Origin of the sequence: Streptomyces sp. Mut1 (assembly GCF_030719295.1) — a bacterium.
Lineage (GTDB): Bacteria > Actinomycetota > Actinomycetes > Streptomycetales > Streptomycetaceae > Streptomyces > Streptomyces castrisilvae.
In genome coordinates this window covers 4,509,192-4,960,138 of record NZ_CP120997.1, presented here as the reverse complement: position 1 = coordinate 4,960,138, position 450,947 = coordinate 4,509,192, and the positions used below count along the sequence as shown (strand labels likewise).

The following is a 450,947-nucleotide window of genomic DNA, read 5'->3' as shown; positions in this document are numbered from 1 at the left end:
GGTCGGGCTTGGAGAAGCCGTCGAAGTTCGGCGGCTGGGTCAGGTACTGGGAGATCACCTTCACCGAGGAGTTGGTGTCCTTGACGCCCTGCGTGAAGCCCGCCTCGAACTTCTTGATCAGCGGGGTCTCGACACCGCCGATGAAGCCGACCGTCTTGGTCTTGGTGACCTTGGCGGCGGCGACACCCGCGAGGTAGGAGCCCTGCTCCTCGTTGAAGACGATGTTGGCGATGTTGGAGCCGGTCACCGAGGCGTCGTCGATGATGCCGAAGGTGATCTTCGGGAACTTCGGCGCGACCTTCTTGATGGCGGGCGCGTAGGCGAAGCCGACACCGATGACCGGGTTGTTCCCGGCGCGGGCCAGCGAGGTGAGGCGCTGGACCTTGTCCGCGTCCGACTCGCCGTCCGAGGGCTCGGCCTCGGTGCCCTTGACGCCGAGGTCCTTCTCGGCCTTGGCCAGGCCCGCGTAGGCGGCGTCGTTGAACGACTGGTCCCCGCGTCCGCCGATGTCGTACGCGAGGGCGGTTTTCTTGTCCTTGGAGTCGGAGCTGCTGCTCGACGAGGAGGACGAGTCGCCACACGCGGTAACGCTGACTGCGAGTGCTGCGGACATGACGCCAACAGCGGCGATCCTAGTGATCCGGCGCAAGGGAAGGCTCCTTCAAACCTGACCGAAGCGCCTCTTCCGGCGCTGGTTTCGCCGCGATCGTAACGCGCGTAGATGTCAGATAAAGCCCTGTACGGAAGCCGTTATCGGATCGTCGTGTACCCGGGGCGACCTGTCCGGTTACAGATGATTGCCGTGGAGCAACACGGAGGCGGTGAAGAGTTCCACCCCCACGGTGATCGCTTCCTCGTCCGCGTCGAAGTTGCCCCGGTGGAGGTCGAGCCCGCGCGTGTCGCCGGGGGTACGGACTCCGAGGCGCGCCATGGCCCCCGGGACGTGCTCCAGGTACCAGGAGAAGTCCTCCCCTCCCTGGCTCTGCTCGGTGTCCTCGATCGCGTACGGGCCGCGGCGGGCGGACATGGCACCGGCCAGGAGATCGATCGCGGCGGCGTCGTTGACGACGGGCGGGACACCGCGGATGTAGTTGATCACCGTCTTGGCGCCGTACATCCCGGCCACCTCGTCGATCGCGGCGTGCACCAGGTCCGGGGCATCGCGCCAGGCCCCGAGGTCCAGGCAGCGGACGGTGCCCGACAGCTCGGCGTGCTGCGGGATGACGTTGCAGGCGTGGCCGGTCTCCAGCCGTCCCCAGGTCAGCGCGAGCCCCGACCGGGCGTCGACCCGCCGGGCGAGCAGCGCGGGGACCTCGGTGGCGACCTTGGCGGCGGCGGTGACCAGGTCCGTGGTCAGGTGTGGGCGGGCGGTGTGGCCGCCCGGCCCGTCGAGGGACAGTTCGAGCCGGTCGCAGGCGGAGGTGATCGCGCCGACCCGCAGCCCGATCCGGCCGACGTCGACCTTGGGGTCGCAGTGCACCCCGATGATCGACCCGACGCCCTCCAGCACCCCCGAGTCGATCGCGTCGGGCGCCCCTCCGGGCAGCACCTCCTCGGCCGGCTGGAAGATCAGCCGCACGGGGTTGGGCAGCAGCCCCTGCCGGTCCAGCTCGGCGAGCACGAGGCCGGCGCCGAGGACGGTGGTGGTGTGGATGTCGTGCCCGCAGGCGTGCGCCCGGTCGGGCACGGTGGAGCGGTACGGGACGCCGGTCTTGCTGTCCGGGATCGGCAGCGCGTCGATGTCGGCCCGCAGCGCGAGCATGGGCCGCGTCTCTTCCCCGCGCGTCCCCACGTCACACATGAGCCCGGTCCCGGAGGTGAGCACCCGGGGCGCGAGCCCCGCCTGCTCCAGCCGGGCCTTGATCGCCGCGGTGGTGCGGAACTCCTGGTTACCCAGCTCGGGGTGCATGTGCATGTCCCGGCGGAAGGCGATCAGCTCGGCGCGCAGGGCCTCGGGCAGGGCGCCGGGCAGGGGCTCGCCCTGGGGCAGGTCGGCATCGGACTCGGGACAGATCAACTGGCTCACCTGTTGAAGGGTAAGCCTCTTCCCCCCTCAACTGACCATGAAACAAGAAAACTTCAGCCACTTAGAGGAACAAAAGACGGCGTCGACATGTGTGACATGAGATAGAGGCGGGTAAACTCCGCCGATTCCCACCCCTCGGTACCCCCTGTACGGTCGCCGAACCCACGGCCTAATCTGCGTCCTCGACGGCGGACCCGCATGCGCGTACGCCGGACACGTGAACGGTCTCCGGGTCGGAGCCGTGGGACGAGGGGGGCCTCGGCAGTGCTCAACGCGGTGGAACAGCACGTTCAGTCATGCCCGGAATGCGGGGCGGAGATCCGGACGGACCGCAGGTTCGTGACCTGGTGTGCCGCCTGCGACTGGAATGTGGACCCGGGGCAGCCGGAGGCGCCGACAGGGCGGCTGGAGATCCTGCGGCACAGGCTGGCCCGGCAGCACGGCGAGAGGCTGCTGGCCGAGGTGACCACGGACGGACCCCTCCGCCCCCGGCGCGGTGCGACAGATGCCCTCGCCCTCGCCCTGGCACTGGCCGTCCACGGCGTCACCGCCGCGCTGCTCGTCGCGGGGCTGCTGCTGGTGACGCTCGGCTGGGGCAGCGCGCTCCCGCTCCTCGGCGTCGTGTGCCTCGTCGTCACCTGGGCCCTGCGCCCCCGGTTCGCACGCCTGCCCGGAGACGAACCGGTCCTGCGCCGGGCCGACGCACCCGAGCTGTTCGCCTTGATCGACGAGATCGCCGGGACGATGGGGACGACCGGGGTGCACGCGGTCTCGGTCACCGATGAGTGCAACGCGAGCGTGTCGACGTACGGCCTCCGGCGCCGACGGCTGCTCTCCATCGGTCTCGGCCTCTGGGAGACCCTCACCACCGAGCAGCGGATCGCGCTGCTGGGGCATGAGCTCGGCCACTACGCCAACGGCGACACCCGCCGCGGCCTGATCATCGGGAACGCGATCCGTTCCCTGGACACCTGGCGGTACCTGCTGACCCCGGTCGAGCACCCGACCCCCCTGGAGGCCGTGTGCAACACGCTCTATCTGCTTCCGCGTTCCGCGGTCACGGGCGTCCTGATGGTCCTCGACCACCTGACCCTGCGCGCCACACAGCGCGGTGAGTACCTGGCCGACTCCTTCGCCGCCCGGTGCGGTTCCACGGAAGCCGCCGTGGGCCTGATGGACCGGCTGCTGGTCAGCGAATCCGTCACAGCCACCCTGCTGCGCGAGTCCAACACGCTCCGGAGCCGCCGCACCGGATCTCCGGCAGGCCGTGAGGCCTGGGACGGGCTGTGGGAACGTCTGGCCGCCCATATGGACTCGATTCCGGCGAGCGAACACGAACGGCAGCGCCGCCGCAGCGCGCTGCGCGGTCACAGCGTCGACTCCACGCACCCCCCGACCCATCTGCGCCGGGCCCGGCTGCTGGCCACGGCCGCCCTGTCGGCGACGGTCACCGTGGACGCCGCGCGCCGCACCGCGGTGCAGGCAGAACTCAAGGGGGCACGGAACACGGTGGCGCGCCGCGTCATGAACGGCCGCTGAGGGCTGTCCCGCACGAGCCCCTCAGCCCCGCGGCCCCCGGCGTACCGGGTACAGCGCCAGCCCGATGCACAGGGCTCCGGCCGCCAGCAGGTCCAGGCTCACGGCCATCGTGACGGCCCCGGCCAGCACCAGCAGCGGAGACCGGGCGGGGACCACGTCCCTGCGGAAGAACGCGAGCAGCGTGACGAGCGCCAGCAGCCCGAGCCAGAACAGCATCGGCACCACCGAGTAGACGGCCGGCACCACACCGGGCACGTCCTGGACCTTCTCGAACATGTCACTCATCGCCCGCTTGTCCGCCGCGAGGAACCCGACCACCAGGTCGACCGAGGCCTGGACCGCCACCGCGGCAGCGCCCAGCAACCCGACCGCGGCCGCCACCCGGATGCCGGTCCGCCCGCCGCCACGCACCCCGGCCGGCCGCCGCAGCCCCAGGAACACCGGGACGAACGCCAGCACCCCGGCGAGGAAGAGCACGTGCGCCACCGACCACCACACCCCGGGGCCGTAGTCACCCACCGCCCGCCCCGCGAGCCGCACCACGCCGTAGCCGGCCATCAGGGCCGGGCCCGCGAGGAGCACCCCCGTGGTGACCGCCATGTCGGGATGACGCTGCGTCAATTCTGTTGTCTGCATGGCCTCATCGTCGCGTCGCGCCCGCGCCGGCAGCTATCGGGGATGCCCCGGGCTCGCCCCTGACCCGGACCCCGTGGCAGGTCGGGGACGGACTCGGGGTCATGCCTCCGTAGTGATCGCCGTCGCCCGCCACGGTGCCAGGCGGTGGACGTCGCGGGCCGTCTCCGTGACGCCGGTCAGGAAGCCCTGGGCTCTCGGGGACGCCGTCTCGTGGAGCCATTCCGGGGCGATGTCGCAGACGGCGACCTTGACCTCGGTGCCGGTGAGGGCGAGGGGCAGGGTGTGGACCACCGTGGAGGGGAAGCTCAGGACCGTGCGGCCGATGGGGCCGCGGCGGGCGATGAGTTCCAGCGGGAGGTCCGGGCGGACGATCTCCAGGCCGGTGGCCGCCTCCAGGGCGTGGAGCTTCTCGGTGGATTCGCGGCGGTGGGCGAAGTAGCGGGTGGCGCCGTGCGTACGGGCCAGGGCCGCGACCGCCTCCAGGTAGCGGGCGCGGTCGACCACGCCCGTCTCGACCAGGGAGGTGCCGACCAGGTCGGCGCCCTTGGTGAGCAGCGGCGGGCCGAAGCGGGAGCGGGTCCAGGAGAAGGTGTTCGGGATGAGGGTGACGCCGGGCGGCGGGATCACCGGCATGGCGGTGAAGAGCTCGACCTCGCGCGCCGCCGACGGGGTGAAGCGGCGGCGGGCGGTGGCCGTCACGGGGGCGAGGGCCAGTTCACGGGGGCCCGAGCCGCCCCGGCGGTGCCAGCGCACCAGGCGCTCGCCCCGGGTGAGCTGGGCGACGAACTCCATGGTGGCGGTGCCGTCGTCCACCACGGTGAGGCGGCGGGGGCGTACCAGCGTGAGCAGGAGCTGTACGTAACGGGAGAACGGGTCGCCGATGACGATGTGGTCGGCGTTCCGTATGAGCTTGGTGAGGGCGCGCAGCGACTTCAGCGGGGTGCCGGAGTCGCCGCGCGCCTCCTGCCAGCGCACGGTCATGCCCTCGTCGCGGGCCAGCTCCGCCATCCGGCGCAGCTGGCCGCGCGACATCGGGTCGACCGGGGGGAGGACGACGACGGTGACGTCCGTGAGGACGCGGCCGCCGCCTCCCTCGGTGACGGCCCACTCCAGGACGTTCAGGAGCTGGACCGGGCTCTCGACGAAGGCGAGGTTCACCGGCCGGCCCGTCAGACCGCGACCGGCTCGGCGGCCGGGGCCGCCGAGCCGCTCTCCGCGACGACGCCCGGGACCCGGCGGAGCTTCTTCATCGGGCCGAGCTCGGACTCGTACACCTTCTTGACGCCGTCGCCGAGGGAGGCCTCGATGGTGCGGATGTCGCGGACGAGGCGGGTGAGGCCCTGGGGTTCGACGGACGCGGCCTGGTCGGAGCCCCACATGGCGCGGTCCAGGGTGATGTGGCGCTCGACGAACGCGGCGCCGAGGGCGACCGCGGCGAGGGTGGTCTGGAGGCCTGTCTCGTGGCCGCTGTAGCCGATCGGGACGTTGGGGTACTCCTGCTGGAGGGTGTTGATGACCCGCAGGTTCAGCTCCTCGGCCTTCGCCGGGTACGTGGAGGTGGCGTGGCAGAGCAGGATGTTGTCGGAGCCGAGGACCTCGACCGCGTGCCGGATCTGGCGCGGGGTCGACATGCCGGTGGAGAGGATCACCGTGCGGCCGGTGGCCCGCAGGGTGCGCAGCAGTTCGTCGTCGGTGAGCGAGGCGGAGGCCACCTTGTGGGCGGGCACGTCGAACTTCTCCAGGAAGGTGACGGCCTCGGTGTCCCACGGGGAGGCGAACCAGTCGATGCCGCGCTCGGCGCAGTGCTCGGAGATGGCCCGGTACTCGGTCTCGCCGAACTCGACGCGGTGGCGGTAGTCGATGTACGTCATCCGGCCCCAGGGGGTGTCGCGCTCGATGTCCCACTGGTCGCGGGGGGTGCAGATCTCCGGGGTGCGCTTCTGGAACTTGACGGCGTCGCAGCCGGCTTCGGCGGCCACGTCGATGAGCGCGAGGGCGTTGCCGAGGTCGCCGTTGTGGTTGATGCCGATCTCGCCGGTGATGTACACGGGCTGCCCGGGTCCGGCGGTGCGGTTGCCGAGGGTGCGCAGACGGGAGGTGCTCATGGGATGTTCCTTACTCGGTGGGGGCTGAGGCGTTGGTGAGGGTGGGGCCCAGGAGCCAGGCCGCGATCTCGCGGACGGCGCCGAAGCCGCCGGGGGTGGTGGTCACGGCGCGCGCCGCCGCGCGCACCGAGTCGTGGGCGCTGGCGACGGCGACGGGCCAGCCGGCGAGCGCGAAGCAGGGGAGGTCGTTGACGTCGTTGCCGACGTACATGACGCGTTCGGGGGCGAGGGACTGTTCGTCGCACCACTGCTTGAGCGCGAGGTCCTTGCGGTCGATACCGTGCAGGACGGGAATGCGCAGCTTGTGGGCGCGGGCGGCGACGACCGGGTTCTGTTCCGTGGAGAGGATCAGGAGCGGTACGCCCGCCTTGCGCAGCGCGGCGATGCCGAGTCCGTCGCCCCGGTGGACGGCGACGGTCTCGCGGCCGTCGGCGTCGATGAGGACCCGGTCGTCGGTCTGGGTGCCGTCGAAGTCGAGGACGACCGCGTCGATGTCGTCGAGGGTGGGCAGCGGGGCCGGGTCCAGCAGCGGGGCCAGCGCGCGGGCGCGGGCCAGGTCGTGCGGGTCGTCGATCTCCAGGACGCGGGCCGGGTCGGTGCGCACGAGGGCGGTCTCGCCGAAGAAGCGGTGGCGGTGGGTGCGGAATCCGGCCGCGTCCATGGCGTAGGCGGCGCCCGTTTCGAGGAGGTCCTCGGGGCGGTCCTGGCGGCGGGGGCGGACGGACTTGTCGTGGTTGACGCCGTAGTTGTGGTCCTCGACCGCGCTGCCGTCGCGCCACAGGAAGCCGTGGAAGGGGGCGACGGTGACGGCCGTGTCGGCGCCGTCGCGGGCGACGGCGGCGGCGACCCGGTCGATGTCCTCGCGGGTGATGAAGGGGCTGGTGCACTGGACGAGCAGGACGACGTCGACCGTGCGGCCGTGCATGGCCTCGTAGGCGTCGAGGGCGTGCAGGACGGCGGCCTCGCTGGTCGCGGTGTCGCCGGCGATGGCCTCGGGGCGCTGCACGCAGTGCAGCCGGCCGTCCTCGCCGAGGGCCTCGCCCGCGGCGCGGGCCGCCTCGGCGACGGCCGGGGCGTCGGTCGTCACGACGACGTCGCTCACCTCGCCCGACGCCAGGCAGGCGCGGACCGCGCGGACGACGAGCGGTACGCCGCCGACCTGGGCGAGGTTCTTGGCGGGCACGCCCTTGGATCCGCCGCGGGCGGGGATCACGGCGAGCACGGTGGGCTGCGTCATCGCTGCTCCAGTGGGTGTCTTGTCGGTGGTCTTCACAGCTCGCCCATCCGGCGGACGACCGGGGCGACGCGCTGGACGCCGTGGCGGTACGCGCCCCGGGCCGCGCCGCGGACCGCCTCGCGTACCGCTCCCCTGACCCGGCCGGTCTCCCGGACCGCGGTGGCGCCGGGCAGCGGGTGGCCGTCGGGGGCCAGGTGGTGGCGGGCGAGGATGCCGGGGAGGTAGCCGGGGGCGGTGGCGGGCGTGTAGTAGGGCGCGGGGCCGGGCAGCCGGCCCCGGTCGAGCAGGGCGGTGACCCGGGCGCGGGCGGTGTCGTAGGCCGTGGCGTAGCTGCCGTCGGCGGCGACGCCCTGGCCGGCCAGCCACGCGGGGTCGGGCCGCGGGCGGTCGCCGCTGTCCAGGCCGTCGAAGGAGGTGAGCAGGCCGGAGCCGGTGAAGTGGTGGTTGCCGAGGGGCTCGCGGACGCCGAGGTCGGTGAGGACGGCGGTCGGGATGCGGCGGTGCAGGGCCTCCAGGGCGGCCGTCGAGGAGACGGTGACCAGCAGGTCGGTGCGGTCCAGGACCTCGCCCATGTGCCCGTAGACCAGGCGGAGGTTGGGCGGGAGGCCGCCGGGCAGCCGCTCGGCGAGGCGCTGGTAGGGGTGCTCCTCGATGTGCGTGGTGTGCTCGCCGGGCTTGGAGCGCAGCTTCAGCAGGACCTCGCGTCCCGGGTGCAGCCGGGCGTGCTCGGCGAGCCTGCGCAGCAGGTACGTCCGGTCGGCGCGGGATTCCGGTACGGAGGGCTGGGCGGCGAACACGAGGGTGTCGCGGCCCGGTTCGGGCCGGTAGGGGGCGCCGCCGAGGAACGGCAGGGCGGCCTCCGTGACGGCCGAGGCGTCGGCGCCCACGCCCTCGTACACCGCGCGGAAGCGTTCCGCGTCGTGGCGGGAGTTGGCGAGGACGATGTCGGCGCCGTGCCGCAGCAGGAGCCCGTCGGTGAGCTTCTCGTAGACGACGCCGACGTAACCGGTGACGACGACGGGCCTGGCGGGCAGCCGGAGCGCGGCGAGGCCGTGCAGCATGGCCTGGACGGCGCCGCCGACGAGGGCGAGCACGACGACGTCGTAGCCCTCCTCGCGCACGGTGTGCAGGAACTCGACCGCGGTGACCTCGCGGACCCGGTCGGTGCTGATGCCGACGTCGCCGACCTCGGCGAGCTGGCGGGCGGTCGGGGTGGCCCGGCCGCGCAGCAGCAGTCCGCTGATCCGCGCGGGGGGCGTGGCCGCGCGGTCGTCGCCCGAGGTCAGCCGGCGCGCGGTGAGCGCGCCCCACTTCCATCGGGTGTCGGAGTCGGCGAGCACGGCCACCCGGAGCGCCGGGGACCGCGGGTCCGTTGACGCCGCCGCTGCGGGAGAGGCCGAATTGCTGTTGCTGAGGGGCACGTCCAAGACGTTAGGAAGGCCCGGGGATGGGCGGCCCAACGTAAAAGCAACAAAGGGTTAACAGCCCGCCGACGCTTGCCGAACCCGCAGCCCGGCTCGTTGGAAGGGGGCCGGAGAATTCCCTCAGGGGTTCGGCGGTTCACTGTTCCGACGGATTCCGTTCATCCGTCGTCCGCACGGCCGACAGGGCGAATGCCCGGCCCGGAACTAGCGTGACGCGGGTGGTCAAGCTCTCCGTCATCGTGCCGTTCTACAACGTTCGGACATATGCGCCAGACACGCTCAGAAGCCTGCGGGCCAATGCCCGCGAGGACTTCGAGTTCATCCTCGTCGACGACTGTTCGACCGACGGGACCGCGGAGCTGTTGCGCCGCGCGCAGGAGGAGATTCCGGGGGTGGCTGTCCTCAGACACGAGCAGAACGGCGGTCTGGCCACCGCCCGGAACACCGGTCTGGACGCGGCCCGCGGCACCTATGTCGCCTTCCTGGACGGCGACGACTGGCTGGCCCCCGGTTTCTACGCCGGGCTGCTGGCCAGGACCGAGGCGCTGGGCTGCGACTTCGTGCGCACCGACCACGTCCAGGTGGACGGCCGCAACCGCACGGTCCACCGTGTCCCGCACGGCCGCCGGGGCCAGGTCATGGCCCCCCGGGACGCGATCCTGCCCGCCACGCGCACCACGTCGGTCGACTACGCGTACGCCTGGGCGGGGCTCTACCACCGCCGGCTCCTGGACCGGGGGCTGCTGCACTTCACCGACGGGCTGCGCACGGCGGAGGACCGGCCGTGGATCTGGCGGCTGCACCGCGAGGCGGATTCCTTCGCGGTGCTCGGCCTTCTCGGCATTTTCTACCGGCGGGGCGTCGCCTCGTCCCTGACCCAGATCGGCGACATGCGCCAGCTCGATTTCATTCGCTCGTTCGACCAGGTCGTACGGGAAACCGCGGCGGACCGCGACGCGCACGCGTTGCTGCCGAAAGCGGTGCGCAACTATTGCGCGATCATTTCCCACCACATGGGCGCGGCGGAAAGGTTCGAACCCGCTGTGGCGCGTGCGCTGAAATCCATGAGCGCGGGTGCGCTGCGGCGGATGCCGCAGGACGTGCTGGACGAGGCCCTGGACTCGATGGACGTCGAGCGGGCGACCCTGCTGCGCCGGCTGCGCCGCCGTCCGGCCGCGAAGGAGGTGACGGCCGCGTGAGCAGCAGCCGGAGCCGTACGACGCAGGTCTTCCTCGCCTCCACCCTCTACGGCACGGCGACGCTGGCCGCCGCCCTGGACGCGGGCCTCTTCCCCGACGCGGACCGTCGCATCCTCCTCGTCGCGAACAACGCGCCGGTCCCGGAGACGGCCCCCTCCCTCGACGAGATGCCGGGATTCGACGCCCTGCGCACACGTTTCGACGAGGTCGTGTCGTGGAACGCGACGATCGCCCCGCACCACCCGGGCGTCTGGTCGCCGCGCCCGGACGACGTGCCGCTGTGGGAGCGGCACCTGCGGCTGGCGTGGGGGCTCGGTGACGACGACGTCGAGCTGGCCGTGGAGTCGATCCAGGTCGACCCGGCCATGGCGCTGTGCCGGATCTTCACCGGGGTGCCGGTCGATGTGTACGCGGACGGGCTGATGAGCTACGGCCCGACGAGGAACCGGATCGACCCGCTGGTCGGGACCCGGGTGGGGCGGCTGCTCCACCTCGATCTGGTTCCGGGGCTGCGGCCCCTGCTGCTCACGGAGTTCGGGGTGGGGGCGAGGACCGTGCCGACGGACGCCTTCCTGAAGGTGCTCGGGGAGCTGGACGACGCGGCCGGCGCGGCGGCGCTGCCGGCCGTCGAGTCGCCGGCGCTGCTGCTGGGCCAGTACCTCTCCGCGCTCGGGCTGATCGGGGCGGCCGAGGAGGAGGAGCTGCATCTGCGGATGATGCGGGGCGCGGTCGCGCGCGGCCACAGCCGGCTGGTGTTCAAGCCGCATCCGACGGCCCCGGCGCAGTGGTCGCGGGCGATGGAGGAGGAGGCGGACCGGCTCGGCGCGGAACTGACCGTGCTGGACGGGGGCCTGCTCACGGCGCCGGTACTGGCGGAGGTGCTGTACCGGCGGATGCGGCCGGCCCTGGTGGTCGGCTGCTTCTCGACCGCTCTGCTGACGGCGTCGGCGTTCTACGGGCTGCCGGTGGCGCGGGTCGGTACCCGGACGCTGCTGGAGCGGCTGACGCCGTTCGAGAACAGCAACCGGGTGCCGGTGACGCTGGTGGACGCGCTGGTGCCGGACCTGGAGGAGGGTGCCGGGCCCGCGCTCGTCCCGGCGGTGGCGCCGGAGGGGCTGAACGACCTGGTGAGGGCGGTCGGGTTCGCCATGCAGCCGAAGATCTACCCGCAGCTGCGGCCGGTCGCCGAGCGGTATCTCGCCGCCCGGACGGCCGCGACCGGGCGCTACTTCAAGCGCAGGCGGCTGACGTCCCTGGGGCTGCCGGGCGGGGTGCCCGAGCAGTTCGCGTTCCTGCCGCGCAGCGCGGCGGTGCGGCGGGTGGCCCGGCGGGCGCGGGCGCTGCGGCGGATGGCGCTGCGGTAGACGTACGAGGCCGAGGGGGCGGGGCGCCGGTGGGCCCCGCCCCCTCGCCCCGCCCCCTCGCCCCGCCCCCTCGTCCTGCGTCAGATCCCCTTCAGCTCGGCCGCGTTGGCCTCGGTGACCTTCCACAGTTCCCGCTGGCGCCCGTGCACGTCGGCGACGGCTGCCGGGTGGTCGTCCAGGAGCCCGGCCGCCCGCTCCGCGAGCCGTGCCCCGAGGTGGCGGTCGTGGACGGAGATGCCCCACTCGGGCCGGTCGATGTCGGACAGGAAGTACGCCATCTTGGGGTGCGAGATCAGGCTGATGACCGGGGTCCCGCAGCCGAACGGGATCATGCCCGCGTGGCCGCGCATCCCGATGACCAGCTTGGTCCGTGCGTAGGTGTCCCGGATCTCGTCGTTGCCGAAGTCGTACATCGGGATGACGGGCAGCGCGATGCCGTGCTCGCGCCGCAGGTCGAACGCGATCCGCTCGTCGTCCAGCGAGTGGGCGACGCACTTGACCTCGGCGCGGGTGCCGAGCGCCTTCACCGCGCTCGCCGTCTCGGCCAGGAAGTGCGCGTAGTCGTGGCCGAAGCGGAGCCCCGAGCGGTCGTACGCGGCGTTGAGCAGGACGGTGTCCTCGCGTTCGGCCGGGTCCTTCCAGCCGTCCACCAGTTGCCGGGTGACGGTGGTCGGGCAGGGCTGGAAGCGGACCTTGTCGTGCAGGGACGCGGGCAGCAGCGCCCGGACCTTCTCGATCGAGCCGTGGTTGCGCAGACCGAAGAACGCGGCGCGCTCCACGAGCTTGCGCAGCGAGGTCAGGAACCTGCCGCGTCCGTGGCCGTACGCCTGGCCGTCGAAGGCGTTGAAGCCGACCGCGTAGACGATGACCGGCACGTCGATCCGCTCCAGCAGCCGGTCGGGCACGTTCCACTGCCAGCCGCTGTTGCCGTTGGGCGCGGTGTCCGGGATGAACAGGCCGCCGCCGCCGATGACGAGCCCTCGGCGGGCGTTGACGCGTTCGAGCGCCGCCTCGTCGAACAGCCGGTGGGCGTGGACGGAGTGCCAGCGGTCCGGCCCGGTGTCGCGGTCGAAGGCCAGCCGGACGCTCTCCGGGAGGAGCTTGTCGCCGGCGTTGCCCTGCCGGTCCATGTAAAAGGCGACATGGGCGAGCTGCCGGTCCGCCGGGCCCTCGGCGGGCGCGGGGGCGTCCTGGGTGCGCAGCCGCATCAGCCGGTTCGCCCGGTGGGTCGGGTCGACGGCGAGTCCGTCGTGTGCGTACCGGGACGCGGCCGCGTCGTCGCCGTGGATCCAGGCGATCTGGGCGAGGCGCGAGAAGGCGGTGGCGGCCCGGTTGGGGGCGGCGGTGGCGAGCAGGAGCTGGGCGCGGGCCTCCTCGTAGCGCGAGACGCTCATCAGCGCGTGGCCCAGGACCTCGTGCGGCCACGCCTCGTCCACGGGGATGCGGACGGAGCCCAGCAGGTCGGCCGCCTCCTGGTACTCGCCGGCCGCGATGTGGGCGGCGGCGACCCGGCGGGCGCTCTCGGGGTCGGCGGTGCGGCGGACGTGCGAGGTGCCGTAGTGCACCAGCAGGTCGTGGTGTTTGGTACCGGGCGCGGCGAGGTAGGCGGCGTGGAAGTCGGCGTCGCTGAGGTCGAAGTCGCGCCAGCGGTCCTCGGCCTGCCCGTACCCGGCCTCGCCGCCCTGCCAGGGCTTGTGGCGCCCGGTGAAGTGCAGGATCGCGGTGGTGTCGGGCACCGGGAGGTCGCCGGAGAGGCGGCGCTTGACGTAGTTGTAGCGGGCGTCGAGCCGGACGAAGTCCCCGTCGAGCACGGCGTTCAGGATGCCCTGGTCGTGCTTGTCCAGCTCGTACGCGCCGGAGCGGCCGGTCTCGTCGATCCTGGCGCAGAAGGCGTCGCTCAGATACTCGCGCTGGATGACCAGCAGACCGCTGTTGAGCTTGTGCTGCCCGTAGAAGAACTGCGGAACGGCGGCGAGCCCGTCGCGCAGCCTCAGCAGTTCGCCCAGGTCGTCCAGGACGATCATGTCGGTGTCGAGGGTGATCACGGTGTCGTAGTCGCGCACCCGGAAGACGTCGAGGATGAAGTAGGCCTTGCGCACCAGGTAGTTGTCCTGGTCGCCCTTGGCGTACGTGTCGTAGTGCGCGGCGTCCACCCGGCGGAAGTCGGCGCGCGGGTGCAGGGCCCTGATCCGTTCGACCGATGCGGGGCGCAGCCCGTCGTGCAGGACGATGAAGTCCTCGCAGACCCCGGGGTTGGACAGGGCGAGGCTGCGGAGCAGGGTGAGGAAGCCGGGGAGGTAGTTCTCGTCCACGAAGCTCGCGAAGGCGACACGGCGCTTGCCGGTGAGGACGTTGGCGGGGGTGGGCGGTGCGGGGGTCGTCGTCATCGCAGGGAGATCCTCGTCTCGGTGACGCTCCGGGCGCGTTCCATGACCCACGCCTTTTCGCTGGTGTACTCGTGCACGGCGGTGATGGGCATCTTCATCGCGGCGGGCAGCCGGTAGGCGCCGCTCTCGTAGAAGTCGAAGCCGATCAGGTCGAGGCGGGGGCTGACGTCCAGGAAGTCCAGCAGCCACAGCATGTTGAAGCCGCTGGTGGGGATGGCCGGCCAGGCGTCGGTGCCGACCCGGCCGATGTCCCGCAGCGGCCAGCGCAGCGACTCGTCGCCCAGGTAGCGCTGGGCGCCGGGCACCAGCCGGTTGCGCAGCGAGTACTTCCAGTCGCCGGAGATCCCGCCGAAGACCAGCCGGGTGTCGACCTTCTTGTCCCAGTTGAAGCCGTGCTTGTGGATGGTGGCGTGGATGTCGGTACGGCTGCCGGTGGCCGCCGGGTCGATGCGGTACGAGTTGAAGCGGACGACGAGGTCGTACGCGTCGATCTCGGCGCCCAGCGAACTGTTGCCGACGCGCTGCGAGTTGGCGATCAGGCAGATCGACCTGCCGGCGATGCGGTTGCGGAATTCGCCGAGTGTGGTCCAGGTGACGCCGCCGAAGGCGGGGTCGGCGACCGGGCCGCGCATCCGGGTCCTGCGCTGTGCGGCGTACAGCGCGACGAGTTCGGTGAGCGCGGCCGGGTCGCCGGTGGCGGCGGGGGCGCCGCCGCTGCCCGGGGCGCCGGCCGCCTCCAGTGCGAGGGCGAGGTACTGGCCCAGCGCCTCCTGGATCTCCGGCACCGGGGCGCCGGCCCGGTCCTGGGCGATGAGCGCGCCGATCAGCCGGGACCGCGCCCGGTTCCAGTCGCCCCGGCCGGCGAGGGCCAGGCCCTCGGCCCAGGTGTCGGTGACGGAGGCGGCGGCGAAGGCGGCGGCCTCGGGGCAGCCCTGCTCCAGCTTCCGCAGCAGCTCGCCCTGGCTCTCGGCGCCGGCCCGCAGACCGGCGGTCTTCGCCGCGACGCCGAAGCCGTCGTCGTCGGTGAGGGCGAGGTAGCGCTCGTACGCCTCGACGGCGGCGCTCTCCGCGCCCATCGCCTCCAGCACGCGGGCTCGCAGCCGCCAGGCCGCCCGGGAGCGCTTGCGCTGGGTCAGCACGGTGTCCGTGATGAGGACGGCGAGCTTCAGCTCGTCCTCGTAGCCGCAGTCCAGCGCCTTGTTGCCGACGGCGAGCAGCGGGTCCATCAGCGGATCGGCGAGGACCGGGGCGGAGCCGGTGCCGCTCCGGGGGGCACGGCGCAGCAGGGGGACCGGGGAGGCGTCGGGGGCGGTCTGCTTCAGGGCGGCGTGGGTGGCCAGCATGTGCCGCAGGGCCTCGGCGAGCGCGGTGCGCCGCCGGTCCAGTCCGGCGACCAGCTTTCCGCTGTGCGCGGCGCAGGCCCGCAGGCAGGTCTCCAGTTCCGTCGGCCGGACGGTGGCGCGGGAGGCCGTGCCGTCGCCGGACGGTATCGGTTCCGGTGCCTCACGCTGTCGTGGCCGGCGGGTGCGGGCTTTCGTCATGGCGCTCCAAGCGTCTGGTGCCCGTGGGGGGCGGGGGCGTAGGGAGGGGCCGGATGTCCGTCGGCCGTTCGGGGTTCCGTGGCACGTTAGGAAACCTGAACGGCCGCGGGATGAACTCGCCCTGTCGGCCCGGGAAACTGCGCTGCGGCCCGCCGGACATGTGCGGTGGCGGGCCGTGCCGGGCGGGGCTTGGGGGGCGTTCTCCGGTGCCTGGATGAACGCCTGCGGACCATCAGGTGAACCGCCGCCCGCTCCACGGGATTTCACGATGTTCGATGACATATTCGACGCATCATGAGGACTCCGTCGCTTCTCCGATCGCCGCGCGGCCGGAGTGCCGCTCTGGCCGCCCTGCTCGCCGTCGTGACCGTCTGCGCGGGGGACGCGGTGGCCCGCGGTTTCCCGTTCGGCCCGCGCACCCGCGCCGTGAACGACCTGGGCAATCAGTTCGTCCCGTTCCACACCCATCTCTGGGACCTGCTGCACGGCCGCGCGGACGGCGGGCTGCTGCTCAACTGGCGGTCCGGCTACGGAAGCAGCTTCCTGCCGGACCTCGGGACGTACCTCACCAGCCCGTTCGCGCTGCTCGTCGGGGTGTTCCCGAGGGACCGCGCCGACCTGGCGGTCTACGTGATCACGCTGGTGAAGACGGGCGTGGCGGCTGCGGCCATGACGTGGCTGCTCACCGCGTTGCGCCGGGGGCGCGGCCGGGAGTGGGTCGCGGTCGTGCTGGGCGCCTCGTACGCGCTGTGCGGCTGGTCGGTGATCGAGGCCGTGTACAACCCGATGTGGCTGGACGGGCTGATCGCCCTTCCGCTGCTGTGCCTGGCCGGTGAGTGGGCGCGGACCGGGCGGCGGCCGGTGCTCGGCACGCTCCTGGTGACGCTCGCCTGGGTGTCGAACTTCTACACCGCGTACATGGCGACGCTCGGGACGGCGCTGGTGCTGGCGGTCCGGCTGCTGCTGGAGGACGGCACCGCGCGCGAGCGGATACGGGGGCTGGGGCGCGCGGTGCGCACGGTCCTGCTCGGCATCGGGCTCGCCGCCCCGGTCCTGCTGCCGGTCTTCCTCGGCACCCGGCACGCCTACCCGGGCCTGGACCGGGAATTCGCCCCGGCCGGCTGGTCCGATGTGGCGGCCCGGCTGCTGCCCGCCACGTACGGCTTCTTCAGCCCCGCGCTCTTCCTCGGCACCGGCTCCCTGCTGCTCGCCTGCGCGCTGGCCTTCCACCGCGGGGTGCCGCGCGCCGAGCGGTGGGTGTGGCCGGGGCTGGTGGCGCTCGTCGCCCTCTCCTTGCAGTGGGGGCCCACGCATCTGCTCTGGCACGCGTTCGCGACGCCGAACGGCAGCCCGTTCCGGCAGACGTTCGTGCTCTCGGGCCTGGTGGTGATCGCCGCCTGGACCGCTGTGGCGCACGGCCGTCCGGACCGGCGGGCGCTGCTGTGCGGGGCCGGGGTGCTGGTGCTGGTCGCCGCGGGCGCCGCGCCCAGCGATCTGGTCAGCCGCTGGACGTATCCGCTGTTCGCGGCGGGCCTGGTGGCGGCGGTCTGCGCGTTCGCGCTGGTACGCGGCGGCCGGTTCGCCGCGCTCGCGGTGGTGCTGCTGGTCGGGGCGCAGGCGGGGCAGGCCGCGGCGACCACCGCGTACGCCGACCGGCAGCGGCTGAGGCAGCTGGACGACTACGCGCCCTGGGGCGGGCGTCAGCGTCTCCAGGCGGAGGCCGTCGCCCGCGCCGACGGCTGGCCGCGCTACCGCACCGACCCGGGGCTCGAACAGAGCACGGCGAACGACCCGTTGACGGTCGGCGGTCAGGGCGGGGCGTACTACAGCAGCCACACGCCCGACGTGACGACCCGCACCTTTCTCGCGCTCGGCGGCGGCTGGACCTCGCGCGGGCGCGCCTTGCAGAGCCTGGACAATCCGGTGACCGACGCGGTGTTCTCGGTCGGCGCCCGGGTCCACATGCCCCGCGACCCGCACCAGAGCTGGAACCGCCCGGACGCCCGACCGGTGACCGTGACCCGGCAGGACGTGCCGCCGCTGGTGACCGTGCGCCCGCCGGGCTCCGCCGCGTCCGGCTGGGGCCGCTCGCCGTTCCGCAACCAGGAGAAGCTGCTCGGTGCCCGGGTCTACACGCTGCCGACGACAACGCTGCGGTCGACCGGCGGCGCGCCCGCCACGGACCGCGACGCCCACGCGTACGAGGTCGGGCCCGGCACGTACACGCTGAGCGCGAGCTGTCCGGCGGGCAGCCGGGTGTTCCTGTGGGCGCCGGACCTGTTCGGCACCGCGCTGCTGGGCACGGCCGGCGATCCGCTGGACGTCCGGGGCGACCTGCCGGCCCGGCGCGCCGGAGTGCTGCCGCTCGGCACGGGCTCGGGCCGCATCGCGGTGACCCTGCGGGCGGAGCGGCCCGGGACCGTGCCGCACGACTCCGTCGGCTGTCTGGACCCGGACCGGCTGGCCTCGGCGGTGGCCGGGCTGAAGCGGACGGGGGCGACGCGGGTGACGGTCTCCGGCAGCGGCGTGCGCGCGTCGCTCCCGGCGGGCACCCGGGGAGTCGCGGTGCTGGCCGCGCCCCGGATCGCGGGCTGGAGCTGCGACGGGCGCCCGGCGGGCTCGTACCTGGGCCTGGTCGCGGCCCCGGTGGCGGAGGGGCGGACCACGGTGGACTGCGCGTTCCGGCCGCCGGGCCTGCGGGCGGGAACGGCGGCCGGGGCGGCGGCCCTGGCGGGGCTCCTCGCGGTGGCGTTCGCACCGAGAGTGGTGGGGCTGGTGCGCGCACGGCGGCGCCGCGGCCGACGGGGGCGCGCCTGAGGGGGCGCGCACGCATGGCCTACGGCCCGGCGGGGTACGGCGCCGACCCCCGGCGCGCGCATGGTTGACGGCTGGGCGGGGTAGCGGTGGCACCCCCGGCGCGCGCATGGTTGACGGCCCGGCGGGGTAGCGGTGGCGGCAGTCGCCCTCAGCGCACGCCGTACCGGGTCTCGATGCCCGCGATGATCAGCCGGAGACCGTCCTCGAAGCGTTCGTCGTAGCGGGCGAAGATCTCGGGGCCGGCCGCCGCGGCGAGCGGGTAGCGGGCCAGCCGTTCGGCGCGTTCGCCGACGTCGAAGCCCTCGCGCTGCTGCTCGCCGGGCATCGGGCGGACACCCTGCTCCTCGCTGACGAAGCCCATCGTGTACGCGTACGCGGTGGTGCCCGCCCGTACCGCCTGCCACAGCTCGAAGCCCGCGCCGACCATGGTCCGCAGATGGGCTTCGAGGCCGTCGGCGTGGTCGGTGCCGGCGAACCGCGCGCCGCCGTAGACCTTGGCCCCGTCGCGGTAGCGCAGCAGCGCCCGGCGCAGTCCGCTGTTGTAGGCGACGAGCTGGTCCTGCCAGCCATCCGGGGTTGCGGCGGGGAGGTCGTCGGCGAGCATCCGCCGGTACATCACCGTGGCCATCTCGTCGAGCAGCGCCTGCTTGTCCTTGAAGTGCCAGTAGAGCGCGGGCGCCTTGACGTCCAGCTCCTTGGCGATGGCGCGCAGGCTGAGGCCGTCGAGGCCCACCTCGTTCAGCAGCCGCAGCGCCGTGTCGGCCACCCGGGACCGGTCGATCTTCGTCGTACCCACGGTGCCAAGTTAACAGCCCTTCCTTGACAACTTAACACCGTTAAAGTCACACTCGGAGCCATGGAACTTAACACTGTTAAGGAAACTGACGTCCTCGTCGTCGGCGCCGGCCCGTGCGGCCTCGCCCTGGCCTGCGACCTGGCCCGCAGGGGCGTCCGCGCCCTCGTCGTGGAGCAGGCGCCGGGCCTCTTCCCCGGCTCGCGCGGCAAGGGCGTCCAGCCCCGCACCCGGGAGGTCCTGGACGACCTCGGGGTGGGCGGCGCGGTCCGCGCGTACGGCGGCCCCGCACCGGTCGGGATGGCCTGGCAGAACGGCGAGCGGATGGGCGAGCACCGCATGTTCCGGGTCGCACCGCCGACGGACGCCGAGCCGTACGGGGAGCCGTGGATGATGCCGCAGTGGCGCACCCAGGAGATCCTGCTCGCCCGGCTGCGCGAACTGGGCGGCGACGTCGCGTTCTCGACCGCGCTGACCGGCCTGGACCAGGACGCCGACGGGGTCACCGCACAGCTGGCCACCGGCCGGGTGGTCCGCGCCTCCTGCCTGGTCGCGGCGGACGGCGGACGCTCCACCGTGCGCCGGGAGCTGGGCATCGCGATGACCGGGGAGACGGTGGACCCGGCGCCGATGCTGGTGGCCGACGTACGGATCGCCGAGACGGCGCTCGACCGGCTCAACTGGCACATGATGAACACCGACGCGGGGTTCATCACGCTCTGCCCGCTGCCCGGCACCGAGGACTTCCAGCTGGTCGCCCAGTTCAAGGAGGGCGAGCCCGACACCTCGGCGGACGGGGTCCGCGCGGTGGTCGCCGCCCGCACGCACCTGGCGGCGGCGGACGTCACCGAGGTGCGCTGGGCCTCCGACTTCCGCCCGCGCGCCGCCCTGGCCGACCGCTTCCGCGACGGACGGGTCTTCCTGGCCGGGGACGCCGCCCACGTCCACTCCCCCGCGGGCGGCCAGGGGCTCAACACCAGCGTGCAGGACGCGTACAACCTGGGCTGGAAGCTCGGGCAGGTGCTGCGCCACGGGGCACCCGCCGCCCTGCTCGACAGCTACGAGCAGGAGCGCCGCCCGGTCGCCGCCGAGATGCTCGGCCTGTCCACCCGTATCCACCGGGGCGAGCAGGAGCGCGGCAGGGCGACCCAGCAACTGGGCCTGGGCTACCGCGAGGGCCCGCTGTCGGTGGGCCGGGCCGGCGCGCTGGAGGCCGGCGACCGCGCGCCCGACGGACCGGCGGACGGCCGGCGGCTGTTCGACGTCTTCCGGGGCCCGCACTTCACGCTGCTGGCCGTCGGCACCGAAGCGGAACTGCCGGAGCCCGGCACGGCGGCGCTGCGGACGCACCGGCTGCCCGACGCCTACGAGCCGTACGGAACGGGCCTGTTCCTGATCCGCCCCGACGGCTACATCGGCTGGGCGGGCCGGGACACGGCCGGGCTGGCGGAATACCTCACCCCGCTGGGCCTCGGCCTCGCAGGCTGAGCCGGCCGCGTCAGACGCTGCTGAGCGACAGCTTCGCGGCGAACCCGAGGAACAGCACCCCGGCCGCCGACGTGGCCCCCGCCGACAGACGCCTGCGGCGGCGGAACGCGGCGGACAGCCGGGTGCCGCCGAATATCAGCATCGTCAGGTACAGGAAGCTGGCGATCTGGAGCAGGGTGCCCAACACCAGGAAGGAGAGCGCCGGGTAGGCGTAACCGGGGTCGACGAACTGCACGAAGAACGAGATCAGGAACAGGATCGCCTTCGGGTTGAACAGGCTGACCACCAGCGCCCGCCGGTACGGCCGCTCCATGCCCCCGGGCACCTGCGCCGCGTCCTCGCCCTCCCCGGTGATCTCGGCGACCCTCCGGTGCCGCTCGCGCCACATCGACACCGCGGCCCGCAGCATCCCGATGGCCATCCAGGTCAGATACCCCGCACCCGCGTACTTGACGACGGCGAACAGCACGGGCGTCGTCTGCAACAGCGAGGAGGCGCCCAGCGCGGACAGCGTCATCAGCACGGTGTCCCCGGTCCACACCCCGGCCGCGGCCACATACCCGGTCCGCACCCCGCGCCGGGCGGCGACGGACAGCACGTACAGCGAATTCGGCCCCGGCAGCAGAACGATCAGCACCAGGCCGGCGAGATAGGTCGGAAGGTCGGTGACACCCAGCATGAAACGGAGTGTCGCACGCGGGTACGACACCCGGTCCGCCAGGTCCCGCAGGGCGCTGTCCCGGACCTCGTCGCCGTACTACCGCCACGGCGGCAGCCGCATCGTTACCGCTTTTCCACCCCGCGCAAGGATTCGGCAACCGGTCGGAGCGGGAACCCGTCCCATGGGATACACGGATTCAGGGGGTCGGGATGACAGGCACCAGCAGGACCGGGCGCGGATACGCGCACAGGGGCGTCCGGGCAGGCGGCGCGGCCACCGCCGCCGTGGCCGTCCTGGCGCTGGCGGCCGTGACCGCCGGGTGCAAGGCGCAGGCGGCCGACAGCGCGCAGGCCGCCCCGTCGGTACCGGCGAGCAGCAGTTCCGGCTCGCCCACCGAGGACGCGAAGCCGGGCGGGGACCGGACGGAGCCGGCGAGCCCGTCCGCGAGCGCCACGAAGACGAAGGAACCGGCGAAGGCGCCGCCGAAGCCCAGCGGCACGCCTTCGTCGGCCGATCCGCAGGGCACGGTGCTCATAGCGAGCGGGGCGGAGGGCAAGCAGGTGCGCGAGTTGCAGGCCCGGCTGCGTCAGATCGGGCACTTCAACCGCAGCCCCACCGGCTACTACGGGTCCGTCACGGCCACCGCCGTGCAGTCGTTCCAGGGCAAGCGCGGCCTGTCCAGGACCGGGAAGACGGACACCGTCACCTGGCAGAAGCTGCTCGGCATGACGCACACGCCGACGGCCGCCGAGCTGAACCCGCCGACCACCGTCCCGGTCGCCGAGCCGGACAAGCGGTGCCTGACGGGCCGGGTGCTCTGCATCAGCAAGAACAGCCGGACCCTGTCCTGGATGATCGACGGCAAGGTCGTCTCGTCCATGGACGTACGGTTCGGCTCGCAGTACACCCCGACCCGCGAGGGCACGTTCTCCGTGTACTGGAAGTCGCGGCACCACGTGTCGTCGATCTACCACACGGCCATGCCCTACGCGATGTTCTTCAGCGGCGGCCAGGCGGTGCACTACTCCTCGGACTTCGCGGCCCGCGGCTACAACGGCGCCTCGCACGGATGTGTCAACGTCCGGGACGAGGGGAAGATCGCGTCCCTGTTCTCCCAGGTCCGCAACGGCGACAAGGTCGTCGTCTACAAGTAGCGAGTGCTGCGAGCAACGGGGGTTGAGGGGCGCGGGCGGGACCGGGGGAACGTGTCCCGCCCGCGCCATGTGCGCCGAGCCGCAGGTACGGGGGGAACCCCGGCTCCGGGCGCTGCCGATGACCAGTCGGCTCATTCTGTACAGCGTCCGCAGGCCGGAAAACGTCACACCCGGCGGTAACGGCCGTCAGCGGGCCGCCGCCGAGGCGGTCGGATCCGGCGCGGCGGAGGTGCCGGAACCCCTCGTCGCCGGGTCCGGGGCGATGGCCGCCACCGAGGGGCCGGGCGACTCGGTGAAATGGATGGACGGGAGCGCGCCCGAGGCGTCGCCGCCCTGTTCGGCGTTCCCGTCGCCGCTCTGGCCGTCGCTGTCGTCGCCCGCCTTGTCGAGCAGCCGGTCGCAGAAGCGGTCCAGGTTGCGCGCGCCCTTGGCCAGGGCTTCGAGGCGTTCCCTGCGGTCCTTGTCGAGGTTGCCGTCGCGGTAGTCGCGGCAGGCCTTCAGGGTCTTGGCGTACCAGGCGGCGGACGTGTCGTCCTCGTCGCCGGACCCGCCGTGCCCCTTCTCGGTGTCCGTGGACCCGCCGGCGGAGGTGTCGTCGTCGATGCCCGTCCCGCCGCCCGGCCCACTGCCGTCCGACCGGTCCGTGCCGCTGTCGCCCTCGCCGCTCCGGCCGCTGTCGGGGGTGGTGCCGTCGGCGTGGGCGGTGTCCTCGCCGTCCTGGTCCGTGCCGCCGCCGGGGGGCGGGGCGTGCGGGGACGGGGTGCTCGGGTCGGGGGAGCCGGGCGGCGGCGGTACGGAGGTCTCCTCGTCGGGGACGAGGCCGGAGCCCAGTTCCCCGGGCGAGGCGGCGGCCGAGACCGAGGTCGCCGGGGAGGGGGTGTGCCGGCCGAAGGGGACGGGCAGCACGCCGGTCCCGGCGGCCACGGCCACCCCGCCGATCGCGCAGCACGCCACGGAGGCGACCAGGCCGAAGCGCAGGGGCCGGCTCCAGCGGAAGGCGCGGTCGCCGCGCGGGCCCGCTGCCCCGGCACCCGCGCCGGAGGCGGCCCTGCCTATGTGGACGGGCGCGAGCATCGCGGTCCCGTCGTCGTCCGCCCCGGCTCCGTGCGCGGCGGCGGCCCGGCCCGGGGCCGTGCGGGGTGCGGTGCGGGTCCGGCGCGGGGCGGCGCGGAAGGCGGCCAGCGCGGCGGCCTCGCCGGGCAGTTCGCCGGTGGCGGGCAGGGCGGTGCGGGCTGCGGCGCCCAGGGCGGCGGCGAGGCGTTCGGCATCCTGACAGGGGTGGCCTTCGGCAGAGTCGACCGGTTCGCCGCGGAGCAACTTCTCCGCCGCTTCCTTGTCAAGCCATGCGTACTGCTCGTCGGCCATCACATGTCCTTCTGCGTCCGGGGACGCGAATGCGTCACACCGGCGGGAGCCACCAGGCCGGTGCGTGAGGGGCGTTGCGCGGGTACGGCGCCGAGTTCCGCCGCGTCCGCCGTGCTGTTCCGGAGGGCGGCCGACGGGGCCCCGGGGCCGGCCGGGCGCCGGGGCGGGACGACCGGTCCGCCGGCTGCGCCGCCGCGCGGAAGGCCGCCCTCCGGGGCCGCGGCGCGCGGGAGGCCGGTGTCCGTCACGGCACCGTGCGGACGGCCGGCTTCCGACGCGCCGACGCTCGTCGCTCCGCCGCGGGGACGGATGCCTTCCGGCGCGCCGGTGCCCGTCGCCGCACCGGGCGGGCGGATGCCTTCGGGGGCGCCGGGGTCGGGCAGTCCGCCTCCGGCGGGAGGGCGCCCGGTGTCGTCCCGGCCCTCCCCGCTGTCGGTCCGCAGCAGTTCGGCGAGCCGCTTCAGACCGCGGTGGGCCGCGGTGCGGACCGCGCCCGGCCGCTTGCCGAGCGTCTGCGCCGCGCTCTTCGCGTCGAGCCCGACCACGACGCGCAGCACCACGGCCTCGGCCTGGTCCTGCGGCAGCTGGGCGATGAGCGACATGGTGCGGCCGGTCGCCAGGGACTCGATCGCCTCGTCCGCGGTGTCGGAGAAGGCCGGCTTCTCGGACAGCTCCGTCTCGTCGCCGCCGATGGCGGGGCGCCTGCCGCGCATCCGGAGATGGTCCAGGGCGCGGTTGCGGGCTATGCGCGCCGCCCAGCCCCGGAAACGGTCGGCGTCCCCACTGAAACGGTCGAGGTCCCGGGCTATCTGCAGCCACGACTCGGACGCCACGTCCTCGGCGTCCGGCTCCCCCACCAGCGTTCTTATGTAGCCCAGCAGCCGCGGCTGCACAGCGCGGTACACAGTACGGAAGGCGTCCTCGTCCCCGTGCTGTGCCGCGAGCACCGCGGCAGTAAGCCCCGCGTCGTCCCCCAGCACTCCCTCAACCCTGCCCTGCCGTCTTAATCGCAGCTGGTCACCACTGCCGCGCCTCCCTGCGCGACTCAGCACGCTACGTCCTTCGCGTGCACCACGTCCATGACTTGTACAACCCGCAACATTTCCTCCCCTGCCCCCGGTGTGACAGAAAACGCACCCACGGCGCTGAGATGAGTACGGGGTCGTCCTGCGGCCCCGCGGAAGACGACCGGGGCCTCTCCTGTGGGGGGTGGCGGCCCCGGTCGTCCTCGCCGGCCTCTCGCGCGCGCCTCCTCGAAGAGCACCGCCCTCCGGACGAGCAGGCGGCTTCCGCGCTCGCCCGCGAACCGCACGGCGTGCCGCTCCCCCCGGTCACCGACGCCGCGTACAGCCGGCGGCAGCCCACCGTGCACAGACCACAGGGACCTCCTCAGCCCCGCCCCCGTGCCCGTCGCGAGACCGCCGCGCGCAGCACCCGCTGGCCCTCCGTCGACACGTCGAGGACCTGGCGCAGCCCGGCGCCGGCGGGGGCGGACTCGTCGATGCCGGCGAGCATCTCCAGGATCAGGGTCTGGCGCGCGGCCTCGCCCGCCAGCAGCGGGCCCGCGCCGGCCAGCCGGCCCGTGCGGCAGCGGGCCGGCAGATCCGGGGCGCCGGGCCGGGGCGCGTCGTGGCCGAGGTGGACCTCCAGGGCCAGCACGGAGCAGTCGTCCGCCCAGGCGCGCAGCTCCTCGCCCGCCCGGTCGTCCGGGGCCGCGGCGAGCAGTTCCCGGACCCGCCGGACCGGCTCCCCGGGGTCCGGCAGCGCGTCCAGGGCCGCGCGGGCCTCGGCGAGCCGGGCGGGCCAGACGCGTGCGTCGGCGCAGCCGGCCCAGAGCGGGCGCAGCGGGTCGGGGTCCGCGCCCACCCCGGGCTGGGGCAGACAGCGTTCGAGGCAGGCGGCCGCACTGGCGGCGAGCCCGCGCTCGTCGGCGGCGGCGATCAGTTCGAGCAGGCTCATGACGTCTCCTGTCGGCCCCCGCCCGTGCCGGTCCCCCGCCGGGACGCAGCGGGGCGCAGCGCTTCCTGTTATCGCATTCAGCGCCGAATGGCCGAAAAGCGTCACTGTTGCTGGCCGATTACCGCTGCGTCACTCGGCCGGTGCGCGCCGGAGCCCGAACCGCTACCCCACCGCGAGCGGGCCGAGCGTCGCCCGCTCGCCCTGCATCGCCGTCAGCCCGCGGACGAGCAGGACGGCGAGGACCGCGGCCGCGATGTCCAGCGCGTCGGAGAAGGCGACCAGGTCGAGCGCGTCGGTGATCTCGTCCAGGGTCTCGGCCGCTTCGTAGCGCTGGGAGGCGTACCGGCCGAACAGCTGTGCCGCGACCAGCGCCACCCACCAGGCGTGCAGCAGTACGCCCGGAAACGCGGACCGGCCGCCGGGGGTACCGGGCAGCTCGCTCGCGGTCCGGACGTCGCGCACGACCCGGTACGGCAGCCAGAGGTTGCCGATGGGCACGAACCAGGCACCGATCGCCCAGCCCGGCCGCATGGAGTGGGCGGCCGGGTCGAAGACCTCCGCGTTGCGACGGACCCGGCGCAGCCAGATGAGGAAGACGACGGCGGTGGCCAGGAGAGTGAGGCCCTGGAGCGCGCCGGTGGACTGGTACAGCACTTCGGCGTGGGTCCAGGTCAGGTCGTCGACCGTCGCGTAGCCGTCCTCCGTCCGGTCCCCGAGCAGCAGCCGGGCGTGGACGCCGGAGGCGATCGAGAGGGCGTCCGCCACGGCCACCGAGCCGAGCAGCACGCACACCGCCCTGCCCAGGGCGACCGGCGAGCGCAGGTGGTACAGGCCGGCCGGTACCGGTACCGGCCTCACCCTTTCCCCCTCGCGGTGGAAGCCGACGCACATTGCGCACCGGCCGTCAGCGGTGCTGGCCGGTCTCGCGCCACAGAGTGAACAGAGCATGGAAATGGAACCCCCCAGGATTCGGACGTCAACGCGTGGACCGCGTGTCCCTCCCCGGACAGCGCGGCAAGCGGAACGTAGTGTCCGGTCGCCGCCCTGTCCACCGCCAGGGGTTTTCAGCCCGCGTCGATCTCCTTCGCCAGCGAGCGGAACTTCTCCCAGGTCAGCTTCGGTTTGCCCGGGTCCCACAGCTTCTGGGACGTCGCCCGCAGCGGCATCCGGATGCCCTCGGCCACCTGTGCGGCGGTCTGGGCGTTCGGCAGGTCGCCCCAGACGGCGAACCGGCCGCCCAGGATCTGGTCCGAGTAGCGCGCCGGGACGGGGGTGGTGCCGCGCAGGACGAGCGGGGTCCACTGCTCGTAGATCCGCTTGCCGGTGGGGTAGACGAAGGCGTTGGGCTGGCCGAGCACGTAGTACATGAACTCGTCGTTGAGGTTCAGGACCTTGCGGCCCTCGCGCAGGTACTCCTCCGGCGACCGGGCCCCGTACTCCTTGCCCGTCCAGTACTCGACCTCGATGTTCTTGTCGGCCTGGACCGTGCTGTCCCGGAAGAGCCCGTCGTTCCAGGCCTTCGGCTGCATGCCGTGCTTGCGGACCACCGCGGCCCGGTCGTTGAGCCAGCCGGTCGCGAGGTCGGCGATACCGGCCCCGGAGCCGTACTTCGCGACGGCCGCGCGCTGGAGCTGCGGGTACGAGGCGGCGGGGTTGCTCGCCATCAGCGCGCGGTACTCGTCGGCGCCCAGATGCCAGTAGGCGCCGCCGAACAGCTCGGCGTACTCGCCGAGGAGTTCGTCGATCAGCTTGGCCGCGCCCGGTTTGGAGATGTCCAGCGACCCGGTCGACGCCACCCCGGAGACGTTGTGCAGCTGGAGGTCGGGGTGGGCGCGCAGGACCGCGCCGAGATGACCGGGCGAGTCGATCTCCGGGACGATCTCGATGTGCAGCCGGCCGGCCAGCGCGACGATGCGCCGCACCTGCGCCTTGGTGAGGTGGTCGGGCGAGACGACTTCGGGGTGGGTGTCGGACTCGATGCGGAAGGCCTGGTCGTCGGAGAAGTGCAGGCCGAGCTGGTTGAGCTTGAGGTCGGCCATCTCGCGCAGCCGGTCCTCGATCCAGGTGGCGCTGTAGTGCTTGCGCGCGATGTCGAGGTTGAGACCGCGCTGCGGCTTGTCGGGCCGGTCGCGCACCTCGCCCTCGGGCATGGAGCCGTCGGCGCGCACGGACTGCTTGAGGGTGCGGGTGCCGTAGAACACGCCCGCCTCGCCGGGCCCGCTGATCGTGACACGCCCGTCGTGGGTGCGCAGGGTGTACGACTCCGGCCCGCCGGAGTCCTTCGGGGCGAGGGCCAGCTCGATGTCCCCGGCACGGGCCGCCACATCGCCCCGGTAGCTGATCTTCAGCTCGCCGGCGAGCAGCTTCCCCTCGTCGGCGAGCTTGCCGTCCGCGATGACGACCCCGCTGTTCTCGCCCGGCCGCCAGCCGGGGCCGTGGGCGGCGGTGTGCTCGCGTACGGCCGGGATGGTGCGGGGCGCCTTCGAGAGCGGGTAGCTGCGGGTCGGGGAGGGGGTGGGGGACGGTGCCGACGACGCCGCACGGGACGTCTCGGAGCCGTTGCGGTGTTCGGCTCCGGAGCCGTCGCAGCCGGCGACGGCGACGCTCGCCGCGGCCGCCGCCGTCACGGCCATGAGAGCGCCGCGTGAGGGTGCCATCAGTCAGAAACCTCCGGTTTCAGGGAGAAGAGAGCAGAAACGCAAGAAAACAGGTCAGATGCATGGAGGTAGCCGGGCATTCTCCTCACACATCCGCTCTTCAGGCATCGCGAAACTCTCCCGTCCGGGTGAAATTCGCGCATCCTTCGCACGACTGTTGCCCCGCCTCGCTAGCTTTGAGGCGCATTCGTCTCTCCTCTCGCCCCGCATCCGCCTGGTCCCGTCGGTCCCTCCCCCCTCCAGGTTCACAGATGCCGTTGACTCCAGGAGCCCACGCTGTCCAGGTCCAGCGAGTCCCACGCAGGCCTCCCCGAGCAGCCGGACCGGCCCGCCCGGCGCACCGCCGTGCCCGTACAGACCCACGGCCCCCTCCCCGGCGGGACCACCGCGCCCGCCCCGGGCCTGCGCCGTTTCAACGACGCGCCCGCCCCGGAGGCCGAGGCCGCCCTGCTGGAGTGCTTCGGCAGCCACCGCTGGGCGCAGCGGCTGGCCGCCCACCGCCCCTACCCGGACGTGGAGGCGCTGCTCGCGGCGGCCGACGAGGCGGGGTACGACCTCTCCCCCAGCGATCACACCCAGGCGCTGGCCGCCGAGGTGTCCCCGGCTCTCGGCCCGGACGCGCCGCACGCCGCCCGGCTCGCGCTGGACGCCGCGCACGCCGAGTACGAGCGCACCTTCGGCCATGTCTTCGTGATCTGCCTGGACGGCTACCGGCCCAGCGAACACCCCGACCAGATGCTGGCCGGCATCCGGGAGCGGCTGGGCCACGACGAGGAGCGGGAGCGGGCGGTGACGGCGGACGAGATGCGGCGACTCGCCCGGGGACGCATCATGGCGCTGGTATCGAGTCAGTAACGGACTGGCGGCGGTCCGTACGGGCCGGTTTCCCCCGCCCCCCGGCGGTGAGCAGGGTGCCGGGGGTCTGTCCATAGCCCGTCCGTGCCTGATTCGTTGCCACTTTGATCACACCAGAGGCCCCCGCGCGATCGAACCGACAATCCGTCGCTACGATGGCCGGGGCCGGTGGACCGTACCCGGCCGGGTCAGACCGACAGTCAAGCCGGCCGACCCCAATCCCCGCTCCCGGAGGGTTCTTCCGTGCCGGCTGGAACGCTGTACCGCGGCCGGGAAGGCATGTGGTCCTGGGTGGCTCATCGAGTCACCGGTGTCCTCATTTTCTTCTTCCTGTTCGTACATGTCCTGGACACCGCCCTCGTCCGCGTCTCTCCGGAGGCGTACGACGACGTCGTGTCCACGTACAAGACGCCGATCGTCGCGCTGCTCGAATACGGCCTGGTGGCCGCGATTCTCTTCCACGCGCTGAACGGTCTGCGCATCGTCGCCGTGGACTTCTGGGCCAAGGGCCCGCGCGTTCAGAAGCAGATGCTCTGGGCCGTGCTGGGCATCTGGATCGTGCTGATGGTCGGGGCCCTGTACCCCGTCCTCGGCCACGCCGTACGTGAAGTCTTCGGGAGCTGAGGCCGATGTCCACCGAAACGTCTTCCGCGATCGGCGCCGTCGAGGGTGTCTCCCTGTACGACGTCGACAACCCGGCCCCGGTCATCGAGCCGCCGCGCAAGCGGACCGGCAAGACCCCCAAGGGTTCGCGCACCAACTTCGAGATGTACGCCTGGCTCTTCATGCGCCTGTCGGGCATCGTTCTGGTCGTCCTGGTCATCGGCCACCTGCTGATCCAGCTGGTACTGGACGGCGGCGTCTCCAAGATCGGCTTCGCCTTCGTGGCGGGCCGCTGGGCCTCGCCGTTCTGGCAGATGTGGGACCTGGCGATGCTGTGGCTCGCCATGCTGCACGGCGCCAACGGGCTGCGTACGGTCATCAACGACTACGCCGAACGGGACAACACCCGCTTCTGGCTGAAGATGCTGCTGTACACCGCCACGGTGTTCACCGTCCTGCTGGGCACGCTGGTGATCTTCACCTTCGACCCGAACATCCGCTAGGCGCCGGGCCCGAAGGACCAGAGGTAAACCATGCAGATCCACACGTACGACACCGTCATCGTCGGCGCCGGCGGCGCCGGCATGCGCGCGGCCATCGAGTCGACCAAGCGCAGCCGCACCGCCGTGCTGACCAAGCTCTACCCCACCCGCTCCCACACGGGCGCCGCGCAGGGCGGCATGGCCGCCGCGCTGGCCAACGTGGAGGAGGACAACTGGGAGTGGCACACCTTCGACACGATCAAGGGCGGTGACTACCTGGTCGACCAGGACGCCGCCGAGATCCTGGCGAAGGAGGCCATCGACGCCGTTCTCGACCTGGAGAAGATGGGCCTGCCGTTCGGCCGTACGCCCAAGGGCGAGATCGACCAGCGCCGGTTCGGCGGTCACTCCCGCAACCACGGTGAGGCCCCGGTCCGCCGCGCCTGCTACTCGGGCGACCGCACCGGCCACATGATCCTCCAGACGCTGTACCAGAACTGCGTGAAGGAGGGCGTGGAGTTCTTCAACGAGTTCTACGTCCTGGACCAGCTGATCGTCGAGCAGGACGGCGTCAAGAAGTCCGCCGGCGTCGTCGCCTACGAGCTGGCCACCGGCGAGATCCACGTCTTCCGGGCGAAGTCGGTCATCTACGCCTCGGGCGGCACCGGCAAGTTCTTCAAGGTGACGTCGAACGCGCACACCCTGACCGGTGACGGCCAGGCCGCCTGCTACCGCCGGGGTCTGCCGCTGGAGGACATGGAGTTCTTCCAGTTCCACCCGACCGGCATCTGGCGCATGGGCATCCTGCTGACGGAGGGCGCCCGCGGTGAGGGCGGCATCCTCCGCAACAAGGACGGCGAGCGCTTCATGGAGAAGTACGCGCCCGTCATGAAGGACCTGGCCTCGCGTGACGTCGTCTCGCGCTCCATCTACACGGAGATCCGCGAGGGCCGCGGCTGCGGTCCCGAGGGCGACCACGTCTACCTGGACCTGACGCACCTGCCGCCGGAGCAGCTGGACGCCAAGCTCCCGGACATCACCGAGTTCGCGCGTACGTACCTCGGCATCGAGCCCTACACGGACCCGATCCCGATCCAGCCGACCGCGCACTACGCCATGGGCGGCATCCCGACCAACGTCGAGGGCGAGGTGCTGGCCGACAACACCACCGTCGTCCCGGGCCTGTACGCCGCCGGCGAGGTCGCCTGCGTGTCGGTGCACGGCGCCAACCGCCTCGGCACCAACTCGCTGCTCGACATCAACGTCTTCGGGCGCCGCGCGGGCATCGCCGCCGCCGAGTACTCCGCGAAGAGCGACTTCGTCGAGCTTCCCGAGAACCCGGCGCAGCTGGTCGTCGACCAGGTCGAGCGGCTGCGCGACTCCACGGGCACCGAGCGCGTCGCGGCGATCCGCCAGGAGCTGCAGGAGTGCATGGACGCCAACGTGATGGTGTTCCGCACCGAGCAGACGATCAAGACCGCGGTGGACAAGATCGCGGAGCTGCGCAGGCGCTACCTCGACGTGTCCGTCCAGGACAAGGGCAGGCGGTTCAACACGGACCTGCTGGAGGCCATCGAGCTGGGCAACCTGCTCGACCTCGCCGAGGTCATGGCGACGTCGGCGCTGGCCCGCAAGGAGTCCCGCGGCGGTCACTACCGCGAGGACTTCCCGAACCGCGACGACGTCAACTTCATGCGCCACACCATGGCGTACCGCGAGGTCGCCGACGACGGCACCGAGTCGATCCGGCTGGACTACAAGCCGGTCGTCCAGACCCGCTACCAGCCGATGGAGCGTAAGTACTGATGGCTACACCCACCCTGGACAAGGCCGACAAGGCTCCCGAGCCCGAGGCCGGTTTCGCCGACTCGCCGTACATCACGGCCACGTTCCGCATCCGGCGGTTCAACCCCGAGGTCTCCGACGAGGCCCAGTGGCAGGACTTCCAGATCGAGATCGACCCGAAGGAGCGCGTCCTCGACGCCCTTCACAAGATCAAGTGGGACCAGGACGGGACGCTCACGTTCCGCCGCTCCTGCGCGCACGGCATCTGCGGTTCGGACGCCATGCGGATCAACGGCAAGAACAGGCTCGCCTGCAAGACGCTGATCAAGGACCTGAGCCCGGAGAAGCCGATCACGATCGAGGCCATCAAGGGCCTCACGGTCCTCAAGGACCTCGTGGTCGACATGGACCCGTTCTTCCAGGCCTACCGCGACGTCATGCCCTTCCTCATCACCAAGGGGAACGAGCCGACCCGCGAGCGTCTCCAGTCCCCCGAGGACCGCGAGCGCTTCGACGACACCACCAAGTGCATCCTGTGCGCCGCGTGCACGTCCTCGTGCCCGGTGTTCTGGAACGACGGCCAGTACTTCGGCCCGGCGGCGATCGTCAACGCGCACCGCTTCATCTTCGACTCGCGCGACGAGGGCGGCGAGCAGCGCCTGGAGATCCTCAACGACCGTGACGGGGTGTGGCGTTGCCGCACCACCTTCAACTGCACGGACGCCTGCCCGCGTGGCATCGAGGTCACCAAGGCGATCCAGGAGGTCAAGCGCGCGCTGATCACGCGTCGCTTCTGATCCGCCGGCCACGATCGAGCGGCATCCGGGGCCCCGCCCGCCGAGGAGTGCGAACCCCTCGGGAGGCGGGGCCTCTTGCTGCGCACGGGCGGGCCCGGACGGTACGGTCGTGCGGAACCGGTGGTCGGTTCGCCAACCGCCGCACGGGGGTGCGCGGGGAGAACGAGAGCGGGGAACGTTGAGCGATCCGAATCCGTACGCGGACGACTCATACAAGTGGGGTCCTCCCCAGAACCAGGGAACCCCTCCCCTCGCCCCGGGCGGCCAGGGCTACGGCTACCCGGCCGCCGGGAACCCGGTCCACGGCTACCCGCAGCCGCTCCCGGGACCGTCGGCCCAGCCCCCGGGCTACGGGTATCCGGCGCCCCCGGACGCGGGGTACGGGTATCCGGGCGGGCCGGGCATGGTTCCGGCGGGCGGCGGGGCGCCGGTGCTGTCCATCGGTGACATCACGGTGATGAACGATTCGGTCGTGACGCCGTCCGGGACGATGCCCCTCAAGGGCGCGGTGTGGACGGCGACGGACATGTCGCGCACCGAGGAGAAGATCCCGCCGGTCGCGATCGTGCTGGCGATCATCTTCGCCCTGTTCTGTCTGATCGGTCTGCTCTTCCTGCTGATGAAGCAGAAGCAGACGACCGGCTTCATCCAGGTGACGGTGACCAGCGCCGGCCGCCATCACTCGACGATGATCCCCGCCACGCAGCCGGAGACCTTCGCGATGGTGATGTTTCAGGTCAACACCGCCCGCTCGATGAGCGTCTGAGCCGACGGCCCCGATGACCGTCCTGCGGCACTCCGTCGACGTCCTGGCCCTGGAGCCCGAGCCGGCCGCCGAACTGGCCTCGCTGCTCTGCGACCTCGCCGAGTCGACCCGGGCGAGCGGCGGGAGCGTCCTCCTGCCGGGCGGGCAGCCGGTCGCGGACCTGCGTCTGGTGAAGGGCCGGCACCTCAGGCCCGGTGCGCGGTACGAGGTCGCCCTGCCGGAGGACGCCGAGCGGATGGCGCTGCGGGTACGCGAGTGGCGGCGCACCTCAGCGGCCGAGGTGGAGCTGCTGTTCGGCGCGCCGGACATGAGCGGCAGGCTGTCGCTGCGGCTGGCCGCCCCCGACCGGCCCCGGCTGTTCGAGGCGCAGGGCCGGATGTGGGGACCGGACGGCTCGGGGTCGCTGCACCGGGGCTCGGGGAAGGCGCGGGTCGACCTGACCGCGTGGTGGGCGGCGGCGCTGCTCCCGCCCGGGGCGCCGCCCTCGGCCCGTGCCCCGGCGACGGCCCGGGTGAAGCACCTGCTGGGCGAGGCCCGGCTGTATCTGCGGCCCCGGCGGGCGGCGGACGGCCGGTGGCTGGTGGAGGCCGCGGTCTCGCTGCGCGGCCGGTGGCTGCTGCGCCCGGTCGCCGCCGTCGCCCTGCTGCTGGCCGGGGGGCCGCTGCGGCGGGGCTTCCGGGACGGGGTGGAGCGGGCGGCCGAGGGGTGGAACGAGGCGGTGGGCGAGCTGCTGGCGCTGGGTCCGGACGGGATCAGGGAGGAGCTGGCTCGGCAGGCCGCGGAGGGCCGCCCGCAGGAGAGCTGAGCGGCGCGCGGGGCCGTCCGTCAGTCCCAGGCCGCGCCGCCCCGGTCCTCGGCGACGACCATGATGCGCCGCAGCATGTCGTTGAGCAGGGCCCGTTCGTCCGTGTCGAGGACGCCGAGCAGCCGGTCCTCCTCGTTCCCGAGGAACTTCATCGCGCCGATCCACGTCGAGCGGCCCTCGTCGGTCAGCTCCACGTCGACGCGCCGCCGGTCCGTGGTGGAGGGGGTGCGGCGGACGAAGCCGCGGCGCTCCAGCGCGTCCAGCCGGCCGGTGACGGAGGCGGGGGCGAGGTCGAGGTCGGCGGCCAGTTCGGAGGGGGCGGCCGTGCCGCCGCGTCCGGCGAGCTTGTGCAGGGTGTCGAACTCCTGGCGGTCCAGGTCGAAGTCGACGAGGGACTGCTCGCGCACCCGGCGCAGATGGACGGAGAGCTTCTTCATGCGCGTCACCGCGCCCTCGATGTCCGGATCGAGCTCGGGCAGGACGGGCCGCCACCGCTCAACGTGCCCGTCGGTCCAGTCGCGTCGCTGCATGCGCCCAGCCTACGACGGGACTTCGCGGACACGACCCGGGTAATTCGGAACCGAAATTCTCGTTGACGAATAGTTCGGTACCGAAATAGATTCCGTCCATGGCCCACCCCTTGAGCACACGCTCCTTCCGGCTGCTCTTCATCGGACGCTCCCTCTCCATGCTGGGCGACTCGGCGATCCCCGCCGCGCTGACCCTCGCCGTCTACCTGGCCACCGGCTCGACCGGCGCCCTCGCCCTGGTGCTGGCCTGCGCCATGGTGCCCAAGCTGCTGCTGCTCCCGCTGGGCGGAGTCGTCGGTGACCGCTTCAACGCCCGCACGGTCGCCCTGACCACCGACCTCGTACGCTGCGCCACCCAGCTCTTCGTCGGCGCCGAACTGCTCTCCGGCGCCCCGGCGCTGTGGCAGATCGCGCTCGCCGAAGCGCTCGGCGGCGCCGCCGGGGCGTTCGCGATGCCGACCGCGGCGCCGCTGATCCGCGGCACCGTGGAGGAGTCGGGGCTGCTGCGCGCCAACTCCCTGATGGCGGTGGTCGCCGGCGGCGCCCGGATCGGCGGGCCCGCCCTCGCCGGGGTCCTGGTCCTCACCGCGGGACCGGGCTGGGCCTTCGTCCTGGACGGCGCCACCTTCGCGGTCAGCGCCGCCCTGCTGTACGTGATCGAGGTCCGCCACGTCCCGATCCCCCGGCGCTCCCTGATCGGCGACCTCAAGGAGGGCTGGGGCGAGGTGCGCGGCCGGGACTGGTACTGGACGAGCCTGATCGCCCACGGCGTATGGAACGGCGCCGCGGCGGTGCTGATGACGCTCGGCCCGGCCCTCTTCCTGCACGGCCCCGGCGGCAGGGGCAGTTGGGTCGCCCTCCTCCAGACCGGCGCGGTCGGGCTGCTGCTCGGGTCCCTGCTGGCCGGCCGGGTCCGCCCCGGCCGCCCGGTCCTGGCCGCCAACCTCGGCGGGGCGCTGTACGTGCTGCCGCTCTGCCTGCTGGCCGCGCACGCGCCGGTCGCCGCGTCCGTCGCCGCGTACGGGGTCGCCATGGCCGGGCTCGGCTTCCTCAACCCGGTCTGGGAGACCGCCGTCCAGTCCGCCGTGCCCGCGCACGCCCTGGCGCGGGTGACCTCGTACGACTGGCTGCTGTCCCTCGCCGCGACGCCGCTCGGCTACGCCCTGGCCCCGCTCGCCGCCTCCGCCTGGAACGCCGAGGTCCCGCTCGCGGTGGCCGGGCTGCTGGTCGGCGCCGCCTGCGTGGGTACCGCGGCCGTACCGGGCGTACGGCGGTTCGGGGCGCCCCCGGCCGAGGTGCCTCGGGAGGCCGGAACGCCCTCGCCGGGGTAGGGGCGCCGTTCCCGATACGCTCGGGGCCGTGGTGAAGGAAGAGAAGGACGAGACGGCGGTCAAGGTCAAGGCCCCCAAGAGTGAGCAGACCCGTGCCCTGATCCTTGAGACCGCGCTCCGGCTCTTCCAGGAACGCGGCTACGACCGCACGACGATGCGGGCCATCGCGCAGGAGGCCGGCGTCTCCGTGGGGAACGCCTACTACTACTTCTCGTCCAAGGAACACCTGGTCCAGGGCTTCTACGACCGGCTCGCCGCCGAGCACGAGGTGGCGGTGCGGCCGGTCCTGGACAGCGAACAGGACCTCGCGGCCCGCATGCGGGGGGTGCTGCTGGCCTGGCTGGACGTGGCGGAGCGGTACCGCCCCTTCGCCACCCAGTTCTTCAAGAACGCCGCCGACCCGGAGAGCCCGCTCAGCCCGTTCTCCCCGGAGTCGGCCGACGCCCGCGCCGCGGTCATCGCCATCCACGAGCGCTGCCTGCGCGGCTCCGGGACGAAGACCGATCCCGAACTGGCGCCCCTGCTGCCCCCGTTGATGTGGCTGATGCACATGGGCCTGGTGCTGTTCTGGGTGTACGACCGGACGGAGGGCGCGGCACGCAGCCGCCGCCTCGTCGCCCGTACCGCCCCCATCGCCGCCCGCGCCATCGCCCTGTCCCGGTTCCGGGTGCTGCGGCCGCTGGTGCGGCAGGTGCACGAGGTGCTGGAGGAGTTCCTGCCGGGCACGGCTGCGCGACCGGCCGGGTAGCGGGCGCCGGCGGCTTCGCGTACACGGCCGAGCGGCCGCCCCGGAAGTCCGGGACGGCCGCTCGGTGAGGCTCTGCGGGGCGGCGGATCAGATCCAGCTCAGTTCCCACAGCCGCCAGATGCCGGTGCCGTCGGAGAGGTACTGCGAACCCGCGACGTCCTCCTTGGCGACGACGTAGTCCTTCTTCTGCCACAGCGGCACCAGCGGCACGTCCTCGCCGACCAGCTTCTGGAGCGACTTGAAGTCGGCCGAGGCCCGGCTGCGGTCGCTGTACTGGAGCGTGGAGCTGATCAGCCCGTCCATCTTCTTGCTGCTGTAGCCGTTGTGGAGGCTGCTGTCGCGGCCGACGAGCGGCTGGCTGAAGGTGTCGGGGTCCGGGTAGTCCGGGAGCCAGCCGACGGTGTACATGTCGTACTCCCCGGCCGCGTAGCCCTTCTGGAACCTCGTCCACTCCACGGCCTTCACCGTGACCTTGAACAGCCCGGTCGCCTGAAGCTGACGCTGGATCTCCTTCGTCTCCTTGGTGTACTCGTCGCCCTCGCGGTAGGCGAAGGTGACGGGCAGCGGCGTCTGGACGCCGGCCTCCTGCATGAGCGACTTGGCGCGCTCGGTGTCCGGCGCCGGATACGCGTCGAAGAACGGGGTGCTGTGCCCGATGTAGCCCTGCGGGATCAGCGAGTAGAGCGGGTCGACGGTGCCGTTGTAGATGTCGCCGACCAGCGGACCGCGGTCGATGATCGACGCGATGGCCTGCCGGACCTTGCGGTCGGCGAGCGGGGAGTCCTTGCGGACGTTGAAGACGAGGTTGCGGATCTCGGCGCTGTCCGCCTCGGTGACGCGCTTGTCGGAGTCGCCCGGGTTCAGCTCGGCGAGCGTGGACGGCGGGAGCTGCCGGTGCGTGACGTCGACCTGGCCGGACTTCCAGGCGGCGAGGAGGTCCTCCGACTGCTTGTAGTACCGCACGGTGACCGGGTTGCCGGTGTCCTTGAGCGCGCCCTTGTACCGCGAGTTCGGCACCAGTTCGGCCTTGACGCCGGGCTCGTAGGACTTCAGGACGTACGGCCCCGAGCCGTTGACCTTGCCGTCGGAGCGCAGCTTGTGCTCCGAGTAGGCGTCCTTCTCCACGATCGAACCGGCACCCGTGGCGAGCTTCTGCGGGAAGGTCGCGTCACGCGCGGAGAGGTTGAAGGTGATCGTCCGACCCTCGGCGACCACGTTCTTCAGGCTGGGGAAGAGGACCGAGGGACCGACGTCCGTCTTGATCTCCAGCATCCGGTCGAACGAGTACTTGACGTCGTCGACGGTCATCTTCTTGCCGTCGGAGAACGTCAGGTCGTCACGGAGCTTGCACTGGTACGTCTGGAGCTTCCCGCCGATGAAACCGCAGCTCTCGGCCGCGTCCGGCTCGGGGACGATCGCCCCGGACTTGAACGTCATGAGCGACTGGTAGAGGTTGCTGTACATCGCCCAGGAGCCGGCGTCGTAGGCGCCGGCCGGGTCGAGCGACGTCACCGCGTCGGTCGTGCCGACGGTCACCGGATCGGCGTTCGCCTCGTCCGAGGGGAGGAGTTGCCAGGCGACCACGCCTGCGATGACCAAAACCGCGAGAATCGCGAGAATCCGTAGCCGGATCGACCGCATTGCCGTGCACTCCCTTAACAGCCCCACCTCGGCGTCGCGCACAGATACGCAGATCACCGCACGTTCGCGCTCAGCCAATCACACGATTTTCACATCAGGAAGAGGAAATCGGAGGCTCATAGCCTTTTGTTCGCTAGTCGAAACCTTCGGTGGTTAGACCCGATACAGAGGGTTCACCACCGGTCACCCGATCCGCCCATTTCGGGGGCGTACGGGGGTGATTACGCCTGCGTCGAGGCGAGCTCCACCACGGTGATGTCGGAAGGTGCGCCGACCCGTACGGGCGGGCCCCAGGCACCGGCTCCGCGCGAGACATAGAGCTGGGTGTCGCCGTAACGGTCGAGCCCGGCGACCGTGGGGTTGGCCAGCTCGGCGATGAGGTTGCCCGGCCAGAGCTGGCCGCCGTGGGTGTGGCCGGAGAGTTGCAGGTCCACGCCGTATTCGACGGCCTCGTCGATGACGACGGGCTGGTGGGCCAGGAGCACGACCGCGCGCTCCCGGTCCCGGTCGCCGAGGGCGCGGGCGAAGTCGGGGCCCTGCCCCTCGCTCTCGCCCGCGATGTCATTGACCCCGGCCAGATCGAAACCGGCCGACTCCACGCGGGCGTTCTCCAGCGGTCGCAGCCCCAATTCCCGTACCTGATCAACCCATTGCGCGGCGCCCGAGAAGTACTCGTGGTTGCCGGTGACGAAGAAGGCGCCACGCCGGGAGCGGAGACCGGCGAGCGGCTCGGCGGCCCGGCCGAGATCGGCGACCGATCCGTCGACCAGATCCCCGACGACCGCGATGAGATCGGGCTGCGTGCGGTTGACCGTATCGACGATCCGCTGCGTATGGGAGCGGCCCAGAATCGGGCCGAGATGGATATCGCTGACGACGGCGATCCGGAAGCCGTGCGCGGACCGGGGCAGCCGGGCGAGCGGAACGGTGACCCGTTTCACGCGGGGACCGCGCAGCACCCCGTACGTCCCGTAGCCGACGGTCCCGAGGCCGGCGACAGCGGCGGCGCCCCCGACGGCCCGCGCCACGAACAGCCGGCGCGACGCGTCGCCGGGCGCCTGCGCGGGCTCCTTGGCGGGCGCGGGCTCCGGCGCCGGCGCGGACTCCTTCGCGGGCACGGACACCGGCGCGGGCTCAGGCTCCCGTGTCGGCGCGGCGGGCGCACGGCGTGCGAGCCATCGGCGCAGCAGCGGGCGTACGGCCTCGCCCACCAGCAGCGCGAGCGTCAGATACAGCAGCACCGCCAGCCACAGGTAGCCCGGCCAGGCCAGCACCTGCTGGAGCGGGAAGGGCGTGCCCGTACGGCCGGAGACGAGGGCGCCGACGCTCAGCAGCGGCAGCGCGTACGCGGCGATCGTGCCGGCCGTGCGCCACGGGCTGCCCGGGGTCGTCGTGTCACCGACGAGGCGGCGCCACACATAGCGGTGTACGTAGACGAGCAGCGCGAGCACCGCGACCGCCACCAGGGCGAACCCCACGAACCGCATACCCGTCCCCTGCCCCGTTCATCCTCGTATCGCCCGATTCAGGACCTGTCCGGTCCTGGCCCTTTCAAGCCTTGTCGGCCCGCAGGGCCCTGACGCCCCGGAACCCGATCCAGCCCACGGCCGTCCCCAGGAGAAAGGACGTGATGGCGAGCAGCAGATGAACCCAGAAGTACGCAGTCGGGTCACCCGCGTCGTCGAAGGCGAGGCCGCTGCCGTCCTTCCACAGGTTCTTGACGAAAGTGACCCAGATGAACCAGCTCCACACCCCGAAGGCGAGCAGGAACCAGGAGACGGGGCGGCTGAGCTTCATGGAGCAAGTATCGCCGCCGCGCTCCGGCCTCCTCGTCCGGGGTGGTCCGTCCCGGCGTTACACGCGGCGAGTCAGGGCGTCCGGGCCTATATTCACATCAACTGCATGTACGTTTTCGACCGTGCCAGCTCTCAAGAAGGCCGCGCTCGCGGTCACCTCTGCCATTCTGCTGTCCGCTTTTGTCGTTACGCCTGCTTCGGCGGCCGACGGTGACACCGCCGACGACGCGCCCAAGCCGCCGTCGGGCATGTCCCAGATCGGGGGCGAGCAGCTCGGGCGGGCCGGTACCCAGGTCAACCTCGGCGCGGGGGCCCCGGTCCTGCCGAAGAAGCTGACGGGCCGGTCGTGGATGGTGTCGGACGCGGAGACGGGCGAGGTGCTCGCCTCGCACAACCCGCACTGGCGGCTGCCCCCGGCCTCCACGCTGAAGATGCTCTTCGCGGACACCCTGCTCGGGGACCCGGCGCTCCTGCCCAAGACGCGGGAGTACACGGTCAAGGACGCGGACCTCGCCGATCTCGGCGAGGGCAGCAGCCTGGTGGGTATCAAGGAGGACCTCAGCTACACGGTGCACGACCTGTGGCTCGGGGTCTTCCTGCGTTCGGGGAACGACGCGGTGCACGTGCTGGCCTCGATGTACGGCGGGGTCCCGAAGACGGTCGACGCCATGCAGGCGCGGGCGGTCGAGCTCCAGGCGCTGGACACGCACGTGGTCTCGCCCGACGGGTACGACGCGCCGCGCCAGGTCTCCAGCGCGTACGACCTCTCGCTCTTCGCCCGCGACGGCCTGCAGAACGCGGACTTCCGCGAGTACTGCTCGACGGCGACCGCACAGTTCCCCGGAGAGAAGAAGAAGGGCAAGAAGCGCGAGAGCTTCGGCATCCAGAACACCAACCGGCTGCTCACCGGGGCCGACGGCGTCGGCGCGTACAAGGGCATCGCGGGCGTCAAGAACGGCTACACGACGCACGCCGGCAACACCTTCACGGGCGTCGCCGAGCGCAACGGCAAGGTGCTGCTCGTCACCGTCATGAACCCGTCGTCCGAGGAGACGCACGCCGTCTACAAGGAGGCGGCCAGCCTGCTGGACTGGGGGTTCGCCGCGAGCGGCAAGGTCACCCCGGTGGGTGAGCTGGTCCCGCCGAAGTCCGCGGCGACCGGGACCGGCGCGGACACCGCCGGGGCGGGCAAGGGCGCCGAGGCCGGCTCGGCCGCGGGCTCCAAGGGCGGGAACGGACCAGACCGGGCGGCGAAGGCCGCGGCCACCACCGACGGCTCCAGCGGGGTCGGGATCGCGCTGGGCATCGTCGGCGGCGTGCTGGTCCTGCTGGCCGGCGGGGTGTTCCTGGTCAACCGGCGCTGGCCGCTGCCGGACCTGGTCCGTCGGCGTCCCCGCGCGTGACCTCCCGGGCGGCGGGCGCGGGGTCCTGCTCCGCGCCCACCGCCGGATCGTCCTCCTTGCTCGGCGTCGCCGTCCAGGCGGCGCAGAACAGCAGCAGCTTCGCCGTGAAGTTGATCCACAGCAGCAGGGCGATGGGCACCCCGAAGGCGCCGTACATGCTCTTGGACGCGACGCCCTTCATATAGCTGCCGAGCAGCAGCTTGAGCAGTTCGAACCCGACGGCGCCGAGCACCGCGGCCACCACCAGCCGGCGCCTCGGCGGTTCGACGGCCGGCAGCAGGGTCAGCAGGTAGAGCAGCAGCAGGAAGTCGGCTGCCACGGCCACCAGCAGGGCGGCGATCCGCAGCAGCACCCCGCCCGCGCCGTTCTCCGGGATGTTGAGCAGATCGGCGACCCAGCCCACGGCCACCGAGCCGACCGATGAGATCGCCAGGGTCACCAGGGCCGCGCCGCCCAGACCGAACAGCACCCCGGCGTCCTTGAGTTTGCGGATGACCGGATTGCCCTGGTCCAGGTCGTCCATCTCCCAGACCGCGCGCAGGCAGTCCCGCATCGAGCCGATCCAGCCGATACCGGTGAAGAGCAGCAGCGCACCGGCCACCAGACCGACCGTCCCGGCGTGCGCCACCAGGTTGTCGATGCCGAGCTGGTCGGAGATGCCGGGCACCTGATCGGCGATCTTGTCCTCGATCTTGTCCAGCTGCTTGTCCGAGAGCAGCGCGGCACCGATCGCCGCGCCGACCGCGATCAGCGGGAACAGGGCGAGGAAGCTGATGAACGTGATCGCGGCGGCGAGCCTGGCCCAGTGGACCCGTACCAGCGTCTCGTAGCTGCGCCAGGCGTGCGTCTCCATCAGCCGGGAGACGAGTGGCCCGATGACGGGGAGTTTTTTCAGCCAGTCCATGTCGTACGACTACCCTCCCCGCCCGCGAAAACCGAAGCCCGGTGGGTGGTGGAGGAGATGACACTCTTTCAATCACCCATTTCGGTGAGTGCTGTAACAAATCCGGCAAAGGTGTTTTCCTGGACGATACGGTCACCCTCATGTCTGTCGACACCGTGTCCCTGACCGGCTGGGGCCGCACCGCCCCGACGACCGCGCTGCGCTTTCGCCCCCGTAGTTACGAGGAGGCCGCGGCGACGGTGCTCGGCTGCGGGCCGCGCGGCTCGATCGCCCGCGGCCTGGGCCGGGCGCACGGCGACGCCGCGCAGAACGCCGGGGGCTCCGTCCTCGACATGACGGCCCTGGACCGCGTCCGGGCGATCGACGCGGCATCCGGGCGCGTGGTGTGCGACGCGGGCGTCACCCTCCACCGGCTGCGCCAGGTGATGCTTCCGCTCGGCTGGTTCCTGCCGGTGACGCCCGGCGGCCGGTATGTGACGGTGGGCGGCGCGATCGGCTCCGACGCCCACGGCGACAACCACCGGGCCGCCGGCTCCTTCTCCCGGCATGTGGTGGAGTTCGCGCTGCTCACCGCCGACGGCCGGGTGCACGATGTCCGCCCCGGCACCCCGCTCTTCGACGCGACCGCCGGCGGCATGGGGCTGACCGGGGTGATCCTCTCGGCCACGCTCCGGTTCCGCCCCGTCGCCACGTCCCTGATGTCGGTCGACACCGAACGGGCCACCGGACTCGACGACCTGCTGGCCCGGATGGCACGGGGCGGCCACCACGCCTACGAGTACGCCCGCGTCGACCTCACCGCGCGGGGCCGGGCGACCGGGCGCGCGGTCCTGGTCCGGGCGGACCACGCCCCCGTGGACGCGCTCCCGGCACACGCCCGGCGCACGCCGCTCGCCGTCCGTGCGGCGCGGCGCCCCGCCGCACTCCCCCTGCTGCCCGGTCTGCTCGGGCGGCTGTCCGCCACCGCGCTCAACGAGGTCGGCTACCGCTCGGCGCCCCGGTCCCGCACCGGTGAACTCCAGCCGGTCCCGGCCTTCTTCCACGCCCTGGACGCGACGCCCCACACCAACCGCGTCTCGGCCACGGGCGGTCTCGTGCACTACGAGTTCCTGGTCGGACACGGGCAGGAGGAGACGCTGCGCCGGATCGTCGGACGGATCGCCCGCAGCCGCTGCCCGTCCTTCCGTGCCGTGCTCAGGCGGTTCGGCGCGGGCGGCCCCGGCTGGCTGTCCTTCCCGGCCCCCGGCTGGAACCTCGCCCTCGATCTGCCGGCCGGCCTGCCGCGCCTCGCCCGCTTCCTCGACTCCCTGGACGAGGAGGTGGCGGCCGCGGGCGGCCGGATCTGTCTGACGGACGACTCCCGGCTGCGCCCCGACGCGCTCGCCGCGATGTACCCGCGGCTGCCCGAGTTCCGGGCGCTGCGGGCCGAGCTGGACCCGAACGGGGCGTTCCGCTCGGACCTGTCCCGCCGGCTGTCGTTGTGAACGGCGCCCCCACTCCACCTCATCCCCTGTAAGGAGCGTTCCCGTGAAGGATGCCTTCGGTGCCCCGCAGTCCCTGCTCGTCCTCGGCGGCACGTCGGAGATCGGGCTCGCCACGGCACGCCGCCTGATCGCCCACCGCACCCGCACGGTCTGGCTGGCCGGCCGCCCCTCCCCCGCGCTGGACGCCGCCGCGGACGATCTGCGCGGGCGCGGGGCGTACGTGCAGACCGTCGCGTTCGACGCTCTGGACACCGCGTCCCACGAAACGGTCCTGGGCAAGATCTTCACCGAGGGCGACATCGACATGGTGCTCCTCGCCTTCGGCATCCCGGGCGACCAGGAGCGCGACGAGGAGGAGCCGCTCGCCGCGGTCCGGGTCGCGCAGACGAACTACACCGGGGCGGTCTCCGCCGGGCTGGTGTGCGCCGGCGCGCTCCAGGCGCAGGGACACGGCTCGCTGGTGGTGCTGTCCTCGGTGGCCGGTGAGCGCGCCCGGCGGGCGGACTTCATCTACGGGTCGAGCAAGGCGGGCCTGGACGTGTTCACCCAGGGCCTCGGGGACGCGCTGCACGGCACGGGGGTGCACGTGATGGTGGTGCGCCCGGGGCTGGTGGTGCCGAACGCGGCGGCGGTCCGGGCGGCCGGGGGCCGAGGAGCCGGGGAACGGGGCGCCGGGGGCCCGCTCGCGACGATCCCGTTCACCCGCACACCGCTGGTGACGACGCCGGGCGCGGTCGCGGACGCGATCGTGACCGGGCTGCGGCGGCGTTCGGAGACGGTGTGGGTGCCGGGGGCGCTGCGGGCGGTGATGTCGGCGCTGCGGCACGTGCCGAGGCCGCTGTTCCGCCGTATGCCGGTGTGAGGGTGGCGCCTACGGCTGGAGCGAGGGCGCGTCGAGGGAGCTGCCGCTCTGGGCGGGGACGGCGGGGCCGACGCCGCCCGCCCCGAAGGGGAACTCGTTGATCTTGCGCCAGACGAGGTCCGGGCCCTGCTCGTACAGGGCGAAGGAGCCGCAGGTCCAGGACGCCTCGTAGTCGGCGAGCTCCTCGTACGCCCGGTCCATCGCCGCCTCGGGGATGCCGTGGGCGACGGTGACGTGCGGGTGGTACGGGAACTGCAGCTCGCGCATCAGCGGTCCGGAGGCGTCCCGGACCCGCTTCTGGAGCCAGGAGCAGGCCGAGGCGCCCTCCACGACCTGGACGAAGACCACCGGCGAGAGCGGCCGGAAGGTGCCCGTGCCGGACAGCCGCATCGGGAAGGGGCGGCTGCCGGTCGCGATCGAGGCGAGATGCACCTCGATCGCGGGCAGGCGGGCCGCCTCCGCCTCGGTCGGCGGCAGGAGGGTGACGTGGGTGGGAATGCCGTGTGCGGCAGGGTCCCCGAAGCTCGCGCGCCGCTCCTGGAGCAGGCTGCCGTAGGGCTCCGGGACCGCGATCGAAACGCCGAGCGTTACGGTCCCCACGTCGTTCTCCTCAATCCTCGGTGGTCTGTTTTCAGCCAAGACCGGCCGCAAGCTTCACGTCGCCAGTGTGCCGCCTGTGAGTGCCTCGCCGCCAGGGTCCTTGGACTCAGTGCTTCGCCGGCAGAAGGCCCATCCGGTCGTAGGTCAGCGCCAGGGTCTCGGCGGCGACCGCCCGCGCCTTCTCCGCTCCCTTGGCCAGGATGGAGTCCAGCGTCTCGGTGTCGTCCAGATATTCCTGGGTGCGGGTGCGGAACGGTGTGACGAAGTCGACCATGATCTCGGCGAGGTCCGTCTTCAGCGCGCCGTAGCCCTTGCCCTCGTACTTCTGCTCCAGCTCCGGCACGGAGGCGCCGGTGAGCGTCGAGTGGATGGTCAGCAGATTACTGACGCCCGGCTTCTCGGCCCGGTCGAAGCGGATCACCGTGTCGGTGTCGGTGACCGCGCTCTTCACCTTCTTGGCGGTGGCCTTCGGCTCGTCCAGGAGGTTGATCAGACCCTTCGGGTTCGCCGTCGACTTGCTCATCTTGGCCGACGGGTCCTGGAGGTCGTAGATCTTCGCCGTCTCCTTGAGGATGTACGGGTCCGGGATGGTGAAGGTGTCGCCGTAGGTGCCGTTGAACCGCTCGGCGAGATTACGGGTCAGCTCCAGGTGCTGGCGCTGGTCCTCGCCCACCGGGACCTCGTCGGCCTGGTAGAGCAGGATGTCGGCGACCATCAGCATCGGGTAGGTGAACAGCCCCACCGTGGTGCGGTCGGCCCCGTGCCGGGCGGACTTGTCCTTGAACTGCGTCATCCGCGACGCCTCGCCGAACCCGGCCAGGCAGTTCATGACCCAGCCCAGCTGCGCGTGCTCGGGCACATGGCTCTGGACGAACAGCGTGCAGCGCTCGGGATCGAGCCCGGCGGCGAGCAGCTGGGCAACGGCGAGCCGGGTGTTGGCACGCAGCTGCGCGGGGTCCTGGGCAACGGTGATCGCATGCAGGTCGACCACCATGTAGAAGGCGTCGTGGGACTCCTGCAGAGCCACCCACTGGCGGACCGCACCGAGATAGTTGCCGAGGTGGAACGAGCCTGCGGTGGGCTGGATTCCGGAGAGCACACGGGGACGTTCAGAGGCCATGGAAGTCATTGTCTCAGGTGCGCGAGGCTTCGCGGGCAGCCGGTGGAGGAAAGGCATGAGGACGCCGAGGACGTGGCGCGGTCCGCGTCCTCAGCTCCGCCGCCCCTGGCCTGTGGGGGGCAGGACGACACCCTTGAGAGCCTTGGCGACCTGCGGGGCGAACACGGGATACCTGACCCAGATGTACCAGTTGCCCGCAGCCACGATCGTGTGTCTGTACACCTCGCGCCCGACGGCAATGGAGTCGCCGATGTCGTCACGGCTGAACCTGGCGGGGTCGAGTACCTGGATCTCGTTCTCCACCTCCGTGCCCATGATTTCGACAACGCAATCGAGCCCCGAGCCGAAATTCGCCCGTGCGCGACGAAGAAGCCTGCACTCAAGCCCACCGTCACCCATGGCCTCCATCACATCGTCCGCAGTGGCGTACACGGGCTGGGTGGGGACGCTGCTGGGCATCGGGACGCGGGGACGGGAACTGTTGGTCTCCATCGGGCCGCAGGCAGTGAGACCGACCGCGAGAACGAGGACCGCGAGAACGAAGCTCGTCTTCTTCATGTACTCAACCGGTCCCGGGAGGCGTCGACTGCCCCCGGCCTGTAGGCGGCAGGACCACACCCTTGACAGCCTTGGCGACCTGCGGGGCGAACACGGGATACATGACCCGGATGTACCAGTTGCCCGCAGCCACGATCGTGTGTTTGTACACCTCGCGCCTGCCTGCGATGGAGTTTCCGATGTCGTCACGGCTGAACCTGGCGGGGTCGAGTACATGGATCTCGTTCTCCACCTCCGCTCCCATGATTTCGACAACGCAATCGAGCCCCGAGCCGAAATTCGCCCGTGCGCGACGAAGAAGCCTGCACTCAAGCCCACCATCCCCCATGGCCTCCATCACATCGTCCGCCGTAGCAAACACAGGCTCCGTGGGAACACTGCTCGGCATCGGGACGCGCGGACGGGAACTATTGGTATCCGCCGGGCCGCAGGCAGTGAGACCGGCGGCAAGAACGAGGACCGCGAGAATAAAGCTCGTCTTCTTCATGTACTCAGTTGTTCCCAGGGGGTGTTGGCGCCGGTCCGGGGCTGGGTGACGGCGTTCCTGGTTCGGGGTCACCGCTGCCGTTCCCTGTCGTGGGACCGCCCGCCGCGTAAATCGGCTCGATGGAAACATGGTGTCCGGCGGGTGTATCCGACTCCAGTTGCCGGATCGCCTTGGCACGCTCTTCGTCGCTCAGCGCGTCCCAGGCCATCGCGTCATCGAGGTGGGGCTCAAGCCTGTCCCAGTTCTCCCCCCGGACCTTGATGTCGGCCCCTCGCGCTCCGGACTCGTCACCGTACTGCTCGTTCTTCTCCCGGACGTCCGGGGTGTCCGCGGCATAGAGCGTGAACAGCTGCTTGTCGGTCTCAGCACCGTAAGGCTGCCCCTGCAACTCCTTGAGGTGATAGGCGCTCAGCCGGACGTCTTCATCGGGATTCTCCTCGATGTACTTGGTGAGCTGCGAGTCGTTGAAGTCCGCGAGATATGTACCGTCCGAGAGCATGAACGCTCCCCGATTGTTCGTGATGACCGCTCTCGCGGTCTCCAGCTTCATGTGCGTAATGCCGAGCGACTTGTCCGGCTTGACGGTCTGCTGAAGCGACCAGTCGAAGAACCGGCCGAACGAGCTGACCTTCAGCTCATGGGTGCGGGCGTAGTCGAGGGCGCCGGTCAGGTCGCGCTGTGCGTCGGTGATGTCGTCGGCCAGGCCGTCGTAGGCCCTTGCCATGGCGCGCAGCGCCATGGACGCCGCCTCGTAGTCGTCGGCGTGCTTCACGAAACGGCCGCGTGCCGCGCGCCCGGTGTCTCCCACCCAGCACTGTCCGAGTGTGGAAGCGACTTCGTCCCGGGCGTAGGAGCTGATGCCTTCGCATTGCTTCGCAGCTGCGATGGCGTCATCGGCGGCATCTCGCCACTTGCCGGGCTGGGCGCCGCTCAGTTCACCGACCGAGACCATCAGGCATCCTCCAGCCAGTCGGCCTGGGCCCTGAGCCGCTGGGCAAGGGATACGTCTTCGCTGATCTGGCTGTCCATCGCCTTGGTCAAGGCGGCGGCAGCGTCCTCGACAAGGTCGCTGAGTCCGTGCAGATGCCTCTGCCAGGCGGCCACACAGTCGTTGCTCGCGGCGCCGGCGAACCACCCGGAGTGCAGTCTCCCCACCGCTTCCGCGTCGTCGAGCTTCGACTTCTCATTGGCTTCGGAGCTCGCTGTGCGAATTCCGGATGCCTTGGTCCGTATCGGCCCGTCCGCCAGTCCTAAATCCGTGCCGGTCGTGTTCCAGGCGGTAAGAGGTCCGGGCTCGGCAGAGGCAAGCCGCATCGGCGCCGCCTCCTCCCGAGGAACCGCGTCCGCCTTGAGCCGCGCCCCGTCCTCCCTGAATGACATGCATCCCCCTTTGCATACGCATCACCAACCGCGGAGTGCTGTAACGCTACCCGCACAGTCTGTAGGCGCAAGAAGCCTTTCGGCCTCGGGACCGCGGGAGGCCCGGACATCGGCCCACGCACTGCCCGCGTCCCGGCAGGGGAAAACACGGGCACGCCGCGAAGTGGAGGTTTCCTCGGTGGGGATCCGACCGACGATACAAAGTGGGCACACCCCAGCCCGCACCGCACGACGACCGAACGGAGATCCCGTGTCGACCACGGACAACGCCATCGCCTCCGCCGAGGCGCACAGTGCGCACAACTACCACCCGCTGCCCGTCGTCGTCGCCACGGCGGACGGGGCCTGGATGACCGATGTCGAGGGGCGGCGCTACCTCGACATGCTCGCGGGGTATTCGGCGCTCAATTTCGGCCACGGCAACCGCCGGCTGATCGACGCCGCGAAGGCGCAGCTGGAGCGGGTGACGCTCACCTCGCGCGCCTTCCACCACGACCGCTTCGCCGATTTCTGTACGGGCCTGGCCGAGCTGTGCGGCATGGAGATGGTGCTGCCGATGAACACGGGGGCGGAGGCCGTGGAGACGGCCGTGAAGACCGCCCGCAAGTGGGGCTACCGGGTCAAGGGCGTACCGGACGGCATGGCGAAGATCATCGTCGCCGCCGACAACTTCCACGGCCGCACGACCACCGTCGTCAGCTTCTCCACGGACCCCGAGGCGCGGGCCGACTTCGGCCCGTACACGCCCGGCTTCGAGATCGTGCCGTACGGGGATCTCACCGCGATGCGGGAGGCCATGACCGAGAACACCGTGGCGGTGCTGATCGAGCCGATCCAGGGCGAGGCGGGGGTCCTGGTGCCGCCGCCCGGCTATCTCCCCGGGATCCGGGAGCTGACCCGCGAGCGGAACGTGCTGTTCATCGCCGACGAGATCCAGTCGGGCCTGGGCCGGACGGGGAAGACCTTCGCCTGTGAGCACGAGGGCGTCGTGCCGGACATGTACCTGCTCGGCAAGGCGCTCGGCGGCGGCGTGGTGCCGGTGTCGGCCGTGGTGTCGTCGGCGGCGGTGCTCGGGGTGTACCGGCCCGGGGAGCACGGCTCGACGTTCGGCGGCAATCCCCTCGCCTGCGCGGTGGCCCTTGAGGTCATCGACATGCTGCGCACCGGCGAGTACCAGCAGCGGGCCGCCGAGCTGGGCGACCATCTCCACCACGAGCTGGGCCTGCTGGTGGGCGGCGGGGCGGTGGAGGCCGTACGGGGGCGCGGGCTGTGGGCCGGCGTCGACATCGACCCGGACCGGGGCACCGGCCGGGAGATCTCCGAGAAGCTGATGGAACGCCGGGTGCTGGTGAAGGACACCCACGGCTCGACGATCCGGATCGCACCGCCCCTGGTGATCAGCAAGGAGGACCTGGACTGGGGTCTGGAGCAGCTGCGCGAGGTCCTGCGCAGCTGAGCCGGGGACGGGTGCTCGGCGCCGGACGCGGGGCGGGCTCTGCGGCTCGGCCGGCGAACCGACTCGGGTGCGGAGCGAGCGCTCGGGGCGGGGTCGGCACGCGTGCGCCGGGCTGGTGGGCGTGCGCCGGGCTGGTGGGCGTGCGCCGGGCCGCTGGGCGCGCCCCGGGCCGACACGCGTGCCCCGGGCCGGCGGGCCGGCTCGGGGGCGGGGCGTGCCTCGTGCCGACACGCGTGCCCCGGGCCAGCACGCGTACGCCCGGCCGGCACGCGTGCCCCTGCCCGGTGGGCGGCGCAGGGGCCCGGCCGGCGTCGGGCGCTCGGCGCCTTGCGCGGGGCGCGCCCGGTCCGGGCCCCGCGCCCCGCCCTACGGCAGCACCCGCAGCAGCGCCTCCAGCGTGCCCGCCCAGGCGCTGTCGGTCGGGGTGCCGTAGCCGATGACCAGCGCCTCGCGCCGCAGGTCGGCGTCCGGGTGGCGGAAGAAGGCCAGGCCCTCGACCGCGAGACCCTGCCAGGCCGCCGCCCGTATGACCTCCGCCTCGCTGCCCTCCGGGAGTTCCAGCACGGCGTGCATGCCGGCGGCGATCCCGCTGACCCGGATGGAGGGGGCGCGTTCGGCCAGCGCCGCGACGAGCTGGTCGCGGCGGTTGCGGTAGCGCAGCCGCATGGAGCGCACATGCCGGTCGTACGCGCCGGAGGACATGAACTCCGCGAGCGTCAGCTGGTCCAGCGCGCTGGAGGCCCAGTCGCTCACGCCCTTCGCCGCGGTGACCTCGCCCACCAGGTTCTCCGGGACCACCATCCAGCCCAGCCGCACCCCGGGCGCCAGGGACTTGCTGGCGGTGCCCAGGTACACGACGTGTTCGGGGTCCAGGCCCTGGAGCGCGCCGACCGGCTGGCGGTCGTAGCGGAACTCCCCGTCATAGTCGTCCTCCAGGATCAGCCCGCCGGTACCGCGCGCCCAGTCGACCGCCGCGGCCCGCCGGTCGGGGTGGAGCGGGACCCCCGTCGGGAACTGGTGCGCGGGCGTCAGGAGCACCGCGCCCGCGCCGCGCAGCGCGTGGAGTTCGCCGGTGCGGGAGCCGAGGTGGTCCAGCGGCAGGCAGGGGATGCGCAGTCCGGCCTCGGTGAGCAGGCGGGTGTGCACGTGGAGACCGTACGACTCGACGGCCACCTCCCGTACCCGGCGCCCCCGCAGCACCCTCCCCAGCAGCATCAGGCCGTGCACGAAGCCAGCGCAGACCACGATGCGTTCGGGGTCCGCGTACACCCCGCGCGCTCGGGCCAGGTATTCGGCGAGGACGGTGCGCAGCTCGATACGGCCGCGCGGGTCGCCGTAGCCGAAGGCGTCGTTGGGGGCGGCGGCCAGGGCGCGGCGGGCCGCCTTCAGCCAGTCGGCGCGCGGGAACGTCGACAGGTCGGGCGAGCCCGGCTTCAGGTTGTGGACCGGGGCGGTGCGGGGCGGCCGGGGACGCGGTGCCTTCGCCGTGGCCGGGCGGGACTCGGCGCGCTGTGCCACCCGGGTGCCGGAGCCCTGGCGGGCGGTGAGCCAGCCCTCGGCGACCAGTTCGGCGTAGGCGTCGGCGACGGTGTTGCGGGCGATGCCGAGGTCGGCGGCGAGCGTGCGGGAGGACGGCAGCCGGGTCCCGGGGGTCAGCCGGCCGGTCCTGACCGCCTCGCGCAGGGCGTCCATCAGGCCCGCCCGCAGACCGGTCGCGCCGTTGGGGTCGATGTGCAGGTCCGCGCCGAAAGTGGCCCACTGATCCGTCATGGGAGTGGACCATACCCCTGCGCCACTCACCCCGTAGCGTCGTACCCATGACGACGAACGAGCACAGCCGCCCGACCTCCGACTACTGCCCCGAGCACACCCCGCGCATGAACTGGTCCGAGCACGCCCCCGACGTCTACAAGGCGATGGCCCGGCTGGAGGCCGCCTCCCGCAAGGGCACCGACCCGGTGATCGCCGAGCTGGTGAAGATCCGCGCCTCGCAGCTCAACCACTGCGCGTTCTGCCTGGACATGCACACCAAGGACGCGCTCGCGGCCGGCGAGTCGGCGCAGCGGATCGTCCAGCTCAGCGCGTGGGAGGAGGCGCGGCACTTCTACACGCCGAAGGAGATCGCGGCGATCGAGCTGACCGAGGCGGTGACCGTCCTGACCGACGGTTTCGTGCCGGACGAGGTGTACGCGCGGGCCGCGAAGCACTTCGGCGAGGAGGAGCTGGCCCACCTCATCGCCTCGATCATCACGATCAACGCCTGGAACCGGTTCGCCGTGTCCACCCGCATGGTCCCGGGCCACTACACCCCCGGCGACCACCGCTGACCCGCGCGTTCCCCGCCCCTCCCCCGTCTGGAGCAACGCGATGACCGCGTCCGACCTCCGCGCCCTGCACCACGGGCGCACCCCCGGCGACCCGCTGGTCCTCCCCGGCCCGTGGGACGCGGCGAGCGCCCGGGTCCTCGCCGACGCGGGGTTCCCCGCGCTCGCCACGCCGAGCGCGGGGGTCGCGGCCTCGCTCGGGTACGAGGACGGGGAGACGCCCGCCGATGAGATGTTCGCGGCGGTGGCGCGGATCGTCCGGGCCGTGCCCGTACCCGTGACCGCCGACATCGAGGGCGGGTACGGACTGGCGGCCGGGGAGCTGGTGGAGCGGCTGCTCGCCACGGGGGCCGTCGGCTGCAATCTGGAGGACACGGCGGGCGGTGTCCTGGTGGACGCCGGCCGGCAGGCGGACCGGCTGGCCGAGGTGCGTGCGGTGGCCGGGGACGCGCTGTTCGTGAACGCCCGGGTGGACTGTTACGTCACGGGCGTTGCGGACGGTACGGACCCGGCGGCGGAGACCCTGCGCCGGGCCCGGCTGTACACGGCCGCGGGCGCGGACTGCGTCTACCCGATCGCCGCCCCGCCCGAGCTGTTCGGCCCGCTGGCCGAGGCTCTGCCGGGGCAGCCGCTGAACGCGCTGGCCCGGCCGGACGGACCCGGACCGCGCCGCCTCGGTGAGCTGGGCGCCACCCGGATCACCTTCGGCCCCGGTCTTCAGCGCCGGGCGATGGCGGCCGTGCGCGGGATCGCGGACGAACTGCGGAGCGTCTGAGCGCGGCACGCACACGCCCCCGGCAGCCGCCTGGCTGCCGGGGGCGTGTGCGTACCCGCGCGAACGTGTGCGTACCCGCGCGCACGGGCGGTGGATCAGATCAGGCCGAGCTCGCGGACCGCGTCGCGCTCCTCGGTGAGCTCCTTCACCGACGCGTCGATGCGCGCACGGGAGAACTCGTTGATGTCCAGGCCCTGGACGATCTTGTAGGTGCCGTTCTCGGTGGTGACCGGGAAGGACGAGATGATGCCCTCGGGAACGCCGTAGGAGCCGTCCGACGGGATGCCCATGGAGGTCCAGTCGCCCGCGGCGGTGCCGTTGACCCAGGTGTGGACGTGGTCGATGGCGGCGTTGGCGGCCGAGGCGGCCGAGGACGCGCCACGGGCCTCGATGATCGCAGCGCCGCGCTTGGCGACGGTCGGGATGAAGGTGTCGGCGAGCCAGGCCTCGTCGTTGACGAGTTCGGCGGCGTTCTTGCCGGCGACCTCGGCGTGGAAGATGTCGGGGTACTGGGTGGCCGAGTGGTTGCCCCAGATCGTCAGCTTCTTGATGTCGGAGACGGCGGCACCGGTCTTGGCGGCCAGCTGCGAGATCGCGCGGTTGTGGTCCAGGCGGGTCATCGCGGTGAAGCGCTCGGCCGGGACGTCCGGGGCGGCGGCCTGCGCGATGAGCGCGTTGGTGTTGGCCGGGTTGCCGACGACGAGGACCTTGATGTCGTCCGCGGCGTTGTCGTTGATCGCCTTGCCCTGCGGCTTGAAGATGCCGCCGTTGGCGGAGAGCAGGTCGCCGCGCTCCATGCCCTTGGTGCGGGGGCGGGCGCCGACGAGCAGGGCCACGTTCGCACCGTCGAAGCCGACGTTGGCGTCGTCGGTGATCTCGATGCCGCGCAGCAGCGGGAAGGCGCAGTCGTCGAGCTCCATCGCGGTGCCCTCGGCGGCCTTCAGCCCCTGGGGGATCTCCAGGAGACGCAGGTTGACCGGCACGTCCGGGCCGAGCAGGTGGCCGGAGGCGATGCGGAAGAGCAGCGCGTAGCCGATCTGGCCGGCTGCGCCGGTCACGGTGACATTCACGGGAGTGCGGGTCATGGCGATCTCCGTTAGACAGCTGGCGGTGGGGGCTCCTGGCCCCTGGTGCGGGACATCCCTGAATCTTGATGTGAAGAGATATCCGTCGGCCAGGCTATCCGACCCGGAACCCCGCGGCCGCCCGGCCCCCCGTGGCATCGCGCACGACCGGTCACTCCCCGCTCACGGGGACGCTTCGGCCGTGCATCCCCGCGTTCCGGAGGCGAGGGTGGCGCAGGCCTCGATGTCGGCGACGCGCTCGACGGCGACCATCGCCGTGTACGTCTCCGCCGAGGCCTGTTTCACCGCACTGTCCTGGCCGCCGCCCGGACCCGAGGTGATCTCCACGGTGTCGCCCGGCGCGGCCTTGGTGATCCGGGCCCAGGCCGTCGAGCAGGTCTCGCTGTAGCGCACCTCGACGAACGCGCCGCCCACCGTGACGCTCGAAACCGTACGCACGTGCTCGCCGCCGCAGCCCATGTCGTCGGCGTCCTTCCCGGCGCAGCCGGCACCGGAGCACTCGACCCCGGCGGGCAGCTCCGGCGCCGTGGCCGCCGGCGTCGCGGGCCGCGTCGCCGACGGTGTCGCGGACGGCGTGGGGGTGGTCGCGGCGGCGGTCCCGGTGCGCCCGGCGTCGTCGTCCGAGCCGGTCAGCAGTGCCACGGTGACGGCCACCGCCACGACACCGGCCGCGACGGCCGCGATCAGGACGGGTCCGGGACGCCTGCGGGCCCGGGGCTCGGGCGGCGGCGGACCGCCGAGGCCGGCCGCGTACGCCACGGCGGGCGGCAGGCCCGGGCCGCCCGGGGGCACGTCCGCCCCGGACCGCGGCTGCCGGGGGTGCGGGACCGTGCCGCCTCGCGGGGGTACGGGGGCGGGGCGGCGGCCGTGGCCGGGCGTACCGCGTCCCGGGGCGGTACCGACGCCGCCGGTGGAGCGGCTCCTGCCGTGGCCGGGCGGGTTCTGGCCGGACTCGCCGAGCGCGGCCCGTGCCTGGGTGATCCGGATGGACTCCATCGTCATGTCCTGGCGCATCTCGGCGCGGCTCCAGGCCCGCTCCGACAGCTCCCACATGGTGTTGAGGTGGACGCGGTTGGTGCCCGTCACCTCGGCGAGCGCGTAGATCGCGCCCCGGGGCGCGAGCAGCCGGCCGTTCAGATACCGCTCCCAGGACGTCTTGCTGTATCCGGTGCGGTCGGCCACCGCGGCGAGGCTGAGCCCGCTCCGGTCCACGAGCCGGCGCAGCTGGCCGGTGAACTCCCGGATCTGCGGATCGAGATCCGGCGGCAGTGCCTTCCAACGCGGCATGACTTCCCCCTACACGTCTGCGTCCGCCCCTGCTTCCGCCTCTGTCCGGACCCGGTGGTCCTGCCGTACCCGGACTGCGCCGGTCAGTCTGCCACCGTTGCCCGACGATGTTGCCTGACGATCACACGATGGCGGAATGGTCACTTCCGTGCCACAGGCCCCAGCCATCCCTTGAACGGCCGGGCCGGGTCGACAAGGCTGGAAGCAGGACGGGGCAAGGCCGCTCAAGTCGCCACGTTCGGAGCATTTCGCTCCGGGTTGCCCCGCTCCGGTGTCCGTCCCTTCTCGGGGGAGGGGACGGGCACCGGTTCTTCGAACGGGCAGGTCAGCGCACCGTGAAGTGGACCGCGTCCTCCAGGAACGGGATGTCCAGCCACGGTTTCGGCTGCGCCACCAGCGAGAGCATCACGATGAGGACGCCCAGCAGCCCGTACGTCACCAGGTCGGTGAAGCGGGAGCGCACCGCGAGCATGCCGACCGAACGGACCACGAGGCGCAGGACCGCTCCCGCGACGAGCGCGACGCCGATCAGTATCGTGCCGATGCGGAAGGCCTCGTCGAAGGGGTTGGCCGCCACGATCAGCAGTCCGGCGCCGGCCGTGCAGAGCACGGCGAGCAGCGGCCACTGACGGGCGGGTGCGGGAGCGTCCCCGGCGGCCGCCCGGCCGCCGCCCTCGGGCCGCGCGGTGTCCCGCGTCAACGAGAACCGCCGCGACCGGCGCGCCCCGCCGGCCTCGCCCGCGGGGGCCTCACCCACGGGCGACGAGCCGGAGGCGGACGGGGCGGACGGGCCGGAGGCAGCGTCGACGGATGCGGCCTCACCGGCCCCGGCAGTCGCGGCGTCGGCAGCGTCGCGCTCGGCGTCGGCGGCCCCGGCGTCGGCAGCCCCGACGGTCGCGGCGTCGGCGTCGCGCTCGGCGGACTCGGCATCCGCAGCCCCGGCATTCGCAGCCCCGGCGCCCGCCGGCGCGGCGCCCGCCTCGCCCGTGGCGGACTCGGCCGCCTCCCGCTCCGGGGCGGCCCCTTCGGTGGCCGGACCGGTCTCCGACGCGGCCCGGTCGGCCGGACTCGTACCAGCACCCATGGGGTTCCTTCCGGGCCGGATCAGCCGGCGGAGACGGCGTCGGCGTCGGCGTCGCGCTCGGCGGCCTCGACCACGTTGACGAGCAGCTGGGCGCGGGTCATCGGTCCGACACCGCCCGGGTTCGGCGAGATCCAGGCGGCGACCTCGGCCACGCCCGGGTGGACGTCGCCGACGATCTTGCCGTTCTCGTCGCGGCTGACACCGACGTCGAGCACGGCGGCGCCCGGCTTCACGTCCTCGGGCTTGATGATGTGCGGCACGCCCGCGGCGGCGACGATGATGTCGGCCTGCCGGAGGTGGGCGGAGAGGTCACGCGTACCGGTGTGGCACTGGGTCACCGTGGCGTTCTCCGACTTGCGGGTCAGCAGCAGCGGGATGGAGCGGCCGATGGTGACGCCGCGTCCGACGACCACGACGTGCGCCCCGTTGATCTCGACGCCGTGGTGGCGCAGCAGCTGGACGACGCCCTGCGGGGTGCAGGGCAGCGGGCCCGTCTCGTTGAGCACGAGCCGGCCCAGGCTCATCGGGTGGAGGCCGTCGGCGTCCTTGGCCGGGTCCATCAGTTCCAGGACGCGGTTGGTGTCGATTCCCTTGGGGAGGGGAAGCTGCACGATGTAACCGGTGCACGCGGGGTCGGCGTTGAGCTCGCGGACGACGTCCTCGATCTCCTCCTGCGTGGCCGTGTCGGGCAGTTCGCGCTGGATGGAGCCGATACCGACCTGCGCGCAGTCGCGGTGCTTGCCGTTCACGTACCACCTGCTGCCCGGGTCGTCCCCGACGAGCAGGGTTCCCAGGCCGGGGGTGATGCCCCGGGCCTTGAGGGCCGCCACGCGGACGGTCAGATCGGACTTGATCGCGGCTGCGGTGGCCTTGCCATCGAGAATCTGGGCAGTCATGTCCCCATACTCGCGGATGACCCCGCCCTCGGACCAATCAGGTACGGGCGGTGGACGCAAGGTTGCACTTGGACAACTTCTTACGCAGCGGCTGGACAAACTTACTTACCGCTTATAACGATGAAGGCCGCAGTGCCGCAGGCAGTACCCGGGGGGCGGACCGCTGACGTTTTCTCTCCTCCGCGCGGCCGCACTCGTCCCCGTACGTCTGTTGGAGGAACGACCCTTATGAGCTTCGGCGACCCGAACCCGAACAACCCCTACGGGCAGCAGCCCGGCCAGCCGCCGCAGGGCCAGCCCGGTTACGGCTACCCCCAGCAGGCCCCGCAGGGTGTGCCGCAGCAGGGCTACGGCTACCCGTCGGCCCCGCCCGTCTCCGGCGGTGACTACGGTCAGCCCCAGGGAGCCCGCCCGCCGCTCGCCGGCTGGGGAAGCCGCTTCGCCGCGCTCCTCGTCGACGGCATCGTCATCGGTGTCCCCTACGGTCTCCTCATCGGGATCGGCGGCGCGATGGGCGGCAACGCGGGCGGCCTGCTCGCCTTCCTGGGCCTCATCGTCGGCATCGGCCTCGGCCTCTTCAAGCTGTACAAGGAGGGCACGACCGGTCAGTGGATCGGCAAGAAGGCCCTCGGCATCAGCCTCCTGCGCGAGGCGGACGGCCGGCCGCTCGGCTTCGGCATGGCGTTCGTCCGCTACATCGCCCACTTCCTGGACAGCCTCGCCTGCTACATCGGCTGGCTGTGGCCGCTGTGGGACGACAAGAACCAGACGTTCGCGGACAAGATCTGCTCCACCGTGGTCGTCAAGGCCGGCTGACCGCGCCTCAAACGGACCCGAGGGCCGTAACCGCACGCTCGTCGCGTGGGGTTACGGCCCTCGGTCGTACCGCGCTGGACCGGCCGGCTCAGTGGAAGAAGTGCCGGGTACCGGTGAAGTACATCGTCACGCCCGCCTTCTTCGCGGCCTCGATCACCAGCTCGTCGCGGACCGAACCGCCCGGCTGGGCCACGGCCTTGATGCCGGCCGCGGTCAGGATCTCCAGCCCGTCGGGGAACGGGAAGAACGCGTCGGACGCCGCGTACGAACCGGCCGCCCGCTCCGCGCCCGCGCGCTCGACGGCCAGCTTCGCGGAGTCGACCCGGTTGACCTGGCCCATGCCGACGCCGACCGAGGCGCCGCCCTTGGCGAGCAGGATCGCGTTGGACTTGACCGCGCGGGACGCCTTCCAGGCGAAGGCCAGCTCCTTCAGTTCGTCGGCGGAGAGCGCCTCGCCCGTGGCGAGCGTCCAGTTGGCCGGGTCGTCGCCCTCGGCCTGGAGGCGGTCGGTGACCTGGAGCAGCGCGCCGCCGTCGATCTGCTTGACCTCGACCTCGGCGGACGGGGCCTCGGGACAGCGCAGCACGCGGATGTTCTTCTTGCGGGACAGGATCTCGACCGCGCCGTCCTCGTACGCCGGGGCGACGATGACCTCGGTGAAGATCTCCGCGACCTGTTCGGCCATGGCGACCGTCACCGGGCGGTTGACGGCGATGACCCCGCCGTACGCCGACACCGGGTCGCAGGCGTGGGCGTTGCGGTGGGCCTCGGCCACGTCGTCGGCGATGGCGATGCCGCACGGGTTGGCGTGCTTGATGATCGCGACGCACGGCTCGGCGTGGTCGTAGGCGGCGCGGCGGGCGGCGTCGGTGTCCGTGTAGTTGTTGTAGGACATCTCCTTGCCGTGCAGCTGCTCGGCCTCGGCGAGGCCGCCTGCGCCGGAGGTGTAGAGCGCGGCGGGCTGGTGCGGGTTCTCGCCGTAGCGCAGGACGTTCTCGCGGGCGTACGTCGTACCGAGGAAGTCGGGGAAGCCCGAGTCGTCGGCGGCGGCGTAGTCGGCGGCGAACCAGGCGGCTACGGCCACGTCGTAGGCGGCGGTGTGCTGGAAGGCCTCGGCGGCGAGCCGCTTGCGGGCGGTCAGGTCGAAGCCGCCGTCCCCGACCGCGGCCAGCACGTCGGCGTAGCGCTCCGGGCTGGTGACGACGGCCACGGACGGGTGGTTCTTGGCGGCGGCGCGGACCATCGAGGGGCCGCCGATGTCGATCTGCTCGACGCACTCGTCGGCGGAGGCACCGGAGGCGACGGTCTCCTTGAACGGGTAGAGGTTGACGACCACCAGGTCGAACGGCTCGACGCCGAGCTCGGCCAGCTGCTCGCGGTGCGCGTCCAGGCGCAGGTCGGCGAGGATGCCGGCGTGGACGCGGGGGTGCAGCGTCTTGACGCGGCCGTCGAGGCACTCGGGGAAGCCGGTCAGCTCCTCGACCTTGGTGACGGGGACGCCGGCGGCGGCGATCTTTCCGGCGGTGGAGCCGGTGGAGACCAGTTCGACACCCGCCTCGTGCAGACCGCGGGCGAGGTCTTCGAGCCCCGTCTTGTCGTAGACGCTGACCAGGGCGCGGCGGATGGGCTTATTCACCGACATGACCGAGATGAACCTTTCGTCCCTCAATGCGATAGCCGTCACGGGCGAGCCGCCCCACGGCCTCGACGAGCAGCTTGCGCTCGACTTCCTTGATGCGTTCTTGAAGGGCCGCTTCGCCCTCCGGGGTGTCCTCTTCGGTCACCTCGACCACGCCCTGCGCGATGATCGGACCGGTGTCGACACCGTCGTCGACGAAGTGGACGGTGCACCCGGTGACCTTCACACCGTGCGCGAGCGCGTCACGCACTCCGTGGGCACCGGGAAAGCTGGGAAGCAGGGCGGGGTGGGTGTTGACGAACCGGTCGCCGAAGCGGGCGAGGAACTCCTTGCCCACGATCTTCATGAACCCGGCGGAGACGACGAGGTCCGGCCGGTGCGCGGCGGTGGCCTCGGCGAGCGCGGCGTCCCACTCCTCGCGGGAGGCGTGGTCCTTGACGCGGCACACGAAGGTGGGGAGCCCGGCACGCTCGGCCCGTTCCAGTCCGGCGATGCCGGTGCGGTCGGCGCCGACCGCGACGATCCGGGCACCGTACCCGTCCGGGTCGGCGCCGACCGCGTCGAGCAGGGCCTGAAGATTCGTACCGGACCCGGAGACCAGGACGACCACGCGGGCCGGGGCGGCGGAGGAGGAGAGCGGGGAGGCCACGGCTGGGCCCTTTCTCGCGTGCGAGCGGTTCGAAGCGGCCGGCCCGCCACCACGGCGCTGGGGCGACGGCAATGCGGTTTGTACGGTCGTACGAAAGAAGCGCGCTCCCCGATACGGGGAACTCTACGAACGGGCCGGCCGTCAGCAACGATACCGGCACCTCGCCGGGCCCCTGCCTGACGGGGTGAGGGAGCCCCGGGCCGCCGGTCCGCCGGTCCGGGCGTCACGCCCGCGCTCCCCGCTTTCGGCCCCTCGTCGCCGGAAGGTAGCGTCAGGGGACAGCGAACCGTCCACCGGGCGGAAATGACGAGATGGGGAAGACGTTCACCACATGCCGGACCGACGCCGCCGCACCGCCTTCCACCGTCCGCTGCCCGGGCAGGCCACCCTGCTGATGCGGGAGCGCGCCTCCTCCTCTTCTTCCTCGTCCTCCTCTCCGTCCGGGTCGGGGTCCTCCGGGTCCTCCGAAAATCCGCAGGGCGACGACAATCCGTTCGCGCCGCCGCCCGAGGGCCGGCCCGACCAGCCCTGGCAGCCGCGCCACCCGGCCGGCGGCGGCCCGGAGGGCAACGGCGACGGCGGGGACGACGGGAACGACAGCCAGTCCTCCGACAAGCGGCCCGTATGGGGCAGCCAGTGGAGCAGCCGGCAGCCGGGCCGCCAGAACGGCGGCTTCGGCGGCCGGCCCGCGGGGCCGGGCGGACCGAACGGCAAGGGCGGCCCCGAGGGCGCCCCCGCCGGACCGCGCTGGGACCCGACCGACCCCATCCAGCGCCGCGCCCGCTACGCGCTGCTCGGCGGCATGTGGGCCTTCTTCTTCGCGATCTTCGACTTCCCGGAGATCGCCCTGCTGCTCGGCGCGCTCGCCACCTACTGGTCGATCAGCGCGCTGCGGGGAAGGCCGAAGGACCCTGCGGCCCGGCCGGGCACGCCCGCTCCCGCTCCCGGGGCGGACGGTGCGGCTTCCGACGGCGGGCCGGGGCAGCGGCCCAACGCCTGGGGCCCCGCCGCCCCCGCCGGGCAGGGGACCGCCGGCGCGAAGGACACCCAGGCCACCCAGCGCATGGGCCGGCAGCAGACCACGGCCGCGGTCGGCGGTCTGGTGACGGGGCTGGTCGCGCTGGCGATCGTCGCGACGACGTTCACCGTGCAGCTGGTCTACCGCGACTACTACACCTGCGTGAACGACGCCCTCACCAAGTCGGGCGAGGTGGCCTGCAACGATCTGCTCCCGAAGCCGCTGGAACCCTTCTTCGGCGTCAAGAAGTAGCGGCCGGGGGGCCGGGCTCCGGCTCGGCCTCCGGATCCCTCGCCGCCTCCGGGGCCTTGTGCGGCTCGGCGTCCGTAGTCGCGGCCACGGGTGCGGGCTCCGGCGCGGGGGCCGGGGGCTCGTCGGCCGTCCGGGCGTGCCAGGGGTCCGTCGGCAGGAAGTCGTACGCCTCGATGTCCTCGTCCAGGCCGCCGCCGGGCGCCGGGGCGGGCACGGGGGCGGGCGCCTCCCCGCTCCGCGCTTCCGGCTCCTCCTCCGTGCCGCGGCTTCCACGGCGGGGCCACCACCTGCGCCGGGGGCCCTTCTCCGTGGCCCCGGACGCCTTCGGCTCCGGTCGCGCCCGCACCTCTCCGGCGCTGTCCGGTACGGCCCCCGGCCGCTCCTCATCCGTACGTCCGCGCAGTCGCCAGGCCCGCAGCAGCAGGGCCGCCGGGACGCCGAGCACGGCCGTCCAGACCAGCGCCGCCGCCCCGGTGAGCCACCACACCGGGCCGAAGTCCGCGAGAGCGTGCGTGCCGAGCGGCCCGCCCGCCGCGGCTGCCGGCAGGGCCGCACCGATTCCGCAGCCGACCGCCGCCAGCGCGGTGGTGAGCGCCGTCTCCCGCAGACTCCATGCCTCCTCCCGTACACCTCCGGCCGGTGCCGCCCGCCGTACGGTGAACCAGGCGACCGTCAGCGCCGCCGCGACCGGGACCGCGCCGGCCGCCCAGTTCAGCGGCGTGCCCTGGCCCTGGGCCGGCATCGCGGCGAGGAGCGGGAAGTCCGGTACCGCCGGGTGCCCCGCGAAGGCGAGCGGGGTCACCGTCGACTCCGTACCGAGGGCGAAGCCCGGACCGAGTCCGTACGCCGCACCCCACACCGCCGCGTTCGGCACCAGGCCGAGCGCCAGCAGGAGGACGGCGACCCGCCCGCCCCAGTCCCCCGCGAGGCGCAGGAAGGAATCCTGCACCGGCCCCCCGTGCCACACCAGCGCCACCGCCACGACCAGCGCTCCCCCGCCCAGCAGCACCGCGGTCCCGGCCGCCGCCGACCGGCCCACCGCCTCGGCCCGCCGCACGAACCGGGTGCGCGCCATCGCCTCGTGCAGCCGGACCGGCGCCCAGGACGGCGGCGGGCCGAGGGGGCGCCCGCAGGCCGTCCACACCCCGGCGGCCGCCGCACCCGCCACCACCGGCACCGCGGGGAACAGCAGGGACAGCGGCCCGGCGGACAGCGAGGAACCCCGCGCGTAGAGGGCGACCGCGGCACCGACCAGCAGATATCCGCCCGTCACCAGGGCGAACGCACCCCCGGGCGACGGGGCCGCGCGCCCCTCCTCCGGATCCAGGACATCCCTGGCCGCCCGGTGCACCAGCCACACCGGCAGGGCGGCGAGCAGCAGTGGGACGACGCCCACCGGAGCCGGGGCTCCGGTCAGGGTCTCCGTCCTGACCAGCTCGGCGCCGTGCGCCAGCAGCCACAGGCCCGCTGCCGCGTGGAACGCCTCGCCGGGCCCGCTGTCGGGGGCCGGGGAACTGATCCAGACGGCTGCGACGAGGACCGCGAGGGAGCCCAGTCCGAGCCCTGCCGCGACGGCCCCGCGCAGCGCGGCCGCGACCAGTACGGCGGGCCCCGCCTGCTCGGCCGACAACGACGGGCTGCGTTCGGTCACTTGGGTCACGCCGTCATGCTGCCAACGACACGCGCTTATTCCGTGTAACGGGCGAACGGCCGTTGTGTCGCTCAATATACGTTTATGTACTTTTTCACTCGGTGCAGGCCGCGCGGGCGGCCCTCATGACGCAGAGCACGTCGGGCACGGCCACCGCCGCTCCGCTCCCCTCACCCAAGGAACGGCGCAGGCTGCGGGAGGCCAAGTCGCTGACCGAGGAGCAGGTGGCGGCGGCCGTGGGCGTCACCCGGGCCACGGTGCGGGCATGGGAGACGGGCCGCACCAGCCCGCGCGGACGCAAGCGCGAGGCGTACGCCCGGCTGATCGGGACGATCGACACTCCAGCCCCTTCCCCCGCCGAAAGGAAGGCTTCGAACGCCACGCCGAAGCCCTCCACCGAGCAGCCGAAACCACCACCTGCCACCGCCGCCACCACCACCGCCGCCGAGCCGGTGGAGCCGGAGAAGCCGCTCGCGCCGGTCGCGCCGGAGAAGCCGGTGGAGCCGGTGGTGTCCCCTCCGCCGGTCCTCGCGGAGCCGGAGAGGTCCGCGCCGGCCGACCCCCCTCCGCCGGTCCTCGTCGAAGCCGCCGGGAGTGATGCCGCCATGGCCTCCGCCGAGCCCGGCGGGGGCACCACGCCCGAACCTCCGACGGCTCCGCCCGTGCCCACGGTCGCGCCTGCCCCTGTGCCGGTCGCTGCGCCCGTGGCGGCCGATGAGGAGCGGGAGGCCACCGGGACGGGCGAGGCCGCCGAGACCGACCGGGCGGACGGGACGGCTGGGGCCGGGCTTTCGCCCGCCGAGGCGTTCGACGCGTTGTACGGTCACGCCGCGGCGGCCCTCTTCCACCAGACGTATCTGCTGACCGGGCGGCGCGCCCTGTCCCGCGAGGCGGTGGCCAAGGCGTTCGAGCTGGCCTGGCAGCGCTGGCCGGAGGTGGCGGTGGACCGGGACCCGGTGGGCTGGGTACGGGCCGCCGCCTACGAGCACGCGATGTCGCCCTGGCGCCGGCTGCGCGGGGAGCACCGGCGCCTCGACCCCCCGCCCGAGGCACCGGGGCAGCGCGCGCTGCTCGACGCGCTGCTGGAGCTGCCGCCCTCGTACCGGCGCACGCTGGTGCTGCACGACGGCGTGGGGCTCGGGCTACCGGAGACCGCAGCGGAGACCGAGGCGAGCACACGCGCCGCGGCCGGGCGGCTGGTGACCGCGCGGGCGGCGGTCGGACAGCGGCTGCCCGAGGTCGCGGAGCCCGAGTCGCAGGACGGGCGGTCCGCCCTGCTCCACGAGCACCTGGGTGCCCTGGCCCGTACCCAGCCCGCCTCCTCGCTTCCGGTGCCGGAGCTGATCCGTACCGGCAGTGAGCGCAAGGCACAGCTGTGGGCCCGGTCGGCCATCGCGTTCACCGTGCTGATCGTCGGTCTCACCCTGATCGCCCTGGCAACGGCTCCCCGGAAGTACGAATCGCCGCCGTCGCCCGCCCAGCAGGTCGGCGGGGTGCCTCCGGTCGGGGGCCCGCAGAAGCTGACGCCCGGGGATGTGAAGCTGCGGAAGAAGCTCGGCGACGAACTGGTCCACGGCCCGGCCCGGCTGGTCCCCCGGGCCGGCTGAGCGGGAGATCCCCCCGCACAACGACGCGGGCCCGTCCCTCCGAATCCGGAGGGACGGGCCCGCGTCATGCGTACGGTGCCGCGCTGCCGCGCGGCCGCGTGCGTCAGGCGCCGAGGATCTCGCGCGCCAGCTTGGCGGTCTCGGTCGGCGTCTTGCCGACCTTGACGCCGGCGGCCTCAAGGGCCTCCTTCTTCGCCTGCGCGGTGCCGGAGGAACCGGAGACGATGGCGCCGGCGTGGCCCATGGTCTTGCCCTCGGGGGCGGTGAAGCCCGCGACGTAACCGACGACCGGCTTGGTGACGTTCTTCGCGATGAATTCCGCCGCACGCTCCTCGGCGTCGCCGCCGATCTCGCCGATCATGACGATCAGGTCGGTCTCGGGGTCGGCCTCGAACGCCTCCAGGGCGTCGATGTGCGTCGTGCCGATGACCGGGTCGCCACCGATGCCGACGGCGGACGAGAAGCCGATGTCACGGAGCTCGTACATCATCTGGTAGGTCAGCGTGCCGGACTTGGACACGAGACCGATGCGGCCGGGCTTGGTGATGTCGCCCGGGATGATGCCGGCGTTGGACTGGCCGGGGGTGATCAGGCCGGGGCAGTTCGGACCGATGATGCGGGTCTTGTTGCCCTTCGAGCCGGCGTACGCCCAGAAGGCGGCCGAGTCGTGGACGGCGATGCCCTCGGTGATCACGACGGCGAGCGGGATCTCGGCGTCGATCGCCTCGACGACGGCGGCCTTCGCGAAGGCCGGCGGCACGAAGAGGACGGACACGTTGGCGCCGGTCTTCTCCATCGCCTCGGCGACGGAGCCGAAGACGGGTACCTCGGTGCCGTCGAAGTCGACGGTCGTGCCGGCCTTGCGGGGGTTCACGCCGCCGACGATGTTGGTGCCGTCGCCGAGCATGAGCTTGGTGTGCTTCATGCCGGTGGCGCCGGTCATCCCCTGGACGATGACCTTGCTGTCCTTGGTGAGGAAGATAGCCATGGTGGTCTGAGTCCCTCTTCCTTACTTCGCAGCCGCGGCGAGCTCGGCGGCCTTGTCGGCCGCGCCGTCCATGGTGTCCACGCGCTGCACCAGCGGGTGGTTGGCGTCGGAGAGGATCTTGCGACCCAGCTCCGCGTTGTTGCCGTCGAGGCGCACGACCAGCGGCTTGGTGACGTCCTCGCCCTTGGACTTGAGCAGTTCGAGCGCCTGGACGATGCCGTTGGCGACCTCGTCGCAGGCGGTGATGCCACCGAAGACGTTGACGAAGACGGACTTGACGTCCGAGTCGCCGAGGATGATCTCCAGGCCGTTCGCCATGACCTCGGCGGAGGCGCCGCCACCGATGTCGAGGAAGTTGGCGGGCTTCACGTTGCCGTGCTTCTCACCGGCGTACGCGACGACGTCCAGGGTCGACATGACCAGACCGGCACCGTTACCGATGATGCCGACCTCGCCGTCGAGCTTGACGTAGTTGAGGTTCTTGGCCTTGGCCGCGGCCTCCAGCGGGTTGGCCGCCGCCTTGTCCTCAAGGGCCTCGTGCTCGGGCTGGCGGAAGTCGGCGTTCTCGTCGAGCGAGACCTTGCCGTCCAGGGCCAGGATGCGGCCGTCCTTGGTCTTCACCAGCGGGTTGACCTCGACGAGGAGCGCGTCCTCGGCGACGAAGGTGTCCCACAGCGTCACCATGGCCTCGGCGACGCCCTCGGCCACCTCGGCCGGGAACTTCGCCTGGGCCACGATCTCGCGGGCCTTGGCGATGTCGACCCCGTCGACGGCGTTGACCGGGACCTTCGCGAGGGCCTCGGGGGTCTTCTCCGCGACCTCCTCGATGTCCATGCCACCCTGCACCGAGGCCATGGCCAGGAAGGTGCGGTTGGTGCGGTCGAGGAGGTACGAGACGTAGTACTCCGCCTCGATCTCCGGGGACAGCTCGGCGATCATCACCTTGTGGACCGTGTGGCCCTTGATGTCCATGCCGAGGATGTCGGTCGCGCGGGCGACCGCCTCGTCGGGGTCGGCTGCCAGCTTCACGCCACCGGCCTTGCCGCGGCCGCCGACCTTCACCTGCGCCTTGACGACCGACTTGCCGCCCAGCCGCTCGGTCGCCTCGCGGGCTGCCTCAGGCGTGTCAATGACTTCACCGGCCAGCACCGGTACACCGTGCTTGGCGAAGAGGTCCCTCGCCTGGTACTCGAACAGGTCCACGCGCGTCCGTCCCTTATCAATGGTCTCGCGGTTGGTTTTCTGCGTGGGCGTGCCGCGAGGGGCAACGTGACTGCTGTGTCACCAGGAAGGCGCACACGGTGACCGGATACGCGGCATGTCCATCTCGCAGGTTATCCCCGAGCCCCGTGTGGCCCTAAATCGCAGATCACACCTGGGCGGTGATTACGGTCACAGAATCGCGCTGGTGGGGCCGGTCGGACCTCAGCGGACGGCCTCCTTGTCGGGTATCGGCAGGGGACGCTTCTCGATCGCGGCGGCCATCACGTCCGGGAAGAGGTCCGGCGTGCAGGCGAAGGCGGGCGCGCCGAGGGCGGACAGTGCCGCGGCGTGGTCGCGGTCGTAGGCCGGGGCGCCCTCGTCGGAGAGGGCGAGCAGGGTGACGAACTGCACGCCGGAGGCCTTCATCGCGGCGACCCGCTTCAGCATCTCGTTGCGGATGCCGCCCTCGTAGAGGTCGCTGATGAGGACCACGACGGTGTCGGCCGGCCGGGTGATCCGGGACTGGCAGTAGGCCAGGGCGCGGTTGATGTCGGTGCCGCCGCCGAGCTGGGTGCCGAACAGGACGTCGACCGGGTCGTCCAGCTGGTCGGTGAGATCGACCACCGCCGTGTCGAAGACGACGAGCCGGGTCCGCAGGGCACGCATCGAGGCGAGCACCGCGCCGAACACCGACGCGTAGACCACGGAGGCCGCCATCGAGCCCGACTGGTCGATGCAGAGGATGACGTCCTTCTTCACGGACTGCGCGGCCCGCCCGTAGCCGATGAGTCGTTCGGGGACGACCGTGCCGGCGCCTTCCCGGCCGGGCAGCTCCAGGTAGTTCTTGAGGTTGGCCCGGATGGTGCGGTCCCAGTCGATGTCGTGGTGGCGGGGCCGGGTGACCTTCGCCGAGCGGTCGAGCGCGCCCGTGAGGGTGGCCCGGGTGCGGGTGGTGAGCCGCTTCTCCAGTTGCTCCACGACCTTGCGGACCACGGCTCGCGCGGTCTCCTTCGTCGTCTCGGGCATCGCCTTGTTGAGGGAGAGCAGTGTGCCGACGAGGTGGACGTCCGCCTCGACGGCCTCCAGCATCTCCGGTTCGAGCAGGAGCGCGGAGAGGCCGAGGCGGTCGATGGCGTCGCGCTGCATGACCTGCACGACGGAGCTGGGGAAATACGTGCGGATGTCGCCGAGCCAGCGGGCCACGGACGGGGCGGAGGCGCCGAGTCCGGCCGAGCGCCCGCCGCCGCCCCGGCCGCCGGGCCGTCCCCCGTTGCCGTTCTCGTAGAGCGCGGTGAGCGCCCCGTCCATCGCGGCGTCGCGCCCGGTGAGGGTGCGGCCGGTGCTCTCGGCGCTGTCCGCGCCCAGCACCAGGCGCCAGCGCCGCAGCCGCTCCTCGCGGGCGGAGGGCGTGGTGCCGGGTGCCGCGGTGTCCGTGGTCGTCGTCATGCCGTTTCCCCCAGATGCGGGTCGTCGTGGCGGGCGGGGGCCGCGGTCGCGGGGCGCCCGGGGTGGGCGGGGGCGTCGGGTGCTTCGGGTTCTGCCGTCGCGGGGTGCTCGTCCAGGCCGAGCAGGAGGCGCAGGACCGGGACCACCGCGTCCGCGCGGGCCGTGTCCAGGACCGGGCCGAAGCCGGGGGCCGTCGTCCCGCCGCCCGCCGGGCCGTTCCCCGGGGACCCGGCGGGGGCCGGGCCGCGCCGGACGAGGTCGCCCAGTGTGCGCCGGACGCCCGGTTCGTACGCCGAGAAGGTGCGGCGCAACAACGGCAGTACGTCCGTGAAGGTGTCGGCGGGGACGCCGGTGAGCCAGGAGTCGACCAGGGCGAGCAGCCGCTCGTCGTGGACGAGGAGCATGCCGCCGCCCGCCGCCCCGCCGACGAAGCCCTCGATCCAGGCGGCGGCGTCGGCCGGCGGTGTGCCCGGGGAGAGGGCGAGGCCCATCAGCCGGGCCGCGGCGTCCTGGTCGAGGTGTCCGTCGTCCAGCAGCAGCCGGGCTGCCCGCCCCCGGATCACTCCCGCGACCGAGTCCCGGACGGCGAGCTTGTGGAGCACGGCCCGCCAGCGCTCGCGCAGCCCGTCCGCGCTCGAAGGGACGGCGCCGGCGAGCAGCCCGATCGCCGTGTGGACACCGTCCACCTGGCGGCGCAGCGCCTCGGCCCCGTCGGCGTCGAGCCCGGTGCAGGCGGGCGGCAGGCCGACGCAGATGCGTTCCGCGAGGCCGGCGGCGACCTCGCCGAGGGCGGTGGTGTCCGTGGAGCGGACGTCCCCGTAGCGCAGGGTGCGGGCCAGGGCGGGCAGGGCGTCGGCGAGGTGGCCGACATCGGTGTCGAGCGCGGCGCGGTCGGCGAGGGCCCGCATCACGACGGGCAGCGCGGCTGGCAGGTCGGCCAGCAGGCAGCGCTCGGCCAGCGCGGTGACCTCGGCGAGCGCGGTGGCGGCGAGGGCGTCCGACTCGGCGCGGGCGGTGGCGGCGGAGAGCACGGTGGTGCCCCAGACGCCCGCCTCCGCGACGCGCACGTACAGCTCGGGCTCCCAGCGCAGCCGCCAGCTCTCCCGGAAGGTGCCGGTGCTCCCCCGGCCGGCGGCGGGTTCGCCCCAGCCGATGCCGAGGACGCGCAGCCGGTGCAGCAGTCGGCTGCGGGAGGCGTCGGTCTCCTTGCGGAGGTCGAACTCCGTCTCCCGCTCGCCCGCCTCCGGTTTGAGGCGGAGGGTGCGCTGCTGCCGGGTGAGGTCGCGTTGCAGGGGGACGGCGGGGGCGGTGTCGGGGACCTCGCCCAGCGTGGAGCCGACGACGAGGCGGTCCCGGACGAGCGCGAGCGGAACGTCGGAGCCCTCGCACATGACGGCCCTGATCGCGTCGGTCGTCTCGCTCAGCCCGGCGAGCGGCCGGCCGCGCATCGCGGCGAGCGTCTCGGCGAGCCGGACCGCCTCGATGACATGGGCGGAGGAGACGAACCGGTCCTCGTCGCGCAGGAGTCCGGCGACCTTCGTCATCCAGCGCTCGATCGGGCGGTCCGGGGCGGCGAAGAGGTGCTGGTACCAGCCGGGCGACTCGATCCCCGCCCCGTATCCGCTGTGCCGGGCGAGCCGCTGGTGGGTCCACGGCACCCAGGTCAGCTCCGCCTTGGCCTTGGGGAGCCCCTTGAGCAGGGCCCGGTCGGCGGTGAGCGTCGTGCGCGTACGCAGGGCGGGCACATGCCAGGCGCCGCACACGACGGCGAAGTCGTCGCCGAACTCCTTGGCCGCCGTGCGCAGCTGGACGCGCATGTACGCCTCACGGACCGCGTCGCGCGGATGTCCGCCGTCCCCGTACACCTCGCGCAGGGCGGTCATCGCCTCGCCGAGCGCGGCGAACGCGGCGAGCGGGCCGGCCGCCTCGCCGCTGCCCGGGGCCCGGTGTTCGACGACGTCCTCCCACCAGCGCTCGGGGTCGTCGTACCCCGCGGTCCCGGCGAGCACCCGGATCGGGTCGACGGGCACGGCGGCAGGCGGCCCGTCCTCCTCGGCGGAGCCCTCGTCCCGGTCCGTCCCCGCCTCCGCCATGGCCAGCGAGTGGGCCGCGGGCAGGTCGATGAAGCGGACGGGGACGTCGCCCGCCAGGGCCCAGCGGATCGCGACCCACTCGGGGGAGAACTCGGCGAACGGCCAGAACGCCGCCCGCCCCGGGTCGTCCACGGCGTGGGCGAGCAGGGCGACGGGGGGCCGCATCTGCTCGTCGGCGGCGAGCGACAGGAGCGCGTCGCCCTCGGGCGGGCCCTCGATGAGCACGGCCCGCGGGCGGGCCGCGTCCAGGGCGGCGCGGACGGCGCGGGCGGAACCGGGGCCGTGGTGCCGCACCCCCAGCAGCAGCGGCCCCGAAGCGCGGGCGGTGGTCATACGGACGCCTCCCGGCAGGCCCGGTAGAAGTCCTTCCAGCCGTCCCGCTCCCGCACCACGGTCTCCAGGTACTCCTGCCAGACCACCCGGTCGGCCGCCGGGTCGCGGACGACCGCGCCGAGGATGCCGGCCGCGACATCGCCCGGACGCAGCACGCCGTCCCCGAAGTGGGCGGCGAGAGCGAGTCCGTTGGTGACGACGGAGATGGCCTCGGCCGTGGACAGCGTCCCCGAGGGAGACTTGAGTTTGGTGCGGCCGTCGCTGGTGACGCCGTCGCGCAGTTCACGGAAGACCGTGACGACGCGGCGGATCTCCGCGAGGCCGTCGGGCGCGGGCGGCAGGTCGAGCGAGCGCCCGACCTGGTCGACGCGCCGGGACACGATGTCAACCTCTGCCTCCGGGGTGGCCGGCAGCGGCAGCACCACCGTGTTGAACCGGCGCCGCAGGGCGCTGGACAGCTCGTTGACGCCCCGGTCGCGGTCGTTGGCCGTCGCGATGACGTTGAACCCGCGCACCGCCTGGACCTCCTGGCCCAGTTCGGGCAGGGGCAGCGTCTTCTCCGACAGGATCGTGATCAGCGAGTCCTGCACATCGGCGGGGATACGGGTCAGTTCCTCGATGCGGGCGGTCATGCCCAGGGACATGGCGCGCATCAGCGGGCTGGGCACCAGCGCGTCGCGGCTGGGGCCGTGCGCGAGCAGCTGGGCGTAGTTCCACCCGTAGCGGACGGCTTCCTCCGGGGTGCCCGCCGTGCCCTGGACGAGCAGCGTCGAGTCGCCGCTGACGGCGGCCGCCAGGTGTTCGGAGACCCAGGTCTTGGCGGTGCCGGGGACGCCGAGGAGCAGTAGTGCCCGGTCGGTGGCGAGCGTGGTGACGGCGACCTCGACGAGGCGGCGCGGGCCCACGTACTTGGGTGTGATGACGGTGCCGTCGGGCAGGGTGCCGCCGAGCAGATACGTGGCCACGGCCCAGGGCGACAGGCGCCAGCGCTCGGGGCGCGGGCGGTCGTCGGCGGCGGCGAGCGCCTTCAGCTCGTCGGCGAAGGCGTCCTCGGCATGCGGGCGCAGGACCTCGCCGGCGGTGGCCTCGGTGTTTTCGGGCACGGTCATGGATCCCCCTCCAGATCGTTCGGCAGATCGCTCGGCCTGGTGTGGTTCCCACCGTGCACCATGGCACTGACAATTGGCCTTTGCGCAGGTCAGGGCGATTGTCAGTGGGGCGGCCTAACGTCGTTGGCATGCTGCTGACTGACGGGGGAGAACCCTTGGGCGCCGCTGCTCCGGCGGCGCGCTGGACGGTGGAGCAGGTATTGGCCCTGGCTCCTGACGACGCCTCACGCAAGGCGGGGAACAAGCTCGGTGCGTCCGCGTCCTGGTCGGACACCGGGCTGGACGGCACGGGTGCGGTGTGGGGGCTGTGCAAGGGGAGCGGCAGCAAGCCGTACCGGACGGTGGTCGACACCACCGGCCCCGCGTACCGCTGTAGTTGCCCCAGCCGGAAGTTCCCCTGCAAACACGCGCTGGGTCTGTTGCTGCTGCGCGCGGCCGACGGCACGGCTGTGCCCGCCGGGTCACCGCCGGACTGGGCCGAGGAGTGGCTGGCCGGCCGCCGCGACCGCGCGGAGGCGAAGGCGCGGCCCGCCGCCGGGGGTGACGGGCCGGCCGACCCGGTGGCCGCGCGCAAGCGCGCGGAGAGGCGCGCGGAGCGGATAGGGGGCGGTGCGCGGGAGCTGGAGCAGCGGCTGACCGACCTGCTGCGCGGGGGGCTCGCGTCGGTCGAGCAGGCGGGGTACGGGCTGTGGGAGGAGACGGCGGCCCGCATGGTCGACGCCCAGGCGCCGGGTCTCGCGGGCCGGGTGCGGGAGCTGGGGTCGGTCGCGGCGTCGGGCCCCGGCTGGCCGGTGCGGCTGCTGGAGGAGTGCGCGCTGCTCCATCTGCTGGACACGGCCTGGCTGGGCCTCGACCGCCTGCCGCAGCCGCTGGCGGCCACGGTCCGCACCCGCGTGGGCCTGCCGGCCCCGGCGGAGGGGCCGCCGGTCCGCGACCGCTGGCTGGTCCTCGCCCAGTACGACACCCCCGAGGGCAAGATCGTCACCCGCCGCATCTGGCTGTACGGCGGGGAGTCGGGCCGCACGGCGCTGCTCCTGTCCTTCGGGGCGGCCGGGCGCTCCCCGGGGCACGCCCTGCCCGTGGGGGTGACGATCGACGCCGAGCTGACGCCCCATCCGGGGTCCGGCCGGCTGCGGGCCGAGCTGGGCGAGCGGTTCGGTGTGCCCGAGCCGGCCGGTACGCCCCCGCCGGGGGTGCCGGTCGGCGAGGCGATCACCGCGTACGGGCGGGCGCTGGGCGACGATCCGTGGCTGGAGTCCTGGCCGGTGACATTGCGCGACGTCATACCCGTGCCGGGCGTGGACGGCTGGCAGCTGGTGGACGCGCAGGGCCGTGAGGCGCTGCCCGTCACCGCCGCCGCGCTGTCCCGGCCGGCGCTCTGGAAGCTCGTCGCGGTCTCGGGCGGCGGGCCTCTCACCGTCTTCGGCGAGTGCGGCCACCGCGGCTTCGACCCGCTCGCCGCCTGGCCCGCGGTGGCCCCGCGGGCGGGGCTCGCCGGCGTCGAGACCGTACCGCTCATCTGACCCCAGAAGGACTTCTCGAAGGAGGCGCGATGTCCCGCACCACCTCACCCACCACACCCGCGTCCGCGTCCGCATCCGCGTCGGGGGACCTCGCCGACGCGGTCGCGGCCACGTCGTGGGAGGACCTGGTCACCTCGGCCCTGCTCGGCACGGACCGCCGCCCGCCAGGGGGCGCATCGGGCGCCGGCCCGGACGGGGCGGCCTCGGCGTTGCTGGACGCCGCCGCGCTGCACACCGTGCGGCGCCGGGCCGGGCTCCTGCCCGCCGCCGCCTCGCCCCGGCCCGCGCCCGCGCCCGACGACCCCCGCCCGCCGCTGCCCGAGGCCGCCCGCGGCCGGCTGGCGCAGCTCCTCGCGGACCGGGCCGCGGCAGGCGGTTCCGGCGGCAGACGCGGTACGGCCCCCGACCTGACGGAGCTCATCCCGCAGTGGCTGGCCACCGCCAACCTGCACGGCTACCGGGCGCCCGACTCCGCGCTGCCCGCCCTGCTGGACGCCGCCAGGGCCAGGACCGATCTGCGGCCCCAGGCCCTGGAGTTCGCGGGGCCGCGCGGGCTGTGGCTGGCCGGGCTGAACCCGGAGTGGAAGTTCGCGCTGCGCGGTGCGTCCGGAAGCGGTCTGCTGCCGTCCCTCACCGATCCGGAAGCGGTGCGACGGCTGTGGGAGGAGGGCCTGTTCGCGGAGCGGGTCGCCCTGCTCGGGGCTGTACGGGCGCGGGACGCGGAGGCGGCCCGCGCGCTGCTCGCCACCACCTGGAGGACGGAACGGGCCGAGGACCGGCTCATGTTCGTCGACTCGCTGCGCACGGGGCTGTCCTGCGCGGACGAGGAGTTCCTCGAACAGGCGCTCGCGGACCGCAGCCGCAATGTCCGGGCGACCGCCGCCGAGTTGCTGTCCGCACTGCCCGGTTCGGCGCTTGCCCGCCGGATGGCGGACCGCGCGCTGTCCTGCGTCAGCCCCGGGCTGACCGGTGACAAGCCGTTCGTGGCGGTGGAGGCCCCGCACGAGTGCGACGCGGAGATGCAGCGCGACGGGGTGGTGGCTCTCCCGCCGTCCGGCCGGGGCGAACGGTCGTGGTGGCTCGGCCAGTTGGTGGAGGCCTCCCCGCTCTCCGTCTGGCCCGCGCGGTTCGGGGGGCGCGGCGCGGAGGAGATCGTGGCGATGCCCGTCGCGGACGGCTGGGGCGAGGAACTGCACGCGGCGTGGTGCCGGGCGGCGGTGCGGCAGAACGACGAGGCATGGGCGCGGGCCCTGCTCGGCCCCCCTTCGACGCCCCCGTCGAACGGCCCCGGCACGGCGTCGCTCGCCGAGCGGGCGAAGCTCCTGGCGGTGCTGCCCCCTGCGGAACGGGCGGGCTGGGTGGCCGACTTCGTCGCCGCGCACGGGTTGTCGGAGGCGTTCCAGCTGCTCGGGGTCTGCCCGGTGCCCTGGGCGGAGCCGCTCGGGCGCTCGGTGGTCGACGCCCTCGACATAGCCCGGGACGCGGGCAGTTACCCCTGGAGCTTCAGCGGCGTCATGGGCCTGGCGGAACGCTGCCTGACCCCGGCCGAGGCAACCCGCCTGGAGGTCCTGACCACCACCCCCGCCGAACCGGCGGACGCCTCCCCCGGCGCGAACGGCTACTGGTCGGAGGCCTTCCAGCGCCTGGTCTCCACCCTGCGCCTACGCGCGACGATGGACAGCGAGCTGTCCCCGCCCCCGGAAGACGGGTGAAGCCACGCGGGCGACCGGCGAGGCGGTGCGGGGCGGCCACGTGGGCCGCCGGTCGCGCCGAGGGGTACGGCCGGCACGGCCAACGCGGCACGCGGGTACGGGCGGCCGAGCACGACGGGCCGGCGCGGACCGGCGTAAAGCGGGGGCGGATGCGCGGGCTGCTGTGAAGCGGGTGCGGCGACGTGGGTCGCCGGGTGCCGAGGGGTACGGCCGGCACGGCCAACGCGGCGCGCGGGTACGGGCGGCCGGGCACGACGGGCCGGCGCGGGCCGGCGTGAAGCGGGCGCGGCCACGTAGGCCGCCGGGTGCGTCGAGTGGTACGGGCGGCACGGCCAACGCGGCGCGCCGGTACGGGCGGCCGAGCACGACGGGGCGGCGCGGGGGCGGGACCGCCCCCGTGCGGGCGCGTGGGCAGCCGGTGGGACGGGGCCGGGCTGTGCAGCCGACATCGCGCGCGGGCGCGAGTCCGGGCCCCGCGCGGGCACGGAGCGACCCGGTGCGCGGGCATGGGGCCGCCCCGTGGGCGCGCGCACGGGACCGCCTCGGTCCCGGCCGGCTGCAAGGCCGACCGATGCTGCGAGCGGGCGCGCTCACGCTCGCCCACGCTTGGGACCGGGCACAGGCGCGGCCATCGCGGCGCGCGGGTTCAGGCCCTGCGGCGGGGCACGGCCGGCACGGCACGCGGCGGTCCGGTGGCGTTCCGGGTCGCGCACGTACAGACGGGGCGCGGCCGACGCGGCGCGGGGGTTCAGGCCGCGCAATGCGGGCGCGGCCACTGTGGCGCGCGCGGCGCAAAGGCCTCGGGGCGGGCGCGGCCGGCACAGCACCGGGCGCGTTCCTCACCACCCGGCGCGAGGCGGCCCCCGGCGCCGCGCAGGTCCGTCGCCCCCGGCAGGGGGGCGCCGCCCGGTATCAGCGCGGCCGATGGGACCTCCGCGCCCTGCGGGGCGGCCGAGGCCCCCGGCCGGGTCAGGCGCCGGCCGGCTGGCGGACGTGCGCGTTGACCCAGTCGACGATCGCGGTGGTCGTCGCGCCGGGGGTGAAGATCTCCGCGACGCCCTGCTCCTTCAGCGGTGCGATGTCCGCCTCCGGGATGATGCCGCCGCCGAAGACCTTGATGTCCTCCGCCTCCCGTTCCTTCAGCAGCTCGATCACCTTCGCGAACAGCGTGTTGTGCGCGCCCGAGAGGATCGAGAGCCCGATCGCGTCGGCGTCCTCCTGGATGGCGGTGTCGACGATCTGCTCGGGCGTCTGGTGGAGCCCCGTGTAGATGACCTCCATACCGGCGTCCCGCAGCGCACGCGCGATCACCTTGGCCCCGCGGTCATGGCCGTCGAGGCCCGGTTTGGCCACCACCACACGGATCGGACCGGTCACACCCATCACTGCCTCCACATGCGTCTCCCGTGCCTGAAGGGCCGGGGATGTGAACGAACGTTATCCACAGCATCCCGCAAGCCGCCGTTTCGCGGTGGGCCGGGAGGGGGAAATCACACATGGGACATTGTTCACGGGCGCAGAGACCGGGCGCCCGGGGAGCCGCGTCAGGTCGCCGTATCACCGCGCCGTCAGCCGCACGGCACGGTGGTACGGGCCACCGCCCGCATGGTCCGGACCTCCGACACGGCTTCCCGCCAGGGCATACGGGAAGGGAGCCGCCCTTCTCCGGGTGCCGGAGCAGGAGGTCGACCATGAAGACCCCGAGCCTTCCGATCCGCTCCCTTCCAATCCGCTCCCTGCCGATCCCCTCCCTGCCGATCCGTCGCCTCCCGATCCCCTCCCTGCCGATCCGCCGCCTCCCGATACCCGCCGTGCCGACCGCGCTGCTGAGAGCGACCGCGCTGGAACTCGCGGTGCTCGCCGGACACGCGCTGCTGTACCCCACCGGAATCGCCGGCGAACGGCACCCCGAGCCGGCCCCGACGCCGGACCCCCGCGCCACCGGGCGACTGCCGGGCGAGGCGGCCGGCCGGCCGCCCGTCGTCCTCCTGCACGGTTTCATCGACAACCGCTCGGTCTTCGTCCTGCTGCGCCGCTCGCTGGCCCGGCACGGCTGGCGCCATCTGGAGTCGCTCAACCACTCGCCGCTGACCAGCGACGTCCGTACGGCCGCCGAGCTGCTGGGCCGGCACATCGAGGAGATCTGCGCCCGCACCGGGCACGAACGGGTCGACATCGTGGGCCACAGCCTCGGGGGCCTCATCGCTCGCTACTACGTCCAGCGACTGGGCGGTGACCACCGGGTCCGCACCCTGGTCACGCTGGGTACGCCGCATGCCGGCACCGCCGTCGCCCCGCTGGCCGGCGCCCTGCCCATCGTGCGCCAGATGCGCGGCGGCTCGGCCCCCATCGAGGAGCTGAGGCTGCCCGCGCCCGGCTGCCGCACCCGGTTCGTCAGCTTCTGGAGCGAGCTGGACCAGGTGATCGTCCCGCCCGAGGCGGCCTGCGTCGACCACCCCGACCTCGACGCGGTGAACGTCCGCGTCACCGGCATCGGACACCTCGCCCTGCCCGTGCACCCGGCCGTGGCGGCCGCCGTACGCCAGGCGCTCGACACGGCGGAGCCCGCCCACGGGTCCAGTGGGGCCGCCGGCTCGGCCTCCGTCGCCTGAAACCGAACACGTTTCGAACGTAGAGCCAAAGCTCTGTGCGGACGCCGCCGAAAGACGGCCGATTGCCCCTTTTCCCGGGCGCCATGGGGCCGTCGAAGATTGTCGGCGGCGGATACCGCCGGGTACAGTCGCGGCCACTGCTTAGCCCCGGGGTCCCCACGCCCCGGACTGGTCCTGCTGCCGAGGCGAGAGAGAAGTTGGTGAACGACCAGCACCCCCACGCCGGGTATGCCGGATACGACAGCCACCCCACGGGCAGCTTCGACAGTGACCCGCTCTTCGGCTCCCTCCCCGGCTCCTACGACGGCTCGTACGACACCGCGGGGGGCTACGGCGTCCCGTACACCGGCGAACAGACCGGATACAGCGGCTCGTACGACACCACCCAGTGGGACACGGGCGCTCACCAGGCCGCCGCGTACAGCGACTTCACCGGCTACCCGGACTACGCCGGCCAGGCCCAGCAGCACCCGCAGTACGACGCCCCGTCCCCGTACGACACCGGCGCCACCTGGCTGCCGACGCAGGGCTACGCCCCGGACTCCTCCGGCCAGTGGGACACCACCGCCTGGAACACCGCCTCGTACGACACCGGCGCATACGACGCCACCGCCTGGAACACCGGCGCCACGCCCGAGCACACACAGCAAAGTATGCAAAACCTGGCGGGGTCGAACGAAGCCGAACAGGCCCCCCGGGCAGACACGTACGAGGCGCACGAGACGTACGAGGCACACGAGACGTACGGGTCGCACGAGACGTACGACGCTCACGACTCGTACGAGGCGCATGACACGTACGACGCTCACGACACGTACAAGGCGCATGACACGTACGAGACGTACGAGCACTCCGCCTACGACCCGTACGAGCCCTACCGGACCGCCGAGAGCGAAGACGCCGCCGACCACCCCGAAGCGGATCTCGACGCGCGTCCCGACGCGGACCCCGGCACGGGCCCCGGCGGCCATCCCGACCTCGCCCCGGCCGACGCGCACCGCCCCGCCGGCCGGCCCGTCACCCGCAGCGGTGGCCGCAGCCGCAGGCGTTCCCCCGCGAAGCGTTCCGCACTCCTCACCGTCGCCGTTCCCTCCGCCTGCGTGATGAGCGTGGCCGGGATCGCCGCCGCCTCCGTGGGCGGCATGGGCGGGGGCGAGACGAAGAAGGACGACACCACGACGATGGCCGCCGCCGACCCCGGCACGGTCGAGCCGGTCGCGGCCAACAACGAACTGGACACCCAGCTCGCCAACCTCAGCGCCGACGCGGAGAACTTCGCGGACCGCGCCAGCCGCACCCAGGAGCGCATCGACCTCAAGGCGCGGCAGGCCGCCGAGAAGAAGAAGCGCGAGGAGGAGGCGGCCCGCAAGGAGGCCCTGCGCCCCAAGTTCGTGATGCCGGTCAAGGAGCACGGGCTGAGCGCGTACTTCGGCCAGGCGGGCGTCAACTGGATGTCCGTGCACACGGGCATCGACTTCCCGGTCCAGTACGGCACCCCGGTGATGGCCGCGACCGACGGCACCGTCCGCACGCAGTACAACAGCGCCTACGGCAACATGGCCATCGTGACCATGGCCGACGGCACCGAGACCTGGTACTGCCACCTCAGCAGCACCCGGATCCGCTCGGGCCAGGTCAAGGCGGGCGACGTCATCGCGTACTCCGGCAGCTCCGGGAACTCGACCGGCCCGCACATGCACTTCGAGGTGCGGCCCGGCGGCGGCGCGGCCATCGACCCGCTGCCCTGGCTCCGCAGCCACGACGTCAACCCCACCTGAGCCGGTGAGCGGCCGGCGGCCGGAGCCCTCGGGGCCCCGGCCGTCACACGCGTCTCAGAGCTTCTGCACCGGCGCGTACCGCAGGAGCAGCTTCTTCGGGCGGTCGTCGCCGAAGTCGACCGTGGCCTTCGCCTGGTCGCCGACGCCCTCGACCGCCGTCACCGTGCCCAGACCGAACTGGTCGTGTGTGACCCGGTCGCCCGCCACCAGGGTGATCGTCGGCCGGTCCGAGGTCCGCCGGGTGGCGAAGCCCGAAGGGCCGGAGCGGGCGCGGGAGGCGGAGAGCGACGAGGTGATGCCGGAGGTCGGCCCGGCGGGGGCGGCCATCGGGCCCTTGCGCTTCCACTCCAGGTGCTGGTCCGGGATCTCCTCCAGGAACCGCGACGGCGGGTTGTACGAGGGCTGGCCCCAGGCGCTGCGCATGGCCGCGCGGGTCAGGTACAGGCGCTCGCGGGCGCGGGTGATGCCGACATACGCGAGCCTGCGCTCCTCCTCCAGCTCCTTGACCTGGCCCAGCGCCCGCATGTGCGGGAAGACGCCGTCCTCCATGCCGGTCAGGAAGACCACCGGGAATTCGAGGCCCTTCGCCGTGTGCAGGGTCATCAGCGTGATGACGCCGGAGCCGTCCTCGTCCTCGTCGGGGATCTGGTCGGAGTCGGCGACGAGCGCGACCTTCTCCAGGAACTCGGCGAGGGTGCCCGCCCCCTCCTCCTCGCCGCGCTCCTGCTCGAATTCGAGCGCGACGGCGGCCAGCTCCTGGAGGTTCTCGATGCGGGTCTCGTCCTGCGGGTCGGTGGATGCCTGGAGCTCGGCGAGGTAGCCCGTACGCTCCAGGACCGCTTCCAGCACGACGGCAGGGCCCGCGCCGGACTCCACGACCGTGCGCAGCTCCTCCATCAGCGTGTTGAACCGCTTCACGGCGTTGGCCGAACGGGCGGCCATGCCGTACGCCTCGTCCACACGGCGCAGCGCCTGCGGGAAGGTAATCTTCTCGCGCAGGGACAGGGCGTCGATCATCGCCTCGGCACGGTCGCCGATGCCGCGCTTGGGCACGTTCAGGATGCGGCGGAGGGGGACGGTGTCCTCGGGGTTGGCGAGGACCCGGAGGTAGGCCAGGACGTCCCGGACCTCCTTGCGCTCGTAGAAGCGCACTCCGCCGACGACCTTGTAGGGCAGGCCGACGCGGATGAAGATCTCCTCGAAGACACGGGACTGCGCGTTCGTCCGGTAGAAGACGGCTACGTCTCCGGCCTTGGCGTCGCCCGCGTCGGTGAGGCGGTCGATCTCCTCGGCGACGAACTGCGCCTCGTCGTGCTCGGTGTCCGCGACGTAGCCGGTGATGCGGGCGCCGGTGCCGGCGTTGGTCCACAGGTTCTTGGGGCGGCGGCTCTCGTTGCGCTCGATGACCGCGTTGGCGGCGGACAGGATCGTCTGGGTGGAGCGGTAGTTCTGCTCCAGCAGGATCGTCGTCGCGTCCGGGTAGTCCTCCTCGAACTGGAGGATGTTGCGGATGGTCGCGCCCCGGAAGGCGTAGATCGACTGGTCCGCGTCACCCACGACGCACAGCTCGGCGGGGGCGTCCTCGGGACCGGCCGGGCCGACCAGCTCGCGTACGAGGGTGTACTGGGCGTGGTTGGTGTCCTGGTACTCGTCGACCAGGACGTGGCGGAAGCGGCGGCGGTAGTGCTCGGCGACGTCGGGGAAGGCCTGGAGCAGGTGGACCGTCGTCATGATGATGTCGTCGAAGTCCAGCGCGTTGGCCTCGCGCAGCCGGGCCTGGTACATCGCGTACGCCTGGGCCAGGGTCTTCTCGAAACCTCCCCCGTTCTCGGCTTCGCCCGAATGGGAGGTACCCCCCGCGACCTGCCCGGCGAAGGTCTCCTCGTCGATGAGCTCGTTCTTGAGGTTGGAGACCTTGGCCGTGAACGACTTCGGCGGGTAGCGCTTCGGGTCCAGCTCCAGGTCGCGGCAGACCAGGGCCATCAGCCGCTTGGAGTCGGCCGCGTCGTAGATCGAGAACGAGGAGGTGAAGCCGAGCTTCTTCGACTCGCGGCGCAGGATGCGGACGCACGCGCTGTGGAAGGTCATGACCCACATGGCGTTGGCCCGGGGCCCGACCAGCTGCTCGACGCGCTCCTTCATCTCGCCGGCGGCCTTGTTGGTGAAGGTGATCGCCAGGATCTGGCCGGGGTGCACACCGCGCTCGGCCAGGAGGTGGGCGATGCGGTGGGTCAGCACCCGGGTCTTGCCGGAGCCGGCCCCGGCGACGATGAGCAGCGGGGACCCGGCGTGCACGACGGCGGCGCGCTGCTCGGTGTTCAGCCCGTCGAGCAGGGCCGCGGGGTCGATGACGGGGCGGTGGGCACCGTCGCGGTAGTACGCGTCGCGCGGCGGCGGGCCGTCGAACACGCCCGCGAAAAGGTCCTCCGGCACCGCTTCGGGTGCGGAGTCCTCGGGGGGCGGCGGGGGCCCTTCCTCCTCGGACTGGAGGCCGGTCAGGAAACTGTCGTCAAAGAGGCTGCTCATCGCTCCCCGAGTCTAGAGCCCCCCACTGACACTCGGCCCCGCTCCGAAAAGGTCACGAAAATGTATCGGGCATATCGAACATCAAGCTTCCCAGCGGCACCCCGCGTTGGTTAGCGTGCTCGTTCGGACGGCCCGTACCCCCAGAGGCGACCCACGCCGAGCGGGCGTCCACGCCGAATCCGGGCCCGCCCGGAACCGGGGACCCACACGCATCACCGGGGTGAATCGGTCCGCGTCCCCACTGGACCGTAGGGCAGCCTTCCGTTCCGCCCGAACCCGACAGCTAACCCGGTAGGCGGTCCACGGAAGGAGATGCCGGCCTTGGCGTCGCATCGCAAACCGCGCCCCCGGGTGCGCTCCGCCGCCCCTGTCGTGGGGCTCACCTCCGCCGCGCTCGCGACGGTCACCCTGTTGTCCTCGCAGAGCGCGATGGCCGCCCCGGCTCCCAAGCCCAGCATCGAGGACGTACAGAAGAAGGTCGACGACCTCTACCGGCAGGCGGGCACCGCGACCCAGAAGTACAACCAGGCCAAGGAGGCCGCGGACAAGCAGCGGACCAAGGTCGACACGCTGCTGGAGGACGTGGCCAAGCGCACCGCGAAGCTGAACGACGCGCGCAGGACGCTCGGCAACTACGCCGCCGCGCAGTACCGCGACGGCGCCCTCGCGCCGACCGCGACGTTCTTCCTGGCCGACAACCCGCAGTCGTTCTTCGACCAGACCCACCTGATGAACCGGATGGCCGACCGCCAGCAGCAGGCGGTCGACGAGTTCCGTACGCAGCAGGCGAAGGCGTCCAAGCAGCGCGCCCAGGCGGTCGAGAGCCTGGAGACGCTCACCGAGTCGCAGACCGCGCTGCGCACCAGCAAGCAGAACGTCCAGAACAAGCTGACCGAGGCCCGGACGCTGCTGTCGAAGCTGACCGCCGAGGAGAAGGCACGCCTGGCGGAGCTGGAGCGCAAGAAGGAGGCGGAGGCCAAGCGCAAGGCGGAGGAGCTGGCGAAGAAGCAGGCCGCCGCCAAGAAGGAGGCCGAGCGCAAGGCCGAGGAGTCGGGCGGCGGTACGGAGACGGGTTCGGGTTCCGGCTCGGACTCCGGCTCCAGCGCGTCCACGAAGGCGGAGAAGGTCCTCGCGTTCGCCCGCGCCCAGATCGGCAAGCCGTACGTCTGGGGGGCGACCGGCCCCTCCTCGTACGACTGCTCGGGGCTCACCCAGGCGGCGTGGAAGGCGGCCGGGGTCGACATACCGCGGACCACCTGGGACCAGGTGAACGTCGGGACCCGGATCGCCACGGCCGATCTCCAACCCGGTGACCTGGTCTTCTTCTACGACGACATCAGCCACGTCGGGATCTACAAGGGCGACGGGATGATGATCCACGCGCCGAAGCCCGGGGCGAACGTGCGCGAGGAGTCGATCTACTACATGCCGATCTACGGAAGCGTGCGCCCGGCCTGACCGGGGAAGGGGGCCGGTCCAAAAGCGGGCCGGCCCGGGGCGTTCCTCAGGTCCAGAGCGTGGCGATGAAGATGTTGGCGACGGTCAGGGCGCCGACCGCCGCGAAGGGGCCCTTGCCGACCTTCTCCTCGTCCCGCTTGACGTAGACCAGCCCGAGGATCACGACCAGGATCAGCAGCTTGATGCCGATCTTGACGTTGTTCACGGGGTGGTCGTCCGCCTGGTCGAGCCCGACCAGGGCGACTCCGGTGACCAGCATGGTCAGCGCACCGTGCAGCATTCCGGGGACGAACCGGGCCGTGCCGGCCTTCATCGCCTTCATCTGTCCGAGGAAACCGCCGAGCAGGGCGGCGATGCCGATGATGTGCAGGGCGACGACGAAATCGATGAGTACGCGCATGGCCGCACCATAGCCCCGGGCGTCCCGGCGCCCGTCACCCAGGTGGGGCGTACGGACAATTAAATGACAGATGTACCTATTGCCTGAATCTGCGGCAATTTTTGTTGTCATTCATGGCCATTCACGATCGCCCGGCGACAATGCCACGCCAAGAGCAGGCAATAGGCGTCAAAACGACTCCCGACCGTGTCCTCGGATTAGCGTCCCTTCCCGGCGGCCGTACCCGGACACTGTCCTGGCCGGACCGCCGATGAAGCCCGCCGGTAGACCCCGCCGGGCAGTCGCACGGAAGGACGCCCGCCCTCGTGGCAGCGCATCGCAAGCCCAGGCAGCGCCTGTACACCGGCTCCGCGGCCCGCACCGCGGCGACCCTCGCCTTCGCCGGAGCCGCGACCGCCGCCGTGCTGCCCGGAGCCGCGCACGCGGACCCGGCCCCGACCGCCGCCCAGGTCAAGGCCCAGGTGGACCGGCTGTACCGGGAGGCCGAGGCCGCCACCGAGAAGTACAACGGCGCGAAGACCGAGGCGGCCGCAGCCGCGAAGTCGGTCGACGCCCTGCGCGACGAGGCCGCCCGCAGGACCGGCCGCCTCAACTCCGCCCGGGACGCCCTCGGCTCGTACGCCGCCGCGCAGTACCGCTCCGCCGGGATCGACCCCTCCGTGCAGCTGGCGCTCTCCTCCGACCCCGACCAGTACCTCCGGCGCGCCTCGTACGTGGAGCGGGCCGACGAGCGCCGGGCGGCGGAACTCGGCTCGGTGCGGCGCCAGGTCGCCGACATCGCCCAGGTGCGCGCCGAGGCGGCCGACAAGCTGACCGAGCTGGCCGCCCGCCAGGCCGCCCTGAAGGAGCACCGGGCGACCGTCCGCGCCAAGCTCGCCGAGGCCCGGCGCCTGCTCGCCCGCCTCTCCCCCGCCGAGCGCGCCGCCTACGCCGCTTCCGAGGACGGCCGGGGCGCCGGCCACGCCGACCGCGGCGCCCCGCGCGGCGCGGTCGCCGCCCCCAACGCGCGCGCGGCCCAGGCCGTCGCCTTCGCCTACAGCGCGCTGGGCAAGCCGTACGTCTGGGGCGCCACCGGGCCCGCCTCGTTCGACTGCTCGGGCCTCACCCAGGCCGCCTGGCGCGCGGCCGGGGTCTCGCTCCCCCGGACCACGTACACCCAGATCAACGCGGGCCGGCGGGTCTCCCGGTCCGAACTGGCCCCGGGAGACCTGGTGTTCTTCTACTCCGGCGTCACCCATGTCGGCCTGTACATCGGCAACGGGCAGATGATCCACGCCCCACGCCCGGGGGCCCCGGTCCGGGTCGCGCCGATCAACGAAATGCCTTTCGCGGGGGCGACCCGGGTGGCATAGGCTCCCGGCTTCCGAGCCCAACCGCCGTGAGGACACCCACGCATGTCATTGGACATCGACGTCCAGACCCACGCCCGCACGCTCACGCTCCGCTCCCCCGACCATGTCCGCGTCGGCCCGTTCGCGATCCGCTACAACCCGGACTGGTCCCTGAAGTACGCCAATTACGCCATCCCCGACCAAGGGGCGGAGCCGACCCCCGGCGAACTCGACGCCCTCGTGGCGGCCTTCCGCGACCTGGACCGGATGCCGCGCCTGGAGTTCCTGCCCGGCTGGGCCCCGGCGGTCGAACCGGCGCTGCTCGCCGCCGGGTTCACCGTCGAGAACCGCGCCCCGATCCTGGCCTGCGCCCCCGGTGACCTGCTGGCCCCGAAGCCGGTGGCGGACCTGGCCGTCGCGGAGCCCGCCACCGACGCGGAGTTCGACGCCGCGGCCCTCGTCCAGCACCTCGGCTACGGCGGGACCGGCGAACCCGAGGACGGCACGGCCGCCTGGCTGCGCGACGCGGCGGCCGGCGGCGGGGTCGCCGCGCTCGCCACCGTCGAGGGCACCCCGGTCGGCGCGGGCGGCTGCTCGGTCCCGGTCGACGGGCTCACCGAGCTGGCGGGCCTCGCGGTGGGCGCGGACTTCCGCCGCCGGGGCATCGGGGCGGCGCTCTCCGCACACCTGACGCGCACCGCGTTCGAGCGGGGCTGCCGGGTGGTGTGGCTGGAGCCGGGCGACGCCGACGTGGAGCGGATCTACGCGTCGATCGGCTTCCGCAGGGCCGGCGAGAAGCTGAACATCTCGCTCGACCCGGAAGGGTCCTAGGACCTGTCGTCACATTCCCGTCGTTCGCCCGGAGGGCGGGCCGGCCCTAGACCAGCCTGCGGGCGGTGGCCCAGCGGGTCAGCTCGTGGCGGTTGGAGAGCTGGAGCTTGCGCAGGACCGCCGAGACGTGGGACTCGACCGTCTTCACCGAGATGAACAGCTGCTTGGCGATCTCCTTGTACGCGTAGCCCCGGGCGATCAGCCGCAGCACCTCGCGCTCGCGCTGGGTCAGCCGGTCGAGGTCCTCGTCGACCGGGGGCGCGTCCGTGGAGGCGAAGGCGTCGAGGACGAAGCCGGCCAGGCGGGGCGAGAACACCGCGTCGCCGTCCTGGACCCGGAAGACCGAGTCGACCAGGTCGGTGCCGGTGATCGTCTTGGTGACGTAGCCGCGGGCGCCGCCCCGGATGACTCCGATGACGTCCTCGGCGGCGTCCGAGACGGACAGCGCGAGGAAGCGCACCGGGTTCTCCGCTGTGCCCATCAGGGGTGCGCAGCGGCGGAGCACCTCGACGCCGCCGCCGCCGGGGAGGTGGACGTCGAGGAGGACGACCTCGGGGCGGGTCGCCGTGATGACGGTGACCGCCTGGTCGACGTCGGCCGCCTCGCCGACGACCTCGACGCCGGTCTCCTCGGTGCGGCCGATCTCGGCCTGTACTCCGGTGCGGAACATCCGGTGGTCGTCGACGAGCACGACTCGTACCCGGCGCTCCGGGCCCTCGTGGCCCCCGGTCGCCTCAGTGGTCCCGTTCATCGCTCGTCCTCTCCATCTCCAGCTCGACTTCCGTGCCCCCACCGGGCACCGAACGCAGCCGGGCGGTGCCGCCGTTGCGCTGCATCCGGCCGATGATCGATTCTCGTACGCCCATTCTGTCCCCCGGTACGGAGTCCAGGTCGAATCCCGGGCCCCGGTCGCGCACGGAGACGAAGACCGTCCGGCCCTCGACCTCCGCGTAGACCTGGACGGCACCGCCCTCGCCACCGTACTTGGCGGCGTTGACCATCGCCTCGCGTGCGGCCTGCATCTGTGCCGTCAGCCTCTCGTCGAGCGGGCAGTCGCCGACGACGACGACCTCCAGCGGGACGCCGTGCTTGTCCTCGACCTCGGCGGCGGCCCGTTTGACGGCCTCGGCCAGGGTCTCGGGCTCGTCGTCCTCGTCCTTGCCGGTGCCCTCGGGGTTGTACAGCCAGTTGCGCAGCTCGCGTTCCTGGGCGCGGGCCAGCCGGCGGACCTCGCCGCCGTCGTCGGCGTTGCGCTGGATCAGGGTGAGGGTATGCAGCACGGAGTCGTGGACGTGGGCGGCGACCTCGGCCCGCTCCTGGGCCCGGATGCGCATGAGGCGTTCCTCGGAGAGGTCCTGGGTCATACGCACGAGGTAGGGGCCGGCGAGCAGGGCGATGCCGGTGAGCACGGCGATGGACGCGGTGAGGACGTTGCCGAGCTGGGCGGCGGAGCCGCGTACGACCATGAAGCCGGCGAGGCCGAGGCCGACCAGGGCGACCCCGGCCAGGGCGCGGGCCAGGTGCAGGACGCGGCGGCGGCTGCCGACCTCCATCCAGCGGGCGCGGCGGGCGTTGTCCGCCTGGCGCCAGACGAGGACGGAGCCGGCGCCGATGAGCAGGGTGGGCCAGATGTAGCGGTCGGCCTTGCTGCCCATGTCGACATTGCCGACGAAGGTCACGGCGCCGATGAGCAGCGCGATGAGGGCGAAGACCTGGCCCTTGTCGGGTTTGCGGAGGCGGCGTCTGCCGTCGGGGGCGGTCTCGAAGACGGACTGGGGGGTCTCGACACCGCCGACGCCGAGCGGGACGACGATCCAGAACACCGCGTACAGGAGGGCGCCGAGGCCGTCCGCGAAGAACAGCCCGAGGAAGACGAACCGCACCCAGGCCACCGGCAGTCCGAGGTGCCCGGCGAGCCCGCGCGCCACTCCGCCCAGCAGCCGGCCGTCGGCGCTGCGGTACAGCTTGCGCAGCGGCGGCTCCTCCGGGTCGGGGGCGTGGGAGCTTGCGGCTCGGGTGGTGGCGGCTGGCATGACCCGATCGTCACATGCCCGTACGGGTGGTGGCATCAGGGTCGGCCCCCGGTTCGACCCTGAGACCGGGAGGCGCGAGGCGGAGCGGCGGGGCGGCGTCCCTGAGGGAGCGGCGGGTCAATATCAGGGATCGGCCAGGGTCGGGGCGGGTGCCGCCGGGGCCCGGCGCCCGTCACCATGGAGCCATGACCGTTCCCCAGGACGCGCCGCCCGGCGCCGCACCGCCCCCCGCGCCCGCACCGCGGCTGCACCGCAGCCCGCGGCACAAGGTGGTGGCCGGGGTGTGCGGCGGGCTCGGCCGGTACTGCGACGTCGACCCGGTGATCTTCCGGATCGTGCTCGGTGTGCTCTCGGTGACCGGCGGCCTCGGGCTGATCTTCTACGGCTTCGCCTGGCTGCTGATCCCGCTGGAGGGCGAGGACGAGAACGAGGCGCGCCGGCTGCTGTCGGGGCGCGTCGAGGGGGCGTCGCTGATCGCGGTGCTGTGCGCGCTGATCGGCTGCGGTCTGTTCCTGTCGATGCTGGGCAACGGCGGCACGCTCGCGTTCGCGGCGATGCTGTCGGTCGCGGTCGTCGGCTTCTCCGTGTGGACGCAGCGGCGCAGGACGGCCGATCCCCAGGACCCGCTGCACGCGGCGGCCGCGCAGGCGGCGTCGGACGCGCCGCCCGAGGTCATGGCGCCGCCGACACTGTCGTGGCCGTCCTGGTGGCGCGACCCGATCGTCAAGGACGGGTCGACGGGCAAGGTGGCGATCGGCTATCTGTGGGGGCCGCACGACGCGGTGCTCGACGGGGAGCCGCGCGGGGCGACACCCGATGCGCCGTTCCGTCCGCCGCCGCCCAGGTCGCGGGAGGTGCGCGGCCCGAGGTCCATAGCCGGCCTGGCGTTCCTGACCGCCCTGCTGGCGGGCGGTCTGGGCACGGGCCTGAGCTGGGACGCCCAGCCGCTCGGTACGAGCCTTCAGATCGGGCTCGCCGCCGCGCTCGCGGTGTTCGGTCTGGCGATGCTGGTCAGCGCCTTCGTCGGGCGGACCGGTTTCGGCACGCTGCTGCTGGCGATGATCACGGCCGGGCTGCTGGCCGGCGCGGCGGTGCTGCCCAAGGACATCCCCACGCACTGGGTGCGCGAGCAGTGGCATCCGGTGTCGGTGGCCGCGGTGCAGCCGCGTTACGCGGTCGCCTCCGGCCAGGCCGAGCTGGACCTCAGCCGGGTCACCGTGCCCAAGGGCGAGACGGTGCGGACGCGGGTCGAGGCGCGCGCGGGCCGGGTCCTGGTGCACGTGCCCCGGGACGCCACGGTCGAGGTGCACGCGAAGACCCGCGTCGGCGCGATCGTGGTGCTGGACGGGCACAGCAGGGGCGACCTGGACATCCGCGCCTCGCAGGACGAGCGCCGGACGCTGCCCCCGGCCGAGGGCAGCAAGCCGGGCGGCACGATCGAGCTGGATCTGGAAGTCGGTTACGGACAGGTGGAGGTCAACCGTGCCGCGTCATGAGTTCCGGCCCGGACGGGCCGTGGCCGGTCTGGTGATGCTGGCGCTGGCCGCCGGTTACGCGGGGGACGCGGCGGGCTTCTGGGACGCCCCGCCGGAGTTCTTCATCGGGCTGTTCACCGGCGGCCTGTGGACGGCCCTCCTGGTCACCTGGATCGGCTACCGGATACGCCGCCGCCGGGCCGCGCGAAAGGCGTCCAGGGAGAAGGACGCGGCCCCGCCGAGCAGCAGCGGCAGCCAGGCCACGAGGTAGACCAGGTCGTTGCCGAGGTAGTACGGGGAGACCTGCCAGCTGACGGTCAGCCACAGGCTCAGCGAGATCAGGACCCCGCCGAGCGCGGCGATCCGGGTCCACAGCCCGAGGAGGGTGCCGATCCCGACAGCGAGTTCACCGAAGGCGATGGCGTATCCGAAGCCGGACGGACCCTTCAGCGCCAGGTCGACCAGGCCGGGGATCGCGGCGGAGTCGCGCACCGCGCTCATCTGCTCGCCGATCGATCCGGCTCCGGTGGCGTGGAAGAACGCGCTGTCGGTGAGCTTGTCGAGCGCCGCGTAGACGAAGGTGACCCCGAGGAAGATCCGCAGGGGCAGCAGGGCGTGCTCCCGTGCCAGGTCCCGCAGGCTCCTGGCCTCGCCGAGGCCCCGCCCGTTACCGCCGTACCCGTGCATGCTTCTCCCGCCTTCCGCGACCGCACCGCTGTGTGCCGTGCGTGCCGCGCCGTTGCGGCCACCCGGCCGCCGCCACCGGACCGTGCGGCCCGTCACCCGACCTTACGTACGAAGCCGGCGGAACGACCCCGCGCGGTCCCGGTTCACAGGGTGCGGGGGGGGGTGCGGTCAGTCGGTGACGTCGATCGCGACACGGTTGGACTCGGTCCCCGCAGCGGTCACGACCTGCACCTCGACCACGCCCGGCTCCACCTCCACCGGCACCGGCACGGTCAGCAGGGTGTCGGAGGGGTTCGCGAAGCCGCCGGTGACCGGGACGAGCGGGACATGGACGTGGACGGAGCCGATGCGTACGACGACGCGGGCCAGCCGGTCCGGCGATCCGGAGCCGGGCGGCACGAACCCCGCGCCCCGGATCTCGATGTCGTCGCCGGTCCGGATCGGGGCGTCCAGGTCGCCCGCCTCCCGGGACCTGACGACCGACAGCACGACGGGCCGGCCGCCCTCGCCGTACTTCCCGGTGAAGTAGACGGCCGCCGAGACGGCCACCAGCAGGGCGAGCCCCCACGGCAGGTCGGGCAGTTGCTCGGGGCGGCGGGCGAGGCGGACCGCGGCGAACACCACGGCGACGGTGGACACCAGCACGTACTGCACATCGGTGAAGCCGCCGCGCCCCGAGTCATCGGTGAGCAGGTCCGCGGCGCGCGGCCGGTCGGCCCGCAGCTTCTGGAGCCGCCCGGACAGCACCCGTACGCTCACCACCCGGCGGACGGCGACCGCGACGGCGCACACCAGCGCCAGCACGGAGACCACCCCGGCGCCGCGCGCCAGGTCCAGGCCCTCGATCAGCTCGTCGCGCCGCGCGTGGTCGGAGGCGGCGGCCAGCTGGAGGGCGAGGACGAGGACGGAGAAGACGGCGAGCAGCACCCAGGACGCGGCGACCGTGCGGGAGGTGGAGAGCCGGTTGTCCTCGCCGATCAGCGGGGCGAGGAGGCCGCCGCGCGCCCGGTGGACGTGGGCGGCGCCGGTCAGCAGCGCGGCGGTGACGAAGCCGGCGACCAGTCCGGCGGTACGGGCGTGGCTCCAGCCCGCGCCGATCGCGGTGGCGGCCTCGGCGATCGCCAGCACGGCGAGGGCGCCCCAGACGATGATCAGGGTGCGCTGCCAGACCCGGTACAGCCAGGCGTCACCGGCCTCCCGGCCCCGGTCGGCGACGGCCCGCGCGGACTCGGTGAGTTCGTCGGAGACCCACTGCCGGGTCGCGGAGGCGGACTGGGCGACCCCGGCGGGCAGCCCCTGTCCCGCGGCGAATTCGTCCCGCTTGGCCAGGAAGGCGGCCACCGCGCGCCGGTGTCCCTGGCGCGCCCCGTGCGGGCAGTCGCCGCAGGTGCAGCCTCCGCCGTGCGCGCCCTGTCGTGCCTCGTCCAACGCCACGGAGAACGCCGCCCTTTCCCGCCCCTGATACCGCCATTGGCCGATCAACTCGGCTGTGATTGCTGCGAATTGTGCCGTACGTGGCGGGTGGTTGCCGCATCGGGGCGCACCGGGCGGCCCACTTCGTCAGAATGTTCGAGCGATGCGGCGCCAGAGCGGCTGGTAGTTGATCCAGGCGACGAGATCGCTGCCGAGCTGTTCGCGGGTGGCGACCGCGTCCCGGTGCTCGATCAGCACGGGCTTCCCGGCCGCCCGCGCGGCCAGCTGGATGCGGCAGGACCGCTCCAGGGAGAGGAACCACCAGGCCGCCGCGTCCACCGAGTCGCCCACGGTCAGCAGCCCGTGGTTGCGCAGGATGACCGCCTTGCGGCCCCCGAGCGCACCGGCGATCCGGCGCCCCTCCTCCTCGTCCACCACGACCCCGGTGTACGCGTCGTACAGGGCGTGGTCCTCGTAGAAGGCGCAGGACTCCTGGGTGAGGGGGTCGATCAGCTCGCCCAGCGCGGCCAGGGCGCTGCCGTGCTCGGAGTGGGTGTGGGCGACCGCGACGACGTCCGGGCGGGCCAGGTGGACCTGGGCGTGGACGGTGAACGCCGCCTGGTTGACGTGGTGGCGCCCCTGGAGGACCTGCCCCTCGCCGTTGACCAGGATCAGGTCGTCGGGGTGTGCCTCGTCGAAGGGCACGCCGAACGGGTTGACCCAGAAGCAGGAGGTGAACTCCGGATCCCGCGCGGTGATGTGGCCGGAGACGCCGTCCTCGTAGCCGTACGAACCGAACAGCCGCAGCGCTCCGGCCAGCCGCTCCTTGCGGTGGACGCGTTCCTCGTCGGGCGACCGGTGGACGGGCGGCATCGCGAAGTGCAGTTGCTCGACGGGCAGGGGCGCGGGCTCGGGCATGGCGACTCCTCGGGGGCTCCCAGGGCATTCGCACGGAAGCTACCGCCGGTCACCGCAGGTGGCCAGAGCCATCACGTACCGATTCCGGTGCGGGCGGGACGTGCTTCACGCGCTGAGGACGAGGTAGGCGAGGCCGAGCGTGCCCCGGTAGCCGCCGTAGTAGCCGGTGCGCCGCTCGTCCACCGCCGCGACGACCCCGTCGTGCAGCGGGTGGTCCGGGTGGGCCAGGGCCCACCGCTCGCCCCGGCCGATGTTGGCCTCCGACTCGAAGAGGTCCCATTCCCGCTGGTCGGCGACGGTCACCTGGAGCGGTCGCAGCCCGGCGGCCTCGGCCTGCCGGATCAAGGTGAGCAGCGAAACGAAGTCCCCCGGCCCGGCGCCGAGACCGGCCAGCGCCCGTTCGTCGGGCTCCCGCTCCCAGAAACCGTCTCCGAACAGCACCCGTCCCCCGGGCCGCACGGCCGCGCGCAGCGCCGCCAGCGCCTCGGAGGTCCCGCCGGGCCAGGCGTGCGAGGCGCCGATGGAGACGGCCAGGTCGTAGCCCTTCTCCGGCCACTCGGCGGCGGCCACCTCGTGGAACCGCACGCACCGGCCGAGTCCCCGCTCCTCCGCCAGGGCCCGCCCGCGCGCGACGGCCTCGGCGTCGGTCTCGACGCCGTCCCCGGTGCTGCCGGGCGCCGACTCCACCAGGCGCATCAGCAGCTCGCCCCAGCCGCTGCCCAGGTCCACGAGGCGTGCCCCGGGCGCGGGGGCGCAGGCCGCGACGAGGCGGGCGGCGTGCTCGTCGCAGAGCGGGGTGTTCCAGGTCAGGCGCTCGTTGTGGGCGGCGGACATCAGGGCGCGGATCTCGTCGGCGGACATGGGCGCGAAGCCTGCCACGGGCGGGAGGCACGTGCCAGGGGATTTCCACCCGGTACGACGATGCCGCCTCCCGGAACTCCGGGCGGCGGCATCGGTCGCGTACTGCGGGGAGGGTCACTCCCACTCGATCGTCCCCGGCGGCTTGCTCGTCACGTCGAGCACCACGCGGTTGACGTCGGCGACCTCGTTGGTGATCCGGGTCGAGATCTTGGCGAGGGTCTCGTACGGCAGCCGCGACCAGTCGGCGGTCATGGCGTCCTCGGAGGAGACCGGGCGCAGCACGATCGGGTGGCCGTAGGTGCGGCCGTCGCCCTGGACGCCGACGCTGCGGACGTCCGCGAGCAGGACCACCGGGCACTGCCAGATGTCGCGGTCCAGGCCGGCGGCGGTCAGCTCCTCGCGGGCGATGGCGTCGGCCTCGCGCAGCAGGTCGAGCCGCTCCTTGGTGACGTCACCGACGATGCGGATGCCGAGGCCGGGGCCGGGGAAGGGCTGGCGCTGGACGATCTCGTCGGGCAGGCCGAGCTCCTGGCCGACCATCCGGACCTCGTCCTTGAACAGCTGGCGCAGCGGCTCCACGAGCTCGAACTCGATGTCGTCGGGAAGCCCGCCCACGTTGTGGTGGGACTTGATGTTGGCGGTGCCGGTGCCGCCGCCGGACTCCACGACGTCCGGGTAGAGCGTGCCCTGCACGAGGAAGGCGACCTCGGGGCCGTCCTCCTGGAGGATCTCCAGCTGGGCCTGCTCGAAGACCCGGATGAACTCGCGGCCGATGATCTTCCGCTTCTGCTCCGGGTCGGACACGCCGGCCAGGGCGTCGAGGAAGCGCTTCTCCGCGTCCACGACCTTCAGCTTCGCGCCGGTCGCGGCGACGAAGTCCTTCTCGACCTGCTCGGTCTCGCCCTTGCGCATCAGACCGTGGTCGACGTAGACGCAGGTGAGCTGGGAGCCGATGGCCTTCTGTACGAGGGCCGCGGCGACCGCCGAGTCCACGCCGCCGGAGAGGCCGCAGATGGCGCGCTTGTCGCCGACCTGGGCGCGGATCGCGGCGATCTGCTCCTCGACGACGTTGGTGGTCGTCCAGTTCGGCTCGATGCCGGCGCCCCGGTAGAGGAAGTGCTCCAGGACCTGCTGGCCGTGGGTGGAGTGCAGGACCTCCGGGTGGTACTGGACGCCGTAGAGCTTCTTCTCGTCGTTCTCGAAGGCGGCGACCGGGACGACGTCGGTGGACGCGGTGACGGTGAAGCCCTCGGGGGCGGCGGAGCAGGCGTCGCCGTGCGACATCCACACCGGCTGCTCGGCGGGGGTGCCCTCGAAGAGGGTGGAGCCGGTCTTGGAGACGGCCAGCGCGGTGCGGCCGTACTCGCGGGCGCCGTTGTCGTCGACGGTGCCGCCGAGCGTGGTCGCCATCAGCTGGAAGCCGTAGCACATGCCGAAGACGGGGACCCCGGCCTCGAACAGCGCGCGGTCGAGCGAGGGCGCGCCCTCGGCGTACACCGAGGAGGGCCCGCCGGACAGGATGATCGCCCGGGGGTTCTTGGCCAGCATCTCGGCCACCGGCATCGTGGACGGCACGATCTCGCTGTAGACCCGGGCCTCACGGACGCGTCGGGCGATGAGCTGGGCGTACTGCGCGCCGAAGTCGACAACGAGAACCACGTCGGTGGTGGTGTCGGGGGCGGCGGGGGGTGCTGCTGGCACGGGGCGGCCTTCCGGCGGTGGAGAGGGGGTCGGTCCTCCCAATTCTACCGGCGGCCGGGAGCGTCCCTCGCCGGACGGGGGGCGTCCTGCGTCTCACCATCCGGGCCGGACGGGCCCGCCCCCGCGTCTCACCATCCGGGCCCGGTACCGGCCGGCGCGGGCGGCGGGCCATACTGTCCCCATGCGTCAGCACACGACCTTCGTCTTTACCTATGGCATCCGGCCCGCCGGCTGCCATGGTCGTGCTGCTTGAGCAACTGACAAGCAACGTTCCAGGCGCCCCGGGCCGACAGGCCCGGGGCGTTCTGGCGTTCCGGGCCCGACGGCCCCGGGGAGCCGCACCGCACTCACCGGGAGACCCGCATGAGCAGCAGCACCGCCACCTCCGCCGCCGAGGCGACCGGCGCCCGCACCGACGAGGCCGCGTCCCTGATCGGCGACGCCCGCACCCGTATCGACGCCCTGGACGACCGGATCATCGGGCTCGTCCAGGAACGGATGGCCGTGTCCTCGGTGATCCAGGAGGCCCGGATGACCTCGGGCGGCCGCCGGGTCAACCTGTCCCGGGAGATGGAGATCCTGGCCCGCTACCGGGACGCGCTGGGCAAGCCGGGCACCTCACTGGCGATGACGCTGCTGGAGCTGTGCCGGGGCCGGGTCTGAGCGGACGCGCTCGGGGGGCTGTAGGGGCGTATCCCAGTTCGGGCGGGGTCTCACCCGTACGGCGCGTGACCGGGTCCGGCGCGGCTTCGTTGGTCCCGGTGTCGTGCCAGCCAGGGGCGGCTCTCGATGGAAACCACGCGTGGCTCCGCCGGGGTGTGTGGCGTGCCGCGTGCACGCCGTGGGACCGCGCACCGGCGTGCGTGACCGGTCGGCAGGGGACAGCAGCCCGGTCACTCGGAGGGGCCCGTGGGTTCCTCCAGGAACGGCCGGCTCCGGGGACGCCCGGGGCCGGCCGTTTCTCTGCGTGCCGTTTCTTCGTGTCGCTTTCCTGCGTGCCGTTTCTTCGTGTACCGTTTCTTCGTGTGTCGCTTTTCTGTGTGCCGCTTCAGCGGGTGGCGCGGCGGCGGGAGGACATGAACAGGACGCCGCCCGCGAGCAGCGCGACGAGCGCCGCGCCGGACGCCGCGAGCGCGACGGTCCCGGTGGAGGCGAGCGCGCCCCCGCCCGAGCCGCCGGAAGCGGAGCCCGTCGAGCCGCCCGTGCCCGTCGTACCGGCCGAGGACGAGCCGGCCGAACCGGAGCCGGTCGCGCCGGTGTCACCCGAGCCTCCGGTGGAGCCGCCCGTGGCCGTCGAGCCGCCCGAGGCGGACTGGCCGGCCGTGGCGCCGGAGTCCCCGGCGTTGAGCACCAGGGACGCGGTGTTGTTCGCGGGAGCCGGGTCGAAGCGCAGCTCGGGGTCCTGGAGGAAGGGGTTGCGGACCACGACCGCGCCGGACGCCCCCGTGACGGCCTTGTCGATCCTCAGCCGGAAGGGAAGGGCGAAGTCCGCGTCCTCGCGCACGGACATCGGCGTGGGGCAGACGTAGCGCGGGGCGGCCGTCTGGTCCTCGCGGTACTGCCCGTCCTTGGTCACGCCCCGGCAGGAGGCCGGCTTGGTGAGCACCGTGGCACCCTCGGGGACCGTGACGTCGACGGTGGCGACGTCCTCACCGGAGCGGATGTACCCGACCCAGGCGGGCCCCTGGTTGCGGAAGCCGACGGTCACGTCGACCGTGTCACCGGCCGCGCCGTCGGCCTTGTCGCCGTAGGCCGCGAAGTCGGCGCTGTTGTCCGTGCGGAAGTCGACGTCCTGCTGGTTGTCGTCCGGCTCCAGGTCGGCGGAGCGGGTCGCCGGGTTCTCGCGCAGGGCGAGCGTCGCGCCCTTGCCGGAGCTGAACCGGGCGCCGGCCCGCAGCGCGGCGCGGGCGTCGGTGCCGTCCTCGGCGATGCGGTAGAGGAACGAGTCGTAGAAGGCGTGCTCGGTGGCACGGATCACGGGCGCCTCGGCCAGCGTGTAGGTGGCGCCGGGCTCGTAGCTGCCGGGGAAGGTGCACAGGGCGGTGGTCCAGGCGCCGGGGCTGCCCATGCCCAGGTCGTCCTCGCTGTACTCGCAGTTCTGGTACCGCTCGGTGAACTCCATGCCCCGGGTGTTGCGCAGGGTGAGCAGAACGCCCTCGGCGGCGCGGGTGCCGTTGTTGGTGAAGGTGATGGGCACCGGCTGGGTGTCCCCCGGCTTCAGCTCCGTCCTGAACGGCAGCCGCTTCATCGACAGGTCGGGGCCGCCGATGGAGACATGCGCGGTGAACGCCTTGAAGGTGGCTCCCTCCGCCTCGGCCGTGACCGCGATGGTTCCGCTGTCGCCGTCCTCGCTGCCCTCGGCGGCTGTGACGTCGAGTTCGGCGAGGGTGCTCAGGCCCGGCCAGATCCCGTAGTCGTGGCAGACGGCCGTCGTCCCGGTCCGCTCGCAGTCGAGGCCGCCGCCCTCGCCGAAGGAGACGTCCGCGACCCCGGCGAGCTTCCCGAAGTCGAAGCGGACGGTGTACTCGCCGTCGAAGACGCCGTTCTCCACGTCTTCCGAGGGGTTGGTGACCGTGAGCCCCAGGGTGGCCTTCTGCGGGGTGCCCGTGGCCGGATACGGGTGCAGGGCCGTTTCGACGGGGCCGCCGAGCGTGAACTCGGGGACGGCTGCGCGCGCCGGTCCGCCCAGCGCGAGCGTGCCGGCGGCCAGCAGGCCGGCCGAGGCAAGGATGCCCGCCGCACGGCGGAACGGGGTCGTGCTTCTCATCTCGGGCCCTCTGGGGTCGTCGGGAGCTGTGTGACCGCTGTGACAGCGATATGGGTACGACCAGGGGAGGGCGGGAAAAGTTGCGCGCGATCAGATCACGGATCGAGTACACCCAGCGAAGTGATCCAGCTCACATAAAGATTTCGTCAGTGCGAGGACAACCATCGGGACGGCTGGCAGGTCATGCATGCGGAACACCGGTTGTCGGTTGTTGTGCGACGGACCGGTTACAGCGTGAGGGGCTGCACTTGGAGGGGGGTGCAGCCCCTTCTGCTGTCCTTATGCCGTTGTCCTTATGCCTGGTCCGCCCGGTGCGCCTCGTCGGCCTCGTGCGCCTTGTGCGCCTTGTCGGACGGCTCCTTCTTCGGCGGCACCGCGGGCATCCCCAGGAACGGCAACCGCAGCGCGCCGAACGCCTCCTTCGGGACGGCCGGTGCCTGCGGCTCGACCGCGGCCAGCCGCTCGTACGCCTCTCCCTGCGCCGGGCGCGGGTCGCGCTCGCCCTTGTTGGGCCAGAATGACATGGCGCGTTCCGCCTGCGCGGTGATCGTCAGCGAGGGGTTGACGCCGAGGTTCGCGGAGACCGCCGAGCCGTCGACGACCGAGATGCCCGGGTGCCCGAACAGCCGGTGGTACGGGTCGATGACCCCCTCGTCCGCGTCGGCGCCGATCGGGCAGCCGCCGAGGAAGTGGGCGGTGAGCGGGGTGCCCATCAGCTCACCGATGTTGGAGCCGGGGAAGCCGTTGATCTCGTCGGCGAGCAGCGAGGCGCTCTGTGTCGCCTCGGCGATCTGCGTCGGGTTGGGCGCGCCGTGGCCCTGGCGGGCGGTGAGCAGGCCCTTTCCGATGCCGCCCGGCTTGCGGTAGGCGGTCAGGGAGTTGTCGAGCGACTGCATGACGAGGCCGATGATGGTCCGCTCCGACCAGCGCCGGTTGGAGAGCGAACGCACGGCGAGCGTGGGGTGCTTGGCCAGGTTCCCGAACCAGGCGAGGACCCGGTGGGTGCTGTAGGGGACCTGGAGGATGGTCATCCCGCCCATGGCGTTGGAGCCCTTGCCGTAGCGGACCGGTTCGATGTGGGTGTTCTCGTCGGGGTGGATCGAGGACGTGATGGCGACGCCCTTGGTGAAGTCGGGCTTCGTTCCGTGCTTCTTGCGGTAGCGGCGGTCGGAGGTCTGCGCGCCGACGAGCCCCTCGGAGTTGGTCCGGGTCAGTTCGCCGAGCCGGGCGGAGAGCCGGGGCAGCAGTCCCTTGTCCTTCATCGTGTGCAGCAGGGTCTGGGTGCCGTACGTGCCCGCCGCGACGACCACCTCGCGGGCGCGCAGCGCGGTGGGCTTCGCCTTCCTCCGGCGGTCGGTGGGCACGGTGGCGACGCGGTAGCCGCCGTCGGGGTGATCGGTGACGCCGATGACGGAGGTCATGGGGTGGATGACCGCGCCCGCCTTCTCGGCGAGGTGGAGGTAGTTCTCGTTGAGGGTGTTCTTCGCGCCGTGGCGGCAGCCCGTCATGCACTCGCCGCACTCGGTGCACGCCTTGCGCGCCGGGCCCGCGCCGCCGAAGTAGGGGTCGGCGACCGTGCCGCCCGGCTTCGCCCGCGCGGTGCCGTCGGCGTCCTCGCCGTCACCGAAGAAGACGCCGACCGGGGCCAGGTGGAAGGTGTCGCCGACGCCCATCGCCTCGGCGGTCGCCCTGAGGTGGACGTCGGAGGGGGTCGTCGTCGGGTTGAGCCGGACCCCGAGCATCCGCTTGGCCTGGTCGTAGAACGGCTTCAGCTCGTCCTGCCAGTCGGTGATGTGCGCCCACTGGCGGTCCTCGAAGAACGGCGCGGGGGGCACGTACAGCGTGTTGGCGTAGTTCAGCGAGCCGCCGCCGACCCCGGCGCCGGCCAGCACCATCACCTTGCCGAGCAGATGCACGCGCTGGATGCCGAAGAGGCCGAGGGCGGGGGCCCAGAGGTAGTTCTTCAGGTCCCAGGAGTTCTTGGGGAGGGTGCCGGGGGTGAAGCGGCGGCCCGCCTCCAGGACGCCGACCCGGTATCCCTTCTCGCTCAGCCGGAGTGCCGAGACCGCGCCGCCGAAGCCCGAACCGACGACGATCACGTCGTAGTCGTACGCGGCGTCGTCGTCGGCCGCACCGGCCGGCCGGTCCTGATTCTGGGCAGGGCTGTCCTGGGACATGACACTCCTCGGTACGAAAAGGACAGAAGTGGTGCGGGCAGGGGCGGGGGTTCAGCGCAGGCGGAACGCCTTCATCGCCTTCAGGCTGCGGCTCATGAACGCCGCGTACTTCTCGTCGTCCATCCCGAAGGACGGGGCGAGCGGGATCAGCCGCTGCTGGGCGACGGTCTGGGCCTCGGTGTACTTGAGGATGCCCTCGGAGCCGTGCCGGCGACCGAGACCGGAGTCCTTCATGCCGCCCATCGGCGACTGCACGCTGCCGTACGCGGGGGCGTACCCCTCGTTGATGTTGACCGTGCCGGTGCGCAGCCGGGCGGCGACCCGGTGGCCGCGCCTGCCGTCCTTGGTCCAGACGCTGGAGTTGAGGCCGTACGGGGTGGCGTTGGCCAGCTCCACAACCTCGTCCTCGTCGCTGAAGCGGTAGACCGAGACGACCGGGCCGAAGGTCTCCTCGGTGCAGACGGCCATCGGGGCCTCCACACCGTCCAGGATCGTCGGCTCGTAGAAGAGCGGGCCGATGTCGGGGCGGGCGACCCCGCCGGCCACCAGCTTGGCGCCCTTCTCGACGGCCTCCGCGACATGCCGGCTGACGGTCTCCAGCTGCCGCTCGCCCACCAGCGAGCCCATGTCGGCGCCGTACGCGAGGGAGCTGCCGAGCCGCATCGCCTTGGTACGGGCGGCGAACCGCTCCACGAAGGCGTCGGCGACGGACTCGTGGACGTACAGCCGCTCGATGGAGATGCAGAGCTGGCCGGCCGAGGAGAAGCAGGCGCGGACGGCGCCGGCGGCGGCCTTCTCCACGTCGGCGTCCGCCAGGACCAGCATGGCGTTCTTGCCGCCGAGCTCCAGCGAGACGCCGACGAGCCGGGCCGCCGCGCCCTGCGCGACCTCGCGGCCGGTGCGGGTGGAGCCGGTGAACGAGACGTAGTCGGCGTGCTTGACGACCTCGGGGCCGATGACCGGGCCGTCACCGAGGACGACCTGGAAGACCTCGGCCGGGAGCCCCGCCTCGATGAGCAGGTCGCGGGCCCACAGGGCGGTCAGCGCGGTCTCGGTGTCGGGCTTCATCACCACGGCGTTGCCGGAGACGAAGGCGGGCAGGGCGTCGCCGACGGACAGCTCAAAGGGGTAGTTCCAGGGGGCGATCTGGCCGACGACCCCGCGCGGCTGACGCAGCTCGGTGACCTTGGTGAGGGTCGGTACGACACCCGTGTGGCGCTTGGGCTTCAGATACGCGGCGGCCTTGCGGCCGTAGTGCCGGGCGGCGACGGCGACCGCCTGCACCTCCTCGTGGGCGTGCAGACGGGCCTTGCCGGTCTCCAGCTGGATGAGGTCGAGGACCTCGGACTGGCGGCCGATGACGAGGTCGTGGAAACGCAGGAGGACCGCGGCCCGGTCCCGTACCGGCAGGGCGGCCCAGACGGGCTGGGCGGCGCGCGCCCGCTCGAAGGCGGTCGCCACGTCCTCGGGGGTGGACTCCGGCAGGTCGGCCAGCTTCGCACCGGTGAAGGGCGTGTGGTTGGCGGTACGGCCGGAGCCGACGACGCCGCGCGTCAGCTGGGCGATCACCTCGGGCGTCACGACATCGGCGGCCGTGCGCACGCCCGCGGGCGCGGCGGCCACGGGGTTGGTGCCGGCAGCGGCGGCGGAGGTGGACGTGGGGGCCTGCGAGTCCGTCATGAGGGCGAGAGTACGTCGGCCGGAAGGCTTTGGGTACCCGTGGGTAACAGCTTTTCACCGTCTCTCCCGGAGTCCCGCCACCCACCCGCCGACCCAGCCAGTGATCACTGGCGACATAAGTCCTGATCAGGGGCTATCCGCCAGCCCCCGCCGGTCCGGGCGGCCGGACGGGTCAGTCGGTGTCAGTCGGTGTCGGCCGGGGCGCGCCAGCTGCGCAGCATCGTGTTGAACCGGTCCCGGGTGTTGTCCCAGTCGTCCGCGGGGCCCGTCATGTAGAGCGCGTACTCCGGGCCGCCCTCCTTCGCGAAATACATCTGGTCGATGGCGTGCCGCGCCTCGCCGTTCTTCTCGGTCCAGGTGAACTCCCAGATGGACCCGGGGCAGTCGCGGTAGACGTTGGAGTTCAGCTCCAGGTTCACGTACTGGGGCAGCCGCTTGCTGAGCGTCGTCTGCAGTTCCAGCATGTGGTCGTAGGAGTTGTCGAAGTCGGGGGCCGGGTCGACGCTGATCCGGAGGTAGTGCACGCCGCCGTCCGGGGTGTAGTCGATGTTGGTGCCCTCCATCCGGCGCTCCCAGCCCTCCGGCATGAAGATGCTGAACCCGGCCGGGTCCTCCACCCGCCGCCAGCCGTCCGGAACGCCCTGCGTCGCCGGGTCCTTCGAGGCCGACTCGGTGGGCGTCGGGGTGGGCGAGGGCGTCGGGGTGACCGGCCCCGGGGTGTGGGGGCCGTGGGTGCCGGTGCCGCCGCTCGCGGTGCCCGCGGCCTCCGTGCGGTGCGCGTACATCATCGCGGCGATGCCCGCACCGCCACCGAGCACCGCGGCCAGCGCGATGACCAGGACGGTCGTACGCCACCGGCTGCGGCGGGGAGCCGGGGCGGGGGCCGGGGCGGGAGCCGGGCCGGGGGCCGGCCCGAGTTGCGGCAGCACGGCGGTGCCCCCGCGCAGCATCTCCTCGGAGACCTGCTGTGTCGGGACGAACGCCTGGGCGCTCCTCGGCGCGCGGCCCTCCATGGCCTCCATGAGCATCCGCTCGGTCTCCGCGGCCGACGGCCGGTCCTCCGGCTCCTTGCGCAGCAGCGCGGTGATGACGGGGGCGAGCGCCCCGGCCCTGCCGGGCGGCGGCGGGTCCTCGGTGACGACTGCCTGCATGGTCGATATCGGGGAGGTCCGGCGGAACGGCGAGCGCCCCTCGACCGCCGTGTACAGCGTGGCGCCCAGCGACCACAGGTCGGACGCCGGGCCGGGGTCGCCGCCGCGTACCCGCTCGGGCGCCAGGTAGTCGATGGAGCCGACGAGTTCACCGGTCCTGGTGATGGTGGAGTCGCCCTCGATCGCGGCGATCCCGAAGTCGGTCAGCAGGACCCGGCCGTCCCGGGCGAGCAGCACGTTGCCCGGCTTCACATCGCGGTGCAGCACCCCGGCGTCGTGCGCGGCGCGCAGCGCGCCCAGCACGTGCAGCCCGATCCTGGCGGCCTCGCGCGCCTCGACCTCGCCGTACTCCTTCGCGCGGTCGGCGAGCGACGGGCCGTCGACGTACTGCATGACGATCCACGGCCTGTTGTCGTACTCGACCACGTCGTGCACGGTGACGACACCGGGGTGGGTGATGCGGGCCGCCGCTCGGGCCTCCTTCTGGGTCCTGGCGTGCAGGACGAGCCGGTCCGCGTCGGTGACGTAAAGACCGGCGGTCAGCTCCTTGACGGCCACGGTGCGGTGCAGCACCTCGTCGTGGGCCCGCCAGACCTTGCCCATGCCCCCGCGTCCGAGGACGTCGCCCAGCCGGTACCTCCCGGCCAGCAGAAGTCCGGCGTCCGTGCCCTGTGATCCATCCACGTGTGTCCCCGCCCCCGTTGCTTCGGAAGACAGGTTACGGATCGCACGCGCGGCCACGGAACCTCGCATCGCGCACGAGACCGCACTGTGATGCTTGTCGCCCCGGGGGTTCAGCCCGTCACACGGTAGGAGACGCTGGCCTGTTGGTAGATCTCGGTGACCTCGTCCCGCTGGTCCTCCGGGCCGATGACCTGGAGGATGTGGTAGCGGCCGTCGACCAGCATGACGAGGTTACGGACGTACACCTCGCGGCCGTTGCCGTCCTGCCAGGTGAACTGGCCCTCGGCCATGGCCTGTCGGCCGACGTCGGTGCGGCGCAGTCCGCTCGCCGACGACCAGGTGGAGTCGCGGAACGGTTTCAACTCCGGCTCCTTGTCCCGCTGGTAGTCCAGCGGGTCGCTGCCGTTGGCCTTGGCGGTGTCGCGGCCGGGGACGATCAGCACGCTGAAGCCGTCGCTCCCGTAGTGGACCTGGCGCTCGGCGTTGGCCGGGCTGCGCTGCCAGCCCTTGGGGATGCCGACCTCGAAGCCCTCGGCGTCCTTGCGCAGCGTGTAGCCCGGCGCGAGCGCGGCGGCGGAGCGGCTGGTCTGCGGCTGCTGCGCCCCCGAGGACTTGGCCGGTGACGGCTCCTTCGACCCGGTCGGCCCGGGGTCGGGCGTCGCGGAGCCGGACGGCGCGGAGGCGGTGGGGGCGGGCGCGGCGCCGGTCCCCTTGTCCGCGTCGGACTTGGGCATGAACATCACGGCGTACGCGATGACCGCGACGAGCACCAGCAGGATCAGGACGAGCAGCAGCCTGCCCAGCCGGCGCGGCGGGCGGTCGGGCGGGGTGCGCAGCGCCTTGGGGCCCTTGGGCTCGCGGGGCGCCTTCAGGCGCGGCTCGTGGTACGTGCCGACCGTGCGGTCGGCGGCCTCCCCGGTGTGGCGGTGCCGGCCGTGCGCCGCCCCGCCGCGCCGGCCGCGCCGCTTGCGGACGAGCTCGCCGCGACGGCGTACGACGGGCAGCCGCGTGGTGTCCTCGGCGGGCAGCGTCACGACGTCGAGCCCGGCCTCCGGTTCCGGCGCCGAGCGTACGAGGGAGCGCAGCCAGCCGCTCAGCTCCTCGACGTCGGGCCGCTCGGTCGGGTCCTGGCGCAGCAGCGACTCCACGACCGGGCGCAGCGGCCCGCACTCCTCGGCGAAGGCGGGTGGTTCGCCGCAGACCATCTGGACGAGCTCGGGGGCGCTGTCCTCGGGGTACGGGGCGTGCCCCTGCACCGCGCGGTAGAGCAGCGCGCCGAGGGCCCACAGGTCGGTGGCGGGGCCGATGGGCGGGGCCAGCTGCCAGTTCCCGTGGACGGGCCCGGCCTGTTCGGGCGCCCACCGCTCGGTGACCGCGCCGACGACGGCGATCCGTGCCTGGCGCGCCCGCTCGGCGGCGAGGGTGGTGGCGGGGCCCCGGTAGGCGGGGCCGCCCTGGTCCGGGGCGGCGACGTCGTCCCAGCGCCCGGCCCCCGAGCCGGTGGCCGGGGGCAGCGCGGGTGCGGGGGCCCGCCGGGCGGCGTCGGCACGCAGGGCGTCCTCGCCGGACCCGCCGGCGGGCACGGGCCGCCCGGAGCCGGGCCCGTCGTCCCAGGAACCGGTCAGGTGCAGCCGCCGGGGCGGCGCCTGCCCGCCGTCGTCATCCTCGTCGTCGTCCTCCTCGTCGTCCACGTCGTACGCATAGCCGTCGTACGGCTCCTGCGCCTCGGTCCCCCGCACCCAGCCCCCGGGCAACTGCGGAAGCACGGGCCGGGACGCGGTGCGCTCGCCCTCACCATCGGAGTCCTCACCGCCCGGCCGCCCGTACCCGGGACGCGCGCCGGAACCCGGGGCCCGCGGGACCACGGGCCAGGCGTCGGTGGCGGGTTCGCCGCCACGCGCGTCGCCTGCGCGACCCTGAGCCTGCGGAAGCACCGGCCAGGCGTCGGTGGCGGGTTCCGCACCACGCGTCTCACCCGCACCAGGCGGAGCCTGCGGAAGCACGGGCCACGCGTCGGTGGCGGGTTCGACGCCGCGCCCATCGCCCTCACCGGCCGACTGCCGGTACGGCGAGCGACCGTCCTCGCCGGACACGGCCTCCGCACCACGCGGAGCCTGCGGAAGCACGGGCCACGCGTCGGTGGCGGGTTCGACGTCACGCCCGTCGCCCGCGCGACCCTGGGCCTGCGGAAGCACGGGCCAGGCGTCGGGGTCGGCGCCGTATGGCTCGTCCCTGTCGTCCGGCGGCTGTGGGCGTCCCGGCCAGGCGTCCGGCGCGGGTTCCGTGCCGCGCTCGTCGTCCGCGCCGGCCGAAGGCTGCGGGAGCGCGGGGCGCGCGCCCGGGGCGTTCCCCGCGCGGCGTTCCTCCTCGCTGACGCGGGCGGCGGCGGCGCGGGCGCCCGCCCGGTACGCGGCGATGGCCCCGGCCCGTGCGGCCCTGGCGTGGGCGGCGCTGTCCGTCCCGGCGGCGGGCACGGGCAGCCCGCCGGGCGGCACCGGCCGGCGCGCGGGGTCAGCCTCGCCGCCGTACGGAGGCACGACGCGGTCCGCCTCGCCGCCGTACGGAGGCGCGAGTTCGGCGCCCGGCCCCGACTCGATCGCCGCGGGGCCCCGGGAGGCCGGCAGGTAGCCGGCCTCGGTTTCGCCGGGGGCGTACGGGCCGGGCGGCTCCGGGTCGGCCTCGGGCGGGACGTAGGGGCCGGTGGGGCCGGACTCGACTGCGGGGCCGCCGTACCCGTCCTCGTCCGGCTCCTCGTCGTCGGGGTGCGGCACCGGGTTGTAACCGCACAGCGCCTCCTCGGCCGCGCCGGCCGCGAGCCCGGTCAGGACGACCCGCCCGTCGTCGCAGACGAGCACCGTGCGCACGGTGATGTTGCGGTGGGTCCAGCCGTGGGCGTGCAGCACACGCAGCGCCGTCAGCACGTCGGAGCCGATCTCGGCGGCCCGGAACGGGTTGAGCGGGCGCTCCGCGAGGAGCGCGGCCAGCGGGCGGGACGCCACCAGTTCGCTCACTATCCAGAGCGAACCCTGCTCCGCGAACACGTCGAAGACCTGGTCGAGCCGTGGATGGTCGGGCACTTGGGCCGCCGCCTGGGCGGCCTCGATGGCGCGCCGCACGGCCGGTTCCGTGGGCCGGCCGACCGCACGTCCGCCGGAGCGCGGCACGGCGGAGGCGCGGCCGTCGCCCTCGACGAACTCCGCGTCCACGACCTCGGGCAGCGGCACCTGACGGACCAGGACCTCCTGGCCGCTGTATGTGTCGAATGCCCGGGTCTCGACCAGTTCGTACGCGTCGGCCGGAGGCAGCGGAAGGCGGTAGCGGTCGGCAAGCACCCGACCCGCGTAGTCGTCCACGACGCCTCCCCAGAGCGCGCTGTCCCCCCGGTCACGCAGACCGCTCCGCACCGAATCCGTCAATCACAGTCACTTGCGGTGCAATTGACTGTCTGTTTCGGCTGCGTACGGTCTACGGGATCTCACCATACGTGTCCTGCGGCGGCGGCGCGGCCGGTCGGCACAACCCGGCCCCGCGGCCGCCCCCGGCCGCGCCGGGCCGCCTCAGTCGACCGGCTGGAACGATGCGAACGCCGTCTCGCGCAGCGTCCGGCACTCCTTGCCGTCCCACTCGTCCGCCTTGCAGCTGATCATGATCGCGTAGCCGTGCTTCGCGTCGGCCTTGAAGCCGCGGTTCAGCACCCGGACACGCTGGCCGTGCTGGGTCCGTTCGAACTCCCAGTCGGCGACGGTGGGGTAGCCCTTGTACTCCACCTTCTTGATGCCGATGTGGTGGTAGTTCGTACTGGAGGCGGCGACTCCGCCGCGGGCCGTGTTCCAGGCGAGCGCCGCGTCGCCGCCGGGCGAACCGGTGTAGTCGACCTGGAGGCGGGGAAAGCCGCCGTCGGCGTTGTAGATGGCGCCGGCGCCCTGGCCCGATGTGGCGTCGAAGCGGAAGTCCTTGGGCATCGCGATGGTGAAGTGGAACCGCTTGTTCGTCACCGCGTGGTACCCGGCGGGCAGGGCGTCGGCGTCCTCGTCGCCCTTCGCGCCGTCGTCGTCGCCGTCCTTCGCCCCCTTGTCCGCGTCGTCGTCCTGGCCCCGGCCGTCGTCGTCGCCCTTGCCCGCGTCCTGTTCCTTGCCGCTGCCGCCCTGTTCGGTGTCGGCCGACCCGGAGCCGGTGGCGGTGGGGGTCCCGGCGGGTGCGGACGCGCCGGGCTTCTTCGCGCCGGAGTCGTCGGACGTGTCGTCGCCGCCGAGGGTGAGCGCGAGAACCGTGCCGAGGACGGCGAGCGCGATGACGGCCGCGATGATCGCCAGGGTGCGGCGCGGCACGACGTCGGTGAGGGACGCCCGGGGCGCGGTGACCGGCGAAGTGGCCGGGCGCTGCGGCGGTACGGCTCCCGAGGGCGTCGCGGCGCCGGGGGCGGGGGTGGGCCGGGCCGGGACGGGCGGTGCGGTGGCGGGGGCCGCGACGGCGCCGGCGGCGGGCGTCGCCTTCGCGTTGCGTACGGAGCGCAGCGCGCCGCGCAGCCGGTCGCGGGCGCCCTCGCCGGTCTCCCCGGACTTCGCCGCCCCGGCGTCGGTGACGCCCTTGGGCAGGGCCATGACCTGGGTGGCGTCGGCCGGGGCCGGCACCGGACGCTCCGGCTGGTCGAAGGAGCTGATGACGTCGTTGAGCAGGGCACGCGCGCCCGCGTCGTCGAGCCGCTGCTCGGGGTCCCGGGCGAGCAGCCCGTAGATGACCTCCTCCAGCGGGCCCGCGTTCTTCGGCGGGTCGAGCGGCTCGGTCATCACGGCGGTCAGGGTCGCGATGGCGGAGCCCTTGTCGTACGGCGGGCAGCCCTCGACGCTCGCGTACAGCAGGCCGCCCAGCGACCACAGGTCGGCGGGCGGGCCCGGCTTGTGGCCGCGCGCCCGCTCCGGCGAGATGTACGAGGGCGCGCCGACGAGCATGCCCGTGGAGGTGACGGAGGGGTCGCCCTCGACCTGCGCGATGCCGAAGTCGGTGAGCACGACCCGGCCGTCCTCGGCGATGAGCACGTTGGACGGCTTCACGTCGCGGTGCAGGATGCCCTCGCGGTGCGCCGAGCGCAGCACGTCGAGGATGGCGAGGCCGACCTCGGCGGCACGTTTCGGCGTCAGGACGCCGTCCTCGCGCACTGCCTCGGCCAGCGACTTGCCCTCGATGAGCTCCATGACGATCCACGGCCGGTCGTCCTCGTCGACCACGTCGTAGACCGTGACGGCGCCGTTGTTGCGGATGCGCGCGATCGCCTTGGCCTCGCGCAGCGTACGCGTGATCAGCCTGCGCTTCTCGTCGTCGTCGATGGCCGAGGGGAACCGCAGTTCCTTGACCGCCACCGTGCGGCCCAGCGTCTCGTCGACGGCACGCCAGACCGTACCCATACCGCCCCGGCCGAGCACCTCCCCGAGCCGGTACCGCCCCGCAAGGAGACGTCCGTCCTTGTCCCGTTGGGGCTCCCGTGCCTGCTCCGCCTCCGACATGCGTCCCCTCTGCGATCAACCCGCCCTGGCAGAGCGTTCATTGTCCCTCACCCCGGGACCGGTCCCGGTGCCGGGTCCGGGCTCGGCCATGATGGGCCCCGACGAAGGGACCTCCAGCCATGCCGATGCTCAGGGCGCCACTCGTCACCCTGGTGGTGCTGCTGTTGTGCGGCCTCGGAACGGGGCCCCTGCCCAGCGAATCACACCTCACTCCCGCAGCCTCCTACCTCCCCCGGCTCGCCGTCCAGGGGGGCGCACCGGACGCGGCACTTCTGGCGCACGACGTCTCATCGGCACCGCGGGACACCTACCGTTCGACGGGCCCCGGCATCCGGTACGCGGACCGGTTCCGGGCGGGCAGCATCACCAAGACCTTCGTCGCCGTCGTCGTCCTCCAACTCGCCGGAGAGGGAAGGCTGCGGCTGTCCGACCCCGTCGAGCGCTTCCTGCCCGGACTGGTCCGGGGCCACGGCAACGACGGCCGCCGCATCACGCTGCGCGCCCTGCTCAGCCACACCAGCGGCCTCTACGACTACGCGGACGACACCTCCGCCCACCCCCTGACCGCCACGGCCGCGCTCCGTACGGCGACGGCCCACCGCCCCACGGCCGCACCCGGCACCTACGCGTACTCCAACACCGATTACGCCGTCCTCGGCCTCGTCGTCCGCGGCGTCACCGGCCACGGCTACGCGACCGAGATCCGCCGCCGCGTCATCGGCCCCCTCCACCTCGCCGGCACCTCCCTCCCCGGCAGCCGCACCACCCTGCCCGCACCGCACGGCCGGGCCTACACGCGCGATCCGTCCGACGGCCGCCTCACCGACGTCACCGCCCTCGACCCGCGCACCGCGGGCGCCGCGGGCGAGCTGATCTCCACGCTCGCCGACCTGAACCGCTTCTACGCGGCCCTGCTGGGCGGACGGCTGCTGAGGCCGGCTCAGCTGTCCGCCCTGCTCGACACCTCGGCGTCGCACGGGCTTTACGGCCTCGGCGTCTTCCCGGAGCGCCTGTCCTGCGGCGTCACCGTCTGGGGCCACAACGGCCGCATCAGCGGCAGTTACGTCCGCACCGCCGCCACCCGCGACGGCCGGCACACCCTGACCTACCGCATCGACACGGACACCCTGGACGAAGCGGACACCCTGGAACCGGCACTCCTGGAAGCGGAGTTCTGCCCGAGCTGAGCCGGCACGCGGGGCGGGATGAGGACAAGGGCGGGGCGGGGGCGCGGGCGCGGGCACGAGGACTGGGCCCCGCAACGGCGGCCCGGAACGAGGCCCCACGCCCGGCCGTCCGGGGCCACCACGCCCGGCCGCCACCACACCCGGCCGCCCCTCGCCCGGCCGCCGTCAGAGCGGCACGATGTCCGGTGCGCCCAGCCTCGCCGCGTCCGCCGTCAGGTCGTCCGGCTGGCGCTGCGACTCGCGTTCCGCCTCCACCCGCTTCTCGTAGTGCGCGGCCTCCCGGTCGATCTGCCCCGCGTCCCAGCCGAGGACCGGCGCCATCAGCTCCGCGCAGAGCCGGGCGGAGCGGGTGCCCCGGTCGAAGGTCTCTATGGATATCCGGGTCCGCCGGGTCAGGACGTCGTCGAGGTGACGCGCCCCCTCGTGCGAGGCGGCGTAGACGATCTCGGCCTTGAGGTAGTCGTCGGCGGCCGGCAGCGGTTCGCCCATCACCGGGTCGGCGACGATCAGCTCCAGCAGCTCCTCGGTCATCGAGCCGTACCGGTTCAGCAGATGCTCCACCCGGGCGACGTGGAGGCCGGTGCGGGCGGCGATCCTGGCGCGCGCGTTCCACAGGGCGCGGTAGCCCTCGGCGCCCAGCAGCGGGACGTCCTCCGTGACACAGGCGGCCACCCGCTGGTCGAGCCCGTGCACCGCCTCGTCCACGGCGTCCTTGGCCATCACCCGGTACGTCGTGTACTTGCCGCCGGCGACGACGACGAGGCCGGGCACCGGATGGGCCACGGTGTGCTCGCGGGACAGCTTGCTGGTGGCGTCCGACTCGCCGGCCAGCAGGGGCCGCAGCCCGGCGTAGACACCCTCGACGTCGTCCCTGGTCAGGGGCGTGGACAGGACCTCGTTCACATGTTCCAGCAGGTAGTCGATGTCCGCGCTGGAGGCGGCCGGGTGCGCCTTGTCCAGGTCCCAGTCGGTGTCCGTGGTGCCCACGATCCAGTGCCGGCCCCAGGGGATGACGAAGAGCACGGACTTCTCGGTGCGCAGGATCAGGCCGGTCGAGGAGTGGATGCGGTCCTTCGGGACGACCAGGTGGATGCCCTTGGAGGCCCGGACATGGAACTGGCCGCGCTCACCGATCAGCGACTGGGTGTCGTCCGTCCAGACGCCGGTGGCGTTGACCACCTGTTTGGCCCTGACCTCGTACTCGCCGCCCGCCTCGACGTCCTCCACCCGGACGCCGACGACCCGTTCGCCCTCCCGGAGGAAGCCGACCACCTCGGCCCGGTTCGCCACATGCGCGCCGTATCCGGCGGCGGTGCGCACCAGCGTCGCCACATAGCGGGCGTCGTCCATCTGGGCGTCGTAGTACTGAAGGGCCCCCACCAGGGCGTCCCGCTTCAGGGCCGGGGCGACCCGCAGGGCGCGGCGGCGGGAGAGGTGCCGGTGCACGGGAAGGCCCCGGCCGTGCCCGGAGGACACCGACATCGCGTCGTACAGCGCGACGCCGGAACCGGCGTACAGCCGCTCCCAGCCCTTGTGCTGCAACGGGTAGAGGAAGGGCACCGGCTTCACCAGGTGCGGGGCGAGCCGCTCCAGCAGCAGCCCGCGCTCCTTCAGCGCCTCCCGTACGAGGGCGAAGTCGAGCATCTCCAGATAGCGCAGCCCGCCGTGGATCAGCTTGCTCGACCTGCTCGACGTGCCGGACGCCCAGTCGCGCGCCTCGACCAGGCCGGTCGAGAGCCCTCTCGTGACCGCGTCCAGTGCCGTCCCGGCGCCGACCACGCCCGCCCCCACGACCAGCACGTCCAGTTCGCGCTCGGCCATCGCGGCGAGCGCCTCGGCGCGCTGCGCGGGTCCCAGTGTCGCTGTCCTCACTGCTGCCTCCCGGTAGATCGGGGTGGTCCGGCACGGAAAGCGGCCCCGGCCATGCGGCCGGTGCCCGTGCCCACAGATCGATTCTGTCCGCGCTCCGCGACTTCAGCCACCGCCTGTGGACAACACCCCGACGACAAGGGCCCCACAATGCGACATATAGGTCATATTTACGCCTAGTCTGACATTGCGCTGTCCACAGCGGTTGCGCTTTCTGTCCTCATGGTCTTAGGGAAGGCGGCCACCCACGTGCCTGCAGACCTCGCCGTCATCGGACTCGGTCACCTCGGCCTGCCCCTCGCCCAGGCCGCCGTCCACACCGGTATCCAGACCATCGGCTACGACACCGACCCCCGGGCCTTCGCCGAGGTCGCCGCGGGCCGCACCCCGGTCGAGGGATCACTCTCCGCGTCCGACGTGCGCCGGATGCTCTCGGGAGGGTTCCGGCCCACCACCGACCAGGCCGAGCTGGGCCGGGTCCGTACCGCCGTGATCTGCGCGCCGACCCCGCTCGGCCCCGACCGCACCCTCGACCTGAGCGCCGTCGGCGCCGCCGCCCGCGCCCTGGCCGCCCGGCTGCGCCCGCACACCACCGTGCTGCTCGAATCGGCCGTCCCCCCGGGCACCACGGAGAACTTCCTGCTCCCCCTCCTCGAAGAGGGCTCGGGGCTGCGCGGCGGGCGCGACTTCCACCTCGCCCACTCCCCCAGCCGGCTCGACCCGGGCAACCGCGCCCACGTCTACGCCAACACCCCCAAGGTCATCGGCGGCCTCACCCCCGCCTGCACCGAGTCGGCCGCCGCCTTCTACGGCCGGCTCACCGACAAGGTCGTACGCGCCCGGGGCCCGCGCGAGGCCGAGATGACCAAGGTCCTGGAGACCAACTTCCGGCACGTCAACATCGCCCTGGTCAACGAGATGGCAGTGCTCTGCCACGACCTCGGCGTCGACCTCTGGGACGTCATCCGGTGCGCCGAGACCAAACCCTTCGGCTTCCAGCCCTTCCGCCCCGGCCCCGGCGTCGGCGGCCACGGCGCCCCGGTCGACCCGGGCCACCTCCCGTACCACGCCCGCACCGCCGGCCCCCCGCTGCGGATGGTCTCGCTGGCCCAGGAGATCAACGACCGGATGCCGCAGTACGTGATCCAGCGCTGCGCCACCCTCCTCAACGAACACGGAAAGGCCGTCCGGGGCGCCCGGGTGCTCCTGCTCGGCGTCACCTACAAGCCCGACCTCGCCGACCAGGAGGCCTCCCCCGCCCGGGAGATCGCCACCCGGCTGATGGACATGGGCGCCCAGATCGGCTACCACGACCCGCACGTCCTGGACTGGCGGGTGCGCGAACTCCCGGTTCCGCGCGCCGATTCGCTGTACGAGGCGGCGGCGCACGCCGATCTGACGGTGCTGCTCCAGCACCACCGTACGTACGACCTCCAGGGCCTCGCCGTGAAGGCCCAACTCCTCCTGGACACCCGCGGAGCGACCCCCGCCGGAGCCGCCCACCGGCTCTGATGACGGCCCCTCAGCCCAGTTCCCCCAAGGATTCCGGTGGGCCGATGTCGGAACCGGCTGCTAGCCTGCGGCGTCACTCATCGCACACCAGTGCGCAGACGTCCCCAGGGGGAGAAAACCAGCATGAGCCAGCCCGTACCACCGCCGAACCAGCCCTACGGCGCCCAGCCCCAGGGCGGCAACCCGTTCGCCGGTCAGCAGCCCGGCGCCCCGTTCCCGGGCCAGCAGCCCGGCGCCCAGTTCGGCGGCCCCGCGCCGTTCGCCCCGGTCCCGCCGAAGCGCGACAATCTCGCGCTCGGACTGGCGACGGCCGTCGGCGCGGCGCTCGTCGGGGCGCTCATCTACGGCGTCATCCTCGGCAAGACCGATTACCAGATCGGCTACATCGCGGTCGGCCTCGGCTTCCTCGTCGGCTTCGCGGCCAGCAAGGTCGGCGGTGCCAACCCGGCGGTGACCGTCGTCAGCGCCCTGCTGTCCGTCGGCGCCGTCTACCTCGGCCAGATCGTGGGCATCTCGATCGCCCTCTCGGACCTGGCGCACGAGTCGGCGACCAGCATCTTCTTCGACCACTTCGACGTCATCACGAAGGCGTGGAGCGAGACGGCCGACTTCAAGACGTACCTCTTCCTGGCGATCGGCGCGGTCGGCGCCGTCGCCGGCGCGAAGAAGGCCGCGTAACAGACCGGGGCGACCCGCCTCGAACACGCCGGAGGGCCCGGACCGCGTCGCGGTCCGGGCCCTCCGGCGTGCGTACGGAAGAACTCAGCGGCTGTGCTGCGAGTCCGCCACCGTCACCTCGACGCGCTGGAACTCCTTGAGGTCGCTGTAGCCCGTGGTCGCCATCGCCCGGCGCAGCGCGCCGAAGATGTTCATCGAGCCGTCCGGGGAGTGCGAAGGACCGGTGAGGACCTCCTCCGTCGTCCCGACCGAGCCGAGGTCGACCAGCTTGCCGCGCGGCACGTCCTCGTGGACGGCCTCCATGCCCCAGTGGCGGCCGCGGCCCGGCGCGTCCGTCGCGCGGGCCAGCGGGGAGCCCATCATCACGGCGTCCGCACCGCAGGCGATGGCCTTCGGCAGGTCGCCGGACCAGCCGACGCCGCCGTCCGCGATCACGTGCACGTACCGGCCGCCGGACTCGTCCATGTAGTCGCGGCGGGCACCGGCCACGTCGGCGACCGCGGTCGCCATCGGGACCTGGATGCCGAAGACGTTGCGCGTGGTGTGCGCGGCGCCGCCGCCGAAGCCGACGAGGACACCGGCCGCGCCCGTACGCATCAGGTGCAGGGCCGCGGTGTACGTGGCGCAGCCGCCGACGATCACCGGGACGTCCAGCTCGTAGATGAACTGCTTCAGGTTCAGCGGCTCGGCCGCGCCCGAGACGTGCTCGGCGGAGACCGTCGTGCCGCGGATGACGAAGATGTCCACGCCCGCGTCGACCACGGCCTTGGAGAACTGGGCGGTGCGCTGCGGGGAGAGCGCGGCGGCGGTGACGACACCGGAGTCGCGGACCTCCTTGATGCGCTGCCCGATCAGCTCCTCCTGGATGGGGGCGGAGTAGATCTCCTGGAGCCGGCGGGTCGCGGACTCGACGGGCATCTCGGCGATCTCGTCCAGCAGCGGCTGCGGGTCGGCGTGCCGGGTCCACAGCCCTTCCAGGTTGAGCACACCGAGACCGCCGAGCTCGCCGATGCGGATGGCGTGCTGCGGGGACACCACGGAGTCCATGGGGGCGGCCAGGAACGGCAGCTCGAAGCGGTAGGCGTCGATCTGCCAGGCGATCGAGACCTCCTTCGGGTCGCGGGTCCGGCGGCTCGGGACGACGGCGATGTCGTCGAATGCGTATGCCCGGCGGCCGCGCTTGCCGCGCCCGATCTCGATCTCAGTCACGATGATGTGGCCTTTCCCTCTGCGTCTGCGCTGTCCAGTATCCCCGACACACAGGTGAGGGGCGGTACCGGGAAGCCCGGTCCGCCCCTCACCTGCGCTGTCGCGTTACTTCCTGCTGTAGTTCGGCGCTTCGACCGTCATCTGGATGTCGTGCGGGTGGCTCTCCTTGAGGCCCGCCGAGGTGATCCGCACGAAGCGGCCCTTGCTCTCCATCTCGTCCACCGAGGCCGCGCCCACGTACCCCATCGTCTGGCGGAGGCCGCCGACGAGCTGGTGCAGGACGTTGGCCAGCGGGCCGCGGTAGGGCACCTGGCCCTCGATGCCCTCGGGGACGAGCTTGTCGTCGGAGGAGACCTCGGCCTGGAAGTAGCGGTCCTTGGAGTAGGAGCGGCCCTGACCACGGGACTGCATCGCGCCCAGCGAGCCCATGCCTCGGTACGACTTGAACTGCTTGCCGTTGATGAAGAGCAGCTCGCCCGGCGACTCCTCGCAGCCCGCGAGGAGCGAGCCCAGCATCACGCTGTCGGCGCCGGCGGCGAGCGCCTTGCCGATGTCGCCGGAGTACTGGAGGCCGCCGTCCCCGATGACCGGGACGCCCGCCGCGCGGGCGGCGAGCGCGGCCTCGTAGATCGCGGTGACCTGCGGGACGCCGATGCCGGCGACCACACGGGTGGTACAGATCGAACCGGGTCCCACGCCCACCTTGACGCCGTCCACGCCGGCGTCGACGAGGGCCTGGGCGCCGTCGCGGGTCGCGACGTTTCCGCCGATGACGTCCACGCGGACGGCCGACTTGATCTTGGCCATCCAGTCGAGGGCGTTGCTGTTGTGGCCGTGCGAGGTGTCCACGATCAGGAAGTCGACACCGGCCTCGGCCAGCGCCTGGGCGCGGTCCAGCGCCTCCGGGCTGGCGCCGACGGCCGCGCCGACGAGCAGCCGGCCCTCGGCGTCCTTCGCCGCGTTCGGGTACTGCTCGGCCTTCTTGAAGTCCTTGACCGTGATGAGGCCCTTGAGCAGACCCGCCTCGTCCACCAGCGGAAGCTTCTCGATCTTGTGGCGGCGCAGCAGCTCCATGGCGTCCACGCCGGAGATGCCGACCCGCCCGGTGACCAGCGGCATCGGGGTCATGACCTCGCGCACCTGGCGCGAGCGGTCCGACTCGAAGGCCATGTCGCGGTTGGTGACGATGCCGAGGAGCTTGCCCGCCGGGTCGGTGACCGGGACGCCGCTGATGCGGAACTTGGCGCAGAGCGCGTCGGCCTCGCCGAGCGTGGCGTCCGGGCCGACCGTGATCGGGTCGGTGACCATGCCGGACTCGGACCGCTTGACCAGGTCGACCTGGTTGACCTGGTCCTCGACCGAGAGGTTGCGGTGCAGTACGCCGACACCGCCCTGCCGGGCCATGGCGATGGCCATGCGGGCCTCGGTCACCTTGTCCATGGCGGCGGACAGCAGCGGGATGTTGACGCGTACGTTGCGCGAGATGAGCGTCGAGGTGTCGACCGCGTTGGGCAGCACTTCGGATGCGCCCGGCAGCAGCAGCACGTCGTCGTATGTCAGCCCGAGCGTCGCGAATTTCTCGGGCACTCCGTCGACGTTTGCAGTCATGACACCTTCCCCAAATGGCCTTGATCGGTGCGGATGTCCATGCTAACGGGCTCTGGAGGCGTCTCATTCCACGGGCAAGATCACCCGCGGGTTCTGTAGCTTCCTACGGCAGCTTCCTACGGCACGGCCGGATTTCCGGCTCACTGCTCCGCGAGGGCCCGCAGCCGGCTCAGCGCCCGGTGCTGCGCGACCCGCACGGCACCCGGCGACATGCCCAGCATCTGCCCGGTCTCCTCGGCGGTCAGCCCGACCGCGACCCGCAGAACGAGCAGTTCGCGCTGGTTCTCCGGGAGGTTGGCGAGGAGCTTCTTGGCCCAGGCGGCGTCGCTGCTGAGCAGCGCGCGTTCCTCCGGGCCGAGCGAATCGTCGGGCCGCTCCGGCATCTCGTCGGAGGGCACGGTCGATCCCGGGTGCCGCATCGCGGCGCGCTGGAGATCGGCCACCTTGTGCCCGGCGATGGCGAAGACGAAGGCTTCGAAGGGTCTGCCCGTGTCCTTGTAGCGCGGCAGGGCCATGAGCACCGCGACGCAGACCTCCTGCGCCAGGTCCTCGACGAAGTGGCGGGCGTCACCGGGCAGCCGGCTCAGCCGGGACCTGCAGTAACGCAGCGCCAGTGGGTGGACGTGGGCCAGCAGATCGTGCGTGGCCTGCGCGTCGCCCTCGACGGCCCGGTGCACCAGGGCACCGATCACCGTCGTTCCGTCGTCGCGCATCGGACCATGGTGCCCCGGCCCCGCGTCATCCGCGGCACCGCGTCCGTAGTTGTGCACCGAAGCGTTATGAGCGGGTGCGCCGGAAGTCATGTCCTGCGCCCTCCCCTTCCGCTCGACCGAATCGTTCCCGAGGAACTCCACGTCTCAAGGATGCGGCATCGGCCGGGAAGCGTCACATACCGCCTGGGCGGCGGGCTCCGCCGGCGGGGTACGGCTCGCGCCGCACCCCCGTCCGGGGCCGCCGGCCGGGCCTGCCGTCAGCGGACCAGGCCCCAGCGGAAGCCGAGCGCCACCGCGTGCGCCCGGTCCGAGGCACCGAGCTTCTTGAACAGCCGCCGGGCGTGCGTCTTCACCGTGTCCTCGGAGAGGAACAGCTCGCGACCGATCTCCGCGTTGGAGCGGCCGTGGCTCATCCCTTCGAGGACCTGGATCTCACGCGCGGTGAGCGTGGGCGCCGCACCCATCTCGGCCGAGCGCAGCCGGCGTGGGGCGAGCCGCCACGTCGGGTCCGCCAGGGCCTGGGTGACGGTCGCCCGGAGCTCGGCCCGGGAGGCGTCCTTGTGCAGATAACCGCGGGCGCCGGCGGCGACCGCCAGCGCGACGCCGTCCAGGTCCTCGGCGACGGTCAGCATGATGATCCGGGCGCCGGGGTCGGCGGAAAGCAGCCGTCGGACCGTCTCCACCCCCCCGAGGCCGGGCATGCGTACGTCCATGAGAATCAGATCCGAACGGTCGGCACCCCAGCGGCGGAGGACTTCCTCGCCGTTGGCGGCCGTCGTCACACGCTCGACGCCGGGCACGGTCGCGACCGCGCGACGGAGCGCTTCTCGGGCAAGCGGGGAGTCGTCGCAGACGAGGACGGATGTCATGACCGCCCTCCGCAGCTGATGCGCGTCACCTTGAGCCTCCAGGCTGTTACAAGTCGTCACCTGTGCGGTTGACGCTCTCGGACATCTGCCCGATCGCTCTTTCTGCCAACCGCCTCCGCACTCTCAACGATGGTCACTCGAAAGAGTTACGGGTTGGAAGACCGAGTTCGGCACTCTACGTGAGGACGCGCACACGGAGCAGAACGCCACGGGTCGTCCAGTCGTCAACCGAAACTTCCGATGACTCTATGCCCCATTTAGCGGGATTTCTTCCCTTTTACTGGTGTCTGTGGCTAGATTCGCAACCAGTCATATTTACATCTACTAACACCGTAGATGTACGGTTTTGTACGCGGTCATCGACGAGCACCCACCCACGACGCATCCGGTCCACGACGAACGACAACGACGTTTCCGACTCAGCACGGTTTCGAGGGGACAAGCAATGGCCGATTTCTCCCGCCTTCCCGGACCCAACGCCGATCTGTGGGACTGGCAGCTGCTGGCAGCCTGCCGCGGGGTCGACAGCTCGCTGTTCTTCCACCCCGAGGGGGAACGCGGGGCCGCCCGCAGCGCCCGCGAGACCTCCGCGAAGGAGGTCTGCATGCGGTGCCCGGTGCGCGCCGAGTGCGCGGCGCACGCGCTGGCGGTGCGCGAGCCCTACGGCGTGTGGGGCGGACTGACCGAGGACGAGCGCGAGGAGCTGATGGGACGCGCCCGCAACCGGCTGATCTCGGCGGCGGCCCCCTCGTCCCCGCCCGGCCACGGCTGATCCCCCGCCCGGCCCACACCACAACAGAAACGTTTCTTCATCGCCCCGCCCATCGCCCCACAGCGCCGCCCCGCCCCGCCGCCCCGCAGGCGCGGCCTCAGCGGGCCGCCGCCAGGGACAGCTGGTCCAGGGTCGCCGCCACGGCCGGGACCCGCGCCAGGTCGGGCAGGGTCAGCGCGACGATCTCGCGCTCGATGGCCGGCTCCACCGTGACGGTCCTGGCGCCCATCGGGCGCACCGACTCGATCGCAAGCGCCGGCAGCACCGCCACGCCCAGACCCGCGCCGACCAGGCCGATCACCGCCGGATAGTCATCGGTGGCGAAGTCGATGCGGGGGGTGAAGCCGGACTCCTCGCACACCTCCACGAGCTGCCTGCGGCACCGGGGGCACCCGGCGATCCAGGACTCCCCCGCGAGTTCGGCGATGCCCACCTCCTCGCGGCCCGCCAGCGCGTGCCCCTCGGGGACGAGGCCGGTCAGCCGGTCGGTGAGCAGCGGGCGCACCACCAGGTCGTCCCACTCGGCGCCCGGTTCGCCGTACCGGAAGGCGAGCGCGATGTCGCAGTCGCCGTCGCGCAGCATCTCCACCGACCGGGGCGGCTCGGCCTCGACCAGCGAGACCCGGGTGCCGGGGTGTTCGGCCCGCAGCGCGGCGAGGGCGCCGGGAACCAGGGACGAACTGCCGCTCGGGAACGAGACCAGGCGGACCCGGCCGGCCCGCAGCCCCGCGATCGCGGCGACCTCCTCCTCGGCCGCGGTGAGCCCGGCGAGGATGCCCGACGCGTGGCGCACAAGGGCCTCGCCCGCCTGTGTCAGCCGCATCTCGCGGCCCGTGCGGATCAGCAGCGTGGTCCCGGCGGAGGACTCCAGGGCCTTCATCTGCTGGCTGACGGCGGGCTGGGTGCAGCCCAGTTCACGGGCTGCGGCGGAGAACGAGCCGGTGGTGGACACGGCGCGCAGGACGCGGAGGTGGCGGGCTTCGATCACCCCTCGATCATAAGCGATTCTTGGGGACACGGGCTAATTATTTGCGCGTGCCTTTGGGTGCGGGTCTGGTCTAGCGTTCGGGTATGACCGCGACGACAGTGCTGACCGTGAACGCGGGGCGTCCCAAGGCGGCGTCCTACACCAACGCCCCGGGCGGCATGACCGGGATCGACAAGCGCCCCGTCGAGGGGCCGGTGCGGGTCTGCGACCCGGGGCCCGAGGGTGAGGGCGGCAGCGGTCTCGCCGGGGACGCGGTGTGCGACCTGCGCTACCACGGCGGCTCGCACCAGGCGGTCTACGCCTTCGCCCGCGAGGAACTCGACGCGTGGGAACGGGAGCTGGGACGCCCGCTGCCCAACGGCTCGTTCGGCGAGAACCTGACCACGGCCGGGCTGCGGGTCAGCGGCGCGCTGATCGGTGAGCGCTGGCGGATCGGTGCCGGCCCGGTCCTGGAGGTCACATCGGGCCGGATTCCGTGCCGTACGTTCGCCGGCCACATCGGCGAGGCGCGCTGGCTCAAGCGGTTCACGCGGGCGGCGGCCCCCGGGGCGTACTTCCGGGTCGTCACCCCGGGCTCCGTCCGGGCCGGGGACCCGGTCGAGATCGTGCACCGGCCGGACCACGGGGTGACGGTGGAGCTCCAGTTCCGGGCGGTGACGACCCGGCGCGACCTGCTGCCGCTGCTCCTGCCGGCCGGCGACGCGCTGCACCCCGAGGCGCTGCGGAAGGCGCGCGCCTACGTGGCGGAGCTCGCCGCTTCCTGAGTGCGCGGGGGTGGCGAGAGCGCCGTGAACGGCCGGTTCCGGATGCTCTAACGTGCCGCGTATGACGACTGCACTGATTACGGGCGCGACCGCGGGCATCGGGGCCGCCTTCGCACGGCGGCTCGCGGCCGACGGGCACAACCTCGTGCTGGTGGCCCGCGACACCGGCCGGCTGCGGGAGCAGGCCACCGAGCTGCACGACCGGCACGGCATCGAGGCCGAGGTGCTGACCGCCGACCTGTCCACGGACCAGGGGATCGGCGCGGTCGAGGACCGGATCGGCGACCGCCTCCAGCCGGTCGATCTCCTGGTCAACAACGCCGGGTTCGGCAACAAGGGCAGCTTCCTCGACGTGCCCATGGCCGACGAGCTGACGATGCTGAAGGTGCACTGCGAGGCGGTCCTGCGGCTGACCTCGGCGGCCGCGGCCGGCATGAAGGAGCGCGGCAGGGGCGGGATCGTCAACGTGGCCTCGGTCGCGGCGTTCGTGCCGCGCGGTACGTACGGGGCGTCCAAGGCGTGGGTCGTGCAGTTCACCCAGGGCGCGGCGAGGGACCTGGCGGGTTCGGGGGTGCGGATGATGGCGCTCTGCCCCGGCTTCGTACGGACGGAGTTCCACCAGCGGGCCGGGATGGGCACGGGCAACATCCCGGGCTGGATGTGGCTCGACGCCGACAAGCTGGTGGCCACGGCGCTCGCGGACCTGGCCCGCGGCAAGTCCCTGTCCATCCCCGATCCCCGCTACAAGGCGCTGATGGGGCTGGTGAAGGTGGCCCCGCGCGGGCTGCTCGGAGGCGTGACCTCCCGGACGGGCCGCAAGTACGGGCCCCAGTGACCCACACACGAAAGGCCCGGCACCCCACGAGGGGTACCGGGCCTTTCGCTGTGTACTAGTGGGAGTGGCCGTGGCTGTGACCGGCCTCCGGCTCCTCCTCGGCCGGCTTCTCGACGACCAGGGTCTCGGTCGTGAGCAGCAGCGACGCGATGGAGGCGGCGTTCTCCAGGGCGGAGCGGGTGACCTTGACCGGGTCGATGACGCCGGCCTTCACCAGGTCGCCGTACTCGCCGGTCGCGGCGTTGAAGCCCTGGCCCTTGTCCAGCTCGGCGACCTTGGAGGTGATGACGTAGCCCTCCAGGCCCGCGTTCTCCGCGATCCAGCGGAGCGGCTCGACGGCGGCGCGGCGCACGACCGCGACACCGGTGGCCTCGTCGCCGGTCTTGTCGAGGTTGCCCTCCAGGACCTTGACGGCGTGGACGAGAGCGGAGCCACCACCGGAGACGATGCCCTCCTCGACCGCGGCGCGGGTCGCGGAGATGGCGTCCTCCAGACGGTGCTTCTTCTCCTTGAGCTCCACCTCGGTGGCGGCACCGACGCGGATCACGCAGACCCCGCCGGCCAGCTTCGCCAGGCGCTCCTGGAGCTTCTCGCGGTCCCAGTCGGAGTCCGTGGCGTCGATCTCGGCCTTGATCTGGTTGACCCGGCCGGCGACCTCGTCGGACTTGCCGCCACCGTCGACGATGGTGGTGTCGTCCTTGGAGACGGTCACGCGGCGGGCGGTGCCCAGCACGTCCAGGCCGGCCTGGTCGAGCTTGAGGCCGACCTCCTCGGCGATGACGGTCGCACCGGTGAGGGTGGCGATGTCGCCGAGCATGGCCTTGCGGCGGTCACCGAAGCCGGGGGCCTTCACGGCGACGGCGTTGAACGTGCCGCGGATCTTGTTGACGACCAGGGTCGACAGCGCCTCGCCCTCGACGTCCTCGGCGATGATCAGCAGCGGCTTGGAGCCACCGGCCTGGATGACCTTCTCCAGGAGCGGCAGCAGCTCCTGGATCGAGCCGATCTTGCCCTGGTGGATCAGGATGTACGGGTCGTCGAGGACGGCCTCCATACGCTCCTGGTCGGTCACCATGTACGGCGACAGGTAGCCCTTGTCGAAGGCCATGCCCTCGGTGAAGTCGAGGTCCAGACCGAAGGTGTTGGACTCCTCGACGGTGATGACACCGTCCTTGCCGACCTTGTCCATCGCGTCCGCGATGAGCTCGCCGACCTGGGCGTCCTGCGCGGAGAGCGCGGCGACGGCGGCGATGTCGGACTTGTCGTCGATCGGGCGGGCGGTCGCGAGGAGCTCCTCGGAGACGGCCTTGACCGCGGCGTCGATGCCCTTCTTCAGGGCGGCCGGGGAGGCACCCGCGGCGACGTTGCGCAGACCCTCGCGGACGAGCGCCTGGGCGAGCACGGTGGCGGTGGTCGTACCGTCACCGGCCACGTCGTTGGTCTTGGTCGCCACCTCCTTCACCAGCTGCGCACCGAGGTTCTCGTACGGGTCGTCCAGCTCGACCTCGCGCGCGATGGTGACACCGTCGTTGGTGATGGTGGGAGCACCGAACTTCTTGTCGATGACGACGTTGCGGCCCTTGGGGCCGATCGTCACCTTCACCGTGTCGGCAAGCTTGTTGACGCCGCGCTCAAGGGCGCGACGGGCGTCCTCGTCGAACTTCAGGATCTTCGCCATGGAGCTGAACTGTCCTCTCGAAACAAGAACTGCGCCCCTGCCGCCCGGCTAGTCATCTCGCTGGGGGCCAGGGGCGCAGAACAGAAGCAAAACGGTGAGTGAACTACTTCTCGATGATCGCGAGCACGTCGCGAGCCGAGAGGACGAGGTACTCCTCGCCGTTGTACTTCACCTCGGTGCCGCCGTACTTGCTGTACAGCACGACATCGCCGGTCTTGACGTCGAGCGGAAGGCGCTCGCCGTTCTCGAAGCGGCCCGGACCCACGGCCAGGACGACGCCCTCCTGGGGCTTCTCCTTCGCGGTGTCCGGAATAACCAGGCCGGAGGCCGTGGTCTGCTCGGCGTCGAGCGGCTGGACCACAATGCGGTCCTCAAGCGGCTTGATCGCAACCTTGGAGCTGGCGGTCGACACGATCCGGTCTCCCCCTTCGGAGATCTCACGGGGTTTAACAGTCTTTGGATGGCGACCAGGTGAGCCCGTCGTCGCGGGTGCCGGACCTGCCGGTCGCACAGTACTGCTGGCACTCTCCAGTGGGGAGTGCCAGCACTGAGACTATGACCGTGATTAGCACTCGGTCAAGCGGAGTGCCAATTCACGCCCCTCGTGGCGGATCCGGGCCACGCCCTTCTCACACGTAGTCCTCCAGCCGGGCCACCGCGTACCCCTTGTCCGTGACGGTCTTCATGACGGACCGGATCAGGTCGGGCATGCTGCCCTTCCAGTCCTTCTTGCCCCGGAAGTGGGTGAGGATGATGTCGCCGGGATGCAGGTCGAGGTCCTCCTCGCGCCACTCCATGTGGTCGGGGAACGCCTCCTCGGCCCAGAGCGGCACCGCGGTGATGCCGCAGGACTTGGCGATCTTCAGGGTGTCGGTGTTGTAGTTGCCGTACGGCGGGCGGAAGAGCCGGGGCCGCTTGCCGAACTGCTTCTCGATGATGTCCTGCTGGTCGCAGATCTCGCGCTTCTGCTCCTCGTAGGAGAGACCGGGCATGTAGCGGTGGTTGAGCGTGTGGTTGTTGAGCGTGACCCCGCGCGCCTCGGCGTCCTTGAAGTACGTGTAGTTGTCGCGCACCAGGTAGTCGCTGAGGAAGGCGCTGTACGGGATGTTCAGCTCCGACATCATCTTCAGCAGCTCGGGGTCCTTGTCGTCGCCGTCGTCCATGGTGAGGAAGACGACCTTGTCCTTGGTGGGGACCGTGGTGAAGACCGGCGGCAGCGAGTCGTCCTGACCCTCGACCTCGAAGCCCTTGCGGGTGGTGATGTGCGGCTTCACGGCGGGCGGTGCGGGCGGCGCGAGCGGGGTGCTCGCCAGGCCCCACTTCTTGGCGGCGACCGCGCGGGCGGCCTGGGCGAGCTTGGCCCGCTCCGCCTGCGCGGCGCGGGTGCCCAGCGCTCCGGCGGCCGGGGCGTCGGCGGGCGCGCCCGGCTGTCCGGCCTGGAGCTTCGCGCCCTGCCCGGTCCCCGTGTCGCCGGCCTCGGCCGCGCAGCCGGAGGCGGCTGCGACCACCAGGAGCGCGGCCAGGACCGCGTGGCCCGGCCGGCGCCGCAGGTGGCTCCGTCCCCGTCGCGCCCGCTGCCGCCCGCCCGTCACCGCACCCGGTCTGCGCCCATTCATGGCCAATTTGTCCTTTTGTCGTACTGGCTGCATGGCGCCGCATATTGCCAGGACGTGAAAGGGCATCGGGCCCGACACCGCCGCCGGGTCCGCACGGTCCCCCCGGGTGGCTCACACGGGGGCGGCCGAATGCGTCACGCGAGATCGGTCAGGTCCTCGGCGTACACCTGGGAGAGGGGCTGAGGGCCGACGTACTGCTGGCAGTTGCACTGGCCCGACTCGAAGCGGACGGGCTTCTTCTGCTCGTCCCAGGCGGTCGGCAGCTCGACCCGCTCATGGCACTTGCCCTGCTTGTCGTGCTTGGCGAGGTGGTGCGTGCAGCCGCAGACGGGCTCGGGCGGCTTGTTGGCGGCCTCGACCGCGAGCCGTTCCTGCCGGCCGGCCTCCAACAGCTCCAGCCTGCGGGTGTGCCGGTTGCGCAGCGCGGTGCGGATGTTGTCGGCGAGCCAGCCGAAGCCGCCCGTCCAGAAGATGATGAGCACCCACCAGTACCACTCCATGAAACGCCCTCCCCCTGCATCACGTCGGACACAGCGTTATCCGTGTACACGCCAAGACTAGATCGGCTGGGCTCAGCGGTGTGCGCCGCCGCCCGCAGAGATCAGTGGTCCCGGCGCGATGCCCCCGGCCAGCGTCCGGAGAATCCAGCGCCGGTGCCAGAAGGCCTTGACGATGCCGATGAGGCCGACGATCCAGGTGAGGAATCCCAGGCCCATGATCAGCGCCATCAGCCCGTAGGTGTCCTGGCCCCGGACCGCTCCGGCGGGCACGACGACGCAGGCGTACAGCCCGAGCGCGCACAGCACGAAGGACGGCAGCAGCCACACCAGGCTCGTGCCCGGCAGCCGGAGCACGGCGTCCCTGGCCGGGTCCCGGTCCAGCTCGCCCCACCGCTCCAGCAGCCGGCGCACCGCCATGTCCCGGCGCACTCCGGCCGCGACCAGGGTCACCGCGGGCACCAGGCAGGCGGCGCCCATGGCGAACAGGACCACGCCGAAGACGGCGCTGAAGAAGTCGTAGCTGTCCTCGAACGCGATGAGGGCCGTCCCGGTCAGTGACCACCCGAGCGCGCCGAGCAGCCCCCACAGCCACAGCAGCCCGAGCCGGCCGGGGCCGATGTGCATCCTGACCAGTACGCCGAGCAGATAGGCCCGGTCGGCGAGCAGCGCCTCGCGGTCGGGCCAGGCGCGTATCTCCACGGGCGGCGGGGGCGGCGGCAGCGCCGAGCGAGGGGGCATGGCCCCGACCCTATCGAGCGTCCCCCCAACTGCCGCGCGGGGCTCAGGCGTTGCGCAGGGCCTCGATGTCGATCCGTTTCATGGCGAGCATCGCCTTCATCGCGCGGGCCGCCTTCTCCGGGTCCGGGTCGGTCAGAACCTCGCCCAGGCCCGGCGGGACGATCTGCCAGGAGACGCCGAAGCGGTCCTTGAGCCAGCCGCACTGGCTCTCCTGCCCGCCGTCCGAGCTGAGCGTGGTCCACAGCCGGTCCGCCTCCTCCTGCGAATCGCACTCGACGGAGAGGGAGACCGCCTCGGAGAAGGGGAACTCGGGCCCGCCGTCGAACGCGACGTACTCGGCGCCGTCGAGCTGGAACCGTACGGTCATCACCGCCCCCTCCTCGCCGGGGGACGCGGCGGTCCAGCGGGTCACCTCCAGCACGCGGGAGTCGCCGCCGATGACGGAGATGTAGTAGTCGGCCGCTTCTTCGGCCTGGTTCTTGTCGAACCACAGGAACGTGGTCACCTTCTGCATGGTCTTCTCCTCACCGATTGGTGCAAAGTGCCGTGCAGGGTAGACCGCGGGCGGGCCCGGAACTCATCGGCCGGGCGCCACCGGACCCAGCGACTCGAAGCGCCAGCGGTGCACCGGGCGGGTGATCAGGGACGCGTCCGGCTCCGGCAGCTCCGGCAGCTCGTCGCCGTACGCCCCGTCCCACCAGGTGATGACCAGGACCCGGTCCTGCGGGGCGCGCAGGAGTTCGCCGCGCAGCGGGGACCGGGGCAGCTCTGCGGCGCGGGCGCGGGCCCACTCCAGCAGCTCGGCGCCCCGGCCCTCGGTGGCGCGGGCCTCCCACATCAGGGCGGTGGCGGGGGCGCTCATGAGTACAGGTTGTCCTTGCTGACCTCGTGCACGTGGTCATGGTCGTGGGTGTGGGCGTGGGCGCCGGGGACATGGGTCTCGGTGACCGGCAGCGAGGAGTCGGCGGACAGCTCCAGGTCGGAGGCGGGCCGGTTGCGGGCCACCATCTCGGCGCCGAGCGCGGCGACCATCGCCCCGTTGTCGGTGCACAGCTTGGGGCGCGGCACGCGCAGCCGGATGCCGGCCCGCTCGCACCGCTCCTCGGCGAGCGCCCGCAGCCGCGAGTTGGCCGCGACACCGCCGCCGATCATCAGGTGGTCGACGCCCTCGTCCTTGCAGGCGCGGACGGCCTTGCGGGTGAGCACGTCCACCACGGCCTCCTGGAAGGACGCGGCCACGTCCCGTACCGGCACGTCCTCGCCGGCCGCGCGCTTCGCCTCGATCCAGCGGGCGACGGAGGTCTTCAGGCCGGAGAAGGAGAAGTCGTACGCGGGGTCGCGCGAGCCGGTCAGGCCGCGCGGGAAGGCGATGGCGGCCGGGTCGCCCTCCCTGGCAAGCCGGTCGATGACCGGGCCGCCGGGGAAGCCGAGGTCCAGCACCCGGGCGATCTTGTCGAAGGCCTCGCCCGCCGCGTCGTCGATGGTCGCCCCGAGGGGCCGCACGTCGTTGGTGATGTCGGGCGCCAGGAGCAGCGAGGAGTGCCCGCCGCTGACCAGGAGCGCCATGGTGGGCTCGGGCAGCGGGCCGTGCTCCAGCTGGTCGACGCAGATGTGCGAGGCGAGGTGGTTGACCCCGTACAGCGGCTTGTTCAGCGCGTACGCGTACGCCTTGGCCGCCGAGACGCCGACAAGCAGGGCTCCCGCGAGGCCGGGGCCCGCGGTGACGGCGATGCCGTCGAGGTCCCGCCCGCTGACGCCGGCCTCCTTCAGGGCGCGCTCGATGGTGGGGACCATCGCCTCCAGGTGCGCCCGGGAGGCGATCTCCGGGACGACGCCGCCGAAGCGGGCGTGCGTGTCGACGCTGGACGCGACGGCGTCGGCGAGGAGCGTCGTGCCCCGGACGATCCCGACGCCGGTTTCGTCGCAGGAGGTCTCGATGCCGAGTACGAGCGGTTCGTCAGCCATCAGTCAGTCTCTGTTTCTCGTACGTCTTCTTGTACGTCTTCGTGTACGTGGAGGCGCATGACGAGCGCGTCGATGTTGCCCGGCTGGTAGTAGCCGCGGCGGAAGCCGATCGGTTCGAAGCCGAAGCGGGCGTACAGCTTCTGGGCCCGGGTGTTGTCGACGCGGACCTCCAGCAGCACTTCGGCGCACTCGAAGGCCGTGGCGTGCTTGAGCAGGTCGGTCAGCAGCTCGGAGCCGAGTCCGCCGCCCCAGTGGCCGCGGGTGACACCGATCGTCTGTACGTCGGCGAGGTCACCGGCGGCGGCGAGGCCCGCGTACCCGGCGATCCGGCCGGTGCCCGGCTCCTCGGCGACGACGTAGCGGCGGGTGGCCCCCGGTCCCCGCGCGTGCGCCAGCTCGGACCAGAACATGCCGGCCGACCAGGCGTCGTCCGGGAACAGCTCGTGCTCCAGCTCCAGCACGGCGTCGATGTCCCACCAGCGCATCTCACGCAGCACTGCGGTCGTGGCGGTCACTGCGGGGTGACCACCTTGTAGTTCTTCGGGACCTGCGCGTCGGGCCTGCGGAGGTAGAGCGGCTGCGGCGGGAGCAGTTCGGCGCCGGCCGCGAGGCGTTCGGCGGCGAGGCCGGCGAGGGCGCCCGCCGCGAGGTGTTCGGGGCCGCGGGCGTCCGGGAAGGCGTCGGGGTAGAGCACCGCGCCCGCCCCGACGACGGGGAGGCCCGCGAGCCGCTCGGCGATGTCGGCCGGCCGGTCCACGCAGGGGCCTTCGGCCCGGGTGCGGGCGTCCTCGTACCGTGCCCAGTAGACCTCCTTGCGGCGGGCGTCCGTGGCGACGGCGAAGGGCCCTTCGAGCCCGTCGAGACCTGCGGCGTACGCGAGGCCGTCCAGGGTGCACAGCCCGTGCACCGGCACGGACAGCGCCGAGCCGAACGTCGCGGCCGTGACGAGGCCGACCCGCAGCCCGGTGTACGGTCCGGGGCCGACGCCGACGACGACGTCCGTCACGGCGTCGAGTTTCACCCCGGCGTCCGCGAGTACCCGGTCGACGGCGGGCAGCAGCAGCTCCCCGTGCCTGCGGGCGTCGACCTGGGCGGACTCGGCGACGACGCGGGTCCCGTCGTGCAGGGCGACGGTGACGGCGGGGGTGGCGGTATCCATTGCGAGCAAGAGCACGCAAACAGCCTACGGCTCCGGCGAGGTCCGCCCCGCGCCCCGTACGGCTTCCCGTTCCGGGCGACCCCGGCTGCTACCGTCACCGGTTGTACGCGGAGTACGTGTAAACGCTTGTACGACTTACGGCACTCGCCTTATGGCACACGACAGCGAAAGAGGCACGCACGGTGGCAAGGGGCAGCTCGGGAATCGTGGCCGCGCTCACCGCGGCGGCCGTCGCCGTGGTCGGCTTCCTGGCCTACCAGGCCTCCGCCAACGTGCCGGACGATCTGGGCGCGAAGCCGAAGGCGTCGAACAGCGCCCCGGCTCCGGCCGGCGCCGGGCACTCCAAGCCGAAGGCGAAGAAGGACCCGCTCGCGGTCCCCGCCGACTCCGGCACCGGGACGCGCGTCGTGTACGCGCTGAGTGACCGCCGGGTCTGGCTGGTGGACGCGAAGGGCAAGGCTTCCCGGACGTTCGAGGTCATGCCGAGCGCGGTGACGGCCGTGCCGGGCACCTACACGGTGACCTCGCGCTCCGGCACCGTGCAGGGCTCCGACGGGGTGCCGATCGAGCACGTGGTGCGGTTCGCCTCGGTGGACGACGTGGCCATCGGCTTCAGCGCGGCCCAGGACGGCTCGATGGAGGAGCCCGACCCGACCCTGAAGGCGGGCGGCGTCCGGATGACCCGCGAGGACGGCAACGCGATGTGGACGTTCGCCACGGTGAGCGTGAAGGTGGTCGTGGTTCCGTAAGCCCGGCCGGGCGGGGCCCCGCGCGGGCGGGGCCGCGGGCCGCTGCCGGGCCCGTCGGAGGCGTCCTCAGTCGCCGGACGGGCCGGGTTCCGCCGGGCGCCCGGAATTCGCCGGGCCGCCGGGTTTCCGCTTGCCGCCGTTCCCGGGGCGGTCGGAGGCTTCGTCGCCCGCCGGGGTCTTCGGCGGGGTGGATACCGCGTTCGCCGCCGCTCCCGCGGCCAGCAGGGCGCTCATCGATACCGCGCGCGGCGGCTGCGCTTCATGCTCGGATGCCGGCATGGACGCCTCCTGGGACTCCGGTGGAAGGCATGGTTAGGCAGACCTAACCTGCTCTCGTCCTCCATGTGACCATGCCTGCCCCGTCCGGCGCAACATTTTACCGACACCGCGTCGGAAACAACGGCTCCGCTCAGGCCCAGGGCGCCCAGGACTCGTTGCGCAGCCCCGCCCACCTGGCGCCCACGCCCCGCAGCGTCACCGAGCGCCGCTCGTCGTCCGTGTCCCCGACCGCGCGGTCGATGAGCACCTGGAGCCGGTCCTCCGACAGCTCCTCGACCTTGCCGTCGCCCCACTCCACGACGACCACCGAATCCGGCAGCGACACATCCAGGTCCAGGTCCTCCATCTCGTCCAGACCGCCGCCCAGCCGGTACGCGTCGACATGGACCAGCGCGGGCCCGGCGCCGAGCGGGGGGTGGACCCGGGCGATCACGAAGGTGGGGGACGTGACGGCGCCGCGCACCCCCAGGCCCTCGCCGAGTCCCCGGGTCAGGGTCGTCTTGCCCGCGCCCAGCTCGCCGGTGAGCATCACGAGGTCGCCGGGGCGCAGCACGGAGGCGAGCCTGCGGCCCAGGGCCCCCATCTGTTCGGGGGAGTCGACCGCCAGCTCCACGGTGACGGCGGACGGGGTGTTCTCGGCGGTCCCGGCGGCCGCCGGGCTGTTCTGCGCTGCTTCCATGTCCGGAAACGATACGGGCGCGGCCGTCAGGATTCCGGTACGGCTCCCGCCCGCACCAGCAGGTCGGCGAGCCGGTCGGTCACCGTCTCCGGGTGTTCCAGCATCACGAGGTGGCCGGCGTCGGGAACGATGACCAGTTCCGCTTCGGGCAGCCGGTCCGCGATGGCCTCGCTGTGCGAGCTGGGCGTCACCAGGTCCTTGTCGCCGGCCAGGATGAGGACCGGCAGATCGCGGAAGAGGGGCAGGGCCGCGCTCTGGTCGTGTTCGGCGAAGGCGGGGTAGAACTCGGCGACCACGTCGATCGGGGTGGCCTCGATGAGCCGCTCGGCGAACCGCGCGACCGCCGGGTCCACGTCCCGCGAGCCGAACGAGTACCGCTTGATCAGCCCGGCGAACAGGTCGGCGGTCGCCCGCCGTCCCCGCTCCACCAGCTCCGCCTGCGAGCCGAGCGCCCTCAGCACCCCGGGCAGCACCCGGCGCACCGCGTTGACGCCCGCGACCGGCAGCCCGAAGCTGACCTCGTCGAGCTTCCCGCCCGACGTGCCGACGAACGCGACGGCGGCGACCCGGTCGCGGATCAGCTCCGGGTACCGGTCGGCGAGCGCCATGATCGTCATGCCGCCCATGGAGTGGCCGACCAGGACGAGCGGACCCTCGGGGGCGGCCGCGTCGATGACCGCCTTGAGGTCGCGGCCGAGCTGGTCGATGCCGACCGGCACCCCGCCGCCGGCGCGGGCCTGGGCCCGGCCGCGCTCGGAGCGGCCGTGGCTGCGCTGGTCCCAGTGGACGGTGCGCACGATGCCGCGCAGGGCGGCCCGCTGGAAGTGCCAGGAGTCCTGGCTGAGGCAGTAGCCGTGGCTGAAGACGACCGTGACCGGGGCGGGCGCCTTGCGTCCGAAGAGCCGGCGCCTGCGGGGGCCCGCGCCCGCGGCGAAGGACGCGGTGCCGTCGGGTCCCGCCCCGTCGATCTCGTCCACCTCGTAGAACAGCTCGGTGCCGTCGTCGGCCGTGGCCCGGCCCGGCACCCCGCGCAGCGAGCCGTACGGTCCGGTGGCGTCCAGGGCCAGCCGGGCGCGCTTGCGCATGGACCGGCCGACCGTCAGCCGCTCGACCGCGACTCCGGCCGCCGCCCCGGCGGCGAGCACACCTATGGCGGCGCCGGCGACTCCCGCCCGGCGCCAGCCGGCCGCGGAAGCGGCCGTCGCCACCGCGTCACCCGCGCTGATCTCGCTCACCGTGCCGCGCTCCTCGTCGCTCGTGTCGGTCGGTCCCGGCCCGCGGGCATCTGTGGCCCGTGCCCGGTCAGACCCCGGCCGGGGCCCCGTCCTCGGCGCCCCGGTGGACGCGCGGCACCCGGCCGCCGATCCGGGTGACGATCTCGTACGCGATCGTGCCGGCCGCCTCGGCCCAGTCCTCGGCGCTCGGCTCGCCCCGGTCGCCGGGGCCGAACAGCACCGCCTCGCTGCCGGCCGCCACCTGGTCGCCGTCCAGGTCCACGACGAACTGGTCCATGGCCACCCGGCCCGCGATCGTCCGCCGCACCCCGCCGACCAGGACGGGGCCCCGGCCGGACGCGTGGCGCGGGATGCCGTCGGCGTACCCGAGCGGCACCAGGCCGAGCGTGGTCTCCGCGGCCGTCGTGTAGTGGTGGCCGTAGCTGATGCCGTGGCCGGCCGGTACGTGCTTGACCAGGGCGACGGACGCGGCGAGCGTCATGACGGGGCGCAGCCCGAAGTCGGCGGCGGTGCCCAGTTCGGGCCCCGGCGAGATGCCGTACATGGCGATGCCGGTGCGCACGAGGTCGAAGTGGGACTCGGGGAGGGTGAGGGTGGCCGGGGAGTTGGCGATGTGCCGCACCTCGGGCTCCACGCCAGCCTTCTCCGCGTACGCCACCATGTCGCGGAAGGTGTTCAGCTGGGCGGTGATCGAGGGGTGGCCCGGCTCGTCGGCGCAGGCGAAGTGGGACCACAGGCCGGTGACGCGGACCGTGCCCGCCTGCTCGGCGGTACGGGCGGCGGCGACCAGTTCCGGCCAGTCGGCGGGCTGGCAGCCGGCCCGGCCGAGGCCGGTGTCGGCCTTGAGGTGGATACGGGCGGGCCGCCCGGCCTCCGCGGCGGCGGCGGTGACCTCGTCGAGTGCCCACATGCCGCTCACCGACACGTCGACGCCGGCCTCGATCGCCTCGCGCCAGGGCCCGCCCGGCGTCCACAGCCAGCACATCATCGGTGCTTCGAGCCCGGCCGCGCGCAGGGCCAGGGCCTCCTGCGGGGTCGCGGTGCCCAGCCAGGCGGCGCCGGCCTCCAGTGCGGCGCGCGCGCAGGGGACCGCGCCGTGCCCGTAGGCGTCGGCCTTGACCACGGCCATGAGCCGCGCCCCGGACGCCCGAGCACGCAGCACGCGCACATTGGCGCGGAGTGCGGCGAGGTCGATCTCGGCACGGGCTCTGAGGGACGCTGTCTCGTTCATATCGCGCCCAGTGTCTCAGAGCCGTACGGCCCGGCCTGCTGGACACCGGGCCCGGCGGGGCGCGCCTTTCCGCTCCGTGGGCAGGTCAGGCGTGGTGCAGTTCGTGTTCCAGGTGGTCGGCGAGGACCGGTACGTGGCTGTGCGGGACGTCCTTGACCGCCGTGACGAGCGTCACCGGGCCGCCCTCGCGGACCAGCCCCACCAGTTCGTCCACGGCCGCCGTGTGCACCGGGTCGGCGAGTTCGGCGCGGTAGCGGTCCACGAAGGCGTCGTAGCGCGTCCCGGAGCGGTCCTCGTGGTACCAGGAGCGCAGTTCGTCCGACGGGGTGAGGTCCTTGAGCCACCGGTCGATCGCGGCCCGCTCCTTGGAGACCCCGCGCGGCCACAGCCGGTCGACCAGGACCCTCGTTCCGTCGCCGTCCTCCGCGGGGTCGTACACCCGGCGGACGCGCACGTCATCGCTGCTGCTCACGGCGGATCGCCTCTCGTGTGAGGTTGCTTCCTCCAGCGTCTCTCAGGCGCGGACGTCCCGCCAGGCCGCGGGGATGGCGTCGGCGACGTCCAGCGCGGCGAGCGGGGAGCCGTCCGCGGCGCGGCGGGCCGCGAGGCCGTGCAGGTAGGCGCCGGCGGAGGCCGCGTCGAGCGGGGCGAGGCCGGCGGCGAGCAGGGAGCCGGTGAGGCCGGAGAGCACGTCGCCGCTGCCGGCGGTCGCCAGCCACCCGGTGCCCGTCGGGTTGACCCGGACCGGGGTGTGCGGGGTGTCGGTGGCGATGAGGGTGGTCGACCCCTTGAGCAGGACCGTGGCGCCGAACCGGGCGGCCAGTTCGCGTACGGCGGCGAGCCGCCCTGCCTCGACCTCCTCGCGGCGGGCGCCGAGCAGCGCCGCGGCCTCCCCGGCGTGCGGGGTGAGGACGGTGGGCGCGGTGCGGGCCCGGACCACCTCGGCGTCCAGCAGCCGCAGCCCGTCCGCGTCGACCAGCACCGGCACATCGGTGGCCAGGATGTCGGAGACGGCCGCGACGGCGTCCGTACCGTCGCCGAGTCCCGGCCCGACGACCCACGCCTGCACCCGCCCGGCCCGCGCGGGGCGGCCCGCGTGGACCAGGGTCTCGGGATGCCGGGCGATGACGGCCGCGCCGCCGGGGCCCGCGTAGCGCACGGCCCCCGCCCCGCCGCGCAGCGCCCCGGAGACGGCCAGCACGGCGGCGCCCGGGTAGCGGGCCGACCCGGCGGCGATGCCGACGACCCCGCGCCGGTACTTGTCGCTCTCGGCGGCGGGCACGGGCAGCAGCGCCGCCACGTCCGCGTACTGGAGGGCCTCCAGGTCGGGCACGCCGGGGAGTTCGGCGCCGAGCCCGATGTCCACGAGGCGCAGCGCCCCGGCCCGTTCGGCGGCCGGGTCCACGAGCAGCGCCGGTTTGTACGCCCCGAAGGTGACGGTCGCGTCCGCGCGCACCGCTTCGCCGGGCACCTCGCCGGTGTCGGCCTCGACGCCGCTCGGCAGGTCGACGGCGACGACGGGCGCGCCGTGCGCGGTGTAGCGCCCGACCAGTCCGGCCGCGTCGGGCCGCAGTCCGCCGCGTCCGCCGATGCCGGTGATGGCGTCCACGACGAGGTCGATGCGCCCGGCCCAGTCCTGGTGGGTGGTGCTCTCCCCGCCGTCCACGACGCGCCCGCCCGCCGCGAGCAGGGCCGCGCTGCCGCCCTCGTGGGCCCGGCCGGGGACGGCCCGTACGGCCACCACCCCGGCCCCGCGCCGGGCGAGCCGGGCGCCGGCGTACAGGGCGTCGCCCCCGTTGTCGCCGGTGCCGACGAGGAGGACGACGCGGGAGCCGTAGACCCGGCCGGCCCGGCGCAGCAGGTCGGCGCAGGCGGCGGCGAGTCCGGCGGCGGCGCGCTGCATCAGCGCGCCTTCGGGAAGCCGGGCCATGAGGGCCTGTTCGGCGGCCCGTACGGTCTCAACGCTGTAGGCGGTACGCATGCCACCCAACGTACGCAGGAACCGCCGGGGGCGCGCCGCGTAGCGCGCTACCCCTCCGCGATGACCACCGCCGACGCCACCCCGGCGTCATGACTGAGCGACACGTGCCACTGCCGTACGCCCAGTTCGGCGGCGCGGGCGGCGACCGTGCCGCTCACCCGGAGCCGGGGCCGGCCGCTGTCCTCGACGTACACCTCGGCGTCCGTCCACAGCAGTCCGGCGGGGGCGCCGAGCGCCTTGGCGAGGGCCTCCTTGGCGGCGAACCTGGCGGCCAGCGAGGCGATGCCGCGCCGCTCCCCGTCGGGCAGCAGCAGTTCCGCCTCCACGAAGAGGCGCGCGGCCAGCAGCGGTGTGCGCCGCATCGCCGCGTCGAACCGTTCGATCTCCGCCACGTCGATGCCGACCCCGATGATCACGTACCCGCCCTCACTTCCGACCGCCGGTTCACTCCACCGTGACGGACTTCGCCAGGTTGCGCGGCTGGTCGACCTCGTTGCCGCGGGCCGTCGCCAGTTCGCAGGCGAAGACCTGCAACGGCACGGTGGCGACCAGCGGCTGAAGCAGCGTAGGCGTTGCCGGGACGCGGATGAGGTGGTCGGCGTACGGGACGACCTCGTCGTCGCCCTCCTCGGCGATGACGACGGTCAGGGCGCCGCGGGCCCGGATCTCCTGGATGTTCGACACGATCTTGCCGTGCAGCACCGAGCGCCCGGCCGGGGACGGCACCACGACGACGACCGGGAGGCCGTCCTCGATCAGCGCGATCGGCCCGTGCTTGAGCTCTCCGGCGGCGAACCCCTCGGCGTGCATGTACGCGAGTTCCTTCAGCTTCAGCGCGCCCTCCAGGGCGACCGGGTAGCCGACGTGCCGGCCGAGGAAGAGCACGGTGTCGTGGCCGGCCAGCGACCGGGCCAGCTCGCGGACCGGTCCCATGGTCTCCAGGACCCGGTCGACCGAGCCGGAGATCTCGGAGAGCTGCCGGATGACGGTACGGATCTCGTCGCCCCACTTGGTGCCGCGCACCTGGCCGAGGTAGAGGGCGACGAGGTAGCAGGCGACGAGCTGGGTGAGGAACGCCTTGGTGGAGGCGACGGCGACCTCGGGCCCGGCGTGCGTGTAGAGCACGGCGTCGGACTCGCGGGGGATGGTGGAGCCGTTGGTGTTGCAGATGGCGAGCACCTTCGCGCCCTGTTCGCGGGCGTGCCGCAGCGCCATCAGGGTGTCCATGGTCTCGCCCGACTGGGAGATGGCGACGACCAGGGTGTGCGGGTCCAGGATCGGGTCGCGGTAGCGGAATTCGCTGGCCAGCTCGGTCTCGCAGGGGATGCGGGTCCAGTGCTCGATGGCGTACTTGGCGATCATCCCGGCGTGGAACGCGGTCCCGCAGGCGACGATCACCACCTTGTCGACCTCGCGCAGCTCGCCGCGCGTGATGCGCACCTCGTCCAGGTGGAGCGTGCCCTCGGGGTCGATGCGGCCGAGGAGGGTGTCGGTGACGGCCTTGGGCTGCTCGGCGATCTCCTTGAGCATGAAGGAGGCGTAGCCGCCCTTCTCGGCGGCGGACGCGTCCCAGTCCACGTGGTACGCGCGGACGTCGGCGGGCTCCCCGTCGAAGCCGGTGACGACGACGCCCTCCCGGCGCAGCTCCACCACCTGGTCCTGGCCCAGCTCGATCGCGGACCTGGTGTGCGCGATGAACGCGGCGACGTCGGAGGCGAGGAACGACTCGTCCTCCCCCACCCCGACGACGAGCGGCGAGTTGCGGCGGGCGCCGACCACGACGTCGGGCGCGTCCGCGAAGACGGCGACGAGCGTGAACGCCCCTTCGAGCCGCCGGCACACCTGCCGCATCGCCTCGGCCGGCTCCCCGCACTGGCTGTACGCCTCGGCGAGGAGGTGGGCGACGACCTCGGTGTCGGTCTCGGAGAGCAGGTCGTGGCCGCGCTCGCCGAGTTCGGCGCGCAGGGCGGCGAAGTTCTCGATGATCCCGTTGTGGACGACGGCGACGCGGCCCGCGTTGTCGAGGTGCGGGTGGGCGTTGACGTCGGTGGGTCCGCCGTGGGTGGCCCACCGGGTGTGCCCGATCCCGGCGCTCCCGGCCGGCAGCGGGCGCTCGCTCAGCGCCTTCTCCAGGTTGACGAGCTTCCCGGCCTTCTTCGCGGCGGCCAGCCCGCCGTCGGCGAGGACGGCGATGCCGGCGGAGTCGTACCCCCGGTACTCCAGCCGCTTGAGGCCCGCGACGACGACGTCCTGTGCCGACTGCCCACCGACGTAACCCACGATTCCGCACATAGTGGTCCTTTCCTGGTCACCAGCCCCTATTCTTCGCATAGTCGCAGAAGTGGACATCATTTCGGGGCCAACGGGGCGGCTGCGCCGGACCCGCCCTACCCGGCGCGCACCGGCACCGGCTCCCGCCCGGCCGGTGCGGCGGCCGTCTTCCCGCCCTTGACGAGCAGCAGCACCGCCGCCCCCGCGACGAGCCCCACCGCACCGGCCACCACGGCCGCCACGTTCAGCCCCGAGGCGAACGCCGCCCGCAGCGCGTGCTCCGGGACCCCGGCGGCGCGCAGCCCGTCCGCGCCGCCGCCCGCGAGCGCGTGGGACTCGCCCTCGCCGAGAGCCGCCCCCATCCGGGAGGTCAGCACCGTCCCGAGCACGGCGACCCCGAAGGCGTATCCGAGCTGGCGGAAGGTGTTGACCGCGCCGCCCGCCATACCGGCCCGCTCCGGCTCCACCGCGGCCAGCGCGGCGCCCGCGATGGCCGGGGAGACCAGGCCGGTGCCGATGCCCGCGACGACCAGGCCCGGGATCAGCGCGGGCCACGAGGAGCCCGCGCCGAGCACGGCCTGACCGAGGGTGCCGGCGCCGATGAGGGCGAGCCCGACGCCGATGGTCAGGCGCGGCTGCGCCCCGTGCAGCAGGCGCCCGCCCGCGGCCGCCACCAGGAACGCGGTCGCGGCCAGCGGCAGGACCGCCAGACCGCCCTGGACCGGGCTCAGCCCGACGACCGTCTGCAACCAGATCGAGGTGTACGGCAGCACGCCGAAGGCCGCCATGTTGAAGGCGAGGGACCCGGCCATCACGCCCGTGAAGGCGGAGGTCCTGAACAGCGAGAGGTCGAGCAGCGGGTGGGCGACGCGCAGCTCCACGACGACGAAGCAGAGCAGGGCGAGCACGGCGAGAGCGAAGGTGAGAAGCGTCTGCCCGGAGGTCCAGCCGACGCTGCCCGCCCGTACGACGGCGTACGTCGCGGCCCCCGCGAACACCGCGAAGGCGGCGGTCCCCGCCCAGTCGGTGCGCCGGTCGCGCGCCCCGTGCGACTCGGGCACGGTCCTGAGGGTCAGCCAGATGGCGGCCACGCTGACCGGCAGGTTCACGAAGAAGATCCAGCGCCAGCCGGGCCCCTCGGTCAGCAGCCCGCCGACCACCGGCCCGATCGCGGCGGCGCCCCCGCTCACCGCGCCCCACAGCCCGAGCGCCACGGACCGGTCCTTGCCCTGGTACACCGAGGCGAGCAGCGGCAGCGTGGTCGCGAACATCGCGGCGGCGCCCACCCCCTGGACCCCGCGCGCGGCGACCAGTACGGCCGGCGACGAGGCGAGGCCGCAGGCCAGCGAGGCGACGGCGAAGAGCACGACGCCCACGACATGGACCCGGCGCCGCCCGAGCCGGTCGGCCGCGGCGCCCGTGCCGAGCAGCAGCGCGGCGAGCGCGAGGGCGTAGCCGTCGATGACCCATTGCAGGTCGGAGAGCGACGCGTCCAGCACCCGCGCCATGTCGGGCAGTGCCACGATGACGATCGTGACGTCCAGCAGCAGCATGAACGTCCCCAGACAGACCGCGGTGAGCGGCCCCCACTTACGCATGTCGTTCTCCTCGTACGGCTTCGGTGTGACCGGCGGCCACCCCCGTACGATCGGACGGCCGCGTCCCGAATCCCCAGCCAGTGACCGACCGGCGCCGGAATCCGACATGGAAGGGGCCCGAATCAGTGGAATCACCCGTCCGGGGGGACGCCCTCGACCTGCGCATCCTGCACGCGCTGGAGCTGGACGCCCGCGCGCCCTTCAGCCGGATCGCCGCCGCGCTCGGGGTCTCCGACCAGACGGTGGCGCGCCGCTTCCGCAGGCTTCGGGCGGAGGCCGGTCTGCGGGTCGTGGGGGTGCGGTGCGCGGCCTCGGAGGAGTCGTTCGAGCACTGGCTGCTGCGGGTGCGCTGCGCGCCCGACGGCGCCACGGCCATCGCGGAGGCCCTGGCCAAACGCTCCGACACCTCGTGGATCGGGCTGACGTCGGGCGGTACGGAGGTGACATGCACGGTCAACGTCCGCAGCCGGGACGCCGCCGACGACCTGCTCATCGGCAAGCTGCCGCGCACCCCGCACATCGTGGACATCCGCGCCCACCAACTACTGCACCGCTTCTACGGGGGCCCCGCCGGCTGGCTCCACAAGAGCGGCGCGCTGACCCCCGGGGAGACGGCCGCCCTCGCCCCGCCCCCCGCCACCGCCCCGCCCGGCCCCGCCGTCATCACCTCCGACGACGAGCCCCTGGTCGCCGCGCTGGAACGGGACGGCCGGGCCACGTACCCCGAACTCCAGCGGGCGACCGGCCGGTCCGAATCCTCGGTCAAGCGCCGCCTGGCCCGCCTCGTCGCCTCCGGCGCGCTGTACGTGGACGTGGAGTTCGACTCCGCCCACCTGGGCTTCCGCAACGCCAGCATGCTGTGCGTCACGGCCGCCCCCCGCGCCCTGCACACGGTGGGCGAGGCACTGGCGACCGACCGCGAGGTGGCCTACGCGGCGGCCACCACGGGCCCGTCCAACCTGATGACGGTCGTCATCACCCGTGACTCGGCCCACCTCTACCGCTACCTCAGCGAACGTCTGGGCCGGCTCGACGGCGTCGAGCACGTGGAGTCGATGCCGCTGCTGCGCCGCGTGAAGCAACTGACGTACCGGCCGTTCCGGGGGTAGCGGGGGCCGAGGGTTCAAGCCTTTCTCGCCCGCTCGGGAACAGACGCGCGTTCCTCCGCCGGCGCCGGGGCATTCTTTCCATGCGCACGTCAGAACACATGCGCATGGAAAGCGGAGGAACAGGACCTTCCGAATCCGGACGATTCCCGCACCGCCCTCCGGAGGCACCTCTGACCAGGCGCCACAAATTCCGTTATGGGACTTCAAGGTACTTCTATTTGAGCATCCCCACCCCTCGCTGATTGAGTCTGCGACGACGCCGGGCGGTAAACGCCCCGGAAGTCGAAAAGGCGAATTCAAGCCACTGGGGGATGACATGACGGTGACCGAGGCCATCGGAACCCTGCCCGGAAAGCACTCGAACCGGGCGGATTTCCTGCCGCTGCGGGTGGACGCCGGCCGGGCCGATATCGCGAAGCTGACCCGGCTGCTGCGCGACGGCGCACGCCCGGCCAACGAGCAGTTCGACCAGGACGAGCACCTGGACGAGGTGATCCCCAAGCCCTGGGGCTACGAGTACCGGGCCTACGTGGACGACTTCTTCGACTTCTGGTCCCTGCACATCGACGGCGGGCACAGCACATCGGTCCACGTGCACCCGCGGAAGCTGACCTACCTGCTGTGCCTCGGCGGCCAGGGGGTGACCACCGGTCTCGACCGGGAGGAGATCCCCGTCCACGAGGGGGCGATCCTGCGCATCGCGCCCGGCGCGTTCCACGGGACGCGCAGCACGGGCACCGAACCGCTGGAACTCATCGAGGTCGAGGTGCCGCGCAACAAGTTCGACCTGATCCGGCTGCACGACGACTACAACCGGGCCGGCACCGCATACGAGAGCGCCTCCATCGAGGAACCCATGCACCGAATGCGGAAGGTGCCCTCACTCCCCCACGCGAAAATGCGGGACCGGACCCCGGACCGGCGATTCCGGTTCGACCTGCGTACCGGAATGGATATTTTCTACCGGCCGCAGGAGACGGACCTTTTTTACATCCCCCTGCATATTTCCGGAGTGGTCCGCAGCGACTGCGAAATCCTGACCGGCCACCCCGACGACCGCCGCCGGCCGCAGACCGACAAGCAGTACCTCTGCATCAGCAAGAACGTCTGAACCAGCCCGCCGGTCCTTGGCCGGCCACCCACAGCGAAGGAGTTCCCGCATGTCCCGCAACGCCGTCATCATCACCGGCCCCGGCTTCCAGGACCACGATGTCGTCTTCACGTACTACCGCCTCATGGAGGAGGGCTGGAACGTGGACGTGGCCACCAAGAACGCCGACGCCGTCAACGGCAAGTACGGCATCCCGCTGCCCATGGACAAGACGGCCCGTCCGCTGATCGCCTTCGAGGACCTCGCGGTCGACCAGTACGACGTCGTCATACTCACCGGCGGCCACGAGGCCCCCGACCGCGTCCGCCAGGACCGCGGCGTCCTCGACTTCGTCGCCGGTATGGACCGGGCGGGCAAGGTCGTCGCCGGCCTGTGCCACGGTCCCTGGATCATGGTCAGCGCGGGCGTGCTCAAGGGCCGCAAGGCGTGCGCCTACATCGGCCTGCGCGACGACGTGATCAACGCCGGGGCCGAGGTGGTCGACAGCGACGTGATCGTCGACGGCAACATCATCACCTGTTCGTACTACGGCTACATGGGCACGTTCATGCGGTCCGTCTTCGAGACCGCCGAGAAGATCGCGGCCGGGAAGCAGGCCGCCTGATGGCCGGGCGCCCCGCCCTCCTGGCGCTCGACTTCGACGGCGTCATCTGCGACGCCCTGGAGGAGTGCGCGCTGGTCACCTGGCTCGGCGGCCGGCCGCACGACCGCGCGATCCCGGGCCCGGAGCAACTTCGCCTGGTACCACGCGAGTTCATCGACCGGTTCCGTACCGTACGCGACTACGCCCGGACCCTGGACCACTTCGTGGTCGCCCACCTCCCCGAGGCCGCCGCCCTCGGCTGCCAGGCGGACTTCGACCGGCTGTACGAGGCCCTGCCCTCGTCCTACGTACAGAAGTTCACCGACGCGGCCAACGCCGCCAGGCAGTGGTTCCGTACCCGGGAGACCGATTTCTGGCTGGACCTGCACACCCTGTACCCGGGCGTGCCGGAGCTGCTGCGCCGGCACAGCGGGTCGGTCGCGATCGTCACCGCGAAGGACGAGGGCTCGGTCCACGCCATCCTCGGCCGGCACGGTCTGGACGAGACCGTATCGGCGGTGTTCGGCGAGTGCGGCCGCAAGGCGGAGGCGATCGAGGAGATCAGCGCCCGGTGGGGCGTCGACCTGAAGGACGTGACCTTCATCGACGACAACCTCACCAACGCGGTGCGGGTCGCCCGGACCGGGGCGGTGTCCCGGTGGGCCCAATGGGGTTACCAGACCCCGGAGCACCGCGCGCAGAACGCGGAGTGGGGCGTGCCCCCGCTCCACCTGGAGGACCTCGCCGGCCTGGTGCCCGTCCCCGCCGCGGTCTGAGCCGGCCCGCACCTCACACCGCACCGCACGACACCGCACCGCACCGCACCGCACCGCACCGACGAGGACGGGGCCCTTCCCACCCGGGCCGGGCCCCGTCCTCGTCATGCCCACCCGTGCCCGTGCCCGTGTCCGTGTCCGTGCCCGCCCTTCCGACCGGAGAGACAGCCATGTCCGCGCCCTCATCGCCGCCCGCCGTCCGGACCGGCCGCGGGCCGGCCCCGCTCCCGCCCGGTGCGCCGTCCGCCGCGCAACTCGGTCTGCTGACCGTGCTCGCGGTGGCCGTCCCGGCCCAGCTCTACCTCGCCATCCCGATGGCCCCCCGCTTCCAGGAAGCCTTCGGCGTCGGCCCCGGGGCCGCCGCCTGGTCGGGGAGCTGCTTCTCGCTGTTCTACGCCCTCGGCTTCCTGGTGTTCGGCCCCCTCGCCGACCGGACCGGCCACCGCCCCGTCCTCTCCTGGGGGACGGCTGCGACGGCCCTGACCACGGCGGCGCTCTGCCTCGCCCCCGGCTACGGCTGGTTCCTGGCCCTGCGCGCCGCCCAGGGCCTGGCCGCCGCCTCCTTCGCCCCCGTGGCCCTCGCCTACATCGCCCGCCACACGACGGACGCCCGCCGCCCGGCGGCCCTCTCGGTGCTCACCACGGGGCTGCTCGGCGCCGGCGTCGCCGGCCAGGTGCTCGGCCAGGGCGTCGGCGGCCACGGCCACTGGCAGGCCGCGTTCTGGCTGCCGGCCGTCCTGTACGCGGGCGCGGCGGCCGGTCTGCGGATCCTGCTGCGCCCGCCGGTGACCGATCCCTCCGTCTCCGTCCGCTCGGCGTCGGGCGTGCTGCGCGGGCTGCTGCGCGACCGCCGGGCGCTCGCCGTCTTCGCCTCCGCGCTCACGGTGTTCGGCAGCTTCGTGGCGCTGTACGCCGTGCTGAACCCGCACCTCGCCGACGCCCACGGCCTGAGTGGCGGTCAGGTCCTGGCCGTCCAGGCCATCGGCGCGGCCGGGCTGCTCGCGGCTCCGGTCGTCCACCGCTTCGCGGGCGGCCGGGGCCCCCGCGGCCCGGCGGTCGCCGGGTTCCTCACCGCGGGGGCCGGGCTGCTGGTGGCCCAGCTGACCCCGGTCCTGCCGCTGCTGGTCCTGGGGAGCGTCGTCTTCGTCGCCGGGATCGGCCTCACCGTCCCCAGCCTGGTCGGCATGTTGCACCGGATCGCCCCGGCCACCGCCACCACGGCCGTCGCCTTCAACACCTTCCTGCTGTTCGTCGGGGCGTCGGCGGGCCAGCTCGTCGCCGCGTACTGCGGATACCGGACGACCCTCGGGATCTGCTGCGCCGCCGTGCTCGTCGCCGCCCGCGCGGTGGCCGCCGCGGGCCGCCCGCCCGCCGACCCCGCCCCGTAGCCCCGTTCCCACCCACGTCCAAGGAGTCCACTCGCATGCGTAACCGTCGTGTCCTCGTTCCGCTTCTCGCCCTCCCGATCGCCGCCACGGCGGTGACGGGCGCTCCCGCCCAGGCCCTCGCGCACGGCCGACGGATCACCGTCACCAGCGCCGCGTACTTCACGGAGCGCGGCCCCCATGTCCTCAGCGCGACGATCGCCCGGTGACGCCATGACGGGGGAACTGGCAACCGCACGCTCCGTGCCCGGCCCGGTCCGCACCGCCGCGCGGGTGGCCGGGCCCTCGGGTCTGGTCCTCTTCGGCGTCACCGGGGACCTGGCCCGCAAGAAGCTGATGCCCGCGGTGTACGACCTGGCCAACCGCGGGCTGCTGCCACCGGACTTCGCCCTCGTCGGGGTGGCCCTGCCGCGCCGGGAGGGGGAGGACTTCGCGGGGGTGCTCCGGAAGTCGGTCGGGGAGCACGCCCGCACTCCCTTCCATGAGGAGGTCTGGCAGCGGCTCGCACGCTCGATGAGCTTCGTCCAGGGGGACCTGGAGCAGGACGACGTCTTCGAGATCCTGGCCAAGGAGCTGGACCGGGCGCGGGGTGCGCACGGGAACTTCGCCTTCTACCTCTCCGTACCGCCGGCGCTGTTCCCCTCCGTCGTGCGGCAGTTGGGCAGGCACGGCCTGGCCCGCCCGCCCGAGGGGTCCTGGCGCCGGGCGGTCATCGAGAAGCCGTTCGGCCGCGACCTGGAGTCGGCGCGCGAGCTGGACTCCGTCGTCCATGGCGCCTTCGCCCCGGAGCAGGTCTTCCGCATCGACCACTACCTCGGCAAGGAGACCGTCCAGAACATCCTGGCGCTGCGCTTCGCCAACCAGATGTTCGAACCGATCTGGAACCGGAACCACGTCGACCACGTTCAGATCACGATGGCCGAGGAGATCGGCATCGGCGGCCGGGCCGGCTACTACGACGGCATCGGCGCGGCCCGCGACGTCATCCAGAACCACCTGCTCCAGCTGCTGGCGCTGACCGCCATGGAGGAGCCGGCCGCCTTCGAGCCGGGAGCCCTGGTCGCGGAGAAGGTCAAGGTGCTCAACGCCGTCCGGCTCCCCGCCGACCTGTCCACCGGCACGGTACGAGGTCAGTACGCGGCCGGCCGGCAGGGCGGTGAGAAGGTCGTCGGCTACCTGGAGGAGGCCGGAGTCCGCTCCGGATCACGGACCGACACGTACGCCGCGATCAAGGTGGGTGTCGATACGCGCCGCTGGGCGGGCGTGCCGTTCTACCTGCGCACCGGCAAGCGGCTGGGGCGCCGGGTCACCGAGGTCGCGGTCGTCTTCCGGCGCGCCCCGCGCTCCCCGTTCGCGCCCGCCGCGACCGAGGAGCTGGGGCAGAACGCGATCGTCGTCCGCGTCCAGCCGGACGAGGGCATCACGGTCCGTTTCGGCTCCAAGGCGCCCGGTCCGACGATGGACATACGTGACGTGTCGATGGACTTCACGTACGGGACCGCGTTCACCGAGTCCTGCCCCGGGGCCTACGAGCGGCTCGTCCTCGACGTCCTGCTCGGCGACGCCGGACTCTTCCCGTGCACCGCGGAGGTCGAACGCTGCTGGGAGATCCTCGACCCGGTCGAGCGGCACTGGGACGCGCACGGCGCCCCCGCCCCGTACGCGGCGGGCAGCTGGGGGCCGGCCGAGGCGGACGAGCTGCTCGCGCGGGACGGAAGGAGCTGGCGACGGCCATGAGAGCCGACCGCGCCACGTACGGCACAGCACCTCTTTCCGAATTCAACGATTCCGTACGTCTGGAGGCGCCATGAAGCCGACCGTGAAGCCGACCGCCGGCAGGACCGCCCTGTTCGTCCTCACCAGCCACGCGGAACTCGGCACCACCGGCCGGCCGACGGGCTTTCATCTGGGCGAGACATACGAGCCCTGGGAGATCCTGAGAGAAGCGGGCCACCGCGTGGAGTTCGTCTCGGTCGAGGGCGGCATGCCGCCGATGATCGGTCACGATTCAGCCGATGAGGGCCATACGGCATTCCTTTCCCACCCCGAAGGGGGCGGACTCATCAAGGCCGCGCCGCGCCCGCAGGACGTGGACCCCGGCCGGTACGACGCGGTGTACTTCGTCGGCGGCCACGGCACCATGTGGGACTTCCGGGGCCACCCCGCCCTGGAGGAGATCGGCCGGACGGTCTTCGAGAGCGGCGGCGTGGTGGCCGCCCTGTGCCACGGACCGGCCGCCCTGGTGGACCTGCGCCTGGGTACGGGACGGCACCTGATCGACGGTCACCGGATCACTTCGTTCTCCCACGAGGGCGAGACCGCCCGCGGTCTGGACACCGTGGTGCCGTTCCCGCTCCAGGGCGCCCTGGAGGAGCGGGGCGCCGTCTACAGCTGCGCCCCCGGCCGGGAACCGCACGTGGTGGTCAGCGGCCGTCTGGTCACCGGCCAGAACCCGGCGTCGGCACGCGGTCTCGGGAACGCGGTCGCCGCACTCCTGGCCTCCTGAGCCGGGGCACGCCGTACGCCGAGGGGCCCGGGGAGACGTCTCCCCGGGCCCCTCGGCGTACCCGCGGCGCGTTCAGGCGGCCCGCAGCGCGGTGTACCGGCCCACGTGCCGCTCGGCCAGGAGGGGCACCACTTCGCCCAGGACCAGGTCGCGGTAGTGGTCCGACGCCTGGTGCCGCTCCAGCGCACCGGCGTCCGCGTACTCCTCGATCAGCACGAACTCCAGGTCGCTCCCGGCGGCCCGGTAACCGCTGTAGGCAAGGCACCCGGGTTCCGCGAGGCTCCTCTCCGTGATGTCGGCGAGCAGCTTCTCGATGGTGTCTCCATGACCCTCGCCGGCGACCCAGCGGGCCACTACCGTAACGGGCACGACGTTTCTCCTCACCTCGAACACCCGACCGCATGCATTTCATGCGACAGTCGTGCGGAATCCGTATCGAATTCCGCACGCAACTCAGAGGATCACGCGGAACCGACTCCCGGCAAATAGCCTGGAGGACTACCGGAATAAGATCTTCTATCGGAACGCCGATACCGCACCGAAGCCACCGCACCGAGCACACATCAAGCATTCATAAGGAATGCACGAGGAATTCTCAAGGCGTTTTCGAGGGCTTTTCCAGGGTTTCTCAAGGGCCTTCCGAAGCGTGGCCCGGGGCCCTCCGACGGCTTTCGGCGCACCGGAAGGCCCTGACGGCCCCCCTACCGGGCGGCGACGGGTGCCGAGCGGCGCAGCCAGTGCCGGGGAAGGGGACGGCCGGAGGCCAGCTCCACGCCCGTGCGGGCGAGGTCGGCGGTGGAGGCCGGGTTCTGTCCGGTGATCAGCCGGCCGTCGGCGACCACATGGCTGCGGAAGGCGTCCCCGGCCTCGTACCGGGCCCCGCGCTCGGCCAGGGCCTCGCCGAGGAAGTACGGGACGATCCGGTCGAGGCCGACCGCCCGCTCCTCCTCCTGGGTGAACGCCGTCATCCGGCGCCCGGACACCAGCGGGGTCCCGTCCGGGCCCGGCACGTCGAGCAGGGCCGCGACTCCGTGGCACACGGCGGCGATCACCGCGGAATCCCGGCCGGCCCAGTAGTCGGCGAGGAAGCGGACCAGCCGCGCGTCCCCGGGCAGGTCGATGATCGCGCCATGGCCGCCCGCGACGAAGACGATGCCGTAGTCGTCGGGGGAGAGCAGATCCGGGGTGCGCGTGTTCTCCAGGCGGTCCTGGACGACCGGGTCCTCCAGGAACATGCGCTGCGGCGGGTCCGACCGGTCGACCCCGCCCGCGGGCGGCCGCCCGGCGCGGGTGCTGGTGAACTCGAAGTCCCATCCGGCGGCCAGCAGCGCCCGCCACGGGTAGGCGGCCTCGGGCAGCCAGAAGCCGGCGGACCGGCCGCCGGGGAGGCGCTCGGTGCTGCTGAGGACGATGAGCCCTTTCAAGGAATGTGCGGGCACCTTTGCCTCACTTTCGCCGGAGAGCGGCTGTTTCTCTGCGGCCGATGCCGTCGGGGGGTAACGGGAAGCAGCACCATAGCCCATCGCCCTGTTCTTGCCGCAAGAAGAAGGACGCATTTTCAATGGGATATAGGACTGCTTATGTGGGTCATGAGTTCGTCTATTTGCCGGGGCTGCCCGCGGTCTCTAAATTTCTGGGTGTCGGCAACACGGTAATGCGGCCGGCCACCGGGACACCCGTCCCGCCCCCTGCGACGCCGCAGCCTCTGCCCCTGCCCATGCCCCTCATCCATGACCCCGTCCGGGAGACTCCGCCATGTCCACGAAGGTTCTGTTCGCCCTCACCAGTCACGACGCACTCGGCGCGACCGGCCGTAGGACCGGTTTCTACGTGCCCGAGGTCGCCCACCCGGCGGCCGTGTTCCGCAGGGCCGGTTACGAGATCGACTACGTCTCCGTGCGCGGCGGGGCCGCTCCGCAGGACGGCATCAGCCCGGACGACACCGTCGTCGCCGAGTTCCTCGCGGACCCGGCGACCACGAAGGCGCTGGCCACGACACCCGCCGCGGGTGACGTGAAGGCCGAGGAGTACGACGCGATCTACTTCGCGGGCGGCCACGGCACGATGTGGGACTTCCCGGAGTCCGAGGAGCTGGCCGCGCTGGCCGCCGCGATCTACGAGCGGGGCGGTGCGGTCGCGGCCGTCTGCCACGGTCCGGCCGGCCTGGTGAACATCAAGCTCTCGGACGGCAGCCACCTGGTGGACGGCAAGCAGGTCTCGGCCTTCACCAACGAGGAGGAGGAGGCGGTGGGCCTGACCGGCGTCGTTCCGTTCCTGCTGGAGAGCACCCTGGCCGAGCGCGGCGCGAAGATCACCAAGACCGGCAACTTCGCCCCGCACGCGGTGGCCGACCAGCGGCTGGTGACCGGCCAGAACCCGGCGTCCGCCGCGAAGGTCGCCGAACTCGTCGTCGAACAGCTCGCCGCCCGCTGACCGCGCCGGGCAGCGCACGCCTCGTGGACGGGTGGCCGCCGAAGCCCCCGGCGGCCACCCGTCCACGGCGGCCGCCCGGCCCGACGGTCACCACCCGATCGCGTAGTGTCAGGTCCACCGCCGGTTCGGCAGGCACCGGACCGGGACACAGCTTCCGGGGGGATGGCTTGTCCGTACAACTTGGCTGGGTGCGTACGTTCGTCGCGGTCTACCGGCTCGGGTCCTTCACCAAGGCCGCCCACCAGCTCGGCCTGTCCCAGCCCGCGGTCACCCATCAGATCCGCAACCTGGAGCAGGCGATGGGGCGCTCGCTCTTCGAACGGCTCCCCCACGGCGCCCAGCCCACCCAGGCCGCCGACGGCCTCATCCGTGAGGTCCAGGGCCCGATCGACCTCCTGAGCCACGCCGTCGACCGCGCCTTCGGCGACGACCCCGCGGCCCGCCCGCTGACGGTGGCGGGCCCCGTCGAGCTGACGACGACCCGCGTGATCCCCGCGATCAGCGACCTCGCTTCGGACGGCATGCGCCTGAACTTCACCTTCGGCCTTGCCGACGACCTGCTCGACCGCCTGGAGGACGACGAGTTCGACCTCGTCATCTCGACCGTCCGCCCGCGCGGCCGCCGCGTCACCGCGACCCCGCTGGTCGACGAGGAATTCGTCCTGGTCGCCTCCGCCGAGCTGGCCGGACAGCTCCCACTGGACCGGCTCGCCACCGAGGGCCCGGACGTCCTCGGCGACATCCCGATGATCAGCTACGCGGAGTCCCTGCCGATCATCCGCCGCTACTGGCACACGGTCTTCGACCGTTCCCTCACCACTCCGCCCGCCCTGGTCATCCCCGACCTGCGCGGCGCCCTGGCCGCGGTCAAGTCCTCGGCCGGCATCTCGGTCCTGCCCACCTACCTGTGCGCCGAGGAGCTGGCCGACGGCGGCATCACCCCGCTCATCGAGCCGGAGATCCCGCCCCTGAACACCTTCTACCTGGCCACCCGCCGAGGCAGCCCCCCGCATCCGGACCTGACGCTGCTGCACGGGCACCTGCTGATGAAGGCGCAGCTGTGGATCTGAGTCCGCGCGCCGAGGACCGGGGTTCAGCATCGAGGTGGAGGCCCTCGCCGTCCTCCCCCGGGTGCCCGCTGACGGTGGAGTGACATTTCCCGTCCGACGCGGCGATGAGTTTGCCCCGTGCGGGGAGTCACTCCATCGTTGTCACCCCAACACCCGGAGGAACCACGTGACTCAACTGCTGCGGGTCCAGAATTTCACCGTCTCCACGGACGGCGTCGCCGCCGGCGAGGACCAGACCCTGGAGCGGCCCTTCGGCGGCCATGTGGACCCGGGGCGGCTGTTCTCCTGGGCCGGGGCCACGGCGAGCTGGCCCAACCGGACCGACCCGGGCGGGAGCCGGGGGCTGGACGACTACATGACGCGGGACTTCGCGCACAACATCGGCGCCGAGATCATGGGCCGCAACAAGTTCGGTCCGCAGCGCGGCCCCTGGGAGGACCACGAGTGGCAGGGCTGGTGGGGCGACGAACCGCCCTTCCACACCCCGGTGTTCGTCCTGACCCACCACGAACGCCCGTCGATCACGCTCTCCGACACCACGTTCCACTTCGTGGCCGGCGACCCGGCCGCGGTCCTCGGACAGGCGCGGGAGGCCGCGCGGGGCAAGGACGTCCGGCTCGGCGGCGGGGCGACGACCATCAAGGAGTTCCTGGACGCCGACCTGGTCGACACCCTGCACGTGGCGGTCGCGCCGGTGGAGCTGGGGACGGGTATCCGGCTCTGGGACTCCCCGGACGACCTTCGCGACCGGTTCCACCTGGACGTCGTACCGAGCCCGAGCGGGGTGACGCACCACCTGTTCTGGCGGAAGTAGTCCCACGCCGTGGTCCATGCCCGCTCAGTGGTAGGCGTGGACCACGGCGTGGCCCTTGCCGCGCCCGATCATCCAACGGTTCACCGGCGTCGTGATGACGAAGGCGAGGGCCAGGGAGCCGGCCAGCGCGCCCCAGAAGAGGACGTCGGCCAGGCCCGCGTCCATGGCGCCGGGGATGGTCACCATGACGGTGTTGTCGATGACCTCCATGACGGCGATCGACAGCGTGTCCGCGGCCAGGGCCACCTTCAGGGCCCGGCGCAGGGGCACGCCCGCGCGCAGGACGCCGCGCATGGTCAGCGCGTAGCCGAAGACGAAGGCCAGGGCGATGGAGAGGGCCACGGTGGCCCCGTTGTGCAGGCCGGCCGCCGTGCCGATCACCATGCCGAGCACCTCGCCGATGGCGCAGCCGGTGAGGCAGTGCAGGGTGGCCTGCGCGGCCGTGCGCCAGGAGGCGTGGCCGCCGCGGGCGGTGTGGTCGGTGTGCCCGGGGTGGTGGTCGTGGGGGCCGTGCGCGTGGTCCATCGTGCGCTCCCTCCGTCGTGCCGTACGGGGCGGGTCTCCACGGTGTCCGCCCGCCTCCACGACCGTAACCGTATACCCGGTGGGGGTATTCCAGCCCCACCCCGCGCCGGAGCCACGGACCGACATTGCATGATCATGCGAGATGATGCATAATCTTCCTATGTCCAAGGTCCTCACCTCCCTGCCCGCCGGCGAACGCGTCGGCATCGCCTTCTCGGGCGGCCTCGACACCTCGGTCGCGGTCGCCTGGATGCGTGACAAGGGCGCAGTCCCCTGCACCTACACCGCCGACATCGGCCAGTACGACGAGCCCGACATCGCGTCGGTGCCGGGCCGCGCCAAGGCGTACGGCGCCGAGCTGGCCCGCCTGGTCGACTGCCGCGCCGCGCTCGTCGAGGAGGGCCTGGCCGCGCTGACGTGCGGAGCGTTCCACATCCGCTCGGGCGGCCGGGCGTACTTCAACACCACGCCGCTGGGCCGCGCGGTCACCGGCACGCTCCTGGTCCGGGCGATGCTTGAGGACGACGTGCAGATCTGGGGCGACGGCTCCACCTTCAAGGGCAACGACATCGAGCGGTTCTACCGCTACGGCCTGCTGGCCAACCCGCACCTGCGGATCTACAAGCCCTGGCTGGACGCGGACTTCGTGACGGAGCTCGGCGGCCGCAAGGAGATGTCGGAGTGGCTGGTCGCCCACGGCCTGCCCTACCGCGACAGCACCGAGAAGGCGTACTCCACCGACGCCAACATCTGGGGCGCCACCCACGAGGCCAAGACCCTGGAGCACCTGAACACCGGGGTGGAGACCGTCGAGCCGATCATGGGCGTGCGGTTCTGGGACCCGTCGGTCGAGATCGAGACCGAGGACGTCACGATCGGCTTCGACCAGGGCCGGCCGCTCACGATCAACGGCGAGAAGTTCGAGACCGCCGTCGACCTGGTGATGAGGGCCAACGCCATCGGCGGCCGTCACGGCATGGGCATGTCCGACCAGATCGAGAACCGGATCATCGAGGCCAAGAGCCGCGGCATCTACGAGGCCCCCGGCATGGCCCTGCTGCACGCCGCGTACGAGCGCCTGGTCAACGCCATCCACAACGAGGACACCCTCGCCCAGTACCACAACGAGGGCCGCCGCCTCGGCCGGCTGATGTACGAGGGCCGCTGGCTGGACCCGCAGGCGCTGATGGTCCGCGAGTCGATCCAGCGCTGGGTCGGCACGGCCGTCACCGGCGAGGTCACCCTGCGGCTGCGGCGCGGCGAGGACTACTCGATCCTCGACACCACGGGTCCGGCGTTCAGCTACCACCCGGACAAGCTCTCCATGGAGCGCACCGAGGACTCCGCGTTCGGCCCGGTCGACCGCATCGGCCAGCTCACCATGCGCAACCTCGACATCGCCGACTCCCGCGCCAAGCTGGAGCAGTACGCGGGCCTCGGCATGATCGGCAACGCCAACCCGGCGATCGGCGCGGCCCAGGCCGCCGCGACCGGCCTGATCGGCTCCCTCCCCGAGGGCGGCGCCGAGGCCATCGCCTCCCGCGGCGAGGTCTCCGACGCGGACGAGATGCTGGACCGCGCGGCGATGGAGTCCGGGACGGACTAAGTCCCGTCCGGCGGAAACGCGAAAAGGCCGGGCGCCCCTCGAACGAGGGGCGCCCGGCCTTTTCGTCGGCAGTGAGGATCACGACTGGTGGCGCATGACGCGAGCCGGTGGAACGTCGCTACGCCCCGCCCTCAAGAATCTGCTCCAAGGACGCGGCAACCCGCGCCTTGCCGGCCTCAACGATTCCCACCACGTCCATATCGTTCGTCTGCGATCTGTGACGGAGAAGACGCAGAATGCGCACCTGGTCCTCAAGTTCGCACGCCTGGAGTTCGGTCAGGTCCGGATACTGCCCAGCCGGGTAGAAACGCGGCTCCTGATCCGCCTCCTCGACCAGGGCATCGAAAGCCTGATGCACGTCCAGACACAGCGACGAACACCAATCGGACCAGCGCGAGATCTCGAAGTCCTCAGCAAACGCCCTGAGCACCATTTCGGAGGACATGGCGAAGACCTCCTCGATCTCCTCGTCCTCCTCAGCGAGTTCCTCGTCCGTTCCCGCGTCCAGTCCTGCACGCAGCACCTCGAGAATCGGGAAGATCTCACCCGCCACCATGGCGGGAGACCATGTTCCCGCCGGAACCGCAGAGGCGGCGCCGGACCCGATCCGCCTCTCCAGGACAGGCATCACCCTGTAGACACACATCGCTGCCGCGATCTTGTGCGACTCGGGGCTCGCCTCGCCCAGTTCCCGCACCAGTGCCTCGTGTGAGAAATCTACTTCTTCCAAAACATTCTCCAGGGGGAGTTGTTCTTGCTGCTTCCGAATTCAGGTCCCCCCACGGTCACACCACTGGATGTCAGCCTGGGGTGACAGATCCCCCAGCAGACACCGGTAGATGTGCCGCCTTCGATGATTTCCCAACCATCACCGACATCAAGGGCTTCCATAATGGAGTCCTCCGCGTGCCCCTTGAGCTGGATGAAGGTCTCCCCCGGATTCAGCGAGTTGTTCTTCCGCCAGTTCGTCGGCAGATACGTCTTGTTGCTGGCCACCCAGGTCTCGATCCGGTCCGGATCGGCCAGGCTCCGTACCCGGGCCACGGCTGTCGTCCCGCTCCAGCCGACCTGGTTCTGAAGATCCTCAGCCCGCTGCTGAAGGCCGGACGCACCACACTCGGTACCACCACTGTTGTGAACGAGCACCGGAGTGGCGCCCGCCAGCACATAGTACGTGTGGGTGTCACGGACGGTGAGGTTGTGGACGGTCTCGCCCGCCGCGGTCCAGCGTGCGACCGCGGTGATCTGGACGTGGGTGCCTGCGCTGGTGCGGAGCCATTCGCCCGCCTTGAGGTCGGTGGCGTCGATCCAGGCGCCGAGTTCCTCGACCCAGAAGGGGTGGCCGTCGGTCGCGGTGACCGAGGCGGTCTCGTCGCCCTGGTCGCCGTCGGTGTCGACGGTGACCTCGACCAGGTGCTTGAGGCCCTCGCCCCTGATCTCGGCGGTGACGGTCCGGACCGTCGTCCTCCCGGTCTCCGGGTCGGTGACCAGGACCTTGTCGCCGACCTTGACGTCCTCGATGGCCTTCGTCGAGCCGTCGGCCATCACGACCTTGGTACCGGGAACGAAGCTGTTGCCGACCGGGCAGCTCCCGCCCGCCTTGCCGGAGCCGCTGTCGCCGCTGCTGCCGCCCTTGTTCCGCGAGGAACCACCGGCGGCGCCACCGGGCTTGTCGGCGCCGGCCTTGGCGCCGCCCGAACTCCGGTGGGTGGCCGAGGCCGAGGAGACCTTCGGTGCCGAATTGGCCTGGGCCTGTTTCTGGACCGAGTTCCCGGTTTTCTTGGTCTCGTTGACGGCCTTGTTGCTGGTTGTCTGTTTCTTCTCCGCCGCCTTCTTCTTCGCGGCCTGCGCCGCCTTCTTGGCCTTCTCGATCGCCGCCTTCTTCGCGGCGAGCGCCTTCCTCTCCGCGGCCTTGGCCGCGGCGATGACCTTCTCTGCCTTCTTCTTCGCCTTGTTGAGCGCCTGGATGGCGCCGGCCGTGCGCTTGACGGCCTTGATGAGGGAGGGGATCCGGCCGAGCTTGCCCCAGGGAACCGCGCCGACGACGAGGCTGATGCAGGACATCACGCTGCCGCCGAAGCAGCCCATGGCGTCGTCGAGGCCGATGAAGCCCTTCAACTGGTCCCAGGCGACCGACAGGATCACCGAGGTGATGGTCTTGCCCATGGTCGAGTGGGCCTGGGAGACCTGCGCCGCCGACAGACCCGCGCCGGCCAGCGCCGCCGCCGTCTCCGACGCCGTCAGGGAGACCGCCAGACCCGTCGGGTCGGACAGCGTCACGGGGTTGTTGTGGGCGTAGGCGTACCCGTTGGCCTGCATCGGGTCCGCGACGTCCAGCACCGGGTCCGCCGACAGGAAGCGCCCGACGGCCGGGTCGTACATACGGGCACCCAGTTGGGTGTAGCCGGAGGCATCGTCCGGGGTCATGCCCAGGAACGCCGCATGGGTCCGGAGACCGGTACCCGAGGCGGAGGACCCACGCTCGTTGCCGAACGGGTCCTGCTTACGGACCCGCACCGGCATCCCGTCGGTCATGGCGACCTCGGCATACGTACTGCCCTGGTGGTCACCGACCTCGGCGACCAGCGTGCTGCCCTTCTGGTTGCCGTCCTGGAACCGCAGCACGCTGCCGCCGGGCGCCCCGTAGCTGCGCTGCGTGGAGACCAGCTTGCCGGCCGCCTGCGTGGTGACCTCGGTCTCCCCCAGGTGCAGTGTGGCCTGCTTGCCCTGAACGGTCAGCAGACGGCTGCCGTCCGGACCGTAGAGGTAACGGGTCTCGTTCTGCGCCTCCCACTTCTGCGCGGCCGAGGAGGCCGAGCAGGCGGCGAGGACGGTGGAGGTGCTGTCGGCGGTGGCGCCGTCCTTGACCGCGACGCACAGGCCGGTGCCGACGTGCACCAGCTGGCCCGAGGCATTGCGCTTGATCTTCTGGCCGGCGGAGCCGTCGCACTTGTGGAGCTGCAGACCGGCCCCCGCGGCGGACGAGCCGGGCGCGACGCACCACGTGTCGTCGTAGAAGGTCATCGTGCCCAGGTCCGGGTCCGGCTGGCCCGGCTCCACCTGGAAGGACCACTTCTGGCTCGCCGCCCCGTTGCAGGCGTACAGGTTGACCGGCGTGTTCTGGGCCGGCTTGCCGCCGCTCAGGTCCAGGCACTTGTCGGCGAGGCCGACGTAGGAGGTCCGGCCGCCACTGCCCTGGCCGGTGAGGCGCTCCACCTGGCCGTCCCAGGTCCAGCTGATGTCCTGGGTGTCGCCGTTCTCCAGCGAGGTGACCTGCTTGGTGTCACCCGTGAGCTCGTAGAGCCGCTCGGCCTCCGCCGTGACCTGGGCGCCGGCCGGGGTGGTGTACTTCTTGGTCACCTTGGTCAGGGTGTGCGGCTGGGAGCCGTCCGCCTTGCCGTAGGCGTAGGTCGTCACCGCGTCCTTGGCGGTGGCGCCGGTGAGGTCCTTCTCGGTGAGCTTCTCGCGGTTGCCGAGCAGGTCGTACTCGTACTGCTGCCAGTAGCCGGAGTCGTCCGGGCCGGCCGTCACATTGAGCGCCCCGCCCTCCTTGACCGGGCCGTCGGCGCAGTGGGCGAGGTCGGCGGAGGTCCACGCCTCGGTCAGCTGGCCGATCGGGTCGTAGGTGAAGCACTGGCGTTCCTGGATGCCGGTCGAGCGCTCCCGGATGCCGGTGACGTTGCCCGCGTTGTCGTACCAGTACGACCGGTGGGAGGCGAGCTTGCCGCCGACCAGTGAGGTGTCGCCGTTCTGCTCCCGGTACACCTGCTGGTCGGTGAGGGCACCGGAGGCGTCGTCGAAGCCGGAGAGCGCCCACACCCGGTGGGGCTGAGCACCCAGCGTGGAGCGCAGCAGCTCACCGTACGGGGAGTACATGGCCTCGGAGCCGTACCAGTCCTTGCCGGAGACCGAGAGCGGCAGCCCCTCCTCGTTGTAGCGGACGACCAGCTTCTCGCTGTCGAACGCGCCCGCCGCGGGGATGGTGCCGTCCAGCAGGAGGCCGGTGTCGCTGTAGTTGTACGTGGAGGTGTAGGACTTCCGCAGGCCCCAGGTGGTGGCGAGGGAGTCCGGGAGCGACAGCGTGGTGGAGAGCGGCTGGTAGTCGGCGGTGTAGCCGCCGACCGACATCGTGTACTCCTGGCCGTCGGTGACCCGGACCGTGCCGGCCGGCAGGCCCTTGCCGCCCGGCACGGTGTCGTACGTGCTCCGGGCGACCAGGTCGCCGGTGGAACCGCCGAGGCGCTGCTCGGTGGGCCGGGACAGCTCGTCGTACTTCGTCCAGACGGTGATCCCGCGCGCGTCGGTCGTGGTGAGGGGCCGGTCGCGGTGGTCGTACGTCGTGGTGGTGGTTCCGGCGTCCGGGTCGGTGGCGGAGACCATCCGGCCGCGCCCGTCGTACTTCCAGGTCCAGGTGCGCGCGGAGTCCTGTGCGCTGTACGCCTTCACGAGCCGGCCGAGGTCGTCGAACTCGTACTTCACCGAGGTGAACTCGGTGCGTTCGGCGTCGGTGAAGGTGTCGACCTGGGTGGTGCGGCCCATCGAGTCGGACCGGACGCGGTAGGAGGCCGCACCGGAGGGGTTGATGACCGTGGACCAGTCGGCGCCGTACTCGTAGCGGGTCGAACGGGCCGGTATCTCGCTGCCGCTGAGGATCGGCAGTTCCTTCACCACGCGGCCCAGGCCGTCGTAGGTGTAGCGGGTCGCGTTCGGCACGGCGGTGTCGGCGAGCGGGGTGAAGAGCTGACCGCTCGGCTTGCCGGTGGCCAGGTAGGCGTTGTTGGTCTGCCAGACCTCGCCCGAGCTGTTGTACAGCGTGTCGGTGATCAGCCGGCCGCCGCCGGTCGCCTCCTGCTGCGCCTGACGCTCACGGCCCAGACCGTCGTAGATCGTGACGGAGGTCTCGACACGGTCCTTGTGCCCGCGGCCCTTGGTGACCACGTACGGCGGAAGGCGGTCCGGTTCGCCCGGGTCGTTCTTCGATATGTGGTACTCGACGGCGAAGTCCGGCACGGCGGACGTCGACGGGGTGCGGCCGGGGGCCCAGGCCTGGACGAGCCGGCCCAGCGGGTCGAACACGGAACGGGAGACGTGTCCGTTGGCGTCGGTGCTCGTCGTGGTGGTGCCGCGGCCGGGCTCGACCTCCTGGGTGGAGGTGTGGCCCAGCGAGTTGGTCTCGGTGATGCCGAAGGTCTGGCCGTTCGTCATGGCGTAGGCCGTGGTGGACGACTTGCCGTCCGGGTCGGTGGCCTTCACCACCCGGCCCAGGGAGTCGAACCCGACGGTGCCGTCGGACTGGAAGCCCGAGCCGTCGGCCTTCAGCGACCAGGTCTGGGTGACCAGGCCCCGGGTGGAGCCGGTCAGCGCGGCACCGTACGCGCCCTCGTCGTAGGCGATACGGGAGCCGGAGGCGAGCTTCTTCAGGTCGGTGAAGTCCGCCGTGGCGCACGGGGTGGCGGTGCTCAGGGTCTGCTTGGTCAGGCCGATGAGGTTCTTGTCCGTGTGGTGGACGTACTCCAGCTCGGTGCAGGAGACGTCACCGACGAGACCGGGGTCGGCCTTGTCCTGAAGGGTCTCGATCCGGACCGGCAGGCCGTACTTCGACTCGTGGGTGGTCTTCGTCTCCGACGTGTGGACGGTTCCCTTGCCGTCCTTGCTGTAGGCCAGCTGGCGGGGTTCGGTGACCCGCCACGCCTTCAGCGGGTCGAGGCCGTCGCCCCGGGTGCGGGAGGCCAGTTCGGTGGCCTCCGGAACGGTGACGGAGCGGGTCAGCCAGTCGGTGTCCGCGTCGGTGGCCTCGGCGTAGGTGAGCTCCTCGGCTATGCGGCCGGCGAACGGTTCACGGTCGTACGCGATGTGCGTGCCGGTGATGTCCTTGACCGGCACGCTGTCGCCCATGCCGCGGAAGAACCGGGTGACGGCCTTGGTCTTCTTGCTGCCGATCGCCTTGTCGTCGGCGCCCGTGATCACGGTGGTCCGGTCGAATCCGGCGAACTGCGAGTACGTCCGCGTGGACTTCTTCGTGAACTCCTGCTCGGCCATCCTCCAGCCGGCGGTGCCGTAGCCGTACTTGGTGCTGGTCGAGTAGGCGCCGTTGACGTTGGGGAGTTCCTCGATCTCCTGGACCACGTACTTGTGGAACCAGTCGATGTCCTCCTTCTCCGGGTCCGGGTGCCAGAAGGACGGGTAGCACAGACGCGTGTTGCTCTTCAGCTCGGCCTTGTCGCCCTTGCCGGGCAGGCCCTGGCCGGTGGCGCACTGTCCTTCCGGCTGCTTGTAGGTGACGACGGTCTCGCCGCCGTACTCGTTGATCACCCGGCCGATGCGCAGGCGCGAGAAGCCCGGACGGGGGTCGTTGTCGCCCCGCATCACGCGGTTGGGCATGTCGTCCACGTTCGCCTCGAACCGGACCGGGTTGAGCTTCACGCTCGCGTCGGTGGAACCCTTGCGGGCGTAGCCGGTGCGGGTGACGGTCTCAAGCCACAGGGCGGTGTTCGGGCCGGTGCGCAGGGAGGGGAAGGACTGCTGGAGTGCGTAGCGGTCCACCACCTGACGGGCCGTGGTGTCGGTGCGCCGCTGCGCGGACGTCTGGATCGAATCCAGGCGCTTGGTGGACCAGAACGACGGTGCGGCGTTCCAGCACATCTTGCCGGACGCGCACCGCAGGTCGGCCGGGGTGTCGTACCAGATGCGGTACTTGCCGGGGTCCTTGGACGTGAAGTTGGCCTCGTCGCACTTGAGGGAGCCTTCGGCGTAGCACCGCTCCTCGACGTTGAAGGTGACGCGGCCGGGGGCCTGAGCGGAGAAGACGGTGTTCTTGCGCTGGCCGTAGTCGATGTGCGCGAGGTAGCCGTCGCGGTCGTACTTGACCGGGGCCTTCCAGTTGAAGTTCCGCGCGTAGTAGTTGGGGTCCTTCTTCCACCACAGGGACATGGCGTTGCCGTGGACGTCCTCGACGTAGTCGAGGTTCCAGCGCCATGCCTGCGCGCAGTCGGAGCCCTTCCAGTCGCCGGCCTTGTAGCAGGGCTCGCCCGCGTGGTTGCCGAAGACCGGGACGGTCAGGACCGAGTTGGTGACCGGGTCTCCCTTGGACCAGCCCGGCAGGTGGTTCAGACCGAAGTGGTACTTGGTGCCGTCGCGGGTGGTGACGATCCAGTACTCGCCGTCGGCGTCCTTGTTGTCCTTGGACGTGTCCTTGACGATCTGGATCCGGGAGCCGTCACCGTTGGCGGTGAACCACTCCTTCTGGTCCGCGTCCCAGACCAGTTCGGTCGTCGCTCCGCCGAGCGTCAGGGTGGCGTTGTCCGAGCCCCAGCACAGGTCGCCCGTCTTGTGGGTGGCGTTGTTGGCGCCCGCCTTCTTGGCGTCCTCGCGGCAGGAGGCGTAGGTGCGGGTGATGGAACCCGCGTTGTAGTCCCAGCCGTCACCGATCCAGGAGGCCTGGTTGTTGGTGGCCGATGTCCGGCCGTCCACCGACTGGGAGGAGTAGGACAGTGCCACCTGGGGGGTCAGGCCGGCCGCCTCGGGGACCTGCACCTGGTAGCCGTAGGTGAAGGCGCCGGAGGACGAACCGGCCGCCCAGGAACCGGACGACTGGAGCGGGGTGGCGGTGAAGTCGCCCGCCGCCGAGGCTCCGGTGTCCAGTACGCCGACGGCGCGGGAGCCGGTCCCGTCCGACGCGGCCGCCCGCATGGCGCCGGACGCCTTCGATCCGGTACCGGACCCCAGGAGTTCGGACACCGGGACGGTGGCGGAGACGACCCGGCGGGTCCGCGGGGTCCCGCCCTCGTTCTCGGCGGCGGCGCGCAGCTTGGCGGTGGTCTTCGGGTGGACCACCTCGATCTCGCTGGCCAGCGGCTGCACCGACGCCGTCACGCCGTCGCCGTCCGCCGGCCCGCCGTCCGCCGACTCGTCGGCCGGCGCCTCGGGGGCGCACTCGCCCTCGGTCGGCGCGTCGATCACGCAGTTGGGCAGCAGGACGACGCCGAACCGGTCGGCGGCCTGCGGGCCGTACAGATCGGCGAACGACGTGTAGTCGACCCCGACGGTGACCTCGGCCTCCGGGTCGGCGGTGGCCGGCGGGGTGATCTCCATCAGCAGGCCGTCGACCTCGGCGGCCTGCGAGTCCGCCGGCGCCTTCAGGTCGACGGTCCACTCACCGGCCAGCGCGGCCGGATCGCCTTCCTCGGGTACGCCGAGCGAGACCGTCGGCACGTTCTCGACCGGGACCATCCGCCCCGGCGCCACGTCCGTCAGGTCGGCGGTGCCCACACCCGGTGACCACTCCTCCACGGCCTGCGGGGTGTAGGGGGTGGTGGCCTCCTCGGGCGCGGTCGTCAGGTGCTTCTCGGCACTGTCGTCCTGCTCCGTCCGCGCGCTCTCCGGCAGGTCGGGGAGCTGGACCGCCATCTCCTCGCGGGGTTTCGGCGCGATGGCCGCCGCCTCAAGCGTCAGGCTGCCCCAGGTGAGCGCCGACGCCAACGAGACGATCACTGTCATACGGAGATGCCGGCGTCGTTGCCGGCTTCTTCCGGACAAGGCCGGCCGGCGAGGCCCCAGCCAGGACCCCGGACCTGCTGCACGCATGCGTCGACTCCCACCTTGCGCAAAGGACGGCGAACATTGGAAACGCCAAGCAGCGCCCCCGATGTGGGCGCGCGCGCCGGGAATCTTCACAGGAAATACAGAGAATGATCAAGGAACGCAGCGTGACCGATACCGGCCGAAAGTGATCTGCGTCACGGGCGAAATTGATCTTGAACCCATCCAATGGACCGAAGAGGTTCTTCCGCCCATATCGCGTTATCCAGGGGCGTTTCATCCCGAAAGGCCATTGATAACAAGGCAGTTCCGCCCCTGCCTCCATCACGCTGAGCTTTGATCACAAATCAATAAGTTTTGACTTTTGGGTAGTTGACTCGAACACATGCGATCGTGCGGGCGCCTGTATCCCGCGGTCACAAAGCGGGTCCTGGCATATCGACCCGCCCATCCTTCCGGTCCCCTCGGAGAAGCCCCGTGACCGTGCCACGCCCGCTCAGACCGTTCGTGCGCAGCCGCACACGGCTGTCCGTCACCCTCGGCCTGCTCGTGGCCGCGCTCACCGCGTCCCTGCTGCCGTGGCTCACCGGCTGGCCCGGCGACGAGGACGCCACCTCACAGGCCCGGGGCGGCAGCGCGCAGGCGTCCCCGGCCGGTGACCACCCGCGGACCGAGGCGGAGGCGATCGACGCGGCCCACCGCACCGGCAAGAAGGTCCTCGTCGAGGCGGCCACCACCGCCACCACGCTCACCTGGGCGCTGCCCGACGGAAAGATGCGTCAGCAGATCCACGCCACCCCGCAGCGGGCGAGGAACGCCGACGGTGAGTGGGCCCGGATCGACACGCGTCTGCGCCGCACCAAGGACGGCATCACCCCGGTGAACGCCGTGACACCGGTCCGCTTCTCGGCCGGCGGCCCTCCGGCGGACCGCGCCGACCGCGGCTTCCGCCGGACCACGCCCGCGGCCGGGGACAGCATCCTGGCCGAGGTCGAGCTGGAAGGTCACACCGTGGCCTACACCTGGCCCGCGCCGCTGCCGGAACCGGTGCTCGACGGCCCGCGGGCGCTGTACCAGGAGGTCTTTCCGGGCGTCGACATGCTGCTGGTCGCCCGCGAGGAGGGCGGCTTCGCCCAGCTGATGATCATCAAGACGCCCGAGGCCGCGCGGAACGAGGAGCTGAAGACCCTCACCTTCGGCCTGCGGTCCGAGACGGCACGGTTCGAGCACAACCCCACGACCGACACGGTCCGCGTGCTGGACCCGCAGGGGGGCAGGATGATCGGTTCCGTGCCCACCCCGTTCGCCTGGGACTCCTCGGGCCAGGACCCCGAGCTGGCACCCGGCACCGAGGTGCGCACCGGCACCGCTACCGCCGAGGACGTGCTGGCGCTCTCCGGCCTCAGCGGCATCGAACCCGGCGCGCAGAGCAGCCCGTTGCGGACCGGCGTGGACGAGGACGGCAACGGGGTGCGCCTCACCCTGGACGTGGCCGGCGCCGGTCTGCTGCAGAGCGACGACGTCCGCTACCCGCTGTTCGTCGACCCGTCGATCAAGCCCGCCTGGAAGTCGTGGACCGTGGCCTACAAGCCCTACCCGAACTCCAGCTTCTACAACGGCACCAACTTCAGCTCCGGAACCTCCGACGCCCGCGTCGGCTACGAGAGCGACACCAAGGGCCTGGCACGCTCGTTCTGGACGATGGGCTTCTCCAGCAGCCTGAAGGGCGCCACCGTCACCAAGGCGCAGTTCAAGGTGCTCAACAACCACTCGTGGTCGTGCGAGACCCGGCAGTTCCACCTCTACCGGACCGGGGCCATCTCCTCCGGCACCACGTGGAAGAAGCAGCCGAGCTGGTCGTCGCTGCTCCAGTCGCAGTCGTTCGCCCACGGCTACAACAGTTCCTGTTCCGACGAGTACGTGCTGTGGAACGTGAAGGCCGGCGCCCAGTACGCGGCCGACGCCGGCGCGTCGACCCTCACCCTGGGCATGCGGGCCAACACCGAGACCAGCACCTACACCTGGCGCAAGTTCCGTGCCACGTCGGCCGCCCTGGAGGTGGACTACAACCGCAAGCCCAACGAGCCGACCGGCGGCACCACCACCCCGGGCGGCGCCTGCCTGGCCGCCCCGTCCAGCCGTCCCGTCGCCAAGACGAACATCGTGCTCTCCGCGACCGCGACCGACCCGGACAAGAACCTCTCCAAGCTGCGTTTCCGCTGGTGGAAGTCGGGCGCCAGCGCCCCATCGGGCACGCTGGTCACCCCCAACAGCGGCGGCAAGGCGACGCTGACGATCCCGTCCAGCAGCCTCGCCGACAAGACCACCTACAAGTGGGACGTCCGCTCGGAGGACACCTCGGGCGCCGTCTCCACCTACTTCCCGCCCGGTGACCAGCCCTGCCAGTTCACCGTCGACGGCTCCGCGCCGCCCGCGCCCGACGTGACCAGCGTGGACTTCCCGGAGGCCACCGCGGACGGCCTGACCTGGTCCGAGAAGAAGTTCGGCGCGACCGGCGTCTTCACCTTCAGCGCCCCCGGCGCCACCAAGTTCTCCTACACGCTCACCGGCGCCGGCTACACCGAGAAGGCGGCCACCACCGGCAAGGACGAGTCCGGCAACACCGTCGGGCTGCTCTCCCTCACCCTGGCCCCGCCCAGCGCCGGACCGAACAGCATGCGGGTGTACTCCTTCGACGCGGTCGGCAACAAGTCGAAGGAGTACACCGACTACGCCTTCTACGTGCCGCCCCGGGACACCGCGGACGCTCCGGGCGACCTCGGCGGTGACGGACGCGCCGACCTGCTCACCATCAACGCGAGCGGCAACCTCCGTTCCTACGCCGGCCTGCCCGACGGCGAGCTCTACACCTCCCTCGCCGCCGGCTACGCCTCCAACGGGAAGCTGAACCCCACCGGCCACTGGTACGACCCCGCCACCGGCAAGGCCGCGCTGATCACCCATTACGCCGACGCCTACCCGGGTGACGGCGTCACCGACCTGTTCGCCCGCACCCCCGACGGCGGCTTCTGGCTCTACCCGGGCGACGGCTACGGCAGCTTCGACGTCGGCAAGCGCCTGGAGGTCCGGCTGCCCCCGGGCGCCCCCGACCCGGCGGGCTGGGTCCAGCTCAAGGCCGTCGGCGACATCACCGGTGACCAGCGGCCCGAGGTCTTCGTGCGCACCGGTGACGCGTTCTGGGTGCTGCTCGGCTACACCGGCGGCGCCTTCCAGGAGGCGGTCCGGCTGAGCGCCAGCGCGTGGGAGATCCGAGACATCGTCAACGTCGCCGACATCGACCTGGACGGCACCCCCGACCTGCTCTGGCGGAACACGTCCAACGGGAACATGTACGTCCGGCACGGCAAGCCCGGCACGGTCACCGGCAGCGTGGACCTGAACTCCCTGAAGACGGCCGCGGCCTCCCGGGAGGGCAAGGACACCTCGTACGGCACGGGGTGGACCAGCGCCAAGATCGACACCGTGATCGGTATCCCGGACGTCAACGGTGACCGCGTCCCCGACATCTGGGCACGATTCACCGCCGACGGATCGGTGAAGGTCTACCACCCCTCCACCACCAACACGAACTCTGCCGCGATGACCGTGATCTCCAGCGGCTGGGGGGACGTCAAGGCCTTCGGCTGACGCCCCCGCTCCGAACGGGCCGACGGTCCGGCGCCGACACGCGCCAGGACCGCCGGCCCGTTCCCCGTACAGCCGTCACAGCGGTCGGGCGCCGCCGACCCCACGTGACCGAGCCCACCCTCCACCCCCGTTCGTACTCCCGTGGAACTCCCGCAACAATGTTCCCGTGATCACTTCGCCGACCCGGAGCACGAACCGACGCGCCGAGCACGCCGCGACGCCGTACGTCGACCTGACCCGGGCGGAGTGGAGCGCGCTGCGCGACAGGACGCCCCTGCCGCTGACCGCCGACGAGGTGGAGCGGCTGCGCGGGCTCGGGGACGTCATCGACCTCGACGAGGTGCGGGACGTCTATCTGCCGCTCTCCCGCCTCCTCAACCTCTACGTGCAGGCCACGTCCGGGCTGCGCGGCGCCCTGAACACCTTCCTCGGGGACGCGGGCAACGGGCAGGGCGCGCAGCGCGGGACGCCGTTCGTCATAGGGGTCGCGGGCAGCGTCGCCGTGGGCAAGTCCACCACCGCCCGGATTTTGCGGGCGCTGCTGGCCCGGTGGCCGGAGCACCCGAGGGTCGAGCTGGTGACCACCGACGGCTTCCTGCTCCCGATGAAGGAGCTCCACGCGCGCGGCCTCATGTCGCGCAAGGGGTTCCCGGAGTCGTACGACCGGCGCGCCCTGACCCGTTTCGTCGCCGACATCAAGGCGGGCAAGGACGAGGTCACCGCCCCCGTCTACTCCCACCTGATCTACGACATCGTGCCCGGCGAGCGGCTCACCGTACGGCGTCCGGACATCCTGATCGTGGAGGGGCTGAACGTCCTCCAGCCGGCCCTGCCCGGCAAGGACGGCCGCACCCGGGTGGGGCTCGCCGACTACTTCGACTTCAGCGTGTACGTGGACGCCCGGCCGGAGGACATCGAGACCTGGTACCTCAGCCGCTTCCGCAAGCTGCGCGAGACGGCGTTCCAGGACCCTTCCTCGTACTTCCGCAAGTACACGCAGGTCTCCGAGGCGGAGGCGATGGAGTACGCCGCCACCATGTGGCGGACCATCAACCGGCCGAACCTCGTGGAGAACGTGGCGCCGACCCGTGGGCGTGCCACGCTGGTGCTGCGCAAGGGGCCCGATCACAAGGTGCAGCGGCTGTCCCTGCGCAAGCTCTGAGCCGTTCGAGCCTCCACGAGGAGCGTTGTGCTGCATCTGCGCCTGATCGTGCCCGCCGACCGTACGGACGAGGTGACGGGCCTGCTGGAGCGGACCGCCGGCACCGCCCACCTCGTGGTGCTGCCGGGGGTCGCCCGGGACCCCGCGGGTGACGTGGTGCTGTGCGACGTGGCGCGCGAGGCGGGCGACGAGCTGATCGGGGCGCTGCGGCGGCTCGGGGTCGACCGGTACGGGGCGGTCACCGTCGCCGGCCTGGACCTCACGCTCTCGGCGCGCGCCGAGAAGGCGGAGCGGGCCGCGCCGGGCGAGGGCGCGGACGCGGTGCTGTGGGAGGAGCTGTCCGAGGCCACCCACGAGGAGTCCACGTTCAGCATCACCTACCTGGCGTTCCTCGCCGTCGCGACGATGCTCGCGGCCTGCGGGGTGATGCTCGACAACGCGGTCCTGATCGTGGGCGCGATGGCGGTCGGCCCGGAGTTCGGACCGCTGGCCGGGATCTCCACCGCCCTGGTGCAGCGCGCCCCGCACCTCGTGTGGCGCTCGCTGTGGGCGCTCGTCGGCGGTTTCGCGGCGGCCATGGTGCTGACGTCCGGGTTCTCCTGGCTGATGGACCTCTTCGGACTGTTCGACCGGGACATGATCGAGGCCGACCGGCCCAACACCGCGTTCGTGTGGCAGCCGGACTGGCTCTCGTTCGTCGTCGCGTTCCTCGCGGGCATCGCCGGGACGCTGTCGCTCACCTCGGCGAAGTCCGGGGCGCTGATCGGGGTCGCCATCTCGGTGACGACCGTGCCGGCCGCGGCCAACGCGGCGGTGGCCTTCAGCTACAGCGACTACGCCCAGATGTCCGGCTCCGCGCGCCAGCTCCTGGAGAACCTCGGCGGGATCGTGCTCGCGGGCACGCTGACGCTGATCACCCAGAAGGCACTGTGGCGCGCTGCCCAGCGCCGGCAGCGCGCCCAGGAGCCCCCGGCGGCGGCCGAGGGCAGCGGCTGAGGGGGCGGGGCGGGGTACGGAAGGCCCCGTCCCCACCCCCGGCGAATCAGCCCAGCGCCGACTTCACGACGTCCGCCAGCTGCCCGGCCACCGTGCGCGCCTGCTCGATGTCCGCGGCCTCGACCATGACCCGTACGAGCGGCTCCGTACCCGAGGGGCGCAGCAGCACGCGGCCGGTCGCGCCCAGCTCGCGCTCGGCGTCGGCGACGGCCGCGGCGACCTCCTGCGAGGTGTGCACGCGGGACTTGTCGACGTCCGGGACGTTGACGAGGACCTGCGGCAGCCGCTCCATCACACCGGCCAGCTCCGCCAGCGGCCGGCCGGTCGCGGCGATGCGGGCCGCCAGCATCAGCCCGGTCAGCGTGCCGTCGCCGGTCGTGGCGTGGTCCAGGACGATGACGTGGCCGGACTGCTCGCCGCCCAGCGCGTAGCCCTCGGCCTTCATCGACTCCAGGACGTAGCGGTCGCCGACGGCGGTCTGGACGAGCTGGATGCCCTCGCGCTCCATGGCGATCTTGAAGCCGAGGTTCGACATGACGGTGCCGACGACGGTGTCCCCGCGCAGCTGCCCGGCCTCGCGCAGGGCGAGGGCCAGCACGGCCAGGATCTGGTCGCCGTCGACCTCCTCGCCCGCCGCGTCGACGGCCAGGCAGCGGTCGGCGTCGCCGTCGTGCGCGATGCCGAGGTGGGCGCCGTGCTCGACGACGGCGGTGCGCAGCAGCTCCAGGTGCGTGGAGCCGCAGCCGTCGTTGATGTTCAGCCCGTCCGGCTCGGCGCCGATCGTGATGACCTCGGCCCCGGCGCGGGCGAATGCCTCGGGCGAGACGCGGGCGGCCGCGCCGTGGGCCTCGTCCAGGACGACTTTCAGGCCGTCGAGCCGGTTGGGGAGGACGCCGATGAGGTGGGCGACGTAGCGGTCGAAGCCCTCGGCGTAGTCGGTGACCCGGCCGACGCCGGAGCCGGTCGGGCGGGACCACGGCGCACCGGTGCGGTGCTGCTCGTAGACCGTCTCGATGCGGTCCTCCAGCTCGTCGGCCAGCTTGTGGCCGCCGCGCGCGAAGAACTTGACACCGTTGTCCGGCATGGCGTTGTGGCTGGCCGAGAGCATGACCCCGATGTCGGCGCCCAGGGCGCCGGTGAGGTAGGCCACGGCCGGGGTCGGCAGCACGCCGACGCGCAGGATGTCGACGCCCGCGCTGGCGAGGCCGGCCACGACGGCGGCCTCCAGGAACTCTCCGGAGGCGCGTGGGTCACGGCCCACCACGGCCGTGGGCCGATGGCCCTCGAAGGTGCCCGCCTCGGCCAGTACGTGTGCCGCGGCCACCGAGAGCCCGAGCGCGAGCTCGGCCGTCAGGTCCGCATTGGCGACACCGCGCACGCCGTCCGTGCCGAAGAGTCGTCCCACTGGTGTCCTCCGAAAGTGCTCCGAAACGCAAAGATCTGATCAAGTACCCAACAAGCCTATGAACGCCTTATGCCGTTATATGCCCGAGGATGTCGATAAACGAACGCCCCGGCAGCACGAGGTGTGCCGCCGGGGCGAACGTGTAACGCGGGTGAGCAGGCGGTTTAGCGCTTGCTGTACTGCGGGGCCTTGCGGGCCTTCTTCAGACCGGCCTTCTTGCGCTCGACCGCACGGTCGTCGCGGGAGAGGAAGCCGGCCTTCTTCAGCGTCGCGCGGTTGTTGTCCACGTCCGCCTCGTTCAGCGCACGGGCCACGCCCAGGCGCAGGGCGCCGGCCTGACCCGAGACGCCGCCACCCGAGATGCGGGCGATGACGTCGTAACGGTTGTCCAGCTCGAGCACCTTGAAGGGCTCGTTGACTTCCTGCTGGTGCACCTTGTTCGGGAAGTAGCCCTCAAGGGTGCGGCCGTTGATCTTCCACTTGCCGGTGCCCGGGACGATCCGGACGCGGGCGATGGCGTTCTTGCGACGGCCGAGGCCGGCGGCGGGCTGCGGGTCGCCGAAGCGGCCGGCGAGCGACTCGGAGGTGTACTCACCCTCGACGGGGACCTCGGACTCGAAGGTGGTCACCTCGGCGAAGGTCTCCTCGCCCTCGGTGCCCTCGACAGGGGTCTCAACAGTGGTCTCGGCCACGATGCTCCTCAGATCTTTCTTTACGTCTTTGGGGGGAGGCCGGAACTACTGCGCGACCTGGGTGATCTCGTACGGGACCGGCTGCTGCGCAGCGTGCGGGTGCTGGTCGCCCGCGTAGACCTTCAGCTTCGAGATCATCTGACGGCCCAGGGTGTTCTTGGGGATCATGCCCTTGATGGCCTTCTCGACGGCCTTCTCGGGGTTCTTCGCGAGCAGCTCGTCGTAACGAACCGAGCGGAGACCACCCGGGAAACCGGAGTGGCGGTACGCCATCTTCTGGGTCTTCTTGTTGCCGGACAGGTGAACCTTGTCGGCGTTGATGATGATGACGAAGTCGCCCATGTCCATGTGGGGGGCGTAGATCGCCTTGTGCTTGCCTCGGAGGAGGTTCGCAGCCGTGGTGGCCAGACGGCCGAGGACGATGTCCTGGGCGTCGATGATGTGCCACTGGCGAGTGACATCGCCGGGCTTGGGGCTGTACGTACGCACTTCGTAGCCTTCGCTTCTTCAGTGGATGGGGTCCAGACACACGGCACCCCTGAAGCGATATGCAGCTGGGGCGCACAATGCCGGGGACGCTGCCCGTATGCGAGCCACTGGTAACTGCTCCAGGGAACCTACGTAAGGGCCCTTCGCGTGAGAACGACGCAGCCAATACGTATAACAGTGGTCGACAGTACCCGCCCGCCCCCGGACGGGTCAAAACGGGGCCCCTGGGCGGGCGGCATCCATGGGGGCCCGCCCCGGTCCGGGGCGGAGGGTTCCGTCCTCAAGCGCCGGACGGGCTGAAGAGCACGCCTGCGCGTCCCGGGTGGGGTCCGGGGTCCCTCCGGGGCGTCTCCTCGGACGACGAACGTTCGGCGGGTACGCAGCCGCACCCGGGTATCCGTTCGTCGTCCTGCGGGGACTCCCCTGCACGCCCCCGGACCGGCCGCCACGCGTCTGCGGCAGACGTACCACCAGCGTACAGACGCGGGCGAACGTGGGTGGGGGCGTGCAGGGCAGTCCCCGCAGAAAATGGCGTACGACCGGGGTTCCCCGCGTCGTCGGGTGAACACGCCATTTTTGAGGAGTCTGCCCGGAGGGACCCCGCCCCCACCCACCGGACAGTGGGCGACCCACACCCCACGGGGGCGCGCCGCGTCACCGCGCCCGTTCCACCCGCCGCTCGTCCCACACCGGCTCCGAGGTCTCCCGTACGACCCCGTCCGAGCCGAAGACCAGGAACCGGTCGAAGCTCTTCGCGAACCACCGGTCGTGCGTGACGGCCATCACCGTGCCGTCGTACACCTCCAGACCGTCCTGCAACGCCTCCGCCGACTCCAGGTCCAGGTTGTCCGTCGGCTCGTCCAGCAGCAGCGCGGTCGTGCCGGACAGCTCCAGGAGCAGGATCTGGAGCCGGGCCTGCTGGCCGCCCGACAGCTTCTCGAACGCCTGGTCGCCCTGCCGCTCCAGCTCATAGCGCCGCAGCACGGACATCGCCGCGCCCCGGTCCTTGGCGTGCTCCGTCCACAGGATGTCGACCAGCGTCCGGCCCAGCAGCTCCGGATGGGAGTGGGTCTGGGCGAAATGGCCGGGCACCACCCGCGCGCCGAGCTTCCACTCCCCCGTGTGCGCGACCGGTTCACCCGCCAGCAGCCGCAGGAAGTGGGACTTGCCCGAGCCGTTGGAGCCGAGGACCGCGACCCGTTCCCCGTAGTAGATCTCCAGGTCGAACGGCTTCATCAGGCCGGTCAGCTCCAGATTCGTACAGGTCACCGCCCGCACCCCGGTGCGGCCGCCGCGCAGCCGCATCCGGATGTCCTGCTCGCGCGGCGGCTCCGGCGGGGGCCCCGCGTCCTCGAACTTCTTGAAGCGGGTCTGCATCGCGTGGTAGCGGCTCGCCATGTCGGGGCTGTTCGCCGCCTGCTGCCGCAGCCGCAGCACGAGCGCCTTCAGCCGCTTGTGCTCCTCCTCCCAGCGCCGCAGCAGCTCCTCGAAGCGCGCGAACCGCTCCTTGCGGGCCTGGTGGTACGTGTCGAAGCCGGCACCGTGCACCCAGACGTCGCTGCCGGCCGGGCTCGGCTCCACGCTGACGATCTTCTGCGCGGCCCGGGACAGCAGCTCGCGGTCGTGGGAGACGAAGAGGACCGTCTTACGGGTCTCCTTCAGCTTCTCCTCCAGCCACCGCTTGCCCGGCACGTCCAGATAGTTGTCCGGCTCGTCCAGCAGCAGCACCTCGTCGGGCCCGCGCAGCAGCGCCTCCAGGACCAGCCGCTTCTGCTCACCGCCGGAGAGCGTGCGCACCTCGCGCCACTGCGCCTTCTCGTACGGGACACCGAGCGCGGCCATCGTGCACATGTCCCAGAGCGTCTCGGCCTCGTACCCGCGCACCTCGGCCCAGTCGCTCAGCGCCTGCGCGTACGCCATCTGCGCGGCCTCGTCGTCCACGGTGAGGATGCGCTCCTCGGCCCGGTCGACGGCGAGCGCGGCCTCCCGGATGCGGGGCTGGGCGACGGAGACCAGCAGGTCGCGGACCGTACGCTCGTCGCGCACGGAGCCGACGAACTGCCGCATCACGCCGAGCCCGCCGCTCACCGAGACCGAGCCGCCGTGCGGCTGGAGCTCCCCGGCGAGCAGCCGCAGCAGCGTGGTCTTCCCGGCGCCGTTCGCCCCGACGAGGGCGACCACGGCACCGTCGGCCACCCGGAACGAAGCATCGCCGAGCAGCACCCGCCCGTCCGGTAGGTAGTACTCAAGATGGCCTGCTTCGAGATGTCCCATACCCAGCATTGTCACGGGCCGCGAAGCCCTGGCCCAACCGGTTTACCTTCGGTCTAGGATCGCGGCATGAGCTTTGGGCAAGGGGGGCCCTCCTGGGGGCCGGCGGGGCCGGGGAACAGCGGGACTCCGGACTGGGAGGCGCTGGCCGAGGCGTCCGAGTCGCGCGCCAGACGCAAGAAGTGGCTGCTGATCGGCGGGGGCGCGCTGGCCACCGCGGCGGTCGCCGCGATCGTGGCGACCGCGGTCATCTCGGCCAACAGCAACCACTCCGACGACGCGGCCGGCAAGGACGCCAGCGAGCTGCCGTCGGCGAGCGCGCTGCCCAGCGAGACCACCGCGCCCGAACCGTCCTTCTCCTCGGTGGCGCCACCGCCCCCGCCGGACCCCAAGGACTACATATCCGACGCGAAGAAGGACCGGCTGCCCATCAGCGTCGACGCCTTCTTCCCCGGCAAGACCCTCACCACCGGCGACCGCGTCCACACCAAGGGCGCCACCCACAGCACCACCCAGTGCGCCACCACCACCCAGGGCGCGCTCGGCTCGATCCTCACCGCCAACGGCTGCGACCGGGTCATCCGGGCCACGTACAGCCTGGACGGCGTGGCGGTCACCGTCGGCATAGCGGTCTTCGAGACCGAGGCCCAGGCCAAGAAGACCGCCCAGCAGGCCAGCGGCGGCCTCGCCTCGCTCAGCGGATCGGGCGTCCCCGTCTTCTGCCGCGACGGCGCGATCTGCCGCCGTACCGCCAACTCCTACGGCCGTTACGCGTACTTCACGGTCGGCGGCTTCACCAACGGCAAGAACGTCACCAAGGCCGACAAGAACGTGTTCGCCGTCGGCGACGACCTGACGAACTTCACGTTCCGTCAGATCCGCCACCGCGGCGAGGTCCAGGCATCGGCCGCGGCGGACATCACCACGACCTGAGCCACCCGGTTCAGCAGCAGCCCGCCCCCGGCAGGGTCCGCACATTGCGGGCCTCCACCGCCCGCGCCGCCAGCAACTCATCGGCCGGGTAGGCCACTTCCTCCAGCGTCAGCCCGTGCGGGCGCACCACATGCACCCCCGGGTCGCGCACCCCGGCAGCCAGCACCTCGGCCGGCCACGGGTCGGGGCGCCGCCCGTCGCCCACGAACAGCATCGCTCCCACCAGCGCGCGCACCATGTTGTGGCAGAAGGCGTCGGCCTGCACGGTCCCCGTGATGATCCCGGACGCCTCGTCCCGTACCCAGCGCAGTTTCTGCAAGGTCCGGATGGTCGTCGCGCCCTCGCGCTTCTTGCAGTACGCGGCGAAGTCGTGCTCCCCGGTCATGCGCGCGGCGGCGGCGTTCATCGCGGCCACGTCCAACGGCCGGTCGTGCCACAGCACATGGCCCCGCACCAGCGGGTCGACCCCGCCGGGCCGGTCGGCCACCCGGTAGGCGTACCGGCGCCACAGGGCCGAGAACCGGGCGTTGAACCCCGCCGGGGCCTCCGCGGCCCGCCACACCCGCACATCGGGCGCCATCCGCCCGGCCAGCCGCCGCAGCAGCTTCTCGGCGTGCTCGGCCCACACCTCGGCCGGCAGGTCCACATGGGCCACCTGACCCCGGGCGTGCACCCCGGCATCGGTGCGCCCGGCCACCGTCAGGTCGTACGTGCGCGAGGAGCGGGTCACGGTCCGCAGCGCATCCTCGATCTCCCCCTGGACCGTCCGCCGCGCGGTCTGCTTCGCCCAGCCCGAGAAGTCCTTGCCGTCATAGGCCAGGTCCAGCCGCACCCGTACGAAGCCGGGCTCCACCACGTCACTCACCAGCGCATCCTCTCAAGATCCCGCACAGCCGAACGGGCCCGCACCGCCCCGGAGGGTGATGCGGACCCGTTCAGTGGTTCCGGAACGCTCAGGCGTCCTTCGCGTCCTCGACGGACTCGACCGGGGTCTCGTCCTGCTTGGCCGCGTCTTCCTTGACCGCACGCTTGGTGGCGGCCTCGGCCTCACCGGTGGCCTGCTGCGCCACGGTCAGCGCCTCGACCAGCTCGATGACGGCCATCGGGGCGTTGTCGCCACGACGGTTGCCGATCTTGGTGATGCGGGTGTAACCACCGGGGCGGTTCTCGTACCGCGGGGCGATCTCGGTGAAGAGCGTGTGAACGATGCCCTTGTCCGTGATCGACTGCAGCACCAGGCGACGGTTGTGGATGTCGCCCTTCTTCGCCTTGGTGATGAAGCGCTCCGCGACCGGACGCAGGCGGCGGGCCTTGGCCTCGGTCGTGGTGATGCGGCCGTGCTCGAACAGCGACTTCGCGAGGTTGTTCAGCAGAAGCTTCTCGTGCGCTGCGCTGCCGCCCAGACGGGCACCCTTGGCGGGCTTCGGCATGGTTTTCTCCTTGTGTGCTGCACCGGCCGTATCAGGTACCGATGTCAGTTCCCACGCGGCGGTCGCCACGCGGAAGTGTGTGCTGTCGCCGGACCGACCCAATCACGAGTCGGCATCCGCACCCGAAATCCGGGCCCCAACCCGAAAATCAAGCCCGTCCGGCGATTGAGGACAAAAGCCCTCGCCCGGTCCGGGGCACCCCTCAAAGAGGCGCACCCCAGCCGGAGGCGACCTAGTACTGCTCGGTCTCCACGAAACCCGCGTCCGCGTCGTCGTCCGCGCCGAACGCGTCCGCGGCGGCGGTCGGGTCGAAGCCGGGAGGCGAGTCCTTCAGCGCCAGGCCCATACCGGCCAGCTTCGCCTTGACCTCGTCGATCGACTTCGCACCGAAGTTGCGGATGTCGAGCAGGTCCGCCTCGGAGCGGGCCACCAGCTCGCCCACCGAGTGGATGCCCTCACGCTTGAGGCAGTTGTACGAGCGGACCGTGAGCTCCAGCTCCTCGATCGGCAGCGCCAGGTCCGCCGCGAGCGCGGCGTCCGTCGGCGACGGGCCCATGTCGATGCCCTCGGCGTCGATGTTGAGCTCGCGCGCCAGACCGAACAGCTCGACCAGGGTCTTACCGGCCGACGCCATGGCGTCACGGGGACGCATGGCCTGCTTGGTCTCGACGTCGACGATCAGCTTGTCGAAGTCGGTGCGCTGCTCGACACGGGTCGCCTCGACCTTGTACGTGACCTTGAGCACCGGCGAGTAGATGGAGTCGACCGGGATGCGGCCGATCTCCTGGCCGACCTGCTTGTTCTGGACGGCGGAGACGTAGCCGCGACCGCGCTCGACGGTCAGCTCCATCTCCAGCTTGCCCTTGCCGTTCAGCGTGGCCAGGACCAGGTCCGGGTTGTGCACCTCGACACCGGCCGGCGGGGCGATGTCCGCGGCGGTGACCAGGCCGGGGCCCTGCTTGCGCAGGTACATCACGACCGGCTCGTCGTGCTCCGAGGAGACGACCAGCTGCTTGATGTTGAGGATGAGGTCGGTCACGTCCTCCTTGACGCCCGGCACGGTGGTGAACTCGTGCAGGACACCGTCGATGCGGATGCTGGTGACAGCGGCACCCGGGATCGAGGAGAGGAGCGTGCGGCGCAGGGAGTTGCCGAGCGTGTAGCCGAAGCCGGGCTCCAGCGGCTCGATGACGAACCGCGAGCGGAATTCGTCGACGACCTCTTCGGTCAGCGACGGACGCTGAGCGATCAGCATGATGTGAATCCTTCAGTCGTGGGCGCCCACTATTTGACACCCGACAGATGAAACAAGGATACGGGCGGCACACCCCCGCAGGGGGCATACCGCCCGTACCCACGCTTCTGCCGTACGGCCGTCACCGGCCGTGACGGATCAGACGCGGCGACGCTTCGGCGGACGGCAGCCGTTGTGCGGCGTCGGGGTGACGTCCTGGATCGAACCGACCTCCAGGCCCGTGGCCTGGAGCGAGCGGATCGCGGTCTCGCGGCCGGAGCCCGGACCCTTCACGAAGACGTCGACCTTGCGCATGCCGTGCTCCTGCGCGCGGCGGGCGGCCGACTCGGCGGCCATCTGCGCGGCGAAGGGGGTGGACTTGCGCGAGCCCTTGAAGCCGACGTGGCCGGCGGAGGCCCAGGAGATCACGTTGCCCGAGGGGTCCGTGATCGAGACGATGGTGTTGTTGAACGTGCTCTTGATGTGCGCGTGGCCGTGAGCGACGTTCTTCTTTTCCTTGCGACGCACCTTCTTGGCTGCGCCCTGACGACCCTTGGGGGGCATGTCTTGACTCCAGATGGAGAGGGGAGGTGATCGGTCCTACAGCGAAGACCGCTGGTTGCTGCGCCTGTCCGGAGATCCGGACGCGCGCAGTGCGTCCGCTGAGGACTACTTCTTGCCCGGCTTCTTCTTGCCGGCGATCGCGCGACGCGGACCCTTGCGGGTACGGGCGTTGGTGCTGGTGCGCTGGCCGTGGACCGGCAGACCGCGGCGGTGACGGAGACCCTGGTAGCAGCCGATCTCGACCTTGCGGCGGATGTCGGCCTGGATCTCGCGGCGGAGGTCACCCTCGGTGCGGAGGTTGGCGTCCACGTACTCGCGGATCTTGACCAGGTCCTCTTCGGCCAGGTCACGAACGCGGGTGTCCGGGTTCACGCCGGCGGCGGCGAGGATCTCCTTGGACCGGGTGCGCCCGATACCGAAGACGTAGGTGAGGGCAACCTCCACGCGCTTTTCGCGCGGGATGTCAACACCTGAAACGCGTGCCATTCAATGGCTCCAGTTGTTATTTCGGGGGTCTTCCGCAGAACCGCTCCCGACCGCCGACCTCTCGCTGGGAGAGGTGGTACGTCCGGGTCCCCGGCCCCCGCCGGAGGTGTCGTCAGCCGTGGCTTGGACGGGCTCTGCGTATGTACGTATTACGTGCGTCGCGCGAAGAACTGCGAGATGCAGGGGGTCGTGCGTCAGCCCTGGCGCTGCTTGTGGCGCAGGTTGTCGCAGATGACCATGACCCGGCCGTGACGGCGGATCACCTTGCACTTGTCGCAGATCTTCTTGACGCTCGGCTTGACCTTCATGGGATGTCAGGTTCTCCGGGTCAGTGCCGACACCGCGCCGAGGCGGGCGGCGGCAAGATCTACTTGTACCGGTAGACGATCCGGCCACGCGTCAGGTCGTACGGAGACAGCTCCACGACGACCCGGTCATCCGGGAGGATGCGGATGTAGTGCATACGCATCTTGCCGGAGATGTGCGCGAGGACCTTGTGACCGTTCTGGAGCTCCACCTTGAACATGGCGTTCGGGAGGGACTCGATCACGGTGCCCTCAATTTCGATGGCACCTTGCTTCTTGGCCACGCTTCGCCTTTCGAATCGGCTACCTTGATCGTCTCTCGTCCGCCGTATGTGGACACACGGATGCACGAGAGCCGACGAGTCAGTCTACGTCAGCGGACTCCAAAAGACGAATCCGTCAAGTTTGCCCACCGCAGGAGATCCTTAGACCTCCGGGCGGCTGTCAATCACCCCAGAGGGTCGGGCGCCGCCTCCACGCCATACTGCGCCAGCTTCTCGCGGCCGCAGTCCGGGGCGGTCAGGACCAGCGGGCCCTGCTCGGTGAGGGCGATGGAGTGCTCCCAGTGCGAGGACCAGGTGCCGTCGGTGGTGACGACGGTCCACTCGTCCTCCAGGACCTCGGTGTGGGGCGTACCGAGGGAGACCATGGGCTCGATGGCCAGGCAGACGCCCGGGACCAGCTTGATGCCCTTGCCGCGCTTGCGGGCGACGTAGTTCAGCAGGTGCGGGTCCATGTGCATCTCGGTGCCGATGCCGTGCCCGCCGTAGTCCTCGACGATCCCGTACTTGCCGGTCGCGGGGCGGGGCTGGCGGCGGATGTAGGACTCGATCGCCTTCGAGATGTCGACCAGCCGGTTGTTCACCTTCATCGCGGCGATGCCGGCCCACATGGACTCCTCGGTCACCCGGGACAGCTCGACCAGCTCCGGAGCGTGACCCGTGCCGACGAAGGCCGTGTACGCGGCGTCGCCGTGCCAGCCGTCGACGATCGCGCCGGCGTCGATGGAGATGATGTCGCCGTCCTTGAGGACCGTCCTGTCGTCCGGGATGCCGTGGACGACGACCTCGTTGACCGAGGTGCAGATGGTCGCGGGGAACCCGCCGTACCCGAGGAAGTTCGACTTGGCGCCGTGGTCCGCGATCACCTTGCGCGCGACCTGGTCCAGGTCCCGGGTGGTGGCACCGGGCACCGCCGCCTCGCGGGTGGCCGCGTGGATGGCGGCGACCACCAGCCCCGCCTCGCGCATCTTCGCGATCTGCTCGGGGGTCTTGATCTGCACCATGCTGCGGCGCCTTTCGGGTGGGGACGGTGACGGGGGCGGGACATCCACGATACGGCGGATACGGGGCAAGCAGTCGGCCGCGGCGCCCGAAGGACGCCGCGGCCGAATTCACTGCGAGTACTACACGTGCGCGCGCTCAGCCCTCGTCGGGCTTCTTCAGCGCCGCCATGGCCCGGTCGGTCACGTCGGTGACCTTGCCGAGCGCGGAGATGGTGACCACCAGGTCCTGGGACCGGTAGTAGTCGATGATCGGCTCGGTCTGCGTGTGGTAGACCTCCAGCCGGGTACGCACCGTCTCCTCGCTGTCGTCCTCGCGCTGGTACAGCTCGCCGCCGCAGGTGTCGCAGACACCCTCGGTCTTCGGCGGGTTGTACGTGGCGTGGAAGACGTGCGCGCTGTCGTTGCGGCAGATGCGGCGACCCGCGATCCGCTTCACGACCTCGTCCTCGGGGACCTCCAGATCGAGCACGGCGTCCAGCTTCACGCCCTCGTCCTTGAGCATCACATCAAGAGCTTCGGCCTGGCCCACGTTGCGCGGGAAGCCGTCGAGCAGGAAGCCGTTGACCGCGTCCGGCTGGGACATGCGGTCCTTGGCCATCCCGATCGTCACCTCGTCCGGCACCAGCTGCCCCGCGTCCATGTAGGCGCGGGCCTGCTTGCCAAGGTCAGTGCCCTGGCTGATGTTGGCGCGGAAGAGGTCGCCCGTTGAGATGTGCGGAATCGACAGGTTCTTGGCAAGGTACGCAGCCTGCGTTCCCTTGCCGGCACCCGGCGGGCCGACGAGGACGATTCGCATCAGCGGAGGAACCCTTCGTAATTGCGCTGCTGGAGCTGACTCTCAATCTGCTTCACGGTCTCCAGACCCACACCCACGATGATGAGGATGCTCGTCCCGCCGAACGGGAAGTTCTGGTTAGCGCCACCGAAGCCTGCCAACGCCATCGTCGGCACCAGAGCGATCAGACCCAGGTACAGCGAGCCCGGCCAAGTGATCCTGTTGAGCACGTAGCTCAGGTACTCGGCAGTAGGTCGACCAGCCCGGATACCCGGGATGAAGCCACCATACTTCTTCATGTTGTCGGCTACTTCCTCGGGGTTGAACGAAATCGCCACATAGAAGAAGGCGAAGAAGACGATCAACAGGAAGTAGGCGGTGATGTAGTACGGGTGGTCACCCTTGACGAAGTGGTCCTTGATCCAGGTCGCCCAGCCCGCGGTGGAGTTGGAGAACTGGACGATCAGGGCCGGAATGTAGAGCAGCGAAGAAGCGAAGATGACGGGAATCACACCCGCCTGGTTCACCTTGAGCGGGATGTAGGTGGACGTACCACCGTAGGAGCGGCGCCCGATCATGCGCTTCGCGTACTGCACCGGGATACGGCGCTGGGCCTGCTCGACGAAGACGACCAGGGCCACCATCACGAAGCCGATCAGGATGACGGTGCCGAACTCGATCCAGCCGTCCGCGAGCTTGCCGCTCGTCTTGATGGCCCACAGGGCGCCGGGGAAGCTGGCGGCGATCGAGATGAACATCAGGATCGACATGCCGTTGCCGATGCCGCGGTCGGTGATGAGCTCACCGAGCCACATGACGGCGGCGGTTCCGGCGGTCATCGTGATGACCATGACGATGGTCGTGAACATCGACTGGTTCGGAACGATCTGGTCGGCGACGGGGCAGCCGCTGAAGAGCGCACCGCTGCGGGCGGTGGCCACCAGGCCGGTGCCCTGGAGGATGGCGAGCGCGACCGTCAGATAACGCGTGTACTGCGTGATCTTCGCCTGGCCGGACTGCCCCTCCTTCTTGAGGGCCTCAAGTCGGGGAATGACGACGGTCAGCAGCTGAAGAATGATGCTGGCCGTGATGTACGGCATGATGCCGAGCGCGAAGATCGTGATCTGCAGCAGCGCACCACCGCTGAACATGTTCACCAGGCCGAAAAGGCTGTTATTGCCCTTACTTGCCTGATCAACACAGGTCTGGACGTTCTCGTAGCTGACTCCCGGTACCGGGATATGCGCCCCGAGCCGGTAGAGCACGATGATGCCGAGTGTGAAGAACAGCTTCTTGCGCAGGTCGGGCGTCTTGAACGCCCGGGCGAAGCCGGTGAGCACGGTGCCTCCTGCGACCCCCGCGCAGAGCGTAGAGGTGACGGTCTTGAGGATCGACGGATACATAACAGTCAAAGGGCTCCTGGGCGCGTACGCCCAGGGGATACCACAGCAACGGACGCCACCTTACCGGCGTACATGCCCCCCTAGGAACGACCAACCGGGGATGCCCCATATGAGAGGGCATCCCCGGTCGGATGTTCAGTCCACCGAACTGTCCGAGTTGTCTCAGACGAGCTCAGTGACGGTGCCGCCGGCGGCGGCAATCTTCTCCTTGGCGGAGCCGGAGACGGCGTCAACCGAAACCTGCAGCGCCACGGAGATCTCGCCCTGTCCGAGGACCTTGACGAGGTGGTTGTTGCGCACAGCGCCCTTGGCGACCAGATCGGCCACCGTGACCTCTCCACCCTCGGGGTAGAGCGTCGCGAGCTTGTCCAGGTTCACGACCTGGTACTCGGTGCGGAACGGGTTCTTGAAGCCCTTGAGCTTCGGGAGACGCATGTGGAGGGGCATCTGCCCACCCTCGAAGCGCTCCGGAACCTGGTAACGGGCCTTGGTGCCCTTGGTACCACGACCAGCGGTCTTACCCTTGGACGCCTCACCACGACCCACACGGGTCTTGGCGGTCTTGGCGCCCGGGGCAGGCCGGAGGTCATGCGCCTTCAGCGGCTTGTTCTCCGCCATGTCAGTCGACCTCCTCAACCGTCACGAGGTGGCGGACGGTGTGCACCATGCCGCGGAACTCGGGGCGGTCCTCCTTGACAACCACGTCGTGCAGGCGCTTGAGCCCGAGCGAACGCAGGGTGTCGCGGTGGTTCTGCTTGCTGCCGATGTACGACTTCGTCTGCGTGATCTTGAGGCGAGCCATTACGCACCCGCTCCCGCACGAGCACGAAGCAGAGCCGCGGGAGCGACGTCCTCAAGGGGCAGACCGCGGCGGGCCGCGATCTCCTCGGGACGCTGCAGGCCCTGGAGGGCCGCCACGGTCGCGTGCACGATGTTGATCGGGTTCGAGGACCCGAGCGACTTCGACAGGATGTCGTGAACGCCGGCGCACTCGAGAACGGCGCGCACCGGGCCACCGGCGATCACACCGGTACCGGGGGAAGCCGGCTTGAGCAGGACGACGCCCGCAGCCTTCTCGCCCTGGATCGGGTGAGGGATGGTGCCCTGGATGCGGGGGACCTTGAAGAAGTTCTTCTTGGCCTCTTCGACACCCTTGGCAATGGCCGCGGGAACTTCCTTGGCCTTGCCGTAACCGACACCGACGGTGCCGTCACCATCGCCCACCACGACCAGCGCGGTGAAGCTGAAGCGACGACCACCCTTCACAACCTTGGCGACACGGTTGATCGCGACGACGCGCTCGACGTACGCGGTCTTCTCGGCGGCAGCAGCGCCGCCGTCACGGCCCTTCCGGTCCCGCCGCTCGCCGCCACCGGCACCGCTTCCGCGGCGCTGGGGTCCAGCCATTGGATTTACCTCTCTCTGTTACGTCCGCTGTGCGTAGGAACCGGGGCTAGAACTTCAGCCCGGCTTCACGGGCGGCGTCAGCCAGAGCGGCAATCCGCCCGGCGTACTGGTTACCACCGCGGTCAAACACGACGGCCTCGACGCCTGCGGCCTTGGCACGCTCGGCGACCAGGGCGCCGACCTGCTTGGCCTGGCTGCTCTTGTCGCCCTCGCCACCACGGATGGAGACGTCCAGGGTCGACGCCGAGGCGAGCGTGTGGCCCGCGATGTCGTCGATGACCTGAGCCACCATGTGGCGGTTGGACCGCGTCACGACCAAGCGCGGACGCTCCGGCGAACCGGAGATGTGCTTGCGGACGCGGATGTGGCGACGCTTGAGAGCGGCACGCTTGTACGCGTCGCCCTTGGCGATCTTCACGCCGTATGCCATCGCTACTTACCAGCCTTTCCGACCTTGCGGCGGATGACCTCGCCGGCGTACTTGACGCCCTTGGCCTTGTACGGGTCAGGCTTCCGCAGCTTGCGGATCTTGGCCGCGGTCTCGCCGACCTTCTGCTTGTCGATGCCCTCGACACTGAACTTCGTGGGGGTCTCCACCTTGAAGGTGATGCCCTCCGGGGCCTCGATCAGGATCGGGTGGCTGTAGCCCAGGGCGAACTCCAGGTTGGAGCCCTTCGCCTGGACGCGGTAACCGACACCACTGATTTCGAGCGCCTTGATGTATCCCTGGGTCACACCGGTGATCATGTTCGCCACCAGCGTGCGGGACAGGCCGTGCAGGGCCTTGTTCTGACGCTCGTCGTTCGGGCGGACGACGTTCAGAACGCCGTCCTCACCCTTGGTGACCTCGATCGGAGCCGCAACGGTGTGCGTGAGGGTGCCCTTGGGGCCCTTCACCGCGACCGTACGGCCATCGATGGTGACGTCCACACCGGCGGGAACCTGGATGGGGAGCTTGCCGATTCGCGACATGAGCTATTCCTCCGTTCCCGACTACCAGACGTAGGCGAGGACTTCCCCACCTACGCCCTTCTTCTGAGCCTGCTGGCCGGTCAGGAGACCGTGGGACGTGGAGATGATCGCCACGCCCAGGCCGCCGAGGACCTTCGGCAGATTGGTGGACTTTGCGTAGACACGCAGACCCGGCTTCGAGATTCGCTTGATGCCGGCGATCGAGCGCTCGCGGTTCGGGCCGAACTTCAGCTCGAGGACGAGGTTCTTGCCGACCTCGGCGTCCTCGACCTTCCAGCCCGTGATGAAGCCCTCCTGCTGGAGGATCTCCGCGATGTGCGACTTGATCTTGCTGTGCGGCATCGTGACGTCGTCGTGATACGCCGAGTTCGCGTTACGCAGACGCGTGAGCATGTCTGCGATGGGATCAGTCATGGTCATGAGTTGGCCTTCGGCCTCTCTCGCCGGGGTTTCCTGTATGCGCCATCCCTCTCCCCACTCAGTGGCGGGACGGGTGCGGTGCGGGGACCTACGGCGTAGTAAGTCGGTCTTGGACGGCAGGCGCCCAACCCTGCAAGCCTACGGCATGCGGAGCGGGACTCCTGCCGACCAGATGCTTACCGAGAGTCTCCGGTGATTCCCAACGCCCAGAGGGCGAAGGAGAATTACCAGGAGCTCTTGGTCACGCCCGGCAGCTCGCCGCGGTGAGCCATCTCACGAAGGCACACACGGCACAGGCCGAACTTGCGGTAGACGGAGTGGGGCCGGCCGCAGCGCTGGCAGCGGGTGTACCCGCGGACGCCGAACTTCGGCTTACGGGCGGCCTTAGCGATCAGAGCCTTCTTCGCCACGGTCAGTTCTCCTTGAACGGGAAGCCGAGGTGACGAAGGAGGGCACGACCCTCGTCGTCATTGGTCGCCGTGGTGACCACGGTGATGTCCATGCCCCGGACCCGGTCGATCTTGTCCTGGTCGATCTCGTGGAACATGACCTGCTCCGTGAGACCGAAGGTGTAGTTGCCACGGCCGTCGAACTGCTTGGGCGACAGGCCACGGAAGTCACGGATACGCGGAAGCGCGAGCGACAGCGTACGGTCCAGGAACTCCCACATGCGGTCACCGCGGAGGGTGACGTGGCAGCCGATCGGCTGCCCCTCGCGCAGCTTGAACTGCGCGATCGACTTGCGGGCCTTGGTGACGGCCGGCTTCTGACCGGTGATCGTGGTGAGGTCGCGCACGGCGCCGTCGATCAGCTTGGAGTCGCGGGCGGCGTCGCCCACACCCATGTTGACCACGATCTTGACCAGACCGGGAATCTGCATGACGTTCTCGTAGGAGAACTCCTCACGCAGCTTGCCGGCGATTTCCTCGCGGTAGCGCGTCTTGAGACGCGGCGCGGTGGTGGTAGTCATCAGATGTCCTCACCGGTGCGCTTGGCAACACGGATCTTGTTGCCCTCGTCGTCAAAGCGGTAGCCGACGCGAGTAACGACCTTGTTGCCGTCCTTCTCAACAACCAGCTGCACGTTGCTGACGTGGACCGGGGCCTCGGTCGTCACAATGCCACCGGTCTGCGAACCGCGAGCGGTCTGGCCGGCCTTGGTGTGCTTCTTGACCCGGTTGACACCCTCGACGAGGACGCGGTCCTGAGCGGGGTAGGCCACGATGACCTTGCCCTGCTTGCCCTTGTCCTTACCGGTGATGACCTGAACCAGGTCGCCCTTCTTGATCTTCATGCTTACAGCACCTCCGGCGCGAGCGAGATGATCTTCATGAACTTCTTCTCGCGCAGCTCACGGCCCACCGGGCCGAAGATACGGGTGCCGCGGGGGTCGCCGTCGTTCTTCAGAATGACGGCGGCGTTCTCGTCGAAGCGGATGTACGAGCCATCCTGACGACGACGCTCCTTGACGGTGCGAACGATGACGGCCTTGACGACGTCACCCTTCTTCACGTTGCCACCGGGGATCGCGTCCTTGACGGTGGCAACGATGACGTCACCGATGCCCGCGTAGCGGCGACCCGAGCCACCGAGAACACGGATGGTGAGAATTTCCTTCGCACCCGTGTTGTCGGCGACGCGCAGTCGCGACTCCTGCTGGATCACGTCTATCTCCTGATCGTCTGCCGGTTCCCGGCAGGGGCTCCGTTGCGGGAGCCCCTGCCGAGCCTGGCGGAACTGACCTGAGGGGAATGCCCCTCAGGAATTACTTGGCCTTCTCGAGGATCTCGACGATGCGCCACCGCTTGGTGGCGGACAGCGGCCGGGTCTCCATCAGGAGGACGCGGTCGCCGACACCGGCGGAGTTCTGCTCGTCGTGGGCCTTGAGCTTGTTCGTACGGCGGATGACCTTGCCGTACAGCGCGTGCTTGACGCGGTCCTCGACGGCGACGACGACGGTCTTGTCCATCTTGTCGCCGACGACGAGGCCCTCACGGGTCTTGCGGAAGCCGCGCTCGGTCTTGGTCTCAGTCACAGTGTTCTCGCTCATCAGACGCTCTCCACCGTCTCGATGCCGAGCTCGCGCTCACGCATCAGGGTGTAGATCCGGGCGATGTCCTTACGGACGGACTTGAGCCGGCCGTGGTTTTCGAGCTGTCCGGTCGCCGCCTGGAAGCGGAGGTTGAACAGCTCTTCCTTGGCCTCGCGGAGCTTGTTGAGGAGCTCCTCGTTGCCCAGCTCGCGCAGCTCGGACGCCTTGGTACCGGCCGACATCACGACTCACCTGCCTCGCGCCGAACGATCCGGCACTTCATCGGAAGCTTGTGAGCAGCGCGGGTGAGCGCCTCACGAGCAATCTTCTCGTTCGGGTAGGACAGCTCGAACATCACCCGGCCCGGCTTGACGTTCGCGATCCACCACTCGGGAGAACCCTTACCGGAACCCATGCGGGTCTCGGCCGGCTTCTTCGTCAGGGGACGGTCCGGGTAGATGTTGATCCAGACCTTGCCGCCACGCTTGATGTGACGGGTCATCGCGATACGAGCGGACTCGATCTGACGGTTCGTCACGTACGCCGGGGTCAGCGCCTGGATGCCGTACTCGCCGAACGCAACCTGCGTGCCACCCTTGGACATACCGCTTCGCTTCGGGTGGTGCTGCTTGCGGTGCTTGACCCTACGGGGGATCAGCATTTCGGTCAGGCCTCCGTTCCGGTGCTCTCAGCAGCCGGAGCAGCGGCGGGCGCCTCGGCCTTGGGGGCCTCGGCGGCCGGAGCCGACTGCTGCGGCTTGCGGCCGCGGCCGCCACGCTCGCCACCGCGGCCACCGCGGCCGGCCGGGCGGTCGGCGCCGCCACGGGCCGGGCGGTTGCCCGCACGGGCAGCGGCGTTCTCGGCGCGGACCTCGGCGATGTTCTTGACGTCGCCCTTGTAGATCCAGACCTTCACGCCGATGCGGCCGAAGGTCGTCTTGGCCTCGAAGAAGCCGTAGTCGACGTTCGCGCGGAGCGTGTGCAGGGGCACACGGCCCTCGCGGTAGAACTCCGAGCGGGACATCTCGGCGCCGCCGAGGCGGCCACCGCACTGGACCTTGATGCCCTTGGCGCCGGCCTTCATCGAGCTCTGCATGCTCTTGCGCATGGCCCGACGGAAGGAGACGCGCGAGGAGAGCTGCTCGGCGACGGCCTGGGCCACCAGCTGAGCGTCCACCTCGGGGTTCTTGACCTCAAGGATGTTCAGCTGGACCTGCTTGCCGGTCAGCTTCTCCAGCTCGCCACGGATGCGATCGGCCTCGGCGCCGCGGCGGCCGATGACGATGCCCGGACGGGCGGTGTGGATGTCAACGCGGACGCGGTCGCGGGTGCGCTCGATCTCGACCTTCGAGATGCCGGCCCGCTCCATGCCCTTCGTCATCATGCGACGAATGGCGACGTCTTCCTTGACGTAGTCCTTGTACAGCTTGTCGGCGTACCAGCGGGACTTGAAGTCCGTGGTGATGCCGAGCCGGAACCCGTGCGGGTTTACCTTCTGGCCCATTACCGGGTTCCTTCCTTGCTGCTGACGACCACGGTGATGTGGCTGGTCCGCTTACGGATCCGGTAGGCACGGCCCTGAGCACGCGGACGGAACCGCTTCAGGGTCGGGCCCTCGTCCACGTACGCCTCGCTGATGACCAGCGAGTTGGCGTCCGTGTGGTCGTAGTTGTGTGCAGCGTTGGCGATGGCGCTGTCCAGCACCTTGCCAACCGGCACGCTCGCGGCCTGCGGGGCGAAACGCAGGACCGCCTGAGCCTCCGTGGCATCCATGCCACGGATGAGGTCCACCACTCGGCGGGCCTTCATGGGCGTGACGCGGATGTACCGCGCCTGGGCCCTGGCTTCCATGGTTGTCCCTTCGGTGTAAGTCATAGTCAGGTCACCCCGCGTTAGCGGCGCTTCGACTTCCGGTCGTCCTTGACGTGGCCGCGGAAGGTGCGAGTCGGCGAGAACTCGCCGAGCTTGTGGCCGACCATCGACTCGGTGACGAACACCGGGACGTGGATCTTGCCGTTGTGCACCGCGATGGTGTGACCCAGCATGGCCGGGACGATCATCGAGCGACGGGACCAGGTCTTGATGACGTTCTTGGTGCCTGCCTCGTTCTGTACGTCCACCTTCTTGGCGAGGTGGCCGTCGACGAAGGGCCCCTTCTTGAGACTGCGCGGCATCTAAACCCGCTCCTAGCGCTTCTTGTTCGTCTTGCGGCGGCGGACGATGTACTTGTTCGACGCCTTCTTGGGCGAACGAGTACGACCTTCCTTCTTACCCCACGGCGAAACCGGGTGACGGCCACCGGAGGTCTTACCCTCACCACCACCGTGCGGGTGGTCGACCGGGTTCATCACGACACCACGGACGGTCGGGCGGACGCCCTTCCACCGCATGCGGCCGGCCTTGCCCCAGTTGATGTTCGACTGCTCGGCGTTGCCGACCTCGCCGATGGTGGCGCGGCAGCGGGCGTCGACCAGGCGGATCTCACCCGACGGCATACGAAGGTGGGCCATGGTGCCCTCCTTCGCCAGCAGCTGCACGGAGGCACCCGCGGAACGGGCGAACTTCGCGCCGCCGCCGGGCCGCAGCTCGATGGCGTGGATGGTCGTACCGACCGGGATGTTGCGCAGCGCCAGGTTGTTGCCGGGCTTGATGTCGGCGGCCGGGCCGTTCTCGACACGGTCGCCCTGCGCCAGGCCACGCGGCGCGATGATGTAGCGCTTCTCGCCGTCCGCGTAGTGCAGGAGCGCGATGCGCGCGGTGCGGTTGGGGTCGTACTCGATGTGCGCGACCTTGGCCGGCACGCCGTCCTTGTCGTGACGACGGAAGTCGATCACGCGGTAGGCGCGCTTGTGGCCACCGCCCTGGTGGCGAACGGTCACACGACCGGCGTTGTTACGGCCGCCCTTGCTGTGCAGGGGGCGGACCAGCGACTTCTCCGGCGTGGACCGCGTGATCTCGACAAAGTCGGCGACGCTGGAGCCACGACGGCCCGGGGTCGTCGGCTTGTACTTGCGGATACCCATTTCTCAGTCCTCGTCCGATTCCGGACGACTCGACCTCACTTAAGAGGTCGGGCCGCCGAAGATGTCGATACGGTCGCCCTCAGCGAGGGTCACGATGGCGCGCTTGGTGTCAGCCCGCTTGCCGAAACCGGTCTTGGTGCGCTTGCGCTTACCCTGCCGGTTGATCGTGTTGACCCCGGTGACCTTGACCGAGAAGACCGCTTCCACGGCCTGCTTGATCTGGGTCTTGTTGGAGCCGGGCGCGACGATGAACGTGTACTTGTTCTCGTCGAGCAGCGCGTAGCTCTTCTCCGAGACAACCGGCTTGACGAGAACGTCGCGCGGGTCGGAGTAGGTCTTGCTGGTAACGGTCGCCTCGCTCATCAGGCGTCGCTCCCTTCGGTCTCAGCGGTCTGGGGGCCAGACACGAAGGACTCGAAGGCGGCCTGGGTGAAGACCACGTCGTCAGAGACGATCACGTCGTACGTGTTCAGCTGGCCCGGCTCCAGGATGTGCACCTGGGGCAGGTTGCGTGCGGAGAGCCACGCGGCCTCGTCGTTGCGGTCGACGACCAGGAGCACGTTCTTGCGCTCCGAGATCTTGCCGAACAGCGACTTGGCGGCCTTCGTGGAGACTCCACCCTCGACCACGCCGGTGACGACGTGGATGCGGGAGTGACGCGCCCGGTCGGAGAGGGCACCGCGCAGGGCGGCGGCCTTCATCTTCTTCGGGGTGCGCTGCGAGTAGTCACGCGGCTGCGGGCCGTGGACGACGCCACCGCCGACGAACTGCGGCGCACGGGTCGAGCCCTGGCGCGCGCGGCCGGTGCCCTTCTGGCGGTACGGCTTGCGCCCACCACCGCGGACCTCGCCACGGGTCTTGGTCTTGTGCGTGCCCTGACGGGCGGCTGCCAGCTGTGCGACGACGACCTGGTGGATCAGCGGGACGCTGGTCTTGGCGTCGAAGATCTCCGCGGGGAGCTCGACGGTACCGGCCTTGTCGCCTGCCGGCGAAAGGATGTCAATGGTGCTCATTACCTCAAGCCCCCTTGGCCGCGGTACGGACCAGGACGAGGCCGCCGTTCGGACCGGGGACCGCGCCCTTGATGAGCAGCAGACCCTTCTCCGCGTCGACCGCGTGGATGGTCAGGTTCTGGGTGGTGACGCGCTCGTTACCCATCCGACCGGCCATGCGCATGCCCTTGAAGACACGCCCAGGGGTGGCGCAGCCACCGATCGAACCGGGGGAGCGGTGCTTGCGCTGGACGCCGTGACCGGCACCGAGGCCCTTGAAGTTGTGACGCTTCATGACACCGGCGAAGCCCTTGCCCTTGCTCTTGCCCGTGACGTCGACCTTGACGCCGGACTCGAACACCTGGGCGGTGATCTCCTGGCCGAGCGTGTACTCGCTGGCGTCAGGGGTGCGGAGCTCCACCAGGTGGCGGCGCGGGGTCACGTCGGCCTTGGCGAAGTGGCCCTTGAGGGGCTTGTTCACCTTGCGCGGGTCGATCTCGCCGAAGGCGATCTGGACCGACTCGTAGCCGTCGCTGTCGTTGGTGCGGACCTGGGTCACGACGCAGGGCCCGGCCTTGACGACGGTCACCGGGACAACCCGGTTGTTCTCGTCCCAGACCTGGGTCATGCCGAGCTTCTCGCCCAGGACGCCCTTAATGTTCTTAGCCATCTCGCGCGTCACCTCAGAGCTTGATCTCGATGTCGACGCCCGCCGGCAGGTCGAGGCGCATGAGCGAGTCAACCGTCTTCGGCGTGGGGTCGAGGATGTCGATGAGGCGCTTGTGCGTGCGCATCTCGAAGTGCTCGCGCGAGTCCTTGTACTTGTGCGGCGACTTGATGACGCAGTACACGTTCTTCTCAGTGGGCAGCGGCACCGGGCCCGCGACCGACGCACCAGTGCGGGTCACCGTCTCGACGATCTTCTTCGCCGAGGAGTCGATGACCTCGTGGTCGTAGGCCTTGAGCCGGATGCGGATCTTCTGTCCCGCCATGGCTACTAGTAGTCCTGTCTCTCGTTAACGCTCTGGAACCCGAGGTTCTGGTAACTCCGCCTCCGACCCACGCGGTCGGGCGTGTCGCATCCCCTCTACGCAGAAGTCCCGAAGGACTTCCCAACCAAGGGGGTGCGGGCCAAGACCGCGCTGCCGGGGGTGAAACCCCACCGGGTGCCTGGCCGGTGCCCCACTTACGCTTCCCGAAAGATTCCCGTACGTCCGGCCCGCATGGGGCCGACGAGTACTGTGGGACTCGCTTCCGGTCCTCCCGGCGGGAGGCGCGCAGCATTGACACTCAACCGAGCAACCTGGCCAGTGTGCCACACGGGTCATGAGCCTGGCCAATTGGGCCGGGGATCTTACCCCTCCCGAGTGGCTGGTCAAACGCGGGCAGGCCCCGGCGCCCCTCCCCGTACCGCATATTCGGTCGAGCCCTCCCCGCTCCCGCCCCTACAGTGACCGGCCTGGCACGGCGTCGTCACGGGGGCACAGATATGCGTACGCACTATCCGCGGACCTCCCATCTGCCCTGGTCCCCCGGGGCCACCTCGGACGATGTACGGATGACGGACCTCGCCGCGCTGACCGGCGCGGAGGTCGTGGTCACCGAGAAGCTGGACGGCGAGAACACCACTCTGTACGCCGACGGCCTGCACGCCCGCTCCCTCGACTCCGCGCACCACCCTTCCCGCACCTGGGTGAAGGCCCTCCAGGCCCGGATCGGCGCCCGCATCCCGCGGGGGTGGCGGATCTGCGGCGAGAACATGTTCGCCCGGCACTCCCTCGCGTACGACTCGCTGGAGAGCCACTTCTACGGCTTCTCCGTCTGGGACGGCGACCGGTGCCTGGACTGGGACCGGACCGTGGCGTTCCTGCGCGACCTGGGCGTCCCGGCGCCTCCGGTGCTGTGGCGCGGGGTGTTCGACGCGAAGGCGCTGCGCGCGCTGAAGCTGGATACGGGGCGGCAGGAGGGGTACGTGGTGCGCCCCGTCGAGAGCTTCCCGGGCGTCGTGTTCGGGCGCCGGGTGGGCAAGTGGGTGCGCCCCGGGCATGTGGCGACGGACACCCACTGGATGCACGCGGAGGTCGTGCAGAACGGCCTCGGACCGGCCGCCGCGCTGTGGGCCGTACGCTCCGGCGCCCCCGTCGACCCGGCGGCCCTCGCCACGTCCGTCGCCACGGGCCCCGGCGGCGGGGGCGCCGGCACGGGCTCCACCGACGCCCCCGCCGCGCTCGCCACCGCCGACGCCCTCGACGCGCTGGGCCGCGGCGGCGACGACCGGCTCGCCGGTGTCCTCGCCGCGCTGCTGCACGGCACCCGCCGGACCGCGCTGGCCCCCGCGCTCACTGGCCCCCTCGGCATGCCGCTCGCCCGCCGCGTCGCGGACCTCGTCGGGCTGTACCCCGCCCTGCACCGCCCCTACCCGGACGAGGAGCGGCGGGCCGGTCTGGCCCGGATGGCGCTCGCCGCCGACCTGAGCGTCCTGCACACGCTGTCCCGGGTGCTGGCGGACACCCCCGAGGCGCGGGAGCAGGTCGAGTGGTCGGCCCTGCACGCGGAGGAGGTACGGGAACCGGCCGGCCTGGGCGAGGCCTTCGCCGATCTCGCGCCCGAGGCCGGGGCCCGCTGCCTGGCGCAGGCCCGCGAGGCGTACGCGCTGGGCCGCGTCACCACCGCCGACGAGGCGGTCGCCGCGACCTGGCGGTGGCGGTCCGGGGACTTCCCGCGCCTGGTCCAGCTGGCCGGACCCTCGGGCAGCGGCAAGAGCACCTTCGGCCGGGGCCTGCCGGGGACCGCCACCTATATATCCCTGGACGATCTGCGCCTGGCACGGGGTTCGCGCGCCGACCAGAGCGCCAACGAGGACGTCCTGCGCGTGGGCCTGGACCGCCTGGACGCCGCGCTCGTCCCGGGCGCGACGGTGGTCTGGGACGCCACCTCGCTCAACCCGCGCCGGCGCTCCCTGGTCCACGCGGTCGCCCGCCGCCGCGACGCCCTCGTCACCCACGCCGTGGCCTGGATCGGCGAGGACGAACTGACCGCGCGCAACGGGCGCCGCGAGCACCCCGTACCCCCGCAGGTGCTGGCGTCGCAGCTGCACCGGTTCGTCCCGCCGTACCCCGGCCAGGCGCACCGCACCTGGTACATCGGCACCAGCGGAACCGTGGAGGACCGGGCCTGATGCGCACGAGCGAGGAGATCTACCACCGGGTCCGCTGGGACGCCCGCTTCGACCCGGCGCGCTTCGTGCTGGGCGTGGCGCAGCGCGGCCGGGAGCCGAAGCGGGTGCCGCTGGACCGGTTCACGCCGGGCGGCGACATCCCCTGGCACCGGGTCCTCTTCTTCGAGGCGGACGGTGAGCTGGTCTGGGACCGGGCGACGGGCACGGACCGCATCGACGCGACGGACGCGGGCCGGATACGGGAGCCGCGCCGCCTGCCGTCCCCCTACTTCACGGCCCGCACCCCGCACACGTACTCCCCCGCGACCGGCACCTGGGAACCGGCGCCGACGCGGACACCCGGCCCGCCCGGTCCACCCGGCCCGCCCGGCCCGCTGACGGTCCTCACCTGGAACACGCTCTGGGACCGCTACGACAGCGACCGCATCGACACCGCCCGCCGCCGCCCTCTGCTCACCGAGGCCCTGCGCGCGGCGGACGCGGACGTGATCGCGCTCCAGGAGGTGGAGCCCGCGCTGCTCACGCTGCTGCTGGCCTGCGACAGGATACGCGAGGGCTACACGCTCGCCACCGAACCGTCCGGCCACGACGTGCCGGACCTCGGCCTGCTGCTGCTCAGCCGCCTGCCGGTGAGCGAGGCGGCCGTGCACACGCTGGGCCCGCACAAGGCGGTCGCGGCGGTGGTCGTCGAAACGGCGGACGGCCCCGTGACGGTGGCAGTCACCCACCTCAGCAGCGACCACTCCCCCGAGGGCGCGGTCCGCCGAGACACCGAACTGGCCGATGTGGCCACGGGGTTGGCGTCGGTGGCGGGTGAGCTACTGCTCGTCGGCGACTTCAACGACGGCGGCGACCGCCCGCAGACCCGCCTGGCGATGGCGGACGCGTGGACGGAGATACACGGCCCCGCCGACGACACCCCCACCTTCGACCCGTCGGCCAACCCCCTCGCCGCGATCTCCTCCCTCTCGGGCCGCGTCTCCCGCCTGGACCGGGTGCTGCTGCGCACGGACCGGCTGCGGGCGCGTACGGCGACGCTGTGGGGGGAAGCGCCGGGACCGGGCGGTCTGTACGTCTCCGACCACTACGGGGTACGCGTGGAGCTGGGCGCGGCTTCCCCGGCGGCCGGGGGCGAAACCGCTCGGTCTTCCCGCGAAGCCGGAGCCGAAACCGCCGGGACTTCCCCGGCGGCCCATGCCGAAACCGCCGGCTCTTCCCAATCGGCCGAGGCGGTAACCGCCCGCGTCGCGTCGGCGCTTCCCGGGGCGCGCGTGCACCTCGTGGGCTCCCGGCGCATGGGCTGCGCACGCCCCGGCGCGGACCTGGACCTGGTGGCGGCGCTGCCCGACGTGTCGGGTGTACGGGACCGGCTCGCGGCCGCGTTCCCGGAGGCGCGGGGCCTGCGGGAGGTCACGGGCGCCCGGGTGCCGGGGCTGCGCTGGTACGTGGACGGCCTGCGGGTGGACCTGGTCACCGTGGCGACGGGGACGGTGCCCCCGGCCGAGGCGGTTGCGCGCCGGGCGCAGCTGGGCGGGGCGGCGGCGGTCGCGCTGAGCGCGGTGAGCGACGCGGAGGCGGTGCTCATGGCGGCGGAGCCGCACCGGGAGGCGTTCACCGCGCTTGCCCGGGAGGTCAAGGAGTGGGCGGCGGTCAGGGGCCTGGACTCCGCCCCGTGCGGCGGCCTCCCGGGCATCGCCTGGGCGCTCCTCGCCGCCCGCACCGCGCACGAGGGGGGCGGTCTCCGGGACTTCTTCGCGACGTGGGCGGCGTGGGACTGGCGCGACCCGGTGGGCGAGGGCCCGGCGGACGGCCACCCGGTCACGGTGTACACGCCGACGTCCCCGGTCCGCTCGTGCACGACACAGGTCTCCCCGGCCGGCCGCGACCTGCTCACGGCGGAACTGTTCCGGGCGTGGGAGATCCTGGACACGGCGGACGCGGACGCGCGCGGCCGCCTCTGCGCCCCGCCCCCGCTCACCGAGCACCGCGCCTGGGCCCTGGCGGCGGCCGCCCCCTCCGACGAGGGCCGCCTGCGCGGCCGCCTCCTCGCCCTCACCGCCGCGTTGTCCGAGGCGGGCGCACCGGACGTCCGGGTCTGGCCGCGCGTCCAGCCGGCGGGCAGCCGCACGGGCTATGCGATCGGCCTGGGCGCGAGGCCCCCGGAGGCCGCCCGCCTGACGGAAATCGGCACGGAGGTACTGCGCGGCCTCACGGACGCATCGCTGACACCCCTGCCGCTTCCGCCCCTCGCGGGGGCGTCGCAACAACCACTGGCCGGTGCCGGATCAGGCGCTTGAGGGCAAAGCATGACGCCGGTGGTCGGCGAAGTGCGGCAACAGGTCCTTCGCGCGCAAGTGCATCGCGCACAGCGGGGCGGCGCTTCGTGGTGCCGGGCCGTAGGGGGCAGGTGGGTGATCAGGTCCGCCTGCCCCCACACGTATGCGCCCGGGAACGGGGTCAGAGCAGGGCGTAGCCCAGAATGCCCTCGGCGTCCTGGCCCTCGCAGGTGTTCGAATTGGAGTCGAAGTGCTCCAGCGGGCCATTGGTCCGGCAGCGACGTACCAGTTTGGTCAGCACGTTGGCGGGCTTCGCCGAGTAGATCCAGCCGAGCCGGGTCACGTATGTCTTCCCCTCGCAGTTGACGTCGGGAGAGGTGAAGGTGTCCTTGGCGTTCTGGCACATGTAGAGGGGGCGGGTTCCGGCGACCGGGGTCGTGTAGAGCCTGCCGAGGCTGCCCTCCGAGTGGTACCCGTCGGCTTCGAGAACGTTCCACGTGGTGCTCATGTGCTCACTGCCCAGGTATCTCACCAGGTTGCGGGTCGGGGCCGTGACGCTCGGCTCACCGGTGCAGCGGATTTCCACGCCCCACTGACCGAAGCCGCTGGGCAGTTGGAGCATGTGGTACGGGCCCGCGATGACCCGGCACTGACTGGACGCGAATCCCATGCCCGCGGCCTGGTAGTACGCGCTGTCGAAGGCGTAGCCGTACGCGAGGTTGTCCGGCCCTGAGCCGATGCCGATGAATTTCAGGTCGACCGGACCGACTGCGGCGGTGGCCGCTGCCGAGGGGGTGATGGTGGCGGCCAACAGCCCGCCGACGAGCAGAACCGAACCGGCGATGCGACGAAGAAGTCCCACAGTGACGCCTCTCTCGAGTTTCCGTAACCGATGAGCCCGGTGGCGGTATGGAGGCGCTGTGAAGTACGCACATTCCGACCACGCCACTCAGATTGCCGCCAACTGCGCACTCTGGAGGGGCAGTTCGAGTAAGGAGAGGTGTCGCGATATTCACATCATCTGCACGTTTCGGTGGGCTGCGGGGCGGTCGGTGAACCGGTCGCCCCGACAGCCCTGTGTGTGCCCTGCTGAAGAGACGTATAGCGCCACCGGGTGGGTCTATCCGGCCGGTAGCCGAAGTGATCCGGCCATTCGCCTCGATCCGGTCACCTGCTGTGCACCGGAGTGGAAGTCTCCCCGAGGGCCGGATTCGGCCGGTCCACGACTACCAGTCTGGGGAACCGTGAGACGTATCGTCACTGCCTTAGTAGCCATGTTCGCCCTCCTCGTCACTCCGCTGATCGCCGGATCGCCCGCCCAGGCCGCCGACTGGCCGGGAAGCTGCACCACCTCCTACAGCGGACCGCTGGGAGTCGCGACCTGTACCGGAGTCGCCCCGGCGACCAAGTGGCAGGCGATCGATGTCTGTGCCCTGTTCATACCGGGCGTGCTGCTGCCCTACGAGTACTGGGCAGGGGGCAATACGGTCACCGGGAACGGCACATCGACGGTGGTGTGCGGCATCGGTGAGTACGCGGAGAACCATGTCCGTGCGGTCACCCTGGCCGACGGCCGGGTGCACACCCCGATCGTGGGCTGGGGCGGCAAGTGCGTCGACGTGGCCGGCGCATCGGCGCAGAACGCCGCCGCCGTCCAGCTCTACGACTGCAACAACACCACCGCGCAGGACTGGGCCCTGGCCTCCGACGGAACCCTGCGCGCCCTGGGCAAGTGCCTCAATGTCCAGCAGGGCAACACGGCCAACGGCACCAAGGTCGAGCTGTACGACTGCCGCGCGGGCTGGGATTCCGAGCAGTGGCAGTACCGGACCGACGGCTCCCTGATGAACACCCAGTCCGGCCGGTGCCTGGACGCACCTGACAACACCACCGCCAACAAGACCCGGCTCCAGATCTGGGACTGCAACGGCAACGCCAACCAGCACTGGACGATGACGGCCTGACCCGCCGCCGGCCGTCAACGCACCCGTGCCGCCCGGTGCGAGCGGTCGCGACAGCGCCGTGACGCAGGTGGTGCCGGGGTGCGGGTGGTACCGGGGTTCCGGTGCCACCCGCGCCCGCGTTCGTTCTGCGACTGCGGACGGTTGATCCGGCGCTAGCAGTCGGCGGCGTACGAAACGAACCCCGCCCACGCGGTCTCGCCGAAGGCGAGCTGCGGTACGGACAGGTCCTTCGAGTCACGGACGCGCACGGAGCCGGGCGCAGCTGCGACCTCGACGCACGAGTCCCCCTCGCTGCTGCTGCTGTAGCTGCTCTTGAACCACTCCGGCCGGAAGGCCTTGTTGCCCGAGATCTCGCCCATCACGTCTTTCCCAACCTGTGCAGGGTCAGCAATCAGCGGCGTGCGAGACAAACCCAGCCCACGCGCCCTCGCCGAAGGCAAGCTCCGGCACGGACAGGTCCTTCGAGTCACGGACGTGCACCACGCCAGACGCAGCCGCGACCTCCACGCATTCGTTGCTGTTGCCGCTGTCGCTGTAGCTGCTCTTGAACCACTCCAGCCGAGAAGTGTCGCCGCCAGAGTCCTTGGTGATCATGTCTCTCCCAGTGCGTGCTCGATGAAGGCCCGCGACTCCCGAGGTGTGAGAGCCTGTGCCCGGATGATGCCATGTCGCAACTCGATGATGCGCACATGCTTCGGGTCAGCGACCGGGCGGCTGCCGAACTCGCCTTCAGAGCGCCCCACCGCCGAACCGTCCCTGAACTTCAGCACCTCCATCTCGCCGCTCATTCCCGCATGGTCCTCGCGGCTGGTCGGCATCACCTGGATCTCGACGTTCCTCAACTTCCCTACCTCCAGAAGGTATTCGAGCTGACGTCGCAGCACCATTCTGCCCCCGATGGGGCGCCGCAGCGTCGCCTCTTCCTGCACAAAGCTGAGTTCCGGCCCAGGTGAGCGGCTGTAGATGGACTTCCGGGCCATACGAGCAGCAACCAGCCGCTCCACCTCGTCCGACGAGAAGGCGGGCCGCCGCATCCCGAACAGAGCCCGCGCGTACTCCTCCGTCTGCAAGAGGCCGTGCAAGTTGTGGCTGCCGTACGCCGACAGCTCAACCGCCTTCGCCTCCAGCTTCGCCAGGTCCCGCACCTTCTTCGGGTACCGCACAGCCGCCAGGTCCTGCTTCATCGCGGCGATCTTCCCGCCCGCCCCGCACACCTCATCCGCCTTGTCCAGGAACTCCGGGCGGGGGATGCGCCGGCCGCCCTCCACCTTGTAGATCAGGTTCTCGCCGTACCCCATCGCGGCCCCCAGCTCGGCGGCTGTCAGGCCCGCCGCCTCCCGCCACGCCCTGAGCTGGCGCCCCACCGCAGCGATCACCGCGACGCCCGACTCGTCGTCGGGGTCGACGTCCCAGCCCGGTTCGTCCGCCCCGGCGTCGGCCTGCTGTTCCATACCGATCTCATCCACACTCATCCGTGCCCCGCCTCCCGCGCGTGCCGTTCTTCCTCAACCGTGTACGTCCCCCGGCCGTCACCCCGTACAGCGGGGACAACGCTGGACAAGCCCGGGACAATGACCGTACGTAAGCGCCGAGTCACTGTGCACGGTACGCACGCGCGGCCACCCTGAGTGACGTGAATCGAGAAATCAACCGAGCCGAACTTTCCGCTCCCGCCCGCGAGTTCGCCGTGCAGCTCTCCCCCACGCGCCGGGGCGCACGGCTCGCCCGGCTGCTCACCACGGCGCATCTGGGCGACTGGGGGCTCCCCACCGAAGCAGCCGCGCACATCGTGGCCGAGCTGGCGGCCAACGCCGCCGCGCACGGGCGCGTGCCGGGCCGGGACTTCCGGCTGAGCCTCACCGTGAGTGACGGGTCTCGGCTGCGGATCGAGCTGACCGACACCCGGGGCGACCGGCTGCCCGTGCCCGACTCCCCGGGTCCGTACGCGGAGAGCGGGCGCGGTCTGCTCATCGTCGAGGCGCTGGCGGACCGCTGGGGCGTCGTGGAGGGACCGGTGCCCCGTAAAACGGTGTGGGCCGAGCTCGACCTCGTACCGTGACGGACCCCACCGCGTCGCGGCCGGCCGCGTCCCGGGCCACCGGGTCGCGGTCCTCCACGACGTAAGAAAGGCTTTTAAAGAACCCGGGAAAGAACCAGACCCAACCCCACCCCACCCCGCTCTGACCTGCATCACTCGCGCGAGTGAACTAGGCCAACTGGGCTGGATTCGCCACGGGTTGCCTGGCATATGCTCGCCGCGACAACCCCAGAACATGAGACGGCCCCCGGCGAGACGCCAATCTCGACCGAGGGCCTGACCAACGAGGAAGAAAGCACCTTCCTGATGGCTACCCCGCAGGTTATCGCGCCCCCGCGCGCCCCGTCCGGCTCCCCCGGGCCCCACCCCGACGTCACGCCGACCTCCGGCATCATCCACGTCAACGTCCGCCACATCTCCGGCTTCACGGTCATCGGCAACCACCTCGCCCAGCACGCGGACCTCTCGCTCACCGCGATCGGGCTCGCCGCGCACATCCAGTCGCTGCCCGCCGGGGCCAGGGTCGGCATCAAGTTCCTCGCCGCCCGCTTCCCGGAGAGCGAGGCCCGGATCGCCGCCGCGCTGAAGGAGCTGGAGGCCGCCGGTTACCTGCTCCGCAGCCGCGTACGCCTCCCGGACGGCCGCTTCGTCACCCGTACGACCTCGTACAACCAGCCGACCGCCACGGCGCCCGCGCCCGCACCCGCACCCTCGCGGCAGACACCCGACCCCGTACCCGCGCCCGCACCCTCGCGGCAGACACCCGCCCCCGCGCCCGCACCCGCACCCTCGCGGCAGACACCCGCCCCCGTACCAGCGCCCGCACCCGCACCCTCGCGGCAGACACCCGCCCCCGTACCGGCACCCGCACCCGCACCCGCACCCGCCCCGAGGAAGAAGCAACCCCCTACCGAGCAACGGCACCCCGCGGCCACCACACTCCTCGCCGGGCTCCGCCGCCACGCGCCCCAACTCACGCTGTCCGCCAAGGACATCAGCGAACTCGCCCCCGCGGTCGCCACCTGGCTGGACCGCGACGTGCAGCCCGCGACCATCCAGCACGCCCTGACCAGCGACCTCCCGGCCCCCGTCAGACACCCGGCGGGGTTCGTCCGCAACCGCCTCACCGCGCTCCTGCCGCCACCGCTCCCCGACGCGGCGGGGACCGCGCCCGGAGCCGTCCCGCTCCAGGACTGCGACCGCTGCGAGCGTGTCTTCCGGGCGCCGGAGCCCGGACACTGCCGGGACTGCCGCGAGGCGGAGACGTACAGAGCCGCCTGACCGGTATGCGCAGTCGGCAACGGACTGCGGGACGCCCTGCGGTGCCTCCCCGAGCACACCCGGATCATCGTCGCGGACGGCCGCTTCGCGGGCCGCGTGACGCCGCGGCCGTACGAGGGCGGCTGGTAACCCCGTACGAAAACCGAAGGGCCCCGTCCCACCGCGCGAAGCGGTGGGACGGGGCCCTTCTTGGTGCTCTGTGCGGAGCAACCAGGTCAGACGAACAAGTGATTACTTGTTGATCTTGGTGACCTGGCCGGCGCCCACGGTCCGGCCACCCTCACGGATGGCGAACTTCAGGCCCTCTTCCATGGCGACCGGCTGGATCAGCGCGACGGACATGACGGTGTTGTCACCGGGCATGACCATCTCGGTGCCCTCGGGGAGGGTCACAACGCCCGTCACGTCCGTGGTACGGAAGTAGAACTGCGGGCGGTAGTTGTTGAAGAAGGGGGTGTGACGGCCACCCTCGTCCTTCGACAGGATGTAGGCCTGGGCCTCGAACTCGGTGTGCGGCGTGACCGAACCGGGCTTGATGATGACCTGGCCGCGCTCGACGTCCTCGCGCTTGATGCCACGGAGGAGCAGACCGACGTTCTCACCGGCCTGGCCCTCGTCGAGCAGCTTGCGGAACATCTCGATGCCGGTGACCGTGGTGGTGGTCTTCTCCTGCTTGATACCCACGATGTCAACGGTCTCGTTGACCTTGAGGATACCGCGCTCGATACGACCGGTGACGACGGTGCCACGACCGGTGATCGTGAAGACGTCCTCGATCGGCATCAGGAACGGCTTGTCGACGTCGCGCTCGGGCTGCGGGATGTTCTCGTCCACGGCCTTCATGAGCTCGAGGACGGTGTTGCCCCACTCCTTGTCGCCCTCAAGCGCCTTGAGCGCCGAGACCTTGACGACCGGAAGGTCGTCGCCCGGGAACTCGTACTCGGAGAGCAGCTCGCGGACCTCGAGCTCGACGAGCTCCAGGATCTCCTCGTCGTCCACCATGTCGGCCTTGTTCAGCGCGACGACGATGTACGGCACGCCGACCTGGCGGGCCAGGAGCACGTGCTCCTTGGTCTGCGGCATCGGGCCGTCGGTGGCGGCGACCACGAGGATGGCACCGTCCATCTGCGCGGCACCGGTGATCATGTTCTTGATGTAGTCCGCGTGACCCGGGCAGTCGACGTGAGCGTAGTGACGCTGCTCCGTCTGGTACTCGACGTGCGCGATGGAGATGGTGATACCGCGCTGGCGCTCCTCGGGAGCCTTGTCGATCTGGTCGAAGGCCGAGGCCTCGTTCAGGTCCGGGTACGCGTCGTGCAGCACCTTGGTAATGGCGGCCGTGAGGGTCGTCTTACCGTGGTCGATGTGACCGATGGTGCCGATGTTGACGTGCGGCTTAGTCCGCTCGAACTTCGCCTTCGCCACTGGGTCCTCCTGTGGAGTGGTTCTGTACGCCTTGCTTCATCGGCGCCAGGTGATCTTTGCTGGGATGCCGGCCCCCGGGGGCATTCTCCGCGAAGTGTGAACTCCGCGACGAATGCCCCACGGGCTCCGGTGACAAGCCTAAAGCGTGAGCTCGGGAGAGTTACTCGCCCTTGGCCTTCGCGATGATCTCCTCGGCGACGTTCCGCGGAACCTCGGCGTAGGAGTCGAACTGCATCGAGTAGCTTGCGCGACCCGAGGTCTTGCTGCGGAGGTCTCCGACGTAGCCGAACATCTCCGAGAGGGGCACGAGGCCCTTCACGACGCGAGCGCCGCTGCGCTCCTCCATGGCCTGGATCTGGCCACGGCGGGAGTTGAGGTCGCCGATCACTTCACCCATGTAGTCCTCGGGCGTGGTGACCTCGACCGACATCATCGGCTCCAGGAGCACGGGGGACGCCTTGCGGGCACCCTCCTTGAACGCCTGCGAACCGGCGACCTTGAACGCCAGCTCGGACGAGTCGACCTCGTGGTAACCACCGTCGAGAAGGGTGACGCGGACGCCGACCATCTCGTAACCGGCCAGGATGCCGAACTGCATGGCTTCCTGAGCACCCGCGTCCACCGAGGGAATGTACTCACGGGGGATGCGGCCACCGGTGACCTTGTTGACGAACTCGTACGACGCGTCGCCGCCCTCAAGGGGCTCGATGGCGATCTGCACCTTCGCGAACTGGCCGGTACCACCAGTCTGCTTCTTGTGCGTGTAGTCGATACGCTCGACGGCCTTGCGGATCGTCTCGCGGTACGCCACCTGCGGCTTGCCGACGTTCGCCTCGACGCGGAACTCGCGCTTCATGCGGTCGACGAGCACTTCGAGGTGAAGCTCGCCCATACCACCGATGATGGTCTGGCCGGTCTCCTCGTCGGAGTGCACCTGGAAGGACGGGTCCTCCTCGGAGAGGCGCTGGATGGCGACACCCAGCTTCTCCTGGTCACCCTTGGACTTGGGCTCGATGGCGACCTCGATGACCGGCGCCGGGAAGTCCATGGACTCCAGGATCACCGGGTTCTTGTCGTCGCACAGCGTCTCACCGGTGGTGGTCTGCTTCAGGCCCATGACGGCGATGATGTCGCCGGCACCCACCGACTGGATCTCCTCACGCTTGTTCGCGTGCATGCGGTAGATCTTGCCGATGCGCTCCTTCTTGCCCTTGACGGAGTTCAGCACCGCGGTGCCGGCCTCCAGGCGACCGGAGTAGATCCGGACGAAGGTGAGCTTGCCGAGGTGCGGGTCGCTCGCGATCTTGAACGCGAGCGCGGAAAGCGGCTCGTCGTCCGAGGGCTTGCGCTTGACCACGGTCTCGGGGTCCTTGGGGTCGTGGCCCTCGATGGCCTCGACGTCCAGGGGGGAAGGCAGGTAGCGCACGACCGCGTCGAGCAGGGGCTGGACGCCCTTGTTCTTGAACGCCGTGCCACAGAACACCGGGGTGACGGTGACGGAGTCGGCGCCGCCCCTGGAGGCCAGGGTGATGCGGCGGATCGCCTCGTGCAGCTGGTCCTGGGTGGGCTCGGTGCCCTCCAGGTACAGCTCCATCATGGCGTCGTCGTTCTCGGCCACGGCCTCAAGGAGCTTGGCGCGCCATTCCTCGGCGGCCTCCTTGAGGTTGTCCGGGATGTCGACGACGTTGTACATCTCGCCCTTGGCGGCCTCTTCGGGGTACACGAAGGCCTTCATCGACACGAGGTCGACGACACCCGTGAAGTCGGCCTCCGCACCGATGGGCAGCTGCATGACGATCGGGGTCGCGCCGAGGCGGTCCACGATCATGCTGACGCAACGGAGGAAGTCGGCGCCGGTGCGGTCGAGCTTGTTGACGAAGCAGATACGCGGCACGCCGTAGCGGTCCGCCTGACGCCAGACGGTCTCGGACTGCGGCTCGACGCCGGCCACACCGTCGAACACGGTGACGGCGCCGTCGAGGACGCGGAGCGAACGCTCCACCTCGACGGTGAAGTCGACGTGACCCGGGGTGTCGATGATGTTGATGGTGTGGTCAACATCATTGAGCGGCCAGTGGCAGGTCGTCGCGGCGGACGTGATCGTGATGCCGCGTTCCTGCTCCTGCTCCATCCAGTCCATCGTCGCGGAGCCGTCGTGGGTCTCGCCGATCTTGTACGAACGACCGGTGTAGAACAGGATCCGCTCAGTGGTGGTCGTCTTGCCCGCGTCGATGTGGGCCATGATCCCAATATTGCGGACCTTGGCCAGGTCAAGCGAAGTGGTGGCCATAAGGCTCAGTCTTCTCTCGGTCTCGATGGGGGTAGCGACTACCAGCGGTAGTGCGCGAAGGCCTTGTTGGACTCGGCCATCTTGTGGGTGTCCTCACGCTTCTTGACGGCAGCGCCAAGACCGTTCGAGGCGTCGAGCAGCTCGTTCATGAGCCGCTCGGTCATCGTCTTCTCGCGGCGGGCGCGGGAGTAACCGACGACCCAGCGCAGCGCGAGGGTGGCGGCGCGACCGGGCTTGACCTCGATCGGCACCTGGTAGGTGGCGCCACCGACACGGCGGGACTTGACCTCGAGCGAGGGCTTGACGTTCTCCAGCGCGCGCTTCAGCGTGATGACCGGGTCGGCGCCGGTCTTCTCACGAAGACCCTCCATGGCGCCGTACACGATCCGCTCGGCGGTGGAACGCTTGCCGTCGAGCAGGATCTTGTTGATCAGCGACGTGACAAGAGGAGAGCTGTAGACCGGGTCGATGATGACCGGGCGCTTCGGGGCGGGGCCCTTACGAGGCATTCTTACTTCTCCTTCTTGGCGCCGTAGCGGCTGCGGGCCTGCTTGCGGTTCTTGACACCCTGGGTGTCGAGCGAGCCGCGGATGATCTTGTAACGAACACCCGGCAGGTCCTTCACACGGCCACCACGCACGAGCACGATGGAGTGCTCCTGCAGGTTGTGTCCCTCACCCGGGATGTAGGCCGTGACCTCGATACCAGAGGTCAGACGCACACGCGCGACCTTCCGGAGCGCGGAGTTCGGCTTCTTCGGGGTGGTCGTGAACACACGCGTGCAGACGCCGCGGCGCTGGGGCGAACCCTCCAGTGCGGGCGTCTTGTTCTTCTCGACCTTGTCCTGCCGGCCCTTCCGGACCAGCTGCTGGATCGTAGGCACTACTTCTCCGGTTTCTGTGTGCCGTCGGTGAAACTAACCTGGAACATCGCCGACCCACGCGGTCGGGTGTGTCGAATCACGCAAGCTCCTGCCGCAAGGCACGAAGAGCACGGATCACGGTGGCCAAAGACAGACTCGCCATGCGGTTGAGGACACGCACACGAGCCCAGGCACACCCCAGGCACAAGGTCTGAGCGTACCTACCTCACGGACTTGGGTCAAAACAAATGCTGTCCACCCCGGCCGGTCGGCCCGACCGCCCGGCTTGTCCCGACCCGTACGGATGCCGCAGACCCCCGCAAGGAGGCCCTCAGGGGCCCCTACGACCCTCACAGAGGCCCTCCCCGCCCCCGGGGACCACCGCCGGCCCCCGGCCCAGTGTGACCCATCGCACGCCGGAGGGCGGCCACCCCCACGGGATGGCCGCCCTCCGGTCGTATCAAGCGACTCGCTTACTGGTTGTACGGACCGTAGTCGTAGTCCTCCAGCGGAACGGCCTGGCCGGAGCCCGTGCCGAACGGCGAGTAGTCGATGTCGTCGTAGCCGACGGCCGAGTACATCGCGGCCTTGGCCTCCTCGGTCGGCTCGACCCGGATGTTGCGGTAGCGGGACAGACCCGTACCGGCCGGGATGAGCTTACCGATGATGACGTTCTCCTTGAGGCCGATCAGGGAGTCGGACTTGGCGTTGATCGCCGCGTCCGTCAGGACCCTGGTCGTCTCCTGGAAGGAGGCCGCGGACAGCCACGACTCCGTCGCCAGCGAGGCCTTGGTGATACCCATCAGCTGCGGACGGCCGGAGGCGGGGTGACCGCCCTCGGTGACCACACGACGGTTCTCGGTCTCGAACTTCGAGCGCTCGACGAGCTCGCCCGGCAGCAGTTCCGCGTCGCCGGACTCGATGATCGTCACGCGGCGGAGCATCTGCCGGATGATGATCTCGATGTGCTTGTCGTGGATCGACACGCCCTGCGAGTTGTAGACCTTCTGGACCTCGCCGACCAGGTGGACCTGGACCGCGCGCTGACCGAGGATGCGCAGCACGTCGTGCGGGTTGGTGGCACCCACGGTGAGCTTCTGGCCCACCTCGACGTGGTCGCCCTCGCCGACCAGCAGACGGGCACGCTTGGAGATCGGGAAGGGGATCTCGTCGCTGCCGTCGTCCGGCGTGACCACGAGCTTCTTGGTCTTCTCGGTCTCCTCGATCCGGACCCGGCCCGCGGACTCCGAGATCGGGGCGACACCCTTGGGCGTACGGGCTTCGAAGAGCTCGACGACTCGGGGCAGACCCTGGGTGATGTCGTCACCGGCCACACCACCGGTGTGGAAGGTACGCATCGTCAGCTGGGTGCCGGGCTCACCGATGGACTGGGCGGCGATGATGCCGACCGCCTCACCGATGTCGACCAGCTTGCCGGTGGCGAGCGAGCGTCCGTAGCAGAAGGCACAGGTGCCGACCGCGGACTCACAGGTCAGGACCGAGCGGGTCTTGACCTCCTCGACGCCGGCGCCCACCAGGGCGTCGATCAGGACGTCACCGAGGTCGACGTTGGCAGGCGCGATGACCTTGCCGTCCACGACGACGTCCTCGGCGAGCATGCGGGCGTAGACCGAGGTCTCGACGTCCTCCGTCTTGCGGAGCACGCCGTCGGCGCCCTTGACGGCGATCTTCAGCTTGAGGCCGCGGTCGGTGCCGCAGTCCTCCTCGCGAATGATCACGTCCTGCGAGACGTCCACCAGACGACGGGTCAGGTAACCCGAGTCAGCGGTACGCAGGGCGGTGTCCGCCAGACCCTTACGGGCACCGTGCGTGGAGATGAAGTACTCCAGAACGGTGAGGCCCTCACGGAAGGACGCCTTGATGGGACGCGGAATCGTCTCGTTCTTGGCGTTGGACACCAGACCACGCATACCGGCGATCTGACGCATCTGCATCATGTTTCCTCGGGCACCCGAGTCAACCATCATGAAGATGGGGTTCGTCTTGGGGAAGTTCGCGTTCATGGCCTCGGCAACCTCGTTGGTCGCCTTGGTCCAGATGTTGATGAGCTCCTGCGTGCGCTCGTCCTTGGTGATCAGACCGCGCTCGTACTGCTTCTGGACCTTCTCGTCCTGCTCCTCGTAGCCCTTGACGATGGCCTTCTTGGCCTCGGGCACGACGACGTCGGAGATGGCCACGGTGACGCCCGAACGGGTCGCCCAGTGGAAGCCCGCCGCCTTCAGGTTGTCGAGCGTTGCCGCCACGATGACCTTGGGGTAGCGCTCGGCGAGGTCGTTGACGATCTCGGAGAGCTGCTTCTTGCCGACCGAGTAGTCGACGAACGGGTAGTCCTCGGGCAGCAGCTCGTTGAAGAGCGCGCGGCCCAGGCTCGTCCGCAGCCGGAAGGTGTCGCCCGGCTGGTACTCGGGCTCGCCCTCCTCGGCGACCGGCGGCACCCAGCCACGCGGCGGGATGGTGCCCACCGGGAAGCGGATGTCGACGGACGACTGGAGCGCCAGCTCGCCGGCGTCGAACGCCATGATCGCCTCGGCCGTGGAGCCGAACGCACGGCCCTCGCCCTTGGTGTCACGGAGCTCGCCGTCGGTGGTCAGGAAGAACAGGCCCAGCACCATGTCCTGGGTCGGCATGGTGACGGGACGACCGTCGGCCGGCTTCAGGATGTTGTTCGAGGACAGCATCAGGATGCGGGCCTCGGCCTGCGCCTCCGCGGACAGCGGCAGGTGCACGGCCATCTGGTCACCGTCGAAGTCCGCGTTGAACGCGGTGCAGACGAGCGGGTGGATCTGGATGGCCTTGCCCTCGACCAGCTGCGGCTCGAAGGCCTGGATGCCGAGGCGGTGCAGGGTGGGCGCACGGTTCAGCAGCACCGGGTGCTCGGCGATGACCTCTTCGAGGACGTCGTACACCACGGTGCGGCCGCGCTCGACCATGCGCTTGGCCGACTTGATGTTCTGCGCGTGGTTCAGGTCCACCAGGCGCTTCATCACGAACGGCTTGAAGAGCTCCAGCGCCATCGCCTTCGGCAGACCGCACTGGTGCAGCTTGAGCTGCGGACCGACGACGATCACGGAACGCGCGGAGTAGTCCACACGCTTGCCGAGCAGGTTCTGACGGAAACGCCCCTGCTTGCCCTTCAGCATGTCGCTGAGGGACTTCAGGGGACGGTTACCGGGACCGGTGACCGGACGACCGCGGCGGCCGTTGTCGAACAGCGCGTCGACGGCCTCCTGGAGCATGCGCTTCTCGTTGTTCACGATGATCTCGGGCGCGCCGAGGTCGAGAAGCCGCTTGAGGCGGTTGTTGCGGTTGATCACACGGCGGTACAGGTCGTTCAGGTCGGAGGTCGCGAAGCGGCCACCGTCCAGCTGCACCATCGGACGCAGGTCCGGCGGGATGACCGGTACGCAGTCGAGCACCATGCCCTTGGGCTTGTTACTCGTCTGAAGGAACGCGGAGACGACCTTGAGGCGCTTGAGCGCACGGGTCTTCTTCTGGCCCTTGCCGGTACGGATGATCTCGCGGAGGCGCTCGGCCTCCTCGTCGAGGTCGAAGGACTCCAGCCGCTTCTGCAGCGCGGCGGCGCCCATGCAGCCGTCGAAGTACGTGCCGAAGCGGTCACGCAGCTCGCGGTAGAGCAGCTCGTCGCCCTCCAGGTCCTGGACCTTGAGGTTCTTGAAGCGGCTCCACACCTCGTCGAGGCGGTCGATCTCGCGCTGCGCACGGTCGCGCAGCTGCTTCATCTCGCGCTCGGCACCCTCGCGCACCTTGCGGCGCACGTCGGCCTTGGCGCCCTCGGCCTCCAGCTCGGCCAGGTCGGTCTCAAGCTTCTTGGCGCGGTTCTCGAGGTCCGAGTCGCGGCGGTTCTCGATCTGCTGGCGCTCGACGGAGACGTGCGCCTCCAGCGACGGGAGGTCGCGGGTGCGGCGCTCCTCGTCCACGAACGTGATCATGTACGCGGCGAAGTAGATGACCTTTTCGAGGTCCTTCGGCGCGAGGTCCAGCAGGTAGCCCAGACGCGACGGGACACCCTTGAAGTACCAGATGTGGGTGACGGGAGCGGCGAGCTCGATGTGGCCCATGCGCTCACGGCGCACCTTGGCGCGCGTGACCTCGACGCCACAGCGCTCACAGATGATGCCCTTGAAGCGGACACGCTTGTACTTGCCGCAGTAGCACTCCCAGTCCCGGGTCGGACCGAAGATCTTCTCGCAGAAGAGTCCGTCCTTTTCGGGCTTGAGGGTGCGGTAGTTGATGGTCTCCGGCTTCTTGACCTCGCCGTGGGACCAGGTCCGGATGTCGTCCGCGGTGGCAAGGCCGATCCGCAGCTCGTCGAAGAAGTTGACGTCGAGCACTTGTCGTCAATCCCTCTTTCGGGGGTTCGAGCCCCCTCGCGTCACGCGAGAAATCGGGGCACTTCAGCAATGGTCTGAACGGGTCCGGGGAGAGCCGGCCGGATCACGGAGATCCGGCCGGCCAACCCGTCAGACCTCTTCGACGCTGCTCGGCTCGCGCCGGGACAGGTCGATACCGAGCTCCTCCGCCGCGCGGAAGACGTCCTCGTCCGTGTCACGCATCTCGATGGACATGCCGTCCGAGGAGAGCACCTCCACGTTGAGGCAGAGCGACTGCATTTCCTTGATGAGCACCTTGAAGGACTCGGGAATGCCGGGCTCGGGGATGTTCTCGCCCTTGACGATCGCCTCGTAGACCTTCACGCGGCCGGTGACGTCGTCGGACTTGATCGTCAGCAGTTCCTGGAGGGCGTACGCGGCGCCGTAGGCCTCAAGGGCCCACACCTCCATCTCACCGAATCGCTGCCCACCGAACTGCGCCTTACCACCCAGCGGCTGCTGCGTGATCATGGAGTACGGGCCGGTCGAACGGGCGTGGAGCTTGTCGTCGACCAGGTGGTGCAGCTTGAGGATGTACATGAACCCGACCGAGACCGGGTCCGGGAACGGCTCGCCGGAGCGGCCGTCGAACAGCTTGGCCTTGCCGGAGGGCTGCACCAGGCGGGCGCCGTCGCGGTTGGGGATCGTGGCCTCGAAGAGACCGGAGATCTCGTCCTCGCGCGCACCGTCGAAGACGGGCGTGGCGACGTTGGTGCCGGGGGCGACCTGGTCGGCGCCGATGGCCTGGAGCCGCTTGGCCCACTCGTCACCGAGACCGGAGACGTCCCAGCCGCGGCTGGCGAGCCAGCCGAGGTGGATCTCCAGGACCTGTCCCGGGTTCATTCGGGACGGGACACCCAGCGGGTTGAGGATGATGTCGACCGGGGTGCCGTCCTCCAGGAACGGCATGTCCTCGATCGGCAGGATCTTCGAGATGACGCCCTTGTTGCCGTGACGGCCGGCGAGCTTGTCACCGTCGGTGATCTTGCGCTTCTGCGCGACGTAGACGCGGACCAGCTGGTTCACGCCCGGCGGCAGCTCGTCGCCCTCTTCGCGGTCGAAGACGCGGACGCCGATGACCTTGCCGATCTCACCGTGCGGCACCTTCAGCGAGGTGTCGCGCACCTCGCGCGCCTTCTCACCGAAGATCGCGCGGAGCAGGCGCTCCTCGGGGGTCAGCTCGGTCTCACCCTTGGGCGTGACCTTGCCGACGAGGATGTCACCGGCGACGACCTCGGCACCGATACGGATGATGCCGCGCTCGTCGAGGTCGGCGAGGACCTCCTCGGAGACGTTCGGGATGTCCCGGGTGATCTCCTCGGGGCCGAGCTTGGTGTCACGGGCGTCGACCTCGTGCTCCTCGATGTGGATCGAGGAGAGGACGTCGTCCTGCACGAGGCGCTGCGACAGGATGATCGCGTCCTCGTAGTTGTGACCCTCCCACGGCATGAACGCCACGAGCAGGTTCTTGCCGAGCGCCATCTCACCGTTCTCGGTGGCCGGACCGTCGGCGAGCACCTGGCCCTCGATGACCCGGTCGCCCTCGGAGACGACGACCTTCTGGTTGACCGAGGTGCCCTGGTTGGAGCGCATGAACTTCGCGATGCGGTACGTGGTGTACGTGCCGTCGTCGTTGGTCACGGTGATGTAGTCCGCGGAGACCTCCTGGACCACACCGTCCTTCTCGGCCTTCAGCACGTCACCGGCGTCGGTGGCGCAGCGGTACTCCATGCCGGTGCCGACGAGCGGGGCCTCGCTCTTGATGAGCGGCACCGCCTGACGCATCATGTTCGCGCCCATGAGGGCACGGTTGGCGTCGTCGTGCTCCAGGAACGGGATCATCGCGGTGGCGACGGACACCATCTGGCGCGGCGAGACGTCCATGTAGTCGACCTCCGCGCCGGGCACGTAGTCGACCTCGCCGCCGCGGCGGCGGACCAGGACGCGGGGCTCGGTGAAGCGCAGCTCGTCGGAGAGCGTCGCGTTCGCCTGGGCGATGACGAAACGGTCTTCCTCGTCGGCCGTGATGTAGTCGACCTCGTCGGTGACCTGGCCATCGACGACCTTGCGGTACGGCGTCTCGATGAAGCCGAACGCGTTGACGCGGCCGTACGAGGCGAGCGAACCGATCAGACCGATGTTCGGGCCTTCAGGGGTCTCGATCGGGCACATACGTCCGTAGTGGGACGGGTGCACGTCACGGACCTCGAAGCCGGCCCGCTCACGGGAGAGACCACCCGGGCCAAGAGCCGACAGGCGGCGCTTGTGGGTGAGACCCGACAGCGGGTTGTTCTGGTCCATGAACTGCGACAGCTGGCTGGTGCCGAAGAACTCCTTGATGGAGGCGACGACCGGCCGGATGTTGATCAGGGTCTGCGGCGTGATCGCCTCGACGTCCTGGGTCGTCATGCGCTCACGCACGACGCGCTCCATCCTGGCCAGACCCGTACGGACCTGGTTCTGGATGAGCTCGCCGACGTTGCGCAGACGGCGGTTGCCGAAGTGGTCGATGTCGTCGGTCTCGACGACGATCGAACGGCCGGACTCGCCCACCGTCTCGGTCTCACCGGCGTGCAGCTTGACCAGGTACTTGATGGTCGCGATGACGTCGTCGGTGGTGAGCACGCCGGCGTCCAGCGGCTCGTCCGCGCCGAGCTTCTTGTTCACCTTGTAGCGGCCGACCTTCGCGAGGTCGTAGCGCTTCGGGTTGAAGTAGAGGTTCTCCAGCAGCGTCTGAGCGGCCTCGCGGGTGGGCGGCTCGCCCGGACGGAGCTTGCGGTAGATGTCGAGCAGCGCGTCGTCCTGGCCCTGGGTGTGGTCCTTCTCCAGGGTGGCGCGCATGGACTCGTACTCGCCGAACTCCTCGAGGATCTGCTCGGTGCTCCAGCCGAGAGCCTTCAGGAGGACGGTGACGGACTGCTTGCGCTTGCGGTCGATGCGGACACCGACCATGTCGCGCTTGTCGATCTCCATCTCCAGCCAGGCACCCCGGGAGGGGATGATCTTGGCGGAGAAGATGTCCTTGTCGGACGTCTTGTCGATCGACGAGTCGAAGTAGACACCCGGCGAGCGGACCAGCTGCGACACCACGACACGCTCGGTGCCGTTGATGACGAAGGTGCCCTTGTTGGTCATGAGCGGGAAGTCGCCCATGAAGACCGTCTGGGACTTGATCTCGCCGGTCTCGTTGTTGGTGAACTCGGCCGTGACGAAGAGCGGGGCGGCGAACGTGAAGTCGCGCTCCTTGCACTCGTCGATCGAGTTCTTGGGGGGCTCGAAGCGGTGGTCGCGGAACGTAAGCGACATCGACCCGGAGAAGTCCTCGATCGGTGAGATCTCCTCGAAGATCTCCTCCAGGCCGGACTTGGTGGGGACGTCTTGTCCACTGTCCAGAGCAGCCTCGACGCGAGCCTTCCAGGCGGCGTTGCCGAGGAGCCAGTCAAAGCTCTCGGTCTGCAGCGCGAGGAGGTTCGGAACCTCGAGGGGCTCCTTGATCTTTGCAAAAGAGATGCGCAGCGGGGCGGTGCTGGCGCCGTTGTTCGTATTCGCGGTCGAGGCGTTGCGCGAGGCGGCCAAGAGGGGGTCCTTCCGAGGGCTCGGACTCACTACGCGCGTACCGGTCCCAAACTGGACATGTGGACAGATATCCCGAATGAGGGATGCTGAGTCCACGGTGCACAAGATGGGTATGCCCCTGGTGACGGGCAGGAGGCAGCTAACAGGCAGCGCAAAGGGTCAGTGTAGCCAAGAGGCACACTGATGTCCAGTCGGGGTTTTCAGAGACCCACGTTGCTCTCAACAGCTGTTCTCAACACCTTTGTCCGGCCCTGCGCGAGCTGCGCTCTTCTTTACTGCCCGCTTCACCGTCGATCCATGCCTCGGATTCGGATCGATTCGGCGTCGCGCCTTGAGAATTGCGCGCCTCGTGCGGTTCGTCAAGGCCCCCTCGGCCCGGCCGGCCTCCGAGGCCCGCGGACACCGCCCGTCGGCGGCGCTCGCGTGCCCTACGAGAGGCGCACGGCGAAAGATCACCATACTCGTCAACGCGGGAAGGGCAAGGCACCCGCCACGGATACGCCGAAAGGCGACCACCCGTAAGGGTGATCGCCTTTCGCGATGTGACGCCGCGCCTCGCGGCACGGTGGTCCTGAGGAGTCAGATGACTCGCAGGGTCACTTGACCTCGACGGAGGCGCCGGCGGCCTTGAGGGACTCGGCAGCCTTCTCGGCGGCCTCCTTGGCGACCTTCTCGACGACGGGCTTCGGGGCGCCGTCGACGAGGTCCTTGGCCTCCTTCAGGCCGAGGGAGGTCAGCTCGCGCACGACCTTGATGACCTGGATCTTCTTGTCACCGGCGGCGGTGAGGATGACGTCGAACTCGTCCTTCTCCTCAGCGGCCTCGACCGGGGCGCCCGGGCCGGCGGGGCCGGCGACGGCGACGGCCGCGGCGGCGGTGACGTCGAACTTCTCCTCGAAGGCCTTCACGAACTCGGAGAGCTCGATGAGGGTGAGCTCCTCGAACTGGGCGAGCAGGTCTTCCTGGCTGAGCTTCGCCATGACAGGCGTCCTTCCACTATTCGGCAGGTGCCGGATGTATATGTCGGCGGGCGTACGTGGGGCCCGCTGGACCGCTGAGCGAAATTACTCGGCGGCCTCGGCGGGAGCCGGCGTACCGGCACCGCCCTGCTCCTCCAGCTTGACGCGAAGCGCTTCCGCGGTGCGGACGAACTTCGACGGCAGCGCCTGGAAGAGCTGCGCAGCCTGAGTCTGCTTGCCCTTCATGGCACCGGCCAGCTTGGCGAGCAGAACCTCGCGGGACTCGAGGTCCGCGAGCTGCTTGATCTCATCGGCGGACAGCGCCTTACCGTCAAGGACACCGCCCTTGATGATGAGGTTGGGGTTGTCCTTGGCGAAGTCACGAAGACCCTTCGCCGACTCCACCGGGTCACCGGTGACGAAGGCAACCGCCGTCGGGCCTGCGAACAGGTCGTCCAGCGTGTCGATCCCGGCCTCGTTGGCCGCAATCTTGGTCAGCGTGTTCTTCACCACGGCGTACTGGGCGTTCTCACCGAGCGAACGGCGCAGCTGCTTGAGCTGTGCCACGGTGAGACCCCGGTACTCGGTCAGCACGGCGGCGCTGGAGCTGCGGAACTGGTCCGCGAGCTCGGCTACCGCTGCAGCCTTGTCGGGCCTTGCCATGAGCGTCGGCCTCCTTCCGGGTGATGAGGACCGCTCAAAAGGCCCGGAAAGACGAAACGCCCCGGCGCAGGCGCCAGGGCGAAGCTCGACCGGAACGAAGTCCGGGAGCTCTCCACAGTCACCTGCGCAGGTCGTCCGTGTCAACGGATCCTTCGGTTGCCGAGACCCTTGCGGATTCCGGACAACGACCAGCGGTCTTTGGCTTCTGCGAAAGAGTACGCGACCGGGGTCGCGCCGGGCAAATCCGTCCCCCTTCGGGTGGGACCGAGAGGTTTGAACTCTCCCGAACCCGGTGAACTCTCCCGAACCCGGTTAGGAAGTCGCCCCCGTGGACGCCCCCTGCTGCTGCTTCATGAGCTCGGTGAACTCGATGGTCTGGTCGGCCGGCGGGCGCTCGACCGAGACCTTGGTGCCGTAGTCGCTGTAGAACACCGTCGAGTTCAGCTCGCCGGTCTTCATCTGGCCGCGCTCGGTCTTCTTCACCAGCAGGTCGTCTCCGTCGACCCAGATGTCCACGGTCTCCGTGGAGATCCCGGCGTCCGCCAGCTGCTTCTTGAGGGCGGCCAGCTCATCGGCGTCGAGGCTGCTGTTCTTGGCGGTCAGGTCGGCGACGTCCACCGTGCCCGAGTAGTGCGTGGTGGTGACGCCGCGGACGTCCTCCTGGCCGACCTTCTTCACGTCGCCCGAGGCCAGCAGCGACTTCACGCCCTGGTCCGGGGTGGTGTTCTGCATCTGGTCCTTCAGCGCCGCCCCGGAGGCGCCGCCGATCTGGGCCAGGTCGTCGTAGCTGTAGCTGATCCAGCGCTTGCCGCCGGTCTGCTGGGCCATGGCGTCGCCCATGTCCGCCGCGTACCCGTCCTTGAAGTAACGGGCCTCCATCGTGCCGTTGCTGCCGAGCTGCTTCATGGAGTCGGCCATGTCGCCGCCGGTGTACGTGATCTGCATGCTGCCGGTGATGCCGTCGGACCAGTCCATGACACCGGACTGCTTCATGGACATCGCGGTGCCCAGCGACGTGGTGCCCTCGACCTTGGCCGAGTGCGCGCTGCCGGTCTTCTTCTGCACGGCGATCAGCGCGGCGATCGGATTCGCCTTCGCCACCGAGCCCGCGCCGCTCCCGCTGGTGCCCTTGGCCTTGCCCCCGTCGTCCGATCCGCCGCAGGCCGCGACCGACGTCAGCGCCGCCGCCACTGCCACGGAAAGACCCACGCGCCGCACGGTATTGCTCAACATTGCGATTCCACCCCTCGTTCGGCTCTCGGTGACCCCACGCTAATGCAGGGCTACGACAGCCATGTCCACGTACGAATGAGGACGGGCCCCGCACCTCGAAAGGTTGCGGGGCCCGTCCCATGTCACACGTGACGCGACGGTCGTACGAGCGCGAGGGCTCAGACGGCGGCCGGGTCCTCCTCGACGAGGAGGTTACGGGTGCGGTTGGAGTCCAGCGGGATGCCGGGGCCCATCGTGGTCGCCAGCGCGGCCTTCTTGATGTAGCGGCCCTTGGCGGCGGACGGCTTCAGACGGAGGACCTCTTCCAGCGCCGCTGCGTAGTTCTCCACCAGCTTGGTCTCGTCGAAGGAGACCTTGCCGATGATGAAGTGCAGGTTCGAGTGCTTGTCGACGCGGAACTCGATCTTGCCGCCCTTGATGTCGTTGACAGCCTTCACGACGTCGGGGGTGACGGTGCCGGTCTTCGGGTTCGGCATCAGACCACGCGGACCGAGCACGCGGCCGAGGCGGCCGACCTTGCCCATGAGGTCCGGGGTCGCGACGACGGCGTCGAAGTCCAGACGGCCCTTCGCCACCTCGTCGATGAGCTCGTCGGCGCCGACGATGTCGGCTCCGGCGGCTTCCGCGGCCGCAGCACGGTCACCGGTCGCGAAGACCAGGACCCGGGCGGTCTTGCCGGTGCCGTGCGGGAGGTTCACGGTGCCGCGGACCATCTGGTCGGCCTTGCGCGGGTCGACACCCAGGCGGAAGGCGACCTCGACGGTGCCGTCGAACTTCGTGGAGGCGGTGTCCTTGGCGAGACGGACGGCTTCGAGCGGGGCGTACAGGCGCTCCCGGTCGATCTTGGCGTCCGCAGCGCGGAGGTTCTTGCTGCGCTTCACTTCTACTCCTGATGGTTTCAGAGTGTGGAGTCGTGGTGCGGACCAGCGCTTGGTCCTACCACTGAGGGGGTGGGGCTGAATCAGCCTTCGACCGTGATGCCCATGGAACGGGCGGTGCCGGCGATGATCTTCGACGCGGCGTCGAGGTCATTGGCGTTCAGGTCGGGGAGCTTCGTCGTGGCGATCTCGCGGACCTGGTCGGCCGTCAGCTTGGCGACCTTGGTCTTGTGCGGCTCGCCGGAGCCCTTGTCCACACCCGCGGCCTTGAGGATCAGCTTGGCGGCCGGCGGAGTCTTGGTCACAAAGGTGAAGGAGCGGTCCTCGTAGACCGTGATCTCCACCGGCACGACCATGCCACGCTGCGACTCGGTCGCGGCGTTGTAGGCCTTGCAGAACTCCATGATGTTGACGCCGTGCTGGCCCAGCGCGGGGCCGACCGGCGGGGCCGGGTTGGCCGCACCGGCGTTGATCTGGAGCTTGATAAGCCCCGTGACCTTCTTCTTCTTGGGAGGCATGTGCTCTCTCCGGGTCCTAGTGAGAGTTTTCGCCGTCATCCGGTCATCCGGATGCAGGCATACCGCACAACGATAACGGGTATAGCTGCGCGACCAAAAACCGAGCAGGTCAGACCGGCTTCGACAGCCTGTCTGACCTGCTCGGTAGGCATGTGTCCAGAAGCGAGCGGGTAAGCGCTAGTTCTTCTGGATCTGGTCGAAGCTGAGCTCGACCGGGGTCTCGCGACCGAAGATCTCGACGAGGCCCTTGACCTTCTTCGAGTCGGCGTTGATCTCGTTGATCGTCGCCTGCAGCGTCGCGAACGGGCCGTCGGTGACGGTGACCGAGTCGCCCACCTCGAAGTCCAGGACCTGGACCTCGACCTTGCGGGACGGAGCCGGCTTGCCCTCGGCCTCGGCGGCCTCACGGGCGGCCTTCTCCTCGGCCTCCGGCGCGAGCATCTTGACGATCTCGTCCAGGGTCAGCGGGTACGGGTCGTAGGCGTTGCCCACGAAGCCGGTGACGCCGGGGGTGTTGCGGACGACGCCCCAGGACTCGTTCGTCAGGTCCATGCGCACCAGGACGTAGCCCGGGAGCTTGTTCTGGCGGACGTTCTTGCGCTCGCCGTTCTTGATCTGGACGATTTCCTCCTCAGGCACCTCGGCCTGATAGATGAACTCCTCCACGTTCAGCGAGACGGCGCGCTGCTCCAGGTTGGCCTTCACACGCTTCTCGTAACCGGCGTACGTGTGGATGACGTACCACTCGCCCGGCAGGCCGCGCAGTTCCTCGCGCAGGGCGGTGACGGGGTCGACGGGCTCGGCCGGCTCGGCCTCCTCCTCGGCGGCTTCCGCGGTCTCCTCGGCCTCGCCGTCGGAGGTCTCGTCGGCGGCACCGGCCTCGGGGGCCTCGTCGGCGGCGGCGTCGGCAGCTTCGGCCTGGTCCGGCTCCTCGGCGTCCGCCGCCTGGACGATGTCGAGCTCGTCCTCGGCGGACTCGAAGGCGCCCGCCGTCGGCTCGACGGCGTCGTTCAGGTTCGGGTCAGACACGGTGGCTGCTTCTTCCTGGATACATATGGGTGGAACATGCGAAAGGGGCGCCCATAGAGGCGCCCTCCGCGTGGATCAGCCGAAGACGTACTTGATGACCCGCGCGAAGCCCAAGTCAATCACGGTTACGAGACCAATCATGACGACCACGAACACGATCACCACGGAGGTGTACGTCGTCAGCTGGTTGCGCGTCGGCCAGACGACCTTGCGCAGCTCGGCGATGATCTGGCGGTAGAAGAGCGCGAGACGGCCCAGAGGGCCCTTCTTGCCGCGCTTGCCGCCCTTCCGGGTCTTCTTCTTCGACTCGGGGACTTCGTCCTCGGCATCAGGCATGTCGATGGAGCCCACGGCGTCCGTCACGCTTCTCACCTGATTCCGGGTCGTGGCCGTGCCGCGCCCGGTGGAGCCGCACGGCGGTGCATTGAAGTACGTACATGCGCACACATCCTGGCGAAGGAGTGTGTAGCAGGGCCGGAGGGACTTGAACCCCCAACCGCTGGTTTTGGAGACCAGTGCTCTACCAATTGAGCTACGACCCTTTGTGGTTTCCACCAACCTACCGCATGTACCCGGAAGCCCGGGTGCAGGAACGGTGCGGCTGGTGAAGGCCAACGACAGGTGAGTGTACGTGCTCAGCGGCCCCGCGTCGAACAGATAGCTCCTGACCGCTCCCGGGCACTTCGTGTCCGGTTGCTGTCCGAGTGCTGTCCGGTCCCTGAAACCCCTGTGCCGACGGGGAAAACGGTCTGGGAGCATGGGGGGCATGAGCGCTGCTACTTCTCCGTCCGAGCGCAGGGTCTCCGCCCGCATCGGTGCCATTTCCGAGTCCGCCACCCTCGCCGTCGACGCCAAGGCCAAGGCCCTCAAGGCCGCGGGCCGGCCGGTGATCGGCTTCGGTGCCGGCGAGCCCGACTTCCCGACTCCCGGCTACATCGTCGACGCCGCGGTCGAGGCCTGCCGCAACCCCAAGTTCCACCGCTACACCCCGGCGGGCGGGCTCCCCGAGCTCAAGGCCGCCATCGCGGAGAAGACGCTGCGCGACTCCGGCTACGAGGTCGACGCCTCCCAGATCCTGGTGACCAACGGCGGCAAGCAGGCCATCTACGAGGCCTTCGCCGCGATCCTCGACCCGGGCGACGAGGTCATCGTCCCGGCCCCGTACTGGACCACCTACCCCGAGTCGATCCGGCTGGCCGGCGGCGTCCCGGTGGAGGTCGTGGCCGACGAGACCACCGGCTACCGGGTCTCCGTCGAGCAGCTGGAGGCGGCCCGTACCGAGCGTACGAAGGTCGTCCTGTTCGTCTCCCCGTCGAACCCGACCGGCGCGGTCTACAGCGAGGCCGACACCGAGGCCATCGGCCGCTGGGCCGTCGAGCACGGCCTGTGGGTCCTGACCGACGAGATCTACGAGCACCTCGTCTACGGGGACGCGAAGTTCACCTCGCTGCCGGCGGTCGTGCCCGAGCTGCGCGACAAGTGCATCGTGGTCAACGGCGTCGCCAAGACGTACGCGATGACCGGCTGGCGGGTGGGGTGGATCATCGGCCCCAAGGACGTCGTGAAGGCCGCGACCAACCTCCAGTCGCACGCCACGTCCAACGTCGCCAACGTCTCCCAGGCGGCCGCGCTGGCCGCCGTCTCCGGGGACCTGGACGCGGTCGCCGAGATGCGCACCGCCTTCGACCGGCGCCGCAGGACCATCGTGCGGATGCTCAACGAGATCGACGGCGTGTTCTGCCCGGAGCCCGAGGGCGCGTTCTACGCGTACCCGTCGGTGAAGGAGCTGCTCGGCAAGGAGATCCGCGGCAAGCGCCCGGCCACCTCGGTGGAGCTGGCGGCGCTGATCCTGGACGAGGCCGAGGTGGCGGTCGTCCCGGGCGAGGCCTTCGGCACGCCGGGCTACCTGCGCCTTTCGTACGCGCTGGGCGACGCCGACCTCACCGAGGGCGTCTCGCGCATCCAGAAGCTGCTGGGCGAGGCGAAGGCGTAGTCCCCGCCCCGAACCCGTGAGCGACCCCCCGGCCCCGGCCGGGGGGTCGCTTTCGCGTTCGATGGGCAACTCGATGGGGAAAGCGGCTACCGCGACACCCCGTCCGTGCGGCAGGATCTTGGAATGGAGCGTGATGTACGTCTGTTGCCCAAGGCCCACCTGCACCTGCACTTCACCGGGTCGATGCGGCCCACGACGCTGCTGGAGCTCGCCGACAAGTACGGCGTGCGGCTGCCCGAGGCCCTGACCGGCGGCGAGCCCCCCAAGCTGCGTGCGACGGACGAGCGGGGCTGGTTCCGCTTCCAGCGGCTGTACGACATCGCCCGGTCCTGCCTGCGGACCCCCGAGGACATCCAGCGGCTGGTGCACGAGGCCGCCCAGGAAGACGTGGCGGACGGCTCCGGCTGGCTGGAGATCCAGGTCGACCCCACCTCGTACGCGCCCCTGCTCGGCGGCCTGATCCCGGCGATCGAGATCATCCTGGACGCCGTGGACAGCGCCTCGCGCGCGACCCGGCTGCCGATCCGGGTGGTCATCGCGGCCAACCGGATGAAGCACCCGCTGGATGCCAGGACCCTCGCGCGGCTCGCCGTGCGGTACGCGGACCGGGGCGTCGTCGGATTCGGGCTCTCCAACGACGAGCGGCGCGGCATGGCCCGTGACTTCGACCGGGCCTTCGCCATCGCCCGGGAGGGCGGTCTGCTGGCCGCCCCGCACGGGGGCGAGCTGTCGGGCCCGTCCAGCGTCCGCGACTGCCTGGACGATCTCGACGCCTCCCGGGTCGGGCACGGGGTGCGCGCGGCCGAGGACCCCCGGCTGCTGCGCAGGCTGGCCGAGAGCGGGGTGACCTGCGAGGTGTGCCCGGCGTCGAATGTGGCGCTCGGTGTCTACGAGAAGCCGTCCGACGTGCCGCTGCGCACGCTGTTCGACGCGGGTGTGCCGATGGCGCTCGGCGCCGACGACCCGCTGCTCTTCGGCTCCCGGCTGGCCGCGCAGTACGACCTGGTGCGCCGCCATCACGCGTTCACGGACGAGGAGCTGGCCGAGCTGGCCCGCCAGTCGGTACGGGGTTCGTCGGCGCCCGAGCCGGTGCGCGCGGAGCTGCTGGCGGGGGTCGACGACTGGCTGTCGAAGCCGGTGGCCTGAGCCGGGGGCCCAGGAGCTGGGGGCCCAGGAGCTGGTGGTCCAGGAGCTGGTGGTCCGGAGCCCGGTGGTCCGGCGGCCCGGCGGCCCGGCGGTGCGGCTACCGGCCGAGGCCGCGCACCAGGGTCCGGGCGAGGGACGCGGCGAAGGCGTCGAGGGACTGCGGCGGTCCGCCGGTCTCCGTGGCGTCGTAGGCGAAGGCCCGCTGGGCGCAGGCCCCCATCAGCAGGGAGGCGGCCGCGTAGGTGTCGGCGTCGGCCGGTACCCGGCCCGCGGTCTGTTCGGCCCGCAGATAGGTGTCCACGCCCCGGATGGGCAGGTGGGGGCCCGTGCTCAGCTCGCGCATGGCCGCGTCGTGGCGTTCCTTGAGCCTCGGCTCGGCGTACAGGGACGCGGCGATCGGGAAGCTCTGCTCGTAGAACAGGGCGGCCTGGCGGGCGATCTCGGTGAGGTTCTGCTCGACCGAGCGCTCCCCCTCCCCCGGCTCGGTGATCAGCTTGCGCAGGATGCCGTCGACCTTGGGCAGCCGCTCCTTCAGCACGACCACGAAAAGCTCTTCCTTGCTGAGGAAGTGCTTGTAGAGCGCGGCCTCCGAGCAGCCGGCCGCCTTCGCGATCTCCTTGGTGGTGGTCCGGGCCAGGCCCTTGGTCTGCATGAGCTGGTGGGCGGCGTCGATGAGGCGGGCGCGGGCCGGCTTCTGCTCCATGTGCGCTCCAACGAAGCTTGACGGGTGGGTGAGTACCCACTCACTCTAGAGGTGAGTGAATACTTACCCACCTTGGGAGGGGTGTGCCATGAAGCTCACGGTGTTCGGGGCGACAGGCGGTATCGGGCAGGAGATCGTCCGCCAGGCGGTGGCGGCGGGGCACGAGGTGACGGCGGTGGTCCGCGATCCCGCGCGGCTCGCGGTGCCCCTCTCGGACGTCACGGTGCACACCGCCGCCCGGATCGACGACCCGGAGGCGCTGCGCGAGGCGGTGGCGGGCCGCGACGCGGTCCTCTCCGGCCTCGGGTCGAGGGGCCGCAGGGCCGACGGGATCGCCGAGCGGCTGACCCGCGCCGTGCTGACGGCCATGGAGGCGGAGGGCACCCGGCGGCTACTGGTGGTCAGCGCCGCCCCGGTCGCCCCGAAGCTGGCCGACGACCCGCTGCTCGACCGGATGATGCTCTCGGTGATCGGCGCGGTCCTCAAGGAGGTGTACGCGGATCTCACCGCGATGGAGGCGGCGCTGGCGGCATCCGCCACGGACTGGACGTCGGTGCGGCCCCCGAAGCTGACGAACGGCCCCCTGACGGGCACCTACCGGACGGTCGTCGGCGGAAATCCGCGCAGCGGCCGGTCCATCTCCCGGGCCGACGTGGCGCACGCGATGCTGGCGCTGACCGACGACCCGGCGACGGTGAAGCAGGGTGTCGGCGTGGCGTACTGAGCGCCGGGGCCGGGGGCTGGAGTCGGGGCCGGGGGCCGGGGCGGGGGCGCCGGGCCGCGTCCTACAGGCTCACGCCCACGGTCACCGGTTCGTTGACGAGGGTGACGCCGAAGGCCGCGTGGACCCCGGCGACGACCTCGCGGGCCAGGGCCAGCAGGTCTTCGGTGGTGGCCGCGCCCCGGTTGGTGAGGGCGAGCGTGTGCTTGGTGGAGATGCGGGCGGGTCCGGTGCCGTAGCCCTTGGTGAAGCCGGCCCGGTCGATGAGCCAGGCCGCGGAGGTCTTGGTGCGGCCCTCGCCGGCCGGGAAGGCGGGGGGCTTCACGTCGGGGCCGAGCCGGTCGGCGACCCGGGCCAGGAAGGCGTCGAACTCGGCCTGCTCCAGGATCGGGTTGGTGAAGAAGGACCCGGCCGACCAGGTGTCGTGGTCCTCGGGGTCGAGCACCATGCCCTTGCCGGCGCGCAGCCGCAGCACGGTTTCGCGGGCTGCGGCGGCGGGAACACGTTCACCCTCGGCGACGCCCATGGCGCGGGCGGTTTCGGGGTACTTGAGCGGCGCGGACAGGCCGCCGGACTCCTCCAGGCCGAAGCGGACGCGCAGCACCACGTACCGGTCGGGTTCGGTCTTGAAGCGGCTGTGCCGGTAGGAGAACGCGCACTCGGAGTTCGGGAGGGTGACGGTTTCGCGGGTCCGCCGGTCGTAGGCGACGACCTCCGTGATGGTGGAGGACACCTCCTGCCCGTACGCCCCGACGTTCTGGATCGGGGTGGCGCCGGCCGAGCCGGGGATTCCGGCCAGGCATTCGAGGCCCGCGAGCCCGGCGTCCACGGTGCGGGCGACGGCGTCGGTCCAGGTCTCGCCGGCGGCCAGTTCGAGTGAGGCGCCGTCGAGCACGAAGCCCTTGGTCGCGATGCGCAGGGCGGTGCCCTCGAAGCCCTTGTCCCCGATGACCAGGTTGCTGCCGCCGCCGATGATCAGGAGCGGGGTGCCGCTGTCGTCGGCCTCCCGCACGGCCCGGACCACCTCGGCGTCCGTCGTGGCGGTCAGGAGGCAGGTGGCGGGGCCGCCGAGCCGGAAGGTGGTCAGGGGGGCGAGGGGCGCGTCGTGGAGTTCCTGCACGGGGACAAGAGTACGGTCCGTGGCCCCGCCGTCAGGTCGGGGCCACGGACCGTACCGGGTGTGCCGGGTGCGTCAGGCGGGTACGGACACCCGCTCCTCGGCCGGTACCGGGGCGGGCACCGTCTCCGTGGCCGTTTCCGGCGTTCCGGTGCCGCGGCGGCCCGGGATCATCAGGGCGGCGAGCGCGGCCAGGGCGACCACCCCGGAGCCGATCCATACCGCCGGCACGGTCCCGTCGGTGAAGGCCCGCGCGGAGCCGATGCCGCCCTGCGAGGAGAAGACGGTGGCGAGCACGGCGACCCCGAGGGCGCCGCCGACCTCGCGCAGGGCGTTGTTGGCGCCGGAGGCGATGCCCTGTTCGCCGGGGCGGACGCTGGACATCACCAGGCCGGCGGCGGGTGCGAAGTACAGGGCCATGCCGATGCCGCCGGTGATGAGGCCGGGCAGCTGCGAGGCGTAGGAGGCGTCCGGGGCGATGGCCATGGCGAACAGCCCCAGTCCGGCCGCCTGGAGGGCGAGGCCCGTCACGACCACCGGGCGGCCGCCGAACCGGTCGGAGAGCATTCCGGCGATGGGCGCCACGAGCATCGGCATCCCGGTCCAGGGCAGCATCCGCAGTCCGGCCTCGGTGGGCGAGTAGCCCAGGACGCCCTGGAGGTACTGGCTGAGCAGGAAGATCGAGCCGAACATCCCGAGGTACATCAGCATGCTGGAGACGTTGATCCCGAAGAACCCGCGGTCGCGGAAGAGGCGCATGGGCAGCATTGGCCTCTTGGCCCGGAAGCCGTGGCGGATGAAGCCGCCGATCAGCACGGTGCCGGCGATGAGGGAGGTCAGGACGGTCGAGCTGGTCCAGCCGTCGGAGTTGGCGTTGACGAGGCCGTAGACGACGCCGAAGAGTCCGCCGCTGACCAGGAGGGTGCCGGGGATGTCGAGCCGGGCGTCGGGGGCGTACGACTCCGCCAGGCGGAAGCGTGCGAGCGGCAGCAGGAGCAGGCCGATCGGCACGTTGAGCCAGAAGATCCACTGCCAGGAGATGTGCTCGGTCAGGCTGCCGCCGATCAGCGGTCCGCCGGCCACCGCGAGGCCGGTCACGGCGCTGAAGATGCCCAGCGCCGTGCCCCGGCGGGCGGGTTCCACGGCGGCGGTGAGCAGGGTGAGCGTGAGCGGCATCATGATCGCGGCGCCGACGCCCTGGACCGCGCGGAAGGCGATGAGTTCGTTGATGCCGGGCGAGAGGGCGGCCGCGGCGGACGCGGCGGTGAAGACGGTGAGCCCGGCGAGGAAGAGCCGGCGGCGGCCGAAGCGGTCACCGAGGGCGGCGCCGAACATCAGCAGCACGGCGAAGGTGAGCGTGTAGGCGTTGACCGTCCATTCCAGCTCCTCCATCTCTCCGCCGAGGCTCCGGCGGATGGACGGCAGGGCGGTGGTGACGACGAGGTTGTCGAGGGCCGCCATGAATCCGGCGACGCTGGTGATGACGAGGGCCCAGGTCGCTCCCGCGCGACCTGTCGTGTGCTGGTTCACTGCTCCCCCTGGAGGGTTAGTTATTGATTACTAACTTCTTCGGGCAGAAAACCGGGCCGAACCCGGGTCGTGCCGCTTCAGACGATCGGCCGGGCCGAGGTGTAGAAACCGGACCACATCCGGTGACCGGCCGGAAAGCCGAGCGAGGTCAGGGTGTTGGCGAGCATGCCGTACGCGAGGAAGGTGGTGGCCTCGTCCACGTCGGCACCGAGCGCCAGGTTGACCGAGTCGAACAGCTCCATCCAACTGGCCCGCACCGACTCACCGAACGCGTGGTCACCGGCCGCCTCCGCGGCGGCGACGGCCGCGTACACCTGCATCTGCATCAGGAGCTTGTCGGGGTCGTCGGCGATCAGCCGCTGGTAGGCCCTCGCCATGGAGTGGAGCGCTTCTTCGCCCTCCAGCCCCTCCGCCGCCTCCGAGAAGACCTGCCGGGTCTCCAGGAAGCAGCGTTCGGACGCCGCGAGGAACATCGCCTGCTTGTTGGGGAAGAGGCGGAAGAGGTACGGCTGCGAGACACCCACACGCTTGGCGATCACCTCGGTGGAGGTGGCGCTGTACCCGCCGCGGGCGAACTCGGTGATGGCCGCCCGGATGACGCTCTCGCGCCGCTCGTCTGCACTCATCCTCGCCATGCCAGTAAGTTAGTACTCAATAACTAACTTGGTCAAGCGGGTGTGCCGCACCGGTTACGCCCGGCGGGGTGCGGCGCCCCGGCCGGGCAGTCGCGGGAGGTCACTCCCCCACCGGTGTTCCCGGGCTCATGTCGTACGCCTTCTGTACGAGGCCGGGGCGGCGGCCGTCGTTGAGCCGGCGGTCCCACTGGGCGTCGACCTGCTCGCGGGCCTGCCGTTCCATCTCGGCGGGGAGCAGGTGCCGGTAGCGCCGGTCCTCGCCGAGCAGGACCCGGACGGTGCGCTCGTAGACCGGTTCGGGGTCGTACTGCTCGTGCGGAAAGGCCAGCTCGGCGTAGTCGAAGAGGCGGTCGGCGGGGCTGTCGCGCCACTCCTTCCACGTTTCGAACATGGTGTCGTTGAAACCGGTGAGGAAGGGGCCGGGATTGATCGTGGCGACCGTCACGCCGAATTCGGCGAGTTCCTGGTCGAGGGCGTCGGCGAATGCCTCCACGGCGTGCTTGGAGCCCGCGTAGGCGCCGGTGAACGGGTCCACGGTGAGTCCGGCGACCGAGGACATGAAGACGATGCGTCCGCTGCGGCGGGCCGCCATCTGCCGGGCGATGCCCTGGGTGAGCAGGACGGGGCCGAAGACGTTCACCTCGAACTGCCGGCGGAGCCGCTCCTCCGGGATGTCGGCGGTCGCCCCGCCCTCGGACACCCCGGCGTTGTTCAGGAGCACCTCGACGCCCCAGTCCCGGGCGCTCTCCCGGTCGCCGGGGTCGGTGACATCCAGCTTCTCCACGCGCAGGCCGACACCTCGCTCCCGGGCCTCGGCGCGCACCGCGGCGACCTGGGCGATGATCTCCACGCCCGCGATCACCTCGTGCCCCGCCGCCGCGAGCCGCAGGGCCACCTCCTTGCCGAAACCGCTGCCCGCTCCGGTGATGAGAATCGGTCCCGCCATGGCTGTCCCGCCTTCCGTGCTGGTACCCGGCCGGTCTCTCGGGACGCCCCGGCCCGTGGCCGCATATGGAAGGCACGATAGGTCTCCGCCCGCGAGGGCGCCTCCGGGCGGAAGTGGCCCGCACGGCCCTCCCGGGCGGCCACCAGGACGCACACACGGCCCATGCGTAAGGGGCACGGCCCATGGACCGTGCCCCTTACACCGCTGCGCCGCTTACGCCGCGCAGGCCTCAGCTCAGCTGCACCACGGCCCGGGACATGCCCAGAACCTTCTTGCCGTCACTCATGACCGTCAGGTCGACACGCACCCGCCGGTCGTCCAGCAGGGCGCCCACCTTGCCGCTGACCTCGATCACCGCGCCCTTGTCGTCATCGGGCACCACGACGGGCTTGGTGAACCGCACGCCGTACTCGACCACCGAGCCCGGGTCCCCGGCCCAGTCCGTGACCACCCGGACCGCCTCGGCCATCGTGAACATGCCGTGCGCGATCACATCGGGCAGCCCGACCTCGCGCGCGAAGCGCTCGTTCCAGTGGATCGGGTTGAAGTCGCCCGAGGCACCCGCGTACTGCACGAGCGTCGCCCGGGTCACCGGGAAGGACCGCGCCGGCAGCTCCGTGCCGACCTCGACCGCCCCGTAACTCACCTTCGCCGTCATCACGCCTCCTCGGCGGCGCGCGCCACCAGCTTCGTCCACGCGGTCACGACGTGCTCACCCGACTCGTCGTGGACCTCGCCCCGGACGTCCAGGATGTCGTTGCCCGCCATGGACTTGACGGCCTCGATCGTCGAGGTGACCGTCAGCCGGTCCCCCGCGCGCACCGGGCGCGTGTAGACGAACTTCTGGTCGCCGTGCACCACCCGGCTGTAGTCCAGGCCCAGCTGCGGGTCCTCGATGACCTGGCCGGCGGCCTTGAAGGTGATGGAGAACACGAAGGTCGGCGGCGCGATCACATCGCTGTGGCCGAGCGCCTTGGCGGCCTCGGGGTCGACATAGGCGGGGTGGGCGTCGCCCACGGCCTCGGCGAACTCGCGGATCTTCTCCCGTCCGACCTCGTACGGCGCGGTGGGCGGATAGGTCCGCCCCACGAAGGACTGGTCGAGCGCCATGGGCTCGCAACCTCCTGATGAAAGACGACTGGGCCGGCCTGCGGCCCCAATTCAACGGCACACCTGTACAACGACACGAGGCCGCCCCCAGAGGGGACGGCCTCGTGTACGAGCCTGATTCAGCGCGTTTCGCGGTGCGCGGTGTGCGAGTTGCAGCGCGGGCAGTGCTTCTTCATCTCAAGACGGTCCGGGTTGTTACGCCGGTTCTTCTTGGTGATGTAGTTCCGCTCCTTGCACTCCACGCAGGCCAGCGTGATCTTCGGGCGGACGTCGGTGGCAGCCACGTGAGTGCTCCTTGGACGGACGATGGACGGATGAACGCAAAAAAGAGTAGCCGATCGAAGGACCGACCCCACAATCGGCTACTGTTAGTAGCGGTGACCGGACTTGAACCGGTGACACAGCGATTATGAGCCGCTTGCTCTACCGACTGAGCTACACCGCTTTGATGACGAGTCCCCCCGCCGAAGCGGGGTTTCCCGATCACCAGAGCCCCAATGCGGAATCGAACCGCAGACCTTCTCCTTACCATGGAGACGCTCTACCGACTGAGCTATTGGGGCGAGCGATGAAGACATTACACGCTCGGTCGCCGATCGCCCAAATCCGTTTCGCGGCCCCCGCCCGACCCCGTCCCGTACCCCGCTCCGGCCACTCGCACACCGCTGATCAGCAAGGCCGTACCAGTACGACTATTGCGCTCCTGCTCGAACCGGACCGGGCCCGCCCCTAGGCTCTACTCACTCTGCGTGATCTTGACCCCTTCCCAGGAGCACGATGCCCGACAGCCAGCCGCGGCGGCCCGACGACCACGCGGCCGACGCCACCGGCAGCCCGGAGAGTTCCGCGCTGACGCTCTGCGGCGCCCGTCTCACCGACGGCCGCGTCGTGGACGTACGGGTCTGCGGCGGCCGCATCGAGGCCGTCGGCACCGCCGGCAGCCTCACCGCCCCCGGCGCACGGCTGGACCTGCGGGGCCACCTGCTGCTCCCCGCGCCCGCCGAACCGCACGCCCACAGCGACACCGCCCTCACCGCCGACGGTTCCGGACCCGCCTCCCCGCACCCCGCCGCCATCCAGCGGCGCGCCACCGAGGCGGCGCTGCTCCAGCTCGGCCACGGCGCGACGGCCCTGCGCTCACACGTACGCATCGGCGACATACAGGGCCTGGCGGCGCTCGAAGCCGTCCTCCAGGCCCGGCGCTCCCTGCGCGGCCTGGCCGACCTGACCCCGGTCGCCGTGCCCCGGCTGCTCACGGGCGTCGCCGGAGCGGACAACCTGGCCATGCTCCGCGACGCGGTGAAGATGGGCGCCGGAGCGGTCGGCGGCTGCCCGGACCTGGACCCCGACCCGACGGGCTACGCGGAAGCCGTCCTGGAGATCGCCACCGAGCACGGCTGCCCCGTCGACCTGCACACGGAAGGTGACGATCCCGCGCGGCTGGCCCGGCTCGCCGCGATGGCGGGCGGCCTGCGCCAGCAGGTCACCCTCGGCCCCTGCGCCGGCCTCGCCCGCCTCCCCCGCGAGGCCGCCGCCCGTGCCGCCGCCCAGCTGGCCGCCGCCGGGGTGGCCGTGACCTGCCTCCCGCAGGGCGCCTGCTGCGGCGCGGAATGCCGGGGCACCGCGCCCGTACGGCTGCTGCGCGAGGCCGGGGTGCGGGTCGCGGCGGGGAGCGGAGCGCTGCGCGACCCGGCCAATCCGGTGGGGCGCGGCGACCCGCTGGAGGCCGCCTTCCTGCTGGCCTCGCAGAGCGGGCTGCGCCCCGAGGACGCGTACGCGGCGGTGTCCGCCGACGCCAGGCACGTGATGGGGCTGCCCGAGGTCCGCGTCGAGGCGGGCTTCCCCGCCGAGCTGCTCGCCGTACGCGGGGAAGGGCTCGCCGGGGCGCTGTCGCTGGCGTACAGCCGGATCGTGGTGCACCGGGGGCGGGTCGTGACCCGGACCAGCGCGGTGCGCGAGTACTGCGACTCGGAGGCGGGCGGCGGCCCCGGGCTGCCGCGCCAGGGTCGGCCGGAATCGACCGGCGGGCCGTGAGCGGGGCGGCGCGCTCCGGCGTACCGTCGGTTCCATGCGCATTGTCATCGCAGGTGGACATGGTCAGATCGCGCTGCGGCTGGAGCGGCTGCTCGCTGCACGCGGGGATGAGGCCGCCGGCATCATCCGCAATCCCGGACAGAGCGAGGACCTCAGGGCGGCGGGTGCCGAGCCGGTGGTGCTGGATCTGGAATCGGCCACGGTGGAGGAGGCCGCCGAGGTGCTGCGGGGCGCCGACGCCGCGGTCTTCGCGGCCGGCGCGGGCCCCAACAGCGGTACGGCCCGCAAGGACACCGTGGACCGGGGCGCGGCCGTCCTGTTCGCGGACGCGGCGGAGCGGGCGGGGGTGCGGCGGTACCTCGTGGTCTCGTCCATGGGCGCCGACCCGGACCACCCCGGCAACGAGGTGTTCGACGTCTACCTGCGGGCCAAGGGCGCGGCGGACGCGGACGTACGGGCCAGGTCCGGGCTCGACTGGACGATCCTCAGGCCCGGGATGCTGACCAATGACGCGGGCACCGGGCAGGTCCTGCTCGCCGCGTCGACGGGCCGGGGTCCGGTGCCGCGCGACGACGTGGCGGCGGCGCTCCTGGAGCTGCTGGACACCCCGGCGACGGCGGGGCTGACCCTCGAACTGATCTCGGGGAACGTGCCGCTGACGGTCGCGGTGAAGGACATCGCCGGAAACTGACCCCGGCACACAAAACCGGCCGGGGCGGCGCGCTGCGGCCGGTCCGCCGCGTTCAGCCGCGGGGCGCCGGGCGCACGGTGACGCCGTGCCGCTCCAGCAGGGCCGCGGTGACTCCGTCGCCGGGCCGCAGCTCGCCGGTGAACGTACCGTCATACGTCGTGCCCCGCCCGCAGGAAGGGCTGCGGGGCATGAGCAGCGCCTCGGTGCAGCCGGTCCGCCGCGCGGCCTCCAGCGCCCGCCGGGCGCCGTCCACGAACGCCTCGGTCACATCACGCCCGGTGTCGTCCAGGACGCGGGCCCGGCCGTCCAGCACATCGTGCCCGTCGCCGCCGACGATCTCGGCGGGGCGGCGGGGCGTGGGCAGTCCGCCGGCGGTCTCGGGGCAGAAGGCGACGGGCATGCGGTCGCCGATCGCGGCGGCCACCGGCTCCGCTTCCTTACTCCGGCCGTCGTAACGGCAGGGCACGCCCCGCAGGCAGGCACTGACGAGTACGGAATCCACGCGCACGCCTTCCTCTCACCGGACAACAGAGAAGGCCCCCGTCCGGAGACAGGGGCCTTGCTTTGTGGCGGCGCCAGGGTTCGAACCTGGGTAGGCGAAGCCGGCAGATTTACAGTCTGCTCCCTTTGGCCACTCGGGCACACCGCCAAGGGTTGCTGCCGTGAGACCCGCTTTGCGGCGGCGCTCCGTGGCAACGACGTAAACGATACCTGATGACCGGGGGTGCTACGCCACCGGATTGACCAGCGGCCCCGGGGGGCGCGGGTGGCTAGGCTTTGGCGGGCGGCAGGGGCCTGCGCATCCCGGAGGTGCCGAGGCCGCCGCGTACGCACATCCTTTCCAGCACCCCCGATCCAAGGAGCCACACGTCATGGCCGACTCCAGTTTCGACATCGTCTCGAAGGTCGAGCGGCAGGAGGTCGACAACGCCCTCAACCAGGCCGCCAAGGAGATCTCACAGCGCTACGACTTCAAGGGCACGGACGCCTCGATCGCCTGGTCCGGCGAGAAGATCCTCATGCAGGCGAACGGCGAGGAGCGGGTCAAGGCGATCCTCGACATCTTCCAGTCCAAGCTGATCAAGCGGGGGATCTCGCTGAAGTCGCTGGACGCCGGTGAGCCGCAGCTGTCCGGCAAGGAGTACAAGCTCTTCGCGTCGATCGAGGAGGGCATCTCCCAGGAGAACGCCAAGAAGGTCGCGAAGATCATCCGCGACGAGGGCCCGAAGGGCGTCAAGGCGCAGGTCCAGGGCGACGAGCTGCGGGTCACCTCGAAGAGCCGGGACGACCTGCAGGCCGTGCAGGCGCTGCTGAAGGCCCAGGACTTCGAGTTCGACGTTCAGTTCACGAACTACCGGTAGTCGGCCGCGGTCCGGGCGCGGAGCTTCTCGTTCCGCGCCCGGACTGCATGTCCGAATACCGCCGGTCGTGGCGGTTCGGGCGCAGCAGACTGGTCCGTGACGGCCGGCGTTCCGGCCGGTCGTACGGACGAGGAGAGGGAGGCGTCATGACCATGTACGCGATGGTCGACAGCCCGCTGGGTGAACTGCTGCTGGTCGGGGAAGAGGACCCGGGGGCCGCGGGCACCGCGCTCGTCTCGCTCTCCGTGCCCGGCCAGAAGGGCGCGGCGGTGGTCCAGGACGGCTGGGTGTACGCGCCTTCGGCGTTCGCGCCGGTCGCCGCCCAGCTGCGGGAGTACTTCGAGGGGCGCAGGACGCGCTTCGACCTGGTGTACGCGGAGGGCCGGGGCACGGATTTCCAGCGCCGGGTCTGGGCCGCGCTGGACGCCGTCCCGTACGGGCGGACGGTGTCGTACGGGCAGATCGCCGAGCGGGTCGGCGCGAGCGGGGCCGGGGTGCGGGCGGTGGGCACGGCGATCGGGCGCAATCCGCTGCTGGTCGTGCGGCCGTGCCACCGGGTGATCGGCGCGGACGGGGCGCTGCGCGGCTACGCGGGCGGGCTGGAGCGCAAGGAACGGCTTCTGGGGCTCGAAGGCGCCCTGGCCGCGCGCTGATGGACGGGCTGTTCCCCAGGCCGCGTGCGGTCGTCGCGCCGGGGGCCGTGCATGTGCCCCACTGGCTTTCGCCGCAGCGGCAGCGGCAGTTGGTGACGGCGTGCAGGGAGTGGGCGCGGGGGCCCGTTCCGCTGCGGCACACGGCGTTGCCGGGCGGTGGGGTGATGTCGGTGCGGACGGTGTGCCTGGGCTGGCACTGGCAGCCGTACCGCTACTCGCGTACGGCGGACGATGTGAACGGCGCACGGGTCGCCCCGTTTCCGGACTGGCTCGTGGAGCTGGGGCGGGAGGCGGTGGCGGAGGCGTACGGGCCCGGGGACGGCGCGGAGGCGTACGCGCCGGACGCCGCGCTGGTCAACTTCTACGACGGCACGGCCCGGATGGGCATGCACCAGGACAACGAGGAGCGGTCCGGGGCGCCGGTGGTGTCGTTCAGCATCGGCGACACGTGCGTCTTCCGCTTCGGCCATGCGGAGGGCCGGGGGCGTCCTTACACGGACGTGGAGCTGGCGTCCGGGGACCTGTTCGTCTTCGGCGGGCCTTCGCGGCGCGCGTTCCACGGGGTGCCGTCGGTCCGGCCGGGCACCGCCCCTCCCGGTACGGGGATGAGCGGTGGCCGGCTCAATGTGACGTTGCGTGAGACAGGGTTGGGGCGGGTGTAGGAGGCGTCAGCGGCGGGCGCGGGAATTGCCGAAGAGCAGCCGGTAGGCGATCAGCAGGACCAGCGAGCCGCCGATGGCCGCGATCCAGGTCGCCGGGTCGAAGAAGTCCTTGGTGATCTCGCGGTCCAGGAAGCGCGACGATATCCAGCCACCGAGGAAGGCACCGATGACGCCGATGAGGGTGGTGCCCAACACGCCGCCGGGGTCGCGCCCCGGCAGCAGAACCTTGGCGATGACGCCGGCGACAAGCCCAAGAATGATCCAGCCGATAATGGTCATGCGTGCGAACCTACCCGTCACTCGGTCTTGGAATCCAAGACGCCCGCGACGGGCGGGTGGTTGCACGGCACGGCCCTCGGCGTTGTCGCGTCTACCAGCCCGCGAACTGTTCGTCGGTCCTGACGATCTCCTTGCCGAAGGGCATCAGGGACACCGGGATCAGCTTGAAGTTGGCGATGCCCAGGGGGATGCCGATGATCGTGATGCACAGGGCGATGCCGGTGGTGATGTGGCCGAGCGCCAGCCACCAGCCGGCGAGAATCAGCCAGAGGACGTTGCCGACGCAGGACGGGCCGCCCGCGTCCCGGCGGTCGACGACCCGGTAGCCGAAGGGCCACAGGGCGTAGACGCCGATCCGGAAGGCGGCCAGACCGAACGGGATGCCGATGATCGTGACGCAGAGCAGGAGTCCCGCGAGCAGATAGCCGAGGAACATCCAGAAGCCGCACAGGATCAGCCAGATGACGTTCAGAATGGTTTTCACGGGCGAGGACCTGCCATTTGTTCGAGTCGGGCGATGCGCTCCGCCATCGGCGGATGGGTCGAGAACATCTTGGACATGCCCTGCCCGGCGCGGAACGGGTTCGCGATCATCATGTGGCTCGCGGTCTCGATCCGCGGCTCCGGGGGCAGCGGGAGCTGCTGGGTGCCGGTCTCCAGCTTCCGCAGGGCGTCGGCCAGGGCCAGCGGGTCGCCGGTGAGCCGGGCGCCCGAGGCGTCCGCCTCGTACTCCCGGGAGCGGCTGACGGCCAGTTGGATCACGGAGGCTGCGAGCGGGCCCAGGATCATGATCAGCAGCATGCCGAGGATGCCGGGGCCCTCGTCGTCGTTGGACCGGCCGACCGGAACCAGCCAGGCGAAGTTGACCAGGAACATCACGACGGAGGCGAGCGCGCCGGCGACGGACGAGATGAGGATGTCGCGGTTGTGGACATGGCTGAGCTCGTGTCCCAGGACGCCGCGCAGCTCCCGCTCGTCCAGGAGCTGGAGGATGCCCTCGGTGCAGCAGACCGCGGCGTTGCGCGGGTTGCGGCCGGTCGCGAAGGCGTTGGGTGCCTGGGTCGGGGAGATGTAGAGCCGGGGCATGGGCCGGCGCGCGGAGGTGGAGAGCTCGCGGACGATGCGGTAGAGCTGCGGCGCCTCGAACTCGCTCACCGGGCGGGCGCGCATGGCCCGCAGCGCCAGCTTGTCGCTGTTCCAGTAGGCGTAGGCGTTGGTGCCGACGGCTATCAGGAGCGCGACGATCAGGCCCGTACGGCCGAAGAAGCTGCCGATGAGAATGATGAGTGCGGACAGGCCCCCGAGGAGTACGGCGGTTCTCAGCCCGTTGTGCCGGCGGTGCACGGTACGCCCTCCAAGTCGTGCAGCAGGGGAACCCTTGCTGGGTGGGGCTCCACTCCCCAGTGGAGCCTCCCGTACCGGTCAACGCGAGGCGAAGTGAGCTAGTTCCCTTGTGCGCGGGGGCGGGCGGCCCCGGCCGTCCCCGGCGCGAGCGCCCGAGGACGCGCTGGTCCGTACGGGTGGGGGCGCGGCGCGCTCAGCGCTGGGCGGGGAGCTTCGCGAGCTCGACGGCCTCCGGGTCGGGCTCGACCTCGCTGGTGCAGTGGGGGCAGCGGGAGGCGATGGCGGGGATCTCGGTGTAGCAGCGGGGGCAGTCGCGCAGGGCGGCCTTGATGTCGATCGCTTCCTGGTCCTTCTTGGCGGTGAACCGGTCCTGCACCTTGGACATGGGCACGACGACGCAGAAGTAGAGGACCGAGGCGGTGATGAGGAAGGCGATGGCGGCGCTGATGAAGAGGCCGTACGGGAAGTTCACGCCGTCGAGCTCGAACTCGGCCTTGCTGAAGTCGCCGGTTCCGCGCGTGATGACGCCGATCAGCGGGACGATGAAGGCGTTGCTGAACCCGGTGACGACCGCGGTGAAGGCGGCTCCGACGGCGAGACCGACCGCCATGGAGATGACGTTCCCGCGCAGGATGAATTCCTTGAACCCGCTCAGCACTGCTGTGGCTCCTCTGTGGTGATGTGAAAGGTGGTACGCGCCCACGCGCGGGCATGACCCTGCCCTGTGGGGGGTGCCGAGGGCAAACCGATCTTGATCTTGGGGCCGGGTGACGGCCGTCAGAACAGATTGACGGCGGCGAATCTGAGCACGGTCTGCGGGGCGCCCGACAGGACGATGCCGGCGACGGCGGTGAGGACGATCGCGGCGGTGAGGGTTGCCGGGGTGCGGTGCCGGGCAGCGGGCGCCGGCTGGTGCGTGCTGTCCGCCTCGGGTGCGCGGAACAGGGCGGCGGTCCACTGGAGGTAGTAGTAGAGCGCGATGACCACGTTGACGGCCATGACGACGGCGAGCCAGCCCAGTCCGGCGTCGACGGCCGCGGAGAAGACCGTGACCTTGGCGAAGAGGCCGATGATGCCCGGCGGCAGCCCGGCCAGGCAGAGCAGGAAGAAGGCCAGCGCGAGGGCGGCGAGCGGCCGGGTCGCGTACAGCGCGCGGTAGTCGGCGAGGCGGTTGCCGGGGTGGGTACGGGCGACGAGGGCGGCGACCGCGAACGCGCCGAGGTTCACGACGGCGTACATCAGGGCGTATGCGACGGTGGACCCGATCCGGCGGTCCCCGGCGTACGCGGCGGCGGCGATCGGCACCAGGAGGTAGCCGGCCTGGGCGACGGAGGACCAGGCGAGCAGGCGTACGGCGCTGCGGGCGCGGGTGGCGCTCTGGCGCAGCGCGGCGACGTTGCCGACGGTCATGGTGAGCGCGGCGAGTACGGCGAGGGCGGGGCCCCAGACGTCCGCGTACGCCGGGAAGGCGATGACGGTGACGAGGATGAGGCCGGTGAAGCCGACCGCCTTGCCGACGACCGAGAGGTAGGCGGCGATCGGGAGGGGGGCGCCGACGTAGGTGTCGGGGACCCAGAAGTGGAAGGGCGCGGCGGCCGTCTTGAAGGCGAAGCCGACCAGGGTCAGGGCGACGCCCGCCCCGGCGAGCGTGGAGAGCCGGCCGGGTACGTCGTCGAGCGCGCCGGCGAGGTCGGTGAGGTGGAGGGTGCCGGTGGCCGCGTAGACGAAGCTGACGCCGAGGAGCATCACGGCGGTCGCGGTCACGGAGGACAGGAAGAACTTCAGCGCGGCCTCGGAGGAGCGCCGGTCGCCGCGCTTGATGCCGACGAGGGCGAACGCGGGCAGCGAGGCGACTTCGAGGGCGATGACGAGGGTGGCCAGGTCACGGGCGGCGGGCAGGAGCGCGGCGCCCGCGGCGGACGACAGCAGCAGGAACCAGTATTCGCCGGCCGGGAGCTTGCGGGTGTCGCCGATGGAGAGCAGTGCGGTGAGCAGGGCGCCGCCGAGGACGAGGGCCTGGATGACCAGGGTGAAGTGGTCGGCGGTGTAGCTGCACGCGTGGCTGCCGGTGGTGAGGCAGAAGGTGGAGCGGTCGCCTTCGTGGAGCGGGATGATCAGGGCGAGCCCGGCGACGAGACCGGCGACGGCTCCGTGGCCGAGGAGCGGTTTGCGGGCCTCGGGGACGAAGAGGTCGGCGACCAGGATGACGACGGCGACGGCCGCGACGGCGACGGGGGGCGCGAGGGCGAGCCAGTCGACGGACTGGACGAGGCTTGCCACGCCGGAGGCGTTTTCGGATGCCGTGATCACGACTTGCCTCCTGCGAGGAGCTTCTGCACGGCCGGGTCGGTGAGGCCGAGGAGGACGGCGGGCCAGAGGCCGGCGAGGACGGTGAGGGCCGCGAGGGGGGTCCAGGCGGCGAATTCGTAGCTCTGCACGTCGGCGATCGGCTGCGGTTCCTCGCGCGTGGCGCCCATGCAGACGCGGCGGACCACGATCAGGAGGTACGCGGCGGTGAGCAGGGTGCCGAACGCGGCGATCGACATGAACGTCAGGAAGGCGGGCCTGCTGAGCCCTTCGGCGGGGTCGAACGCGCCGAACAGGGCGAGCATCTCGCCCCAGAAGCCGGCGAGTCCGGGCAGGCCGAGCGAGGCGATCGCGGCGAACGCGAGGAGGCCGCCGAGGCGGGGCGCGCGGCCGTAGAGCGCGGCGCCCGTGGCCCCGGCGAGGGTGTCGAGGTCGGCGGTGCCGTACCGGTCCTTGACCGCGCCGACCAGGAAGAACAGCAGGCCGGTGATGAGTCCGTGGGCGATGTTGGCGAAGAGCGCGCCGTTGACCCCGGTGGGGGTCATGCTCGCGATGCCGAGGAGGACGAAGCCCATGTGGCCGACGGAGGAGTAGGCGATGAGCCGCTTCAGGTCGCCCTTGGCGCCGGGGCGGGCCAGCGCCAGGCAGGCGAGCGACCCGTAGATGATGCCGGCGACGGCGAAGGCGGCGAGGTACGGGGCGAAGGTGTGCATGCCGTCGGGGGCGACCGGGAGCAGGATCCGGACGAACCCGTACGTGCCCATCTTCAGCAGGACGCCCGCGAGGAGGACGGAGCCGACCGTCGGGGCGGCGGTGTGGGCGTCGGGCAGCCAGCTGTGCAGCGGCCACATCGGGGTCTTCACCGCGAGACCGACACCGATCGCGAGAACCGCGATGACCTGCACGGACGAGGTGAGACCCCGGCCGTTGTCAGTGGCGAGTGCCACCATGTCGAAGGTGCCGCTCTTCAGTCCGATGAGGAGCAGGCCCAGCAGCATGACGACCGAGCCGAGCAGTGTGTAGAGGATGAACTTCCAGGCGGCCGCCTGCCTCTGCGCACCGCCCCAGCGGGCGATGAGGAAGTACATCGGGATGAGCACCATCTCGAACGCCAGGAAGAACAGGATCAGGTCGAGGACGGCGAAGGTGGCGAGGGTGCCGGACTCCAGGACGAGGATCAGCGCGACGAAGGCCTTCGGGGAGGGGCCGGAGGGCATCTTGAAGTAGCTGTAGAGCGCGCAGAGGAAGGTCAGCAGCGCGGTCAGTACGAGCAGGGGGAGCGAAATGCCGTCGATGCCGAGGTGGATGCGCACATCCAGCGCCGGGATCCAGCTGATGTCGGTGGTGGCCTGCATCTTCGACGGGTGGTCGTGGTCGAAGCCGGCGGCCAGCACGAGCGTCGCCAGGAGGATGACCCCGGTGACGGTCACACCGTGGCGGAGCACGGCCTGGTCGGGGCCGCGGCCCTTCAGTCCGGGCGGGGCCGGGAGCAGGGCCGCGACGGCGCCGATGAGCGGGGCGACGACGACGAACGCCAGAAGGAACTGCATCACGGACGCGCTGATATCGATCACGGCTCAGGACCCCGCGTTGACGTTGGCGAAGACGACGGCGGCGACCGCCAGGACCAGGGAACCGGCGAGCAGTGCGCTGACGTAGGTCTGCACGTTGCCGGTCTGTGCGCGGCGGACGGCGGTGCCGAGCCGGCGTGCGCCGAGGGCGGAGCCGCGTACGTAGGTGTCGACGACCTCGCGGTCCAGGAAGCGGACGAGGCGTGCCGCCGCCTGGACGGGCCGGACGAACAGCGCCGCGTACAGGGCGTCCAGGTGGAAGCCGGTGGCCGCGTGGCGGTGGAGGGGGCCGAGCAGCAGGCGGCCGGGGTCGGCGGGGTCGGGGGCGTCACCGGCCGTGCCGTAGGCGGCGGTACGGGCCTCGATGGCCTCGATCTCGACCAGGGCGGGTTCCGCGTCGGGGTGGGCGACGACCGAGCCCATGGGGACGCGGGCGGCGAGTGCCGTGGTGTGGCGCCAGGCCCCGTAGGTGACGATGCCGCCGACGAGGCCGACGCCGGTGGAGAGCACGGCGGTGGTCAGGGACGGGGTGAGGCGGTGGCCGTCGAACCAGTCGCCGATCACGCCGACGGTCAGCCCGAGCCCGATGGTGGGGATGGCCAGCACCCACAGGACGGCGGTCATGGCGACGGGCTGCCTGCCGTGGTCGGGGGCCTCGGCGCCCCGGCCCCGGAAGGCCAGGAGCCAGAGCCGGGTGGCGTAGGCGGCGGTGAGCACGGCGGCCAGGAGCCCGGCGACGAGGACCGTCCAGCCGGCGGCGGCCGGGGCGACGTGCCGGTCGCCGAGGGCGGTGTGCTCGGCGGCGACGAGGACGGCTTCCTTGGAGAAGAAGCCGGCGAACGGGGGGATGGCGGCCAGGGCGAGCAGGGCGACGGTCATCGTCCAGTAGGCGTCGGGGATGCGGCGGGCCAGGCCGCTCATCCGGGACATGGCGGCCAGTGAGTTGGTGCCGGCGGCGTGGATGACGACGCCCGCCGCGAGGAAGAGGACGGCTTTGAACGCACCGTGCGAGACGAGGTGGAAGACGGCGGCCCCGCGGTCGCCGACGGCCAGGGCGCCGGACATGTAGCCGAGCTGGCCGATGGTCGAGTAGGCGAGGACGCGCTTGATGTCGTCCTGGGCGAGCGCGGCGAGCCCGGAGCCGATCATCGTGACGGCCGCCATCACGGCGAGGACGACGAGGGCGGCGCCGGATGCCGCGAAGACGGGGAGGAGCCGGGCCACGAAGTAGATGCCGGCGGCGACCATCGTCGCCGCGTGGATCAGGGCGGAGACGGGGGTGGGGCCGGCCATGGCGTCGGGCAGCCAGGTGTGCAGGGGGAACTGCGCGGACTTGCCGGCGACCCCGGCGAGCAGGAGGAGCGCGATGAGGGTGGGGTGATCGAGGCCGTCGTGGGCGACGGCGCCCAGGATGCCGGTGATGCGGAAGGTGCCGGTGTCGGCGGCGAGGGCGAACAGGCCGATGAGGAAGGGGACGTCGCCGAGCTTGGTGACCAGGAACGCCTTGAGGGAGGCGGCGCGGGCCTCGGGCGTCTCCCAGTAGTGGCCGACCAGGAAGTAGGAGCAGATGCCCATGATCTCCCAGCCGACCAGGAGCACCATCAGGTCGCCGGAGTAGACGACGAGCAGCATCGCGGAGGTGAAGAGGGAGACGAGGGCCGCGTACGAGGGGTAGCGGGGGTCGTCGCGCAGGTAGGCGGTCGAGTAGATCTGCACGCAGCTCGCGACGAGGGCGACCAGCACGGCGACGAGGACGGCGAAGCCGTCGAGGTGCAGCGCGAGGTCGATCGGGACGGAGCCGGTGGGGGTGAGCTGGGTCGCGGCGTCGATGGCCCGGCCGCCGCCCTGGCGTGCCGCGACGACGGCCGCGAGGACGAGGGAGGCGAGGGAGGGCAGGACGGCGAGCGGCCGGACGTAGCCGGGGGCGGTGCGGCCGGTGAGGAGGCCGGCCGCGGCTCCGAGGAACGGGAGGAGGGGGACGAGGACGGCGAGGGTCGTGGTGGTCACGCGGTGGCCTCTGCCTTCTTTGCCTTCCCTGCCGCAGCAGTGGCCTGGTCTTCGGGGGCGGTGCCCGTGGGGTCGTCGCCCTCGTCGTCGCCGGCCGGGACCGTTTCGGCCTCGTCGGTCTCGGCGGTGTCGCGGAGGCGGTCGATGTCGGAGGTGCCGCGGTTGCGGTACACGGCGAGGACGATCGCCAGGCCGATGCCGATCTCCGCCGCCGCGATGGCGATGGTGAAGAGGGTGAGGGCCTGGCCGGAGTGCAGGGTGTCGCGGAGCCAGACGTCGAAGGCGACCAGGTTGAGGTTGACGGCGTTGAGCATCAGCTCGACGGACATCAGGACGAGGATCGCGTTGCGGCGGGCGAGGACTCCGTACAGCCCGGTGCAGAAGAGGAGGGCGGCGAGCACGGCGGGATAGGCGAGGTGCATCAGCTCTTGTCCTCTCGGTGCGGGCCGGCCGGGTTGGTGCTCGCGCGGCCCTTGCGGGACAGGACGATCGCGCCGACCAGGGCGGCGAGCAGCAGGACGGAGAGTGCTTCGAAGGGGAGCACCCAGTTCCGGAAGAGGAAGGAGCCGGTGGCCTCGGTGGAGCCCTGGGCGGGCCCGTCCAGCTCGATCCAGGTGGTGCGGAAGGCGTCCACGACGACCCAGACGAGGGTGCCGGCGGCGGCGACGGCCACCGCGAGGGCGGCCCGGCGGTTCTCCGAATCGGCGTCCGGGGAGCGGCCGATGGGGGCCCGGGTGAGCATCAGGCCGAACAGGAGGAGGACGACGACGGAACCCACGTAGATCAGTACCTGCACCCAGGCGATGAACTCGGCGGTGAGCAGGAGGTATTCGACGGCGAGGCCGCCGAGCGCCACGATCAGCCAGAGGGCGGCGTGCACCAGCTGCCTGGTCGTGACGGTCACCAGGGCCGCGCCGAGGGTGGCGATGCCGACGAGGACGAAGGCGATCTCGACCCCGGTCGGGGAGAGGAAGCCGGGGTGGTGGCCGGTGGCCGCGGCGAGGGCGGGGGCGGTGATCACTCCTGGGCCTCCTGCGCGGCTTCCTGCTCCTGCTGGGCTTCCTGCTCCTGCGCGGCTTCCTGCTCCCGCTGGGCGCGGAGCTTGTCGGCCGTCTTGCGGGCGGCGGCGATCTCCTTCGGTTCCTCGGCGCGCGGGTCGAGCGCGGGCGGCTCCGGAACGGTCCACATCCACTCGCGGAGCTTGTCGCGCTCGTGGGTGAGTTCCAGGATGTCCGTCTCCGCGTACTCGAACTCCGGCGACCAGAACAGCGCGTCGAACGGGCACACCTCGATGCAGATGCCGCAGTACATGCAGAGCGAGAAGTCGATCGCGAAGCGGTCCAGCACGTTGCGGCTGCGCTCGCGCCCGCCGGGGGCCGCGGCGGGCACGGTCTCCTTGTGGGAGTCGATGTAGATGCACCAGTCGGGGCACTCACGGGCGCACAGCATGCAGACCGTGCAGTTCTCCTCGAACAGCGCGATGACGCCCCGGGAGCGGGGCGGGAGTTCGGGCTGCACGTCCGGGTACTGGGCGGTGACGGTCTTCTTCGTCATCGTCCGCAGGGTGACGGCGAGACCCTTGGCCAGGCCTGAGCCGGGGATCGGGGGCACTAGATGATCGCCACCTTCACGATGCCGGTGAGCGCGATCTGCGCGAGAGCGAGCGGAATGAGTGTGGTCCAGGCGAGCTTCTGCAACTGGTCCTCGCGCAGGCGCGGGTAGCTCACGCGCAGCCAGATGACGACGAAGGCGAGGATGCCGGTCTTCAGGAGCGTCCAGACCCAGCCGAGCCCGTCGGCGCCCATCGGGCCGTGCCAGCCGCCGAGGAACAGGACGGTGGTCAGCCCGCACAGCACGACGATGCCGGCGTACTCGGCGAGCAGGAACAGCGCGAAGCGGAGGCCGGTGTACTCGGTGTACGCACCGAAGATGATCTCCGAGTCGGCGACCGGCATGTCGAAGGGCGGGCGCTGGAGTTCGGCGAGCCCGGCCACGAAGAAGACCAGCGCGCCGATGATCTGCCACGGCAGCCACCACCACTCGAACGCGTCGAGGATGCCGGGCAGCGAGACCGTGCCGGCCGCCATCGCCACCGAGGCGGCGGCGAGCAGCATCGGCAGTTCGTACGCGAGCAGTTGGGCGGCGGTGCGGAGGCCGCCGAGCAGGGAGAACTTGTTGGCCGACGCCCAGCCGGCCATCAGCGAGCCGAGTACGCCGACGCCCATCACCGCGAGCACGAAGAAGATGCCCGCGTCGATGACCTGGCCTACCGCGCCCTCCCCCGGGCCGACCGGGATCGCGACGATCACCAGCAGGTACGGGAGCAGCGCGACGGCCGGCGCGAGGCGGAAGACCTTGCGGTCGGCGCCGGCCGGGACGATGTCTTCCTTCTGCGCGAACTTCACGCCGTCCGCGACGAGCTGGGCCCAGCCGTGGAAGCCGCCCGCGTACATCGGGCCCAGGCGGCCCTGCATGTGGGCCATCACCTTGTGTTCGGTCTGGCCGACGACGAGGGGGAGGACCATGAAGACGGCGAAGACGATGACGATGCGGAGGGCGACGTCCAGTACGTCGTTCACTCGGGATCGCCTCCGGTGGGGGTGTTGTCGGGGGTGGGGTCCGGGGCGGGGGTGGTGTTGGGCGCGGCTTCGTGGGCGGTGGGGTCCGTGTCCGGTGCGACTTCGGTGTCCGGTGCGGGGTCGGTGTCGGGTGCGGGGTCGGTGTCCGGTGCGACTTCGGTGTCCGGTGCGGGGTCGGTGTCCGGTGCGGCTTCGGGGGTGGTGGGGGGTTCGCTGCGCTGGGCTTCTCCCCTACCCGCCCCTTCCCGAACCGGGGGCTCCGCCCCCGGACCCCCGCTCCTCAAACGCCGGAGGGGCTGAGATGTGCCGCCGCTCTCCGAAGGCTGGGAGGGCTGGGATGTGCCGCCGCTCCCCGAAGGCTGGGATGTGGCGGCCTCCGAACGCCGGGAGGGCTCGGAGGCACCGCCCTCCGAACGCCGGAGAGGCTTGGAGGTGCCGCTCTCCGAAGACTCCTCGCCCTCCGGCGGTTCCTCCGTGAACGCCGGGCGGGCGTTGTGCCACGGTGCGTCCGATGCCGCCGTCGCGCCGCCGTCCGCGGTGGGCTCCGCGTCGGCGGCCGCGTCCGTGTCCGCCGGCGCCTCCGCGCCGCGCTGGCTCGCCGAGCCCTGCGATGCGCTGCGGCTGCGGCGGGGCGGGGCCGCGGGGGCGCCGGGTGTGGCCTCGCTCGCGGTGCGGGTGCGGCGCGGCGGGGCAGCGCTCTGTTCCGCCGTTCCCGGGGTCGTCGGTGTCGCCTCGCCCGCTGTGCGGGTTCGCCTCGGGGGGCGGTCGCCCGCGGCCCTCGGTGTGCGGGCGGGGCGGGACGGGGCCGGGGGGAGCTGGCCCTTGAGGGGGCCCCACTCGTTCGGGTCGGGGACGCCCGGGGGCAGCATCGTGCGGCGCTTCGGGCCGCCGTGTTCCGACTCGCCCGGCTCCTTCGCGCCCGGCCACGCCTTCGCCACGCGGGCGGCCAGGACGAAGTCCTTGCGCAGGGGGTGGCCCTCGAAGCCCTCGGGCAGGAGCAGCGGGACGAGGTGCGGGTGGTCCGCGAAGTCGATGCCGAACATCTCGTGGGTCTCGCGCTCGTGCCAGGCGGCTCCGGCGTAGACGCCGATCGCGGTCGGCAGGACGGCCGCCTCGTGCGGGACGGTCGTACGGATCAGCAGCCGGCGTACGCCGGTTCCCGCCGAGGGGAGCGCGGCGACGTGGACGCAGACGCGGAAGCCGGTGCCCGGCTCGTCGACCGCGCTCAGCCAGTCGAAGTAGGTGCAGCCGAGTGCGTCCCGCGCCGTTTCCAGGGCGGTGATCCAGGCGGCGGGCGGGACGTCGACGGTCAGCAGGTCGTAGGCCCGCTCCGCGGTGGCGTCGTCGCCGAAGAGTTCCGTGACGTCGTCCGGCAGCCGGTCGAAGGAGGTCTCGGCGGTCACTTCTCCTCGCCCTCCCCCGGAGCGGCCGGCGGGGTCACCAGGCCGCTGCGCAGGGCCGCCGTGGAGGGGCGGTCGCCCGCGGCCGTCGCGTAGCGCTCGCCCAGCGACTCGCGGGCGATCTTCTCCTGGAGCTTCAGGATGCCCTGGAGCAGGGCCTCGGGCCGGGGCGGGCAGCCGGGTACGTAGACGTCGACCGGGATGATCTGGTCGACGCCCTTCGTCACCGAGTACGAGTCCCAGTACGGGCCGCCGCAGTTGGAGCAGGCGCCGAAGGAGATGACGTACTTGGGCTCGGGCATCTGCTCGTACAGGCGCTTCACCGCGGGGGCCATCTTGTCCGTCACCGTGCCGGAGACGATCATGAGGTCGGCCTGGCGGGGGCCGGGCGCGAACGGGATGACGCCCAGCCGGATGAAGTCGTGGCGGGCCATGGACGCGGCGATGAACTCGATGGCGCAGCAGGCGAGTCCGAAGTTGAAGACCCAGAGGCTGTAGCGGCGGCCCCAGTTGAGGACCACCTTCATCGGCTCCGGTGCGAGCCGGGACAGTACGCCCAGGCGCTTGGGTTCCGGGAGGAACGTGGGTACGGCGGCGGGTTCGGCCCCCGCTTCGGCGGACGACGGGCTCGTCACGTCCATTCGAGGACGCCCTTCTTCCATGCGTAGAGCAGTCCCACGGCCAGGAAACCGAGGAAGATGAACATTTCCACGAGCGTCGTCGCGCCGTATCCGGGTGCGGCGAAGACGGTCGCCCAGGGGAAGAGGAAGATCGAGTCGACGGCGAAGATCACGTACAGGAAGGCGTAGACGTAGTAGCGGACCTGGGTGTGTGCCCAGCCCTCCCCCACGGGGTCGACGCCGCACTCGTAGGTGAGGAGCTTCTCCGGCGTCGGGACCACGGGGCGCAGCAGCCGGCCGGCCCCGAAGGCGACCGCGACGAACAGGACGCCGACGACGGCGAGCAGTCCGACGACCGAGTAGCTGTGGAAGTAGTCCGAGGCGAGCACGGCGGGCGCCGGTCCCGGCGGGTGCGCCACGTCCGGAAGTTCCGACGGGCCCGGCAGGTATGCCGCGCCCGGAAGGTCCGTCACGTCGGCCACGTCCGCCCCCTCGCTCCCTCTAACCGTTCGACGATCTGTACGCACGGGAGTCTAGGCCCTGTAAAGGACGGGTAAGCAGTTGCGTCGGGCAACTGACGGGGTTGGGCGGGACACGGTGGGGATATCCCTACTTCGCCCTCACCCACGAGCCCCATGGCATCCACAGGCCCCGCCCGGCAGGCTGGTCGTATGACCATGAGCCCCCAGGTGCCCTCCAACGACGGGCCGCCTCCTGTCCGCTTCGCCTTCGGCCGGTGGACGTGGAAGGAGGTCGCGCACCTCCTCAGCAACTTTCCGATGGCGGTCGTCGGTTTTGTTTACACAGTGTTGATGATCGCCATCGGTGTGGGCCTCGCGGTCACCGTCGTCGGTCTGCCGCTGCTCGCCGCCGGGCTCCAGGGTTCCCGGCTCATCGGGCGGGCCGAGCGGAAACGGGCGCGGAAGCTGCTGGGGGTCCGGGTCGACGAGCCGAGTCCGGCGGCCCTGGGCCGCCGGGACGAGGGGTTCTTCGCCTGGCTGTGGTCGAGCCTGATGGACCCGGTGGCCTGGCGGTCGGCGCTGTACTCGTTCGTACGGCTGCCGTGGGGCATCCTCACCTTCGTGGTGACGCTGCTGTGCCTCGTCCTGTGGCCGGCGCTCCCCTATACGTCGCGGCTCATGGCCAACGCGGACCGGGCCATGGTGCGCGGTCTGCTCTCCCCCTCCGACGACCTGGAACGCCGCATCGCCGAACTCGAATCGGACCGGGGTGTGGTGGTCGACACGGCCGCCGCCGACCTGCGCCGCATCGAGCGCGATCTGCACGACGGGGCGCAGGCCCGGCTCGTCGCCCTCGCCATGGGTCTCGGTCTGGCCAAGGAGAAGCTGACCGACGACCCGGAGGCGGCGGCCCGCATGGTCGACGAGGCGCACGGCGAGGTCAAGGTCGCCCTCCAGGAGCTGCGCGACCTGGCCCGCGGCATCCACCCGGCCGTCCTCACCGACCGCGGCCTGGACGCCGCCCTCTCCGCCATCGCCTCCCGGTGCACCGTCCCGGTCACCGTGCGGGTGGACCTGCCGGGGCGTCCGGCGCAGGCCATCGAGGGCATCGCGTACTTCACGGTCTCCGAGCTCCTCCAGAACGTCAGCAAGCACTCCGCCGCCACCCGCGCCTCGGTCGACGTGTGGCGCACGGGCGACCGGCTGCTGCTCCAGGTCGGCGACGACGGGCGCGGCGGGGCCTCGATGGACGGCGGTACGGGGATGGCGGGGCTCGCGGAGCGGCTGGACGCGGTCGACGGGGTCTTCGTCCTGGACTCCCCCGTTGGCGGCCCGACGACCGTCACCGCCGAGCTGCCGTGGCGCGACCGGGAGACCGGGAGGAGCGCGGCCGGCGGCGGTCGTGCGGCGTAGGAACCGCAGGGGTGGGGAAAACCCCCGGCCCGAGACGGAGACCGTCCTCATGGTGTGCCGGCGCCCGACCCAGCACTCTTGAACCAGAAGCCGGCACGAACAGACAGCGCGCACGCACAGACAGCACGCACGCACAGCCCCAGACCACCGGATGCAGAAGAAACGGACGGAACCCATGGCCACGGCATACGGACCGGACACACGGGACCCTCAGCGGTCGGGAAGCGGTTCCGGCAACCGCCCGGCGACGCGGCGCGTCCTGCCGGCCGCGCTGCGGGCCCCCTTGGAGGCCAGGACCTGGCGCGAGTTCTGCTATCTGATGCTGAGCCTGCCGATCAGCATCGTGCTCTTCGCCTTCTCGATCACCATGGTCTCGCTGGGCGCGGGGCTGCTCGTCACCTTCCTGGGGATTCCGGTCCTGGCGGCCGGCCTGGTCATGTGCCGGGGCTTCGGGATGCTGGAGCGGACCCGGGCGCGGGCCCTGCTGGGGCTGGACGTGGCCGACCCGGCGCCGGTGCGCGGCCGGACCGGCGGGCTGATGTCCTGGGTCGGGGCGGTCCTGAAGAGCGGGGTGTCCTGGCGCCACCTGCTCTACTCGCTGCTGCACTTCCCGTGGGCGGTCTTCGCGTTCTGCGTCTCGCTGACGCTGTGGTCCTGGGGCTGGGCGGCCCTCACCTACCCGCTGTGGCACTGGGCCGTCCCCTCGCACGCCGGGGTCCAGGGGATTCAGCTGTACGGGGACGCCACGCACGAGGTCTATCTGGACTCGCCCGCCGAGCTGGCCCTCACCAGCGTGATGGGGCTGGGCGTCGTCCTGCTGTCGCCGTGGGTGATCCGGGGGCTGGCCTCGGTCGACCGGCTGCTGGTGGCCGGGCTGCTGAGCCCGTCCCGGCTGGCGGAGCGCGTCACGGAGCTGGAGTCGGACCGTGGTGTCGTGGTGGACACGGCCGCCGCCGACCTGCGCCGCATCGAGCGCGATCTGCACGACGGGGCGCAGGCCCGGCTCGTCGCCCTCGCCATGGACCTGGGGCTCGCGAAGGAGAAGCTGACCGACGACCCGGAGGCCGCGGCGAAGATGGTCGACGAGGCGCACGGGGAGGTCAAGGTCGCCCTCCAGGAGCTGCGCGACCTGGCCCGCGGCATCCACCCGGCCGTTCTCACCGACCGCGGCCTGGACGCCGCCCTCTCCGCCGTCGCCTCCCGGTGCACGGTCCCCGTCACGGTCGAGGTCGACCTGGCGTCCCGTCCCGCCCAGGCCATCGAGGGCATCGCGTACTTCACGGTCTCCGAGCTCCTCCAGAACGTCAGCAAGCACTCCGCCGCCACCCGCGCCTCGGTCGACGTGTGGCGCACGGAGGACCGGCTGCTGCTCCAGGTCACCGATGACGGGCGCGGGGGCGCCGACCTGGCGGGGGGCAGCGGTCTCGCCGGGCTGACCGAGCGGCTGGAGGCCGTGGACGGTGTCCTGGTGGTCGACTCCCCGGTGGGCGGCCCGACCAAGGTCACCGCCGAGCTGCCCTGGCGCGGCTGACCGGAGATTTCGCCGCTCGTCGGCCGTACCGCCCCGGGGGGAGCCTCCCCCGGGGCGCGGTCAACCCCGCGCGCACTCGCGACGTCACTGCCGTTACTGGGATGCTGGACGGCATACGGATCGCAACAGCGAGCAAGCAGGTGGGGGAATCAGCGTCGTGGTGGAGGACAGGGTGCGTGTGGTCATCGCCGAGGATTCGGTACTGCTCCGGGAGGGACTGACCCGGCTGCTGACCGATCTCGGGCACGACGTCGTCGCGGGGGTGGGGGACGCGGAGGCGCTGATCAAGACGATCGGCGACCTCGCCGGGCAGGGCGCGCTGCCCGATGTGGTGGTCGCGGACGTCAGGATGCCGCCGACCCACACCGACGAGGGTGTGCGGGCGGCGGTGCGGCTGCGCAGGGACTACCCGGGGATCGGGGTGCTGGTCCTTTCGCAGTACGTGGAGGAGCAGTACGCCACCGAGCTGCTGGCCGGGTCCAGCCGGGGTGTGGGGTATCTGCTGAAGGACCGGGTCGCCGAGGTGCGGGAGTTCGTGGACGCGGTGGTCCGGGTGGCCCAGGGCGGTACGGCGCTGGACCCCGAGGTGGTGGCGCAGCTGCTGGGCCGCAGCCGCAAGCAGGATGTGCTGGCGGGGCTGACGCCGCGCGAGCGCGAGGTGCTGGGGCTGATGGCGGAGGGGCGTACGAACTCGGCGGTGGCCAAGCAGCTGGTGGTGAGCGACGGGGCGGTGGAGAAGCACGTCAGCAACATCTTCCAGAAGCTGGGGCTGGCCCCGAGCGAGGGCGACCACCGGCGGGTGCTGGCCGTACTGACCTATCTGAACTCCTGACCCGGCCGGCCGGGCTCCCCCATTCCTGACGGTCTGTCAGACTGAAGTCGCCGGGTGTCTCCAGCGAGGGTCCGACGGGGAACGAGGCTGCTGGTGAATCATGACGGAACAGCGCCGGGAAACGTCTCACCATCTTGAAATGAAGCGTCTCAAAATGCCGTCCATCATGTGATCGGCCAGAGGAAGGCGACCCTTACAGACGTAGGGTGGGGCTCGGGACCTCCGGCGGGCCGGACGGTTCCGAGCCGCCGCGCCGAGGGAGGTCCAGTAAGTGACCAGCCAGGTCAGTAGCCCAGCGGAACAGGCCGACGAGGCCAGTGACGCGCTCGTAGGGGGACCGCGTGCCCCCCAGTCCGCAGCCACGGGGAACGGCAAGGAGGTCCGCCGTCTGGACCGGGTGATCATCCGCTTCGCGGGTGACTCGGGTGACGGCATGCAGCTCACGGGTGACCGGTTCACCTCCGAGACGGCGTCCTTCGGGAACGACCTCTCCACGCTGCCCAATTTTCCCGCCGAGATCCGCGCCCCCGCAGGCACCCTGCCGGGGGTTTCGTCGTTCCAGCTGCACTTCGCCGACCACGACATCCTGACCCCGGGCGACGCGCCGAACGTGCTGGTGGCGATGAACCCGGCGGCGCTGAAAGCGAACATCGCCGATGTGCCGCGCGGTGCCGAAATCATCGTGAACACCGATGAGTTCACCAAGCGGCCGATGGCGAAGGTGGGCTACGGGACAAGCCCGCTGGAGGACGGCTCGCTGGAGGCGTACAACGTCCATCCGGTGCCGCTGACCACGCTCACCATCGAGGCGCTGAAGGGGTTCGAGCTCTCCCGCAAGGAGGCCGGGCGCTCCAAGAACATGTTCGCGCTGGGGCTGCTGTCCTGGATGTACCACCGCCCGACCGAGGGCACCGAGGCGTTCCTTCGCGCCAAGTTCGCGAAGAAGCCGCAGATCGCCGAGGCGAACGTGGCCGCGTTCCGGGCCGGCTGGAATTTCGGTGAGACCACCGAGGACTTCGCCGTCAGTTACGAGGTCGCCCCGGCCTCGCAGGCCTTCCCCACCGGCACGTACCGCAACATCTCGGGGAACCTCGCCCTGGCCTACGGGCTGATCGCCGCGGGCCGGCAGGCCGACCTGCCGGTGTACCTCGGTTCGTACCCGATCACCCCGGCCTCCGACATCCTGCACGAGCTGAGCCGGCACAAGAACTTCGGCGTACGCACCTTCCAGGCCGAGGACGAGATCGCGGGCATCGGCGCCGCACTGGGCGCCGCCTTCGGCGGGTCGCTCGCCGTGACGACCACGTCCGGGCCCGGGGTCGCCCTGAAGTCGGAGACCATCGGCCTCGCGGTCTCCCTGGAGCTGCCGCTCCTCATCATCGACATCCAGCGCGGCGGCCCGTCCACCGGACTGCCCACCAAGACCGAGCAGGCCGACCTGCTCCAGGCGATGTACGGGCGAAACGGCGAGGCCCCGGTGCCGATCGTGGCGCCGATGACCCCGGCGGACTGCTTCGACGCGGCCCTGGACGCGGCCCGGATCGCCCTGACCTACCGCACCCCGGTCTTCCTGCTCTCCGACGGCTACCTCGCCAACGGCTCCGAGCCCTGGCGCATCCCGGAGCTGGACCAGCTCCCGGACCTGCGCGTCCAGTTCGCGGGCGGCCCGAACCACGAACTGGCCGACGGCACCGAGGTGTTCTGGCCGTACAAGCGCGACCCGCAGACGCTCGCCCGCCCCTGGGCCGTCCCCGGCACGCCCGGTCTCGAACACCGCATCGGCGGCATCGAGAAGCAGGACGGCACGGGCAACATCTCGTACGACCCCGCCAACCACGACTTCATGGTCCGTACCCGCCAGGCCAAGGTGGACGGCATCGAGGTCCCGGACGTGGAGGTCGATGACCCCGCGGAGGCGAAGACCCTCGTGCTGGGCTGGGGTTCGACGTACGGACCCATCACCGCGGCCGTGCGCCGGCTGCGCGCCGCCGGACGCCCCATCGCCCAGGCCCATCTGCGCCACATCAACCCGTTCCCGCGGAATCTCGGCGAGGTCCTGAAGCGTTACGACAAGGTGGTCGTCCCCGAGATGAACCTCGGTCAGCTGGCCACGCTGATCCGCGCCAAGTACCTGGTGGACGCGCACAGTTACAACCAGGTCAACGGTATGCCGTTCAAGGCCGAGCAGCTGGCGACAGCTCTTGAGGAGGCCATCGATGCCTGAGACGAACGAACTGCTCCAGCTGGTGCCCAAGGCCGAGGCGAAGCAGTCCATGAAGGACTTCAAGTCCGACCAGGAAGTGCGCTGGTGCCCCGGGTGCGGTGACTACGCGGTTCTCGCCGCCGTGCAGGGCTTCATGCCCGACCTCGGTCTGGCGAAGGAGAACATCGTCTTCATCTCCGGCATCGGCTGCTCCTCCCGTTTCCCGTACTACATGAACACCTACGGGATGCACTCGATCCACGGCCGCGCCCCCTCCATCGCCACGGGTCTGGCCACCTCGCGGCGGGACCTGTCGGTCTGGGTGGTCACCGGGGACGGCGACGCGCTGTCCATCGGCGGCAACCACCTGATCCACGCGCTGCGCCGCAATGTGAACCTGAAGATCCTGCTGTTCAACAACAGGATCTACGGGCTGACCAAGGGCCAGTACTCCCCCACCTCCGAGCTGGGCAAGATCACCAAGTCGACGCCGATGGGCTCGCTGGACGCCCCGTTCAACCCGGTGTCCCTGGCGATCGGCGCGGAGGCGTCGTTCGTCGCCCGCACGATCGACTCCGACCGCAAGCACCTCACGAGCGTGCTGCGCGCCGCCGCCGACCACCCGGGCACGGCGCTGGTGGAGATCTACCAGAACTGCAACATCTTCAACGACGGCGCGTTCGAGGTCCTGAAGGACAAGGAGCAGGCCCAGGAGGCGGTGATCCGCCTGGAGCACGGGCAGCCGATCGTCTTCGGCGCCGACGGGGCCAAGGGGGTCGTACGGGACTCGCTGACCGGTGATCTGAACGTGGTCGCGGTCACCGAGGAGAACAAGTCGCAGATCCTCGTCCACGACGCCCACGCCCCGAGCCCGACGACGGCGTTCGCCCTGTCGCGGCTCGCCGACACGGACACCCTGCACCACACTCCGATCGGGGTGCTGCGCAGCGTGGAGCGGCCGGTGTACGACACGAAGATGGCCGAGCAGCTGGACGCGGCCGTGGAGCGGGACGGCAAGGGCGACCTGGCCGCGCTGCTCGCGGGCAACGACAACTGGACGGTGGTCGGCTGACCGCCGGCCCTGGCACGCGGGAGCGCGCCGGTTCCGCCCGTGAGGGGCGGGTCCGGCGCGCTTCTTCGTTCCCGCACCCCGTTACGCTTTCTTTTAGTTAGCGCATTCCGTAGGGTGGTGTGAGAGAGAAGCGAACAAAGAGGAGATACCCCCATGAGCATCGTCGTCACCGGAGCCACCGGAGCACTCGGCCGCCTCGTCGTCGAGCACCTGCTGACCACCGAAGCCGTCCCGGCGGGCGACATCGCCGCCGTCGTGCGCGACAAGGAGAAGGCCGCCGGCCAGGCCGCCCGGGGCGTCGAGCTGCGCATCGCCGACTACGACAGGCCCGAGACGCTGGCCGGGGCGTTCCGGCCCGGCGACCGGGTGCTCCTCATCTCCGGCAACGCGGTCGGCAGCCGGATCGCCCAGCACACCGCGGTCATCGAGGCGGCGAAGGCGGCGGGCGTGGCCCAGCTGGCGTACACCGGCATCCTCGGCGGGCCCGACGCGGACTTCGTGCTGGCCGACGAGCACCGGGCGACCGAGCAGCTGATCCTCGACTCCGGCCTGCCGTACACGTTCCTGCGCAACGGCTGGTACACGGAGAACCTCACCGAGAACCTGGCTCCCGTCCTCGCGCACGGCGCGGTCGTCGCCAACGCGGGCGAGGGCCGGATCGCCTCCGCCACCCGCGACGACTACGCGGCCGCGGCCGCCGCCGTCCTGACCGGCGAGGGCCACCTGAACCGCGCGTACGAGCTGAGCGGGGACACCGCCTGGTCGTACGCCGAATACGCGGCGCAGGTCGCGAAGGCCACCGGCAAGGAGATCGCCCACAACGACGTCCCGGCCGCCGTGCACCAGGAGATCCTGACCGGCGCCGGGGTGCCGGAGGCCTTCGCGGCGATCCTGGTCGACGTGGACGAGGCGGTCCGGCGCGGGCGGCTGGCCGGCACCAGCGGCGATCTGGCCCGCCTGATCGGCCGCCCGACGACCCCGCTGGCCGACACCCTCGCCGCCGCGGTCGCCGCGCTGTAGGCCGCGTCCGCACGGGCGGGGCCCGGTGTCATGACCGTCTGACGATACGGGTATGACACCGGGTCCCGTCGGCGTTACCTTCATCTGGTCGACGGTCGTACGGCAGACATCCGCCAGGAGGGGCCCGTGAAGGGGACGAATGACCAACGGGCCGGGCTCCTGTCCGGGTTCGCCGCGTACGGCATGTGGGGAGTCGTCCCGCTGTACTGGCCGCTGCTGAAGCCGACCGGCGCGGTCGAGATCCTGGCCCACCGCATGGTGTGGTCGCTGGGTGTGGTGGCGATCCTGCTGCTCGTACTGCGCCGCTGGTCCTGGATCGGCCCGCTGCTGCGGCAGCCGCGCAAGCTGGGGCTGCTCACCGTCGCGGCCCTGGTGATCACCATCAACTGGGGCCTGTACATCTGGGCCGTCAACAGCGGCCATGTGGTCGAGGCGTCGCTCGGCTACTTCATCAATCCGCTGGTCACCATCGCCATGGGCGTCCTACTCCTGGGCGAACGGCTGCGCCCGGCACAGTGGGCCGCGGTCGGCACCGGTGTCGCGTCGGTCCTCGTGCTGGCGGTCGGCTACGGCAAGCCGCCGTGGATCTCGCTGGGCCTGGCGTTCTCGTTCGCGACGTACGGCCTGGTCAAGAAGAAGGTCGACATGGGCGGTCTCGAATCGCTCACCGTCGAGACCGCCGTGCTCTTCCTGCCCGCGCTCGGATTCCTGCTGTGGCTGGGCGCCCGGGGCACGTCGACCCTCACCTCCGAGGGCGCCGGGCACACGGCGCTGCTCGCGTCGACCGGCGTCGTCACGGCGGTGCCGCTGATCCTGTTCGGGGCCGCCGCGATCCGCGTACCGCTCTCGACGATCGGGCTGCTCCAGTATCTGACCCCGGTCTTCCAGTTCCTGCTGGGGATCGCCTACTTCCACGAGGAGATGCCGCCGGAGCGGTGGGCCGGGTTCGCGCTGGTGTGGGTGGCGCTCACCGTACTGACCTGGGACGCGCTGCGGACGGCTCGGCGCACGAGGGCGCGGGCGCAGGCGGCGCGGCTGGCCGCGGCGGCGACGGCCGCACCCGCCGGCCCGGACCGGACAGAGACCAGCACTACCGCAACCTAGTTGCTTTTTTAACTCAGTTGCGTTTCCCTTGGGTTTCACGGCACCGACCGACCCCAGGAGCACGCATGCCCGACTCCACCCCTTCCTCGGCCCCCGTCCTCGTCGTCGGCTCAGGCCCGACCGGACTGACCCTGGCCATCGATCTCGCCCGCCGGGGCGTCGGCGTACGGATCATCGAGAAGTCCGCGGACTTCCCCCGCAGCTCGCGCGCCAAGGGCCCCAACCCGCGCTCCCTGGAGGTCCTGGAGGACCTCGGGGTCGTCGACGCGGTACTGGCCGCGGGGGCCGCGCCGCTGCCGATGCGCAAGTACCGGGGCGGGGCCGTGATCGCCGACGCCGAGCCGTTCGCAGGCCTGCGGCCGACCCCGGACGCGCCCTACGACCGCCCCCTGATGATCGCCCAGTGGCAGCTGGAGGAGGTGCTGCGGGCCCGCCTCGCGGAGTACGGCGTGCGCGTCGAACTCGGCTCCGAGCTGGTGGCGCTGGCCGAGGGCGAGGCGTCCGTGACCGCCACCCTGGCCGACGGCGCGCGGATCGAGGCGTCGTACGTGGCCGGGTGCGACGGCGGCCACAGCGCGGTGCGCAAGCTCCTCGGCATCCCGTTCGAGGGGAAGACGGACGAGACGCAGCAGATGGTGTGCGGGGACGTCGAGATCGAAGGGCTCGACCGGGGGTTCTGGCACCAGTGGTTCGACGAGGACGGCGCGGTGATGCTCTGCCCGATCCCCGGCACCCGGTCGGGCTGGTGGTTCCAGGCCGGCCCCGAGACCGACGCGTCGGGCGCCCCCGTACCCCCGTCGCTCGCCGGCTTCCGCCGCCTCTTCGCCAAGCACACCGGCCTGCCGGGCGACCGGCTCTCACGGGCGGCCCTGCTCTCCACGTACCGGGTCAACGAACGGCTGGCCGCGCGCTACCGGGCGGGCCGGGTCCTGCTCGCCGGGGACGCGGCGCACGTCCACTCGATCGCGGGCGGCCTGGGCATGAACACCGGCATCCAGGACGCGTACAACCTGGGCTGGAAGCTCGCCCGGGTCGCCTCCGGGCTCGCGGGCCCCGCCCTGCTCGACACCTACGAGGAGGAGCGGCTGCCCGTCGCCGCCGAGGTCCTGGACATCAGCGCGGAACGGCTGCGGGCCACGCTCGAAGCGATCAAGAAGCCGGGCGGCGGGCTCGACTCGGCGGTCGGCCCCGGCACCAACGGCCTGGGCGGCGGCTACCGCTGGAGCTCGCTCGCCGCCTCCCCGCTCGCCACGCCCCGCCTCCGGGCGGGCGACCGCGCCCCCGACGCGCCCTGCCGCGACGCGGCCACCGGCGCCCCGCTCCGCCTCTTCGAGGCCTTCGCCGGACCGCACTTCACCCTGCTCGGCTTCGGTGCGGGCACGGCGCGGGCGCTCGCCGAGGCGACCGAGGCCCACGGCGGGCACCTGCGGGCGTACGGGGTGGACGCGGGCGGCCCGGGTGGCCTGGCCGACCATGAGGGGCACGCGCACTCGGCGTACGGCATCGGACCGGACGACGAGCTGCTGATCCTGGTCCGCCCCGACAACCATGTGGCTCTGATCGCCCCGGGCGGCGACAGCCGGGCGATCGTGGCCTATCTGAACGGTGCGGTGGCGCAACGAGTCTGAACGGTGGGGTGGCGCAACGAGTCTGAACGGTGGGGTGGCGCAGCGGGTCCGACCGCTGCGGTGGCGCAACCGGTCTGACCGCTGCGGCATTGGAGCGAGCGAGCGCGTGTCACGGGGAGCAATGCGGCCATAACGCGCTGCTTATATTTTCCTCACACTTATGATTCGATCTCTGCGCGCGTCCGGCTCGTCCCGCACGCTTCTGCGCACCGCGACCGCCACCGCCGCTCTGTCCACCCTGTCCGTCCTCGCCTGCGGAATCGCCCCCTCCGCGAACGCGGACGACACCGTACAGACGGTCGGCCCGTCGGGCCTCGGCCCGGCGGGCCCCTGGTTCCGGCTCCAGGAAACCACCCCCGACCGGGACCCGGGCATCCAGGAGGTCTCCCCCAAGCCCGACCCGGTCCACCTGAACGGCAGCCTGCACCTGTCCATCGGTGCCGGCGAACAGGCCCAGGCCGCGCACTACTTCAACGCGACGTGGACCCCCGTGCCGATGCAGCCGCTGCTGGACGCGGGCATCTCCTACTGGGCGTACACCGCGACCGAAGGCTCCTCGGTCACCAGCATCGGCGCGAACCTCCAGCTCCCCGCCTCCTGCGGCGGCTTCACCACCCTGTCGTTCGAGCCGGGCAGCAACCCGGACGTGGACGGCCAGTCGCTGAAACCGGATACCTGGCAGAAGTACCGCTTCACCGGGGACTCGGTGGTCCGCACCTCGCGGGCGGTCGCCGGCATCCCGGCGGGCGGCGACGCCCCGCTGTCGCACTTCGTCGCCCAGTGCGAGGGGGCGTACGGCGTGATCGCCAACATCGGCCGCCTCGGCGACACGAACGGCACGCTCAACACGTACGTCGACAACATCACGGCCCAGGGCACGGTCTGGGACTTCGCCGTGGACGGACGGGCCTCGGCCGCGCTGACCCTCCCCGAGGAGATCGAGGCGGGCGACGGACCCCGCCCCGCCGACGTCTCCTACACCGACCCGGCGGACGGCCCGCAGTACCCGGGCATCGGTACGCGCCTCACCCTCAAGGGCCCGGACGACCTGCGGGCGGACCAGCTGACCGTCACCTCCGAGGGCGCCGAGGTCCCCCTGACCCAGGAGCCGGACGGCACGCTCACCGGCCGGCTGCGGACCAACCTCCGCGCGGGCGGCACGCTGGAGCCGGGCGGTTCGGCCGGGGCGGCGTTCACCCTGGCGGCGGCCGAGGGCGCCCCCACGGGCCGGCTCGACGTGACGACCGAGCTGACCGTGGAGATCGCGGGCGTGGAAGGCCCGCTGCGCACCGGCGTCCTGGCGACGGGCCACACCACGATCACCGCGGACGTGGAGCCGAGCCCCTCGCCCACCCACACCCACCACCCCAAGCCGACCCCGAAGCCGTCGCACCCCGGTGGCGGTGGCGGCCACTGGGGCGGCGGTCACGGCAACGGCCCCGTCCCGGACGGCCCGGTCGACGCGGGTGACGGCTCCACCGCCCTGTCCGGCACGAGCCCGTCCGGTCCGGGACTCCTGGCGGCTGCCGGAGCGGCCGGACTGCTGGCCGTGGCGGGCGCGGCGCTCGGCGGCCTGCGCGCGGCCCGGCGCCGACGGGTTTGAGCACCCGTGCCCGGCGGGAAGGGCCGTCGCCCCGGCGGCCCTTCCCGCGCCTGATCGCGGTGGCCGGTCTCGTTCCGGCCATCGCGGCGGCCCTGGCCATGTTTCTGGGCTCCCCGGTCCGGGAAGCCGCACCGGCACCCGGCCCGCTGCCCGGCCCCGCGTCCTCCGCGACGGCCCCGCTCGCCCCGTCCCGCCCCGTCCGCGTCGAGATCCCCGCGCTCGACGTCAGCGCGCCCCTGGTCGACCTGACCCTGGACGCCTCGGGCAGGCTCGGCGTACCCGACCCGGACGCCCGCAACCTCGCCGGCTGGTACCGGGACGGGGTGACGCCGGGCTCCCCGGGCAACGCGATCGTGGTCGCCCACGTCGACACACCCGCCGGACCTGCGGCCTTCGCCGGACTCGACACGCTGCGGCCGGGCGCGCGGGTGGAGGTGCGGCGGGCGGACGGGAGGGTGGCGGTGTTCCGCCTGTACGCGGTCGAGGAGTTCGAGAAGAGCGACTTCCCGAGCGACCGCGTCTACGGCCCGACCGAGGACGCCGAACTCCGTCTGCTCACCTGCGGCGGCGCCTACGACCCGGACGCGGGCGGCTACCAGGCCAATGTGGTCGCCTTCGCCCGCCTGTCCTCGGTCCAAACCCCGGAACCCACCATTCCGGGACAGAATGCCGATCATGACTCTTGAGTGGAAAGTCGTCGTCGACTCCGCCGACCCGCACGCGCAGGCCGGCTTCTGGTCCGAGGCCCTCGGCTACGAGATCGAGGACAACAGCCCCCTGATCGAACGCCTCCTGAGCGCCGGCGCCGTCCCGGAAGCGCTCACCACGACCGCCCACGGCCGCCGCGCCTGGCTCGATCTGGCGGCCGTACGCCACCCCGACGACCCGTACGACGAGGAGAGCGGCACCGGCCACGGCCGCCGGCTCCTCTTCCAGCGCGTCCCGGAACCCAAAACGGTGAAGAACCGCCTCCACCTCGACCTCCACGCGGGCCCGGCCCGCCGCGAGGCCGAGGTGGCCCGGCTGGAGGCCCTGGGCGCGAGGGCCGAGCGCGAGGTGGACGAGCCGGGCGGCAGGTGGACGGTACTCACGGACCCGGAAGGGAACGAGTTCTGCGTGCAGTGACGAGGCCCTGAAGGCGTTCGCGGAGGCCGCCGCGGACCACGTCGGACGCCAGGACGCCTGCTGACGGGCCGCACTGACGGCCGGTCATTCCGGCTCGGTCCGCGCCGGGGGCATCCCAAAGGCGGAGGGCGGAGATCCTTCGAGGGGCTGACGAAGCGCCGTCGTCCGGCGGGAAGAGTGGTGCGCAGGACCACCGAGAAGAGGAACACCGCATGGGAGCGACCACGTCGCCGGACTGGGCCGTCACGGGAATCCTGGGGGCCGCGCGCGGTGCCCGGACGGACGCCGAAGGACCCATAGGCAGCCAGCACCTGCTGGCCGGGATCGCCACGGCCAGAGGCGCCGCCCGGAAGGCGCTGGCGGCCGAGGGGCTGACCAAGGTCGCGCTGCTGTCGGTGCTCCGGGCCCGGCCGGACCACGACACCGCGTGGAGCACGGACGACGGCGCGGCCCAAGCCGTCACCGAGAGGGACGTCCTGGGCGAGGAGGGCGAGCCGCACAGGCGCTACACCGGCGCGGCGGCCCGAGCCCTGACCGCCGCGCGGGAGGAGGCCGAACAGGAGGGCGCCGGAAAGTTCGGCGCCGAGCACCTGCTGCGCGGGCTGCTGCGGGAGGACAACCGCGCGGTGGAGATGCTGGGTGCCTGCGAGGTCTCACCGCAAGCCGTGCTGGCCCGCCTCGACGCGGACACCGCAACAACCGGAAGCGCGGGGACCACGGAGGACAGCCGGGACGACGGCCTCGATCCGCTCCTGCACCCGACCCGCGACATCCTGCTCGGACACAGCACCTACCGTCGCCGGACACCTCTGTGGATGCGGTTGCTCTTCAAGCTGAGCGGAGTCAACTGGGCGGCGCGACCCGCCTGGTGGGTGCGCATGGAGACCTACGAGCAGGCGCACCGCCTCGGCGGCACCGCGGTGGGCACCGAGCACGTGCTGCTCGCGGTGCTCGCCACGCACGAGGTCGCGCTCCGGTACCCGCACCTGGCGCGGGAGAACGCCCCGGACACCGGTTCCCGGTACGCGGGCGGCGAGCGGCTGGCCGGTCTGGGCATCGACTACGCCTCGGTCCACAGGGCCCTGACCGCCGATGACCGGCTCCATCTGACGGCCGACCCCCACCCCGTCGAGCAGTACACCGACGAGACGAGCACCCCGGACCGGACGAAGGAGCAGGCCACCGCCGATCCGGGCACGGGCCCGCTGGTGGAGGCGCTCCTCGGTGAGGGGACACGCGCCCGGCAACTGGTCGACGCGCTGGCCGTCCCGCGCTGAAGCGTGTTGGCCCGCAGGGTTCACGGTCGGGCTCGGCGGGCGCGGGCCGCGAGGCGGTCGGCGAGGGCGATGACGAGATCGCGCAGTTCATCGGGGCGCTCGATGACGAACGGCCGGTCGAGTGCGGCGAGTACCGGAGGCAACCAGTCGAGCCGCTCCGCCCGCAGTTCGACGCGCAGCCAGCGCCCGGCCGCCCGGCCCCGGTCCGCCGCCGGCTCCGGCTCCGGCTCTTGCTCCGACCCCGCCCCCGACCCCGGCTCCTGCTCCTGCTCCTGCTCCTGCTCCTGCTCCTGCTCCTGCTCCCGCTCGTACAGGCTCGCGACACTGGCGGGAAGGTGGGCGCGGATCTGCTCGACCGTCCCGTGGATCCGCAAGGTCACCTCATGCCGGTACTCGGCCGTGGCGAACCCCGACAGCACGCGCTGCGCCGGACCGGGGCCGGCCGGTTCTTCGAATGAGCCGGGCTGCGTCCGTGCGTCCGCGATGCGGTCGAGCCGGAAGGTCCGGTCCTCGCCGATCCGGGCGTCCTTGCCCGTGACGTACCACCGGCCGGCATGGGCGACGATCCCGTACGCGTGCAGGATGCGTTCGGTCTGCCGTCCGTCGCGGTCGGTGTAGCGGATCGAGACCGGCCGGCGGTGGCGCACCGCGTCGGCCAACCTCGTCAACTTCTTCACCCCCGTCACCCCGGCAGCCGTGGAGAAGTTCGCACGCGGAGGCAAGGCGTAGCCGCCCACGCGGGGCTGCTAGGACCTGTCGTCGCGACGAGTCGGACAGGCCCTAGCGGGCCGCGCAGGCGGGGAAGTCGAGCCGCCCGAGCTCCGGCTCGGGCCAGTCCGCCCCCGCGTACAAGTCGGCGTCGTCGTCGCTCACGGAGATCCCGTCACCGTGCTGACGGCCGACATGGCGGGCGGCCATGCCGTCCCCTTCCGACTGGGAGACCTGAAGCTCAGCGCGGCCGTCGTGGTCGGTGTCGGTGGTCCACACCCCGTACACGAACGCCGACCACCCTATGCGGATGGGGCCGGTCCGGTCGCTGCTCAGGTCGCGGGCGAGGGGCCCGTAGCGCACCTCGTGCACCAGCATGCTGTCCCGCGGGCTGTCGCCCTCGTCGCGCTGGCTGTAGAAGAGCGCCAGATCGAGGTACCCGTCACCGTCGAAGTCGCCGAAGGTCCCCCGCGTCGCCATGTCCTCCTTCGGTGCGCCGCGCAGCTTCGGCCAGAACCCGCGGGCGTCGTCGACGCGGACAGTGGTGAGGTCACCGCCCCTCCGGAAGACCACCGAGCCGGCGCCCTCGCGGTTCAGGCCGCGGATCTCGTCCGGGCGCCCGTCGGCGTCCACGTCGGCGCGCAGCGCGGTGCTGCCGATGGCGCATATGGGCATGGGCGCGTGGCCGCCCGGTTGGAGCCCCGCGCCCAGAAGAGGCCACACCCCTCCGACGATCACGGCGAGTCCGGCCCCGGCAGCCGTGGCCAACCGCCGCCTGCGGTCGCGCTGCCGCTGTCGTAGCAGCGACAACTCCTCGGCGAGCGTGCGTTTCTTCGGAACAGCGGACGGAGACATGGCCGAACCCTAGTGGCCGACGCCGAAGGCCCTTCGGGGGCGACCGCACCCCCACCGATGAGACATCAGGGGGTCGCGGCCGCCCCCGGACCGGCCACGGGCGGCTCCGCCGCCGCGCCGCCGCGCACGGAGTCCGCTTGGATGCCGTCGGGCTGAAGGAGCCCGGTGAGTACGCGGGTGAGGATGCGGGCCAGGAGCGAGTCCGGGGAGTCCTCGGCCTCGGGCGGCTGCCCGATCAGGGCGGCGGCGAGGTGCGGGTGGTGGCCCGCCATGGCGACCTGGGTGAGGTATTCCGCCTCGGCCTGCTGCCACTGCGGGATGGTCTGCCCGGCGAGCTGCTGGGTCACCTCGGCGCGGGTCAGAGTGGAGACGACGGCGCTGAGGACGGCGATGGCCTCCAGTTTGGTCCGGGGACTGGCGTCGAGGCCGGCGAGCGCGGCCAGGGCATGTTCCAGGTAGGTGACCGTGTGCGGCCCCATCGGGGTCCTGGTCGCGGTCGCGTCGAGCAGCCATGGGTGCGCGAGGTAGACGCCCCTGCTCTGCCGGGCCAGGGCGAGCAGGTCGTCGAGCCAGTGTCCGGAGCCGAGCCCGGCGTAGGAGATCTCGCCGTTGACCTGGTCGATCATCAATTCGAGCAGTTCGTCGCGGGTGGCCACGTACCGGTAGAGGGACGCCGGTCCGGCCCCGAGGGCGACCGCCACGGCCCGCATGGTGACGGCGGGCAGGCCGTCCGCGTCGGCCAGGGCGACCCCGGCGGCGGCGATGCGGTCGCGGTCGAACGTGGGCGCCGGACCGCGTCCGGCACGTGCGGGGCGCAGCCAGATGCTGCGGGCGGACGGCTCGGTCATGACCCCTCCTTTTCTGCGAACGACGTATGCAGTATCTTAGGCCACATGCACTGCGAACAACGATCGCAGTAAGGCAGTAAGTGAAAGGGAGCCGACATGCCCCAGCCGCAGCAGGAGTGGACGCCGACCCGGTACGCGCACAACGGCGACGTGCGCGTGGCCTTCGACCAACTGAATGGCTCCGAGGGGGAACCGCTGCTGCTCATCATGGGCTTGGCCGTCGCCCGGTTCTGGTGGCCGGCCGGACTGTGCCGGGCCTTCGCGGACGCCGGGTTCGCCGTGGCCCGCTACGACCAGCGCGACGCCGGCGAGTCGACCCGGATGCCGGACACCGCCACCACCAACCCCTTCAAGGCCCTGTTCGGCAAGCGCGGGGACGCCTACACCTCCGAGGACATGACCGACGACGCCATCGCCGTGATGGACGAACTCGGCTGGGAGCGAGCGCACGTCTTCGGCCATTCGCTGGGCGGCGCGATCGCCCAGCGGATCGCGCTGCGACACCCCCACCGGGTGCTCAGCGTCACCTCCTCGGCGGCCCTGCCCAGCGACACCTCCGGTCCGGGGGTCCTGCGCTACCTGCGTTTCGGCCTGCTCGCCAAGCTCGCCCGGACCAAGTTCCCCGAGGGACGCGAGGGCGAAATCGAGGCCGCCCTCGCCGTCTGGCGCGGCGTCGCCTCCCCCGGCTACCCCTTCGACGAGGCCGCCGCCCGCGCCTGGGTCGAGGCCGACGTGGACAGCGGCCCGCGCGACACCAAGGCGCAGAGCCGCCAGATCGGAGCCCAGTGGCACGGCCCCAGGCTCAAGGAGCTACGCAGCCCCGCCCTGGTCCTGCACGGCGAGCAGGACCCGATCCTGCGTGTCGGCGCGGGCCGCGCCACCGCCCGCGCCATCGCCGGCGCCCGCCTGGTGACCTACCCGGGCGTCGGCCACGACCTCCCCGCCGCCCTGTGGACCGACATCGCCCACCAGGTCGGCGACCTGGCGGCCCGCCAGTCGCGGCCGGACAGTGCGGGCGTGTCCGGAGGGCCACCGGGCGAGTAACGGCCCGGTGCGCTCCGGGGCCGGGGGCACGGTGGCCGGCCTGCCGGATCGTTGGGGCGCCGGCCTCGACCCCGACAGGACGCCACCCGCCGTGACTCGCCCCTCCCCAGGCCGCCGGCCGGCCGCGCGTGGCCCGCTTCGTGGATGGGCATACATCCTCAGCGGCGAGGAGGTGCCCGTGAGCGGGAGTACGAGCGAGCGCGAGCAGATCATCGAGGTCATCGGCCTCAGGATGAGGGAGTACGAGTCCCTGCGGTCCGAGGTCGTCCAGCGGATCGGGGCGCGGCAGCAGTTGGCCGGGTACGCGGGCGCGGCCACCGCCATCGCGGCCACGCTCGGCAGTGGCCTCGGCCTCTGGCGGGTCCTGGTCGTCGGGCTCGTCCTCCTCATCGCGTACCTGTATCTGCGGGACAGCAACGACGGCATCCAGCGGCTGGGCTCGCACCTGCGGCTCATCGAGGACGACGTCAACGATCTGTCGCGCCAGGTCTACGGGCGGCCCATCCTCACCTGGGAGTCCAGCCGGCAGACCGAGCGCAACAGCGAGAAGGGGTTCTGGAAGGCCCTCGGGCGCTTCGGCGGCTGGCATCGTGCCGAGCCGGTCCGGGTGCCGGAGCCGAGGACGGAACCCGAAGGGTAGAGCGGGCTTCGAACTCCGCCTCGAACCGGCCGGGTTGTGTTTCTGACGGCGTTCGAACAGCGCCGGGACCGCCTCATGGCCGTGCCTATCATTCTGTCCATGAGCCAGTTGCTGAGCCTGGAAGCCCCGGACCACGCGCGCCCGGTGCGGCTGCGGACCGGGCGGGGCGTCTTCGCCGCGCTGGACGTCCCGCCCACCGGACCGTCGTCCCCGGTGCGGGGCACCGCGCTGCTCGTCCCGGGTTTCATGGGCAGCAAGGAGGACTTCCTCCCCATGCTGCCCGCGCTCAGCGCCGGCGGCGTACGCGTCGTGGCCGTCGACTGCCGGGGCCAGTACGAGACGGGCGACGCCTCGCCCGCCCCCTCGTACGCCCGTGACGACCTCGCCGCCGATCTCGTCGCCGTCACCCGCGCGCTGGACGCGGGCCCCGTCCATCTCCTGGGTCATTCCTACGGCGGCAGCCTCGTCCGCGCGGCCGCCATCGCGACCGGGGGAGACCCGGGCCTCTGGGCGTCGGCGACGCTCATGAACTTCGGGCCCGCCGGCGTCTCCCCCTGGCAGCAGGAACGGCTCAACCTCCTCCTGTCCGTCATCGGCTCGATGCCCCTGGCCGAGATGTGGCCCTTCGTCCGCACCAAGGACACGACGACTCCCCCGGACGTCGAACGCTTCCTCGAACTGCGGTGGCTGGCCAACAGCCCGAGCCAACTCGCCGCCCTCGCCCGCCACATGCTGGACGAGACGGACACCACCGAAGCGCTGGCCGGGACGGGCGTTCCCCTCTCGGTGGTCTCCGGTACCCCCGACGAGACCTGGGCCCCCGACGCCGTCGAGCGCATGGCCCACCGGCTGGGCGCCGCGTTCGTCCGGATCGAGGGCGGCGGCCACTCCCCCAACGTCCACCGCCCCGCCGAGGCCGCCTCCGCGCTCCTCGACTTCTGGCTGACCCGGCAAGGGGCGGCTGTCGCCTGACCGATCTCCCGGGCATCGTGGCGGTCGAGTTCCTGACCGGTGAACAGGCGGGCCCGGGTCGAAGGTGAGACCCACGGGGGGAGGGCCCGTGGCCGGGGCAGACCTTTGACCGCTTCGCTCAGGCGGAAAGTTCTGCGACGCCGAGGGCGAAGTCCAAGCCCCCCACCCCGTGGTTCGCGAGGCCCACCGTGATCAGGCCCGCCCCTTCCAGCCAGTGCGCCATCTTCAGGCCGCCGACGTCCAGCGGGCGCATCCCCAGGCTTTCGACGAACGCCTCCACACGTGCCTTGGCCTGGGCGTTGTCGCCGGCGATGAAGATGTCGGGCCGACCCTTCTCCAGGACATGGCGGAAGACGGTGTTGAACGCCTTCACCACGTCGGCGCCGGCCGGGGCCGCCTTGGCGGCTTCCTGCGCGATCGAGGTCTCCTCACGGTGGGCCAGCCCGTCGAACGTGGGGTTGAAGGGGTTGCTGATGTCGACGATGACCTTGCCCGCGAGAGCGTCTCCGTAGTGGGCGACGACCGGCACGACACCGTCGTGCAACAGGGCCACGATGACGATGTCCCCGGCCGGGGTCGCGCCCCATTCCCCCTGCGAGGCGCCGTCGCCGAGAGCCTTGGCCAGCTCGGCAGCCTTGGACCGGTCGCGGCCCATGATCTCGACGGTGTTGCCGCCCGCTATCGCCCGCGCGCCGATGGTGCGGGCCATGTTCCCGGTGCCGATGACGCTGATGCTGATGCTGCTCATGAGATGTCCTGTCCTGGTTGTGGTGGTTCGGTTCAGAGGGCGGTGGTGCCGCCGTCCGCGACGAGTTCCATGCCGTTGACGTAGCTGGAGTCGTCGGAGGCGAGGAAGAGGGCGGCGGTGGCGATTTCATCGGGGCGGCCCATCTGGCCGCGGGGGATGAGGGACTCGAACTGGCGCTTGGTGGCCTCGTCGAAGAGTTCCGCCTGCTTGGCGGTGGCGACCTGGCCGGGGGTCAGGACGTTGACGCGGATGCGGCGGTCCTTGAGCTCGTTGAGCCAGACGCGTGCCCATGCCTGCTGGACGGCCTTGCTGCCGGCGTAGACGCTCCAGCCGGGGAAGGCGCCGAGGGAGGCGTTGGAACCGGTCATGAGGATGGAGCCGCCGTCGTTGAGGAGCGGCAGGGCCTTTTGGACGGTGAACAGGGTGCCGCGGGCGTTGAGCCCGAACCAGGTGTCGAACTGGGCCTCGGTGATCTCGCCGAGCGGGGCGGGCTCGCCTCCGCCGGCACTGGCCCACAGCACGTCGAGGCTTCCCTTCTCCCGCTTGACGGTGTCGTACAGCCGGTCCAGGTCGTCCAGGTCGGCGGCGTCGCCCTGGACGCCGGTGACGTTGCGGCCGATCTGCTTCACGGCCTCGTCCAGGGCGTCCTGGCGACGGCCGGTGATGAAGACATGTGCTCCCTCTTCTACGAACAGCTTCGCGCCTGCCAGCGCCATGCCAGAGGTGCCGCCGGTGATGACCGCGACCTTGCCGTCGAGCTTTCCCATGATCATTCCCTTGGGTCGGTGGTGCCGGGTGTGCCTGGGACGACGGGTTAAGTACACCGCCTCGTGTACTTAACGTACGGCGAGCGCGGCCGGGACGCAAACTATGTACACCGGTCGTTACCCACCTGCGGTACGCTGGGCCCATGACGGAGTTGGAGAAAGGCCCCACGGGTCGCCGCCGCGGCCGGGGCGCCCGCGAGCGCATCCTCAGCGCGTCCCAGCGGCTGTTCCGCGAGCAGGGCATCAACCGCACCGGCATGGAACAGCTGTGCGCGGCGGCCGAGGTGTCCAAGCGCACGGCCTACCAGCACTTCTCCAGCAAGGACGAACTCGTCGCCGAGTACCTGCGCCGGTTCGACCCCACAGTCCTGTCCGGCGTGCTCGACCACGCCGACCTCACACCCCGCGAACGGCTCCTCGCCGCCTTCGAGATCCCCCCCACCACACCGCTGTGCCCCTATATCGCCGCTGCCGTCGAACTCCACGACCCCCAGCACCCCGCGTCCCAGTACGCGCGCGACTACAAGAACGCCGTCGCCGCGCGGCTCGCCGACACCGCCCGCGAAGCCGGCGCCGCCGACCCCGAACGGCTCGGCGAGCAGCTCGCGCTGCTCCTCGACGGCGCCGCGGCCCGTACGCGGGTCCTCGACGCCGACGCCTTCCCCACCGCCGCCGCCATCGCCGCCGCCCTCATCGACAACGCCATCGCCGCCACAGACAGCGATGAGCACTGACGGCGACGGAAGGACGCGTCGAGTCGATGTGACACCTCGCGGCCGGGCCGGGCGCGAGGGCACAGGGCGGACGGTGAAGTCGGGTTACTCCCTGCCGGACGATGTGCGTGACCTCGCCCCACGCGCGTTGGCACCTCCCGGAGCGGAATCTTGAAGCCCTGCGTCCGCGCTCCGGACAGAGACGGAGGGTGCCGGGCCCGCAGGCGGGGGCGGCCGGCGCGACGCGGTGGAGCGGTCGCCGCATTTCATCCGGAGCAGGGCCGTGAACGGCTGGTGGGGCGCTGAGCGGGTCGGCACGTGAGCGCCCACGTGAGCCGGGGGAACCGGGCCCGTAGCCGCACCTCCGCCGCACCTGCGGCGAGTACGATCCGCAACCGCCACGGCGTCACGGCTGCGGCTCCCCGCACTCCGCGTGCTGTGCGTGCTCCGCGGCGATGTGGCGCCGGCGCAGCACCCGGCAGTCCGTTTCCCGGCTGCCGTCCCGTTCACTCCGGGCGACGGCCTCTTCGAGGTCGAACTCCTGACACGTACGGCATTCGGTTGCCCGCGGGTCTTCCTGGCCCTGGCCGCTCATGCCACCTCACCCCGGCTCCGGGCGTTCTCCCGCGCGGTCCTGGCCCCGAGCCGCTCGGCGGGCGTCGCCGCCCGCGTGTACTCGGGCAGCACCTCCCACTCGGCCCCGCCCTTCGCGGGCCGGAGCATCCAGTAGGGGCCGGCGACCCCTCGGAACTCCCCGACGCGGATACGGTCCCGCCGGCTGACGTCTGCGACGAGTGCGCCGGGGGCGGGGAGTTGGGTTTGCAGGGCGCCCTGACCGGGCGGTGGAGCCTTCTCTGCGGACACGACCGCTCCTCTCCGTAGTCATTCCACTACCAAGCGGACTCAGCGTGGCCTAGAGTCAATAACCGTTCAACGTGTCAGTTCCGAACGAAAGGTCGGTGACGCCCCTTGAACCGCAAGGAGTTGGAGCCCGACAGCAGCCCTCAGGCCGCCTTCGGCGCGCGCCTCCGCAGCCTGCGTGAGGCCCGGGGATGGAAGCAGGAGGACGTCGCCGAACACACGGGCTACTCCAGCACCCACATCTCGGCCGTGGAAACCGGGCGCAAAAATCCAACCCTCCGTTTCGCACGCCAAGCTGACAGGGCGTTCGGCATTGAGGAGACCGCTGACACGTTCGAGCGCGAGTGGCGGGAGATCAAGCACGGCTCGCTTCTGGAGGGCTTCCCCCAGTACGTCGGATACGAGGGCCGGGCGGTCGAACTCCGCCTGTACGAGATCGGGATCATCCCGGGCCTGCTGCAAACCCCGGACTACGCACGGGTGCTGGCCGAAAGCGCGGTGCGGCGTGGGGCGATCGCGCAGGAGCAAGCGGACGAACGCGTCTCGGTCCTGGCGGAACGGCAGGCGGCCCTCGTGCGCGCCAAGCCGCCCATGCTGTTCGTCACCATGGACGAAAGCTGCGTCCGCCGCCCCGTGGGCGGCCCGGAAGTCATGGACGCCCAGCTGGAACGGCTGATCGAGGTCGCCGAGATGCCCAACACCCTGCTTCAGATCGCCCCGTACGAGATAGGGGAACGGCGCACGTTCGACCTGCCCGTTACCCTCCTGACTCTTCCGGACCGGTCCGTCGTCTGTTACGCCGAGTCCCAGGCTCAAGGCCACCTGGACCGAGAAAGCACGTCGGTGCTTCCCATGCTGACGGCATACCATCAGCTACAGGCCGAGTCGCTGTCTCAATCAGCATCCGTAGCCATGATCAGGCAACTGCGAAAGGGCACATCGTGACGACCGAATCCCCCCGCTGGTACACCTCCTCGTACAGCAACAACGGCGGCCAGTGCGTCCAGGTCGCCACCAACCTCGCCGCCACCACCGGCCTGGTCCCCGTCCGCGACTCCAAGAACCCCGCCGGCCCCACCCTGGGCCTCCACGCCGACGCGTTCGCCACCTTCGTGGACGGCGTCAGGCGCGGCGGGTTCGACACCGTCTGATCTCCGTGACCGAACAGCCCGAGCCGACCCTCTGGGTCACTACCGACACCTGCGGCCTCGGCCCCTACCGTGCCGACCTGGTCGAGACGTACTGGTGGTGGGAGCAGGAGCCGACCCTGATGGTCGGCTACGGGCGTCAGGCGCCGGAGTCGGTGGAGGCCCGTGCCGAGGGCATGGCCCATCAGCTCCGGGGGGCGAACCTGCGCTTCACGGTCTACGACCTTGCTGAAAGCGCGCCCGTGCCGGTCGGGGTGAGCACGTTGTTGCCGGACGAGGCCGTCCGTACTGCCGAGTTCGTCATCATGCTCGGCAAGGATGCCCGTGGCCGGGGGCTCGGGACGGAAGCGACCCGGCTGACGCTCGACTACGGCTTTCACGTGGCCAATCTCCGCGCGGTCTGGCTGAAGGTGCTGGCGCCCAACATTGCCGCGATCCGCGCGTACGAGAAGGCCGGGTTCCGGAGCGCCGGCCGACTGCGGGAGGCGGGGTACTGGCTCGGGGAGACGTGTGACGAGTTGGTCTTCGACGCCCTCGCGAAGGAGTTCGCCGGGCCCTCCGCGGTGAAGGCCCTCTTCGGCACTGCCTGACACCGGCGAGAGGTGTAGCGGGGCCCCGCTCAGGTCCAGGGCCTCAGACGCGCTCGACGTACGGGGCGCGCCAGTCGGGCGACGGGTCCGTGCCCAGCTCCGTCCAGTATTCGCGGCCGTTGGTGATCAGGCCGTTGTGAACGGTCCAGAAGGATGCCACCCGGTGGACGCCCATCGTGTCGTGCGGGACCTCCACCTCGCTGACCACCTCGTCCCCCGACGCCACGATGCGCAGGACCTTGATCGACCAGCCCTCCGGGTACTCCGCGTTGACGCGCACGTAGTTGTCGCGGCCGAGGATGCGTTCGCCGCTGACCGGCCACTCCACCACCACGTCCTGCGCGAGGAGGCGGCCGAGGCCCGGCCAGTCGCGGTCCTGCATGCGGTCCCAGAGCAGCTGGACGGTCTCGGAAGGTTCCATGGCCGTATCCTGCACCGCGCCACTGACAGGGCCCCCTCCCTTACCGGACGTCCCCGCCCCGCCACAACTCCGGCAGGGCTCCGGCAGCCACCGCCTACGCTGGATTCCATGCCCATCCCACCCGCATATGCGCTCGTCGCCACCGACCTGGACGGCACCCTGCTGCGCGGCGACGACACCGTCGGCCCCCGCACCCGCGCCGCGCTCGGTCTGGTCCGGGACGCCGGGGCCCGGCATCTGGTGGTCACCGGGCGGCCGGTGCCCGGGGTGCGGGAGCTGCTGGCGGGGCTCGGGTATCAGGGGCTCGCCGTCTGCGGGCAGGGGACTCAGGTGTACGACGCCGGGGCCGGGCGTACCGTCCGGGTGGTCACGCTCGACGCGGAGGCGGCCGACGCGGCGCTCGGGAAGATCGAGGCGCAGGTGGGGCAGGTCTTCGCGGCCGTCGATCAGGACGGGGCCCATGGGCGGACCCTGATCGAGCCCGGGTACCGGATGCCGCACGCCACGCTGCCCGCCCAGCGCACCCGGCACCGGGACGAGCTGTGGGCGGAGCCGGTCATCAAGGTGCTCATCCGGCACCCGGAGCTGAGTGACGAGGCGCTGGCCGCCGAGGCTCGGGCGGTCGTCGGGGACCTCGCCACCGTGACGCACTCCGGGCCCGGGACCGTCGAGCTCCAGCCGTACGGGGTCGACAAGGGCGCCGGGATCGCGCTGGCCGCCGAGGAGATGGGGGTGGACCCGCGCGCGTCGATCGCCTTCGGGGACATGCCCAACGACCTGCCGATGTTCCGCAGCTGCGGCTACGGCGTCGCGATGGGCAACGCCCACCCCACGCTGCGCGCGGTGGCCGACGAGGTGACCCTGTCCAACGAGGACGACGGGATAGCGGTCGTCCTGGAGCGGGTCTTCGGCTGACCCGCCCCGCCCTGTCAGCCCGCCGCCGCCCCCAGCGACCGCAGTACGTGGTCGACCAGCTTCGCCACCGCGGCCTCGTCCTGCATCGGCTTGCGCAGCAGATGGCGGTAGTACACGGGGCCGTAGAGCATCTCCACCGCGAGGTGCAGGTCGGCGTCCGGGGGGATCTGGCCCTGGGTCTGGGCGCTACGCAGGCGGTCGACCGCCTCCTGGACGCGGGGTTCGATCAGCTGGGTGCGTACCGTTTCGGCCAGCTCGTCGTCGTGGTGGACCTCGGAGAGTATCCCCGCGTACGCCGGGCCGAAGGGGGGTACGGCGAGGACGGCGACCGCGCCCGAGATATGGGTGCGCAGGTCCTCGGCGATGTCCCCGGTGTCGGTGAAGGGGGTCGCCGTCACCAGCATCTCCGTGAACGCTTCGAGCAGCACCGCGCTCTTCGACGGCCACCAGCGGTAGATCGTCTTCTTGCTGACACCCGCCCGCGCCGCGATCGCCTCGATCGTGACCCGGCCGTAGCCCCTCTCCGTGCACAGGTCCAGTGCGGCGTCCAGGGTCGCTCTGCGTGAGCTCTCGCTCCGGCGCATTGAGCTGGGCGATGAACTCGGCGATGTGTTCATTCGGTGAGCATAGGTCTGTTCGAGCCAATCCTTGTTGACAGTCCGTCGCTCGAAGTCGAACAATGCTCAGGCGGAAACGGAACGTACCGTGTCGGCTCGTTCCCTCGCTTTTCGCACCGTTCGTGCCGTTCGTGCCGCGACGAGCCGATCGGGGGACGGCTCGCCGGCCGACGGTACGGCCGCCGTTCTCGTATCAGCCCGTTCCCGTATCACGCGGTGATGTCCTTCGCCGTGAAGCGTGCCCAGGCCGCCGAGCCGAACACCGCCGCGTACAACGCCTGGAGCTCCAGGTTCTTCAGTACCTCGTCCCAGTAGACGGGTGTGCGCAGCAGGTCCGCGAAGGACAGCCAGTAGTGCGGGAAGAGGTAGGGGTGGACCCCGCTCAGCTGGGGAATGGTGTCCACGATCTGTACGGTGATGAGCACCCCGACCGTCGCCGCCATGGCCGCGATCCCGCTGTTGGTGAGCGTCGAGACGAAGAGGCCGAGCGCCGCGAAACCGGTCAGGGACGCGGCGACGAACACCGCGACGAGCCCCGCCCTCAGCAGCCCCTCGCCGAAGCCGATCGTGGTCCCGGAGATCGTCGTGACCTCGCCCAGGGGGAACAGCAGCGCGCCGACCGCCAGCGCTGACGCGGCCACGACGAGCGTCGCGACCAGGCAGAAGCCCAGCGTTGCGGCGTACTTGGCGAGGAGCAGCCGAGTCCGGCCGGCCGGGGCGACCAGCAGATAGCGCAGCGTGCCCGCGTTGGCCTCGCCCGCCACGGCGTCGCCCGCAATGACGCCGACCGCCATGGGCAGGAAGACGGGCAGGGTCGCGGCGAGGGAGGCGAAGACCAGGAAGAGGCCGTTGTTGGTCACCTGGGACAGGAACGCCGGGCCGCCCTCCCCGCCGCCCGGACCGGCCGACGAGCCGTCGGCCGTCTCGATGCGGACCGCGATCCCGATCAGTACGGGGACGGCGGCCAGCACCCCGAGCAGGGCGAGCGTGCGCCAGCGGCGCAGGGTGGTGGTCAGTTCGGAGCGGAGGATGCCGAACGTCCACAGGGGGTTGCGTCCCGCGCCCACGGTTTCAGCCTGCGACATCAAATCCCTCTCCCGTCAGAGCCACGAACGCGTCCTCCAGCGACGCCCGTTCGACGCCGAACGCGCGCACCCGGACGCCTTCCCGTACCAATGCCGCCGTGAGGTCGGCGAGTTCGGCCGTGGCCGGCGGGGCCTCGGCGCGTACCCGGTCGCCGTCCAGCGTGATGCCGGTGAGCCCGTGCTCCTTCAGTACGCGCGCGGCGTCGGCCGGGTCCGGGGTGGTGACCGCGAGACGGCCGCCGGTGCCCGCGGCGAGGCCGGTGACGGGGCCCTGGGTGAGGAGCCGGCCCCGGGCCATCACCGCGGCGTGCGTGCAGACCTGCTCGATCTCGTCCAGGAGGTGCGAGGAGAGGAACACGGTCGTGCCGTCCGCCGCCAGTTCGCGGACCAGGGCGCGGATCTCGCGCATGCCCTGCGGGTCCAGGCCGTTGGTCGGCTCGTCCAGGACGAGGAGCCTGCGGGGTCTGAGCAGGGCGGCGGCCAGGCCCAGTCGCTGTTTCATGCCCAGCGAGTAGGCGCGGGCCTTCTTGCCGGCCGCCGGGGCGAGCCCGACCCGTTCCAGGGCGTCGCCGACGCGGGCGGTGCGGGTGCGCGGGTCGGCGGTGGGGTCGGCCCGGTCGTAGCGCACGAGGTTGTCCCGGCCGCTCAGGAACCCGTACAGCGCGGGGCCCTCGATCAGCGCGCCGACCTGCGGGAGCACCGTGCGCGACGCGTCCGGCATGGGGCGGCCGAGGACGCTCGCGGTGCCGGAGGTCGGGGCGATCAGGCCCATGAGCATGCGGATGGTGGTGGTCTTGCCCGAGCCGTTGGGCCCGAGGAAGCCAAAGACGCTGCCGGCGGGGACGGTGAGGTCGAGCCCGTCCACGGCGAGCTGACCGCCCCGGAAGCGCTTGGTCAGCCCCCGCGTCTCGATCACGGCCGGCTCGGTCACCCGTGGCTCGGTCTCGGGCGCCTCGATCACGGCCGGCTCGGGCACCCGTGGCTCCGTGGTGGGCGGCTCGGTCTCGGGCTCTGCGCCGGGCCCTGTCATGTGTGCTCCCCCTCGGTCGCGGTGCGGACGGCGGCGGTCGCGGTCCCGGGCACGGGCCCGCCTCGTACGGGCGATGGTCGCCCATCGCGCCCGCCCCGCCGTGCAGGGCGCGCACGGCGGGGCGGGTGAGGTGCGGTACGGCGTGGTGTCAGCCCGCGTTGTTCGCGGCCTCGACCAGCGCGTCCTTGGTGACCGCGCCCACGTAGACCCGGCCGTCGTCCGTCATCAGGGCGTTGACCAGGCGGGTCTTGAAGACCGTGCCCGAGCCGAACTTGCCGGTGACCTTGTCGCCGAGCGCGTCCATGAACTGCTGGGCCTCGGCCGGCAGCTCGTCCGACGCCTCGGAGGGAAGGGCCGCGCCGCCGGGGGTCTTGATCTCGGCGATGCTGTTCCAGCCCTCGCCGATCACGTTGAGCCCCTCGAAGGCACCCAGGTCGCCCTTGGCCTCCTCGATCGCCTTGTGGGCCTCCTTCTCGTGGCCCCCGGCCCGCTCCGCCTCGTCGGCCTCGGTGACCTTCGCGCCCTTGGGCGGGGTGAAGGTGAACGAGGAGGCGGCGGGCTTCGCGAAGTCGACCGAGGTGAACCCGGCGTCGACCGCCGCCTTGCCGCCGCTGCTGGGCTGGAGCGTGAACTTGAGCGGGACGCCGTTCTCCGCGTCCACGGCGACGGTGATGGAGCCGATCGTGGAGCCGCTCTGCTCCGGCTTGAGGACCAGGCGGTACGCGTCACGTCCGGCGACCCGGGCGGTGCCGTCGACCGTGACGGACGTGTTGCCGTCGGCGGCCTTCAGCGCCTGCTCGGCCAGGGCCTTCGGGGTGGTGGGCATGCCGTCGGGGAGTGCCTGGTCCTTGCCCCGGGCGGACTTGTCGTGGGCGGACTGCTTGCCCTCGGCGTCGGCGTGGTACGCCTCGTTGGACGCGCTGTCGTAGGCCCAGACCTCGTCGCCGTTGTGGATCAGGCTGTACTCGGACGCCTTGTCCAGGATGGCGAGGCGCTGCTTGTCGGGGCCGTCCACGGCGACCCGCAGGGTGTGCGTGCCGGAGACCAGCTCGGTGAGCTTGGCCTGCGGGTCGGCGCCGGAGCCGTCCTTGCCGCCCGTGTCCGGGATCAGGGAGCCGGCCAGGCCGCCCAGGGACGGGATGCCGAGGTCCGTGCTGATCTTCACCGTGCCGGAGAGCTGCTGCGTGTCCGACGCGGCGATCTTCTCGATGAGTTCCTGGGCGGTGATCTTCGGCAGATCGGGGTCGCCCGAGCTGGCGAGCGCCGGGACCAGGCCGATCGTCGCGGCCGCCACCCCCGCCACCGCTACGGGGACGATGTAGCGCGCCGCCTTGCGGCGGCCGGCGCTCCCCCGAGCGGCCGTGCCGTTGGTCTCCGCGCTGTCGTTCGGTGCCATGTGTGCCCTACCTCCGTGGTCGGCGGCTTCCGTCGGGATGCACTCGTCCACTCCGTGCCGCCATTCTCACCCGTTTTGGTCAGGAGTGGTTGTTCTCCATCTGACCAAATCGGGCGGCCACAGGCGTCAACCCCCGGGAGCAACTGCGCGTACCTCTTCGGTATGACCCCGAGGCGCCATTTCTCCGCCGTCCAGTAGGGGTTGGGCCGAGGGCCCGCTCAGCCCGCGCGGTGGACCACCGCGTCGCACATCTCTTCGAGCGCGAGCTTGGCGTAGCACTCGGGCAGCGGCTTCAGCGTGGCCCGCGCCTCCTGGGCGTACCTGACGGTGTCGCGCCGGGCCTGGGCGAGTGCCGGGTGGGCGCGCAGCAGGCGCAACGCCTCGGCGAGCGCGTCCGGGTCGCCGAGGTCGCCGTCGAGCAGTTCGACCAGGGCCAGGTCGTCCGGCTTGCCGTCGGCCTCGGCCTGCGCCCTGAGGTGGAGGACGGGGAGGGTCGGGATGCCCTCCAGCAGGTCCGTGCCGGGCGTCTTGCCGGACTCGTGGGAGTCGGACGCGATGTCGAGGACGTCGTCGGCGAGCTGGAAGGCCACGCCGAGCCGTTCACCGTACTGGGTGAGGATGTCGGTCGTGGGCTCGCCTGCGCCGGACATCATCGCGCCGAACCGGCAGGCGACGGCGATCAGCGAGCCGGTCTTGCCGCGCATCACTTCGAGGTAGTGCTCGACGGGGTCGCGGCCGTCGCGCGGTCCTGCCGTCTCCAGGATCTGGCCGGTGACCAGGCGCTCGAACGCCTCCGCCTGGATGCGGACGGCCTCGGGGCCGAGGTCGGCCAGGATGTGCGACGCGCGCGCGAAGAGGAAATCGCCGGTCAGCACGGCGACCGAGTTGCCCCAGCGGGAATTGGCGCTGGGGACCCCGCGCCGCACATCGGCCTCGTCCATGACGTCGTCGTGGTACAGCGTCGCGAGGTGGGTCAGCTCCACGACCACGGCGGCGGGCACCACGCCCGGGGCCTCGGAGTCCCCGAACTGGGCGGCCAGCATCGCCAGCAGCGGCCGGAACCTCTTGCCACCCGCCCGCACCAGGTGCTGAGCGGCTTCCGTGATGAAGGGCACGTCGCTCTTGGTGGCATCGAGCAGGCCCGACTCGACAGCAGCCAAACCGGCCTGGACACCGGTCTCAAGAGCCTGGTCCCGCACGCTCAGTCCGAACGGCCCGACGACGGTCACGAGGGGATCTCCTGTCTGCTGACGATCACACGGAATGTCGATGTGTCGTTGTCATCACTCAAGTCAGCGTATCCGGTCCCCTTTGGATCACCGTGGGCGCCTTCCCGCCACCGCCGGTATGTTCGGGATCAGCTCATACGATCAGGAGTTGCCGCTTTGTCCCACGCAGCCGCAGAGACCGAACCGGCGCAGCCGCCCCCGGCTGACGACCATGCCTTTTTCGGCCAGCCCCGGGGTCTGATGACCCTGTCCGGCCTGGAGGTGTGGGAGCGGTTCTCGTTCCTCGGCATGCAGGCGATCCTGGTCCTCTATTTCGCGGACACGGTCGCGCACGGCGGCATGGGCATGGAGCCCGGGACCGCCGCCTCCGTCTCCGCCGCGTACGGCACGCTCGTCTATCTGGTGTCGGTGGCCGGGGGCTGGCTCGCCGACCGCATCCTCGGCTCGTACCGGGCCGTCCTGTACGGCGGCATCCTCATCGCCTGCGGGCACTACGCCATGGCGGTGCCCACGGATGCCATGACCTGGGTGGGCCTCGGCCTGATCAGTGCCGGTACGGGGCTGCTCAAGCCCAATGTGGCCACGATGGTCGGCAAGCTCTACCGGACCGAGGACGAGCGCCGGGACGCGGGCTTCGCCCTCTACTACATGGGCATCAACATCGGCGCGTTCCTCGGCCCCCTGATCACCGGCTGGCTGGGTGACCACGCGAGCTGGCACTGGGGCTTCTCGGCCGCCGCGTTCGGCATGACGCTCGGCCTCATCCAGTACGTGGCGGGCCGCCGTCACCTGGCCGGGCGAAAGCACGCCGCCGAATACGCGCTGGCCCCCGGACCCATGCGCCGCGCGGTCCTGCTCATCGTCGTCGGGGCCGTGGTGGTCGCGGCGGCGGCCACCGGGCTGGCCCTGGCCGGCTGGCTGACCATGGACCGGTTCGTGGACGTGCTCACCCTCATCTCGGTGATCGCCCCGGTCGTCTACTTCGTGGTGATGTTCCGCAGCCCCCGCGTCACCGCCGAGGAGCGCGGCAGGCTGCGCCCGTACGTGGTGCTGTTCCTGGCCTCCGTCGTCTTCAACTTCATCCTCTTCCAGGCGTACTCGACCATGATGCTGCTCGCGTCGACCAACGCCCGTACGGAGGTCTTCGGCTTCCACTTCCCGGCCAGTTGGTACGCCTCGGCGCTCGGCGCCTTCGAGGTGGCGCTCGCCCCGGTGGTCGCGGCCGTCTGGGCGAGGATGGGGCCGCGCCAGCCGCACGCGTCCAACAAGATCGCCATCGGGGTGGTCCTCGGCGGCCTCTCGTTCCTGCTGATGGTCCTGCCCACCTCCGGCCACTCGGGCGACACGTACAAGATGGCCGCCTGGTGGATCGTCGGCTCCTACCTGCTGCTCGGGCTCGGCGACATCCTGCTGGAGACCTCCGGGATGTCCGCGACCACCAAGCTCGCCCCCAGGGCGTTCTCCAGCCAGACCATGGCGCTCTGGTTCCTCTCACTGGCCCTCGCCAACGGCATCCAGGCCCAGATCGTGAAGCTGTACGGCGAGGTGTCCAACCCCGCCTACTTCGGTGTCAATGGCGCTGTCGCGGTGGTGGCCGGTGTGGCCGTCATCGCCGCCGCCCCCTGGCTCAAGCGCACCATGCACCCCGTCCACTGAGGTACGCCCATGCACATCCAGACCGCGTTCCCGTACGAGACGACCCGCGAGGACCTCTATATCCCGCTGCCGGGCGGCACGCAGCTGTACGCCCGGATCTGGCGGCCGGTCACGGACGAACCCGTCCCCGCGCTCCTGGAGTACCTGCCCTACCGGCTGAGCGACTGGACCGCGCCGCGCGACTGGCAGCGCCACCCCTGGTACGCGGGCCACGGCTACGCCTCGGTCCGGGTCGACGTGCGCGGCCACGGCAACAGCGAGGGCATGCCGGGGGACGAGTACGACGCGCAGGAGCTGGCCGACGGCGTCGCCGTCATCCACTGGCTGGCCCAGCAGGAGTGGTGCTCGGGCCGGGTCGGCATGTTCGGGATCTCCTGGGGCGGCTTCAACTCGCTCCAGATCGCCGCGCTCGCCCCGGAGCCGCTGAAGGCGATCGTCACGGTGTGCTCGGCCGACGACCGCTACGACAACGACGTCCACTACATGGGCGGCTCGGTCCTCGCCGTGGACATGCACGCCTGGGCGGCGACCATGCTGGCCTTCGTCTGCCGGCCGCCCGACCCGGCGGACGTCGGCGACGACTGGCGCCAGATGTGGCTGGACCGGCTGGAGGCCGTCGACCCCTTCATCCACACCTGGCTCTCGCACCAGACCCGCGACGCCTACTGGAAGCACGGCAGCGTCTGCGAGGACTACTCCGCGATCAAGGCCAGTGTCCTGGCGGTCGGCGGCTGGCACGACCCGTACCGCGACACCGTCCTCAGGCTGGTCGAGCACCTCGACCCGGCGAAGGTGCGCGGGATCATCGGGCCCTGGTCGCACCAGTACCCCGACCGGGGGCTGCCGCCGGGACCCGCGATCGGCTTTCTCCAGGAGACGCTGCGCTGGTGGGACCAGCACCTGAAGGACGAGGACACCGGCGTCATGGCGGAGCCGCTGCTGCGGTCCTGGATCAGCGAGTCGCACCGGCCCGCCACGGTCTACGAGACGCTGCCCGGCCGCTGGGTCGGGGAGACCAGCTGGCCGTCGCAGGACGTCACCCCGGTGGCGTACGCCCTCCAGGGCGGGCCGCAGATCGTCCACTCGCCGCAGCAGACCGGGCTCGACGCGGGCCGGTTCTTCCCCTTCGGCAACGACGCCGACCTGCCGCCGGACCAGCGGGACGAGGACGCCAAGTCGCTCTGCTTCGAATTCCCGGTCGCCGACGCGCCGATCGAGATCCTGGGCCGTCCCCGGGTGAAGCTGCGCATCCGGATGGACGTACCGCGCGGCCAGGCCATCGCCCGGCTCTGCGACGTCGCCCCCGACGGCTCCTCCACCCTCGTCACGCGCGGCGCCCTCAACCTCGCCGCCCGCAACGGCCGCGACCGCACCGACGACTGGCCGGCCGGGGCCACCGAGGACGTCACCTTCGAACTGAACGGCATCGGCCACACCTTCCCGCCCGGCCACCGCATCAGACTCGCCCTCTCCTCCTCGTACTGGCCGTGGATCTGGCCGCAGGCCGGCTCGGCCGGATTCACCCTGGAGGCCGACGAGAGCCTGGTGGAGCTGCCGGTGCGGCGGCACACCGAGGACCCGGCGATCCGCTTCGAGGAGCCCGAACAGTCCGAGCCGCTCGGCGTCGTCTACCCCGAAACACTCGACCCGCCACGCCCCGAACGGCTGATCGTCCGCGATGTCGCCAAGGGCCAGTGGCGGATGGAGGTCGACCCGCGCTACGGCGGCACGCGCGTCTACCCCGACGGGCTGGAGTTCACCGAGGAAGCGGTGGAGACGTACACGATCCAGGAGGCCGACCCGCTCTCCGCGCGCACCCGGTCCGACTGGACGATCCGGCTGCACCGGCCGGAGATGGCGTGGGACGTGCAGATCGACACCCGCTCGGAGATCACCGCCGACGCGGACGACTTCCACACCGTCAACGAGGTCGTCTGCACCGAGGGCGGCGAGGTCGTCTTCCACCGGACCTGGGAGAAGAGCATCCCCAGAACCGCAGGTTAGGGCGGACACGCAGCCGCACATTCCGAGGCATCGGGGAGGGCTGGGGCACTGCCGCCGGGTGGTGTGCCCGACGTAACGTGTCTCCCAAGCGACCTGGAAAGCGAGGCAGCAACAGATGCCCGAGCAGAGCAGCCCGCTCGATCTGGCCGAGGGCGATCCCTTCGGCCCGCACAACCTGCCCTACGGCGTGTTCTCCACCCCCGACCGGGCCGGGGAGCGACGCGTCGGTGTCCGCATCGGCGCCCACGTCCTGGACGCCGGGGCCGCCGCGCTCGCCCTCGGCTCGCCGTACGCCCAACTGCTGGCCCAGCCGGACCTGACGGCCCTGCTCGCGGCCGGCCGCACCGCCTGGCGCGATGTGCGCCGCGCGCTGACCGCCTGGGTGACGGTCCCCGCCCACCGCGCCGACATAGAGCCGCTCCTGCACCCCGTGGACACGGTGACCATGCACCTGCCGTACCGGGTCGCGGACTACGTGGACTTCTACGCCAGCGAGCACCACGCCACCAACGTCGGCCGGATCTTCCGCCCCGACGGCGACGCGCTCACCCCCAACTGGAAGCACCTGCCGATCGGTTACCACGGCCGGGCCGGCACCGTCGTCGTCTCCGGCACGGACGTGGTGCGCCCGGCGGGCCAGCGCAAGGCCCCCGCCGACCCGGCGCCCGTCTTCGGCCCGTCCGTCAAGCTCGACATCGAGGCCGAGGTCGGCTTCGTCGTCGGCACCCCGTCCGAGCACGGCAGGCCCGTGCCGCTGGCCGACTTCCGCGAGCACGTCTTCGGCCTGTCCCTGCTCAACGACTGGTCGGCGCGCGACATCCAGGCCTGGGAGTACGTCCCGCTCGGCCCCTTCCTCGGCAAGTCCTTCGCCACCTCCGTCTCGGCGTGGGTGACCCCGCTGGAGGCCCTGGACGCCGCGCGGACCGCCCCGCCCGCCCGCGACTTCCCGCTGCTGCCCTACCTGGACGACGCCGAGGAGGACGAGCCCGGCGGCTACGACCTGCGGCTCTCCGTCGCGATCAACGGCCAGGTCGTCGCGGAGCCCCCGTTCTCCACGATGTACTGGACGGCCGCCCAGCAGCTCGCCCAGATGACGGTCAACGGCGCCTCGCTGCGCACCGGCGACCTCTACGGCTCCGGCACCATCAGCGGCGCCGAACCCGCCCAGCGCGGCTCCCTGCTCGAACTCACCTGGAACGGCCGCGACCCGCTGGAGCTGCCCGAGGGCAAGCGGACGTTCCTGGAGGACGGCGACACGGTGACCATCACCGCCTGGGCCCCCGGCCCGGACGGCACCCGCGTCGGCCTCGGCGAGGTCACCGGCCGCATCACCCCGACGGCCTGACCCCGACGGCCCGGCCGCTCCCCGCCCGGGGCGCGTCCGGGCCGGGGCGCGTCCGGGCCCGGCGCGGACGGGGCGGGTGGCGGTCAGCGGGGCGTGAGGCGCTGCTCGTACGAGGAGGCCGCCGGGCTCACTCCCACTCCGGCGGCTCCTCGTCCCAGCCGAACTCGGAGTCGTCGGCGGGGGCGGGGGCCGGAGCGGGCGTCCTGGCGGGGGCGCGGGACGGCGCCGGGGCGGGCACGCGGGCCGGGGCTGCGGGGGTCTGGGTCGCGGGGGCCGGGGGCGCTTCCGCCGGGGGTGCCGTCTCCGGGAGTGCGGCCTTCGCCGGGGTCGCGGCCTCCGCCTCCGCCTCCGCCGCGGCCGGCAGCTCGGCCAGCACCTCCAGCACGCCCTCCCCGTACGTCGCGAGCTTCTTCTCGCCCAGGCCGCTGATCCCGCCCAGCTCGCCGAGCGTCGCCGGGCGGACCGTCGCGATCTCGCGCAGGGTCGCGTCGTGGAAGATCACATACGCCGGGAGGCCCAGCTCCTTGGCCTGGGCGGCGCGCCAGGCGCGCAGGGCCTCGAAGACCGGGACGGCCGTCCCGGGGAGGTCGGCGGCCACGGCCGCCTTGCCCTTGCGCTCGCCCCGCGACGACGAGCGGGAGGCCGTCGGCTTCTTCGGCTCCTTGCGCAGCTGCACCTCGCGCTCCCGGCCGAGGACGGCTCCGCTCTCCTCGGTCAGGACCAGCGTGCCGTACTCGCCCTCGACGGCCAGCAGGCCCTGGGCGAGGAGCTGGCGCACGACGCCGCGCCACTCCGCCTCGGCCAGCTCGTCGCCGATGCCGAAGACCGAGAGCTGGTCGTGGTCGAACTGGATGATCTTGGCCGTGCGGCGGCCGAGCAGGATGTCGATGATCTGGCCGGCGCCGAACTTCTGCCCGCGCTCCCGCTTCAGCCGTACGACCGTGGACAGCAGCTTCTGCGAGACCACCGTGCCGTCCCAGGTCTCGGGCGGGGTGAGGCAGGTGTCGCAGTTGCCGCAGGAGGCGGCGGTGGGGTCCTGGCCGAAGTAGGTGAGGAGCTGGGCGCGGCGGCACTGGGCGGTCTCGCACAGGGCCAGCATGGAGTCCAGGTGGGAGGCGGCCCGGCGGCGGAAGGACTCGTCGCCCTCGCCGCCCTGGATGAGCTTGCGCTGCTGGACGACGTCCTGGAGGCCGTACGCCATCCAGGCCGTGGACGGGGCTCCGTCGCGGCCCGCACGGCCGGTCTCCTGGTAGTAGCCCTCGACGGACTTCGGCAGGTCCAGGTGGGCGACGAAGCGGACGTCCGGCTTGTCGATGCCCATGCCGAAGGCGATCGTCGCGACGACGACGAGGCCCTCCTCGCGCAGGAAGCGGGACTGGTGGACCGCGCGGGTCCCGGCGTCGAGCCCCGCGTGGTACGGGACGGCCTCGATGCCGTTGCGGCAGAGGTACTCGGCGGTCTTCTCCGTGGAGGCGCGGGAGAGGCAGTAGACGATGCCCGCGTCCCCTGCGTGCTCCTCCTTGAGGAAGGAGAGCAGCTGCTTCTTCGGGTCGGCCTTGCCCACGATGCGGTACTGGATGTTGGGCCGGTCGAAGCTGGCCACGAAGTGCCTGGCGTCGGGCATGCCCAGGCGCTGGGTGATCTCGCGGTGCGTGGCGTCGGTCGCGGTGGCCGTCAGGGCGATGCGCGGCACGTCGGGCCAGCGCTCGCCGAGCACCGACAGGGCGAGGTAGTCGGGGCGGAAGTCGTGGCCCCACTGGGCGACGCAGTGCGCCTCGTCAATGGCGAAGACGGAGACCTCGCCCCGGGAGAGCAGGGCCAGGGTGGCGTCCAGCCGCAGCCGCTCCGGGGCCAGGTAGAGCAGGTCCAGCTCACCGGCGACGAACTGGGCCTCCATCGAGCGGCGCTCGTCGAAGTCCTGCGTGGAGTTGATGAAGCCGGCCCGCACACCGAGCGCGCGCAGGGCGTCCACCTGGTCCTGCATGAGGGCGATCAGCGGGGAGATCACGATGCCGGTGCCCCGCCTGACCAGGGCCGGGATCTGGTAGCAGAGGGACTTGCCGCCACCGGTCGGCATGAGCACGACGGCGTCCCCGCCGGCCACCACATGGTCGACGACCGCTTCCTGCTCGCCGCGGAACGCCTCGTACCCGAAGACGCGGTGCAGGGTCCGCCGCGCCTCGCTCTCGGTCGCCCCGGCGGCCCCGCCCGTGGTCACATCCGTGGTCATGCCCGTCACGCCCGTCCCGCTCATCGCTCTGTCCCCCGTACCGGTCCCGCTGCGTCCCAGCGCTCTCCCCTGCCACGATAGGCGCCGCGTACGACAACGCCGGACGGGCTTGACTTCCAAGCCCGTCCGGCGGCGTCCGGCAACAGCTTCCGGCTACCTCACGAACACTCCGGCCTGGCTCGCCAGGTCCAGGAAGTACTGCGGGGCCAGGCCCAGCACCACGGTGACGGCCACGCCGACGGCGATCGTGGTCATCGTCAGCGGGGACGGGACGGCGACCGTGGGGCCGTCCGCCTTCGGCTTGCTGAAGAACATCAGCACGATGACCCGGATGTAGAAGAACGCGGCGATCGCCGAGGAGATCACACCGACCACGACCAGACCGCCCGCGCCGCCGTCCGCCGCCGCCTTGAACACGGCGAACTTCCCGGAGAAGCCCGAGGTGAGCGGAATACCGGCAAAGGCCAGCAGGAACACCGCGAAGACCGCGGCGACCAGCGGCGAGCGCCGGCCGAGCCCCGCCCACTTCGACAGGTGCGTCGCCTCGCCGCCCGCGTCCCGCACCAGCGTGACGACGGCGAAGGCGCCGACCGTCACGAAGGAGTACGTGCCGAGGTAGAAGAGGACGGACGAGATGCCCTCGGGGGTAGCCGCGATGACACCGGCCAGGATGAACCCGGCGTGCGCGATCGAGGAGTAGGCCAGCAGCCGCTTGATGTCGGTCTGGGTGATCGCGACGATCGCGCCGCCCACCATCGTGACGATCGCGATGCCCCACATGACCGGCCGCAGGTCCCAGGTGAGGCCCGGCAGCACCACGTACAGCAGGCGCAGCAGCGCGCCGAACGCGGCGACCTTGGTGGCCGCGGCCATGAAGCCGGTGACCGGGGTCGGGGCGCCCTGGTAGACGTCCGGGGTCCACATGTGGAACGGGACGGCGCCGACCTTGAAGAGCAGGCCGGTCAGGATCATCGCGCCGCCGATGAGCAGCAGCGCGTCGTTGCCCATGGTGTCGGCGAGCGCCGGGTCGATCTTCTGGATCGAGCCGTCGACCACGGTGGCGATCTGGGCGTACGAGACGGAGCCCGCGTACCCGTAGAGGAGGGCGATCCCGAAGAGCAGGAACGCCGAGGAGAACGCGCCGAGCAGGAAGTACTTCACCGCGGCCTCCTGCGACATCAGCCGCTTGCGGCGGGCGACGGCGCACAGGAGGTAGAGCGGGAGGGAGAAGACCTCCAGGGCCACGAACAGCGTCAGCAGGTCGTTGGCCGCCGGGAAGACCAGCATGCCGGCCACCGAGAACAGCACCAGCGGGAAGACCTCGGTGGTGGTGAAGCCGGCCCTGACCGCGGCCTTCTCGCTGTCGCTGCCGGGCACGGACGCGGCCTGCGCGGCGAAGGAGTCCACCCTGTTTCCGTGCGACTCCGGGTCGAGCCGCCGTTCCGCGAAGGTGAAGACCGCGACCAGGGACGTCAGGAGGATGACGCCCTGGAGGAACAGGGCCGGTCCGTCGACGGCGATGGCGCCCATCGCGGCGATGTGCGCCTTGGTCGTCCCGTATCCGCCGGCCGCCAGGCCGACCACCGCGGCGAACGCGGCGACCAGGGCGACGACGGTCAGGAAGACCTGCGTGTAGTAGCGGGCCCGGCGCGGCACGAAGGCCTCGACGAGCACGCCGAGGACGGCGACGCCGATCACGATCAGGACCGGGGTCAGCTGGGTGTACTCGATGACCGGGGCGTTGAACTTCTCGTCCGGGGCGGCAGTCGTCACCCCGCCCGCCGTCGTCCACAGACTGTGGACAGCTGTTGCGCTCACTTGGCGGCCTCCACCTCGGGCTGGGGGTCCTTCTTCTGTACGTCCGACATGGTGTGCCGCACCGCCGGATTGACGATGTCCGTCAGCGGCTTCGGGTAGACACCCAGGAAGAGCAGGAGCGCGATGAGCGGGACGACCACCGCGAGCTCACGGACCTTGAGGTCCGCCATGCCCTGCACCTCCGCCTTGACCGGCCCGGTCATGGTCCGCTGGTAGAGGACCAGGACGTAGATCGCGGCGAGCACGATGCCGGTGGTGGCGATGATGCCGACCACCGGATACGCCGCGAACGCGCCGACCAGGACCAGGAACTCGCTGACGAACGGGGCGAGCCCCGGCAGCGACAGCGTGGCCAGGCCGCCGATCAGGAAGGTGCCGGCCAGGACCGGGGCCACCTTCTGCACTCCGCCGTAGTCGGAGATGAGCCGCGAGCCGCGCCGGGTGATCAGGAAGCCCGCCACCAGCATCAGCGCGGCCGTCGAGATGCCGTGGTTGACCATGTACAGCGTCGCGCCCGACTGGCCCTGGCTGGTCATCGCGAAGATGCCCAGCACGATGAAGCCGAAGTGCGAGATGGACGCGTAGGCGATCAGCCGCTTGATGTCGCGCTGGCCGACCGCGAGCAGCGCCCCGTAGACGATGCTGATCAGCGCCAGGACCAGGATCACCGGCGTCGCCCACTTGCTGGCCTCCGGGAAGAGCTGGAGGCAGAAGCGGAGCATCGCGAAGGTGCCGACCTTGTCGACGACCGCGGTGAGCAGCACGGCGACCGGGGAGGTCGCCTCGCCCATGGCGTTGGGCAGCCAGGTGTGCAGCGGCCACAGCGGGGCCTTCACCGCGAAGGCGAAGAAGAACCCGAGGAACAGCCACCGCTCGGTGCTGGTCGCCATGGTGAACGAGCCGTTGGCGCGGGCCTCGGCGATCTCGGAGAGCGAGAACGAGCCCGCGACCACGTAGAGCCCGATGACCGCGGCCAGCATGATGAGGCCGCCGACCAGGTTGTAGAGGAGGAACTTGACCGCGGCGTACGAGCGTTGCGCCGCCGCGTTCTCGTCGCTCCCGGCGTGGGCCCGGTCCCCGAAGCCGCCGATGAGGAAGTACATCGGGATGAGCATGGCTTCGAACAGGATGTAGAAGAGGAAGACGTCGGTGGCCTCGAAGGAGAGGATCACCATCGCTTCGACCATCAGGATCAGGGCGAAGAAGCCCTGGGTGGGGCGCCAGCGGGAGGACTGTGTTTCCAGGGGATCGGCGTCGTGCCAGCCGGCCAGGATGACGAAGGGGATCAGCAGCGCGGTGAGCGCCATGAGCGCCACCCCGATGCCGTCCACGCCCAGCTCGTAGCGCACGCCGAAGTCCTTGATCCAGGCGTGCGATTCGGTGAGCTGGAAGCGGTCGCCGCCGGGCTCGAAGCGGGCGAGCGCGATGCCCGCGAGCACGAGCGTGGCCAGCGAGAAGACCAGCGCCAGCCATTTCGCGGTGGTGCGCCTGGCCGCCGGGACGGCGGCGGTGGCGATCGCGCCGATGGCCGGGAGCGCCGCCGTCGCTGTCAGGAGAGGAAAGGACATGTGATCAGACCGCCCTCATCAGCAGGGTCGCGGCGATGAGAACCGCCGTACCGCCGAACATCGAGACCGCGTAGGAGCGGGCGTAGCCGTTCTGCAGTTTGCGCAGCCGGCCGGAGAGCCCGCCCATCGAGGCGGCCGTGCCGTTGACGACGCCGTCGACCAGGGTGTGGTCGACGTAGACCAGGGAGCGGGTCAGGTGCTCGCCGCCGCGGACCAGGACCACGTGGTTGAAGTCGTCCTGGAGGAGATCGCGGCGCGCGGCCCGGGTGAGCAGCGAGCCGCGCGGGGCGACCACGGGCACCGGCTTGCGGCCGTACATCACCCAGGCGATGGCGACACCGACGACGAGCACCACCATGGTGGCGGCCGTGACGGTGGTCGCGCCGATCGGGGCGTCCCCGTGGTCGTGGCCGGTGACGGGCTCCAGCCAGTGCAGGAAGCGGTCGCCGATGGAGAAGAAGCCGCCCGCGAAGACCGAACCGAAGGCCAGGACGATCATGGGGATGGTCATGGACTTCGGGGACTCGTGCGGGTGGGGCTCGTGGCCCTCCCCGTCGGGCTGCCAGCGCTTCTCGCCGAAGAACGTCAGCAGCATCACGCGCGTCATGTAGAACGCGGTGATCGCGGCGCCCAGCAGCGTCACGGCGCCGAGGATCCAGCCCTCGGTGCCGCCCTTGGCGAAGGCCGCCTCGATGATCTTGTCCTTGGAGAAGAAGCCGGACAGACCGGGGAAGCCGATGATCGCGAGGTAGCCGAGCCCGAAGGTGACGAAGGTGACCGGCATGTACTTCCGGAGACCGCCGAACTTCCGCATGTCGACCTCGTCGTTCATGCCGTGCATGACCGAACCGGCGCCGAGGAAGAGACCGGCCTTGAAGAAGCCGTGCGTCACCAGGTGCATGATCGCGAAGACGTAGCCGATGGGGCCGAGCCCGGCGGCCAGGATCATGTAGCCGATCTGCGACATCGTTGAGCCGGCGAGGGCCTTCTTGATGTCGTCCTTCGCGCAACCGACGATCGCCCCGAAGATCAGCGTGACCGCGCCGACGACCACGACGACCAGCTGGGCGTCGGGGGCGGCGTTGAAGATCGCGCCCGAGCGGACGATGAGGTAGACACCGGCGGTGACCATGGTGGCGGCGTGGATCAGGGCCGAGACCGGGGTCGGGCCCTCCATCGCGTCACCGAGCCAGGACTGCAACGGCACCTGGGCGGACTTGCCGCAGGCCGCGAGCAGCAGCATCAGGCCGATCGCCGTCAGCTTGCCCTCGCTCGGCTGACCGCCTTCGGCGGCCTCCAGGACGGGGGCGAAGGCGAAGGTGCCGAAGGTGGTGAACATCAGCATGATCGCGATCGACAGGCCCATGTCGCCGACGCGGTTGACCAGGAACGCCTTCTTCGCGGCGGTGGCCGCGCTGGGCTTGTGCTGCCAGAAGCCGATCAGCAGGTACGACGCCAGACCGACGCCCTCCCACCCGACGTACAGCAGCAGGTAGTTGTCGGCGATGACCAGGATCAGCATCGCCGCGAGGAACAGGTTCAGATAGCCGAAGAAGCGGCGCCGGCGCTCGTCGTGCTCCATGTAGCCGATCGAGTAGATGTGGATCAGCGTGCCCACACCGGTGATCAGCAGGACGAAGGTCATCGACAGCTGGTCGAGCTGGAAGGCCACATCGGCCTGGAAGCCCTCGACCGGAATCCAGCTGAACAGCTTCTGGTGCAGCGCCCGGTCCTCGGCGCCCTTGCCGAGCATGTCGGTGAAGAGCACCACGGCGACGACGAACGAGGCGGCGGCGAGCACGGTGCCGAGCCAGTGCCCGGCACGGTCGAGGCGCCGGCCGCCGCACAGCAGCACCGCCGCTCCGAGCAGGGGCGCCGCGACGAGCAGCGCAATCAGGTTCTCTGCGTTCATTGGGTCCAGCGCCCCTCTACAGCTTCATCAGGCTGGGGTCGTCGACCGAGGCCGAGTGGCGGGAACGGAACAACGACACGATGATCGCGAGCCCGACCACGACCTCCGCGGCAGCGACGACCATCGTGAAGAAGGCGATGATCTGGCCGTCGAGGTTGCCGTGCATACGGGAGAAGGTGACGAACGCGAGGTTGCAGGCGTTGAGCATCAGCTCCACGCACATGAACACCACGATCGCGTTCCGCCGGATCAGCACCCCGGCCGCGCCGATGGTGAACAGCAGGGCGGCGAGATAGAGGTAGTTGACCGGATTCACTTGGCGACCTCCTCTTCTTCGGTGTCCCGGCCGAGCCGCTCACCGGAGCGCTGCTCCAGTGCCTTGAGGCCGGCCAGTGATTCGTGGGACACATCGCGCATCTGGCCGCGCTTGCGCAGCGTCTGCATGACGGTGAGTTCGGACGGGGTGCCGTCGGGGAGCATGCCCGCGATGTTGACCGCGTTGTGCCGGGCGTAGACGCCGGGGGCGGGCAGCGGCGGGAGGTGCTGTCCGCGCACGCGCTCCTCGGACATCTCCCGCTGGGTCTTGGCCCGTTCGGTGCGCTCGCGGTGCGTGAGCACCATCGCGCCGACGGTCGCGGTGATCAGCAGGGCGCCGGTGATCTCGAAGGCGAAGACGTACTTGGTGAAGATGAGGCTGGCCAGCCCCTCCACGTTTCCGCCGTGCACGGCGTTGGCGGTGCCCAGGCCGTTGAAACTCGTCAGCGAGGCGTTGCCGATTCCGGCAATCAGCAGGATGCCGAAGCCGATGCCGCATCCGGCGGCCAGCCAGCGCTGGCCCTTGATGGTCTCCTTCAGCGAGTCCGCCGCCGTGACACCGACGAGCATGACCACGAAGAGGAACAGCATCATGATCGCGCCGGTGTAGACGACGATCTGCACGATGCCGAGGAAGTAGGCGCCGTTGGCGAGGTAGAACACCGCCAGGATGATCATCGTCCCGGCGAGGCTCAGCGCGCTGTGCACGGCCCTCTTCATCAGCACGGTGGACAGGGCGCCGATCACGGCGACCGTGCCGAGCACCCAGAACTGGAAGGCCTCGCCGGTCGAGGTCTGTGAGGCCGCTGCGGCCAGGCCGGTCATGCGTCCACCTCCTGCGTGGCGCCGTTGTTCTCGCCGGCCTCGTCGGACGGCTTCTCGCCCTTGGAGACGGCGAGCTGGCGCTCCGTACCGGGGGCGGCCTCGGTGACCAGGCCCTGGTAGTAGTCCTGTTCGTCCGTGCCGGGGAAGATCGCGTGCGGGCTGTCGACCATGCCTTCCTCCAGGCCCGCGAGCAGCTCGTCCTTGGTGTAGATGAGGCTCTCGCGGGTGGTGTTGGCGAGCTCGAACTCATTGGTCATCGTGAGCGCCCTGGTCGGGCACGCCTCGATGCACAGTCCGCAGAGGATGCAGCGCGCGTAGTTGATCTGGTAGACGCGGCCGTAGCGCTCGCCCGGGGAGTAGCGCTCCTCCTCGGTGTTGTCCGCGCCCTCCACGTAGATCGCGTCCGCCGGACAGGCCCAGGCGCACAGCTCGCAGCCGACGCACTTCTCCAGGCCGTCCGGATGGCGGTTGAGCTGATGGCGGCCGTGGAAGCGGGGCGCCGTCACCTTCGGCGTCTCCGGATACTGCTCGGTGAGCCGCTTCTTGAACATGGCCTTGAAGGTCACGCCGAAGCCGGCCACCGGATTCAGGAACTTGTCCTCCGAGGACTGGGAGGACTGCGAGGACGCCGTCGACCCCGTCGGCCCGGTGGACTCCGCCGGCCTCTTGGACCCCGGCGAATCAGGCAGTTCAGACACCGTCGGCCTCCTTTCCGTCACTCGGATTTCCGTCACTCTGAGTATCCACGCCACCACTGACGACGAGCTCCCGCTCGCGGCGCGGCCTGCGCCGCGGCACGGGCGGCAGGGTCTGTCCGGGCAGCGGCGGCACCGGGAATCCGCCCGCCATCGGGTCGAACGCCGGTTCCGGGCCCGCCTCGGCGGCCGCGGCCTTCTCCTTCTTGTCGCGGAAGATGTCGACCACGAACGAGATCAGCAGGACCGCGATCACGGCCCCGGCCACATAGAGCAGGATCTTCGAGAAGTCGTGGCCCTCGTTGCGCAGCGCCCGCACCGTCGCGACCAGCATCAGCCAGACGACGGAGACCGGGATCAGGACCTTCCAGCCCAGCTTCATCAGCTGGTCGTAGCGGACGCGGGGCAGCGTGCCGCGCAGCCAGATGAAGAAGAACAGCAGCAGCTGGACCTTGAGGACGAACCAGAGCATCGGCCACCAGCCGTGGTTCGCGCCCTCCCAGAAGGTGCTGACCGGCCACGGGGCCCGCCAGCCGCCCAGGAACAGGGTCACCGAGACCGCCGAGACCGTCACCATGTTGACGTACTCGGCGAGCATGAACATCGCGAACTTGATCGACGAGTACTCGGTGTTGAAGCCGCCCACGAGGTCGCCCTCGGACTCCGGCATGTCGAACGGGGCGCGGTTGGTCTCGCCGACCATCGTGACGATGTAGATGATGAAGGAGACCGGCAGCAGGATGACGAACCAGCGGTCCTCCTGCGCCTCCACGATCTTCGAGGTCGACATCGACCCGGAGTAGAGGAAGACCGAGGCGAACGCGGCACCCATCGCGATCTCGTACGAGATCATCTGCGCGCAGGAGCGGAGTCCGCCGAGCAGCGGGTACGTCGATCCGGAGGACCAGCCGGCCAGCACGATGCCGTAGATCCCGACCGAGGCGACCGCGAGGATGTACAGCATCGCGATCGGCAGGTCGGTGAGCTGCATCGCCGTACGGTGGCCGAAGATCGAGACCTCGTTGCCGGACGGGCCGAAGGGGATCACCGCGATCGCCATGAACGCCGGGATCGCGGCGATGATCGGGGCGAGGACGTAGACGACCTTGTCCGCCCGCTTGACGATGACGTCTTCCTTCAGCATCAGCTTGATGCCGTCGGCGAGCGACTGGAGCATGCCCCAGGGGCCGTGCCGGTTGGGGCCGATGCGCAGCTGCATCCAGGCGACGACCTTGCGCTCCCACACGATGGAGAACAGCACGGTCACCATCAGGAACGCGAAGCAGAAGACGGCCTTGACGACGACGAGCCACCAGGGGTCGTTGCCGAACATCGACAGGTCCTCGGCGGCGAGCACCGCGCTGTGCGGTCCTGCGGCCAGTTGAGCGAAGGCGGTCACGCCCGCACCTCCGGTGTGACGTCGGGAGTACCGGGAGCGGCGGGGCCGATCCGGACCAGGCCGCCGGGGCGGGCCCCGGTCGTGACCGGCACGCCCCGCCCGACGGAGTTCAGCGGCACCCAGACCACGCGGTCCGGCATGTCGGTGACCCGGAGCGGGAGTTCGACGCTGCCCGCGGGGCCGGAGACGGCCAGCAGGTCACCGTCCTTGACGCCGGTCTCGGCCGCGGTGGTGGCGGAGAGCCGGGCCACCGCCTCGTGCCGGGTCCCGGCCAGCGCGGTGTCGCCCTCCTGGAGCCGGCCCAGGTCGAGCAGCATCCGGTGGCCCGCGAGGACCGCCTCGCCGTCACCGGGCCGGGGCAGCGGCTGCGCCGAGGCGCGCGGCTCGTCCGCGTACCCGCCCTGCCAGCCGCCGAGCCGGTCCAGCTCGCGGCGGGCGGCCTTCAGGTCCGGCAGCGCGAAGTGGACGTCAAGGGCATCCGCCAGCATGTGCAGCACCCGGGCATCGCCCGGCGCCAGGTTCCGGGTCATCTGCTCGGGCTTCAGCGCGGCCTCGAACATCCGCGCCCTGCCCTCCCAGTTGAGGAAGGTGCCGGACTTCTCGGCGACCGCGGCGACCGGGAGCACCACATCGGCGCGGTCGGTGACCTCGCTGGGCCGCAGCTCCAGCGAGACCAGGAAGCCGACCCGGTCCAGGGCCTCCAGGGCCCGCGCCGGATCGGGCAGGTCCTCGGTCCCGACGCCGCCGACGAGCAGCGCGCCCAGCTCACCGGTGGCCGCGGCCTCGATGATCTGGCCGGTGTCGCGGCCGAAGCGGGACGGGAGTTCGGCGACGCCCCAGGCTGCCGCGACCTCGTCGCGGGCCCGCGGGTCGGTGGCGGGGCGGCCGCCGGGCAGCAGCGACGGAAGCGCGCCCGCCTCCACCGCACCGCGCTCGCCCGCCCGGCGCGGAATCCACACCAGGCGCGCCCCGGTCGCGGTCGCCGCCCGTACCGCGGCGGTCAGCCCGCCGGGCACCCCGGCCAGCCGCTCACCGACCACGATCAGCGCGCCCTCACCGCGCAGCGCCTCGGCCGCCACGGCACCGTCGCCGTCCAGGCCGACACCGCCCGCGATGGCGTCCAGCCACTCCGTCTCCGTACCGGGGGCGGCGGGCAGCAGCGTGCCGCCCGCCTTCTCCAGGCCGCGGGTGGCGTGCGAGGCGACGGCGAAGGTGCGCTGCCCGCCCTTGCGGTGGGCCTTGCGCAGCCGCAGGAAGACGCCGGGCGCCTCCTCCTCCGACTCGAAGCCGACCAGCAGCACGGTCGGCGCCTTCTCCAGCGAGGTGTACGTGACACCGCCGCCGTCCAGATCCTTGCCGCGCCCCGCGACCCGGGCGGCCAGGAAGTCGGCCTCCTCGCCGCTGTGGACCCGGGCCCGGAAGTCGATGTCGTTGGTGTCCAGGGCGACCCGGGCGAACTTGGCGTACGCGTAGGCGTCCTCGACGGTCAGCCGGCCGCCGGTCAGGACACCGGTCCTGCCGCGCGCCCCGGCCAGCCCCTCGGCCGCCGCGGCCAGCGCCTCGGGCCAGCTCGCCGGTTCCAGCTCGCCGGACTCGCCCCGCACCAGCGGGGTGGTGAGCCGGTCGCGCTGCTGGGCGTAGCGGAAGCCGAAGCGGCCCTTGTCGCAGAGCCACTCCTCGTTGACCTCGGGGTCGTTGGCGGCGAGGCGCCGCATGACCTTGCCGCGCCGGTGGTCGGTGCGGGTGGCGCAGCCCCCGGCGCAGTGCTCGCACACCGAGGGCGTCGACACCAGGTCGAAGGGGCGGGAACGGAATCGGTACGCCGCCGAGGTCAGCGCGCCGACCGGGCAGATCTGGATGGTGTTGCCGGAGAAGTACGACTCGAACGGGTCGCCCTCGCCGGTGCCGACCTGCTGGAGCGCGCCGCGCTCGATCAGCTCGATCATCGGGTCGCCCGCCACCTGGTTGGAGAACCGGGTGCAGCGCGCGCACAGCACGCACCGCTCGCGGTCCAGCAGCACCTGGGTGGAGATCGGGACGGGCTTCTCGTACGTCCGCTTCTTCCCGTCGAAGCGGGAGGTCGCGTCGCCGTGCGACATCGCCTGGTTCTGGAGCGGGCACTCGCCGCCCTTGTCGCAGACCGGGCAGTCCAGCGGGTGGTTGATGAGCAGCAGCTCCATCACGCCGCGCTGCGCCTTGTCGGCGACCGGCGAGGTGATCTGCGACTTGACGACCATGCCGTCGGTGCAGGTGATGGTGCAGGACGCCATCGGCTTGCGCTGGCCCTCGACCTCGACGATGCACTGGCGGCAGGCGCCGGCCGGGTCGAGGAGGGGGTGGTCGCAGAAGCGCGGGATCTCGATGCCGAGGAGTTCGGCGGCGCGGATGACCAGGGTGCCCTTGGGCACGCTGATCTCGATGCCGTCGATGGTCAGCGTGACCAGGTCCTCGGGCGGGATCGCCGCTTCGCCGCCCCCGGAGGGCGCACTCGTGGTGACTGTCATGCGTTCACCCCCTGGGGTGCGTTCTTGTCGTCGGCCCAGAGGGTCGACCTGGCGGGATCGAAGGGGCAGCCCTTGCCGGTGATGTGCTGCTCGTACTCCTCGCGGAAGTACTTCAGCGAGGAGAAGATCGGCGAGGCGGCGCCGTCGCCGAGGGCGCAGAACGACTTGCCGTTGATGTTGTCGGCGATGTCGTTCAGCTTGTCGAGGTCGGACATCCGGCCCTTGCCGGCCTCGATGTCGCGCAGCAACTGGACGAGCCAGTACGTCCCTTCGCGGCAGGGTGTGCACTTGCCGCAGGACTCGTGCGCGTAGAACTCGGTCCAGCGGGTGACGGCCCGCACCACGCAGGTCGTCTCGTCGAAGCACTGGAGCGCCTTGGTGCCGAGCATGGATCCGGCCGCCCCGACGCCCTCGTAGTCGAGGGGCACGTCGAGGTGCTCCTCGGTGAACATCGGGGTGGAGGAGCCGCCCGGGGTCCAGAACTTCAGGCGGTGGCCGGGGCGGATGCCGCCGCTCATGTCGAGGAGCTGGCGCAGCGTGATGCCGAGCGGGGCCTCGTACTGGCCGGGGCCCGCGACGTGGCCGCTGAGCGAGTAGAGCGTGAAGCCCGGGGACTTCTCGCTGCCCATCGACTTGAACCAGTCCTTGCCCTTGTTCAGGATCGCGGGAACCGAGGCGATGGACTCGACGTTGTTCACCACGGTGGGGCAGGCGTAGAGACCGGCGATGGCGGGGAAGGGGGGCCGCAGCCGGGGCTGGCCGCGCCGTCCTTCGAGCGAGTCGAGGAGTGCGGTCTCCTCACCACAGATGTACGCGCCGGCGCCCGCGTGCACGGTGAGCTCCAGATCGAGCCCGGAGCCCAGGACGTCCTTGCCGAGGTAGCCCGCCTCGTACGCCTCGCGGACGGCCTCGTGCAGCCTGCGCAGGACGGGGACGACCTCGCCGCGCAGGTAGATGAAGGCGTGCGAGCAGCGGATCGCGTAGCTGGCGATCACGATGCCTTCGATGAGGCTGTGCGGGTTGGCGAAGAGGAGCGGGATGTCCTTGCAGGTCCCCGGCTCCGACTCGTCGGCGTTGACCACCAGGTAGTGCGGCTTGCCGTCGCCCTGCGGGATGAACTGCCACTTCATCCCGGTGGGGAAGCCTGCGCCGCCGCGTCCGCGCAGACCGGAGTCCTTGACGTACGCGATGAGGTCGTCCGGGGACATGGCGAGGGCCTTGCGCAGTCCCTCGTACCCGTCGTGGCGGCGGTAGGTGTCCAGGGTCCAGGAATCCGGCTGGTCCCAGAAGGCGGACAGGACAGGTGCGAGAAGCTTCTCGGGGCTGGTCCCGTTCTGGTCGATTTCGGCGGCCAACGTCATCACTCCCCCTCCTCGGCTACGGGTCCTGCCGGGTTGTCCGGGTCGGATGCCGAGGTCTGCTGCGGCGCGTCGTGGGAGCTGAGGTGCTCGGCGCCCTTCTGCGGTTCGTCGCGCGGGGCCTCGCCGCGCGGGCCGACCACGCGGGCCTGCGGCGCGGCCTCGCCCTTGGCGAGCTTGAGGCCGATCAGCGAGGCGGGGCCCGCGCCGCCGGTCGCCGCGACGGCGCCGGGGCGCTCGTCGGGGAAGCCGGCCAGGATGCGGGCGGTGTCCTTGTACGTGCAGAGCGGGGCGCCGCGGGTGGGTTCGACGGTGCGGCCGGCGATCAGGTCGTCGACGAGCTGCGTCGCGCTCTCGGGCGTCTGGTTGTCGAAGAACTCCCAGTTGACCATCACGACGGGCGCGAAGTCGCAGGCGGCGTTGCACTCGATGTGTTCGAGGGTGACCTTGCCGTCCTCGGTCGTCTCGTCGTTGCCGACGCCGAGGTGCTCCTTGAGCCTGTCGAAGATCGCGTCGCCGCCCATCACCGCGCAGAGCGTGTTGGTGCAGACGCCGACCTGGTAGTCGCCGCTCGGCTTGCGCCGGTACATCGTGTAGAAGGTGGCGACCGCGGTGACCTCGGCGGTGGTGAGGCCGAGCAGCTCGGCGCAGAACGCCATGCCCGTACGGGAGACGTACCCCTCCTCGGACTGCACGAGGTGCAGCAGCGGCAGGAGCGCGGAGCGGCTGCCGGGGTAGCGGGCGATCACCTCCTTCGCATCCGCTTCGAGCCTGGCGCGCACCTCGGCCGGGTAGGCGGGGGCGGGGAGCTGCGGCATCCCCAGACTGACTTCGCTACGTGCTTCGGTCACCGGTCGACGCCTCCCATCACGGGGTCGATGGATGCGACGGCGACGATGACGTCGGCGACCTGGCCGCCCTCGCACATCGCCGCCATGGCCTGGAGGTTGGTGAAGGACGGGTCGCGGAAGTGGACCCGGTAGGGGCGGGTTCCGCCGTCGGAGACGACGTGCACGCCGAGTTCGCCCTTGGGGGACTCGACGGCGGTGTACGCCTGTCCGGCGGGGACCCGGAAGCCCTCGGTCACCAGCTTGAAGTGGTGGATCAGGGCCTCCATGGAGGTGCCCATGATCTTCTTGATGTGGTCCAGCGAGTTGCCGAGGCCGTCCGGGCCGAGCGCGAGCTGCGCGGGCCAGGCGATCTTCTTGTCGGCGACCATGACCGGGCCGGGTTCGAGCCGGTCGATGCACTGCTCGATGATGCGCAGCGACTGGCGCATCTCCTCCAGGCGGATGAGGAAGCGGCCGTAGGAGTCGCAGCTGTCCGCCGTGGGGACGTCGAACTCGTAGTTCTCGTACCCGCAGTAGGGGTCGGTCTTGCGCAGGTCGTGCGGGAGTCCGGCGGAGCGCAGGATCGGGCCGGTGGCGCCGAGCGCCATGCAGCCGGTGAGGTCGAGGTAGCCGACGTCCTGCATACGGGCCTTGAAGATGGGGTTGCCGGTGGCGAGCTTGTCGTACTCCGGCAGGTTCTTCTTCATGGTCTTCACGAACTCGCGCAGCTGGTCGACCGCGCCCGGGGGCAGGTCCTGGGCGAGGCCGCCGGGGCGGACGAACGCGTGGTTCATGCGCAGGCCGGTGATCAGCTCGAAGAGGTCGAGCACCAGCTCCCGGTCGCGGAAGCCGTAGATCATGATCGTGGTGGCGCCGAGCTCCATGCCGCCGGTGGCGATGCACACCAGGTGCGAGGAGAGCCGGTTGAGCTCCATCAGGAGCACGCGCAGGACGGTGGCCCGGTCGGGAATCTGGTCCTCGATGCCGAGGAGCTTCTCGACGCCCAGGCAGTAGGCCGTCTCGTTGAAGAACGGCGTCAGGTAGTCCATGCGCGTGACGAAGGTGGTGCCCTGCGTCCAGCTGCGGTATTCGAGGTTCTTCTCGATGCCGGTGTGGAGGTAGCCGATGCCGCAGCGGGCCTCGGTGACGGTCTCGCCGTCGATCTCCAGGATCAGCCGGAGCACGCCGTGCGTGGACGGGTGCTGGGGGCCCATGTTGACGATGATGCGCTCGTCGTCGGACTTGGCCGCCGTCTCGACGACCTCGTCCCAGTCGCCTCCGGTGACCGTATATACAGTCCCCTCGGTCGTTGCCCTGGGTGTTGCTTGGGGAGTGGTCATCAGGAGTACGACCTCCGCTGGTCCGGAGCCGGGATCTGGGCGCCCTTGTACTCGACGGGGATGCCGCCGAGCGGGTAGTCCTTGCGCTGCGGGAAGCCCTGCCAGTCGTCCGGCATCATGATCCGGGTGAGGGCGGGGTGCCCGTCGAAGACGAGCCCGAAGAAGTCGTACGCCTCGCGCTCGTGCCAGTCGTTGGTCGGGTACACCGCGACCAGGGACGGGATGTGCCGGTCGTCGTCCGGCGTGGAGACCTCCAGCCGGATGAGCCGGCCGTGGGTGATCGAGCGCAGGTGGTAGACGGCGTGCAGCTCCCGGCCCTTGTCGCCGGGGAAGTGGACGCCGCTCACCCCCGTACAGAGCTCGAAGCGCAGGGCCGGGTCGTCGCGCAGGGTCCTGGCGACGGTCGGCAGGTGCTCGCGGGCGATGTGGAAGGTGAGTTCGCCCCGGTCGACGACGGTCTTCTCGATGGTGTTCTCGGGGACGAGGCCCTGTTCCTCCAGGGCGCCTTCGAGTTCGTCGGCGACCTCGTCGAACCAGCCGCCGTACGGCCGCGAGGAGGAGCCGGGCAGGGCGACGGTACGGATGAGGCCGCCGTAGCCGGAGGTGTCGCCGCCGTTGTCGGCGCCGAACATCCCCCGGCGTACGCCGATGACCTCGCCGTGCTCGTCGCGCGGGGCGGGAACGGCGGAGCCGTTGTGCTCGTCGCTCATCGCAGCAGCCCCTTCATCTCGATCAGGGGCAGTGCGTTGAGGGCCGCCTCCTCCGCCTCGCGGGCGGCCTCCTGCGCGTTGACCCCGAGCTTGGAGCCCTGGATCTTCTGGTGCAGCTTGAGGATCGCGTCCATCAGCATCTCGGGCCGCGGCGGGCAGCCCGGCAAATAAATATCAACCGGGACAATATGATCAACACCCTGAACAATGGCGTAATTGTTGAACATTCCGCCCGATGACGCGCAAACGCCCATGGAGATGACCCACTTGGGGTTGGGCATCTGGTCGTAGACCTGCCGCAGGACGGGCGCCATCTTCTGGCTCACCCGCCCGGCCACGATCATCAGGTCCGCCTGCCGCGGCGAGCCGCGGAAGACCTCCATGCCGAACCGGGCCAGGTCGTAGCGGCCCGCCCCGGTCGTCATCATCTCGATGGCGCAGCAGGCGAGGCCGAAGGTGGCCGGGAAGACGGAGGACTTCCGCACCCAGCCGGCCGCCTGCTCGACAGTCGTCAGAACGAAGCCGCTCGGCAGCTTCTCTTCGAGTCCCATGGTGTGCCCCTCAGCCCCTCAGTCCCATTCCAGGCCGCCGCGACGCCACACATACGCGTAGGCGACGAAGACGGTGAGCACGAAGAGCAGCATCTCCACGAGCCCGAAGATCCCCAGGGCGTCGAAGGTGACCGCCCAGGGATAGAGGAAGACGATCTCGATGTCGAAGACGATGAAGAGCATCGCCGTCAGGTAGTACTTGATGGGGAAGCGGCCGCCTCCGGCCGGAGTGGGTGTCGGTTCGATACCGCACTCGTACGCTTCGAGCTTTGCCCGGTTGTACCGCTTGGGGCCGATAAGCGTGGCCATGACCACGGAGAAGATCGCAAACCCTGCCCCGAGGGCGCCGAGCACGAGGATGGGCGCGTAGGCATTCACGCTCCTCGCTCCTTCCAGTCGTCCTTGACCGTTGGACCGCATCGGGCGACCTGGCTCGCCACCTCACCAAGATCGTGCACATGTGAGGCAGTTCACAAGCCCGACTGCCCCGCATCCTATGCCCGCCGTCCTGTGATCTGCGACACGGGGTACGACAACGTCTTTGTGATCTCCACCACCTGACGAACGATCATGAAGTCGGATGAGCGGTGATCTTCGTACACGAAGCGGCCGAGTGATCACGAGACGTGACATCCAATGCCGTTACCGCTGGTCAAAGGGGTGTCGCTCTATCAAGCCACGGCGTCACGCGCAAAATTGGAGATGGACACGATGGGGTGATAAAGGGATCTGCCCCACTCTGCGCCCGGAGCGCGGACGGAGGGCCTCACCCGCGAGAGGGTCCGCATGGAACGAAGTGGACACACTCCGACATATGTCATCTATCTCGCCAATCACCCACCGCGCGCCGCGAGTTCGGCACCGGCACCCCATCGCTCGCGCGGAGCACTCGTATGCCCGTCATGGCGAGACCATGCTGTGACCTGCGTCACTCGGCATCAGCCGTTATACAAGCGGGCTTGGCCAACCGTGTGAACGGATGGTAAGTGACGGGCAATTCGGGCGTATTGCAGAAAACCCGTGATCACAGCCATGATCGCGGGTGCCCGTTTTGCCCGTTACGGCGTCAATAAAGGCCCTCAGAAAGCGGATTCACAGATTCCGGACGTAACTGTGTCGCAACACACGTTTCTTGATGGATCCCCGGGAGCCCTGATAGCGCTAGTACCCATGTCCCACACCGCTCTCATACCCAGCCACCGGAAGCCCCGCCGAAACGCCTCCACGTCGGCGCTGCGAGCCGGAGTTGCCGGTGGCGTCCTCAGCACCATCGCGGTCGCGGGTGCCGCCGGGCCGGCCAACGCCGAGCCGGTGACCCAGACGATCGAGATGCCCACCATCACGGCGGGACTCTCCACCACCGTCGCGGCCTCCGCCGAGGCCACGCAGCAGGTCGCCCTGGACCTGGAGACACAGGCCCACGAGGAAGCCGCGGCCACCACCGCCGCCAAGGACGCCAAGAAGGCCAAGGCCGAGGCGGTCCGCAAGGCCGAGGCCAAGAAGAAGGCCGAAGCCGCCGCGAAGGCCAAGGCGGAGGCCGCCGAGCGCGCCTCCCGCGCCGCCGCGCGCACCACGCTCCAGACCACCACGAGCACCTCGTCGTCCGGCTCCACGGCCGCCACCACGACGTCGTACTCCTCCAACGCCACCGGCTCCGCCGCCTCCATCGTCTCGTTCGCGCAGGCGCAGGTCGGCGACGCGTACGTGCCGGGCGGCACCGGCCCCAACTCCTGGGACTGCTCCGGCCTCGTCCAGGCCGCGTTCCGCACGGTGGGCATCGACCTGCCGCGCGTCTCGCAGAGCCAGTCGACCGCCGGCACCCAGGTCTCGCTGAGCAACCTCCAGCCGGGCGACATCCTGTACTGGGGCAGCGCGGGCAGCGCGTACCACGTCGGGATCTACGTGGGCGGCGGCCAGTTCGTCGGTGCGCAGAACTCCTCGACCGGTGTGGTGCAGCGCCCGCTGAGCTACGACATGCCGACGGGCGCGGTCCGCGTCCTCTGAGAAGCACCGGCCGCGTTCACGGATTCACAAGCGCCTCGGCGCACGTCGCAGGGCCGCCGCTCCCCCGCTCGGGAGCGACGGCCCTGCGGCGTTTCCCGCAGTACCCGCCGCCGTGGCCCGCTTCCAGCGGAACCACCCAAAAGCGCCACCACCCCGCCGGCCGCCACGGACATCGCACACCTGCCGGACACCGCCCGCGTGCGCTTGTGAACCGGGGCGCGAACAACGCTCGTACCACTCACCGAGCGCAGGACGGCCCATGCCGTACACCCGACGGCCCCAGCCACTCGTCCCGACCCGCTCCCGTGAAGGCGCTCCCGTTGATCAGAGACTCACGAGACCCTGATCAATAGGCATAGGCCCTCACCAGCAGGGTTCCTGCGTCTTCTCCTCCAGGGGGAGGGATGACCTCGGCTTTGAGGTTCGAGTATCCGGAAGAGGCCAGAAGCCTCGACCATTCCTCCGGGCTGTAGTCCCACCTCGTCACTGCCCTGGCCTCTCTCAGAGTGCCGACAGGCCGAGTGCCGGCCGTTGGGGGCTTGTGGGAGAAGGCCAGTACGCCACCAGGGGAAAGCCTCTTGTGGATCAGAGGAAGAAGCTGTTCGGGATCCGTGAACCAGACGGGCCCGAAGATGGACAGGACCACATCGAAGGAGCCCTCGGTGTGGGTCAGGTAGTCGGTCACCTCGGCCGTGTGAAAGGCCAGACCGGGGAGGCGGCCCCATCGGGCCACGGCCTTCCCGCGCTGGCTGGGTGCGATGTCCACGCCGGTGCAGTCGGCCCCGAGCGTGGTGAGGTGGGCGAGGTTGCAGCCGGTACCGCAGCCCAGTTCCAGAACGGTCCGGCCCCGCAACTCTCCGAGGATCGATTCGTCGGGGCCGTGGTCGGGGTACTGCGTCCAGTTCAGCCACGTCGCGGCCCCGGAGGCATTGGTTTCCCTCCGTGGCATCCGCCCTTGGGCGTACCGCTCCCAGGCTTCGACGACCTCCATGCAGAACCTTTCCTCATGGTGACAACTCCCCTCGCCTCCAAGGGGAGTTGTCCCAGTCCGTGCGGTGTTACTTCCCGCTGTTGGGGCTGTCCGTGCACCCGGCGTGACACTGGGAGCAGTCGGCGGCGCCCTCCATGGTCCACAGCTCCGGGTCGATCTCGAAGCCGGTGGTCCTGATGGCCTTGGTTGTGTCCCCCAGCTCGGGCGGCCCCTGCGTGCCCTCTCCGGGCAGGTGCGGAACGTGGTGGATGTAGCGTCCCGCGTGCTGGTCGCAGAACGCCATGTAGTTCATCGAGTCGAGCACGAACGAGTGGACACCCAGATCCACGGCAGGGGAGGGCCCCATGCGGGTCTCGGGGCGCTCGGCCGAGGTCACCAAGTAGGCGACGGCCTGGCCGAAGGTGCGCTCGGCGAGTTCACGCTCCATGGCGTGGTCCCGCATGATGAGTCGGACTTCCCGGTCCCACACCTGGGTGGGGACGCAGTTCCGAGGGTCTCGGGCCTGCACCCAGGGGTATTGCATGGTCGAGGTTGGTCCGGTTCGCCCGGTTTATGTGTGCCGCGACGTCATGTCCGGTGTGTGGTGAGGGCACCCGGACAGCAGAGCAGGCACGGTGCTGGTGATCATGTGGTTGTCGAGACCCATGAGAACCGAGCGAGACCATGCCTGCCCGAACATCATCGCCCATCCCCGCCGCGCTGGGGCAACTGGGCTCCCAGACTGTCGCCGTTGTCCCGGACGACGTCGCTGACCTGCGCCGATTCCTGATCCATGTCACCGATCCCCGCGATGCGCGAGGGCGGAGATATCCGGCCCTCGCGTTGTTGTGCGCGGCCGTCGCGGCGGTGCTGGCCGGGGCCCGGTCGCTCATCGCGGTCAGCGAATGGATCACGGATGCCCCGCAGTCGGTGCTGGACGTCCTCGGCTTCGGCCACGACCCGTTCACGGGCTCGCGGCCGGTGCCGCACGCCGTCACCGTGCGACGCCTGCTGCACCGCGTCGATTCTGACGCACTGGACGCGGCGATCACCGCATATCTGCAGGCCAGAACGGTGCCTGAGCCTGTGCCGGAGGGGAATCGCCCGGCGCGACGGGTCATCGCGGTCGACGGCAAGGTGGTTCGCGGATCGCGCGCCAGGACGGCCCGCGGCGATCCAGTTGCCGGCCGCGATGGAGCACCACGTCGTGGTCCTGGCCCAGCGGCAGGTCGCCCCAGAGCAACGAGATCCCCTCGTTCCGGCCCCTGCTGGACCCCCTCGGCCTGGAGAACGCCGTGCTGAACACCGACGCCCTGCACACCCAGCACGGTCACGGCAGCTACCTGATCAGCCGCAGTGCCCACTACGCAGCCGTCATCAAGAAGAACCACCCCGGCCTGTCAGCGTCTTCCGCCAGGACGGCCAGACCAACATCGCCGCCGCCCTCCGCCACGCCGGCCGCGACTACCACCGGCCCCTACACGCCCTCGCTCACCTGACGAACCCGGACAGACCTCGAACACGCAATGACCCTGCCGACCCCCTGGTCTCCATTGTCCGCCAGCACTGGATGACGACCTTGGTGAGGGCGTCGACGATGCCGTTTTCGCGGGCTGCGGATGTCATGGGCGGCGCCAGCCAGGACCGGTGCGAGTCTGGCCTCGCAGCCGACTGACTGTCAGACTAGGCTTAACAGCTCTCAGAAGTCGCGGAGGTTCATGGATGGCGCGATTCGAAATCGGAATCAGCGACTCCGATAACGACACCGAGGAGTTGCGCGAGCTGTACAGGCTCTTTCGTGATGACGACGGACTCTCCACTGAGAGCATGCAACTGGAGCCACACGCCCCTGCTCCCGGACGCCTGGGGATTACAGAGACATTGATCATGTCACTCTCTGGCGCAGGTAGCGTCGCAGCTTTTAACCGGTGTTTGTTGGCGTGGATCAACACCCGAAAGCCAGGCAGGATAGAAATTACCATGAACGAAGGAAAGGATGCTCTTGTAATTGATGGAAAAATCCCCAAAGAGGTGATGGCCAAACTTATGGAGATTGCATCCAGTGGTTCACGTGGGCCTTCCTGACCCAGCTAGGTCGAGGGCAGTTCTGGTTGGGACCGCCAACTACATCAAGGATTCCGGGTACGAGAGTAATCCTTCGGTTAAGAGGAGTCTCGACGCTCTCGCAGAAAGCCTCAGAAGCTTGACTGGACTGAGCGACACACACATCTATGTGATAGATGATCCAGTGGACGCTCTGGAAGTTGGAAGAATACTCAGAACTGCGGGAAGTGAAGCCACAGGAGGTATGCTCCTATTCTATTTTGTCGGTCATGGAGTGAGCCTGAAAGACAACTCTCTGGCACTCACCGTCAAGAATTCCATCATGCTGGAGAGGGAGGCATCGCCCAACATTAGGTATGATTTCATCAAAGGCTTGATGATTGACTCCGCCGCCGCAAGCAAGGTTGTAATTCTCGACTGCTGCTACAGCGGAATTGCGCACGGAAGAGCCACCCTGGGGAAGCCTTTGTTGGACCCAGAAGTAGTGATAATTCCAGAGATAGAAGGGAGTTACGTATTAACTGCGACCGACACAAAGAGTCCGCTTGCGCTAGCCGAAGGAAGGGAGGGATGCACCTCCTTCACGGGAGATCTGATTGACGTTATGCGCAAGGGTTCCTCGGTTGGTCACGAGTACCTCACGATGGACGTCATATTTAATGAACTAAGAATCAGGGCGCGCAAGGAACGCTCCTTTGATGACACGTATCCCGTACCGCGGGCCAGCGGAGGCGGCCTCGGGAGCCGCGTTTCTCTCGCACGTAACCCAAATTACTCCAAACCCAGAGCCCCGTCGTGGCCAAATAACTCGCAGACCCGTTTCGAGAATGCGATGAATATCATGTGCGACGTGCAGAACGATGCCTCGCGCAGGATTATTTACGCTAAGCAAATCGCGCTAATTGCAGACGAGCTCTCAGAACGTGCCGACTTCGGCGCCAATCGTCGTGACCCCAGAGTTCAATTGTGCATCGACGCCTTGATCATATCTCTACGTTCTCCGTACCCAGTCGGCTTCGTTGCTCAGCCGTACAGATCATCGGCTGCCTACGATGCTCAGGTCATCCATCCTGAATGCTTGTACAGGCAAGAAGTCGTAAAAATCATAGCCGAGAGACGTCTGCTCCCACAGGGGAATGCAGAGTCTTGGAGCATATACCAACCAAGCCTGCGCAAAGCAATGCTATACAACTGCAACCTTTCTGACGTTAACCTCCGGAGCACCAACCTTCGCGATGCAAAACTTGTCGGAGCAGACCTCACAGGGACAAACCTTTCGGGTTCCATCCTGAGAGATGCGGATTTGAGCCATGCACACCTCTCTTTGACAGATCTGAGTGACGCCAGTCTCATTGCTGCCAACTTGTCACATTCTTGGCTAGGGGGAGCAAAACTGATCAAGGCGAATCTCGAATTTGCGAACATAACAAGAATAAGAGGGGCCGATAGAGCTGTAAAGACTGGCATGACATTCAGGGCATGGGGAGAAAAGGAAGTTTTTGTTGGAAGCTTCGGTCCGTATGCCCCTGATTAATAAGCCAGCTGTGCTGCGGAGCCCTCACGTACCCAGGGTCATTGCGTGTTCGAGGTCTGTCCGGGTTCGTCAGGTGAGCGAGGGCGTGTAGGGGCCGGTGGTAGTCGCGGCCGGCGTGGCGGAGGGCGGCGGCGATGTTGGTCTGGCCGTCCTGGCGGAAGACGCTGACAGGCCGGGGTGGTTCTTCTTGATGACGGCTGCGTAGTGGGCACTGCGGCTGATCAGGTAGCTGCCGTGACCGTGCTGGGTGTGCAGGGCGTCGGTGTTCAGCACGGCGTTCTCCAGGCCGAGGGGGTCCAGCAGGGGCCGGAACGAGGGGATCTCGTTGCTCTGGGGCGACCTGCCGCTGGGCCAGGACCACGACGTGGTGCTCCATCGCGGCCGGCAACTGGATCGCCGCGGGCCGTCCTGGCGCGCGATCCGCGAACCACCTTGCCGTCGACCGCGATGACCCGTCGCGCCGGGCGATTCCCCTCCGGCACAGGCTCAGGCACCGTTCTGGCCTGCAGATATGCGGTGATCGCCGCGTCCAGTGCGTCAGAATCGACGCGGTGCAGCAGGCGTCGCACGGTGACGGCGTGCGGCACCGGCCGCGAGCCCGTGAACGGGTCGTGGCCGAAGCCGAGGACGTCCAGCACCGACTGCGGGGCATCCGTGATCCATTCGCTGACCGCGATGAGCGACCGGGCCCCGGCCAGCACCGCCGCGACGGCCGCGCACAACAACGCGAGGGCCGGATATCTCCGCCCTCGCGCATCGCGGGGATCGGTGACATGGATCAGGAATCGGCGCAGGTCAGCGACGTCGTCCGGGACAACGGCGACAGTCTGGGAGCCCAGTTGCCCCAGCGCGGCGGGGATGGGCGATGATGTTCGGGCAGGCATGGTCTCGCTCGGTTCTCATGGGTCTCGACAACCACATGATCACCAGCACCGTGCCTGCTCTGCTGTCCGGGTGCCCTCACCACACACCGGACATGACGTCGCGGCACACATAAACCGGGCGAACCGGACCAACCTCGACCATGCAATACCCCTGGACCTGTACCACAGTTGCCATCAGTGGTTCCCTTCACGTGGTCGTGCTCGGGTGACGGAGGCGCGGGTCTCAGGGGCTACGCGCTCCCGCAATTTCGCCAGTGCTGCCATGCCGTCTCGCCTCCGGTAATTCGTGGCGGGAGAGATGATCCCCGAATTACGGAGCGATCCGACGAATTATTCACGTTGTTGATTAAAGATCACCTGCGGCAGTCTTCGGCCCAGGCTTGCAGACGCTCCCTGGCGCCATCCCCGAATATGGCGTGTTCCTCATAAGAGGTGAACCGGATAATCAGGTCCTGGACATCCCGGTTGTCGCGGAAAACAATAGCACCCAGATCCAGTTCAGCCGTCGCCAAAGTGTCGTCATAGATGGTGAACGTATTCAAGGACCCGGAAGTGAAGTGAACTCCCATCGGAATTACGCCCAATTGAATATTTGACTGGCGAGTGAAGGATGCGAGCCGGTCAATTTGCATGGCCAACTCGTGAGGGGGAACGAGCGGGTACCTAACAGCTTGCTCGGTGAGGATGAACGTGAATTTTTTGGAGCGATCAAACAGAACCTTCTGTCGCTCCAGCTTCATTGCTACGGCTTTGGCCTGCTGCTCCGGGGGCGCCTGGGCCAGACTGGCACGAACGTATTCAGGCGTGGCCAGGAGTCCGGTAACCATGGAGAGAAGGAAGTATCGGAACCTCTTGGAGGACGCCTCAAGTCCGGCCAGCTGCAACTGTTTCTTGTCCAGACCCTTCCTTCGGAGCGTCCTTCCGTCCTGCCACTCCGTCTGTGCGATTCGGGCTATAGCCATCGCTTCGGCCGAGACGGCCGGGGGAGCGTCGAGACCCCGAAGGATCTGCTCGACATCCAGGAGGGATGGGCGTCCCTTGTTGCTCTCAATTCGACTGATCTTGGATTGAGACATGTTGCAACGCGCGGCAAGCCGGACCCCTGAGAGTCCGGCTTGCTTGCGAAGGTGCTTGAGCATGGCCGCGAGTTCACGTCCCGACCGGTCCAGCTCATCAGGCTCGATAGCCACCGCTGACGTACTCCCTGAACGGCACTGATTCCGCGAGGGCGATCCTCTGGTATTCGATGTACGGAGTCGGGTCGCCCTCGTACAGCTCCCGACTGATCTGCGTGCCGTCACCCGCGTAGTTCATGAGGACCACTTCCGACCTATCGAACAGCCAGAAGTCCTGAACCCCCTCAAGGGGGTCGGGGCGATCGGTCACGTCCAGGATCCGGATGTCGTCCCCGGCCAGGGAGTGGACCTCGTAGTACATGAACTCGAATCGGAGATAGTCCGTGAGGGGCTGCCTGACGATGTGAACGCGCCCCTTGGACCGCCCCTCCGCCCTGATCTTCTGCAAGCCCTCCGTGTAGCCGGAACAATAGCTCCGAGGGTCGATTCGCTGCCCTGCCAGGAAGTCCCGGATATCTCCGTCCTCGCCCGGAACCCTGTACCAGGGAAGCGTCTCAAGCCGCCATGCCTCCTGTTTGAAGCCCTGAACCCTGGCGGTCCAGTCCTCACCATCCAAGAGCACGAACAGCCTCCCTCAGGACGCTCTCAGGGATGCGAACGAGACCTTCACCGGTCGGAGGCCGGAAGGTTAAGTCAGTGTCTCCCTGAACCACGATGGAGCCGTCAGAGGCTCGGTAGACGTTCGGGCAGTCGTCATTGTTGCAGTTCCCGTTTCCGTTGCCGGTGAGTCGGGTCAGTTCCTCGCGAGCCATAGCTACGAACCCCCTGCCGGCGGCCCCTGCGGGCCACTTGTCACGACAGTAGGAACGGGGCGGGAGTACGTCCATGCAGGGACGCGACTATGCGCGTCATTGCATAAACAGCTCCGGAGGACATGAACTTCCTGAAGCCCGGCACACCGCGAAGGGGCCGTCGCTCGCCCGCTCGGGAGTGACGGCTCCTTCGTTGGTGAACGGGGTCAGGAGCTGGGTGCCACCTTCGCCAGGCCGTTGATGATGCGGTCCATCGCGTCGCCGCCCGCCGGGTCGGTGAGGTTGGCGAGCATCTTCAGGGTGAACCTCATCAGCAGCGGGTGGGTCAGGCCGCGCTGGGTGGCGACCTTCATGACCTTCGGGTTGCCGATCAGCTTCACGAAGGCGCGGCCCATCGTGTAGTAGCCGCCGTAGGTCTCCTTGAGCACCTTCGGGTAGTTGCTCAGCGCCAGTTCCCGCTGGGCCGGGGTCGCGCGGGCGTGTGCCTGGACGATGACGTCGGCCGCGATCTGGCCCGACTCCATGGCGTACGCGATGCCCTCGCCGTTGAACGGGTTGACCATGCCGCCCGCGTCGCCGACCAGGAGCAGGCCCTTGGTGTAGTGCGGCTGGCGGTTGAAGGCCATCGGGAGGGCGGCGCCGCGGATCGGCATCGTCATGTTCTCCGGGGTGTAGCCCCAGTCCGCCGGCATGGACGCGCACCACGCCTTGAGGACCTCGCGCCAGTCCAGCTCCTTGAAGGCGGACGAGGAGTTGAGGATGCCGAGGCCGACGTTGGAGGTGCCGTCGCCCATGCCGAAGATCCAGCCGTAGCCGGGCAGCAGCTTCTCCTGCGGGCCTCTGCGGTCCCACAGCTCCAGCCAGGATTCCAGGTAGTCGTCGTCGTGCCGGGGCGAGGTGAAGTACGTGCGGACCGCGACGCCCATCGGGCGGTCCTCGCGGCGGTGCAGGCCCATCGCGAGGGAGAGCCGGGTGGAGTTGCCGTCGGCGGCGACGACGAGCGGGGCGTGGAAGGTGACCGGGGTCTTCTCCTCGCCGAGCTTCGCGTGCACCCCGGTGATCCGGCCGGTGCGCTCGTCGGTGATCGGCGCGCCGACGTTGCACCGCTCGTGCAGCCGGGCGCCGGCCTTCTGCGCCTGGCGGGCCAGCTGCTCGTCGAAGTCGTCGCGCTTGCGGACGAGTCCGTAGTCCGGGTAGGAGGCGAGATCCGGCCAGTCCAGCTGGAGCCGGACCCCGCCGCCGATGATGCGCAGGCCCTTGTTGCGCAGCCAGCCGGCCTCTTCGGAGATGTCGATCCCCATGGAGACGAGCTGCTTGGTGGCGCGCGGCGTGAGGCCGTCGCCGCAGACCTTCTCGCGGGGGAACGCGGTCTTCTCCAGAAGGAGGACGTCGAGCCCGGCCTTGGCGAGGTAGTAGGCAGTCGTGGAGCCGGCTGGGCCCGCCCCGACGACGATGACGTCCGCGCTGTGTTCGGACAGGGGCTCGGTCACGGTCGGCTCTCCCGAAGAACTCGAATTCACGTGCCGCGCGGCACAGGTCCAAGGCAGTCTATGGGGGCCTGCTGATCATCCTCCCGAAGGGCTGCCTGATGTCGATCGCGCCTGCCGCACCTCCCGTCATACAGCTGCGTGTCCCGACCGACGAGGACGCGGTGGCCTGGCATCGCGCCTTCGACGATCCGGAGGTGATGCGGTTCTTCGGCGGACGGCCGGACGAACTGTCGATGTACGAGGAGTGGACCGCCAGACAGCGCAGACACGACGCCGAGCTCGGCTACTGCCTGTGGACCGTGCTCGACGGGGAGGGCGAGGTCGTCGGCTTCACCGGGGCCCAGCCGTGGGCGCAGAGCGCGTACGGCCCGGTGGGCGAGACAGAGATCGGCTGGCGGCTGACCCGGGCGGCCTGGGGCCGTGGTTACGCGACCGCGGCCGCGCGGCTCACGCTGGAGCGGCTGCGCGCGGCGGGGGTCGAACGGGTCGTCGCGGCCGTCGATGTGCTGAACGAGCGGTCCGTGGCGGTGGCCCGCCGGCTCGGGATGGAACCGGCGGAGACCTTCACCACGAACGTGCCGGGCCAGGAGGTGCGGTGCTTCCGCCTGGACCTCGGCACGTGAGCGGGACCGCGGTCAGCCCTGCGGCGGGTTGTACGGGCCCGGCGGGGGCGTGGCGCCGGGCGGCGGGTTGTACGGGGTGCCCGGCGGGGGCGTGGCGCCGGGCGGCGGGTTGTACGGCGTGCCCGGCGGCGGGCCGTACGGGGTCTGCAGACCGTACGGGCTCGGCTTCGGGTACGCGCCGCCCTGGGTGAGGCCGCCACCCGGGCCGCCGCGCCCCGTCATCCGCAGCAGGTACGGCCCGACGAGCACCGCGCCGCCCACCCACAGCAGCCCGAACAGCAGCGCGTCCGCGACGGCCGGGGCGATCTCCATCGTGCCCCGGCCGCCGAGGTCGGAGACACCGCCGGAGACCTCCCACAAGAGGCCGCACATCCCGGTCAGCACCAGGAACCCGAGCAGGAACAGGCCGCCCGCGGTGAACTGTTCGCGCCGGTCGGCCGAGCGGCGGGCGGCGAGCAGGCCGACGACGAGGGCGCTGACGAGGCCGGTGGCCAGGGCCCCGGTCACGGCCCAGCCGCCCACGCTGTCGCCGAGGTCACCGAGGCCGAAGGCGCCGTGGTCCCCGCCGGAGCCGAAGTAGTCCGCCTGCCCGCTCAGGTCGTAGTCCACGGTCCCGCCCCAGCTCACCGAGAGCACCAGCAGCGCGATGTTGGGCAGCAGCGGCAGGGCGACCAGCAGACCCTTGCCGTGGACGCCGTCCATGTTGGCGTAGCTGATGAACCCGACCAGGGCGCACAGCAGCAGGACGACACCGAGCGCGCGGACCGCGGTTCCGGCGGCGCGTACGAGGCTCTGCGCGGCCGGGCGGGCGGCCAGCCAGCGCGCGGCGACGTCGCGTTGCAGGACGGCGGCGGTTGTCACGAGGGCGATGAGGAAGGCGCCGAGGGCGGCCAGGACCGGTGAGGAGTGCACCTCGACACCCTCGATCTCGGGCTGGGCGTAGAGCCCGAGGACCAGGACGGCCGCGGCGGTCACGGCGCTGATGCGTACCGCCGCTTCCAGGCCGGCGCCCTGTCTTCGGACGGCCCGAGCGCCCAGGATCAGCGCGCCGATCCACAGGACGGTGACGGTGAGCGGGATCAGCGAGAGCGTGACGTGGCCCTGGCCGCCGCCCGGGTCGAAGTCGCCGTAGGTGTCGCCGTACGCCGAACCGCCCCCGTAGCCGCCGGTGTTCATGCCGCCCTGCGTGGCGGCCCGTACCTCGAAGCCGCCGCCGACCGCCTGGAGCAGCATGGCGAGCGCGATGCGCAGCCGGTCGACGAGGCCGACGTAGTCCTCGTCGCCCTGCCCGTATTTCGGAATGGCCAGCGCCACCCCGAGGCCCAGCATCAGCCCGGTCGGCCAGAGGGCGGCCCGCACCGAGCCCGCCCAGTCACCGCGCACCACCCGGCCGAAGAAGAGCCCGAGCGGCGAGGGGCCCGGCGGAGCGGCCGGTATCGGCGCGTACCCGGGCGGCGGCGGGGAACCGGGCCCCGCCGCGAACTGCGGCGCACCGGGCGGCGGGGAGCCGGCGGGCGGTGCGGCGGCCGGGGGCGGGGGCGCGGCGGGCTGCGGGGGCGGCGCCGCCGGGGCCTGCGGGCGCTCGCGCCCGCATTTCATGCAGAAGAGCGCCGTGTCCGGCGCCTGGGTTCCACAAAACGGGCAGTACGACGGCATGAGGGCTCCGCAACGGGGACGGTGGCGAGCGAAACGGTGACACACGGGAACGGGGAAGACGCGTGCCGTATCAACGACACATCTTCCCCGCCCACCGGTTCCCGTCAACTCGGAATACGCGCAACCGCTTTCGGTACCCCGCGCCTCCTCGGAGAGCCGCCCCGTGCCTCCTCGGAGAGCCGCCGTGCGCGCCCTCGGTGAGCCGCCGCGCGGAATGCGTACCACCGCTTCCGCGGGCGCCCCGCGACCGCGCCCGGAGCGTCAGTCGCGCACGCCCCGGTGCAGGGCCACCACGCCCCCGGTGAGGTTGCGCCAGGCGACCTGGGACCAGCCGGCCCGCTGGAGCTTCCTGGCCAGTCCGGGCTGGTCGGGCCAGGCGCGGATCGACTCGGCGAGGTAGACGTACGCGTCGGGGTTGGACGACACCGTGCGCGCGACCGGCGGCAGGGCGCGCATCAGGTACTCGGTGTAGACGGTCCTGAACGGCGTCCAGACCGGCTGGGAGAACTCACAGATGACGACCCGGCCACCCGGCTTCGTCACCCGGTACAGCTCGCGGAGCGCCGCGTCCGTGTCCTGGACGTTGCGCAGCCCGAAGGAGATCGTCACCGCGTCGAAGGTCTCGTCGCGGAACGGGAGTTTCGTGGCGTCGCCGGCGGTGAAGGGCAGCCAGGAATTGCGCCTCTTGCCCTCGCGGAGCATCCCGATGGAGAAGTCGCACGGCACGACGTACGCACCGGTCGCGGCGAACGGCAGCGAGGACGTCGCCGTCCCGGCCGCCAGGTCGAGCACCTTCTGCGCGGGCCGCGCGTCCACCGCCCTGGCGACCTCCTTGCGCCACAGCCGGGCCTGGCCGAGCGAGAGCACGTCGTTGGTGAGGTCGTAGTTCGCCGCCACGTCGTCGAACATCGAGGCGACTTCGTGCGGCTGCTTGTCCAGGGATGCTCGGGTCACGCCACCCATTCAAGCAGCCCGGTCCCGGCGTCCTCGCGGCGGACGCCCGCCCATGCCGGCCCGGCTTCAACCTTTCCGGCGCGACGGCACTCAGTACTCAAGGGGGAACACCACCGAAGGACCGGAAAGGGAGGCAGATGTCCGCAGGAGCCAGCCGGGGGGCCGACGGCTTCGAGGAATTCGCCCGCGCCGGTCAGCGCAGGCTCTACCGCACCGCGTATCTGCTCTGCGGTGACGCCGAGGCCGCCCGCGATCTGACCCAGACGACGCTGGCGAAGCTGTTCCAGCACTGGCACCGGGCGAGCGCCGCCGACCATCCGGACGCCTACGCCCGGACCGTGCTGACCCGCACCTACATCGCCGAGCGCCGCCGCAGGCTGCGCGACCTCCTCGCCCACACGCCGATAGCCGCGCCCGTGCCCGCCGCGGTTCCCGAGCTGACGGTCACGCTGCTGGCCGCGCTCGCCGAACTGCCGCCGCGGGCACGGGCGATGGTCGTGCTGCGGTACTGGGAGGACCTGAGCGTGGAGACCGTCGCCGGGCTGCTGCGGTGCAGCCCGTCCACCGTCAAGAGCCAGTGCTCGCGCTCACTGGCGACGCTGCGCGCCCGCCTGGGCGACGCGCACCTCTACACCACCCGAAGCTGAGGAGATACGTCGTGGACACGTTTACGGACAGCTCCTCGGGCGGGGAGACCGCCGGGGAGGACGGGGTGCCGCTGGTCAGGGTGGCCATGGAGCGGGCGGCCGAGGGGGCGCCCCCGCTGCCCGACCTGGTGCCCGCCGCCGTGGCGCAGGGCCGCAGCCGCCGGACCCGCGCGCGGGCGGCCATCGGGGCCGGGGTGAGCGCCGTGGTCGCCCTGGGCGTGTTCTCCGCGACCCTGCCGCTGTGGGGCGCGGACGAGGGCGGGGCCGCGCGGCCGGCGCGGAGCTGGTCGGCCGCCGCACGGGCCACCGAGGCCACCCCGCCCACGGCCACCGAGGCCACCCCGCCCACGGCCACTGAGGCCCCACGGGCCGTCCGTCCTCCCGTGCACGTCGAACCGAGCCCCGGCGAGTCGTCCATGGCGGACCTGCCCGCCGCCGAACGGGCCCGGCAGGAGAGCTTCCAGCAGAAGGTGGCCCGCCTGCTCGACGAGCTGCTGCCCCGGGGCCTCGGCACGGTCCGCCCGGTCGACCTCGCCGTCAGCCGGTACCAGACGGCCGAGGACGGCAGCACCTTCCCGGTCGTCCTCTCCGTGCGCCGCCGGGGCGATGGGGGTGAGGGGCCCGAGCCGCCGCCCTGCCGCGACAACCCGGTGAAGGGTTTCCAGTGCAAGCAGGCGATGCTGCCGGGCGGTCTCAAGGCCCGTGCGGTGACCGCTGTGGGGAACTCGCGGGGCTCGCAGACCATCACCGGCGTCGATGTCACCTTCGACTACCGCGACAGCGCCGTGAGGCTCGCCGTCACGGGTGACGACGCCACGATGGTGTCGGCCCCCGTCAGCGCGGACCAACTGCTCGCGGTCGCCGCCGACGCCCGGTTCCTGGAGCTGGTGGCGTACGCGGACAGCCGTCCGATGGAGGAGAAGGACGGTGCCATCCGTGGCGGCTGAGAGAAGAAGGGGCCGGCAGGGCCGGCCGGGCCGAGGGGGGCGGCGGCGGGCCCGGCGGCTGCGGCGGCGCCGCGGCCGCATACGGATGCTGGCCGCCGTGGCCGTCACGGGGGCGCTGATCGGTGCCGCCGTGCTCCTCGGTCCCCGTTGGGCGGGCGGGGACGACGCACCCGACGCCGTCGCCGCCACCGCCGGGTCGCCCCACCCGTCCGCCGCCCCGTCCTCCCCGGCGGCGAAGCCGAGCGACGCCACGAAGCCGCCCCCGTCCCCGTCCCCCTCCCCCAGCCGCTCCACCCTTCGTATCCCCGCGACCGGCCCCGGCACGTTCACAGTGGCCGGCGCCTCCGGCACGTCGGGCGGGCAGAACGCCTACCGGGTGGAGGTGGAGGACGGTTCGGGCGTCGATCCGGACGCGGCGGCCGACCTGATCGCGGGCATCCTCGCCGCGCCGCGTGGCTGGGCGCACGGCGGGGAGCACACGTTCCACCGGGTCGCGTCGGGGCCGGCCGGGCTCGTCGTCCGTATCGCGACCGCCGCCACCACCGACAAGATCTGCGGGCAGGGCGGGCTCAACACGCGTGGCGAGGTCAACTGCCGCGTCGGCGAGGTGGTGATGGTCAACCTCAAGCGCTGGCAGACCGGTTCACCCGAATTCGACGGCCCCCTGGCCGAATACCGCGCACTCATCATCAACCACGAAGTCGGCCACTGGCTCGGCCACGGCCACGAGACCTGCCCCGGCAAGGGCCGCCCCGCCCCCGCCATGATGCAGCAGATATACGGGCTCAAAGGGTGCGTCTCCAATGCCTGGCCCTACGACGAAAACGGGGCATACCTGGGTGGTCCGTCCGTGCCGTAACGGTTCTTCACCGGCACTCCCCCGAGCTCCTGTGCATGTGGACTGAACCAATCGGCGCCGTCGTCGGTCCTACAGCGGGGGACGGAATCAGCCGATCACGGGGGAGGGGCACGGATGCCCGAGAAGAATGGGCGCCGGGCGAAGCGGGGGGACAGCGGGCGGAACCGGCTGCTCGTCATGGCCGTCGTCCCGCTCGCGCTGGCGGCCGTCGCCGCCGTGGGCGTCCGCTGGAACAGCACGCACGGCGGCTCCTCCTCCTCGGCCGCCTTCACCGTGGCGCGGGCCTCCGCGACCGGCAACGGTCCGGGCAACGCCTACCGGGTCGAGGTGGAGGACGGTTCGGGCGTCGATCCGGACACGGCCGCCGCCAAGATCGCGGGCATCCTCGCCGCACCGCGTGGCTGGGCGCACCGCGGGGAGCACACGTTCCGCCAGGTCGCCGAGGGGCCCGCGGGCCTGGTCATACGGATCGCCACCCCGGAGACCACCGACCGGATCTGCGGAAAGAGCGGCCTCGACACGCACGGCGAGGTCAACTGCCGCGTCGGCGAAGTGGTGATGGTCAACCTCAAGCGCTGGCAGACCGGTTCACCCGAATTCGACGGACCCCTGGCCGAATACCGCGCCCTCATCATCAACCACGAAGTCGGCCACTGGCTCGGCCACGGCCACGAGACCTGCCCCGGCAAGGGCCGCCCCGCCCCCGCGATGATGCAGCAGATCGACGGCCTGAAGGGGTGCGTCGCGAACGCCTGGCCGTACGACACGAAGGGGAAGTATCTCGGCGGCCCTCCCGTGCCGTAGGACCTGTCGTCAGCGGCCCCGGTACACCAGCCGGCCCGCCGCGATCGTCGCCACACAGCTCCCCGCGCCCGCCGCCAGCAGGGCCGCCTCGTCGGGCGCGTCGAAGGCGGCGAGATCCGCCCGGCCCCCGGCGGTGAGCGGAGCCGCCATCGCGTCGGCCACCGAACCGGCCCCGGCCAGCGGGTCGATGACGGGCTCGCCGCCCGTGGACGGGGACGGGGGCACGGGCAGGGACGAGGGCACGGGCGGGCCGAGGACCGTGAGGCCGGACCGGCGCGCGGCCGTGAGCAGGGCGGGCGGCGCGGTGGGGGCCGCGGTCAGCGCGGTCGTGCCGTGCCGGAGCATCCGGTGCAGCCCGCGCCGCACGCTGCCCGCCCGCCAGGTGTCCTCGGGCCCGAGGGTGTCGAGCGCGGCACCGGTCAGGGGTTCGGTGCCCAGGGCGCCCGCCTCGCGCGGGTCGGGGAAGTACCACTCCCGCAGCAGCCGGACCGCGTCCCGCTGCACCAGGCCCGGGGTCAGGACACCCGGCCAGCGCCGGACCCGGGCGGCGGGGTGGGCGGCGGCCAGCTCCTCGTACGGTCCGAAGGCGGCGACCACCGCGTCCCGCACGGCCACCGCGCCGCCGGGCACGGGTGCGCGGCCGCCGCCCGGCAGCAGCAGGGCGGCGGCGTGGATCGTCAGCAAGGCGGAAGGCCCTAGTTGGCGTTCAGGAGCTTGAGCTCCGGGTGGGCCGTGCCGCCCTCGATCGCGACGGACGAGATGTGCGAGACGACGCGCTCGTCGACCGGGTCGTTCGCCGGGTCGTCGTGCACGACGAGGTGCTCGTAGGTGGTGGCGCGCTGGGCCGGGACCCGGTCCGCCTTGCGGATCAGGTCGATGATCTCCAGCCGGTTGGAGCGGTGCTTGGCACCGGCCGACGAGACGACGTTCTCCTCCAGCATGATCGAGCCGAGGTCGTCCGCGCCGTAGTGCAGCGACAGCTGGCCGGCCTCCTTGCCGGTGGTCAGCCAGGAGCCCTGGATGTGGGCGACGTTGTCCAGGAAGATCCGGGCGATGGCGATCATCCGCAGGTACTCGAAGAGCGTGGCCTGCGTCTGCCCCTTCAGCTTGTTGTTCTCCGGCTGGTACGTGTACGGGATGAACGCGCGGAAGCCGCCGGTGCGGTCCTGCACGTCGCGGATCATGCGCAGGTGCTCGATGCGCTCGGCGTTCGTCTCGCCCGTGCCCATCAGCATGGTGGAGGTGGACTCGACGCCGAGGCCGTGCGCAATCTCCATGATCTCCAGCCAGCGCTCGCCGGACTCCTTGAGCGGGGCGATGGCGGTACGCGGCCGGGCCGGCAGCAGCTCGGCTCCGGCGCCCGCGAAGGAGTCGAGACCGGCGGCGTGGATGCGGCTGATCGCCTCCTCGGCTGAGACCTTGGAGATCCGTGCCATGTGCTCGATCTCGGAGGCGCCGAGCGAGTGGATGACCAGTTGCGGGAACGCCTTCTTGATCGCGGAGAAGTGCTCCTCGTAGTACTCGACGCCGTAGTCCGGGTGGTGGCCGCCCTGGAACATGATCTGCGTGCCGCCCAGCTCGACCGTCTCCGCGCAGCGGCGCAGGATGTCGTCCAGGTCCCGCGACCAGCCCTTGGCGGTGTCCTTCGGAGCGGCGTAGAACGCGCAGAACTTGCACGCCGTGACGCACACGTTCGTGTAGTTGATGTTGCGCTCGATGATGTACGTCGCGATGTGCTCCGTGCCCGCGTACCGGCGGCGGCGCACGGCGTCGGCGGCCGCGCCCAGGGCGTGCAGCGGCGCCGAACGGTAGAGGTCGAGCGCCTCCTCCGGAGTGATCCGGCCGCCTTCGGCGGCTCGGTCGAGGATGGGCTGAAGGTCGGCCTTCTCGGTCACCGGGCTGTCACCTTTCGGCGGTTTTTCAACGGATCTACGGACCGGTTCAGCGTACGCCAGCGCTCTTGCCCGTCAGCCGCCGGACCGGGTCAGCGTGCCGTACGGAAGTCCGGCGCCCTTCTCGTCGGAGCGGAACCGCAGGGTGCCGTCGGAGGCGCGGGTGAAGTGGAGGTCGGAGGGTGTGGTGGTGCAGAAGCCGGCCGTGCTCGCCCGGTCGGGGTCGGCCCGTTCGCGCAGTTTCAGCTCCTGATCGGTACCGGAGGTGAGGGCGGCGACGCTGTAACAGGTGATCTCCACGCCGAGAGTGGAGACCGAGGTCGTCAGGTGGACCACGTCCGTACCCTTGCGGCCCTTCTCGAACACCGCCGTGAGCGTGCCGTGCGGTTCGCCGGTCGTCTTCTCGGTGAGCGGTCCCTTCCAGGTGCCGACGAACTCCTCGGGCACCTCGCCGACCTGGTCCGCGCCCGTGGTGGCGGAGTCGGCGGGCGGGGAGGGCTCGTGCGACGCGGAGGGGCGCGTGGCGGTGGCGGACGGGGTGCGGCCGACGTCGCCGTGCCCGACGCTGCTGCTGTCGCCCCCGCCGGGCATCAGGTCCAGGAGGAAGGCACTGCCCACGGTCACCGCGGCCACCGCCCCGGCCACCGCGAGCGCGACCGTGCAGCTCACCTTGCGCCCCTGGGCCCCGCCCGTCCCCGCAGCCGTGCCGAGGGTGAACCTGCGCTCCCCGGTGCGCTGCCCCGGCAGCCCGGCGGCCTCCGCGGCCCCCTCGGCCCCGGCCGTGGGCGGGTGCGGCGGGTCGACCGGCGGGCCGAAGACCCCGAGGGCGGCGGCCGGGGCGGCCGTGCCGAAGGAGGGGTTGCTGAAGGGCACCGGGCCGGACTGGACCGGCGCCTCCTGCGGTTCCAGGTCGAGCAGCGCGACCGCCGACCGGCTGACCTCGCGCACCAGCGGGCCGGGCAGCCACCCCGCCGCCACCGCGGCCGCCGCGCCGCCGGGCGTCAGCTCCCGGGCCAGCTCGGCCGGGGTCGGCCGCCGGGCCGGGTCCTTCTCCAGGCAGGCGGCGACCATCTCGCGCAGCCCGCCCTCCAGGTCGCCCAGCTCCGGCTCCTCGTGGACCACCTTGTAGAGGAGGACGGCGGAGGAGTCGCCGAGGAAGGGGGCCGAGCCGGTCGCCGCGTACGCCAGGACCGCGCCCAGCGAGAAGATGTCGACCGCCCCCGAGATGTCGGCGCCCCGGATCTGCTCGGGCGCCATGTAGCCGGGCGAGCCGACGGAGACCCCGGTGGACGTCAGCGAGGCGGTCGCGTCGATGGCGCGGGCGATGCCGAAGTCGATCAGCCGGGGGCCGTCGAGGGCGAGCAGGACGTTGGACGGCTTCACGTCCCGGTGGATCAGGCCCCGCTCGTGGACGGCGGCCAGCGCCTCGGCGAGCCCGGCGCCCAGCACCCGTACCGCGTGTTCGGGCAGCGGGCCGTGGTCGGTGACCGCGGCGGAGAGCGGCGGCCCGGCCACGTAACCGGTGGCGACCCACGGGACGGGGGCGTCCGGGTCGGCGTCCAGGACGGGCGCGGTCCACTGGGCGCCGATCCGCCGGGCCGCCTCCACCTCGCGCCGGAACCGGGCGCGGAACTGCTCGTCGAGCGCGAAGTGCGGATGGACGACCTTCACGGCGACGGTACGGCCGCCCGCGCTGCGCCCGAGATAGACGCGGCCCATGCCGCCGGCACCGAGTCTGCCGAGCAACCGGTAGGCGCCGATGCTCAGCGGTTCCCCGGCTTCCAGCGGCTGCATATAAGGACTCCCCCTGTGAACCGGCCAGGCCTTGGACCGAAGCCTAGTTCGTGTCCGTGAAGTCTCGTCCGGGCACGGGAGAAACCATCCGCCTATTTCGCCCCCAAGGGAACGAACAGCGTCATTCCCCGCACCGAAAGGCGTGAATGCGCCGGTCCCCCGGCGGCCGATTGCGGGAGGCGGCGGGGACGATTGCGGGAGAGATCGGGGGCGTATCCCCGATGTCTCCCGCTATCCGCCATTCACCGCGCCTTCACCCGAATCGAAAAGGGATTCCAGTGGCACCGCGGTCCGCTCAGCCGCCGAGCAGCTCGACCTTCACGTCCGCCGGGAAGCCCGCCTGGGCACCGGTCCGGCGGGCGAACTCCTCGACGCCCGCCAGCTGCGCCGGGCCGAAGCGGAAGTCGAGCGTCGTGAAGTAGCGCTCCAGGACCTCCGCGTCGAAGGCCTCCCAGCGCGCCGCCTGCTCGGCGACCTTGGTGACCTCTTCGAGGGACAGATCGCGGGAGGCGAGGAACGCCTCGTGCACCTGCTTCACCGCGGTGGGCTCGGCCGCCAGGTAGTCCTTGCGCGCGGCCCAGACGGCGAAGACGAACGGCAGGCCCGTCCACTCCTTCCACATCGCGCCCAGGTCGTGGACCTGGAGCCCGAGGCGGGGCGCGTCGTGCAGGTTGGCGCGCAGCGCGGCGTCGCCGATGAGGACGGCCGCGTCCGCCTCCTGCATCATGACGCCCAGGTCGGGCGGGCAGGTGTAGTAGTCCGGGTTGACGCCGTACCGCTCGGCGAGCAGCAGGCGGGCCAGCCGTACGGAGGTGCGGGAGGTCGAGCCGAGCGCCACCCGGGCCCGGTCCAGGTCCTCCAGGGGGCGCTGCGAGACGATCACGCAGGACATGACGGGGCCGTCGCAGCCGACCGCGATGTCGGGGAAGGCGACCAGGTCGTCGGCGTTGCGCAGGAACTCCACCAGGGTGACGGGGGCGATGTCCAGGTCGCCCCTGACCAGTTGCTCGCTGAGCTTCTCCGGGGTGTCCTTCGACAGCTCCAGGTCGAGCAGGGTTCCGGTCCGTGCCAGCCCCCAGTAGAGGGGAAGGCAGTTGAGGAACTGGATGTGGCCGACGCGCGGCCGGGGGCGACGGTCGTCGACCGCGGCGTTTGAAACGGTTGAATTGTCCACATCGCGAGGCTAGACCTGTCGCCGCCCAGGGGCCTCACCGGGGGCGTACGGCGCCGTCCGATCCGCCCCATCGGCGGTGTGTCCGCAATGGCCGGCCGGACCCCGGAAGGCCCTCCGGGACCGTTCATCGGCACGGCAATCAAACATCCGGGTGAAGTGATCTTTCCCTCTACCCCTCCGTACATGCTGCGTGCTAGGCTCGACGCCAAGTTGCAGTTTGGTTTCCCTTGCAGTACAGAGCCTGCGGAGCATGTGACCCCGCAGGCTTTTGTAGTTTTCAGACTTCATTGCAGGTTCTGGAGCAGGGCAACCCTTTGGCCCAAGGAGGGCTTATGGCTACCGGAACCGTCAAGTGGTTCAACGCTGAAAAGGGCTTCGGCTTCATCGCCCAGGACGGCGGCGGCCCGGATGTCTTCGTCCACTACTCCGCGATCAACGCGTCCGGGTTCCGCTCCCTCGAGGAGAACCAGGTCGTGAACTTCGACGTCACTCAGGGTCCCAAGGGACCGCAGGCTGAGAACGTCACCCCGGCCTAGTTGCCCGGGTCGGCCGATCGCGGCCGGTAAGAGCAGTACCCAAGGAGCCCCGCTCCTCCGCGTCGGCGGAGGGGCGGGGCTCCTGCCCGTGCGGCCCCGTTCCGGCCGTCCCTTGACCTTCACACCGTGTGAGGCCGTGCAGTGGGAGGCGTCATGTTCACCATCGGAGACTTCGCCCGGTACGGGCGGGTGTCGGCCCGCATGCTGCGTCATTACGACGAGATCGGGCTGCTGCACCCCGACCGCACCGACCCCTCGACCGGCTACCGCTACTACGGTGCCGCCCAGCTCGCCCGGCTCAACCGGATCATCGCGCTCAAGGACCTCGGCTTCACGCTCCAGCAGGTGGGGGCGGTCCTGGACGAGGCGGTGGGGCCGGAGGAGCTGCGGGGGATGCTGCGGCTGCGCCGGACGGAGCTGGAGGCGGCGATGGCCGCGGCGGCCGCGCGGCTGGCCCAGGTCGAGGCGAGGCTCCGGTCGATCGAGAGCGAGGGACGCATGTCCACGAACGATGTCGTGATCAAGAAGGTCGCGGCGGTACGGGTCGCGGAGCTGACCGGGGTGGCCGGCGGCTACGAGCCGCGGGACATCACTCCGGTGATCGCCCCGCTGTACGACCGGTTGTTCCCCCTCCTCGGCGAGGCGGGGATCAGCCCGGCGGGCCCCGGGATCGCCCGCTACGAGGACGCCCCGGACGGCGGCGGCAAGGTCGTCGTCCACGCCGGGGTGACGGTCTCGGCCCCGGTGGGGCCGCTGGGTGACACCGGGATCACGGTGGTCGAGCTGCCGCCGTTCGAGGCGGCGACCGTCGTGCACCGGGGTTCGATGGACGGCGTGCTGCCGACGTCCCAGACCCTGGCCCGCTGGATCGACGCCAACGGTTACCGCTCGGCGGGGTACGCCCGGGAGATCAGCCTGGAGTGCCCGCCGGACCGGGAGCAGTGGGTGACGGAGCTCCAGGAGCCGGTCGTCCGGGTGTCGGCCTGACGGAAGGGGGCCGCGCCTCCTCGCGAGGGGCGGCCCCCTTCTCCTTTTCCCTTACGCCCCCACGCAGAGCCCGTCTCCCTTACGCCCCCGCCCAGAGCCCGTCCGGGGTCAGTCCCAGCAGGTCGATCGCGTTGCCCCGGACGATCCGGTCCACGACGTCCGGGTCCAGGTGGCCCATCTGCGCCTCGCCGACCTCGCGGGACTTGGGCCAGGTGGAGTCGGAGTGCGGGTAGTCCGTCTCGTACAGGACGTTGCCGACCCCGATCGCGTCAAGGTTCCTCAGTCCGAAAGCGTCGTCGAAGAAGCAGCCGTACACGTGGTCGGCGAACAGCTCCGACGGCGGCCGGTGGACCTTGTCGGCGACCCCGCCCCAGGCGCGGTTCTCCTCCCAGACCACGTCGGCGCGTTCCAGGATGTACGGGATCCAGCCGATCTGGCCCTCCGCGTACATGATCCGCAGGTTCGGGAAGCGTTCGAACTTGCCGCTCATCAGCCAGTCGACCATCGAGAAGCAGCAGTTGGCGAAGGTGATGGTGGAGCCGACGGCCGGCGGGGCGTCGGCCGACGTGGACGGCATCCGTGACGACGAGCCGATGTGCATGGCGATGACCGTGCCGGTCTCGTCGCAGGCCCGCAGGAACGGATCCCATTCGTCCGTATGAATGGACGGCAGGCCGAGATGTGGAGGTATCTCGGAGAAGGCGACCGCGCGCACGCCGCGGGCCGCGTTGCGCCGGACCTCCTCGGCGGCCAGGGCCGCGTCCCACAGCGGGATCAGGGTCAGCGGGATGAGCCGGCCCCGCGCGTCGGGCCCGCACCACTCCTCGACCATCCAGTCGTTGTACGCCCGCACGCCGAGCAGGCCCAGTTCGCGGTCCTTCGCCTCGGTGAAGGTCTGTCCGCAGAAGCGGGGGAACGTCGGGAAGCAGAGGGCGGACTGCACGTGGTTGACGTCCATGTCGGCCAGCCGCTCCGGCACGGAGAACGAACCGGGACGCATCTGCTCGTACGTGATCACTTCGAGCTTGATCTCGTCCCTGTCGTAGCCGACGGCGGTGTCGAGCCGGGTGAGCGGGCGGCGCAGATCCTCGTACACCCACCAGTCGCCGACCGGGCCCTCGTCGCCCTTCGCACCCATCACGGGCGCGAACCTGCCGCCCATGAAGGTCATTTCCTTGAGCGGTGCGCGGACGACGCGCGGCCCGGAATCCGCGTACCTGGACGGGAGCCGGTCCCGCCAGACATGAGCGGGCTCCACCGTGTGATCGTCCACCGAGATGATCTTCGGGAAGGTCTCCATGCGTTCCACGGTAGCGCCGATCTGACGAACCGTCAGCTATTCGGACGCGGCCCCGTTCCACAATCGTTGTCGAAGGCTTGTGCAGAGAGTCATCCGCTGCTGACGCGTCGACCCTTCACAAGGCAGACTGTTGACGGCGATATCAACGGTATGGAGCAATCCGGACGGTCTGGTACCGATCAGGACGAAGCAACCATGCCGGGCCGTGCGCAGGCAGGACAGGAGGCAGCAATGGGCCGTGACGACGGGCCACGGGTACGTGTTCCGGAGCAGCGGACCCCGGAGCGGGGGCCGGCGGACGAGGCCGTGCTGCGCTTCTCCGTACTCGGTCCGGTACGGGCCCGGCGGGGCGGCGAGACGCTGGCGCCCGGTTCGCCGCAGCAGCGCGCGCTGCTGACGGCGCTGCTGCTGCGCGGCGGGCACACGGCGACGGCCGCCGAGCTCATCGACGCGATCTGGGGCGACGAACCGCCGTCGCAGGCGCTGGCCGCCGTCCGCACGTACGCCTCCCGGCTGCGCAAGTCGCTGGGCACCGACACCCTGGCCAGCGACTCCGGCGGCTACGCGATACGGACCGGGCCCGACGCCCTGGACCTGACCGTCGCTCAGGAGCTGGCGGCCGGCGCGGAGAAGGCGCGGGCGGCGGGCGACCGCAACGAGGCGCGGGCCCTGCTGAACGAGGCGCTCGGCCTGTGGGACGGCGAGGCGCTGGCCTCGGTGCCGGGCCCGTACGCGGAGTACCAGCGCACGCGTCTTGAGGAATGGCGGCTCCAGCTCACCGAGACCCGTCTCGATCTGGACCTGGAGGCCGGCTGCCACGCGGAGGCGGTCTCCGAACTGACCGCGCTCACCGCCGCGCACCCGCTGCGCGAACGGCTGCGGGAACTGCTGATGGTGGCCCTGTACCGCAGCGGCCGGCAGGCGGAGGCGCTCGCCGTCTACGCGGACACCCGCAGGCTGCTCGCCGAGGAGCTGGGCGTCGACCCGTGCGCGGAGCTGGGCCGCCTCCAGCAGCGCATCCTGCGCGCCGACGAGGAACTGGCCCGCCCGGCGGACGAACCGGCCCCGGCCGCCGCGCCGGTCCGCCCGGCCCAGCTGCCCGCCACCGTCCCCGACTTCACGGGCCGGGTCTCCTTCGTCCACGAGCTGAGCGACCGGCTCGCCAGTGCGGAGGGCTCCGTGATGGCCGTCTCCGCGCTCGCCGGCATCGGCGGCGTCGGCAAGACGACCCTCGCCGTGCACGTCGCCCACCAGGCCCGCAAGCACTTCCCGGACGGGCAGCTCTACGTCGACCTCCAGGGCGCGGGTGCACGGGCCGCCGAACCGGAGACGGTGCTCGGCGCGTTCCTGCGGGCGCTCGGCACCTCGGACTCCGCCATCCCGGACACCCTGGACGAGCGGGCCGCGCTCTACCGCTCCACGCTCGACGGCCGCCGCGTCCTGATCCTCCTGGACAACGCGCACGACGCGGCCCAGATCCGCCCGCTGCTCCCCGGCACGGAGGGGTGCGCGGCGCTGGTCACCAGCCGGGTCCGGATGGTCGACCTGGCGGGCGCGCACCTGGTCGACCTGGACGTGATGTCCCCGGAGGAGGCGCTCCTGCTGTTCACCCGGATCGTCGGCGAGGAACGCATCACCTCCGAGCGCGAGGCCGCGCTCGACGTGGTCGCCGCCTGCGGCTTCCTCCCCCTGGCGATCCGCATCGCCGCGTCCCGCCTGGCCTCCCGCCGCACCTGGACGGTCTCCGTGCTGGCCGCCAAGCTCGCGGACGAACGCCGCCGGCTGGACGAGCTCCAGGCGGGCGACCTCGCGGTGAAGGCCACCTTCGAACTCGGCTACGGCCAGCTGGAACCGGCCCAGGCCCGCGCCTTCCGCCTCCTGGGCCTCGCGGACGGCCCGGACATCTCCCTGGCCGCCGCCGCCGCCCTCCTCGACCTGGACCCGCACACGGCGGAGGACCTCCTGGAGGCCCTGGTCGACACGTCCCTGGTGGAGTCGGCGGCCCCGGGCCGCTACCGCTACCACGACCTGGTCCGCCTGTACGCCCGCTCCTGCGCGGAGCGGGACGAGCAGGCGCCGGGAGAGCGGGAGGAGGCGCTGTCGCGGCTGCTGGACTTCTATCTGGCGACGGCGGCGGGGGTGTACGCGCTGGAGCGGCCGGGGGACCGTGCGGTCGCCCATCTGGTGTCGCCGGACCGGCCCGGCCTCGAATTCACCGACGGGCACGAGGCGGTGGACTGGCTGTACGGCGAGGCCAACGCCCTGCTCGCCTGCGCGCACCAGTGCGCGTCGAGCGGGATGCTCCGCCGTGCCGTGGACCTGCTCTGCGCGGCGAAGGATCTCGCCGAGTCGGGTGCCAACTCCCGTCAGTACGAAACGACCGGAACGGCGCTGCGTGACGCGGCGCGAGCGGCACGGGACCCCCGCTCCGAGGCGCGCGCCCGTGCCTCGTTGTCCACGGTGTACCTCGTGTCCGGCCGCTTCGCGCTGGCCGACGAGGAGGCCATGCACGCGATGGAACTCGCCAGGGCCTCCGAAGACCCGATCCCCGCCTGCTGGGCCCCGAACGACCGGGGCATCATCGCGTTCTACCAGGGGCGGCACACGGACGGTGAGAAGTTCCTCCAGGCGGCGATAGACAATTACCGCGCGGACAGGAACCTGGTCGGTGAGGCCTCCGCGTTGTGCAATCTCTCCAGAATCCATGTGGACATGGGGCGTGTGGCCAGCGCCGTCGAACTGGCACAGCAGGGGACGGCCATCTTCGACGGCATGGGGCTGAGCCTGCGAACTGCCAATGGCAGATTCGCACTTGGTATCGCACTCACCCGGGCCGGAAGGTCCGCCGACGCGCTGGAGCAGCTGGCGGAGGCACTGCGCGTTTTCCAGGGCAATCGGCAGCGCCTGTGGGAAGGCTCCACCCATTTCCGTATCGCCGAGGCCCACTTGGCGGCCATGCGCCCGGCGCAGGCTGCCCAGCACGCCGAGCAGGCCCTTGCCCTGCGGGTCATCGGGGGCGAGTGGATGCGCGGCAATGTCCTGACCACGCTGGGACGCGCCCTGCGGCACCTCGGCCAGATCGACCGGGCCCGCGCCTGCTGGCACGAGGCCCTGTCCATCTACGAGCAGACCGGTGCCGCCGAGGCGGACGAGGTACGCGGGCTCCTCGCTCCGGCAGCCGCAGCCTGAGGGCCCATCCCCCCTCACCGGCACGTGGCCGACGGCGTTCATCGAACGTTTATCGCCACTCGTCAGTCTTATCCCCATCGATCCGTCGCGTCGGGGGGCAGGCGGGTTGCGAGGGGAACCGCACCGCTAGGGTGAACGGCCCCGATACGCCCGTCCGGCGGCCTACGGGGGAGCTGCCGGATGGGCGTCGCCGACCGAACACGCCAGACCTCTGGGAGATAAAACATGAGCGATGCACTTAAGCCCAAGACCGGCGAGGCCACCACGCAGGAGAACCACGCGGGCAGCCCCGGCGACGGGAAGGTCACTCCGCTGGAGAACCACGCGGGCAGCGTGGCCGAGAACATCGCCACCCTGGAGAACCACGCGGGCGGCGCCCCGAAGGACATCCTGAAGCCGCAGGAGAACCACGCAGGGTCCGAGAAGGCCTAGCAGGCTCTCTCGACGGGGGCACGGGGGGAACGGCCGCGGCGGCGCGGAGGGGGAGCCGTCGCGGCCGCCGCGCGTCCGGGCACCCCTCGGTTTCCGTGCCGGCCACCATGCGCCTCTCGCCGGCACACCCGACCAGGCCTATAGCATTGTGAATGCTATAGTGACTTCATGGATGACAGCTCCGACTTCCGACTCGGCGACGGCCCCAGCAGTGGGATCTCCGTGACCCTCACCGCCGGAACACTCCACGCGATCCGCGAGCGGGTCGGGAAGCGCGGTGTCTCCGCATACCTGGAAATGGCCGCGCAGCGCCAGATCGAACGGGACAACCTCGATGAGCTCCTCGCCGAGTTCGAGAAGGTCAACGGCCCGGCAGATCCGCGTGCGGTGAGCGGCAAGCGCACCAGGCTCACGGGCAGCAGCACACCCGAGCCGGGGACGGCCGCGTGAGCGGGGCTCTGGTCCTCGACAGCGAGGGACTGGCGCAAGCGGTCCTGCGAGGCCGGGAGGTCCAGGAGTGGCTGGAGGCGGCTCGCGATGCGGACCTTCCCGTGGTCACCTCCGCCGCCGTCCTCGTCGAGGTGATCCATCCGCGGATCAACCGCGCCGCACTGGACTTGACGCTCTCCCGCCTGCGGGTCGAACCGCTCAGCCAGTCGATCGCACACTCTGCGGCAACGCTGCTCCAGAACGCCGGACTGCACGGCCACAAGTACGCCATCGACGCGATGCTCTGCGCGACCGCACTGACCTACCCGGGTCGAGTCACCGTCCTCACGTCCGACGTGGAGGACATCGAACTGCTCACAGCGGACCATCGCCGAGTGGTGACGGAGAAGGTCTGACCGTTCAGGTGCCGCTCACCGCGCGCCTCCGCAGCTCCCCCTTCACCACCTTGCCGCTCGCGTTGCGCGGCAGCTCCGCCACGAACTCCACCGCCCTCGGCACCTTGTAGTTGGCCATTTCGCGGCGGGACCAGGCGATCAGGTCGTCCGCCGTCACCGTGGCGCCCGGCCGGCGCACCGCGTACGCCTTGCCGACCTCGCCCAGGCGGGGGTCGGGGACGCCGATGACCGCGACGTCGGCGACGTCCGGGTGGAGGCCCAGGAGCTGTTCGATCTCCGCGGGGTAGGCGTTGAAGCCGCCCACGATGAACATGTCCTTGATCCGGTCGGTGATCCGCAGGTTGCCCGCCTCGTCCAGGACGCCCACGTCGCCGGTGCGCAGCCAGCCGTCCGGGGTGATCGTGGCGGCCGTGGCGGCGGGGTCCTCGAAGTAGCCGCGCATGACGTGGAAGCCGCGCACCAGGATCTCGCCGGGTTCGCCGGGGGCGGCCAGGACGCGGAGTTCCGTGCCGGGTATCGCGCGGCCGGAGGTGGCGGCGATGGTCTCCGGCGGGTCGCCCCGGCGGCACATCGTCACGATGCCGCTCGCCTCGGAGAGGCCGTACGCGGTCAGGACCGTGGCGATGTGGAGTTCGGTGCGCAGGCGGTTCACCAGTTGCAGCGGGACCACCGCCGCACCCGTCACCACCAGGCGCAGGGCCGAGAGGTCGTGGGCGGCGCGGGCCGGGTGGTCCAGGAGGGACTGGTGGAGGGTGGGCGGGCCGGGGAGGACCGAGACGCGTTCGGCGGCGATGTTGGCGAGGACCGTGTCCACGTTGAACACCGGCTGCGGGATCATCGTCGCGCCGCGCATCAGGCAGGCGAGGACGCCCGCCTTGTAGCCGAAGGTGTGGAAGAACGGGTTCACGATGAGGTAGCGGTCGCCCTCGCGCAGGCCCGCCAGCTCGCTCCAGACCGCGTAGCAGCGCAGGGTCTGGGCGTGGCTGATGACCGCGCCCTTGGGCCGGCCCGTGGTGCCCGAGGTGTAGATGATGTCGGAGGGGGCGGACGGGGAGATGGCGTCCGCGCGGGCGCGGACCGCCGCCGCCGGCACCCCCTCCCCCGCCGCCAGGAAGTCCTTCCAGGTGACGTAGTCCTCGGGTGCGGTGTCGGCGAGGACCACCACCTTCTCCAGGTGCGGGAGCCCGGTGGCCGCGCGGCGCAGGGACGCCACGTACGACGTACCGAGGAAGGTGCCCGTGACGAAGAGCAGCTTCGCGCGGCACCGGTCGAGGACGTACGCCGCCTCCGCGCCCTTGAAGCGGGTGTTCAGCGGGACGAGGACCGCGCCCGCGGTCACCGCGCCCAGCGCGGAGACGATCCAGTCCAGGGTGTTCGGCGCCCAGACCGCGACCCGGTCCCCCGGCTCCACGCCGGAGGCCATGCACGCGGCGGCGGCCCGCTCCACGCGTGCGCCGAGTCCGGCGTACGTGAGGCGGGTGCGGCCCTCGACCACGGCCTCCCGGTCGCCGTACCGCTCGGCCGCCGCCCGGACCAGCTGGGCGACGGTGGACCATTCCTCGTCTCCGCGCATCTCGTTCCCTCCTGCGTCAGGGAGCTGACTAACCGTCAGATTAGCTGTAGCCTCCTCGGCTGTCAGCAGTCACGACGTCCGCGGAGGTGGCGGTGGCGACGCTCAGGGACAGGACGCCCACGGACAGAACGCTCAAGGACAGGACGGCGATAGCCGGGATCGGGCAGACGGAGTTCGCCAAGCGGCTGGACGAGCCGGAGAAGACGCTCGCCTGCCGGGCGATCGTCGCGGCGCTCGACGACGCGGGCCTCGACGCCTCGGAGGTGGACGCGTTCGCCTCGTACACCATGGAGGAGACCGACGAGGTCGAGGTCGCCAAGGCGATCGGGGCCGGGGACGTCACCTTCTTCAGCAGGGCCGGGTACGGCGGCGGCGGCTCCTGCGCGACCCTCGCGCACCTGGCCGCCGCCATCGCGACCGGACAGGCGAGCGTCGGGGTCGCCTGGCGGGCGCGCAAACGGGGCTCGGGGCCGCGCCCCTGGCGGGCCGCCGCCGCGCAGCTGCCGACCCCCGCCCAGTGGACCCGGCCCTACGGGCTGCTGCGGCCCGCCGACGAGATCGGAATGCTCGCCCGCCGCTATATGCACCAGTACGGGTCCACCCGCGACCACCTCTTCAATGTGGCCCTCGCCTGCCGCAACCGGGCCAACCGGAACCCCGCCGCCGTGATGCACGACCGGCCGCTGACTCGCGAGATGTACATGACCTCGCGCTGGATCAGCGAGCCGCTCTGCCTCTTCGACAACTGCCTGGAGACGGACGGGGCGCTCGCCTGTGTCGTCGTCTCCGCAGAACGCGCCCGCGACCTGCGCCAGAAGCCCGTCTACCTCCACTCCGTCGCCCAGGGCCTGCCCGCCCAGCACCACGGGATGGTCAACTACTGGACCGACGACCCGCTCACCGGGCCTTCCTGGGCCGCCGCCCGACAGCTGTGGAAGCAGGCCGACTTCGGGCCGGAGGCCGTCGATGTGGCCCAGATCTACGACGCGTTCACCCCGCTCGTCCCGCTCACCCTGGAGGGCTACGGCTTCTGCGGGCGCGGCGACGGCGGCGCCTTCACCGAGGGCGGGGCGCTGGAGAGCGGCGGGCGGCTGCCCCTCAACACGGGCGGCGGCGGGCTCAGCGAGGGGTACGTGCACGGCTTCAACCTCATCACCGAGGGCGTGAAGCAGTTGCGTGGCACCTCCACCTCCCAGGTCCCCGGCGCCTCGACCTGCCTGGTCACCGCCGGGGAGTGCGTCCCCACGTCCGCCGTACTGCTGAGGAGCTGACCCGCGATGGACGACCTTCTGCTGCCCGAGGTGGACGAGGACGGCGCGCCGTTCTGGGCGTACGCGGCCCGTGGCGAGCTGCGCGTCCAGGCGTGCGCCGCCCCCGGCTGCGGCCGGCTCCGCTTCCCGCCCCGGCCGTGCTGCCCGCACTGTCGGTCGTTCGACAGCGAGTGGCGGGCGATGAGCGGGCGCGGCCGCGTCTGGTCGTACGTGCTGCCGCACCCCCCGCTGCTGCCGGCGTACGCCGCGCAGGCCCCGTACAACGTCGTCGTGGTCGCCCTGGCCGACGCCCCGGGCATCCGGCTGGTCGGCAATGTGGTGAGCGGGCCGGACGCGCCGCTGGACTCCGTCGATCCGGGGCGGCTGCGGATCGGGGCGCCGGTGAAGGCGGTCTTCTGTCCCGTATCGGCCGATGTGACGCTGGTGCGCTGGCAGTTGGAACGGTGAGGCGGCGACATGGCCCTGCGCGTGGAGAGGGACCTGGAGAGCGGCGTCGCGCTGCTCACCCTCGACCGGCCCGAGAAGCACAACGCGATCGACCTGGCGACCGCCGCCGAACTGTCCGCCGCGTGGCGGGCGTTGCGTTACGACGACGAGATGCGGGCGGCCGTCGTCACCGGGGCGGGCGGCCGGGCGTTCTGCACGGGCGTCGACCGGGGCGTGGCCGTCCCGCAGCCCTCGTCCCCGTACACGATCGACGATCCGCTGCTCGCGATCGGGCCGAAGGCCAACGACCTGTGGAAGCCGGTGATCGCGGCCGTGGAGGGGATGGCCTGCGGCGGGGCGTTCTACCTGCTGGGCGAGGCGGAGTTCGTCGTGGCCTCCGATGAGGCCACGTTCTTCGACCCGCACACCACGTACGGCATGGTCAGCGCGTACGAGGCGGTCTTCATGGCGCAGCGGATGCCGTACGGGGAGGTCGCGCGGATGGCGCTGATGGGGACCGCCGAGCGGGTCTCGGCCCGGCGGGCGTACGAGACGGGTCTCGTCAGCGAACTCACCCCGCCCGGCGGCGCGGTGGCCGCCGCGCTGCGGGCGGCGGAGGTCATCGCCTCGTACCCCACCGACGCGGTGCAGGGCACCGTACGGGCCGTCTGGTCCGCCGGGGAGGCCGCGCGGGCGCAGGCGCTGGCCCATGCCCCGCATCTGATCGCGCTCGGCAACCTGGCGCCCGCGCTCCAGGCGGAGCTGTTCGGGGGGCGGGGCGGGGGCGGCGGGTACCGGCTGCGGTGAGGGGGCCGGTACCCGTGGGGCTCAGTAGGTGAGCGCCGACGTGACCGTGCACCTGTCCACCCGGGAGACCTCGCTCGGGCGGTCCATCGGCACGGACACGGTCTTCGTCTCGCCGCGGGCCGCCTTCACGGTCGCCTCACCCGTGTCGATCGTGACGCCGGACGCGTCGAGGAAGGCGACGTCGACCTCGTAGGTGTGGGTGCCGCTCGCGTTCGCGGTGAGACGGACGGTCGAGGCGGTGACGGCCTTGACCGTGCCCTTGGCGGGCTCGGCACAGCGGAACACGTACGCCTTGGGGGCGGCCGTCGCGGTGGCGGACGGGGTGGACCGGGTGGAACCCGAGGTGCCGCCGGAGCTGCGGTAGCGGGTGCCGGAGTCGGTGTCGTGGTACGTGCCGTTGCTCTTCTTGGAGTTGGAGCACCCGCCGCCGCTGCTGTGGCTGCTGGACTTCCGGCTCTTGCCGCTCTTGCCGCCGTGGCTGGAGCTGGAGAAGCCGGTCAGCGCGAGTACCACCGCGACCAGGACCACCGTCAGTTTCAGATGCTGCCGTGTCATCGATTCCGCCCCCGATTGTGTGGTGTTCTGCCGTTTCGGTGCCGGGCCGGCCGGGCGGCCGGGCGCGCGACACCGTAACGCACAGCATGGCCCCGTGGAGCCGGTGGCCCGGTCATGGCCCTGTCACGATCTCGTCATCGTCCGGTCGCAGGCGTCACACGTGCGGCGTAGCGTCGGAGAGAGAGCGCTGAAATGTACCCGGGGGTACTGGAAGGTACGGAAATGATCCGCAACGTCCTCGGTGCGATCGTCGCTCTCGTCGGAGCGGCGGCCGCCGTACTGAGCCCCTTCCGTGACTGGTACGACGGCCGCCTCGGGCGGAGTTACCGTCTCGGCGACCTGTTCACCGGCACCGGGGTGACCGGTGCGCATCCCGGTGGGCTGTTCACGTCCCTCTGGCTGCCGTTCCTCTGCGCCGCGGTGGTGGCCGTGGTGGGTGTGGTCCTCCGCTCCCGGCTCCTCGTCGCCCTGGCGGGCGTGGTGGTGCTCGGGTTCACGGTGCTGTGGATGGTGCGCCAGGGGCAGGTGAACGGAAGCCTTGCCGTCGCGAGCGACGGTTCCGGGCTTCAGATGGGTGTCGCGTCGGCCGCCGCCGGAGGGGTGCTGCTGTTGCTGGGGGCGGCGCTGATGTCCGGGCGGCGGGGTGCGGGTGCGGGTGCGGGGCGGGGGCGGCCGTACGAGGCGCCGGGGTCTGCCGACCCCGACACGTGGCCGCCCACGCGGGAGCCGGGGCCGTCCGTCCAGACGACACCGTGGCCGGAGCCGGAGGGGGATGCGCCTTACGTGGGGCCCGGGGATGCTGCGCCTGGGGCTGGGCGCCCCGGGCCAGGAGCGCCTGGGGATGGTGCGCCTGGGGCTGGGCGCCCCGGCCCGCCGCCTTCGGACCCGCCGGACGAGACGCCTGGGCCGTCCGGCGGGAAACCCAGCCCGTCCGGCGATTGAGGACGGAAGCGGTTACCTGGCGGGCCCGAACCCTTTGTGCGCCGGTCACCACCGGGAGGGTTCCGTCCTCAAACGCCGGACAGGCTGGGTGGGGCGCCCGGACGGGCTGGGAATGGCGGCCCGGCCCCACTGGTTTGGGCGCCGCCCACCACGGCAACGGTTCCGTCCTCAAACGCCGGACGGGCTGGGGTGGGCGCCCGGACGGGCAGAAATGGCGGGCGCGGCCCGGAAGGAGGCGGCCCGGACGGAGGCAGCACGGGAGGGCGCGGCCCGGAAGGAGGCGGCCCGCACGGAGGCAGCCCGGGAGGGGCGGCCCGGACGGGCCGGGAAGGGCGGGCGCGGCCCGGACGCAGCATGGACGGGCGCAGCCCGGGGAAGCGCAGCCCGGGAACGGGCAGCACGGGCGGGTGCAGCCCGGGGAAGGGCAGTCCGGGGACGGGGGCGGTCCCGGTTACGGCCTTGGTCTGTTGCCTGTGCCCGTGCCCTTCAGCGCGTCCAGCGCGTACACGCAGCGGTCCTTGCTGCACGCGTACACCACGCCGCCCTCCGCCACCGGCGTGCCCGTGATCTCGCCGCCCGTCGCGAGCTTCCAGCGGAGTTGGCCGCCGGCCGCGTCGAGGGTGTAGAGGACGTGGTCCGCGGAGCCGAAGTGGACGCGGCCGTCGGCGACGACCGGCGCGCCGACCACCTCGCCGCCCGCGGCGAAGCGCCACTTCGGGGTGCCGGTGACCGCGTCGAGGGTGTAGAGCGCGCTGCCGCTGCCCACGTGGACGTTGCCCGCCACCACGAGCACCGGTTCCGTGGACTGGCGGGCCTCCGTGGCGATGCGCCAGCGGTCCTTGCCGGTCGCGGCGTCCAGGGCGTACACCGTGCCGAGGTAGTCCGCGAGGTAGACCCCGCCGCCGGTGACCGCCGGGCCCGGCGCGAACGCGGGCGGGGAGAGGAAGACCGCCGGGCACTCGAAGTGCCAGCGGACGTGACCGGAGGCGTTGTCCACCGCGAGGACCCGGGTCCCGGCCGAGACGTACGCGTAGCCGTCGGGCGCCGGGGTCACCCGGACCGGAACACCGCCGCAGGAGGCCGCGTCACCCACCGGATAGCTCCAGCGCTCGACGCCGGTCCGGGCGTCGAGCGCGCGCAGGCGGGCGTCCTGCCACACGTAGACCGTGCCGTCGTGGATCGCCGGCCCGCCCTCCGGCGTCTCGAAGTCCGTCTGCGCGCCGCTGATGTCCCACAGCTTCTCGCCGGTCGCCGCCTCCCACGCCTGGACGCCGCCGCCCCGGGTGCCGGTGACGACCGTGCCGCGGTCGGCCTTGAGCGCGTACACCCACGCGTCGGTCCGCACGCGCCACCGCTCGGCGCCGGACGCCGCGTCCAGGGCGTAGAGCGAGGGCCCGTCGGACGCGTGGATGCGACCGCCCTCCACGGCCATCGCCCAGGCCACGTCGCGGGTCTTGAACTGGCGCCGCCCGTTGCCGGTGTCCAGCGCGTGGACCTCGAAGGACGTCACGTAGAGGAGGTCACCGACGACGACCGGGGTGCCCCACACGTCGTTGGACATGCGGAAACGCCAGGGCCGCCACCGCTCGGGGCCGGACGGGTCGTTGTCGGGGGCCGGGGCCGGGGCGGGCACGGGCGGGGCGGCCGGGGCGGAGCCGTTGACCCCGGCGGGCGGGCGGACCCAGTCGGTCGCGGGACCGGCGTCGGCGCCGGCCCCGGCCGCCGAGGCGCGGACGTCCTGGGCGCGCGGGCCGGGCCCGATCGGCACCTGCGCCCCGGTCAGCCGGACCGGCCCCCCGGCGTCCGGCACCGGGGCGGCCGGGCGGGTGGCGGGGGCCCCGCTGTGCCAGGGGCCGTCCCAGTCGGAGCCCGGCGGGCGCTGGGGCGCGGGCGGCACGGGGGCCGGCGGTGCGGGCGGGGCGGGGGCGGGCGCGCGGCCACCGCCCCTGCGCTGCTCGATCATCGCGGTGGCGGCGGCCGGCAGCCAGGCCGAAGCCGTACCGCTGTCGTCACCGCCGCCGGAGGCGAAGAGGTGCGGGGCGAGCTGTGCCTGGAGGTCGGCGGGCGTGGGCCGCAGCGTGGCGTCCATCTGCATGCAGGAGTCGATGAGCGAGCGCAGGTCGTCGGGGAGCCCGGCGAGGTCGGGGCCCTCGCGCAGCAGCATGAACACCGTCTCGACGGGGTTGGCCCCCCGGTACGGCGCATGGCCGGTCGCGGCGAAGACGAGCGTCGAGCCGAGCGAGAAGATGTCGCTGGCCCCCGTCACGCTGCGCGAGTCCCGGGCCTGCTCGGGCGACATGTAGGCGGGCGTGCCGACGGCCACGTTGGTCATGGTGAGCCGGGTGTTGGAGACGCCGGACGCGATGCCGAAGTCGATGACCCGGGGGCCGTCCTCGACGACGAGCACGTTCGACGGCTTCATGTCGCGGTGGACGAGCTGCGCGCCGTGGATGGACTGCAACGCCTCCGCGATGCCCGCCGCCAGCCACCGCACCGCCTGGGTCGGCATCGGCCCGCACTCGTTCACGATCTCTTCGAGCGAGGGGGCGGGCACGTACGCGGTGGCGAGCCAGGGCACGGCGGCGCGCGGGTCGGCGTCCACCACGGCGGCCGTGTAGAAGCCGCTGACGGCGCGCGCGGCCTCCACCTCACGCGTGAAGCGCACCCGGAACAGCTGGTCCTCGGCCAGTTCCGTACGGACCGTCTTGATCGCCACCCGCCGGCCGGATGCCGACCGGGCGAGATAGACCAGCCCCATGCCGCCGGCGCCGAGCCGTCCCAGCACCTCGAATGGGCCGATCCGCCTCGGGTCGTGCTGCGTCAGCTGCTCCACCTTGCCACCTCCCCGTACGGACCTCAGGGAACAGAGGTCCGCGAAAAACCCGCCGTGTGCAGCGTCTCATCACTGGGCACCACCCGGCGGTGCGCACCCCGATTGTTCCTGGCGAAGGCCCCGGTTGCGAACCCGGGGGCGGATCGGGGTGTCCTGTGTCACTCCGCCCTTATCAGGACGCAGGTTCCTGAAGTACGGCGAACACGGCACCCTGGTCGTCCTGGAGGACCGCCATCCGCCCGTACGGGATGTCCAGCGGGGGTTCGGTCACCCGGCCGCCGAGCCGCTGGACGGTGCGCGCGGTGGCGTCGCAGTCCGTGACGTTGAAGTAGCTGAGGAAGTGGCTGGGCAGCTCGGCCGGGAAGGCGTCGGTGATGACGCTGCGCCCGCCGACCGCCGTGTCGGGGCCGGGCTCGGTGCCGGGAGGGGACCAGGTGCGGAAGTCGATGCGGGTCTCGTCCGTGTCCGGGGTGTCGGTGACCAGGTCGGCGATGTCGGCGGAGCGGAAGCCGAAGACCTCCTCGTAGAAGGGGTCGACGCGGTCCTTGCGCCGGGTGTGGACCTCGGTCCAGCAGAAGGAGCCGGGCTCGTTCTGCTTCTGGAAGCCCGCGCGCTCGCCGGCCTGCCAGAGGCCGAAGACCGCGCCGCCCGGGTCGGCGGCCTGGGCGAGGACTCCGGCGCGGCCGGCCGGTACCGGTTCGGTGATGACCTGGCCGCCGGCCGCGCGGACGCGGGCGACGGACGCCTCGATGTCGTCGGTGGCGAAGTAGACGCCCCAGGCGGTCGGCATCCGGCCGTCCTTCTTCGCGGCCAGCGCGGCGACGAGCCTGCCCTCGCCGAGGGCGTCCGCGCGGGGGCCCTCGCCCGCCCGGAAGGTCCAGCCGAACAGCTCGCCGTAGAAGCGCTTGCCCGCCTCCAGGTCCGGGAGCTGCACATCCACCCAGCACGGTGCGGACTGCGCGAATGCGGCCATGGGCCCGAATCCTTCCATCGGCACGGTGACGGCCGTCCGTCTCGGTGACGGCCTTCGTCTCGGTGACGGCCGTCCTTCATGGTGACGGCCCTCCATCATGGTGACGCTCGTCACATCCAACGTAACCGCGCGGCGTGTCCCCCGCGTCCGGACCCGCCCCGCACCCCCCGAAGCGAACGCACTTTCGAAAGTTATCCACCGAAGTTATCCACAGGCTGTTAATAACATTGATCAGACTGTGGGTATCCACCGGTTCCGACGGCCGCGTTCCCCATTTGCACTCGGCCGAATCGCGCTCCGATCACCCGTCGGTAAGCTGACGGCATGACAGGACAAGTACGCACCGTCGACGGCCGCGTGGCCGGTCGACGCGGACAGGCGACGCGGCAGAAGCTGCTCGACTGCCTCAGCGAGATGCTCAGCTCCTCGCCGTACCGGGACGTCAAAGTCATCGACGTCGCCCGGAAGGCGGGGACTTCACCCGCGACCTTCTACCAGTACTTCCCCGACGTCGAGGGCGCCGTCCTCGAAATCGCCGAAGAAATGGCCAAGGAGGGCGCCGGTCTGACCGAACTGGTCGCCGGGCGTTCCTGGGTCGGCAAGTCGGGCCGGCAGACCGCCGAACAACTCGTCGAGGGCTTCCTCGACTTCTGGCGGCGCAACGACGCGATCCTGCGCGTGGTCGACCTGGGCGCCGCCGAGGGCGACAAGCGGTTCTACAAGATCCGCATGAAGATCCTGAACTCGGTCACCAACTCCCTCACGGAGTCCGTGAAGGAGCTCCAGGCCAAGGGCAAGGTCGACAAGGACGTCAGCGCCGCCGCGATGGCGGGCTCGCTGGTCGCGATGCTGGCCGCCGTCGCCTCGCACCAGAAGGGCTTCACCACCTGGGGCGTCAAGCAGGCCGAACTCAAACCGAACCTCGCGCTGTTGGTGCATCTGGGCATCACCGGCAAGAAGCCGGCGAAGTAGCGCCCGCGCCCGGACTCCTCTCCACTGGGTGACGCGCGGTGATCCCGGGCGCCCTCAGGTCCTGTCTCACCGACGGCGGACCACGCAGGTGGTCCGCCGTCGGCGTACCCGGACCCGGCACCGGACCCGGGTCGCTACGGCCCGGTCGCTACGGGGAGACCTCCCGCCGGTCCAGCCGGAACAGCCGTATCTCCCGGTCGATCCGCGCCTGGTACGCGGCATAGGGCGGCCAGAACGCCAGCGCCGCCTTCCACACCACCGCCCGCTCCTCCCCCGCGAGCAGCCGCGCCCGTACGGGGATGTCGCGGCCGTTCCAGTTGACGACCGCCTCCTCCGGGTGCGCCATCAGGTTCGCCGTCCAGGCCGGGTGCCCGGGGCGGCCGAAGTTGCTGCCGACCAGCACCCAGCCACCACCGGGTTTCCCGTGCCCCACGCCTCCGTCCCCCACGCCTCCGTCCCCCACGCCTCCGTCCCCCACGCCTCCGTCCACCGCGCCCGCGTCACCCGGCTGCGGCATGCAGACCAGCGGGGTGGTCCTCGGCTGCCCGCTGCGCGCCCCCGGCACCGTCAGGACGAGCCCCGGCAGCATCCGCGCGCTGGGCAGCACCCGGCCCCGGGTGAGCCGGTGGACCGTGCGGTCCATGGCGGGCACCACATGCGGGGCGATCCGGGCGAATACCCGCGTCGATGACACCTTCTGGACGAGCCGGACCCCGGCCGCCGCCATCAGACCGCCACCTGCCCGTCCCCGGCCGCCGCGAAGAGCCCGGAGTCCCGGGCCGCGTGGTCGCGAAGGCGGTGGGCGGGGCCGAGGAGCCGCTCCAGCACGGCGGCCCGCCGGGCGTACGGGTGCGCCTCGTGCTCCCGGTCCGGCGGACCGGCGTCCCCCGGCAGCCGCACCGCCTCCGCCGTCACGGCCCGCAGCGCCTCCAGTGCCTGGGCGAGGGCGAGCCCGGCACTCTCCTGGTCCCAGGCCGCGAAGTACGCGGCGGAGCGCGCCGCCCTTACGCGTACGTACAGCTCCGCGATCCGGTGCTTCTCGGCCTCGTAGGCGTGGGGCGCGGGGGCGCAGGCGCCGGGCCGTTCGCTCGCCGCCAGGTACGCGGCCGTCCGTTCCAGCGCGCCCGCCGCCGCCCCCACCGCCTCGGCGGCGAGTACGGCGGCGGCCGTGCGCCCGGCCGCCGCGAGGGCCGGGCCCGTGTCCGCGGTGTCGTCGGCGCCCAGGAGTTCCGCCGCCGTGTCGCGGAGCTGGACCCGGGCGAGCGGGCGGGTGGGGTCCGGCGAGGACTGCGGGGTGCGGGCGAGTCCGGCGGGCGGCTCGGGCCCGTCCGCCCGGACCAGGAAGAGCAGGGTGCGGCTGCGCGGGAAGCCGCCCGCGTGGGCGGCGACCAGGAGCAGCCCGGCCCGCTCCCCGTCCGGCACCCGGTCGGCCTCCCCGTACAGCCGCCACCCGCCGCCCCCGCCACGGGCCGGCCGGGCCTGCACCCCGCCCGCCCGGCCGCCGCCCGCCCAGGAACCGCCGGTCGGGTCACCGGCGAGGCCGAGGGCCGTGGCCAGGAACCCGCCGGGCACGGCCAGGCAAGCGGTCAGCTCGCCCGTGGCCACGGCCGGCAACAGGGCGGCGCGCTGCTCCGCGGTGCCGAGGGCCAGGATCAGGGGCGCGGCGAGCACGGCGGTGGCGAGCAGCGGGGACGGCAGCAGGGCGCGGCCGGTCTCCTCCAGGAGGACGGCCTGCTCGGCGGTGGCCCGGCCGGCGCCCCCGTACTCCTGCGGGACGGTGAGTCCGGGCAGCCGGTGGTCCCGGGCGATCCGGCGCCACAGGCCGGGGTCGTAGGCGTCCCCGGGCCCGTCGTCGGCGTCGAGCAGGGTGCGCAGGGTGCGGCGGATCTCGTCCTGTTCCGCGGTGAAGGCGGCATCCATCGGCGGGACTCCTTCCCCTCAGGGGCCGACGGCCCCTGAACTGACGGCCCGTCATGCTAGAGGTGCGGCGGCGAGATTCCCAGAGCCGTGCGGAGCGACGGTGACCACAGCGCACGACCACTCCCGCTTCCCGCTATCTGATGTACCGTCAGATTCATGCCCCCTACGCCTTCTTCGCCCCGTCGGGTCGCCGTCGTCGGCATATCCCTCGCCGACTGCGGGCGCGTCGACGCGGCCACGCCGTACGCCCTGCACGCCCAGGCCGCCCGCCGCGCGCTCGCCGACTCGGGGCTGGAGCGCTCGGTGGTCGACGGCTTCGCCTCGGCGGGGCTCGGGACGCTCGCCCCGGTGGAGGTCGCCGAGTATCTGGGGCTGAAACCGACGTGGGTGGACTCCACCTCGGTGGGCGGCTCGACGTGGGAGGTGATGGCGGCGCACGCGGCGGACGCCATCGCGGCGGGCCGGGCCGAGGCCGTCCTGCTGGTCTACGGGTCGACGGCCCGCGCGGACATCAAGGCGGGCCGCCGCACCTCGAACCTGTCGTTCGGGGCGAGGGGCCCGCTCCAGTTCGAGGTGCCGTACGGGCACTCGCTGATCGCCAAGTACGCGATGGCCGCCCGCCGCCACATGCACGAGTACGGCACGACACTGGAGCAGCTGGCCGAGGTGGCGGTGCGGGCGCGGGCGAACGCGGCGGCCAACCCGGACGCGATGTTCCGCACCCCGGTCACGGTGGACGAGGTGCTGTCGGGCCCGATGATCGCCGACCCGTTCACCAAACTGCACTGCTGCATCCGCAGCGACGGCGGCTGCGCGGTGCTGCTGGCGGCCGAGGAGTACGTCCCCGGCACGGCGAAGGCGCCCGTCTGGGTGCTCGGGACCGGCGAGCACGTCTCGCACTCCACGATGTCCGAATGGGACGACTTCACGGTCTCCCCCGCCGCCGTCTCCGGCCGCCTGGCGTTCGAACGGGCGGGGGTGCGGCCGGCCGACATCGACCTGGCGGAGATCTACGACGCGTTCACGTACATGACGCTGGTGACGCTGGAGGACCTGGGCTTCTGCGCGAAGGGGGAGGGCGGCCCGTACGTGGAGGGCGGCCGTACGGGCCTCACGGGGGAACTCCCGGTCAACACGGACGGCGGCGGCCTGTCCGCCTGCCACCCCGGGATGCGCGGGCTGTTCCTGCTGGTGGAGGCGGTACGCCAGCTGCGCGGCGAGGCGGGGGACCGCCAGGTCCGCAAGGCGGGGGGCCGGCTCCCGGAGCTGGCGGTGGCCTCGGGCACGGGCGGCTGGTTCTGCTCGTCGGGGACGGTGGTGCTGGGGCGGGGGTGAGGGCCGGCCCGGCGCCGCCGGCACGCCGCGCGCCCGCCAGGAATTGCGGGACAGCCCTTAGGGCCTGTCCGTGCGGTCCAATGGCCGCATGACCGACGCATCCGCCCCCACGGGCGACGCACCTGATCCCGCCGCCCGGCAGTCCTTCCTCGATCTGCTGCACGCCCAGCGCGTCTGGGACACCGAGCTTCCCGCCTTCGACCCGGACACCGCGCCGCCCACCCCCCTCGGCCTCTTCCTGGCCTGGTTCGCCGAGGCGGTGGCCGCCGGGCAGGCCGAGCCGCACACGATGACCCTGGCCACCGCGGACGCCGACGGCCTGCCCGACGTACGCACCCTGATGCTGCACGACGCGGACGAGCGCGGCTGGCACTTCGCCACGCACTCCGGCAGCGCGAAGGGCCGCCAGCTGGCCGCCCGCCCGTACGCCGCGCTCGGCTTCTACTGGCCGGCCCAGGGCCGCCAGGTACGCGTCCGGGGCCCCGTCACCGCCTGCTCCACCGCCGAGAGCGCCGCCGATCTGCGGGCCCGCTCGACCGGGGCGCTGGCCTCGGCGCTGGTGGGCCGGCAGAGCGAGATCCTGGACTCGACCGCCGCGCTCGACCGCGCGTCCGACGCCGCCTGGGAGCGGGCGCGCGCCGAGCCCGACGCGGAGGTGGCGACCTGGACCCGGTACGTGGTCGAGCCGCGCGAGGCCGAGTTCTTCCAGGGCGACGCGCGGCGGCGGCACGTACGCCTGCGGTACCGCCGCACGGCCGACGTGCGGACGGGGGCGGGCGCCTGGGAGCGGGAACTGCTCTGGCCCTGACCGCCCGCCGCCCGCCCCGCCCTCAGCTCACCGTGATCGCCTGCACCGGGCAGGCGCGGGCGGCCTCTCCGACCATGGGGCCCGGCTCGGCCTCCGGCAGGAGCTCGCTGAGCCCGTCGTCGTCCTGGGTGAACACCTTCGGCGCGGCGAGGGCGCACTGACCCGCGCCGATGCACACGTCCTTGTCGATGTCGATCCGCATGACGCCCTGCGCCCCCTTCACCAGGTCACCGGCAGTTCGAGCAGCCCCTGCACCGTGTCGCCCGGCTTGAACGGGATCTCCTCGGGCGGGACCGCGAGGCGCAGCCCGGGGAAGCGATGGAAGAGCGCGGGCAGGGCGATCTCCAGTTCGGCGCGGGCGAGGTTCTGGCCCAGGCACTGGTGGATGCCGAAGCCGAAGGCCACGTGGTTGCGAGCGCCGCGTCCGAGGTCCAGCTCGTCCGGCTCCGGGTAGACGGACGCGTCCCGGTTGACCACGGCGGTGGACAGCAGCACCCCGTCCCCCGCCCGCAGGGTCTCCCCGCCGATCTCGATGTCCTCCACCGCCACCCGGGAGAGCCCGTCCGCGATGGAAAGGAAGCGCAGCAGCTCCTCCACGGCGGCCGGTACCCCGCTCCCGTCGCCCTCCGTCAGCCGGGCCAGCTGGTCCGGGTGCTGGAGAAGGGCCAAGGTGCCGAGCGAGATCATGTTCGCGGTCGTCTCGTGGCCCGCCACGAGCAGGATCTCGGCGAGCCGTACCAGCTCGTCGCGCTCCACCACCCCGGTCTCCAGCTGCTTGGCGATCAGCTCGTCGAGCAGCCCGTCGCCCGGCTCGCGCCGCTTGCGCTCGATCAGGACGCGGAAGTACTCGTCCAGCTCATCCCGCGCCGCCATGACGTCCGAGGGCGCCGGCCCGCGCAGCAGCTTGCGCGACTGGGCCTCGAAGAAGTCGTGGTCCGCGTAGGGCACGCCGAGCAGCGCGCAGATGACGATGGACGGCACCGGGAGCGCGAAGGCGTTCACCAGCTCGGCCGGCGGGCCCTGCTCGGCCATCGCGTCGAGCAGCCGGTCCACGGTCTCCTGGATGCGCGGCCGCAGCGCCGCCGCCCGCCGGACCGTGAAGCTGGGGATCAGCATCCGGCGCTGCGCGTTGTGCTCCGGGTCGTCGACGCCGATCAGCTCGACGCGGCGCTGTGCGAGCGTGGCCAGCCTGGGCGCGAAGAAGGGGAACGCCGGGTTCTCCCGGTCGGACGACAGCCTGGGGTCGACCAGGAGCGCCCGCGCCTCGGCGTGCCCGGTGACCAGCCAGACCGTACGGCCGTCGTAGAGGCGGACGCGGGACACCGACCGCTGTCCCCGGCTCTCGCTCGGGTAGCCGGTGGGCGGGTGGTACGGACAGGTGCGGTCCTGCGGAAAGGCGATGGTCTCGGACTGGGTGCCGGGCTGGGTCTCGGACTGGGTCTCTGTCATGCGGACCTCGCAGCGAGGGGGGTGTGTCCTGCTTACCGATCACCCTCACTAGATGCCTCAGGCACCTATCCGGTCCAGTCGGTCTTCGGCCACATCTCCCGTCCGCCCCCGTTTCCTCCATTTTCGGCCGGTGAGGAGCACCATGGGAGACAGGTGGGACAGCCTGGACAGGTGAGGACTGGAGGTCGACCCGATGAGCCGAACCCGTAGCCGGTATGCGCCGGACCGTGGTCTGACCACGCGCATGGTGACCACGATGTTCCTGATCGGGCTGCTGTACGTGGTCCTGGTGGGCGTGCTGCTGGCCGCGCTGCGCGGGGCCTGGCCGATCATCCTGATCATCACCGGCGGCATGTTCATCGCGCAGTTCTGGTTCAGCGACCGGATCGCCGCGTTCAGCATGGGTGCGCGTGAGGTCACCCCCGAGCAGGCGCCCGAACTGCACGGCGCGATCGACCGGATCTGCGCTCTTGCCGATATGGACAAACCGAGGGTCGCCATCGCCGAGAGCGACGTGCCGAACGCGTTCGCCACCGGCCGCAGCGAGAAGACTGCCCTCGTCTGCGCCACGACGGGGCTGCTGCGCAGACTGGAGCCGGAGGAGCTGGAGGGCGTCCTCGCCCACGAGATGTCGCACGTCGCCCACCGGGACGTCGCCGTCATGACGATCGCCTCGTTCCTCGGCGTCCTCGCCGGCATCATCACCCGGGTCGCCCTGTGGGGCGGCTTCTCCCGGGGCAGCCGCAACAACGACCCCATCGGCATCGCGATCATGCTGATCCCGCTGATCAGCGCGGTCGTCTACGCGGTCAGCTTCCTGCTCACCCGCCTGCTCTCCCGCTACCGCGAACTCTCCGCCGACCGCACGGCCGCCCTCCTCACCGGCCGCCCCTCGGCCCTGGCCTCCGCCCTCACCAAGGTGAGCGGCCAGATGGCCCGGATTCCCACGGAGGACCTGCGGAAGGCGGAGCCGTACAACGCCTTCTACTTCGTCCCGGCCTTCGCCTCCAAGGAGAGCTTCGCCCGGCTGCTCTCCTCGCACCCGACCCTGGAACAGCGCCTCGACCAGCTGGCCCGCATCTCGGCCGACCTGTCCCGTCCGTAAGGAGCCCCCGTGGGCCTGCTCGACACGATCCTGGGCCGCAGCAAACCGGTCCGCCCCGACCTCGACCAGCTCTTCGCCGTCCCCTCCGCCGCCCTCACCCTCCAGGCCGCCACCGGCTTCACACCCACCGGCCTGGGCTCGGTGTGCTTCGCGGGCGTCGAGGGCGCCACCTTCGCCCGCGTCCAGCAGGACGTACGCGAGCTACTCGACGCGGACACCGGGCGCGGCGGCATCCCGGTGGAGTTCAGCCGCGACACCTACGGCTACACCTGGCTCCTCTCCCGCCAACCGCCCGAGGACACGGCCGCCCTGGTCAACGACCTGCACGCGGTGAACACCCTGCTCCAGGACGGCGGCTTCGGCCCCCAGCTGCTGTGCTCCCTGGTCGCCTTCCGGGACGACCGGGACCGTTCGCTCGCACTGGTCTACCTCTACAAGCGCGGCACGTTCTATCCGTTCGCCCCGGTCGCGGGCGGCGCCGAGAAGCGCGACAACCAGCTGGAGTTGCAGGTCAGGGCCGCGCTGGGGGACGACCTGCGAGTGGAGCAGGACCTGTCGCGGTGGTTTCCGGTGTGGGGGGCGCCGGGGGTGTGAGGGATCAGGACACCTCCCCTGGACTTCCGAACACGTTCCGAATACAGTCGACGCATGACCATGGCAGCTGACCTTCCTGTCGCCACCCGACGCTCCTCGGACCTGAGCAAGCATTCGGCCGAGGTCTTCGCCGAGGCCGAGGACCACCCTGTCACGGTGACCCGCCGCGACGGCGAAGCGCTGGTCCTGATGTCCCAGCGCGAGGCGGAGGGCCGTGCCCGCCTGCTGGACTTCGCCGCGCAGCTCATCACCGTGACCCTTGACGAGAACGGCACGCTCGCCGCGCGCATGACCAAGGTCTTCCCCTGGATGCTCGCGCTGTCGGCGCCCGACAGAGAGTCCTGCGCACAGGACCTCGTCGACGCCGCGCGGGCGTCGTTCTCCACCAACCAGCCGCACCTCGCGATCGCCGAACTGACGTCCTGGAAGGAAACGGCCACAGCGCTGGCCGCGGGGCTGGGCAGCGCCGACCTTGAGTGGCTCGACGAGGACGAGACCGTGGAGCGTCCCTGACCGTGGCCGCCGCAAAGAAGGGGGAACTGGTCCCCCGGCCTCCGAGGAAGACCGAGTACGAGATCCGCTTCGCCACCGCCGACGCGCTGAAGGGCTGGCGGGACCTCGTCGCGACGATCCGCAATCCGATGACGGAGACATGGGACTTCCTCACGCGGACCCCCTTGTCCACGACGCCCACGAACTACCGGCTGAAGGGCGAGCTGGGAGCGATCCAGCGCGGCAGCGCGACCCACGATCGCTGGCAGCACAAGCCGACCGCGAAGGGCACCGCCCGCATCTGGTACTTCGTGGACGGACGCACGGTGTTCCTGGAGCAGGTGCACACGAGCCATCCGAACGAGACGAAGTAGCCGCCCTCGTTCGAGGGGCTCCGGGCCGTTCCGCTACTGCCTGGTGCGTCCCAACCCCCGCGCCTCCCGCTCACCGACCAGGAACAGCCGGCCTCGCCTTGTCCGGCGTCCGCCATCGGGGGCCTGTCCTCGCCGGATCAGTAAGTCGTGGCGGGACCCGGCGGCCGGTGGGGGTACAGGTGGGTGGTCGGGAGCGGGCCCGCCGCCCGGGACGAGGCATCAGGAGGCACTGGATGGCCGGCGTGATCCACAACACCGGGGACGTCGCGGACCCCCGCACCGCGCAAGCGGCCGTCTCCACCGGGCGGCTCCCCACGGCCGAGTCCGTACGGGCGGCCCTGGACGGCGTGCGCCGGCGGTTCCAGGAGGACCGCGAAGGGGAGGTCCCCGACTACATCCCGGAACTCGCCGAGGTCGATCCCGAGCTGTTCGGCATCGCCGTCGCCCACGTCAGCGGCAACGTCTTCACGGCCGGCGACGCGGACCACCCGTTCTCGATCCAGTCGGTCTCCAAGCCGTTCGTCTTCGCCCTCGTCAACCACGAACTCGGCCGCGACACCGTCCGCCGGCGGATCGGGGTCAACAGCACGGGCCTGCCGTTCAACTCGGTCCTGGCCGTCGAGCTGAATCACGGCAGCCCGATGAACCCCATGGTCAACGCGGGGGCCCTGGCCACCACGGCCCTGGTGCCGGGCGCGTCGCCCGAGGAGCGCTGGGAGTTCATCCGCCACGGCCTCTCCCGCTTCGCGGGCCGGGAACTCCGGCTGGACGAGCGCGTGTACGCCTCCGAGTCCGGCACCAACCAGCGCAACGAGTCGATCGCCCGCCTGCTGGACAGCTACGGCGCCCTCGCCCGGGACCCCGTCGCGACCACCGCCCTCTACACCCGGCAGTGCTCCGTGACCGTCTCCGCCCGCGACCTCGCGGTCATGGGCGCGACACTGGCCAACGGCGGCGTCTGCCCCCTCACGGACGAGCGGGTCGTGGACGCCGGAGTCTGCCGCGACACCCTCTCCGCGCTGGCCACGGCAGGTCTGTACGAGCGCAGTGGCGACTGGCTGTACGAGGTCGGCATGCCCGGCAAGAGCGGCGTCTCCGGCGGCATCATCACCGTCGCCCCCGGCAAGGGCGGTCTCGGCGTGTTCTCACCCCGCCTGGACGAGGCCGGCAACAGCGTCCGCGGCCAGCGCGTCGCCCACTTCCTGTCCGGGGCGCTCGGCATGGACCTCTTCGCCTCCACGCCCCATGCGAAGGCGGCCGGCTGAACGGACCGGAGCGGTTGCCAGGAAGGGGGCCACGAGGAGCCGGATCTGCGCCCGGTGGATCGGGGGCCGCTCAGTTCTCGCCCTCCTGTAAAGCGTGCAGTTCCGCGAACAGCCCCCCGCCCCGCAGAAGGGCTTCGTATGTGCCCGTCTCCACGACCGTGCCCCGGTCGAGAACGACGACGAGGTCGGCGACCCGGGCGTTGGCGAGCCGATGCGTGATGAAGAGTGCTGTGCGGTCGGCCGAGAGGTTCCGCAGCCGGGAGAACACCTGATGTTCGGCGCGGGCATCGAGGGCAGCCGTCGGTTCGTCGAGGACCAGGACCGGAGCGTCGCGGTGGAACGCACGGGCGATGGCGATGCGCTGCCACTGTCCCCCGGACAGGTCGTGACCGCCCCACCAGGACCGGGCGAGTGACGTGTCCAGCCCCTCGGGGAGGGTTTCCAGTACGGCGTCGGCGCCCGCGAGGCGGGCTGCGGTGTGTACGGCTTCGTCACCGCCGGGCCGGGGCTGGCCCAGAGTGATGTTCTCGCGCGCAGCGAGCGGCCAGCGGGTGTAGTCCTGGGGCACCAGCGCGGTGGTTCGCCAGAGCGTGGCCGGGTCGAGATCGGCCAGCCGTTCACCGTCCCAGGTGACCGTTCCGCCGGTCGGCAGGTACAGACCGGTCAGCAGCCTGGCCAGTGTCGTCTTTCCGCAGCCGTTCTCCCCCACGAGGGCGATGACCTGTCCCCTCTCGATGCGCAGGTTCACGCCGTGAAGGGCGGGCGAGCGCTTGCCGGGGTAGACGAAGGACAGGTCGCGCGTCTCAATGGTGCGGGGGCCCGTGGCGGGGGCGGGAGTGTTGCCGCGCCGCATGGCCCATGCGCCCGCGCTGTCGAGGAACCGGGCCCAGTCGGCTACGTAGAGGCTGGTGGCGAACAGGCGGGCGGAGGCCCGTACGCTGCCGGTCAGCGAGGTGTTCGCCGTGCGGACGACGAGGACGGTGGTTGCCGCGGTGGCGACGCTCATCCGCCCGGTGAGAGTCAGATACAGGATGCCTGCCCACACGGCGGCCACAGCGAGCGCGGCCAGGAGGTCACCCGCACCTTGAGTGAGGGCGGCGTGCCGGGACGCGGTGATCTTCTCGCGCTCCAGGCGGCCGGAGATGACGCGGTACTGCTCCAGAAGAAAGTCGCCCATCGTGGCTGAGCGGAGTTCGGCAGCGGTGCCCCGGTCGGTTGTGTACTGAGCCAGGACCCGGCGCAGGCGAGTGTCGGCGAGGTTGCGGTGGGCGGCTTCGTGATCGAGCCGGGCGGCCCGCACGGCCCCCCATGCCCGGGGGAGGACGGCCAGGAGCAGGAGCGGCAGCAGTATGGCGTCGAGGGTGGCGATCACGGCCACCGCGGCGAGGAGCTGCGCGCACGCGGAGACGAGGCTCTGCGCTCCGCCGATCAGGTCCGGCATCTTCTCCGCCCCCTGCGTGGCGGCGAAACGGCCGTCCTCGAAGGCAGAGTTCTCGTAGGCGCCCAGTTCGGCGCCGGTGGAGGCGGAGATGACGGCGAGGTCGGCCTCGCGGTTGACCTTCGGAGCGAGGCGGTTGGCGCAGAAGCGGGCCCCCGCGTCGGCCAGGTAGCTTGCGCAGGTGGTCGCGGTGACGAGGACCAGGGCGGGAAGTGCCTGTTCCATCCGGTGTGCGGCGGTTCCGGTGCCCAGGAGCGCGGTCAGAAGGTCGGTGGTCGCCCGCAGGGCCACGGCCGTCAACGCGGCGCAGGCCACCGCGCAGCCGGCCAGGGCGAACGTGGCGCGGCGGTCGGCCTGCCGGCTCAGCATCCAGGCCCGGCTCAGGGCGGCGGGGAGCTGGGCGGCGATGGCGCGGGTGGTGAGGCGGCTGCGGTCGGCGGCGTGACCGTCCTCCTGCAGTCGCATCACGGGGGGCGCGCCAGGGGCTGAAGGGGGTGGGGTCGGCGCCGGTTCGGCCGGGGCCGCGGCTTCGGCGGTAGTGGGAGTCACGTCTCCCATTGGCAAGGGGCCAGGCGTGCGGGTTCAACTGGATTCGTCATCGCGGGGAAGTTCCGCCAGTTCACACCCGTGCGCGTCAACTAGTCCGTTCCACGATTCACCCTCAGGGGTGAACGGGTGGGCGGCGGTACGGCCGCCCACCCGGTGATCTACGCAGTGGTGTAAACGGGGGTCCACGGATGGTCGTGTCCGCCGGCCTCTCCGTTGCCGACGTGTGTGCCGTCGACAGTCATCACCCAGGCGTGGAAGGCGGCCGGCAGAGCGCGGGCGCCCAGGACCAGGTGGCATCGGCGCCCGGCGAGCGCGGTGGCCAGGACGGTTGCCAGGGACCGTTCCTTGCAGTCGATCTGCCCGCGCCACCACAGCGGCTGGCAGGCGACCACGGCCTCGTACAGGTCCTGAACCAGTGCGTGCTGTGCCGGCGGCAGTGCACGCACCGAGCGGGCCACCGCCAGTCGCACCGCCATCCGACGGCGGTCGCCGGGCACCGCTTTGACTACGAGCGCCGCAGTGATCGCGGCGTACGCCAGAACGCGCAGCCGCCACGGCGGGGGCACGGGAGCGTGGATCATCTGCGTCATCGATGCCGCCTCCGAACCGTCCAGCGTGGCGTGTGGGGCTCCTGACCTGGTGGAGCCAGCAGACCGGTGTCGATCAGGTGGGTTACGTAGGAGTCGACAGCTCGCCGGGCGGCCGCGACGTCGAGCCCAGCGGGAACCGCAAGTTCCTCGGCGAGTCCGGTCGTGACCCCGTACAGGGCGATGGCGAGCCAGATGCGCTCGCCGGCGCCGGAGAACATCCGCCACTGGCCCTTCTTCAGGTCGAGCACGGCAGTGCCGCCCTGCAGCGGGCGAAATGGACGTGCTGGGGGATCGTCAGCACGCTGCCTCCCGCCCGGGTGTCGTGAGCAGGCGTTCGCGGGCGGCGAGCCACTGGCAGGTCATCACCAGACGCTGAAGGTCGTACAGGTCGCCCGCAGCCGTTCCGCCGACGCGGGCGAGGGCGGCGAGCGCCGGCTCGGCGTCCAGAAGACCGTTCGTGGCGAGCGGGCTGGTACGGATCAGGTCGGCCAGTGCCGGGCGGTGGTGCACCATGCCGGCGGTGAGTTGACGGCTGAACGAGCCCTTGGAGGTGCGCCCGGTCAGCCACGGCGGTAGGAAGGGCAGCGCGGCGGCGAGCAGCGGCTTGAAGGTGGTCACCCCGTGCCGTTCCACCGGGGTGATCGTGAACGCGGCCCGTACGACCTGGTTGTCGAGGAACGGGTGCACCTGCCGTATCCGCCATGGACGGGTCAGCGGGACCGTGTCCCGGGCATCCGCCCCCACCAGGCGCAGCGAGGTCCGCTGCTCGGCCAGGTCCGCACGGGCCTCCGTCGTCGCAGCCGAGGCGGCCTCCCGGAGCATGCCTGCGACCTGCTCGCGGCCATGGGGGGTCAGCCACTTCGCGGACTGGCCCAGGTGGCACCAGGACCACACCCCTGACCGCCGGTGGCCGAAGTCCGCGCGCTCCACCCGGTCGGCGGCCCGCGTGAGCGCTTCGTCATGGGTGATGGACGCCGCCCGGGTCACGGCCTGCCACAGATCACGCGGTGGCCGGTTCCGGGCCCTGGCCCAGCCGGTCACCTGCCGACGGGCCGCGCGGCGGTCGCCGCACTGCACCATCCCGATCCACGCCGCGCTGCACGAGTCCAGGACGATGTCGCCGCCATTGCCGGTGAAGTGCAGCGGCAGCCCGGCCGCCGGACGTAAGTACAGGGCGTGCTGAGCGCACGTCAGGCTCAGGGCCGCGGGCTGGTCGGGCACCGGCTGATCCCATGACCAGCCGAACGGCAGCTCCTTGGGCCCGCCCGCACCGACCTTCAGCTCCGTGCCCATGTGCGACGCCACCCGCCGGGCGAAGTCCAGATCCTCGCTGCTGGTGAAGCGGTCCGCGTACGTGACCGCTCGTATCGACCCGGCACGCGAGGCAAGAATGGCCAGAGTGGAGGAGTCCAATCCCCCGGACACATCGGCGCCGACAAGCCCGTCCGCCTCCTCCATCCGCCATTGCACCGCCCGCTCCAAGGCGTCGGCGGACACCGGCGCGCCCTGCTCCAGCGTCGCCGACGGGGCGTAGCCGCTGACGTCGACAAGCACCGGTTCCCCGCCCAGCAGAAGGCCGAACCCCGCCGGAACCGCGTGCACGCCGTCGTAGACGGTGCGCCCCGGCCAGTGTTCGGCTCCTGCGGTGATCCGTGCGGCCAGGAACGGCAGGTCCGGGAGCGCGTCCTGGTGCACGGCCAGGCGCTGGGCACTCGTCGACCAGATGCAGCCGGGCTGCCGGGCGTAGAAGATGCTGCGGAGGCCCGACAGGTCCCCGCAGACGAAGCTGTGCTTACCGGCCCGCGCGACCACCCAGTACGACCCCGGCAGTGCCATCAGGTCGGACCAGCGCCGTTCGGCCACGGCCGCGAGCAGCCCGGATTCCTCGGCCGTGGTCAGTAGGAAGTCGCCTACCAGCGCGATCCGTACTTGTTCTGAGGCCAGGACACGCACCTGGCAGTCCGGGCCCACTCGCATGTCCGGCAGACCGACGACAGGCGTGCCAGCGCACCATGCCCGAGTCGAAGCACCACCGGTGATCCACTCCCCGTCCATCCCTGTTCCCCTTCCTTCAACGGGCCAAAGGGGCCGGCGAACCCGCCGGCCCCTCCGGAGTTCACCGTGCGGTGTCGCTCACTCGAAGAACATGGCGCCGCTGTTGTCGCCGTCGTTGTTCGGCTGCCGGCCCAGGGTCGCCGCCTCGGCGGAGAAGGACTCGGGGAGCTCGATGGTGATCTCGGCGGGCTGGGTCTCGATGGTGTTCATGGCTACCTCCGTGATGTGGATGATCCGGATGGTGCTGCCACGGCGCTTGTTCGCTGCGGCCATGAACAGATCACCACTGATCACCGATGACCGGGACTCGGCGAACCTTGGCGAAGAACGGCGAAGGTCCCGGCGCGCGACGGCGGGTCGCTCGGCGAATTCCGGCGAATTACTCGGCCCTGTTCCGTGCCGCACGCCCGGCTTCTACGCTGGTCGGATTCAGCACCCGGAGGCGTCCATGGGAAGGCCCCCGACCGACCGGCGGCCCAACGCGTTACTGGCTCACTGGCTCACCCGCACCGGCATGTCCCGCGTAGGACTGGCCCGCGCCGTCACCGACCGCGCCGCCGAACTCGGACACCGGGGCATCGGCACAGACGAGAGCCGCGTACGCCGCTGGCTCAAGGGCGAGACACCCCGCCCGCCCGTACCGCAGCTCATCACGGACGTCATCAACACCCGCCTCGGCCTGCACCTCACCTGCGCAGACCTCGGCTTCCCCGGCCCCGGAGACGTCGAAGGCGCCCGCCGCCATCCGGATTTCCCGTGGGAGGCACCCAGCACCATCGACGCCCTGACAGACATCGCCCGGAGCGAATTCATGCTGCCGACCACCCGCACCGGCGCCGACGCGCAAGGCGTGCACGCCGGGGACGATCTGCTCGCACCCCTCCAGCACTGGGCCTCGGCCGCCCCCACCGGCGACGGACCCGAAGCGGTGGCCACACGCTCAGGGCGCATCGGAACCGCTCAGGTCAAAGGCATCCGGGCTGCCACCGCAACCTTCCGGGAACTGGACAACCGCCACGGCGGAGCCCTCTCCCGCAAAGCCGTCCTCGGACAGCTCGATGACGCCGTCGCCATGCTGAACTCGTGCTCCTACACCACGGCGACCGGCCAGGCCCTCTTCTCCGCCGTCGCCGACCTCGGGTCGGTGGCCGGATGGATGACCTTTGACGCAGGCCGTCACGCCTCCGCACAAAGGCTGTTCGTCACCGCCCTGCACGCCGCCTCCGAAGGCGGAGACAAGGCCCTGGGCGCTCACATCCTGCAATGTATGGCCCGGCAGATGTCCCACCTGGAACGCTACGAGGACTCGCTCGATCTGATCGCGCTCGCCCAGTTCGGCGCCCGCCGCCGCCTGTCCCCCGCCACCGTCTCGATGCTCGCCTCCCTCGAAGCCCGCTTCCACGCCATCCTGGGTAACCTCGACGAGAGCGAGCGGGCAGCCGACCACGCCCAAGAGGCGTTCACCCGCGTCGCGTCCGGCGCCGAACCCGCACACATGACGTTCTTCGACTCCGCGGAACTGTCCGCCACCATCGGAGTAGCGCACCAGATCGCCGCCAAGCACAGCACCGGCTCACATCGCGCAAGGCGCGCCGAGAAGTCCGTTGCGCTGATCAGTCACGCACTCGACAACCGGCCCGAGCACCGCGTACGCAGCAAAGCCTTCGACCACCTCGGCCTGGCCCGCAGCTACGTCGCGGCCGAAGAACTCGACGGCGCTCTGCTGGAAACCGAGCGCGCACTCGACCTCTTCGGCATCATCGAATCCCGCCGCGTCGCCGACCGCCTCGTGGAACTCCATGACGAAGCCGAGCCCTTCGCCGGTGGAAGAAGCGGCGGAAGGCTGCGAGAACTCATCGCCGCTGCCGCAGTGGTGTGAACGAAAGCTCCGGCGATCCGCACGGTCCCGCGCGTCGCAGGCTGTCTGGAGAGCGGCGTAGCCGTTCTCCAGAGCCTCCTTGCGGGGAACGGCCGCCCCCGGACTCGGTGGTCAGTTCGCGGTCGCGTGGTCCAGGAACGCGGTCCAGGCGGTCGGGGCGACGGCGAAGGTCGGGCCGTCGGTGACCTTGGAATCGCGGACGTGGACGGTGTGGGGGCAGGTGGCCACCTCTACGCAGGCGCCGCCCGTGTTACCGCTGTAGCTGGACTTGTGCCAGTTGTAGGCCACTTCGATGCAGGCTTCGCCCTCGTTGTTGCTGTAACTGGACTTGAACCAGGCCAGCCCGGCTACGTCGCTCACAGTTGCCTCACCTTCGTCTCGATGACCTCTACGGACTTCCAGGGATTGAGTGCCTGAGCCCGCAGGATGCCGAAGAGGTCCAACATGTCGCCCACCTGCTCCGGCTTCGAGAACAACCTACCGCCGCCCTGCGCCTCCGCGAACAGCAGAGCGCGGCCTTCCGCCGTGGTCATCAGCTGCATCGGGCCGTTCAACCCCGCGTGCGTGTGCTGCGCGGACGGCATCACCTGCACCGTCAGGTGGTTGTAGCGCTCAATGCAGTCGAGCAGGTGCAGCAGTTGTTCCTTGAGCACCTCTGGCCCACCCAGCGTTCGGTCGAGCACCGATTCCTCGATGACGAACCCAACCCGCGGCGGCGGCGTACGGTCCAGTACCGTCTGCCGTTCCAGCCGCGCCGCTACGTGCTGGATGATCTCGGCCTCCGAGTACGCCGGAACACGGGCGCGGTACAGCGCGAGCGCGTACGCCTCCGTCTGGAGCAGACCGGGGATCAGCATCGTCTCGTACCCGCTGATCACCCGAGCCGTGCGCTCCAACTTGGCCCAGTCCAGGAACTTCGGCGCGTACTTCTCCTCGTCCACCAGATCGCAGCACGCCTTCAGCGCCCCGTTCGCCCGGTACAGGACCTCGGCGTCCGTCAGCAGGTCCAGCGACGGGATGCGCTCCGCGCGTTCCACCGCGCCCAGCAGCGATTCCGAGACGAGCAGGCTCTCCGACGCCGTCTTCTGCGTGAACCTCGCCTGCACCCGGTGAATGCGCATCAACTCCCCTACGAGCCTGCGCCCGTGACTCACCTCTTCGCTCGTCCCCACAGACCACCGCCCCTTCCTCACATCGCCCCGATGTGGATCGTGTCCTCCTGGTCACGCTACGCATACGGCGGAATGCTCGTAGCCATGACGCAGAAGAATCTCCCCGAATGGGTTCCCTCCTCGGGGCTCCAACTCCATCTCACCGGCATCCACTTCGACGCCATTCGGCTGCGCGGCGTCCGGGGTGAGGCGGTGGTGCACCATCTGGTGACGCTCACGGACGGCGATCCCGGGCCGGTGGTGCGGGAGATCGCCGGGGCGCGGTGGACGTACTTCCTGCTGGAGCCCGGGGCGAGCCAGGACTTCGACTGGCCGCCCGGCGCGAAGTGCTTCGGGCCGGCCGTGCGGGACCAGTACGTGGGGATTCCGGCGGCGCACGGCAACACGTATCCGCTGAGCTGGCGTTGCGGGGCGCCGAAGGACGGGGACTTCGTGGACGCGGAGTTGCTGCACGGCGTGGTGACCGCGCAGCTCGTGGCCGGGGAGTAGGCGGCTCAGGTGCCGGACTGGCGGCGGAGGCCGGCCAGGGTCAGTTCCAGGGCGGCGAGGAACTGCTCCTTGTCGTCGTGGCCGTCGAACTCGTCCACGATCTCGTGCAGGAACGGGTACTCCTCGGTGTCGAGCTCACGCCACATCTCGGCGTAGCGACCGAGGAACTCCTCGCGGCCCACCGAGCCGTCCAGCACCTCCTGGGGCGGTTCCTGGCCCAGATCGGCCGCGCTGCCGGCCACGACGGCCACGATCGCCGTGACGGCGTGGAACCGCTGGCGTGGGGTGAGGTCGAGGCGGAGCGTCTGCTGCCCCAGCTTCTCGTAGAGCCGCAGCGCGTTGCCGTGGGTGCCGATGTCCTGCATGAAGCGCCCGCCCAGCCACGGCCGGTCCACGATCGCGTCGAACAGGGTGACGGCCATCACGCGCAGGACATCGATCGGGTCCCCGCTGCGGTCCTGTTTCTCGACGGCCGTCAGGACCCCGCCGAGCACGTGGTCCATGGCGCGATCGAGCAGGTCGTCCTTGCCCGAGACGTACCAGTAGATGCTGCCGACGCCGGTGCCGAGCCGGGTCGCGAGGGCCCGCAGGGTCAGCGCCGGCTCCCCCGCCTCATCGAGCAGGGCCACCGCTGCGGTGAGAACGGCGTCGATGGAGTGCGAGGCGCGCCGGCGCCCCCGGGTCGGGCGGTCGGCGGGGCTGGGACGGGGGCCGGTCATGGGTCACATCCAATCACGCTTGCCTCATCATCGAACGGCGTTCTATCGTAGAACGTCGTTCGATAGTCGGCGACGTTCCCTGAGGAGGCCCGCCATCGCCACGACCGCCACCACTTCCGCCCCCACCCCACCGCGTACGTATCCCTCGCTGCGCGCCGCCTGGATACCCCTGGCCGCGCTCTGCCTGGCCTTCTTCGTCGAGATGGTCGACAACACCCTTCTCTCGATCGCGCTGCCCACCATCGGCCGGGACCTCGGCAGCGGCACGACCGCGCTCCAGTGGGTCACCGGCGCGTACTCGCTGACGTTCGGCGGCCTCCTGCTGACGGCAGGGTCGCTGGCCGACCGGCTCGGGCGCCGGCGGGTGCTGCTGGTCGGCCTGGCGGTGTTCGGTCTGCTGAGCCTGGCCGTCGTCGCCGTCACCACCACCGGGGAACTCATCACGCTGCGTGCCGGTCTCGGCATCGCCGCCGCCGCGATGGCCCCCATCACCAACTCGCTGGTCTTCCGGCTGTTCGACGAAAAGGCGCTGCGGATGCGCGCGATGACGCTGATGATCGTCGTCGGCATGTCCGGCTTCGTCCTCGGCCCGCTGCTCGGCGGCACCGCCCTCGCGCACGTCCGGTGGCAGTGGCTCCTGCTCGTCAACGCCCCGATCGCGCTGATCGCCGCCTTCGGCATCCGCCTCGGCGTCCCGGCCGACCGGCCGCAGGACCTGACGCAGGACAAGCTCGACCTGCCGGGCGCCGTCCTGAGCGTCACCGCCATCGGACTCGCCTGCTACGCGCTGACCAGCGGTGTCGAGCACGGCTGGCTCTCCGTGAGCACCCTCGCCTCGGTTCTCGGCGCCCTCGCGGCGGGGATCGCGTTCGTGTGGCACGAGCGCCGCAGCGCGGCACCCATGCTGGACCTCCGCCTCTTCGCCAGCGGCACCGTCCGGGGCGCCGCCATCGCGCAGATCGGCACGGCCATCGCGATGGCAGCGGTGATGTTCGGCCTGATCCTGCACTTCCAGTACGCCTACGGGTGGAGCCCCGTGCGGGCCGGCCTGGCGAACCTGCCGCTCATCGTGACCATGATCGCGGCGACCCCCCTGTCCGAGTGGCTCGCGGGAAGGTTCGGCCACCGCGTCGCCTGCCTGGTCGGCGCCGCCTGCCTGGCCGGCTCGCTGGGCGCCCTGTCCTGGGGCGTCGACCACGGGTACGGCGTCATCGCCGCCTGCATGGTCCTGATGACCGTCGGGCTGCGCACCATCATGACGATCTGCGCCATCGCGCTCGTCGACGCGATGCCGGAGAACCGCACGTCCATCGGTACGGCGCTCAACGACACCGCCCAGGAGGTCGGAACCAGCATCGGTACCGCCGTGGTCGGCACCCTGATCGCCGCGCTGGTCACCACGCAGCTGCCCGCGGGCGCCTGGAGCAGCGCCCTGGTGGCGTCCTTCTTCCACGGCGAGCGGATCACCTACGCCGTGCTGGCGGTCGTCGTCGGCCTGGTCGCGGCCGGCGGCGCGCTGACCCTCACCGACTCCCGCGCCACCGAGGAGGCCCACTGAGGCCGGCGGCGCGGGAGGACGGCGCCACCCTCACGTGCGCTTGAAGTACTCGATCTCCCCCAGGGCGATCGGGCCTCCGCCCTCCTGCCCCGCCGCCTCCCGCACGACGAACTCGATCGAGACGACGTCGCTGATGCCGGTCCGCAGCGTCTGCTTTCCGGGCCGGTCCCCGAGGGGCATGGCCTCCTCGTGGATCGTGCCGTCCTTCGACTTGATGATCAGATCGGCCTTGACCGGCCTCGCGCCCGTCTTGAAGACCTCGGGCTTCTTCGACACCCCGGTGTAGACCGTGACACCGACCAGCCGGAACGGCTCGTCGAACTCGGCGGTCAGCGAGTCGCCGACCTGCTCCGCGCCCCAGTAGGTGTTCGTCACCGTGTCTATGGCCTCCTTCGCCGGGTGCCCGGGGGCGGCGGCGCTCGCGGAGACGTGTTCGGGGCTGATCTGTGCCGTGCCGCCGCGCTTGTCGCGTACGTCCTCGAACACGTAGCGCCCGGCCGGGATCAGCAGGTAGCCCGCGACCAGGAGACCCGCTATCACCAGGGCGATCAGGCTCGCCCGCAGCAGCCTGCCCGAGCCCGCCCGCACCCGGCGGTTGAACGGCCACCGCGTCCGCCACCAGGGCAGCGGCGCGGCCTGCGCCCGCGGCTTCAGCGGGGAGGCGCAGTTGCGGCAGAACGTACGGCCCGGCCGGTTGGGCGTCCGGCACGACGGGCACGGCTCGCCGTCCGGCTCCTCGTCCACCGCCACCGGCCTGACGGTCGGCCGCGCGGCGATCGGCACGCCGGGCCGCACCGCCCCCACGGGCTCGTCGGCGGGCTCCGGTTCGGGTTCCGGTCGCGGACTCGGCTCCGGCCGTGCCGGCCGCACCGGTTGTACGGGGGCGGGCGCGGGAGCGGGAGCGGCCGGTTGTACGGGGGCGCGGCGCGGCGCCGGGGGCGCGGGCGGGGGTGTGGGTGCGGGTGCGGCTGTGGGCGGGGGCGTCGCTTCCGGTGCCGGGGGTGCCGGGGGTGCCGGGGCCGTGCTCGGTTCCGGGGTCGGGGGCGTGCTCGGCTCCGGGGTCGGCGCAGGGGTCCGGGTCGGCGCCGCCGGAGTCGTAGCCGTAGACGGCCTTTCCGGTTCCGGTTCCGGTTCCGGCGTCGGTGCCGGGGGCTCCGGCCGGGCGCTCCGCGTCGACCAGCCCAAGTACGTACCGCAGCTCCCGCAGAAGTCCTCGTTCTCGTCGTTGGCGGCGCCGCAGGCCGGGCACGGGCGCGTCATGTCAGGCTCCTGTCTCGTCGGCCGGGGCGCCCGGCAGGATCTCCACCCGGCAGGTGAGGTGGGCCGGGCACGAGGCCCGGACCACGGTCAGGACGCGGGCCGCGTCCACCGTGCGTCCGGCCGGGGGCCTGACCCGGACCAGCAGTTCCCCGGTCGGGGCAGGAGGGAGTTCTCCCCCCGCCTCCGACGACCAAACCGCGCCGCCGCCGTCCTGGATGTCGGCCTCGACGCCGAAGCAGAGCCTCAGGTGTTCCGTGAGGCCCCGGCGGGTGCCGCGCCAGCGGTGGAGTTCGACGGCGCGGGCGACGGCCGCGCGGCGCAGGGCCGCCGGCCAGGACGGGTCGATGCCCGCGTCGACCCAGGAAGACAGCCAGGGCAGGAAGTCCTCGGGGGCGAGCGCGGGATCGAAGTAGGCCGGGAGGTTGTCCAGGGTGGACAGGATGGGGGCCAGGACCGTGTCCAGGCCCGCCGTGAAGCGCTGGGCGAGGTCGTCGTCCGCGTACAGGGCGGGCAGCAGCTCGCCGATCGGGTAGCGGCTGGGGAGTCCGGGGACGGCGGCCCTGGTCATCGGCGCTCACCGGGCCCGGACACCGTGACGGCGATCTGGTGCTGGTGGGAGAAGACCAGGGCGTCGGCCGCGACGTCGATGCGGTCGGCCGCCCCGCCGCGCCGGCCGGTGAGCGGGTCGGCGGGGAACAGCCGGACCTCCTCCACCAGGCGCACCCCGGGCACGCCCTGGAGTACGGCGAAGACCTCGCCGTACTGCACGGGCCTGCCGAAGGGCCAGCCGGTGCCGTCCGCACCGCCCCGCAGCGGGTCGATGTGGCGGAACAGGGCGTCGAGCGCGGCGCCCCTGACCCGGTCCGCCTCGCCCTCGTCCGCCACCAGGTTCGCGACGACGGTGACGCCCTGATAGGCGGGGGGTTCCACGATCAGGCGGGTGCCGACGAGCCGGCGCTCGTCGAGCCGGGCGGCCACGGCGGCGAGCACCGAGTCCGGCGGGATCAGCTGCTCGAACCGCAGCCGGCCGCCCTCGTCGGGGACCGCGTCCGGCACCACCAGGACCCGTACGGCGCCGCCCTCGCCCGCGACGGCGGGCAGGCAGCGGACCCGGCGCAGCGAGGGGGCGGCCTCCCGGGCGATGGCCTCGTGGTCCTCGGCCGTGACGGCGCGCTCCTGGACGCGCAGGATCTGGGGTGCGCGCGCCTTCGCGTTCTCGACGGTCTCGCCGTCGACCCCGCCGCGCGCCGCCTCGCGGTTGTCGACACCGGCGACGTACGGGACGGAGCTGCGCAGGACGCGGATGGCGCCGCGCGCCACGTTGCCCGCGGCCCCGCCGCCCGTGCGGTACTGCGCGATCCGGAGCTGGGCGCCCTTCGGGGGCACCACCCCGTAGGCACGCATCGTGCCGTCCGCCTCGCGGACCTCCGGCGGGAAGGCGAACCGGCCGGTGACAGCGTCGATCCGGACGTGCCGGTCGCCCGGGGACGAGGCGCCGAAGTGCTCCACCGGGGTCCAGGTCTGCCAGCCCCGGTCCGACGACACCTGGACGGCGGGGGGTTCCGCGTCCAGCAGGATCGGCGTGCGGGGCACGGAGAACGTCTGCCCCGCGACGCCCTCGGAGGTGCCGAGCGGGACGTCGAGCACCGTCTCCGCGTGCTCGACGCCCATGGTGCCGCCGACGGTGAAGACCTCGGCCTCGCGGATCGTCGGGGACTCCGCGTAGAAGGGCTGGCCCGGCGCTGCCTCGGTGACGCGGCAGCGCAGCCATCCGGCGCGGGTGCCGGCCGTGACGGACGCGGTGTGCCCGGCGGGCACGAACACCGTTATCTCACCGGGCTTGTTGAGCCCGCCCGTGGAGTCGGTGCCGGTCGCGCACGGCACCCAGCGGGCGCCGTCCCACGCCTCCCACACCAGCGGCGGCTGCCGGGGGTCGACGCCGACGCCCTCCACCCGGCTGTCCAGGCGTACGGCGACGATGCACCGGGGAACGGCGGTGGGCAGCCCGAACAGCAGGGCGTCACCGGGCGCGGGCCGGCGCTGGAAGCAGGGGATGTCCTTGCCCTCGCCGAGCGGCCCGGTGCGGTCGGTCTGCTCGCCGGAGGCCGGAACGGTGACCAGGCGGATCAGGGAACTCGGCACGATCGCCAGGTCATCCTCGGTCGAGAAGACCACCGCTTCCTCGGTCTCGCCGCGTGCGGTGGCGACCTCCGTGCCGGCCGGGAGGCGCACGGTGTCCGGCTGCGGCGCGGACAGCCAGAAGTCGACGTCGGCGCGGGCGGCCGTCGGCGGGAACAGCTGTACGCCCAGCAGGTCGAGGAAGGCGAAGTAGTTCCGGTCGGGTACCCGGTTCAGCCTGTACAGCAGCTGGTCGACCATGTACGCGAACGTCTCGATCAGCGTGACCCCGGGGTCCGACACGTTGTGGTCGGTCCACTCGGGCGAGCGCTGCTGGACGTACCGCTTGGCCTCGTCCACGAGCTGCTGGAAGCGCCGGTCGTCCAGGTTGGGCGGGGGCAGGGACATCAGCGGGCTCCCGTTTCCGCGACGCCGCCGGACGACGGGATCGTGTAGAAGGGGAAGACGAGGTTGCGCAGGTTGTTGGTGGACCGCACGGTGTAGTGCACGTCGATGTAGAGGGTGCCCTCCTCGACGGTGTCGAAGGCGACGACCACATCCCGTACGTCGATGCGCGGCTCCCACCGCTCCAGCGACACCCGCACCTCGTGGGCGATGCGCCCGGCCGTCGCGCCGTCGCCCGGCGCGAAGACGTAGTCGTGGATGCCGCAGCCGAACTCGGGGCGCATCGGCCGCTCCCCGGGCGCGGTGCCCAGCACCAGACCGATGGCCTCCTCGATCTCCTGCTCGCGCTCGACCATGCCGATGCCGCCCGTGGCGCCGACCCGCAGCGGGAAGCCCCAGCCGCGTCCGATGAATCCGCCCTCGCTCACATCGGGCCTCCGATCAGGACGTTCGGCGCCCCGGCGACGATCTTGGCGCCGCAGCTCGTGGTGTCGCCCATGCGGGCGGCCGGCAGCCCGCCGATCATCACCGCGCCGCCGACCAGGGCGGCCGGGTTCGGCATGACGACGTTCCCCGGGCCCAGCAGGGCGTGCGGGGGGATGACACACACGTGGAGGCTTCCGGTGACGGCGGCCGGCTTGCCACCGATCAGCACGGTGACGACGGCCACCGCGCCCGGTGGCGGGGTGCCGATGACGCCTCCGTGGACGGTGGGGTCGCCCGTACGGGCTGCGGGGGGCATGGCTGCTGGTCTCCTTGCTGTGTCTGTCTATCTGTATCTGTCTGTCTGTCTGTCTGCGCTGTATCTGTCCGTCTGTCTGTATCTGTCCGTCTGTCCGTCTGTCTGCGGTCAGTTGATCCGGACGAGGGCCGCCTTCAGGACGGCGAGCAGGCCGCCGTCCACGGTGACGCCGGTCTTGCCGTTGACGGTCACCGACGCCCCCTTCACATGGACGTCGCCCAGGCCCGCGTCGAGCGTGATCCCGGTCCGGTCGAGGGACAGGGAGCTGAGCACCCGGGACGTGCCGCGCGCGTACACCTTCAGCGCGATCTCGCCCCGCCGCTCGTCGAGCATGACCTCCAACTGCTCGTCCCCGGTGGCGAGCCGCACGCCGGACGGGCCGCGCGGGGTGTCGAGAAGCTCGATCCGGTTGCCCGAACGGGACACCAGGGAGCGGCGGTTGACCTTGCCGCTGGTGGCGTCGACCAACGGGACGTCGTGCGGGGACGGCTTGTCGACGCCGTTGTAGAGGCCGCCCAGCACATAGGGGCTGTCCAGCAGCCCCTGCTCGAAGCCGACCAGCACCTCGTCGTTGACCTCGGGGCTGAACACCCCGCCGCCGCCCTGCCCGCCCCACTGCACCGTACGGACCCAGTCGGTGACGTAGGTGTCGTCCAGCCAGGGGAACTTGAGCTTCACCGAGCCGCGTTCGCCGCCTCCCCGGCCCTCGCGGATGTCGGTGACCACGCCGATCGCGAGGCCCGGCATGCGGGGGCCCGGCGGGGCCGTGCCGCCCGCTGTGAGCCCGGACAGGGAACGGTCGGGGGCGGTGCTGACCAGGAGCGTCGTGCGGTAGCCGCCGTGCGGGTCGAGGACGTGGTGGGCGGCCGTGGCGGTGTAGCGGCCGGCGAAGGCGGGGCCGACGTTGCCGAGGGCGACCGGTTCACCGGCCCGCAGCTTGGGGTTGCCCTCGACGACCGCCTCGATCTCCCCGAAGCCGGCGGAGACCCTTGCCGCGACCGCCCCGGCGACCGCGCCGGCCTCGGCCTGGGTCCGGTACGGGGTGTCGGCGACCGTCATCCGGGCGTTCGACCCGAACGCCCCGGCCGCGACGGACGGGCTCGTGCCCGGGACCACCGTCGTACTGCGCACGGACTGCTCGCGGGCCACCAGCTTCGTCTTGGTCTCCACGTCCCAGCCGCGCACCTCCACACTGTCCGCCCCCTCGGCACCGGTCAGCACGGCCCTGAGCGCCAGCAGGTTGCGCCCGTACTCCAGCACCATCGGGTGCTTGGTGGCGGAGGTGGACGGGGAGGGCGCCGATGCCGCGGGCTTCGGCTTCACGAACTGCAGTACGCCGTTCTCGTCCACCCGTACGTGCGCGCCGCACTCCCCCGCGAGGTACTGGAGGAAGTCCCAGTCCGAGATGTTCGGCTGGGTGAGCTGCTTGTACATGACGGGGGCCGCCTCGACCTTCCCGCAGGCCAGCCCGGCACCCGCGGCGACCTTGCGGACGATGTCGGCGGCCTTCATGTTGCGGAAGGCCACCACCTTGCGCCCGCGCCGCAGCCGGTGCGCCTTGGAGAAGGCGCGGACGACGGTGAAGGAGCCGGTGGTGTCGCTGTCGAGTTCGAGGGCGGTGACCTCTCCGGTGAACAGCCGCTCGCGCGCCTGCTCCTGGACGGTGACCACGGAGATCTTCAGCGGGGTGCCGATCGTGATCCCGGTGGCGGTGAGCAGCGTGTGGTACGGGTCGCGGTAGGTCAGTACGGCGGTGTCCGGGAGGCCGACGTTCTCGTCGACCTCGCAGCGCACCAGCTGGGCCGCCCACGCCTGGGGCAGCTCGCCGGGGGCCTCCACGATCGGGTCGGCGGCGAAGGAACGGGCGGGTCCGGTCACCGGGCTGCCTCCGGGGCGCGGTCTTCGGCGGCACGGTCCTCCAGCGCGGGCACCAGGAGTTCGGTGCCCGGGGCCAGCTGCATGGGATCGTCGATGTCGTTGGCCTCGGCGATCGTGCGCCAGGCGGTGGCGTCGCCGTACTCGCGCCAGGCGAGCAGCGGCAGGCTGTCCCCCGCGACGACGACATGCATCCGGCGTGCCTCCTTCGACCCGGACGTCGGGTTCTGGCCCGCCAGGTCGACGCTCGCCTCCTCGATGGTCAGCGAGCAGGAGGCGCGCAGCGGCTTCCCGTCCACGTCGAACAGCGTGTACGACACGGAGAGGCTCGACAGGATGCCGTCGAACGACGTCGTCTTCGATGTCCCCCAGTCGAAGCGCACCCAGGGCGTCGAGGGCTTCTTGCGGCCGAGGCTGCTCGCGGTGGGCACGCAGGCCGTCATCAGCTGCTCCACAGCCGCCTCCACGGAGTTGTCGTGGGTGGCGGTGGCGTCGAGGAAGACATCCAGGGACAGCGACCTGGGCCCGCTGCCCACGAACTCCGGCAGCGCGGACTCCTCGGCCGTCCTGGACGGGGTGCGGCGCCACTCGGTGGACTTGGACAGGGAGAGCGACGCCGGGTTGAACTGCAACGTGAGCTGGGCGAGCGTGCCGCCCGGTTTGAGGCCGACGTCCGGCGGCGGCTCCATGAGGGTCAGCTGAGCGCGTGCGCGGCTCGTCCGGGATTCGGCGGGCATGGGGTTCCTCCTTCCTGCACGTGTCCGTCTCGGTGGGGGCGGTGGGCGTGGCGGGGGTGCGGGTGGTTCATCAGGACGGCACCAGGCCCTCGTGCGCGATCTCCAGGGTCTCGATCGCCGGCTCGGAGCTGGACGGGTCGAAGGAGGGCCCCTGCCAGCGCACCGGCACGATGCCCTGGATCTGCCAGCTGATGATCCGGGTCAGGTTGGGGCGGAGCGCGACGATCTCGCCGTCCTTGCGTTCCACCCGCTGGGTCGTCTCGTTCAGCCAGCGCGCGATTTTCAGGGTGTCGGTGGTGACGGGACGGGTCAGCGTGATGTTGGTCCAGGTGATCCGGCCCGGCAGCTGCCAGGTGAACCCGTTGTTGCCGCCCTCGGCAAACTGCTCCAGCTCCACCTCGGCGCCGAGCCCCGAGCACGTGTGGAACTGCCCGAGGTCGCTTCCGCCGATGGCGAGCTTGAAGAACACGCTCGTCGCGAAGATGTTGTCCGTCATCTGCTGCTTTCTCTCTTCAGCGGCGGCCGTCGTAGGGGCGTCCGGAACGTTCCCTGCCGCGGCGCAGGTCCGCCCGGAGCAGCCTGCTTACCGGGTCGATCAGGCGCCGGGCCAGGTCTTCGACGTCCACCCCGGCGGCCTCGTTCGGGCGGGGCGCGGTGGGCACGGCGGGGGCGGCGGGACCGGTGGACGCCGCGCCCGGGGCGGGCTTCTTCTGGACCACCCGGACGGGGACCCCGGCCAGCCCGGCTTCGGCCACCGCCCGCTGGACCGCCTGCGCTCGGGGGTCGGGTTGCGGGGAGCGTCCGGCCCGGTTCTCGGGCTGCCGGTCCGGGGCGGGGCGCGAGGCGCGTACGGCGAGGGGCGGCGGCGCGCCGAACGGGCCGTCCTGCGGCGCGGGCCCGGCCGCCGGGGCGCCCGCCTCGGGCACCACCGGCATCGCGAGGCGCTGCACCGGCACGGCGGCGCCCCCGGGGCGCGGGGAGCCGGGCGGGTGCGGGCGCACGACGGGGACGGGCGCCGGTGCGGGCGGGGCGGACTGGCGGGCGGGGAGCGGTGGTTGGGCGGCGCCGGAGGTGGTGGGGCCGGTGTGGGCCGGTACGTCGGGGTGGGTGGCCCGCTGGACGGTGGTGTGGCGGGCGACCGGGGCGGGCGGGGTCGCCCGCGTGCGTGGGGCGGCCGGGGTGGTGCGGGTCTCCTGGTGCGTTTCCGGGCCCGGGGTGTCCGCCGGGCGCGGGGTGTCCCGTCGCCAGGTCGCGGGTACGACGGGGCGCGTGGCGGCGGCGGACGCCGGCGCCGAGAAACCCTCGGCCGCGCCGGTACGCACGGCCAGGGTGCGCCCGGCGAGCAGGGCGCGCGACCGCTGGACGATCAGGGGCTCGGGGCCGGAACCCGTGCCGGGCGTGCCGGGTCCCGGCGCCTGTCCGCCCGGTCCGCGTGAGGTGATCCGCCGGACGCGTACGGGGGCCACCGCGCCAGGGGGCGGGGAGGCGCGGCCCGTGTCCACGGCGGCGCGTTGGACGGCTGCGGGGTGGGCGGAGGGCGCGGAGGGCCCGGCGGGCGTTTGGCCGGGCAGGGTGCCGGGCGTGGTGCCGGGCTGGGCGCGCAGGGGCATGGCTGCGGGCGCGGGGGTGGCGGGCGCGGCGCCCGGCCGGTGCGGTGTCTGGGGGGTCGTGGGGCCCGGCCGTGCGCGGCGCGGGTCGCCCAGCAGCGGGGCGTCGCTCGCGGTGCCGGCGGTGGGCGGGAGCGCGGAGAGGGGCGCGCCGAGCCCGCCCCGGATGCGCGCCTGGGCGCCGGGGGTACGGGGCGCGGGGGCGTGCGCCGGGCGTGCGGACGGGGCGGCCGGGGACGCGGGTGCGGGCTGGACCGGCGTCGGGGCGGTGTCGGGGGCGGACCGCTGACGTTCCGTCGTCCGGTGCTCCGCCGGGCCCCGCTCGGGCTGGCCCCCGGCCCGCTGCGGGGAAGGAGCGGAAGGCGTGGCCGCGTCCTGCGTCTGCCGCTGGACCACGGGCAGGGCGGGCCCCGACGAGGAACCGGAACCGCCGTCCCGGGCGGCGGGCGTGACGAAGGGGGCCGCCTCGGGGGGCAGTTCACGCAACGGCTTGCCCAGCGCGGGGCGCATGGGCGGCGCGGCGGACGGGGCGGACGGGCTCGCGGAACGCTCCGGCGCGACCACGGGCGGGCGCTCCGTTGACCCAGCCCGGTCGGCGGGCGTGCCGGAAGCGGAACCGGGGCGAGGGCCGGAACCGGGGCCGGGGCCGGACGCCTTGGGCGCGGACGCATCCGCCTGCCGCCGCACCGCAGACGGACCGCTGTCCGCCGCCCCACGACCGGACTCCCCCGCCGCCCCGGTAGACGCGGACGCGTCCGCCTGCCGCTGCACCACGGGCAGGGCGGGCCCCGCAGAGACGCCCCCGCCATCGGCGGCGGCCGGGCCCGAAGGGCTCACGCCGGAGGGCAGTTGGCCCAGGGACTCACCCAGCGCGGGGCGCACGGGCGGCGGGGCGGACGGGCTCGCGGAACGCTCCGGCGCGACCACGGGCGGGCGCTCCGTTGACCCAGCCCGGTCGGCGGGCATGCGACCGGGGCCAGGGCCGGGGCGAGGGCCGGAACCGGGGCCGGGGCCGGACGCCTTGGGCGCGGACGCATCCGCCTGCCGCCGCACCACAGACGGGCCGCTCTCCGCCGCCCCACGACCGGACTCCCCCGCCGCCCCGGCAGACCCGGACGCATCCACCTGCCGCTGCACCACGGGCAGATCGGGCCCCGCAGAGGAACCCCCGCCCCCGGAAGCGGGCGGCACCGACGGGCCTACGCCGGGCGCCGGTTCACGCAGAGGCTCACCCAGAGCAGGGCGCACGGAAGCCGCGTCCGGCCCGCCGACAGCCGGACCCTCGGCGGCCCCCCGGCCGGGCGCGACCGGCGGCGCGGCCGGCACGAAGGCGGCCAGGTTCCGCAAGGGCGTCGCCGGACGCCGGGCGATGATCAGGGGCGCTGCGGTGCGCCGGGCCCGGACCGGGGCGGGCCGGGTCCGCACCGGTACGGCGGGGCCGCTCTCCCCGGGCGCGCGGGGCGCGGGGGCGGCGGGTGACGCGGAGCCGGACACGGCCGTAACCACCCGTCCCGGACGACCCCGGCCCGGAAGGGCGGGCGTACGCGTACTCCCGCTCCCCGCATCCGTATCCGCGCGGGCGCCCGATCCGCCCGCCGCGTCGGCGCCGGGCTGCCGGGCCGCCGAACCGCTGCCGGTGCGGGGCCGGGTGGTGCCGGGCCGCCGCTCGGCGGTCGGGGTGCCGGCTACGGAAGGCGCCACCGGCTCCTCCGGTGTACCGGCCGCCCGCAGGACGAGGGGCGCCGCCCCGGAGGAGGAGGCGGGCCGGGCGGCGCCGGGCCGGGCCACACCGTGGATGAGGCCGACCGGCGCGGAGGGCAGCACGGCGTGGCCCAGCTCGCCGCCGTACGCGACGTTCTGCCAGGAGGCGAGCCGGGACCTGAAGCGCAGGCCGTCGCTCACCCCGATCGAGGACCGGGCGACGGTCACCGTGGGCGGGGCGACCCGCCGCCAGCCGCCGTCCCAGTCCGCGCCGGACGGGGCTGCGGACCCGGCCGGTGCCGGTTCCGGTTCCGGGGTCGGAGCCGGTGCCGGTCCCGCGTCGGGGCCGCCGTCGCCGGCCGCCGCCGCGCGGGCCCGCCGCCGGAACAAGTCCCTGAACTCCACGCCCTCACCCGCTCTCGTTGACGCGGGTGTTGATCCGCGCTATCTCCCTCACCCACTCCTGCCGCTCACCATGGGTGAGGTCGAGGATCTCCTCACGCTGCCAGTGGAAGTGGTAGGCGATGTACGCGAGCTCCTCCCGCAGCCGGGAAGGCGCGTACGTCACGATTCCCCCAGGCGTTCACCCGAGAGGTCCACCTCGAAGGAGCCGTGGCACAGCGGGCACGTCACCGCGGCGTGGGTGTGGCCCTCGCTGTTGATGCGGCGGTAGAAGTCCTGGAGGAACGCCACGTCGGTGGCGTACATCCGCTCGACCACCCCGGCGTGCACATCGGTCACCGTGCCCAGCCGGGTGATCACCTGGCTGAGCAGCACGACGCTCAGGTACGCCGGGTTCTCCTTGACCCGCAGGTCGATCTGCGGGCGCAGTTCGTCGCGGGCCGTGGCGAGCCGCATCGACCCGCTCCGGTGCACCTGGCCCTCGTCGTCCACGTAACCGCGCGGCAGCTCGAAGTCGAACTCCGTACGCAGGTCGGAGCGGTCCGGCTCGCGGGCGGGAGGCGGCGCGGGGGCGGCCTCCCGCTGCGTGGGCGCGGCGGCGGCGAGGTTGTCGAGGACCTCTTCGAGCCCGCCGCCTGAAACGGTCCTGCGCCTCATTCGACCACGATCTCCTCGAAGGTGATGGTGACCGACTCCGTCGCCGCGCTGGACTCGCCGGCCTTCAGGGAGGGGCCCTCCCACTTGCTGGCCCAGCCCTGCATCAGCTGGATGCGGCGGACGGTGTCACCCTTCGAGTCCTTGATCTCGATGGTGAGGTTCTGACGCGCGGTGTCGACGGCACCGTTGTTCAGCGTCTCCTTGATCCACTTGGTGAACTCGCTGCTCTTGTCGAGCCCGCGGGTGATCGTCACCTCGCCGGCCTGGCGCGCGCCGGGCTGCTTGCGGATGATCTGCTTGCCCTCGGCGGTCACCTGCCGGACCTCGACTACTTCTTCCTCGACGGTCAGACCGCTGATCTCCTGGATCGACTCCACGAGATAGCCGCCGAGCTGCACGCCGAAGACGTGGGTGGAAAGAGCGTCGCCCTCTGCCATGACTGTGTGTCACCTGTTCCGTTCGTTGCCTGCTGGGTCACTCCGGGACGAGGACGGTCACTCGTCCACGAGGCTGGTGCTGTCGGAGAACTGCGAGAGGCGGAAGACGACGAACTCCGCGGGCTTCACCGGGGAGACGCCGATCTCGCAGACGACCTGGCCGAGGTCGATGGACTCCTGCGGGTTGTTGTCCCGGTCGCACTTGACGTAGAAGGCTTCCTCCGCCGTGCGGCCGAAGAGCGCGCCCCGGCGCCACTCCTCGGTGAGGAAGGCGGTGACGTTGCGCCGGATACTCGACCAGAGACGGTCGTCGTTCGGCTCGAAGACCACCCACTGGGTGCCCAGGAGGATGGACTCCTCCAGGTAGTTGAAGAGGCGGCGCACGTTGAGGTAGCGCCAGGCCGGATCGGAGGAGAGCGTCCGCGCGCCCCAGATCCGGATGCCCCGGCCCGGGAAGGCGCGTACGCAGTTGACGCCGATCGGGTTGAGCAGGTCCTGCTCGCCCCGGCTCAGCCGCAGTTCGAGGTCGAGCGCGCCCCGGATGACCTCGTTGGCGGGGGCCTTGTGCACGCCGCGCTCGCCGTCGCTGCGCGCCCAGACACCGGAGACGTGGCCGCTCGGCGGCATCAGCGTCTGCTGCCCGCTCGCCGGGTCGAGGACCTTGAGCCAGGGGTAGTAGACCGTCGCGTAACGGGAGTCGTATCCGGCGTCGTCGTTGCGCCAGGTGCGTACGCGCTGGGCGTTCATCCCGGGCGGGGTGTCCAGGACGGCGACCCGGTCGCCCATCTGCTCGCAGTGCGCGATCACGGCCAGCTGTACGGCCCTGACGCCCTCGTCGTCGATGTCGCCGCGCTTGTGGGCGCTCATCAGGTCCGGGACGGCGACCATGGTGATCTCGTCGATCGCCTCCAGGGCCGCGATGCCCGTACGCGCCGACGCGTCGCCCACGAACTCGACCGGCCCGGTCCCGGCCGGGCCGGCGTTCTCCGGGGCGGCGGGCGCGAGGGTGAGGCTCTGCTTCTCGGGGCGGGTCTGGGCGGTGCCGGGCTGCTCGGTGACCTCGATGAGCTTGGACTGGCGGGCCTGGGTGACCAGGTAGCCCTTGACGTTCTTGCGGACGGAGGTGTCGAACGTCTCGGCCACCTTGCCGCCCTGACGCACCAGCAGCCGGAAGCGGTCCTCCGGGGGGTTCTCGCCCTCGGCGTCGGTGACCTCGATGGAGAGGCCGTCACCGGCACCCGGCCGGGCGGAGACCAGGAAGCCGCCGATGGCGACGGACGGGGCCGCCGCGGGCGCCGATCCCTGGGGCGCGTCCTCGGAGGGGCCGCCGACGCGCACGATGTACGCGGCGCCGCCGCCGTTGCTGAAGTAGCCGTGGACGGCGAGCGTCAGATACGTGTCCGGGGTGAAGGTGCCGAACGCCGAAACGTACTGGTCCCAGCTGGTCACCAGCGTCGGCCGGTGGAAGGGGCCCTTCTCCGCGAAGCCGACGAAGGCTGCGACCGCGGTGCCGACTCCTTCGATGGGCCGCGCTCCGGACTGCACCTCCTCCACGTATACACCTGGGGTGAGGTACGACGGCATGCTCGCTCCTTCGGCTGGTCAGTCGTTCGCCTGCTCAGTTGCTCAGTCTTGCTCCGGGGCGTGCGCGGGCAGTAGGCCTCAAAGTCCTGGCCGGGGGGCAGGGCCACTGCACTTTCCGGGCCGCCGGGCGCCGGCCGGGCCGCCCCGGCGGACGTGGGACCGCCGGACCGCCCGGATCCCGCCGGGCGTCCGATCGATTCCAGCCAGAAGGGCGGGTGTCGGGTGTGACGAAACCAACGGATTCCGATGTCCGCTCCGGCGCACTGGAAAGTCGTGGTCCACACCCATGTGCGCGGGCGTCCGCCGTTCACGCCGTGCATTACAAGCGGAATTGACCGGTAATCAGGGCGAGAGGCCGGGTATTCACCAGTCGGCGGGTACCTCTCCGATTTCCGGGTCCAGTGCGCCCGGGTGTGCGAAACGCCACACCCGGGTGAACGCCCAGGTCACGTCACCGCAGGTCGGAAACCCGCCTGTTCACGTCAATGGAACAGACGGGCATGAATCCGGGGCTATCGTTCCTATCGTGCGAGGTCGCTCAACCGACCACTGACATTGAGTACCTGATGGCACTTCGAGGCCTGCGTTCCGGTTGCCGGAGTCCCAGGCTTGGAACACGTCACGGAAACGGTGATCGCATCCTTCTCCAGTACCTGAATGGGGGTGACCCAGTGATAGTCCTGGTTCCTGAACGTCTCCAGCGCAATGGTGGTGATCTTCCGCTTCCCGAAGGAGATCGTCAGCACCCCTTCGTCGCCCTGGAAATTCGCCACGACGATGTCGGTGACACCGAATGTCTTTCCGTCCTCGACGACGTGGGTCCCGATCCCCTGTTCCCCGGCACGCGTCTGCACGTCGATGGTCTCGGAGCTCTGGGCGCCGTCGCCCCCGCCACCGCCCCCGGTCGAACCGGAGCCACCGCCCGTACCGGCACCGCCGCTCCCGTCCGCCCCGGACGTGGTGCCCTGACCCTTCGCCTCCCCCTGGCCCTTGCCGTCATCCGTGGCGCCGCCGGTCGCCGTGCCGCCCTGGGGTTCCCGGTTCTCCTCCTGGGCCGCCTTGGTCCCCGCTTCCTTCGCGGCGCTCTGGACGGCGGGCCGCACCAGGGCGAACCACGCCAGGAGCAGCGCGATCAGGGCCGCGAGGACGATCAGCAGCCACTTCGGCAGCACCGGGAGCTGGACGAACTCGCCCGGCAGCGGCTCCGGCGGGACCTGCTGCCGCCCGTCCTCGGCGGCGGCCCCCTCCGTCTCCGGCTCCGCGGCGGCGACCTCGAACGGCCAGGTGGCCGGGGCGCCGAACCAGATCAGCTTCCGGGCCCGGACCCGCAGGCCCGCCTCGGCGGACTCGCCGGGCTCCAGCGTCCGGCGTTCCGGGGTGAAGGCGAGGCGCAGTTCCTCGCCCGCCTGCCTGCCGCCGAACACGACGTCGGTGGGAGCGTTCCCGCGGTTCTGCACCGAGGCCCGGAAGCGGGCACCCAGCCAGCCCCTGCGCCGGCCCGGCTCCAGCCTCGACCGCAGCTCGCGGAAGGGCTCGACCACCACCGTCATCTCGGGAACGGCGACCAACTCGGGGTGCTCGGCGGGCAGTACGCGTATGCCCACGGGCACCTCGCCCGCCCTGACCTCGTGGGACCTGGGCGGTGCGAACCGCACCGTCACGGTCTGGGACGTACCCGGGTAGAGGGAGACCCGCGCCGGTTCCACCGTGGTCCAGGGCGCACTGTCGCCGACCACTTCGAGGGTGTACGCCTCCACGATGTCGCCGTCGTTGCGCACGGTCAGCGTGGTCGTCGCTTCGGTGCCGGGCGACACCGTCACCGTGGGCATGTCGAGTTCGGCAGATGTGGTCACGATGCGACGTTAGGCCGCACCGCCGTCCCGGCAGCAGGGGCGGGAGGGCAACGTCCGGGCAGGGGCGGTGCCCCGGCGGCACACCCGTGCCGGGTGCCCGCACCGCACCCCCGGGCGAGGTCGCCCTGCGGGGCGCCGGGCGAGCGAGCACGGCACACCCGACGTATCGGATATCGGCGAAAGCGGCCCAGAAGGACGAGCCCATGACCACGACCACGACAGACATAACGAAGACGGGGGCTGCGGGTGGCCCCGGCCGCGTGCCCTCCGCGCCCGAGCAGCGCACGAGGAGCACACCGGCGCCGGGCCGGGTCTCGGTGGCGGTGTACGCGGAGGACCTGATCCTCCAGACCGGTGTGGTGCAACAGCTGCGCCCCCGGCCGGAGATCGAGCTGATGCCGGAGGAGGAGGCGGACAACGCCCAGGTCTCCTTAGTAGTGGTGGACATGGTGAACGAGTCCGCCGTCCAGCTCCTGCACCGCCTCCAGCGCAACACCTCCACCCGCACCGGCCTGGTCGTCGGCTACTTCGAGGCGGGTGCGCTCCAGACCCTCATCGAGTACGGGGTCTCCGCCGTGCTGCGGCGCGGGGAGGCCGACCAGGACCGTCTCGTCCACCTCGTCACGGCCATCGCGAAGGGAGAGGGCGTGCTGCCGGGCGACCTCCTCGGCAAGCTCCTCGACCATGTCAGCAGTCTGCACCGCACGGTGCTGGACCCCAGGGGTCTCTCGCTGTCCACCCTCACGGCGCGGGAGGCGGAGATGATCAGGCTGGTGTCGGAGGGCTACGGCACCGCGGAGATCGCGCAGAAGACCTCGTACTCCGAACGCACCGTCAAGAACGTGCTGCACGAGGTCGCCACCCGCCTGGACCTGCGCAACCGGGCCCACGCGGTGGGCTACGCCATGCGGCACGGGCTCATCTGACGGGCCCGCGGGGGCAACCGGAGTTGCCTCCGCGGTGTCCCGGGGCCCGTGGGAAAAGGCTGCCGGGCACCCGCGGAACGGGGCGGGGGCCCGGCGGACGGGTGCCGGGCGTCCGGGCCGGGGCACTCCCGCCGGGCGGGCAGCCGCAAAGGGCACCCGCTCTTACCCCGTCCCGGGTACTCCCGGCCCTGTCCCCGCGCCCCCCGTACGCGGGATGCTCAGCGTGGAGAACCATCGACCAGACTGTGAGGTGGACCGTGAGCGGTCCTGCTGGCCCGGCGAGGGGTGCCCGGTTGCGTCGGCTGAGCGGCGCCCTGGTGCTGCTGACACCCCTGCTGGTGGCGGGTTCCGTATCCGCTCCGCAGGATCCGCACCAGGCGGTCGCCGCGGCGGAGGCGGCCCCGGCGGACACCGGGCGCATCGTCTTCGCCGGTACGGGCCACCGCAGCCTGGGTCGGGCCGTCTCGGGGACGAAGACCGAGGACCTGTTCGACGGCGACGAGCCCGCCCACTACGACCAGGACGCCTTCGGGCGCGGTGAGGTGCTGGTCTTCACCAGCCTCCGCGACGAGGCCCGGCCGCAGGTGTACGTGCGCGGCGCGGACGGCAGCGTACTCAGGCTCACCTTCGGCATGGACGCCGCGCACCCCGAACTCTCCGTCGACGGGCGGACGGTGGTCTTCGACTCCTCCGTGGCCGGCGCGGGCGAGGGCGCCCAGCGTGACCTGTGGTCGATCGGGGTCGACGGCAACGGGCTGCGGCAGCTGACGGACACGGCCGCCGACGAGACCTCTCCGACGCTCTCCCCCGACGGCACCCGGATCGCGTACGCGAGCGACGGCGGCCCGGAGCCCGGCACCCAGATCTATGAACGGGACCTGGACGGCGGGGCGGTGACGTGCGTCAGCGACAGCACGGAGGGCGACGCGAGCGAGCCCGAGTGGAACCCGGTGGACGACGACGCCCGCCCCTTCCTCATCACGTACACACTGGCGGTCGAGCCGGTGAACGAGACGGACACCGGCTTCCGGCTGCGGGTCACCGACGGTCCGGGCAAGGTCCAGCCGGTGCTGACCGGCCTCGGCGAGGACTGGGGCACCCGGTCATCGGCCTGGCTCCCGGACGGCGTCGGTCTGCTCTTCCTCAGCCCCAACCGGGACTGCGGATGCGCCCCCTACGACCACGTGTACCGGATCCCCTCCCTCGAAGACCCGGCCCCGCAGATCCAGCTCACCGAGAACCGTGAGGTGGACGCACCCGCCGTGCTCGGAACGGGCGGCGGCACCTGGACGACGGTCGTCACCCGCCGCACCACCGAGGACGGCGAGATCGTCACGCTCCAGGACATGCGGCAGGACGGCGCGGACCCCCGGGACCTCAGGCTCGACGTGCTGCGCGAGGACCCGGCGGCCAAGGACAACGAGAGCGACGATCCCGCCCTGGACCCGCTGTTCCACCCCGGACCGGGCTACGACCCCTGGACCGAGCGGCAGACGTACACACCCGACGGACAGAAGATCGCCGTCACCCGCTTCGTGGGCGACGAGGGCGAACGGGTCCAGCAGATCTGGCTGACCGACACCGAAGGGCAGAACAAGAAGCTGCTGGACCTGGAGGGGCGGGCCCCGAAGGAGCGGGACACCGACCCCGCGTTCTCCCCGGACGGCACCCGGCTGGCCTTCACCCGGTCCACCCCCGGCGAGGGCGAGAACCCGACGTGGACGAGCCGGGTACTCGTCGCCGACGCCGACACCGGGAAGATCACCGGCGAGGTGGTCCCGCCCGATGGCGAGGAGGCCGGCGGCGACGCCCAGCCGGCGTGGTCGGCCGACGGCACCATGCTCGCCTTCACCCGCAACGAGGTGATCCGGGACCTCGGCGGCATCAAGCACGTCTGGACGGCCCGGGCGGACGAGCTCGGACAGCAGGACGACCTCAGCGTCCACGGCTGCCCCGGCGAGTGCAAGGTGATCGACGACAGCCCCGCGTTCTCCCCCGATGGCGCGTCCGTCGCCTTCAACCGCAAGGACCGCGCCGACCAGATCAACCAGCGGGCGAGCGTCGTCGTCATCTCGCCGGACGGCGGGGACTGCCGGGTCGTCCTGCCCACCGACCGCCGCGACGACCCCGACGCCTGCGGCAAGGAGATCCCGGACGTCGAACTGACCGGCCCCTACCAGCCGCGTGACGTGGCCTGGTCCTCGGACGCCGGGCGGCTGGTGTTCAGCCACCGCCGGGACAGGGCGCCCAGCTCCCCCGAGCAGCTGTCCGAACTCGACCTCGCCACCGGCACCGTGACCCCGCTGACCGCGCGGCTGCGGGGCCGGCAGAAGGAGCCCGCCTACCAGCAGCAGGTGGACCTGGCGGTGACCGCACCGCCCACCGTGCCCCCGGTGGACACCGGCTCGTCGGTGACGGTGACCGTCACCGTCACCAATCACGGCCCGGCCCCCTCGCCCGGCACCACCTTCGTCGCCGACGTCCCGCAGGGCGTGCGCCTGGAGGAGCTGACCAGCACCGCCGGCACCTGCGCCGCCGGATCGCCGAGCTGTGAGCTGGGCGTCCTCAAGCCCGGCGACGAGGTCCAGGTCACCGCGCGGCTGACGGGTGTCACGACCGGGCCCTGGCAGCTGGGCTGGTCGGTCACCGGTTCGGTGACCGACCCGAACCCCACGGACAACGCGACCGGGACCGACATCCGGGTCCGCGAGATCCCCCAGCTCCCGGACCCGCCCGCGTCCCCCGTCCCCACCCCGCCCCACACCCTCCCGCCGCCGGCCTCGCAGCCGCCCGCCCAGCCGCCGGCTCCGCTGCCGCCCGCACCCGAGGCGGGCCCCGGGGTCGTCGTACGGGCGCAGCCCAGCCCCGGATACGTGGGCGGCCGGGTCGTGGTGACGTACACCGTGCGCAACGGGAAGAACGCCCTGGCCACCGGTCTGCGGCTGCGGCTCGGGCTGCCCGCCCGGGTCCCCGTGAAGACGCTGCCGGCCGGCTGCACCGCCGCCGGTTCGTGCACGCTCCCCGATCTGGCGCCCGGCGCGTCCTCGGTGCTGCGGGTGGTCCTCGCCCCCGACCGCGCGCTGCGGACCACCATCACCGGGACGCTGACGACGAGCGGCACCGACGCGGACCTGGGTGACAACGTCTCCCGCGCTCCGCTGCGCATCCTCCAGCCGCGCATCGTCTCGGTGCCGGAGGTCGGCAAGCCCGGGTTCGTCACCTCGGTGCGGGGGAAGGACTTCCCGCCCGGCGTGCCGGTGAAGCTCACCTGGAAGCCCGGGATCACGGCGACCGCGCCGCCCACCCGGCCGGGCGGCGACGGCACGTTCATCGCCCAGCTCCTCATCCTGGTGAAGGACCAGACGGGGCCGCGCACCATCACCGCGTCCGGGCCCGGCTTCTCCCCGGTCTCCACGGACTTCCTGGTGGTCAGCGGCAACATCGTGCCGCCGGACGAGGTGGGCCGCCGGTGATCCACGAAGTGGACGAGGGGCTGCGGCTGTTGCTGGTCGACGCCGGTCTCCAGGACAGCGGGGTCGAGCTGGTCTTCGACGCCCCGACGAAGGACTGGTCCGCGCGCCGCAACGCCCCCACGGTGAGCGTCTTCCTCTACGGCATCCGCGAGGACGCGACCCGTCGCCGTACCGGCACCGCCGAGGAGTACGACGACGAGGGCGTGATCACGGGGCGGCGCACGCCGCCGCGCTGGTTCGAGCTGACCTATCTGGTGACCGCGTGGACCAACCGCCCGCAGGACGAACACCGGCTGCTCTCCGAGGTGTTGCGCTGCCTGATCCGCACGAGCGTGCTGCCGGTGCGGATGCTCACGGGCAGCCTCGCCGAGCTCGGTCTCACCGTGGAGATGGAGGCGGCGTCGGCCGGTACGGGCGACCGGCCGTCCACCGTGGACGTGTGGTCGGCGCTGGGCGGCGAGCTGAAGGCGGCGATCGACCTGCGGGTGTGGGCGCCGCTGGCCGGCGACGTGGAGGTGGCCGGGCCGCCGGTCACCGAAGGGCTGCTGGTCCAGACGGTCCCCGCCCGGGACGGCGAGGCGACGGAACCGGGGCGGCGGCTGCGCTACGAGGGCGCGTCGGACCCGGCGGGGAAGGGTTTCGCGGCCGAGCGTGAGCGGCGGCTGCCGCCGGGCCGGCGCAGGCGTGGAGGTACGGCCAGGTGACCACCGCGCATCAGGCGCCGCCCGGCCTCCAGGAGCCGGACGGCGCCTCGCCGCCGCCCGTCGCCGACCTCTGGGAACGGCTGGGCCGCGTCGAGCAGCGGGTACGGCTCGCGGTCGCGCTGCGCCGGGAGACCGACCCGGAGCCGGACGACCCGTACCGGGGCCAGTACCTCACCGCCGCGGCGGCCGACCGCATTCTGGAGTCCCGCGACGCGTTCCGCCCCGTCCCCGCGCACGGCGCTGGTGAGGACTCCCCGGAGCGGGGCCGGATCGCGGCGCTCGCGGAGCGCTTCGGCCTGGTCGCGCCGGACCTCGATCTCCTGCTGGTCGCGATGGCCCCGGACATCGACGCACGGTTCGAGCGGCTGTACGGCTATCTCAACGACGACCTGACCCGGCGCCGGGCGACGATCGGCCTGGCCCTCGAACTGTGCGGCCTGCCCGCCGCGGGGCCCGGCCGCTTCCGCTTCTCGCCGTCGGCCCCGCTCGTCGCGGCCGGCCTGGTGGAGGTGACGGAGGCCGAACGCCCGCTGCTCTCGCGGGTCCTGCGGGTACCGGACCGGATCACCGCCCATCTGCTCGGCGACGACGGGGTGGACGGCAGGCTGCACGGCCTGGTCCGGGCGGCCCGGCCGCCGCGGGAGCGCCCGGAGCCCTGCGAGGCCACCCTGCGGATCGCGGCGGCGGCGGGCACCGGCAGCGGCCTCGTGCATCTGCTGGACCGCGGCGGTGACCCCGGCGGCCTCGCGGCCGACGCGCTCGTCACGGCCGGGCTGCACCCGCTGGTGGTGGACGCGGCCGGGCTGGCCGCCGCCCCGGAACCGGCAACAGCCGTGCGGCTCCTGGCGACCGAGGCGCGGCTGAGCGGCGGCGGTCTCGTCGTCGGCCCGCTGGAGACGCTCGCCCCCGAGCAGCCCAAGGGCGCCGCCCTGGTCGGCGCGCTCTGCGCGGCGGTCGGCGGCGGCTCGCCCCTGATCCTGTACGGCAAGAAGAACTGGGACCCGCTGTGGGCCGGTGACAGCCCGGTGGCGGTCCCCGTCCCGTCGCCGGACCCGTCGGACGCGGCACGGCGGTGGCGGCACGCGCTCACCGGGGCCGGTGCCCGGACCGGGCTCGCCGCCGGTACCGCGACGGCCGACGCGGATCTCGCCGACGCCACCCGCGCCTACCGGCTGGACTCGGGCCAGATCCGCCGCGCCGCCGCCGTCGCCTCCCGGCTGGCCGCGCTGGAGGGCCGCCCGGTGGTGGCCGGGGACCTGCGGACCGCCGTCCGGGCCCAGAACGGGGCGGGGCTCGCCCGGCTCGCCCGCCGTATCGAGCCCGCCGTCGGCTGGGACGACCTCGTGCTGCCCCCGTCGACCCGCCGCCAGCTCTCCGACCTGGCCCTGCGCGCCCGCCACCGGGAGCAGGTGCTCGGGCAGTGGCGGATGCGGCCGGGCGGGGGCCGGGGGCGGGGCATCGTCGCGCTGTTCGCCGGGGAGTCCGGGACGGGCAAGACCATGTCCGCGGAGGTCGTCGCTGCCGACCTGGGCATGGAGCTGTACGTCGTGGACCTGTCGTCCGTGGTGGACAAGTACGTCGGCGAGACCGAGAAGAACCTGGAGCGGATCTTCGCCGAGGCGTCCGATGTCAACGCGGTGCTGCTGTTCGACGAGGCGGACGCCGTCTTCGGGAAGCGCTCGCAGGTCAAGGACGCGCAGGACCGGCACGCCAACGTGGAGTCGGCCTATCTCCTCCAGCGCGTCGAGTCCTTCGACGGCATCGCCGTGCTCACCACCAACCTGCGGGCCAACCTGGACGAGGCGTTCACCCGCCGGCTCGACGTGGTCGCCGACTTCCCCGTACCGGACGCGCAGCAGCGGCTGGCCCTGTGGGAACGCTGCCTGGGCACGGAGGTCCCCCGCGACCCCGGCCTCGACCTGCCGACCTGTGCGGAGCGCTTCGAGCTGACGGGCGGCTCCATCCGCGCCTGCGCGGTCACCGCCGCGTACCAGGCGGCGGAGTCGGGCCGCCCGCTGGACACGGAGCAGCTGGTCGCGGCCGTCCTCGCGGAGTACCGCAAGCTCGGACGGCTGGTCCTGGACAGCGAGTTCGGCCCGTGGCTGGAGCGGGCCCGGCGCCGGGACTGACCGGACCGGAGCGCGAGGTCCCGGACTCCGTATCATCAGGTGCATGACTGCCGAGCCCTCGCGATCCGCCGCCCGTATGCGGGCCTCCGACGCCGACCGCGAAGCGGTGGTGGAGCAACTGCGGGAGGCGGCGGCGGAGGGGCGCATCGACCTGGACGAGCTGGACGTCCGGCTGAATCTGGCCCTCACGGCGAAGACGTACGGCGATCTCGCCCCGCTCACCGACGACCTGGTCCCGGTCGTGGCGGACACGGGCGAGCCGCTGACCCTGCGGGGCGGCATGCACGGGGTGAAGCGGGAGGGTGCCTGGAAGGTGCCGCCACTCATCGTCGTGCAGGCGGGCATGGGCGGCGCCCGTCTCGACTTCAGCCAGGCCGAGTGCCGGCTGCGCGAGGTCGAACTGGAGGTGGACGCGCAGATGGGCGGGGTGCGGATCGTGGTGCCGGAGGGCTGGGCCGTGGACACGGACGCGCTGGACCTCGGGCTCGGCGGTCTGAGGGACCGGACCTCGGGCGCGCGGACGCCGGGTGCGCCGCTGCTGAGGTTCACGGGCACCTGCGGCATGGGCGGCGTCCGCCTGCGCAACCCCGGCTTCCGCGCCCGCCGCAAGCAGCGCAAGGAGCTGGGGCGCTGAGGCGCCGCCTCTACAGGGGGCGGACGGTGAGGATCTGTTCCGCCCGGCCGACGGGGCCGTTGACGTCGTGCAGGACGGTGCTGGTGAGGCCCTGACCTGTGGGGCCGAAGACGACCGTGGTGTCGAGGCCGGTCCAGGGGCCCTCGGGCTGCCGGTGCAGGTGGATCGTCAGGTCGACGTTGGGGAACATCCACTCGGTGGGCTGCTCGCGTACGGCGATGCCGTTGGCGGTGTCGACGAGCGCGACGTACGAGGCCAGCGGGCCCGCCGTCTCGCCCGCGACGAGGTCCAGCGGTGTGGAGATCCAGGCGGTCGTGCGGCCCGGCAGCGGCGGCGCGAGCGGGCGGACGTCGAGGGACGCGATGAAGCCGCCGGGCCAGAGGTCGGCCATCGGCCAGGGCGCGAGTGCCTCCGGCGGGGTGAGCCGCTCGGCCTCGCCGTCGGCGACGGCGGTGGTGTCGACGGGCGCGAGCGACCAGGCCCTGGCCCGTACGACGGGGCGGCCGGCGATGAGGGCGACGGCCTCCACGAGTTCGATGGTGCGGCCGGGCCGGACGGTCTCGACCCGGATCTCGCACTCGTCCAGGGCGAGCCGGCCGAGGATGTCGAAGCCGACCCGCGACAGCAGCAGGCGCTCGCCCGGCCGCTCTTCGAGGTGGCGCTCGATGGCGTGGACGAGGAGGCCGCCGAGCGGGCTGAAGTGCACCTCGTCCGTGCTCCACGCACCGCTGGCGTGGGCGGTGGGCTTGTAGTGGTGCGCGTCGATGCGCTCGTAGTAGCTGCCGGTGTTCAACGGATGCTTCCCTCGCGGCCGTGCGGATCAGGGAATCACAGCGTGCCACCGCGGGTGTCCCGGCCGGTGACCGGGTGCCTCTCCTTGGCGGCGCACGGCGGACCGGGGGCCGTGCGACGCCGTTGATGTGCGATCCGCCGTCGGTCGGCGCCGCCCCACTCCCGTACGGCGGTGGCGCCCCTCTCCGGCACCCGCGCCTTGTCGCCGACGCCGGTGCGTACGAAGAGGCCGCCGGTCTCCTCGGCTCTCCTCGCGCTCGGCCGGACGAGCCCTCGTCCAAGCCGTCGCACGGGAGCCGCGCGCGGGCCGTCCCGGTGGCCGGGGCCCGGGGCGGTCCGCCTCAGCGCCGTTGCCGCGCTTCCTCCTCCGCCGCGTCCAGCGCGGGGGCGAGTGCGGCGAGCGCGGCCCGGAGCAGGTCGGGCAGGGAGCCCGACGGCACGACGAGGCCGTCGGTGGCGGCGGGTACGGCCGGGGCCGGCCGCAGCCAGTCCTGGAGCGCGATCCGGACCGCGGCGGCCGCGCTCGCCGCGAGGACCCGGGCGACGGGGGTGCCGGTGTCCCCGAGGCGGCGGCCGATCGCGGCGGCCAGGGGCGGTTCGACGGCGGCGGACGCGTCGAGGAACGCCGCCCGCAGCCCGGGGCCGGCGGTGATGAGCAGCAGCGTGTCGTCGTCGCCGGGGTCCGTGTACTGCTCCAGGATCGCCCGGGTCACGGCGTCGGCCAGCGGGGCCGTGGCGGGCACGGCGGCCAGCGTCGCGGCGACCCGCGCCTCCCGTGCGGCGGTGACGGCGGCGACGATCGCCTGTTCACGGCTGGAGAAGTAGTTGTTGTAGGTCCTCGGCGAGACTCCGGCGGCCTCCGCGATGTCGTCGACCCGGACGTTGTCGGGGCCGTCGCGCAGGGCCAGCCGCAGCGCCGCCTCGCGCAGGGCCACCCGGGTGGCCTGTTTCTTCTGCTCGCGCAGCCCGGCCCGTGTCGTCGTCACCCCGGCAGTATCCCGGCCTCGTTGCGCGTACGCAAACTTGCGTGACAGCAAACTTGCGCGCGCGCAAGTTCCAGGCTTACGGTGCGGGCCTCCTACAGAAGGGCGGGACCGCCATGCGGGCCAAGGGCATCTGCTACGACGCCGGCTTCCTCCGCGGTGGTGCGTACTCCCGGGCGCACTTCGATTCCGAGCTGGTCAGGAGGGAGCTGACGATCATCCGCGACGATCTCCACTGCACCGCCGTGCACCTCACCGGCGGTGATCCGGAGCGACTGGAGCTCGCCGCCCGCCATGCCGCGGACCTGGGCCTTGAGGTCTGGTTCTCGCCGTACCCGCTGGAACTGACGGCCGACGGGATCCTGGCGCTGTTCGCCGACTGCGCGGAGCGGGCCGAGCGGCTGCGGGCGGGCGGGGCGGAGGTCGTCTTCGTCGCGGGCGTCGAGCTGAGCATCATGAACCACGGCTTCCTGGAGGGCGCCGACGCCGAGGAGCGGGTACGGCTGCTGCTGGGCGACCCGGACCGGCGCCCGGAGCGGATGGCGGCGGCCCGCGACCGCCTCGACGCGTTCCTCCGCGAGGCCGTGGACGTGGTCCGGGCCCGGTTCCGGGGGAAGGTCACCTATGCGGCCATCCCCTTCGAGGGCGTGGACTGGGACCTGTTCGACTTCAGGACCTTCGAGCTGATCCGGTCCGCCGAGGTGGCCGGCGCGTTCCGGGAGGGGGTGCGCGGCCTCACGGCCCGGCCGGGGCCGGTCGCCGTCACCGGCTTCGGGACCGCGACCTGGCGCGGCTCGGCCGATGTCGCGCCGCGCAGCATGGAGATCGTCGAGACGGACCCGGTCACGGGCGCTCCGCTCCGGCTGAACGGTGTGTACGAGCGGGACGAGGCCGGTCAGGCCGCGTACGTGAGGGAACTGCTGGAGATCTTCGACAGCGAGGGCGTCGACAGCACCTTCGTGTTCCTCTTCGCGCTGCACAGCCACCCGCACCGCCCGGACGGCGATCCCCGCGACGACCTGGATCTCGCCTCCCTCGGCCTCGTCAAGGTCTACGAGGACCGCGACGGCACCACGTATCCCGGACTGCCCTGGGAGCCGAAGGCCGCCTTCGCGGCGGTGGCCGACCACTACCGGCCCTGACCCGGGGCACCCCCCTCACGGCCGGAACACCGCCACCGCCTCGCACCCCTCCTCCCGGCGGAACGTCACCCGCAGCTCCATGCCGATGGCGAGCGCGCCCTCCTCGCACTCCACGACCTGCGTCATCATGCGCGGCCCCTCCGCCAGATCGACCACGGCGGCGACGTACGGGACGCGGGCGCCGAACGGGGGCAGGTCGTTGCGGTGGACGACGGACCAGGTGTAGAGCGTGGCCCGGCCGCTCGCGCGGACCCATGCGCCGTCCTCGCTCCAGCAGTACGGGCAGAACTCGCGCGGGTAGTGGTGCGCCCGGCCGCAGGCCCGGCAGTGGCGCAGCAGGAGGTGCCCCTCGGCCGCGGCGTCCCAGTAGGGGCGGGTGAAGGCGTCGGGTTCGGGGAGATCGTGGCGGGGGGCGGGGGGCGGCGGGGCGCTCGTCACGGGAAGAGTCCGATCGCGTGGTCGAGGGACCAGGTCTGCCAGGACATCGCGAACAGGGCGACCAGCGAGATGAGCGCCATCATCGCGTTCTGCCCCTGCTCGGCCCAGTCGTGGATCATCAGCACCAGGTAGAGGAGGTTGAGCAGGAGGCCGCCGACGAGGGCGACCGGGGTCAGGAAGCCGGTCACCAGGCCGAGCCCGAGGGCGAGTTCCGCGTACACGACGATGTACGCCATGGCCCTGGGGTGCGGGGCGACGGTCTTCTCGAAGCCGGCGCGGACCACCGGCCAGCGGTGCTTCCCGGCCACGTCCGCCGCCCACGCGATGCCGGTGCCGCGCTGGAACCACGCCTTCCGGTCCTTGTGGCGCCAGCTCTCCAGCCACCACAGGCCGAGCCCGACGCGCAGTACGGCGAGCCACTGGGCCCCGTCGAGCCAGAACGTCCGCATGACGCCTCCCGATACACTGAATCTGACGGTACGTCAGTTCACCCGATGGGGACGCACGGCGCAAGAGGTGCGACGACCACGCCCCGCACCCCCGTCCGAGAGCGTGATCAATTCGCAATCGATTCCGGTCTTGACCGAGACCCATCAAGGAGTCACGCGATTACGCTCCGAAGCATGTCCGACAGCGCATCCACCGCCGGCAGCACCGCCCCGGCCCCCACCGACCTCACCGAGGACCGTCCCGTCTACGTCATCGGGGGCGGTCCGGGCGGGCTCGCCGCCGCTTCCGCCCTGCGCGCGCGGGGCGTTCGGGCCGTCGTCCTGGAGAAGTCCGGAGGCGTCGGCGCGTCCTGGCGCGGGCACTACGACCGGCTGCACCTGCACACCACCCGGCGCTGGTCCGCGCTCCCCGGACTGCCCATGCCCCGCAGGTTCGGGCGCTGGGTCTCCCGCGACAACGTGGTGCGCTACCTGGAGAAGTACGCCGAACACCACGAGCTGGAGGTGGTGACGGGCGTCGAGGTCTCCCGGATCGACCGGGCGGCGGACGGCAGCGGCTGGCGGCTGAGCGCGAGCGGCGGCCGCGAACTCACCGGCCGGGCCGTCGTCGTGGCCACCGGCTTCAACCACACCCCGCGCCTCCCCGACTGGCCCGGCCGCGAGACGTTCACCGGCGAGCTGCTGCACGCCGCCGACTACCGCACCCCGGCCCCCTACGCGGGCAAGGACGTCCTCGTCGTCGGCGTCGGCAACACGGGCGCCGAGATAGCCGTCGACCTGGTGGAGGGCGGGGCGCAGCGCGTACGGCTCGCGGTGCGCACCGTCCCGCACATCGTGCGCCGCTCCACGGCCGGGTGGCCCGCGCAGGCGACCGGCATCCTGGTGCGCCGGCTCCCCGTCGCCCTGGTGGACCGGGCCGGGCGCCTGATGTCCCGTATCGCCGTCCCCGACCTTGCCGAGCACGGGCTCCCCCGGCCGGACACGGGCCTGTACTCGCGGGTCAAGGAGGGCGCCATCCCGGTCCAGGACGTCGGGCTGATCGACGCGGTGAAGCGCGGCCGGGTGGTGCCGGTGGCGGCCGTCGAGTCGTTCGAGAAGGACGCGGTGGTCCTGGCGGACGGCACCCGGCTCACCCCGGACGCGGTGATCGCCGCGACGGGCTACCGGCGGGCCCTGGAACCGCTGGTCGGCCACCTCGGCGTGCTGGATGCCCGGGGCCGCCCGGTGGCGCACGGCCGGCGCACCCCGAAGCAGGCACCCGGCCTGTACTTCACCGGCTTCACCAACCCCATCAGCGGCATGCTCCGCGAACTGGCCCGGGACGCCGAGAAGATCGCCAGGAGGGCGAGCCGGACGCGCCACTGAGCCGGCCCCTTCCCGGCGGGCCGGCGACCGGGCTTCACCGGGTGAGCTGCCGCTCCGTGCCGGAGCCGTCGGCGGACGGTTCCGGGGCGATCCCGAGCTGTTCGTCCTCCGGGCGGCCCTTCGCGGGCAGCAGGAAGGTGATGGCGAGGAAGGCCACCAGCAGGCACGCCTGGACGATCAGCGCGCGGTGGAAGCCGCCGGTGAAGTCACCGGACCCGGCCCGGTCGAAGAACACCGAGCCGAAGACCGCGACGCCGATGGAGCCGCCGAGCGCCTGGACCGCCGACAGGACGCCGGAGGCGGACCCGATCTCGTCGTCGTCCACCGCGGCGAGAATGAAGCTGAACAGGGCGGCGATCACCATCCCCGCGCCGATGCCCGCCACTGTCACGCCGGGGACGATGTCCCGGATCGAGAACGAGGTGGCGTCGAGTCCGTCGAGTTCGAACCAGAGCACGGCCGCGCCGGCCAGCTGGACCAGCGGTCCGATCTGGAGCACCTTGCGGCCGATCCGGTCCGCGAGGAACGCACCGCTGACGGCCCCGCCGATCGCGGTCCCCACCGCCAGCGGCAGGTTGCCGAGCCCGGCCTCGCCGGCGGTGAACTGCCGCCCGATCTGGAGGTAGAGGGTCAGCACGAGCTGCGTGCCGATCAGCCCGCCGAAGAACAGGGCGATGCCGCCGAGCCCGACGGTGAAGGCAGGCTTGCGCAGCAGGCCCGGGGTCACCAGCGGGACGCGGCCCGCCGCGGCCGTACGGCGCTGCCGGGCGGCGAACAGGGCGAAGCCGAGCGCCGAGGCGGCCATGCACAGCCAGGTCCACAGCGGCCAGCCGCTCTCCTGTCCCTGGTTGAGCGGCAGCACCAGCAGGGCGCAGGCCGCCACCACCAGGGCCGCGCCCGCCATGTCGACCCGCACCGCGCGGTCGCCCGGCTTCCTCGGCACGAACTTCGCGGCGACGATCAGCGCCGCGAGACCGATGGGCAGGTTGACCAGGAACACCGACCGCCAGCCCAGGCCGAAGAAGTCGCCCTCGATGAGGAAGCCGCCGAGGACGGGCCCGATGATGCCGCCGAGGCCGAGGACGGGACCGAAGATCGCGAAGACCTTGGTCAGCTCGGGACCGGAGAAGTTCTCCCGCAGCAGGCCGAGGCCCTGCGGGAGAAGCATCGCCCCCGCGGTGCCCTGGAGCAGGCGGAAGGCGATCAGCGACCCGATGCCGGGCGCGAGCGCGCACAGCAGCGAGCTTGCCGTGAAGGCCGCCAGCCCGATCAGGAACATCCGGCGCCGCCCGTAGCGGTCGCCGAGCCGGCCGCCCAGCACCAGGCCCGCGCCCAGGGTCAGGGCGTAGCCGCCGATCACCCACTGGAGGCCGATGGAACCGGCACCGAGGGATCTCTCCAGGTCCGGGCCCGCGACGTTGACGATCGACGCGTCCAGGAGGTCCATGACCTCGGCGACGATCATCACCGCCAGGATCAGCCACCGGTACGGCTGGGGCGGGGAGCCCGGGGTGGGGGACGGGTCAGGCACGCTCAGTACCTCCATCGTGAAGCAGTTTGAGTGTGAAGTAGTTCCACGGTGAAGGTAAAGTGGTGACGGTAGGTTGTCAAAGCGGGCCGCCGACGCGGTCCGCGCGGCGGAGGAAGAGGTGAAGGGGCACCGATGGAGGATGTGACGGGCGACGGCGTCGCGGAGCGGCGCGAGCGGCTGATGGAGGCGCTGAGGGTCCACGGCGGCCACTACGCCGAGCTGAGCCGGCGCTTCGCCGCCTGGCTCGGGCTGCACTCCACCGACGCCACCGCGGTGCTGGAGATCGCCGCCGCCGAGGAGCGCGGCACCCCCCTGTCACCGGCCCGGCTGAGCGAGCGCATCCCACTGTCCACGGGCGCCACCACCGCCCTACTGAACCGCCTCGAAGCGGCGGGGCACATCACCCGCGTCCGGGAACACACCGACCGGCGCGTCATCACCCTGCGCAGCGGCGGGCACATCCAGGAGCGGGCGGACGAATTCTTCGGGCCGCTGGCCCGCCGTCTCGACGCCACGATGGCGCACTACCCGCCCGAACTCCTGGAGCGGTTCGAGGCGTTCATGGCCGACCTGAACGCCACCATGGACACGCACCTCACGGAAGAGGGCACACCGGCGCGCCGCTCGCCGCGCACCCGGTGACGGCCGGGCGCCCGTCCCGCGCACCGCTCCCCGCACATCCCCTGACGGCCGGGCGCCCGCCCCGCCCGTCCGGCGCGTCCGGCCCGTCCGGCACATCCGGCGCGTCCGGCGCTCATCCGGGCGCCCCCTCCATCATTTACCCGCACACCCATTCCTGACGGGCCGTCAGTTCAGTAACCTGACAGAGTGTCAGCTTCGGACACCGGCCTGGCGGCTCCACGCGCCCGGCGGACCTTCGAGCAGGAGTGGGCGGAACGATGCTTGGATCGACTCACGGCACCCTCACCACCGACTTCCGCGCCAGGGTGGTGGCCTGCGGCGAGGAACCACGCGCCGCCGTCCACAGCAGGGCCACCATCGCCCCGGAGGGCGACCTCGACGTCAGCGGCCGGCCGCTGCACGCCCCCGTCCCGGACCTGGACCGGTTCTTCCGGCCCGAGTCCGTCGCCGTCATCGGGGCGTCCGACACCGAGGGGCGCCCCAACACCGGCATCACCCGCCAGCTCACCACCTGGGCCGAGCGCGTCGGGGCGCGGCTGTATCCCGTGCACCCCACACGCACGTCGGTCTTCGGGCGGGCGTGCTTCCCCTCCGTCGCCGCCCTGCCGGAACAGGTCGACCTCGCGGTGCTGCTCGTCAGCGACCCGCTCCCCGTGATCGAGGAACTGGCCCGGGCCAAGGTGCGGTTCGCCGTCGCCTTCGCCTCCGGGTTCGCCGAGACCGGCGAGGAGGGCGCCGCCGCCCAGGCCCGGCTGGCCGCCGCGGTGGAGCGGTCGGGGCTGCGGCTGCTCGGCCCGAACACCAACCTCAACGCCTTCGAGGAGTTCCGCGACGACCTCGAAGGTCCGGCGATCGCGCTGATCACCCAGTCCGGCCATCAGGGCCGCCCCGTCTACACCCTCCAGGAGCTGGGCGTACGCCTCTCGCACTGGGCGCCCACGGGCAACGAGGCCGATCTGGAGACCGCCGACTTCATCGCGTACTTCTCGCAGCGCCCCGAGGTCGGGGCCATCGCCTGCTACGTGGAGGGGCTCAAGGACGGGCGCTCCTTCCTGCTCGCGGCGGACCGGGCCGCGCGGGCCGGGGTCCCCGTGGTCGCGGTCAAGGTGGGACGGACGGAGGCGGGGGCCAGGACGGCCGCCTCACACACCGGCAAGCTGACCGGCGCCGACCAGGTGGTCGACGCGGCGATGCGGCAGTTCGGCGTGATCCGCGTGGACGGCCTGGACGAGCTCCAGGACACCGCGGCCCTCCTGGCCCGCGCCCGTAAGCCGCAGGCCGAGGGCGTCGTCGTCTATTCGATCTCGGGCGGCACGGGCGCGCACTTCGCGGACCTGGCCACGGGCGCCGGACTCCACCTCCCCGAACTCCCGGCGGACAAGCGGGCCGAGCTGCACACCTGGATACCGGACTACCTGAACGTGGCGAACCCGGTCGACAACGGCGGCCACCCGGTCGGCGACTGGCGCGGCCGGAAGATCATCGACGCGATCCTCGCCGACCCCTCGGTGGGCGTGCTGATCTGCCCCATCACCGGCCCCTTCCCGCCGATGAGCGACCGGCTCGCGCAGGACCTGGTCGACGCGGCGGAGGCCACGGACAAGCTGGTGTGCGTGGTGTGGGGGTCGCCGGTCGGTACCGAGGATGCCTACCGCACCACGCTGCTCGGCTCGTCCCGCGTCGCCACCTTCCGCACCTTCGGCAACTGCATCACCGCCGTGAAGGCCTACCTCGACCACCACCGCTTCGTCGCCTCGTACCGCTCCCCCTTCGACGAGGCCCCACGCACCCCCTCGCCCTCCTTCCGCAAGGCGCAGGCGCTGATGCGCCCGGGGCAGCAGCTCAGCGAGCACGCGGCGAAGCAGCTGCTGCGGGCGTACGGGATCCGGGTGCCCCGCGAGCAGTTGGTGACCAGCGCCGCCGCGGCCGTCCGCGCGGCGGGGCTGGTCGGCTACCCCGTCGTCATGAAGGCGTCCGGCGCCCGGCTCGCCCACAAGACGGAACTGGGCCTCGTCAAGGTCGGCCTGACCTCGGCCAGCCAGGTCCGCGACGCCTATCGCGAACTCACCGACATCGCCCGCTACGAGGACGTCGAACTCGACGGCATCCTGGTCTGCCAGATGGTGGAGCGCGGCGTCGAGATGATGGTCGGCGTCACCCGGGACCCGCTGTTCGGGCCGACGGTGACGGTGGGTCTCGGCGGCGTGCTCGTGGAGGTGCTGCACGACGCGGCGGTGCGGGTGCCGCCGTTCGGCGAGGAGCAGGCGCGGGCGATGCTCGGCGAGCTGCGCGGCCGGGCCCTGCTCGAAGGGGTGCGCGGCGGGCCGCCGGTGGATGTGGACGCGCTCGTGGAGGTGGTCCTGCGGGTCGAGCGGATGGCGCTCGAACTGGGCGACGACCTGGCGGAGCTGGACATCAACCCACTGATGGTGCTGGGCCGGGGCCAGGGAGCGGTGGCCCTGGACGCGCTGGCGGTCTGCCGCTGAGCGAGCCCTCCGGGGGGCCGGTCGCCTGAACCGGTCCGGGGCGCGGGCCCCCCGGCCCGCCGGCCCGGTCCCGGGCGCGGCGTTCCGTCCTCAAACGCCGGACGGGCTGAAACGGCCCGCCCGAACACCTGCTCAGGAGCTGCCTCATGTCGTCCTCCCCGATACTCCACGCCACGGACAGCGGGGTCTCGTGGATCACCCTCAACCGCCCCGAAGCGATGAACGCCGTCACCTGGGACCAGCGCGAACGCGTCATCGCGCTGCTCGCGGACGCCTCCGCCGACCCCGCCGTCCGGGCCGTCGTCCTCACGGCCACCGGCCGCGGCTTCTGCGCGGGCGCCGACCTGCGCGGCGCCCCGGCCACCGGCGACCGGGCGCCGGGCGATGTGGCCCGCACGATCAGGCTCGGCGCGCAACGGCTGATCACGGCGGTCCTGGACTGCGAGAAACCGGTCCTGGCGGCGGTCAACGGCACCGCGGCCGGCATCGGCGCCCACCTCGCGTTCGCCTGCGATCTGGTCCTGGCCGCCGAATCGGCCAAGTTCATCGAGGTGTTCGTCCGCCGCGGCCTCGTACCCGACGGCGGCGGGGCGTATCTGCTGCCCCGGCTGGTCGGGCCGCAGCGCGCCAAGGAGCTGATGTTCTTCGGCGACGCGCTCCCGGCGGCCGAGGCGGAACGCCTGGGCCTGGTCAACCGGACCGTCCCGGACGAGGAACTGGCCGCGACCGCACGCACCTGGGCGGAACGGCTCGCCGCGGGCCCGACCCGCTCGATCGCCCTCACCAAGCAGCTCGTCAACGCCTCCCTGGACACCGACCGCGCCACGGCGTTCGCCGCCGAGGCCATGGCCCAGGAGATCAACATGACCACCCACGACGCCCAGGAGGGCGTGGCGAGCTTCGTGGAGCGCCGGAAGCCGACGTACCGGGGGGTGTGAGCGCCCGCTCACCGGGTGAGCGTGTACCAGCCCGGTGCGTCGAGGTCGCCGTACTCACGGTTCAGCTTCGGGCGCTCCGGCGTACCGCCGATCCGCCAGCCGTCCGCCTCGTCGCCGAAGGAGCAGCCTTCGACGCGGAGCCGCACCCGCTGGTCCCAGGTGGTGGAGTCGCCGGGCTCGTACGACCAGGTGCCCGTTCCCGTGCAGCGGTACTCGGCGGGATCCGGCTCCGTGTCGTTGCCGAAGGATGCCTCGTAGGCGGCCTCGTGGTCCGTCAGCCCCTCGGCGAGGGCCGTGCCGTCGGCGGCCAGCCGCAGGGTGCCGCCCCGCCCGTCGGTCCAGTCGCCGGTCAGCTGGGAGGCGTCGGCCTTCGGCGGACGGTACTCGGTGAACAGGCCGGCCCCGAACGCGGCCGACCCGATGCCGAACACGGCCACCACAGCCAGGGCTCCGTAGCCGAGGGTGCGCAGGAGCCGTCCCCCGTGCAGCGCGGCGTCCCGTGCCGAAAGGGCGGCCCCCGTGAGCAGCACCGCGCCCGTCAGCCAGGTCAGAGCCAGCGAGCCGGGCCCCGGGCGCAGGGTGACTCCGACGACGGCCACGACCACGCTCACCAGCACCCCGGCGACGACCGGCACCCACCACCAGGCGTCCCGCCCGGTCAGCCGGCCACTCACCCGGCGGGCCACCCACACCACGGGCAGCACCACCGTCAGGCTCCCCCACAGCGCGACCGGAACGCCGACGCACGCGAGGAAGGGCAGGAGGAGGATGCCGCCCCCGGGCCCGTCCGGCGGCGCGGGCGGCTCCGCGGTGAGTTCCGCGAAGCCGCCGACTTCGGCGCCGAGCAACGCGCCCATGAAAAGTGCGGCCGCACCGGCCGCGATCGACCGGCCGGACCACACGGGCGGCGGTCCCGAAGGCGTCTCGGAACCTTGCCGCGCCCCCCACGGTTTACGCGTGTCCCACGCGGCGTTCCTGGCCATGTGAGCCCCCCCTTCTCCGTGCATTCTCACCCGGAGCGCGGCACGCCCCGCGAGGAGGTTCCCGAAACCGCCGCCCCACCCCTTCCGATCTGACGCTGCGTCAGTTCCAATGGTCGACGTGATGGGACACGCAGGCATGGCCGCGACCGCCGTCCGCTACCTCAGGTCCGTCGGCGCCGCGACGGCCGCCGCACCGGGGGCGGTCGATCCACTGCCGCGCCCCGATCTGCGGGCCGTCGCCCACGACGAGCGGCCGCCCGTCGACCCGGGCGCGTTCCGCCGGGTGCTGGGGCACTTCGCCAGCGGGGTCACCGTCGTCACCGCCCACGGCCCCGACGGGCCGGCCGGCTTCGCCTGCCAGTCGTTCGCCTCGCTGTCGCTCGACCCGCCGCTCGTCGCGTTCATGGTCGCCCGTACGTCGACGACCTGGCCGCGCATCGCCCGTGCCGGGGCCTTCTGCGTCAACATCCTGGGCGCGGACCAGGGCGCGCTGTGCCGGGGGTTCGCGGTCAGCGGGGCCGACAAGTTCGCCGGGGTGGGGTACGCCCCCGCCCCGGCGACCGGTTCACCGCTGCTCGACGCCGTGCCCGCCTGGGTCGACTGCCGCATCCAGGCCGTTCACACGGGCGGTGACCACCTCATCGTGGTGGGCCGGGTGGAGGCGCTGGGGGCGACGGAGGGCGACGAGGGGCCCCTCCTCTTCCACCGGGGGGCGTTCGGGCACTTCGAGAGCTGAGCGCTCCACGCCGCGAGGCGGTTCACGCCGCGAGTTCGGCCTTCACCGGCTCCCCGGTCCGGCGGATCACCAGCACCATCAGCGCCGCAGCCGCGCACAGCGCTCCGGCCGCGTACCAGACCACGTCGTACGTGCCGAAGTAGTCGCGCGCCACCCCGCCCAGGAAGGCGACGAGCGCGGCGCCCACCTGGTGCGAGGCCAGGACCCAGCCGAAGACGATCGCGCTGTCCTCCCCGTACCGCTCCCGGCACAGGGCCAGGGTCGGCGGGACCGTGGCGACCCAGTCCAGGCCGTAGAACACGATGAAGAAGACCATCGGCGGCTCGACGGTGGCCTGCATCAGGAACGGCAGGAAGAGCAGCGAGACGCCGCGCAGCGCGTAGTAGACGGCCAGCAGCCGGCGGGCGTCGAAGCGGTCGGTGAGCCAGCCCGAGAAGACCGTGCCGATGATGTCGAAGATCCCGATGACCGCGAGGAGCGACGCGGCGGCGGTGATGGGCATGTGGTGGTCGTGCGCCGAGGGCACGAAGTGCGTACGGATCAGGCCGTTGGTGGAGGCTCCGCAGATCGCGAAGGACCCGGCGAGCAGCCAGAACGGTCCCGTGCGGGCCGCGTCGAGCAGGACCCGTACGGCCCGGCCCGCCGCCCCGCGCGCGGGCGCCGGCTTCTCCACATACTCCCCGCCGTACGGGGCGAGCCCCACGTCGGCCGGGTGGTCGCGCATCAGGAGCCAGACGAACGGGACGACGACGAGGGCGGCGAGGGCGACGGTCACCGAGGCCGGGCGCCAGCCGTGCCGGTCCACGATCCAGGCGCACAGCGGCAGGAAGACCAGCTGGCCCGAGGCACCGGCCGCGGTGAGGACGCCGGTGACCAGGCCCCGCCGGGCCACGAACCAGCGGTTGGTGACCGTCGCGGAGAAGGCCAGCGCCATCGAACCGGTGCCGAGCCCGACGAGGACGCCCCAGTAGAGCATCAGCTGCCAGGCGGCCGTCATCCACACGCTCGCCAGCGCCCCGGCCGCGACCGCGCTCAGCGCCACGGCCACCACCCGGCGGATGCCGAACCGGTCCATCAGCGCGGCGGCGAACGGCGCGGTGAGGCCGTACAGCGCCATGTCGATGGAGACGGCGAGCCCGATCTGGCCGCGCGACCAGCCGAAGTCGTCCTGGAGCGGGTCGAAGAGGAGGCCGGGCAGGGAGTTGAAGGCGGCGCCGCCGATGATCGTCACGAAGGTGACGGCGGCGACGATCCACGCCCGGTGGACACGCCACCGACGGGGCGCGGCGGGGGCGGTCGTCGGCGCGGCTGCGGGGGCGGCGCCCTCGGTTGTCGGATTCACGCGCCCAGCATCCGGTCGCGCGCCCCTTCCTCACGAGTGGCCCGAGGGACATGGTTCGCAAGAATCGGGCCACGCCTCCGGCGCCTGCCCCGGCCGTCGTGGTCCGTGGGCGCGTACGATCTGCGTCGCCCGGCGGCCGCACCCGCGCGGACGCCGTTCGTCCACGTCCTCGGGGGACTTCATGCAGTGGGTCGCACGCCAGCACTTCCACCACCGGTCCGCGCAGATGCGGGGCTGGGGAGCCCTGCTCCTGCTCATCGCCTGTGCGCTGTGGGGGTGGCTGGGCTTCCTGCTGTGGGACACGGACGACACGCTGTACTGCTTCCGCGCCTCGTCGGTCTGCGAGATGGACACCACCATGCCGAAGCAGCTGACCCTGCTGGGGATCTCCGCGCCTCTGTCGGCGGCCGGTACGGGGCTGCTCGTCGCCGGAAGTGTGCGCCGGCAGACCAGCGCGCACGTCCTCCAGGTCATCGAGATGCAGCGGTCCGAGGAGCGGGCGCGCAACAAGTAGCCGCCCCCGCCCTCCCGTCGGGGCGGGTCAGCCGATCCGTTCCAGGCGGCGCACCGGGCGGGCCGCCAGCAGGACGCCCACCGCCAGCATGTTGATCACCGCCCCGGCGATCAGCACCTCGGCCGTGCCCAGCCGGTCCGCGACGGGGCCCGCGAGCGCCCGGCCCGCCGCCACCATCAGCAGCGAACCGGCCACGTCGTAGGCGTGCAGCCGGTTCAGCGCCTGCGGCGGTACGTGTGTCTGGACGGTGGTCGACCACATCACCAGCCAGAACGCGGACGCCGCGCCCGCCACGAACTGCCCCGCCCCCAGGGCCGGTACGGGCAGCCCGAGCCCCAGCACGATCAGGTTCACGCACACCCCGGTCAGCGCGACGGCCCCCGCCGCCAGGGGCCTGCGCGGTCGCAGCCGCAGCGCGAGCAGGCCGCCCACGACGCTGCCGGCGCCGTTCACGGCCATCAGCGCGCCGTACGTGCCCGAGCCGTGCGCCTCGGTGACCTCGACGGCGGTGAGCGGCAGCATCGGGCCGAGCACGGCGAAGCCGTACACCGTCCAGATGGCTATCACGCCCCACAGCCAGCTGCGCGCGGTGAACTCCCGCCAGCCGTCCGCCAGTTCCGCGAGGAACGAGCCGCGCGGCGCGTCGTCCGAGGGGGCCGGGGCCAGACGCAGCAGGAAGAGGCAGAGCCCGGAGACCAGGAACGTGGACGCGTTGGCCGCGTAGACCGCCCCGGCGCTCGCCAGGCCGACGAGCACACCCGCGAAGGCCGGGCCCGCCATGGTCATCAGCGCCTCGGAGACCCGCAGCACGGCGTTGCCGCGCTGGACGTCCGGCGCCACCCTGGGCACGGTGGACGCCACGCCCGGCTGGAACAGCGCCGCCCCGACGCCCGCGACCGCGCTCAGCGCGTACACCGCCCACAGCGGCGGGTTGCCGGTGGCGAACGAGACGGCGAGCGCCGAGGCGCCGACCAGCCGCAGCGCGTCGGCGATGATCATCATCCGGCGCGGGGTGAACCGGTCCGCGAGGACGCCACCGAAGAGCACGAACACCGCGAGCGGGCCCATCCAGGCAGCCAGCGCGTAGCCGACCGCCGCAGGGGGCCGCCCCGCCCCGAGCAGGCCCGCGGTGAGGGCGACGGGGATCATTCCGTCCCCGAACAGCGCCGCGGTCCGGGCGACGAAGAACAACCGGAAGTTACGGTTCCAGAGCCGCGGGGGCTCCGCGGGCAGGAACGGGAGAGAAGACGCGAGAGGGGACGGGTCACCCGGGGTGCGCTTGTGGTCCGTGGTGGGAATGCACACGGAGTCTGCTGGCTTTTCCTTCACACCGATGACATGTATCAGCTTATGGTCTATACCAGCTAGGTACTTTTCGCCGGGACCAGCAGCCCTGAAGGGAGACCGTTGTGCCGCACCGGGTCGTCGTCCTCGCCCTCGATGGGCTGCTCCCCTTCGAACTGGGCATCCCCCAGAGGATATTCGGGCTCGCCCGCACCGACGATCCCCGGGGCCGGGACCGGGGCCGGAAACTGTACGACGTCGTGACCTGCTCCGCGCGTCCGCCGGGACCGGTCCGCACCGACGCGGACTTCACGATCACCGTCGAGCACGGGCCGGAAGCCCTCGCCACCGCCGACACGGTCGTCGTCCCCGCCAGCTACGAGCTGGGACCCGTCCACGACGAGGGCCGGCTGACCGAGGAGCTGGCCGCCGCGCTGGCGTACGTCCGGCCGGGCACCCGGATGGTGTCCATCTGCACCGGCAGCTACGTCCTGGCCGCCGCCGGCTATCTCGACGGGCGCCCCGCCACCACGCACTGGTCCTCCGCCGACCACTTCCAGCAGCTCTTCCCCGCCGTCCGGGTCGACCCCGACGTCCTGTTCATCGACGACGGCGACGTCCTGACCTCCGCCGGGGTCGCCGCCGGGATCGACCTCTGCCTGCACATGGTGCGCCGCGACCACGGCACCGCCGTCGCCAACGACGTCGCCCGGCGCACGGTCGTACCGCCGCACCGCGACGGCGGCCAGGCGCAGTACATCCAGCGACCGGTCCCCGACACGCAGTTCGCCACGACGACCACCGCCCGCGCCTGGGCCCTGGGCCGGCTGGAACGCCCGATCCAGCTGCGGGACATGGCCCAGCAGGAGTCCATGAGCGTACGGACGTTCACCCGGCGCTTCCGCGAGGAGGTCGGCGTCAGCCCCGTGCAGTGGCTGACCCAGCAGCGGGTGGAACTGGCGCGCCGGCTCCTGGAGTCCACCGACCTGTCGATCGACCAGGTGGCCCGGGACGCCGGCTTCGGCACCCCCACGTCCCTGCGACAGCACCTCCAGACGGCGCTGGGGGTCTCGCCGACGGTCTACCGCCGCACGTTCCGCTCGACAGCCGGCCACCGGGCGTGACCCGGCCCTCTCAGAACACCAGCACCCCCCGGGCCACCCGCCCGTGGTGCGCGTCGTCCGCCGCCGCGGCGAATTCCTCCACCGGGTAGGTCGCGGTGACCAGTTCATCGAGCAGCAGCCGGCCCTCCCGGTAGAGGTCCGCGTACAGGGCGATGTCCCGCTGCGGGCGCGACGAGCCGTAGCGGCAGCCGAGGATCGACTTGTCCAGGTACATCGAGGACACCAGGAACGACGCCTCGGCCGTCGCCGCCGGTACGCCCAGCAGGACCGCCTGCCCGTGCCGGTCGAGCAGGTCGATCGCGGTCCGGATCAGCTCGGTACGGCCCACGCACTCGAAGGCGTGGTCGACGCCGTTCGGCAGGATGTCCCTGACCCCGTCGGCCGACGTCAGGAAGTGCGTGGCGCCGAACAGACGGGCCGCCGCCTCCTTCTCCGGGTTCGAGTCGACGGCGACGACGCACCGCGCGCCGGCGATCCGCGCGCCCTGGATCACGTTGAGCCCGATCCCACCCGTCCCGATCACGAGGACGCTCTCACCGTGGTCGACCTTCGCCCTGTTCAGTACGGCTCCGACTCCCGTCAGCACCCCGCAGCCGATCAGGGCAGCCGAGGTGAGCGGCAGGTCCTCGGGGATCTTCACCGCCTGCACCGCCTTGACCACGGTCTTCTCCGCGAACGCGGAGTTCGACGCGAACTGGTACAGCGGCTCGCCACCCCGCGTGAACGGGCGGCCGGGCCGCCCGATCGCCTTCCGGCACATCGTGGGCCGCCCCCGGTCGCACTGCGCGCAGGCCCCGCAGTTGGCGAGCGTGGACAGCGCGACGTGGTCGCCGGGGACGACGTGCGTGACGCCGGGGCCGACCGCGTCCACGATGCCGGCGCCCTCGTGGCCGAGGACGACGGGCGGCGGGAACGGGATGGTGCCGTCGATCACCGACAGGTCACTGTGACAGATGCCTGCGGCGGCGACCGCGACCCGGACCTCGCCGGGGGCGGGGTCCCGAACCTCCAGATCGTGCACGACCTGGGCCCGCTTGCCGTCAAAGACGATGCCTCTCATGTACGGCTCCTTCGGTTGGGGGTGCGATGAGCCCTTCCGGGCTCGCTTCCACTCCTGGGGCGGCGCCACCCTCGGGGCGACTCCATCCCCTCGGGGGCAGTGCCGGCCCCTCCGGCGGAAAACCAAGCCCCCCCCCCGGCGATTGAGGAGCAGGGCGGAAAACCAAGCCCCTCCGGCGATTGAGGAGCGGGGTCCGGGGCAGCGCCCCGGGGGCTCCGCCCCCGAACCCCCGCTCCTCAATCGCCGGAGGGGCTGGAAGTGACCGCCGGACGGGCTTGGCGCAACCACGGAAGGGGCATGAGGCGACCGCCGGGAGGGCTGAGGCGACCGCCGGAAGGGGGCTGAGGCAACCGCCGACGGGCTGGAAGTGGCCGCCGGGGGGGCCTGAGGCGACCGCCGGAAGGGCGCAGCGCAGCGCTCACGCGTTGGGGCGGGACTTCGCGCGCGCCGCCTCCGCCATCTCCTCCAGCCGCGCCAGCATCGGCATCGGGTCCGCCCCCACCGTCCCCGGCAGGAAGTCAGCGATGCGTTCCGGGGTCCAGGCGCCGCCCTCGGCGTACGCCGCGCGCAGTTCCCTCGGCTGGGCCCAGACCGCGATCTTGGGGCCCGCGATCGTGTACACCTGGCCGGTGATCCTCTCGGCGCGGGCCCGCTCGCTGAGGAGGTAGACGACGAGCGCCGCCACGTCCTCCGGCTCGCCGATCTCCTTCAGCTCCATGGGGACGTTGGCGGACATCCGGGTGCGCGCCACGGGCGCGACCGCGTTCGCCGTGACACCGTACTTGTGGAGGCCGAGCGCCGCGCTGCGCACGAGCGAGATGATGCCGCCCTTCGCCGCGCTGTAGTTCGCCTGGGCCACGCTCCCCTGGTGGTTGCCGCTGGTGAAGCCGATCAGCGTGCCGGCGCCCTCCTGCTTGCGCATGACCGCCGACGCGGCCCGGAAGACGGTGAAGGTGCCCTTGAGGTGGGTGGCGACGACCGGGTCCCACTCCGCCTCGGACATGTTGAACAGCATCCGTTCGCGCAGGATGCCGGCCACGCAGACGACGCCGTCGATCCGTCCGTACCGTTCGAGCGCGGTGTCCACGACCCGCTGCCCGCCGGCCATCGTGGAGATGTCGTCGGCGACGGCGACCGCCTCGCCGCCCGCCGCCCCGATCTCCTCGACGACGGACTCGGCTATCCCGCTCACCGGTTCGCCGCCCTCGATGGGGACGCCGTAGTCGTTGACGACGACCTTCGCCCCCTCCGCCGCCGCCGCGAGCGCGACGGCCCGGCCGATGCCGCGCCCCGCCCCGGTCACGGCGACGACCTTGCCTGCCAAGAAGTTCCCCATGCCCGGCCCCTTCCCGCGGTTTCTGACGGACCGTTAGATTCTACGGGTCATCAGGTCCACCGGCACAAGCCCCAGGAGGCGCCATGTCACTGCCGGACGAGTTCCACGACCTCGCCCAGCGCGTCAACAACTGGGGGCGCTGGGGCGCGGACGACGAGATCGGGACGCTCAACCTGATCACCGACGAGGTGGTCCGGGAGGCCGCCGCCACCGTCCGCGCGGGGCTGCGCGTACCGCTCGCGCTGCCGCTCCAGCAGGACGGGGTGCAGAGCGGCCTCGTACCGGGGCGGATCAATCCGCTGCACACGATGGTCCAGATCAACCAGGAGCTGTTCGGCCCCGGCACCGTCGCCACCAGCGACGACTCCGCCGTGCTGAGTCTCCAGACGGCCACCCACTGGGACGCCCTGACGCACGCCTCGCATTCGGGGCGGATCTACAACGGCCGCCCCGCCGACACGATCACCGCGCACGAGGGCGCCCGGTTCAGCGGGATCGGCACGATGCCGCCCGTCGTCTCGCGCGGGGTGCTCCTCGACGTGGCCCGCGCCCACGGCGTGGACCGGCTGCCCGGCGGCCACGCGGTCACGCCGGAGGACCTGGAGGCGGCGGAGGAACTGGCCGGGGTGCGGGTACGGGCCGGGGACGTCGTCCTCGTACGCACCGGGCAGGTGCGGGTGTACCTGGCCGGGGACAAGAACGGGTACGGCTACCCGTCACCGGGGCTCTCGATCCGTACACCGGAGTGGTTCCGGGCGCGCGACGTGGCGGCGGTCGCCAACGACACGCTGACCTTCGAGATCTTCCCGCCGGAGATCGAGGACCTCTGGCTGGGCGTGCACGCGCTGGACCTGGTCGAGATGGGCATGCCGCAGGGCCAGAACTGGAACCTGGAGGCACTGTCCACCGCCTGCGCCGACCGGGCGCGCTACGCGTTCCTGCTCTCGGCCATGCCCGAGCCGTTCACCGGGGCGACGGGCACCCCGGTCGCGCCCGTGGCCGTGCTCTGAGCCACGCCGTGGGCGCCGGGCTGCATCTGGACCTGGATGACGGGGATGCTCCGGTCGACCTCGCACCAGATGCGCTTGCCCGCGCCCTCCGGCTGCCAGCCCCAGCGGTCGGCCAGACCGTCGACCAGCTCCAGACCCCGGCCGCCGGTGTCCTCACCGCGTGCGTGCCGCTGCTGCGGCGGGCGGCAGCTGGCGTCGGCCACCTCGACCCGTACGGTCCCCGCGTCCCCCGGGGCGCCCGTCGGGCCGAACAGCATGCGCAGCACGGCCGGACAGCCGGTGTGCACCACCGCGTTCGTCACGAGTTCCGAGATGAGCAGGATGAGCGTCTCGGCGAGTGGCTCGTCGTCCCGCACGCCGGACCCGGCGAGCCGCGAGCGCGCCCATCTGCGAGCCCGTCCGACCTCCGCGGGGTCGGGCCCGACCTCCAACTGAACCTGAAGCACCTGCACCGCTCACACCATCCGAACCGGCGGACACATCGCCTCGCGCCTCCTCAGGGTCACGGAACGTGATTCCCTTACAAGACAGCATGGTTGACGTACAGTCACCGCAACAAGCGCTTCGGGCATATTCCAGCGCGAAGGAGTACGCGTAGTGCATACTGTGCGACGCCCGTTGCGGAGAGTCGAACAGCGGCGCCGTACGCGCCGGGAAATCCTCTTCCCGGCAGGCCCGGCCCCTCTGTGTGGACCGCGAGCAGCGCACCTCGTGCGGACCGGAGGCGCCGCACGGGACGCATCCGGACTGCCAGGTTCCAGAACTACTCGCATCCAACGGAGCGTACCCGAGCCCGGCGCCGACTCCACCCCGTGACGAATCACGCAAAGGACACAAGCCGGTATCGCCGGACATCGATCGCGCTGTGTCACTCCGCAGCGTGAAGCCGAGGGGTGTGACGCGTCACGTGCGTGCGCGGGGCACCCACCGGCTCCGCCCGGCCGAGACCCGCGGCCAGCTCCTCCTCCGCGTCCGCCGCCGCCAGCCACTGCCCGGCCCGCAGCCAGGCCCGCTTGAGGCGCAGGTGGACGTCTGCCTCCCAGGTGAAGCCCATGCCCCCCTGCACCTGGAGGCAGTCGCGGGCGTTGCGGACGGCCGCCTCGTCGGCGAGGAGTTTGGCCCCGGCGATCTCCGCGGGGTCGCCCGTCACGGCCGCCGCGTAGACCGCGGCGCGGGCCGTTCCGGTACGGACCAGCATCTCGGCGCACAGGTGTTTGACCGCCTGGAAGGAGCCGATGGGCGCGCCGAACTGTTCGCGGTCACGGGCGTGTTGAACCGCCTCCTCCAGGCTGCGTCCGGCGCTGCCGAGCTGTTCGGCGGCGGTCAGCAGGGCCCCCTCGCGGCGCAGCCGTGCCCCGCCGCCGGGCACGGGCTCGCCCTCGGCGGCGTACGCGGGCAGGGCGGCCGGCCGCCACAGCGGCGTGCCCGGGTCGGCCGAGCGCACCGGCCGGGCCCCGTCCAGGACGCGTCGCAGCGGCCCGCCGGCCAGGACGTACGCCTCGTCGCCGGCCAGCACGAGCAGCGCGTCGGCGTCCGCGAGGTGCGCCACCGGCTGCCCGGCCTCCGTCTGCGCGACCACCGCCTCACCCCGCGCGGCGCCCTTCACCGCGCCTGCGGCCAGCTCGGTGGCGGCCAGTGGGCCCGGCAGCAGGGCCCGCCCCAGCTCTTCGAACATAAGTACGGATTCCGGCAGGCCGAGGCCGACCCCGCCCGCCGCCTCCGGCAGCCGCAGCGCGAAGAGCCCGGCCGCGCCCAGCTCCGCCCACAGCGCCCGGTCCACGCCCCCGCCGCCGTCGTGCGCCGCCCGCATCCGGTCCCGGCCGAACCGGCCCGCCAGCAGTTGGGCGATGCCCTCCCGCAGCGCCCGCTGGTCGTCCGAGAGCTGGAAGTCCATGGGTGCGCTCACCGCCCCTTCGGCAGGCCGAGAATGCGCTCGGCGACGATGTTGCGCTGAATCTGCGAGGTGCCGGCCGCGATGGTGTACGAGAGCGAGGAGAGCCGGTCGCGCACCCACTCCCGGTCCAGATCGAGGGCGTCACCCGCGCCCAGCACCTCGGCCGCCGCCTCGTACAGCTCCTGGCGGGCGTGCGAGTAGCGCAGTTTGAAGACCGAGCCGCCGGCCCCCGGGACACCGCCGGACCGCTGGGCCTCGCTCACGTTCCACTGGGTGAGCCGCCACAGCGCCTGGAACTCGGCGGCGAGCCGGCCCAGCCTGCGGCGCAGCACCGGATCGTCCCAGCGCCCGGTGCGCCGGGCCTCGGCGGCCAGCGCGTCCAGGGTGCGGCGGCAGGCGACGACCTCGCCGACGAAGGCCGTGCCGCGCTCGAAGGAGAGCGTGACCATGGTGACCCGCCAGCCGTCGTTCTCGGCGCCCACCCGGTGCGCGAGCGGCACCCGCACCTCGTCGAGGAACACCTCCGCGAACTCCGTCGACCCGGCGAGCGTGCGCAGCGGCCGGACGGTGACGCCGGGGGCGTCCATCCGCATCGCCAGCCAGCTGATCCCCCGGTGCTTCGGGGCCGCCGCGTCCGTCCGTACGAGCAGTTCGCACCAGTCGGCGACCTCCGCGTGCGAGGTCCAGATCTTCTGCCCGCTGACCACGTAGGCGTCGCCGTCGCGCACCGCCCGGGTGCGCAGCGCGGCCAGGTCCGATCCGGCGCCCGGCTCGCTGAAGCCCTGGCACCACATCTCGTCGCCGCGCAGGACCGGCGGCAGCCAGCGGGCGCGCTGCTCCGGGCTGCCCTCGGCGGCGATGGTGGGGCCCGCGTGCAGCAGCCCGACGAAGTTCGCCCCCACGTAGGGCGCACCGGCCCGTTCCGTCTCCTCCAGGAAGATCAGGTGCTGGGTGGGGGTGGCGCCCCGGCCGCCCGCGTCGGCCGGCCAGTGCAGCCCCGCGTACCCGGCGTCGTACAGCAGCCGCTGCCAGCCGGCGTCGTAGGCCCGGCGGCCCGGCCAGTCGGCGGGGTCCGGCCTCGGCGGCAGGCCGGGCAGCACGGCGGCCAGCCACTCCCGCAGCCGCGCCCGGAACTCCCGCTCCTCCTGCGTGTACGCGAGGTCCATGACCGGCCTACCTGTCGAGGTCCAGGCCGAGCATCCGGATCGCGTTTCCGCGCATCAGTTTGTAGACGGTCTCCTCGTCCAGTCCCTTGACGTGGTCGAGGGCGACCTCCTTGGTGTGCGGGAAGGTCGAGTCGACGTGCGGGTAGTCCGTCTCGAAGGTGGCGTTGTCCCGGCCGACGACGTCGAGCGAGGCGACGCCGTGCTTGTCGCGGAAGAAGCAGCAGAAGATCTGCCGGTAGTAGTACGTCGACGGCGGCTCCGGAATCAGGTCGCGCACCCCGCCCCACGCCCGGTGCTCCTCCCACACGTCGTCGGCGCGCTCCAGGGCGTACGGGATCCAGCCCATCTGGCCCTCGCTGTACGCGAGCTTGAGCCGGGGGAACCTCACCAGGACCCCGCTGAACAGGAAGTCCATCATCGAGGCCATCGCGTTGTTGAACGAGAGCGACGCCTGCACGGCGGGCGGGGCGTCGGGCGACGCGGCGGGCATCTGCGAGCTGGACCCGATGTGCATGTTCACGACCGTGCCGGTCTCCTCGCACACCGCGAAGAACGGGTCCCAGTACCCGGTGTGGATCGACGGCAGTCCGAGGTGGGTCGGGATCTCCGAGAACGTCACCGCCCGCACCCCGCGCGCCGCGTTCCGCCTGATCTCCGCGACCGCGAGGCCGATGTCCCAGAGCGGGATGACGCACAGCGGGATCAGCCTGCCGCCGCTGTCCCCGCACCACTCCTCGACCATCCAGTCGTTGTACGCGCGCACACACGCCAGCGCGACCTCCTTGTCGTGCGCCTCGGCGAAGGTCTGCCCGCAGAAACGCGGGAACGTGGGGAAGCAGAGGCTCGCCTCGACATGGTTGAGGTCCATGTCCTTCAGCCGCTCCACCGGGTCCCAGCAGCCGCGCCGCATCTCGGCCCTGGTGATCCCCTCCAGCGTCATGTCGTCCCGGTCGAAGCCCACGGCCGCGATGTTCCGCTTGTACGGGAACTTGAGGTCCTCGTAGATCCACCAGTCGGTCGGCGGGCCGTCCGGGTCCATCGTGATGACGTACTTGCCGCCGACGTACGCCAGCTCCCCGATGCCCGCCGTCAGCGGCTGCGGTCCGCGCTCGCGGTACCGGGCGGGCAGCCACGTCGAGAACAGGTGCGGCGGCTCGATCACATGGTCGTCGACGCTGACGATCCGAGGCAGTTCCGTCATGGTGTCCCCTTCGACGCGGCACGTTTTCTGATGACCCGTCAGATTGTTGTCGCCCTCAGGCTAGCCCCGCACCCCTGGACCGACAAGGCGCGGAGCCCTACGCTCTCGGTTGAATCTGACTGGTCGTCAGTTATGGGGGTTCGCCGTGAACGACACCGCACACGCCCTGAGCGCCTCGGGGACCTTCTGGGAGCTGGTCGAGCGCCGGGCCGCGCTGACGCCCGGCCGGCCCTTCCTGCTCCAGGACGACCGCGTCCTCACCTTCGGCGCCCTGCGCGATCGCGCCGAGCGCGTCGCGGCCGGGCTGCACGCGGCGGGCGTCCGCCCCGGCACCGTCGTCGCCTGGCAGCTGCCCACCCGCCTCGAAACGGTTCTCCTGTCCTTCGCGCTGACCCGGATCGGCGCCGTCCAGAGCCCCGTCATCCCCTTCTACCGCGACCGCGAGACGGGGTTCGCGCTGCGGGAGTCCGGGGCGGAGTTCTTCGCGGTCCCGGGCACGTGGCGAGGGTTCGACCACACGGAGATGGCCGCCCGGCTCGCGGCCGGCCTCGACCGCCCGCCCCACGTCTTCGAGGCGTACGGGGCGCTGCCCGACGGCGACCCCGAGTCACTGCCGGCGCCGCCGTCCGACGGGAGCGCCGTCCGCTGGATCTACTGGACCTCGGGCACCACGTCCGACCCCAAGGGCGTCCTCCACACCGACCGCAGCCTCATCGCGGCCGGCGCCTGCCTCGCCCACGCGTTGCGGCTGTCCGCCGCCGACGTGGGGTCGATCGCCTTCCCGTTCGCCCATGTCGGCGGGCCCGACTACGCGGTCATGCTCCTCCTGTACGGGCTCCCCGCGGTGCTCTTCGAGCACTTCGCGATGCCGGGGGCCCTGGCGGGGTACCGGCGGCACGGGGTGACGGTCGCGGGGGGTTCGACGGCGTTCTACTCGATGCTGCTCGCCGCACAACGGGAGGCGGCGGGGGCGCGGGGGGCGCCGGAGGCGCCTGGGGCGCCGATTGTGCCTACCCTGCGGCTCCTCGCGGGCGGGGGCGCGCCCAAGCCGCCCGAGCTGTACCACGCGGTCGTCCGCGAGATGGGCGTCCAGCTGACCCACGGCTACGGCATGACCGAGGTCCCCATGATCACCATGGGCGCGCCCGACGACACGGCGGAACACCTCGCCGGCACGGAGGGGCTGCCGCCCCCGGGCATGGAGATCCGGATCACCGACGCGTCCGGTGCGGTGGTGCCGTGCGGGGTGGACGGGGAGGTGCGGTTGCGGGGCGAGGCGGTCTGCCGGGGGTACCTCGACCCGCGCGCCACGGCCGAGGCGTTCGACGCGGAGGGGTTCCTCGTCACCGGCGACCTCGGACACCTGCTGCCCAGCGGGCACCTCGTCCTCACGGGGCGGCTCAAGGACGTCATCATCCGCAAGGGCGAGAACATCTCGGCGAAGGAGATCGAGGACCTGCTCGCGGCGCACCCGTCGGTGGGCGACGCGGCGGTCATCGGACTGCCGGACGCGGAGCGGGGCGAGCGGGTGTGCGCGGTCGTGGTCCCACGCGGGGGCGCCGCGCCGCCCCTCGGCCTCCCCGACCTGACGGCGTACCTGCGGGGGGCGGGGCTCGCGGTCCACAAGCTGCCGGAGCAGCTGGAACTGGTGTCCGAGCTGCCACGGAACGGGGCGTTACGGAAGGTACTGAAGTACCGGCTGCGGGAGCGGTTCGGGGGGCGGGGGTGAGGGGTGCGGGGGTGAGGGGTGCGGGGTTCCGTCCTCAATCGCCGGACGGGCTTGGGGGCGTCGTCGTCCGTGGGGTGCGGGTCGCCCACCGTCCGGTGGGTGGGGGCGGGGTCCCTCCGGGCAGACTCCTCAAAAATGGCGTGTTCACCCGACGACGCGGAGGACCCCGGTCGTACGCCATTTTCTGCGGGGACTCCCCTGCACGCCCCCACCCGGACGCCTATGCGTCTGCGACAGTCGTCCCACCGGCGTGCAGACGCGTGGCGGCCGGTCCGGGGGCGTGCAGGGGAGTCCCCGCAGGACGACGAACAGATACCCGGGCACGGCTGCGTACCCGCCGAACGTTCGTCGTCCGAGGAGACGCCCCGGAGGGACCCCGGACCCCACCCAGGACGCGCAGGCGTGCTCTTCAGCCCGTCCGGCGATTGAGGACGGAACCGATCGGCCCGGGACAGGCCAAACCCGCGAGGGCCGACGCCCCACCCAAGCCGTCCGACGCTTGAGGACAGAACCGGTCGGCCCGGACCGGGACAAACCCACGGGGACCGACGCCCCACCCAAGCCCGTCCGGCGCTTGAGGACGGAACCGGTCGGCCCGGACCGGGACAAACCCGCGAGGACCGACGCCCCACTCAAGCCCGTCCGGCGCTTGAGGACGGAACCCTCCGCCCCGGGGCGGGGCGAGCCCCGGGGATGCCGCCCGCCCAAGGGCCCCGCCCGTCCGGCGATTGAGGACGGAACCGGTCGGCCCGGGACGGGGCAAACCCGCGGGGGCCGGCGCCGCAGCCAAGCCCGTCCGGCGCTTGAGGACAGAACCCCGCGCCCCGGACCGGGGCGAGCCCCGGGGATGCCGCCCGCCCAAGGGCCCCGCTCAAGGGCCCGGTTCGATCACCGTTACGTACGCCGCGAGCGCGGCCACCGCGTCGTCCTCGACGACCCCGCCGTCCCGGTCCACGTCCAGGCTCTGCGCGGCGAAGGCCGCCGCGTCGGGGCCGGCGCCCAGGACCCTGAGGGCCCGTTCGACCGATGGTACGGACGCGCGGCCGTCGTCCGACGGGCCCGCCGCCACCGCGAGCGCCGCGCGCAGGAACGGGCGGGCGATCTCCGCGAACCGCTCCGGGTTGTCGCGCAGGCGCTTCACCGCGCCGCCCACGAACTCCTCGCGGGTGACGCGCTGGTCTCCGTCGACGTCGGCGATGCCCGCCATGCCCTGCCAGAACGCCTCTGCCCCGCTGTAGAGCGCCTGCCCCTTGTCGCAGCGGGCCGTCGTACCGAACTCGGTGAGCAGACGGGCCGCGGCCGCGTTGAAATCCGCGCGATCGATGTATCCGTTGCCGTCCTGGTCGAAGGCGGCGAAGCGGAAGGCGATCTTGCGCTCGTACTCTGCGCTGTCCATGCGGGGAGCGTACGACGCCGGGAGGCGTCACGTGTCACTTTGGGGTTCGGTCCACCCCTGGCGGCTCTTTCAGGCCGTGAGCGGTTCGGCCTCCTCGTCGACGGCGGCGTCCCAGTCGGGGTAGACCTCGAACAGCCGGCGCACGCCGAGCGCGGCGAGCACGCGGTTGACGTGGGAGCCCTCCTCCGCGCCCCGGGCGGGCAGGATCAGCCGCAGCCGGCCCCCGCAGGAACGCATCAGGCGGCGCAGCGCGATGAGCACGCCGACGCCGCTGGAGTCGCAGAACTGGACCCCCGAGAGGTCGAGCACGACGTCGTGGCGGCCCACGGCGACCACGTCGTGCACGGACTGACGCACGGTGGGTGAGGTCAGGAGGTCCAGCTCACCGGATATGTGCAGCACGGTCCACCCGTCCTGCTCGGTCTCCGAGACTTTCAGGGTCACGCCACTGGGCCTCTCGCTCCGGGGATACCGGGGAACCCGGTGATCCGGAAGTTTGCGTTCCTCCTCTCGCGGCTGCCCGCGAGTGGGCCTCGCGAAACCCCGGCCTCGTCAGGACGGCCCGGAAACGATTCCGGAGGAAATGATCATTTCGGATCCGGTTCCGTCGGCGCGCGCGGACTCATTCCCTACCATCCGGGGCCTCCGCAGGGACGTACTTGCCGTAAAGGGGCGTGCTCAGCGGGGGCGGCCGACTACATTCGGACGGGACGAGAGGGACAAGCGCGAGGTTTCGACGGCAGAGGGCTGGGGGTCGCATGGCCAAAAACGCACCACCCCGCTGGGACCGCAAGATGCAGCAGCGGCTGTCCCGCGGTGAGGCGGCCGCGCTCGGCGAGATCTACGACCGGTTCGCCTCCCTCGTCCACAGCCAGGCCAACCGGATGCTGAACGACGAGGACGCGGCGGACCTGGTCACCCGCGAGGTCTTCGGCCATGTCTGGGAGAACCCGGACGCCTACGACCCCAAGCAGGGCTCCATGCGGTCCTGGCTGGCCCACCTCACGCTCCGCGCGTCCGTCCGGCGGCTGCGGGACCGGGGCGACGCCGACGCGGACGAGCCCGATGATCCGGACGAGCTGGAGGAGCGGGTGCGCCGGGCCACCGCCGCGGCCCGCGCCGACTACATCGTGGCCTCCATGCCCGCCCCGCTGCGGGCCGCGCTGGAGCTGGCGTACGTCCAGCGCCGCGACTACCGGCAGACCGCGACGGACCTCGGCGTCACCGAGGACGAGGCGCGGCGCCGGCTGCGGCTCGGGCTGCAACTGCTGTCCACCGCCCATACCCGGCCGCTGGAGGGCGCCCCGCCGCCCGGATACGGGCGGGCCCTGTGAGCGGCGGCATTGATGACCGGGACGAGGGCGGGCGCGAGGAGGAGGTGCGGGGCGCCCGGCGCATACCGGGGCCACGGGCCCCCGCGGACGACTTCGCCGAGCTGAGCCGCCCGCCGGCGCCGAAGCCCGGTCCCGAGCCCGTATCGGAGCGTGAGCCTGTGTCGGAGCCGGTGCCAGGGCTTGTGTCCGAGCCGTCGGGGGACGGGGCCGATGGCCCGGTCGAGCCGCCGGCCCCGCTGCCGCACCGCGTGCTTCAGGCGCTGCTCGGGGCCTGGGCGCTGGCCGCGTGTTCGGCGGAGGAGACCGAGGCCGTCGAGGCGCACCTCACGGAGTGCGCGCCCTGTGCGGACGAGGCGCTGCGGCTGCGGGACGCGGTCGGGCTGCTGCACACGGACCGGCCCCTGGATCTCGACCCGCTGCTCAGGTCGCGGGTGCTGGAGAGCTGTCTGAGCCGGCGGCCCGCCAGGATCCCGGTGCCGGACTGGGCCACCCCGTACGACGCGGAGACGGCGCGGCTGGACGCGCTGCTGCGGGACATCGGGGGCTCGGAGTGGCACGCGCCGGTGCGGCTGAAGTGGTTCGAGGGCGAGCGCGGGGTGCAGCGCAGGACGACGGTCGCCGGGGTGATCGGGCACCTGATGACCGTGGACGGCCTGGTCAGCGCGGCGCTCGGGCTGGACGACCCGCTGGCCGGGAGCCGCCCGCGCGGGGGTGAGGGGGTGCCGCTCGCGCCGACACCGCGCACCGAGTCGTACTGGGCCCGTGCCCCCATCCCGCCCACCCGCGCGGTGCGCGAGCCGTGGCGCGAGCAGAGCCACACCCTGATCCGGACGGTGTCCTTCGCGGGGCGCGACGTCTCGGAGCTGTCCGTGTCGTACGGGGACTTCGCGCTGCCGTTGCAGGACGCCCTGCTGGACCGGGCCTTCGAGTGCTGGGTGCACGCGGGGGACATCGCGCAGGCGGTGGACTATCCGTACGAGCCGCCGTCCGCCGGACATCTGCACCGGATGATCGACCTCGCGGTCCGGATGCTGCCCGCCGCGCTGGCGGGGCGGCGGCGGTCGGGGCTCGCGGGGCCGGCCCGTCAGTTGGTGGCGGCGGGGTCCCCGGGGCGCTCGCTGCATCTGGAGATCGAGGGCTCGGGCGGCGGCGACTGGTACGTCGCGCTGGACTCCCCCGCCGCCCTCGGCTCCCCGGACCACACGGTGGCGCAGGTCGCGCTGGACGGGGTGGAGTTCTGCCGGCTGGTGGCCGGGCACGTGCCGCCCGTGGAGGCGGCGGCCGGCCAGCACGGGGACCGCGACGCGATCCAGGACGTGCTGTTCGCGGCCGCCTCGCTCAGCCGGCTGTGAGACAGCCCTTACGCGAAGACCACCGTGCGGCGGCCGTTGAGGAGGATGCGGCGTTCCGCGTGCCACTTCACCGCGCGCGCCAGCGCCTGGCACTCCACGTCGCGGCCGATGGCGACGAGCTGGTCCGGTGTCACGCCGTGGCCGACGCGCTCGACCTCCTGCTCGATGATCGGCCCCTCGTCCAGGTCGGCCGTCACGTAGTGCGCGGTGGCGCCGATGAGCTTCACACCGCGCGCGTGCGCCTGGTGGTAGGGCTTGGCGCCCTTGAAGCTCGGCAGGAACGAGTGGTGGATGTTGATGATCCGGCCGCTCAGCTGCTTGCACAGGTCGTCCGAGAGGACCTGCATGTAGCGGGCCAGGACGACCAGCTCGACGTTCTCCTCGCGGACCAGCTCCAGCAGCTCGGCCTCGGCCTGCGCCTTGTTGTCCCGGGTCACCGGGATGTGCCGGAAGGGCACGTCGTACGAGGCGACCAGCTCGGCGAAGTCGGGGTGGTTGGAGACGACGGCGGCGATCTCGACCGGCAGGGCACCGGTCCGGGAGCGGAAGAGCAGGTCGTTGAGGCAGTGGCCGAACTTGCTGACCATCAGCACGATCCGCATCCGCTCCGAGGACCGGTGGATCTGCCAGTCCATGGCGAAGGAGTCGCCGATCGCGGCGAAGCTCGCCCGCAGCTTGTCGACGGTGACCGGGTTGCCCGCCGAGAAGTGGACGCGCATGAAGAACAGACCCGTGTCGTGGTCCCCGAACTGCTGACTGTCCTCGATGTTGCAGCCGGTCATGAAGAGATAGCTCGACACGGCGTGCACGATGCCCTGTTTGTCGGGGCAGGACAGGGTCAGGACGTACTGCTCGGGGACGGTGTCAGCAGGCTGCGGCGCGGTCATCCCCGTAGCGTGCCACACCGTCGGCGGTTCAGGCGGTCCTGGTCATGATGCGGAGCACGTCCAGGGAGTGCGGCGGTACGTCGGGGTCCTCGCCGTCGTTCGTGGCGAGCAGCACATGGGCCTCGCGGGCGGCCCTGACCGCCTCCGGCCAGCCGTGGTGCTCCAGGTAGGCGGAGACGGGGGCGTCCGCGCCGACCTGGTGCATGATGCGCAGCACCCGCAGCACGGCGGCGTCGACGAGGGCGGCCTCGCCGGGGTCCCTGAATATGGTGCCGACGTACTTCTCGGCGGACCAGTTGTCGAGCCAGGTGTCCTCGACCAGGCGGTACACGGCGTCGGTGACGTCGCCGTATCCCTCCCGGCCGGCCAGCCAGCACTCGTGGTGGAAGACGGGGTCGGAGAGCATGTGCAGCGCCGAGCGCACGTTGCTGCGCCAGCGCCACCACGGAAGGTCGTTGAGCGGCATGCCGCCCATGGTGGAGGAGCGACGGCCGCGACGGGAAGAGTTCTCGGAACCTTGCTGCACGGTTGTCGATCGTACGTTCCCTTTCCGGCCTTCCGTACAGGCCCCTGCCGTTCACCGTGACGTCACCGAGCGTTGAGGACGGCACACCGTGGCGTTACCCGGGGCCGGGAAGGGTCTGGGTCCATGACCGGACGGCGACGCCCCCCTTCCTTCCGCCCTTCCAGAACACTCACCGGTGCGGTGGCGGCGGGGACCCTGCTGCTGTCCGGCTGCGGCGCGCTCCCTGGGGGATCGGGGGACTCCAGGGAGCCCGTCACCGTCGTCACCTGGGCGCCGGGCGGCGACTCGGCCCCGGAGGCGGCGAACATGGCGGGGATGACCGCGATGGCGCAGGCGTACGGCCGCTGGGTCAACGCCTCGGGCGGGATCGACGGGCACGAGCTGCGCGTCGTCACCTGTGACGAACAGGACACCTCGCGCGGCGCGGCGGCCTGTGCGCGCCGGGCCGTCGAGGAGGAGGCCGTCGCGGTCCTCGGTTCCTACAGCCGGCACGGGCGGTCGTTCATGGCCCCGCTGGAGGCCGCCGGAATCCCGTACATCGGCGGCTACGGCGCCTCCGACGAGGAGTTCCGCAGCTACATGGCCTACCCGCTGACCGGCGGCCAGTCCGCGCTCATGGCCGGCAACGCCGAGCAGCTCTCCGGCGACTGCGACCGGGTCGCGCTGGTGCGCCCGGACACGCTGAGCGGCGACAGCCAGGCGTGGCTGCTGCGCACCGGCCTCACCGGGGCCGGCCGGCCCGCCCCGCTCGACATACCGGCGGCCGAGGGCGCCACCTCCTACGACGAGGAGGCCGGGCGGGCGCTGTCGGACGCGGGCACGGGCGGCGGCTGTGTGACGTCGGTGCTCGGCGACCGCACGGAGACGTTCTTCGACTCCTTCCGGCGGCTGGAGCCGGCCGGCGCGCGGGTGCGCGTCTCCTCGGTGCTCGGCAGCGTCGGGCAGCCGCTCATCGACCGCACGGGCGGCCGGAACAGCCCGTTCGAGGGGGCGTACGTCACCGGCTGGTACCCGGCCCCGGGCGACAAGCGGTGGGACGCCATGCGGAAGGTGATCCGCGAGCACGCCTTCGGCGACAACCGGATCGACCCGGACGACACGGGCGTGCAGACCACCTGGATCGCGTACACCGCGCTGAAGTCGGTCGTCGAGTCGCTGCACGAGGAGCGGGTCACCGCCGGGAAGGTCACCCAGGCCCTCGTCAAGGGCCTGCGCGTCGACACCGGCGGCCTCACACCCCGGCTGCGCTGGCGCTACGAGGACACGCTCGGCTCGGAGGCGTACCCGCGCATCGTCAACAGCAAGGTGACCTTCCAGGTCGTGCGCGACGGGCGGCTGGTCGCCGCGAGGAAGGGCTTCGTGGACGTCACCCGGACCCTCGCGGACGCCAGCGCGACCCGCTGACCCGGCCGCTCAGAGCGCGGTCGCCTCGCGCTTGGTCAGGTCGTACTTGGCCGCGATGGCGTTCCACAGGGTGGCCGCCTGCCGCTTGGCCGTGCTCGCCTCTTCGCTCTTCACGGTCGCCTGCTGGGTGTGCGAGGTCGTACGGGCGTGGCCGTCCTTGCACACCTTCTTGCTCTTGGCCTGCCTGGCCCACGCGGCGTAGTGGTCGTCGGCGGACGCGGACGCCTTCCACGCCTTGGTGAGCGCGGCGGTCAGCCGGTCGTGGTTCGGCAGCTTGTCGAGCGTCAGGCCCTCCAGGCGCGTCACCAGGTCGCGGCGCTGCTGCGCGGCGCCCTTCAGGTCGGACACGGCCTTGTCCAGTTCGGTGCAGGACTTGGTCTTCTCGACCGCCCCGATGACCGCCGCCCGGCTGTTGTTGCTGTCCGCGAGGAGCTTGTCGAGCTCCTCCGCCTGCGGCTTGGCCGGGTCGGGCGCCGGCTCCTCCTTGGCCGGCTCGGAGGCGGCCGGTGAACTCGCCGAAGCCACCGGCTGCTTGGCGTCCTTGTCGTCATCGTCGCCGCCGCTCATCAGCGCGCCCGCGCCGAGCCCGATCACCGCGCAGCCCACGACGACCGCCGCGATCAGCGGAACCGCCGCGGACTTCTTGCGCCGCCCGCCGTCCCCGTCCCCGTTCTGCGGCAGCCCGTCCTCCGGGCCGGAGTACGGGGGCTGCGGCGGCTGCTGGTAGGACTGCTGCGGCGGCGGGCCCGCCTGGTACGGCTGCTGCTGCGGCGGGCCCGCCTGGTAGGGCTGCTGCGGTGCCTGGTGCTGCTGCGCCGGGTCGAACCGGGGCATCTGCTGGGTGGCGCCCTCGGGCGCGTCGCTGCGGAAGAGGTTGTCGAACTCGGCGGGCGGCTGCCGCTCGCCGGGCGCCCCGGGCCGGATGCCGTACGGGGCGCCGCCGGGGACCGGGGGGATGTACTGGGTCGCGTCGGCGTCCGGGCCGCCCTGCGCGGGGGGCGCGGCGTGCGCGCCGGGCTGCTGGTAGCCCTGCTGCGGGCCGTGGCCCAGGAACCGGGTGGACTCCGCGGGGTTCTCCGGCGGCAGCCCGCCGGGCGCCGGGCCCGCGGGTATCGGCGCGATGTACTGCGTGGCGTCGGCGTCGCCGCCGGGGGCCGCGCCGTGGCCCGCCTCGGGCGGCAGCGGCTGGGCGTACGGCTGCTGCTGTCCCTGGCCGTACGCGGGCGGCTGCTGCCCGTGGTCGTACCCGCCCTGGCCGTAGCCGTCCTGCCCGCCGTACTGGCCCTGCTGCCCGGAGGCGTCGTAGGGGGGCTGTTGGCCCTGCCCGCCGTACGGGTCCTGGCCGGCGCCGTCCTGCGGGCCCCAGGGCTGCCCCCACGGCTGACCGCCGGCCGGTACGGCCCTGCCGTCCGCCGCTCCCCCCGGCGTCCAGGGTTCGCCGCCGTCCGAGGGCAGCACGACACCCTCGTGTGCGGGTCGTACAGCAGGGAGCTGCTGCTCGTCGCCCTGTCCGCTCTGCGTCACCGGGACTCCTACGTGTCAACTATGGAATCGTCGGCTCACGCTATCGGGTGGCAGCCGCCGTTCGCCAAGTGCCCGTGGTCCCTCGCGTACCCCGCATCCCGGGGTGTAACGCCCCGCCCCCTCACGACGCAGTTAAGGGGGCGTTCCGCACCGGAGAGGGCGCCGTCAGGCCGCCTGGAGCTCCAGACGGGCGCCGAACTCCCGGACCGCCGGCTCGTCCCCGTACGGCAGCAGGCGCTGCTGGAGGTCGTCCAGATATTCCGCGCCCCGGCTGGAGCGCACCGTGCCCAGCAGCTCCATCGCCCGCGTCCCCGTGTGGCAGGCCTGCTCCACCTCCCGCAACTGCACCTGGGCCGTGGCCAGCAGCGCGAGGCCGATGCCCCGGCGGCGGGCCCGGGACTCCGGGTGGCCGTCCAGGGACTCCTTCGCCCGGCGCGCGGCGGCCTCGGCCTGGCCGAGGTCCCGGTGGCAGTGCGCCAGTTCGTCCGCGAGGTAGGCGTGGTCGAAGTGGGCGATCCAGTCGGGGTCGTCCCCGGTGTCCGGCTCGGCCCGCTCCAGCGCCGCCTGGGCCCGCCCCGCCACCTCCTGGCAGGTGCGCCCGTCGCCGAGCAGGGCGTGACCGCGGGCCTCCGCCGCGTAGAACATCGCCTCCGCCCTGGGCGTGACCCGGCCGCGCGCGCCCTCCTGAGCGGCCCGCGCCAGCTGCGCGATCTCGCGCGGATTGCCGAGCTGCGCCGCCAGGTGGCTCATCGAGGCGGCCAGCACATAGCCGCCGTAGGCGCGGTCGCCGGCCGCCTGGGCGAGGCGCAGGGCCTGGATGTAGTAGCGCTGGGCCAGACCCGGCTGGCCCGTGTCGACCGCCATGTATCCGGCGAGTTCGGTGAGCCGGGCGACCGCCGCGAACAGCTGGCGGCCCGTCGATTCGCGGTACGCGCCCGAAACCAGCCCGGAGACCACGCTGTTGAGGTAGTGCACCAGGACCGGGCGCACATGGCCGCTGCCGAAGCGGTGGTCGAGGTCGACCAGCGCGGACGTCGTCGCCCGTACCGCCTCCACGTCCGACATCCCGACCCGGGACCCTGACGCCCGCGCGACCTGTGGGTCCGCGCCCGTGATCAGCCAGTCGCGGCTGGGCTCCACCAGCGCGGACGAGGCGACCGTCGAGCCGGACAGGAAGTCGCGGCGGCCGACGTCGCTGCGCCACAGCTCGCAGACCTGCTCGATGGCCCCGATGACCGTCGGGGCGAACTGGAGGCCGACGCCCGAGGCCAGGTTCTTCCCGTTGGCCATGCCGATCTCGTCGATCGTGACCGTACGGCCCAGCTTGCGGCCCAGCGCCTCGGCGATGATGCCCGGCGCCCGGCCGCGCGGCTGCTGGCCGCGCAGCCAGCGGGCCACGGAGGTCTTGTCGTAGCGGAGGTCGAGACCGCGCTCGGTCCCGACCATGTTGACGCGGCGGGCCAGGCCCGCGTTGGAGCATCCGGCTTCCTGGATGAGCGCCTGGAGCCGTTCGTTCGGCTGGCGTGCGACGAGAGGCCTGGCTGCCATGTGTGTCCCCCTGAGGCCGCAGTGATCGGTGATGCGATCACTGCCCGACATATGCCTGAGAAATGCGCCGATTCATCGTGTTGGTCACTTTCATCGCGACTCACCCCAATTCGCCGCGACAACCGCCTAAAATGCCGCGCGAACCCGGTCGTCCGAATGTCCCGTAAGCAGTTACCCACCCCCGGCCCGGACTTCTCCCACGCGCCCCCGCCCATGCATCCGTGCGCCCCGCATGCGGTTGCGGGCGCCCGCGTCCGCGCCCGGCGCGCCCGTAACTCTTCGTGAAGCCCGTAGTTGAGCTGAACGTGGAAGAGCCCATCGGAGTCATGGAAACCGCACAGGTCCCCCGGCAGCGCGTCGAGCAACTGCTCGACGCCGCCGTGCGGTACACGGAGGAACGGCACTGGGACGTGTGCCCCGGCACCTGGCTGGAGACGGTCGACGGCGCCCGGCGGTGCTCGTGCGGCGAGGCCGGCTGTGCCGCGCCCGGCGCGCACCCGGCCCGCGCCGACTGGGCGAAGGGCGCCACCGGCAGCGGCGCGGCGGCCCGCCGGATGTGGACGCGGCACCCGGGCGCGGCCGTCCTGCTGCCGGCCGGGCGGGCGTTCGACGCGGTCGACGTGCCGGAGTCGGCCGGGTTCCTGGCGCTCGCCCGGATGGAGCGGATGAGCCTGCCGCTCGGGCCCGTCACCCGCACCCCCGACCGCCGCATGCAGTTCTTCGTCCTGCCCGGCGCCGCCGCCAAGGTGGAGGACCTGGTGCGCCGGGCCGGGTGGAACGCGGCGGCGATCGGCCTGCGCGGGGTCGGCGAGGGCGGCTACGTCACGGCGCCGCCCACCCGGGTCGGCGGCGCGGGAGCGGTGCAGTGGGCCCGCTCGCCCACGACCGCCAACCGCTGGCTGCCCGAGGTGGAGGAGCTGATCAGCCCGCTGGCCTACGCCTGCGGACGGGCGGCGGCGGACGTCCGGGAGAGCCTTTCGTAGGGTGGCCCCCACGTACGTACGGGGACTTCGAAAGGCGTGCACATGCCAGACCAGGCACAACACGACGTAACGGACCGGACCGCCGGGCCCGGCGCACCGCGGGCGGCACCGCCCGCGGTGCGCGTCGAGGGGCTGTGGAAACGATTCGGCGAACAGACGGCCGTCGCCGGGATCGACCTGGAGCTGCCGGCCGGCAAGTTCATCGGACTGGTCGGCCCCAACGGGGCGGGCAAGACCACCACGCTCTCCATGGTCACCGGCCTGCTCCGCCCGGACCAGGGCAGGATCGAGATCGGCGGACGCGACGTCTGGCGCGATCCGGTCGAGGTGAAGTCCCGGATCGGCGTCCTGCCCGAGGGCCTGCGCCTCTTCGAACGCCTCTCCGGCCGCGAACTCCTCGCGTACACCGGGCGGTTGCGCGGGCTCCCGGGCCACGAGGTCGACAGCCGCGCCACCCAGCTGCTGGACGTGCTGGACCTGGCGGGCTCCCAGCACAAGCTGGTCATCGACTACTCGACGGGCATGCGGAAGAAGATCGGGCTCGCGGCCGCGCTGCTGCACAACCCCGAAGTCCTCTTCCTGGACGAGCCGTTCGAGGGCGTCGACCCCGTCTCCGCGCAGACCATCCGCCAGGTCCTGGAGCGCTACACCGGCTCCGGCGCGACCGTGGTCTTCTCCAGCCATGTGATGGAACTGGTCGAGTCGCTCTGCGACTGGGTGGCCGTCATGGCGGCCGGAACGATCCGGGCCCGGGGCACCCTGGCCGAGGTGCGCGGCGACGCGCCCTCCCTCCAGAACGCCTTCCTGGAGCTGGTCGGCGCCGGCGACCGCGACACCGGCGAGACCCTCGACTGGCTGGGCGGCGCCCGATGAGCGTGCTCGACGCCCCGGCCGGCACCGGCCCCCGTCCGCGCGCCACGGACCGCGGTACGGGACTGGTCCCCGTCTTCGCCCGGCTCAAGCTGACCCTCCTGCGCAACGGGCTGCGCCAGTCCGCCGGGCGCCGGGCCGCCTACATCGCCTCGGTCGTCGGTGCCGTGCTGATCGCGCTGGGCCAGGTGCTCGGGCTCGTCCTGCTGCGCGGCAACGCCCACGCGAGCTCCGTGACCGTGCTGCTCATCGCGATCCTGGCGCTCGGCTGGGCCGTGATGCCGCTGTTCCTCGGCGCCGGTGACGAGACCCTGGACCCGACCCGGCTCGTCATGCTGCCGCTGCGGCCCCGGCCGCTGATCGTCGCGCTGCTGGTGTCCTCGCTGATCGGCATCGGGCCGCTGTTCACGGTGTGCCTGGCGGCCGGCTCGGTGGCCGCCGTGGCCCACGGGGCGGGCGCGGTGGTCTTCGCCGTCCTGGCCACCCCGCTGGCCCTGCTCGTCTGCGTGGCCCTGGCCCGCTGTGTCACCACCGCCAACTCCCGCCTCCTCACCTCCCGCAAGGGCCGCGACCTGGCGGTGCTCAGCGGGCTGGTCATCGCGGTGGGCATCCAGGTCGTGAACTTCGGCGTGCAACGCCTCGGCCGGGCGGGCGGCCTCTCCTCGCTCGACCCGACGGCGGACGTGGTGCGCTGGCTGCCGCCCGCGTCGGCGATCGGATCCGTGCACTCCGCATCCCAGGGGGCGTACGGGCGGGCCGTCGTGCAGTTGCTGCTCACCGTCGCCGCGCTCGTCCTGCTGCTGTGGCTGTGGCAGCGCACCCTGACGAAGCTGATGACCGCGCCGGACGGCTCGACGGTCGCCGCCGCCGACCCGGAGCGCAAGAAGTCCGGCCGGGGCGGCGAAGGCCTGTGGGCGCTGTTCCCCGAGGGGCGCACCGGCACGGTGATGCAGCGGACCCTGCGGTACGTGGCACGGGACCCGAAGACCAAGGCCGCGTGGGTGACCGCGCTGGCCGTCGGGCTGATCGTGCCGGTGCTCAACGCGGTGCAGGGCACGGGCTCGGTGTACTTCGCGTGCTTCTGCGCCGGGATGCTCGGCATCCAGATGTACAACCAGTTCGGACAGGACACCTCCGCGTTCTGGATGGTGGCCCTGACGATTTCGTCCCCCCGGGACGCGTACCTCGAACTGCGGGCGCGGGCGCTCGCGCTGCTGCTGATCACCCTGCCGTACACGGTGCTCGTGTCGGTGGTGACGTCGGCGCTGCTGAAGGACTGGGTGCGGCTGCCGGGGGTCATGGGCCTGTCGCTCGCGCTGCTGGGCGCGATGCTGGCGACGGGAGCGGTGGCCTCGGTGAACTACCCGTACTCGGTCCCGCAGGAGGGCGCGTTCAAGAACGTGGCGCCGGGGCAGGCCGGGCTGGCCTGGATCTCGATCCTCGGCGGCATGGTGTCGGCGGCGCTGCTGAGCGCCCCGGTGATCGCCCTGACGATCGGCCTGCACGTCTCGGGCTCCGAGGACCTGCTGTGGCTCGTGGTGCCGGTGGGGGCCGTGTACGGGGCACTGATCGCCTGGGGCGGGCTGCGGCTGGCGGCCCCGCGCATGGCCGAGCGGCTGCCGGAGATCCTGGGGGCGGTCAGCAAGGGCTGAGGGCGGAACCGGGGGCCTACGGAGAGACCGGCTCCCGGTCGCCCTTCGCGTCCTCGGCCAACTGCTCCAGGAAGGGCTCGACCGCGGCGCGCCACTCATCGGGCCGGTCGAAGTGGATGAGATGGCCGGCGTCGGCCACCTCGGCGTACTGCCCGCGCGGCAGGACCCGGACCATCTCCTGCGCCTCCGCCCGGCCCAGCTCGCCGTCCAGGCCGCGCAGCACCAGCGTCGGGCACCTGACCTGGGCCAGCTCCTCCCAGTGCGCGTCGAACACCCAGGTGGCGCGGGATTCGAGCATCTGCCGGCGGGAGAAGACGGGCCGCCACCCGTCGGCGTGCTCGGTCATCACCTGGGCGTAGAACTCGCCGCGCGACGGGTTGGGGCGCTCCACCCAGGGGTCGTCCTCACCGAACCACTGCCGTACGGCGTCGAGCGAGGCGAACGGCAGCGGCCAGGTGTCGAACCAGTCGGCCCACTCGCGCTGCGAGGCCGCGCCGAGCGCGGAGGCCCGCATGTCGCAGATGACCAGCGCGCGGACCAGGTCGGGGCGCTTGGCGGCGAGCTGCCAGGCGGTGAGGGCGCCCATGGAGTGCCCGATGAGGGTGACCGGGGCGAGGCCCAGCTGTTCGACCGCCGCCTCGGCGTCGCCCACGTAGGCGTCCCGGGTGTACGGGCCGTCGGCCGGCTTCCCGCTGGCGCCGTGGCCGCGCTGGTCGAGGCCGACCGGGCGGTGGCGCTCGGCGAGCCAGCGGGTGCCGGCCGCCCAGTGCGAGGCGCGGCCCATCAGGCCGTGCAGCATTAAGACGCCGGGGGCCCGGTCACCGGCCGGGCTCTCCTCGGGCGGGTCGGCGAACTCCCAGGCCGCGAGGCGTACGCCGTCGGTTCCGGTCACATCGATGCGCCGCGCCATAGTTTCAGGCACCCCCTTCTGTCCCCTCGGTCACCGGGTGGTCGTCTCGGCCAGACTATCGAACTCTTATTCGAAAACCGGGATCTGCCGACCAACACCGCTCGTTCGAGTGACTGCTTCCCAGGATTGACGGCCGCAGCTGCGGGGAGACCTCATGCGGGAGGCGGGCCACTCGGGGATGAGGGCCCACGGGACCGACCTTGAGAGCTCGGGGCTCCAGGTCGGACACAGGGGAGGACAGGCCCCGGCGCCTTGCGGCGCCGGGGCCATCCGTTTCCCGGGCCGGCCGCTTCCGGGGCGCCTCCACCGCAGGCCGGGACCGCTCGTACGACGGGTGCATTCAGGCTCCCCTCCCCGGCCGCGGCCCGGCAGCCGACACTCTCAGCTACCCCTCCACCACAGCCTGGCACGCGGGGCGCCTACGCGCTGCGGTTCCGGACGGAAAAAGAAAAACCGGGCATCGGCGGCCACGGCCGCCGGTGCCCGGTCTCCCCGGAACCCCGTGGTTCCTAGGGACTGTCCGGCGGATCTTCGCGGGCCCACGACGCCTGGTGCGGGCTGATCCACGAAGATCCGCCGGACAGGCCCTAACGCTTGGCCACGAAGACGTGCGAGGCGATCTCCGTGTCCAGTTCCGCCGCCTCGCCGCTGCTGCCGACCAGCACACCGCCGGGCGACTGCGTCACGCTGACCACCGAACCGGGCTGCACGCCCGCCCGCCGCAGCGTGTACATCAGCTGGGCGTCCGTCTGGATCGGCTCACCGATCCGGCGGACCACCACCGTCTTGCCCTCGCTCCCCGGGTCGAGCTCGGACAGGCTCACCATGCCCTCGTCGAGGAACGGGTCGGCCTCGGCCTTCTCGCCCAGCTCCTCAAGGCCCGGGATCGGGTTCCCGTACGGCGACTCCGTCGGGTGGCGCAGCAGCTCCAGCACCCGCCGCTCCACCGCCTCGCTCATCACGTGTTCCCAGCGACATGCCTCCGCGTGGACCTGCTCCCACTCCAGGCCGATCACATCGACCAGCAGGCACTCGGCCAGCCGGTGCTTGCGCATGACGCGGGTCGCCAGCCGGCGGCCCTCCTCCGTCAGCTCCAGATGCCGGTCACCCGCGACCTGCACCAGGCCGTCGCGCTCCATCCGCGCCACGGTCTGGCTGACGGTGGGACCGCTCTGGTCCAGCCGTTCCGCGATCCGGGCGCGCATGGGGACCACACCTTCCTCTTCGAGTTCGAGGATGGTGCGGAGATACATCTCCGTTGTGTCGATCAGTCCGGACATTCGTGCCCCTCAGATGCAGTCGTGCGCTGGCCCTCCACCAATTCTGACGCATCGCGCGGGTAACCGTGCCTCGCCGGTCGTCCCCAGCACGCTGCGGTATTGACATGTCACTGGTCCAGACCGCAACGTGATCGGCGGTACGGACGCCCCATGGACATCTCACCCCGCCGGAAAGGTCCTCCTCGATGAGCGAAAGCAAGCTCGCCGGTCAGTTCTTCGACGCAGCGATCGGCCTGCTGGGGAGGGTGCGCGACGAGGAGGCCGAGAGCATCGCCGCCGCCGGCGCCGCCATCGCGGACACCGTCGCCGCGGGCGGCCGGCTCTTCGCCTTCGGCGCCGGGCACTCCTCGCTCGCCGCCCAGGACGTCGTCTACCGTGCGGGCGGGCTCGCCCTGATGAACCTGATGGCCGTCCCCGGCGCCCTCGGTGTCGACGTCATGCCGGCGACCCTGGGCTCCGCGCTGGAACGCGTGGACGGCCTCGCGGGCGCGGTCCTGGACTCCAGCCCCGCGAAGGCGGGCGACGTCCTCGTGATCATCTCGCTCTCCGGGCGCAACGCCCTTCCCGTCGAGATGGCGATGAACGCGCGGGCGCTCGGCCTGAAGGTCATCGGCGTCACCTCGGTCGCGTACGCCACCGAGACCCGGTCCCGGCACAGCTCGGGCGGCTTCCTGCGGGACCACTGCGACATCGTCCTCGACAGCAAGATCGCGGTCGGCGACGCGGAGCTGGAGGTGGACGGCATCGAGGCGCCGTTCGCCCCGGCGTCCACCGTGGTCACCAGCGCGATCATGCAGGGCATGATGGCGGCGGCCGCGGAAGGGCTGCTGGAGCGGGGCGTGGAGCCGCCGCTGCTGCGCTCGGGGAACGTGGACGGCGGGCACGAGTGGAACGGGCGCGTGATGGCGCAGTACGCGGACCGGATCTTCTACCGGCACTGAGCCGCGGGCCGCCCGCGCGGCGGTCGCCTCCTCAGCCGCCGGACGGGCCGGTCGCCCGGTGCAGGTCCACCGAGGCGGCCACCCGGTCCGCGACGCTCTCCGCGTACACCGCGTCCGGCCGCTCGAAGGCGGCCCGGTGGGCGGAGCGCAGGAAGGTGACCACGCCCAGGGTCCGGCCCCGGCTGCGCAGCACCGCGCACAGCGCGTGCACCGCGTCGGCGGGCCACTGCCGCTGCTTCGCCCACTCCCCGTCCGTACGCGCGGCCCCCGCCGACGCCCGCACCGAGCCCGTACGGTCCACCGCCCGGAGGGCCGGGTGGCCCGGCGCGTACCGCAGCGGGATGCCGCCGCCGGCCACCGGCAGGCAGGGTCCCGGCGCGTCGGCCGGGGTGGCGGCGGCCCGTACCAGCCGCTCCCCCGCCACCAGGTCGATCAGCGCGTGGTCGGCGAACCCGGCCAGCGCGTAGTCGAGGGAGGTCGTCGCCGCCTCCATGGGGTCCTCGCACTCGGCGGCCGACCGCGAGGCGCGGTGCAGCTGGTTGGAGCGGAAGCGCACCCGGTCCGCCTCCTGGGCCGCGAGCTTCACCGCCGTCACGTCCTGGAAGACCCAGCCGGCCCCCAGCGGCACCGGCTCCTCGGTGAGCGGCGAGGCGAGCCGCAGGAAACCGCTGCGCCAGCAGCGCCGGCGTGAGCCCTCGCCGCCCCGCAGCGTCACCCACAGCTCGGCGGGGGCGGGCGGCGCGCCCTCGGCCAGCACGTGCTGGAGCGCGCCCTCCAGCTCCTCCACCCCCTGGGCGATCAGCTCGCCGAGCGGGCGCCCCAGCAGCGTCGTGCGGCCGCCGCCCAGGACACGGGCCGCGTACGCGTTGACGACGGTGGGGCGCAGGTCCACGTCGACCAGGACCACACCCCAGGAGGCGTCCTCGAACAGCGCCTCGCTGAGGGCGATGGCCCGCTCCAGGTCGATCTGGGCGTGGACCTCGCTGAACGCGCAGTACACCCCGGCCGGTCCGCCGTCCGCGCCCCGCACCCCGGCGGACTGGGTGCGGACGAGGACCCGGCCGCCGTCCTTGCGCAGCAGCGCGAACTCGTGGACCTGCCGGCCCGGCGCGTCCATGACGGCCATGAGCCGGCCCCGCACCTCGTCCGCGTCGGCCCGGCGCACGGCCCAGCCGGCGAATCCGGGCCGCCCCACGGCCTCCTCGGCGGACCAGCCGAGGATGCGCTCCGCCTCGCGGTTCCAGTGGGTGACGGTGCCCTCCGCGTCGAACGCGCAGAGCGCCGCGTCCATCCCGTCGAGGAGGGCCGCCAGCAGCTCCGCCCCCGGAACCGGCTCGGGGCCGAGCGCGTCGTCGGTCGTCCCCCTGCTCGTGGAAGCGCTCATCCCGGACCCCCTGCAGGACGTGTCCGCCATTGCCGCACGTCAGACCATTGAACTCGAACGTGACCCAGCACACAGCGACTTCCCCGAAATCGATCCCTCCGATAAATCGGTTGTGGGGGCGCGCGGGCGGTTCCTAAGCTGTGTGTACACGCTGAAAGGAGGTGATCCGAAAAGTGCAGTCTTATCGGATTCGTGAGGTGGCTGCGGGCTGACAGCCCGTCGTCGCACAACGTGCACCTCGGCGGACTGTCTGCCGAAACCCAAGCAGTCACCGACCCGCAGGCTCGCCGGTAGATCCGGCCGGCTCCTCCGCAAGGAGGGACCAGAGCCTGCGGGTTTCCGCGTGTCCGGGCCCGCGGGGCCCGTTGGCCTGTTCCTGCAAGTCAACTCCTTTGGCCTGTTGACGCAATGGCCGGATCCGGATGATGGGCAGGCGTACATCGTCCAAGTGCGTCCGGCGCGGCCGGGCCACGCGGAACAGAGGAGTGCACATTGACGTATCGAGTAGGGATTCGGCATGGACACCCACTGATCGCATGGGCCATGGAACGCACGCTGGCCGATATTCCCGCCATGCACGTCAGCGTCCTGGAGGCGGCCGGTACGGGCGACGGGACCGGGCCCGACGCCGCTCAGACCTACGACGTGCTGGTGACCGACCATGTGCCGGCGGAAGGCACGCCGCCGGGCGCGCGCACCCTGCTGATGTCACCCACCCACGTCGTGGCGCCCGGCGTAGACGAGTGCCTGCCGGACCAGCTGACTCCGGAGGCCTTCGTCAGGGCCGTGCTCGGCGCGGCGGGAAGGGTCCGCCCCTCCGGTGACCCGCAGCCTCCGCCGCCGGGCCCGGGGCCGCTCTCCCCGAGGGAGCGGCAGGTGCTGGATCTCATCGCCGGTGGATTCACCCATGCGCAGACGGCCCGCCGGCTGGGCATCAGCCGGCACACGGTCGACACCCATGTGAAGCGAATCCGTTCGAAGTGGGGTGTCGGCAACAAGGCGGACATGGTCCGGCTGGCCATGGCCCCGGCCGTCGGCGCGGCAGCGGTTCAGGGCTGCTGAAGGCCGGTGACGTCGAGTGTCCGGTCGACGCGCACGGCGTCGGCCAGGCGCCGGTCGTGCGTCACCAGCAGCAGCGTGCCGTTGTACGAGGCGAGGGCCTGTTCCAGTTGTTCCACCGCTTCGATGTCCAGGTGGTTGGTGGGCTCGTCCAGGACGAGGCAGTTGGTCCCCCGCGCCTGGAGCAGTGCGAGGCCGGCGCGGGTGCGCTCCCCCGGCGACAGCGAGACGGCGGCCCGTAGCGCCAGGTCCTTGCCGAGCCGGAATTTGGCCAGAAGTGTGCGGGTCTCCGTGGCGTCCAGGTCGGCTGCCTCGCCGACGATCTCGGCCGTGGACCGTTCCGAGTCGAGCAGGGCCCGCGTCTGGTCCACTTCGCCCAGCCGTACGGCGGCGCCGGTCCGCTGTGTGCCCTCGGCCAGCGGCAGCCGGCCGAGCAGAGCGCTCAGCAGCGTCGTCTTGCCGCTGCCGTTGGGGCCGGTGATCCGCACCCGTTCACCGAAGCCGATGTCCAGGTCGAGGGGCCCGAGCCGGCACGGTCCGCGCCGCACGACCGCCCCGTGCAGCGCGAGCGCGGTCCCGGACGGGGTGCCGGCCTCGGCGATGGTGAACCGCAACTGCCAGGCTTCCCGCACCTGTTCGGGAGCGGCGGCATCGAGCCGGTGCACGGCGCGCTCGGCCCTCGCCGCGGCGGCGCCGGTGTTCTGTGCGCCGGCGAGCCGCGAGGCCTTGCGGAACTTGTCCCCGTCGGGCTGCCGTCGCGGGTTGACGGCGCGGGCGGCGCCCTGCCGGGCCCACTCCCGGTGCGTGCGGGCCGCGCCGGTCAGCTGCTCCCGGGTGGTCTCGTAGGCCGCGTAGCCGTCGATCGCACGCTGCCGCGCGGCGGCGCGCTCGGTGACGAAGCTGTCCCAGCCGCCCCCGTACTCACTGGTGCGGCGGGTGAACTCGTCCAGTTCCACGATCCGGTCGACGGTCGCCGCGAGGAAGGCCCGGTCGTGGCTGATCAGCGCGATGCCGGCCCTGCTGTGGCGGACGTGGTGTTCCAGCCGGGACAGACCGTCGTCGTCCAGGTCGTTGGTCGGCTCGTCCAGGAGGAGGATGTCCGGCTGCGCCAGCAGCACCGCGGCGAGCGCCAGCCGGGCGTACTGGCCGCCGGACAGCTCCGAGGTGTATCCGGCGTCGAGCCGCAGCCCCAGGTCCGCGGCCACGTCCACGGCGCGTTCGGGGAGGTCGGCGCCGCCCAGCGCGAGCCAGGTGTCCCACGCGTCGGCGTACGCGTCCTCCGCGCCGGGCGACTGCTCCTCCAGCAGCCGGGTGGCGGCGTCCAGTTCGCGCTGCGCCCGTGCGACGCCGGTACGGCGGGCGAGGTAGTCGCCCACCGGCTCGCCGTCGCGGGCGTCCCGTTCCTGTGCGAGCCGGACGACGGTGGCGGTCACCGGGGCCCGGACCACGGTGCCGCCGTCCGGCGGCACGTCGCCGGCGGCTATCCGTAACAGGGTCGACTTGCCGGTGCCGTTCGGGGCGACGATGCCTACGCGGTCGCCGGACGCGATCGACAGATCCGCGCCGTCCAGAACGGTGAGGCCGCCGAATGCGTGGGCGATGCCGGTACAGCGGAGCTGAGCCATGAGCCTGAACCACTCCTCACGAAGTCACGTTCCCGGACCGCTGGTCGAGGCGGTCCGCGGTCTCCCGCTCGCGCTCCTGCTCAAGTGCCTCCTCGGGCTCCCGCCCAGGCGCCTTCGGTTCCGGCTTCGGCTCCGGCTTCGGCCCCGAACTCGGCTTCGGCGGCGAGGCGAGGCGTACGGTCCCGGGCACGATGAGCACAGCATAGGTGGATATCAGCAGGACGATCACGGCCAGGACCGCGAACGGTGTGATGCCCATCAGGGCGACCAGCGCGGGCGCGGTCGCCAGCGCGATGGGCTGCAGACCGAAGCTCGCCAGGGCCTCCAGGGCGAAGACGCGGCCCTGGACCTCTTCGGGGAACTCGTTCTGCAACGCGGTGTACCAGAGGACCATGAAGCAGCCGACGCCGACCGAGCCGACCGCCATGGCCGCGCAGAACAGCCACAGCGGGACATCGACCATCAGGCATACCGGCGTCAGCAGACACGGCGTCAGCGCGTTCATGGCCCACAGGCCGGGGCGCTTGGAGGTGACCTTGGAACCGGCCATGGAGCCGAGCACCGAGCCGACGAACGTGGCCGCGCTCACCCAGCCGAACGCCTCGATTCCGTACCGCTGCTGACTGACCATCGGCACCAGGACGTAGTTGGGGCCGAAGAGGAAGAACACCTGGGCCGTGCCTTGCAGCATCACCGCCGACACCCACGGACGGCGCCGGACCTCCGCCAGCCCGGCCTTCGCCTCGGCGAACACCGCGGCGAGCCCCTGCTCCTCCTGCTCCTCCTCCGGAGCGGGTTGTACGCGGGGCAGCCGCAGCCACACCAGCGTCACCAGGCTGATCGCGATCGTCGCCAGGTCGACCAGGAGCGTGCGCGGCGGTGAGATGTTCGCGAGGAGCAGGCCGGCCAGCAGCGACCCGACCAGCCCGCCCACCCGCTTGGTGGCGCTGTCGAAGGCGTTGGCCTGCTGCCGCAGGTCCTCTTCGACCACCTGGGCCAGCGCGGCGCGGTGAGCGGGCTCGTACAGGGCCGCGCCGGCGCCGGTCAGCGCCGCGGCGAGGAGCAGCGGGAGCAGCGGGCCCCGGGAGGCGAAGAGCAGGAATCCGCCGACTCCGACGAGGCGGAAGACGTCGGATATCGCCATGACGACACTGCGGGAGTAGCGGTCGGCGACGACCCCCCCGACGAGGAGCAGTACCCCCATGACCACGGACTCGACGGCGAGCAGCAGTCCGAACATGCCCGGTCCCCTGCTGGGCACCACCAGCGCCGGGAGCACGACGATGGTCAGCTGGTTGCCCAGCGTGCTGGTGACCTGGCCGAGCCAGAACGTGCGGTAGCGGCGGTCGCGGAGCAGGGTTCGGGCACGGGCTTGCGTCATCCGGGGGGTCCTATTGATCCGGGAACGGTGGGGATTTCGAGCCGTCGGGCGGGGCGGCTGTGAGGTTATCCGAGGGGGTGGGGCCAGCGGGCGTCGATGTCGATCCCGTCGCCGAGCGTTGTCCTGATCCGTTCGCGGAACGCGAGGGAGGGGCTGCCGAAGTCGACGGTCAGCAACTCCTCGGAGGTGGCGCGGGCGATCTTCCACGCGGCCTCGTCGGGGCCCTGCTCCGACAGGTCCCGCACCGTGACCGCCCGGTTCAGGCCGGCGAGCGGGGCGGAGGCGGCGGCCAGGTCCCGCGGTCCGGCTCCGTCCGTCAGGAACCGGGTCAGACCGACGGGGACGTCCTCGTGCGCGAAGTACGCCTCGTGCTCCCAGGGTTCGGTGACCGGCGCGGACAGCGGGTCGGCCGGGGCGAACACCGGTGCCTTGAGCAGCACACGCCGGTAGAACAGGGCCTTGGCGATCTCTCGCAGCGCGCGTTCGGCGGCCACGGGCTCCTCCGTGCCGGCGCCGGACGAAGTGACCACGCCGCCATGGGCGTCGCTGTGGACGACCACCATCACCGCGGCGACCCCGTAGGCGGGGTCGGCGATGTCCACCAGCGTCAGCCGTACGCCCGCCGCGCGGCACAGGCTGCGCACGGAACGGGCCAGCGGGGTGTCCGGCAGGGTCAGCCGTGCCGGGGACACCGCCGTGAACCAGGTGCGCATGTAGCAGTGCCGCTCGTAGAGCTCCAGGACGGCGGCCTCGGCGGCGGCGTCGAACCGGGTGTGGGCGGCCATGCCGTTGCTGTTGCCCAGTACGTCGCGGGAGCGGACCAGGGCGAGTCGTTCGGCCAGCTCGCCCCGGGCGCGCAACCGGGCCGCGTCGGCGGTGGTGTCGAAGCCGAAACCGCACTCGCGCACGTTTCCCTTCACCTTCGCCCCGAAAGCGGTGGCGTAGTAGAGGGGCGTCCCGTTGACCAGGATGGAACGCAGTTCCTCCGCTTCGAGGAAGTCCGCCGTGCCGGGGCGGGGTATCGCCCCCACGGCGCAGACCGGTGCCCATCCCTCGGGCAGGCCCAGATGCCGGGTGACCTCGGCGTCGTCGAATCCGCCGAACGGGCGGGCGTCGATGCCCGCGTGCTGGAGCACCTGGATGAGGGCCTGACCGGTGTGCCCGCCCTCGATGAGCGCGTACCGGTAGCCGCGTGGCCCGTACTTCGCCGTGACGTCCCGCAGGTCGGCGACCAGCCAGAAGCGGGTGGGGACCGCGGAGAGGGTCGGGTCGAGCTTGAGGGCGTCCCGCTCCTCGGTGCTCCGGGCCCGGCTCCGTGTCCGGAAGGTCCCGGACGAGGGGTCGAACCGGGTGAACGAGGAGCGGTCGGGCTCCGCCTGTTCGGCGATCAGACGTACGGGGTACAGGGCGCCGGCCGACGGGTACAGCCGGGTCTCGGGGTCGTGGAGCGTCCGCATGACCGCGAGGACCGCGGCCTCGTCCACCGGTGCGGCCCGGGGGCCGTCGAACGGGGCGAAACTCGGGCGGCGCCTCAGCGCCAGGGGCAGATCGCTCGTCCCGGACGCCGTACCGGGCAGGAACCGGGCCAGGCGGGCCCGCCGTACGTACTCCGCGAGGTCCTGCGGCGTATACGCGAGGCCCTGGTTCAGCGGCATCGACGCCTCCGCGTGCGCGCGAAGGCCCTGGAGGTGCGGCGGGTGGGCGGCGGTCGTCACGAGACCGTGCCGCAGCAGGAACGCCAGGGTGGTGACGGCGACGTCGTCGCGCGGCACCGGTCGCTCGGCCATGTCCAGCAGGCACGTGCGGGTGCGCCGGTCGGAGATGTGTGCGCGCAGACGCAGATGCCGGGCCTCGAACGTCAGCCGCTCGCCGTCGGCGGTCACCAGGACGCCCGGCGCGTACCCGACCACATCGTGCTGCTTCACAAGTCGTCCCTGGGGGTGAGGGGTGCGGGGAGCCGAGGGCCCGCTGCTCCGCCCGGCTCAGGGCCGTGGCAGCGGGCTCCGGGCCGACCGGCGGTTACTGGCAGCGGGAGTTCGCCGGCTTGAAGTCCATCTCGGTCTCGAAGTGCTCGATCTCCTCGACGAGGATCTCGGAGTTGTCCGTGTCGACTGCCTTGGGCGCCTGCTCCATTGAATTCTCCCTGAATAGGGCCACCCACAGGGGTGGCATTTTTGCTCACCGATCGGCGATCGGCGAGCCACATGGGACCACCCGTCCGGAAGCCGGGTCAATGGCTCGGGGCAATTCCCGCTGTCCCCGTTTTCGGGGACTGTCCCCGATGGAGAAGGTGCGTGAGAATCACTGGCCATGCAGATCACCCGGGTTCAGCACACCTGCTTCGTCTTCGAGACCGCGGCGGGGCGGCTGGCCGTCGATCCCGCACTGGACTACTTCGGGAACCTGTGGAGTCCGCGTGGCAGGAACCGGCTCGCGAGCGGGCTGCTGAGCGATGTCGACGCCATCGTCATCACCCATTCCCATTGCGACCACTTCCATCCCCCCACGCTGCTTCATTTCGACAGGAATATCCCTGTCGTCATTCCCGCGCGAGACCGTCGAAGCGCATACCCGATGGCTGACGAGCTTGCCGAGCACGGGTTTCGGAATGTGATCGAGCTGAAGGCGGACGAGTCCGTCTCCCTGGCGGGGCTGCGCATCACCTCGATATCCGCACCCGATTCGATCGAGGGAATTGCGCAGCAGTCGCTGCTGATCAGTGACGGAAAGAACCGAATCCTGCACGGCGCGGACACGCTGGAGGATTTCGGCACATTCGAGCGGCTGAGCGCCGAAGGGCCGATCCGGCTGGCGCTGCTGCCGCTCAACTGCAGCCTGAACTACGAGAACCTGCGCAATCAGATGTCGCCGGGCACCTGGCTGGAGGCCGCCGGGATCCTGCGGCCGCAGGCGATGGTGCCGCTCGGGATCAACGAGGGGCAGCGCCGCGGCGTCTCGGCCGTCGACGCGCCCTGGTTCCCGCACAACGAAGCGCTGTTCCGGGACCGGAACCTGACGGCCGGCCTGCCGGACGGCACCCACCTGATCCCTCTGGACGACGGCCAGAGCTTCGTCCTGGACGACGCGCCCCTCGGGCCCGGTACCGCGATCACGGATCACCGCGAGGGCACCGGCACCGGGGCGGCCGAGGTCGAGACGGCCCTCGGCCGGCTCTGGTCGCTCCTCCTGGACATCCACATCCGCGACCGGCACTACTTCGGGCTCGTCCGGACGATGAGCCACGAGGCCTGGCGCGACGCCTGGAGCGAGTGCCGGGCCCGTATCGAAGAGCTGATGCCCGACGGGGACACCGTCCTGTCCGACGCGATCGCCGCCGTACCGGACGGCCGCCTCACCGCGCCCGTTCTGCGCTGGTTCCCCACCACCACCCGGTATCTGGTCTCCGAGGGCGCCGAGACCGGCCGCATCGTCCTGGACAGTCTCTGGCTGCTCGGCGACGCGATGACCGAGACGGACTACGCACAGGCCCTGTACACCTGGCTGGCCGCCCAGGTCCGGTCCGACGCCACCGCGCTGTGGCGCTGCCGGCTGGAGTACTCGGGCCGGTTGCAGCAGCTCCACGCCCGTAAGCGGGCCGCCCTCCCGCACGGTTTCGACAGCGCCGGGACCAAGGAGTGGACCGGCCGCCAGATCGCCGCCGACGTCCGCTCGGCACGCCATGTGCATCCGCGCTTCCACCCGGCCTTCGGCCCCTTCGACACCGCGGCGGGGCCCGGGGACGACTCGCCCTCCGCACCGCTCGCCCTGCACCGCCTCACCCGCGACCAGGGACGCCTGCGGTCGGCGGTCCTCGTCCTCAAGGACACCGATGCCCTGCTGGGGCGCGCCATCGACCGGGCCAACGGAAGCCTGACCATCGACCAGTTGTGCGACCGGCACGGCTTGCGGCGCGCCGACTACGAGCGCTTCTACGCCCGCCTGATGGATTTCGCGCCCTACTGCATCGAGCACCACTGGTATCCCAGCCAGGCCATGGCCTGGCGCCCCGACTACCGCGCCTGACCGCGCCCGACCGCCCCGCCCCGAAACCGGAATGGTGACTTCCATGCCCTTTGGCCCCGACTACTTCGCCTCATTGCCGCGCTACGGCGTCGGGCTGGGTGTGAACCCCTCGGACCTGCACCGGACCTACCTCGGCGAGGAGACCGGCACCGTCGACTTCTTCGAGGTCACGGCACCCGCCACCCGGCATCAGGGCCCGGCCAACTACAAGGAGGTCCAGCAGCGCCGCGGCGCCCCGGAGGGCCGGCGCCATCTGCGCATCCCGGACCTCGTCACCGACCACACGGTCCTGGTCCACAGCACCGACCTCAACCCGGTCTACCCGCACGCCGTGACCGGGAGCGACCTGGCGGAGCTGCGCCGGCTGGTCGAACTGGCCGACGCCCCCTGGGTCACCGAGGACCTCGGTGTCTGGCTGATGAGCGAACGCCACGTCTATCCGTACTTCATGCCGTTCCCGGTCACCGATGCCACGCTCGCCGTGGCCATCGACAACGTCCGTCACATCCATGAGCACCTGGGCGTGCCCTTCAACGCCGAATTCCCCCCGATGACCATGGTCACCGGGGCGATGCACGCCTTCGACTTCTTCCACACCCTCGTCACCGAGACGGGCGCCGGCATGTGCCTGGACATCGGCCATGTACTCAGTTACCAGATCGCCCGCGGGGCGTCCCCCACCAGCGACTTCCACCGCCTTCCGTGGGACCACATCACCGAGATCCACGTGGCCGGGGGCGGCATCGACCTGCACCGCCACGGCTACCAGTACGACGACAGCCACGGCGACGCCCCGATCGTCTCGGTGTGCCTGGACATGCTCGACGAGGTCGTCCGCCACGCCCCCCACCTGCGGGCGATCACCCTGGAGATCTTCGGGGCCCGCAACCCGCGCAAGGCGCTCAGCACCCTTCGCGGCATCCGGGAGCGCGCCTCGGTCGCCGCGTGGCTGCGAGACGCTCCCCCGCCCTCACCGGCCCTCCCCGCCCTTGAGGAGGCCAGGCGGCGGACCCGCGAGGCCACCATCGGGCTCCACGACCTCATCCACGCGGCGGCCCCGGTCAGCGGCACGACGCTGGCCGCGGCCGGCGCGCCGCTGCTCGACACCTTCGCCGCCCAGGAACAGGAGCGCTGGGAGTACGAGCGGACCCAGCGCCTGCGGCTGCACGGAACGAACATCTGCAGCTACTACCCGCTCACCGGCCGCTGGCTGATGCACCGCGAGGACATGGACGAGATGCGCCTCTTCGAACGGCTCGTGCCCGACCTCGCAGGCGCCGAGACCACCATGTGGGACAAGGTCAACACCGCCTTCCACAAGCTGGTGGACGAGGACGCGTCCGACCAGGTGGGGCCGGAGCTGCTGCGCGCCGAGCGGTGGATGAACGAGTGCGCCCAGGCCCCCGACGACGCCGCGTCCGCCCAGTTCGGGATACGGGTCCAGCGGGTGATCAGCGGGCTGCGCACCGGATGCCTGGCGCCCCGGCTCCTGCTGGCCGCGACCCCCGTCACGATGCGGCACCTCGGTGGGTGCCGCTTCGAGACCGACGAGGAGGCGGCCGAGGCCCTTCCGCCGGCCGTCGAGCTGCCGGACGCGGTCCCCGCGCACTCCGAGCCCGGGAGGGCCGCCTGCTGCACCGGGCAGTGAGCCGGTGAGGCGTTACGGGCACAGCCGCTCGACGCGCCACTTTCCGTCCCCGCCGCCCTCGCGGACGTAGCGCAGCCGGTCGTGGAGCCGGTTCTCGTGGCCCTGCCAGAATTCGATCGTGTCGGGGACGACCCGGAATCCGCCCCAGTGCGGGGGCGCCGGGACCTTCTCACCCTCGGGGTAGCGGGCGGCAAGGTCCTCGTAGCGCCGGACCAGCTCGTCGCGGCCGCCGATCACCGTCGACTGGTCGCTGGCCCAGGCGCCGAGCTGGGAGCCGTGCGGGCGGGTGCGGAAGTAGGCGACGGTCTCCTCGCGGGCGACGCGGGAGGCGGTGCCGGTGACGATGACCTGGCGGGCCAGCGGGTGCCAGGGGAAGAGCAGCGAGACGTACGGGTTGGCGGCCAGCTCGCGGCCCTTGCGGGACTCGTAGTTCGTGAAGAAGACAAAGCCGCGCGCGTCGTACATCTTCAGCAGCACCGTGCGGGAGGACGGGCGGCCCTCGGGGGTCGCCGTGGACACCACCATGGCGTTCGGCTCGTGGAGCATCCCGCCGGCGGCGACCTGCCGGAACCAGTGGGCGAACTGGTCCATCGGGTCGGGGGCGAGGCCGTCCTCGGTGAAGCTCTCGGAACGGTACTGCTCGCGCATCGCGGCCGGATCGGTGGTGGAATCGGAGGAGGAGGAGTCTGCGGTGGGCACGGGCCCATCCTGCCGCAGCGGACGGGCACGAAGCAGGTCCGCCCTCCGTTGGACGGGGAAGGGGTGGCTGTGCCGGATGTCACGCTTCCCGGGCCCGTCGGAACCCGCCAGTATCGGGGGTGGGCCTCCGGGCCCGCCCGCAAGCCGTCGATCCGAGGGAGCCGCCTGATGTCCGACTTCGTACCCGGACTCGAAGGAGTCGTCGCGTTCGAGACGGAAATCGCCGAACCCGACAAGGAGGGCGGTTCGCTCCGGTACCGGGGCGTCGACATCGAGGATCTCGTCGGCCACGTGTCCTTCGGCAACGTGTGGGGGCTGCTGGTGGACGGGGCCTTCAAGCCCGGTCTGCCGCCCGCCGAGCCGTTCCCGATCCCGGTGCACTCCGGTGACATCCGGGTCGACGTGCAGTCCGCGCTCGCCATGCTCGCCCCGGTGTGGGGGCTGAAGCCGCTGCTGGACATCGACGAGGAGACCGCCCGCGAGAACCTGGCGCGGGCCGCCGTGATGGCCCTGTCGTACGTGGCGCAGTCGGCGCGCGGGCAGGGCCGGCCGATGGTCCCGCAGCGCGAGATCGACAAGGCGGGGTCCGTCGTGGAGCGGTTCATGATCCGCTGGCGCGGCGAGCCCGACCCCCGGCACGTCAAGGCCGTGGACGCGTACTGGACGTCCGCCGCCGAGCACGGGATGAACGCGTCCACGTTCACCGCCCGGGTGATCGCCTCGACCGGCGCCGACGTGGCCGCCGCGCTGTCCGGCGCGGTGGGCGCCATGTCGGGCCCGCTGCACGGCGGCGCCCCCTCCCGCGTCCTCGGCATGATCGAGGAGATCGAGCGGACCGGGGACGCCACGGCCTACGTGAAGAAGGCGCTGGACAAGGGCGAGCGGCTGATGGGCTTCGGCCACCGCGTCTACCGGGCCGAGGACCCGCGCGCCCGGGTCCTGCGCCGCACCGCCGAGGAGCTGGGCGCGCCCAGGTTCGAGGTGGCGCAGGCGCTGGAGAAGGCGGCGCTGGAGGAGCTGCACGCCCGGCGCCCGGACCGGGTCCTCGCGACGAACGTGGAGTTCTGGGCGGCGATCATGCTGGACTTCGCCGAGGTCCCCGCGCACATGTTCACGTCGATGTTCACGTGTGCCCGTACGGCGGGCTGGTCGGCGCACATCCTGGAGCAGAAGCGGACGGGCCGCCTGGTGCGCCCGTCGGCGCGGTACGTGGGACCGGGCCCGCGCAGCCCCCGCGAGATCGACGGGTTCGGCGAGCTGGCGGACCTGGGGAACTGAGAGCGCCGCGACAGCACAGGCGCGCCGGCCCCCTCCTCGACCTCGCCCGGAGGGGGCCGGCGCCGCGCTGCCACAATGCTGTGCACCGTGCCCGGACAGAACGCGACAGAACGCCGGCCCCGTCGGCGGTGAAGCAGAGGTGGACCGCATGAGTGTGTCGACACGGCCGCAGAACGAGCGCTGGATCGTCGGCCGGATGGCCGTCGGGACCGTGCGTACCCGGTTGATCTGCGTGCCGCAGTCGGGGGCCGGGGCCGGGGCGTTCGCGGGGTGGCGCAAGCACATCCCGCAGGGCTACGAGCTGGCTCCGGTCGAACTGCCGGGCCGGGGCACCCGGGAAGCCGAGCCGATGCCGGCGGACTTCGGCACGCTGGCCGACAGGCTGCTGACCGGCCTGACTCCCGAATTCGGCATGCCGTACGTGCTGTTCGGGCACAGCTTCGGCGGGGCCCTGGTCTACGAGCTGAGCCGCCGGATCGAGGACCGGGGGCTGCCCGCCCCGGTGGCCACCGTCGTATCGGGCTTCCGGGCCCCGCACACCCCGCCCACGACGGCCATGTACGAGGCGTCCGACGAAGAGCTGCTGGACTGGCTGATCCGCAACGGCGGGATGCCGGAGGAACTGCTCGCGTACAAGGCGTTCGTGCGTCAGATCATGGGCTACATACGCACCGATCTGCGGATCGCCGAGAGCTACTCGCTCGACGAACCGGCACCGCTGCCCGGCCCGTTGCACGTCTTCGGCGGCACGGACGACCAGGTGACGCCGCCCGGCCGACTGCCCGAGTGGCGGGCCTGCGCCGGCTCCGACTTCTCGCTGACGCTGCTGCCCGGCGGCCACAACTATCCCCACGCCGACCCCGCCACGATGGTGGCCGCGCTCATGAACGTCCTCGCGTCCACGCCGTCACACACCGGGTGACGGCGTGGGGCGGGCCGCGCCGCCGGGGACGGTCGAGCGCCGACGCTCATGAACGTCCTCGCGTCCATGCCGGCGTGGGGCGGTCCTGCCGTCAGGGCCGGTCGAGCGCCCAGGTCTGGAGGGCGTACGGACGCCCCTTCTCGACGCCCTCGATGAGCGGGACGCCGAGCAGCCGGAAGCCGGTGGCGGCGGCCACGGCGACGCTGGCGGCGTTCTCCGGCTCCAGCTCCAGGATCACCCGGTCGACGCCCAGTTCCCCGAAGGCGTACGCGGCCATCACCCGCACCGCCCGCCCGGCGAGCCCCTGCCCGCGGTGGGCGGGCCCGACCGCGTAACCGATCTCGGTGCCCTCGGGGGCGCGGCGCAGCATCACCTCACCGAGCGGGGCGCCGCCGTCGAGCGTGATGGCGAGCAGCACGGCCGTGCCGTCCGCCCGCAGCTGCCGGGCCTTCACCAGCCGGTCGCGGGCGGCCCCGGCGTCGAAGGGGGAGACGATCGGCGTCCAGTGCGCGATGTCGGGGTGGTCGAACAACTCCGGCATCGCGGCCAGGTCCTGTTCCGTCCAGTCGCGCAGCACGAGCCCCTCACCCGTGAGTTCGACGCGGTCGGGAAAGGGAGGTGTGGTGCTGCTGCTCATGCTGCGGACCCTATCCGGGCGTTCCCCGGACGCCAAGGCGTCCCCTGCGCCACACTCTGGCTCCCGGAATGTGACAGACCGGGCCGAACCTGAGAAAGCCGGGGGTGCGCATGCGCGACGAGATGCGGCAGTTGAGGAAGACCGTCCGAAGACGGGACGCGCTGAGATACGGGGGCATCGGCCTCATCACGGTCGCCCTGGCGGCCTGCGGCAGGAACAAGGAATCCGACGGCCTGCCGGGCCGCTCCGCCCCCAGGCCTACGGTGACCGGCGCGGCGGTCCAGGCGTTCGTGAGCGGCGCGTGGAATCTCTCGTACGAGCCGCCGGGCCAGGTCAACGACGCATACCGGCGGATCGAGTTCACCGGCCGCCGCTGGAGCCTGGACGGGGACGACGAGACGGGCTCGTTCGAGCTGGACGGCGGCGGTCTGGTGGTCCGGGTGGACGGCCGGGACACGGACAACGTGTGGGCCGCGTCCGGCATGCCCGCCACGGTCGGCGACAAGGCGGCGCTGACCCTCCAATGGGGCCACGACGCGGAGTCGGGCCCCGAGGACGGCTCGCCCGTGGACACGACACCGACCCCGCTGCCGGTGGTGTGGGACGGCGCGTCGCTCCGGATTCAGGCCGGGAACGGCCTGGTGATCACGGCGGTACGGGCCTGAGCGTCCCCCTCAGCCCAGCGCCCCGTCCACCAGCTCCGCCCACTGGGCGACGACCTTGCGGCGGCGGGCGGTGTCGTCGGTGAGGACATTGGCGAGGCCCAGCCCCCGGGCCATGTCGAGCAGCCCCTGCACGGTCTCCCGCACGCCGGGCTTCGCCTCGTCGGCGCGCAGGAGGTGGACGGCGATGCGGTGGGTCTCGCGGCCCACCCGGGCCTCCAGCTCCGTCACCCTGGGCCGCAGCTGCTCCTCGTTGGAGGCGGCGACCCAGAGCTGGAGGGCGGCGCGGAAGAGGGGGCCGGTGTAGAGGTCGACCAGGGCGGCGACGACGGCGGCGCGGTCCTGGTCGGGGACGGCGCGCAGGGCGGCGGAGCGTTCCTCGGCGACGTACTCGACGGCGGCGGTGAACAGGTCCTCCCGGGTGGGGAAGTGGTGCTGGGCGGCGCCGCGCGAGACCCCGGCGCGTTCGGCGACGACGGCGACGGTGGAGCCGGCCCAGCCGTGTTCGGCGAGGCAGGCCACCGCGGCCTCCAGGAGGCGCCGGCGGGTGGCCCGGCTGCGGTCCTGCTTGGGGCCCGTGCTGCCGCCCGGTGTCACAACGCCCATGCGGGGTCCCGTCGTTCGAGGAAGGCCGTCATCCCCTCCCGCGCCTCGGCGGAGGCGAAGAGCTGTGCGGAGCGGGCGATGAGGTCTTCGGCGTGCTGGTCGAAGCTGTCCAGCACAGTAGCCGCGACCAGCTCCTTGGACGCGGCCAGCCCCTGCGGGGACGCCTTGCGCAGCCCGTCCAGCAGGGGCCCGAGCGCGAGGTCCACGTCCTCGGCGGCCAGGGTCACCAGCCCGATGCGGGCGGCCTCCGCCGCGTCGAACCTCTCCCCGGTGAGGTAGTAGCGGGCGGCGGCCCGTGCGTCGATGCGGGGCAGCAGCGGCAACGAGATCACAGCGGGCGCGAGGCCGAGCCGCGACTCGGTGAGCGCGAAGGTGGCCTCCGGCCCGGCCACGGACATGTCGCACGCCCCGAGCAGCCCGAGCCCGCCGGCCCGGACGTGCCCGGTGACCCGCGCGACGACCGGCTTGGGCAGCGCGACGATGCTCCGCATGAGGGCGACGAAATCGTGCGGGTCGGCCGGAGCCCTGAGGTCGGCGCCGGCGCAGAAGGTGTTGCCGGTGTGGGTGAGGACGACGGCCCGTACGGAGTCGTCGGCCGCACAGCCTGCCAGGGCCTCGGCCAACTCGGCGACGAGCCCGGCGCCGAGGGCGTTCCGGTTGGCGGGCGAGTCGAGCGTGAGGGTGGTGATGCCGCGCGCGTGGGCGGGCGGGGCGAGCTGACTCATGGATCGCGCTCCCTCTGCTTCTCTGCGGGCCGTCGCGTCGAGCGTGGCAGCAGGAACAAGAACAATCAAGCGCGCTTGCATGATTCCGGCGCCGCCGCACGCCCGTCGGGCCGCTGTAGGGTCCCGCGGATGACCACGTCTCCCGCCACCTCACGGCCTGCCGCCGACGCCACCGCCGCCGAGGACTTTCTGCGCACGTTCCACAACCGCACTCCCGGCCTCCAGTCCGCAGGAGTCGAGGCCGCCCGCACTCCGGAGGGACCAACCAGCTACCAGGTGCTGGCCGGGCACGTCGCGGGGGCCCGCCGCGTCCTGGACCTGGGGTGCGCGGACGGTGCCCTCCTCGAACTGCTCGCCGGGCAGGGCGCCGAGTCCCTGGCGGGCATCGACCTGTCGGCCGGCGAACTCGCCCTGGCCCGGCGCCGCCCGGCCCTCGCGCACGCCGATCTGCGCGAGGGCCGGGCCCAGCGACTGCCCTTCGCCGACGCCTCCTTCGACGCCGTCGTGTCGCACATGGCGCTGATGCTGATGGCCGATGTCGAGCAGGTCGCGAGGGAGGCCGCCCGCGTCCTGGTACCGGGCGGGAAGCTGGCCGTCACGGTGGGCGGCGGGCCGGTCGAGGGCGAGGCGATGGAACTGTTCCTGACGCTGGCCCGGCCCTACTTCCGGGCCGCCCCCGTCGAGCGCCACATGCCCCGGCTGGGCGACCGCCGATGCCGGACCCGGGAAGGGCTGGACGAGATCCTGGCACCGGCCGGCTTCGCCCCGGTCTCCTGGGAACCCGTCACTCTCGACATGGGCGGCACCCCGGCCGAGGTCTGGGAGTCCGTTACCGGGGTCCTTTACGACATGACGGTCCTGGACCGAGACCGGACCGAGGAACTGCGCGAGGAGTTCATCCAGAGTTCCGCCCCACTCGTAACCCCTGAAGGCCGCCTCCCGTGCGGCAGGCGGGTCGTCACCGTTACGGCGGCGACGGGGAGGTGATCCCTCCCACGACCGGGGCCACCCGCAGGCGCGCCCCGGTCCACGTGGGACCGGGGCGCGTGAACTCGGCTCGGGTCAGCAGCCGCTGCCGACGCGCAACGAGGTCATCTTGTCGTTGAAGTGGGACGCCACGGCCGCCTCGGACCCGCCCGGCTTCACCGAGAACATGCACCCGACGTAGTTGGAGTGCTCGTAGACGGCGACCGTCTTGCCGGTGCGGTTCCAGTACGAGGTCATGCGGTCGTTCATGTAGTCGCCGACATTCGGGTTGGACGCGGTGTAGTGCCGGAAGTCGCCCCGGTAGCTGGACTGCTCCCACACGCAGAAGGAACCGTTCGGACACTGCTCGGAGTCGGCCACCGCCGGGTTCCCGACCAGGGTGGCCGCGCCCGCGGTGAGCGCCATGACGGCCGCGGCCGTCCACAGACGCGAGGAAGTACTGCTGAATCGGAACACGCTTTTTCTCCATGTCTTTCTTTGTCACCGTGGCCGACCGAACAAGATCGACCGGGGACAGAGTAAGAATTCCACCGACCCATTACCAATAATCGCCGAGGGCACCCCACCTGCCGAATAAAGGTTTCCCCTCGCAATTACCGGGGATTCCAAATTCCGGCGGCCCTGAAATAGTCAACACGAACAGGTGAATATGCCGAAACCCGTGCGGCGGACACCGTGGGGGCGACACGCTGGAAAAACCCATTGGCTGTTCTCGCGTTGCCGACCGGGCAGCGGGACTGCGCGGGCGGCGATGGCGTGATGCCCGAGGACGCACTGGAGCGAGGGGGGGGAGGCGGCATGGCAGGGCCGGATCCGCGGTTCGCCGCCTACGTGCCGAGTCCGGTCGATCGGCAGGCCCCGGCAACCGCGGAGGTAGCGAAGGCGACCGAGGACGATGTGCCGGCGCTGGCCGTTTTGCAGTCCCGGGCACGCGGTGGTTCGGCGCGCGATTGGGAAAACCGCATCCGCCGAGCGTGCGGCAGCGAACGCGGCATGGTGGTCACCGCGAAGGTATCCGGTGAAGCCGTCGGGTACGCGAACGTGGCGTTTCTTCCCGAGCATCCCGTGGACCATGCCCCCGCCGGCTACTACCTGACCGGCGTCACCGTGGCCCCCACCTGGCGGCGCCGAGGCATAGCGAGGCTGCTGACCTTGTGGCGCATGGGCTGGGTCCGGGAACAGGACGCGGCAATCTGGTGCGTCATCTCCGCCAGGAACCGCGCCTCGCTCGACCTGCACCGGGAACTCGGATTCGACCACGTGCTGATCGGTGCCTCATTTCAGGGCGTCGAGTTCACCGGCGGCGAGGGTTGGCTACTACGGGCGGACCCGCCGCGACAGTGACGGCATGAGGGCCGGCCTGTGCAGCCACACAGCCCGTTCGGCTTCGGAGTCGTCGTCCCCATCGATCAGCCGCTGCCGACCGCACCTGCGTCGGCCTGCTCGCCGCCGCCCCGGCTCTCAGCCCGACAAGGGCAGCGTCCCCATGGTCAGGAAGAACGTGACGGCGTACGTGAAGCGCCCCGCGCGCACCGCATCGTCGAACTGGGCCACGAACCGGTCCGCGTCCGCGGCAGCGAGCCGGCCCCGGGCCGCGGCGGCGTGCGCCCAGGTGCGCAGGCCCATGACGTGGTCGGCCGCCGAGGGGTCCCGCACGACGAGCGTCCGGGCTTCCACCTCGACGTCACGGACACCCCGCGCCGCGAGCAGGCCGGCGTGCCGGTGGGCCAGCGCCCCGTTACGCAGTCCGCTGTCGGCCCTGAACCGCAGTACCCGGCGGGCGAGTTCCTGGTCGTCGATGTCGAGCACCTGGGTGTCGTAGTCCGGGTCCGCCAGGGCGACCCGGCCGCCGGGGCGGACCACTCGAAGCAACTCGTCCAGGACGCGGCCCGGTTCGGCGACGTGCTGAAGGACCCGGTCGGCCCAGGCGCCGTCGAACCGGTCCGCCGCGAACGGCAGCCGGTGCCCGTCCGCGACGGCGGAACGTACCAGCCCTCGGTCACGTGCCCGCGCGATCATCGTCAGGGAGCTGTCGACCGCCACGACCTCGGCGCCACCGCGCGAGCGCAGGGCCATGGCGGCGTCCCCGACCCCCGCTCCCACCTCCAGGAACAGCCCGCCGGGCGCCGGACGCAGAAGCTCCTGCAACCGCCGCTTGTACGCGGCGTAGAACGGTTCCGCGCTCAGCCGGTCCAGGACCCGCACCCAGTCGGCGGGCCGGGCCTGTGTGTCCACGGACGTGAAGCCGTGCGGGGCGTCGTGATCGTTCATGGGAGCACGCTAGACGTGCCGGCCGAGCCGGTGAACCCGTGATCCGGCCGAGCGTGGGCGCCCCCGAGGCGAGGGCGCGGTGTCAGGCCCGGCCGAGCTGCGCGGCGGCCTCCTCCAGGTCGGCGACCGTCCCCGCCATGATCGTCCGTACGTTCCGGGTGATGTGCCGCACGGGCCACTGCCACCACGCCAGCCACGCACGTGCGTGCCGTGGACCGCGCCTAGGGTGTGGGCATGTCGCTGAGCCACATAGTTCTCTCGTCGGGCCGTTCGGTCGAGCTCACTGAGGTACGTATGTCCTCGACGTACGCGTGGATGCTGGAGGGCTACCCGTGCAAGCCCGTGAACGACATGAAACTACGCGGGCTGCGCTCGCAGGCCGAGCAGGCGTATCCCGGCACGCCCTGCCATCTGGTTCCGCCCCGCCCTGAGTACCCGGATCGGAGCACCGACGCGGCGCGCCCCTTCGGCCCCGTCGAAGTGCTGCCTCCCGTGACCTGTATCGGCCTCCTGCGCTCAACAGCGGTCGCCCCCGGACTCGACCCGGCCCTGCACCGGTCCGCTCTCGCCGTCGCCTGGCTCCAGGGCACCCTGGACGTCCCCTCGGGCGAGGACGCCGAGCCCGCGCTGCGCGAGCTCCACTGGGACGAACTCGCCCGGGATTACGAGCTCTAGGCGATGGCGCACACGGAACAGGCCCGAGTCCTGCTGCTGGACGCTGCCCCGGTGACCGCGTAAGGGCCGGCGCCGGGTGGCCCGCCGCGACGGCTGGAGCCGGCGGGCGCGCGGTTCCCTGTGTGCGGAGTTGTCGGACACCGCTATCGCCCGATGAAGAAAAACCTCATGGCTCCGTGGCTCGGCCTGGCCATAACATGCCCAGGCCGGCAGCCCCTGCTCCATGCGCATCGCTGTCATCGCCCCACCCCCAGCCCAAAGGGTCGAACCAGATCCTCGTGCATCTGTCAGGGAGTCGGAATGTCTGCTCAACGCGCACTGCTTCCACGTTCGGCGCCGGCTGCCTCGGGGATCTCGTCCCGTTCGATCACCGCGCTGCTGGACCGGCTCGAAGCGGAATCGGTCGAGTGCCACTCGATCATGGTCGTGCACCGCGGTCACGTCGTCGCAGAAGGCTGGTGGGCGCCGTACTCGGCCGAACACCCGCATCTCCTCTACTCGCTGACCAAGTCGTTCACGTCGATCGCCGTGGGGCTCGCGGTCGCCGACGGACTGCTCTCGCTGGACGACCGGGTGGTGCGGGTGCTGCCCGACCACGTCCCGGCCGACGTCTCGGAGCAGGCAAGCCGCATCACCGTTCACCACCTGCTGTCCATGACGGCCGGGCATCCCACGGACAGCCTCGCCGACGCCTGGCAGCAGGAGCCCGACGACTTGGTGAAGGGCTTCCTGAGCCTCCCGTTCGCCACGGCCGAGGGAACGCGGCACACCTACGACAACTCGACCACCTTCATCCTGGCCCGGATGGTGGAACGGGTCACGGGTCGCGGTCTCCCGGAGTTCCTCGACGAGCGCCTCTTCAAGCCGATGGGCGTCGACCACGCCGAGTGGGACCGGGTGAAGAGCGGTGCCGCCTTCGGATTCCACGGACTGCACCTCACGACCGAGGCCATTGCCGCCTTCGGTGAACTACTGCTGCGCGGCGGCCGCTTCGGCGACCGGCAACTCGTCCCGCGCGAATGGGTGGAGCTCGCGACCAGTCGGCACAGCGACAGCGAGTGGATCCTGGACGGATCGGACCAGGCCGACTTCGCTTCCGGCTACGGCTATCAGTTCTGGATGTCGCGTCACGGCTACCACGGTCATGGCGCCTTCGGGCAGCAGTGCGTGGTGGCCCCCGCGCACGATCTCGTGGTCGCCGTGACCGCCCAAGGGGTGTCCCAGAAGGTGCTCGACGCCCTGTGGGAGTGCTTGGAGTCCTTGACACCGGGCGTGGGCCACGCGGGAAGCACCGAGGAGGACGAGATCCTCGCCGCACGGCTGCGGCAACTGTCGCTGCCGCCGGTGCCGGGTACCGCCGCCCCCGGGCGTTCGGCCCGTGCGACGCTCGACTCCTCCGCCGAGGGTTCGGCCCTGCCCGACGGAACGACGGTGACCATCGATCCCGTGGACGGCGGATGGCTCGTACGGTTCGAGTCGCTCCTCGACGTCGAGGTCGGCCACGGCGACTGGCGGGAAAGCTCCCCGCTCGGCCGGCCCCTCGTCGCGGCCGGTGCCTGGCAGGGCAGCACCTTCGTGGCCGATCTCTACGTCATCACCACCCCGCACCGCGTTCGGCTGGTCCTCGACGCCGAGACGAGGACCGCGACGGCGACCTGGAGCACCGTGCCCCTGACCGGTCCCAGCCTGGAATTGCACGTCCGTGCGCCCCTGATGACGCGGCCTGACGTTCAGTAAGCAATGGCTACCGAGCGGGTGTTACCGAGGACCGCTACGAGATGTTGTGCGCCAGGCTGCGGAAGCTCGGGCCAGTGCGGTGCCCGGGCGCCTTCGCCGGGCCGGTGGTTGCGCGACGGCGAGGAACGGGTCGCTTTATCCATGCGTACGTACGGACTGGGCCTGGTCCTCGACGTGGTACAGCATGTGCAGCGCGAGAACCGCGCCGAGGGCCCCATCCGCGATGGGCAGCCGCGGGGGCTCCGTGGGGTCGCAGGCCGGAGCAGGTCGGGCGGTCACCTCGTGGATGTGCGCGTGGAGATCGACCGGCGACCGTGCGCCACGGTACGGCTCGCTTCCGAGGAGCGCGGCCAGATCACGAAGCCTGATGGTGATGCTCGCCGTTTATCCCTCGGCTGTGGACGCCTCCGACAGCCGTACGTGCGGCCCGGCTCCGACCGCACGAAGGCTTCGTGAACGTGGCGCCGGCCGCCACGGGCGACGTACCGCCCGCGCGCCCGCTTACCGTTCGCCCCGGACCACGCTTCCAATGAACGCGCGCCATCCACCTGCGGCACAGGTCAACACCGGGCCTGCCTGCACCTTGCTGTCCCGCACGGCGACCGCTTCGCCGAGCTGTGCCACCTTCACGCACTGGACCTCTGTGTTGGCAACTCGACTTGAACAGGTCGGTTCTCAACCCTTTTCAAAGCTCCCAGCCACCTCAGAGATCAGGCACATCGACGCCTGCTCGTCCAGCGATGCTTCCCAGATGTCGGCGAAGGCCGCTTCGTACTGCTGCACTTCCCGGTCCTTGTCCAGGAAGAGGCCGCCCGAATACCCGTCCGAA

421 protein-coding genes, 4 tRNA genes, 4 pseudogenes and 1 riboswitch (2 of these 430 cut by a window edge) are annotated in these 450,947 nt (G+C 71.7%); of the genes and pseudogenes, 156 read left to right on the top strand and 273 right to left on the bottom strand.

The features are described from left to right. Positions 1–649, bottom strand: the 5' portion of a protein-coding gene (locus P8A18_RS21635) for a BMP family lipoprotein (RefSeq protein WP_306056789.1). The gene continues 404 nt to the left of window position 1, outside the view; 649 of the gene's 1,053 nt are visible here — the first part of the coding sequence; it begins with the start codon at positions 647–649; its stop codon lies beyond the left edge, outside the window. 138 nt (positions 650–787) lie between these two features. Beyond that, positions 788–2,017 (bottom strand): amidohydrolase, encoded by a 1,230-nt coding sequence (locus P8A18_RS21630; protein WP_306061052.1) that lies wholly within the window; start codon positions 2,015–2,017, stop codon positions 788–790. Positions 2,018–2,365: 348 nt separating this feature from the next. Between P8A18_RS21630 and P8A18_RS21625 the strand changes: the two genes are divergently transcribed. After that, positions 2,366–3,565: a M48 family metallopeptidase gene (locus tag P8A18_RS21625; RefSeq protein ID WP_306056787.1), complete on the top strand. Its 1,200-nt coding sequence runs from the start codon at positions 2,366–2,368 to the stop codon at positions 3,563–3,565. Between the two features lie 21 nt (positions 3,566–3,586). On the opposite strand, the gene P8A18_RS21620 is transcribed toward P8A18_RS21625, so the two are convergent. The 5 genes from P8A18_RS21620 to P8A18_RS21600 form a co-directional block, all read right to left on the bottom strand. Then, positions 3,587–4,201, bottom strand: a complete 615-nt coding sequence (locus P8A18_RS21620; RefSeq protein ID WP_306056785.1) for a hypothetical protein — start codon at positions 4,199–4,201, stop codon at positions 3,587–3,589. Positions 4,202–4,300: 99 nt separating this feature from the next. After that, positions 4,301–5,359 (bottom strand): hypothetical protein, encoded by a 1,059-nt coding sequence (locus P8A18_RS21615; protein WP_018550465.1) that lies wholly within the window; start codon positions 5,357–5,359, stop codon positions 4,301–4,303. A gap of 11 nt (positions 5,360–5,370) precedes the next feature. After that, the gene (locus tag P8A18_RS21610; RefSeq protein WP_306056783.1) at positions 5,371–6,306 is read right to left on the bottom strand and encodes an N-acetylneuraminate synthase family protein; all 936 of its coding nucleotides are present in this window, start codon (positions 6,304–6,306) and stop codon (positions 5,371–5,373) included. A 10-nt stretch (positions 6,307–6,316) separates the two neighbouring features. Then, complete coding sequence (locus P8A18_RS21605) at positions 6,317–7,543, bottom strand: acylneuraminate cytidylyltransferase (RefSeq protein ID WP_306056781.1); 1,227 nt, start codon at positions 7,541–7,543, stop codon at positions 6,317–6,319. Positions 7,544–7,575: 32 nt separating this feature from the next. Next, on the bottom strand, positions 7,576–8,964 hold the full coding sequence (locus P8A18_RS21600; protein WP_371933699.1) for a DUF6716 putative glycosyltransferase: 1,389 nt from the start codon (positions 8,962–8,964) through the stop codon (positions 7,576–7,578). 221 nt (positions 8,965–9,185) lie between these two features. Between P8A18_RS21600 and P8A18_RS21595 the strand changes: the two genes are divergently transcribed. After that, on the top strand, positions 9,186–10,166 hold the full coding sequence (locus P8A18_RS21595) for a glycosyltransferase family 2 protein (RefSeq protein ID WP_306056778.1): 981 nt from the start codon (positions 9,186–9,188) through the stop codon (positions 10,164–10,166). After that, the gene (locus P8A18_RS21590; protein ID WP_306056777.1) at positions 10,163–11,530 is read left to right on the top strand and encodes a polysialyltransferase family glycosyltransferase; all 1,368 of its coding nucleotides are present in this window, start codon (positions 10,163–10,165) and stop codon (positions 11,528–11,530) included. Before P8A18_RS21595 ends, P8A18_RS21590 begins: the two co-directional genes overlap by 4 nt. Before the next feature lie 80 nt (positions 11,531–11,610). On the opposite strand, the gene P8A18_RS21585 is transcribed toward P8A18_RS21590, so the two are convergent. Next, on the bottom strand, positions 11,611–13,917 hold the full coding sequence (locus tag P8A18_RS21585; protein WP_306056775.1) for a glycosyltransferase: 2,307 nt from the start codon (positions 13,915–13,917) through the stop codon (positions 11,611–11,613). Beyond that, a complete protein-coding gene (locus P8A18_RS21580) occupies positions 13,914–15,458 on the bottom strand; it encodes a hypothetical protein (RefSeq protein ID WP_306056773.1) in 1,545 nt (514 codons plus the stop codon). The genes P8A18_RS21585 and P8A18_RS21580 overlap by 4 nt, the downstream gene beginning before the upstream one ends. A 294-nt stretch (positions 15,459–15,752) precedes the next feature. Between P8A18_RS21580 and P8A18_RS21575 the strand changes: the two genes are divergently transcribed. Next, positions 15,753–18,275 carry a YfhO family protein gene (locus tag P8A18_RS21575; protein WP_306056771.1) on the top strand — a complete coding sequence of 841 codons (2,523 nt, stop codon included), beginning with the start codon at positions 15,753–15,755 and terminating at the stop codon, positions 18,273–18,275. Between the two features lie 148 nt (positions 18,276–18,423). On the opposite strand, the gene P8A18_RS21570 is transcribed toward P8A18_RS21575, so the two are convergent. Next, positions 18,424–19,071 (bottom strand): TetR/AcrR family transcriptional regulator C-terminal domain-containing protein, encoded by a 648-nt coding sequence (locus tag P8A18_RS21570; protein WP_306056770.1) that lies wholly within the window; start codon positions 19,069–19,071, stop codon positions 18,424–18,426. Positions 19,072–19,131: 60 nt separating this feature from the next. On the opposite strand from P8A18_RS21570, the gene P8A18_RS21565 reads away from it, so the two are divergent. Beyond that, the gene (locus tag P8A18_RS21565; protein WP_306056768.1) at positions 19,132–20,556 is read left to right on the top strand and encodes an FAD-dependent monooxygenase; all 1,425 of its coding nucleotides are present in this window, start codon (positions 19,132–19,134) and stop codon (positions 20,554–20,556) included. Positions 20,557–20,566: 10 nt separating this feature from the next. On the opposite strand, the gene leuE is transcribed toward P8A18_RS21565, so the two are convergent. Next, positions 20,567–21,235 carry a leucine efflux protein LeuE gene (gene leuE / locus P8A18_RS21560; protein WP_306056766.1) on the bottom strand — a complete coding sequence of 223 codons (669 nt, stop codon included), beginning with the start codon at positions 21,233–21,235 and terminating at the stop codon, positions 20,567–20,569. A 191-nt stretch (positions 21,236–21,426) separates the two neighbouring features. Here leuE and P8A18_RS21555 point away from each other — a divergent pair, with 191 nt between their 5' ends. Further along, positions 21,427–22,371 (top strand): L,D-transpeptidase family protein, encoded by a 945-nt coding sequence (locus P8A18_RS21555; RefSeq protein WP_306056765.1) that lies wholly within the window; start codon positions 21,427–21,429, stop codon positions 22,369–22,371. 186 nt (positions 22,372–22,557) lie between these two features. Here the strand turns inward: P8A18_RS21555 and P8A18_RS21550 are convergent, their stop codons facing one another. The 5 genes from P8A18_RS21550 to P8A18_RS21530 all read right to left on the bottom strand — a co-directional run bounded on the left by P8A18_RS21550 (position 22,558) and on the right by P8A18_RS21530 (position 28,352). Further along, positions 22,558–23,736, bottom strand: coding sequence for a hypothetical protein (locus P8A18_RS21550; RefSeq protein ID WP_306056763.1), 1,179 nt, complete (start codon positions 23,734–23,736; stop codon positions 22,558–22,560). After that, positions 23,736–24,716 (bottom strand): RNA polymerase sigma factor, encoded by a 981-nt coding sequence (locus tag P8A18_RS21545; RefSeq protein ID WP_306056761.1) that lies wholly within the window; start codon positions 24,714–24,716, stop codon positions 23,736–23,738. Before P8A18_RS21545 ends, P8A18_RS21550 begins: the two co-directional genes overlap by 1 nt. A gap of 409 nt (positions 24,717–25,125) precedes the next feature. Then, positions 25,126–25,695, bottom strand: coding sequence for a hypothetical protein (locus tag P8A18_RS21540; protein ID WP_306056759.1), 570 nt, complete (start codon positions 25,693–25,695; stop codon positions 25,126–25,128). A gap of 162 nt (positions 25,696–25,857) precedes the next feature. Continuing rightward, on the bottom strand, positions 25,858–26,553 hold the full coding sequence (locus tag P8A18_RS21535; protein WP_306056757.1) for a DUF4328 domain-containing protein: 696 nt from the start codon (positions 26,551–26,553) through the stop codon (positions 25,858–25,860). 206 nt (positions 26,554–26,759) lie between these two features. Then, on the bottom strand, positions 26,760–28,352 hold the full coding sequence (locus P8A18_RS21530) for a beta-N-acetylhexosaminidase (RefSeq protein ID WP_306056755.1): 1,593 nt from the start codon (positions 28,350–28,352) through the stop codon (positions 26,760–26,762). Between the two features lie 345 nt (positions 28,353–28,697). Between P8A18_RS21530 and P8A18_RS21525 the strand changes: the two genes are divergently transcribed. The 7 genes from P8A18_RS21525 (at position 28,698) to P8A18_RS21495 (ending at position 34,445) form a co-directional block, all read left to right on the top strand. Then, complete coding sequence (locus tag P8A18_RS21525) at positions 28,698–29,207, top strand: 2-oxo-4-hydroxy-4-carboxy-5-ureidoimidazoline decarboxylase (RefSeq protein WP_306056753.1); 510 nt, start codon at positions 28,698–28,700, stop codon at positions 29,205–29,207. Positions 29,208–29,450: 243 nt separating this feature from the next. Then, entirely contained in the window at positions 29,451–29,831 is a 381-nt protein-coding gene (gene sdhC / locus P8A18_RS21520; protein WP_026249405.1) for a succinate dehydrogenase, cytochrome b556 subunit, read from the top strand. A 5-nt stretch (positions 29,832–29,836) separates the two neighbouring features. Continuing rightward, the gene (locus tag P8A18_RS21515) at positions 29,837–30,313 is read left to right on the top strand and encodes a succinate dehydrogenase hydrophobic membrane anchor subunit (protein ID WP_018550486.1); all 477 of its coding nucleotides are present in this window, start codon (positions 29,837–29,839) and stop codon (positions 30,311–30,313) included. Between the two features lie 30 nt (positions 30,314–30,343). Then, positions 30,344–32,098, top strand: a complete 1,755-nt coding sequence (gene sdhA / locus P8A18_RS21510; RefSeq protein ID WP_306056750.1) for a succinate dehydrogenase flavoprotein subunit — start codon at positions 30,344–30,346, stop codon at positions 32,096–32,098. After that, entirely contained in the window at positions 32,098–32,874 is a 777-nt protein-coding gene (locus tag P8A18_RS21505; RefSeq protein ID WP_018101096.1) for a succinate dehydrogenase iron-sulfur subunit, read from the top strand. The genes sdhA and P8A18_RS21505 overlap by 1 nt, the downstream gene beginning before the upstream one ends. 178 nt (positions 32,875–33,052) lie before the next feature. Next, positions 33,053–33,640, top strand: a complete 588-nt coding sequence (locus P8A18_RS21500; RefSeq protein WP_306056747.1) for a hypothetical protein — start codon at positions 33,053–33,055, stop codon at positions 33,638–33,640. 13 nt (positions 33,641–33,653) lie between these two features. Next, entirely contained in the window at positions 33,654–34,445 is a 792-nt protein-coding gene (locus tag P8A18_RS21495) for a hypothetical protein (protein WP_306056746.1), read from the top strand. Positions 34,446–34,465: 20 nt separating this feature from the next. Here P8A18_RS21495 and P8A18_RS21490 read toward each other — a convergent pair whose 3' ends face one another. Beyond that, entirely contained in the window at positions 34,466–34,975 is a 510-nt protein-coding gene (locus tag P8A18_RS21490) for a MarR family winged helix-turn-helix transcriptional regulator (protein WP_306056744.1), read from the bottom strand. A 98-nt stretch (positions 34,976–35,073) separates the two neighbouring features. On the opposite strand from P8A18_RS21490, the gene P8A18_RS21485 reads away from it, so the two are divergent. Both P8A18_RS21485 and P8A18_RS21480 read left to right on the top strand, forming a co-directional pair. Next, on the top strand, positions 35,074–36,306 hold the full coding sequence (locus P8A18_RS21485; protein ID WP_306056743.1) for an MFS transporter: 1,233 nt from the start codon (positions 35,074–35,076) through the stop codon (positions 36,304–36,306). A 28-nt stretch (positions 36,307–36,334) separates the two neighbouring features. After that, a complete protein-coding gene (locus P8A18_RS21480; protein WP_306056741.1) occupies positions 36,335–37,054 on the top strand; it encodes a TetR/AcrR family transcriptional regulator in 720 nt (239 codons plus the stop codon). A gap of 87 nt (positions 37,055–37,141) precedes the next feature. Here P8A18_RS21480 and P8A18_RS21475 read toward each other — a convergent pair whose 3' ends face one another. The 3 genes from P8A18_RS21475 to P8A18_RS21465 form a co-directional block, all read right to left on the bottom strand. Further along, on the bottom strand, positions 37,142–38,695 hold the full coding sequence (locus P8A18_RS21475; protein WP_306056739.1) for an ABC transporter substrate-binding protein: 1,554 nt from the start codon (positions 38,693–38,695) through the stop codon (positions 37,142–37,144). Positions 38,696–38,916: 221 nt separating this feature from the next. After that, positions 38,917–40,182, bottom strand: a complete 1,266-nt coding sequence (locus tag P8A18_RS21470; RefSeq protein WP_306056738.1) for a metallophosphoesterase — start codon at positions 40,180–40,182, stop codon at positions 38,917–38,919. A gap of 64 nt (positions 40,183–40,246) precedes the next feature. Further along, on the bottom strand, positions 40,247–40,492 hold the full coding sequence (locus tag P8A18_RS21465) for an SCO4848 family membrane protein (protein ID WP_306056736.1): 246 nt from the start codon (positions 40,490–40,492) through the stop codon (positions 40,247–40,249). 121 nt (positions 40,493–40,613) lie between these two features. Here P8A18_RS21465 and P8A18_RS21460 point away from each other — a divergent pair, with 121 nt between their 5' ends. Then, a complete protein-coding gene (locus P8A18_RS21460) occupies positions 40,614–41,894 on the top strand; it encodes a D-alanyl-D-alanine carboxypeptidase family protein (protein WP_306056735.1) in 1,281 nt (426 codons plus the stop codon). On the opposite strand, the gene P8A18_RS21455 is transcribed toward P8A18_RS21460, so the two are convergent. Continuing rightward, positions 41,842–42,798, bottom strand: a complete 957-nt coding sequence (locus tag P8A18_RS21455) for a YihY/virulence factor BrkB family protein (RefSeq protein WP_306056733.1) — start codon at positions 42,796–42,798, stop codon at positions 41,842–41,844. The two genes, P8A18_RS21460 and P8A18_RS21455, sit on opposite strands and share 53 nt — an antisense overlap. Positions 42,799–42,938: 140 nt before the next feature. On the opposite strand from P8A18_RS21455, the gene dprE1 reads away from it, so the two are divergent. Further along, complete coding sequence (dprE1, locus tag P8A18_RS21450) at positions 42,939–44,282, top strand: FAD-binding oxidoreductase (RefSeq protein WP_306056731.1); 1,344 nt, start codon at positions 42,939–42,941, stop codon at positions 44,280–44,282. A gap of 43 nt (positions 44,283–44,325) precedes the next feature. Next, complete coding sequence (dprE2, locus tag P8A18_RS21445; protein ID WP_018550499.1) at positions 44,326–45,144, top strand: decaprenylphospho-beta-D-erythro-pentofuranosid-2-ulose 2-reductase; 819 nt, start codon at positions 44,326–44,328, stop codon at positions 45,142–45,144. A 9-nt stretch (positions 45,145–45,153) separates the two neighbouring features. Here the strand turns inward: dprE2 and P8A18_RS21440 are convergent, their stop codons facing one another. The 6 genes from P8A18_RS21440 to P8A18_RS21415 all read right to left on the bottom strand — a co-directional run bounded on the left by P8A18_RS21440 (position 45,154) and on the right by P8A18_RS21415 (position 49,289). After that, complete coding sequence (locus tag P8A18_RS21440) at positions 45,154–45,744, bottom strand: 2'-5' RNA ligase family protein (protein ID WP_306056728.1); 591 nt, start codon at positions 45,742–45,744, stop codon at positions 45,154–45,156. A gap of 106 nt (positions 45,745–45,850) precedes the next feature. Beyond that, on the bottom strand, positions 45,851–46,864 hold the full coding sequence (gene trpS / locus P8A18_RS21435) for a tryptophan--tRNA ligase (RefSeq protein ID WP_306056726.1): 1,014 nt from the start codon (positions 46,862–46,864) through the stop codon (positions 45,851–45,853). A gap of 90 nt (positions 46,865–46,954) precedes the next feature. Further along, positions 46,955–47,422, bottom strand: coding sequence for a hypothetical protein (locus P8A18_RS21430; protein WP_306056724.1), 468 nt, complete (start codon positions 47,420–47,422; stop codon positions 46,955–46,957). Between the two features lie 4 nt (positions 47,423–47,426). Continuing rightward, positions 47,427–47,909 (bottom strand): hypothetical protein, encoded by a 483-nt coding sequence (locus tag P8A18_RS21425; RefSeq protein ID WP_306056722.1) that lies wholly within the window; start codon positions 47,907–47,909, stop codon positions 47,427–47,429. 4 nt (positions 47,910–47,913) lie between these two features. Beyond that, positions 47,914–48,861 (bottom strand): hypothetical protein, encoded by a 948-nt coding sequence (locus P8A18_RS21420; protein WP_306056720.1) that lies wholly within the window; start codon positions 48,859–48,861, stop codon positions 47,914–47,916. Continuing rightward, complete coding sequence (locus P8A18_RS21415; protein ID WP_306056718.1) at positions 48,861–49,289, bottom strand: hypothetical protein; 429 nt, start codon at positions 49,287–49,289, stop codon at positions 48,861–48,863. Before P8A18_RS21415 ends, P8A18_RS21420 begins: the two co-directional genes overlap by 1 nt. A gap of 250 nt (positions 49,290–49,539) precedes the next feature. On the opposite strand from P8A18_RS21415, the gene rocD reads away from it, so the two are divergent. Continuing rightward, the gene (rocD, locus tag P8A18_RS21410; protein WP_306056715.1) at positions 49,540–50,745 is read left to right on the top strand and encodes an ornithine--oxo-acid transaminase; all 1,206 of its coding nucleotides are present in this window, start codon (positions 49,540–49,542) and stop codon (positions 50,743–50,745) included. Between the two features lie 366 nt (positions 50,746–51,111). On the opposite strand, the gene pdxR is transcribed toward rocD, so the two are convergent. Next, positions 51,112–52,515, bottom strand: coding sequence for a MocR-like pyridoxine biosynthesis transcription factor PdxR (gene pdxR, locus P8A18_RS21405; protein ID WP_306056714.1), 1,404 nt, complete (start codon positions 52,513–52,515; stop codon positions 51,112–51,114). A 47-nt stretch (positions 52,516–52,562) separates the two neighbouring features. Here pdxR and P8A18_RS21400 point away from each other — a divergent pair, with 47 nt between their 5' ends. Together P8A18_RS21400 and P8A18_RS21395 are read left to right on the top strand one after the other, a co-directional pair. Beyond that, complete coding sequence (locus P8A18_RS21400; protein WP_018550508.1) at positions 52,563–53,072, top strand: carboxymuconolactone decarboxylase family protein; 510 nt, start codon at positions 52,563–52,565, stop codon at positions 53,070–53,072. A gap of 40 nt (positions 53,073–53,112) precedes the next feature. Next, positions 53,113–53,844 (top strand): isocitrate lyase/PEP mutase family protein, encoded by a 732-nt coding sequence (locus tag P8A18_RS21395; protein ID WP_306056712.1) that lies wholly within the window; start codon positions 53,113–53,115, stop codon positions 53,842–53,844. Between the two features lie 95 nt (positions 53,845–53,939). Here the strand turns inward: P8A18_RS21395 and P8A18_RS21390 are convergent, their stop codons facing one another. The 4 genes from P8A18_RS21390 to P8A18_RS21375 form a co-directional block, all read right to left on the bottom strand. Beyond that, complete coding sequence (locus P8A18_RS21390) at positions 53,940–54,929, bottom strand: malate dehydrogenase (protein ID WP_018550510.1); 990 nt, start codon at positions 54,927–54,929, stop codon at positions 53,940–53,942. 162 nt (positions 54,930–55,091) lie between these two features. Then, positions 55,092–56,216, bottom strand: coding sequence for a helix-turn-helix domain-containing protein (locus tag P8A18_RS21385; RefSeq protein WP_306056710.1), 1,125 nt, complete (start codon positions 56,214–56,216; stop codon positions 55,092–55,094). Between the two features lie 325 nt (positions 56,217–56,541). After that, positions 56,542–57,300 (bottom strand): DUF3017 domain-containing protein, encoded by a 759-nt coding sequence (locus P8A18_RS21380; RefSeq protein WP_306056707.1) that lies wholly within the window; start codon positions 57,298–57,300, stop codon positions 56,542–56,544. A 20-nt stretch (positions 57,301–57,320) separates the two neighbouring features. After that, entirely contained in the window at positions 57,321–58,196 is an 876-nt protein-coding gene (locus P8A18_RS21375) for a bifunctional methylenetetrahydrofolate dehydrogenase/methenyltetrahydrofolate cyclohydrolase (RefSeq protein WP_018550513.1), read from the bottom strand. A gap of 228 nt (positions 58,197–58,424) precedes the next feature. Here P8A18_RS21375 and P8A18_RS21370 point away from each other — a divergent pair, with 228 nt between their 5' ends. Next, the gene (locus P8A18_RS21370) at positions 58,425–59,012 is read left to right on the top strand and encodes an RDD family protein (RefSeq protein WP_306056704.1); all 588 of its coding nucleotides are present in this window, start codon (positions 58,425–58,427) and stop codon (positions 59,010–59,012) included. An 88-nt stretch (positions 59,013–59,100) separates the two neighbouring features. On the opposite strand, the gene purH is transcribed toward P8A18_RS21370, so the two are convergent. Then, on the bottom strand, positions 59,101–60,654 hold the full coding sequence (purH, locus tag P8A18_RS21365) for a bifunctional phosphoribosylaminoimidazolecarboxamide formyltransferase/IMP cyclohydrolase (RefSeq protein ID WP_306056702.1): 1,554 nt from the start codon (positions 60,652–60,654) through the stop codon (positions 59,101–59,103). After that, positions 60,641–61,300, bottom strand: a complete 660-nt coding sequence (gene purN, locus P8A18_RS21360; protein WP_306056701.1) for a phosphoribosylglycinamide formyltransferase — start codon at positions 61,298–61,300, stop codon at positions 60,641–60,643. The genes purH and purN overlap by 14 nt, the downstream gene beginning before the upstream one ends. Positions 61,301–61,631: 331 nt before the next feature. On the opposite strand from purN, the gene P8A18_RS21355 reads away from it, so the two are divergent. Beyond that, positions 61,632–62,570, top strand: coding sequence for a hypothetical protein (locus P8A18_RS21355; protein WP_306056699.1), 939 nt, complete (start codon positions 61,632–61,634; stop codon positions 62,568–62,570). Here the strand turns inward: P8A18_RS21355 and P8A18_RS21350 are convergent. Further along, positions 62,560–64,221, bottom strand: coding sequence for a cell division protein PerM (locus P8A18_RS21350; RefSeq protein WP_306061048.1), 1,662 nt, complete (start codon positions 64,219–64,221; stop codon positions 62,560–62,562). The genes P8A18_RS21355 and P8A18_RS21350 overlap by 11 nt on opposite strands. 125 nt (positions 64,222–64,346) lie before the next feature. On the opposite strand from P8A18_RS21350, the gene P8A18_RS21345 reads away from it, so the two are divergent. Further along, positions 64,347–65,828, top strand: a complete 1,482-nt coding sequence (locus P8A18_RS21345) for a helix-turn-helix domain-containing protein (protein ID WP_306056697.1) — start codon at positions 64,347–64,349, stop codon at positions 65,826–65,828. A gap of 103 nt (positions 65,829–65,931) precedes the next feature. Here the strand turns inward: P8A18_RS21345 and sucD are convergent, their stop codons facing one another. The 5 genes from sucD to P8A18_RS21320 all read right to left on the bottom strand — a co-directional run bounded on the left by sucD (position 65,932) and on the right by P8A18_RS21320 (position 73,000). Continuing rightward, a complete protein-coding gene (gene sucD, locus P8A18_RS21340; protein WP_306056696.1) occupies positions 65,932–66,816 on the bottom strand; it encodes a succinate--CoA ligase subunit alpha in 885 nt (294 codons plus the stop codon). A gap of 21 nt (positions 66,817–66,837) precedes the next feature. Continuing rightward, the gene (gene sucC / locus P8A18_RS21335; protein ID WP_306056694.1) at positions 66,838–68,019 is read right to left on the bottom strand and encodes an ADP-forming succinate--CoA ligase subunit beta; all 1,182 of its coding nucleotides are present in this window, start codon (positions 68,017–68,019) and stop codon (positions 66,838–66,840) included. A gap of 222 nt (positions 68,020–68,241) precedes the next feature. Continuing rightward, positions 68,242–69,465, bottom strand: coding sequence for a vWA domain-containing protein (locus P8A18_RS21330; protein ID WP_306056693.1), 1,224 nt, complete (start codon positions 69,463–69,465; stop codon positions 68,242–68,244). Further along, complete coding sequence (locus P8A18_RS21325) at positions 69,462–71,891, bottom strand: DUF5682 family protein (RefSeq protein ID WP_306056691.1); 2,430 nt, start codon at positions 71,889–71,891, stop codon at positions 69,462–69,464. The genes P8A18_RS21330 and P8A18_RS21325 overlap by 4 nt, the downstream gene beginning before the upstream one ends. Continuing rightward, positions 71,888–73,000, bottom strand: a complete 1,113-nt coding sequence (locus tag P8A18_RS21320; RefSeq protein WP_306056690.1) for an ATP-binding protein — start codon at positions 72,998–73,000, stop codon at positions 71,888–71,890. Before P8A18_RS21320 ends, P8A18_RS21325 begins: the two co-directional genes overlap by 4 nt. Positions 73,001–73,128: 128 nt before the next feature. Between P8A18_RS21320 and P8A18_RS21315 the strand changes: the two genes are divergently transcribed. Then, positions 73,129–74,523, top strand: a complete 1,395-nt coding sequence (locus tag P8A18_RS21315; protein ID WP_306056688.1) for an SWIM zinc finger family protein — start codon at positions 73,129–73,131, stop codon at positions 74,521–74,523. Positions 74,524–74,552: 29 nt separating this feature from the next. After that, positions 74,553–76,235: a DUF5691 domain-containing protein gene (locus P8A18_RS21310; protein ID WP_306056686.1), complete on the top strand. Its 1,683-nt coding sequence runs from the start codon at positions 74,553–74,555 to the stop codon at positions 76,233–76,235. Between the two features lie 969 nt (positions 76,236–77,204). On the opposite strand, the gene icmB is transcribed toward P8A18_RS21310, so the two are convergent. Beyond that, entirely contained in the window at positions 77,205–77,618 is a 414-nt protein-coding gene (gene icmB / locus P8A18_RS21305) for a coenzyme B12-dependent isobutyryl CoA mutase small subunit (RefSeq protein ID WP_306056685.1), read from the bottom strand. 308 nt (positions 77,619–77,926) lie between these two features. Between icmB and P8A18_RS21300 the strand changes: the two genes are divergently transcribed. Further along, entirely contained in the window at positions 77,927–78,847 is a 921-nt protein-coding gene (locus P8A18_RS21300) for an esterase/lipase family protein (protein ID WP_306056683.1), read from the top strand. A gap of 200 nt (positions 78,848–79,047) precedes the next feature. Beyond that, entirely contained in the window at positions 79,048–80,625 is a 1,578-nt protein-coding gene (locus P8A18_RS21295; protein ID WP_306056681.1) for a M23 family metallopeptidase, read from the top strand. Between the two features lie 54 nt (positions 80,626–80,679). Here P8A18_RS21295 and pcrA read toward each other — a convergent pair whose 3' ends face one another. Continuing rightward, a complete protein-coding gene (gene pcrA / locus P8A18_RS21290) occupies positions 80,680–83,151 on the bottom strand; it encodes a DNA helicase PcrA (RefSeq protein ID WP_306056680.1) in 2,472 nt (823 codons plus the stop codon). A gap of 161 nt (positions 83,152–83,312) precedes the next feature. Further along, positions 83,313–83,465, top strand: a riboswitch (cyclic di-AMP (ydaO/yuaA leader). Here pcrA and P8A18_RS21285 point away from each other — a divergent pair. Then, positions 83,464–84,609: a C40 family peptidase gene (locus P8A18_RS21285; RefSeq protein WP_306056678.1), complete on the top strand. Its 1,146-nt coding sequence runs from the start codon at positions 83,464–83,466 to the stop codon at positions 84,607–84,609. Its footprint overlaps the riboswitch before it by 2 nt. Positions 84,610–84,655: 46 nt before the next feature. Here P8A18_RS21285 and P8A18_RS21280 read toward each other — a convergent pair whose 3' ends face one another. Then, positions 84,656–85,009 carry a hypothetical protein gene (locus P8A18_RS21280; RefSeq protein WP_306056676.1) on the bottom strand — a complete coding sequence of 118 codons (354 nt, stop codon included), beginning with the start codon at positions 85,007–85,009 and terminating at the stop codon, positions 84,656–84,658. A 305-nt stretch (positions 85,010–85,314) separates the two neighbouring features. Here P8A18_RS21280 and P8A18_RS21275 point away from each other — a divergent pair, with 305 nt between their 5' ends. Beyond that, the gene (locus tag P8A18_RS21275; protein ID WP_306056675.1) at positions 85,315–86,361 is read left to right on the top strand and encodes a C40 family peptidase; all 1,047 of its coding nucleotides are present in this window, start codon (positions 85,315–85,317) and stop codon (positions 86,359–86,361) included. 42 nt (positions 86,362–86,403) lie between these two features. After that, complete coding sequence (locus P8A18_RS21270) at positions 86,404–87,171, top strand: GNAT family N-acetyltransferase (RefSeq protein WP_306056673.1); 768 nt, start codon at positions 86,404–86,406, stop codon at positions 87,169–87,171. Between the two features lie 46 nt (positions 87,172–87,217). Here the strand turns inward: P8A18_RS21270 and P8A18_RS21265 are convergent, their stop codons facing one another. Beyond that, positions 87,218–87,922, bottom strand: a complete 705-nt coding sequence (locus P8A18_RS21265) for a LuxR C-terminal-related transcriptional regulator (RefSeq protein WP_306056672.1) — start codon at positions 87,920–87,922, stop codon at positions 87,218–87,220. Next, on the bottom strand, positions 87,906–89,204 hold the full coding sequence (locus P8A18_RS21260) for an ATP-binding protein (RefSeq protein ID WP_306056670.1): 1,299 nt from the start codon (positions 89,202–89,204) through the stop codon (positions 87,906–87,908). The genes P8A18_RS21265 and P8A18_RS21260 overlap by 17 nt, the downstream gene beginning before the upstream one ends. A gap of 185 nt (positions 89,205–89,389) precedes the next feature. On the opposite strand from P8A18_RS21260, the gene P8A18_RS21255 reads away from it, so the two are divergent. Together P8A18_RS21255 and P8A18_RS21250 are read left to right on the top strand one after the other, a co-directional pair. Continuing rightward, positions 89,390–90,700, top strand: coding sequence for a PspC domain-containing protein (locus tag P8A18_RS21255; protein ID WP_306056668.1), 1,311 nt, complete (start codon positions 89,390–89,392; stop codon positions 90,698–90,700). Continuing rightward, positions 90,687–90,950 (top strand): hypothetical protein, encoded by a 264-nt coding sequence (locus P8A18_RS21250; RefSeq protein ID WP_306056666.1) that lies wholly within the window; start codon positions 90,687–90,689, stop codon positions 90,948–90,950. The genes P8A18_RS21255 and P8A18_RS21250 overlap by 14 nt, the downstream gene beginning before the upstream one ends. Here P8A18_RS21250 and P8A18_RS21245 read toward each other — a convergent pair. The 5 genes from P8A18_RS21245 to guaA all read right to left on the bottom strand — a co-directional run bounded on the left by P8A18_RS21245 (position 90,857) and on the right by guaA (position 96,259). Next, entirely contained in the window at positions 90,857–91,366 is a 510-nt protein-coding gene (locus P8A18_RS21245; RefSeq protein ID WP_306056665.1) for a DoxX family protein, read from the bottom strand. The two genes, P8A18_RS21250 and P8A18_RS21245, sit on opposite strands and share 94 nt — an antisense overlap. Positions 91,367–91,534: 168 nt before the next feature. Continuing rightward, positions 91,535–92,800: a hypothetical protein gene (locus P8A18_RS21240; RefSeq protein ID WP_306056663.1), complete on the bottom strand. Its 1,266-nt coding sequence runs from the start codon at positions 92,798–92,800 to the stop codon at positions 91,535–91,537. A 126-nt stretch (positions 92,801–92,926) separates the two neighbouring features. Next, positions 92,927–93,697, bottom strand: coding sequence for a class II aldolase/adducin family protein (locus P8A18_RS21235; RefSeq protein WP_018550540.1), 771 nt, complete (start codon positions 93,695–93,697; stop codon positions 92,927–92,929). 105 nt (positions 93,698–93,802) lie between these two features. Further along, positions 93,803–94,558, bottom strand: coding sequence for an SAM-dependent methyltransferase (locus tag P8A18_RS21230; protein WP_306056661.1), 756 nt, complete (start codon positions 94,556–94,558; stop codon positions 93,803–93,805). A gap of 114 nt (positions 94,559–94,672) precedes the next feature. Then, positions 94,673–96,259 carry a glutamine-hydrolyzing GMP synthase gene (guaA, locus tag P8A18_RS21225; RefSeq protein WP_306056659.1) on the bottom strand — a complete coding sequence of 529 codons (1,587 nt, stop codon included), beginning with the start codon at positions 96,257–96,259 and terminating at the stop codon, positions 94,673–94,675. 363 nt (positions 96,260–96,622) lie between these two features. Here guaA and P8A18_RS21220 point away from each other — a divergent pair, with 363 nt between their 5' ends. After that, on the top strand, positions 96,623–96,922 hold the full coding sequence (locus tag P8A18_RS21220) for a chorismate mutase (RefSeq protein WP_306056657.1): 300 nt from the start codon (positions 96,623–96,625) through the stop codon (positions 96,920–96,922). A 385-nt stretch (positions 96,923–97,307) separates the two neighbouring features. Here the strand turns inward: P8A18_RS21220 and P8A18_RS21215 are convergent, their stop codons facing one another. The 6 genes from P8A18_RS21215 to P8A18_RS21190 form a co-directional block, all read right to left on the bottom strand. Then, complete coding sequence (locus P8A18_RS21215; protein WP_306056655.1) at positions 97,308–99,026, bottom strand: COG1361 family protein; 1,719 nt, start codon at positions 99,024–99,026, stop codon at positions 97,308–97,310. Positions 99,027–99,319: 293 nt separating this feature from the next. Further along, the gene (locus P8A18_RS21210) at positions 99,320–101,203 is read right to left on the bottom strand and encodes a GMC oxidoreductase (RefSeq protein ID WP_306056653.1); all 1,884 of its coding nucleotides are present in this window, start codon (positions 101,201–101,203) and stop codon (positions 99,320–99,322) included. Between the two features lie 51 nt (positions 101,204–101,254). After that, a complete protein-coding gene (locus tag P8A18_RS21205) occupies positions 101,255–102,883 on the bottom strand; it encodes a succinic semialdehyde dehydrogenase (RefSeq protein WP_306056651.1) in 1,629 nt (542 codons plus the stop codon). 182 nt (positions 102,884–103,065) lie between these two features. After that, a complete protein-coding gene (locus P8A18_RS21200) occupies positions 103,066–104,718 on the bottom strand; it encodes a serine/threonine-protein kinase (RefSeq protein ID WP_306056649.1) in 1,653 nt (550 codons plus the stop codon). Positions 104,719–104,828: 110 nt separating this feature from the next. Then, positions 104,829–108,071: a serine/threonine kinase C-terminal domain-containing protein gene (locus P8A18_RS21195; protein WP_306056647.1), complete on the bottom strand. Its 3,243-nt coding sequence runs from the start codon at positions 108,069–108,071 to the stop codon at positions 104,829–104,831. A gap of 204 nt (positions 108,072–108,275) precedes the next feature. Beyond that, positions 108,276–110,219, bottom strand: coding sequence for a serine/threonine-protein kinase (locus tag P8A18_RS21190; RefSeq protein WP_306056645.1), 1,944 nt, complete (start codon positions 110,217–110,219; stop codon positions 108,276–108,278). A 119-nt stretch (positions 110,220–110,338) separates the two neighbouring features. On the opposite strand from P8A18_RS21190, the gene P8A18_RS21185 reads away from it, so the two are divergent. Continuing rightward, positions 110,339–111,406, top strand: a complete 1,068-nt coding sequence (locus tag P8A18_RS21185) for a serine hydrolase domain-containing protein (protein WP_306056643.1) — start codon at positions 110,339–110,341, stop codon at positions 111,404–111,406. 165 nt (positions 111,407–111,571) lie between these two features. On the opposite strand, the gene P8A18_RS21180 is transcribed toward P8A18_RS21185, so the two are convergent. Then, on the bottom strand, positions 111,572–113,278 hold the full coding sequence (locus P8A18_RS21180; RefSeq protein ID WP_306056641.1) for a glycerol-3-phosphate dehydrogenase/oxidase: 1,707 nt from the start codon (positions 113,276–113,278) through the stop codon (positions 111,572–111,574). Between the two features lie 246 nt (positions 113,279–113,524). Here P8A18_RS21180 and P8A18_RS21175 point away from each other — a divergent pair, with 246 nt between their 5' ends. Then, complete coding sequence (locus tag P8A18_RS21175) at positions 113,525–114,787, top strand: nucleotide sugar dehydrogenase (protein WP_306056639.1); 1,263 nt, start codon at positions 113,525–113,527, stop codon at positions 114,785–114,787. 123 nt (positions 114,788–114,910) lie between these two features. After that, complete coding sequence (locus P8A18_RS21170; RefSeq protein ID WP_306056638.1) at positions 114,911–115,465, top strand: hypothetical protein; 555 nt, start codon at positions 114,911–114,913, stop codon at positions 115,463–115,465. A gap of 84 nt (positions 115,466–115,549) precedes the next feature. Here P8A18_RS21170 and P8A18_RS21165 read toward each other — a convergent pair whose 3' ends face one another. The 4 genes from P8A18_RS21165 to P8A18_RS21150 form a co-directional block, all read right to left on the bottom strand. Further along, positions 115,550–116,674, bottom strand: a complete 1,125-nt coding sequence (locus tag P8A18_RS21165; protein ID WP_018550554.1) for a GuaB3 family IMP dehydrogenase-related protein — start codon at positions 116,672–116,674, stop codon at positions 115,550–115,552. A gap of 105 nt (positions 116,675–116,779) precedes the next feature. Further along, positions 116,780–118,282, bottom strand: a complete 1,503-nt coding sequence (gene guaB, locus P8A18_RS21160; RefSeq protein ID WP_026249415.1) for an IMP dehydrogenase — start codon at positions 118,280–118,282, stop codon at positions 116,780–116,782. A 140-nt stretch (positions 118,283–118,422) separates the two neighbouring features. Next, on the bottom strand, positions 118,423–118,995 hold the full coding sequence (locus tag P8A18_RS21155; protein WP_018550556.1) for a sigma-70 family RNA polymerase sigma factor: 573 nt from the start codon (positions 118,993–118,995) through the stop codon (positions 118,423–118,425). Positions 118,996–119,252: 257 nt separating this feature from the next. Further along, positions 119,253–119,864 carry a response regulator transcription factor gene (locus P8A18_RS21150; protein WP_003948568.1) on the bottom strand — a complete coding sequence of 204 codons (612 nt, stop codon included), beginning with the start codon at positions 119,862–119,864 and terminating at the stop codon, positions 119,253–119,255. 445 nt (positions 119,865–120,309) lie between these two features. Between P8A18_RS21150 and P8A18_RS21145 the strand changes: the two genes are divergently transcribed. Then, positions 120,310–120,636: a WhiB family transcriptional regulator gene (locus P8A18_RS21145; protein WP_018550557.1), complete on the top strand. Its 327-nt coding sequence runs from the start codon at positions 120,310–120,312 to the stop codon at positions 120,634–120,636. Between the two features lie 97 nt (positions 120,637–120,733). Here the strand turns inward: P8A18_RS21145 and P8A18_RS21140 are convergent, their stop codons facing one another. Next, entirely contained in the window at positions 120,734–121,624 is an 891-nt protein-coding gene (locus tag P8A18_RS21140) for a LysR family transcriptional regulator (protein ID WP_018550558.1), read from the bottom strand. A gap of 83 nt (positions 121,625–121,707) precedes the next feature. Between P8A18_RS21140 and P8A18_RS21135 the strand changes: the two genes are divergently transcribed. Together P8A18_RS21135 and P8A18_RS21130 are read left to right on the top strand one after the other, a co-directional pair. Beyond that, positions 121,708–122,388, top strand: coding sequence for an MOSC domain-containing protein (locus tag P8A18_RS21135; protein WP_306056634.1), 681 nt, complete (start codon positions 121,708–121,710; stop codon positions 122,386–122,388). Positions 122,389–122,449: 61 nt separating this feature from the next. After that, complete coding sequence (locus P8A18_RS21130; protein ID WP_018550560.1) at positions 122,450–123,223, top strand: SDR family NAD(P)-dependent oxidoreductase; 774 nt, start codon at positions 122,450–122,452, stop codon at positions 123,221–123,223. Positions 123,224–123,278: 55 nt separating this feature from the next. Here the strand turns inward: P8A18_RS21130 and groL are convergent, their stop codons facing one another. The 10 genes from groL to tsaB all read right to left on the bottom strand — a co-directional run bounded on the left by groL (position 123,279) and on the right by tsaB (position 130,879). After that, complete coding sequence (gene groL / locus P8A18_RS21125) at positions 123,279–124,901, bottom strand: chaperonin GroEL (RefSeq protein ID WP_018550561.1); 1,623 nt, start codon at positions 124,899–124,901, stop codon at positions 123,279–123,281. A 103-nt stretch (positions 124,902–125,004) separates the two neighbouring features. Next, complete coding sequence (groES, locus tag P8A18_RS21120; RefSeq protein WP_018101172.1) at positions 125,005–125,313, bottom strand: co-chaperone GroES; 309 nt, start codon at positions 125,311–125,313, stop codon at positions 125,005–125,007. 217 nt (positions 125,314–125,530) lie between these two features. Further along, entirely contained in the window at positions 125,531–126,517 is a 987-nt protein-coding gene (locus P8A18_RS21115; RefSeq protein ID WP_371933698.1) for a polysaccharide deacetylase family protein, read from the bottom strand. A gap of 134 nt (positions 126,518–126,651) precedes the next feature. Then, positions 126,652–127,017, bottom strand: a complete 366-nt coding sequence (locus P8A18_RS21110) for a hypothetical protein (RefSeq protein WP_306056630.1) — start codon at positions 127,015–127,017, stop codon at positions 126,652–126,654. A 72-nt stretch (positions 127,018–127,089) separates the two neighbouring features. Then, entirely contained in the window at positions 127,090–127,755 is a 666-nt protein-coding gene (locus P8A18_RS21105) for a hypothetical protein (protein WP_306056628.1), read from the bottom strand. 43 nt (positions 127,756–127,798) lie between these two features. Further along, a complete protein-coding gene (locus P8A18_RS21100; RefSeq protein WP_306056626.1) occupies positions 127,799–128,269 on the bottom strand; it encodes a VOC family protein in 471 nt (156 codons plus the stop codon). Positions 128,270–128,332: 63 nt separating this feature from the next. Further along, a complete protein-coding gene (locus P8A18_RS21095; protein WP_306056624.1) occupies positions 128,333–128,617 on the bottom strand; it encodes a hypothetical protein in 285 nt (94 codons plus the stop codon). Then, entirely contained in the window at positions 128,614–129,720 is a 1,107-nt protein-coding gene (tsaD, locus tag P8A18_RS21090) for a tRNA (adenosine(37)-N6)-threonylcarbamoyltransferase complex transferase subunit TsaD (RefSeq protein WP_306056622.1), read from the bottom strand. The genes P8A18_RS21095 and tsaD overlap by 4 nt, the downstream gene beginning before the upstream one ends. After that, a complete protein-coding gene (gene rimI / locus P8A18_RS21085; RefSeq protein WP_306056620.1) occupies positions 129,720–130,235 on the bottom strand; it encodes a ribosomal protein S18-alanine N-acetyltransferase in 516 nt (171 codons plus the stop codon). The genes tsaD and rimI overlap by 1 nt, the downstream gene beginning before the upstream one ends. Beyond that, complete coding sequence (gene tsaB / locus P8A18_RS21080) at positions 130,232–130,879, bottom strand: tRNA (adenosine(37)-N6)-threonylcarbamoyltransferase complex dimerization subunit type 1 TsaB (RefSeq protein ID WP_306061044.1); 648 nt, start codon at positions 130,877–130,879, stop codon at positions 130,232–130,234. Before tsaB ends, rimI begins: the two co-directional genes overlap by 4 nt. Before the next feature lie 206 nt (positions 130,880–131,085). Here tsaB and P8A18_RS21075 point away from each other — a divergent pair, with 206 nt between their 5' ends. Beyond that, complete coding sequence (locus P8A18_RS21075; protein ID WP_306061042.1) at positions 131,086–131,628, top strand: hypothetical protein; 543 nt, start codon at positions 131,086–131,088, stop codon at positions 131,626–131,628. 66 nt (positions 131,629–131,694) lie between these two features. Here the strand turns inward: P8A18_RS21075 and P8A18_RS21070 are convergent, their stop codons facing one another. The 9 genes from P8A18_RS21070 to P8A18_RS21030 all read right to left on the bottom strand — a co-directional run bounded on the left by P8A18_RS21070 (position 131,695) and on the right by P8A18_RS21030 (position 140,902). After that, a complete protein-coding gene (locus tag P8A18_RS21070; RefSeq protein WP_306056618.1) occupies positions 131,695–131,907 on the bottom strand; it encodes a hypothetical protein in 213 nt (70 codons plus the stop codon). 130 nt (positions 131,908–132,037) lie between these two features. Beyond that, on the bottom strand, positions 132,038–132,586 hold the full coding sequence (gene tsaE / locus P8A18_RS21065; RefSeq protein ID WP_306056617.1) for a tRNA (adenosine(37)-N6)-threonylcarbamoyltransferase complex ATPase subunit type 1 TsaE: 549 nt from the start codon (positions 132,584–132,586) through the stop codon (positions 132,038–132,040). Between the two features lie 26 nt (positions 132,587–132,612). Next, positions 132,613–133,821: an alpha/beta fold hydrolase gene (locus tag P8A18_RS21060; protein WP_306056615.1), complete on the bottom strand. Its 1,209-nt coding sequence runs from the start codon at positions 133,819–133,821 to the stop codon at positions 132,613–132,615. A 67-nt stretch (positions 133,822–133,888) separates the two neighbouring features. Beyond that, positions 133,889–135,052, bottom strand: coding sequence for an alanine racemase (alr, locus tag P8A18_RS21055; protein ID WP_306056613.1), 1,164 nt, complete (start codon positions 135,050–135,052; stop codon positions 133,889–133,891). A gap of 85 nt (positions 135,053–135,137) precedes the next feature. Next, a complete protein-coding gene (locus tag P8A18_RS21050; RefSeq protein WP_306056611.1) occupies positions 135,138–135,524 on the bottom strand; it encodes a DUF488 domain-containing protein in 387 nt (128 codons plus the stop codon). A 42-nt stretch (positions 135,525–135,566) separates the two neighbouring features. After that, complete coding sequence (locus P8A18_RS21045; protein WP_306056609.1) at positions 135,567–137,033, bottom strand: NAD(P)H-hydrate dehydratase; 1,467 nt, start codon at positions 137,031–137,033, stop codon at positions 135,567–135,569. A 47-nt stretch (positions 137,034–137,080) separates the two neighbouring features. Continuing rightward, positions 137,081–137,449, bottom strand: coding sequence for a holo-ACP synthase (locus tag P8A18_RS21040; protein WP_018550576.1), 369 nt, complete (start codon positions 137,447–137,449; stop codon positions 137,081–137,083). A gap of 28 nt (positions 137,450–137,477) precedes the next feature. Then, positions 137,478–139,325: a glutamine--fructose-6-phosphate transaminase (isomerizing) gene (glmS, locus tag P8A18_RS21035; RefSeq protein ID WP_306056606.1), complete on the bottom strand. Its 1,848-nt coding sequence runs from the start codon at positions 139,323–139,325 to the stop codon at positions 137,478–137,480. Between the two features lie 95 nt (positions 139,326–139,420). Then, positions 139,421–140,902 carry an MFS transporter gene (locus tag P8A18_RS21030; protein WP_306056604.1) on the bottom strand — a complete coding sequence of 494 codons (1,482 nt, stop codon included), beginning with the start codon at positions 140,900–140,902 and terminating at the stop codon, positions 139,421–139,423. A 125-nt stretch (positions 140,903–141,027) separates the two neighbouring features. On the opposite strand from P8A18_RS21030, the gene P8A18_RS21025 reads away from it, so the two are divergent. The 8 genes from P8A18_RS21025 to P8A18_RS20990 all read left to right on the top strand — a co-directional run bounded on the left by P8A18_RS21025 (position 141,028) and on the right by P8A18_RS20990 (position 148,372). Next, positions 141,028–142,011, top strand: a complete 984-nt coding sequence (locus tag P8A18_RS21025; RefSeq protein ID WP_306056602.1) for an Lrp/AsnC family transcriptional regulator — start codon at positions 141,028–141,030, stop codon at positions 142,009–142,011. A gap of 316 nt (positions 142,012–142,327) precedes the next feature. Beyond that, a complete protein-coding gene (locus P8A18_RS21020) occupies positions 142,328–143,122 on the top strand; it encodes a cupin domain-containing protein (RefSeq protein ID WP_306056600.1) in 795 nt (264 codons plus the stop codon). Between the two features lie 49 nt (positions 143,123–143,171). After that, positions 143,172–143,726: a type 1 glutamine amidotransferase domain-containing protein gene (locus tag P8A18_RS21015; RefSeq protein WP_306056598.1), complete on the top strand. Its 555-nt coding sequence runs from the start codon at positions 143,172–143,174 to the stop codon at positions 143,724–143,726. Continuing rightward, on the top strand, positions 143,726–144,481 hold the full coding sequence (locus tag P8A18_RS21010) for an HAD family hydrolase (protein WP_306056596.1): 756 nt from the start codon (positions 143,726–143,728) through the stop codon (positions 144,479–144,481). Before P8A18_RS21015 ends, P8A18_RS21010 begins: the two co-directional genes overlap by 1 nt. A gap of 170 nt (positions 144,482–144,651) precedes the next feature. Beyond that, entirely contained in the window at positions 144,652–145,869 is a 1,218-nt protein-coding gene (locus tag P8A18_RS21005) for an MFS transporter (RefSeq protein WP_306056595.1), read from the top strand. Positions 145,870–145,904: 35 nt separating this feature from the next. Then, on the top strand, positions 145,905–146,075 hold the full coding sequence (locus tag P8A18_RS21000; RefSeq protein ID WP_306056593.1) for a hypothetical protein: 171 nt from the start codon (positions 145,905–145,907) through the stop codon (positions 146,073–146,075). A 4-nt stretch (positions 146,076–146,079) separates the two neighbouring features. Continuing rightward, on the top strand, positions 146,080–147,603 hold the full coding sequence (gene zwf, locus P8A18_RS20995) for a glucose-6-phosphate dehydrogenase (RefSeq protein WP_306056592.1): 1,524 nt from the start codon (positions 146,080–146,082) through the stop codon (positions 147,601–147,603). Between the two features lie 70 nt (positions 147,604–147,673). Next, on the top strand, positions 147,674–148,372 hold the full coding sequence (locus P8A18_RS20990) for a type 1 glutamine amidotransferase domain-containing protein (RefSeq protein WP_306056590.1): 699 nt from the start codon (positions 147,674–147,676) through the stop codon (positions 148,370–148,372). Between the two features lie 72 nt (positions 148,373–148,444). Here P8A18_RS20990 and P8A18_RS20985 read toward each other — a convergent pair whose 3' ends face one another. Then, positions 148,445–148,741, bottom strand: coding sequence for a putative quinol monooxygenase (locus P8A18_RS20985; RefSeq protein ID WP_037709443.1), 297 nt, complete (start codon positions 148,739–148,741; stop codon positions 148,445–148,447). Between the two features lie 332 nt (positions 148,742–149,073). Beyond that, a complete protein-coding gene (locus tag P8A18_RS20980) occupies positions 149,074–149,796 on the bottom strand; it encodes a type 1 glutamine amidotransferase domain-containing protein (RefSeq protein ID WP_306056588.1) in 723 nt (240 codons plus the stop codon). 331 nt (positions 149,797–150,127) lie between these two features. Here P8A18_RS20980 and P8A18_RS20975 point away from each other — a divergent pair, with 331 nt between their 5' ends. The 3 genes from P8A18_RS20975 (at position 150,128) to P8A18_RS20965 (ending at position 152,689) form a co-directional block, all read left to right on the top strand. After that, positions 150,128–150,805 carry a type 1 glutamine amidotransferase domain-containing protein gene (locus tag P8A18_RS20975; RefSeq protein ID WP_018550589.1) on the top strand — a complete coding sequence of 226 codons (678 nt, stop codon included), beginning with the start codon at positions 150,128–150,130 and terminating at the stop codon, positions 150,803–150,805. A gap of 167 nt (positions 150,806–150,972) precedes the next feature. Then, positions 150,973–151,875, top strand: a complete 903-nt coding sequence (locus P8A18_RS20970; protein ID WP_306056586.1) for a LysR family transcriptional regulator — start codon at positions 150,973–150,975, stop codon at positions 151,873–151,875. Between the two features lie 166 nt (positions 151,876–152,041). After that, a complete protein-coding gene (locus P8A18_RS20965; protein WP_306056584.1) occupies positions 152,042–152,689 on the top strand; it encodes a dihydrofolate reductase family protein in 648 nt (215 codons plus the stop codon). A 24-nt stretch (positions 152,690–152,713) separates the two neighbouring features. Here the strand turns inward: P8A18_RS20965 and P8A18_RS20960 are convergent, their stop codons facing one another. Continuing rightward, positions 152,714–153,214, bottom strand: a complete 501-nt coding sequence (locus P8A18_RS20960; RefSeq protein WP_306056582.1) for a DUF4396 domain-containing protein — start codon at positions 153,212–153,214, stop codon at positions 152,714–152,716. A 160-nt stretch (positions 153,215–153,374) separates the two neighbouring features. On the opposite strand from P8A18_RS20960, the gene argG reads away from it, so the two are divergent. Beyond that, a complete protein-coding gene (gene argG, locus P8A18_RS20955) occupies positions 153,375–154,820 on the top strand; it encodes an argininosuccinate synthase (protein WP_018550593.1) in 1,446 nt (481 codons plus the stop codon). Between the two features lie 118 nt (positions 154,821–154,938). Here the strand turns inward: argG and P8A18_RS20950 are convergent, their stop codons facing one another. Then, positions 154,939–155,550, bottom strand: coding sequence for a hypothetical protein (locus P8A18_RS20950; RefSeq protein ID WP_306056580.1), 612 nt, complete (start codon positions 155,548–155,550; stop codon positions 154,939–154,941). Further along, positions 155,538–163,316, bottom strand: a complete 7,779-nt coding sequence (locus P8A18_RS20945) for a ricin-type beta-trefoil lectin domain protein (RefSeq protein ID WP_306056579.1) — start codon at positions 163,314–163,316, stop codon at positions 155,538–155,540. Before P8A18_RS20945 ends, P8A18_RS20950 begins: the two co-directional genes overlap by 13 nt. A 519-nt stretch (positions 163,317–163,835) precedes the next feature. Here P8A18_RS20945 and P8A18_RS20940 point away from each other — a divergent pair. From P8A18_RS20940 to P8A18_RS20930, 3 genes are all read left to right on the top strand, one after another. Further along, positions 163,836–167,006 carry an FG-GAP-like repeat-containing protein gene (locus tag P8A18_RS20940; protein WP_306056577.1) on the top strand — a complete coding sequence of 1,057 codons (3,171 nt, stop codon included), beginning with the start codon at positions 163,836–163,838 and terminating at the stop codon, positions 167,004–167,006. Positions 167,007–167,172: 166 nt separating this feature from the next. After that, positions 167,173–168,168 carry a type I pantothenate kinase gene (gene coaA / locus P8A18_RS20935; protein WP_306056575.1) on the top strand — a complete coding sequence of 332 codons (996 nt, stop codon included), beginning with the start codon at positions 167,173–167,175 and terminating at the stop codon, positions 168,166–168,168. Positions 168,169–168,195: 27 nt separating this feature from the next. Then, positions 168,196–169,164 (top strand): DUF389 domain-containing protein, encoded by a 969-nt coding sequence (locus tag P8A18_RS20930; protein ID WP_306056573.1) that lies wholly within the window; start codon positions 168,196–168,198, stop codon positions 169,162–169,164. A gap of 46 nt (positions 169,165–169,210) precedes the next feature. On the opposite strand, the gene glmM is transcribed toward P8A18_RS20930, so the two are convergent. The 4 genes from glmM to P8A18_RS20910 all read right to left on the bottom strand — a co-directional run bounded on the left by glmM (position 169,211) and on the right by P8A18_RS20910 (position 174,033). Continuing rightward, entirely contained in the window at positions 169,211–170,569 is a 1,359-nt protein-coding gene (glmM, locus tag P8A18_RS20925; RefSeq protein WP_306056571.1) for a phosphoglucosamine mutase, read from the bottom strand. 164 nt (positions 170,570–170,733) lie between these two features. After that, on the bottom strand, positions 170,734–171,261 hold the full coding sequence (rpsI, locus tag P8A18_RS20920; protein WP_018550600.1) for a 30S ribosomal protein S9: 528 nt from the start codon (positions 171,259–171,261) through the stop codon (positions 170,734–170,736). Positions 171,262–171,306: 45 nt separating this feature from the next. Further along, a complete protein-coding gene (gene rplM / locus P8A18_RS20915) occupies positions 171,307–171,750 on the bottom strand; it encodes a 50S ribosomal protein L13 (protein ID WP_018550601.1) in 444 nt (147 codons plus the stop codon). A gap of 654 nt (positions 171,751–172,404) precedes the next feature. Next, complete coding sequence (locus P8A18_RS20910; RefSeq protein ID WP_306061040.1) at positions 172,405–174,033, bottom strand: ABC-F family ATP-binding cassette domain-containing protein; 1,629 nt, start codon at positions 174,031–174,033, stop codon at positions 172,405–172,407. A gap of 57 nt (positions 174,034–174,090) precedes the next feature. On the opposite strand from P8A18_RS20910, the gene P8A18_RS20905 reads away from it, so the two are divergent. Then, entirely contained in the window at positions 174,091–174,954 is an 864-nt protein-coding gene (locus P8A18_RS20905; protein WP_306056569.1) for a hypothetical protein, read from the top strand. 10 nt (positions 174,955–174,964) lie between these two features. Here the strand turns inward: P8A18_RS20905 and truA are convergent, their stop codons facing one another. From truA to rpsJ, 31 genes are all read right to left on the bottom strand, one after another. Next, a complete protein-coding gene (gene truA / locus P8A18_RS20900; RefSeq protein WP_306056567.1) occupies positions 174,965–175,819 on the bottom strand; it encodes a tRNA pseudouridine(38-40) synthase TruA in 855 nt (284 codons plus the stop codon). 88 nt (positions 175,820–175,907) lie between these two features. After that, a complete protein-coding gene (gene rplQ / locus P8A18_RS20895; RefSeq protein ID WP_018550605.1) occupies positions 175,908–176,384 on the bottom strand; it encodes a 50S ribosomal protein L17 in 477 nt (158 codons plus the stop codon). Positions 176,385–176,616: 232 nt separating this feature from the next. Next, positions 176,617–177,639, bottom strand: coding sequence for a DNA-directed RNA polymerase subunit alpha (locus P8A18_RS20890; RefSeq protein ID WP_003966937.1), 1,023 nt, complete (start codon positions 177,637–177,639; stop codon positions 176,617–176,619). 138 nt (positions 177,640–177,777) lie between these two features. Next, on the bottom strand, positions 177,778–178,182 hold the full coding sequence (rpsK, locus tag P8A18_RS20885; RefSeq protein ID WP_003956432.1) for a 30S ribosomal protein S11: 405 nt from the start codon (positions 178,180–178,182) through the stop codon (positions 177,778–177,780). Positions 178,183–178,287: 105 nt separating this feature from the next. Beyond that, on the bottom strand, positions 178,288–178,668 hold the full coding sequence (gene rpsM, locus P8A18_RS20880; RefSeq protein WP_018550606.1) for a 30S ribosomal protein S13: 381 nt from the start codon (positions 178,666–178,668) through the stop codon (positions 178,288–178,290). 194 nt (positions 178,669–178,862) lie between these two features. Continuing rightward, complete coding sequence (gene rpmJ, locus P8A18_RS20875) at positions 178,863–178,976, bottom strand: 50S ribosomal protein L36 (protein WP_003956441.1); 114 nt, start codon at positions 178,974–178,976, stop codon at positions 178,863–178,865. Positions 178,977–179,035: 59 nt separating this feature from the next. Then, the gene (gene infA, locus P8A18_RS20870) at positions 179,036–179,257 is read right to left on the bottom strand and encodes a translation initiation factor IF-1 (RefSeq protein ID WP_003956442.1); all 222 of its coding nucleotides are present in this window, start codon (positions 179,255–179,257) and stop codon (positions 179,036–179,038) included. 164 nt (positions 179,258–179,421) lie between these two features. Next, positions 179,422–180,258, bottom strand: a complete 837-nt coding sequence (gene map / locus P8A18_RS20865) for a type I methionyl aminopeptidase (protein WP_018550607.1) — start codon at positions 180,256–180,258, stop codon at positions 179,422–179,424. A 136-nt stretch (positions 180,259–180,394) separates the two neighbouring features. After that, the gene (locus P8A18_RS20860; RefSeq protein ID WP_306056564.1) at positions 180,395–181,054 is read right to left on the bottom strand and encodes an adenylate kinase; all 660 of its coding nucleotides are present in this window, start codon (positions 181,052–181,054) and stop codon (positions 180,395–180,397) included. Continuing rightward, positions 181,054–182,373 (bottom strand): preprotein translocase subunit SecY, encoded by a 1,320-nt coding sequence (gene secY, locus P8A18_RS20855; protein ID WP_018550609.1) that lies wholly within the window; start codon positions 182,371–182,373, stop codon positions 181,054–181,056. Before secY ends, P8A18_RS20860 begins: the two co-directional genes overlap by 1 nt. 225 nt (positions 182,374–182,598) lie before the next feature. Then, positions 182,599–183,054 carry a 50S ribosomal protein L15 gene (rplO, locus tag P8A18_RS20850; RefSeq protein WP_018550610.1) on the bottom strand — a complete coding sequence of 152 codons (456 nt, stop codon included), beginning with the start codon at positions 183,052–183,054 and terminating at the stop codon, positions 182,599–182,601. A gap of 1 nt (position 183,055) precedes the next feature. After that, entirely contained in the window at positions 183,056–183,238 is a 183-nt protein-coding gene (gene rpmD / locus P8A18_RS20845) for a 50S ribosomal protein L30 (protein ID WP_018550611.1), read from the bottom strand. After that, positions 183,238–183,843: a 30S ribosomal protein S5 gene (gene rpsE, locus P8A18_RS20840; protein WP_018101216.1), complete on the bottom strand. Its 606-nt coding sequence runs from the start codon at positions 183,841–183,843 to the stop codon at positions 183,238–183,240. Before rpsE ends, rpmD begins: the two co-directional genes overlap by 1 nt. Positions 183,844–183,889: 46 nt before the next feature. After that, positions 183,890–184,273, bottom strand: coding sequence for a 50S ribosomal protein L18 (gene rplR / locus P8A18_RS20835; protein ID WP_018550612.1), 384 nt, complete (start codon positions 184,271–184,273; stop codon positions 183,890–183,892). A gap of 2 nt (positions 184,274–184,275) precedes the next feature. Next, entirely contained in the window at positions 184,276–184,815 is a 540-nt protein-coding gene (gene rplF, locus P8A18_RS20830; RefSeq protein ID WP_306056560.1) for a 50S ribosomal protein L6, read from the bottom strand. A 21-nt stretch (positions 184,816–184,836) separates the two neighbouring features. Then, positions 184,837–185,235, bottom strand: coding sequence for a 30S ribosomal protein S8 (gene rpsH / locus P8A18_RS20825; protein WP_018550614.1), 399 nt, complete (start codon positions 185,233–185,235; stop codon positions 184,837–184,839). Positions 185,236–185,459: 224 nt separating this feature from the next. After that, positions 185,460–185,645 (bottom strand): type Z 30S ribosomal protein S14, encoded by a 186-nt coding sequence (locus tag P8A18_RS20820; RefSeq protein ID WP_003948630.1) that lies wholly within the window; start codon positions 185,643–185,645, stop codon positions 185,460–185,462. A gap of 2 nt (positions 185,646–185,647) precedes the next feature. Then, positions 185,648–186,205, bottom strand: coding sequence for a 50S ribosomal protein L5 (gene rplE / locus P8A18_RS20815; protein ID WP_018550615.1), 558 nt, complete (start codon positions 186,203–186,205; stop codon positions 185,648–185,650). Beyond that, the gene (gene rplX, locus P8A18_RS20810) at positions 186,205–186,528 is read right to left on the bottom strand and encodes a 50S ribosomal protein L24 (protein ID WP_018550616.1); all 324 of its coding nucleotides are present in this window, start codon (positions 186,526–186,528) and stop codon (positions 186,205–186,207) included. The genes rplE and rplX overlap by 1 nt, the downstream gene beginning before the upstream one ends. 2 nt (positions 186,529–186,530) lie before the next feature. Beyond that, on the bottom strand, positions 186,531–186,899 hold the full coding sequence (rplN, locus tag P8A18_RS20805) for a 50S ribosomal protein L14 (protein ID WP_003966950.1): 369 nt from the start codon (positions 186,897–186,899) through the stop codon (positions 186,531–186,533). 100 nt (positions 186,900–186,999) lie between these two features. After that, on the bottom strand, positions 187,000–187,284 hold the full coding sequence (gene rpsQ / locus P8A18_RS20800) for a 30S ribosomal protein S17 (protein WP_018550617.1): 285 nt from the start codon (positions 187,282–187,284) through the stop codon (positions 187,000–187,002). Next, positions 187,284–187,508 (bottom strand): 50S ribosomal protein L29, encoded by a 225-nt coding sequence (rpmC, locus tag P8A18_RS20795; protein WP_014047786.1) that lies wholly within the window; start codon positions 187,506–187,508, stop codon positions 187,284–187,286. The genes rpsQ and rpmC overlap by 1 nt, the downstream gene beginning before the upstream one ends. Next, entirely contained in the window at positions 187,508–187,927 is a 420-nt protein-coding gene (gene rplP / locus P8A18_RS20790; protein WP_003966953.1) for a 50S ribosomal protein L16, read from the bottom strand. The genes rpmC and rplP overlap by 1 nt, the downstream gene beginning before the upstream one ends. Positions 187,928–187,932: 5 nt before the next feature. Further along, complete coding sequence (gene rpsC / locus P8A18_RS20785; RefSeq protein ID WP_018550618.1) at positions 187,933–188,769, bottom strand: 30S ribosomal protein S3; 837 nt, start codon at positions 188,767–188,769, stop codon at positions 187,933–187,935. Continuing rightward, positions 188,769–189,116, bottom strand: coding sequence for a 50S ribosomal protein L22 (rplV, locus tag P8A18_RS20780; protein ID WP_026249422.1), 348 nt, complete (start codon positions 189,114–189,116; stop codon positions 188,769–188,771). The genes rpsC and rplV overlap by 1 nt, the downstream gene beginning before the upstream one ends. Before the next feature lie 41 nt (positions 189,117–189,157). After that, a complete protein-coding gene (gene rpsS, locus P8A18_RS20775) occupies positions 189,158–189,439 on the bottom strand; it encodes a 30S ribosomal protein S19 (protein ID WP_018101224.1) in 282 nt (93 codons plus the stop codon). A 12-nt stretch (positions 189,440–189,451) separates the two neighbouring features. Then, positions 189,452–190,288: a 50S ribosomal protein L2 gene (gene rplB / locus P8A18_RS20770; RefSeq protein WP_018550620.1), complete on the bottom strand. Its 837-nt coding sequence runs from the start codon at positions 190,286–190,288 to the stop codon at positions 189,452–189,454. 39 nt (positions 190,289–190,327) lie between these two features. Then, the gene (gene rplW / locus P8A18_RS20765; protein WP_014154589.1) at positions 190,328–190,651 is read right to left on the bottom strand and encodes a 50S ribosomal protein L23; all 324 of its coding nucleotides are present in this window, start codon (positions 190,649–190,651) and stop codon (positions 190,328–190,330) included. Next, the gene (gene rplD, locus P8A18_RS20760) at positions 190,651–191,301 is read right to left on the bottom strand and encodes a 50S ribosomal protein L4 (RefSeq protein ID WP_018550621.1); all 651 of its coding nucleotides are present in this window, start codon (positions 191,299–191,301) and stop codon (positions 190,651–190,653) included. Before rplD ends, rplW begins: the two co-directional genes overlap by 1 nt. A gap of 4 nt (positions 191,302–191,305) precedes the next feature. Then, positions 191,306–191,950, bottom strand: a complete 645-nt coding sequence (gene rplC / locus P8A18_RS20755; protein WP_018550622.1) for a 50S ribosomal protein L3 — start codon at positions 191,948–191,950, stop codon at positions 191,306–191,308. A 13-nt stretch (positions 191,951–191,963) separates the two neighbouring features. Continuing rightward, positions 191,964–192,272: a 30S ribosomal protein S10 gene (rpsJ, locus tag P8A18_RS20750; RefSeq protein ID WP_003948644.1), complete on the bottom strand. Its 309-nt coding sequence runs from the start codon at positions 192,270–192,272 to the stop codon at positions 191,964–191,966. Between the two features lie 497 nt (positions 192,273–192,769). Here rpsJ and P8A18_RS20745 point away from each other — a divergent pair, with 497 nt between their 5' ends. Both P8A18_RS20745 and P8A18_RS20740 read left to right on the top strand, forming a co-directional pair. Continuing rightward, positions 192,770–194,458: an RNA ligase family protein gene (locus P8A18_RS20745; protein ID WP_306056553.1), complete on the top strand. Its 1,689-nt coding sequence runs from the start codon at positions 192,770–192,772 to the stop codon at positions 194,456–194,458. After that, positions 194,458–196,755: an RNA repair domain-containing protein gene (locus P8A18_RS20740; protein ID WP_306056551.1), complete on the top strand. Its 2,298-nt coding sequence runs from the start codon at positions 194,458–194,460 to the stop codon at positions 196,753–196,755. Before P8A18_RS20745 ends, P8A18_RS20740 begins: the two co-directional genes overlap by 1 nt. Positions 196,756–196,915: 160 nt before the next feature. Here P8A18_RS20740 and P8A18_RS20735 read toward each other — a convergent pair whose 3' ends face one another. Then, a complete protein-coding gene (locus P8A18_RS20735) occupies positions 196,916–197,596 on the bottom strand; it encodes a hypothetical protein (protein WP_306056549.1) in 681 nt (226 codons plus the stop codon). 382 nt (positions 197,597–197,978) lie between these two features. Here P8A18_RS20735 and P8A18_RS20730 point away from each other — a divergent pair, with 382 nt between their 5' ends. Continuing rightward, positions 197,979–198,698: a ricin-type beta-trefoil lectin domain protein gene (locus tag P8A18_RS20730; protein WP_306056547.1), complete on the top strand. Its 720-nt coding sequence runs from the start codon at positions 197,979–197,981 to the stop codon at positions 198,696–198,698. 152 nt (positions 198,699–198,850) lie between these two features. On the opposite strand, the gene P8A18_RS20725 is transcribed toward P8A18_RS20730, so the two are convergent. Genes P8A18_RS20725 through P8A18_RS20715 form a run of 3 tightly spaced genes read right to left on the bottom strand, consistent with a single transcriptional unit; the run spans position 198,851 to position 200,170 of the window. Then, positions 198,851–199,057: a DUF397 domain-containing protein gene (locus P8A18_RS20725; protein ID WP_306056545.1), complete on the bottom strand. Its 207-nt coding sequence runs from the start codon at positions 199,055–199,057 to the stop codon at positions 198,851–198,853. Between the two features lie 25 nt (positions 199,058–199,082). After that, on the bottom strand, positions 199,083–199,292 hold the full coding sequence (locus tag P8A18_RS20720; protein ID WP_306056543.1) for a DUF397 domain-containing protein: 210 nt from the start codon (positions 199,290–199,292) through the stop codon (positions 199,083–199,085). Beyond that, positions 199,289–200,170, bottom strand: coding sequence for a helix-turn-helix domain-containing protein (locus P8A18_RS20715; protein WP_306056541.1), 882 nt, complete (start codon positions 200,168–200,170; stop codon positions 199,289–199,291). Before P8A18_RS20715 ends, P8A18_RS20720 begins: the two co-directional genes overlap by 4 nt. Positions 200,171–200,331: 161 nt before the next feature. Here P8A18_RS20715 and P8A18_RS20710 point away from each other — a divergent pair, with 161 nt between their 5' ends. Both P8A18_RS20710 and P8A18_RS20705 read left to right on the top strand, forming a co-directional pair. Further along, the gene (locus P8A18_RS20710) at positions 200,332–200,757 is read left to right on the top strand and encodes an ATP-binding protein (protein WP_136201715.1); all 426 of its coding nucleotides are present in this window, start codon (positions 200,332–200,334) and stop codon (positions 200,755–200,757) included. A gap of 285 nt (positions 200,758–201,042) precedes the next feature. Further along, a complete protein-coding gene (locus P8A18_RS20705) occupies positions 201,043–202,017 on the top strand; it encodes a helix-turn-helix domain-containing protein (RefSeq protein ID WP_306056538.1) in 975 nt (324 codons plus the stop codon). Positions 202,018–202,248: 231 nt separating this feature from the next. On the opposite strand, the gene tuf is transcribed toward P8A18_RS20705, so the two are convergent. From tuf to P8A18_RS20635, 14 genes are all read right to left on the bottom strand, one after another. Next, on the bottom strand, positions 202,249–203,442 hold the full coding sequence (gene tuf / locus P8A18_RS20700) for an elongation factor Tu (RefSeq protein ID WP_018550640.1): 1,194 nt from the start codon (positions 203,440–203,442) through the stop codon (positions 202,249–202,251). A 160-nt stretch (positions 203,443–203,602) separates the two neighbouring features. Next, positions 203,603–205,732, bottom strand: a complete 2,130-nt coding sequence (gene fusA / locus P8A18_RS20695; protein WP_306056536.1) for an elongation factor G — start codon at positions 205,730–205,732, stop codon at positions 203,603–203,605. A 38-nt stretch (positions 205,733–205,770) separates the two neighbouring features. Continuing rightward, complete coding sequence (gene rpsG, locus P8A18_RS20690; RefSeq protein WP_018101248.1) at positions 205,771–206,241, bottom strand: 30S ribosomal protein S7; 471 nt, start codon at positions 206,239–206,241, stop codon at positions 205,771–205,773. A 2-nt stretch (positions 206,242–206,243) separates the two neighbouring features. Beyond that, entirely contained in the window at positions 206,244–206,615 is a 372-nt protein-coding gene (rpsL, locus tag P8A18_RS20685; protein WP_003948652.1) for a 30S ribosomal protein S12, read from the bottom strand. A 452-nt stretch (positions 206,616–207,067) separates the two neighbouring features. Further along, positions 207,068–210,967, bottom strand: a complete 3,900-nt coding sequence (locus P8A18_RS20680) for a DNA-directed RNA polymerase subunit beta' (protein WP_306056532.1) — start codon at positions 210,965–210,967, stop codon at positions 207,068–207,070. A gap of 129 nt (positions 210,968–211,096) precedes the next feature. Continuing rightward, a complete protein-coding gene (rpoB, locus tag P8A18_RS20675; protein WP_306056530.1) occupies positions 211,097–214,582 on the bottom strand; it encodes a DNA-directed RNA polymerase subunit beta in 3,486 nt (1,161 codons plus the stop codon). 596 nt (positions 214,583–215,178) lie between these two features. After that, positions 215,179–215,562 (bottom strand): 50S ribosomal protein L7/L12, encoded by a 384-nt coding sequence (gene rplL, locus P8A18_RS20670; RefSeq protein ID WP_018550656.1) that lies wholly within the window; start codon positions 215,560–215,562, stop codon positions 215,179–215,181. Positions 215,563–215,646: 84 nt separating this feature from the next. Continuing rightward, complete coding sequence (gene rplJ, locus P8A18_RS20665) at positions 215,647–216,204, bottom strand: 50S ribosomal protein L10 (RefSeq protein WP_018550657.1); 558 nt, start codon at positions 216,202–216,204, stop codon at positions 215,647–215,649. A gap of 312 nt (positions 216,205–216,516) precedes the next feature. Further along, positions 216,517–217,437 (bottom strand): SCO4651 family lipoprotein, encoded by a 921-nt coding sequence (locus tag P8A18_RS20660; protein ID WP_306056528.1) that lies wholly within the window; start codon positions 217,435–217,437, stop codon positions 216,517–216,519. A 158-nt stretch (positions 217,438–217,595) separates the two neighbouring features. Continuing rightward, entirely contained in the window at positions 217,596–218,318 is a 723-nt protein-coding gene (gene rplA / locus P8A18_RS20655; RefSeq protein WP_018550659.1) for a 50S ribosomal protein L1, read from the bottom strand. Positions 218,319–218,398: 80 nt separating this feature from the next. Next, a complete protein-coding gene (rplK, locus tag P8A18_RS20650; RefSeq protein WP_014154605.1) occupies positions 218,399–218,833 on the bottom strand; it encodes a 50S ribosomal protein L11 in 435 nt (144 codons plus the stop codon). Between the two features lie 177 nt (positions 218,834–219,010). Then, complete coding sequence (gene nusG / locus P8A18_RS20645; protein WP_306056525.1) at positions 219,011–219,862, bottom strand: transcription termination/antitermination protein NusG; 852 nt, start codon at positions 219,860–219,862, stop codon at positions 219,011–219,013. Between the two features lie 75 nt (positions 219,863–219,937). After that, a complete protein-coding gene (gene secE / locus P8A18_RS20640) occupies positions 219,938–220,225 on the bottom strand; it encodes a preprotein translocase subunit SecE (RefSeq protein ID WP_018550662.1) in 288 nt (95 codons plus the stop codon). Between the two features lie 106 nt (positions 220,226–220,331). Next, a tRNA-Trp gene (locus P8A18_RS20635) sits at positions 220,332–220,404 on the bottom strand. 224 nt (positions 220,405–220,628) lie between these two features. Here P8A18_RS20635 and P8A18_RS20630 point away from each other — a divergent pair. Beyond that, positions 220,629–221,855, top strand: a complete 1,227-nt coding sequence (locus P8A18_RS20630; protein WP_306056523.1) for a pyridoxal phosphate-dependent aminotransferase — start codon at positions 220,629–220,631, stop codon at positions 221,853–221,855. A 123-nt stretch (positions 221,856–221,978) separates the two neighbouring features. Further along, positions 221,979–223,001, top strand: coding sequence for an adenosine deaminase (locus P8A18_RS20625; RefSeq protein ID WP_306056521.1), 1,023 nt, complete (start codon positions 221,979–221,981; stop codon positions 222,999–223,001). Between the two features lie 97 nt (positions 223,002–223,098). On the opposite strand, the gene P8A18_RS20620 is transcribed toward P8A18_RS20625, so the two are convergent. Then, entirely contained in the window at positions 223,099–223,704 is a 606-nt protein-coding gene (locus P8A18_RS20620; protein ID WP_306056519.1) for a TetR/AcrR family transcriptional regulator, read from the bottom strand. 88 nt (positions 223,705–223,792) lie between these two features. On the opposite strand from P8A18_RS20620, the gene P8A18_RS20615 reads away from it, so the two are divergent. Beyond that, complete coding sequence (locus tag P8A18_RS20615) at positions 223,793–224,428, top strand: NAD(P)-dependent oxidoreductase (RefSeq protein WP_306056517.1); 636 nt, start codon at positions 223,793–223,795, stop codon at positions 224,426–224,428. A gap of 61 nt (positions 224,429–224,489) precedes the next feature. On the opposite strand, the gene P8A18_RS20610 is transcribed toward P8A18_RS20615, so the two are convergent. The 9 genes from P8A18_RS20610 to P8A18_RS20570 all read right to left on the bottom strand — a co-directional run bounded on the left by P8A18_RS20610 (position 224,490) and on the right by P8A18_RS20570 (position 230,326). After that, positions 224,490–225,545 carry a UDP-N-acetylmuramate dehydrogenase gene (locus P8A18_RS20610; protein WP_306056515.1) on the bottom strand — a complete coding sequence of 352 codons (1,056 nt, stop codon included), beginning with the start codon at positions 225,543–225,545 and terminating at the stop codon, positions 224,490–224,492. Positions 225,546–225,617: 72 nt separating this feature from the next. Next, complete coding sequence (locus P8A18_RS20605; protein ID WP_306056513.1) at positions 225,618–227,072, bottom strand: MFS transporter; 1,455 nt, start codon at positions 227,070–227,072, stop codon at positions 225,618–225,620. A gap of 77 nt (positions 227,073–227,149) precedes the next feature. After that, positions 227,150–227,698 (bottom strand): TetR/AcrR family transcriptional regulator, encoded by a 549-nt coding sequence (locus tag P8A18_RS20600; protein ID WP_306056511.1) that lies wholly within the window; start codon positions 227,696–227,698, stop codon positions 227,150–227,152. 109 nt (positions 227,699–227,807) lie between these two features. Further along, positions 227,808–228,653: an SDR family oxidoreductase gene (locus P8A18_RS20595; RefSeq protein ID WP_306056510.1), complete on the bottom strand. Its 846-nt coding sequence runs from the start codon at positions 228,651–228,653 to the stop codon at positions 227,808–227,810. A gap of 229 nt (positions 228,654–228,882) precedes the next feature. Next, positions 228,883–229,311 carry a MaoC family dehydratase gene (locus P8A18_RS20590; protein ID WP_306056508.1) on the bottom strand — a complete coding sequence of 143 codons (429 nt, stop codon included), beginning with the start codon at positions 229,309–229,311 and terminating at the stop codon, positions 228,883–228,885. After that, positions 229,311–229,763: a MaoC family dehydratase N-terminal domain-containing protein gene (locus P8A18_RS20585; protein ID WP_018550672.1), complete on the bottom strand. Its 453-nt coding sequence runs from the start codon at positions 229,761–229,763 to the stop codon at positions 229,311–229,313. The genes P8A18_RS20590 and P8A18_RS20585 overlap by 1 nt, the downstream gene beginning before the upstream one ends. Before the next feature lie 119 nt (positions 229,764–229,882). Then, positions 229,883–230,047, bottom strand: coding sequence for a 50S ribosomal protein L33 (rpmG, locus tag P8A18_RS20580; protein ID WP_003956487.1), 165 nt, complete (start codon positions 230,045–230,047; stop codon positions 229,883–229,885). Positions 230,048–230,135: 88 nt separating this feature from the next. After that, a tRNA-Met gene (locus P8A18_RS20575) sits at positions 230,136–230,208 on the bottom strand. Positions 230,209–230,253: 45 nt separating this feature from the next. Beyond that, positions 230,254–230,326, bottom strand: a tRNA-Thr gene (locus P8A18_RS20570). Positions 230,327–230,540: 214 nt separating this feature from the next. Here P8A18_RS20570 and P8A18_RS20565 point away from each other — a divergent pair. Next, positions 230,541–231,797, top strand: a complete 1,257-nt coding sequence (locus P8A18_RS20565; protein ID WP_306056503.1) for an amidohydrolase family protein — start codon at positions 230,541–230,543, stop codon at positions 231,795–231,797. A 34-nt stretch (positions 231,798–231,831) separates the two neighbouring features. After that, positions 231,832–232,488: an SDR family oxidoreductase gene (locus P8A18_RS20560; RefSeq protein WP_306056501.1), complete on the top strand. Its 657-nt coding sequence runs from the start codon at positions 231,832–231,834 to the stop codon at positions 232,486–232,488. A gap of 52 nt (positions 232,489–232,540) precedes the next feature. On the opposite strand, the gene P8A18_RS20555 is transcribed toward P8A18_RS20560, so the two are convergent. Next, positions 232,541–232,990: a 2-thiouracil desulfurase family protein gene (locus P8A18_RS20555; protein ID WP_306056499.1), complete on the bottom strand. Its 450-nt coding sequence runs from the start codon at positions 232,988–232,990 to the stop codon at positions 232,541–232,543. Positions 232,991–233,055: 65 nt separating this feature from the next. Beyond that, positions 233,056–233,137: transfer RNA gene (locus tag P8A18_RS20550), tRNA-Tyr, on the bottom strand. Between the two features lie 223 nt (positions 233,138–233,360). Between P8A18_RS20550 and P8A18_RS20545 the strand changes: the two genes are divergently transcribed. The 3 genes from P8A18_RS20545 to P8A18_RS20535 all read left to right on the top strand — a co-directional run bounded on the left by P8A18_RS20545 (position 233,361) and on the right by P8A18_RS20535 (position 235,164). After that, positions 233,361–233,849, top strand: coding sequence for a YajQ family cyclic di-GMP-binding protein (locus tag P8A18_RS20545; protein ID WP_018550676.1), 489 nt, complete (start codon positions 233,361–233,363; stop codon positions 233,847–233,849). A 146-nt stretch (positions 233,850–233,995) separates the two neighbouring features. Further along, positions 233,996–234,502, top strand: coding sequence for a methylated-DNA--[protein]-cysteine S-methyltransferase (locus P8A18_RS20540; protein WP_306056497.1), 507 nt, complete (start codon positions 233,996–233,998; stop codon positions 234,500–234,502). After that, on the top strand, positions 234,502–235,164 hold the full coding sequence (locus P8A18_RS20535) for an alpha-ketoglutarate-dependent dioxygenase AlkB family protein (protein WP_306056495.1): 663 nt from the start codon (positions 234,502–234,504) through the stop codon (positions 235,162–235,164). The genes P8A18_RS20540 and P8A18_RS20535 overlap by 1 nt, the downstream gene beginning before the upstream one ends. A 6-nt stretch (positions 235,165–235,170) precedes the next feature. On the opposite strand, the gene P8A18_RS20530 is transcribed toward P8A18_RS20535, so the two are convergent. The 14 genes from P8A18_RS20530 to P8A18_RS20465 all read right to left on the bottom strand — a co-directional run bounded on the left by P8A18_RS20530 (position 235,171) and on the right by P8A18_RS20465 (position 247,717). Continuing rightward, complete coding sequence (locus tag P8A18_RS20530) at positions 235,171–235,443, bottom strand: GlsB/YeaQ/YmgE family stress response membrane protein (protein ID WP_306056493.1); 273 nt, start codon at positions 235,441–235,443, stop codon at positions 235,171–235,173. A 91-nt stretch (positions 235,444–235,534) separates the two neighbouring features. Further along, complete coding sequence (locus P8A18_RS20525) at positions 235,535–235,927, bottom strand: YccF domain-containing protein (protein WP_306056492.1); 393 nt, start codon at positions 235,925–235,927, stop codon at positions 235,535–235,537. After that, positions 235,924–236,787, bottom strand: a complete 864-nt coding sequence (htpX, locus tag P8A18_RS20520) for a zinc metalloprotease HtpX (RefSeq protein ID WP_306056490.1) — start codon at positions 236,785–236,787, stop codon at positions 235,924–235,926. Before htpX (P8A18_RS20520) ends, P8A18_RS20525 begins: the two co-directional genes overlap by 4 nt. A 193-nt stretch (positions 236,788–236,980) precedes the next feature. Continuing rightward, the gene (gene mscL / locus P8A18_RS20515) at positions 236,981–237,445 is read right to left on the bottom strand and encodes a large conductance mechanosensitive channel protein MscL (RefSeq protein ID WP_306056488.1); all 465 of its coding nucleotides are present in this window, start codon (positions 237,443–237,445) and stop codon (positions 236,981–236,983) included. Positions 237,446–237,564: 119 nt separating this feature from the next. After that, positions 237,565–239,097 carry an NADH-quinone oxidoreductase subunit N gene (locus tag P8A18_RS20510; RefSeq protein ID WP_306056487.1) on the bottom strand — a complete coding sequence of 511 codons (1,533 nt, stop codon included), beginning with the start codon at positions 239,095–239,097 and terminating at the stop codon, positions 237,565–237,567. Then, positions 239,094–240,644 (bottom strand): complex I subunit 4 family protein, encoded by a 1,551-nt coding sequence (locus P8A18_RS20505; RefSeq protein WP_306061038.1) that lies wholly within the window; start codon positions 240,642–240,644, stop codon positions 239,094–239,096. Before P8A18_RS20505 ends, P8A18_RS20510 begins: the two co-directional genes overlap by 4 nt. A gap of 27 nt (positions 240,645–240,671) precedes the next feature. Continuing rightward, the gene (locus P8A18_RS20500) at positions 240,672–242,672 is read right to left on the bottom strand and encodes an NADH-quinone oxidoreductase subunit 5 family protein (protein ID WP_306056485.1); all 2,001 of its coding nucleotides are present in this window, start codon (positions 242,670–242,672) and stop codon (positions 240,672–240,674) included. Then, positions 242,669–243,094 (bottom strand): NADH-quinone oxidoreductase subunit NuoK, encoded by a 426-nt coding sequence (gene nuoK / locus P8A18_RS20495; protein WP_018550686.1) that lies wholly within the window; start codon positions 243,092–243,094, stop codon positions 242,669–242,671. The genes P8A18_RS20500 and nuoK (P8A18_RS20495) overlap by 4 nt, the downstream gene beginning before the upstream one ends. Then, positions 243,094–243,693: an NADH-quinone oxidoreductase subunit J family protein gene (locus P8A18_RS20490; protein ID WP_306056484.1), complete on the bottom strand. Its 600-nt coding sequence runs from the start codon at positions 243,691–243,693 to the stop codon at positions 243,094–243,096. The genes nuoK (P8A18_RS20495) and P8A18_RS20490 overlap by 1 nt, the downstream gene beginning before the upstream one ends. Further along, complete coding sequence (locus P8A18_RS20485) at positions 243,690–244,283, bottom strand: NuoI/complex I 23 kDa subunit family protein (protein ID WP_306056482.1); 594 nt, start codon at positions 244,281–244,283, stop codon at positions 243,690–243,692. Before P8A18_RS20485 ends, P8A18_RS20490 begins: the two co-directional genes overlap by 4 nt. After that, entirely contained in the window at positions 244,283–245,251 is a 969-nt protein-coding gene (locus tag P8A18_RS20480; protein WP_306056480.1) for a complex I subunit 1/NuoH family protein, read from the bottom strand. The genes P8A18_RS20485 and P8A18_RS20480 overlap by 1 nt, the downstream gene beginning before the upstream one ends. Next, a complete protein-coding gene (locus P8A18_RS20475; protein ID WP_306056478.1) occupies positions 245,248–246,654 on the bottom strand; it encodes an NADH-quinone oxidoreductase subunit C in 1,407 nt (468 codons plus the stop codon). Before P8A18_RS20475 ends, P8A18_RS20480 begins: the two co-directional genes overlap by 4 nt. Then, the gene (locus tag P8A18_RS20470; RefSeq protein WP_306056474.1) at positions 246,651–247,292 is read right to left on the bottom strand and encodes an NADH-quinone oxidoreductase subunit B; all 642 of its coding nucleotides are present in this window, start codon (positions 247,290–247,292) and stop codon (positions 246,651–246,653) included. Before P8A18_RS20470 ends, P8A18_RS20475 begins: the two co-directional genes overlap by 4 nt. Continuing rightward, positions 247,283–247,717: an NADH-quinone oxidoreductase subunit A gene (locus tag P8A18_RS20465; protein ID WP_306061036.1), complete on the bottom strand. Its 435-nt coding sequence runs from the start codon at positions 247,715–247,717 to the stop codon at positions 247,283–247,285. The genes P8A18_RS20470 and P8A18_RS20465 overlap by 10 nt, the downstream gene beginning before the upstream one ends. A 225-nt stretch (positions 247,718–247,942) precedes the next feature. Here P8A18_RS20465 and P8A18_RS20460 point away from each other — a divergent pair, with 225 nt between their 5' ends. The 12 genes from P8A18_RS20460 to P8A18_RS20405 all read left to right on the top strand — a co-directional run bounded on the left by P8A18_RS20460 (position 247,943) and on the right by P8A18_RS20405 (position 262,540). After that, positions 247,943–249,145, top strand: coding sequence for a sensor histidine kinase AbrC1 (locus P8A18_RS20460; protein ID WP_306056472.1), 1,203 nt, complete (start codon positions 247,943–247,945; stop codon positions 249,143–249,145). Between the two features lie 175 nt (positions 249,146–249,320). Continuing rightward, positions 249,321–250,676, top strand: a complete 1,356-nt coding sequence (locus P8A18_RS20455; protein WP_306056470.1) for a sensor histidine kinase AbrC2 — start codon at positions 249,321–249,323, stop codon at positions 250,674–250,676. A 172-nt stretch (positions 250,677–250,848) separates the two neighbouring features. Beyond that, the gene (locus P8A18_RS20450; protein WP_306061034.1) at positions 250,849–251,508 is read left to right on the top strand and encodes a response regulator AbrC3; all 660 of its coding nucleotides are present in this window, start codon (positions 250,849–250,851) and stop codon (positions 251,506–251,508) included. 271 nt (positions 251,509–251,779) lie between these two features. After that, positions 251,780–253,732 carry a 2-oxoacid:acceptor oxidoreductase subunit alpha gene (locus P8A18_RS20445; RefSeq protein ID WP_306056468.1) on the top strand — a complete coding sequence of 651 codons (1,953 nt, stop codon included), beginning with the start codon at positions 251,780–251,782 and terminating at the stop codon, positions 253,730–253,732. Then, entirely contained in the window at positions 253,725–254,783 is a 1,059-nt protein-coding gene (locus tag P8A18_RS20440) for a 2-oxoacid:ferredoxin oxidoreductase subunit beta (protein WP_306056466.1), read from the top strand. Before P8A18_RS20445 ends, P8A18_RS20440 begins: the two co-directional genes overlap by 8 nt. A 153-nt stretch (positions 254,784–254,936) precedes the next feature. After that, positions 254,937–255,803, top strand: a complete 867-nt coding sequence (locus P8A18_RS20435) for an SDR family oxidoreductase (RefSeq protein ID WP_306056465.1) — start codon at positions 254,937–254,939, stop codon at positions 255,801–255,803. A 126-nt stretch (positions 255,804–255,929) separates the two neighbouring features. Then, positions 255,930–256,907 carry an EamA family transporter RarD gene (gene rarD / locus P8A18_RS20430; RefSeq protein WP_306056463.1) on the top strand — a complete coding sequence of 326 codons (978 nt, stop codon included), beginning with the start codon at positions 255,930–255,932 and terminating at the stop codon, positions 256,905–256,907. 65 nt (positions 256,908–256,972) lie between these two features. Further along, positions 256,973–258,535, top strand: coding sequence for an FAD-dependent monooxygenase (locus P8A18_RS20425; protein ID WP_306056461.1), 1,563 nt, complete (start codon positions 256,973–256,975; stop codon positions 258,533–258,535). 160 nt (positions 258,536–258,695) lie between these two features. Next, entirely contained in the window at positions 258,696–260,138 is a 1,443-nt protein-coding gene (locus P8A18_RS20420) for a hypothetical protein (protein WP_306056459.1), read from the top strand. A 59-nt stretch (positions 260,139–260,197) separates the two neighbouring features. Further along, positions 260,198–260,824 (top strand): class F sortase, encoded by a 627-nt coding sequence (locus tag P8A18_RS20415; protein WP_306056457.1) that lies wholly within the window; start codon positions 260,198–260,200, stop codon positions 260,822–260,824. Continuing rightward, positions 260,805–261,263, top strand: a complete 459-nt coding sequence (locus P8A18_RS20410) for a VOC family protein (protein WP_306056455.1) — start codon at positions 260,805–260,807, stop codon at positions 261,261–261,263. Before P8A18_RS20415 ends, P8A18_RS20410 begins: the two co-directional genes overlap by 20 nt. A 212-nt stretch (positions 261,264–261,475) precedes the next feature. Continuing rightward, positions 261,476–262,540: a Clp protease N-terminal domain-containing protein gene (locus tag P8A18_RS20405; protein WP_306056453.1), complete on the top strand. Its 1,065-nt coding sequence runs from the start codon at positions 261,476–261,478 to the stop codon at positions 262,538–262,540. A gap of 20 nt (positions 262,541–262,560) precedes the next feature. On the opposite strand, the pseudogene P8A18_RS20400 reads toward P8A18_RS20405, so the two are convergent. The 3 genes and pseudogenes from P8A18_RS20400 to P8A18_RS20390 form a co-directional block, all read right to left on the bottom strand. Beyond that, positions 262,561–263,208: pseudogene (locus P8A18_RS20400) on the bottom strand (WYL domain-containing protein); the annotation flags it as partial. Positions 263,209–263,320: 112 nt separating this feature from the next. Continuing rightward, complete coding sequence (locus P8A18_RS20395) at positions 263,321–264,103, bottom strand: hypothetical protein (RefSeq protein WP_306056452.1); 783 nt, start codon at positions 264,101–264,103, stop codon at positions 263,321–263,323. Between the two features lie 65 nt (positions 264,104–264,168). Beyond that, positions 264,169–264,951 carry a TetR/AcrR family transcriptional regulator gene (locus P8A18_RS20390; RefSeq protein WP_306056450.1) on the bottom strand — a complete coding sequence of 261 codons (783 nt, stop codon included), beginning with the start codon at positions 264,949–264,951 and terminating at the stop codon, positions 264,169–264,171. A gap of 96 nt (positions 264,952–265,047) precedes the next feature. On the opposite strand from P8A18_RS20390, the gene P8A18_RS20385 reads away from it, so the two are divergent. The 3 genes from P8A18_RS20385 (at position 265,048) to P8A18_RS20375 (ending at position 267,607) form a co-directional block, all read left to right on the top strand. Next, positions 265,048–265,995 (top strand): alpha/beta fold hydrolase, encoded by a 948-nt coding sequence (locus P8A18_RS20385; protein ID WP_306056448.1) that lies wholly within the window; start codon positions 265,048–265,050, stop codon positions 265,993–265,995. Between the two features lie 178 nt (positions 265,996–266,173). After that, positions 266,174–266,635, top strand: coding sequence for a hypothetical protein (locus P8A18_RS20380; RefSeq protein WP_306056447.1), 462 nt, complete (start codon positions 266,174–266,176; stop codon positions 266,633–266,635). 99 nt (positions 266,636–266,734) lie between these two features. Further along, positions 266,735–267,607: an alpha/beta fold hydrolase gene (locus P8A18_RS20375; protein ID WP_306056445.1), complete on the top strand. Its 873-nt coding sequence runs from the start codon at positions 266,735–266,737 to the stop codon at positions 267,605–267,607. A 118-nt stretch (positions 267,608–267,725) separates the two neighbouring features. Here the strand turns inward: P8A18_RS20375 and P8A18_RS20370 are convergent, their stop codons facing one another. Then, a complete protein-coding gene (locus P8A18_RS20370) occupies positions 267,726–268,355 on the bottom strand; it encodes an NADPH-dependent F420 reductase (RefSeq protein WP_306056443.1) in 630 nt (209 codons plus the stop codon). Between the two features lie 32 nt (positions 268,356–268,387). Next, the gene (locus P8A18_RS20365) at positions 268,388–269,122 is read right to left on the bottom strand and encodes an SDR family NAD(P)-dependent oxidoreductase (protein ID WP_306056442.1); all 735 of its coding nucleotides are present in this window, start codon (positions 269,120–269,122) and stop codon (positions 268,388–268,390) included. Between the two features lie 143 nt (positions 269,123–269,265). On the opposite strand from P8A18_RS20365, the gene P8A18_RS20360 reads away from it, so the two are divergent. After that, positions 269,266–269,856 carry a TetR/AcrR family transcriptional regulator gene (locus tag P8A18_RS20360; protein WP_306056440.1) on the top strand — a complete coding sequence of 197 codons (591 nt, stop codon included), beginning with the start codon at positions 269,266–269,268 and terminating at the stop codon, positions 269,854–269,856. Between the two features lie 385 nt (positions 269,857–270,241). Here P8A18_RS20360 and P8A18_RS20355 read toward each other — a convergent pair whose 3' ends face one another. Together P8A18_RS20355 and P8A18_RS20350 are read right to left on the bottom strand one after the other, a co-directional pair. Next, positions 270,242–270,430, bottom strand: a complete 189-nt coding sequence (locus tag P8A18_RS20355) for a hypothetical protein (protein ID WP_306056438.1) — start codon at positions 270,428–270,430, stop codon at positions 270,242–270,244. Beyond that, positions 270,427–270,699: a hypothetical protein gene (locus P8A18_RS20350; RefSeq protein ID WP_306056436.1), complete on the bottom strand. Its 273-nt coding sequence runs from the start codon at positions 270,697–270,699 to the stop codon at positions 270,427–270,429. The genes P8A18_RS20355 and P8A18_RS20350 overlap by 4 nt, the downstream gene beginning before the upstream one ends. 105 nt (positions 270,700–270,804) lie before the next feature. On the opposite strand from P8A18_RS20350, the gene P8A18_RS20345 reads away from it, so the two are divergent. Genes P8A18_RS20345 through P8A18_RS20335 form a run of 3 tightly spaced genes read left to right on the top strand, consistent with a single transcriptional unit; the run spans position 270,805 to position 272,434 of the window. Then, entirely contained in the window at positions 270,805–271,641 is an 837-nt protein-coding gene (locus P8A18_RS20345) for a helix-turn-helix domain-containing protein (RefSeq protein WP_306056435.1), read from the top strand. Next, positions 271,638–271,847 carry a DUF397 domain-containing protein gene (locus P8A18_RS20340; RefSeq protein ID WP_306056432.1) on the top strand — a complete coding sequence of 70 codons (210 nt, stop codon included), beginning with the start codon at positions 271,638–271,640 and terminating at the stop codon, positions 271,845–271,847. Before P8A18_RS20345 ends, P8A18_RS20340 begins: the two co-directional genes overlap by 4 nt. Positions 271,848–271,852: 5 nt before the next feature. Next, positions 271,853–272,434, top strand: coding sequence for a GNAT family N-acetyltransferase (locus P8A18_RS20335; RefSeq protein ID WP_306056430.1), 582 nt, complete (start codon positions 271,853–271,855; stop codon positions 272,432–272,434). A gap of 43 nt (positions 272,435–272,477) precedes the next feature. On the opposite strand, the gene P8A18_RS20330 is transcribed toward P8A18_RS20335, so the two are convergent. Next, complete coding sequence (locus P8A18_RS20330) at positions 272,478–272,855, bottom strand: nuclear transport factor 2 family protein (protein WP_306056428.1); 378 nt, start codon at positions 272,853–272,855, stop codon at positions 272,478–272,480. Positions 272,856–272,963: 108 nt separating this feature from the next. Between P8A18_RS20330 and P8A18_RS20325 the strand changes: the two genes are divergently transcribed. After that, a complete protein-coding gene (locus tag P8A18_RS20325) occupies positions 272,964–273,770 on the top strand; it encodes an HAD family hydrolase (protein ID WP_306056427.1) in 807 nt (268 codons plus the stop codon). Positions 273,771–273,784: 14 nt separating this feature from the next. On the opposite strand, the gene P8A18_RS20320 is transcribed toward P8A18_RS20325, so the two are convergent. The 5 genes from P8A18_RS20320 to P8A18_RS20300 all read right to left on the bottom strand — a co-directional run bounded on the left by P8A18_RS20320 (position 273,785) and on the right by P8A18_RS20300 (position 279,127). Next, positions 273,785–274,387 (bottom strand): TetR/AcrR family transcriptional regulator, encoded by a 603-nt coding sequence (locus tag P8A18_RS20320; protein ID WP_306056425.1) that lies wholly within the window; start codon positions 274,385–274,387, stop codon positions 273,785–273,787. 209 nt (positions 274,388–274,596) lie between these two features. Beyond that, positions 274,597–275,472, bottom strand: coding sequence for an ABC transporter permease (locus P8A18_RS20315; RefSeq protein WP_306056423.1), 876 nt, complete (start codon positions 275,470–275,472; stop codon positions 274,597–274,599). After that, a complete protein-coding gene (locus P8A18_RS20310; RefSeq protein WP_306056421.1) occupies positions 275,459–276,502 on the bottom strand; it encodes an ABC transporter ATP-binding protein in 1,044 nt (347 codons plus the stop codon). The genes P8A18_RS20315 and P8A18_RS20310 overlap by 14 nt, the downstream gene beginning before the upstream one ends. 148 nt (positions 276,503–276,650) lie before the next feature. Beyond that, positions 276,651–277,898, bottom strand: coding sequence for a LolA family protein (locus P8A18_RS20305; protein WP_306056419.1), 1,248 nt, complete (start codon positions 277,896–277,898; stop codon positions 276,651–276,653). A gap of 218 nt (positions 277,899–278,116) precedes the next feature. Then, the gene (locus P8A18_RS20300) at positions 278,117–279,127 is read right to left on the bottom strand and encodes a polyprenyl synthetase family protein (RefSeq protein WP_306056417.1); all 1,011 of its coding nucleotides are present in this window, start codon (positions 279,125–279,127) and stop codon (positions 278,117–278,119) included. 156 nt (positions 279,128–279,283) lie between these two features. Here P8A18_RS20300 and P8A18_RS20295 point away from each other — a divergent pair, with 156 nt between their 5' ends. The 3 genes from P8A18_RS20295 to fahA all read left to right on the top strand — a co-directional run bounded on the left by P8A18_RS20295 (position 279,284) and on the right by fahA (position 284,132). Continuing rightward, the gene (locus P8A18_RS20295; protein ID WP_306056415.1) at positions 279,284–280,783 is read left to right on the top strand and encodes a peptide MFS transporter; all 1,500 of its coding nucleotides are present in this window, start codon (positions 279,284–279,286) and stop codon (positions 280,781–280,783) included. Between the two features lie 9 nt (positions 280,784–280,792). Next, positions 280,793–282,787, top strand: a complete 1,995-nt coding sequence (locus P8A18_RS20290; protein ID WP_306056413.1) for a CocE/NonD family hydrolase — start codon at positions 280,793–280,795, stop codon at positions 282,785–282,787. A 115-nt stretch (positions 282,788–282,902) separates the two neighbouring features. After that, on the top strand, positions 282,903–284,132 hold the full coding sequence (gene fahA, locus P8A18_RS20285) for a fumarylacetoacetase (protein ID WP_306056412.1): 1,230 nt from the start codon (positions 282,903–282,905) through the stop codon (positions 284,130–284,132). 127 nt (positions 284,133–284,259) lie between these two features. Here the strand turns inward: fahA and recQ are convergent, their stop codons facing one another. The 15 genes from recQ to P8A18_RS20210 form a co-directional block, all read right to left on the bottom strand. Then, positions 284,260–286,386 carry a DNA helicase RecQ gene (gene recQ / locus P8A18_RS20280; RefSeq protein ID WP_445978197.1) on the bottom strand — a complete coding sequence of 709 codons (2,127 nt, stop codon included), beginning with the start codon at positions 286,384–286,386 and terminating at the stop codon, positions 284,260–284,262. Positions 286,387–286,515: 129 nt separating this feature from the next. After that, complete coding sequence (nuoN, locus tag P8A18_RS20275) at positions 286,516–288,180, bottom strand: NADH-quinone oxidoreductase subunit NuoN (protein WP_306056410.1); 1,665 nt, start codon at positions 288,178–288,180, stop codon at positions 286,516–286,518. Then, the gene (locus tag P8A18_RS20270) at positions 288,177–289,748 is read right to left on the bottom strand and encodes an NADH-quinone oxidoreductase subunit M (RefSeq protein ID WP_018553516.1); all 1,572 of its coding nucleotides are present in this window, start codon (positions 289,746–289,748) and stop codon (positions 288,177–288,179) included. Before P8A18_RS20270 ends, nuoN begins: the two co-directional genes overlap by 4 nt. Before the next feature lie 4 nt (positions 289,749–289,752). Next, entirely contained in the window at positions 289,753–291,660 is a 1,908-nt protein-coding gene (gene nuoL, locus P8A18_RS20265; protein WP_306056408.1) for an NADH-quinone oxidoreductase subunit L, read from the bottom strand. A gap of 16 nt (positions 291,661–291,676) precedes the next feature. Next, positions 291,677–291,976 (bottom strand): NADH-quinone oxidoreductase subunit NuoK, encoded by a 300-nt coding sequence (nuoK, locus tag P8A18_RS20260; RefSeq protein ID WP_306056406.1) that lies wholly within the window; start codon positions 291,974–291,976, stop codon positions 291,677–291,679. Then, on the bottom strand, positions 291,973–292,800 hold the full coding sequence (locus P8A18_RS20255) for an NADH-quinone oxidoreductase subunit J (RefSeq protein ID WP_306056405.1): 828 nt from the start codon (positions 292,798–292,800) through the stop codon (positions 291,973–291,975). Before P8A18_RS20255 ends, nuoK (P8A18_RS20260) begins: the two co-directional genes overlap by 4 nt. Further along, on the bottom strand, positions 292,797–293,498 hold the full coding sequence (gene nuoI, locus P8A18_RS20250; protein ID WP_306056403.1) for an NADH-quinone oxidoreductase subunit NuoI: 702 nt from the start codon (positions 293,496–293,498) through the stop codon (positions 292,797–292,799). The genes P8A18_RS20255 and nuoI overlap by 4 nt, the downstream gene beginning before the upstream one ends. Then, positions 293,491–294,894: an NADH-quinone oxidoreductase subunit NuoH gene (gene nuoH, locus P8A18_RS20245; protein ID WP_306056401.1), complete on the bottom strand. Its 1,404-nt coding sequence runs from the start codon at positions 294,892–294,894 to the stop codon at positions 293,491–293,493. The genes nuoI and nuoH overlap by 8 nt, the downstream gene beginning before the upstream one ends. Further along, on the bottom strand, positions 294,891–297,398 hold the full coding sequence (locus P8A18_RS20240) for an NADH-quinone oxidoreductase subunit G (protein WP_306056399.1): 2,508 nt from the start codon (positions 297,396–297,398) through the stop codon (positions 294,891–294,893). The genes nuoH and P8A18_RS20240 overlap by 4 nt, the downstream gene beginning before the upstream one ends. Further along, positions 297,395–298,759 carry an NADH-quinone oxidoreductase subunit NuoF gene (gene nuoF, locus P8A18_RS20235; RefSeq protein WP_306056397.1) on the bottom strand — a complete coding sequence of 455 codons (1,365 nt, stop codon included), beginning with the start codon at positions 298,757–298,759 and terminating at the stop codon, positions 297,395–297,397. Before nuoF ends, P8A18_RS20240 begins: the two co-directional genes overlap by 4 nt. Next, positions 298,759–299,574 carry an NADH-quinone oxidoreductase subunit NuoE gene (gene nuoE / locus P8A18_RS20230; RefSeq protein ID WP_306061030.1) on the bottom strand — a complete coding sequence of 272 codons (816 nt, stop codon included), beginning with the start codon at positions 299,572–299,574 and terminating at the stop codon, positions 298,759–298,761. Before nuoE ends, nuoF begins: the two co-directional genes overlap by 1 nt. Before the next feature lie 29 nt (positions 299,575–299,603). Further along, positions 299,604–300,926, bottom strand: a complete 1,323-nt coding sequence (locus P8A18_RS20225; RefSeq protein WP_306056395.1) for an NADH-quinone oxidoreductase subunit D — start codon at positions 300,924–300,926, stop codon at positions 299,604–299,606. Beyond that, entirely contained in the window at positions 300,926–301,636 is a 711-nt protein-coding gene (locus P8A18_RS20220) for an NADH-quinone oxidoreductase subunit C (RefSeq protein WP_306056393.1), read from the bottom strand. Before P8A18_RS20220 ends, P8A18_RS20225 begins: the two co-directional genes overlap by 1 nt. Further along, a complete protein-coding gene (locus P8A18_RS20215) occupies positions 301,633–302,187 on the bottom strand; it encodes a NuoB/complex I 20 kDa subunit family protein (protein ID WP_018553506.1) in 555 nt (184 codons plus the stop codon). Before P8A18_RS20215 ends, P8A18_RS20220 begins: the two co-directional genes overlap by 4 nt. An 18-nt stretch (positions 302,188–302,205) precedes the next feature. Next, positions 302,206–302,565: an NADH-quinone oxidoreductase subunit A gene (locus tag P8A18_RS20210; RefSeq protein WP_003992243.1), complete on the bottom strand. Its 360-nt coding sequence runs from the start codon at positions 302,563–302,565 to the stop codon at positions 302,206–302,208. A gap of 792 nt (positions 302,566–303,357) precedes the next feature. Here P8A18_RS20210 and P8A18_RS20205 point away from each other — a divergent pair. Continuing rightward, positions 303,358–304,191: a C40 family peptidase gene (locus tag P8A18_RS20205; protein WP_306056391.1), complete on the top strand. Its 834-nt coding sequence runs from the start codon at positions 303,358–303,360 to the stop codon at positions 304,189–304,191. A gap of 346 nt (positions 304,192–304,537) precedes the next feature. Here the strand turns inward: P8A18_RS20205 and P8A18_RS20200 are convergent, their stop codons facing one another. Together P8A18_RS20200 and P8A18_RS20195 are read right to left on the bottom strand one after the other, a co-directional pair. Continuing rightward, positions 304,538–305,182, bottom strand: coding sequence for a class I SAM-dependent methyltransferase (locus P8A18_RS20200; protein ID WP_306056389.1), 645 nt, complete (start codon positions 305,180–305,182; stop codon positions 304,538–304,540). 67 nt (positions 305,183–305,249) lie between these two features. Next, positions 305,250–305,624 carry a glycine-rich domain-containing protein gene (locus P8A18_RS20195; protein WP_306056388.1) on the bottom strand — a complete coding sequence of 125 codons (375 nt, stop codon included), beginning with the start codon at positions 305,622–305,624 and terminating at the stop codon, positions 305,250–305,252. 221 nt (positions 305,625–305,845) lie between these two features. Here P8A18_RS20195 and P8A18_RS34330 point away from each other — a divergent pair, with 221 nt between their 5' ends. The 4 genes from P8A18_RS34330 (at position 305,846) to P8A18_RS20175 (ending at position 308,759) form a co-directional block, all read left to right on the top strand. Next, entirely contained in the window at positions 305,846–306,463 is a 618-nt protein-coding gene (locus P8A18_RS34330; RefSeq protein WP_371933697.1) for a transposase family protein, read from the top strand. Continuing rightward, the gene (locus tag P8A18_RS20185) at positions 306,457–306,660 is read left to right on the top strand and encodes a hypothetical protein (RefSeq protein ID WP_306056382.1); all 204 of its coding nucleotides are present in this window, start codon (positions 306,457–306,459) and stop codon (positions 306,658–306,660) included. The genes P8A18_RS34330 and P8A18_RS20185 overlap by 7 nt, the downstream gene beginning before the upstream one ends. A gap of 223 nt (positions 306,661–306,883) precedes the next feature. Then, positions 306,884–307,246 carry an effector-associated constant component EACC1 gene (locus P8A18_RS20180; RefSeq protein WP_306056386.1) on the top strand — a complete coding sequence of 121 codons (363 nt, stop codon included), beginning with the start codon at positions 306,884–306,886 and terminating at the stop codon, positions 307,244–307,246. After that, complete coding sequence (locus tag P8A18_RS20175; RefSeq protein WP_306056384.1) at positions 307,233–308,759, top strand: pentapeptide repeat-containing protein; 1,527 nt, start codon at positions 307,233–307,235, stop codon at positions 308,757–308,759. Before P8A18_RS20180 ends, P8A18_RS20175 begins: the two co-directional genes overlap by 14 nt. Before the next feature lie 69 nt (positions 308,760–308,828). Here P8A18_RS20175 and P8A18_RS20170 read toward each other — a convergent pair whose 3' ends face one another. From P8A18_RS20170 to P8A18_RS20145, 6 genes are all read right to left on the bottom strand, one after another. Continuing rightward, entirely contained in the window at positions 308,829–309,032 is a 204-nt protein-coding gene (locus P8A18_RS20170; RefSeq protein ID WP_306056382.1) for a hypothetical protein, read from the bottom strand. Beyond that, a complete protein-coding gene (locus P8A18_RS34325; protein WP_371933697.1) occupies positions 309,026–309,643 on the bottom strand; it encodes a transposase family protein in 618 nt (205 codons plus the stop codon). Before P8A18_RS34325 ends, P8A18_RS20170 begins: the two co-directional genes overlap by 7 nt. A gap of 353 nt (positions 309,644–309,996) precedes the next feature. Beyond that, entirely contained in the window at positions 309,997–310,833 is an 837-nt protein-coding gene (locus P8A18_RS20160) for a Scr1 family TA system antitoxin-like transcriptional regulator (protein ID WP_306056379.1), read from the bottom strand. After that, on the bottom strand, positions 310,817–311,341 hold the full coding sequence (locus tag P8A18_RS20155; RefSeq protein ID WP_306056377.1) for a DUF6879 family protein: 525 nt from the start codon (positions 311,339–311,341) through the stop codon (positions 310,817–310,819). The genes P8A18_RS20160 and P8A18_RS20155 overlap by 17 nt, the downstream gene beginning before the upstream one ends. After that, positions 311,325–311,531 carry a hypothetical protein gene (locus P8A18_RS20150; RefSeq protein WP_306056375.1) on the bottom strand — a complete coding sequence of 69 codons (207 nt, stop codon included), beginning with the start codon at positions 311,529–311,531 and terminating at the stop codon, positions 311,325–311,327. The genes P8A18_RS20155 and P8A18_RS20150 overlap by 17 nt, the downstream gene beginning before the upstream one ends. Positions 311,532–311,737: 206 nt before the next feature. Next, positions 311,738–313,021, bottom strand: coding sequence for a geranylgeranyl reductase family protein (locus P8A18_RS20145; protein WP_306056373.1), 1,284 nt, complete (start codon positions 313,019–313,021; stop codon positions 311,738–311,740). Positions 313,022–313,119: 98 nt separating this feature from the next. Here P8A18_RS20145 and P8A18_RS20140 point away from each other — a divergent pair, with 98 nt between their 5' ends. Further along, positions 313,120–313,644, top strand: coding sequence for a GNAT family N-acetyltransferase (locus P8A18_RS20140; protein ID WP_306056372.1), 525 nt, complete (start codon positions 313,120–313,122; stop codon positions 313,642–313,644). A 12-nt stretch (positions 313,645–313,656) separates the two neighbouring features. Here the strand turns inward: P8A18_RS20140 and P8A18_RS20135 are convergent, their stop codons facing one another. Both P8A18_RS20135 and P8A18_RS20130 read right to left on the bottom strand, forming a co-directional pair. After that, entirely contained in the window at positions 313,657–315,300 is a 1,644-nt protein-coding gene (locus P8A18_RS20135) for a zinc ribbon domain-containing protein (RefSeq protein WP_306056370.1), read from the bottom strand. Between the two features lie 261 nt (positions 315,301–315,561). Further along, a complete protein-coding gene (locus P8A18_RS20130; RefSeq protein ID WP_306056368.1) occupies positions 315,562–316,254 on the bottom strand; it encodes a demethylmenaquinone methyltransferase in 693 nt (230 codons plus the stop codon). 137 nt (positions 316,255–316,391) lie between these two features. Between P8A18_RS20130 and P8A18_RS20125 the strand changes: the two genes are divergently transcribed. From P8A18_RS20125 to P8A18_RS20110, 4 genes and pseudogenes are all read left to right on the top strand, one after another. Next, positions 316,392–316,901, top strand: a complete 510-nt coding sequence (locus P8A18_RS20125) for a SigE family RNA polymerase sigma factor (protein WP_306056366.1) — start codon at positions 316,392–316,394, stop codon at positions 316,899–316,901. A gap of 11 nt (positions 316,902–316,912) precedes the next feature. Further along, complete coding sequence (locus tag P8A18_RS20120) at positions 316,913–317,848, top strand: hypothetical protein (protein ID WP_306056365.1); 936 nt, start codon at positions 316,913–316,915, stop codon at positions 317,846–317,848. 85 nt (positions 317,849–317,933) lie between these two features. Further along, complete coding sequence (locus P8A18_RS20115; protein WP_371933782.1) at positions 317,934–318,707, top strand: DUF3152 domain-containing protein; 774 nt, start codon at positions 317,934–317,936, stop codon at positions 318,705–318,707. Between the two features lie 261 nt (positions 318,708–318,968). Continuing rightward, positions 318,969–319,511: pseudogene (locus P8A18_RS20110) on the top strand (DUF3152 domain-containing protein); the annotation flags it as partial. Between the two features lie 9 nt (positions 319,512–319,520). Here the strand turns inward: P8A18_RS20110 and P8A18_RS20105 are convergent. The 4 genes from P8A18_RS20105 to P8A18_RS20090 form a co-directional block, all read right to left on the bottom strand. Beyond that, entirely contained in the window at positions 319,521–320,195 is a 675-nt protein-coding gene (locus tag P8A18_RS20105) for an imidazolonepropionase-like domain-containing protein (protein WP_306056361.1), read from the bottom strand. Positions 320,196–320,206: 11 nt separating this feature from the next. Continuing rightward, a complete protein-coding gene (mqnC, locus tag P8A18_RS20100) occupies positions 320,207–321,406 on the bottom strand; it encodes a cyclic dehypoxanthinyl futalosine synthase (RefSeq protein ID WP_306056359.1) in 1,200 nt (399 codons plus the stop codon). Positions 321,407–321,478: 72 nt separating this feature from the next. Next, a complete protein-coding gene (locus tag P8A18_RS20095) occupies positions 321,479–323,197 on the bottom strand; it encodes a serine/threonine-protein kinase (RefSeq protein WP_306056357.1) in 1,719 nt (572 codons plus the stop codon). A gap of 295 nt (positions 323,198–323,492) precedes the next feature. After that, positions 323,493–324,371, bottom strand: a complete 879-nt coding sequence (locus P8A18_RS20090; protein ID WP_018553485.1) for a menaquinone biosynthetic enzyme MqnA/MqnD family protein — start codon at positions 324,369–324,371, stop codon at positions 323,493–323,495. A 332-nt stretch (positions 324,372–324,703) separates the two neighbouring features. Here P8A18_RS20090 and P8A18_RS20085 point away from each other — a divergent pair, with 332 nt between their 5' ends. After that, positions 324,704–324,907, top strand: a complete 204-nt coding sequence (locus P8A18_RS20085) for a cold-shock protein (RefSeq protein WP_003967102.1) — start codon at positions 324,704–324,706, stop codon at positions 324,905–324,907. Between the two features lie 153 nt (positions 324,908–325,060). After that, a complete protein-coding gene (locus tag P8A18_RS20080) occupies positions 325,061–325,894 on the top strand; it encodes a MerR family transcriptional regulator (protein WP_306056341.1) in 834 nt (277 codons plus the stop codon). A 79-nt stretch (positions 325,895–325,973) separates the two neighbouring features. On the opposite strand, the gene P8A18_RS20075 is transcribed toward P8A18_RS20080, so the two are convergent. Beyond that, entirely contained in the window at positions 325,974–327,194 is a 1,221-nt protein-coding gene (locus P8A18_RS20075) for an amidohydrolase family protein (RefSeq protein ID WP_306056339.1), read from the bottom strand. Between the two features lie 231 nt (positions 327,195–327,425). Here P8A18_RS20075 and afsR point away from each other — a divergent pair, with 231 nt between their 5' ends. From afsR to P8A18_RS20055, 4 genes are all read left to right on the top strand, one after another. After that, the gene (afsR, locus tag P8A18_RS20070) at positions 327,426–330,383 is read left to right on the top strand and encodes an SARP-family global regulator AfsR (RefSeq protein WP_306056338.1); all 2,958 of its coding nucleotides are present in this window, start codon (positions 327,426–327,428) and stop codon (positions 330,381–330,383) included. A 225-nt stretch (positions 330,384–330,608) separates the two neighbouring features. Continuing rightward, the gene (locus tag P8A18_RS20065; protein WP_306056336.1) at positions 330,609–330,815 is read left to right on the top strand and encodes a hypothetical protein; all 207 of its coding nucleotides are present in this window, start codon (positions 330,609–330,611) and stop codon (positions 330,813–330,815) included. Positions 330,816–330,983: 168 nt separating this feature from the next. Beyond that, on the top strand, positions 330,984–331,265 hold the full coding sequence (locus tag P8A18_RS20060) for a hypothetical protein (RefSeq protein WP_306056334.1): 282 nt from the start codon (positions 330,984–330,986) through the stop codon (positions 331,263–331,265). Then, positions 331,262–331,660, top strand: a complete 399-nt coding sequence (locus P8A18_RS20055) for a type II toxin-antitoxin system VapC family toxin (protein WP_306056332.1) — start codon at positions 331,262–331,264, stop codon at positions 331,658–331,660. The genes P8A18_RS20060 and P8A18_RS20055 overlap by 4 nt, the downstream gene beginning before the upstream one ends. 4 nt (positions 331,661–331,664) lie before the next feature. Here the strand turns inward: P8A18_RS20055 and P8A18_RS20050 are convergent, their stop codons facing one another. Then, entirely contained in the window at positions 331,665–333,233 is a 1,569-nt protein-coding gene (locus P8A18_RS20050; protein ID WP_306056330.1) for a FadD3 family acyl-CoA ligase, read from the bottom strand. Positions 333,234–333,325: 92 nt separating this feature from the next. On the opposite strand from P8A18_RS20050, the gene P8A18_RS20045 reads away from it, so the two are divergent. The 3 genes from P8A18_RS20045 to P8A18_RS20035 are packed head-to-tail and all read left to right on the top strand — an operon-like array spanning position 333,326 to position 335,737. Continuing rightward, entirely contained in the window at positions 333,326–334,504 is a 1,179-nt protein-coding gene (locus tag P8A18_RS20045) for a lipid-transfer protein (protein ID WP_306056328.1), read from the top strand. A gap of 6 nt (positions 334,505–334,510) precedes the next feature. Continuing rightward, entirely contained in the window at positions 334,511–334,951 is a 441-nt protein-coding gene (locus P8A18_RS20040) for a Zn-ribbon domain-containing OB-fold protein (RefSeq protein WP_306056326.1), read from the top strand. Between the two features lie 9 nt (positions 334,952–334,960). Continuing rightward, positions 334,961–335,737: an enoyl-CoA hydratase/isomerase family protein gene (locus P8A18_RS20035; protein ID WP_306056324.1), complete on the top strand. Its 777-nt coding sequence runs from the start codon at positions 334,961–334,963 to the stop codon at positions 335,735–335,737. Positions 335,738–335,758: 21 nt separating this feature from the next. Here P8A18_RS20035 and P8A18_RS20030 read toward each other — a convergent pair whose 3' ends face one another. Next, positions 335,759–336,292 (bottom strand): hypothetical protein, encoded by a 534-nt coding sequence (locus P8A18_RS20030; protein ID WP_306056322.1) that lies wholly within the window; start codon positions 336,290–336,292, stop codon positions 335,759–335,761. Between the two features lie 222 nt (positions 336,293–336,514). Here P8A18_RS20030 and P8A18_RS20025 point away from each other — a divergent pair, with 222 nt between their 5' ends. Continuing rightward, complete coding sequence (locus P8A18_RS20025) at positions 336,515–337,234, top strand: hypothetical protein (RefSeq protein WP_306056320.1); 720 nt, start codon at positions 336,515–336,517, stop codon at positions 337,232–337,234. A 451-nt stretch (positions 337,235–337,685) separates the two neighbouring features. On the opposite strand, the gene afsK is transcribed toward P8A18_RS20025, so the two are convergent. Both afsK and P8A18_RS20015 read right to left on the bottom strand, forming a co-directional pair. Beyond that, a complete protein-coding gene (afsK, locus tag P8A18_RS20020; protein WP_306056318.1) occupies positions 337,686–340,067 on the bottom strand; it encodes a protein serine/threonine kinase AfsK in 2,382 nt (793 codons plus the stop codon). 172 nt (positions 340,068–340,239) lie between these two features. Continuing rightward, positions 340,240–341,040 carry a VOC family protein gene (locus P8A18_RS20015; protein WP_306056316.1) on the bottom strand — a complete coding sequence of 267 codons (801 nt, stop codon included), beginning with the start codon at positions 341,038–341,040 and terminating at the stop codon, positions 340,240–340,242. Positions 341,041–341,364: 324 nt separating this feature from the next. Here P8A18_RS20015 and P8A18_RS20010 point away from each other — a divergent pair, with 324 nt between their 5' ends. Continuing rightward, positions 341,365–342,012: a TetR family transcriptional regulator gene (locus tag P8A18_RS20010; RefSeq protein ID WP_026249959.1), complete on the top strand. Its 648-nt coding sequence runs from the start codon at positions 341,365–341,367 to the stop codon at positions 342,010–342,012. Between the two features lie 148 nt (positions 342,013–342,160). On the opposite strand, the gene P8A18_RS20005 is transcribed toward P8A18_RS20010, so the two are convergent. Both P8A18_RS20005 and P8A18_RS20000 read right to left on the bottom strand, forming a co-directional pair. Then, complete coding sequence (locus P8A18_RS20005) at positions 342,161–342,739, bottom strand: nitroreductase family deazaflavin-dependent oxidoreductase (RefSeq protein ID WP_306056314.1); 579 nt, start codon at positions 342,737–342,739, stop codon at positions 342,161–342,163. Continuing rightward, on the bottom strand, positions 342,739–343,932 hold the full coding sequence (locus P8A18_RS20000) for an acyl-CoA dehydrogenase family protein (RefSeq protein ID WP_306056312.1): 1,194 nt from the start codon (positions 343,930–343,932) through the stop codon (positions 342,739–342,741). The genes P8A18_RS20005 and P8A18_RS20000 overlap by 1 nt, the downstream gene beginning before the upstream one ends. Before the next feature lie 156 nt (positions 343,933–344,088). Between P8A18_RS20000 and P8A18_RS19995 the strand changes: the two genes are divergently transcribed. Both P8A18_RS19995 and P8A18_RS19990 read left to right on the top strand, forming a co-directional pair. Beyond that, positions 344,089–345,267: a thiolase C-terminal domain-containing protein gene (locus P8A18_RS19995; protein WP_306056310.1), complete on the top strand. Its 1,179-nt coding sequence runs from the start codon at positions 344,089–344,091 to the stop codon at positions 345,265–345,267. Between the two features lie 88 nt (positions 345,268–345,355). After that, positions 345,356–346,075, top strand: a complete 720-nt coding sequence (locus P8A18_RS19990; protein WP_306056308.1) for a pyridoxine/pyridoxamine 5'-phosphate oxidase — start codon at positions 345,356–345,358, stop codon at positions 346,073–346,075. A 22-nt stretch (positions 346,076–346,097) separates the two neighbouring features. On the opposite strand, the gene P8A18_RS19985 is transcribed toward P8A18_RS19990, so the two are convergent. Both P8A18_RS19985 and P8A18_RS19980 read right to left on the bottom strand, forming a co-directional pair. Further along, on the bottom strand, positions 346,098–346,277 hold the full coding sequence (locus P8A18_RS19985; protein WP_136319074.1) for a ferredoxin: 180 nt from the start codon (positions 346,275–346,277) through the stop codon (positions 346,098–346,100). A 17-nt stretch (positions 346,278–346,294) separates the two neighbouring features. Beyond that, positions 346,295–347,524 carry a cytochrome P450 gene (locus tag P8A18_RS19980; RefSeq protein ID WP_306056305.1) on the bottom strand — a complete coding sequence of 410 codons (1,230 nt, stop codon included), beginning with the start codon at positions 347,522–347,524 and terminating at the stop codon, positions 346,295–346,297. Positions 347,525–347,717: 193 nt separating this feature from the next. Between P8A18_RS19980 and htpX (P8A18_RS19975) the strand changes: the two genes are divergently transcribed. The 5 genes from htpX (P8A18_RS19975) (at position 347,718) to glsA (ending at position 351,354) form a co-directional block, all read left to right on the top strand. Then, entirely contained in the window at positions 347,718–348,629 is a 912-nt protein-coding gene (gene htpX / locus P8A18_RS19975) for a zinc metalloprotease HtpX (RefSeq protein WP_026249957.1), read from the top strand. A gap of 9 nt (positions 348,630–348,638) precedes the next feature. Then, positions 348,639–349,223, top strand: coding sequence for a PspA-associated protein PspAB (pspAB, locus tag P8A18_RS19970; protein ID WP_018553460.1), 585 nt, complete (start codon positions 348,639–348,641; stop codon positions 349,221–349,223). A gap of 54 nt (positions 349,224–349,277) precedes the next feature. Next, positions 349,278–349,736 (top strand): type II toxin-antitoxin system Phd/YefM family antitoxin, encoded by a 459-nt coding sequence (locus P8A18_RS19965; protein WP_306056302.1) that lies wholly within the window; start codon positions 349,278–349,280, stop codon positions 349,734–349,736. 2 nt (positions 349,737–349,738) lie between these two features. After that, positions 349,739–350,089 (top strand): hypothetical protein, encoded by a 351-nt coding sequence (locus P8A18_RS19960; protein ID WP_306056300.1) that lies wholly within the window; start codon positions 349,739–349,741, stop codon positions 350,087–350,089. A 233-nt stretch (positions 350,090–350,322) separates the two neighbouring features. After that, positions 350,323–351,354: a glutaminase A gene (gene glsA / locus P8A18_RS19955; protein ID WP_306056298.1), complete on the top strand. Its 1,032-nt coding sequence runs from the start codon at positions 350,323–350,325 to the stop codon at positions 351,352–351,354. A 70-nt stretch (positions 351,355–351,424) separates the two neighbouring features. On the opposite strand, the gene P8A18_RS19950 is transcribed toward glsA, so the two are convergent. From P8A18_RS19950 to P8A18_RS19930, 5 genes are all read right to left on the bottom strand, one after another. Continuing rightward, positions 351,425–353,257 (bottom strand): ABC transporter ATP-binding protein, encoded by a 1,833-nt coding sequence (locus tag P8A18_RS19950; protein ID WP_306061028.1) that lies wholly within the window; start codon positions 353,255–353,257, stop codon positions 351,425–351,427. Between the two features lie 242 nt (positions 353,258–353,499). Further along, complete coding sequence (locus P8A18_RS19945) at positions 353,500–353,931, bottom strand: lasso peptide biosynthesis B2 protein (RefSeq protein ID WP_306056296.1); 432 nt, start codon at positions 353,929–353,931, stop codon at positions 353,500–353,502. Next, the gene (locus P8A18_RS19940) at positions 353,928–354,179 is read right to left on the bottom strand and encodes a hypothetical protein (RefSeq protein ID WP_306056294.1); all 252 of its coding nucleotides are present in this window, start codon (positions 354,177–354,179) and stop codon (positions 353,928–353,930) included. Before P8A18_RS19940 ends, P8A18_RS19945 begins: the two co-directional genes overlap by 4 nt. Positions 354,180–354,225: 46 nt before the next feature. After that, positions 354,226–355,908, bottom strand: a complete 1,683-nt coding sequence (locus P8A18_RS19935) for an asparagine synthase-related protein (RefSeq protein ID WP_306056293.1) — start codon at positions 355,906–355,908, stop codon at positions 354,226–354,228. Between the two features lie 156 nt (positions 355,909–356,064). Further along, a complete protein-coding gene (locus P8A18_RS19930; RefSeq protein ID WP_306056291.1) occupies positions 356,065–356,259 on the bottom strand; it encodes a hypothetical protein in 195 nt (64 codons plus the stop codon). A 175-nt stretch (positions 356,260–356,434) separates the two neighbouring features. Here P8A18_RS19930 and P8A18_RS19925 point away from each other — a divergent pair, with 175 nt between their 5' ends. After that, complete coding sequence (locus P8A18_RS19925; RefSeq protein ID WP_511101554.1) at positions 356,435–357,865, top strand: NsdA family TPR-like regulatory protein; 1,431 nt, start codon at positions 356,435–356,437, stop codon at positions 357,863–357,865. A gap of 111 nt (positions 357,866–357,976) precedes the next feature. Here P8A18_RS19925 and P8A18_RS19920 read toward each other — a convergent pair whose 3' ends face one another. Together P8A18_RS19920 and P8A18_RS19915 are read right to left on the bottom strand one after the other, a co-directional pair. Next, positions 357,977–358,225 (bottom strand): DUF397 domain-containing protein, encoded by a 249-nt coding sequence (locus tag P8A18_RS19920; RefSeq protein WP_306056287.1) that lies wholly within the window; start codon positions 358,223–358,225, stop codon positions 357,977–357,979. Beyond that, positions 358,222–358,986 (bottom strand): DUF5753 domain-containing protein, encoded by a 765-nt coding sequence (locus P8A18_RS19915; protein ID WP_306056285.1) that lies wholly within the window; start codon positions 358,984–358,986, stop codon positions 358,222–358,224. Before P8A18_RS19915 ends, P8A18_RS19920 begins: the two co-directional genes overlap by 4 nt. A 135-nt stretch (positions 358,987–359,121) precedes the next feature. Here P8A18_RS19915 and P8A18_RS19910 point away from each other — a divergent pair, with 135 nt between their 5' ends. Beyond that, positions 359,122–359,526, top strand: a complete 405-nt coding sequence (locus P8A18_RS19910; protein WP_306056283.1) for a hypothetical protein — start codon at positions 359,122–359,124, stop codon at positions 359,524–359,526. A gap of 5 nt (positions 359,527–359,531) precedes the next feature. On the opposite strand, the gene P8A18_RS19905 is transcribed toward P8A18_RS19910, so the two are convergent. Continuing rightward, on the bottom strand, positions 359,532–360,179 hold the full coding sequence (locus P8A18_RS19905) for a TetR/AcrR family transcriptional regulator (RefSeq protein ID WP_306061026.1): 648 nt from the start codon (positions 360,177–360,179) through the stop codon (positions 359,532–359,534). Positions 360,180–360,339: 160 nt separating this feature from the next. On the opposite strand from P8A18_RS19905, the gene P8A18_RS19900 reads away from it, so the two are divergent. Beyond that, positions 360,340–361,803, top strand: coding sequence for an MFS transporter (locus P8A18_RS19900; RefSeq protein ID WP_306061024.1), 1,464 nt, complete (start codon positions 360,340–360,342; stop codon positions 361,801–361,803). Between the two features lie 30 nt (positions 361,804–361,833). Here the strand turns inward: P8A18_RS19900 and P8A18_RS19895 are convergent, their stop codons facing one another. The 14 genes from P8A18_RS19895 to P8A18_RS19830 form a co-directional block, all read right to left on the bottom strand. Beyond that, positions 361,834–362,586, bottom strand: a complete 753-nt coding sequence (locus tag P8A18_RS19895) for an NADase-type glycan-binding domain-containing protein (protein ID WP_306056281.1) — start codon at positions 362,584–362,586, stop codon at positions 361,834–361,836. Between the two features lie 478 nt (positions 362,587–363,064). Continuing rightward, positions 363,065–363,631: a phage tail protein gene (locus tag P8A18_RS19890; RefSeq protein ID WP_306056279.1), complete on the bottom strand. Its 567-nt coding sequence runs from the start codon at positions 363,629–363,631 to the stop codon at positions 363,065–363,067. After that, positions 363,628–365,589 carry a putative baseplate assembly protein gene (locus P8A18_RS19885; RefSeq protein ID WP_306056277.1) on the bottom strand — a complete coding sequence of 654 codons (1,962 nt, stop codon included), beginning with the start codon at positions 365,587–365,589 and terminating at the stop codon, positions 363,628–363,630. Before P8A18_RS19885 ends, P8A18_RS19890 begins: the two co-directional genes overlap by 4 nt. Beyond that, on the bottom strand, positions 365,589–366,014 hold the full coding sequence (locus P8A18_RS19880) for a gp25 family contractile injection system sheath assembly initiator (protein WP_018553071.1): 426 nt from the start codon (positions 366,012–366,014) through the stop codon (positions 365,589–365,591). Before P8A18_RS19880 ends, P8A18_RS19885 begins: the two co-directional genes overlap by 1 nt. After that, positions 366,011–366,328, bottom strand: coding sequence for a PAAR domain-containing contractile injection system baseplate protein (locus tag P8A18_RS19875; RefSeq protein WP_306056275.1), 318 nt, complete (start codon positions 366,326–366,328; stop codon positions 366,011–366,013). Before P8A18_RS19875 ends, P8A18_RS19880 begins: the two co-directional genes overlap by 4 nt. 108 nt (positions 366,329–366,436) lie before the next feature. After that, positions 366,437–368,206, bottom strand: coding sequence for a VgrG-related protein (locus P8A18_RS19870; protein WP_306056274.1), 1,770 nt, complete (start codon positions 368,204–368,206; stop codon positions 366,437–366,439). Continuing rightward, positions 368,203–368,940 (bottom strand): CIS tube protein, encoded by a 738-nt coding sequence (locus P8A18_RS19865; protein WP_306056272.1) that lies wholly within the window; start codon positions 368,938–368,940, stop codon positions 368,203–368,205. Before P8A18_RS19865 ends, P8A18_RS19870 begins: the two co-directional genes overlap by 4 nt. Positions 368,941–369,010: 70 nt before the next feature. Next, positions 369,011–369,436 (bottom strand): phage tail protein, encoded by a 426-nt coding sequence (locus P8A18_RS19860; RefSeq protein ID WP_306056270.1) that lies wholly within the window; start codon positions 369,434–369,436, stop codon positions 369,011–369,013. Between the two features lie 16 nt (positions 369,437–369,452). Then, on the bottom strand, positions 369,453–372,653 hold the full coding sequence (locus P8A18_RS19855) for a hypothetical protein (protein ID WP_306056269.1): 3,201 nt from the start codon (positions 372,651–372,653) through the stop codon (positions 369,453–369,455). 4 nt (positions 372,654–372,657) lie between these two features. Further along, positions 372,658–372,816 (bottom strand): DUF6760 family protein, encoded by a 159-nt coding sequence (locus P8A18_RS19850; RefSeq protein ID WP_018553076.1) that lies wholly within the window; start codon positions 372,814–372,816, stop codon positions 372,658–372,660. Continuing rightward, complete coding sequence (locus P8A18_RS19845; protein ID WP_018553077.1) at positions 372,813–373,307, bottom strand: hypothetical protein; 495 nt, start codon at positions 373,305–373,307, stop codon at positions 372,813–372,815. Before P8A18_RS19845 ends, P8A18_RS19850 begins: the two co-directional genes overlap by 4 nt. Continuing rightward, entirely contained in the window at positions 373,304–373,744 is a 441-nt protein-coding gene (locus P8A18_RS19840) for a phage tail protein (protein WP_018553078.1), read from the bottom strand. Before P8A18_RS19840 ends, P8A18_RS19845 begins: the two co-directional genes overlap by 4 nt. Before the next feature lie 57 nt (positions 373,745–373,801). After that, the gene (locus P8A18_RS19835) at positions 373,802–375,328 is read right to left on the bottom strand and encodes a phage tail sheath family protein (protein WP_306056266.1); all 1,527 of its coding nucleotides are present in this window, start codon (positions 375,326–375,328) and stop codon (positions 373,802–373,804) included. Positions 375,329–375,849: 521 nt separating this feature from the next. After that, positions 375,850–377,157 carry a COG1470 family protein gene (locus tag P8A18_RS19830; RefSeq protein WP_306061022.1) on the bottom strand — a complete coding sequence of 436 codons (1,308 nt, stop codon included), beginning with the start codon at positions 377,155–377,157 and terminating at the stop codon, positions 375,850–375,852. 227 nt (positions 377,158–377,384) lie between these two features. Here P8A18_RS19830 and P8A18_RS19825 point away from each other — a divergent pair, with 227 nt between their 5' ends. The 5 genes from P8A18_RS19825 to P8A18_RS19805 all read left to right on the top strand — a co-directional run bounded on the left by P8A18_RS19825 (position 377,385) and on the right by P8A18_RS19805 (position 385,047). Beyond that, on the top strand, positions 377,385–378,107 hold the full coding sequence (locus P8A18_RS19825) for a helix-turn-helix transcriptional regulator (protein WP_306056264.1): 723 nt from the start codon (positions 377,385–377,387) through the stop codon (positions 378,105–378,107). Between the two features lie 317 nt (positions 378,108–378,424). Continuing rightward, positions 378,425–381,580 carry a hypothetical protein gene (locus P8A18_RS19820; protein WP_306061019.1) on the top strand — a complete coding sequence of 1,052 codons (3,156 nt, stop codon included), beginning with the start codon at positions 378,425–378,427 and terminating at the stop codon, positions 381,578–381,580. Beyond that, positions 381,577–382,284: a Pvc16 family protein gene (locus P8A18_RS19815; protein ID WP_306056262.1), complete on the top strand. Its 708-nt coding sequence runs from the start codon at positions 381,577–381,579 to the stop codon at positions 382,282–382,284. Before P8A18_RS19820 ends, P8A18_RS19815 begins: the two co-directional genes overlap by 4 nt. Next, positions 382,281–384,413: an ATP-binding protein gene (locus P8A18_RS19810; protein ID WP_371933696.1), complete on the top strand. Its 2,133-nt coding sequence runs from the start codon at positions 382,281–382,283 to the stop codon at positions 384,411–384,413. Before P8A18_RS19815 ends, P8A18_RS19810 begins: the two co-directional genes overlap by 4 nt. Positions 384,414–384,456: 43 nt before the next feature. Beyond that, positions 384,457–385,047: a DUF1707 SHOCT-like domain-containing protein gene (locus tag P8A18_RS19805; protein ID WP_306056260.1), complete on the top strand. Its 591-nt coding sequence runs from the start codon at positions 384,457–384,459 to the stop codon at positions 385,045–385,047. A gap of 10 nt (positions 385,048–385,057) precedes the next feature. On the opposite strand, the gene P8A18_RS19800 is transcribed toward P8A18_RS19805, so the two are convergent. Together P8A18_RS19800 and P8A18_RS19795 are read right to left on the bottom strand one after the other, a co-directional pair. Continuing rightward, positions 385,058–385,840 carry a thioesterase family protein gene (locus P8A18_RS19800; protein WP_306056258.1) on the bottom strand — a complete coding sequence of 261 codons (783 nt, stop codon included), beginning with the start codon at positions 385,838–385,840 and terminating at the stop codon, positions 385,058–385,060. Positions 385,841–386,180: 340 nt separating this feature from the next. Further along, the gene (locus P8A18_RS19795) at positions 386,181–386,825 is read right to left on the bottom strand and encodes a TetR/AcrR family transcriptional regulator (RefSeq protein ID WP_306056256.1); all 645 of its coding nucleotides are present in this window, start codon (positions 386,823–386,825) and stop codon (positions 386,181–386,183) included. A 113-nt stretch (positions 386,826–386,938) separates the two neighbouring features. On the opposite strand from P8A18_RS19795, the gene P8A18_RS19790 reads away from it, so the two are divergent. After that, positions 386,939–387,964 carry a glycoside hydrolase family 113 protein gene (locus tag P8A18_RS19790; protein ID WP_306061016.1) on the top strand — a complete coding sequence of 342 codons (1,026 nt, stop codon included), beginning with the start codon at positions 386,939–386,941 and terminating at the stop codon, positions 387,962–387,964. A 15-nt stretch (positions 387,965–387,979) separates the two neighbouring features. Here P8A18_RS19790 and P8A18_RS19785 read toward each other — a convergent pair whose 3' ends face one another. Together P8A18_RS19785 and P8A18_RS19780 are read right to left on the bottom strand one after the other, a co-directional pair. Continuing rightward, entirely contained in the window at positions 387,980–388,402 is a 423-nt protein-coding gene (locus P8A18_RS19785) for a Zn-ribbon domain-containing OB-fold protein (RefSeq protein WP_306056254.1), read from the bottom strand. Next, positions 388,399–388,851: a DoxX family protein gene (locus P8A18_RS19780; protein ID WP_306056252.1), complete on the bottom strand. Its 453-nt coding sequence runs from the start codon at positions 388,849–388,851 to the stop codon at positions 388,399–388,401. The genes P8A18_RS19785 and P8A18_RS19780 overlap by 4 nt, the downstream gene beginning before the upstream one ends. Before the next feature lie 174 nt (positions 388,852–389,025). On the opposite strand from P8A18_RS19780, the gene P8A18_RS19775 reads away from it, so the two are divergent. Beyond that, positions 389,026–390,216: a flavin-containing monooxygenase gene (locus tag P8A18_RS19775; RefSeq protein ID WP_306056250.1), complete on the top strand. Its 1,191-nt coding sequence runs from the start codon at positions 389,026–389,028 to the stop codon at positions 390,214–390,216. Positions 390,217–390,250: 34 nt separating this feature from the next. On the opposite strand, the gene P8A18_RS19770 is transcribed toward P8A18_RS19775, so the two are convergent. After that, positions 390,251–391,762 (bottom strand): MFS transporter, encoded by a 1,512-nt coding sequence (locus tag P8A18_RS19770; RefSeq protein WP_371933695.1) that lies wholly within the window; start codon positions 391,760–391,762, stop codon positions 390,251–390,253. A 117-nt stretch (positions 391,763–391,879) separates the two neighbouring features. Between P8A18_RS19770 and P8A18_RS19765 the strand changes: the two genes are divergently transcribed. From P8A18_RS19765 to P8A18_RS19755, 3 genes are all read left to right on the top strand, one after another. Then, positions 391,880–392,389, top strand: coding sequence for a MarR family winged helix-turn-helix transcriptional regulator (locus P8A18_RS19765; protein WP_306056246.1), 510 nt, complete (start codon positions 391,880–391,882; stop codon positions 392,387–392,389). A gap of 257 nt (positions 392,390–392,646) precedes the next feature. After that, entirely contained in the window at positions 392,647–394,875 is a 2,229-nt protein-coding gene (locus tag P8A18_RS19760; RefSeq protein WP_306056244.1) for an acetate--CoA ligase family protein, read from the top strand. 146 nt (positions 394,876–395,021) lie between these two features. Then, a complete protein-coding gene (locus P8A18_RS19755; RefSeq protein ID WP_306056242.1) occupies positions 395,022–395,813 on the top strand; it encodes an enoyl-CoA hydratase/isomerase family protein in 792 nt (263 codons plus the stop codon). 8 nt (positions 395,814–395,821) lie between these two features. Here the strand turns inward: P8A18_RS19755 and P8A18_RS19750 are convergent, their stop codons facing one another. Then, on the bottom strand, positions 395,822–396,670 hold the full coding sequence (locus tag P8A18_RS19750; RefSeq protein WP_306056240.1) for a hypothetical protein: 849 nt from the start codon (positions 396,668–396,670) through the stop codon (positions 395,822–395,824). 262 nt (positions 396,671–396,932) lie between these two features. Between P8A18_RS19750 and P8A18_RS19745 the strand changes: the two genes are divergently transcribed. Beyond that, positions 396,933–397,532, top strand: a complete 600-nt coding sequence (locus P8A18_RS19745; RefSeq protein ID WP_306061015.1) for a flavin reductase family protein — start codon at positions 396,933–396,935, stop codon at positions 397,530–397,532. Positions 397,533–397,554: 22 nt separating this feature from the next. Here P8A18_RS19745 and P8A18_RS19740 read toward each other — a convergent pair whose 3' ends face one another. Beyond that, complete coding sequence (locus P8A18_RS19740) at positions 397,555–398,874, bottom strand: MFS transporter (protein WP_306056238.1); 1,320 nt, start codon at positions 398,872–398,874, stop codon at positions 397,555–397,557. Positions 398,875–399,055: 181 nt separating this feature from the next. Here P8A18_RS19740 and P8A18_RS19735 point away from each other — a divergent pair, with 181 nt between their 5' ends. Then, positions 399,056–399,388: a hypothetical protein gene (locus P8A18_RS19735; protein WP_306056236.1), complete on the top strand. Its 333-nt coding sequence runs from the start codon at positions 399,056–399,058 to the stop codon at positions 399,386–399,388. Between the two features lie 27 nt (positions 399,389–399,415). Here P8A18_RS19735 and P8A18_RS19730 read toward each other — a convergent pair whose 3' ends face one another. Beyond that, a complete protein-coding gene (locus P8A18_RS19730; RefSeq protein WP_371933694.1) occupies positions 399,416–400,693 on the bottom strand; it encodes an MFS transporter in 1,278 nt (425 codons plus the stop codon). Between the two features lie 104 nt (positions 400,694–400,797). On the opposite strand from P8A18_RS19730, the gene P8A18_RS19725 reads away from it, so the two are divergent. Continuing rightward, entirely contained in the window at positions 400,798–401,796 is a 999-nt protein-coding gene (locus P8A18_RS19725; RefSeq protein WP_306056234.1) for a GlxA family transcriptional regulator, read from the top strand. 10 nt (positions 401,797–401,806) lie between these two features. Here P8A18_RS19725 and P8A18_RS19720 read toward each other — a convergent pair whose 3' ends face one another. Then, positions 401,807–402,856, bottom strand: a complete 1,050-nt coding sequence (locus P8A18_RS19720; RefSeq protein ID WP_306056233.1) for a Zn-dependent alcohol dehydrogenase — start codon at positions 402,854–402,856, stop codon at positions 401,807–401,809. Positions 402,857–403,274: 418 nt separating this feature from the next. Further along, on the bottom strand, positions 403,275–404,192 hold the full coding sequence (locus tag P8A18_RS19715) for an SDR family oxidoreductase (protein ID WP_306056231.1): 918 nt from the start codon (positions 404,190–404,192) through the stop codon (positions 403,275–403,277). Positions 404,193–404,275: 83 nt separating this feature from the next. Here P8A18_RS19715 and P8A18_RS19710 point away from each other — a divergent pair, with 83 nt between their 5' ends. Then, entirely contained in the window at positions 404,276–405,202 is a 927-nt protein-coding gene (locus tag P8A18_RS19710) for a cyclase family protein (RefSeq protein ID WP_306056229.1), read from the top strand. On the opposite strand, the gene P8A18_RS19705 is transcribed toward P8A18_RS19710, so the two are convergent. From P8A18_RS19705 to P8A18_RS19690, 4 genes are all read right to left on the bottom strand, one after another. Further along, positions 405,121–405,654 (bottom strand): ATP-binding protein, encoded by a 534-nt coding sequence (locus tag P8A18_RS19705; protein WP_234018176.1) that lies wholly within the window; start codon positions 405,652–405,654, stop codon positions 405,121–405,123. The genes P8A18_RS19710 and P8A18_RS19705 overlap by 82 nt on opposite strands. Positions 405,655–406,070: 416 nt before the next feature. After that, complete coding sequence (locus P8A18_RS19700) at positions 406,071–407,096, bottom strand: acyl-CoA dehydrogenase family protein (protein WP_306061011.1); 1,026 nt, start codon at positions 407,094–407,096, stop codon at positions 406,071–406,073. An 8-nt stretch (positions 407,097–407,104) separates the two neighbouring features. Then, positions 407,105–408,262, bottom strand: coding sequence for an acyl-CoA dehydrogenase (locus P8A18_RS19695; RefSeq protein WP_306056227.1), 1,158 nt, complete (start codon positions 408,260–408,262; stop codon positions 407,105–407,107). Positions 408,263–408,269: 7 nt separating this feature from the next. Then, positions 408,270–409,463: an amidohydrolase family protein gene (locus tag P8A18_RS19690; RefSeq protein WP_306056225.1), complete on the bottom strand. Its 1,194-nt coding sequence runs from the start codon at positions 409,461–409,463 to the stop codon at positions 408,270–408,272. Between the two features lie 145 nt (positions 409,464–409,608). On the opposite strand from P8A18_RS19690, the gene P8A18_RS19685 reads away from it, so the two are divergent. Beyond that, complete coding sequence (locus tag P8A18_RS19685; protein WP_306056223.1) at positions 409,609–411,192, top strand: class I adenylate-forming enzyme family protein; 1,584 nt, start codon at positions 409,609–409,611, stop codon at positions 411,190–411,192. Between the two features lie 871 nt (positions 411,193–412,063). Here the strand turns inward: P8A18_RS19685 and P8A18_RS19680 are convergent. Together P8A18_RS19680 and P8A18_RS19675 are read right to left on the bottom strand one after the other, a co-directional pair. Beyond that, positions 412,064–412,588 carry an EF-hand domain-containing protein gene (locus tag P8A18_RS19680; protein ID WP_018553110.1) on the bottom strand — a complete coding sequence of 175 codons (525 nt, stop codon included), beginning with the start codon at positions 412,586–412,588 and terminating at the stop codon, positions 412,064–412,066. A 69-nt stretch (positions 412,589–412,657) separates the two neighbouring features. Next, positions 412,658–413,032 carry an STAS domain-containing protein gene (locus P8A18_RS19675; RefSeq protein ID WP_306056220.1) on the bottom strand — a complete coding sequence of 125 codons (375 nt, stop codon included), beginning with the start codon at positions 413,030–413,032 and terminating at the stop codon, positions 412,658–412,660. Positions 413,033–413,346: 314 nt separating this feature from the next. Here P8A18_RS19675 and P8A18_RS19670 point away from each other — a divergent pair, with 314 nt between their 5' ends. Both P8A18_RS19670 and P8A18_RS19665 read left to right on the top strand, forming a co-directional pair. Continuing rightward, the gene (locus P8A18_RS19670; protein WP_306056218.1) at positions 413,347–413,922 is read left to right on the top strand and encodes an RNA polymerase sigma factor; all 576 of its coding nucleotides are present in this window, start codon (positions 413,347–413,349) and stop codon (positions 413,920–413,922) included. After that, positions 413,919–415,274 (top strand): zf-HC2 domain-containing protein, encoded by a 1,356-nt coding sequence (locus P8A18_RS19665; RefSeq protein WP_306056216.1) that lies wholly within the window; start codon positions 413,919–413,921, stop codon positions 415,272–415,274. Before P8A18_RS19670 ends, P8A18_RS19665 begins: the two co-directional genes overlap by 4 nt. Before the next feature lie 8 nt (positions 415,275–415,282). Here P8A18_RS19665 and purU read toward each other — a convergent pair whose 3' ends face one another. Together purU and P8A18_RS19655 are read right to left on the bottom strand one after the other, a co-directional pair. After that, positions 415,283–416,161, bottom strand: a complete 879-nt coding sequence (gene purU, locus P8A18_RS19660) for a formyltetrahydrofolate deformylase (protein ID WP_306056214.1) — start codon at positions 416,159–416,161, stop codon at positions 415,283–415,285. A 28-nt stretch (positions 416,162–416,189) separates the two neighbouring features. Next, on the bottom strand, positions 416,190–416,636 hold the full coding sequence (locus tag P8A18_RS19655; protein WP_018553115.1) for an SCO4402 family protein: 447 nt from the start codon (positions 416,634–416,636) through the stop codon (positions 416,190–416,192). 174 nt (positions 416,637–416,810) lie between these two features. Between P8A18_RS19655 and P8A18_RS19650 the strand changes: the two genes are divergently transcribed. Continuing rightward, on the top strand, positions 416,811–418,091 hold the full coding sequence (locus P8A18_RS19650; protein ID WP_306056212.1) for an ABC transporter substrate-binding protein: 1,281 nt from the start codon (positions 416,811–416,813) through the stop codon (positions 418,089–418,091). Between the two features lie 9 nt (positions 418,092–418,100). Here P8A18_RS19650 and P8A18_RS19645 read toward each other — a convergent pair whose 3' ends face one another. Continuing rightward, positions 418,101–419,549 (bottom strand): hypothetical protein, encoded by a 1,449-nt coding sequence (locus P8A18_RS19645; RefSeq protein ID WP_445978206.1) that lies wholly within the window; start codon positions 419,547–419,549, stop codon positions 418,101–418,103. Between the two features lie 231 nt (positions 419,550–419,780). After that, positions 419,781–421,163 carry an NsdA family TPR-like regulatory protein gene (locus P8A18_RS19640; protein ID WP_306056209.1) on the bottom strand — a complete coding sequence of 461 codons (1,383 nt, stop codon included), beginning with the start codon at positions 421,161–421,163 and terminating at the stop codon, positions 419,781–419,783. 326 nt (positions 421,164–421,489) lie between these two features. On the opposite strand from P8A18_RS19640, the gene P8A18_RS19635 reads away from it, so the two are divergent. The 3 genes from P8A18_RS19635 to P8A18_RS19625 are packed head-to-tail and all read left to right on the top strand — an operon-like array spanning position 421,490 to position 424,668. Next, a complete protein-coding gene (locus P8A18_RS19635) occupies positions 421,490–422,146 on the top strand; it encodes a bifunctional DNA primase/polymerase (protein ID WP_306056208.1) in 657 nt (218 codons plus the stop codon). 42 nt (positions 422,147–422,188) lie between these two features. After that, positions 422,189–423,019, top strand: coding sequence for an ABC transporter ATP-binding protein (locus P8A18_RS19630; RefSeq protein ID WP_306056206.1), 831 nt, complete (start codon positions 422,189–422,191; stop codon positions 423,017–423,019). Continuing rightward, on the top strand, positions 423,016–424,668 hold the full coding sequence (locus P8A18_RS19625; protein WP_306056204.1) for a transporter: 1,653 nt from the start codon (positions 423,016–423,018) through the stop codon (positions 424,666–424,668). Before P8A18_RS19630 ends, P8A18_RS19625 begins: the two co-directional genes overlap by 4 nt. Positions 424,669–424,684: 16 nt before the next feature. On the opposite strand, the gene P8A18_RS19620 is transcribed toward P8A18_RS19625, so the two are convergent. Both P8A18_RS19620 and P8A18_RS19615 read right to left on the bottom strand, forming a co-directional pair. Beyond that, a complete protein-coding gene (locus tag P8A18_RS19620; protein WP_306056203.1) occupies positions 424,685–425,578 on the bottom strand; it encodes an alpha/beta fold hydrolase in 894 nt (297 codons plus the stop codon). A gap of 587 nt (positions 425,579–426,165) precedes the next feature. Beyond that, positions 426,166–426,858, bottom strand: a complete 693-nt coding sequence (locus tag P8A18_RS19615; RefSeq protein WP_018553123.1) for an iron-dependent transcriptional repressor DtxR — start codon at positions 426,856–426,858, stop codon at positions 426,166–426,168. A gap of 185 nt (positions 426,859–427,043) precedes the next feature. On the opposite strand from P8A18_RS19615, the gene P8A18_RS19610 reads away from it, so the two are divergent. Then, positions 427,044–427,799, top strand: a complete 756-nt coding sequence (locus tag P8A18_RS19610) for an SIS domain-containing protein (RefSeq protein WP_306056201.1) — start codon at positions 427,044–427,046, stop codon at positions 427,797–427,799. Positions 427,800–427,830: 31 nt separating this feature from the next. Here P8A18_RS19610 and P8A18_RS19605 read toward each other — a convergent pair whose 3' ends face one another. Next, positions 427,831–429,183 carry a PAS domain S-box protein gene (locus P8A18_RS19605; RefSeq protein ID WP_306056199.1) on the bottom strand — a complete coding sequence of 451 codons (1,353 nt, stop codon included), beginning with the start codon at positions 429,181–429,183 and terminating at the stop codon, positions 427,831–427,833. A gap of 543 nt (positions 429,184–429,726) precedes the next feature. On the opposite strand from P8A18_RS19605, the gene P8A18_RS19600 reads away from it, so the two are divergent. Continuing rightward, positions 429,727–430,245 (top strand): helix-turn-helix domain-containing protein, encoded by a 519-nt coding sequence (locus P8A18_RS19600; protein WP_306056197.1) that lies wholly within the window; start codon positions 429,727–429,729, stop codon positions 430,243–430,245. Here P8A18_RS19600 and P8A18_RS19595 read toward each other — a convergent pair. The 3 genes from P8A18_RS19595 to P8A18_RS19585 form a co-directional block, all read right to left on the bottom strand. Then, entirely contained in the window at positions 430,233–431,867 is a 1,635-nt protein-coding gene (locus P8A18_RS19595; RefSeq protein ID WP_306056195.1) for an ABC-F family ATP-binding cassette domain-containing protein, read from the bottom strand. The genes P8A18_RS19600 and P8A18_RS19595 overlap by 13 nt on opposite strands. A gap of 16 nt (positions 431,868–431,883) precedes the next feature. Further along, positions 431,884–433,248 carry an MFS transporter gene (locus P8A18_RS19590; RefSeq protein ID WP_306056193.1) on the bottom strand — a complete coding sequence of 455 codons (1,365 nt, stop codon included), beginning with the start codon at positions 433,246–433,248 and terminating at the stop codon, positions 431,884–431,886. A 65-nt stretch (positions 433,249–433,313) separates the two neighbouring features. Beyond that, positions 433,314–435,173 carry a YcaO-like family protein gene (locus tag P8A18_RS19585; protein ID WP_306056191.1) on the bottom strand — a complete coding sequence of 620 codons (1,860 nt, stop codon included), beginning with the start codon at positions 435,171–435,173 and terminating at the stop codon, positions 433,314–433,316. Positions 435,174–435,558: 385 nt separating this feature from the next. Between P8A18_RS19585 and P8A18_RS19580 the strand changes: the two genes are divergently transcribed. Together P8A18_RS19580 and P8A18_RS19575 are read left to right on the top strand one after the other, a co-directional pair. Beyond that, positions 435,559–437,271, top strand: coding sequence for an MBL fold metallo-hydrolase (locus tag P8A18_RS19580; RefSeq protein ID WP_306056189.1), 1,713 nt, complete (start codon positions 435,559–435,561; stop codon positions 437,269–437,271). 43 nt (positions 437,272–437,314) lie between these two features. Then, positions 437,315–438,919 carry a multinuclear nonheme iron-dependent oxidase gene (locus P8A18_RS19575; protein ID WP_306056187.1) on the top strand — a complete coding sequence of 535 codons (1,605 nt, stop codon included), beginning with the start codon at positions 437,315–437,317 and terminating at the stop codon, positions 438,917–438,919. A 12-nt stretch (positions 438,920–438,931) separates the two neighbouring features. On the opposite strand, the gene pdxH is transcribed toward P8A18_RS19575, so the two are convergent. Then, positions 438,932–439,567 (bottom strand): pyridoxamine 5'-phosphate oxidase, encoded by a 636-nt coding sequence (gene pdxH, locus P8A18_RS19570; protein WP_306061009.1) that lies wholly within the window; start codon positions 439,565–439,567, stop codon positions 438,932–438,934. A gap of 219 nt (positions 439,568–439,786) precedes the next feature. Here pdxH and P8A18_RS19565 point away from each other — a divergent pair, with 219 nt between their 5' ends. Both P8A18_RS19565 and P8A18_RS19560 read left to right on the top strand, forming a co-directional pair. Next, the gene (locus tag P8A18_RS19565; protein ID WP_306056185.1) at positions 439,787–440,896 is read left to right on the top strand and encodes a citrate synthase 2; all 1,110 of its coding nucleotides are present in this window, start codon (positions 439,787–439,789) and stop codon (positions 440,894–440,896) included. Positions 440,897–441,044: 148 nt separating this feature from the next. Next, positions 441,045–441,818 carry a thioesterase II family protein gene (locus tag P8A18_RS19560; protein ID WP_306056183.1) on the top strand — a complete coding sequence of 258 codons (774 nt, stop codon included), beginning with the start codon at positions 441,045–441,047 and terminating at the stop codon, positions 441,816–441,818. Between the two features lie 91 nt (positions 441,819–441,909). Here the strand turns inward: P8A18_RS19560 and P8A18_RS19555 are convergent, their stop codons facing one another. Continuing rightward, entirely contained in the window at positions 441,910–442,455 is a 546-nt protein-coding gene (locus P8A18_RS19555; RefSeq protein ID WP_306056181.1) for a GNAT family N-acetyltransferase, read from the bottom strand. Between the two features lie 110 nt (positions 442,456–442,565). On the opposite strand from P8A18_RS19555, the gene P8A18_RS19550 reads away from it, so the two are divergent. Next, positions 442,566–443,120 (top strand): hypothetical protein, encoded by a 555-nt coding sequence (locus P8A18_RS19550; RefSeq protein ID WP_306056179.1) that lies wholly within the window; start codon positions 442,566–442,568, stop codon positions 443,118–443,120. Between the two features lie 9 nt (positions 443,121–443,129). On the opposite strand, the gene P8A18_RS19545 is transcribed toward P8A18_RS19550, so the two are convergent. Together P8A18_RS19545 and P8A18_RS19540 are read right to left on the bottom strand one after the other, a co-directional pair. Continuing rightward, positions 443,130–443,723 carry a TetR/AcrR family transcriptional regulator gene (locus P8A18_RS19545; protein ID WP_026249904.1) on the bottom strand — a complete coding sequence of 198 codons (594 nt, stop codon included), beginning with the start codon at positions 443,721–443,723 and terminating at the stop codon, positions 443,130–443,132. Beyond that, positions 443,711–444,448 (bottom strand): enoyl-CoA hydratase family protein, encoded by a 738-nt coding sequence (locus P8A18_RS19540; protein WP_306056177.1) that lies wholly within the window; start codon positions 444,446–444,448, stop codon positions 443,711–443,713. Before P8A18_RS19540 ends, P8A18_RS19545 begins: the two co-directional genes overlap by 13 nt. 129 nt (positions 444,449–444,577) lie before the next feature. Between P8A18_RS19540 and P8A18_RS19535 the strand changes: the two genes are divergently transcribed. Then, positions 444,578–445,435, top strand: a complete 858-nt coding sequence (locus tag P8A18_RS19535) for a class I SAM-dependent methyltransferase (RefSeq protein WP_306056176.1) — start codon at positions 444,578–444,580, stop codon at positions 445,433–445,435. Positions 445,436–445,510: 75 nt separating this feature from the next. Here P8A18_RS19535 and P8A18_RS19530 read toward each other — a convergent pair whose 3' ends face one another. Then, positions 445,511–445,891, bottom strand: coding sequence for a peptidase inhibitor family I36 protein (locus P8A18_RS19530; RefSeq protein WP_306056174.1), 381 nt, complete (start codon positions 445,889–445,891; stop codon positions 445,511–445,513). 342 nt (positions 445,892–446,233) lie between these two features. Between P8A18_RS19530 and P8A18_RS19525 the strand changes: the two genes are divergently transcribed. Then, positions 446,234–446,779 carry a GNAT family N-acetyltransferase gene (locus P8A18_RS19525; RefSeq protein ID WP_306056173.1) on the top strand — a complete coding sequence of 182 codons (546 nt, stop codon included), beginning with the start codon at positions 446,234–446,236 and terminating at the stop codon, positions 446,777–446,779. A 117-nt stretch (positions 446,780–446,896) separates the two neighbouring features. Here the strand turns inward: P8A18_RS19525 and P8A18_RS19520 are convergent, their stop codons facing one another. Continuing rightward, on the bottom strand, positions 446,897–447,706 hold the full coding sequence (locus P8A18_RS19520; RefSeq protein ID WP_306056171.1) for a methyltransferase domain-containing protein: 810 nt from the start codon (positions 447,704–447,706) through the stop codon (positions 446,897–446,899). Positions 447,707–447,940: 234 nt separating this feature from the next. On the opposite strand from P8A18_RS19520, the gene P8A18_RS19510 reads away from it, so the two are divergent. Both P8A18_RS19510 and P8A18_RS19505 read left to right on the top strand, forming a co-directional pair. Beyond that, the gene (locus P8A18_RS19510; protein ID WP_306056169.1) at positions 447,941–448,381 is read left to right on the top strand and encodes a hypothetical protein; all 441 of its coding nucleotides are present in this window, start codon (positions 447,941–447,943) and stop codon (positions 448,379–448,381) included. 300 nt (positions 448,382–448,681) lie between these two features. Next, entirely contained in the window at positions 448,682–450,118 is a 1,437-nt protein-coding gene (locus P8A18_RS19505; protein WP_306056167.1) for a serine hydrolase domain-containing protein, read from the top strand. 138 nt (positions 450,119–450,256) lie between these two features. Here the strand turns inward: P8A18_RS19505 and P8A18_RS19500 are convergent. The 3 genes and pseudogenes from P8A18_RS19500 to P8A18_RS19490 form a co-directional block, all read right to left on the bottom strand. Next, positions 450,257–450,349 (bottom strand): annotated as a pseudogene (locus tag P8A18_RS19500) (class I SAM-dependent methyltransferase); the annotation flags it as partial. A gap of 270 nt (positions 450,350–450,619) precedes the next feature. Then, a pseudogene (locus P8A18_RS19495) lies at positions 450,620–450,769 on the bottom strand (DUF397 domain-containing protein); the annotation flags it as partial. Positions 450,770–450,793: 24 nt separating this feature from the next. Next, positions 450,794–450,947, bottom strand: partial view of a helix-turn-helix domain-containing protein gene (locus tag P8A18_RS19490; protein WP_306056165.1) — the 3' end only. It continues 734 nt past the right edge of the window; the window shows 154 of its 888 coding nt (coding positions 735–888); its start codon lies off the right edge, out of view; it ends in the stop codon at positions 450,794–450,796.

What these genes read in the sequence shown, in the direction of transcription:
- P8A18_RS21620 (WP_306056785.1), bottom strand. Translation starts at nt 4,201, where the DNA reads ATGCAGACAACAGAATTGACGCAGCGTCATCCCGACATGGCGGTCACC.
- P8A18_RS21610 (WP_306056783.1), bottom strand. Translation starts at nt 6,306, where the DNA reads ATGAGCACCTCCCGTCTGCGCACCCTCGGCAACCGCACCGCCGGACCC.
- P8A18_RS21605 (WP_306056781.1), bottom strand. Translation starts at nt 7,543, where the DNA reads ATGACGCAGCCCACCGTGCTCGCCGTGATCCCCGCCCGCGGCGGATCC.
- P8A18_RS21585 (WP_306056775.1), bottom strand. Translation starts at nt 13,917, where the DNA reads ATGACGACGACCCCCGCACCGCCCACCCCCGCCAACGTCCTCACCGGC.
- P8A18_RS21580 (WP_306056773.1), bottom strand. Translation starts at nt 15,458, where the DNA reads ATGACGAAAGCCCGCACCCGCCGGCCACGACAGCGTGAGGCACCGGAA.
- P8A18_RS21575 (WP_306056771.1), top strand. Translation starts at nt 15,753, where the DNA reads ATGAGGACTCCGTCGCTTCTCCGATCGCCGCGCGGCCGGAGTGCCGCT.
- P8A18_RS21565 (WP_306056768.1), top strand. Translation starts at nt 19,132, where the DNA reads ATGGAACTTAACACTGTTAAGGAAACTGACGTCCTCGTCGTCGGCGCC.
- leuE (WP_306056766.1), bottom strand. Translation starts at nt 21,235, where the DNA reads ATGCTGGGTGTCACCGACCTTCCGACCTATCTCGCCGGCCTGGTGCTG.
- P8A18_RS21555 (WP_306056765.1), top strand. Translation starts at nt 21,427, where the DNA reads ATGACAGGCACCAGCAGGACCGGGCGCGGATACGCGCACAGGGGCGTC.
- P8A18_RS21550 (WP_306056763.1), bottom strand. Translation starts at nt 23,736, where the DNA reads ATGGCCGACGAGCAGTACGCATGGCTTGACAAGGAAGCGGCGGAGAAG.
- P8A18_RS21540 (WP_306056759.1), bottom strand. Translation starts at nt 25,695, where the DNA reads ATGAGCCTGCTCGAACTGATCGCCGCCGCCGACGAGCGCGGGCTCGCC.
- P8A18_RS21530 (WP_306056755.1), bottom strand. Translation starts at nt 28,352, where the DNA reads ATGGCACCCTCACGCGGCGCTCTCATGGCCGTGACGGCGGCGGCCGCG.
- P8A18_RS21515 (WP_018550486.1), top strand. Translation starts at nt 29,837, where the DNA reads ATGTCCACCGAAACGTCTTCCGCGATCGGCGCCGTCGAGGGTGTCTCC.
- sdhA (WP_306056750.1), top strand. Translation starts at nt 30,344, where the DNA reads ATGCAGATCCACACGTACGACACCGTCATCGTCGGCGCCGGCGGCGCC.
- P8A18_RS21505 (WP_018101096.1), top strand. Translation starts at nt 32,098, where the DNA reads ATGGCTACACCCACCCTGGACAAGGCCGACAAGGCTCCCGAGCCCGAG.
- P8A18_RS21495 (WP_306056746.1), top strand. Translation starts at nt 33,654, where the DNA reads ATGACCGTCCTGCGGCACTCCGTCGACGTCCTGGCCCTGGAGCCCGAG.
- P8A18_RS21490 (WP_306056744.1), bottom strand. Translation starts at nt 34,975, where the DNA reads ATGCAGCGACGCGACTGGACCGACGGGCACGTTGAGCGGTGGCGGCCC.
- P8A18_RS21485 (WP_306056743.1), top strand. Translation starts at nt 35,074, where the DNA reads ATGGCCCACCCCTTGAGCACACGCTCCTTCCGGCTGCTCTTCATCGGA.
- P8A18_RS21475 (WP_306056739.1), bottom strand. Translation starts at nt 38,695, where the DNA reads ATGCGGTCGATCCGGCTACGGATTCTCGCGATTCTCGCGGTTTTGGTC.
- P8A18_RS21470 (WP_306056738.1), bottom strand. Translation starts at nt 40,182, where the DNA reads ATGCGGTTCGTGGGGTTCGCCCTGGTGGCGGTCGCGGTGCTCGCGCTG.
- P8A18_RS21465 (WP_306056736.1), bottom strand. Translation starts at nt 40,492, where the DNA reads ATGAAGCTCAGCCGCCCCGTCTCCTGGTTCCTGCTCGCCTTCGGGGTG.
- P8A18_RS21455 (WP_306056733.1), bottom strand. Translation starts at nt 42,798, where the DNA reads ATGGACTGGCTGAAAAAACTCCCCGTCATCGGGCCACTCGTCTCCCGG.
- dprE1 (WP_306056731.1), top strand. Translation starts at nt 42,939, where the DNA reads ATGTCTGTCGACACCGTGTCCCTGACCGGCTGGGGCCGCACCGCCCCG.
- trpS (WP_306056726.1), bottom strand. Translation starts at nt 46,864, where the DNA reads ATGGCCTCTGAACGTCCCCGTGTGCTCTCCGGAATCCAGCCCACCGCA.
- P8A18_RS21430 (WP_306056724.1), bottom strand. Translation starts at nt 47,422, where the DNA reads ATGAAGAAGACGAGCTTCGTTCTCGCGGTCCTCGTTCTCGCGGTCGGT.
- P8A18_RS21425 (WP_306056722.1), bottom strand. Translation starts at nt 47,909, where the DNA reads ATGAAGAAGACGAGCTTTATTCTCGCGGTCCTCGTTCTTGCCGCCGGT.
- P8A18_RS21420 (WP_306056720.1), bottom strand. Translation starts at nt 48,861, where the DNA reads ATGGTCTCGGTCGGTGAACTGAGCGGCGCCCAGCCCGGCAAGTGGCGA.
- P8A18_RS21415 (WP_306056718.1), bottom strand. Translation starts at nt 49,289, where the DNA reads ATGTCATTCAGGGAGGACGGGGCGCGGCTCAAGGCGGACGCGGTTCCT.
- pdxR (WP_306056714.1), bottom strand. Translation starts at nt 52,515, where the DNA reads ATGACGGATCAGTGGGCCACTTTCGGCGCGGACCTGCACATCGACCCC.
- P8A18_RS21400 (WP_018550508.1), top strand. Translation starts at nt 52,563, where the DNA reads ATGACGACGAACGAGCACAGCCGCCCGACCTCCGACTACTGCCCCGAG.
- P8A18_RS21395 (WP_306056712.1), top strand. Translation starts at nt 53,113, where the DNA reads ATGACCGCGTCCGACCTCCGCGCCCTGCACCACGGGCGCACCCCCGGC.
- P8A18_RS21390 (WP_018550510.1), bottom strand. Translation starts at nt 54,929, where the DNA reads ATGACCCGCACTCCCGTGAATGTCACCGTGACCGGCGCAGCCGGCCAG.
- P8A18_RS21385 (WP_306056710.1), bottom strand. Translation starts at nt 56,216, where the DNA reads ATGCCGCGTTGGAAGGCACTGCCGCCGGATCTCGATCCGCAGATCCGG.
- P8A18_RS21380 (WP_306056707.1), bottom strand. Translation starts at nt 57,300, where the DNA reads ATGGGTGCTGGTACGAGTCCGGCCGACCGGGCCGCGTCGGAGACCGGT.
- P8A18_RS21375 (WP_018550513.1), bottom strand. Translation starts at nt 58,196, where the DNA reads ATGACTGCCCAGATTCTCGATGGCAAGGCCACCGCAGCCGCGATCAAG.
- P8A18_RS21370 (WP_306056704.1), top strand. Translation starts at nt 58,425, where the DNA reads ATGAGCTTCGGCGACCCGAACCCGAACAACCCCTACGGGCAGCAGCCC.
- purH (WP_306056702.1), bottom strand. Translation starts at nt 60,654, where the DNA reads ATGTCGGTGAATAAGCCCATCCGCCGCGCCCTGGTCAGCGTCTACGAC.
- P8A18_RS21355 (WP_306056699.1), top strand. Translation starts at nt 61,632, where the DNA reads ATGCCGGACCGACGCCGCCGCACCGCCTTCCACCGTCCGCTGCCCGGG.
- P8A18_RS21345 (WP_306056697.1), top strand. Translation starts at nt 64,347, where the DNA reads ATGACGCAGAGCACGTCGGGCACGGCCACCGCCGCTCCGCTCCCCTCA.
- sucD (WP_306056696.1), bottom strand. Translation starts at nt 66,816, where the DNA reads ATGGCTATCTTCCTCACCAAGGACAGCAAGGTCATCGTCCAGGGGATG.
- P8A18_RS21330 (WP_306056693.1), bottom strand. Translation starts at nt 69,465, where the DNA reads ATGACGACGACCACGGACACCGCGGCACCCGGCACCACGCCCTCCGCC.
- P8A18_RS21325 (WP_306056691.1), bottom strand. Translation starts at nt 71,891, where the DNA reads ATGACCACCGCCCGCGCTTCGGGGCCGCTGCTGCTGGGGGTGCGGCAC.
- P8A18_RS21320 (WP_306056690.1), bottom strand. Translation starts at nt 73,000, where the DNA reads ATGACCGTGCCCGAAAACACCGAGGCCACCGCCGGCGAGGTCCTGCGC.
- P8A18_RS21315 (WP_306056688.1), top strand. Translation starts at nt 73,129, where the DNA reads ATGCTGCTGACTGACGGGGGAGAACCCTTGGGCGCCGCTGCTCCGGCG.
- P8A18_RS21310 (WP_306056686.1), top strand. Translation starts at nt 74,553, where the DNA reads ATGTCCCGCACCACCTCACCCACCACACCCGCGTCCGCGTCCGCATCC.
- icmB (WP_306056685.1), bottom strand. Translation starts at nt 77,618, where the DNA reads ATGGGTGTGACCGGTCCGATCCGTGTGGTGGTGGCCAAACCGGGCCTC.
- P8A18_RS21300 (WP_306056683.1), top strand. Translation starts at nt 77,927, where the DNA reads ATGAAGACCCCGAGCCTTCCGATCCGCTCCCTTCCAATCCGCTCCCTG.
- pcrA (WP_306056680.1), bottom strand. Translation starts at nt 83,151, where the DNA reads ATGAGCAGCCTCTTTGACGACAGTTTCCTGACCGGCCTCCAGTCCGAG.
- P8A18_RS21285 (WP_306056678.1), top strand. Translation starts at nt 83,464, where the DNA reads ATGCCGGCCTTGGCGTCGCATCGCAAACCGCGCCCCCGGGTGCGCTCC.
- P8A18_RS21280 (WP_306056676.1), bottom strand. Translation starts at nt 85,009, where the DNA reads ATGCGCGTACTCATCGATTTCGTCGTCGCCCTGCACATCATCGGCATC.
- P8A18_RS21270 (WP_306056673.1), top strand. Translation starts at nt 86,404, where the DNA reads ATGTCATTGGACATCGACGTCCAGACCCACGCCCGCACGCTCACGCTC.
- P8A18_RS21265 (WP_306056672.1), bottom strand. Translation starts at nt 87,922, where the DNA reads ATGAACGGGACCACTGAGGCGACCGGGGGCCACGAGGGCCCGGAGCGC.
- P8A18_RS21260 (WP_306056670.1), bottom strand. Translation starts at nt 89,204, where the DNA reads ATGCCAGCCGCCACCACCCGAGCCGCAAGCTCCCACGCCCCCGACCCG.
- P8A18_RS21255 (WP_306056668.1), top strand. Translation starts at nt 89,390, where the DNA reads ATGACCGTTCCCCAGGACGCGCCGCCCGGCGCCGCACCGCCCCCCGCG.
- P8A18_RS21245 (WP_306056665.1), bottom strand. Translation starts at nt 91,366, where the DNA reads ATGCACGGGTACGGCGGTAACGGGCGGGGCCTCGGCGAGGCCAGGAGC.
- P8A18_RS21235 (WP_018550540.1), bottom strand. Translation starts at nt 93,697, where the DNA reads ATGCCCGAGCCCGCGCCCCTGCCCGTCGAGCAACTGCACTTCGCGATG.
- P8A18_RS21230 (WP_306056661.1), bottom strand. Translation starts at nt 94,558, where the DNA reads ATGTCCGCCGACGAGATCCGCGCCCTGATGTCCGCCGCCCACAACGAG.
- P8A18_RS21220 (WP_306056657.1), top strand. Translation starts at nt 96,623, where the DNA reads ATGAGCAGCAGCACCGCCACCTCCGCCGCCGAGGCGACCGGCGCCCGC.
- P8A18_RS21215 (WP_306056655.1), bottom strand. Translation starts at nt 99,026, where the DNA reads ATGAGAAGCACGACCCCGTTCCGCCGTGCGGCGGGCATCCTTGCCTCG.
- P8A18_RS21210 (WP_306056653.1), bottom strand. Translation starts at nt 101,203, where the DNA reads ATGTCCCAGGACAGCCCTGCCCAGAATCAGGACCGGCCGGCCGGTGCG.
- P8A18_RS21205 (WP_306056651.1), bottom strand. Translation starts at nt 102,883, where the DNA reads ATGACGGACTCGCAGGCCCCCACGTCCACCTCCGCCGCCGCTGCCGGC.
- P8A18_RS21190 (WP_306056645.1), bottom strand. Translation starts at nt 110,219, where the DNA reads ATGTCGGAGGCGGAGCAGGCACGGGAGCCCCAACGGGACAAGGACGGA.
- P8A18_RS21185 (WP_306056643.1), top strand. Translation starts at nt 110,339, where the DNA reads ATGCCGATGCTCAGGGCGCCACTCGTCACCCTGGTGGTGCTGCTGTTG.
- P8A18_RS21170 (WP_306056638.1), top strand. Translation starts at nt 114,911, where the DNA reads ATGAGCCAGCCCGTACCACCGCCGAACCAGCCCTACGGCGCCCAGCCC.
- guaB (WP_026249415.1), bottom strand. Translation starts at nt 118,282, where the DNA reads ATGACTGCAAACGTCGACGGAGTGCCCGAGAAATTCGCGACGCTCGGG.
- P8A18_RS21155 (WP_018550556.1), bottom strand. Translation starts at nt 118,995, where the DNA reads ATGCGCGACGACGGAACGACGGTGATCGGTGCCCTGGTGCACCGGGCC.
- P8A18_RS21150 (WP_003948568.1), bottom strand. Translation starts at nt 119,864, where the DNA reads ATGACATCCGTCCTCGTCTGCGACGACTCCCCGCTTGCCCGAGAAGCG.
- P8A18_RS21145 (WP_018550557.1), top strand. Translation starts at nt 120,310, where the DNA reads ATGGCCGATTTCTCCCGCCTTCCCGGACCCAACGCCGATCTGTGGGAC.
- P8A18_RS21135 (WP_306056634.1), top strand. Translation starts at nt 121,708, where the DNA reads ATGACCGCGACGACAGTGCTGACCGTGAACGCGGGGCGTCCCAAGGCG.
- P8A18_RS21130 (WP_018550560.1), top strand. Translation starts at nt 122,450, where the DNA reads ATGACGACTGCACTGATTACGGGCGCGACCGCGGGCATCGGGGCCGCC.
- groL (WP_018550561.1), bottom strand. Translation starts at nt 124,901, where the DNA reads ATGGCGAAGATCCTGAAGTTCGACGAGGACGCCCGTCGCGCCCTTGAG.
- P8A18_RS21115 (WP_371933698.1), bottom strand. Translation starts at nt 126,517, where the DNA reads ATGAATGGGCGCAGACCGGGTGCGGTGACGGGCGGGCGGCAGCGGGCG.
- P8A18_RS21110 (WP_306056630.1), bottom strand. Translation starts at nt 127,017, where the DNA reads ATGGAGTGGTACTGGTGGGTGCTCATCATCTTCTGGACGGGCGGCTTC.
- P8A18_RS21105 (WP_306056628.1), bottom strand. Translation starts at nt 127,755, where the DNA reads ATGCCCCCTCGCTCGGCGCTGCCGCCGCCCCCGCCGCCCGTGGAGATA.
- P8A18_RS21100 (WP_306056626.1), bottom strand. Translation starts at nt 128,269, where the DNA reads ATGCAGAAGGTGACCACGTTCCTGTGGTTCGACAAGAACCAGGCCGAA.
- P8A18_RS21095 (WP_306056624.1), bottom strand. Translation starts at nt 128,617, where the DNA reads ATGAGCGCCCCCGCCACCGCCCTGATGTGGGAGGCCCGCGCCACCGAG.
- tsaD (WP_306056622.1), bottom strand. Translation starts at nt 129,720, where the DNA reads ATGGCTGACGAACCGCTCGTACTCGGCATCGAGACCTCCTGCGACGAA.
- tsaB (WP_306061044.1), bottom strand. Translation starts at nt 130,879, where the DNA reads ATGGATACCGCCACCCCCGCCGTCACCGTCGCCCTGCACGACGGGACC.
- P8A18_RS21070 (WP_306056618.1), bottom strand. Translation starts at nt 131,907, where the DNA reads ATGCCGGCATCCGAGCATGAAGCGCAGCCGCCGCGCGCGGTATCGATG.
- tsaE (WP_306056617.1), bottom strand. Translation starts at nt 132,586, where the DNA reads ATGGAAGCAGCGCAGAACAGCCCGGCGGCCGCCGGGACCGCCGAGAAC.
- alr (WP_306056613.1), bottom strand. Translation starts at nt 135,052, where the DNA reads ATGAACGAGACAGCGTCCCTCAGAGCCCGTGCCGAGATCGACCTCGCC.
- P8A18_RS21045 (WP_306056609.1), bottom strand. Translation starts at nt 137,033, where the DNA reads ATGCGTACCGCCTACAGCGTTGAGACCGTACGGGCCGCCGAACAGGCC.
- glmS (WP_306056606.1), bottom strand. Translation starts at nt 139,325, where the DNA reads ATGTGCGGAATCGTGGGTTACGTCGGTGGGCAGTCGGCACAGGACGTC.
- P8A18_RS21030 (WP_306056604.1), bottom strand. Translation starts at nt 140,902, where the DNA reads ATGCGTAAGTGGGGGCCGCTCACCGCGGTCTGTCTGGGGACGTTCATG.
- P8A18_RS21020 (WP_306056600.1), top strand. Translation starts at nt 142,328, where the DNA reads ATGACGGTGACCGAGGCCATCGGAACCCTGCCCGGAAAGCACTCGAAC.
- P8A18_RS21015 (WP_306056598.1), top strand. Translation starts at nt 143,172, where the DNA reads ATGTCCCGCAACGCCGTCATCATCACCGGCCCCGGCTTCCAGGACCAC.
- P8A18_RS21010 (WP_306056596.1), top strand. Translation starts at nt 143,726, where the DNA reads ATGGCCGGGCGCCCCGCCCTCCTGGCGCTCGACTTCGACGGCGTCATC.
- P8A18_RS21005 (WP_306056595.1), top strand. Translation starts at nt 144,652, where the DNA reads ATGTCCGCGCCCTCATCGCCGCCCGCCGTCCGGACCGGCCGCGGGCCG.
- P8A18_RS21000 (WP_306056593.1), top strand. Translation starts at nt 145,905, where the DNA reads ATGCGTAACCGTCGTGTCCTCGTTCCGCTTCTCGCCCTCCCGATCGCC.
- zwf (WP_306056592.1), top strand. Translation starts at nt 146,080, where the DNA reads ATGACGGGGGAACTGGCAACCGCACGCTCCGTGCCCGGCCCGGTCCGC.
- P8A18_RS20990 (WP_306056590.1), top strand. Translation starts at nt 147,674, where the DNA reads ATGAAGCCGACCGTGAAGCCGACCGCCGGCAGGACCGCCCTGTTCGTC.
- P8A18_RS20975 (WP_018550589.1), top strand. Translation starts at nt 150,128, where the DNA reads ATGTCCACGAAGGTTCTGTTCGCCCTCACCAGTCACGACGCACTCGGC.
- P8A18_RS20960 (WP_306056582.1), bottom strand. Translation starts at nt 153,214, where the DNA reads ATGGACCACGCGCACGGCCCCCACGACCACCACCCCGGGCACACCGAC.
- argG (WP_018550593.1), top strand. Translation starts at nt 153,375, where the DNA reads ATGTCCAAGGTCCTCACCTCCCTGCCCGCCGGCGAACGCGTCGGCATC.
- P8A18_RS20945 (WP_306056579.1), bottom strand. Translation starts at nt 163,316, where the DNA reads ATGACAGTGATCGTCTCGTTGGCGTCGGCGCTCACCTGGGGCAGCCTG.
- P8A18_RS20910 (WP_306061040.1), bottom strand. Translation starts at nt 174,033, where the DNA reads ATGCTGGGTATGGGACATCTCGAAGCAGGCCATCTTGAGTACTACCTA.
- P8A18_RS20905 (WP_306056569.1), top strand. Translation starts at nt 174,091, where the DNA reads ATGAGCTTTGGGCAAGGGGGGCCCTCCTGGGGGCCGGCGGGGCCGGGG.
- rplQ (WP_018550605.1), bottom strand. Translation starts at nt 176,384, where the DNA reads ATGCCGAAGCCCGCCAAGGGTGCCCGTCTGGGCGGCAGCGCAGCGCAC.
- P8A18_RS20890 (WP_003966937.1), bottom strand. Translation starts at nt 177,639, where the DNA reads ATGCTGATCGCTCAGCGTCCGTCGCTGACCGAAGAGGTCGTCGACGAA.
- rpsK (WP_003956432.1), bottom strand. Translation starts at nt 178,182, where the DNA reads ATGCCCCCCAAGGGTCGTCAGGGCGCAGCCAAGAAGGTGCGTCGCAAG.
- rpsM (WP_018550606.1), bottom strand. Translation starts at nt 178,668, where the DNA reads ATGGCACGCGTTTCAGGTGTTGACATCCCGCGCGAAAAGCGCGTGGAG.
- rpmJ (WP_003956441.1), bottom strand. Translation starts at nt 178,976, where the DNA reads ATGAAGGTCAAGCCGAGCGTCAAGAAGATCTGCGACAAGTGCAAGGTG.
- map (WP_018550607.1), bottom strand. Translation starts at nt 180,258, where the DNA reads ATGGTGCAGATCAAGACCCCCGAGCAGATCGCGAAGATGCGCGAGGCG.
- P8A18_RS20860 (WP_306056564.1), bottom strand. Translation starts at nt 181,054, where the DNA reads ATGCGAATCGTCCTCGTCGGCCCGCCGGGTGCCGGCAAGGGAACGCAG.
- rplO (WP_018550610.1), bottom strand. Translation starts at nt 183,054, where the DNA reads ATGGCGGAGAACAAGCCGCTGAAGGCGCATGACCTCCGGCCTGCCCCG.
- rpmD (WP_018550611.1), bottom strand. Translation starts at nt 183,238, where the DNA reads ATGGCTCGCCTCAAGATCACGCAGACGAAGTCGTACATCGGCAGCAAG.
- rpsE (WP_018101216.1), bottom strand. Translation starts at nt 183,843, where the DNA reads ATGGCTGGACCCCAGCGCCGCGGAAGCGGTGCCGGTGGCGGCGAGCGG.
- rplR (WP_018550612.1), bottom strand. Translation starts at nt 184,273, where the DNA reads ATGGCATACGGCGTGAAGATCGCCAAGGGCGACGCGTACAAGCGTGCC.
- rplF (WP_306056560.1), bottom strand. Translation starts at nt 184,815, where the DNA reads ATGTCGCGAATCGGCAAGCTCCCCATCCAGGTTCCCGCCGGTGTGGAC.
- rpsH (WP_018550614.1), bottom strand. Translation starts at nt 185,235, where the DNA reads ATGACCATGACTGATCCCATCGCAGACATGCTCACGCGTCTGCGTAAC.
- rplE (WP_018550615.1), bottom strand. Translation starts at nt 186,205, where the DNA reads ATGACTACCACCACCGCGCCGCGTCTCAAGACGCGCTACCGCGAGGAA.
- rplX (WP_018550616.1), bottom strand. Translation starts at nt 186,528, where the DNA reads ATGAAGATCAAGAAGGGCGACCTGGTTCAGGTCATCACCGGTAAGGAC.
- rpsQ (WP_018550617.1), bottom strand. Translation starts at nt 187,284, where the DNA reads ATGAGCGAGAACACTGTGACTGAGACCAAGACCGAGCGCGGCTTCCGC.
- rpmC (WP_014047786.1), bottom strand. Translation starts at nt 187,508, where the DNA reads ATGTCGGCCGGTACCAAGGCGTCCGAGCTGCGCGAGCTGGGCAACGAG.
- rplP (WP_003966953.1), bottom strand. Translation starts at nt 187,927, where the DNA reads ATGCTGATCCCCCGTAGGGTCAAGCACCGCAAGCAGCACCACCCGAAG.
- rpsC (WP_018550618.1), bottom strand. Translation starts at nt 188,769, where the DNA reads ATGGGCCAGAAGGTAAACCCGCACGGGTTCCGGCTCGGCATCACCACG.
- rplV (WP_026249422.1), bottom strand. Translation starts at nt 189,116, where the DNA reads ATGGAAGCCAGGGCCCAGGCGCGGTACATCCGCGTCACGCCCATGAAG.
- rpsS (WP_018101224.1), bottom strand. Translation starts at nt 189,439, where the DNA reads ATGCCGCGCAGTCTCAAGAAGGGGCCCTTCGTCGACGGCCACCTCGCC.
- rplB (WP_018550620.1), bottom strand. Translation starts at nt 190,288, where the DNA reads ATGGGTATCCGCAAGTACAAGCCGACGACCCCGGGCCGTCGTGGCTCC.
- rplW (WP_014154589.1), bottom strand. Translation starts at nt 190,651, where the DNA reads ATGAGCGAGGCGACCGTTACCAGCAAGACCTACTCCGACCCGCGCGAC.
- rplD (WP_018550621.1), bottom strand. Translation starts at nt 191,301, where the DNA reads ATGAGCACCATTGACATCCTTTCGCCGGCAGGCGACAAGGCCGGTACC.
- rplC (WP_018550622.1), bottom strand. Translation starts at nt 191,950, where the DNA reads ATGGCTAAGAACATTAAGGGCGTCCTGGGCGAGAAGCTCGGCATGACC.
- rpsJ (WP_003948644.1), bottom strand. Translation starts at nt 192,272, where the DNA reads ATGGCGGGACAGAAGATCCGCATCCGGCTCAAGGCCTACGACCACGAG.
- P8A18_RS20745 (WP_306056553.1), top strand. Translation starts at nt 192,770, where the DNA reads ATGCGTACGCACTATCCGCGGACCTCCCATCTGCCCTGGTCCCCCGGG.
- P8A18_RS20740 (WP_306056551.1), top strand. Translation starts at nt 194,458, where the DNA reads ATGCGCACGAGCGAGGAGATCTACCACCGGGTCCGCTGGGACGCCCGC.
- P8A18_RS20725 (WP_306056545.1), bottom strand. Translation starts at nt 199,057, where the DNA reads ATGGGCGAGATCTCGGGCAACAAGGCCTTCCGGCCGGAGTGGTTCAAG.
- P8A18_RS20720 (WP_306056543.1), bottom strand. Translation starts at nt 199,292, where the DNA reads ATGATCACCAAGGACTCTGGCGGCGACACTTCTCGGCTGGAGTGGTTC.
- P8A18_RS20715 (WP_306056541.1), bottom strand. Translation starts at nt 200,170, where the DNA reads ATGAGTGTGGATGAGATCGGTATGGAACAGCAGGCCGACGCCGGGGCG.
- P8A18_RS20705 (WP_306056538.1), top strand. Translation starts at nt 201,043, where the DNA reads ATGGCTACCCCGCAGGTTATCGCGCCCCCGCGCGCCCCGTCCGGCTCC.
- fusA (WP_306056536.1), bottom strand. Translation starts at nt 205,732, where the DNA reads ATGGCCACCACTTCGCTTGACCTGGCCAAGGTCCGCAATATTGGGATC.
- rpsG (WP_018101248.1), bottom strand. Translation starts at nt 206,241, where the DNA reads ATGCCTCGTAAGGGCCCCGCCCCGAAGCGCCCGGTCATCATCGACCCG.
- rplL (WP_018550656.1), bottom strand. Translation starts at nt 215,562, where the DNA reads ATGGCGAAGCTCAGCCAGGAAGACCTGCTCGCCCAGTTCGAGGAGCTC.
- rplJ (WP_018550657.1), bottom strand. Translation starts at nt 216,204, where the DNA reads ATGGCAAGGCCCGACAAGGCTGCAGCGGTAGCCGAGCTCGCGGACCAG.
- P8A18_RS20660 (WP_306056528.1), bottom strand. Translation starts at nt 217,437, where the DNA reads ATGTTGAGCAATACCGTGCGGCGCGTGGGTCTTTCCGTGGCAGTGGCG.
- rplK (WP_014154605.1), bottom strand. Translation starts at nt 218,833, where the DNA reads ATGCCTCCCAAGAAGAAGAAGGTCACGGGGCTTATCAAGCTCCAGATC.
- P8A18_RS20630 (WP_306056523.1), top strand. Translation starts at nt 220,629, where the DNA reads ATGAGCGCTGCTACTTCTCCGTCCGAGCGCAGGGTCTCCGCCCGCATC.
- P8A18_RS20625 (WP_306056521.1), top strand. Translation starts at nt 221,979, where the DNA reads ATGGAGCGTGATGTACGTCTGTTGCCCAAGGCCCACCTGCACCTGCAC.
- P8A18_RS20620 (WP_306056519.1), bottom strand. Translation starts at nt 223,704, where the DNA reads ATGGAGCAGAAGCCGGCCCGCGCCCGCCTCATCGACGCCGCCCACCAG.
- P8A18_RS20615 (WP_306056517.1), top strand. Translation starts at nt 223,793, where the DNA reads ATGAAGCTCACGGTGTTCGGGGCGACAGGCGGTATCGGGCAGGAGATC.
- P8A18_RS20600 (WP_306056511.1), bottom strand. Translation starts at nt 227,698, where the DNA reads ATGAGTGCAGACGAGCGGCGCGAGAGCGTCATCCGGGCGGCCATCACC.
- P8A18_RS20595 (WP_306056510.1), bottom strand. Translation starts at nt 228,653, where the DNA reads ATGGCGGGACCGATTCTCATCACCGGAGCGGGCAGCGGTTTCGGCAAG.
- P8A18_RS20590 (WP_306056508.1), bottom strand. Translation starts at nt 229,311, where the DNA reads ATGACGGCGAAGGTGAGTTACGGGGCGGTCGAGGTCGGCACGGAGCTG.
- P8A18_RS20585 (WP_018550672.1), bottom strand. Translation starts at nt 229,763, where the DNA reads ATGGCGCTCGACCAGTCCTTCGTGGGGCGGACCTATCCGCCCACCGCG.
- P8A18_RS20565 (WP_306056503.1), top strand. Translation starts at nt 230,541, where the DNA reads ATGCCCGACAGCCAGCCGCGGCGGCCCGACGACCACGCGGCCGACGCC.
- P8A18_RS20560 (WP_306056501.1), top strand. Translation starts at nt 231,832, where the DNA reads ATGCGCATTGTCATCGCAGGTGGACATGGTCAGATCGCGCTGCGGCTG.
- P8A18_RS20545 (WP_018550676.1), top strand. Translation starts at nt 233,361, where the DNA reads ATGGCCGACTCCAGTTTCGACATCGTCTCGAAGGTCGAGCGGCAGGAG.
- P8A18_RS20540 (WP_306056497.1), top strand. Translation starts at nt 233,996, where the DNA reads ATGACCATGTACGCGATGGTCGACAGCCCGCTGGGTGAACTGCTGCTG.
- P8A18_RS20535 (WP_306056495.1), top strand. Translation starts at nt 234,502, where the DNA reads ATGGACGGGCTGTTCCCCAGGCCGCGTGCGGTCGTCGCGCCGGGGGCC.
- P8A18_RS20530 (WP_306056493.1), bottom strand. Translation starts at nt 235,443, where the DNA reads ATGACCATTATCGGCTGGATCATTCTTGGGCTTGTCGCCGGCGTCATC.
- P8A18_RS20505 (WP_306061038.1), bottom strand. Translation starts at nt 240,644, where the DNA reads ATGCAGTTCCTTCTGGCGTTCGTCGTCGTCGCCCCGCTCATCGGCGCC.
- nuoK (WP_018550686.1), bottom strand. Translation starts at nt 243,094, where the DNA reads ATGCACCTCGCCTATCCCGCCGTGCTCGCCGCCCTCCTCTTCTGCACC.
- P8A18_RS20470 (WP_306056474.1), bottom strand. Translation starts at nt 247,292, where the DNA reads ATGGACGTGACGAGCCCGTCGTCCGCCGAAGCGGGGGCCGAACCCGCC.
- P8A18_RS20460 (WP_306056472.1), top strand. Translation starts at nt 247,943, where the DNA reads ATGACCATGAGCCCCCAGGTGCCCTCCAACGACGGGCCGCCTCCTGTC.
- P8A18_RS20455 (WP_306056470.1), top strand. Translation starts at nt 249,321, where the DNA reads ATGGCCACGGCATACGGACCGGACACACGGGACCCTCAGCGGTCGGGA.
- P8A18_RS20440 (WP_306056466.1), top strand. Translation starts at nt 253,725, where the DNA reads ATGCCTGAGACGAACGAACTGCTCCAGCTGGTGCCCAAGGCCGAGGCG.
- P8A18_RS20435 (WP_306056465.1), top strand. Translation starts at nt 254,937, where the DNA reads ATGAGCATCGTCGTCACCGGAGCCACCGGAGCACTCGGCCGCCTCGTC.
- P8A18_RS20425 (WP_306056461.1), top strand. Translation starts at nt 256,973, where the DNA reads ATGCCCGACTCCACCCCTTCCTCGGCCCCCGTCCTCGTCGTCGGCTCA.
- P8A18_RS20420 (WP_306056459.1), top strand. Translation starts at nt 258,696, where the DNA reads ATGATTCGATCTCTGCGCGCGTCCGGCTCGTCCCGCACGCTTCTGCGC.
- P8A18_RS20410 (WP_306056455.1), top strand. Translation starts at nt 260,805, where the DNA reads ATGCCGATCATGACTCTTGAGTGGAAAGTCGTCGTCGACTCCGCCGAC.
- P8A18_RS20405 (WP_306056453.1), top strand. Translation starts at nt 261,476, where the DNA reads ATGGGAGCGACCACGTCGCCGGACTGGGCCGTCACGGGAATCCTGGGG.
- P8A18_RS20395 (WP_306056452.1), bottom strand. Translation starts at nt 264,103, where the DNA reads ATGTCTCCGTCCGCTGTTCCGAAGAAACGCACGCTCGCCGAGGAGTTG.
- P8A18_RS20390 (WP_306056450.1), bottom strand. Translation starts at nt 264,951, where the DNA reads ATGACCGAGCCGTCCGCCCGCAGCATCTGGCTGCGCCCCGCACGTGCC.
- P8A18_RS20385 (WP_306056448.1), top strand. Translation starts at nt 265,048, where the DNA reads ATGCCCCAGCCGCAGCAGGAGTGGACGCCGACCCGGTACGCGCACAAC.
- P8A18_RS20375 (WP_306056445.1), top strand. Translation starts at nt 266,735, where the DNA reads ATGAGCCAGTTGCTGAGCCTGGAAGCCCCGGACCACGCGCGCCCGGTG.
- P8A18_RS20370 (WP_306056443.1), bottom strand. Translation starts at nt 268,355, where the DNA reads ATGAGCAGCATCAGCATCAGCGTCATCGGCACCGGGAACATGGCCCGC.
- P8A18_RS20365 (WP_306056442.1), bottom strand. Translation starts at nt 269,122, where the DNA reads ATGGGAAAGCTCGACGGCAAGGTCGCGGTCATCACCGGCGGCACCTCT.
- P8A18_RS20360 (WP_306056440.1), top strand. Translation starts at nt 269,266, where the DNA reads ATGACGGAGTTGGAGAAAGGCCCCACGGGTCGCCGCCGCGGCCGGGGC.
- P8A18_RS20355 (WP_306056438.1), bottom strand. Translation starts at nt 270,430, where the DNA reads ATGAGCGGCCAGGGCCAGGAAGACCCGCGGGCAACCGAATGCCGTACG.
- P8A18_RS20330 (WP_306056428.1), bottom strand. Translation starts at nt 272,855, where the DNA reads ATGGAACCTTCCGAGACCGTCCAGCTGCTCTGGGACCGCATGCAGGAC.
- P8A18_RS20325 (WP_306056427.1), top strand. Translation starts at nt 272,964, where the DNA reads ATGCCCATCCCACCCGCATATGCGCTCGTCGCCACCGACCTGGACGGC.
- P8A18_RS20320 (WP_306056425.1), bottom strand. Translation starts at nt 274,387, where the DNA reads ATGAACACATCGCCGAGTTCATCGCCCAGCTCAATGCGCCGGAGCGAG.
- P8A18_RS20315 (WP_306056423.1), bottom strand. Translation starts at nt 275,472, where the DNA reads ATGTCGCAGGCTGAAACCGTGGGCGCGGGACGCAACCCCCTGTGGACG.
- P8A18_RS20310 (WP_306056421.1), bottom strand. Translation starts at nt 276,502, where the DNA reads ATGACAGGGCCCGGCGCAGAGCCCGAGACCGAGCCGCCCACCACGGAG.
- P8A18_RS20305 (WP_306056419.1), bottom strand. Translation starts at nt 277,898, where the DNA reads ATGGCACCGAACGACAGCGCGGAGACCAACGGCACGGCCGCTCGGGGG.
- P8A18_RS20290 (WP_306056413.1), top strand. Translation starts at nt 280,793, where the DNA reads ATGCACATCCAGACCGCGTTCCCGTACGAGACGACCCGCGAGGACCTC.
- fahA (WP_306056412.1), top strand. Translation starts at nt 282,903, where the DNA reads ATGCCCGAGCAGAGCAGCCCGCTCGATCTGGCCGAGGGCGATCCCTTC.
- recQ (WP_445978197.1), bottom strand. Translation starts at nt 286,386, where the DNA reads ATGAGCGGGACGGGCGTGACGGGCATGACCACGGATGTGACCACGGGC.
- P8A18_RS20270 (WP_018553516.1), bottom strand. Translation starts at nt 289,748, where the DNA reads ATGTCCTTTCCTCTCCTGACAGCGACGGCGGCGCTCCCGGCCATCGGC.
- nuoL (WP_306056408.1), bottom strand. Translation starts at nt 291,660, where the DNA reads ATGAACGCAGAGAACCTGATTGCGCTGCTCGTCGCGGCGCCCCTGCTC.
- P8A18_RS20255 (WP_306056405.1), bottom strand. Translation starts at nt 292,800, where the DNA reads ATGACCGGCCTGGCCGCAGCGGCCTCACAGACCTCGACCGGCGAGGCC.
- P8A18_RS20240 (WP_306056399.1), bottom strand. Translation starts at nt 297,398, where the DNA reads ATGACAGTCACCACGAGTGCGCCCTCCGGGGGCGGCGAAGCGGCGATC.
- nuoF (WP_306056397.1), bottom strand. Translation starts at nt 298,759, where the DNA reads ATGACGTTGGCCGCCGAAATCGACCAGAACGGGACCAGCCCCGAGAAG.
- nuoE (WP_306061030.1), bottom strand. Translation starts at nt 299,574, where the DNA reads ATGCCGCAGCTCCCCGCCCCCGCCTACCCGGCCGAGGTGCGCGCCAGG.
- P8A18_RS20225 (WP_306056395.1), bottom strand. Translation starts at nt 300,926, where the DNA reads ATGACCACTCCCCAAGCAACACCCAGGGCAACGACCGAGGGGACTGTA.
- P8A18_RS20220 (WP_306056393.1), bottom strand. Translation starts at nt 301,636, where the DNA reads ATGAGCGACGAGCACAACGGCTCCGCCGTTCCCGCCCCGCGCGACGAG.
- P8A18_RS20215 (WP_018553506.1), bottom strand. Translation starts at nt 302,187, where the DNA reads ATGGGACTCGAAGAGAAGCTGCCGAGCGGCTTCGTTCTGACGACTGTC.
- P8A18_RS20205 (WP_306056391.1), top strand. Translation starts at nt 303,358, where the DNA reads ATGTCCCACACCGCTCTCATACCCAGCCACCGGAAGCCCCGCCGAAAC.
- P8A18_RS20200 (WP_306056389.1), bottom strand. Translation starts at nt 305,182, where the DNA reads ATGGAGGTCGTCGAAGCCTGGGAGCGGTACGCCCAAGGGCGGATGCCA.
- P8A18_RS20195 (WP_306056388.1), bottom strand. Translation starts at nt 305,624, where the DNA reads ATGCGGGACCACGCCATGGAGCGTGAACTCGCCGAGCGCACCTTCGGC.
- P8A18_RS34330 (WP_371933697.1), top strand. Translation starts at nt 305,846, where the DNA reads ATGCCTGCCCGAACATCATCGCCCATCCCCGCCGCGCTGGGGCAACTG.
- P8A18_RS20180 (WP_306056386.1), top strand. Translation starts at nt 306,884, where the DNA reads ATGGCGCGATTCGAAATCGGAATCAGCGACTCCGATAACGACACCGAG.
- P8A18_RS34325 (WP_371933697.1), bottom strand. Translation starts at nt 309,643, where the DNA reads ATGCCTGCCCGAACATCATCGCCCATCCCCGCCGCGCTGGGGCAACTG.
- P8A18_RS20150 (WP_306056375.1), bottom strand. Translation starts at nt 311,531, where the DNA reads ATGGCTCGCGAGGAACTGACCCGACTCACCGGCAACGGAAACGGGAAC.
- P8A18_RS20140 (WP_306056372.1), top strand. Translation starts at nt 313,120, where the DNA reads ATGTCGATCGCGCCTGCCGCACCTCCCGTCATACAGCTGCGTGTCCCG.
- P8A18_RS20135 (WP_306056370.1), bottom strand. Translation starts at nt 315,300, where the DNA reads ATGCCGTCGTACTGCCCGTTTTGTGGAACCCAGGCGCCGGACACGGCG.
- P8A18_RS20125 (WP_306056366.1), top strand. Translation starts at nt 316,392, where the DNA reads ATGTCCGCAGGAGCCAGCCGGGGGGCCGACGGCTTCGAGGAATTCGCC.
- P8A18_RS20115 (WP_371933782.1), top strand. Translation starts at nt 317,934, where the DNA reads ATGCTGGCCGCCGTGGCCGTCACGGGGGCGCTGATCGGTGCCGCCGTG.
- P8A18_RS20095 (WP_306056357.1), bottom strand. Translation starts at nt 323,197, where the DNA reads ATGCAGCCGCTGGAAGCCGGGGAACCGCTGAGCATCGGCGCCTACCGG.
- P8A18_RS20085 (WP_003967102.1), top strand. Translation starts at nt 324,704, where the DNA reads ATGGCTACCGGAACCGTCAAGTGGTTCAACGCTGAAAAGGGCTTCGGC.
- P8A18_RS20080 (WP_306056341.1), top strand. Translation starts at nt 325,061, where the DNA reads ATGTTCACCATCGGAGACTTCGCCCGGTACGGGCGGGTGTCGGCCCGC.
- P8A18_RS20075 (WP_306056339.1), bottom strand. Translation starts at nt 327,194, where the DNA reads ATGGAGACCTTCCCGAAGATCATCTCGGTGGACGATCACACGGTGGAG.
- afsR (WP_306056338.1), top strand. Translation starts at nt 327,426, where the DNA reads ATGGGCCGTGACGACGGGCCACGGGTACGTGTTCCGGAGCAGCGGACC.
- P8A18_RS20065 (WP_306056336.1), top strand. Translation starts at nt 330,609, where the DNA reads ATGAGCGATGCACTTAAGCCCAAGACCGGCGAGGCCACCACGCAGGAG.
- P8A18_RS20060 (WP_306056334.1), top strand. Translation starts at nt 330,984, where the DNA reads ATGGATGACAGCTCCGACTTCCGACTCGGCGACGGCCCCAGCAGTGGG.
- P8A18_RS20050 (WP_306056330.1), bottom strand. Translation starts at nt 333,233, where the DNA reads ATGCGCGGAGACGAGGAATGGTCCACCGTCGCCCAGCTGGTCCGGGCG.
- P8A18_RS20040 (WP_306056326.1), top strand. Translation starts at nt 334,511, where the DNA reads ATGGACGACCTTCTGCTGCCCGAGGTGGACGAGGACGGCGCGCCGTTC.
- P8A18_RS20035 (WP_306056324.1), top strand. Translation starts at nt 334,961, where the DNA reads ATGGCCCTGCGCGTGGAGAGGGACCTGGAGAGCGGCGTCGCGCTGCTC.
- P8A18_RS20030 (WP_306056322.1), bottom strand. Translation starts at nt 336,292, where the DNA reads ATGACACGGCAGCATCTGAAACTGACGGTGGTCCTGGTCGCGGTGGTA.
- P8A18_RS20025 (WP_306056320.1), top strand. Translation starts at nt 336,515, where the DNA reads ATGATCCGCAACGTCCTCGGTGCGATCGTCGCTCTCGTCGGAGCGGCG.
- P8A18_RS20015 (WP_306056316.1), bottom strand. Translation starts at nt 341,040, where the DNA reads ATGGCCGCATTCGCGCAGTCCGCACCGTGCTGGGTGGATGTGCAGCTC.
- P8A18_RS20010 (WP_026249959.1), top strand. Translation starts at nt 341,365, where the DNA reads ATGACAGGACAAGTACGCACCGTCGACGGCCGCGTGGCCGGTCGACGC.
- P8A18_RS20005 (WP_306056314.1), bottom strand. Translation starts at nt 342,739, where the DNA reads ATGGCGGCGGCCGGGGTCCGGCTCGTCCAGAAGGTGTCATCGACGCGG.
- P8A18_RS20000 (WP_306056312.1), bottom strand. Translation starts at nt 343,932, where the DNA reads ATGGATGCCGCCTTCACCGCGGAACAGGACGAGATCCGCCGCACCCTG.
- P8A18_RS19995 (WP_306056310.1), top strand. Translation starts at nt 344,089, where the DNA reads ATGCCCCCTACGCCTTCTTCGCCCCGTCGGGTCGCCGTCGTCGGCATA.
- P8A18_RS19990 (WP_306056308.1), top strand. Translation starts at nt 345,356, where the DNA reads ATGACCGACGCATCCGCCCCCACGGGCGACGCACCTGATCCCGCCGCC.
- P8A18_RS19985 (WP_136319074.1), bottom strand. Translation starts at nt 346,277, where the DNA reads ATGCGGATCGACATCGACAAGGACGTGTGCATCGGCGCGGGTCAGTGC.
- P8A18_RS19980 (WP_306056305.1), bottom strand. Translation starts at nt 347,524, where the DNA reads ATGACAGAGACCCAGTCCGAGACCCAGCCCGGCACCCAGTCCGAGACC.
- htpX (WP_026249957.1), top strand. Translation starts at nt 347,718, where the DNA reads ATGAGCCGAACCCGTAGCCGGTATGCGCCGGACCGTGGTCTGACCACG.
- P8A18_RS19965 (WP_306056302.1), top strand. Translation starts at nt 349,278, where the DNA reads ATGACCATGGCAGCTGACCTTCCTGTCGCCACCCGACGCTCCTCGGAC.
- glsA (WP_306056298.1), top strand. Translation starts at nt 350,323, where the DNA reads ATGGCCGGCGTGATCCACAACACCGGGGACGTCGCGGACCCCCGCACC.
- P8A18_RS19950 (WP_306061028.1), bottom strand. Translation starts at nt 353,257, where the DNA reads ATGCGACTGCAGGAGGACGGTCACGCCGCCGACCGCAGCCGCCTCACC.
- P8A18_RS19945 (WP_306056296.1), bottom strand. Translation starts at nt 353,931, where the DNA reads ATGACGCAGATGATCCACGCTCCCGTGCCCCCGCCGTGGCGGCTGCGC.
- P8A18_RS19935 (WP_306056293.1), bottom strand. Translation starts at nt 355,908, where the DNA reads ATGCGAGTGGGCCCGGACTGCCAGGTGCGTGTCCTGGCCTCAGAACAA.
- P8A18_RS19930 (WP_306056291.1), bottom strand. Translation starts at nt 356,259, where the DNA reads ATGGCCGCAGCGAACAAGCGCCGTGGCAGCACCATCCGGATCATCCAC.
- P8A18_RS19925 (WP_511101554.1), top strand. Translation starts at nt 356,435, where the DNA reads ATGGGAAGGCCCCCGACCGACCGGCGGCCCAACGCGTTACTGGCTCAC.
- P8A18_RS19915 (WP_306056285.1), bottom strand. Translation starts at nt 358,986, where the DNA reads ATGCGCATTCACCGGGTGCAGGCGAGGTTCACGCAGAAGACGGCGTCG.
- P8A18_RS19910 (WP_306056283.1), top strand. Translation starts at nt 359,122, where the DNA reads ATGACGCAGAAGAATCTCCCCGAATGGGTTCCCTCCTCGGGGCTCCAA.
- P8A18_RS19890 (WP_306056279.1), bottom strand. Translation starts at nt 363,631, where the DNA reads ATGACCAGGGCCGCCGTCCCCGGACTCCCCAGCCGCTACCCGATCGGC.
- P8A18_RS19885 (WP_306056277.1), bottom strand. Translation starts at nt 365,589, where the DNA reads ATGTCCCTGCCCCCGCCCAACCTGGACGACCGGCGCTTCCAGCAGCTC.
- P8A18_RS19875 (WP_306056275.1), bottom strand. Translation starts at nt 366,328, where the DNA reads ATGCCCCCCGCAGCCCGTACGGGCGACCCCACCGTCCACGGAGGCGTC.
- P8A18_RS19865 (WP_306056272.1), bottom strand. Translation starts at nt 368,940, where the DNA reads ATGCCCGCCGAATCCCGGACGAGCCGCGCACGCGCTCAGCTGACCCTC.
- P8A18_RS19860 (WP_306056270.1), bottom strand. Translation starts at nt 369,436, where the DNA reads ATGACGGACAACATCTTCGCGACGAGCGTGTTCTTCAAGCTCGCCATC.
- P8A18_RS19845 (WP_018553077.1), bottom strand. Translation starts at nt 373,307, where the DNA reads ATGAGGCGCAGGACCGTTTCAGGCGGCGGGCTCGAAGAGGTCCTCGAC.
- P8A18_RS19840 (WP_018553078.1), bottom strand. Translation starts at nt 373,744, where the DNA reads ATGGCAGAGGGCGACGCTCTTTCCACCCACGTCTTCGGCGTGCAGCTC.
- P8A18_RS19835 (WP_306056266.1), bottom strand. Translation starts at nt 375,328, where the DNA reads ATGCCGTCGTACCTCACCCCAGGTGTATACGTGGAGGAGGTGCAGTCC.
- P8A18_RS19830 (WP_306061022.1), bottom strand. Translation starts at nt 377,157, where the DNA reads ATGCCCACGGTGACGGTGTCGCCCGGCACCGAAGCGACGACCACGCTG.
- P8A18_RS19825 (WP_306056264.1), top strand. Translation starts at nt 377,385, where the DNA reads ATGACCACGACCACGACAGACATAACGAAGACGGGGGCTGCGGGTGGC.
- P8A18_RS19805 (WP_306056260.1), top strand. Translation starts at nt 384,457, where the DNA reads ATGACTGCCGAGCCCTCGCGATCCGCCGCCCGTATGCGGGCCTCCGAC.
- P8A18_RS19790 (WP_306061016.1), top strand. Translation starts at nt 386,939, where the DNA reads ATGCGGGCCAAGGGCATCTGCTACGACGCCGGCTTCCTCCGCGGTGGT.
- P8A18_RS19780 (WP_306056252.1), bottom strand. Translation starts at nt 388,851, where the DNA reads ATGCGGACGTTCTGGCTCGACGGGGCCCAGTGGCTCGCCGTACTGCGC.
- P8A18_RS19775 (WP_306056250.1), top strand. Translation starts at nt 389,026, where the DNA reads ATGTCCGACAGCGCATCCACCGCCGGCAGCACCGCCCCGGCCCCCACC.
- P8A18_RS19770 (WP_371933695.1), bottom strand. Translation starts at nt 391,762, where the DNA reads ATGGAGGTACTGAGCGTGCCTGACCCGTCCCCCACCCCGGGCTCCCCG.
- P8A18_RS19765 (WP_306056246.1), top strand. Translation starts at nt 391,880, where the DNA reads ATGGAGGATGTGACGGGCGACGGCGTCGCGGAGCGGCGCGAGCGGCTG.
- P8A18_RS19760 (WP_306056244.1), top strand. Translation starts at nt 392,647, where the DNA reads ATGCTTGGATCGACTCACGGCACCCTCACCACCGACTTCCGCGCCAGG.
- P8A18_RS19755 (WP_306056242.1), top strand. Translation starts at nt 395,022, where the DNA reads ATGTCGTCCTCCCCGATACTCCACGCCACGGACAGCGGGGTCTCGTGG.
- P8A18_RS19750 (WP_306056240.1), bottom strand. Translation starts at nt 396,670, where the DNA reads ATGGGCGCGTTGCTCGGCGCCGAAGTCGGCGGCTTCGCGGAACTCACC.
- P8A18_RS19745 (WP_306061015.1), top strand. Translation starts at nt 396,933, where the DNA reads ATGGCCGCGACCGCCGTCCGCTACCTCAGGTCCGTCGGCGCCGCGACG.
- P8A18_RS19735 (WP_306056236.1), top strand. Translation starts at nt 399,056, where the DNA reads ATGCAGTGGGTCGCACGCCAGCACTTCCACCACCGGTCCGCGCAGATG.
- P8A18_RS19720 (WP_306056233.1), bottom strand. Translation starts at nt 402,856, where the DNA reads ATGAGAGGCATCGTCTTTGACGGCAAGCGGGCCCAGGTCGTGCACGAT.
- P8A18_RS19715 (WP_306056231.1), bottom strand. Translation starts at nt 404,192, where the DNA reads ATGGGGAACTTCTTGGCAGGCAAGGTCGTCGCCGTGACCGGGGCGGGG.
- P8A18_RS19710 (WP_306056229.1), top strand. Translation starts at nt 404,276, where the DNA reads ATGTCACTGCCGGACGAGTTCCACGACCTCGCCCAGCGCGTCAACAAC.
- P8A18_RS19700 (WP_306061011.1), bottom strand. Translation starts at nt 407,096, where the DNA reads ATGGACTTCCAGCTCTCGGACGACCAGCGGGCGCTGCGGGAGGGCATC.
- P8A18_RS19695 (WP_306056227.1), bottom strand. Translation starts at nt 408,262, where the DNA reads ATGGACCTCGCGTACACGCAGGAGGAGCGGGAGTTCCGGGCGCGGCTG.
- P8A18_RS19690 (WP_306056225.1), bottom strand. Translation starts at nt 409,463, where the DNA reads ATGACGGAACTGCCTCGGATCGTCAGCGTCGACGACCATGTGATCGAG.
- P8A18_RS19680 (WP_018553110.1), bottom strand. Translation starts at nt 412,588, where the DNA reads ATGGACAGCGCAGAGTACGAGCGCAAGATCGCCTTCCGCTTCGCCGCC.
- P8A18_RS19670 (WP_306056218.1), top strand. Translation starts at nt 413,347, where the DNA reads ATGGCCAAAAACGCACCACCCCGCTGGGACCGCAAGATGCAGCAGCGG.
- purU (WP_306056214.1), bottom strand. Translation starts at nt 416,161, where the DNA reads ATGACCGCGCCGCAGCCTGCTGACACCGTCCCCGAGCAGTACGTCCTG.
- P8A18_RS19655 (WP_018553115.1), bottom strand. Translation starts at nt 416,636, where the DNA reads ATGGGCGGCATGCCGCTCAACGACCTTCCGTGGTGGCGCTGGCGCAGC.
- P8A18_RS19650 (WP_306056212.1), top strand. Translation starts at nt 416,811, where the DNA reads ATGACCGGACGGCGACGCCCCCCTTCCTTCCGCCCTTCCAGAACACTC.
- P8A18_RS19640 (WP_306056209.1), bottom strand. Translation starts at nt 421,163, where the DNA reads ATGGCAGCCAGGCCTCTCGTCGCACGCCAGCCGAACGAACGGCTCCAG.
- P8A18_RS19635 (WP_306056208.1), top strand. Translation starts at nt 421,490, where the DNA reads ATGGAAACCGCACAGGTCCCCCGGCAGCGCGTCGAGCAACTGCTCGAC.
- P8A18_RS19630 (WP_306056206.1), top strand. Translation starts at nt 422,189, where the DNA reads ATGCCAGACCAGGCACAACACGACGTAACGGACCGGACCGCCGGGCCC.
- P8A18_RS19625 (WP_306056204.1), top strand. Translation starts at nt 423,016, where the DNA reads ATGAGCGTGCTCGACGCCCCGGCCGGCACCGGCCCCCGTCCGCGCGCC.
- P8A18_RS19620 (WP_306056203.1), bottom strand. Translation starts at nt 425,578, where the DNA reads ATGGCGCGGCGCATCGATGTGACCGGAACCGACGGCGTACGCCTCGCG.
- P8A18_RS19615 (WP_018553123.1), bottom strand. Translation starts at nt 426,858, where the DNA reads ATGTCCGGACTGATCGACACAACGGAGATGTATCTCCGCACCATCCTC.
- P8A18_RS19610 (WP_306056201.1), top strand. Translation starts at nt 427,044, where the DNA reads ATGAGCGAAAGCAAGCTCGCCGGTCAGTTCTTCGACGCAGCGATCGGC.
- P8A18_RS19605 (WP_306056199.1), bottom strand. Translation starts at nt 429,183, where the DNA reads ATGAGCGCTTCCACGAGCAGGGGGACGACCGACGACGCGCTCGGCCCC.
- P8A18_RS19600 (WP_306056197.1), top strand. Translation starts at nt 429,727, where the DNA reads ATGGAACGCACGCTGGCCGATATTCCCGCCATGCACGTCAGCGTCCTG.
- P8A18_RS19595 (WP_306056195.1), bottom strand. Translation starts at nt 431,867, where the DNA reads ATGGCTCAGCTCCGCTGTACCGGCATCGCCCACGCATTCGGCGGCCTC.
- P8A18_RS19590 (WP_306056193.1), bottom strand. Translation starts at nt 433,248, where the DNA reads ATGACGCAAGCCCGTGCCCGAACCCTGCTCCGCGACCGCCGCTACCGC.
- P8A18_RS19580 (WP_306056189.1), top strand. Translation starts at nt 435,559, where the DNA reads ATGCAGATCACCCGGGTTCAGCACACCTGCTTCGTCTTCGAGACCGCG.
- P8A18_RS19575 (WP_306056187.1), top strand. Translation starts at nt 437,315, where the DNA reads ATGCCCTTTGGCCCCGACTACTTCGCCTCATTGCCGCGCTACGGCGTC.
- pdxH (WP_306061009.1), bottom strand. Translation starts at nt 439,567, where the DNA reads ATGCGCGAGCAGTACCGTTCCGAGAGCTTCACCGAGGACGGCCTCGCC.
- P8A18_RS19565 (WP_306056185.1), top strand. Translation starts at nt 439,787, where the DNA reads ATGTCCGACTTCGTACCCGGACTCGAAGGAGTCGTCGCGTTCGAGACG.
- P8A18_RS19560 (WP_306056183.1), top strand. Translation starts at nt 441,045, where the DNA reads ATGAGTGTGTCGACACGGCCGCAGAACGAGCGCTGGATCGTCGGCCGG.
- P8A18_RS19555 (WP_306056181.1), bottom strand. Translation starts at nt 442,455, where the DNA reads ATGAGCAGCAGCACCACACCTCCCTTTCCCGACCGCGTCGAACTCACG.
- P8A18_RS19550 (WP_306056179.1), top strand. Translation starts at nt 442,566, where the DNA reads ATGCGCGACGAGATGCGGCAGTTGAGGAAGACCGTCCGAAGACGGGAC.
- P8A18_RS19545 (WP_026249904.1), bottom strand. Translation starts at nt 443,723, where the DNA reads ATGGGCGTTGTGACACCGGGCGGCAGCACGGGCCCCAAGCAGGACCGC.
- P8A18_RS19540 (WP_306056177.1), bottom strand. Translation starts at nt 444,448, where the DNA reads ATGAGTCAGCTCGCCCCGCCCGCCCACGCGCGCGGCATCACCACCCTC.
- P8A18_RS19535 (WP_306056176.1), top strand. Translation starts at nt 444,578, where the DNA reads ATGACCACGTCTCCCGCCACCTCACGGCCTGCCGCCGACGCCACCGCC.
- P8A18_RS19525 (WP_306056173.1), top strand. Translation starts at nt 446,234, where the DNA reads ATGGCAGGGCCGGATCCGCGGTTCGCCGCCTACGTGCCGAGTCCGGTC.
- P8A18_RS19520 (WP_306056171.1), bottom strand. Translation starts at nt 447,706, where the DNA reads ATGAACGATCACGACGCCCCGCACGGCTTCACGTCCGTGGACACACAG.
- P8A18_RS19510 (WP_306056169.1), top strand. Translation starts at nt 447,941, where the DNA reads ATGTCGCTGAGCCACATAGTTCTCTCGTCGGGCCGTTCGGTCGAGCTC.
- P8A18_RS19505 (WP_306056167.1), top strand. Translation starts at nt 448,682, where the DNA reads ATGTCTGCTCAACGCGCACTGCTTCCACGTTCGGCGCCGGCTGCCTCG.